Here is a 461,373-nt window from a genome sequence, read left to right as displayed (position 1 = left end):
CGGCTTGCTGGCGATGGGGCCCGCTCAAACACCACAAAACATTCAAACAAAAAAAAGCCCCGCATCTCTCAATGCGGGGCCTTTTTCATTCAGCGACTGATCAGGCCGCCGGTTCCAGCTCGGCACTGGCGGTGACAGCGGCGGCAGGCACCACCGCTTGCCCGCTCAACGCCAGGTCCAGCAACTCACGGTTGGCTACCGCATACATCGCGTAGTCAGTACCGCTCGCTGCACGGATTTCCACCAGCATGGCACGCCAGCGTTCGATCATGCTTTCGTTCTCTTCCATCCACAGCGCCAGGCGTGTTTCCACATCCTGAGTGCCGCCGCCCTGTTGCAGGACAGAGATGGTGATCGCACGTTGCTGCCAGTCGACGTCATCGCGGAACGCTTCACGGGCCAGGGCCTGCCAGTTGTTTTCAACCGGCAGAGCACTGATCTGTTGCAGGTACCAGGTGACGTCCAGCGCACTGCCCACGGCGAAGTAGGCCTTGGCCACGTCCGCAGGGTTCTGGCCGGTCACGTCGGAGGCCTCGATGATCGGCAGCAGCGTGTACAGGTGCGAAGTACCAGCCACCATGCGCGCCAGCAACTCCGGCACACCGGCTTCGACGTACGCCTGATAACGGGACTGCCAGTTTTCGTGGATCTCGCCGCTCAGCAGTTCGTCGAGCTTGAGACCCAACTCCTTCAGGTGCGGACCGAAGTGTGCAACGTCACGGGCAGCGTTCTGCTCGTTGCGGCGGGCACGCAGGAACCAGCGCGTAGCGCGACGGCCCAGACGCATCAGCTCGTCCATCAGCTCCAGTTGCACGTCAGCGGAAACCTGGTAATCCAGGGCTTCGATCTGACGGAACCAGTGCGGGAGGTGGAAGATGTCACGCACGATCACGTACGCACCGGCCACGTTCGCCGGGCTCATGCCGGTCGACTCTTTGAGTCGCTGAACGAAGGTGATGCCCATGTGGTTCACCAGATCGTTGGCGATCTGGGTGCTGACGATCTCGCGCTTCAGACGGTGACGACGCATGGCCTCGGAGAACTTGCTCACCAGTGTCGGCGGGAAAGCGGTTTCCATGTCGCGGGTCAGGTAGTCGTCGTCCGGTACACGGGAGTCCAGCAACTGCGCCTTGAGGTCGATCTTGCTGTAGGAGATCAGCACCGACAGCTCGGCACGGGTCAGGCCATGGCCTTCCGCGAGGCGTTCGTTGATCGCGTCTTCCGACGGCAGGAACTCGATGGCGCGATCCAGCTTGCCACGGCCTTCCAGATCGTTCATCAGGCGCTTGTATTCGGCAATCCGCACGAAGGCACGGCGGGCCGCCAGGGACAGGGCCTGAGTCTGCTTGTAGTTGTTGCCCAGCACCAGGTTGCCGACTTCGTCGGTCATGCTCGCCAGCAACTGGTTACGTTGCTTGTCGGTCATGTCACCGGCGTGAACCACTTCGTTCAGCAGGATCTTGATGTTCACTTCGTGGTCGGAGCAATCCACGCCACCGGCGTTGTCGATGAAGTCGGTGTTGGAACCGCCGCCATTGAGACCGAATTCGACACGACCCAATTGGGTCATACCGAGGTTACCGCCCTCGCCCACGACTTTGCAGCGCAGTTCGTTGCCGTTCACACGCAGTGCATCGTTGGCCTTGTCGCCGACATCGGCGTGGCTTTCGCTGCTGGCTTTGACGTAAGTACCGATACCGCCGTTCCACAACAGGTCTACCGGTGCCTTGAGCAAGGCATTCAGCAGTTCGGTCGGGGTCAGCTTGTCGGCCTGAATGTCGAAGCGCTCTTTCATCTGCGGGGAAATCGCGATGCTCTTCGCGCTACGCGAGAAGATCCCGCCGCCTTCCGACATGATGCTGGTGTCGTAATCCGACCATGCCGAACGTGGCAGATCGAACAGGCGCTGACGCTCGGCGAAGCTGTTCGCCGGCTCAGGGTTCGGGTCGATGAAGATGTGCAGGTGGTTGAACGCAGCGACCAGTTGCAGCTTGTCGGACATCAGCAAGCCGTTACCGAACACGTCACCGGCCATGTCGCCGACGCCAACCACGGTGATGCTGTCTTCCTGGACATTGATGCCGCGCTCGCGGAAGTGACGTTGTACGCCAACCCACGCGCCTTTGGCGGTGATGCCCATTTTCTTGTGGTCGTAACCGGCGGAACCACCGGAGGCGAACGCGTCACCCAGCCAGAAACCGTAGTCGATGGCGATGCCGTTGGCGATGTCGGAGAAGGTTGCAGTGCCCTTGTCCGCAGCGACTACCAGGTACGGGTCATCGTCGTCATGACGCACGACGTTGGCCGGTGGTACCAGTGCGCCGTCTTTCAGGTTGTCGGTGATGTCCAACAGGCCCGAAATGAAGATGCGGTAGCAAGCGATGCCCTCGGCCGCGATCTCGTCACGGCTGCCGCCCAGAGGCAGGCGACGCGGCAGGAAGCCGCCCTTCGCGCCGACCGGCACGATGACCGAGTTCTTCACTTGCTGGGCTTTTACCAGGCCCAGGACTTCGGTACGGAAGTCTTCTTCACGGTCAGACCAGCGCAGACCGCCACGAGCCACGTTGCCGAAGCGCAGGTGCACGCCTTCGACGCGAGGCGAGTAGACGAAGATTTCAAACTTCGGAACCGGCTTCGGCAGCTCTGGAATCTGGTGCGGGTTGAACTTGAAGCTGAAGTAGGACTTGTTCTGACCGTGGGCATCGGTCTGGTAGAAGTTGGTCCGCAGGGTCGCTTTGATCAGGTCGAGGTAGCGACGCAGGATGCGGTCTTCGTTCAACACCTGGACGTCGTCCAGTGCTGCCAGAATCGCGTGTTCCAGACGTTGCTGCTTGTCTTCCAGATCATCGGTGGCCAGCTTGCGCGCCAGGTAGAAGCGGGTCTTGAACAACCGGGTCAACTCGCGAGCGATGTCGGTGTGGTTGTTCAGGGTGCTGGCGATGTAGCCGAGGTCGAAGCCCAGGCGAATCTGCTTCATGTAGCGTGCGTAGGCACGCAGCAGCGCAACATCGCGCCATGGCAGGCCGGCGGTCAGTACCAGACGGTTGAACGCATCGTTCTCGGCATCGCCACGCACGATGTGGACGAAGGCGTCCTGCAAGGTGTCGTTGAGTTGCTGGATGTCGAGTTCCAGGCCTTCGGCGGCGGTGAACGCAAAATCGTGAATCCAGAACTCGCGGCCATTGTTGTGACGCAGGCGATACGGGAACTCACCCAGCACACGCAGGCCGAGGTTTTCCAGAATCGGCAACACATCGGACAGGGCCAGCGGGGTATCGGCGTGATACAGCTTGCAGTGCAGCTCGCGCTGGCCGGAGACCTGACCCAGTGGCTGATAGAAGCTCATCACCAATGGATTTTTTTCGTTCAGGCTCAGCAGGTGCTGCATGTCGACCACAGCCGAATGCGCAGCGAAACGCTCGCGGTAACCGGCCGGGAAGCCTTTCGGGAAGTCCGCCAGCACGTTGGTGCCGTGGGCTTCGCCGAAGCTTTCCACCACCAGGCTGGCGTAGTCGTCCTGCCAGCTGCGGCAGGCCTGGATCACTTCGTTTTCCAGTTGCAGCGGGTCGATGTCCAGACGGTTCTTCGGATCGACGCGCAGAATCAGTTGCACGCGGGCCAGTACGGACTCGGAGAAGAAGGTCCAGAACTCGCAGTCCGAGGCTTTCAGGCGATCCATCAGCACTTGCTGGATCTTCTGGCGCACTTCGGTGGAGTAGATGTCACGCGGCACGTAGGCCAGGCAGTAGCAGAAACGGCCGTACGGGTCTTTGCGCAGGAACACGCGAATCTTGTTGCGTTCCTGGATCTGCACGATCGACATCACGGTGCTGAACAGCTCGTCGACCGGGGTCTGGAACAGGTCATCACGCGGCAGCACTTCGACCACCTGCGCCAGTTCCTTGCCCAAGTGAGCCTTGGCCTGGAAGCCGGAACGGCGTTCGATCTCTTCGACCTTGCGGCGGATGTACGGAATGACCCGCACGCTCTCGCCATACACCGACGAGGTGTACAGGCCCATGAAACGGCATTCCTTGATGACCTTGCCGTCGGCGTCGATCTCGCGGATCGACACGTAGTCCGGGTAAGCCGGACGGTGTACACGGCTTGGGTGCGCAGCCTTGGCGAACGACAGCAGGGTCGGTTCGCGCAGGTAGTTCACGGCGTAGTCTTCGATGCGCAGGTCATCGTAGGTCAGGCCGGTGCGCAGCAGCTTGGTCAGGCCGAGGAAGGAATTCTGGTCGTAAACGATGTGACCGCCATCGGCTTCATCCTGAACCACGAATTCTTCGTAGCCGAGGAAGGTGAAGTGGTTGCCCACCAGCCATTCCAGGAAGCTTTTGATTTCAGCTTTTTCTTCGCCGTCGACCGCAAATTTGCTGTTGTCGAGGCCGGTCAGGATTTCCTGGACCTTGGCTTTCATCGGCTCGAAATCGGCAACCGCGACGCGGACTTCACCGAGAACCTGTTCCAGCTCTTTGCTCAGAACATTCAGTTCTGCGGTGTTCGCGCAACGGTCGATTTCCAGGTACATCAGGGATTCTTGCAGGATCCCTTCGCCCTGGGTGCCTTTAGGCAGGATTTCCAGCAACTCGCCTTTGCTGCCGCGACGCACGCTCAGCACAGTGGTTTGCAGGGTATGAATGCTGTAGCCGCGACGGTTCAGCTCGGTACGCACCGAGTCCACCAGGAAAGGCAGGTCGTGGTGCAGCACTTCGACCGCGGTGTGGGTCGACTGCCAGCCGTGGCGTTCGTAATCAGGGTTGAAGACGCGAACCTGCGGTTGCGCGTGATCGAAGCGCTCAAGCAGGCGCCACGCAGAAAGGGTGCAGCCGGCGAGGTCGGACAGCCGACGCTGGGTCAGCTCGTCAAGGGAAATGATGCCGAAGAATTGTTCAGCGAACAGCGCCACTTGTGGCAGTGCCTGTTCACTGATGTGCTGCGCCAGTGCCGCTTGCAGTTGGTGCTGGAAGTCGGCTTTGCTGGCTGCGGTGAAGAACGCCATCTGTGGTACTCCGCTTGGGCTTGTTATTGATGGAAGCGTCGCGTGCAAAACCCCTTTCGGGGCGATCCGTCACCCGGTTCCTGATTCTCGGGCAGAGGAAACAGGGTGACAGGTGGGTGAAGCTGGACGAGACACTCAGGTCACATTCACCTTCCATGAATGGGCATCTGCAAAAACGACTGGCAGATCGACAGCGCAATGTCTTTACAGGTGCTCATCCGTTGCGCAGCTTAACCAGTGCGGCAAGGCCCGTGCTTGCAGCGCTGCGACATATTCGGTCATCGGCACGCAGCCAACGCCCTGCGCATCGGACAACACTAGCAGTCGTGTAGGAAATTGGGCGTTTTATGCCCGGATTTACAGCACCTTCGTGCCAGAAATGACCAACAGCGCCCCGAATGTTCACGTCACATTCTCTGACAGTCAGCCGAGCAGAAATTCCCGAGGGCTGGCAGAATTGCCTTTTGTTGTGTTCACAACGCTCGCCGAGCCAGGAAATACCCATGAAAATGACCACCGCCCTGTTGATCGTCAACCCGTGTGACGAGGAAGAAGACAACATGGCCATGCTCGCCTGCCACAGCGATCAGGGTGAAATGTTCCTGATGAGCCGCTACCCGGACGAGGACGAGCTGGAGATCACCCTTGATGGCGAACCTTCGACGCTGGACGGCGTGAAAGTGACGCTGAGCCCTACCCGCTTGCTGATCGAAATCGCTGCGGCGGATGCGGATGCGTTGAATGGGGATGATTCGCTGGAGATTACGCACAGCACGAGTGCGAGTGATCTGGCGGAAGTGGAAGAAACCTTGCAGAACATCCTTAAGGGGACCGGGACTTACATCAGCGAGATTTGATGTTGCCTGGACGGGCCTCTTCGCGGGCAAGCCTCGCTCCTACAGGTTTAGGCCGAGCGCAATATCGCGGCTACCCTGATCCTGTAGGAGCGAGGCTTGCCCGCGAAGGCGTCCGCAAGATCGCCACATTCTCCGAAACAACATCGATAACCCACCTCCTGCGCACATTTGCACAAAATGCCGTTAGTCGCCGCCCCCCGCGATAGATTAAAGTAACGCCCCCAGCCCTGGCGTTATTCGAACGTCTTCGGTCACCCTTTCCAGGAACAGTCATCGATGGAACATCGTGAAGCGCTGCTCGCGCTGCGAACCTTTCTTTCAACGCAGATTCTCGGCCAGGAAAAACTCATCGAGCGCTTGCTCATCGCCCTGCTTGCCGACGGCCACATGCTGGTCGAGGGCGCTCCCGGCCTGGCCAAGACCAAGGCCATCAAAGAACTCGCCGAAGGCATCGAAGCCCAGTTCCATCGCATCCAGTTCACCCCTGACCTGTTGCCTGCCGACATCACCGGCACGGAAATCTATCGCCCGGAAACCGGCAGTTTCGTGTTCCAGCAAGGCCCGATCTTCCACAACCTGGTGCTGGCGGACGAAATCAACCGTGCCCCGGCCAAGGTTCAGTCGGCTTTGCTTGAAGCCATGGGCGAGCGTCAGGTCAGTGTCGGGCGCAGCACCTACGAGCTGTCGCCGCTGTTCCTGGTGATGGCCACGCAAAACCCGATCGAGCAGGAAGGCACATACCCGCTGCCCGAAGCGCAGCTGGACCGCTTCCTGATGCACGTGAAAATCGGCTTCCCGGACGCCACCGTCGAACGCCGCATCCTGCAACAGGCCCGTGGCGAAGCCTTGAACGGCGAAACCAAACCGGAGCGCCGGGTCAGCCAGCAGGCCATTTTCGCCGCCCGCAAGGAAATCCTCGGTCTGTACATGGCCGACGCCGTGGAGGAATACCTGGTGCAACTGGTCATGGCCACGCGCACGCCGGCCAAGTTCGACCCGGAGATGGCCGAGTGGATTGCCTACGGCGCCAGCCCGCGCGGTTCGATCGCCCTCGACCGCTGTGCCCGCGCCCACGCCTGGCTGGCCGGTCGCGACTTCGTCAGCCCGGAAGACATTCAAGCGGTGCTGTTCGACGTATTGCGTCACCGCATCATTCTGTCCTTTGAAGCCGAAGCCGCTGGCATCGACCAGGACCGGGTGGTCCAGCGGATTCTCGACGTCGTAGCCGTCGCTTGACCCCGATGAACGTCATTCTGCCGCCCGAGCCGGGCATCCGCGTCAGCCTCGCCGAGCTGATCGAGATGCGCCATCGCGTGCGTGAAGTGCAGCTGTTCTCCACGCCGAGCCAGCGCAGCCCGCTGATCGGCCTGCACCACTCCAAGCTGCGTGGCCGTGGTGTCGATTTCGATCAGGTGCGGGTCTATCAGGCCGGCGACGACGTGCGCAGCATCGACTGGCGCGTCACCGCCCGAACCCAGGAACCGCACACCAAGCTGTTCCACGAAGAACGCGAGCGGCCGATTTTCATCATGGTCGAACAGAGCCGACGGCTGTTTTTCGGTTCGGGGCTGATGTTCAAATCGGTGCTCGCCGCCCAGGCCGCCAGCCTGATCGGCTGGGCCGCACTCGGCCATAACGATCGGGTCGGCGGGCTGGTGTTCGGCGATAACGAACACTACGAAATCAAGCCCCGGCGCAGCAAACAAAGCCTGCTGCAATTTCTCAACCGGCTGGTGCGTGTCAATCAGTCGTTGCACACCGAAAGCGAGCAGAACCGCGATGCCCTCAACCTGGCCCTGCGTCGTGCCCGGGAGGTGCTGCGCCCCGGCAGCCTGGTGATCGTGATCTGCGACGAGCGCGCGTTGACTGAGGGCTCCGAGCAGCAATTGAGCCTGCTGTCGCGCCATTGCGACCTGTTGCTGCTGCCACTGTCCGACCCACTGGACCACGCCCTGCCCGCTGCCGGCCTTTTGCGCTTTGCCGAACGCGGCGCGCAACTGGAACTCGACACGCTGAATTTCGACCTGCGCCAGACCTACCGCGCCCAGGCCGAAGCGCGCATCGCCCATTGGGAATTGCTCGCGCAAAAACTGCGGGTGTTGTTGATGCCCCTGAGCACTCAGAGCGAGATGGTCGAACAACTGCGCGAGTACCTGAACCCGCAAAAACCGGGGAAATATCGATGAGCAGCCTCGATCAACTGCAACCGCTGATTTCCCCGCCGCCGATTGGCTTCTGGCCACCGGCACCGGGCTGGTGGTTTTTGCTGTTGTTACTGCCGCTGATCGGCTTCGGCCTGTGGAAGGCCCGGCGTTTCCTGCCGAACAAGCGCCCCATCGTGCGCGCCGAACAACCGCTGGACCCGGTGCGCATCGCCGCACTGGCCGAACTGGCGCTGATGCCCAAACCTTACGACGGCGCACCGGCCGGTGCCTGGCTGCAGCAACTCAATGGCTTGCTCAAACGCCTGTGCCGCAACCATTACCCCTACAGCCAGAGCCACACCCTCAACGGGCGCAAATGGCTGGCGTTTCTCGACAACCGTTGCCCGGCCGCCGGGCTGACGCGCTGGATGGTACTGGTCGAAGGCGCCTACAAACCCGAATGCAAACTCGACGACAAGGCCATCGCCGGCCTGACCCAAGCCGTCGACACGTGGATTCGCAAACATGTTTGAGTTCGCCTGGCCGTGGATCTTCGCCCTGCTGCCGCTGCCGTGGTTGATGCGCATCGTGCTGCCGGTGGCCGACAGCGGCGAACCGGCGCTAAAAGTCAGTTTCCTCAGTGACCTCGAAGGCCTGGCCCGGCGCCGTGCCCGGGCCAACCTGCCAGCCTGGCGGCAACAAGCACCGTTCATTCTGCTGTGGCTGTTTTTGCTGATCGCTGCAGCGCGCCCGCAATGGCTCGGCGAACCGTTGCCGATTGCCGCCAGTGGCCGTGACCTGCTGGTGGCGGTGGACGTTTCCGGCTCCATGGATTTCCCTGACATGCAGTGGCAGGACGAGGAAGTCAGCCGCCTTACGCTGGTGCAACATTTGCTCGGTGATTTTCTGGAGCGACGCGAAGGCGACCGTGTCGGCCTGATCCTGTTCGGCAGCAGAGCGTACCTGCAAGCCCCGCTGACGTTTGACCGGCGCACTGTGCGGGTCTGGCTCGACGAAGCGCGCATCGGCATCGCCGGTAAAAACACCGCCATCGGCGACGCCATCGGTCTCGCGCTCAAACGCCTGCGCCTGCGTCCGGCGCAAAGCCGTGTGCTGATTCTGGTCACCGATGGTGCCAACAACGGCGGCGAAATCGACCCGCTGACCGCCGCGCGGCTGGCGGCCAAGGAAGGCGTGAAAATCTACCCGATCGGCATCGGCGCCGATCCCGAGCAAAGCGGCACCGCAGGATTCCTCGGCATCAACCCGAGCCTGGACCTCGACGAGCCTGCGCTGAAAGCCATTGCCGCCGCCACGGGCGGCCAGTATTTCCGCGCTCGCGACGGCAAGGAATTGCAAACGATCAAGGAAACCCTCGATCAACTGGAACCCGTGACCCAGCAACCGACCCAGGCCCGCCCGGCGCAAGCGTTGTATCACTGGCCGTTGGCGATGGCGCTGCTGTTGAGCCTGTTGCTGGTGGCGCGCGAACGCTGGCCGGATAACCCGTTGCAGCGCCTGTTTACCAAGGATCTGTTCTTGCAAACGCAACTGCCTGACTGGCGCCAGCGACTCAAGCGCCTGCGCCTGCGGAGGCGCCGATGAGTGCGCTGTGGCCTTACTGGTTCCGTCCCTGGTGGCTGCTGCTGTTGCCGCTGCTCGGCTGGTTGCTCTGGCAACTCTGGCATCGACAGAAGCGCGCCGGGCGCTGGCAGATGATTCTGCCGCCGGCCTTTCATTCCGCGCTGCTCAGTGGCGGCAACGGTCGCGACAGCAAATTGCCGTGGGTCGCCCTCGGTGTGGCGTGGCTGCTGACGATTCTGGCGCTGTTGGGGCCGAGCTGGGAGCGCATCGAGCAAGCCAGCCAGAAACCCGCCGACCCGCTGGTGGTGATCCTTGAGCTGACCCCGGAGATGCTCGCCACCGACGTGACGCCAAACCGACTGGAACAGGCCCGGCGCAAGCTGTTCGACCTGCTGCAAAACCGCAGCGACGCCCAGACCGCCATCGTCGTCTACGCCGGCAGCGCACACACGCTGGTGCCGCTGTCGGATGACCTGTCTACCAGCCGCAATCTGCTGGAGGCGCTCAAACCGTCGTTGATGCCCCAGACCGGCCATCGCGCCGATCTCGCGGTGACCAAGGCCCTAGCGCTGCTGAGTCAAGGCGCGCTGGGTGACGGCCGGATTCTGCTGATCGGCTCGTCTCTGACCGAACTGGAACGAGAAGGCATTCAGCAGGCGCTGGACGGCAAGTCGACCCGGTTTTTGATGCTCGGCATCGGCACCGCCGAAGGTGCGCCAATCACTCAGGAGGACGGCAGTTTCCTCAAGGATGATCAGGGCGCGATTCTGGTGCCGCACCTCGACGAGCCGAACCTGAAAGCGTTCGTCAACGGCCTCGATGGGCGCTATCGCCACGCGCGCCTGGACGATGCCGACCTGCGCGCCCTCGGCTTGCTCGATGGCCCGCGCAACTTGCGCAATGACGGCCAGACCCTGCGTCTCGATAGCTGGGCTGATCAGGGTTATTGGCTGTTGTTGCCGCTGTTGCTGTTGGCGGCCTGCGCCGGTCGACGCGGCTGGCTGCTCTGCCTGCCGCTGCTGTTCCTGTTGCCGCAGCCGAGCCATGCCTTCGACTTCGAAGACTTGTGGTTGCGCCCTGACCAGCAAGGCCTGCATCTATTGAAAAAGAAGCGTCCGGCCGAGGCCGCGCAACATTTCCAGGATCGGCAATGGCAAGGCGTGGCGCTCTACGAGGCCGGCGACTACAGCGGCGCCGCCCAGCGGTTCGCCGAAGGCAATGATGCCCACGCCCACTACAATCGTGGCAACGCCCTGGCCAAAGGCGGTGAGCTGGAAGCAGCGCTGGATGCTTACGATCAGGCACTGGAGCGGCAACCGGATCTGCGCCCGGCGCAGACCAACAAGGCTTTGGTGGAAAGCTTGATCAAGCAGAAAAACACGCCGGCACCCGTTGAACCGGACAAAACCGAAGGCGACGAGACCGGGACCCCGCAGGAACCACCGCCGGGCGCAGCCACCCAACAGTCGAACAGTGGCGAACCGAAGTCCGATGCCCAGACCACGGCACCCGATGCAGAACAGTCGGATACGACACCGGCGCGCCCCGGCACCAATGAGGTGCCCGGCAGCGAGTTGGGCGACGAACAAAGCACCACCCCGCCGTTGCGCCCTGCCAGCGATACCATCGATGGCGAACAGCGCCAGGCGCTGGAACAATGGCTGCGCAAGATCCCGGACGACCCGGGCGAATTGCTCAGGCGCAAATTCTGGTACGAACAGCAGCAACATCAGGATCAGGAAAAAACCCGATGACCCGCTTCACCGCTTTCATGCTTGCTCTGTTTATCTGGACCGTTCAGGCCCAGGCTGCGCAACTGGTCGCCAGTGTCGACCGCAGTCGCCTGAACTCCGGCGAAACGGTCGAGCTGACCCTGGAGTCCAACGATGTCACCCAGTTCGGCAAGCCTGACCTGACGGCGCTGGAGCCGCTGTTTGAAGTGCGCGGCACCCGCCAGGTCAACCAGTTGACGACCCTTAACGGCGGCAACGGCGCCACCACCCGCTGGATCATCACCCTGCTGCCTCGCCAGAACGGCAGCGTGGTGATTCCGTCGCTGCAACTGGGCGATGTGCAGAGCCAGCCGATCACCTTGCAAGTGGTCGAGAGCGAAACCCAGGACAGCACGCAAAAACTGGCCCCGGTATTCATCGACGCCAGCCTCGATCAAAACAGCGTGTACGTGCAGGCCCAGGCGCTCCTGACCTTGCGTATCTACCATTCCGTGTCGCTGTATGACGACAGCAGCCTGACTCCGCTGCAGATTCCCGATGCGCGCATCGAGCAGTTGGGCGAGTCGCGCACTTACGAAAAAGACATCAACGGCCTGCGCCATGGCGTGATCGAATTGCGCTACGCGATCTACCCGCAACACAGCGGCCAGTTGACCATTCCGGCGCAGGTTTTCAGCGCCACGCTGGTGGACGCGCAGCCGGCCAAGGACGTCGAGTCCCAGGTGCCGAAATCCGGCAAATTGATGCGTGTCAGCTCGGTCGAACTGCCGCTGACCGTCAAGCCGAAACCTGCCACTTACCCGGCTGACGTGCCTTGGCTGCCGGCCCGCAGCCTGACCCTGAGCGAGAGCTGGAATCCGGAACCGGATCACACGCAAGTGGGTGACTCGCTGACTCGCAGCCTGATTTTGGAAGCCGAAGGATTGGCCAGTTCACAACTGCCGCCATTGCCGGCCACCGACGTCAACGGCTTGCGGCGCTATCCGGATCAGCCGGTGCTGGTCAACCAGAATAGCGAGCGCGGCCTGATCGGCAGCCGCGAGGACCGTGAGGCGCTGGTGCCTGTCCAGCGGGGGAACGTCGAGTTGCCGGCTGTGGATGTGGTCTGGTGGAACACCTTCGAAGATCATCTGGAACACAGCAGCCTGCCGGCGCGGACGCTGCAAGTGGTGAACAATCCGGGCTTGATGGTCGATACCCCGGCCGGCACGCCGCTGGTCATTTCCCCTGCCGACAATGAAGCGCTCTGGTGGTGGAAACTCAGCACCATCATTCTCGCCTGCACCACCCTGCTGGGTTTCGGCCTCTGGTGGCGTGCCCGCTGGCAACCGGCGATCCTGCGCGCGGCCCAGACCGGCCCGAGCCCGCGTACCGTGCTCGACGACCTCAAGCGCGCCTGTCAGGCCAACGACTCCCACGCCACCCGCCAGGCCCTCGACGCCTGGGCCCGGCAACAACCGGAAACCCTGGCCGACATGGCGGCGCGTTTCGTGCCGCTGTCGGACGCGCTGGATGGTTTGAACGGGGCGCTGTACAGCGAAACCGGCCAGCATTGGCAAGGTGAAGAACTGTGGCGCGCGATCAAGGCAATCCCGATTGCCGAGCGGGTTCAAGACCCGGTCGGCGACAGCGGCCTGCCACCGCTCTACCCGAAGTAACGTTAACTGACTGTTGAGACGAAACTCCTACGGATGACGCCCTGTCACGTCAGAACCTTCGACAGCGATCCGGCGCTTAACGGATCCTTCCTACGCTAAATATCGAAACGTCTGACTGTGCTATTCAGGCGATCCACGCAAAGTCCGGTGTCTTGAAATAGACACAAGGAAATGTGGATGTTCAGCGCCGTCAAACCCGTCATTTTCAGACTCAATATTGAAGGTTTCCCCCACGACCTTCAGGTCGTCGAGTTCCGTGCCAAGGAAGCACTTAACCGGCCTTACGAAGTCAAGCTGGAGCTGGTCAGCGAACGCCCCGACCTGGACCTCGATGCACTGTTGCATCGTTCGGCTTTTCTGCGTTTCGGTCCAGACGACGCGGGCCTTCACGGGCAGGTTTATCAAATCGCCCAAGGCGATAGCGGCAAACGCCTGACCCGCTATCAGATGACCCTGGTGCCCCGCCTCGCCTATCTCACCCACTGCCACAATCAGCGTATTTTTCAGCACCAGAACGTGCCGAAAATCATCGAACAGGTGCTCAAAGAGCAGGGAATACAGCCCGATACCTGGCGATTCCAACTAAGCGCCGAGTACCGGCCCCGACTTTATTGTGTTCAGTACGAAACCGACCTGCATTTTCTTCAAAGGCTGTGTGAGGAGGAAGGTTTGCACTTCCACTTCCAGCACAGCGCCGAGGGGCATGTGCTGGTGTTCGGCGACGATCAAACCGGTTTTCCGAAACCAGAACGGTCAACCGCGTACAGGCAAGCCAGCGGCATGGTCGCCGAAGCGCCTGTCATCGACCAATTCAAGCTACAACTGAATACCCGCCCGACCCACGTCAGCCGTCGTGATTACGACTTCGAGAAACCGGACCTGCAACTCGACAGCCAGTCTGAAAAACCGCTGGTCCCGCACCTTGAGGACTATGCCTTTCCAGGCCAGTTCCTCCATCGAGACCGTGGTAAACATCTGGCCAACCAGGCACTGGAACGTCACCGCGCCGATTACCGGCTTGCCAACGGACGCAGCGACCAAAGTGCCCTGCGCAGTGGCCACTTTGTCGAGATGACCAAACACCCTCGCGCGCAATGGAACGGGCTGTGGTTGTTGACGCAAGTCGAGCATGTCGGCTTACAGCCGCAGGTGCTTGAGGAGTCGATGCCTGACTCCAGCCCGGAGGATGGATTTCGTCAGGGTTACCGTAACGAATTTGTCGCCACGCCGTGGGAGGTGATTTTCCGACCGTCCCTGGAACACCCCAAGCCCCGGATGACGGGCAACCAGCATGCCGTCGTTACGGGGCCGCCCGGGGAAGAGATTTATTGTGATCAGTACGGGCGGGTCAAAGTCCAGCTGCTCTGGGACCGCGACGGCCAGCACAACGAACAATCGAGTTGCTGGTTGCGTGTCGCCACGGGCTGGGCCCATGACCGCTACGGCAGTGTGCAAATCCCGCGAGTCGGCATGGAAGTGCTGGTGGGTTTCACTGAGGGCGATCCGGACAAACCCGTCGTCGTTGCCTGCCTGCCCAACGCCGCGACACCGGTACCTCTGGATTTGCCCGCCGAGCACACCCGCAGCATTTTCCGTAGCCAAAGCAGCCCCGGCGGTGGCGGTTACAACGAGCTGCGCATCGAGGACAGAAAAGGCGCCGAGGAAATTGCCCTGCGCGCCCAGCGCGATTTCGTGCAGCACGTTCTGAACGATGACCGCCTTCAGGTCGACAACCAGCGCAGCGTGCTGGTCGGTGGCATCAGCAGCCACGAATTGCGCGGCGAAGAACGCCACTTGACCCAAGGCAACCGACTGACCGAACTCAGGCAGGACGATCACCTCGTGGTCCTTGGCTCGCAGCATGTTCGCGTCGCCAATCAACGACTCAGCGCTACGCAACAACTCCACTTCAGCGCCGTGCAACAAGTCGTGATCAATGGCGGGACGCACCTGGGGCTCGTGGGTGGCGGTCAATGGCTGGTGTTGGGGCCGGAAGGTATTTTCAGCAGCGTACCGATTCTGCAGGGCGGCTCACCGCCCATGAGCCTGCCGGCAGAGCCGCTGATGCCGGGCGCATTGCCCTTGCTGGAAGTGGCGTTTCACGTGGCGCAGCAACGCCGCGCCCTGGTTTCAACTCGTGCCTCGCGCTGCCTGATTTGCGAGGCCGCCCAAGCATGAAACTTTCGATTCCCTTGCCTGAAGACCTGCCCTGGAGCGAGCAGCAGGCGTTCCTGTTGCTGGACGGCACGACCTTCAGCGATTTGCCGCAGCGCTTGAAAACACTCAATCCCGCTGTCAGCACGGTTGCGCTGTATGACAGTGCCCCCTTCACCGCACTGCGGGATATCTCACCGCTGCTGGTGGCCATTCCAGGTACTGACGACCCGGTTTTTCAGTTCTATCTGCAACAGGCGCACGAAGAGTGGGGAGTGTTGTTGTTCAGCAGCCAGCCCGCACATGACGTCGCTCAACACTTACGCAAACTGCTGACCGTTGAGTTGCCCGAAGGCCTGCCGGTGGTTTTGCGCCTGGCCGATGCGGCTGTGGCACAGGCGCTGTTCGGCAGCGGCGATCAGCGTTTGTTCGGCCCGATTTCCTGCCTGGTGATGGCCGACAGCGTCGAGGTCCATTGGCATCGTCATCACCCCTTGTTGAATGAATGCCCTGAGCTGCCGACGCCCTATCGTCTGAGCCCTGAACTGAATGCAGCGCTGGAACATGTTGATCGGCGCCGGGCATTGCTCGAACTCGACGCCCATTTGCTCACGTACTTCCCTGCACTCCACCGCGGCGAAACCGTCGCTCAACGCTGGCCCTTGCTTGAACAACTGGAGGCGCAAGCCATCACTCTCGGCCTGAGTGGCCAATCCGAGCTTTTTTACTACGCCAACGTCATGGCCTGGCTGGACGGTTCGGCGCTCGAACAACATCCGCACATCGCCCAATTGCTTCACACGTCATCGCTGCAATCGCCCGGTGAGCGCGTCGCGCTGGCCGCTGATCTGGCCTGCCGCTATGCCACTGAAGGGGAACGACCATGACCCACCCTGCCAACCTTGCGGCGGCGGCCGCCTCGAAAACCGCCATCGGTTCCCCCGGTGCCTGCCCTCTGCGCAAAACCCAAGTGCAGTTGCTGCCCCTGCGCTATGGCCTGGTGGAAAAGCCCCTCGATCCCGGCTCCGCACTGAAATTACCCTACGCCCTGACGGCCCGTCCGTTGGGTATTCGTATGCTGCGCGATGGCTGGTTGTATGTGATCGACAGCGTGACCGGTGAACTCCACGAATATCAGGTGCACAACGGATTGATCAGCGCCCTGCTGCACAAGGGCAATAAGGTCGGCAGCGATCAGCGCACGCCCATTGAGGAACGTCCGGCGCTGATCTTTTCAAGACGCAGCACCCTGTATGTGAACTTTGCCGAAGTGCAATGGACGGCGACCAAATGCGCGCAAGTGCTCGACAGCCGTGAGGAGCGCGAGCACTTCATGCAAGTCGTCGACCTGGGTCCGGTGGATTGCGAAACCGGTGGTGAGCACTTGCTCACGGTCGACCAAGGCAAACAGTGGCTGGCGGAACTTGCGACCGTGCCGACCCCGCAGGCGCAAACCGACGCCGTGACGCTGCCGACAGTGCAGGTCAGCGATGCCCCCGAGCACGAGCGTGAACCCTATTTGTGGGAGCAGCCACGGCGCTTTCGCGAGGCGCACATCGGCGAGTTTCTGGGCCAGGTGCGCGGACCTTATCAGGACGACACGCTGTTCCTCGTGGTGAATGACGACCTCGGTGTGCTGCGCGACCTGGCCGAGTACCAGGACACTGTCGTCGGTTGGGTCAACGACTGGATCAATGCCGATAACAACGAACGCGATTACCTGTTGGCCTGTTACATCGAATCCCTGAGCCAGCTCAGTGCCGAGGACATCAGTGCCCTGGGCAAGGCCGACACCCACCCGAAGGTCAAGGCACTGTTCGACGATCTGGAACAGCTGCCGGAGCCGGATCGCGAACGCACTCGCCAGGCCTTGCTCGACTACCTGAACAAGGGTGGCAACGTTGAACCGCTGGACGTACCGGCACCGCCGGAACTGGAGTCATTGCGCAATCAAGCCGTCGATGGCGCTCGTGAGCTGAACCGGTTCGACAGCCTCACGCCGGACTTCACGACCGAAGAGCGCGCCATTGCAGCCGCCGATCGGCGCTTTTACACACGCAAACATTTCGCCGGCGCGCCCGACGCTTTCGTCGACCGTCACCTGCACACGCTGATTCACCTCGGCCAGGACCACCACCGACGTGTCAGTGAGGGGCTCGACGGCTCATGGCTCAACGGTAAACGCGGGATCAATGACTTGATCGACCGCCCGGCCATGGACGCGGCGCTGGATCGGCATCGCGACGACCTCAGCCGCTGGAACCGGATGCTCGATCGTCTCACCGCCGACCGCACAGGGCTGGTGGCGGCCGGTCACTTCCATCGTTCGGCCTGGTATTACGACGCTCAGGATCAACAGCAACTGCATCAGGCCTTCACCGCCGAATACGCCTGCCTCAAGGACATCTGCCGCAGCGACCACGCCAGCGCCATCCTGCTCGGTTATCTGGAGGAACACCCGGAACTGACCCGACCGCTGTTCCATACCTTGCCGCTGCGCCTGCAATCGGAAAAGGCCGCGCAATACACCAACGTGTTCAATGCCGTGATGGGGTGGTTCAACAACCTGCCGCTCTGGCTGGCCGAGCTGAACAAGATCGAACGACCGCACCTGCCGGCGCTCGACGACTTGCCGGAACACACCCGCACTGTCGCTGACGCAGCCCGGCACAGCCTCAGCCCCGCGCTGAACCAGGGCTTGAGCCAGGTGCTGGAGGGGTTCGATCTGACGGGCGAGAAAATCCCCGACCTCGACGAGCTGTTCCGCAAACTGCCCAAGGCGCTATCGGGACGGATCCTCGACGCCGCAAGAACCACCGGCGTGACCTTCACCGTCGCCAGCCCGGCGGAACACGCGGCGTTGCAAACCCAGCTCAAGGAAATGCTCAGGGAACGCGACTATCTGCAAGTACTGACCCGCGAACGCAACCAGATCACCCACAACAAGAATCGCCAGGGGCACAAGACGCCACGGGCAGTGGAGTTGCAGTACGAGATCCTGCGCGTACGTCGGCAGTTGACGTTGTTGGAAGGACAATTGGCCAGCGCGTTGAGCCCGATTGCGGAACTGCCGGATCAGTCGGTGCGGTTGCATGGCGCGACACAGGCTCGGGCGGGAGTGACGGTGGTGTTTCCACCGGCGCAGCAGATGGAGGTGCGGAGTTTGCTGAAAGATATTCGCCTGGGGGTTCAAGGCGTGCCGAATGGGGAATTGATTCGAAGTGAGGGGATGGGGTTGTTGGTGTTTTTGGTGCAGGGGGTGAATTTGGTTTCGGTCATCAAAGAGCTCACCAAGCAATCTAAAAACAAGCGAGTCTGGATGCCCGTTTTCAATTCTGCGATGGCTACCGGGGCTGCGGGATTCGCTGCGGCACAGAGTCTGGCGGATACCGCTCTAAAGGCGCAGAGCACAGATCTCGTCGCGGGACTTCAGCGTCATGCATTGCAAAATGTGCGTGTGCAGATGGGGAAGATGCATGTTGGCTTAGGCCTTTTTACGTACGGTTTTGGTCTTGTTGCCTCACTGTCCAGCTTCAATGCCCAACAGCAGAAATTGCAGCAGGCGATACGTACCGGAGATCGCGCCGAACAGAGTAGTGCCGCGATAGCCACAATAGGCGCAGGCGGCATGACATCGGTTAATGCCTATGGGTTGAGTCACACGGTTCACGCCACCTTAAAAGTACTGACAGCACAGGATGCCGCAGTCCGAACGACTGCTTGGGCCGCTGCGGGCACTCGACTGTCTACGGTGTTCTTCCGCTTCAATCTGGCCGGTGCACTGTTCACAATTTTGGAACTGGGTGGAACCTGGTTGTACAACCGCTACAACCTCAGCGCTCATGACAAATGGCTGAAAACCACGCCATGGAGCCTGGATTCCGATAAGCGTGGCGACCATGCCCTGGATGAATATCGGCGCTATCTGGACTACTTGCTCAACGCCCCGTATGCGCAACTGGGCCCGAACGAACACGACTCATGGCTGAAAAATTTGCTGCTGAAAGCCAAGCCCAGCGACATTCATCTGGTCCTGCCAAGGCGCAAGCTCAGTGACTTTCAGCCACCGCTGAATGGAAAACCAATACACCGTCTGGGGATCGGTGCCCGCCGTCTTTCCGTGCCCCTGCACAGCCGTGGTGTGCCGCAAGAACGCAAGGAGGTCATCAGCGATGAGGTGGCGGCCAGCCTGCGCCTCGTGCAAGCGGAACCCGATCGGCTGGTGCTGTGCCTGCGGTATCCAGCAAATCCTGACGCCGAGTTTACCCCAGCGTCTGAAACGCTGGAGCTGGCGGTCTGTGTCGAGACTCTGAGCGCCAACGGGATCTGGGAGCCACGGACCCAAGTCATTCGGATCAACCCTCGCAGTGTGGGGCGTTTCCCGGTACTGCCGATTCAATCTGTCAGCGAGCATCCGCCGCTGTTGCTGGTTGAAACCCATTTGCTGGAGATGGCTGACCATGCCCATCAAGAGTAACGTTCCGATGCCCGACCCGGTTCCCGCGCAATCCCGAAACGCCGGTGATGTCGAGCCGTTTCCCAGCGGCAGGATCACTTATCTCGCGCCGTTGCCTCTGCCGACACCCATGCCGCCGCACGGTCCTCACATCGGGGAACTCAATGAGGTGTACATGGACTTCGGGTTGGGATCACCGCAGATATTTTCATGGCAAGCCATATTAGGTGGACCATTCAGTGTTGCATTCTCTGCTGCAGCCTTAGTGCCTTTGTTTGTCGGCTTCATGTTCTTTGTGTTCGGGATGGGCTGGGACGATATTACTCATGCCATAAAGGGAGTTTTCAGTGTGGCCTACCCGCTAGCCGTACAGGGCGGTTTTCTCATGCTACTCATCGGCCTGGCTGTCTGGCACCACAACCACAAAAAACGCCTCAGCATCGTCCCCACCCGCTTCAATCGCCAACGTCGCGAAGTCTGCTTCATGCCCGAAAACGCTACTGAACCGCTCTTTGTCCCCTGGGAATCCCTTTCCGCCTGGGTCATCGAAGCCCAGGGCGCCACCCAATACGGCATCCATCGCCAATACGGCATGGGCATCGGTTTCCAGCACGGCGAGACCCTGACCAGCGTCGAATTCCCTTGCTTCGGCCTCTCCTTGGCCATCAGCCACTGGGAAGCGATCCGCGGCTACATGGAACACGAAATCCATGACCTCAAATCCATTCAGGACCTTCAAGATCTCCAAGGCCCAAACGACCCGCCCCGCGAAGGCCTGCACACTTTCCACAACGCTCGCGCACGCCTTCATCAACAAATCCGCGACGGCCAGCGCACCCGGCTCTCGGTTTTTTTCTGGTACCTGTTCCACGTCATGACCTTTTGGACGATTCCCAACCACCTGGTCGAATGGGAAGTGCGCCGCCTGCAGAAAATCGGCCCGCAGGCCATGCCCGACGTCATGCGCCAATGGTCCGAGCCGCTGCCGAAAGAGCAATGGGCGAAACCCAGCGAAGAACTCGTGCGGATGAGCGCCGAGGTTCGCGCCTTGCACAAACGCCAGCCACGCCGACCGATCACAGAGATCTTTGCCGAGGTGCAGCGCGCAAATCCAACGGACAAACGTCGCGCATGAGCGGTGACAGCCATGGACAGGGCCGCTTCCCTTCGTCGCCCCGTCAATCCGTCACCGGGCATCCACCGCTGTTGCTGGTTGAAACCCACCTACTGGAGCTGGCTGACCATGCCCACCAAGATTGATGTATCTCCAACTCCCTCGCACCTTGAGCCCTCCCGCAACGCCGGTGACGTCGAACTGTTTCCCAGCGGCAGGATCACTTATCTCGCACCATTGCCCCTGCCGACAGCACTGCCGCCACATGGACCTCATATCGGGGAGTTCAATGAGGTGTTCATGGACTTCGGATTGGGATCGCCAGAGGTGTTTTCATGGCAAGTCATACTAGGCTTACCCTTCAGCGGGACCTTTATGGTTGTATTCCTATTCCCATTATTCACTGGATTTCTAGGCGTAATTTTTGGTTACGGCTGGGAAGATATCTAGGACTCGGTAACCGGTTTATTCGATGAAGGCTATGGCTACGCGCTAGTAACAGGCCTCTGCTCTCTTCTCATCGGCCTGGCCGTCTGGCATCACAACCACAAAAAACGCCTCAGCATCATCCCCACCCGATTCAACCGCCAGCGCCGCGAAGTCTGCTTCATGCCCGAAAACGCCACCGAACCCGTCTTCGTCCCCTGGGAATCCCTCTCCGCCTGGGTCATCGAAGCCCAAGGCGTCACCCAGTACGGCGTCCGTCGTCAATACGGCATGGGCATCGGTTTCCAGCATGGCGAAATCCTCACCAGCGTCGAATTCCCCTGCGCCGGCCTGCCCATCGCCATCAGCTACTGGGAAGCGATTCGCGGCTACATGGAACACGAAATCCACGACCTCAAATCCATTCAGGACCCGCTAGACCTGCAAGGCCCCGACGACCCGCCCCGCGAAGGCCTGCACACTTTCCACAACGCTCGCGCACGCCTTCATCAACAAATCCGCGACGGCCAGCGCACCCGGTTCTCGGTTTTTTTCTGGTACCTGTTCCACGTCATGACCTTTTGGACGATTCCCAACCACCTGGTCGAATGGGAAGTGCGCCGCCTGCAGAAAATCGGCCCGCAGGCCATGCCCGACGTCATGCGCCAATGGTCCGAGCCGCTGCCGAAAGAGCAATGGGCGAAACCCAGCGAAGAACTCGTGCGGATGAGCGCCGAGGTTCGCGCCTTGCACAAACGCCAGCCACGCCGACCGATCACAGAGATCTTTGCCGAGGTGCAGCGCGCAAATCCGACCGGCAAACATCGCGCATAAGGTGTTTTCCATAACGAACAACGAACTGCCCCCTGGTAAAGGAAGGGTTTTCCCTTTGCCACATTGTCCGCGGGCCACAACAGGGTCCGCGCGTGGCCACATCCGACCTGTTTACCAGTAAACTCTCCCCTCTTTAGCCGCTCATCATTTCCCACGCGGCCATCACCTTATTTCCTACGGAGCTCGCCTTGCGTCTGTTTCACACCTCCGACTGGCACCTTGGGCAGAACCTGCACGGCCAGGAACGCGATTTCGAGCACGGCTGTTTCCTCGATTGGCTGCTGCATCAACTGAAACTGGACCAGCCCGATGTGCTGTTGATCGCCGGCGATATTTTCGACACGGTCAATCCACCGGTCAAAGCCCAGGAACGCCTCTACGATTTCATCGTCAGCGCACACGAACAACAGCCGAAGCTGACCATCGTGATGATCGCCGGCAATCATGATTCCGGCTCGCGCATCGAATTGCCTGCACCGTTGATGCGCCGTTTGCGCACGCATGCGCTGGGTCGTGTGTTGTGGCTGGATGACGGCCAACTCGACGCCGAGCGCCTGCTGCTGCCACTGCCGGACGCCAAGGGCAAAACCGTCGCCTGGTGCCTGGCGTTGCCATTTTTGCGACCTGCCGAAGTGACCGGCGCGCACCTGGGCGACAACTACCTGCGCGGGATTGGCCAGGTTCACGAGTGGCTGATCGAAGCAGCCAACGCCAAACGCAAGAAAGGTCAGGCGCTGATTGCCATCAGTCATGCGCACATGGCCGGCGGTTCGGTGTCCGAAGATTCCGAGCGCAGCCTGATCATCGGCAACGCCGAAGCGCTGCCCGCCAGTCTCTTCGGCCCGAGCATCAGCTACGTTGCCCTTGGCCACTTGCACAAACCACAGAAGGTCAACGGTGAAGAACGCATTCGCTACAGCGGCTCGCCGATTCCATTGTCGTTCTCCGAAATCGGTTATCAGCATCAGATTCTCGACGTCCGGCTCGACGGCGAAACCCTGATCAGCGTCGAACCGAAACTGATTCCCCGCGCCGTCAACCTGCAACGTATCGGCCCGGCACCTCTGGCTGACATCCTGCTGCAACTGGGCGACCTGCCGAACATCGACTTGCTCGCCGACACTCAGCGTCAGCCGTGGCTGGAAGTACGGGTGCGCCTCGACGAGCCACAACCCGACTTGCGCCATCAGGTCGAAACCGCGCTGCAAGGCAAAGCCGTGCGCCTGGTGCGCATCGCCGCTGAGTACGCCGGCAACGGCAGCCGTGATGGCCTCGATGACGGTGCGACCCTGGTTGAACTGGACCAGCTCACGCCTCAGGAATTGTTCAGCCGCGCCTGGCAGGACAACTACGGCAGCGAGGTCGATGAGCAAACGCTGAAGGACTTCGCCGAGCTGTTGCAAGACGTGCAAATGGAGAGCGAACAGCCATGAAAATTCTCGCGATCCGTCTGAAAAACCTCGCCTCCCTGGCCGGGCCGTTTGAAATCGACTTCACCGCCGAACCATTGGCCAGCGCCGGTTTGTTCGCCATCACCGGGCCGACCGGTGCCGGTAAAAGCACCTTGCTCGATGCCTTGTGCCTGGCGCTGTTCGGCGCCGTGCCGCGGCTGAGCAACGCGCAAGTGTCGGCCAAAGCGCCGGACGCCGACGGCGAGATCAGCACCGGCGACCCGCGCACGTTGCTGCGTCGCGGTACGGGCGAAGGCTATGCCGAAGTGGATTTCGTCGGCATCGATGGCCGTCGCTACCGCGCGCGCTGGGAAGCCAATCGCGCCCGGGAAAAGGCCGGCGGCAAGCTGCAACACAGCCGTCAGAGCTTGCGCGACATCGATCTGGATCAACTGCTGGCCAGTCAGAAGGTTGAATTCAAGGTCCAGCTCGAAGCAGTCCTGGGCCTGAACTTCGAGCAGTTCACCCGTGCCGTGTTGCTGGCCCAGAGCGAATTCAGTGCGTTCCTCAAGGCCAACGACAACGAACGCAGCGAACTGCTGGAAAAACTCACCGACACCGCGCTCTACACGCGTCTCGGCCGTCGCGCCTTCGACAAGGCCAAAGAGGCCCGTGAAGCGCACAAGCTGTTGCAGGATCAGGCCACCGGCGTCACGCCGCTGTCGAACGAAGCCCGCGCAGAACTGGATGAACGCTTCAACGAAGCACAGCAGCAATTGAAGACTCAACAGGCGCAACTCAAACAGTTGGAGTTGCAACACACCTGGCTGAAAGAGCTGCGCCAATTGCAGGACGAGCAGCTCAGCGCCACCGAGCAACTGACCAGCGCCCGGCAGGACTGGGAAAACCTGGCCAGCGAACGCTTGAAGCTGACTCGACTGGAACAACTGGCACCACAACGGCACCAGTTCGCCCGCAAGACCGAACTGACCGCACAGCTCACGCCGCTGGCCGCGCAGATCCAGCAGCACACCGGGCAAGAACAGGATCTGCAAACCCGTCAGACGCAACTCGAACACAGTCTCAGCGCGGCGCAAACCGCGCTGATCGAGGCACAAAGCCAACACACCTCAAGCGCGCCACTGCTGCGCCAGGCCTTTGAGGCGCAAAGCACCCTCGCCCGCCTGATCAAGGACACCGGCCTCAGCGCCGACCTCAAGCAGCAAGCGGAACGGGCCTGCTCCGAAGGCCAACAGACGATTCAAGGTTTGCTTGAGCAGCAGAACCGGGTTGCCGAGCGCCTGCAACGGATTGCCGCCGAACTTGAGCAAAGCACCCATCTGGCGCCGCTCAGCGATGCCTGGAACGCCTACCGCGACCGCTTGCAACAATTGATGCTGATCGGCAATCGATTGAACAAGGGGCAGGCGGAACTGGCCTCTCTGGAGCAGAACGCCACCCATGCCGCCGAGGAATTGGCGGCGCAAAAACAGAATCTGGAAGTGCTCTACAAAGAGGCCGGCGCCGAGCCTGATGCGGTGGCCGAACAGATCCAGCTGCTGGGCACTCTGTTGCAGGACAACCGCAAGCAACTGCGCGCCATTGAAGAGCTGACGCGGCTGTGGACTGGCCAGCAGGAACTGGACAAGCGCATCGCCGAATTGCAGCAACGTCAAACCGTTGCCCAGCAGGAGCGCGACCGCCTGACTCAGGACGGGGTGAAAACCAAAAACGAATTGACCGTGGCCGAACAGACCCTGACGGTGACCCGCGAACTGCTGGAACGTCAGCGTCTGGCACGCAGCGCCAGTGTCGAAGAGCTTCGCGAGCAATTGCAGGACGATCAGCCCTGCCCGGTCTGCGGCAGCCCTGACCATCCTTATCATCAGCCCGAAGCGCTGCTGCAAAGCCTCGGCCGCCATGATGAAAGCGAACAGGCCAACGCGCAAAAAACGGTGGATTCGCTCAAGGAAAAACTCACCGACCTGCGTACCGAAGTCGGCGGCGTGATTGCGCAACAGAAGGAATTGCTGCAACAGCATGAACAACTGCTCGCTCAGCAGCAAAGCCTGGCCCCGAGCCTCGATGCGCACCCGTTATCCGCGCAGCTTTTCACCCAGGACAGCGCCAAACGCGATGCCTGGTTGAACCAGCAAAACAGCCAGTTGAACCAAAGCATCACGCAGGACGAACAGCGCCAGACCGCCCTGCTCACCCTGCAGCAGGACGCCACGCGCCTGCAACAGCAACTGCGCAACGCCGAAACCGCGAGTCTGCAGGCGACCCAGCACCTGGCCAACCAGCAACGCGAGTTGAGCAATGACCATCAGCGCCTGGACGAAGAGTTGATCGCGTTCAGCACCCTGCTCCCGGCCGACACACTGGACGCCTTGCGCAACGAACCGGCTGCTACCTTCATGCAGCTCGACCGGCAGATCGCCCAGCGCCTGGAGCAACTCGACCAGCAACGCGATGAACTGAGCGAACAGCTACAACGCCAGCAGACGCTGGAGAAGGAACAGGATCGTCAACTGACCCGCGTCCAGCAGCTGGAAACCGCTCAGCGCCAGTTCACCACGCTCACCGAGCAGCAACAGGCTTGCCAGCAGCAACTGACGCAACTGCTCGGCTCCCACAGCAGCGCCGAACACTGGCAACAGCAACTGGATCAAGCCGTCGAACAGGCGCGCAATGCCCAGGCGACCGTCAGTCAGGAACTGCAATCGGTGCGCACGCGCCTGGTGCAATTGGCAGCGGAACTGAAAGCGCAGCAAGACCGCCTGCTCGCCCTTGAAAGCGAAGATCGTGAACTGGGCCTGAAGATTGCCGACTGGCGTGCCTTGCATCCGGAACTGGATGACGGTGGCCTTGAGCAGTTGCTGAGCGTCGACGACCAGCAGGTCAGCGAATTGCGCCAACGGTTGCAGCACAACGAAAAAGCTATCGAACAAGCCAAGGTGTTGTTGCAGGAACGCGATAAGCGTCTGGCCAGTCATCAGGCGCAGCACAACGGTAATCTCGATGCCGCGCAACTGGACAGCGCCCTGACCGAACTGCAAAACCAGTTTGCCGCCAGCGAGCACCGTTGCGCCGAACTGCGCGCCGAACAGGCCGAGGACCAGCGCCGGCAGAACGCCAATCAGGCCCTGGCGCAACAGATCGCCGACGCTTACAGCGAGTATCAGCGCTGGGCGCGCTTGAATGCCTTGATCGGCTCCGCGACCGGCGACACCTTCCGCAAGATCGCCCAGGCCTACAACCTCGACCTGCTGGTGCATCATGCCAACGTGCAGTTGCGGCAACTGGTGCGGCGCTATCGCCTCAAACGCGGCGGCAGCATGCTGGGCTTGCTGGTGATGGACACCGAGATGGGCGACGAGCTGCGTTCGGTGCATTCGCTGTCCGGCGGCGAGACGTTCCTGGTGTCGCTGGCCCTGGCATTGGGCCTGGCATCGATGGCGTCGAGCACGCTGAAAATCGAATCGCTGTTCATCGACGAAGGCTTCGGCAGCCTCGATCCGGAATCCCTGCAACTGGCGATGGATGCCCTCGATGGCTTGCAGGCTCAGGGCCGCAAGGTCGCGGTGATTTCCCACGTACAGGAAATGCACGAACGGATCCCGGTGCAGATCCAGGTCCACCGTCAGGGCAACGGCCTGAGTACCCTGGAGGTGAAATGACCACGCTGTACTCCTTCCGCCGCTGCCCGTACGCCATGCGGGCGCGGATGGCCCTGCGTTACTCGGACGTTGCGGTGAACATCGTCGAGGTCAGCCTGAAGGCCAAGCCTGCCGAGATGCTGGCGCTGTCGAGCAAAGGCACGGTGCCGGTGCTGAGCGTCGACGGCCAGGTCATCGATGAGAGCCTGGCGATCATGCACTGGGCATTGGCACAGAACGATCCGCAGGATTGGTTGCTCAAGGATGATCCTGCGGGGCAAGCGCAGATCGCCGCGTTGATCGAAGAGAACGATCAGGTGTTCAAAGTGCACCTGAATCGTTACAAGTACGCCGAGCGTTATCCCGAGCAGCCAATGGCGTTTTATCGCAGCGAGGGTGAGGTGTTCTTGCGCAGGCTGGAGGCGTTGCTGGAGGGCCGCGATTACTTGCTGGCAGTGCATCCGAGCCTGGCGGATGTGGCGTTGATGCCGTTCGTGCGGCAGTTCGCCCATGTCGATCGCGAGTGGTTCGGGCAGACGCCTTACGTGCGGTTGCAGGCGTGGCTACAGCGTTTTCTGGAGTCGGACCTGTTCACATCAATCATGAAGAAATAACCGCCCCCCGTGTAGGAGCGAGGCTTGCCCGCGAAGGGGTCATCAAGACCGCCAAAAGCTTCGCGGGCAAGCCTCGCTCCTACAGGGGGTGGTGGCGTATCAGGCGAACACTTCACACATCTGCAGCACCGAGCAATCGACCTGGAACGGCCCGAAGAAATCGCCTTGGCGTTTGATCGGTGGATTACCGGCCAGCAGGCCCATGGCCTTTTCGGTTTCGATGCTGCGAGCGAGGTTGTGATTGGCTTCGATAGCGCGAGCCACGGAACCTGCCGAGGCTTGTCCGATGCCCAACAGTGATGAGCCATTGGTCATGAACGCCAGGAAGGCGATGACCCAGAGTTTGCCCCCTTTCATGCCCCTGTCACTCCCGCCACGTCTGCTTGATCGATCACGGCGTTTTGTGCGCGGTGCTCGAACTGAATGGCGGGATAAGCGACCTGAATCGGTGCGTCGATTTCGTGTTGCGATTGCGCGGTAATGCTGACAACCAACACCAGCGCCACGTAAAGACCGATGGCCAGGTAGGCGCCGTGTTTGGCAGAAGTGAGGATTGCGCTGGCCATGGTGTTCTCCGTGGGCATGTTTCAGTGCCCACAGAATCGATCAAAAAAGCTGTGATAACCACTCAGGGTTATCCATAGTCACCATCAGCTTCGTTGATCATTAAGCCAGTCTATTTCAGCCTTCGATAAAACTCATCATGCGCTCTCGGGCAGCGTCAGGCTCGCCAGGAACAGGCGTTGCGGCAGATAAAATGGGGGTTGAATAGAGGAATAGAAGTACCACGGCCAGACGCATCGCCATGCTGTCGATCCTTTTTATAGTAGAAGGAGTCAATAAATCAGCGTCAAATTTAAACTCATGGCCATGTGATATCAAGCGCAGCATTAATAGCAATATGATGCTGTCGTAAACGCGTTATGCAGGAGCGACATCACTCAGGCTTTCTCGAAGCTTTTCAGCTTGATCCGCGCAAGTGACTTCGCTCCTGCATAAAGGGTGCAGGGTTTAGCTTTCAGGCTTGGGTTTTGTGATCCAGGGCTGCGTAGAAGTTGGCGCTCTGTTGCAGGTATTTCTGGGTGTAGCTCTGGGCGTGGGATTTTTTGTCGCTGATTTCAACGTTGGCGCTGGCTGGCAGAGCAACGGTGGCAGAGATGGCGGATGCGGCGATGACAGAAAAGAGATTGAAGTTCATGGCGGTATTCCTCGGATTCAGTTGGCTTGCTTGCCCGGTGGGGCCGTGAAGCAAACTTAACTGCCGAGGCTGACGCCTTGAAATCTTTTGTAGCAGTAGCAGATATCAGCGTCATTAATAGAAGGATGCAGGCCCCATCAACCGGGGCCTGCGGCCTATTGACGCACCAGGAATTTCAGATCGCTCGGAGCATCCATTGGCAGTTTCTGCACGGTTTTACCCAGCAGACCGCTCTTGGCATCGAGTTCGAGGACGACAATCTGGTTGCTCTTCTGATTGGCGATCAGCACGAACCGGCCACTCGGATCGAGGCTGAACTCGCGTGGGTGATCCCCTTCCACCGAACGGCGTTGCAGCTCTTTGAGGTGCCCGGTCGCAGGGTCAATGGCAAACACCAGCAACTGATTGGCGGTGCCACGGTTGCTGACGTAGAGGAATTTGCCATCCGTTGATGCATGCAACGCTGCGGCGGCTTTGTCCGACGTCGGTTGCCCGGCCGCCAGATCGACCATTTGCGTTTGCTCAAGCGTGCCGTCGCGGTAATCGAACACCGCGACCTGCGCGCTCATTTCCAGGGTCAGCCACGCGTGTTTGCCATCGGCACTGAACAGCAAATGCCGTGGTCCGCTGCCGGGCGGCAACTGGACCGACGCGGGTGTGGCCGCGATCAACGGCAAGTCCGGGTTGGCCTTCGGATCGAAGCGATAGACAAAGATCTTGTCCGCGCCCAAATCATTGGAGAACACAAACTTGCCATCCGGCGAGGACACCGTCGAATGCACATGCGCCGACATCTGCCGCTCGGGGTTGACCCGGCTGGACGGATGACTGCTCATTTGCACCACGGTTTTGAGCGTGCCATCGGCGCCCACCGGCAACACCGCCAGCGTGCCGCCGGGGTCTTCAGCCACTGAATAATTGCTGACGAACAGGTGGCTGGCATCGCCACTGAGGCTCGAATGGGTCGGCTCGTTGCCCAGGCTCTGGACCTGATTGATCAAGCGCAGCGTATGGGTTTTGGCGTCGATCGCATAACTGCTGACGCGCCCAACCGGGTCTTTCTGTCCCGGGCCGTTTTCGTTGACCACGAACAGGTGACGTTGATCGTTGGACAGGGTCAACCAGGACGGGTTTTCGCTGTTGACCACTTGCAACGGCCTGGCGTCGAGCTGCCCGGTGGCGCTGTCGAAATTCAGGCGATAAATGCCCTGGCTTTGCCCTGCGGTGTAGGAACCCACGAGCAATTGATAGTCGTCGGCGGATGCGGCCTGAACACCCATTGCGCCGATGCTGCCGGCGATCAACAACGGCCAGAGGTTACGCATCCTCTTGTTCGTCGTCTTCGTTGTCGCCGCTGATGACGTCGCCGAGGCAGACAAGGCGGTGTTCGCCGCCGTTGTCCTTGATCAGCCAGCTCTGCAATGTGGTATCGAAGGTCGCCGCCTCGATTTGCGCTGGGGTGAACTCCCAATGTTTGGCCGCTCGACCGTCCATGCATTCGATGTGCAGATTGTCGTCGACATCAAGGGCGAATTCGAAGGCATGCAAGCCGTCGATTTCCACCATTCCGCAGTGTTCGAGGGCGTTGAGCAAGGTGTCGGTTGAGGCAGTCATGGCAGTCAATCTTTGAAGGGGAAAGACGCAATGATAGCGCAATGTGGAAGCGGCTCAGAGCCCACAACAAAACTCCAACACCACACAGAACAAATGTGGGAGCGAGCCTGCTCGCGATAGCGGCGGCACATTCAACATCAATGTGCCTGACAGTCCGCAATCGCGAGCAGGCTCGCTCCCACAGGGATTTATGTTCTGCTGTCAGAGCGCATCACGCGAAGGCTGTCCATCCACCAGCCGCTGAATACGCAGCGGGTTGCCGTTCTTCAACGCCTCCGGCAGCAGGCTGTCGGGGTAGTTCTGGAAGCACACCGGCCGCAGGAAGCGGTCAATCGCCAGCGTGCCCACCGAGGTGCCACGCGCATCGGACGTCGCCGGGTACGGCCCGCCATGGACCATCGAATCGCAGACCTCCACACCGGTCGGATAGCCGTTGAGCAGGATTCGTCCGACCTTCTGTTCCAGCAACGCCGTCAACTCGCCGAACTGCTCGAAGTCTGCCGATTCGCCAATGATCGTTGCCGTGAGTTGTCCGTGCAGGCCATTTAAAGCAGCGCTGAGTTGCGCCTGATCCGTCACCTCGACAAACACCGTGGTCGGGCCGAAGACCTCTTCCTGTAGCACTTCATCGCCGTCGAGCAACAGACTGACATCGGCCTTGAACAGCTGCGGCTGCGCCTGATTGCCTTGCTGCGGATTACCCGCCAGGTGCGTCACGCCCGGATGCGCGAGGAGTTTTTGCAGGCCTTGGCCATAACTGCTCAACGTCCCGGCATTGAGCATGGTTTGCGCAGGCTGATCGTTGATCAACCCCGCCACCTGCTGCACAAACGCACTGAACTGTGCCGAGCGAATGCCGATCACCAGACCGGGGTTGGTGCAGAACTGGCCACAGCCTTGCACCACCGAAGCGGTCAGGTCACGGGCCACGCTTTCAGCACGAACGGACAGGGCCTGGGGCAAGACGATCACTGGGTTGATGCTCGACATCTCGGCAAACACCGGGATCGGTTGCGCACGCGCAGCGGCCATGTCGCACAACGCCCGCCCGCCCTTGAGCGAACCGGTGAAACCGACTGCCTGAATCGCCGGGTGCTTGACCAGCGCTTCGCCGACCCCGCCGCCGTAGATCATGTTGAACACGCCAACCGGCATGCCGGCTTTTTCCGCGGCGCGCAGGATTGCATCAGCGACCTGCTCGGCCGTGGCCATGTGACCGCTGTGCGCCTTGAACACCACCGGGCAACCGGCGGCCAGGGCGGAAGCGGTGTCGCCGCCGGCGGTAGAAAATGCCAACGGGAAATTGCTGGCGCCAAACACCGCAACCGGACCGAGGCCGATGCGGTACTGACGCAGGTCGGGACGCGGCAACGGCTTGCGCTCCGGCAGGGCCAGATCAATCCGGGCGCCATAGAAATCACCGCGCCGCAGCACTTTGGCGAACAGGCGCATCTGGCCGCTGGTGCGACCGCGCTCGCCTTGAATGCGGGCGGCAGGCAGCGCGGTTTCGCGGCAGACCACGGCGACAAATTCATCGCCCAACGCGTCCAGTTCATCGGCAATGGCATCGAGGAATTGCGCGCGGCGCTCGGCGCTCAGGCTGCGATAAGCGGGGTACGCGGCAGCGGCAGCCTTGGCGGCGGCATCGACTTCTTCCGGCGTGGCCTGATAGAAATCGTGAGGTAACGCCTCGCCGGTGCTGGCGTCGACGCTCTGGAGTTTGACGCTGCCGCAGGCACTGCGCTGGCCGCCAATATAGTTGTGACCAAGAATCATGGGTTGCTCCTTAAAGAATGCCGATGGTGCCGGGCTCGAAGGCCGCTTCAACCGGTGCAATGCCGTTGATCAACGGCGCACCGAACTCGGCCTGACTGATCTCGAACACATCCCCCGGCCGGGTGCGAATGCCGTCGGCAAAGGACAGGGTCGCGGTGCCGAAGAAGTGAATGTGCACGTCCCCCGGACGCAGGAACTGGCTGTATTTGAAATGGTGGTATTCGAGGTTTTCCAGGCTGTGGCACATGTTGGCCTCGCCGGTGAGAAACTCGTTCTGCCACAGCACTTCGCCGTCGCGCAAAATGCGGCTCGTGCCCGCCAGATGCTCCGGCAGCTCACCGACCCGAAGCTCCGGCCCGTAACTGCAACTGCGCAGTTTGGAATGCGCCAGATAGAGGTAGTTCTTGCGCTCCATGACGTGATCGGAAAACTCGTTGCCCACCGCATAACCGAGGCGATACGGCTTGCCGTCGTGGCCGATGACGTAAAGACCGCTGAGCTCGGGTTCTTCTCCGGCGTCTTCGGCAAACGGCGGCAGCGGGAACGGTTTACCCGGACGCACGACGATGCTGCCGTCACCTTTGTAGAACCATTCCGGTTGCACACCGGCCTGCCCCGCTGCCGGTTTGCCGCCCTCCACGCCCCACTTGAAGATGCGCAGGGTGTCGGTCATCGTTGCTTCGTCGCCGGCCTGCTGATGCATCTTGTCCCGCGCCGAGGCGCTGCCCAGATGGGTCAGGCCGGTGCCGCTGACGAGCATGTGTGCCGGGTCCGGATGGTCCAGCGGCGGCAGGATGCGCAGTTTCGCCAGCAGTTCTGCATAGTCGTGGCTGATGCCCAGGCCCAGGGCGTTCACCTGCTGCTCAAGACTGACGCCCGCCTCGATCGCCGCCAACGCCAGATCGCGCACCGTGCGCGCGTCCTGCACCTCGCGGACCAGACCGTCCTCGACCACGCCAACCCGGCGCTCGCCGTTAAACAATTCAAATTGAACCAAACGCATGAATTTTCTCCTGTAAGCAATTCTCAAAAACACCGCAGAACCCTGTAGGAGCCGGCTTGCCGGCGATAGCGGCATGCCTGTCGACATTGATGCCGGATGTGCCGATCGCCATCGCCATCGCCAGCAAGCCGGCTCCTACAGGTCAGCGTGCGCTGGCTGCAAACTGGTCCGCCGGCAGCACATGCTTGCGCTCCAGCAACCGATACACCACGCCGGTCAATATCAAACCGAACACCATCACACCCGAGAGGAAATACAGCCCCGAAGCCAGGTTGCCGGTGTATTCCTTCAGCGCCCCGATCACGAACGGACCGATGTAGCCACCGAGGTTGCCCACCGAGTTGATCAGCGCGATCCCCGCCGCAGCACTGGCGCCAGCAAAGAACCGGCCAGGCAAGGTCCAGAACACCGCGGTGCAGGAAAACAGGGCGAACGCCACCAGGCACAGCGCCGCCAGTTGCAGCACCGGCACCGTCAGCCAGGCACTGAGAAACAGGCCGATAGCCCCCAACACATACAGCACCGCCAGATGGCCGTAGCGATCATTCAAACGGTCGGAACTGCGCGGGATGATCAACAGACCGATGATCCCGAAAATGTACGGCACCGACGACACGAAACCCGTCACCAGATCAGTGCCACCGAACTGCTTGATCAGCGTCGGCAACCACAGGCCCAGGCCATAAATGCTCAGGGTGACCGGCAGATAAAACAGCGCCAGCAGCAACACGCGTTTGTCCTTGAGCGCATGCAACGGATTGCCGTGGCGGGTCTGGCCGTATTCCTCAAGGTCCTTTTTTAGTTCGCCGGCCAGCCAGTCTTTCTCGGGCTGATCCATCCATTTCACCTGTTGCGGACCGTCAGGCAGCCAACGCAGCACCGGCCAGGTCAGCAGGATTGCCGGGGAACCGATGACGATGAACAGCCACTGCCAGCCGTGCAATCCGAGGATGCCGTCCATGCCGAGCAGGCCGCCGGACACCGGGCCGGTGATCAGCATGGCGATCGGTTGGGAGAGGATGAACAGCCCGAGGATCTTGCCGCGATGGCGAACCGGGAACCACTGCGTGATGTAGTACAGAACGCCCGGGAAGAACCCGGCTTCGGCGGCGCCGAGCAGAAAGCGCATCACGTAGAAGCTGTGCGCCCCTTGAACGAAGGCCATGCCGATGGTGATGGCGCCCCAGGTGACCATGATCCGCGCAAACCAGCGCCGCGCGCCGAAGCGTTCGAGCATCAAGTTGCTGGGGATTTCCAGCAGGAAGTAACCAATGAAAAACAGCCCGGCACCGAGGCCGTAAGCCGCATCGCCGATACCGATGTCGGCGCCCATGTGCAGCTTGGCGAAGCCCACGGCGGAGCGATCCACATAGGCGATCAGGTACAGCAGGATCAGGAAGGGAATCAGTTTCAGCGTGATGCGACGAATAAGCCGCAGTTCCTGGCTCATGAGATCGGTCTCCGATTGTTGTTGTTATAGAACCTCGGGGGACGCCTCTCGCCAAAAACTGCCAGGGCCTTCCCTCCGTTGGATCGGACTATATAGTAATACTATTTACGCAACAACACTTCCAAACAGATCGAATTGCGCTTATGTTACGCCTCAGCCAGAACAATATAGTCATACAATAAGAGAATCGATCATGTCTGATAAGAAACCCACCCTGCGCTCCGCCCAATGGTTTGGCACTGCCGACAAGAACGGCTTCATGTACCGCAGCTGGATGAAGAATCAGGGCATCGCCGACCACCAATTCCACGGCAAACCGATCATCGGCATCTGCAACACCTGGTCGGAACTGACCCCGTGCAACGCGCATTTCCGCCAGATCGCCGACCACGTCAAACGCGGCGTGATCGAGGCCGGCGGTTTCCCGGTGGAATTTCCGGTGTTCTCCAACGGCGAATCGAACCTGCGCCCGACCGCCATGTTTACCCGCAACCTGACGAGCATGGACGTCGAAGAAGCGATTCGCGGCAACCCGATTGACGGCGTGGTGCTGCTGACCGGTTGCGACAAAACCACTCCGGCGCTGTTGATGGGCGCGGCCAGTTGCGACGTGCCCGCCATCGTCGTCACCGGCGGGCCAATGCTCAACGGCAAGCACAAGGGCCAGGACATCGGCTCGGGCACCGTGGTCTGGCAGCTCAGCGAACAAGTGAAAGCGGGCACCATCTCCATCGATGATTTCCTCGCGGCCGAGGGCGGCATGTCCCGCTCCGCCGGCACCTGCAACACCATGGGCACCGCATCGACCATGGCGTGCATGGCCGAAGCACTCGGCACTTCCCTGCCCCACAACGCCGCGATTCCGGCGGTGGATGCACGCCGTTATGTGTTGGCGCACATGTCCGGCATGCGTGCGGTGGAGATGGTCCGCGAAGACTTGAAACTGTCGAAAATCCTTACCAAGGAAGCCTTCGAAAACGCTATTCGGGTCAACGCCGCCATCGGTGGTTCGACCAACGCCGTGATCCACTTGAAAGCCATCGCCGGCCGCATCGGCGTGGAGCTGGAGCTGGATGACTGGACCCGCATCGGGCGTGGCATGCCGACCATCGTCGACCTGCAACCTTCCGGGCGCTTTCTGATGGAAGAGTTCTACTACGCCGGTGGCTTGCCTGCGGTGTTGCGGCGCCTCGGTGAAGCCAACCTGATTCCCAATCCAAATGCCTTGACCGTCAACGGCAAGACCCTCGGCGAGAACACCAAGGACGCGCCGATCTACGGCCAGGACGAAGTGATCCGCACTCTCGACAACCCGATCCGCGCCGACGGCGGCATCTGCGTATTGCGCGGTAACCTGGCGCCACTCGGCGCGGTGCTAAAACCGTCCGCCGCCACGGCTGAGCTGATGCAGCATCGTGGGCGTGCGGTGGTGTTCGAGAACTTTGACATGTACAAGGCGCGGATCAACGATCCGGAACTGGACGTGGATGCCAACTCGATTCTGGTGATGAAAAACTGCGGGCCGAAGGGTTATCCGGGCATGGCTGAAGTCGGCAACATGGGCTTGCCGGCCAAACTGCTGGCCCAGGGTGTGACGGACATGGTGCGTATTTCCGATGCGCGCATGAGCGGCACCGCGTACGGCACGGTGGTGTTGCACGTCGCACCGGAAGCGGCGGCCGGCGGGCCTCTGGCAGCGGTGAAGGAAGGTGACTGGATCGAACTCGATTGCGCCAACGGGCGTCTGCACCTGGACATTCCGGACGCCGAACTGGCGGCGCGCATGGCCGATCTGCAACCGCCGCAGCAGATGATCCTGGGTGGATATCGCCAGCTATACATCGACCATGTGTTGCAAGCGGATCAGGGCTGCGACTTCGACTTCCTGGTCGGTTGCCGCGGGGCCGAAGTCCCCCGCCACTCCCACTAACCGCATCTATCCCCTGTGGGAGCGAGCCTGCTCGCGATAGCGATTGAACATTCAACATTAAAGTTGGCTGTCAGTCCGTCATCGCGAGCAGGCTCGCTCCCACATTTGTTCATGCCTGCCTCAAGATTGCGCCGCGCCTGCTATCATGCGCAGCACCTCCCCCGCACAGGATCGCGCCGTTCCCCATGGATTACCGCAAACCCTCCGACCGCAAAAGCATGCACTCGCGCATTGTCCAGGAACTGGGCATGCAGATCGTTTCGGGACGCTTCAAACCGGACGACAAACTGCCCGCCGAAGCCCTGTTGTGCGAGGAGTACGCGGTCAGCCGTCCGGTGCTGCGCGAAGCCACTCGCGTGTTGGTCGCCAAAGGCCTGGTGTATTCCCGTCCGCGTGTCGGCACGGTGGTCAAGCAGCGCAAGGAATGGCACATGCTCGACCCGGACGTGCTGCACTGGCTGATGCAAAGCAGCCCGCAGAATCAGTTCTTCGATCTGCTGACCAGCGTGCGCAGCATCATCGAACCGGCAGCGGCGGCCCTCGCCGCGCAATTCGCCACCGACGAAGACATTGCCTCTATCGGTGAAGCCTACCAACGCATGGAAGCCGCGCCGACGCCTGAAGCCCTGTTGCAACCGGACCTGGATTTCCACAGCCGCATCGCCGACGCCACTCACAACGATCTGTTGGCGAACCTGTGCAACATGCTGTCGGTGGCGATTGCCGAGGCGTTGAAGCATTCCAACCAGCGGCCGAACCTGCATGAATTGGCGTTGCCACGGCACAAGGCGATTCTCACCGCCATCGAAAACCGTGATGCGCTGGGTGCCCGGCATGCAACGCTGGTGCAACTGGACGATGCACGCAGTGCGCTGAATGTGGTGCTGGGCGCCGATCCCTCATAAAAACGATCCCTTGTAGGAGCCAGCTTGCTGGCGATGGTGTGTCAGCCACAACGATGTCGACTGGCACACCATCGCCAGCAAGCTGGCTCCTACAAGGGTTGCGTTGATCTTCAGATGTAAAAAAGCCGCAACCCTGGTTGCGGCTTTTTCGTTTCTGGCCTGAACGTCGGCCTTAACCTATCGCCTCACTCCCTGTGCGGTACCCGGCTACCGCACATCCCTTTCGATTCGGTTTTACGTTGAGGAACCACACATGCAAAGGATTGCATCATGCCCACACCTGCATCACCACCCGCCGCCGCAAGCGCCACCGACATCATCGCGTGGGCGGTTCACACCCGATTTAATACCCGACCGACCTTACGCTCGCAAACCGCCCGCCTGCTCAAGGACGGCATTCTGGAAAAATACCCGCAACTGGCGTTCGACCCTGAGCGAACCAAAATTGCCCAACCGATCCCGGATGGCGCCTGGCGGCTGACGCTACTTTTGGACGTGGTACTCGACTACCTGGCCAGCGGCGCATTCCCCGATCTCAGCGAGCAATACGGTCGCAGCTGTTTTTTGACAAACCGTGTCCCCGCGCAACTTACCGTCGACAACACGACATCGCGACTGCCCGATCTGCAAGTGATTGCGCAGGTCATCCGTGAATTACCCGACATTTTCTACATCGGCACTCAGGAATCATTGACCGCCTGTTGGAACGAACAGGACGACAGCGGCGTCAGCCGCTGGCAATGGTTGGGGAACCTGCTCGCCGGCGTGTTGAAAACATCCGCAACGCGCCTCGCGGCAAGTGATGCCGAGCAGGCCGGGATTCTATTGGAGCTGGCCCGCCAACCCGACAACCGCGAACGCCTTCTGCGTCCTTGGGCCAAAGGTGCAATTGAAGCCTGCACGCTGCAAGTCACGCTGAGCAGAGGCGACATGTCGTTCACACTGCAGGCGCCGGATATCCTGGTGATTTGCGGCGAAACCCATTTGTTGTGCAGCGTGACCGGCAACATCGAATCGTTCCCGTCCCTGCAAGCCTTCGGTGCCGCGTGGGGCGCGCGGTTTCAGCAAGACTTCACGGCGGACTCCATCACCTGGAAACGTTTTGCTCCGGACGGCAACATCTTTGATACCCAGGCAGCTCTGCTGCTGAACCGGCAACTGGAAGATTTGCAGTCGCTCAAACTGCCCGCACGCCAAAGCCTGGCTGACCTTGAGAAGCGTTTTGACGCAATCACCGATGTCGCCGCACTGTTTATCGGCAGCAACAACCACCCAATGCACCTTCACGCCCTACAGACAACGATTCCCGAGTGGTTGCAGGGCGCCAGCGCCACAGAGCGCATGGCCTGGCGTAAACACACGTTGTCGATAGCCAGTGTCAAACAGCAAACACAGGGGCGCTCGTTGCCCGACGACGTCGTTGACCTTCGCACATTCGCCAGAAATGCGCTGCATGAGCAAATGCTCAAAGACCAGCCCTTGGCGCCCGGCTACAAGTCCGATGAACTGGAACTGACCTTTCACGTGCCTGTCGGCGACTTGGGCAGCGGCTACCTCGAACCCGTCAAAATGTCCCTGACCGACCTGGCGATCAACAACCTGGCCGGCAAACCCAAGGGCCGGATGACCCTTCGCCACACCGAAAACCAGCTGATTCAAGACTGGACCACCGAGGCCTATTTGCTGGATCTGGTGAGCCGCGTTGATGTCGGAAAACATTACCCCGAGTACGTCGAGGCGCAGTTGCTTGGCAACAGTCCCGAGGCCAATGAGCGACTGCGACTCTTCGGCCTGGAACTGAGCCTGCATCTGCCGCTGCGTGCCCTTGAGCATTCGATCAAAGGTGAGCATGGCTTCACCTTCCTGGGCTATCGATATGTCGATGCAGTGTTCCAGCCGCTGGCCGCCGAGCGCATTGTCGAGGAGCAGTCCGTCGTCATCAGGCCATTGGCGTTTCAACGCAAGGCCGTGGCCTCGTGTGATGTGGTCAGCAACATGTTCATCATCGAGCCGAAAGACCTGAGCGCAGTCGGCCCGCATATTCTATACCGACCTCTGTACTCAGAACCCCTGCACCAATACCCCAGCCGTCAGGACTTGCTGAGGGCCATTGCGCAAACCGGCCCGTTGCAAACCAGTGTGCTGACCTGGCTGCCGGATCGCGCACGGCCGATCTACGACAACAACGGCTTCACCGAACCGCACATTGTCCACTTCCATGCAGGGGACGAATTCACACTGCCTGAAAAGCCCCAACCGGCGATTCTGGCCGGCGACGAAGCGGTTGGTGACTGGCTCACCGCGCTGGAAGAAGGTCGATTGCTGGCCAGTCTGTTCGTCAGCAATGCACGCACACTGATCGATCTGGCGGATCGGCAATCGGTGTCGAATGCCGAGAGCCGCTGGGCAATCATCCTTGAGGGTGGCTGGCTGGTGTTCAACAACCTGATTCTGCCGCTGTTACGCGGCCCCGCCATGGTGGTGGGCTGGATGCTGCAAATCGCCCACAGCCTGATCAACGATCTGCCAGCGTTGGACAGTGATGACCCGAAGGCGCGGAATCAGGCATGGATCGATGTGCTGTTGAACATTGGCCTGTTGGTTCTGCATGTCGCTCGAGAGGAAGCAGCCCCGGCACTTTCCGACAGCGCAGCGACGACAGTTCCGGATGCCCTCGCCTCCTTGCGCCGTCCTGCGCAGACATTTTCATGGCCCGCCGAATCGACTATTACCCAGGACACTGCGGGCCTGCCCTCCGAGCCGCCGGGCAGTGGCAAGACCCTGCTCGACTTCAACCAGTCGAGCGCGCGCGATTCGGCAACCGCCCGACTGTTCAACACGCTACGGGAGGTTCAAGTGCCATGGCCGACACCTCTGCCAGAGCCCGTTAGCACCGGCGTGTTCAAAGGTTTGTACCGGATCGGCAATCTTTGGCACGCCACCGTCGCCGGCCTGCTGTTTCGCGTGAGTATCGTGCCCGGGTTCGGCGAGGTGTATCTGATACATCCGGAGCACCCGGATCATCCCGGCATCAAGCTCAAGACCAATGGAGCGGGCCACTGGACTCTGGACCAAGGGTTGAAACTGGTTGGCGGCGGGCGCAATTCGAGGATCAGCGCCCAACGTGAAATGACGCAACAACGCATCAACCTGCTGGAACTCAATCGTCAGGAATTCGTGGATCAGCAAGTGCGGGTGCAGAAGCGTGTCGACATTGCCGAGAACCTGATGCAGCTGAAAAAGAATGACGTCGCCAGTACGGAGCTCGATCGCGCCACGTACAGGCAACGGTTCGTTGATGAGCTGGACAAACAAACCGAAAGCTACGCCACGCTGCTGGCCGAGATCAGGGAGTTGGGCGAGCTGACCAAATCCGATCCCGATCCTGTGCAGGTGTGCAGCCTGTCGGAAAACCTCATCAACAATGCTCGCAAACGGATCGTCATCGCTGACTGGGAACGCGAAGTTGTCGATCAAACCTATGCGGACTTGAGAAATGGCATCAGGCATTTGCATGATGCATTGATCCGCGAGGGCGACCTGGTACTGGATCGTTACTTTGAGTTCATGCGCAAAACCTCAGAAGTCAACGAATCCATGATCAAGTTTCTAGATCAGGTAGAGAGCCGACTGCTGGAACTCAAGCAGATCCCTCGCCTGGGCATCGAGTACTGGAAGCGACTGACCGGCAACAGGCCCGAAAATGAAATGACGGCACTGCGCGTCAAGTGCTATCAGCTGAGTATCTTGCGCCTGCTCAGCCTCAAGGCCCTCGGAAGCAGCACCATGGGTGTGCTCGAACAAACCCTCAGCCCATTACTGCTGCTGTCTCGCTCGCATGCCGAACTGCAAACGGAACACACCTACACCAACAGCGACCGGATCGCCGTTCTGGAGAACCTGGTCGATCAGTACAACAAGGCACAGGACGGCCTTGAGGCGATAGGCATTTTCAGCACAGATGAACTGCAGGCACACCCCTTCAATCGTCTGCGCGAGCTCATTGACCAGCTGCGTATCGATGCCGAACACCGTCTGGCGGAAGCGCTTCAACTGCTGCCGCAACCGGAGGAGCCTTCGACGTCGGCATCCGGCACCAAGCCGCCGGTGAAGCGTCCCTATTCATGGTCCAGTCGCAAGCGGGTGATCAAAACCGCTAAAGGCACATTAATCGGCGATCTTCGACAACGGGTCGCTCACCAGGAAGGAGACATTGTCGACATCAACCATCCGTTCGAAGAAAGGCCACTGGCTTCGTTCCACGAGCACGAGCCCAATGTCTGGGTAGAAATCGTCGATGCCAGGCCCGCAGCGACCAAGGCAACGCGCCCCTATCAGCAGCTCAAGGGCGATGCCCGCAAGGCGTTGGCCGATGTCGATAAAAACGTGCAGAAGATCGAGGGTTACGCGCAGCGCGCCAGTTCTCCCAAGGAAATCGAAGAGCAATTGCAACGCGAGGCACAAAAGCTGAGCGGGTACGCCGATGGGCTGGAACAGCACGAAAGTCCTCCGGCCAACCGCGAAACAGACGTTTCGCTGATCAGCGGACTCCGCGACAAAGCGCACGTCCTCGAGACCAAGGCCACCGAACTTCGCACCCGCATGACACTCGCTCGACCGCCCAGTAGCGAGGGGGTGGAGTATCTGTTGCGGCGCAATGAAATTTTTGCGCGAATCAATGGCCACCGGGTTCAGCTGAAAACCGGGCGGCGTGACTTCATGCAAGAGTACGCTTTATTGAATAAAGACAATCAACCCTGGTGGTACGGGCATTTTCACTACGCCAATGCGGATGATGCCAAGGCTGACTACACCCAGGCGCATCTGAAAACCAGGGAGCAACGCTTCGAAACCTACGAATCGGCCATGGCCAAGGCCAAGGATCCGAAGCAAAAGATCGATATTCATCACGGAATCATCAGCAAGGAACTGGCGAACAGCGATTTTCTACCACTGCAACCCCTCTGAGTTTTTCAATCGCCCATAAAAAAGCCGCAACCCAAGGTTGCGGCTTTTTGGTTTTGCCTGAGGTTTAGTGAGCAAACAACGAGTTGCCCTTCTGCCCCGCCAGCTTCTCCGGTTTGATCAGGAACCGCGCCAGCGCCGGCAGCAGCCACAACGCGCCGAACATGTTCCAGAGCAGCATGAAGGTCAGCATCAGGCCCATATCGGCCTGGAACTTGATGGCCGAGAAGATCCAGGTGCACACGCCGATCGCCAGGCACAGGCCGGTGAACAATACGGCTTTACCGGTGGACTTCAGCGTCTGGTAGTACGCCTCTTGCAACGGCAGACCGGCACGCAAGAAACTTTCCAGGCGGCTGTAGATGTAGATGCCGTAGTCCACGCCAATCCCCACGCCCAATGCCACTACCGGCAAGGTCGCGACTTTGACGCCGATCCCCATGAAGGCCATCAGGGCGTTGCCGAGTACCGACGTCAGCACCAGCGGCAACACGATGCACAAGGTCGCCGCCCAGGAACGGAAGGTGATCATGCACATGGTCGCGACGCAGATGTAGACCAGGATCAGGATGGTCAGCTCGGATTCCTTGATCACTTCGTTGGTGGCGGCCTCGATGCCGGCGTTACCCGCCGCAAGGATGAACTCCAGGCCTTCCTTGTTGTTTTCCTTGGCGAAGTCCTGCACCGCATGAACTGCGCGATCCAGGGTGGCAGCCTTGTGATCGTTGAGGAACACCAGCACTGGCGCCAGGGAGCAACTGTTGTTGTACAGGCCGTCAGCGCGGGCGATGGAGTTGTTCAGCACGTCCGGGTTGCGCGACAGGGTTTCCCATTTCAGGTTGCCCTCGTTCATGCCCTTGATCATCTGCTTGGACACGGTCACCAGCGAGATCGCCGACTGCACGCCCTCGGTGTTCTGCATCTTCCACATCAGTTCGTCGATGGGTGCCATCGCTTCATAGCGCGAGCAACCTTCGGACTTGGTCTTGACCATCACCACCAACACGTCGGAACTGGTGGAGTAGTTGCTGATGATGAAGTTGTTGTCCTTGTTGTAACGCGAATCCGGACGCAGCTCTGGAGCACCTTGATCGAGGTCGCCGATTTTCAGGTTCTGGCTGTACCAGAGGCCGCCACCGAAGGCTAACAGGGCCAACACGATCGACACCGGGGCGACTTTCGGGCTGGCGAAGTTGGACAGCAGGCGCCAGAACGGGTGTTCGCGGTGCGCGTCTTTCTTGCTGCGCTCGACGGCGCGCTTGCTGATGCCGACGTAGGAAATCGCCACCGGCAGCAGGATCAGGTTGGTGAACACGATCACCGCCACACCGATGGATGCGCCGATGGCCAGTTCGCGAATCACGCCGATGTCGATGATCAGCAATGTGATGAAGCCCACCGCATCCGCAAGGATCGCGATCATCCCCGGCAGGAACAATTGGCGGAAGGTGCGCCGCGCTGCAGTCAACGCGTTGTCGGCCTCACTGGACTGCAAGGCGATACCGTTGATCTTTTGCACGCCGTGGGAAATACCGATGGCGAAGATCAGGAACGGCACCAGCATCGAGTACGGATCCAGCCCGAAGCCGAAGAAGTGCATCAGGCCGAGCTGCCAGATCACTGCCACCAGCGTCGTGCTCAACACCGCCACGGTGCTGCGCATGCAGTTGGTAAACCAGTACAACAGAATCAGGGTGATGACGAAGGCGACACCGAAGAACATCACCACCATCACCAGGCCATCGATCAGATCGCCGACTTTCTTGGCGAAACCGACGATGTGGATCTGCACGTTGGGGTTCTGTTTCTCGTACTTGTCGCGGATCTTTTCTTCCAGCTCGTGGGAGAACTTGCGGTAGTCCAGGGCCAGCAACTTGCCTTGGTCCTGCGGGTCCGGGTAGGACTCCAGCAGCGGGATATCGACGATGCTCGACTTGAAGTCGTTGGCCACCAGACGCCCGACCTGACCGGACTTGAGCACGTTGTTGCGCAATAAATCGAGGCTTTGCTGGGAACCGTTGTAGCTCTGCGGGATCACTTCACCGCCGGCGAAGCCCTCCTCCGTCACCTCGGTCCAGCGTACGCTCGGACTCCACAGCGACTTGAGGCCGGAACGGTCGACGCCGGAGATGTAGAACACCTCGTCGTTGATCTGACGCAGGGTCTCCATGTACTCCTTGGAGAAGATGTCGCCGTCGGTGGCTTCAACCGAAATGCGAACGGTGTTGCCCAGGTTCGCCAGGTCGTTGCGGTGCTCCATCATCTTTTGAATGAACGGATGCTCGAGCGGGATCATCTTTTCGAAACTGGTGGACGGCCGAATCAGCGTCGCTTGCCAGAACAGGAAAATGCTCACCAACAGACAGATCACGATCACTGCCGGGCGGTTGTTGAAAATCAGGCGTTCAAGAAACGTCGCCTTGTCTTGGTGATGGCTGCTCAAGGATGTCATAGACCCGCCTTCTTATTATTTGCCCGGCTCATTTGGACGACCCGTTTTTTCCATTCTCTGCACCGGCGCCGGTTGGCGAGGTGACGCGAACGCCGCCCTGTCCTGCCAGAACCAGATTGCCGTCGCCCGCCGCAGTGACCGCCGAAACGGAAATGCGATCCGGACGGTTGAACACGCTGAAGGTTTCGCCGTTGTCGTTGCTGCGGATCACCGAGCCACCGTTGCCGACGATCACGATGGAACCGTCGTCGAGCAAGGTCGCACCGGACAGGCCGAACTCCAGCGCGCCACGGGTGGCTTTCAACTCGACCGGCTCCCAGGTGGTGCCGAAATCGGTGGAGCGAAACAGGTTGCCCCGCAGCCCGTAAGCCAGCAGCGTGTTGGCCTCGGCGGTGCCGATCACGCCGAACAACGAGCCTTCATAGGGGCCTTCGAGTTTTTCCCAGGTCTGCCCCCAGTCGGAGGAGCGGAACATGCTGCCCTGCTCGCCGACGATGAACAGCCCGGCATCCTTGATCGCTGCAATGGCGTTGAGGTGGTACTGGTCTTCGTTGTCCAGGCGGTCGCTGGCGTCTTCCCAGGTCTTGCCGCCGTCGGTGGTGGCCACCAGCGCGCCGTAAGCGCCCACGGCGAAGCCGTTGCTGGCGTCCTGGAACCAGACGTCGAGCAGCGGCGATTCGCGTTTCAGGTCTTCATATTGTTTGGTCCAGGTGACGCCACCGTCCTCGCTGGCGAGGATCTGCGCGTCATGCCCGACGGCCCAGCCGTGTTTGTCGTCGACAAAATAGACCGAGGTCAGCAGTGCCCGGGTCGGCACCTTGGCCTGGGTCCAGGTCGCGCCCTGGTCATCGGAATACAGGATGTGCCCGCGATCCCCGACTGCCACCAGGCGCTTGCCGGCGTGCACGACGTCGAGCATCAGGCTTTTGCTGGCTTTGGCGGATTCAACGGAATAGACAGCGTCGGTGGCTGGCGCCGCATTGGCCAGCGCAGGTGCCGATAACACGGCACAGCCCAACAGCGAGAGCGCTGTAGCCAGCAATGCGAATTTGCGCAGTGCCGGCGGGCGGCAGATACCCACACCCATGACAGGCTCACTCATAGACCTTCCCCCATTATTATTGTTAGGTCGTTCAACCTTTCAGGGCGCCGTAAGGGGTGCTCATCGGGATTGGATGGTTAGGAGCATAGTCCTGAAACCCGCAATCCAGAGCCCCTTCGGAAGCTGGCTTATCCTATCGGGGTTTGGAAAGGTCTGACAATCGACGCCACGTTATCTTTTGTTAACCTGGGGGGATGGGGGTTTTTCTGAATGTTGGGGTATCAGGTGGGGTGATTTGGGGTTTGTGGTTGGTGTTTTGTGTACATATCCATTTCTGCGGTAGCGGCTTCTATTGGTTCCGCTCTTACAGCGGGTCACTTGGAGAAGCGCCAAGTAACCAAGCGCTCTTGCCCCTTTCGTTCGGTGCCTCGCTAATGCTCGGCATGCCCTCGCTCCGGTCCTGCTCCGTGGGCCCGCCGCCATCGGCCATCCATGGCCGGGGGCGGCTAACCCGGCATCCATGCCGGGTTGCCCACTGCGCAGAACCTGCGCTCGGCCTCTCGAGGGGGCGCTCAGATCAAAAGCGGAAGGCGAGCTAACGCTCGGCCTGATGAGTGGTGAAAAGCAAAAGCGTATGGGGTTCCCTGTAGGAGCCGGCTTGCTGGCGATGGCGGTGGGTCAGTCGAGAAATAAGTTGGCGGACCCACCGCTATCGCCAGCAAGCCGGCTCCTACAGGGGGATGCGTACGAACAAAGAGACAGGTCGGCTGGCAGGCCGCCTCGCTTTGGCTTTTGCTTGGTTTTTGATTTTGATCTGCCCCGTCGGCAGGCCGAGTGGAGGTTCTGCGCAGTGGGCACCGCGGCAAGGATGCCGCGGTAGCCGCCCCCGGCCATGGATGGCCGATGGCGGCGGGCCCACGGAGCAGGACCGGAGCGAGGGTACCCTGAGCCTAGGCGAAGGGCCGTACGTCAGGGGCAAAGCCTTTTGCTTACTTTTCGCTGGGCCGGCACTCCGGCGTCTGGAAAAGTGAGTCGCTGTAAGAGCGAAACCGCCAGCCGCCGTTACCGCAGCAATGGATATGCACACCATCAAAAAACGCGCCCGACACACAGCCTTCGCGGGCAAGCCTTGCTCCTACAGGTTCCATCGCCAAACTCAGGCCAGGCTTTTGCTGACCACTTCAAACACATCGCTGGACAGTTGACCCGAAGCACGAATCCGCTCCAACTCCCCTTTCATCAACGCCTGACGAGCATCGTCGTATTTGCGCCAGCGCGTCAGCGGCGCCAGTTGGCGAGAGGCAATCTGCGGGTTGAACCCGTTCAGTTCGATGACCAGATCCGCCAGGAAGCGATACCCCGAACCATCCGCCGCATGGAAGTTGATCAGGTTCTGCCCCGCAAACGCACCGATCAACGCCCGCACCTTGTTCGGGTTCTTGATGTTGAACGCCGGATGCTGCATCAACTGACGCACACGTTCCAGCCCACCCGGCAGCGTGCTGCCCGCCTGAACGCTGAACCATTGATCCATGACCAGCGGATTGTCCTTGAAGTGCTCGGCAAAACCGGCCAGCGCCAAGGCTTTTTCTTCTTCGAACGGCGAATTCACCAACACCGCCAATGCCGTCAGGCGCTCGGTCATGTTGTCGCTGGTCTCGAACTGCTCAAGCGTCGCCGCCATTACTTGCGATTGACCACTGAGCATCAGGTACGACAGCGCAATGTTCTGCAAGGCGCGACGGGCAAAGTGCTCGGCTTCGGCAATGTACGGGGTTTGTTTCGACAGAGCGCGGTTGGCCTGGTAACGCGACCACAACGCCTCGAACAAACCGTCTGCCAACGCCTTGCGGGCAAACTCGCGAGCGATGTGGATGGCATCAACATCAGCCACTTCGCTGATCTCGGTCAGATACGCCTCACCCGGCAGCGAGAGCATTTCGGCGACCATTGCCTGATCCAGCGACTCGTCCGACAGCACGGTACGCAAGGCCGAAATCAGGCGCTGATCCAGCACCAGCTTCTCGCCCTTCTGCTGCTGGGCGATCAGCTCTTGCAGCACTTGCACCGACAATTGCTGACCGGCATCCCAGCGGTTGAAACCGTCGCTGTCGTGCTGCATCAGGAACATCAGTTGGTCGCGGTTGTACGGGAAGCTCAGTTTCACCGGAGCCGAGAAGCCACGCAGCAACGAAGGCAGCGGTTGCTCAGCGATATCGACGAAGGTGAAGGTCTGTTCGGCTTCGGTCACCGAAATGACGCGCGAGGTGCCCTGGGCGCTGGCTTCGCCGGACAGGCGCAAGGCAACAGGCGCGCCTTTGGAATCCAGCAGGCCCAATTCAACCGGGATCACGAACGGCAGTTTTTCAACCTTGTCCGGGGTCGCCGGGCAGCTTTGACGGAATGTCAGGCTGTAGGTTTTCGCTGCAGCGTCGTAGGACTCGCTCACCGCCAGGCGTGGCGTGCCAGCCTGGCTGTACCAGCGTTTGAACTGGGTCAGGTCGACACCATTGGCATCTTCCATGGCCTTGATGAAGTCATCGCAGGTCACGGCCTGGCCGTCATGGCGCTCGAAATACAGGTCGCTGCCTTTACGGAAACCGTCGGCACCAAGCAAGGTGTGGATCATGCCGACCACTTCCGAGCCCTTTTCGTACACGGTCAGGGTGTAGAAGTTGGAAATCTCGATGAAGCTGTCCGGGCGCACGGCGTGGGCCATGGGACCTGCGTCTTCGGCGAACTGATGAGTGCGAAGGTAAGCCACGTCCTGGATGCGCTTCACGGTGGCCGAGTTCATGTCGGCGGAGAAACCGGAATCGCGGAACACGGTGAAGCCTTCCTTCAGCGACAACTGGAACCAGTCGCGGCAGGTCACGCGGTTGCCCGACCAGTTGTGGAAGTATTCGTGAGCGACGATCGCTTCCACACGCTGATGCGCGGCGTCGGTCGCGGTTTCGGCGCGAGCCAGCACGGCGCTGGAGTTGAAGATGTTGAGGCCCTTGTTCTCCATGGCGCCCATGTTGAAGTCGTTGACCGCAACGATCATGAAGATGTCCAGGTCGTATTCACGACCGTAGACTTCTTCGTCCCAGCGCATGGATTTCTTCAGGCTGTTCATGGCGTGCTGGCACTTGTCGATGTTTTCGGGCTCGACGTAGATGCGCAGCGCCACGTTGCGCTCGGTCATGGTGGTGAAGGTGTCTTCGACGCACCACAAATCACCGGCCACCAATGCGAACAGGTACGCCGGTTTCTTGAACGGGTCTTCCCAGGTCGCCCAATGACGGCCGTCTTCGCCAGGACCGCTGGCAATCGGGTTGCCGTTGGACAGCAGCACCGGGTAGCTGTGCTGTTCCGCGACGACCGTGGTGGTGAACGTGCTCATCACGTCCGGGCGGTCGAGGTAATAGGTGATCTTGCGGAAGCCTTCGGCCTCGCACTGGGTGCAGAACATCGTGCCGGACTTGTACAGGCCTTCCAGCGCGGTGTTGGTTTCCGGGTGAATGCGGACGCTGGTGTCGACCGTGAAGCTGGTGCTGGTCGGATGCAGCGTCAGATGGTTCTCGGTCAACTGATAGTCGGCAGCCGTCAGTTCGCGGTCGGCCAGGGTCACCGACAGCAGATCGAGTTGCTGACCGTCCAGCACCAGCGGCGGCAGGCCCGGGCCACGCTCAGGGTTGCGGCGCATCACCAGTTGCGCATGGACCAGGCTGTGGTCCTCGAACAACTCGAAGGTCAGGTGCGTCTCGTCGATCAGGTACTCAGGCGCCTGATAGTCTTTCAAATAGATCATCTTCGGTTGTTCGGTGCGCATGCTGGAGTCCTTACTGATGCACGGCGAGCTGATAAGCCGTGTATTTACGAATATTGATCACGCCGGTGTCGAAGATCAGGTACTGGCCCTTGATCCCCAGCAGCGTGCCTTCGGCAATCGGGTTCTTGTCCAGGTTGAAGCTGACGATTTTGGCCGGGTATTGCTCCACCGGATAACGGATTTCCAGCGGCTCGGCATCGCTAATAGTCTGGATCGCCTGCAGACCAAATCGTTCCTGCAAGGTTTGCAGGCCTTCGGCGCAGCTTTCAAACAGCTGATCGCGAACTTCGGCCAAGTCCACCGAAACCGCTTCGCCCTTGAGTAAAGCACGCCAGTTGGTCTTGTCCGTCACCTGACTGCGGAACAGGTCTTCGACGAAGCCTGACTGCTGACGGGTCGCAACACGCATGATCGGCAACGCCTGACGAGCGCCCTGGTCGATCCAGCGCGTCGGTAGTTGGGTCGCACGGGTAATCCCGACTTTGACCCCGGACGAGTTCGACAGGTACACGATGTGATCGGTCATGCAGAACTTCTCGCCCCACTCCGGCTCACGGCAGGTGCCGGCGTCGTAGTGGCAGCGCTCCGGGCTCATGATGCAGATATCGCACTGCGCCAGTTTGGTCATGCACGGGTAGCAGTAACCCTGGCTGAAACTGGTTTTGGTCTTGCGTCCGCAATGGCAGCAGTGGATCGCCCCCAGGTATTCCAGACGTACCGTGGTGCCGATCAACGGGTTGACCGGCACTTCGACATCGTCCAGACGAAACGCGTACTGCACGTCGGACCCGTCCAGGCGAGCCGACATTTTACTGATTGCACCGCGGCCAATCTCGATCAATGGATGGCATCCGACTTGAACAGGATATTCGGCACTTCAATCGACTTCGAGCCACATTCCTGCACGCCCATGTAACCGGTGCGCTGGTCTTCGGGCAGGTTCTGGATTTCCCAGGCGATCATCGCTTGCAGCGACAGTTCGCGTTGCTCGGCGGTGAGTTTGCCACCGTCGGACCATTTGCCGATTTCCACCGCCAGTTTCAGGCTCTGGTAGATATCGGGGGTGATGTTTTTGATCATTTCGTTAAAAGAGGACATCAAGGTCTCCGAACTTACATAACTTTTTTAGGCGGCCAGTTTACGGCGGTTGTACAAACCACCCAACAAACCGGTGAAGCATCCGATGAGTAACCCGCCGACGTGGGCGGCGTTCGCAATTTCACCGAAGCCGATCATCGAGACCAGCCCGGACAGGCACAGCAGCAGCCACACCAGCATCATCACCAGCACCCCGCGAGGCAGGCGATAAGCGCGGTTCGGCGACAGGATCTGAAAGATCCAGCAATGCCCGAGCAGGCCATACAGCACGCCGGACAACCCGCCAAACAAGGTCGGGCCGCTGAAATAAAACTGCGCGTAGTTCGACACCAGGGCGAACAGCAGGGTCAGGCCGATCAGGTTGATGCCGCCTTGACGCGACTCAATGCGTCGCCCCAGTTCCCAATACCACATGCCGTTCATGGCCAAATGGAGGATGCCGAAGTGGATCAGCATCGGCGTCACCAGACGCCACCACTGCCCCGCTGCCAGGCTGTCGGCCAATGGCGTGAAATGGATGTATTCGCCAACCACCCGGAAATCGAGGAAGGTCAACCAGCGCATCGTGTCGAGGTTTTCGCCCAGCAGCGTCACCGCACCGACGATCAGGCTCAGCAGCAGCACCGCTGCCGTCGCTTTGGCGTGGCGCAATTGCTCGACGAAGCCGGGACGCTTCGTGGTCATCGCCACCGGGATGTCCAGTTGCTGATCGGGATCACCCGCCGGAAAACGCTCGTACAACGCACGCACGTCTTCACTGATATTGGCGGGCACCCACAACACCTGCTCGCCCTGCTCTTCGCTGACCCGATGCGGCACCTGCATGCGTTGCAGCAGTTTGACGAACCCGCTCAGATCCACCGCCAGCGGCAGGCGTAAAACGGCCACGGCGCTCATCGCAGTGCCTCCGGCCGTTCGACGTCGACCCAGACGAATTTGTGCGGATCGAGCCGGGTTTCCTGATCCAGTCGATAGGCGACCAGCTTGCCGTAAAGCACCGCGCTGTAATCCAGGCAGGCCAGGTTCGGGCGGATCGGCGCCGGTTTGCCGCTGCGCCAGTAGTGGCCGACGAACAACAAGGGCTCGTCAACGCCATAGCGCAGCAAAGTGTTTTTCTCGGTGGACGATAGCGGCGTCCGGGCCACGGGTTCCGGTAAAGCGTCAGGCTGGAACACGATGTCTCCGTAGGTTTGCGGGTCGTCTTCCCAGAATTTGGTGCGGAAGAACGAGCGCGTCAGGCCATCGCCGCTGGTCATGGTCAACCCGTCAGGCAAGCGCATGTCGGTGCCGCGCAGCAAACGGTCGAACACGGTGCAGGCAAAACTGCCCGGCACGGCCGAGGCCTGGAGGAAATGTTCATCGACGCAGCCATCGGAAAACAGAGCGCGTAGCGGCTCGATCAAGCCCGCATCCCAGCAGGCGTGAACCACACGGAAACGCCCGGCATCCACAAACAGCGGCAGTTCGTAGAACCATTGCTGGAAGTCATGCCAGTCCGCGGGATGGTCTTCAAACTGGGTCAGGGTTTCACCCAGCAAGCGCGCATGACGTGGCGTGTGCTCACGGACGAATTGCTTGCCGCTGCCCGGCGGCGCTGGCGTGCTCCAGCCGAGTGCGTTGAATTCATGGTTGCCCATGATGCACAACGCCTGGCCAGCCTCGACCATGTCGTGGACGATGTGCAGCGCCTCGCGAATCCGCGGGCCGCGGTCGATGATGTCACCGACGAACACCGCCATGCGCGACGGATGCCGCCAGACGCCGCCCTGTTTGTGATAACCGAGCAGGTCGAGCAAGTGCTCAAGGGTCAGGGCGCAACCGTGCACGTCACCGATAAGGTCATAACTTCGCGCGGGATCGAGCATCAGTCGCCTCCACCCCCCAACTTGCTGCCCCAGCCAAGTTTGGTCCGGCAGACTTCGTAGTAGTTGTGGTCGAGCGGATGAATCAGCCGCAGCTTCTGCGCTTTCTTGCTCACGGTGATGGTGTCACCCGGCGCGCAGGTGAAGTGGTTCTGCCCGTCACAGGAGACTTGCGGGTAGATCTGCATATCCTTGGACACGACGATTTTCAGCTCACTGTTGCCATCGACCACAATCGGTCTGCCCGACAAGGTATGGGGGTACATCGGCACAATCACAATAGCGTCAAGCTTGGGGTGCATGATCGGACCGCCCGCCGACAGCGCGTACGCGGTCGAGCCGGTCGGCGTGGCGACGATCAGGCCGTCGGCCTTCTGGCTGCAGACGAACTGGCCGTCGATGTACAGCTCGAACTCGATCATGCGCGTCGATTTGCCGGGGTGCAGCACCACGTCGTTCAGCGCATCGCCCTGGCCAATGGCCTCGGCGTGGCGGCGGACTTCGGCTTGCAGCAGGAAGCGGTTTTCCACCAGATAGTGGCCGTCGAGCACTTCGGCGACTTTGACTTCCAGTTCATCGGGGCGAATATCGGTCAGGAAACCGAGGCTGCCACGGTTGATGCCGAGCACCGGAATATTATGTCGGGCCAGTGCGCGTGCGGCGCCAAGCAGGCTGCCGTCACCGCCGACCACAATCACCATGTCACAGACTTCACCGAGCATCTTGCGCGACGAAGTTTGCAGGCCATGACCCGGCAGGACTTCAGCGATGGTGTCTTCGAGGATCACGTGCAGGTGACGATCGAGCAGAAACCGTTTCAGTCGGCGGACGGTATCCAGCACCTGCGAACTGCCCAGGCGACCGATGATGCCGATATTACGAAATTGCTCCATGGTGCCCCTACGGTTTGCGACGGCGAAAACCACGATTATGGGCGAAAGCGCGGGATAGACAAAATCCTTTCAGCCACAAGGGCGCACTCAGGTTTAGGGCTATGCTCGCAAGATGATCCTATTTCCCGATTTGCTGCAGTTACCCCACCAGTTGCGCCACCCCGAGGTCCGCGACCTGGCCTGGGTCATCCTCGCGCCGCCGATGCTGGAGGTCACGCCATGGCCGCAACGTCATCCACTGGCCGGCAGTGACTGGGTGCAGGCGCCGGAACGGCTGGAGCTCTGGCTACGGCAACTGGATCACGACAGCTACGACCTGCTGCACTGGCTGGCCCAGGCCCGGACCCGACGCCTGGGTCTGTATTACGAACGGCTGTGGCAATACGCGGTGCGCCATGCACCGGGCATCGATCTGATTGCCGCGAACATGCCAATCCGTCGCGAAGGCCACACGCTGGGCGAACTGGACATGCTGCTGCGCGATCGCGACGGCGTGCATCACCTGGAACTGGCGATCAAGCTTTACCTCGGCCCGCAAAATGGCGCGGGGCATAACACCGCGCATTGGCTCGGGCCGGGCTGCCACGATCGGCTGGACCGCAAACTGGCGCACCTGAGCCAGCATCAGCTGCCGATTTCCGCGCGACCGGAGAGCCGCGAGGTCCTGGCGGCGCTGGACATCCAGCAGTTCAGTGCGCATTTGTGGCTGGGCGGCTATCTGCTTTATCCGTGGCCGGGGCAATCCGAAGCCCCAAGCGGTGCGCACCCACAGCATTTACGCGGTAGCTGGCTGCATCAAAAGGACTGGAATGATTTTGTCACGCAGCGCCCGTTCGGTCGCTGGCAACCCCTGCCCCGCCATGCCTGGCTGGCACCGGCGCACTACCCGGCCGAGCAGACCTGGAGCACGCAACAGCTGCAAGCGTGGCTGAGCGATCTGGAACCGCTGGCGCCGGCGCAGTTGCTGGTGCGGTTGATCGAGAATGCGAATGGGGAGTGGGAGGAAGCGGAGCGGTTGTTTCTGGTGGCGGACCTTTGGCCGAATGTGCCGGGTGGGGGTTGAGCGTTGTAGTGACTGGGCTGGCCTCTTCGCGGGCAAGTCGAATCGTCGCACCGCTCGCTCCCACATTGGATTTGCGGCGTTCACAAAATCCCTGTGGGAGCGAGCCTGCTCGCGATGGGGCCGACGCGGTCTAAACGGACAACCGCACAGCCAACGCCGCCAACGTCACCAACAACACCGGCACCGTCAACACAATCCCGACCTTGAAGTAATACCCCCAGCCGATCCGAATGCTCTTGCGCTCCAGCACATGCAGCCACAACAACGTCGCCAGGCTGCCAATCGGCGTAATCTTCGGCCCCAGGTCACTGCCGATCACGTTGGCGTAGATCATCGCCTCCTTCACCACTCCGCTCGCCTGACTCGCGTCAATCGACAACAGACCAATCAGCACCGTCGGCAGGTTATTCATGATCGACGACAACAGCGCCGTCAAAAGCCCCGTGCCCATGGCCGCGCCCCAGACGCCGTAACCGGCAAAACCGTCCAGCCAACCCGCCAGATACCCGGTGAGCCCGGCGTTACGCAGACCGTAGACCACCAGGTACATGCCCAGCGAGAAAATCACGATCTGCCACGGCGCTTCTTTCAGCACCTTGCGCGTGGAAATCTTGTGGCCTCGGGCAGCAATGGCCAGCAGCAATGCCGCGCACACCGCCGAAATGGCACTGATGGGAATACCCAGCGGTTCCAGCGCAAAACACCCGATCAACAGGATCAGCAACACCGCCCAACCGGCATAAAACGTCGCCTTGTCGTGGATCGCACTGGACGGATGTTCCAGTTGCTCAGGGTCGTAATCCTTGGGAATGTCGCGCCGGAAAAACCACATCAACACCGCCAGTGTCGCCGCAACGCTCACCAGGTTGACCGGAACCATCACCGCCGCATAGCGATTGAAGCCGATGTGGAAGAAGTCGGCGGAAACGATGTTCACCAGGTTCGACACCACCAGCGGCAGGCTGGCAGTGTCGGCAATAAACCCGGCGCCCATCACGAACGCCAGGGTCGCCGCCGGGGAAAAGCGCAACGCCAGCAGCATGGAAATCACGATGGGCGTGAGGATCAGCGCCGCCCCGTCGTTGGCAAACAAGGCCGACACCAGCGCGCCGAGCAGCACCATATAGGCAAACAACTTGCGCCCACTGCCCCGCCCCCACCTTGCGACATGCAGTGCCGCCCAGGCAAAGAACCCCGCCTCATCCAGCAACAGGCTGATGATGATCAGCGCTACAAAAGTGCCGGTGGCGTTCCAGATGATCTGCCACACCAGCGGAATATCACTGAGGTGCACCACACCGAAAATCAGCGCCAGCACGGCGCCGAACACCGCACTCCAACCGACACCGAGGCCTTTGGGTTGCCAGATCACCAGGGTGATGGTCAGCAGGAAAATCAACGACGCAATGAGCATGCAAAGCAGCCTTCAACAGAAATCAGGGATTAACAGCAACGTACAGGTCGATCGGTCATGGCTTGAAGGCGTGCGACATCGGCAGCCAGCCAGCCTTGATGTTCAGCCAGCGCGCCGTGCAGCAGAGTGACGACCCAAGGCGCCAGGTCCGGGTGCAGGCGATAGAACACCCATTGCCCCTGACGGCGGTCCGCCAACAGGCCATTGCTGCGCAAGAGCGCCAGGTGACGGGAAATTTTCGGCTGACTCAAGTCCAGCCCGGCGGTCAACTCGCACACGCACAACTCGCCTTCGCGGGCGATCAACAGCGCGATACGGCTGCGCGTGTCATCGGCCAGGGCCTTGAAAACATCGACGGGACTGTAAGAGTCGGACATACAGGGAAACGCCTCCGGACAAACGAGGCGTGAATATATGGAATTTCGAATATCCAGTAAAGCAAAGTCTGGAAACGATTGTTTGATGCCGCCGCTGCCGAGCCTGCATTCGGCAGCGGCTATCAAAGTGATATTCAGACTTTCTTATGCTGCTCGACCCACTGCCCGTAAGCATTGATGAAACTCTGCAAAAACGGCTTCACCGTCTCGGACAATCTGCCCGCTTCATCGAAGGCCGAACCGGCACCGCTCAAGTAGGCTTCCGGTTGTTGCATGCAAGGCACATTGAGAAACACCATGGACTGGCGCAAATGATGGTTGGCGCCAAACCCGCCGATAGCCCCCGGTGAACAGCTGATCACCGCACCCGGCTTGCCACCCCAGGCGCTCTTGCCATACGGACGCGAACCGACGTCGATTGCGTTCTTCAACGGTGCAGGAACCGAACGGTTGTATTCCGGGGTGACGAACAGCAACGCGTCGGATGAACTCACTTGTTGCCGGAAAGTGCTGTAGGCTGCCGGCGGTGATTCGCCATCGATGTCTTCGTTGTAGAGCGGCAAGTCGCCAATTTCGACGATGTTGAGCTTGAGATTTGCAGGTGCCAGATCGGCCAGGGCCAACGCCACCTTGCGGTTGATCGATTCCTTTCTCAAGCTGCCGACCAGAACGGCGATCGTGTAGACATTGCTCATGGAAGATTCTCGACTGTCCGAAGGAAAGAGCTTGTAGTTATAGATGACGATTCAAGCAGTGGGCGACTGAAAAACGCCGCCCCTGACTATTTTTTTCCTGTAGGAAAACTTACCTCGCCCAACCACGGTCTACAGAACCGCAAATTGAGTGATTTATCTCCAGAGGTTCTAAGCAGATGGCAGCAGTACTCGTCAGTCAGTTCCATGCAAGAGACGCGGAAGGCCGTGTCTATTCCGTGCATGAGTTCCAGGAATCCACCCCTTCGGCAGATGGCCTCACCGCTGTCACCACTTACAAGCTGGCCATTGGCGATCGCGTCAACAAGCTTGATGAGAACGAGTTTCTGCTGGTGCAATCGGGCGTCACCCTCATTCGTGAACCCGAAGCCAGCGTCGCCTCATAACCTCGCGTTATGAGCAGAAGTCTTATGCGCGGACTTGGGTTAGGATTCAGCCACTGACTCCCTCACCTGCTGAACATGGACTTCACGCATGCGTTTACGTCATATCGAAGTGATCCAGGCGCTCCTGCAGACCGGTCACCTTGGCACCGCCGCCGAATGGCTGCAGCTGCCAGTGGCCGAGGTCGAAGGCATTCTGCGTGACGCCGAGAGTCAGTTGGGTTTCATGCTGTTTTCCAGCGTGCGTGGACGCTTGCAAGCCACGCGCGAGGCGCGGGAGCTCCAGGTCGAAATCGCCCACGTCTACGATGCGCTCGAGCCGGTCCTGCGACTGGCCAGCAGTCTCAAGCAATATCAGGCCCCACCCCTTCGCATTATTTGCACGCCGCCCCTGGCACAACAGTTGTTGCCACAGAGCATCGCGGCGTTGCGCCGGCGTCTCCCCGACGTGCCTTGCAGCCTCCTGAGCCAACCCACCCGCGACATCGTCAGAAGCCTGCTGCTGCGCGAAAGCGATCTGGGCCTGAGCCTGCACGACCCCGACCATGCCGACATTCATTGCCAGGTGATTGCCCAGGGCAAACTCCAGCTACTGGCCCCCCATGGCTGGCTGCAACCGAAGCAGAAGTACATTTCGCTGCAAGACCTGGCGGGGCAGTCGATGGTTGGCCTGGAAGGTCATGACCCGCTGAGCCCGGCGCTCGACAACAAACTGCACGCCCTGCGCCCTGCCCCGGTGATTCACACCCGGGTTCAGACTCACCAGATGATGCGCAGCATGGTCGAAGCCGGTGAAGGCCTGGCGATTGTCGACCCGTTCACCGCGCTCGGGGCCAAATCCGCCGGCCTGGATGCCTGCCCGCTGGCGCCCGCCGTGCCGATCAGCGTCTACGCCCTGACCCTGAAGAACGGCGAGCCATCCCCCGCTCTTCAGGCACTGCTGGACATCGTCACGGAACAAGCCGTGGCGATGTTGGCGAGCTGATCGGGCTTTCCAGCGGATTGTCGAATAATCGATACCAGAACAATGCGATTTCGGCGGTGTTCGGGTCGATGCCGCGATAGCGCAGATGATCGACACCCCCCATCACATAACCGCAGCGCTCATACAGCCGACACGCGCCCAGATTGTTGTTCTGGGTTTCTAGCATGATGCCCGGCAGTTTTTTCTTGCGGCTCCAGAACTGCGCCACATCCAGCAGCGCCTTGGCCACGCCATGCCGGCGGGCCGGCGCGTGGACCGCCAACTCGTCAATATGGGCAAAGCCGTTCCAGTTGGTGCTGACCACCAGGTGGCCCACTGGCTCATCATCGAGATAAGCCATGAAAATCGCGCTGTCGGCGGCGTCGCGGAAACTGCTGAATTCCTCGGGATCGATGCCATAGCACTTGCGGTAAGGGGTGATTGGCGTGACCGGCCATTGCTCCATCGGTTTGCCGATTTCGGCTGCGACATAGGCCGTGACTTCAAAACTGAAATCACTGCCCCAGATGTAAGCCGCAAAGCCGTCGTCGGCAACGCGAACCGACAGCCCTGGGTATTTCGGATTCATGACCGGTTGCATACTGGGAAAGGTCCTCACTCCTTGATGCAATCGACGGTGTAATGCCGTCCATTGCCCTCGTCTTCGTGTTGCAAGCCGTGCACATCGACGACAAACCCCGGGAAACTGCTATCGAACGTGCGGGCAAACGCCAGGTAATCGATGATCGAGCGGGTCGACTCGGTGAAACGTTCGCCGGGCATGATCAACGGAATCCCCGGCGGATACGGCACCAGCATCACCGCGGCGATGCGGCCGTCCAGTGCATCGATGGACACCGCTTCCACCTCGCCACGCACCAGATGATCATAAGCGTCAGCCGGCTTCATGGCGATTTCCGGCAACACGGTGTACATGCGCTTGAGATGTTTGGCCGTGGCATTGCTGCGGTAACAGGCGTGCAGTTGATCGCACAAATCGCGCAGCCCCATGCCCTTGTAACGCGCGCCTTCCTGCTGAGCCACGCAGGGCAGGCAGGTCACGAGGCTGACGTTGGCGTCATAACTGCGCTTGAACTCCAGCAACTCGGTCAGCAGCGTGCTCCATTTACCCTTGGTGATGCCCATGGAGAACAGCACCAGAAACGAATAGAGCCCGGTCTTCTCGACCACCAGCCCGCGCTCCCAGAGGAATTTGCTGACCACCGCCGCCGGAATCCCGCGTTCGCTCAACGCACCGCCGGCGGTAAGGCCCGGCATCACCAGCGTGACCTTGACCGGATCGAGCAGCACGTAGTCATCGGTCACGCCGCCAAAACCGTGCCAGTCGGCATCGGGTTGCAGCAGCCAGTCTTGCGTCACCACGCGCTCGATGCCTTCCACCGACGGCGGCTGCCAGATGGAGAACCACCAGTCATCAGCGGCAATGTGCTGACGCAAATTCGCCAGTGCCCGACGGAAACTCAGGGCTTCGTCGAACATTTCCTGCAACAGCGAGCGACCCGCCGGACCTTCCATCATCGCCGACGCCACATCCAGAGAGGCGATGATGCTGTACTGCGGCGACGTGGAGATGTGCATCATGAACGCTTCGTTGAAGCGGTCGCGATCCAGTTGCCGCGCACCGCCGTCCTGGACGTGAATCATCGAGGCCTGACTGAACGCCGCCAACAGTTTGTGGGTGGAATGGGTGGTGAACACCAGCGGGCTGTCCGCGCTGCGCGAAGTGCCCATGCCGTAACGTCCGGCAAAAAACTCGTGAAACGCCGCATAGGCATACCAGGCCTCATCGAAATGCAGCACCTCGACGCTGTTGCCCAGGCTTTGCTTGATCAGTTCGGCGTTGTAACAGAGCCCGTCGTAGGTCGAATTGGTCACCACCGCCAGTTTGACCTTGGGCGCACGGCCCTTGGTCAACGGGCTGGCGTCGATCTTGGCCTGAATCGATTCGCGGCTGAATTCACTCAGCGGAATCGGGCCGATGATCCCCAGTTCGTTGCGTTCCGGGCACAGGTACAACGGAATCGCGCCGGTCATGATGATCGAGTGCAATACCGACTTGTGGCAGTTGCGGTCTACCAGCACTAGGTCATCGCGGGCGACCATCGAATGCCAGACGATCTTGTTGGCCGTCGAGGTGCCATTGATCACAAAAAAGGTGTGATCGGCGCCAAAGTTGCGCGCCGCTCGCGCTTCCGCCTCGGCCAGAGGGCCGGTGTGGTCGAGCAGCGAACCGAGTTCCGGCACCGACACCGACAGGTCTGAACGCAGGGTGTTTTCCCCGAAAAACTGGTGAAACGCCTGCCCCACCGGGCTCTTGTGATAGGCCACGCCGCCACCATGGCCCGGCGTGTGCCAGGAATAGTTGGAGTCGGCGGTGTGTTGCACCAACGCCTTGAAGAACGGTGGCAGCAGGCCATCCAGGTATTTGCGTGCGGCTCGTGCGACCTGCCGTGCCAGAAACGGCACGGTGTCTTCGAACAAATAGAGAATGCCGCGCAGCTGATTGAGCTCGTCCATCGCATCGGCGGGGGCGTTTTCCAGCGTCACCTGCTCGCCCAGCGCGAAAATCGGCAAATCCGGCGCACGCACCCGCGCCAAGCCGATCAGTTCGGCCATGTTCTGCAACAGATGGGAATTGGCGCTCGGGTCTTCGGCGGCGATCAACATGCACGAGAGGCCATGATGGGTCGACGCGACCAACCGCCCTTCGGTGTAATCCACTGCCGAGACAATGCTGAAACCTTCCTGCTCCAGCTCCCGGGCGATGCCACGCACCCGATCACCGGCAACCGTGTCGGCCTTGATGTCGCGATGGACGATCAAGACCGGGAATCTCAAATCTTTATACATGGGGCTCAGTGTCCTGAGGCGGCAGTCCGTAGCCTGCCAATAACCTCAGGGTAGAGGGTTGAGGCGCTTGTGGCGAGTGCAATGCCCCGAAATGGGTCACGAGTGGATCGCATAACCCTGTAGGAGCCGGCTTGCTGCGGGCGGCGTTCCGACGATGGCGTCCGTTCAGGCGATGAACGTATCGACTGCCCCACCGCAATCGCCAGCAAGCCGGCTCCTACAGGTTAGTGTCTATCTCGAGATTTACGCCTGAGCTTCAGCCTCAAGCAGTTGCTGCCACAGCGATGGCGCACCAGCGGATTTTGCGATGACTTCCAGACGAGCCATGTGTTGCGCCAAATCATCTTCACTGGCGCGGATGATACGGGTTGGCTGGCGATCGGCCGGCAAACGGCGGATCTCCGTGGCTGAGTTGTCCGCCCCCTCACCAGACCCGTTGCCGTCGGACGCATTGCCGGCCAGCGACAGGCTGGTCTGGCCGCCGGTCATGGTCAGGTAAACGTCGGCGAGAATCTCGGAGTCGAGCAAGGCGCCGTGGAGTTCACGACCGGAGTTGTCGACGCCATAACGTTTGCACAAGGCGTCGAGGCTGTTGCGCTGCCCCGGGTGACGTTCCCGGGCCATCATCAGGGTGTCGAGGATCGAGCAGTGTTGCGTGATGTCCGCACGATCGTGCTGGCCCATCAGGGCGAATTCGTTGTTGATGAAGCCAACGTCGAACGCCGCGTTATGGATGATCAGCTGCGCGCCCTTGATGAATTCGAAAAACTCATCAGCCACTTCAGTGAAACGCGGCTTGCCCACCAGGAATTCGTTGGTGATGCCGTGAACGCCGATGGCGCCTTCGTCACTTTCGCGGTCTGGTTGCAGGTAAACGTGAAAATGCCGGCCGGTCAGGCGCCGACCGATCAACTCGACACAACCGATTTCGATAATCCGGTGGCCGTCGGTCACCGGCATGCCGGTGGTTTCGGTATCGAGTACAACGGATCTGGTGGCCATCAGTGCTCAGCTCTCAACGGGTCAATCGTGCAAAAGCGGCGATGTTAACACGCCCACGGGATCAGGCGTGCGCACAGGCAAATGACTGAAGCTCATGCAGTTTTTAACAATCATTAGCAATGTTCATAAAGTCTGGCAAAGAACGGCTTGATAGCGTGCGCGGCTTGTTTCCGATGGATTTGAGTTCGTCATGACCACCACACAATCGCTACGCCTGCTGGTCCTGGGCGGTTGCCTGATCGCAACCACCGCCCAGGCCACCAGTTTTGTAATCAGCACCGATATCACGTTGAGCCTGACCTTGAGTTCGTCCAAGGGCACGAGCGGATCATTCAAGGACGACAAGATTGTGCTGGCGGCCAAGGATGATGCGGCAGCGTTTGTGGCCAGTGACGGGGAGATTCGCGGGGCGCGGATTGAAGCGGCATTCGAGAGGATTCGTGGCGGGCTGAGCGATCAGTATTCAGACCAACAACTGGCCAACGCCATTTTGATGCTGTGAACACCGATCTTGTAGGAGCCGGCTTGCCGGCGATAGGTCCTGAGCCTTGTATTGATCTCAGGAACGCTATCGCCGGCAAGCCGGCTCCTACAAAGGTCAGGCTTGTTTGTAACCGCGCACTTCATCCACGCCACGGTTAGCCAACTGGTCGGCCCGCTCGTTGCCGTGATGCCCGATGTGCCCGCGCACCCACTTCCAGGTGACGTTGTGGCGGTTGACTTGCTCATCCAGCAATTTCCACAGGTCAGCATTTTTTACCGGTTCTTTCGCTGCCGTTTTCCAGCCGCGTTTCTTCCAGTTGTCCATCCATTCGTTGATGCCTTTCATCACATACTGCGAGTCTGTCACCAGCAGCACGTCGCAGGAACGCTTCAGTTCTTCCAGCCCGCGAATCGCGCCCATCAGCTCCATACGGTTGTTGGTGGTGTTGGCTTCGCCACCCCAGAGTTCTTTTTCAACGCCCTTGCACACCAGCAATGCGCCCCAGCCGCCTGGGCCAGGATTGCCCTTGCAGGCGCCGTCGGTGAAGAGTTCTACGCTATCGCTCATGCCAATCTATCCAGAAAATGCGGTGGCCCGCCGACCGTTGATCGACGATGCCCGAGGCCGGGACGCGCCCGGCCGGGAATATAAAAAGTGTTACGGCTCGATGTTGCGGCGGTTGACCTTGGCCATCGGCAATGGAATCAACTTGCCCATCGGCTCGCGACGTTCCTGACGAACCGGCCGCAGGCCGACCACGATCTTGCGCGCGACCAATAAATAGAAGCCGCCACCCGACAGTTGCCAATCACCGGCCTTGCGCTCCCAACCGGCCAAACGGGCTTGCCAGGCCGGGGACGCAAGCGGCGGACGATAGCACCCGAAGCGGCGTTTCTCCAGCGCGAAGCCCAGCAGGTTCAGCCAGTCGGCGACCCGCGACGGCGAAATGCACCGCGCCTTGCGCAAGGCGTCATGGGCGAACACGTGGCGCAAGCCCCAGCTGCTCCAGGGGTTGATCCCGATGATCAGCAAATGCCCGCCGGGACGCACGCTGCTCGCCGCTTCGCGCAGCAAACCATGGGGCGACAGGCAGAAATCCAGGCCGTGCTGCAACACCACCACATCGGCAGCGTGCTCGCTCAACGGCCAGGCCTGCTCTTCACACACAATCTCGACACCCGGCAATGGCGCACCCAGCCGCACATTGCGCTGGACCTGCGGCGCCGACGGCGGAGTCTCAGCCGAAGGACCGTAATGCACCAGATAGCCACCGAAGAAGCGCCCCAGCTCGTCTTCGAGCATGCGTCGTTCTTCGTCCAGCAGAAATTGCCCGATGGGGCCGGACAGCCATTCACGGGCCGCGCTGATCAGGGCCAGCCAGTCAGGATCAGCCTGAGCGAACGCTTTATCAGTCATTGCATTCTCCAACGCGCCAGGAAGTTCTAAGATGCGCCATTGTTTTCCGCTTGGCGAATCCGACGATGATACAGATCAGTGCCCTGCCCGCCTTCACCGACAACTACATCTGGTTGTTGCAAGACCCCGACACGCGACGCTGTGCGGTGGTCGATCCCGGCGATGCCGCGCCGGTCCAGGCCTGGCTCGCGGCGAATCCGGGTTGGGCACTGAGTGATATTTTGATCACTCACCACCATCACGACCATGTCGGCGGCGTCGAACAGTTGAAAAAAGCGACGGACGCGAAGGTCTACGGCCCGGCCAGTGAAACCATTCCGGCGCGGGATGTTGCGCTCAAGGACAACGACCGTATCAACGTGCTCGGCTGCGACTTTGAAGTCATCGAAGTACCCGGTCACACCCTGGGACACATCGCTTTTTATCATCAGGGCCTGCTTTTTTGTGGCGACACCCTGTTCGCCGCCGGTTGCGGGCGGTTGTTCGAAGGCACGCCCGAGCAAATGCACACCTCGCTGACACGCCTCGCATCCCTTCCCGAGGATACGCAGGTGTATTGCACGCATGAATACACCCTGAGCAACCTGCGCTTCGCCGCAGCGGTCGAACCGGGTAATCCGCACACGGCCGAACGGCTGGCAAAAGTCACCGAACAACGTGCAGCAGGCATCATCACGCTGCCTTCGTCGATCGCACTGGAAAAGCAGACCAACCCGTTTTTACGTGTCGACGAAACATCTGTTAAAGAAAAAGTGGACGAACGGAATGGCACCGATAACCGGGCTCCGAGTGCGGTTTTTGCTGCTCTGCGCGCTTGGAAGGATAAGTTCTGAGAGGGCTTGCCGTTGGTGCGAAAAATCTGAATGGTTGACCGCAGAGGGTGCGCTTTCTAGAATCGCCCGACATTTTTGCCCGGAACTTACTTCCAGCCAATGTCGTCATCTATTCGTAAAGCCATCAATTCAGACGCATTGACCCGCTTGGCTCAAGCCATAGCGGTGGCTGTGTCCGCCACTCTGGCGGGCTGTTCCAGCCATGTGCCGCAGACCGACGCGGCACATACCCCGAACATCGCAGCGCGAGCCAAACAGAAGCCCATCTGGCTCAGCGAAAAGCCTAGCCCGCAAATTCCACAGGACGTCTGGGAGCGCATGCGCCAGGGCTTCCAGTTGCAGGAAGGCCTGGGCGTCAACCCGCGCATCGAGCAACAGCGCCTGTGGTTCGCCAGTAATCCATCCTTCCTCGAAAACGCCGGCGAACGCGGCAGTCTCTACATTCACTACATCGTCGAACGCCTTGAAGAACGCAACATGCCGCTGGAACTGGCACTCCTGCCAGTGATTGAAAGCGCCTACAACCCAATGGCCTATTCCCGGGCCGACGCGGTTGGCCTGTGGCAATTCATTCCTTCCACCGGGCGTTACTTCAACCTGCGCCAGACCCGTTTCTACGATGGCCGTCGTGACATTACCGCGTCGACCACCGCCGCGATGGATTACCTGACCCGTCTGCACGACATGTTCAACGGCGACTGGCTGCTGGCCCTCGCGGCTTACAACGCGGGTGAAGGTACGGTCAGCCGGGCCATCGAACGTAACGAAAGACTTGGCCTGCCTACCGATTACTGGAACCTGCCACTGCCGTCGGAAACCCAGGCCTATGTGCCGAAGTTGCTGGCCCTGTCGCAAGTGGTCCTGGCGCCCGAAGCCTACGGCGTGAACCTCAACCCGATCGCCAACGAGCCGTATTTTCAGGCCGTCGAAATCAACCAGCGCATGGACCTGTCCAAGGTTGCAGCGGTGGCCAATATCGACGAAGACGAGCTGTTCCAGCTCAACCCGGCCTTCAAGCAGCGCACCACCACTCTGGACGGTCCTCAGCATTTGCTGGTGCCGACGTCCAAGGCGCAACTGCTGACCGCCAGCCTGTCGACCATGCGTCCTGAAGAGCTGATCAGCAAGAAGTCGCTCAAACCGGTGTTCGAAGGCGCAGACGATACCCAGATCGCCAGCCTCAAACGCGCCTACCGCGTGAAACGTGGCGACAACCTCGGCACCATCGCCAAGGCCAACAAGGTCGACGTGAAAGACCTGCAACGCTGGAACAAGCTGACCGGCAAGGACCTCAAGGTTGGCCAGACGCTGGTGATGCAAGACAAGACCAAGCGCAGCTCCGGACGCGTCAACACCGTAGTGGCCGCCAACACCAAGACGAATGGCAAGACGGACACCAAGAAACCGCAGACCCAATACAAGGTCCAGCAAGGTGACTCGCTGTACATCGTGGCCAAGCGTTTCAACGTTGAAATGCAGCACCTCAAGCGCTGGAACCCGCGTGTCGGCCAGGCGCTGAAGCCGGGTCAGATGTTGACGGTTGCTTCGCCGCACTAAAAAAAGCCCCTGACTTCAGGGGCTTTTTTTTTGCCCAAACACCATAAAACAGGTTCACACACCCTCTGTAGGAGCCGGCTTGCTGGCGATGGGCTCAAGTGCGCCGCGTTTAACCAGATTTCACGCGATATCGTTAACGACCATCGCCAGCAAGCTGGCTCCTACAGGGTTTGTGTACGACGAGCGATCAAATAGGTTTCCAAGCCTCCACAAGGGATCTGCCCCGGCAATTAACGGGTCGTTAAATCCCCGTCTTTTTCCTGTCCATACAAGCTGTTACTGTACGGCCCACAAAGCCCAAGCCGCCTGGATCGGATCTCTGACTTGAAGCGTCCCCTCCTCCTGCTCCTCATCAGCCTGGCCTTGAGCTCCTCCGCAAGTGCGACGATCAGCGAAAGCCATGGTTATGCGCAGTTCGGCACGCTCAAGTACCCGGCCAGATTTACCCATTTCGACTGGGTCAACCCGCAAGCGCCCAAGGGCGGTACGTTGCGGGTGATGGCGTTTGGCACCTTCGATACGCTCAACCCGTACACCTTCAAGGGCTCAAGCCCGGTTTCCACCGCGAATTTCCTGCAGTACGGCATCAACGAGCTCAACGAGCCGCTGATGGTCGGCACGGGCCAATACGCGCCGTCCGGCGACGAACCCACCTCCAGTTATGGCCTGATCGCCCAATCGGTGGAATACAGCGAAGACCGTAGCTGGGTGGTGTTCAACCTGCGCCCCGAAGCCCGCTTTCACGATGGCACGCCGATCACCGCGTATGACGTCGCGTTCTCTTATCGATTGCTGCTCAAGGAAGGCCATCCGCAATACCGCACCAATCTCCAGGAAGTGTTGCGGGTCGACGTGCTCAACCCACAGCGCATCCGTTTCGTCTTCAAGCGCGCTGGCAACCCACTGCTGATCTTGCGCCTGGGCGAGTTGCCGGTGCTGCCGCAGCATTACTGGAAAGGTCGCGACTTCAAGGCCACCACCTTCGAGCCGCCGCTCGGCAGTGGCCCTTATCGCATGACCTCGGTCACGCCCGGGCGCCAGATTGTGTTTGAACGGGTCAAGGATTACTGGGGCAAGGACCTGCCGGTCAATCGCGGCAAGTACAACGTCGACCGCATGGAAGTCGAGTTCTACCGCGACAGCGACGTCGCGTTCGAGGCCTTCAAGGCCGGCGAGTTCGACATCTACATCGAGCATCAGGCGAAGAACTGGGTTAACGGTTACAACTTCCCGGCCGTGCGACGAGGCGATGTCATCAAGGCGCAGATCCCGCACCAGATCCCGACCCAGAGCCAGGGCCTGTTCATGAACACCCGGCGCCCGGCCTTCTCCGACGCGAAGGTGCGCGAAGCGCTGGGGCTGATGTTCGATTTCGAGTGGACCAATCGCACGCTGTTCAGCGGCGCTTACAAGCGCGCCATGAGTTACTACCCCAACAGCGAATTCTCGGCCACCGGTCTGCCGGTCGGTCATGAGTGGTTGATGCTCAAGCCGTACCGCGAGCAATTGCCCGCCAAACTGCTCACCGAGCCGTTCAGCCTGCCGCAGACCCAAGGGCGCGGCATTCCGCGGGACACCATGCGCCAGGCCCTGAGCCTGCTCGCCGAGGCCGGCTGGAAGCTCAACGGTCAACGAGTCGAAAACGCCAAGGGCCAGCCGCTCTCGCTTGAGATCCTGCTGGTCAACCCGAACCTGGAACGCATCCTCCAGCCTTATGTCGAGAACCTCGCCAGTATCGGCATCGACGCACGGCTGCGCACGGTGGACCGCGCCCAGTACAAACAGCGTCTCGACCAGTTCGATTTCGACATGATTCTGATGACCCTGAACCAGACCCTCAGCCCCGGTCTGGAGCAATGGCAGTATTTCCATTCCAGCCAGGTCGGGGTCAAGGGCAGCAAAAATTACGCGGGCATCGCCAACCCGGTGGTTGACCATTTACTCGAGCAACTGCTCGCCGCCCAGACCCGCGATGAACAGGTTGCCGCCGGCAAAGCCCTGGACCGCGTGTTGTTATGGCAGCACTACATCATTCCCAACTGGTACCTCAATTATCACCGCCTGGCCTACCGCAACCGGTTCGCCTTCGTCACCACGCCGCCCTATACGCTGGGCCTGAGCGCGTGGTGGCTGAAATCTTCGGAGAAAGATCGATGAAACCCGTACGCGCCCTGCTCTTGCAGGCCAGCGGCCTGTTGTTCGCCGGGCTGGCCTGCGCCGCGCCGCAACACGCCCTGACCTTGTACAACGAGCCGCCGAAATACCCGGCCGACTTCAAACATTTCGACTACGTGAATCCGGACGCACCCAAGGGCGGGGTCTTCCGTCAGGCCGGTTTCGGCGGCTTCGACAGCCTCAACCCGTTCATCAGCAAAGGCGTGTCGGCCGGCGACATCGAGCTGATCTACGACACCCTGGCCAAACAGGGACTCGATGAACCGTTCACCGAATATGGATTGGTTGCCGGCAAGATCGAGAAAGCCCCGGACAACAGCTGGGTGCGTTTCTACCTGCGCCCTGAAGCACGCTTCCACGACGGTCATCCGATCCGTGCCGAAGACGTGGTGTTCAGCTTCGAAACGCTGATCAAGGACGGCGCACCGATGTATCGCGGTTACTACAGCGACGTCGCTGAAGCAGTCGCCGAAGACCCGCTGACCGTGCTGTTCAAGTTCAAGCACACCAACAACCGCGAACTGCCGTTGATCCTCGGCCAGTTGCCGGTACTGCCCAAACACTGGTGGGCGACCCGGGACTTCAACAAGGGCAACCTGGAAATGCCGCTGGGCAGCGGCCCGTACAAGGTCAGCGAGGTGAAGGCCGGGCGCTCGATTCGCTACGAGCGGGTCAAGGATTACTGGGGCAAGGACCTGCCGGCCAACCGTGGTTTCTACAACTTCGACGTGATGACCACCGATTACTACCGCGACAACACCGTGGCCCTGGAAGCACTCAAGGCCGGACAGTTCGATTACTGGCTGGAGATGAGCGCGAAGAACTGGGCCAACGCCTACAACATTCCGGCGGTTGCCGAAGGTCGGCTGAACAAGGAACAGATCCCCAACGGCAACCCGACCGGCATGCAGGGTTTTGTCTTCAACCTGCGCCGTCCGGTGTTCCAGGACGTGCGCGTGCGCCAGGCGCTGACGTTGTTGCTGGACTTTGAATGGACCAACAAGCAACTGTTCAACGGCGCCTACGTGCGCACCCGCAGTTTCTTTGAAAACTCGGAAATGGCCGCCACCGGTTTGCCGGATGCCGATCAGTTGGCCATTCTCGACCCGTTCCGCGGCAAGATCCCCGAGCAGGTATTCACCGAGGCCTTCCAGAACCCGGTGACCGACGCCAGCGGCATGATCCGCACGCAGCAGCGCAAGGCTTATCAGCTGTTGCAGGAAGCCGGCTGGCGGATCGTCGACGACAAGATGGTCGACGCCAACGGCAAACCGGTGAACATCGAGTTCCTGCTGGCCCAGACCGAGTTCGAACGGGTGCTGCTGCCGTTCAAGCGTAACCTCAGCGACCTGGGGATCGACCTGGTGATTCGCCGGGTCGACGTCTCGCAGTACATCAATCGCGTGCGTTCGCGGGACTTCGACATGATTGTCGGCAGCTTCCCGCAATCCAACTCGCCGGGTAACGAACAGCGCGAATTCTGGATGTCTGCCGCCGCCGACAAGCCCGGCAGCCGCAACTCCATGGGCCTGAAAGACCCGGTGGTGGACCAACTGGTCGAGCAACTGATCAACGCCGATTCGCGCAAAAGCCTGGTGGCTCACGCCCGTGCACTGGACCGCGTGCTGCAATGGGGTTATTACGTGATCCCCAACTGGCACATCAAGACCTGGCGCGTGGCTTACTGGAACCATATCGGCCACCCGAAAATCTCACCCAAGTACGACATCGGTACGGCCACCTGGTGGATCAAGCCCAACGTGACACCGGCGATAGAAGTCGAAACCAAACTGCAAGCCGACCCTGCGGGCACGGAGTAATAGATGCTGGCGTATATTTTTCGGCGACTGCTGCTGATCATCCCGACGCTGCTCGGCATTTTGCTGATCAACTTCGTGATCATCCAGGCCGCCCCCGGCGGGCCGGTGGAGCAGATGATCGCCAAGCTCGAAGGTTTCGAAGGCGCCACCAGCCGCATTGCCGGCGGTGGTGCAGAGGTGTCGGTGGCCGGCTCGGCCTATCGTGGCGCCCAGGGTCTGGACCCCGCGCTGGTGAAAGAAATCGAGCACATGTATGGCTTCGACAAATCGGCGCCGGAACGTTTGTGGATCATGGTCAAGAACTACGCCACCCTGGATTTCGGCGACAGTTTCTTTCGCGACGCCAAGGTCATCGACCTGATCAAGGAAAAGATGCCGGTGTCGATCTCCCTCGGGCTGTGGAGCACGCTGATCATGTACCTGGTGTCGATCCCGCTGGGGATCGCCAAGGCCACGCGGCACGGCAGCCACTTCGACGTCTGGACCAGCTCGGCGATCATCGTCGGTTACGCGATCCCGGCGTTCCTGTTCGCCATTCTGTTGATTGTGGTGTTCGCCGGCGGCAGCTATTTCGACTGGTTCCCGCTTCGGGGACTGACCTCGAACAACTTCGATGAACTGAGCATGGGCGGCAAGATTCTCGATTACTTCTGGCACCTGGCATTGCCGGTGACGGCGCTGGTGATCGGTAACTTCGCGACCATGACCCTGCTGACCAAAAACAGCTTCCTCGATGAAATCAACAAGCAGTACGTGGTCACCGCCAAGGCCAAGGGCCTGACCAATCACCGTGTGCTCTACGGCCACGTGTTCCGCAACGCCATGCTGCTGGTGATTGCCGGTTTCCCGTCGGCGTTCATCGGGATTTTCTTCACCGGTTCGTTGCTGGTGGAGGTGATTTTCTCCCTCGACGGACTGGGGCTGATGAGTTTCGAAGCCGCGATCAACCGTGATTACCCGGTGGTCTTCGGTACGTTGTTCATCTTCACCCTGCTGGGATTGGTGGTGAAACTGATCGGCGATCTGACGTACACCTTTGTCGATCCGCGCATCGACTTCGAAAGCCGGGAGCATTGAGATGAACCTGTCCCCTCTCAATCGCCGGCGTTTCGAACTGTTCAAGGCCAACAAGCGCGGCTGGTGGTCGCTGTGGCTGTTTCTCGTGCTGTTCGGCCTGAGCCTCGGTGCCGAGCTGATCGCCAACGACAAACCCTTGGTGGTGCATTACGACAACAGCTGGTACTTCCCGGCGCTCAAGCGTTACCCGGAGACTACGTTCGGCGGCGAATTCCCGCTGGAAGCCAACTACAAGAGCCCGTATATCCGCGAACTGCTCAAGGCCAAGGATGCGTGGGTGCTGTGGGCGCCGATTCCCTACAGCTACCAAAGCATCAACTACGACCTGAAAGTCCCGGCACCGGCGCCGCCGTCGACCGACAACCTGCTGGGCACGGACGATCAGGGGCGCGATGTGTTGGCGCGGGTGATTTACGGCTTCCGGATTTCGGTGCTGTTCGCGCTGACATTGACCATTCTCAGCTCGATCATCGGCGTGATTGCCGGTGCCTTGCAGGGTTTCTATGGCGGCTGGGTCGACCTGGCCGGGCAACGGTTCCTGGAGATCTGGTCCGGGTTGCCGGTGTTGTATCTGCTGATCATTCTCGCCAGCTTCGTCCAGCCGAACTTCTGGTGGCTGCTGGGGATCATGCTGCTGTTTTCGTGGATGAGCCTGGTGGACGTGGTCCGCGCCGAGTTCCTGCGCGGACGCAACCTCGAATACGTGCGCGCGGCCCGGGCGTTGGGGATGCAGAATGGTGCGATCATGTTCCGCCACATCTTGCCCAACGCGATGGTTTCGACCATGACCTTCATGCCGTTCATCCTGACCGGCGCCATCGGCACGCTGACGGCGCTGGACTTCCTGGGTTTCGGCTTGCCCCCGGGCGCGCCGTCGCTCGGTGAGCTGGTGGCCCAGGGCAAATCCAACCTGCAAGCGCCGTGGCTGGGCATGAGCGCGTTTGCGGTGCTGGCGTTGATGTTGAGTCTGCTGGTGTTCATCGGCGAGTCCGCTCGCGATGCCTTCGACCCGAGGAAGTGAAATGAATCAGGACAATCTGATCGAAGTGCGCGACCTGGCCGTCGAATTCGTCGTTGGCGAGCGTTGCCAGCGAGTGGTCGAAGGTGTCAGCTTCGACATCAAGCGCGGCGAAACCCTGGCGTTGGTGGGTGAAAGCGGTTCCGGCAAATCGGTGACCGCGCGCTCGATCCTGCGCCTGCTGCCCTACCCGCTCGCCCGGCATCCGTCCGGCACCATCGAGTACTCCGGGCAAGACCTGCTGAGCCTGAAAGAAAAAACCATCCGCCACATCCGTGGCAACCGGATCGCGATGATCTTTCAGGAGCCGATGACTTCGCTCAATCCGCTGCACTCGATCGAGAAGCAGATCAACGAAGTCCTGCGCATCCACAAGGGTTTGATCGGCAAAGTCGCGACCAAACGCACGCTGGAACTGCTGGAAATGGTCGGCATTCCGGAGCCCGAGAAGCGCCTGAAAGCCCTGCCCCACGAATTGTCCGGCGGCCAGCGCCAGCGGGTGATGATCGCCATGGCCCTGGCCAACGAGCCGGAGCTGCTGATCGCAGACGAACCGACCACCGCGCTGGACGTGACCGTCCAGCTGAAAATCCTCGAATTGCTCAAGGAATTGCAGACCCGTCTGGGCATGGCATTGTTACTGATCAGTCACGATTTGAACCTTGTGCGAAGAATTGCGCATCGCGTATGTGTCATGCAGCGCGGTTGCATCGTCGAACAGGCATCGTGCGAAGAGTTGTTCCGCGCGCCTCAGCATCCGTACACTCGGGAACTGCTGGCAGCGGAGCCCAGCGGCAAGCCGGCGACCAACGTGATTGGCCCGCCCTTGCTTGTGGTCGAGGACCTGAAAGTCTGGTTCCCGATCAAGAAAGGCTTGCTGAAAAAGACCGTCGATCACATCAAAGCGGTGGACGGGATCAATTTCAGCCTGCCTCAGGGACAGACCCTGGGGATTGTGGGAGAAAGCGGTTCCGGCAAGTCGACACTCGGTTTGGCGATTTTGCGGCTGATTGGCAGCAAAGGTGCGATCCGTTTTGAAGGCAAGCAGCTAGACTGCCTGACGCAACAACAGGTTCGGCCGCTGCGTCGGGAGATGCAGGTGGTGTTTCAGGACCCGTTCGGCAGCCTGAGCCCGCGGATGTGCGTGAGCCAGATCGTTGGCGAAGGCCTGCGGATTCACAAGATGGGCACCGAGGCAGAACAGGAACAAGCGATTATTGCGGCACTCAGGGAGGTAGGTCTGGATCCGGAAACCCGGCACCGCTACCCCCACGAATTTTCCGGCGGGCAGCGGCAGAGAATCGCCATTGCCCGGGCATTAGTGCTAAAACCGGCGCTGATTCTGCTGGACGAACCGACTTCGGCCCTCGACCGGACAGTGCAGCGCCAAGTGGTGGAGCTTTTGCGTTCACTGCAAACCAAGTACAACCTGACGTATCTGTTTATCAGCCATGACCTGGCTGTCGTCAAAGCGCTGAGCCACCAGCTGATGGTGGTCAAGCATGGCCAAGTGGTCGAACAGGGAGACGCGCAAAGTATCTTTGCCGCCCCCCAACATCCGTATACACAGCAGTTGCTGGAAGCCGCTTTTCTGGCACCAGCCACTGCGCAATAACCTGAAAGAGAGGAGCAACACATGGGTTTTCTCGCCGGTAAGCGCGTACTGATCGTCGGTGTCGCCAGCAAGCTGTCCATCGCATCCGGCATCGCTGCCGCCATGCATCGCGAGGGCGCTGAGCTTGCCTTCACTTATCAGAACGACAAACTCAAGGGTCGTGTCGAAGAGTTCGCACAAAGCTGGGGTTCCAACCCGGACCTGTGCTTCCCGTGCGACGTGGCCAGCGATGAAGAAATCGCCAAGGTTTTCGTTGAGCTGGGCAAGAAGTGGGATGGCCTGGATTGCATCGTGCACTCCGTCGGCTTCGCCCCGGGCGACCAACTGGACGGCGACTTCACCGAAGCCACCACCCGTGAAGGTTTCCGCATTGCTCACGACATCAGCGCCTACAGCTTCGTGGCCCTGGCCAAAGCTGGCCGCGAAATGATGAAAGGCCGCAATGGCAGCCTGCTGACCCTGTCGTACCTGGGCGCCGAGCGCACCATGCCTAACTACAACGTAATGGGCATGGCCAAGGCTTCGCTGGAAGCTGGCGTACGTTACCTGGCCGGCTCCCTGGGCCCGGACGGCACTCGCGTCAACTGCGTATCGGCTGGCCCGATCCGCACCCTCGCCGCTTCCGGCATCAAGAACTTCCGCAAGATGCTGGCCGCCAACGAAGCGCAAACCCCGCTGCGTCGCAACGTCACCATCGAAGAAGTCGGCAACGCCGGCGCCTTCCTGTGCTCGGACCTGGCGTCCGGCATCAGCGGTGAAATCATGTACGTGGACGGTGGTTTCAACACCACGGCCATGGGCAGCCTCGAAGAGTAATCTTCGACGGTAACGAAAAAACCCGCCTCTGTAGGCGGGTTTTTTTGTGCCTGCGATTTCAGACTCAACGCAATCCCCTGTAGGAGCCGGCTTGCTGGCGATAGCTATATTCGACTCACTGCAAATGTCGGTTGTGAGATCGCCATCGCCAGCAAGCCGGCTCCTACAGGGGTTGTGTGTTCAGGTCGATTGAGGTCAGGCAGTTGGCAAATAATTGCTGGATTGGCTGCAAACGTTGGCTGTAGCGCTGCAACAGCACAATCTCGCGGTAGAACGTCAGTTCGCCCAACCGGATGATCCGCACCTTCGCGCCATACTCAAGCCACAACCCGGCCTCAGGAAGCAACGACACACCCAATCCGCATTCAACCATTTTGACGATGGCTTCCAGTTCATCCAGTTCCAAAGCCACCTGCACATCAACCTGCTGCTCACGCAGGAACCGCGTCACCAGGCGCCCACCGAAGGAATTGCGGTCGTAGCGCACATGGGGATGGTCCGCGAGGATCTGCAACGGGTCATCACCCTCAAGTTCCGGCGGCACGATCAGCACAAACGGTTCCTTGCGAATGACCTGCGCCGACAACTCCTTGGGCAACTCGAACGGCGGCTTGATCAGGATGGCCAGATCAACCTCCCCGGTATCGACCTGGCTCAGCAGATTAAGCGAAACGCCCGGCACCAGTTTCGGTTCCAGCAACGGCGCTTGCTGGCGTAAGCGCAATAACGCCTGGGGCAGCAACCCGGTCTGGGCCGTGGCCACTGCGCCGATCTTCAACTCGCCGCGGTATTCGCTGACGTCATCGCTGACCGCCATGCGACTGAAGGTTTCCAGCATCTCTCGGGCCATCGGCAACGCCCGTTGCCCTGCCGCATTGAGAATCGCCTGACGCCCGGTGCGATCGAATAAACGAATGCCCAACGCCTGTTCCAGGTTGCGCATCTGCGCGCTGACCGCCGACTGCGTCAGGCCGATGTGCATGCCGGCGGCGGCGAATGTGCCGTAGCGTGTAACAGCGATGAAGGTTTTCAGTTCACGCAGCATGACGGTCTCGATTGATCGAAATAATTTGAGCTCGATGCAAAAACTATCGTCTTTCAATCGAAAAGCACAGCGCTAAACTCCACCTCAACCACCGTCAATCTGCGAGGCACAGCGATGCAACTCTCCCCTTTTCACTTGGCCATACCGGTATATGACCTCGCGGCAGCCCGGACTTTTTACCGTGACGTCTTCGGCCTGGAGGAAGGCCGGTCCAGCGACCATTGGGTTGACTTCAACTTCTTCGGCCACCAATTGGTGATTCACCTGGCGCCCAAAAACGCCTCACAGGAAGCGGCGCACACCAACGCCGTGGACGGGCATGACGTGCCGGTGCCGCATTTTGGCGTGGTGCTGGGGATGGATGAGTGGGAGGGTTTGGCTGAACGGCTGAAAGCGCGCGACACCCGATTCGTGATCGAGCCGGGCATTCGGTTTCAGGGGTTGGTTGGCGAACAGGCGACGATGTTTCTGTTCGATCCTTGTGGTAATGCGCTGGAGTTCAAAGCGTTCAAGGATATCGGGCAGTTGTTTGCCAAGTAAATTTAGTGGGTGCCTGTGAGGACGCCTTCGCGAGCAGGCTCGCTCCCACAAGGATTTGTGCCGGATGCAGGTTTTGTATTCTGCGAAGATCCACTGTGGGAGCGAGCCCGCTCGCGATGAGGCCCGCTCATACACCACCGAAATTCCAGCCTACCGATGCAACGCCCTCTCCGCTTCAATCAGCAGTTCATCGATCGAGTGATGCAGATTAATGTCGTACTCGACCTGGCCAATGCTGAAACGAATGTCATAACCGCGACGCATCGTGGCATTGCGCTCGTCGAGGATTTCTTCGAGCCGCGACTTGATGGCGCCAATGTCCACGGCGCTTGAACCGGTCAACAAGGCCACAAACTCGTCGTCACCGAGCCGGCCAATCACATCGTTTTCGCGAAACGCGATGCGCAGCACGTCGGCAAAGGTTTTCAGCGCATCATCACCCTCGGCGCGACCGTACAAATAGTTGATGTGTTTGAAATTATCGAGATCGAAAAACAGCAGCGTGGCCGGTTTTTCCAGTTGCTGACAGGCGTCCAGCCCCAGTTGGGCCAGTGTCGTGAAGCCGTGACGGTTGGACAGCAGCGTCAACTCATCCATGCTCGCCATCTGCACACCAATCACTTCCTGCTCGGCTTTACGGGCCTGATCACGCAGCAATTGACGCGCTTGCTGGGGCGATAGCAACGGGTCTGCGTTAGCGCCGTGTTTTACCGGTTTGCCTGGGTTCAGCATGACTCACTCCATTGGCGGGTATGTTCTTTAGAGTGGTCCATACCCGGTTTGACTCCCGGTTAACGGACCGTCGGTCAACTGCCCACCACCGGACAAGGCCCTCCGGCCTCGGCCCAGCGCTTGAATTGAGTGACGAAGATATCGTGCGGCACCGGCACCGGCGCTCGCCCTTCACCCGGATTCCAGCCCCACAGCACCAGTTTGTCGTCGCTGACATGCTTGATCAGCGCGGCGAGATCCCGGTCGCCATTACTGGAGCGGTCCTTGATCATTGCGCACAATTTGTCGGCCGGCAGCCCGATCCAGGCCATTTTGTGCGCCGCAGGCGGCAGGCTCCAGTGCGGTGCACCCGGCGGCGCATGCGGGCCGTAACTGGCCGGCGGATTGCTGTCGGCGTGGCAGGTGGCGCACGGCAAACCGGCCGCGCCCTTGCCGTCCATGCCGCGTACGACGTTCATCGCGTGGGGCGTTCCGGCATCGAACTGCAACGGTGAATCACCGGGAATATGGCAGTTCTGGCAGCGCGGGTTCTGAAACACCTTCTGCACGGTATCGAAAGCCTTCAACGCTTCTCTATCCTCTGAGAACAGGTCCGTGGCGTAGATCGTCAGGAGGATCAGCACCACTGCGCCCAGAATCAGATGTCGCCTCATCTCACACCCCCGACAGTTGCAAGGGCAGTTCGCGCAACCGTTGCCCGGTCAGGGCAAACACTGCGTTGGCCACCGCCGGCGCCGTGGGCGGCACGCCCGCTTCACCGATGCCGCCGGGTTTGTCGGTGCTGGGCACGATATGCACTTCAACCACTGGCATTTCGTTCAGGCGCAGCACCTGATAGTCGTGGTAATTGGACTGCACCACCTGCCCATTCTTGAAGGTCAGTTTGCTGTGCAGGGTAAAGCCGAGGCCGAAGGTGATGGCCGACTCCATTTGCGCCGCGATGCTCATCGGGTTGACCGCAATCCCGCAGTCCACCGCGCACACCACTCGGTGCACGCGGATCTTCAGGTTGTCCTGGGACACCTCGGCAACCTGCGCGACGTAGCTGCCGAACGACTCATGCACCGCGACACCCAGTGCATGCCCATCCGGCAATGGCGCTGTCCAATTGGCCTTCTCGACCGCCAGGTTCAACACACCAAGATGTCGCGCATGGTCCTTGAGCAAGGTTCGCCGGTACTCCACCGGGTCCTTGCCTGCCGCTTCGGCCAGCTCATCGATCAACGACTCCATCACGAACGCTGTGTGGGTGTGCCCGACCGAACGCAACCACAACACGGTGATGCCGGTTTTCGGCGAATGCAGTTCCACCTGATGATCGGCCAAGCCCTCGATGTAAGGGCTGTCGACAACGCCTTCCACCGACGTTTTGTCGATACCGTCCTTGACCATGGTGGCCGCAAACGCTGTGCCGTCCATGATCGACTGCCCGACCATCACGTGCTTCCACGCAATCGGCATTCCACTGGCATCCAGGCCGATACGCGCCTGATGCAGGAACGCCGAGCGGTAATAGCCGCCACGGATGTCGTCCTCACGCGACCACACCGTTTTCACCGGGCCGCCCGCCGCCTTCGCAACCTCCACGGCCTCAGCGACAAAGTCCGAAGTCGGGTTGGCCCGCCGGCCGAAACCGCCGCCCAGAAACTCGGTATGAATCTCGACCTGCTCGGGTTTGAGCCCGGTGATTTTTCCCGCGATCATCTGATCCAGCGTCTGGAACTGCGTACCGGTCCAGATTTCGCATTTGTCCTGGGTGATTTTCACCGTGCAATTGAGCGGTTCCATCGGTGCATGAGCCAGGTACGGCACGCTGTACTCGACGTCAATCGCCTTCGCTGCCTTGCGCAAAGCGCCCTGTGCATCCCCGGCCTTGCTGGCCGAAGTGCCCGGCGTGGCGGCGAGTTTGCGAAAGCTCTCCAGCAGATGTTGGCTGTCGAGCCCGGTGTTCGGCCCCAGATCCCAATCGACCTTCAGCGCATCGCGCCCCAGTTTCGCCGCCCAGTAATGATCGGCAATCACCGCGACGCCCGTCGGCACCTGCACCACTTTGTGCACGCCCGGGATCTCCAGCGCTTGCGCGCCTTCAAAGGATTTGACGCTGCCACCGAACACCGGCGCACGGGCAACCATCGCGGTCATGAGTCCGTCGAACTGCACGTCCATCCCGAATTTGGCTCGCCCGGTGATTTTCTCCGGAGTGTCCAGGCGTTTGGTCGGTTTGCCGATGACCTTCCAGTCTTTCGCCTCCTTGAACTTGATCGACGCCGGGTCCGGTGCCAGCAGCTTGCCCGCGTCATCGGCCAGTTCGCCGTACGTGGCGCGGTGGTCGCCGGCAATGACCACACCCGACTCGGTGCGAATTTCCGAAGGCGCGACATTGAAGCGCTTGGCGGCGGCTTCGATCAGCATCAACCGCGCCGCCGCGCCCGCCTGACGGTAGCGATCGAACTCCATCCAGGTCGAGGTCGAACCGCCAGTGATTTGCATCCCGCCAAACCCGGGCAGACCATAGTCGGCGGCCGACGCCGGGGCGTGTTCGACGCGGATTTTCGACCAGTCGGCGTCCAGTTCTTCAGCGATCAGCATGGTCAGGCCGGTCCAGATGCCCTGGCCCATTTCAGAATGGCCGAGCAGCACGGTGACGCTGTTGTCGTTACCGATTCGTAAAAATGCATTCGGTGCAAAGACGTTGCCCTGATTCTCGGCGCCCATGGCAAAACGGTGGGCGCCGGGGATGACAAAGGCGATCACCAGCCCACCGCCCAGCACTGCGCTGCCCTTGAGAAAACCTCGGCGCGATAACGGATTGATGCTGTTCATGGCGCATGACTCCCGTCAACCGATGTCGGCGGCGCGTTTGATCGCGGCACGAATCCTCGGGTAGGTGCCGCAGCGGCAGATGTTGCCGGAGAGCGCCTGGTCGATGTCGCTGTCGGTGGGCTTGGGGATCTTCGCCAGCAGCGCCGCCGCCGACATGATCTGCCCGGACTGGCAGTAGCCGCACTGGACCACATCGAGTTCGGCCCAGGCTTGCTGCACCGGGTGCGAACCGTCGGTGGACAGGCCTTCAATGGTGAGGATTTTTTGCCCATGGGCCACTGCCGTGGCGGGCGTGATGCAGGAGCGCAGCGGCGCCCCGTCGACATGCACGGTGCAAGCGCCGCACTGGGCCATGCCGCAACCGAATTTGGTGCCTGTCAGGTGCGCGACATCGCGCAGGACCCAAAGCAGCGGCATGTCCGCAGGGACATCCAGTGCCTGATCCTTGCCATTGATGTTGAGGGTCAGCATGGCGAATTCCTCAGACTCACGGCCCATGCAGGAGCGAAGCTTGCTCGCGAAGGCGGTGTATCAGACGACTTCCATGTCAAATGACACGGCCCCTTCGCGAGCAAGCTTCGCTCCTACAGGTAGCGCTGTTTGGGTTATCCCTATAGCTAAGCGCAAATTGCCGGGCGAGACCGGTTCATCGACCACCGGTACTCTCAAAACCACCTCAAACCTGTAGGAGCCGGCTTGCTGGCGAAGGCGGCAGTATGGCCACTGCTGCTTCGCCAGCAAGCCGGCTCCTACAGGTTGCGTCGGGGCTTAGAAATCGGTGGACACCGACACTTCGCGCCAGGCCTGCAACTCACCGGCGACAAAGGCGTTCTTGGCTTCGATCGCCGCGACGCAGTCACTGCCCAGCGGCAGGCGCAGCGGTGCCTTTTGCGCTTCCACCAGGGTGATCATGACCTGGGCCAGTTTGTCCGGATCACCGGGCTGATTCAGGGTCACGGCCTTGGCAATCTTGCGTACTTCGCCCGCAGTGCCGTCGTAGTCAGCAATCGAGGACGGCGATTCGACCAGCGAATTGCCTTCGAGAAACTCCGTGCGGAAATAGCCCGGTTCAACGATGGTGACCTTGACGCCCAGCGGCTCCAGCTCGGCATGCAGCGCTTCACTCAAGCCTTCGACGGCGAATTTGGTCGAGCAGTAAACACCGAATCCCGCCCCGGATCTGTACCCCCCCACCGATGACAGGTTGATCACATGCCCGCTGCGAGCGGCGCGCATGTGCGGCAGGACGGCACGAGTGACGTTCAACAAACCGAAGACATTGGTTTCGTACACGCGGCGTACTTCATCGGCAGTGGCTTCTTCTACGGCGCCGAGCAAACCGAAACCGGCGTTGTTGACCAGCACGTCGATGCGTCCGAAGTGCTCGATGGCGGCTTTTGCGACCGCAACGCCCTGCGCTTCGTCAGTGACGTCGAGGGTGACGGCCAGCAAACCGGGTTGATCGCCAAAACGCTGGGTGATGCTGTTGGCATCGCGGGCGGTGGCAACCACCGCGTCACCGTTGGCCAGCGCAGCGGCGGCTATTTTTGCGCCGATACCGCGAGAAGCACCCGTGATGAGCCAGATACGCTTGAAGTTATTGGAGGTGGTCATGAGCGTGTTCCTTGTGTGCAGTGGGGGTAGGCACAAGGTACGCAGGAAGATTGCCCGGAAAAATGCCCTCGTGTTACAAGCACTATGAAACGCTCTTTCATAATGGCACCGCGATGAATCACGATCCTTTCGATGGCTTGACCGAGTTTCTGGCGGTGGCCGAGCACAAGAGTTTCACCCTCGCCGCGACGCGGTTGGCGGTCACCCCCACGGCTGTCAGCCATGCGATCAAATTGCTCGAGCGCCGTACGGGCGTGTTGCTGTTCCAGCGCACCACACGCCGGGTGGCGTTGACTGAAGCCGGGGCCAGCCTGTTTGCGCGGTTGCGGCCTGCGGCCAGTGAAATCGATGAAGCGCTGGCGGTGCTCAGCGGCTTTCGTGATCAGCCCATGGGCACGCTGCGCCTCACTGCACCGAGGCTGTCGGGGGCCTTGTTGATGGAGCCGCTGATTCCGCTGTTTCGCGAGGCTTATCCGCAAGTCACCCTCGACATCTCCCTCGATGACGCGACGGTGGACCTGATGGCTGGCGGTTTCGATGCCGGGATCCGCCTGGGCGAGTCCATCGAAAAAGACATGGTCGCGGTGCGCCTCACGCCGGATCTGCAATGGTCGGTGGTGGGTGCGCCGGAGTACTTCGCCAAGGCAGGCAAACCGGCCAGCCCTGAAGACCTGACCCGTCATCAATGCATCGGCTTTCGCTTTTCGACCTCGGGGAGCGCACACCGCTGGGAGTTTCGCCGCGAGGGGCGCGATTTTACGGTGGGTGTCGAGGGCGGCGTGATCGTCAATGACCGAAGGTTGCTGGTGGCTGCCGCCCGTAGCGGTTCGGGCCTGGCGTATGCCTGCGATCTGGAAATCGCCGATGAGTTGGCGGACGGCCGACTGGTGCGGGTGCTGCAACCGTTCGTGCCACTGAGTTCGGCGCTGTACCTGTATTTCCCCAGCAGAACCCAGACTCAACCGAAGTTGCGCGCCTTTATCGACCTGGCCACCCGCTGGATCGCCGAACAGGGTGGTCTGGGACGAGGCTAGAGCCTCGGTACAAACAAAATGCCGGTCTGATGCCTCAAACCGCTGCGGCAACCAAGCCTTTGCCCATCCGATGCTGGGCCAGCAGACGCATGACATAGCCGATTTTGATCAAGGTAGGCCCGATGATGGTCATGGCATGCATCGCGACCAACACCACGATCGGCAGGTGTCCGGCGTAGAGATAAGCGCCGTAGATGCCTGCCAGCAACAGCGCCAGGCCCGCGCCCAACATGTTGCTAGACAGGTGCAAGACATTCTGAGGATTGCTGAAGTAAGCGAACATTTTTCCGTACTCCCGAATCAGACCAGTTGTACGTTTGTTACTTCAGGTTTCGTGCCAGTTTTTTAAGCTATAAAAATCAACACGCTGCGACGAAGGCAGTCAATTTGACCTGACACCAGAACAGTCAATACGACTACGGCAAGAGTCAATTTGACTTCACCAAGGCCTTCTGCCTGTCCATACACCCTAAAAGCAAACCAATATCATTTGCACGCAGCCAAACCTTTTGTTTTAATCGCGACCAATTCTTATTTGCACCAACGGCGCCTGTCGCCCATGGATATCTGTTCACGATGATGGTCGCCGATTCTTCCAGCGTTCAGAACCTCTACGTCACTCATCACCGCTGGCTGCATGAGCTGCTGCGCCGGCGCTTGAGCAATGCGTTCGATGCTGCCGACCTGGCCCATGACACCTTTATCCGCGTGCTCAAGCGCCCTCAAGTGTTCGATTGCGAAAGTCGCGAGCGCTCCTACCTGGCGACCATTGCCCGTGGCTTGTGCATCGATCACTGGCGCCGTCGGCAGCTGGAACAGGCATGGCTGGAAACGCTGGCTGCACGCCCGCAGGCGGTTCAACCGTCGCCGGAGCAACGGGCAATCATCGTCGAGACCTTGTATGAAGTGGACGCCATGCTGCTGCGCCTGCCAAAGAATGTGCGCGACGCGTTCATCCTGGCCCAGTTGCATGGCCTGCCCTACCGCGCCATCGCCGAAGAAATCGGTGTGTGCGAGCGCATGGTGAAAAAGTACCTGGCACAGGCGCTGATGCACTGCGCGATGCTTGAGGCCGAACTCGATGGCCTGTTGATCGAGTAGCGCCATGCCCGCCGCCTCTTCCAACTCGATCAGCCATGCCAGCCTCGAACAAGCGGCGCAATGGTATGTGCAACTCAACGATCAGCACGTCGGCGATCAGGAACGTCAGCGCTGGCAAGCCTGGCTGGCGCAAAGTGGCGATCATCAGGCGGCCTGGCGCTATGTCGAGCGTGTTGGCCAGCGCTTTGCCGCGTTACAGGATGATCACCCGCAGGCCGCCGGTCTTGTGCTGCGTAATACCGCGCGCTCGCCGATCAGCCGCCGGCAGACAGTCAAGAGCCTGCTCATTCTCGCATCGGGCGGGCTACTGGGCTGGAACGCCTGGCGGGAATCTTCGCTGCCGGACGTTCTGGGCCGATGGACCGCCGATCTTTCTACGGGCACCGGCGAAACCCGGGAAAGCCTCCTGAGCGATGGTAGCCGCATCTGGCTCAACGCCCTCAGCGCGCTGAATGTGCGTTTCGACACCACGCAACGTCTGCTGCTGTTGAATGCCGGGGAAGTGTTGATTGATACCGCCAAGGACAGCAGCCGAGCCTTTCTGGTGCAAACCACCGAAGGCCGGATGCGCGCGCTCGGCACTCGTTTCAGCGTGCGCCAGGAACAACAGCGGACATTGCTGAACGTCTATGAAGGCGCGGTCGAAGTTCGAACCACGGCGGGCCAGGTGCAGGTGGTCGAGGCCGGACGACAATTGGCGTTCACGCAAAACCACACGCCGCCTTCCACCGAAGCAGCGGCGGGCCGCGAAGCCTGGCGCCGTGGTCTGTTGCTGGCGGACAACCTGCCGCTGGGGCAGTTGATCGAAGAATTGAGCCGCTACCGACCGGGGCATCTGGCGTGCGACCCGGCCATCGCCGGTTTGCCGGTGATGGGCTCGTTTCCGCTCAAGGACACCGATCAAGCCTTGCGCCTACTGGAAGCGGCGCTACCGATACGCGTCGAAAAAACCATGGACTGGTGGGTCAACGTCGCGCCAAAAGCGTGAACCAAAAACATTTCAACGCCACAGTTCCCTTTTTGGTTTTTCGTTCGGTTAACCCTGTGAAGCACTTCAATTGCCGCTCGATCTGATTCCAGGGAACACCCTTTTGCGCGACTCCTTCGCTCGCACTCGTTTTGCCTTGCGTCCGTTGGCACTGGCCCTTCCGGTCGCGCTGCTGAGTCTTGCATCGGCCCTCGCCCACGCCGAAACAGACGGCACCAGTGAACAGTCCACCCGCCAGAAGCGTTATTACACGGTCGCTGCTGGCTCGTTAGTCAGCGCACTCAACCGTTTCGCCGAACAGGCGGGGATATTCCTCGCCGGCCGCAACGATCTGGCGAGTGATAAATACAGCCCGGGGCTTGAAGGCGAATTCACCGTGCAACAGGGCTTGCAGCGACTGTTGCAAGGCAGTGGCTTGCAAGCCCAGCCGCAGGGCGACCACGGCTATGTCCTGCAGGTTGCCCCCGCAGCGGATGGGCCGCTGGAACTGGGCACCACCAACGTTTCCGGCCATGCGCTCGGCGCCATCACTGAAGACAGCCACGCCTACACCCTCGGATCGACCTCTTCAGCCACCGGGCTGTCGCTGTCCTTGCGTGAAACCCCGCAGTCGGTGTCGGTCATCACCCGCCAGCAATTGGACGACCAGGGCTCCACCAGCATCGCCGACGCCCTGCGCCGTGTGCCCGGCGTCAGTGTGCAGAACTACGACAGCGAGCGCTGGGAGTTTTCCAGCCGTGGCCTGCCGATCACCAACTTCCAGTACGACGGCGTCAACACCGACTACGACGGCGTCTACGATTACGGCACCACCAGCACCGACATGGCGACCTTCGACCGCGTCGAGATCATCAAGGGCGCCACCGGGCTGATGACCGGTTCGGGGGACCCATCGGCCACCGTCAACCTGATCCGCAAGCGCCCGACCAAAGCATTCAAGGCCTCGATCACCGGCGCTGTCGGCTCCTGGGACAACTATCGCAGCACCGGCGACATTGCCGGCCCGCTGACCGAGAGCGGCAACGTGCGCGGGCGTTTCGTCGGGGCGTATCAAGACCGCAGCGCGTACCTGGACACCTACCGCAACACCCGCGACATCGCCTACGGCATCCTCGAAGCCGACCTGACGCCGGGCACTCTCGTGACCTTCGGTATCGACCAGCAAAATACCCGCTCCCGTGGCGCCAGCTGGACCGGTTTCCCGATGTACAACAGCGACGGTTCGCGCACCCGTTTTTCCCGTTCGTTCAACCCGGCTACCGACTGGAGCCGGCGCGATTTCACCAACCAGACGATCTTCGCCTCGGTGGAACAGCAACTGGCGAATGACTGGAAGCTGAAGGTCAGCTACGACCGCAAACATCGCCAGCACGACACCTTCCTCGCCTCGGCCAGCGGCGGCAATCCGGACCCGCTCACCGGCAACGGCATGTTCATGTACATGGGCCGGTTCAAGGGCGACCAGTTGCAGGACAACCTCGACGTCAATTTCACCGGCCCGTTCAGCCTGCTGGGTCGCGAGCACGAGTTGATCGCCGGTTTCATGTCGATGCACACGCGCCAGGACATCCCGGTGCACGGTTCGGTCTATCCGCCCCTCGACGGCAGCATCTTCGACTGGCGCGGCGAGTTCGCGAAACCGGACATTGCCAGGGTCGGCGACAACGACATCGACCAGCGCCAGACCGGTGCCTACTTGGCCACCCGGCTCAAGCCAACCGACGACCTGGCGGTGATCCTCGGCGCCCGGGTCAGCCGCTTCACTGCCAGCGATGAGCTGGACTACAGCGACCCGACCACCAAGGATGTGCACGACAGCTATCGCCAGACCGGCGTGGTCACCCCATATGCCGGGCTGGTCTACGACCTCGACGATACCTGGTCGGTGTACACCAGCTACACCAGCATTTATCAGCCGCAAATGAGCAAGGATGCCGAGCGCAAACTGCTCGACCCGGTGGAAGGCGACAGCTACGAGGCCGGGCTCAAGGCCGAATTCCTTGACGGGCGCTTGAACGCCAGTTTCGCGGTGTTCCGCATCGAACAAGACAACGTTGCCGAGTACGTCAGCGGTGTCGACACCGAGTCGGTGTACCGCCCGGTGCAAGGCGCCACGACCAAAGGCTTTGAAGTCGAAGTGGCGGGTGAAGTGATGGAAGGCTGGAATCTGTCGGCCGGCTACAGCTACAACCACACCCGCGATGCCAAGGGCGATTACGTCTACGGCTCGATCCTGCAAACCACCGCGCCGGAACAAGTGGTTCGGGTGTTCAGCACCTACCGGCTGTCAGGGGCACTGGAAAAACTCACCGTCGGCGGCGGGGTGAACTGGCAGAGCGAATTCTTCGGCAATGTGTTCCAGCCCAACCCCGACGACCCGGTCAACTTCGGCCAGTCTTCGACAATCACCCAGCAAAGCTATGCCCTGGTGGACGTCATGGCGCGTTACCGCTTCAACGATCACCTGAGCACCACGCTGAACGTGAAGAACCTCTTCGACCAGACCTATTACACCGGGCTCGGTAACTTTGGAACCGGGTTCTACGGCGAGCCTCGCAACGTGCAACTGACCACCCGCTGGGATTTCTGATCGGTAACTTGTCGATCTGCGGTACTTCCGGGCCCCTCCCGGCTGACTACGCTGAAAGTTCAGCACGAGTGAACCGTGGAGAGGATTACCGCCATGCAACGCGTTCAGAAGCTCACGCCCTGCCTGTGGTTCGACGATCAGGCGGAGGACGCCGCGAAGTTTTACTGCTCGGTGTTCGATCATTCAAAAATCACCGCCACGACCTACTATGGCCACGCCGGTTTCGATTTGCATGGCCGCCCTGAAGGCTCGGTCATGACGGTCAGCTTCGAGCTCGACGGACAGAGTTTCACCGGCCTCAACGGTGGCCCAATGTTCAAGTTCAGCGAGGCAATCTCGTTTCAGGTCAATTGCCAGACCCAGGAGGAAGTCGATCACTTCTGGGGCGCCCTGAGCGCGGGGGGCGTCCCTCAGGCCCAGCAATGCGGCTGGCTCAAGGACAAATTCGGCCTGTCGTGGCAAATCGTGCCAATCGCCCTGATGAACATGATGAAAGACCCCGACACGGCAAAATCACAGCGCGCCATGGAGGCGATGCTGCAAATGAAAAAACTCGATATCGCTGCACTGCAACGAGCCTTTGACGGCGAGAGCTAATACACTCCGGTGCTGACCTGCCGAGGACACCGACGATGAAGCCCACCGCTGGCAAAGAAGCTGACAAGGCCCCCCGCTTCTGGCGCGACGATGCCCTGCCCTTCATTGAAGCCCGCTCCATCGCCGATGGGCGTGAGGTCTGTTACACCCGGCATGCCCATGAGCACTTTTCCATCGGTGCAATTACCGCCGGGCGCAGTACCTATATCCATGAGCAATCGGAGTTTGAGGTCAGCGCCGGCACCGTCGTACTGATGAATCCCGCCGACGTCCACGCCTGTAATCCAATCGACGACCAGCCGTGGTCGTACTTGATGTTGTACGTCGATACGCCGTGGCTCACCGACTTGCAGCATCAGCTAGGGTTCAGCAGCGACTTGGCATTTCGGCGGTTTTCCATCACCCATACGTCTGACGCCACCCTGTTTGCCGGCCTGAAGGCGTTGTTCGAAACACTGGTCGACAGCGAGCAGGACGTGCTGAGCAAACACAGCGCGGCGGTCGAGTTTTTTACCGACGCGCAGCAACGCCTCAACCCCGGCGATCAACCGCTGCGCGAGCCCAATTTCAAACTGGAGCGCGCGGCTGACTACATCCGCGACAACTGCACGCAAATGCTCAAGCTCGAAGACATTTGCGACGCTGCGCAACTGTCGCCGTCCTACCTTATCCGCGCCTTCAAACAGCATTTCGGCATGACGCCCCACGCGTTTCTGGTCAACCGACGCATCCAGTTTGCCCAGGATCGACTGCGCAGCGGCAAGCTGATCGCCGACGTGGCGCTGGAAGCCGGGTTTGCCGATCAGGCGCATTTTCAGCGGGCGTTCAAACAGCATCTGGCGGCGACACCGGGGCAGTATCGCGGCTGAATGATCGATCAGGGCAACAACAGGTAAATCGCACTCATCGCCAGCAACAGCGCCATGATCCGGTTGAACACACGCATCCCCGCCGGGTTGTTCAGATAGCCGCGCAGAAAAGTCCCGGCGTACGCCCAGCAACCGACGGACAGGTAGCAGATCACCAGATACACCGCGGCAAACTGCCAGACCAGCCGCGTCTCGCCATCGGCGACAAACGCGCCCATGCCGGCCACGCAGGCCAGCCAGGCTTTCGGGTTGAGCCACTGCATGACCGCGCCATACACCATCGACGGCGCCCGCCCCGACTCCTTCGCGTCGAGTTGCCCGTTGTCCGCCGCCAGTTTCCACGCCATGAACAACAGAAACGCCACGCCGGCCAGTTGCACCACCCGCGTCAGCGCCGGCCATGCCTGCAACACTTCATGCAGCCCCAACCCCATCAACACCAGCAGCAACACAAAACCCAGCGTTGCCCCGACCACGTGGCGCTGACTGGCGCGAAAACCGAACTGCGCGCCGGAACTCAACGCAACGATGTTTACCGGCCCCGGCGTAATCGAGGCCACCAGGGCAAACGCCGCCATCGAAATAATCAGACTCATTGCATACCTTCTTCAATTCAGTTGAACCAGGCCTCACGGTAAGGCGCGGGCTGGTCCGCGTATTGAAGAAAACTGCCCAACCGTTCTAGGAATAAGCGCCCACCACCCGCTTCACCTTGATCAGCGCTGCCCGAAGAGAATCCATGTCCACCGACCCCAGCGCCAATCGGATCGCATGGGGCACGTTGGCAGCGACGGAAAAGGGTTCGGCGGTGGAAACGGCCACTTGCTCTTGTATCAACTCCACGGCGATCTGGTCCGCCCTGGCGTCCTCCGCCAGAGGCAGCCACAAAAAGTAGGAAGAAGGATGAGTGATGCAGGGCAGCCCTTTCAGAAGCTCCGCAGCCAGGGCTTGCCGGGCTTGTGCGTCCGCGCGCTTTTGCGCCTCGAGTTTGCTGACGGTTCCATCGTCGAGCCATGCGCAGGCAATCGCGGTCATCACACCTGGCGTATTCCAGGTCGTCGCCCGGATCACGCGCTCCAGTGCCGGGACCTTTTCAGCCGGCGCAGCAACGAAGCCGACACGCAAGCCGGTGGCGACGTTCTTCGAAAACCCTGAAACGTAGACCGTCCTTTCCGGCGCCAATTGGGCCACTGGGAGTGGCGGGTCAGTTGCGAGAAACGCGTAGGCGGCGTCCTCGATGATCAACAGGTCGTGGGCGCGCGCTATCGATACGAGCTGGTTCCGCCACGCCGCGTCCATCACCCAGCCCAGAGGGTTATGCAGGGTCGGCATGGTGTAGACGGCCCGCACCGAACGACGCTGGCAGAGCGTGTCGAGTGCATCGAGATCGGGTCCGGTCTCGGTGACGGGAATGGGCACGATTTCCAGGTGCAACGCTTGCGCCAGCACTTTGAAACCCGAGTAGGTCAACGCGTCTGCCGCGATCACATCGCCCGGTTTCAGCAGCGCCATCATCGTCACCGCCAAGCCATGCTGGGCACCGCTGACGATCAATACCTGCCCGGCCTCTACGCTCAGCCCTCGCATGCGCAAATGGCTGGCGACCGACGCGCGCTCATGCAGGCGCCCGCCATGCGGCTGGTAGCGCAGATGGGATTCCAGATCGCCGGACAACGCGAGCTGACGCAAGGCGTTGCGCAACAGATCGGCCTGGCCGGGCAATGAGGGGTAGTTGAAATTCAGGTCCATCACGCCCGCGGCCACTTCGGGTTGATCAACGCCATGACCAGGCGGCAGCGACGTCTCCCGAACGAACGTGCCCCGCCCGGTTTCTCCACTCACCAGCCCCATCGCCTCAAGCTCTGCATACACCCGGCTGGCCGTGACCAGGGCCAGCCCCTCTGACTCGGCCAACTGACGGTGCGTGGGCAAGCGAGTGCCCGGCGGCAAACGTCCGCAACGGATATCAGTGGCAAAGGAATCAACCAGCGACTTGTATCGGGAGCGTGGCATCTCGAGATGTATCCATGACAATTTTTTGATTGTCTTCATAGTCAGCCATACGATGCGCTCAAGGCAACCCGCCGCGAAAACAATCATCGAGTGTGACCTCAATGGAACGCGTATCGAACCTGCATATCGAGCCCCGGGAAAAGACCACCAGCGGGTGGATCAACGGGTTGATCGGCGTAGTGATCTTCAGCGGCTCGCTGCCGGCCACGCGAGTGGCAGTGCTGGAGTTCGACCCGGTTTTCCTGACTGTCGCCCGGGCAACCATCGCCGGCGTTCTGGCGTTATGCATGCTGTGGCTGTTCAAGGAAAAGCGCCCTGCAAAGAGCCAACTGCTGCCGTTGTTCATCGTGGCCATGGGCGTGGTGGTCGGCTTTCCACTGTTGACGGCGCTGGCGTTGCAATACGTGACGTCGGCGCACTCCATCGTCTTCGTCGGCTTGCTGCCGCTCGCGACCGCCGTGTTCGGCGTGATCCGCGGTGGTGAGCGGCCGCGGCCGGTATTCTGGTTTTTCTCGGTGCTGGGCAGCCTGCTGGTGGTGGGATTTGCCGCCTCCCAAGGCCTGACCGCCTCACCTGAAGGCGACATCCTGATGCTGCTGGCCATCCTCGCGTGCGGTCTGGGTTATGCCGAAGGGGCGAAACTGTCCAGAACACTGGGCGGCTGGCAGGTGATTTGCTGGGCGCTGGTGCTGTCGCTGCCGGTGATGGCACTGTTGACCTGGTGGCTCGCCCCCGCATCGTTCTCCGGGATCAGCACACCGGCCTGGTTCAGCCTGGGTTACGTGTCGCTGTTCAGCATGCTGATCGGCTTTGTTTTCTGGTATCGCGGGCTGGCTCAGGGCGGGATTGCCGCGGTCGGACAGCTTCAGCTCCTGCAGCCGTTTTTTGGCCTGGCGCTGGCGGCGACCTTGCTTCACGAGCAGGTCAGCATCGGCATGCTGGCGGTGACCCTTGCCGTGATCCTGTGTGTTGCCGGGGCGAAAAAATTCGCCAAGTAATTGATAAGAAGTGCTGGAACCGAGCCCGACCATAACGATATAGACTTCACTGACGCGATGCATTCATCAGAACAAAAAACCGTTTTTCTATCGCCACAGCGGTTATTACGAGGTACATCATAAAGACTGGCTGACGAAGTATGAAATGCGCTCCGGAAAACACTATTAATGCAAGGAGCAACACGAGTGAAAATGGGTCTCTTGCTTTAACCGCACCAGCAACCAACCATAAAAACATTACGCCGAATAGAGCTACCCCTACCACGCCCACTTGGGTAAGCATATCCAGTAATAGATTGTGAGCCTCATGCTTTTGGCCAGATATATCCAGATAGGAAAACGCCCCTGGCCCATGGCCAAATATTGGCGACAACTTCCAAACATCCAATGCATGTACCCACAACGCTTTCCGCACGTCTACTTTATTAGGGTCCAACCCTACTCCAAATGCGGAATCAGATCGCCCGAAAGCAGGCGCTACTGGATCTGTTTGACTTACAGCATATTGTCTACTGACGCCATTGCCATCAAACTCATGACCGGCTTTATCAAGGTGGTTTTCCGTTTGTATCGATTGCTCAACCACACCGCTCTTGACCTGATCAACTCTTATAACCGGATCGGAAGACAGGGATTTAATTTGTGTCTGTACGGTATCGAAAAAGGGTTGACCCACTCCATCAAAAAAACATTTGAAAAAAACAAACGCGAGCAAGAACGCCATGAGCATGGTGGTGAAAAATCTCCAATTAATGTTTTTCAACCAACACGAGACCAACACTGTCAGCACCGGAATCCCGATGCACCACGCCAGGAGCAGTGCATCGCTTCTGACACAAAAACCTAGAAAAAATAGAAACCAGAGAAATACGAACATCTTTACGATCCGCACCTTTGACCAGTGCTGAGCTTGAGAAATAGCCGCCAACCAAAACGGAAGCGGGAGCAGAAAAAGTGCAAGCTGGTTAGGGTTCACCGACCAGGCCGCTACCCGAGAAGGGTAAAAATCTGTATTGACCCCCAACCTGCCTGACAGCCAAATATCTCCTGAAAAAAATAACGACAGAGGAATAAACAGTAGAAAAACAGGGATAGTAACCATTGCCCGAATGTACCTGTGAAACTCATACCTCTCCAAATCGGCAGCACAACCCAACACCACCATCGTAAAACACGCCACATAAAGATAAGCAGCGCCCGTGTAGACCCAGCCTTCGCCGCGCTCAGAGCCCGTTATAAAACCTGCCAAAGCAGTAACAATAAAAAAACCCAGAACACCATCAGCGGGTGTTTAAAGTGCGGCAAAAACTTGCTTCTCACAATCAGCACCATCGCCAAGAATAAAACAACAAGTTCCGATACTCCGATAGGCAAACCTGGAATGCGAAGCATTGTTGAAACCGATAAAAAGGCGACCAGCGCCGCAACCACCGGAGCAACTGAAACTAATTTTTCATTAAGCATGGGAGAATGGTTCTCATTGACTAGGCACAGCTGATTTTTCTGGACAGAAAAAAATGCCATGTTCTTAATGCGCGGGGATTTAGGGCAAATCCTAAAAATGAAGGGATTTTTCTTTAATAGCTGTAGGAGTTTTTCCCTCTAGAAAGTGCAGCTATCAGATACATACAGTAAGGCTGCGAAAAACATGACCTATTGGAGAAAGGCCCCGCTCCGTGCCATTGCCTCGGACGCGTACTCGAAAACCGAACTGAACCGCATCGTAGCCTCATCATGATTGACTGGAATTCACTGTCGATTTTCCGGTGGAGCCCCCGGCCAACCCGCCTTATGCTCAGCCCATGAACCTACAAAACGCTGTGCTTCCGCCCCATGCCGAGATGGTCCGCGCCATGCTCGAACGCGATACCGCCTACGAGGGGGTGTTTTTTACTGCAGTCAAAACCACCGGGATCTTTTGCCGCCCCAGTTGCACGGCGCGCAAGCCGAAACCGGAGAATGTCGAATTCTTCGCCCATGCGGATGAGTGCCTGTCCGCCGGTTATCGAGCCTGCCTGCGATGCAAACCGCTGGACGCTGCCGCCATTGCCCCGGACTGGGTGCAAAGGCTGCTCAAGTCGGTGGACGCCGACCCCGAGCGGCGTTGGACCGATGTGCAACTGCTGGCCGAGGGCATTGAGCCGCTGAAACTGCGCCGCTGGTTCAAACAGCATTTCGGCATGACTTTTCATGCATGGTTGCGTACCCGGCGCCTCGGCATGGCACTGGGCGGGATCAGACAAGGCGATTCCATTGACAGCGCGGCGTTCGATTCGGGGTACGAATCGCTGAGTGGATTTCGCGATGCGTTTCAAAAATCCTTCCACATCACGCCGGGCCGCGCGGCCCACAGCGAACCACTGTTGTTCACGCGCCTGACCACCCCGCTGGGGCCGATGATCGCCATGGCCGAACGGCGTGGGCTGGTGCTGCTGGAGTTTCTGGATCGGCCGGCGCTGACCCGCGAAGTCGAGGCGTTGCAGAACCGTTATGGCTACGCGGTGGCGCCCGGTCACAACGCCCACCTTCAGCAAATCGAAGACGAGCTGGCGCACTATTTCGCCGGCAAACTGACCGAATTCAAGGTGCCCCTGCACTTGCCCGGTAGCGAATTCTCGCGGCAAGTGTGGGCCGAACTGGCGAAAATCCCTTACGGCCAGACCAGCACCTACGGCACCATCGCCGCGCGGCTGGGCAAGCCCGGCGCAAGTCGCGCCGTGGGCCTGGCCAACGGGCACAACCGCCTTTCGATTGTCTTGCCCTGCCACCGGGTGATCGGTGCAGATGGCTCGCTGACGGGCTATGGTGGAGGACAACCGCGCAAGGCGTTTCTGCTCAGGCTGGAAAAAGCGGCGGTGCAGATCACCCATCAACTCGCGTTCTGATCACTCGGTGTTTTCATAAGGAAGGAAATCGATGGATACGCTCGACCACTCATTCCACAGGCTGCATCAGGACGGCCTGCTGATTCTCACCAACGTTGCCGATGCCGCCGGGGCCCGCATCGTTGAACAACTGGGCTGCAAAGCCGTGGCCACCAGCAGCGCGGCCGTCGCCTGGGCGCATGGTTACGCAGACGGCAACACCCTGCCGCTCGAACGCCTGGTATCGAGCGTCGAGGCCATTGCCCGCGTGATTTCGCTGCCGTTGACCGTGGACATCGAAGCCGGCTATTCCGATGACGTGGCGCGGGTCGCCGAAGTGGTTGAGGCGGTGCTCGCCGCTGGCGCTGTCGGGATCAACATCGAGGACGGTGCTTCGCCGCCCGAGCTGCTGGCGCGCAAGATCGCCATCGCCCGCCAGGTTGCGGAGCGCCGTCAGGTGAAGTTGTTCATCAACGCCCGCACCGACGTGTACCTCAAGGCCTTGGTGCCGGCCGAAGACCGCGTCGCGGAAACACTCAAACGCGCCGCGCTGTATCAAGCGGCCGGGGCGGACGGACTGTTCGCGGCAGGTGTTTCGGCGGAGTACGAGATTGCCGCGCTGTGCCGTGGCACCACGCTGCCGGTGAACGTACTCGCGTTGCCGGGGTTACCCGCCCCTGAAACGTTAAAAGCGCTGGGTGTACGGCGTTTGAGCGCGGGCTCCGCAATCGCCGAGTTCCTGTACGGCGCCATGGCCGGCCTGGCCAAGGGGTTTCTGGAGACCGGCAAACTCGACAGCAGCCAGCTCAAGGCCTTCACGTACGGGGAAGTCAACGCCCTGCTGAAATCCGTCGGAAACACTTGATCCTCATGCCCGATCCCTATCAGCCCGCGACCCGTTTTCTGGCGTCCATTGACGACGATTGGGCGCGCCATATCGCGACCATCGGCCCTTGCCTGCATCAGCCTCATGCGGCTCGCGACCCGTATGAGTCGCTGGTGCGGGCAATTGCCTATCAGCAACTGCACGCCAGGGCCGGTGATGCGATTGTCGGACGGCTGCTGGCGTTGTTTCCTTCGGCCTCGTTTCCGCGGCCCGAACAGATTCTGGCGAGCGGTTTTGATCAATTGCGCAGTTGCGGCTTTTCCGCCGGCAAAATCGCGACCATTCAGGGCATCGCTCAAGCAGCGCTTGACGGCGTGGTGCCGGACTATGCAACGGCGCTGACCATGGACGATGAGGCGTTGATCGAGCAGTTGATTACCCTGCGCGGCGTTGGGCGCTGGACCGTGGAGATGCTGCTGATCTACAGCCTGGAGCGGCCGGACATCCTGCCGGCGGATGACTTTGGGGTGCGTGAGGGCTATCGGCGGTTGAAGGGCCTGGAGGTGCAGCCGACGCGCAAGCAGATGGTCGAGATCGGCTTGGGGTGGAGTCCTTATCGAACGGTAGCGTCCTGGTATTTGTGGCGGGTGCCAGCCAAATAGTCCGCATTATCGTTCTTTGCCGCCAAGCCGGCCTCGCTCCTACAGGGATTTTGTGAACGCTGGAGATCCCCTGTGGGGGCGAGCCTGCTCGCGACGGCGCCAGCCCATTCAACACATCACTCAAATCCAGTCACAACCCCGACTTCAACCGACTGAACGCCCGAATCAACGCCCGGTTGAACGCCTTGCCATTGTCATTCTTGCTATACAACGAAGCCCGCACCTGCGCCGACGGGTACGTCCCCGGATCATTACGAATCGCCGGGGCGATCAAGTCATCCGCCGCCGTGATCGCATTGGCGTAGTGAATGGTGTCGGTGATTGGCGCAATCACTTGCGGCGTCATCAGGTAATCCATCAACGCCAGCCCGGCCTCGGGATGCGGCGCGTCCTTGGGAATGACCATGGCGTCGAACCAGATCAACGTGCCCTCCTTCGGTATCCGGTAGGTCAACGTGAACGGTTTTTTCGCGGCTTCTGCCTGGCCCGCCGCAATGGCCACGTTGCCGTTCCACGACATCGCCACGCAGGTATTGCCATTGGCCAGGTCGCTGATGTTCAGGTCATTGTCGAAGTAACGGATGTACGGCCGGATCTTCGCCAGTTGCTGCTCGGCCAGCTTCAGGTCATCGAGGTTCTGGCGGTTGATGTCCAGCCCCATGTACTTCATCACCGCGGCGAACACCTCGTTGGGATCGTTGAGCAAACTCACACCGCAATCGGCAAATTTCGAGACCACCGCCGGATCGAACAGCATCGCCCAACTGTCCGTTGGCGCCTCCGGCAGGCGCTTTTTGACGGCCTCTTCCTGATAACCCACACCGGTCGTGCCCCAGGCATAAATCCCGGCGTAACGATTGCCCGGATCGAACACCGCCATGTGCTGGCGGAACTCTTCACCGACGCCGGCAAAGTGCGGCAACCGTTGCAGGTTCAAGGTTTGAATGGCACCGCTCTGGATCGCCCTGGACAAATGCTGCCCCGCCGTCAGCACCAGGTCATAACCACTGCGACCGGTGAGCAGTTTGGTCTCGACGGTTTCCAGGGAATCGAAATGATCGGCGATCACATGGATGCCGGTCTTTTTCTCGAAATTGGTCAGGGTATCCGGGGCCAGGTATTCGCCCCAGATGTACAGGTTCACCACCGGTCTGGCGCTGTCGGCGGCCTGCACACACAAGGGTGCAAGCACCAGCAATAACGCTTGAGTCAGTTTGTGCAGGCCCATGATTACACTCCTTTACCAGCGTATTGAGGCATGGTGATGCACGCGACGTTACCGCCGCCGAGCAGGATTTCCCGGGAGTTTTCGATGCCGACGATCTTGTGCTGCGGGAACAGCTCAGCCAGTGTCGCCAGTGCCACCTGATCGTTACGATCACCAAACAACGGCACCACGATCGAGGTGTTGCCGGCGTAGTAGTTGATATACGACGCGCAGATTCTGGTGCCGGCCTGACGGGTGTGGGTGCTGTCTTGCTGGTCCAGACCTTCGGCTTCTTCTGCAGTCCATTCCAGCACGTCGGGTTGTGGCAGTTTGTGTACGATCAACTCGCGGCCACGGCTGTCACGGGTGCTGCGCAGGACGTCGTAGGCTTCCTGATAGATTTCCCATTGCGGGTCATCGCGGTTGTCGGTCCATTGCAGCACCACTTCACCGGGACGCACGAAGCACGCGAGATCGTCGACGTGACCGTCGGTTTCGTCGAACTTGCAACCGCGCGGCAGCCAGATGACTTGCTCGGCGCCGAGGTAGTCCGTCAGCCGCCGGGTGACTTCTTCCTTGCCCAGGTGCTGATTGCGATTGCGGTTGAGCAGGCATTGTTCGGTGGTGAGGATGCTGCCCTGGCCGTCGCTCTGGATGCCGCCGAGTTCGGCGATCAGCGGTGCGCGGTAACGGTCGAAACGTTCGATTTCGAGGATCTTGCTGGCGATCTGGTCGTCCTTGTCCCACGGGTAGTACAAGCCGCCATCGAGGCCGCCGTACGCGTTGAACTCGAAGTCGACGCCGCGTACTTCGCCGCTGGCGTCATTCACCACAAAGCATGGACCGCTGTCCCGGAACCAGGTGTCGTTGCAGGTCATTTCCACCACGCGCACTTGCGGCGGCAACTGCCGGCGCGCCGTGGCGAATTGCGCGGCGGAGGCACACACGGTGACCGGTTCACTTTGAGAGATGGCGGTGACGATCTGCACCCAGACTTTCTGCGCCGGCTTGGCCCCGTTGCGCCAGACATCGGTGCGCTCCGGCCAGCCGAGCCAGCAACCGGCCTTGGTTTCGAATTCGCCGGGCAGGCGGAAGCCGTCTTGTTTTGGGGTGGTGTCGAGCGAACGTGCCATGGTCAAACCTCGTTGACGGGGATTGGAATGACCACAGGCTAAGGTCGTCGGCGCCCTCCTCGCCAACGATGATTATTGCGGAATACTTGAATTCAACTCATCAATCGATCAGCTGATCGTTGAACCATTCGAGCATCTGCGCCACAGCCGGACGCTCCAGGCGCACTCGTTCACACACCAGCGCGTATTGGCCCAGCGCAGTCATGCTTGAGGTAAACGGCCGGACCAGTCGACCGCTGAGCAAGTCTTCCTGCGCCGTGAGGTTATCGCCCATGGCCACGCCCTGTCCTTGGGCCGCGGCTTCCAGCGCCAGGCCGGCATGGGCGAAATACAACTGTCGTTCGGGGCGTAGATCGCCGGCATGACTGGTGAGCCAGGCGGTCCAGGTCTTGCCGTCCTGATCGTCGTGCAGCAGGCAGTGGCGCGCCAGGTCCTTCGGGGTTTTCAGGGCGCCCTGGTTGAACAGGCCGGGGCTGCACACCGGGAAAAACTGCAATGCCGGCAACGGTCGAACGAAGTACGCGCTGCTGTCCACCGGGCCGGTGCCGTAGGTGATGGCCAGGTCGATGTCTTCCCCCGGCGCGGTGGCGTCGATGGGCTGTTCGTAGAGGTGCAAGGTGATATGCGGATAGCGCGCGTAGAAATCCGTGAGGCGACGCATCAACCACTTTTGCGCCAGCTCGGCCGTCACCGCCAGGCGCAACACCGCCAGCGACGACGGATCGCGCAGTTCATCGCAGGCTTCACCAATCAGTTCGAAGGCTTGCTGCAGGCTTTGCATCAGGCGCCCGGCGGCCATGGTCGGACGGATTTGCCGGCCTTCGCGGATGAACAGCGACACGCCCAGTTGTTCTTCGAGCTGGCGGATCTGATGGCTGACGGCGCTGTCGGTGACGCACAGCTCTGCGGCGGCCCGGCCGAAGTGGGCGTGGCGAGCGGCGCATTCGAAGGTTTTGAGGGCTGCAAGGGAAGGTAGTCGTCGCATGAGTCGGTTCCCGATTCGAGGTGCTCATGCTGACCGGGTGAACGGTGGGCGTCCAGAGGGACCGCGTTATCGTTCATCGCTAGCAGGCTAGCTCCCACATTGGATCTCCAGTGTTCAGGAGACCACTGTGGGAGCTAGCCTGCTAGCGATAAGGCCTGAATATTCACCACCAAGCCACCCGCCCATCACCCTTCTTTATCCACCATGACATCCCCCAAAACCCGGCGCATGTTGATACCTCAACCGGAGGGATTCGCCATGCTTGATGCTCTCAAAAAGATTAATTCAACGTCCGCCTTCAACCGTTGGGCCGGTTTTGAGGTCACTCGCACCGAGCCGGGCGAGGTGGAACTGACCCTGGCTTTTCGCGAGGCGGACATGGCGCAATACGCAGGCTTTCTGCATGCCGGCCTGATTGGCGCGCTGCTCGATACCGCCTGTGGGTTTGCGGCCGGAACGGTCGCTGGCAATGTCCTGGCATCGCATTTTTCGGTGAATTGCCTTGCACCCGCCATCGGTGAAGTGTTCATTGCGCGCGGCCAGGTGGTGAAGTCCGGCAAGAAGCAGGTGTTTGCCCGTGCCGAGCTGTTCGCACAAACAGGGGATCAGTTGAAGCTGGTGGCAACCGGCGATGCGATCCTGGTGCCGATCCAGCAATGAACCACCGGTTTTCGGGGCGGTCAGGGAAGTAACAGCCAATCATTTGGAGGTTCTGCCATGCGACTCGAAGGCTCCTGCCACTGCGGCGCCGTGTCGTTCAGTCTGACCAGCGCCCACCCCTACCCTTACCAACGTTGCTATTGCTCGATCTGTCGCAAGACCCAGGGCGGTGGCGGTTACTCGGTCAACATCGCGGGTGATGCCGCCAGCCTCAAGGTGCGCGGTCGCAAATCCATCGCGATCTATCACGCACGACTCAAGGACGAAGATGCCAAACGCGCACACCGCAGCACGGCAGAGCGGCACTTCTGCTCGGTGTGTGGCTCGGGCTTGTGGCTGTTCAGCCCTGAATGGCCGGAACTGATTCACCCGTTCGCCTCGGCCATTGATACGGCGTTGCCGGTGCCACCCGAGTACACGCACGTGATGCTCAATTCGAAAGCGCCGTGGGTGGAGGTTGCGGCGCATGCCGGTGATCGGCAGTGCGAGATCTGGCCCGAGGAGTCCATCGCACAGTGGCACGAGCGACTGGGTCTGGCTCACTAATCAAAACTTCGATTTTTTTCACACGGCAGTTCCCCTTTGCGTTTTTCGTTCGGTTAACCCTCAGAAGCCTTTCACTTACCGATCGATTCGATACAAAGGGATCTCCATGTCGCACCCAATTGCTGCGCGTTTTCGTTTTGCCCTGTGCCCCTTGGCGCTGGCCCTTCCGGCCGCTCTGCTGAGCCTTGCCTCCACCGCCCATGCCGCCGAAACGGCCACCGGCAAAACGGCAGCCAAGGACGATGGCGTGCTGCAACTGGGTGCGACGAACATCAATGGTGTCGCCTTGGGCGCGACCACCGAGGACACCCATTCCTACACCACCGGCTCAACGTCTTCGGCCACCGGCCTGCCGTTGTCGCTGCGTGAAACACCGCAATCGGTCACGGTGATCACCCGCCAGCAAATGGACGATCGCGGTGTGCAAAGCATCAGCGATGCGTTGCGTAACACCCCCGGTGTTTCGACGCAGAAATACGACAGCGACCGTACCGAGTTTTCCGCCCGCGGCTTTGCCATCACCAACTTCCAGTACGACGGGGTCAACCAGCCGTACGACGGTGTTTATGGGGAAAACCCGAACAACAGCGACGACTCCGCCAGCCTCGACCGCATCGAGGTCGTCAAAGGCGCGACCGGCCTGATGACCGGCGCTGGCGACCCGTCCGCCACCGTCAACCTGATCCGCAAGAAGCCGACCAAAGAGTTCAAGGCCTCGATCAGCGGCACCGTCGGTTCCTGGGACAATTACCGCACCACTGGCGATATTTCCGGTTCGCTGACTGACTCGGGCAACGTGCGCGGGCGCTTTGTCGGCGTGTACCAGGACAAGGATTCCTACATTGACCACTACAGCCAGAAGAAAGACCTGTACTACGGCATCCTCGAAGCCGACCTGACCGACGATACCCTGCTGACATTCGGCATCGACAAGTCCAGCGCCACACCTCGCGGCAGTTCCTGGACCGGCAACCCGACGTATTTCTCCGACGGCGGCCGTACCGACTTCTCCCGCAGCTTCAACCCGGCGGCCGACTGGAGCCGCCGCGATTTCGACGAAATCACCTACTTTGCCTCGCTGGAACAAGCGCTGGCCAACGACTGGAAATTCAAGGCCAGCCTCAGCGAGAAAACCACCGATCACGACACCCAACTGGCCTCGGCCAGCTACGGCAATCCGGACCGCGCTACCGGCGATGGCATGTCCTTCTTCTGGGGTCGTTTCGAAGGACATCGCGTGCAGGACACGGCCGACGTGAACGTCTCCGGCCCCTTCACGCTGGGCGGTCGCGAGCATGAACTGGTGGCCGGCGTCATGACGTCCCACTCCCGCCAGACCGGTTCCACCTACGACATCAGCGCCTTCGAAAGTATCCCGGGGAGCATCTACGATTGGGAAGGTCATGTGGCGAAACAGGAGTTCCCGGTCAACGGCAAGTACGAACGCACCCAGAGCCAGAACGGTGCGTACCTCGCCACTCGCCTGCGCCCGACCGATGATCTGTCGGTCATCCTCGGCAGCCGCCTGAGCACCTTCAAGTACAACGAAGACTACCGCTACAACGTGGGTTCACCGCTGGACGACACCCACGCGAGCTACAAGGAACACGGCGTCGTCACGCCTTACGCCGGCGTGGTCTATGACCTGAACGACGTGTACTCGGTATACGCCAGCTACACCTCGATCTATCAGCCACAGACCTACAAGGATGCCAGTGGCGTGACCCTGGCACCGGTTGAGGGCGACAGCTATGAAACCGGCCTGAAAGCCGCTTACTTCGATGGCCGGCTGAATGCCAGCCTGGCGTTGTTCCGCATCGAGCAGGACGGCGTCGCCGAGCAAACCGGTACCAACGCGATCACCAACGAAGGCATCTTCAAAGCCGTCGACGGCACCACCACCAAAGGCGTGGAACTGGAACTGGCCGGCGAGCTGACCGAGGGCTGGAACCTGACGGCCGGTTACACGTACGCACGCACCCGTGATAAAGACGAACAGCGGATCTTTGGTTACCCGCTGTCCACCACAAAGCCTGAGCACGTGGTACGGACGTTTACCACCTATCGCCTGCCTGGCGCCCTGGACAAAGTGACCGTCGGCGGCGGCATCAGTTGGCAGAGTGCCTCCTACGGCAAAATCTACAGCGCTCCCGCTGGCGACTACACCCGGATCAAACAGGGCGGCTACACCCTCGTGGACCTGATGACCCGTTACCAGTACAACGAGCACCTGAGCTTCACCGCCAACGCCAACAACATCTTCGACAAGAAGTACCTGACCGGCCTGGGCAACTTCGACACCACGTTCTACGGCGAGCCGCGCAACCTGATGCTGACCACCAAGTGGGACTTCTAAGCTGATTCTGTGGCGAGGGATTTACGCCCTCGCCACAGGCGACTCACCGCTCGCCAACCCCGTTCACAGTCTTTGACAGTTTTGCGACAAAGCTGCCAAAGATTGCCGGGCGGCACCCGCCTAGCATGGGCGCATCCACTATCACCCAGGGTGCTCCCATGTTTCGTTCGCTGTATTTGCCGTTGACCTCTTTTTGCCTGCTCCTCCCCTCCACCTCCTTGTATGCCGAAGACTGGCACTACAGCCTGCGCGCCGGCGCTGCCAGTGCGCCGCGTTACAGCGGCAGTGATGAACGCGTAGTCGCGCCGTTGCTGGGCGGCGAAATCGTCAGCCCTTATGGTTTCTTTCTCGACACGCAAAAGGGTCTTGGCTGGGCGTTTGACGAAGAGGACTTCGGCCTCAGCGTCTACGTCGGCGCAAGTGATGTGCGCAAGGACCGTAAAAGCGGTTTCAAGGGCTCGGATGAGCTCAACGGTATGGGCTCGATCAAGTCGCGTCCCTTGCTGGGGCTGGACGGAACCTATCACATGGGGCCGATCATTCTCGGCGCCAGTTATGAACATGCGCTTGAAGAAGACGAGGACGAACACGACACCGGCTCAGCCTGGAACCGATTGAAACTGAGCATCAGCGCGCCGTTTTATGAAGGTGACTACGGCAAGGTCGTCGGCAGCCTGAACAGTCAGTTCGGCGACAGCAATTACATGCGCACCTGGTATGGCGTGAGCAGCGCTCAGGCGTCGCGCAGCAAGTTCAAGGCGTATGACACCAAAGGTGGCCTGGTGAGTCGGGGGGCGGATCTGACCTGGTCGCTGCCGATCAACGATGAATGGAGTTTTACCACGGTGCTGGCGGTGCAGTACCTGGGTGGTAAAGCGGCGGACAGTCCGATTGTCGAGCGTCGGATGCAGACTTCGGTGGCTGGGCAGGTCGTTTACAGCTTTTGATTTGAGGGTGTTGCTGAAGGCCCCTTCGCGGGCAAGCCTCGCTCCTACGGGTTATGCGTCGATCATAAAAACACCGATAACCTGTAGGAGCGAGCGGTGCGGCGATCCGACTTGCCCGCGAAGGGGTCGTCGGCAACACACAACTAATCCTGATGCACCCAGGTCATGCGAAACGACGCCCCGCCCCACGGCGAATCCGCCACTTGCACTTGCCCGCCATGGGACTGCGACACCCGCCGCACCAAGGCCAGGCCCAGGCCGAAGCCACCTGTGCGGCGATCCCGACTGGCGTCCAGGCGCGAGAACGGTTCGAAGATTTTCTCCCGCCCGTCCACCGGCACGCCCGGCCCGTCGTCGTTGACCTGGACTTCGTAATGATCACCGGTGCGCACCAACGACACCTCCACTCGCTCTTCGGCATAGCGAATGGCATTGCGCAGCAGGTTGATCACCGCGCGCGCCATGAAGCGTGGCTCGATGCGCACCTCATCGACCCGGCACTCGACAATCAACAGTTGCACCCCGGCCGCCTCGGCCTCCAGCGCCACGCTGCCGACCACGCTGTCGAGCCAACTGTTGGCCTGAATATTCTCCCGGGTAATGACCGTGGCACCGCGCTCAAGGCTGGCGTAGGTCAGCAGCTCCGAGACCATTTCTTCCAGTTCGCCGAGGTCGGCGTACATGTCGGCAATCAGTTCGCGACGCTGGCTCGGATCGGATTGTTGCTTGAGCTGATCGAGTTCGAACGACAGCCGGGCAATCGGCGTGCGCAATTCATGGGATACCGCGTTGGTCAGCTCACGCTGATTGGCGATCAGGCCTTCGATGCGCGCAGCCATCAGGTTGAAATGCTCGGACAAGTCGCGAATGTTCGAACGCTTGGACAGCTGGATCCGCGCCGACAGGTTGTTGTCGCCAAAGCGTTCGGCAGCGAGGCGCAGTTTCTCCAGATCTCGCCAGTGTGGGCGCACCCAGAATAACAACACGAAACCGATCATCACCGCGATCATCAAATAGGCCGCGGCAATGTAGAACGGCATCAGACTCGGCTCGGCCGGCAGCTTGATGCTGAGCAACTGCGAACCGTCGTCAATGCGCGAGATGAACTGCGTGTACTTGTCACGCAGCACCAGCAGGCCTTGGGCCAACTCGGCTTTTTCCTGATCGGTCAGGGCCAGTTGATCCGTTTCGACCAGGCTCAGGCCCAAACCGTAGTGAGGGCGCACGGTTTCCAATTGGCGTTCCCGTGCCGGACCGTCCAGGCCGCGCAACTGCTCCACCAGCGACCAGGCCTGACCTCGCACCGCCTCGCGGTTGTAGCTCTGCATTTGACCGGCGAGCAGCGCATCGAACGTGCGCTCGACGGTTTGCAACCCCAGTACCAGGCCAACCGTCATCATCACAAACAGACCGAGAAATAACCGCAGCATTTACAGCTCCCACGCGAACGGATTGAACAGGTAACCCTTGCCCCAGATGGTCTTGATGCACACCGGTTCACGCGGGTTGTCCTTGAGCTTGCCGCGCAACTTGCTGATGTAGACGTCGACGCTGCGGTTGAGACCGTCGAAGGCGATCCCGCGCATGCGGTTGAGGATGTCGTCGCGGGACAAAATCTTGCCCGCCGCGCTGGCCAGCAACCACAGCAATTCGAATTCCATGGTGGTCAGCTCGATGCCCTCACCCGCCAGGCGTACTTCGCGACAGCTGCGGTCGATGCTCAGATGGCCGAATTCCAGCGAGCTGCAGACTGTGCTGTCCGGCGTTTGCCGGCGTTGCAACGCACGCAGACGGGCTAGCAATACCGGCGGCTTGATCGGCTTGATCACGTAGTCGTCGGCGCCGGATTCCAGGCCGAGGATGTGATCGAGGTCGTCTTCCTTGGCGGTGAGGATGACGATCGGCGTATCGGACACGCTGCGAATTTCGCGACACACGTGCAGGCCACTCTGACCCGGCAGCATCAGGTCGAGTACAACGATTTTCGGTTTGAAGTCGAGGAACGCGGCCAACGCGAGGTCGCCGCGATGCACCTGTAACACTTCAAAGCCATGTTGGGACAGGAAGTGCGCGATCAGCCCGGCAAGCCTTTCGTCGTCTTCCACCAGCAGAACTTTGCCAAAACCCAGGTTATCCATAACGAACGCGTGCCAACTCTTGTGTGAAGTGGACGGCATTATGGCGTCAATCAGCGTCGGGGCGGCGATTGCAGGCAGCAAAAACCGGCCTCTGGGGCCGGTTTTCAGTGATCTTTCATACTCTTAAGAGTTTTTAACAATTGCGCTGCAAAAGATCGCAACTAACTGTAGGAGCACGGCTTGCCGGCGAAGGCGATCTCAAGGACGCCTTCGCCGGCAAGCCGTGCTCCTACGGGTTATGCGGCGGCTGGAACACCGCTGTGGAAGCGGAACTCCACGTCCGGCGATTCGATCAGTTCCTGCTCGGCAGCGCGGACCCGCTCGATCACCTGAGCGATGTCCTTGGCGTCACCGTACTGGTACGCCAGTTTCAGGTAACCCTGGAAGTGCCGCGCCTCGCTTTTCAGCAGACCGAAGTAGAACTTGCCGAGTTCCTCGTCCAGGTGCGGCACCAGCGCCTCGAACCGCTCGCAGCTGCGGGCTTCGATAAACGCACCGACTACCAGGGTATCGACCAGCTTGACCGGTTCATGGCTGCGCACTACTTTGCGCAAGCCAGAGGCGTACCGCCCGGCGGACAGCTGGCGCAGCTCGATCTTGCGCTTCTTCATCAGGCGCATGACTTGTTCGTGGTGCACCAGTTCTTCCCGGGCGAGCCGCGACATCAGGTTGATCAGATCGACGTGGGAGTGATACTTGGCGATCAGGCTCAATGCCGTGCTGGCCGCCTTGAATTCGCAGTTCTTGTGGTCGATCAGCAAGGTTTCCTGATCGGCCAGTGCAGCCTGGACCCAGCCGTCCGGGGTGCGGCAACCGAGGAACTCGTGAATTTCGGGAAGGATCATGGGGCTCACGGACATAAAGGTTCAAAACGAAGGGCGCCGATTATACCGGCCCGCCGCCAGACCACCAGCCACGACCGTTGATATGTATCAAGTCCCGGATGCGCGACCAGCAACTATAGTTGTGCAACGCCATGCTTTTTTTCCCTCTGGAGATCCCGATCATGCAAGCCATTCGCAGCATTCTGGTGGTCATCGAACCCGAACACTCGGAAAGCCTGGCGCTCAAACGGGCCAAGCTGATTGCCGGGGTAACCCAGGCTCATCTGCATCTGCTGGTGTGCGACCGCAAGCATGACCATAGCGGCATGCTTGGCGTGCTCAAGGCAGCGCTGCTCGCGGATGGCTACAGCGTGACCACCGAGCAGGCCTGGAACGAAAGCCTGCACGAAACCATCGTCGATGTGCAGCAGGCCGAAGGTTGCGGGTTGGTAATCAAGCAGCATTACCCCGACAGCTCATTGAAAAAAGCCCTGCTGACCCCGGCGGATTGGAAACTGCTGCGCTCCTGCCCGACGCCGGTGCTGCTGGTGAAAACCTCGAAACCCTGGGCAGGCGGTGTGATTCTGGCGGCGATCGACGTGGGCAATACCGATGACGAACATCGCCATCTGCATAACATCATCATCGATCACGGTTATGACATCGCCAGCCTGGCCAAGGCACATCTGCATGTGGTCAGCGCCCACCCTTCACCGATGTTGTCGGCGGCGGACCCTACGTTGCAGCTCAGCGAAACCATCGAGGCGCGTTACCGCGAACAGTGCATAGCGTTTCAAGCCGAGTTCGACATCGACAATGAGCACCTGCATATCGCGGAAGGTCCGGCGGATGTGTTGATTCCGTACATGGCCCACACGTTGGGCGCATCGGTGACCGTGATTGGCACGGTGGCGCGGTCCGGGATATCCGGCGCGTTGATCGGCAATACGGCGGAGGTGGTGCTGGATGCGGTGGAGAGCGATGTGCTGGTGTTGAAGCCGCAGGAGATTGAGGATCATCTGGAAGAGATGGTGTCTCATCATTGAGATTTGCGGAGCCCATCAGGGCGCCTTCGCGGGCAAGCCTCGCTCCTACAGGGTTACGTGTTCACCTGTAGGAGCGAGGCTTGCCCGCGAAGCTTTTAAAGGTTAACCACCGAACACATCCTTGAGGAACCCGGGCGCGATGTAACGCTGGTAATGCGCCTCGGAGAGCAAAAAGAACTCCCGATCAATCGCATCCCGCAGCTCCGGCAGGTTCCAGTCGCGGAACTCCGGCATCAACACCATCCCGTAGGCTTCCAGATTGTTGATCACCCGCGCGCCTCGGGCGATCAACTGATAGGCCCAGCAATATTCCGACTGATGCGGCACGAAGCGAATCTTGCGCTGCTCCAGTTGCAAACGCAGGCGCTGGGGATCGAAAACCTCCAGTTTGCTGGCCATCACCTGGGACAACAGTTGCTCCAGCCGCAGCCATACCGCGCGTTTTTCGTCTTCGTTGTAACCGTTCCAGTTGATCACTTCATGGTGGAAACGCTTGCAGCCACGGCAGACCAAGTCACCGTAAACAGTGGAGCAAAGGCCGACGCAGGGGGTCTTGATGGTCTGATTGGGCATAGGTCAACAAAGCACGGGAAAGCAGAACAGGCGGGCATGTTAGCCCTTTGTCTAACATTCATCACCCCTCAAAGTTGAGAGCCCAACTTACCTTTAAATTTTTTTTGCCGTAGAATCAGCCAGCCTTTTAAGGCGCCAATGTCCGTTAGAAGCTGTTTTCAAAGCGTCACGAGCACAGTCGTTCCTTCAGAGCGGTGTTGGCGAAGGGTTTTTCCAGCGGGGAAAAGCCCAACGCCAACCCTCATCAGCTCCCCGTTCTGCAGGCGTAAAACTTTGAAAGCAGCTTCTGTAAGGAATTGTCGGTAATTCTGGCTAAGTGGCCCACAACGCCACGCAGCGCATGAGTACGGCAATTTCGGGATGAGCGTCCCGGACACCCATTTGGGACCACTGATGAGGGTAATAACTGTGCTTGAAGCCTACCGCAAACATATCGAAGAGCGTGCAGCACTGGGTATCGTTCCCCAGCCGCTTAACGCCGAACAAACTGCAGGCCTGGTTGAGCTGCTGAAGAATCCCCCGGCTGGCGAAGAAGCTTTCCTCGTTGACCTGATCACCAATCGCATTCCGCCTGGCGTGGACGAAGCGGCCTATGTAAAGGCAGGTTTCCTGTCTGCCCTGGCCAAAGGCGAAGCCACTTCCCCTCTGATCGACAAGAAACGCGCTGTAGAACTGCTCGGCACCATGCAGGGCGGCTACAACATCGTGACCCTGGTTGACCTGCTCGACAACGCCGAACTGGCTGCTGTCGCTGCCGCTCAGCTCAAGCACACCCTGCTGATGTTCGATGCGTTCCACGACGTCGCGGAAAAAGCCCGCAACGGCAACGAACACGCCAAAGGCGTGATCCAGTCCTGGGCTGACGGCGAGTGGTTCCGCAACCGCCCTGTCCTGGCCGACAAGATCAGCCTGCGCGTGTTCAAGGTCACCGGCGAAACCAACACCGACGACCTGTCCCCTGCTCCGGACGCCTGGTCCCGCCCGGACATCCCGCTGCACGCCCTCGCCATGCTGAAAATGGCCCGCGAAGGCATCGTGCCTGACGTCCAGGGTGTCACCGGCCCGATGAAGCAGATCGAAGAAATGCGCGGTCAAGGCTTCCCTATCGCCTACGTCGGTGACGTGGTCGGTACCGGTTCTTCGCGTAAATCCGCCACCAACTCGGTGCTGTGGTTCTTCGGCGACGACGTTCCTTACGTGCCGAACAAGCGTGCCGGCGGTTTCTGCTTCGGCAGCAAAATCGCTCCGATCTTCTACAACACCATGGAAGATGCCGGCGCACTGCCGATCGAATTCGACGTTACCAACATGAACATGGGCGACGTGATCGACCTGTACCCGCATGCTGGCAAAGTCTGCAAACACGGCACCGACGAAGTCCTGACCACCTTCGAAATGAAGACCCCGGTCCTGTTGGACGAAGTTCGTGCCGGCGGCCGTATTCCGCTGATCATCGGTCGCGGTCTGACCGACAAGGCTCGTGCTGAACTGGGCCTGGGCCCTACCGACCTGTTCAAACTGCCTGAAGCACCTGTCGACACTGGCAAGGGCTACACCCTGGCACAGAAAATGGTCGGCAAGGCGTGCGGTCTGCCAGAAGGCAAAGGCGTTCGTCCTGGCACCTACTGCGAACCGAAAATGACCACCGTCGGCTCTCAGGACACCACCGGTCCGATGACCCGTGACGAACTGAAAGACCTGGCGTGCCTGGGCTTCTCGACCGATCTGGTAATGCAGTCCTTCTGCCACACCGCGGCCTATCCAAAGCCGATCGACGTGACCACCCACCACACCCTGCCAGACTTCATCATGACCCGCGGCGGCGTTTCCCTGCGTCCGGGCGACGGCATCATCCACAGCTGGCTGAACCGCATGCTGCTGCCGGACACCGTCGGTACCGGTGGTGACTCGCACACCCGTTTCCCGATGGGCATTTCGTTCCCGGCCGGTTCCGGTCTGGTAGCGTTCGCCGCCGCCACTGGCGTTATGCCGCTGGACATGCCGGAATCGATCCTGGTGCGCTTCAAAGGCAAAATGCAACCGGGCGTCACCCTGCGTGACCTGGTTCACGCCATTCCTTACTTCGCGATTCAGGCTGGCCTGCTGACCGTCGAGAAGAAAGGCAAGAAGAACGCCTTCTCCGGCCGCATCCTGGAAATCGAAGGCCTGGACAACCTGAGCATCGAACAGGCTTTCGAGCTGTCCGACGCCTCGGCTGAACGTTCGGCTGCCGGTTGCACCATCAAGCTGTCGAAAGAGTCGATCACCGAGTACCTGAACTCCAACATCACCCTGCTGCGCTGGATGATCGGCGAAGGCTACGGCGATGCACGTACCCTGGAACGTCGCGCTCAAGCGATGGAAGCCTGGGTTGCCAACCCAGAGTTGATGGTTGCCGATGCTGACGCCGAATACGCTGAAGTCATCGAAATCGACCTGGCCGACATCAAAGAGCCTGTGCTCTGCGCGCCGAACGATCCGGACGACGCCCGTCTGCTGTCCAGCGTTGCTGGCGAGAAGATCGACGAAGTGTTCATCGGTTCGTGCATGACCAACATCGGTCACTTCCGCGCTGCCGGTAAACTGCTGGATCAGGTCAAGGGTCAGCTGCCAACCCGTCTGTGGCTGTCGCCGCCGACCAAGATGGACGCTCACCAACTGACCGAAGAAGGCTACTACGGCATCTACGGCAAGGCTGGCGCACGCATGGAAATGCCAGGCTGCTCGCTGTGCATGGGTAACCAGGCACGTGTAGAGCCGAACTCGACTGTTGTGTCGACTTCGACCCGTAACTTCCCGAACCGTCTGGGTGACGGCGCGAACGTCTACCTGGCTTCGGCCGAGCTGGCGTCCGTTGCGTCCATCCTGGGTCGCCTGCCGACCGTCGAGGAGTACATGGAATACGCTGGCAAGATCGACAGCATGGCGGCTGATGTTTACCGCTACCTGTCCTTCGACCAGATCGCCGAGTTCCGTGAAGTTGCTGCGAACGCCAATATCCCGGTCGTTCAAGCCTAACGTTACAACGCTGTAAAAAACGCCGCCCATCGTGAGATGAGCGGCGTTTTTTTATGCCTGAAAAGCTGACACTTCCCTTTGTAGGAGTGAGCCTGCTCGCGATAGCGGTGGGTCAGCCAACACAGGTATTAACTGATCCACCGCTATCGCGAGCAGGCTCACTCCCACAGGGGTTATGTGGTTGGCTTAAGGGCTTGCTGGACGGCAACATCGACACTCAAGCCGCTGAGAATCACCTGCTCCAGTTCTTGCGCCGGCAACTTCGACAGCGCTGCTTTTGCCTGATGCTTGAGCCGCGCCAGGATCAGCAGTTTGTCCTCGGCGCGCACCTGCAAAAAGAACGCTTCCAGCGCTTCGATGCTGGTGCCGTCCAGATCGGGCGACTCTTCGAGACTGAGGATAACCGTATGCACCGGCGGCTCCGCGTGCCGCGCCAGACGCAACGCACCACCGAGAATGCGCTCCACATTGGCGAAAAACAGCGCCTCGCTGGGCCGCACGATCAGCACACCGGGGATTTCCTTCGCGTCGGGATGTCGTTGCAGGTCAATAAAATCGTGACCTCCGGCCATTTGCCCCAACACCTGGATGTCCGCCGACGACATCTGCTTGAGCATCAGCACCACGCTGATTGCCACTGCCAGCAGCAAGCCGTCCAGCACGCCCAGCACCAGCACCGCCGCCACCGCGCAAATCACCAGCAGGCGGTCGCGACGCCAGATGAAATACCGGCCCAACGGTTGAAGGCTCAAGCCACGGGCCAAGGCATGAATGACGATGGCGGCCAGCACCGGCTCGGGAGTCAGGGCGATCCACGGCAACACCGTCAGGACGATGAGCAGCACCACCCCCGCCGCCACAGTCCCGGCCAGACGCGAACCGGCCCCCGCCGCTTCATTGGCCGATGTCGCAGAATAACCAGCGCCTGCGGGCATGCCATGAAACAGTCCCGATAAAAGATTGGCCGCACCGAGGGCCAGCAGATCGCGGTTGGAAGACACCCGGTCGCCGTGTTTGAGCGCAAACGAGCTGATCGAGCCGTAAGACTCGGCATACAGGATCATCACCATGGCGAACGCCAGTTCCCCCAGGCGCAACCAGTCAGTGAACGGCAACACCGGGAGCTGCGGCACTTCGAGACTCAGATCGATGACGCCGATCAACTTGACCCCGTAGGCTGGCAGGTTCAGCCATTGGCCCGCCGCGATGCCGAGCGTCACCACCAGCAAACCGCCAGGCAAACGCCTGACCCGTGCGCACAGCCACAACACCAGCAACGCCACCGCCCCGACCAATGCCCCGACTTTATTCCACTGCGGCCACTGCTCCAGCAGTTGCGGCAGGAAACGGATCAGGTTGCCGGTGCTCAAGTGGACGTCGACGATGCTCGCCACTTGTTTGAGGATGATGGTCACGGCCAGCCCCACCGCAAAGCCGCGCAGCACTGGTTTGGCGATGAATGAGGTGACGCTGCCGAGCTTGAATAACCCGGCCAACAGGAAGAAACCTCCGGTCATCAGCACCAGACCGATCGCCAGACTCATGCGCAAGGCCGGATCGCCATTGGCCAGCGTGGCGGTGGCGGCAGCCAGAACGGCCGCTGACGACGAGGTCGCGGACACGATGGCAAACCGGCTGGTGCCGAACAGTCCGTAACACAGCAGCCCGGCAAACAAGGCAATCACCCCGGCCTGTGGCGGCAACGCGGCAATGCTGGAATAGGCGACCGCCTCGGGCAGCAACAACCCGGCAATCGACAGGCCAGCCAGTACGTCCAGCCAACGGTCAGGTGTATCGGCACGGGGTTGCGCCGATGCGCCGGGGGTACGAGCCATGTAGCGTCTCCAGAGACGGCGCTTTACGGCGCGCCGATGCAGCCGCAGCTTAGCTGTTTATCCTTGGGGACAGGTGTTCTGGATCAGGTGCCATGTCATAAAAACGCTGGCCTTGGGCATATCCGTTTTTTTGGTAACGGCGGCTGGCGGTTTCGCCCTTACGGCGAGTCACTTGGAAAAGCCCCAAGTAACCAAGGGCTCTTGCCCCTTTCGTTCGGTGCCTCGCCTAGGCTCGGCATGCCCTCGCTCCGGTCCTGCTCCGTGGGCCCGCCGCCATCGGCCATCCATGGCCGGGGGCGGCTAACCCGGCATCCATGCCGGGTTGCCCACTGCGCAGAACCTCCACTCGGCCTCTCGAGGGGGCGACTACCGCCACAGCCGCCGAGGCGGCCTGAAAGCCGACCTGGCTCATTTGCGTACGCGTTGTCCTTCTCTGATGCGCTCACTCATTCCGGACATGTACACCGATCCCCTGTAGGAGCCGGCTTGCTGGCGATGGCGGTGGGTCAGTCGACGCATTTATTGATTGGATGGACGCTATCGCCAGCAAGCCGGCTCCTACACGGGGATTGGGTTCACACGACTCAAAATTGTAGGAGCCAGCTTGCTGGCGATGGGCGTCAACGATAACGAGGGCTGTCTGAATGAACGCGTTGTCCAGACGATTTTCGCCGGCAAGCCGGCTCCTACAGGGAGTCGCGTTTGCTTTTGATCTTCACCACTCATCAGGCCGAGCGTTAGCTCGCCTTCCGCTATTGATCTGAGCGCCCCCTCGAGAGGCCGAGTGGAGGTTCTGCGCAGTGGGCAACCCGGCATGGATGCCGGGTTAGCCGCCCCCGGCCAGGGATGGCCGATGGCGGCGGGCCCACGGAGCAGGACCGGAGCGAGGGCATGGCGAGCCACAGCGAGCCACCGAACGAAAGGGGCAAGAGCCCTTGGTTACTTGGGGCTCTTCCAAGTGACTCGCCGTAAGGGCGAAACCAATAGCCGCCGTTACCGCAGCAACGGATATGCCCCCCCTAAAAAAACCAGCGCACAAAAAAAAACGGCCAACCCGCAAAGCGGATCAGCCGTCATCTCAACCAATCAAGCAAACAACAGCAATCAAGCACTCAGCGAATAAATCAACGCCGAAATAGCCACCAAACCAACCGCCGTCACAAACACATTCGACGCTTGACCACGGAAACGTGCCATCGCCGGCACCTTGCGGATCGCATACATCGGCATCAGGAACAGAATCGCCGCAATGATCGGGCCACCGAGGGTCTCGATCATCCCCAGAATGCTCGGATTCAGCGTCGCCACAATCCAGCACACCACCAGCATGAACGCCGCGGTCATACGGTCCAGCGTCTTCGGTGCCGGACGCTTGCCGCTCTTCACGATCAGACCTTTCAGACCTTCACTGGCACCGATGTAATGCCCGAGGAACGACTTGGAAATCGCCACAAACGCAATCAACGGCGCCGCAAACGCGATGGTCGGGTTGCTGAAGTGGTTGGCCAGGTACGACAGGATCGACAGGTTCTGCGCCTTCGCTTCCGCCAGTTGCGCCGGCGACAGGGTCAGCACGCAGCTGAACACGAAGAACAGCACCATCACCACCATCAACACATGGGCGCGGGACAGAATCTGCGAGCTGCGCTCTTCCGCATGCTCGCCGTAGCGACGCTTCTGGTCCACCGCGAACGCCGAGATGATCGGCGAGTGGTTGAACGAGAACACCATCACCGGAATCGCCAGCCACAAGGTGTGCAGCAGCGCCGACGGTTCAGGCAGCGTCGATGCCGTGGTGAGGATGCCGCCGTTCCAGTGCGGAATCAGGAACACCGCCAGAAACAGCAACGCCACGATGAACGGATACACCATCAGGCTCATCGCCTTGACGATCACCTGCTCGCCGCAACGCACCACCGCCAGCAGGCCGAGGATCAGAACAAACGACAGCACGGCGCGCGGTGGCGGCATGATGTGCAGTTGATGCTCAAGGAAGCTGCCCACGGTGTTGGTCAGGGCCACGCTGTAGATCAGCAGGATCGGGAAGATCGCGAAGAAGTACAGCAAGGTGATCAGCGCACCGGCCTTGATGCCGAAATGCTCTTCCACCACTTCTGTGATGTCCGCGCCTTCGCGACCGGACAACACGAAGCGGGTCAGGCCACGGTGCGCGTAAAACGTCATGGGGAACGCCAGCAGCGCCAGGACCAGCAACGGCCAGAAACCGCCCAGACCCGCATTGATCGGCAAAAACAGGGTACCGGCCCCGATGGCCGTGCCAAACAGGCCAAGCATCCAGGTGGTGTCATGACGATTCCAGCCCTCAAGGCTGACAGGGTTCGCCGCTACATAGCGTTCGTTAACGCTATTGGCCTGATCATTCATCCGGTGGGATCTCCACATTCCGGTCAGTTGCTACCCGGTCAGGACGAGTCGGAAAAATCCGACAGGCAGCGCCCTGGCCGAAACAGGGGCGCGATTCTCCGGGATTAATGAACAGAAGCAAAGACTTAGCTGAGGAATGGTTGTGCGGATCAGCAAATCTGGAGCGAACACAACCCTGTAGGAGCTGGCTTGCCAGCGATGGCGATCGGAAGAACACCGCAATATCCAAAATCTTTCGCCGGCAAGCCGGCTCCTACAATGTCGGGTGAACCTCAATCACGCACAAACGCTTCATCGCCAAAGCCAGCTTCGACTTGATAAAGGTTTGCCATCATGTATTTTAAGTAAACCCGCATCCCTTCCGGAGACCTTCCATGCCACTGGTTCGCATCGACATCAAAAAGCATCAGGACCCCACCCACGCCAAACGCATCGGGCAGTTGATCTACGCCGCCATGCACAGCGCCATCGGCGTGCCGGAAAACGATAACTTCCAGATCCTCGCCGAACACGACGAGCAGCACTTCATCTTTGACCCGCAATACCTGGGGATCAACCGCAGCGACAAACTGGTGGTGATTCAGATCACCCTGAGCGAAGGCCGCACCGTCGAGCAGAAGAAACTGCTCTATAAAACCATCGCCGAGAGCCTTAACGCTGAACTGGCGGTGCGCCTCGAGGACGTTTTCATTAATCTGGTCGAAGTGAAAAAAGAGAACTGGTCGTTCGGCAACGGAATTGCCCAGTACGCCCTCTGATCGCCATCCTTTATCTATGTGAGCCGCCAATGCCCCGTGTTTCCCGCAAACAAGCCGAACTCAACCGCGAGATTATTGTCGAGGCGGCCACGCGGCTGTTTCGCGAACGGGGCGTGCATGGCATCAGCGTCATCGACGTCATGGCGGCAGCAGGCCTGACCCATGGCGGTTTCTATGGGCATTTCGAGTCCAAGGAAGCCTTGGCCCAGGAGGCCAGTAGCCGCGCATTCCAGCAATCGGCTGACCGCTGGAAAGACTGGATCGCCGCCAATGAAGACAAGAACGCCGCCCGTCAGGCCTTGATCAAACCCTACCTGTCGGCAGCCAGCCGCGATAATCCGGGCGACAGCTGCCCGGTGACGGCGTTTGCCGGTGACATGTGCCACGAAACCGCCGAAAGCGGCCTGCGCCAAACGTTCATGGACGGTCTCGACTCATTGCTCGGCACGTTCGCCCCCCTGATGGATACCGGCGATGACGCCCGCGATCGACAGCAGGCGCTGGTGCAGTTCTCGTTGATGGTCGGCGCCCTGACGCTGGCCCGCGCCACCCGTGGCGAACCGTTGTCCGATGAGATTCTGGACGCGGCGCGCAGCTTTTTGACAGCGCCATAACCTCTCCCTCCTGTTCCGCTATGATCATCTGGTAGCGCTGCGACCTTGATCGTTGCCAATGCACTTTGAAGCCAGCAATCTCTAGGGATTTTCAAGTCACAGGAGCCCAGCATGCCCGCAACCGTTCTGGTACTGGTTGAAACAATCAATGATTACTTGCCGATTCTGGAGCATCAGGGGTTTCACCTGATTCTGGCACCGACCCCCGCCGAACGCGCCGAGGCCATTGCCACCCACGGCGCCCGGATCGATGCGGTCCTGACCCGTGGCCCGTTAGGTTTGTACGCTGACGAAATAGCCGCGCTGCCGGCGCTGAAGATCATTTGCGTGATCGGTGCCGGCTACGAACACGTCGACCTGCAAGCCGCCGCCGACCGGGGCCTGACCGTCACCAACGGCGCCGGCGTCAACGCGTCTTCGGTCGCCGACCACGCGATGGCGATGCTACTCTCGCTGGTGCGTGATATCCCGCGCTGCGACGCCGCCGTAAGACGGGGCGAGTGGCCGAAGATCATGCGCCCTTCCCTCGCCGGCAAACGCCTGGGCATCCTCGGCCTCGGCGCGGTCGGCATGGCCATCTCCAGGCGCGCGGCCAACGGTTTCGACATGACGGTCAGCTACCACAACCGCCAACATCGCAGCGATGTGCCATACAGCTTCTGTTCGACGCCGACCGAACTGGCCCGCGTCTCGGATTTCCTGGTGGTGGCCACGCCCGGCGGAATCGGCACCCGAAACCTGATCAATCGCCCGGTGCTGGACGCGCTGGGTCCCAACGGTTTTCTCGTCAACATCGCTCGGGCCAGTGTCGTGGTAACCGCCGATCTGATCGGCGCACTGGAACAGCGACGTATCGCCGGCGCGGCACTGGATGTCTTCGATCACGAACCTCAGGTGCCGGAGGCCTTGAAAGCCTTGAGCAACGTCATCCTCACGCCGCACGTCGCGGGACTGTCTCCGGAAGCGACCCAGGGCACGGTCGAACTGGTCGGGCGCAACCTGATGGCGTTCTTTTCCGGTGAACCGGTGCTCACCCCCGTCGCCCTGCCGGCCAATGCGAATCAGGCAGCGCTGTGACAACATTCAAACAGGTGTATCAAAAGCAATGATTGCCCGGCAACACGCTCACCTATAAGGGCTGATCGTGGTTGTCGGTGCCGGGTGTGCACATTAGATTAGCCAATAGTCTCAGGCCTCCAGAATAAGCAGAAGGGATAAGCATGGCGCTTACTGACCAGTCCACCCGTATCCGCTCCGGCGAAGAACTCGATGCCAGCCTGATCGATCCGTACCTCAAGGCGCACATTCCGGGCCTCAGCGGTTTGCCGCAAATCAGCCAGTTTCCCGGCGGTGCGTCGAACCTCACCTACCTGCTGGAATACCCCGAGCAGGAATTTGTCCTGCGCCGGCCACCGTTTGGCCACAAGGCCAAATCCGCCCATGACATGGGTCGCGAATTCCGCATCCTCAATCAACTGCGCGACGGTTTTCCGTACTGCCCCAAAGCCTACGTGCACTGCACCGACGAATCGGTGATCGGTGCCGAGTTCTATGTGATGGAACGGGTCAACGGGATCATCCTGCGCTCCGAACTGCCGCCGGAACTGGGCCTGGATTCGGCGAAAACCGAAGCCCTGTGCAAAAGCTTCATCGACAAGTTCGTTGAACTGCACCAGGTCGACTACAAGGCCTATGGCCTCGGTGATCTGGGCAAACCCGAAGGTTACGTCGCGCGGCAGATCAAAGGCTGGAGCGACCGCTACGAAAAAGCCCTGACCCCGGACGCCCCGCAATGGGACGTGGTCAAAGCCTGGCTCAACGACAAAATGCCGGCCGATCACCCGATCTCAAGCATCGTGCACAACGACTACCGCTTCGATAACGTGATCCTCGACCCGAACAACCCGATGCAGATCATCGGCGTACTCGATTGGGAACTCACCACCCTCGGCGATCCGCTGATGGACCTGGGCAACACCCTCGCCTACTGGATCGAAGCCGGCGACCCGGCCCCGGTGCAAATGATGCGCCGCCAACCGAGCCACGCACCGGGCATGCTGACCCGTCGCGAATTCGTCGATTACTACGCCCAGCGTTCGGGCATCCAGATCGACAACTTCGACTTCTACTACACCTACGGCCTGTTTCGCCTGGCCGGCATCGTGCAGCAGATCTACTACCGCTTCTTCCATGGTCAGACCCAGGACAAACGCTTCGCGCAGTTCATTCACATGAACAAACTGCTGGAGCAGATGAGTTTGCAGGTCATCCAGAAATCCAGCCTCTGATACAACACACCACTTGTAGGAGCCAGCGATGCGGCGACCCGACTTGCCGGCGAATTGGACACTGCGGTGTATCTGTAATACCGCGTAATCGCTCTTCGCCGGCAAGTCGGGTCGCCGCATCGCTGGCTCCCACGGTACAAATGTCAGGCCTATAACAAGGAACTCCAATGTCCAAGACTCAATTGTTCGACCTCGACGGCAAGATCGCTTTCGTCTCCGGCGCCAGCCGCGGTATCGGTGAAGCCATCGCCAAACTCCTGGCCCAGCAAGGCGCCCACGTCATCGTCTCGAGTCGTAAACTCGAGGGCTGCCAGCACGTCGCCGACGCCATCATCGCTGCCGGCGGCAAAGCCACTGCCGTCGCGTGCCACATTGGTGAAATGGAACAGATCAGCCAGGTCTTCGCCGGCATCCGCGAACAGTTCGGCCGCCTGGACATCCTGGTCAACAACGCCGCGACCAACCCACAGTTCTGCAACGTGCTGGACACCGACCTCAGCGCCTTCCAGAAAACCGTCGATGTCAACATCCGCGGCTACTTCTTCATGTCCGTGGAAGCGGGCAAGCTGATGCGCGACAACGGTGGTGGCAGCATCATCAACGTGGCATCGATCAACGGCATCTCGCCGGGGATTTTCCAGGGCATCTACTCGGTGACCAAGGCTGCGGTTATCAACATGACCAAGGTGTTTGCCAAGGAATGTGCGCAGTTCGGGATTCGCTGCAACGCCCTGCTGCCGGGCCTGACCGATACCAAGTTTGCCTCGGCGCTGGTGAAGAATGATGCGATTTTGAAAACCGCACTGGCGCAGATTCCGCTGAAACGCGTGGCGGATCCGAGCGAGATGGCGGGGGCGGTGTTGTATCTGGCGAGTGATGCTTCCAGTTATACGACGGGGGTTTCGTTGAATGTGGACGGAGGTTTTCTTTCCTGAGGAAGTCCGTCAATTGTAGGAGCCCGGCTTGCCGGCGATGGCAATCTCGAGAACGCCATCGCGGTAAGCCTTGCATACCCAAATGTAAAATTACGTCTTTTCAGCCGGGATAATTTTCACCCACAACTCAGGTACAGGGAGCTATTGAGTCACGCACCGAGTCAAAGTGGTCTCCCTTGTCACCTGCCCTTCAGCCCTTGCGTCACCCAACACATCGGTTTTTTCAGACGTGTCACACGTGCGTTGAGGTATCGGAGGTGGGGCGGCAGGAGGTGGCGGCGGTGGACTGGCGCAACCGCTGAGTATCGTTATGCAGAAGGCAAGCGACAAAGGCGCAAACGTGCATTTCCCAAGAATGTTCATAGGTAGGCCCGCGGCAACTGATTGTCAGATATCTGTGAAACAAATGGATTTCCGCCTATTCACGGTCCGGTCACAGAGTTTTACCCACTTATTGCTTATAGCCCACTCGACCGCTTCTGCCACCCTGCATCGATGTTTCTTGCCCAATCCGCCAGTGCAAATGCCTACGACCATTAGAGAGGTCACGCCATGCAGTAATCCTGGAATGCCGACTCAATCGTTGTTCCAGTCTCTGCGTGTATTAACCCCCTTGATACTGATGCGCAGCCCTACTCTTCAGAAGAAGCTATTCCTACTTTGTACCCGGAGGGTACGAAGGTGATTCCGGTCCACGATGGAACATCAGGGGAAAAAATTCTTGCCGTTACGAACGCAGGCGTTGCGAACACAACACGCCAGGTAACACCTTCTTTTACCATCACCTGAGGTTCCGTCGGCGTCACAACCGGTGGAAGCCATGAATCCAACGTTTTCATCTCCACCTGTTTGCCAAGCAAACTATCCCCTACCGGCATCAACGTAATTTTAAAACTACTGCCAGCCTTTACACCGGGTATAAGCCCTGCGTGCGGTACTAGTCCGCTCCAAGACGATGACTCCACGTAAATTGAAGAAACCGAATACCAAGGGTGAGAAGGCGGCGTGACAATACATGGAAACGTCAAAACCTCAGTAAAGTCCATCGCGAACAATATCAACGTGGCTTTTCCGATAATGGATTGTGGAGTGATTGTAAACTCCGCGATGCCGCCGCTCACTGTCACCCAACCCATCGGGGCTATATGGATATTGGCCAGTTCGACGTCGACCACCTCCAGCCTGATTTGTTTACCGTCCAACAAGTTCGAAACGATCTTCAAAACATGTGAATCAGGCGCCTTCAGCGCAATCGGCGAGCCCGGCAGATGCTCGACGTCATCTACATATATCTTTGAGCCCTCCCACGACTCAGGCTCTGAAAAACTTCGGCTCGTTTCGATTTCCATTATGAAACCCCTCTGATAACGCCGTGTTAAAAAGACACGGCCCACTATCAGAAAGATCGGGCAAGAGAGCTACTGTCAAACATGACAGTTCAACTAGAACAAAATGCTATAGCACCCCTTCACTTTTGATAATCCCCTACAGGATCGCATTCGGTCGACCCAGACTATTGCTTTCAAGCTCATAACGCAGTTCTTCGACCAGCGCCTGCACAGCGTCCGGCGTTCCGAGCGTTGTCAAGCTCAACCCGCTGACCACCAGATCTACCTGCCCCGACACCGGGTGATAGAGTTTCACCGTCAGCGAATGATCCCCCGTAAGCGTGCACTCACAGGCCAGCGGCGAAAAACTGCGTTCCAGTTGCAAGCGTAATTGCGCCAGGGAAATCATTGCGATTCACCTTGGCGACGGCGCATAAACCCGTGCGCTCTGAACGTGACCATGTGACGGTTCCTTTTCCTGTATCGAGGGGGACGCGAAGACTCGTATCTCACCCTTACAGCCTAAAAACCGCCGAGCCCGATCAGAACATCCATTTGCACTGCCTCAACTAGTGCATTTGCACCTTACCGCTGCCCTTTGGATCGCCACTCACCGGAAAACAATCCCCGCTCGCGTGCCCAGACAATCGCCTCGCTGCGACTGTGCACATCGAGTTTGGAGTAAACCGTCGATACGTGATTGCGCACCGTATTGGGGGCCAGTTTCAGGCGCGCGGCGATTTCCTTGTCGGCCAGGCCTTCGCAGATCAGGCCAAGCACATCACGCTCCCGGGCCGTCAGGTCGGTAAACGACACACTGGGCAATTTCGGCGAATTGACGCTTTTCACATTGGCGAGTTTTTCGATCAGCGTACGGCTGAACCAGGACGCGTCTTGCATCACTTCTTCGATGGCCGCCACCAACTCCAGTTCAGTGCGTTTGCGCTCGGTAATGTCCATCAACACCAACAGGTAACAAGGGTTGTCCTGAATGCTCACGGTGTCGGCGCAAATCGCGCAATCGATCAGTTGAGCGTCTTTTTTTCGGATACGCACATCGATGCGATCCAGGCGGCCGGTTTTCTCCAGCGCCGCAAACAGCCGAGTGCGGTCGCCTTGATCGTGGATAAAATCGATCTCCGCGAGGGTCTTGCCCAATACGTCTTCGCTGGGGTAAGCGAGCGTATCAAGGAAGGCTTCGTTGACGTCGATCACCACCTGATCGCCAGCACCGCACACGAGGGTGGGCACCGGGGTCAATCGAAAGGCCTTGGCGAAACGTTCCTCGCTCTGGCGCAGGGCAACTTCGGCCTTGTGCCGTGGCTCCATGTCGACGAAAGAAAACAGCATGCAGTCTTCGTCGTTCAGCTCCAGCGGCTGGCCTGCGACGATGACCTGTTTGCTGCTGCCGTCGGCCAACTTCAGCTCGGCCTGCATTTGGGGAATGGTGGTGTGTTCGCGCAAACGCTCGATCGCCAGGTCTTTCTTCTCGGCGCCTTCAAGGACGTCCAGCTCGTAGGTCGAAACACCGATGACTTGATCGCGGACATACCCGGTCATTTCCAGAAAACCCGAGTTGACCTTGATGTAGCGCAAATCGCTGAGGCGGCAGATCACCGCCGGGGCCGGGTTGGCGTTGAAGGTCTTTTCGAAGCGCTGTTCGGCGCTGGCCCACTCGGTGACATCGTCCATGATCAGCACCAGCGACTCCGGCGCCCCGGCACTGTCGGCCAGGACCATGCTGCGCACGTTGTGAACCCAGGTGCGATCCTCGTCGGCGGTCGGTGTCACCTCCACCAACACATCGCTGAAGGTCTCGCCCCGGGCAACCCGGTTGATCGGGTAATTGTCGGCCGCCACCGGGTGGTTATTGCGATAGCGCAACGCGAAACGCCGGGCATATTCCCTGGCGTTCGCGCCCAACTCGCTGATCCGGCTGACGCCGTGCATGGCCAGCGCAGCATCATTGGCCCACACAATGGTCTGGTCGAGCTCCAGCAGAATCACCCCGTCGGACAAACCGGCGATGATCTGCTGCAACTGGCGGCGATTGGTTTCGGTGCTCAGGACGTCCTGGCTCATTGGATCTCCACAATGGCGGCCGCGCCAACGTGTGGCGCTCTGTGAAGATTACGACCGCGAGGGGTAGGGATCGTGCGGCAAACATCCGAATCCGTAGGAGCGAAGCGTGCTCGCGAAGGGGCCATCGACTTCACTATCACTGTCGATTGAACGGGCGCCTTCGCGAGCAAGCTTCGCTCCTGCATGGGCTTACGCGAATTTCTGACGTTTATGCCGCGAGCTGCCCCCCGGCAATCGCCGCCGAAGCCGCCAGCATCGCCCGCAACAACACCGCACACCCCGCCGCCAGGTCATCCGGCGCGGCGTTTTCGATTTCGTTGTGGCTGATGCCGCCTTCGCACGGGACGAAGATCATCCCGGCCGGGCCGAGTTCCGCGAGGAAGATTGCGTCGTGCCCTGCTCCGCTGACGATGTCCATGTGCGACAAGCCAAGCCCCTGCGCGGCACCGCGTACCGCTTCGACGCAGCCCTTGTCGAAGTACAGCGGCGGGAAGTCGGCGGTGGGGGTCAGTTCGTAGGTCAGGCCGTGTTCTTCGCAAGTGGTTTCGATCACTTCACGGACTTCAGCGATCATCGAGTCCAGCCTCACCGGTTCCAGGTGACGGAAATCGAGGGTCATGCGCACTTCACCGGGGATGACGTTGCGTGAGCCGGGATAGGCTTGCAGACAACCGACGGTGCCACACGCGTGGGGTTGATGGCCGAGGGCGGCGCGGTTGACCGCACCGACGATCACGGCGGCGCCGACCAGTGCATCCTTGCGCAGGTGCATCGGGGTCGGGCCGGCATGGGCTTCGACACCGCGCAGTTTCAGGTCGAACCATTTCTGCCCGAGGGCGCCCATCACCACACCGATGGTTTTGTGTTCGTCCTCAAGGATCGGGCCTTGCTCGATGTGGGCTTCGAAATACGCGCCGACCGCGTGACCGCTGACTTTGCGTGGCCCGGCATAGCCGATGGCGTTCAGCGCTTCACCGACGGTAATGCCTTCGGCGTCGACCTTGGCGAGGGTTTCTTCAAGGGTGAATTTTTCCGCAAACACGCCAGAGCCCATCATGCACGGGGCGAAACGCGAGCCTTCTTCGTTGGTCCAGACCACCACTTCCAATGGCGCTTCGGTTTCCACGCCCAGGTCGTTGAGGGTGCGCAGCACTTCGACCCCGGCCAGTACGCCGAAGCAGCCGTCGAACTTGCCGCCGGTGGGTTGGGTGTCGATGTGGCTGCCGGTCATCACCGGCGGCAGGTTCGGGTTGCGGCCGGGGCGACGGGCGAAGATATTGCCGACGGCGTCGATGCTGACGGTGCACCCAGCCTCCTCGCACCACCTGACGAAAATGTCCCGGGCCTGGCGATCGAGGTCGGTCAGGGCCAGGCGACACACGCCGCCCTTGACCGTGGCGCCAAGCCGGGCCAGGTCCATGAGCGACTGCCACAGGCGGTCGCGGTTGATGTGCTGATGGGTGGATTGCAGAACGTCTGTGGCCGCGTTCATGGTGATCTCCTCAGGCAGTTTTTATAGGTTTTTCAGGCAATTCTTTGGTGTTTGTGGCGCCGCCTTCGCGGGCAAGCCTCGCTCCTACAGGTTTGCGTATTCCTTGTAGGAGCGAAGCTTGCTCGCGAAGAGGCCAGTGTTCACACCGGAGATTTCGCGATAGACGGGCTGGGCCGCACCGAGCACAACCCGTAATAAATCAACCCGCCCAGCGCCGAGCCAGTGAACCAGCCATAACTGTAAAACCAGCTGAACGCATCGCTGCCCAACGACAGCAACGTCAGCACCACCGGCACGCCGAACGCGATAAATCCATACCAGTTCCACGCCGGGTACACGTCATCGCGATACAACCCGGCCAGGTCCAGTTGCTGTTTCTTGATCAGGAAATAGTCCACCACCATGATCCCGGCGATCGGCCCGAGCAGGCTCGAATAACCCAGCAGCCAGTTCGAATAGACCGTTTCCAGGCTCAGGTCCGAGACAATCAGCCCAAGCTTCTTCAGCAACTCATGGCCCATCAGCAACAACCCCACCAGCCCGGTCAGCAACACCGCCTTGGTGCGGTTGATCACCTTCGGCGCGATGTTCTGGAAGTCGTTGGTCGGCGACACGATGTTGGCCGCGGTGTTGGTGGACAGCGTGGCAATGATGATCAACGCCATGGCCAGCGCCACCCAGACCGGGCTCTGGATATGGCCGATCAACGTCACGGGATCGGAGACGGTCACGCCCACCAGTTTCACCGACGCGGCAGTCATCACCACGCCCAGCGAGGCGAACAGGAACATGGTCAGCGGCAAGCCGATGATCTGCCCGACAATCTGGTCTTTCTGGCTCTTCGCATAGCGGCTGAAGTCGGGAATATTCAGCGACAACGTCGCCCAGAACCCGACCATCGCGGTCAGCCCTGCGGCGAAATAGCTGACCACACTGGCGCCTTCCGGACGCTTGGCCGGGATCGCCAGCAACTCGGTCATCGACACGTTCGGCATCGCCCACACCAGCAGACCGACACCCACCAGCACCAGCAGCGGCGCAGACAGCGTTTCAAGCCATTTGATCGAGTCGGCGCCGCGAATCACCACCCACAGGTTCAGCGCCCAGAAGACCATGAAACCGATGACTTCACCGGTGCCACCGAGGGATTTCCAGCCCTCAAACACCGAGCCCAGAAACAGGTGAATCGCCAGCCCGCCAAACATCGTCTGGATGCCGAACCAGCCACACGCCACCAGCGCACGGATCAGGCAGGGAATATTGGAACCGAGGATGCCGAAGGACGAACGCAGCAACACCGGGAACGGAATGCCGTATTTAGTGCCGGGGAAAGCATTCAGGGTCAGCGGGATCAACACAATGATGTTGGCAAGCAGAATTGCCACCAGCGCCTCGCCCACCGTCAGGCCGAAATAGGCGGTCAGCACACCGCCGAGGGTGTAGGTCGGCACGCAGATCGCCATGCCGACCCATAGCGCGGTGATGTGCCATTTGTTCCAGGTTCGTTCGCGCACCTTGGTCGGTGCCATGTCGTGGTTGTATCGGGGACTGTCGAGGACATCGCTGCCGGCTTCGAGCTCGAACAAGCCGTCGCGTTCGGTCACTTGCGATCTGATCTGTTGCATGGCCGCTCCACTGTTCTTTGAATTATTTTTTGCTCATCGGGGGCTGGCGGCATCAATAAACGTGCCGGGCACTCCGAATACGCATCGGGCAGTTCCATAAAAGCTTTGCAACTAACTGATGTTGATCAGTTTTATATCTATCTCCAGTGAGTACTCGGCGACGTGTCTGTTCTCTCAGGCTAAAGGCCAGGCAAGTTGTCCGAACCGTCAGGACTCAATCTGGTGCGTCGATCTTTTTTTCAAAGTTGCGCATCAACCATAGACCATTCTCAAGCGGCTGATTTCACATAAGAAATCTCGTCTATTTTTGGAACCTGTCAAGTGCGTCAAAATGGTGAGAGGCCTCACCATTTTGGTGATTAATCGATTTAGTTATTATTTATCAATAGCTTAAAACGGTTATATGCTTATAAAAAATATTCTTGCTCAATCCTTGAACTCATACTAGCTTCTAATCCTGACAGCGTTGACAGGAATACGACCGTTGACGCCAGCTGCATATAAAACAGTTAGAACTGACACCAGTCAGTCATTGCCTGCGAGGAACTCGGAATGTCTCTGTTGATCCGTGGCGCCACCGTTATTACCCATGATGAAAGTTATCGCGCCGACGTCTATTGCGCCGACGGCGTGATCAAAGCCATCGGTGACAATCTTGATGTTCCGGCGGGTGCCGAAGTGCTCGACGGCAGCGGCCAATACCTGATGCCCGGCGGCATCGACCCACACACGCACATGCAACTGCCCTTCATGGGCACCGTGGCCAGTGAAGACTTTTTCAGTGGCACGGCGGCGGGACTTGCCGGTGGCACCACGTCGATCATCGACTTCGTGATTCCCAACCCGCAGCAGTCGTTGATGGAAGCGTTTCATCAGTGGCGCGGCTGGGCGGAAAAATCAGCGTCGGACTATGGCTTCCACGTGGCGATCACCTGGTGGAGCGAGCAGGTCCGTGAGGAAATGGCCGAGCTGGTCAGCCATCACGGGGTCAACAGTTTCAAGCATTTCATGGCCTACAAGAACGCGATCATGGCAGCCGATGACACCCTCGTGGCGAGTTTCGAGCGCTGCCTGGAATTGGGCGCCGTGCCGACCGTGCATGCGGAAAACGGCGAACTGGTTTATCACCTGCAACGCAAGTTGATGGCCCAAGGCATTACCGGCCCTGAAGCGCATCCGCTGTCGCGCCCTTCGCAAGTCGAAGGTGAAGCGGCGAGCCGGGCGATTCGTATCGCCGAAACCCTGGGCACGCCACTGTACCTGGTTCACGTGTCGACCAAGGAAGCCCTCGACGAAATCACCTACGCCCGCAGCAAGGGCCAGCCAGTCTACGGTGAAGTGCTGGCCGGGCATTTGCTGCTGGATGACAGCGTCTACCAGCATCCGGACTGGCAGACCGCCGCCGGTTATGTGATGAGCCCGCCCTTCCGTCCTCGCGGCCATCAGGAGGCGCTTTGGCATGGCTTGCAGTCCGGCAACCTGCACACCACCGCCACCGACCACTGCTGTTTCTGCGCCGAGCAAAAAGCCGCAGGCCGTGACGACTTCAGCAAAATCCCGAATGGCACTGCCGGTATCGAAGACCGCATGGCCGTGCTGTGGGATGAAGGAGTGAACACCGGGCGTTTTTCGATGCAGCACTTTGTGGCGCTCACCTCCACCAACACCGCGAAGATCTTCAACCTCTACCCGCGTAAAGGTGCGATTCGCGTGGGTGCCGATGCGGATCTGGTGCTGTGGGATCCCGAAGGCACACGGACGATTTCGGCGAAGACGCATCACCAGCAGGTCGACTTCAACATCTTCGAAGGCAAGACCGTGCGCGGTGTGCCGAGCCATACGATCAGCCAGGGCCGTGTGGTCTGGGCGGACGGTGATTTGCGCGCCGAGCGTGGAGCCGGGCGCTATGTCGAACGGCCGGCGTATCCGGCGGTGTTTGATTTGCTGAGCAAGCGGGCGGAGTTGAATCAGCCAGTTGCTGTGAAACGCTGAGATCGAGGCCTTCGGCCTTCGCGGGCAAGCCTCGCTCCTACGGTGGATCGCATTTCAAACTGTAGGAGCGAGGCTTGCCCGCGAAGAGGCCGGCCCAGACAACAAAAAAACCAATGCCCATCAGAGGCAGTTACCTCAAATAACCGTGAGGCCAACACCGTGATCAAGACCCTGACCCACCTCCCGCATCCCGTTGAGAATGCGGCCGCCCTCGCCGGCCACTTCACCGATCTGGCGCCGCCGCTCAACGATCGCCAGGCGCACCTGGAAGCCTCGCGCTGCCTGTATTGCTACGACGCGCCGTGCGTGAACGCCTGTCCGAGCGACATCGACATTCCCTCGTTCATCCGCAATATCCATCAGGACAACGTGCAAGGCGCGGCGCAGAAAATCCTCTCGGCGAACATCCTCGGCGGCAGTTGCGCCCGGGTCTGTCCGACCGAAATCCTCTGCCAGCAAGCGTGTGTGCGCAACAACGACCATGAATGCGCGCCCGTCTTGATCGGCCTGTTGCAACGTTACGCCGTGGACAATGCGCACTTTAGCGAACACCCCTTCCCGCGCGCCGCCGCAACCGGTAAACGCATCGCGGTGGTAGGGGCCGGCCCGGCCGGTTTGTCCTGCGCTCATCGCAGTGCCATGCATGGGCATGACGTGGTGATTTTCGAAGCGCGGGAAAAGGCTGGCGGCCTCAACGAGTACGGGATCGCCAAGTACAAACTGGTGGACGATTACGCACAGAAGGAGCTGGATTTCCTGTTGCAGATCGGTGGCATCGAAATCCGTCACGGGCAAAAGCTCGGTGAAAACCTGACCTTGAGCGACCTGCATCAGCAATTCGACGCGGTGTTCCTCGGCCTCGGTCTCAATGCCAGCAAACAGCTTGGACTGAATCACGAGGACGCACCCGGCCTGCTCGCCGCCACCGAATACATCCGCGAGTTACGCCAGGCCGATGACCTGACACAACTGCCTTTGGCCGACCATTGCATCGTCCTCGGCGCCGGCAACACCGCCATCGACATGGCCGTGCAAATGGCCCGCCTCGGCGCGCATGACGTGAATCTGGTGTACCGCCGCGGTGTCGAGGACATGGGCGCCACCCACCATGAACAAGACATCGCCAAAGCCAATCAGGTGCGCTTGCTGACGTGGGCGCAACCCGAAGAAGTGTTGCTCGATGCTCAGGGCCACGTGCGCGGCATGCGCTTCGCCCGCACACACTTGGTAGAAGGTCGCCTGCAAACCACTGGCGAAACCTTCGAACTGGTCGCCGATGCGATCTTCAAAGCCATCGGCCAGGCCTTTGACTCAAGCGCCCTCAGCGACCCGCTGGCCCGTGAACTCAAGCGTCAGGGCGATCGGATTGCCGTCGATGAACAGCTGCGCACCAGCATCCCCGGCGTGTATGCCGGCGGCGACTGCACCAGCCTCGATCAGGACCTCACCGTGCAAGCCGTGCAGCACGGCAAGCTGGCTGCCGAGGCGATCAACGCTCAATTGATGCTCAACGTGGAGGCTGCGTAAATGGCCGATCTTTCGATTGTCTTCGCCGGCATCAAATCCCCCAACCCGTTCTGGCTGGCCTCTGCGCCGCCGACTGACAAGGCCTACAACGTGGTCCGCGCCTTTGAGGCCGGCTGGGGTGGCGTGGTCTGGAAAACCCTGGGTGAAGACCCGGCGGCGGTCAACGTGTCGTCGCGCTACTCGGCGCATTTCGGCGCCAACCGTGAAGTGCTGGGCTTCAATAACATCGAGCTGATCACCGACCGCTCGCTGGAGATCAACCTGCGGGAAATCACCCAGGTGAAAAAGGATTGGCCGGACCGCGCCTTGATCGTGTCGCTGATGGTGCCCTGCGTCGAAGAATCCTGGAAACACATCCTGCCGCTGGTGGAAGCCACCGGCGCCGACGGCATCGAGCTGAACTTCGGCTGCCCTCACGGCATGCCGGAACGGGGCATGGGCGCGGCCGTCGGTCAGGTGCCGGAGTATGTCGAGCAGGTCACCCGCTGGTGCAAGACGTATTGCTCGCTGCCGGTAATCGTCAAGCTCACACCGAACATCACCGACATCCGCGTCGCCGCCCGCGCGGCCCATCGCGGCGGTGCCGATGCGGTGTCGCTGATCAACACGATCAACTCGATCACCAGCGTTAACCTGGAACGCATGGTCGCCAATCCCATCGTCGGCAGCCAAAGCACTCACGGTGGTTATTGCGGCTCGGCGGTGAAGCCGATTGCGTTGAACATGGTCGCCGAGATTGCACGCGACCCGCAGACTCAAGGCTTGCCGATCTCCGGTATTGGCGGCATCGGCAACTGGCGCGACGCGGCGGAATTCATCGCGTTGGGCAGCGGCTCGGTGCAGGTGTGCACGGCGGCGATGCTGCATGGTTTCCGGATTGTCGAGGACATGAAGGACGGTTTGTCACGCTGGATGGACAGTCAGGGCTACGCCAGCGTGTCGGAATTTTCCGGGCGCGCGGTGGGCAATACCACGGACTGGAAGTACCTGGACATCAACTATCAGGTGATCGCGAAAATTGACCAGGAGGCGTGTATCGGTTGCGGTCGCTGCCATATCGCTTGCGAAGACACCTCGCACCAGGCGGTGGCCAGCCTCAGGCAGGCGGATGGGACGCACAAATATGAAGTGATCGATGACGAGTGTGTGGGCTGCAATTTGTGCCAGATCACTTGCCCGGTGCAGGACTGCATCGAGATGGTGCCGATGGAGAACGGGAAGCCGTTTCTGGATTGGAATCATGATCCGAGGAATCCGTATCATGTCGCCGTCTAAAATCTGCTGCGCCTGATCTGACGCCTTCGCGGGCAAGCCTCGCTCCTACAGGTACAGCGCGGTACCTGTAGGAGCGAGGCTTGCCCGCGAAGAGGCCATCAGCAACACCCGAGATATCAGGGCTCCAACCCGATCCCCCGCAAAATCACGCTCGTCACCGTCTGCACCGCCCGCTCAAACTGCATGTCCGACAGCGGCTGGTGGTCGTTCAGAATATTCACCTGGTGATCAAAGTCGGCGTAATGCTGAGTCGACGCCCAGATCATGTACAGCAGGCTGGAAGGCTCCACCGGCAGGATGCGTTTGTCGTCCACCCACTGGCGAATTTTCGCTTCTTTCATCTTGGCCCAGTCGTACAGGCTGGCGTCGAGTTTCTCACCCAGCGTCGGCGCGCCGTGGATGATTTCGTTGGCCCAGACTTTCGAACCGTAAGGCCGGCTGCGCGAGTGGTTCATCTTGGCGCGGATGTAGCTGCTGAGCACCACGCGCGGGTCATCGAACATCTCGAAGCACAGCGCATCCTGCTTCCACACTTCAAGTAAATCGAACAGCACGGCGCTGTAGAGCTCGGTCTTGGTGCTGAAGTAGTAATGCAGATTGGAGCGCGGCAGTTGCACTTCGGCGGCGATGTCGGCCATGGCGGTGCCGCCGAAACCTTTTTCGGCAAAGACCTTTTCGGCCCCGAGCAGAATTTTTTCGACGTTACTGCGGCGAATCTCGATCTTGTGATTGCCCATGAGGGCTCCCTGACAACAGCGTTGCTCAAGACTAGCATCCGCCCTACATCGCGGCGACAGCGGAAAACGAAACTTCGTACACCCACCCGCCGACGCTCACAGTTAAACTGTCGCCCTTCTTCGAACCTGCCTCTGAGGTACCCACGATGCTTTTCAAGAAAACCCTGACCGCCGCCGCCCTGCTCGGCTCGCTGCTCGCCGCTTCGTCGGTGTTTGCCCATGCCCATCTGAAAAGCCAGACGCCGGCTGCCGACAGCACCGTCAGTGCACCGTCGGATTTGCGCCTGGTGTTCTCCGAAGGTGTCGAAGCGGCATTCACCAAAGTCACGATCAGCAAGGACGGCGCCAACGTTGAGGTAAAAAGCCTGGCCACCGAAGGCAGCGATAAAAAGACCCTGGTCGTGACCCCGGCTGCGCCACTGGCGGCGGGCGCCTACAAAGTCGAATGGCATGCGGTGTCGGTCGATACCCACAAAAGCGAAGGCGCTTACAGCTTCAAGGTTGGCCAGTAATTCATGACGAGCGCGATGGTGCTGTGCCGCTTCCTGCATTTCACCGTGGTGCTGATGCTGTTCGGGGGCTGGGTATTCAGGCCGCTGCTGTTGGGTCATGAGGCGTTGCTGGACAAAACGCTGGCACGAGTCAGCCGCTGGCTCGCCTCGGTCGCATTGGTCAGCGGCATCGCCTGGCTGCTGCTGATCACCGTCAGCATGGCCGGTGCGTGGGAGGCGGCGTTCGATCCGTCGACCTTGCGCCTGGTGCTGGGCAATACGTTTTTCGGCCAGGTCTGGCGCTGGCATCTGCTGCTCAATGGCTTGCTGATGGTTGTGCTGCTGACACCGCTTCACACCAGCCTGCCCTTGCGCCTGGTCCTCGGCGGCCTGCTGCTGGCGACGTTGGCACCGGTCGGTCACGGCGCGATGCTCGATGGCCTCAGCGGCCAGTTGCTGATCCTCAATCAAATCATTCACCTGACCTGCGTCGGGGCCTGGCTCGGTGGGTTGTTGCTGCTGGTGATGATCCTGCGGCAACCGGCTGGCCATGCTGTCCGCGAAATACTGCAACGCTTCAGCGGTGTCGGTTATGCGCTGGTGGCGGGACTGGTGATTACCGGGCTGATCAATGTGCGGGTGTTGACCGGGCAGTTCTGGCCGACCCCGTTGCTGTCCGGGTTTGCGTTGATTCTGCTGATCAAGGTGCTGCTGGTGAGTGCGATGCTGGGGTTGGCGCTGTTCAATCGGCAGCGGATCAAGGATTGCGAGCAGCGCATGGCGACGCTCAAAACCAGTGTGATTATGGAGTGGCTGCTGGGCATTGGCGCTGTGGCGGCAGTCTCCCTCCTGGGCACCATGCCCCCGATGATTACCGGATAAACACCGTTTTTGTAGGAGCCGGCTTGCTGGCGATCCAGGCGACGCGGTCTTCCTGATACACCGCGGTGCCTGGATCGCCAGCAAGCCGGCTCCTACAAGGATCGTGTGGGGCCATTCGAGTCATCGTATAACTTCTGATTGACATACCCTGAAACACTCGCAAATAATCGCCCCGATGTTGTACGACGACGTATGACAAAAATAAAAACAACAAATACCCAGGGAACGTCACAGTGAGCAAACTCGCCCGCAATTCCTCCAGCCGCACTTCTCGCCCTGTCTTCGCACGCCGGCATACCCTGAGCCTGATCGGTTGCAGCAGCCTGGCCGTACTCGCCATGCCTGTGATCGGCCACGCCGAAGGTTTCGTCGATGACGCCAAGGCCACGCTGAACCTGCGCAACTTCTACATCAACCGCAACTTCACCAACCCGACCTACCCACAAGGCAAGGCCGAAGAGTGGACGCAAAACTTCATCCTCGACGCCAAGTCAGGCTTCACCCCAGGCCCGGTCGGTTTTGGTGTGGATGTGCTGGGCCTGTACTCGCAAAAGCTCGATGGCGGCAAAGGCACCGGCGGTACACAACTGCTGCCGATCCACGATGACGGTCGCCCTGCCGACAACTTCGGCCGGATGGGAGTGGCGCTCAAAGGCAAAATCTCGAAAACCGAATTGAAGGTCGGCGAATGGATGCCGATACTGCCGATCCTGCGTTCGGATGACGGCCGCTCCCTGCCGCAAACCTTCCGCGGTGGCCAGGTGACCTCTACCGAGATCAGCGGCCTGACGCTCTACGGCGGCCAGTTCCGGCAGAACAGCCCGCGCAACGATGCGAGCATGGAAGACATGTCCATGAACGGCAAAGCGGCGTTCACCTCGGACCGTTTCAACTTCGGTGGTGGTGAATACCTGTTCAACGAGAAGCGCACGCAGGTCGGCGTCTGGTACGCGGAACTCACTGACATTTATCAGCAGCAGTATTTCAACCTGAGCCACAGCCAACCCATCGGCGACTGGACCCTCGGCGCCAACCTCGGCTTCTTCAACGGCAAGGAAGATGGCAGTGCCCTGGCCGGTGACCTGGACAACAAAACCACGTTCGCCATGCTGTCTGCCAAATACGGCGGCAACACCTTTTACGTCGGCCTGCAAAAGCTCACCGGCGACAATGCCTGGATGCGCGTCAACGGCACCAGCGGCGGCACCCTGGCCAACGACAGCTACAACTCCAGCTACGACAACGCCAGGGAAAAATCCTGGCAACTGCGTCATGACTACAACTTCGTCGCCCTGGGCATTCCCGGCCTGACGATGATGAACCGCTACATCAGCGGCGATAACGTGCACACCGGCGCTATCACCGACGGCAAGGAATGGGGCCGCGAATCGGAACTGGCCTACACCATACAGAGCGGCGTGCTGAAGAACCTCAACGTCAAATGGCGCAACGCGAGCATTCGCAAAGACTTCAGCAACAACGAGTTCGATGAAAACCGCATTATCATCAACTACCCGATTTCGTTGTTGTAATACGCGCTACTGACCTGTAGGAGCGAAGCTTGCTCGCGAAAGACGTCAACGATAACGCATGTTTTCTGGATAAACGCGTTGCCCTGAAGTCCTTCGCGAGCAAGCTTCGCTCCTACAGGGGATAACGTTCTTGCCAGGTAACCCTCCGTCTTTTTTGACCAAAGTTGCGTTGACAAGACCCGGAAACCCTAACGATACTTCGGCACAGTCGTACGACAACCTACAACGAACTCAACAACAATAATTTCGCGCCCAGGAACTTCCATGACCACCACTTCCCAAGCCCCTTTCAATCGCCTGCTGCTGACCGGTGCCGCCGGTGGCCTCGGTAAAGTGCTGCGCGAACGCCTGCGGCCTTACGCCAAGGTCATTCGCCTGTCGGACATCGCCGACATCGCCCCCGCCATTGATGACCGCGAAGAAGTCGTGACCTGCGACCTCGCGGACAAGCAAGCCGTGCATCACCTGGTCGAAGGCGTGGACGCGATCCTGCACTTCGGCGGTGTGTCGACAGAGCATTCGTTCGAAGACATCCTCGGCGCCAACATTTGCGGCGTGTTCCACATCTACGAAGCGGCGCGCCGTCATGGCGTCAAGCGGGTGATTTTCGCCAGTTCCAACCACGTCATCGGTTTCTACAAACAGGATGAAGTGATTGACGGCCGATCCCCTCGCCGCCCGGACAGCTACTACGGTTTGTCCAAGTCCTACGGCGAAGACATGGCCAGCTTCTACTTCGATCGCTACGGCATCGAGACCGTCAGCATCCGTATCGGCTCCTCGTTCCCGGAACCGCTAAACCGTCGAATGATGAGCACCTGGCTGAGCTTCGGCGACCTGACCCAACTGATCGAACGCTCCCTGTACGCGCCGAACGTCGGCCACACCGTGGTCTATGGCGCTTCCGACAACAAAAAACTCTGGTGGGACAACCGCTACGCCACCGCGCTGGGTTATGCACCGCAGGACACCTCTGAAGTGTTCCGTGCAAAAATCGACGCCCAGCCGATGCCGGCCGCTGATGACCCGGCGATGGTTTACCAGGGTGGCGCGTTTGTCGCGTCCGGTCCGTTCGGCGATTGAGTCAGCGCTGTTCACTTGATCCCCACAACAAAAACCCAGGGAATGAGTTGCCATGCAAGCCGAATTGATTGTCGATGCCCGCAACACGGTCGGTGAAAGCCCGGTCTGGGTCCCGGAAGAAAACGCCCTGTACTGGGTCGACATTCCCGCCGGGGGCCTGCAACGCTGGAGCGCCGAAACCGGGCATGTCGAGGCCTGGACGGCGCCGGAGATGCTCGCCTGCATCGCGCGTCACCGCGATGGCAGCTGGGTCGGCGGGATGGAAAGCGGATTCTTCCGCCTCCAGCCGCACAATGACGGCAGCCTCGACAGCGAACTGCTGGCCCACGTCGATCACCCGCGTACCGACATGCGCCTCAACGATGGTCGCTGCGACCGTCAGGGGCGTTTCTGGGCCGGCAGCATGGTGTTGAACATGGGCGCCAACGCGGCCGACGGTGCGCTGTATCGCTACGCCGACGGGCAGCGCGGGCCGCTCGACGCGCTACTGTCAGGATTCATCGTCCCCAACGGCCTGGGCTTCAGCCCGGACGGGCGCACGATGTACCTGTCTGACTCGCATCCCCTGGCCCAGCAAATCTGGGCCTTCGATTACGACATCGACAGCGGCACGCCGACAAACCGCCGGCTGTTCGTCGACATGAATCACTTCTGCGGTCGCCCCGACGGCGCTGCCGTGGATGCCGAAGGCTGCTATTGGATTTGCGCCAACGATGCCGGGCTGATTCACCGTTTCACCCCCGACGGACGCCTGGACCGCTCCCTCACCGTACCGGTGAAAAAGCCGACCATGTGCGCCTTCGGCGGCAGTCGACTGGACACCCTGTTCGTGACCTCGATCCGCCCCGGCGACGACCATGACGAACAGTCACTGGCGGGCGGTGTGTTCGCCCTTGATCCTGGGGTAAAAGGCTTGCCCGAACCCCTTTTCAGCCACTGACCGAATTCGCCAGACAACGCTGTACCTGTAGGAGCCAGGCTTGCCGGCGAAGGCGTCCTTGAGATCGCCTTCGCCGGCAAGCCTGGCTCCTACGGATAGTCCACGCATTCATTGATTTCGCAGGTCACCATGACGCCAACACTGCTCGAACTCGAAGACGAATTCACCCACCTCACCCTCGCCCCCGAAACCGGTGGCAGCATCGTCAACTGGACCGTCAACAGTTCGGGGCAGCCGCTGTTGCGCCACAGTGACGCGCACGCGCTGAACACCGGTCTGCCGGGCAAGCTCGGCTGTTTTCCGCTGGTGCCATGGTCCAACCGTATTTCCGACGGCGGTTTCGATCGCCCTGACGGCTGGCTCGCGCTCGAGCCCAACAGCCTCACCGATCCCCTGCCGATTCACGGCAGCGCCTGGCAACAACCATGGCAGGTGGTTTCGCAGACCCGTGATGAAGTCGTCCTGCAACTCGACAGCACCAGGCCGTTCGCCTATCGCGCCCGGCAGCGTTTTCAGTTGAGCCAGGGCAAACTGAGCATCGAACTGCACGTCACGCATCTGGCCGAGCGCGCCGCGTGGCATGGTTTGGGGCTGCACCCGTACTTGCCCCGTACCGCCGGCACTCGGTTACAGACCAAGGCTGAGCAGGTGTGGTGGTGCGACGCCTCGAAACTGCCGACCCGACTCGGTTCGTTGCCTGCCGAGTGGGATTTTCGCCAGCTCAAGGCCCTGCCCGACACGCTGGTCGACAATGGTTTCTGCGGATGGGATGGCCATTGCCTGATCCAGCAACCCGACCTCGGTTATGAACTGGAATGCCAGGCCAGCGGCAGCGATTACTTCCTGCTGTACTGCCCGGTGGACCTGGGGTTTTTCTGCATCGAACCGGTGAGCCATCCAGTCAATGCGCACCACTTGCCCGGTCGGCCGGGACTGGTGCTGCTGGAACAAGGTCAATCCGCCGAGCTGGGTTTCAGCCTGCAATACCGCGCCTACCCCAACAGCTGACTCAGCACTGCGCGCAACTTGCCGGGTTTCACCGGCTTGTTCAGCAACGGCGCATCCAGTCGCTGCAAGGAGCGGCGGCACTGATCGGTGCGGTCGGCGGTGATGATCACCGCCGGAATCGTCTGGCTGAAATGCTCGCGCAAATGCCGGACCACCTCGCACCCCACCACCCCATGATCGAGGTGGTAATCCGCCAGAATCAGCTCCGGCGCGTGGCCCTGCAACGCGGCCAGCGCCGAGGCCTCGTCGGTGGCGGTGACCACTTCGCAACCCCATTGCCCGAGCAGCGCGCTCATGCTTTGCAGAATGCTGACCTCGTTGTCCAGCACCAGCAAACGCCGGCCCGGCAGCGGATTGCCCGTGCCCGGCTGGGGCGCCGCGAGGCTGATGGGTAACGGAACCTCACGGGAAATCGGCACCTCAATGCTGAACATCGAGCCGCGTCCCGGCAGCGAATGCACCTGGACCCGGTAATCGAGAATCTTGGCGATGCGCTCGACGATCGCCAATCCCAGCCCCACACCTTTGCGGTCGGCGGCGCGGCCGACGTCCAGTTGATTGAACTCAAGGAAGATCGAGTCGAGGCGATCCGCCGGGATCCCGCGCCCGGTGTCCCAGACTTCAAGACGCAACCTGTCACCGCGACGCCGGGCGCCGAGCAGGATGCTGCCCTCGTCGGTATAGCGACAGGCGTTGCTGAGGAAATTGCGCAGGATGCGCGTCATCAGGCGCAGGTCGGTGCGAATGGCGTAATCGCCCATGTGCACACGCAAGCGCAGCCCGGCCGCGTCGGCCACTGACTGGAATTCCGACACCAGCGGCCCGAGCAATTCATCGAGGCGGTACAACGCGACATCCGGTTTGACTGCCGCTTGATCGAGCCGGGAGATGTCCAGCAAATCGGTGAGCAAGTCTTCCGCCCCTTCCAGGGCCTGATGCGTGCGTTCGACCAGCACCTGTTCGACGTCCGGGAGTTTGCGCTCACGCAAGGTCGAAATCAGCAAACGCGCAGCGTTCAGCGGTTGCAGCAGGTCATGACTGGCGGCGGCGAGGTATTTGTCCTTGCTGCGATTGGCGGCCTCGGCGGCATCACGGGCATCGCGCAAGGCTTCGGCGATCTGTTTACGCTGGGTGATCTGTTGCTGCAGGTTGCGGTTGGCTTCGAGCAATTCGTCGGTGCGCGCGGTGACGCGTTGCTCCAGTTCGTCATTGAGCTGTTGCAACCGTTGCTGGGCCTGTTTGCGCTCGGTGATGTCAGCGACAAAACCTTCCACCAGCTGTTCCTTATCGGGCCTGAGCAACAGGTTCATCAGCACATCGACGCTGCTGCCGTCCTGGCGGCGCAACTGGGTTTCGTAACCATGCAGGCTGCCTTGATGCCGAAGGATCTCGCCGATGTTTTCCAGCTCCTGCTCACCGCCGACGAACAGCTGGCTGGCCAGGTCTGCCTTGGAAAACATCACGTCTTGCGGGTCCTGATAGCCGAGCATGCGTGCCAGCGCCGTGTTGGCTGCCCGCATGCCGCCGTCGAGGCTGGCCTGGAAAATCCCGTAGACCGCGTGCTCGAACAACCACTTGTAGCGATTGCGCTCGGTTTCCAGGTCTTCCAGGCGGGCGGCCAGTTCCGGGTAATGGCTCTTGCGCGCCGAATGGCTGCCCAATCCGAGCAAGCCGGCCAGCGCCGCCTGTTGCTCGTCAGAGGGCTTCGCCATAGACGACCTCGACATCACGCTGACTGGATTCACGCGGGTTGGTCAGGATGCACGGATCGTGCATGGCATGTTGCGACAGGAACGGGATGTCCGCCGTGCTGACGCCGTGCAAGCCAAGGGTTTCGTGGAAGCCGATGGCGTGTTTCAACGCGATCAGATGTTCAACCAGCCGCCCGCAGATCTGCCGGTGATTGAGGCCACGGCAATCGATGCCGAACGTCTCGGCAATCACCTTGAAGCGTTCCGGCGCCGAGCTGTAATTGAAGGCCACCACGTGCTCCACCAACACCGCGTTGCACAGGCCATGGGGCAAATCGAGGAAGCCACCGAGGCTGTGAGACATGGCGTGCACCGCGCCGAGGATCGCGTTGGAGAACGCCAGCCCGGCCTGCATGCTGCCGAGCATGATTTTCTCGCGCAGGGCGATGTCCGTCGGGTTGGCGATCATCTGCACCAGGTTGCCGTTGATCAGGCGCATGGCTTCCAGCGCGTGGGGGTCGGTCAGTGGCCCGTGGCCCGTGGAGACGAAGGCTTCGATGGCATGCACCAACGCGTCGATGCCGGTACAGGCCGACAGGAACGGGTCCATGCTCAGGGTGGTTTCCGGGTCGATCAGAGACACGTCCGGCACCACCGCTTTACTGACGATGGAGAATTTCATGCGTTCTTGCTGGTTGGAGATGATCACGAATTGCGAGACGTCCGCCGAGGTGCCGGCGGTGGTCGGGATCAGGATCAATGGCGGGCTGGGCACGCTGATGGTGTCCACCCCTTCGAACTCGAGGATGCTGCGCCCGTGAGCGACGACAATGCCGATGCCCTTGCCGCAATCCATCGGGCTGCCGCCACCAACGGCGACGATCACGTCGCAGTGGTTTTCCCGGTACAACTCGGCACCGAGCATGACTTCCTCGACACGCGGGTTGGGCGAAACGTCGCTATACAAAAAGTAATCGATGCCCTGGGCCTGCAGGCTGGCCTCGACATCGGCAACCCACCCGGCGGCAATGACGCCGGGGTCGCTGACCACCAGGACCTTGCGCGCGCCAAAGGTCTTGGCATAGTTGCCGACGTTGTGCCGGCAACCGGCACCGAAGATGATTTCAGGCGAAACGAATTTACGCAGCTGGCTGAGACTCTGGCTCATTGGAAAAGCCTGTTTTTATTGTTTTGGAAGGTAAGAACCACACTAACCCATCCGGCTGTGAATGCAATCAGACCAATGGGTAGTCAGATTCCAAACTCACTGACGATCCCCTGTAGGAGCCGGCTTGCTGGCGATGAGGCCCGCGAGTTATGCGTCGCCAGTGCGGCCGCCATCGCCAGCAAGCCGGCTCCTACAGGGGGTGTGTGCAGGGTGGGTTATCCGCGGTAGATCAAGCGGGAAGCCTTCTCATTGCGCAAGGTCAGGTGTTCCATGCCCTGCCCCGGCGCATCGGCCTCCTCGCGAGCCTTGAGGATCGCGCCATGGTGCGGTGACTTGCTGCACACCGGGTCGGCATTGGCGGCATCGCCAGTCAGCATGAATGCCTGGCAGCGGCAGCCACCCAGGTCCTTGTGTTTTTCATCGCAGGAGCGGCATGGCTCCTTCATCCAGTCGTCGCCACGGAAGCGGTTGAAACCGAAGGAGTCGTTCCAGATGTGCTCGATGCTGTGTTCGCGCACATTGGGGAATGTCACCGGCAATTGCCGGGCGCTATGACAGGGCAACGCCGTGCCGTCCGGGGTGATGTCGAGAAACAGATTGGCCCAGCCGTTCATGCAGGTCTTGGGGCGTTCTTCGTAGTAATCCGGGGTGACGAAGATCAACTTGCACGGATGCCCCTGCGCCTCAAGCCGTTCGCGGTATTCATTGGTGATGCGTTCGGCGCGCTGCAATTGCTCGCGGGTCGGCAACAGGCCCACGCGATTGAGCTCGGCCCACCCATAAAACTGACACGTGGCCAGCTCGACAAAATCCGCTTCCAGCTCCAGGCACAAGTCGATGATGCGGTCGATGCGATCGATGTTGTGCCGATGGGTGACGAAGTTCAGCACCATCGGATAACCCTGGGCTTTCACCGCGCGGGCCATGGCGAGTTTCTGCGCGAACGCCTTGCGCGAGCCGGCGAGCATGTTGTTGACCGCTTCGTCGGCCGCCTGGAAGCTGATCTGGATATGGTCGAGTCCGGCGACTTTGAAATCATGGACTTTCTGCTCGGTCAGGCCGATGCCCGAGGTGATCAGGTTGGTGTAGTAACCCATGTCCCGTGCGGCTTTTATCAGCTCCGCCAGGTCCTGGCGCACCAGCGGCTCACCGCCGGAAAACCCCAGTTGCGCAGCGCCCATCGCACGCGCCTCGCGGAACACGCGAATCCATTCCTCAGTGCTCAGCTCTGCGCCTTGCTGGGCGAAATCCAGTGGATTGGAGCAATAGGGGCATTGCAACGGGCAGCGATAAGTCAGCTCCGCCAACAGCCACAGCGGTGGCCCCGGAGGCGCATCATTCGATCCAGAATTGAGCATGGGCCACCTCCAGAAACGCCAGCACATCCTCGTCGATCCCCGGCACACCGGGAAAACTCGCGGAGAGCAAATCGATGATCGCCGCCACACTGCGTTGACCGTCCAGCAGGTCGAGAATCTGCCCGGCACTGGCGTTGAGTTTGATCATGCCTTCGGGGTACAGCAGCACGTGGCAGTCCTGACGAGGTTCCCACTGCAGGCGAAACCCCCGGCGCAATGCCGGTGACTGCGCACGATTGATCGGGCTCACAAGGCGATCCCCCGATGCCAGACGCGTTCGGTGGTCACCGTGTGATACGGCGGGCGTTCCAGCTCGTAGGCCATGCTCATGGCGTCGAGCATGCTCCACAGCACGTCGAGCTTGAACTGGAGGATTTCCAGCATGCGCTGCTTGGCTTCGACGGTGACGTAGTGCGCCAGGGTAATGCGCAAACCGTGCTCGACATCGCGCCGCGCCTGACTCAGGCGCGTGCGGAAATAGTCGTAACCGGCGACGTCGATCCACGGGTAATGCGCGGGCCAGGCGTCCAGCCGCGACTGGTGGATCTGCGGGGCGAACAGCTCGGTCAGCGAGCTGCTGGCCGCTTCCTGCCAGCAGGCGCGCCGGGCGAAATTGACGTAGGCGTCCACGGCGAAACGTACGCCGGGCAATACCAGTTCCTGGGACAGAATTTGCTCACGATCCAGGCCCACAGCTTCGCCCAACCGCAGCCAGGCTTCGATACCGCCTTCGCTGCCAGGCACGCCGTCATGGTCGAGAATCCGTTGCAGCCATTCGCGGCGCACGTCGCGCTCCGGGCAGTTGGCGAGGATGGCGGCGTCCTTGAGCGGAATGTTGATCTGGTAGTAGAAGCGGTTGGCGACCCAGCCTTGAATCTGCTCGCGACTGGCGCGACCGGCGTACATGGCTTGGTGGAACGGGTGATGGATGTGGTAGTACGCGCCTTTGGCGCGCAGGGCCTGTTCGAATTCGGTGGGGTTCATCGCTGTATCAGTCATTGCAGGTCTCCTGGAGGATTTGCGGTGTCTGGTCTGGCGCCTTCGCGGGCGAGCCTCGCTCCTACAGGCGATGCGCGAACCTTGTAGGAGCGAGCGGTGCGGCGATCCGACTTGCCCGCGAAGGCGTCATCCGCTACAGCACGATGCCCATGCCGTCATAGGCCACCTCGATCCCGCGCCGCTCCAGCAACGCCCGCTCAGCCGAGTCTTCGTCGAGGATCGGGTTGGTGTTGTTAATGTGGATCAGCACCTTGCGCTGACGAGTAAAACCCTCCAACACCTCCAGCATCCCGCCTGCCCCACTCTGCGGCAGATGCCCCATCTCGCTGCCCAGGCTCTGGCCGACTTCACAGACGCGCATTTCGTCATCGCGCCACAACGTGCCATCCAGCAACAGGCAATCGGCACGCTGCATCCAGCTCAACACCTCGTCATCGATTTGCCCGAGGCCCGGCGCATAGAACAACGAAGCGCCCGTGCGCCGGTCTTCGATGAACAGGCCAATGGTGTCGCCTGGCTGTGGGTTACCCCGATTCGGTGAATACGGCGGAGCATTGCTGACCAGCGGAATGGCCCGAAACTGCAACTGTTCGCAGGCCGCGATGCTGAACGGCTGGCGATCGAGTCCGATCGGTTGCCACTGCAAACCGCCATTCCAGTGCTTGAGCATGGTGAACAATGGAAAGCCGCTGCTCAGGTCTTCATGAACCCGCTCGGTGCACCACACCGAATGCGGGCAGCCTTCGCGCAGGCTCAACAGGCCGGTGCAATGGTCGATCTGGCTGTCCATCAGGACCACGCCGGCAATGGCCGTGTCGCGCAAGCGACGTGCCGGTTGCAGCGGCGCGAAACTCTCGAGTTGCGCGCGAATATCCGGGGAGGCATTGCACAGCACCCAGTCCACACCGTTGTCGCTCAGGGCAATGGAGGATTGCGTGCGACGTTGCGCACGCAGGCTGCCATTGCGCATACCGGCGCACTGGCGACAGTTGCAGTTCCACTGCGGAAAACCACCGCCAGCGGCGGAACCGAGAACGCGAATGTGCATGGGCGATGCTCCAGAAGGCAGGCCCGGCCAACGCAGCGGCTGGCCGGGTGGACGATCAGCGGTTGGCGAAATACATCGTCACTTCGAAGCCAATGCGCAGATCGGTAAACGCGGGTTTAGTCCACATGGGTCATTCCTCTTCTTGTGCCGGACGATTCCGGTAAAGCCATTAATGCACGTGGCGGCAGGCGCCCGAATGCTACTTTCGAAGGAGGTTGTGGGGTGCGTTGGTAGGGGGTGTTTCGGGGTGTCAGACACGGCCATTCGCGGGCAAGCCTCGCTCCTACAGATCACCTGACCTGTAGGAGCGAGGCTTGCCCGCGAAAGCCATCACACGGTTTCGCGCGAGGTTAGAAGAACCCCAGCGGATTGATGTCGTAGCTCACCAGCAGGTTTTTGGTCTGCTGATAATGGTCGAGCATCATCTTGTGGTTCTCACGGCCGACACCGGACTTCTTGTAGCCACCGAACGCGGCATGCGCCGGGTACAGGTGGTAGCAGTTGGTCCAGACGCGACCGGCCTTGATCGCCCGGCCCATGCGGTACGCGCGGTTGATGTCGCGGGTCCACAGGCCGGCACCGAGGCCGAACTCGCTGTCGTTGGCAATCGCCAGGGCTTCGGCTTCGTCTTTGAACGTGGTGATGCCCACCACCGGGCCGAAGATTTCTTCCTGGAACACGCGCATCTTGTTGTGGCCCTTGAGCAAGGTCGGCTGGATGTAATAGCCGCTCGACAAGTCGCCTTCAAGACGTTCCGCCGCACCACCGGTGAGCAGCTCGGCGCCCTCCTCCTGGGCAATTTTCAGGTACGAGAGAATCTTGTCGTATTGCTGCTCGGACGCCTGGGCGCCGACCATGGTGTCGGTGTCCAGCGGGTTGCCGCGTTTGATCTTGACGATCTTCTTCATCACCTCGGCCATGAACGGTTCGTAGATCGACTCTTGCACCAGCGCACGCGACGGGCAGGTGCAGACTTCGCCCTGGTTGAAGAAGGCGAGCACCAGGCCTTCGGCGGCTTTCTCGATGAACTGTGGCTCGGCGTTCATGATGTCTTCGAAGAAGATGTTCGGCGACTTGCCGCCCAGTTCGACGGTGCTCGGAATAATGTTTTCGGCGGCGCAATGCATGATGTGCGCGCCCACTGGGGTGGAGCCGGTGAAGGCGATCTTGGCGATGCGCTTGCTGGTGGCCAGTGCCTCACCGGCTTCGCGACCGAAACCTTGCACGATGTTGAGCACGCCGGCCGGCAGCAAGTCGGCGATCAGTTCGGCGAAGACCATGATCGACAGTGGTGTCTGCTCGGCAGGCTTGAGCACGATGCAGTTGCCGGCCGCCAGGGCCGGGGCGAGTTTCCACGCGGCCATCAGCAGCGGGAAGTTCCACGGGATGATCTGCCCGACCACGCCCAATGGCTCGTGAAAATGATAGGCGGTGGTCAGCTCGTTGATTTCGGCGGCGCCACCTTCCTGTGCGCGGATGCAACCGGCGAAGTAACGGAAGTGGTCGGCGGCCAGCGGCACGTCGGCGTTGAGGGTTTCGCGCACGGCCTTGCCGTTGTCCCAGGTTTCGGTGACGGCAAGGATTTCGAGGTTTTGTTCGATGCGATCGGCGATTTTCAGCAGCACCAGCGAGCGGTCCTGCGCCGAGGTTTTGCCCCAGGCATCGGCAGCGGCGTGGGCGGCGTCGAGCGCCCTTTCGATGTCGGCGGCGCTGGAGCGCGGGAACTCGGCGATCACTTCACCGGTTACCGGCGAGGTGTTGGTGAAGTACTCGCCGTTGACCGGTGCGACGAACTCGCCGCCGATGAAGTTGCCGTAGCGCGGTTTGAAGGAAACGACGGCGCCGGGTGTTCCGGGTTGTGCGTAGATCATGATGGGCCTCTGTCTGGGTCGATGCCTGTCGGGCAAACAGGCGATGAACCGATAGTAGAGAGCCCCGCGTGCCAGACGAATGCGCCGTTGGCAGGGGGGGCTCTCGTTATTTGGTAGTAGGTTTCACGCATTCCCCTGTAGGAGCGAGCTTGCTCGCGATGGTCGTCAACGATAACGCGGGGTGTCTGGTGCCCCGCGTCGGCCTCAGGTTCATCGCGAGCAAGCTCGCTCCTACAGGGGGTGTGGCGGAGTTAGTGCTTGGCCACCAGGTCTTTCGGCAACTTGAAGGTCCAGAGCATGCCGCCCTGGTTGAAGTCCTTCACGCGCTTGGCCACTTCACCGCCCCACAGCGGCACCGCGCCGCCCCAACCGGACAGCACCGAGACGTACTGCTCGCCATCCATTTCCCAAGTCACGGGCGAGCCAAGTACGCCGGAGCCAGTCTGGAATTCCCAGACTTTCTCGCCGGTCTTGGCATTGAATGCCTGGAGAAAACCTTCCGGCGTGCCGGTGAACACCAGGTTGCCTTTAGTGGTCAGCACCCCGCCCCACAGCGGCGCGAAGTTCTTGTGACGCCAGACTTCCTTGCCGGTTTTCGGGTCGATGGCGCGCAGCACGCCGATGTAGTCTTCGTTCAAGGGCTTGATGGTGAAACCAGCACCGAGGAACGCCGCGCCTTTCTTGTAGGCGATGCCTTCGTTCCAGATGTCCATGCCCCACTCGTTGGACGGTACGTAGAACAACCCGGTGTCCTTGTTGTAGGCCATCGGCATCCAGTTTTTCGCGCCGAGGAACGCCGGGGCGACGAACACCGAACTGCCCTTGGCTTCGGTGCCCGGTGCGCCGGGACGGCTGGCTTCGTTGTAGATCGGCCGGCCTTGTTTATCGAGGCCGGTGGCCCAGGTGATCTTGTCGACGAAGGGGAAGCCGCGAATGAACTTGCCGTTGGTGCGGTCCAGCACGTAGAAGAAACCGTTACGGTCTGCGGTCGCGGCGGCTTTGATTTCTTTGCCGCCTTCGCTGTAGTTGAACGACACCAGTTCGTTCACGCCGTCATAGTCCCAACCGTCGTGGGGCGTGCTCTGGAAGTGCCACTTGATGGTGCCGTCGTCGGGGTTCAGCGCCAGGCGTGACGACGAGTAAAGGTTGTCGCCAGGGCGCAGGTGCGAGTTCCACGGCGCCGGGTTGCCGGTGCCGAACAGCAGCAGATTGGTTTCCGGGTCGTAGTAGCCGCCGAGCCAAGGGGCGGCGCCGCCGGTTTTCCACAGATCGCCGGGCCAGGTCTTACCTGCTTCGCCACCGGAGATGCCGTTCTCTACCGCTTTGCCGTCCTTGTAGACATAGCCCATGTGGCCCTCGACGGTGGGCCGGGTCCACAACAGATCACCGTTTTTCGGGTCGTAGGCTTCGATCTTGCCGACCACGCCGAACTCGCCACCCGCCACGCCGGTAATCAGTTTGCCGTTGATCACCAGCGGCGCGGCACTGATCGAATAACCTTCCTTGTGGTCGGCGACCTTCTTGCTCCACACCACTTTGCCGGTGTCTTTGTTCAGGGCCACGAGCTTGGCGTCGAGGGTGCCGAAAATCACCAGGTCGCCATACAGCGCCACGCCCCGGTTGATCACGTCACAGCACGGGCGGATGTCATCGGGCAGACGCGCATCGTATTGCCAGAGTTTCTTGCCGGTGCGCGCATCCACCGCAAACACCCGCGAGTAGGAGCCGGTCATGTACATCACGCCGTCCTTGATCATCGGTTGCGCTTGCTGACCGCGTTGTTTTTCGCCGCCGAAGGAGAAGGCCCAGACCGGCCGCAAGTCCTTCACGTTGTTGACGTTGAGGGTGTCGAGCGGGCTGTAGCGCTGACCCTGGACGCCCAGACCGTTGGTGACGACCTGCTCCGGGTTCTTGGGGTCCTGGAGAATGTCCTGGTCAGTGACGGCGGCCAATGCGGTGCCGGACAACAGCATGGCACTGAGCAACAGGCTCAAGACGAAGGGTTGGCGACGTGCGGGTTGGGTCATGACGGCTGCCTCTGCGGTTATTGTTATACCCGGGAAATTTTCCCGGTCTGGTGCAGATTCTTGGGCGCCGCCGCCCTTGCAACAATTGCCCGCAGTGCTGAGATTGCTAGTTCCTTAGTACAGGGTCGGGTGTTATTGACCAACACACATCCCCTGTGGGAGCGAGCCTGCTCGCGAAGGCGCAGCACATTCAGCATCAATGTGACAGACAGACCGCTATCGCGAGCAGGCTCGCTCCCACAATGGATCAGCGTTGGTTGGTGGTGGAGTCAACGCGTTTCATTTGTGTGCGCTCGTAGCGCGGATAGAGATGGCTGACGCTGCGGATCAGTTCGTAGCGACTCAGGCTGATCCCGGCGAAGCGTTCGGGAATCGGGCTGCGGATCATCTCGGCCATGTCGCTGCCGTTGGCCGCACCCTCGCGCATCAACTGGTCGAGCCAGCCAAGGTAGTCACGCATTTGCTCGAACGGTTTTGCATCCGTGGAGATCGGGCCGTGACCGGGGATAATAAGCGTCCACGCCAACCCCTGAAGCGTGGCGATGTCCGCCAGCCACACCGACAACCCCGGACTGTTGGGCGTGGTCAGCGCCCGCTGGTAAAACACCAGATCCCCGGCAAACAGCACGCCGGTTTGCTGGTCGAGAATAGCCAGATCCGCGCCGGTATGCCCACCCAGGCTCAGCAGGCGCAGATCGTGATCCCCAAAATTTCGCACGCCGGGCGTCAGCGTCTCGGTCGGCAACACCACTTCGGTGCCCCGCATCCAGTCGCCCACCAGCCGATACATGTTCTCGGCCATGGCGTCACCCTGCTGCTTCAACAACTCGCAGGTGCCCGCGAGCGCGCCAATCGGCACATCGCTGAAGGCCTGATTGCCCAGCACATGATCGGGATGATGATGGGTCAGCAACACCTGGATCACCGGTTTGTCGGTGGTCGCGGCAATGGCTTTGCGCATCGCTTCGCCGTATCGCCTGGACGGCCCGGTGTCGATCACCACCACCCCGCGTTCGGTGACGATGAAGGCGGTGTTGACGATGTTGCCGCCGTTGGCCTTGGCAAAATTGTCGGTGCTGCCTTCCAGCAGCCAGGTGTCGGCGGCGATCTGCCGGGGCTTGAGTGAATAGTCGAGTTCGGCCAACGCCGGAAGGCTCAGGCTAATGAACAACAGCAGCATCCAGCGCATCACGCGCTCCTTTGAGTCAGGGTATGGCCGCATCAAATTCGTTGCCGCTGTTGTCGCGCAGCAACAGGCGCGTCTGCCCTGCCCCTTCGATGTCGAAGGCCAGGTTGGGGTTTTCGCTGACGGCGGGAAACAGTTCGAGGCGGGCCAGCACTTGATCGTTCTGATCCCGCAGCTCGGCATGGTTGATGAAAAATTCCGGGATACCGCCGACCATGCCGTTATCCATCGGGTGCGCCACCTGCAAACGCAAGCGGCTGAACTCGCCACGGGGATAACGTCCGCCAAGCACTTCGCCGATGTGCTCTTCCCAGCCCGGCTGGGTGCGCACCACGCTCGGCGCCGTGCATCCACCGCCCGCCGCATCGATCAGGGTCGAGCCGACATGCCACACACCGTCGCGAGTCAGGACGGCCGCGCGCAGCGGCGTGGCTTGTTCGACACGAATGCGGATCGACAGCCAGGGCAACACCCGATCCAGCGGCTGGAAATCGACAATTTTCGGCAAAGGATTGAGCTCGGCCCAGGCGAGGATTTTCACCACCTCGCCCTTGAACCCTCGGGCGTCGATTTCCAGCGGCACTTGCCGGGCGTCTTCGGCGAACGGCGGCGCCAGCAGCTTGACCCGCTCATCAAACACGAACGGCGCGTCGCCAAGCATCTGCTTGTGATAGAAGGCCCACATCACCGACGGCACCGGGTCTTTGCCCGGTGGGATATCTGCCGCGTGCGCGGCCAAGGGTAGCCAACAGGCCAACAGACCACACGTGCGCCAGTTCACTGTTGATACATCTCCGGGACGTCATAGCGCAGGCCATAACGGGCATAAATGGCTTTCACCGAACCCTCGCGGATCATGGCTTCCAGCGCCTCTTCCACGGCATAGGCCAATTGTCGGTTGCTCTCGTGCACGGCCATGCCGATCTCCCAGAGTTGCTTGCCCATATTCGGGTAGGCGTTTTCCGCCAGCGCCACTTGCGGGTCGGCGGCTTCATGAACCTGCCAGTCGATCTCGCCGCGCATGGCCATGACCGCGTCGACTTCACCTGCCTTCATCGCTGCGAATGCCTGGGGCACGCCGGGGTAGTGATGGGTTTTGCCGGCGAGCATGCCGTTGAACACCGAGGTCAGGTAGAACGACGGCACACTGTCGACCTCGACGCCGATCGGGTGATGCTCGAACACGGCGACGCTGGCCACCGATTCCAGCCGACGACGGTCGTAGGCGACTTGCCATTGTTCGTTCTGATACGGACCGAACATCACCACATGGCTGTTTTCCAGTTCGCCCAGTTCGTTGCGTTTGCGTGCGTAATCCTGGTCATAGGGCACGCGCATCATCAGGTCGGCCAGTTGCAGATCGTGCAACGGACTGGCGCGCCAGATGTAGTCGCGCAGGTCGTCGTCGAGCTTCTCGCCGGCGGGCGCCCAGATCAGCGTCAGGCGCACGCCAAGCGCTTTGGCCAGCGCCTCGGCGAGGTCGACATCGACGCCACGGGGTTGGCCGGCGTCGTCGAAACTGTAGGGGGCGAAGTTTTTGTAGACCGCCACTTTCAGCTCCCCGGCAGCGATCATTTCGTCATAGCTGCGGACCTGCGCCTGCACCGTCTGGCAGCACAGCAACACAGCGCTGATCAACACCGCGAGCAGGCGCATGCATTACTCCTCGACGCGGACGCTGTCCAGGTAAGTGCGCACCGCCCACAGGGCTTCCTGGCTCAGGTAATCCGACATTTTCGGCATGTACACCCGGCCGTCACGCACCGCGCCATGGCGCACCCGTTCGACGAACCATTCATCACCGGCCTCACCGACATCGAGCATGCGCAAATCAGGCGCGATGCCGCCGGACTTGGCTTCCAGGCCATGACAGGCCGCGCAGTTCTGGTTGTAGGCCGATGAACCGATCTCGACGGCCTTATCGTGTTCCGGGGAAGTGCGGTAAGGGTTCACCGCCGCCCATCCATCGCCATCGAGTTGCACGCCGGCGTCCTTGATCGGGGTCAGTCCCTGGGTTTCGACGGCTTGTGGCACGACATTGCCGTGAGCCCAGACCGAACCTGCACTGATGAAGCCGGCCAGCAGGCCGGCAACGAGCAAGGCGTTGCGTTTTGTTGTCATTGTTATGCCCTCAGGATTGCACGCAAAACCTCTTTACAGAGGCTATGGCAGCCATCTTAGGAATCACTTCGCACAAGCCCCATGCTGCTTTGGTGGCCGCCACCCAGTACCTTGGTAGTAGGGCTTGCGACGCACATCCAAATCAGGTGCCGCCTGGGAAATTTTCCCGGCAACAGCGGGACTTTTTCCGTATTCGCCACCCCGTCGGACGCACCACCCTGTGCAGGCCAAAACCTCCACTGGGAACTGCAACCATGACAATAAGATCGCTACCCGCCCTTTCCCCTTTGACCCTCGCCGTGCAAGCCTTTTTGCTGGTGAGCAGCCTGTCCCTGAGCGCTGCCAGCCAAGCTGCAACCGCGCCTGCCACACCGACGCACAACGTGAGCTGGGAAGACATTGCCAAGGATCACCTGACCACCAAGGACGTTCTGCAATACGGCATGGGCACCAACGCCCAGCGCTGGAGCCCTTTGGCCCAGGTCAATGACAAGAACGTGTTCAAGTTGACGCCGGCCTGGTCCTACTCCTTCGGCGACGAGAAGCAGCGCGGTCAGGAATCGCAAGCCATCGTCAGTGACGGCGTGGTGTACGTCACCGGTTCGTACTCGCGGGTATTTGCCCTCGACGCCAAGACCGGCAAGCGCCTGTGGACCTACAACCATCGCTTGCCGGACAACATTCGTCCGTGCTGCGATGTGGTCAACCGTGGCGCGGCGATTTATGGCGACAAAATCTACTTCGGCACCCTCGACGCGCGGCTGATCGCGCTGGACAAGAACACCGGCAAAGTGGTCTGGAACAAGAAATTCGGCGACCACGCCGCCGGTTACACCATGACCGGCGCCCCGGTGCTGATCAAAGACAAGACCAGCGGCAAGGTGCTGTTGATCCATGGCAGTTCCGGCGATGAGTTCGGTGTGGTCGGGCAACTCTATGCCCGCGACCCGGACACCGGCGAAGAAGTGTGGATGCGACCTTTCGTCGAAGGCCACATGGGCCGCTTGAACGGCAAGGACAGTACGCCGACCGGTGACGTCAAGGCGCCGTCCTGGCCGAACGATCCAACCACTGAAACCGGCAAGGTCGAAGCCTGGAGCCACGGCGGCGGCGCCCCTTGGCAGAGCGCCAGTTTCGACGCGGAAACCAACACCATCATTGTCGGCGCCGGCAACCCTGGCCCGTGGAACACCTGGGCGCGCACCTCCAAGGACGGCAACCCGCACGATTACGACAGCCTCTACACCTCGGGCCAGGTCGGCGTCGATCCGAGCACTGGCGAGGTGAAATGGTTCTACCAACACACCCCGAACGATGCCTGGGATTTCTCCGGCAACAACGAGCTGGTGCTGTTCGACTACAAGGACAAGGACGGCAAAACGGTCAAGGCCACCGGCCATGCGGACCGCAACGGTTTCTTCTACGTGGTCGACCGCAACAACGGCAAATTGCAGAACGCCTTCCCCTTCGTAGACAACATCACCTGGGCCAGCCACATCGACCTGAAGACCGGGCGGCCGGTCGAGAATGAAGGCCAGCGTCCGGCCAAGCCGCTGCCGGGGGAAACCAAGGGCAAACCGGTGGAGGTTTCGCCGCCGTTCCTCGGTGGCAAGAACTGGAACCCGATGGCCTACAGCCAGGACACCGGCCTGTTCTACATTCCGGGCAACCAATGGAAAGAGGAATACTGGACCGAAGAGGTCAACTACAAGAAAGGCTCGGCCTATCTGGGCATGGGTTTCCGCATCAAGCGCATGTACGACGATCACGTCGGCACCTTGCGGGCGATGAACCCGACTACGGGCAAAGTGGTGTGGGAGCACAAGGAACACTTGCCGTTGTGGGCCGGCGTGCTGGCGACAAAGGGCAACCTGGTGTTCACCGGCACCGGCGACGGTTTCTTCAAGGCCTTCGACGCCAAAACCGGCAAGGAGCTGTGGAAGTTCCAGACCGGCAGCGGCATCGTCTCGCCGCCGATCACCTGGGAACAGGACGGCGAGCAGTACATCGGCGTGACCGTCGGCTATGGCGGCGCGGTGCCGTTGTGGGGCGGCGACATGGCCGAGCTGACCAAACCGGTGGCTCAGGGCGGGTCGTTCTGGGTGTTCAAGATTCCGAGCTGGGATAACCAGACCGCGAAACGCTGATGCCCCCTTCGCCAGCAAGCCGGCTCCTACAGACGTGCGCAACCTGTAGGAGCCGGCTTGCTGGCGATAACGCCCTCCCAGACAACGAGAACTCCGCCATGAAATACCTGCCTCTAATGCTGTTTATCGCCGCCCTTCCGGTTTTCGCGGATGACGGCGACGACGCCCCGCTGATCATCAACGGCTGCACCCTCGCCGAACACAGCCAGTGCCCCGGCGCCAATCTCAAAGGCGCCAACCTGAGCAATCAGGACCTGCGCAACATGAACCTCAGCGGCGCCGACCTGCGCGACGCCGACTTGCGTCACGCCCGCCTCGACCTCGCCAACCTGGAAAAAGCCCAACTGCAAGGCGCCAACCTGACCCGCGCCAGCCTGCAACAAAGCAACCTGCGCCTGGCCGACTTCAGCGGTGCTACGTTGATGGCAGTCCAGGGCTGGGGCTTGTTTGCCCAGGGTGCGCAGTTTCAGGACGCCAACCTCAGCGGCGCCTACCTGCAGTTCGCCCGCCTCTCCGGCGCCAAACTGCACAACGCCAACCTGCGGGCGGCCGACCTGGAAATGACCTGGTTGAGCAAAGCCGACCTCAAAGGCGCGAATCTCAGTGATGCCAATCTGCAGGAAGCCAAGTTCGGTGAAAGCAACCTGGAACAGGCAAACCTCAGCGGCTCGCGCCAGCATTATGCGAACTTTCAGGATGCGAATATGGACGGCTGCATCGGTTGCCCGACGACGTGGGATAAATAACACCTCCCCTCTTTGTAGGAGCCGGCTTGCTGACGATAGCGGTGGGTCAGGCACCATTGATGTCGACTGATCCACCGCTATCGCCAGCAAGCCGGCTCCTACAAGGGGAATGTGTGAGTTCAGCTACCCCGCCTTTCGCACCAAGCCCATATCAATCCCCAGATGCACCAGCTCGGCATGGGAGCTCACCTGCAATTTGCTCTTGAGCAACGTCAGGTGATTGGAGACGGTCTTGCTGCTGATGCTCAGCTGTTCGGCAATCACACGGGCCGGGGTGCCTTTGGCGAGCATCACGAAAATCTCCAGTTCGCGCTGGGTCATGCTCTGCAAACGCGGGTCGCTGGCGTCCTGTTGCGGGTGACACACCAGTTGAGTGGCCAGGGGCTGTTCGATGTAGGCGTGGCCCGCGAGAATCCGCCGCACCGCCTCGATCAGCACTTCGGGCGCCGAGCTTTTGGTCAGGTAACCCGAAGCGCCCGCCTCCAGTGCCTGGCGCACCAGCGGCAGCTCATCGTGCATGCTGAAAAACAGCACGCGCAGTTGTGGCAGACGCTGTCGCAACCGGCGCGTGGTTTCCAGCCCGCTGATCCCCGGCAGGCCGAAATCCATGATCACCAGATTCGGCACTGCCTCCTGAACCCTGATCAGCGCTTCTTCACCCGTCGCGGCTTCACGCACTTCCATCGCCGGCAGCAACGCGCGCAACAAACTCGCGTAGCCCTGACGGACTACCGCATGGTCATCCACCAGCAGAATATTCATGACGCCTCCAAAGGCATGCTCAAGGCCAGCGCCCAACCGGCGCCGGGGTGGCTGATGATGCGTAACTCACCGCCCAGACTGCGGGCGCGCTCGAACATCGAATACAAACCGACACCCGGCCGCTGTGGCTGGCGGGCGCCGCGTCCGTTGTCACGAATCAATAAGCGCAACTGCCCGCCGCAGTGTTGCAGGCGAACCCGCACCTGGCTTGCATCGGCGTGGCGGGCGACGTTGGTCAAGGCTTCCTGCAATAGGCGGTAGAGATGGGTTTTGGCCGGCGCAGACAATGGCGGCAACGAAGCGCTGACGCGCAACTGACAATCGACACCCTGTCGGCCTTGCCATTGCTCCACCAGCAACGCGAAAGCCTCGGCCAGCGGCAGGTGTTGCAGCACCACCGGATAGAGGTCGTGCACCAGCGCTCTGAAACCTTGTTGCAGGTGCTCGCAGTTGTGTTCCAGCTCACGCACCGTGCGCTCCACGGTGTCCGGCTGATCGGCGACCAGGCGCAACAGACAGGCCTGCGCGCGAATCCCCGCCAGGTATTGACCGAGGTCGTCGTGCAGGGTCTGCGCCAGATGAGTGCGTTCCTGTTCCTGCACCGCCAGCAAGGTCTTGGTCAGTTGCGTGTTGTCGGCGCGCGCCTGTTCCAGTGCCTCGGTCATGCGATTGAAGTGCACTGCCAGTTGCCGCGCTTCCGGCAGCCCTTGCGCGCGCAGTCGCACCTTGAGCTGGCCGCCGGAAACCTGCCGCAATGCGCGCAGCAACTCATCGAGCAGGCCCATGCCCCGGCGCACGGCCCAGCGAATGGTCAACAGACTCAACAACAACGCCAGGCCACACAGGCTCAGTAATTGCTGGAGGGAATCCCAGACTTCATCGATTTCATCCCGTGGATCGACCGCAATCAGCACACGCCGGCCATCCTGCAGATCCAGCTCCCGCGCACTGTGCCTGGCCTCGGCAAACAGCAATCGCCCGAGCCAGGCGTCAAGCCCGTCCTGCATTGGCGGTTGTGCCGCTTCGCCCGGTTCGAGCCAGCGCACCCGCACGTGACGCAGACTTTGCGTCAACCGTAGTTGCAGGCTGGCGGGATCGCGCGCGGCGGTTTCGCTCAAGTACTCGACCACCGCCTCGGCGGATTGCAGCTCTCGCTCCACATCCGCCAGCGCCTGGTGCACCAGCAAGCCCATGCACGCCAAAGTGACCAGCGCGAAAAATCCGCAGACCCACAGGTTGATCCGCCACAGGGCTGACACGCCTAGCGCCCCGGTGTCGCAGGCATCACCAGCAGCGACGCGGGGCGCGGGCCGTGGAGCTTGTCGACGCCGATCAGACTCAGGATCAGCAACAACGGCAGGAGCAGCGCCTTGAGAATACGCATGGTCGATCTCCTTCAGAGTGATGGCCGTTGTTGCCCATGCTAAAACCGCGCCGCCCTCGACGAGTTACTACCTTGGTACTGCCTCACTGGTACTTTCTGCATATTTCATCCCATCCTCAGGCTTCCTATGCTGGCGCTACCCGTGATGGAGTGCCTTATGCGCCAGCTTGCCCCCTACGCCCTGATCTACCTGTTGGCGATTGCCTGCGCCGCCGGGCTGGCGACGCAAAGTCAGGCGGCCGATGCACCGCTGCAGGTGCAGATCGGTTACCTGGGTTATCGCCCCGACCCGGGGCCCTTGCTGTCGAACATCATTCCCGAGCCCGTCGATGCCGGCCTGCGTGGTGCCGAACTGGCGATCACCGACAGCAACAGCACCGGGCGCTTTCTCAATCACAGTTACAGCCTGGCCAACGCCAACGTCGACAACCCGCAGGCCTTGCTCGATGCGGCCAAGGCGCAACACGCGCAAGGTCTGCGCCTGTTTGTGGTGAACGCACCGGTGGCCAGCCTGCGGCAACTCAGCGCCGCCCTGCCCGACAGTTTGCTGATCAACGCCGGCAGCCCGGATGACAGCCTGCGCACCACCGATTGCTTGCCAAACGTGCTGCACACGCTGCCGAGCCGGGCGATGCTCGCTGATGCCTTGGCGCAGTTTCTGGTGGCGCGCAAATGGCAACGGGCGCTGCTGATTGTCGGCCCGACCGCCGACGATCAAGCCTATGCCGCCGCCCTGCGCCGCGCGGCGAAACGCTTCGGCGTGCAACTGGTGGCGGAAAAAACCTGGAGTTTCGATAACGATCAACGCCGCAGCGCCCAGGCCGACATGCCGCTGTTCACCCAGACCGCCGAGTACGATGTGGTACTGGTGGCCGATGAACGCGGTGACTTCGGCGAATACGTGCCCTACCAGACCTGGTATCCGCGCCCGGTGGCCGGCACTCAAGGCCTGACCCCGGTGGGCTGGCACAAGACCGTGGAAACCTACGGCGCCGCCCAATTGCAGAAACGCTTCGAAGCCATGGCCGGGCGCTGGATGAACGACCGCGACTTTGCCGCGTGGATGGCCGTGCGCAGCATCGCCAGCGCGGTGAGCAAACTGCGTCAGACCGATCCGATGGCGATCCGCAACCTGGAAGTCAGCGACCAATTGCCGCTCGATGGCTTCAAGGGTCGCAAGCTCAGTTATCGCCCGTGGAACGGCCAGTTGCGTCAGCCGATCCCCATTGTGCAGCCGCGGGCGCTGGTCAGCACCTCGCCACAGGACGGCTTTCTGCACCCCTTCAACGAAATGGACAGCCTCGGTTACGACAAACCCGAGGTCAGCTGCCGCTTTCCCTGATCTTCCACAACAACAATAAGGAATCCGCCATGCGCCGCACCCTGCTTTCATGCGCCCTGTTGCTCGCTGCCGGGCACGCCGCGGCCAGCACCGCCTGGGTCTCCAACGAAAAAGACAACAGCCTCAGCCTGATCGACATGCAGACCTTGCAAGTCACCGACACCCTGCCCGTCGGCCAGCGCCCGCGCGGTCTGTTGCTGTCCCACGACAACACGCTGCTGTACATCTGCGCCAGCGATTCGGACCGGGTGCAGGTGATGGACGTGGCCACGCGCAAGATCATCAAGGAACTGCCTTCGGGCAAGGACCCCGAGCAATTCGCCCTGCACCCGAACAATCGCTGGCTCTACGTTTCCAACGAGGACGATGCGCTGGTGACGGTGATCGACACCGAAACCTCCAAGGTGCTGAGTCAGATCAACGTCGGCGTCGAGCCCGAAGGCATGGCCGTCAGCCCGGACGGCAAATGGGCGGTGAACACCAGCGAAACCACCAACATGCTGCACTGGATCGACACCAGCACCCAGACCCTGGCCGACAGCACGCTGGTGGATCAGCGCCCGCGTTTCGTCGAGTTCGCACCCGATGGCAAACAGTTGTGGGCCTCGGCGGAAATCGGCGGCACCGTGACCATTCTTGACACCGCCACCCGGCAGGTCCTCAAGACCCTGACCTTCCAGATCAAGGGCGTGCACCCGGACAAGGTGCAACCGGTGGGCATCAAACTCAGCGCCGATGGCAAGTACGGTTTCGTCGCGCTGGGCCCGGCCAACCACGTCGCGGTGATCGACGCCAAAACCTTCGAAATCCTCGATTACCTGCTGGTCGGCCGTCGCGTGTGGCAGATGGCATTCACCCCGGATCAGAAACAATTGCTGGCCACCAATGGCGTCAGCGGCGATGTGTCGGTGATTGATGTCGACAGCCTCAAAGTGAGCAAATCGGTGAAGGTCGGGCGCTATCCGTGGGGCGTGGTGGTGACGCCATGAACGCACTGGAAGTCAGCGACCTGAGTTTCGCCTACGGTGCGCGGGAGGCGTTGCGCCAAGTGAGTTTCAGCCTGGCGCCCGGTCGTTTTGCGGCGCTGCTGGGGCCGAACGGCGCCGGCAAATCGACGCTGATTGCCTTGCTGACCCGGCTGTACGATGTGCAACGCGGTGATATCCGTGTGGGTGCTTGTTCGTTGCGGGATGCGCCGCGCCCGGCGCTCAAGCAGTTGGGTGTGGTGTTTCAGCAAAGTACGCTGGACCTTGACCTCAGCGTCGAACAGAACCTGCGTTATCACGCCGCGCTGCACGGAATGTCGCGGCGTGAAACCGCAATTCGGGTCGATGCCGAACTGGCTCGTCAGTCGTTGACCGAACGCCGTCGCGAGCGGGTACGCGAGCTGAATGGCGGTCATCGTCGCCGGGTGGAAATCGCTCGCGCGCTGCTGCATGAGCCACGCCTGTTGCTGCTCGACGAGGCCAGTGTCGGCCTCGATCCGGCCAGTCGCCTGGCGCTCAATCAACACATCCGCAGCTTGTGCCGCGAGCACCGCCTCAGCGTGCTCTGGACCACGCACTTGCTGGACGAGGTGCAGCCGAGCGATGACTTGCTGATTCTCCATCAGGGTCGTTTGGTCGCCAGTGGCCAGGCCGATGCGTTGAGCCTGGAACACGGCGGTGACCTCGGTTCGGCCTTCGCTCGCTTGACGACATCGGGAGCCGTCCAATGAATGCTTACTGGCAATGTTTCAGCGGCATCGTGCTGCGTGAATGGCTGCGTTTCGTGTTGCAGCGCACGCGGTTTCTCAGTGCACTGGTGCGCCCGCTGCTGTGGCTGCTGGTGTTCGCCGCCGGCTTTCGCGCGGCACTTGGCATCGCGATCATCGAGCCCTACGACACCTACATTCCGTATGAGGTCTACATCATTCCGGGGCTGGCCTGCATGATCCTGTTGTTCAACGGCATGCAAGGTTCGCTGTCGATGGTCTACGACCGGGAGATGGGCAGCATGCGTGTACTGCTCACCAGCCCCCTGCCCCGCACGTTTCTGCTGTGCAGCAAACTGTTGGCCACGTCACTGATTTCGCTGTTGCAGGTGTATGCCTTTCTGGCGATTGCCTGGGTGTACGGCGTGCAGCCGCCGGCCATGGGCCTGTTGATCGCCTTGCCGGCGTTGCTGCTGGTGGCGTTGATGCTCAGTGCGTTGGGGTTGTTGCTGTCAAACGCGATCCGCCAACTGGAGAACTTCGCCGGGGTGATGAATTTCGTGATCTTCCCGCTGTTTTTCCTGTCGTCGGCGCTGTACCCGCTGTGGAAGATGCGCGAGTCGAGCGAGTGGTTGTACGGGTTGTGTGCGTTGAACCCGTTTACCCATGCAGTGGAGCTGGTGAGGTTTGCGCTGTATGAACGCTTCAATCCATTGGCGCTGGCAGTGTGTGTGGGGCTGACGCTGGTGTTCGCGCTGCTGGCGGTACTCACCTTCAACCCGCAGCATGCCGCCCTGCGCAAAGCCAACTAACCACCCAAATCCCCCTGTGGGAGCGAGACCGGCTTGCCGGCGATGGCGGAGTGTCAGCCGACATCAATGCCGGATGTGATGGCTTCATCGCGAGCAGGCTCGCTCCCACAATTGGATCTCCATCAAACATGGCAAAATTACTACTTTAGTACTGGTTTTCCTGTCTATCGTCGCATTCCCAACGCACCGCGACTGGCATGTAATGGGCTCATAACTATAAGGACTGAACCCATGCCGCGTGCCCGACGTGTTCTGCTGCGCCCTTCCCTCGCTGTGTTATCGCTGAGCCTGTTGCTGGGCGTCGCACACGCCGAAACACCGCTGTTCTCCGCTGATGGCTACCGCATCGGCCTGTACCGCAGCCCCACGCCGAATCAGGCCGAGGGGGCCACCATCATCGACACCGCCGCCCTGCAAACCCTGCTCACCCAGACGCCTCGCCCAGTGTTGATCGATGTCTACCGCCGCCAATGGCTGCAAGGGCGTTTCATCGAAGACCAGCCCCACGAAAACCTGCCCGGCAGCCACTGGCTGGCCAACACCGGCGATGGCGACCTGACACCCGACTGGCAGGATTACTTCTCGCGCAATCTGCAAAAATTCACCGCCGGCGATCCCCGGCAACCGCTGGTCTTTTACTGCCGGTCCGATTGCTGGTTGAGCTGGAATGCGGTCAAACGCGCCGCCGCCATGGGCTATAAGACTCTGTATTGGTATCGCGATGGCCTGGATGCCTGGCAAGCGGCGAACCTGCCCGTGACACCCGCCCTGCCCGAACCTTTTCCCTGACCTTTACGCGTGCGTGTTGTTGCCACACCATAATCAAAATAATGAGGTGAAAGGCTATGTACAAAATTCTGATTGCCGACGATCACCCGCTGTTTCGCGAAGCCATTCATAACGTCATCAGCGATGGATTCCCGGGCAGCGAGGTCATGGAAACCGCCGACCTCGACAGCGCCCTGGCGCTGACTCAGGACCACGACGACCTGGACCTGATCCTGCTCGACCTGAACATGCCCGGCATGCACGGTCTCAATGGCCTGATCAACCTGCGCAACGAGGCACCGACCATTCCAGTGGTGATCGTCTCGGCGGAACAGGACAAGCAGATCGTGCTGCAAGCCATCACCTATGGCGCGGTGGGTTTCATCACCAAGTCCTCGCCACGGGTGCAGATGACCGAGGCGATCCAGCAGATTCTCAATGGCAACGTCTACCTGCCGCCGGACATCATCCGCACGCAGAAAAGCGGCACCCACCGCCGGATGAACGACACCCCGAGCTTCCCGCCGGAACTGCTCCAGGCCCTGACCCGCAAACAGTTGCTGGTGCTGGAGCGCATGACCAAAGGCGAGTCGAACAAACAGATCGCCTACACCCTGGAAATCGCTGAAACCACGGTCAAGGCCCACGTTTCGGCGATCTTGCGCAAACTCAACGTGCACAATCGGGTGCAGGCGATCCTGAGTGCCGGGGATATTGATTTCGGCTCTTATCTACGGCGTTGAGACCGCGCCGTGCCCATCGCCAGCAAGCCGGCTCCTACAGGAACAACGCAACCCCCTGTAGGAGCCGGCTTGCCGGCGATGAGGCCATCAGCCCCCGCACAAATTTCAGGGCCGGCCAAGCAAATCGCCAGCAAGCTGGCTCCTACAGGAACAACGCGATCCCCTGTAGGAGCCGGCTTGCTGGCGATGAGGCCCTCAGCCCCCGCACAAATTTCAGGGCCGGCCAAGCAAATCGCCAGCAAGCTGGCTCCTACAGGAACAACGCGATCCCCTGTAGGAGCCGGCTTGCCGGCGATGAGGCCCTCAACATCAACAAAAATCTCAAGGCCGGCCGAGCAAATGACTCATCGCCGTCTTCAGCTTCATCGGCCGCACCGGCTTATGCATCAAGGTGTGCCCCAGCTCTCGAATCTGCAATTTGAGCTCATTGCTGTAATTGGCGGTGATCATCATCGCCGGAATGGCTGAGCCGCGCCGGGCGTTGATCCGCGCCACGGCATCCACGCCGTTCTGATCGTCATCCAGGTGGTAATCGGCAATCAGCAAATCCGCCTCGGCGTGATAATTGTCCACTTGCCGCGCCAAATCCTGTTCCGACAGCGCCGTCACCACCAGACAACCCCACCCTTCGAGCAAGGTGCGCATGCCGGCGCAAATCGCCGCATCGTTATCCAGCACCCATACCCGCGCACCGCGCAGGCGTTCGAGCATCGGCTCACTCATCAACAGGCTCGGCAGTGCCTTGGGTGCCGTCGCGCTCAAAGGCACCTCGACGGAAAACACCGAGCCCTTGCCCGGCCACGAACGCACGTGAATGCGGTGCCCGAGAATCCCGGCAATTTTCTCGACGATTGCCAGCCCCAGCCCCAACCCGCGATCCTGATCCGGACGTTGCACATCACCGCGTTTGAACTCCTGGAAAATCTCTTCCAGACGGTTTTCGGCGATGCCCATGCCGCTGTCCCAGACCTCGATCGACAGACGCTGATGATGCCGCCGGCAACCGAGCACTACGCGGCCGCTGTAGGTGTAGCGAATCGCGTTGCTCAACAGGTTGCGCAAGATCCGCGCAAGCAACTGAATGTCGCTGCGCACCAGCGCCGAACACCTGATAAAATGCAGCTCAAGCCCTTCGCTACGCGCGACCTGGGTGTACTCGGCGGCGAGGTTTTCCAGCAACTCGCTCAAGGCGAACGGCGCGATGTCGGCCTTGATCACCCCGGCATCGAGTTTGGAAATGTCGACCAGCGTGCCGAGCAGATTCTCCACGTCTTCCAGGGAATTGCTGACGTTGCGCACCAGAATCTCGTTGGCCAGCGGCTCCCGGCGTTCGAGCAAGGCGCCGGTAAACAGGCGCGCGGCGTTCAGCGGTTGCAGCAAATCGTGGCTGACGGCGGCAAGAAACTTGGTCTTCGACAGGTTGGCCTGCTCGGCTTCGAGCTTGGCCTCGCGCAGGCGTGATTCTACCCGCCGACGTTCGTCGATCTCGCGCAGCAACTGGTCATTGAGGGTCGTCAGCTCCGCCGTACGTTCGCGCACCCGCAGTTCGAGGTTCTGATAGGCCTGGTGCAACGCCTCGGCCGTGCGGCGGCGCTCGGTGATGTCGCGGATCAACACGAAAATCCCCACCACTTCGCCGGTTACCAGCCGATTGGGCACGTAGGAGCGCAGCATGTAGCGCTCCTGGTTGTTGATGTTGGTTTCGGCGAACTCGAACGTCACGCTTTCACCGGCCAACGCCCGCGCCACATAGGCTTCCAGGCGCTGATAATGCTGCTCGCTATGCACTTCGCGCAGGCTCTGCCCGAGCATCACGCCACGTGGCCAGCAGTACCATTCTTCGTAGACCTTGTTGGTGAACTCGTAGACCAGATCGGCATTGAGGTAGGCGATCAGCGCCGGTACGTGGTCGGTGATCAGGCGAATCCAGCGCTCGCTTTCGCTCAGCGCTTCGGCGTGCTGGTAGCGCTCGGTGATGTCGGTGAAGGTGTTGACGAAGCCGCCGGTGGGCAACGGATGCGTGCGGATTTCCAGGACCCGGCCATCGTACAGTCGCTGCTCGCATTCCTGCACCGGGCGCCCGTTGCCGTCGCGGCTGGCCGGGGTCAGCAGGTTCAACTCGCTGTCGGCGATCACTTCCGCGAACGGTCGATGCGCCGCCACCGGCGCCAGGCCGCTGAGTTCAAGGAAGCGCCGGTTCCACAACTCCAGAATGCCCTCGGCGTTGACCATCGCCACGCCTTGGGACAGGTTGTCCACGGCCCGTTGCAGCAAATGCGATTTCTGCGCCACGGCCTGCTCGCGGCGCACGGTTTCACTGAGTTTGACGTCGGTGATGTCGGTGAACAGGATCACCCGCCCGCCTTCCTGGGTCGGCCGTTCGCTGACTTGCAGCCAGCGACCGTCCTGCAAGCGGAACAGCAGGTTCTCGTCGGCCTGCCCACGCGGTTCTTCGGTGAACAGACCGGTGGACAGCATCAGCCGCTTGACCTCGGCCAGGCGCATGCCGGCGTTGATTCGCACCCGGCTGCTACCCCAGAACGCCTTGAAGCGGCTGTTGAACAGCACGATCCGCTGCTCCGCGTCGAACAATACAAAGGCGTCGGAAATGCTCTCGATGGCGTCGATCAGGTGTTGATGCGCGGTTTCCGCGCGCAGACGCGCTTCGCTGAGCAAGTGATTGCCTGATTTCAGTTCGGCCATGGCCTGGTTCAAGGCATCGGTGCGCTCACGCACCTGTTCGGCCAGCACCACCGAATGCTGGAACGCCGCGTACGGGTCGTTGCCGCGGGTGATGCCGGACTCGATCCGTTCGATCAGCGCAGCATTGATGCGCTGCAATTTGTGGTTTTCGTGCCGCAGGCTGGCGACTTGAGCCGCAAGCTCAGCGATGTCCAGGGGAGCGGCCTCGGGCAATGGCAACCCCGGTGAAGGTCTGGTTGATGTGCATGCCATTGAACTGTTCTCCGTAGGTGTTGAAACCCATCACCCGCTGGTCGCGCAAAAACCTGCCGATCTGCTCCAGATTGCCGCCGTCTTCCAGTTCCAGGCGCCTGAGAAAACAGTCGCAGCCGATGGTCAACAACAGGTCACCGAGGCGCTCCTGCAAACCGTCGAACAGGGTTTGCAGATTGGGCAGCATCGGCCCTGGGGTCATGACGGTGAGGACGATGCCGTTTTCCACGGCGCAGTAGAAACTCAGGCTCAAGTCCGGGTGCACCTGCTGGATGGCCCGCACGTAATACTGATCGTTGATCCGCACCGCCAGCGGGTGGGCGGCGAAGATCCGATGATCGAGTTCCGCCACGGGCACGCCGATGTGCCGGGCGTACTCCTCGGCGGCCGGTTCGGCATTCAGTTCGAAGACCCGGCGCGAGGCGCTGTCGGCGCCAGTGACCACCAGTTTTTCCGCCCTCGGCAGGATGTGGTGGGTGGTGAAAACTTCGAAGTCGAGCCAGGTGTTGACCAGCACCACCACCGCCGCGCCGCTGTGGAACTCGCCGCCGAAGTAAACGTGGGTGTGGGTCAGGTAATTGTCGTCGCCGGCCGAGCCACCGAAATGCGGGATGTCGCCCAGCGCCGCGCTCAACGCCGCGAGCACCATTTCTTCACGGCTGGACAAACCATCGAGCAAGGTCAGGGCGAAGCTGTTGCCCTTGATCGGCGCCAGGGTGTTGCTGCGACAACCACTGACCAGACGCTCGACCATTTGCTGGGCGTCGATCAGGCTGAAGCGCTCCATCTCGTCGATCAATTCGGCGTCGATGGAAAAATGCCGATGGTCGAAACCCACCGCCGTCACGCAGTTGCGCCCATAGCCCAGCGGGGTGATTTCCCCGGCGCTGGTGCAACCGACCAGACGGATACCGCCAAAGCTCTGCTGCAAGGCCTGGCCCAGCGCCTGCAAGTCGTACTCGGCGGAGCAGAAAAACAGCACAAAGCCCAAATGCGGGTGCAACAATTGCCGCGCCAGCTCCTGGGCCGCCTGCTGGGCATCGGTCGCCTGGGACATCGCACTGACGACCCCGTCGCTCTGAACCTGCTGCATCGTCGCCTCCCGCAGGTGCGCATGTGTGAGGTTGGAGTGTACGAAGGCAGCGGACGGCGACGTATGCTACTTGGGTAGCGGTCAGGCGCTTCGATGGGATGAGAGTTCCAGCAAACACCACAAAACCTGTAGGAGCCGGCTTGCTGGCGATGGCGGTGGGTCAGGCAACAATGATGGTGACTGACAGTCCGTCATCGCCGGCAAGCCGGCTCCTACAATTCCGCGCCCGGCGCACCATTTTCTGCATGACACAAAACCTGTAGGAGCCGGCTTGCTGGCGATGGCGGTGTGTCAGGCGACAATGATGTTGACTGATACACCGTCATCGCCAGCAAGCCGGCTCCTACAAGGGATTGGGGGTTACCAGGTCAACACCGCCCCCACCGCGAAGGTGTCGGTGTCTTCGTTTTGCGCGCTGGTTTCGTGGCCATTGATTTCGAACTGGTTGTACTCGGCCACCAGTTTCAGGTTGTCGTTGACGTCATGGAACAGCGCAATGCCGCGAGTCTCATAGTCCGCGCCGCTGCCCACCACGCCGTTGCCGTCGTCCTTGGTCTTGCCGTAGGACAAGGCCAGGCGGTTTTTGCCCAGCTTGTACGAGCCCTGCAACAGGTAGCCGTCGCTGTCGACATTACGCAACGTCGGTTCGCCAGCGTTGTTGGTGAAGAACGGGTTGATACCCTTGGCCTGAAAGCCCGAACCGGTCAGCGACAAACCGCCCATTTTCGCCTGCACGCCATAGCCCAAACCTTTGGAGGTCACGGACTGCACCGTGGAATCGGTGTTGTCCGAAGTCTGGTAGCTGCCGTTCACCCAGCTGTAAATCTTCGCCCCGGCGAGGTCGAACTGATAGGTGATCTCGCTCTCGGTGCGCGGGTTTTCCTGATAGGCCTTGCCGGTCGCGCTGCTGTCGTTGGTGTCCACCGGGTCCATGATCCCCACCGCGACTCGCAGGCCGTCCATCACCGGGGTGCGGTAAGTGATCTGCGACGTCGGGAACGGGTACGGATAGCCACTGCCGATGTTGCCGAACGACACCCCGCCGCCATCCACCAACCCGAGCGTGTCGCTGACCTGGCCGTAACCGGCCAGCAACTCATCGAGCAGAATGTTGGAACGGGCAAACAGGCCGAAGTCCTTGCCGACCAGCACTTCGCCCCATTCCGGGTTGGCCACCGTGCCGTAGAACTGCCGCACGTCGATGGCGGTGTCGGTGCCGTTGGTTTCGCTGTCGTTGATGGTCACCCAGAACGACGCCCGGGCGCCGAGCTTGAGGTCGTCGACCTGCTTGCCCATGTTGAAGCCCAGGTAGTTGGGCAAAAAGCCCATTTTCACCCGCGCCTGTCGACGGTCGAACTGCTCGCCGGCACGGTCGACGTCGCTGTTCACATAGAAGGCGTTGATGTAGCCATCGGTGGAAAACGTAGTCTGGTCCTTGTCGTACAGCATGATTTCGGCTTCGGCCATTGAGCTCAAACCCAGGGTCGACAGGCTGGCGATGAAGGCTGGCAAGTAACGGTGCTTGAAATTCTTATTGTTGTGCATGACGCGCTCCGCAGCGGGGGACTGGATGTCGGAGGCGATTATCGAAAGCGGACCGGCGGCGTCATACGCTGCCTTGGGGGTGGTTGTGAAGTGCTTTGGCGTGGCCGGTGGCGTGCAGCAAGTTCGGTGTAAGACCGGGCCACGACGAGGGCCCGGAACTTAAGGTGTAAGACTCTGTAGCTCTTGTGCTGAACAGCCTGGGGCCGGCGAGCACGACGCAGTGGATGTTCTGTTTCGACTCAGAAGGAGGATTGCGCTAGCGGAAGATTAAAGTCAGACGTGTACCGTCTGTCGCTACTGTCATTAATGACAGTAGCGAAAATAAAACTCCTAGCATTAACTCTGACAACAACAATCATCACCAACTATCTAACTCCTTTGGAGTAATCCGTGAATATTTTCGAGCCAAGTATTCAAAATAGTTTTTTTCACCCGCCCCTTATATTTCCTCAAGCTGAAGACGGCATAATTGATCTGGGAAAAGTAGAAACTTTTGTCATAGGAAAAATAAACTATGTAGGAAAAGCCGCAGGCCAGATGATTTACATACCCGTATTATGGTTTTCAGGGCTCTACCCTAAGGAAATTTATCAACCTGGCTGGTTTTATCAAAGCAAAAGCGCCGACGAGGAAGAAATCAATATCCACCGATACAACTTCGAGCGCCTCTCGGAAACAGGTGTGGCTGTTATTTATTACTATCTGAAAGATGAAACAAAATTATCTCAACCAATAATTATTCGCACGATTAAAACCTGACTTAAGCCAACAACCAAATGCATAAAACTTACTCAAATATCAGACTAATCCTGTGAGCGCGCTCCATCTTCTTTAAATCACACTAACAAAGCCGAGACACCCACTATCATGCTAAAAAATCAAAAATCAGAAATCCCTGCCCCCGAGTGCGTATATTTCTGTCATGCCGCAAGTCACGAATTTCGCATTAATGCAGTAGATGACAGCCCATGGATTAATCAAGGTGTGAAACTGGAGCGTGATCCAGACATGCCTAAGATAGATTTTACAAGTACGCCCGAAGTCGGTATCTTACAAAAATTCGATGAGGACAGTATAGCCTGGAGTTTGAACTTTCCGGATGCCGCGCCTTCAGCCCCGGTCACAAATTTCGAACTATGGATTCAGACCGAGCACACCGCACGCGCGTACAAAGTTGAAAGCTCGTTGGGACATCACCGACTGAAGTTTGTCGATATCAGCGGTAACGAGCAATTTCAGGTTATCGAGTATAACGAACAAACCACACTCTATGCTCGCGAGGTAAGTTACTACAGCCAAATGGCAATGCCCTTCCCGGCACGTTGGATGCTGGAGGGCAAAGAGCTTGGCCCTGCCATACCTGGAGAAAACGGTTCAGTCACGCCTATTGTCTTTGCACCGACAACTGAAGGCCGACACGGTATCTCTCTGGAAGTACCTAGCTTGTATTACAAGACAGGTATTTCCACTGTTGATGTATTGGTTCACGCGTTGCTCAAAACCCCGTGGAACAACAACGCAACATTGGAACTTGCCCCTGAGCCATCCACTACACCGGATGATTTGGGCCTGATTTTCGTCAACGGCAAGTCCCGAATTTTGAAACTGGTAAATCCGGATTTGTTACTTGATGATTCGACAATGACATTGAGCTCCTCAAGCGACCTCGCGGCCTTAGGCATTACCGTCCCTGATTTAGGTCTTGAAAAAACCGTTAACGGACCAGATACCGAATGGGCTATCAACTCATCATCCAGTAACGCTAAAAGTGGTTTTTTCAACCTCAATCTCGCCTGCTCTAAACTAAAAAGAGACTGGGAGAATATTTCCGCTCGAGTGATCTCAGAAAACCTGACCGATGAAGTGATAAGAGTAGATGTTCGCGACCGGCCGATTACCAATACTGGGGCACTGTTTTTCCCCGGAGAAACCTCGGTACTGAAGCTAACCTTTGAACCTTGGATGCACGGATTGAAGATCCAACTGGATGAAGTCGGCTCGCCCAATTTAGGCATGGATTATGAACCTTTATTGAAGACATACCGACAAGTTCCAGACAACCTTACACTGGAGTGGAAAGTTACCGGCGGTAGCAATATTGGTTCGTTCACGCTACAAGTCATAGGTGAAAACTTCACCACACCACTGACCATCAATAGCCGGCTGATCGAAAAAGTCACGTCGAGTCAGTTCAAATCCATCAAGATCAACGGTGACGAAATTGATCCAAGCAATCCCAATCTGGTTTTTTTTCGTGCGGGGACTTATGTATTGGAATTGGAAGCGCAACCACTCGGATCATTACCAGGCATGAGCGTCGCCTTGGTTCAAGATGATACCTACCCAGACTTGGGAATGATGTTTGACCCATTAATTGGAGAGACGCAGATCATTCCGGAAACCGGCACGGCAAAGTGGACCATTACAGGATGCAGTAAAAGTGGCTTGTTTGGTCTTCAATTTGAATTTACCGAAACTGATGAGTGGTTCCCACTGCCTAGTCGTCTGCTATCCAGAGATATAAATGATGAACTGATTATGATTGACATCGAAATTGATGGCCGGATAATTACCCAGGAAGGTAGCACGTTCTTCCGGACAGAACCGAGCCTCGTTGTACTCAAGCACAAAATCGAAAGTGCGTTGGCCGGTCACCCGATGTCGTTGAGCTGCCGCTTCATAAGCGGCCTGGATCCGACCCATGTGACGAGTAGGCCGGATTTCAGTACCCCACAAACCTCTCACCGCTGGCAAGTAACAGGAGCGGAAACCAATAGTGGCATTTTCCAGCTGATCCTTGCGGCCGAAGGAATGACTACAGTATTCCATATACCTGAAAGTAAATTATTGTCCAAAAACCTCTCTCATGAAGGCCACGTAGAAATCTCCAACTCCCCAATTTCGCCGCAAGGAAATGTGTTTATACGAAATGTAACCCGCTCCCTAGAGTTTATCCCTTACCCAGAAAGCCCTCTGTACCCTCATCCGCTCACTTTGACATGCAAAGTTGGCAACTTGGACCCGGATAACATTACAAGTAGCCCCCCACTCGATACCCCACAAGGCGAGTATCTCTGGAACGTTACAGGGAAAACCAACAGCGGAACGTTTCAGTTGATTTTGAGTGGCCAAGGCATGGACACACCCATAACCATAAGAGACAACAAACTTATATCCAACAATTTGGCAGAAGAGGTGGACATCAAAATAAATGGTTTGCCCATTCCTCCAGAGGGCAATACGTTCGTCCCTGGGTCATCCCAACGACTGACAATGACACCTAAAGCGGGCAGTCCATTAGCAGGGATTCCAGTATTGTTGTCATGCACCCCCATCCACAAAGAGAAAACTTTCGCAACCAGTTCCCCCCCACTTGATACCTTCCAAATCGACTATGAATGGGACGTCACCGCAGAAGGTGAAAGCGGATACTTCATGTTGGGGCTGATTTCCCAAGGCACTTCGGTACCCATGCTTCTGACATATTGCAAATTGCATTCATCAGAACCGAACAAGGAAACACATTCACTAAACCTAAATGAAGCCGACTTAATTCAATTAGAGCCAGCCCCCAAAAAAAAGAGCCAATAATATTTTATTAAAAGAGGGCTTCTACAATGGAACTAACAAAACATCCATTACCAGAAGCCCACTCACTACAAATAAATTACTACACAATACAGGAGTTGAATCCCAACATAAAAAAGGCACCCACAACAAACCCGCATAACCTTGTTATTAAAACAACGTCCAAAGAGCGCTTCTGAACAGCATGTAAGCGGCGATCAGGAAACATACCGACGCGAAGCTTACTTGCAATGACCGTGCAGGCACTACAGAGGAGATTCGCCGACCAACCAACATACCGACGACGCTCGCGACAATGAACGCCACCCCCAGACCATCGATCCGCACCCCGGCATGAAATGCACCGATCACGCCGATGGCGGAAATCAGGCTGATGACCATCAAAGACGTCGCGACGATCCCGCGCATCTGCACATCGGTCAGTTGCTTGAACGCCGGGACGATCAGAAACCCGCCGCCGACCCCGAGCAACCCGGAGACCACGCCGGTCACCGCGCCGAGTGCGGCCAGGGTTGCGGTGCATTTGGCGGTCCAGGAAAAGCGCCCGGTCTGTTGATCGAGCATGCAGTTTTTCTGACCCCAGTTGGCGTGGCCGTGGTCGCTCGGCCCTTCTTCATGGCGCTCGCGGCGCAGCATCCGCCAGGCCACCATGACCATCAGCAGGCTGAACAGAATCATCAGGATTTTTTCCGGCAGTTGATGGGCAAAGTAGATGCCGACCGGGGAAAAAATCGCCCCCAGCAAGGCGATCAACAACGCTGCGCGATAACGCACCAGGCCATGGCGCAACCCATCGACGGCCCCGACCGCCGCCGCGCTGCCCACCGCAAACAATGCAACGGGGGCCGCTTGTGTCATGGTCAAACCCAACCCCAGCACCAGGGCCGGAACCGCAAGAATGCCGCCACCGGCACCGGTCAATCCGAGGACCAGGCCCATGGCCACACCAAAAAAACTTGCCAGCAACATAAAACGCTCGTGATCCGTGAGAAGAGCCGGGAACGCCCGGTATCGATGACTGACAGGATAGAGCCCGCGCAGCTTTTTTCCTGCATTGAATTGATCGGGGCTGGTCAGCGCAGGGAAAATGAAACTACCCTGAACACCTGTCCCAAAAGAAACGGCCACCATGCCCGCCTTGATTGAAGCCTTCCTCGACCCCGCCTCATCGACCTACAGTTACGTGGTTTACGAGGCCGACGGCAGCCAGTGTGCAATCGTCGACCCCGTGCTCGACTACGACCCGGCCGCCGGGCGAACCGCCACCACCCAGGCCGATAAAATCATCGCCTTCGTGGGTGAACATCAGTTGCAGGTGCAATGGCTGCTGGAAACCCATGCCCACGCCGATCACATGTCTGCCGCGCCTTATCTGCGTCGGGAGCTGGGCGGCAGGATTGCGATTGGTCAGTCGATCAGCAAGGTGCAGGGCGTGTTCAAAGGCCTGTTCAACCTTGAACCGGAATTTGCCGTGGACGGTTCGCAGTTCGATCACCTGTTCGCCCCCGACGAATCGTTCATGATCGGCAATCTCAAGGCCACGGCGTTGCACGTACCCGGTCACACGCCGGCGGACATGGCCTATTTGATCGACAGCAGCGTCATTCTGGTGGGTGATACGTTGTTCATGCCGGATGTCGGCACTGCGCGCTGCGACTTTCCCGGCGGGAATGCCAATCAACTGTTCGCCTCGATCCAGAAGCTGCTGGCGTTTCCGGCCAGCGTGCGGCTTTACGTTTGCCACGACTATCCGCCTGAAAATCGCAAGCCCCAGTGCCAGACCACGGTGGGCGAGCAGCGCAAGAGCAACATCCACATCCATGACGGCATCGACGAAGCGGCATTCGTCGCAATGCGCACCCGGCGCGATGCGGGGCTGGGCATGCCGACGCTGTTGTTACCGGCGATTCAGGTCAACGTACGAGCCGGGAATTTGCCGCCGCCCGAAGAAAACGGCGTCACCTACCTGAAAATCCCCCTGAACAAACTCTGACTCTTGCTGGCGATCCCGAAGCCGCCATCGCTGGCAAGCCTGGCTCCTACAATTGCGCGGTGCCACACCAACCCGCCCCCACCACAAAACCTGTAGGAGCCGGCTTGCTGGCGATGGCGATTCCGAAGCCGCCATCGCTGGCCAGCCAGGCTCCCACAATTGCGCGGTGCCGCACCAATCCGACCCCACCACAAAACCTGTAGGAGCCGGCTTGCTGGCGATGGCGGTGTGTCAGGCAACAATGATGGTGGCTGATGCGCCGCCATCGCCAGCAAGCCGGCTCCTACAGTTATGTGGTGTTGAGGGTTCGGTCAATTGGTCAGGGTCAATCCATTCGCCGGCAGCGGCAGCGCGGTTTTATAGCGCACTTGCTTGAGCGCAAAGCTTGAGCGGATGTTCGCCACACCGGGCACTTTGGTGAGGAAGTCCATCATGAAACGCTCCAGCGACTGAATGGTCGGCACCAGCACCCGGATCAGATAATCCGGATCACCCGCCATCAAATAGCACTCCATCACTTCCGGGCGATCCGAGATCGCTTCCTCGAAATGCTGCAACGCCTCCTCCACCTGTTTCTCCAGGCTGACATGAATGAACACATTCACATGCAGCCCCAACAGGTCGGCGTCCAGCAGCGTCACTTGTTCGCGAATCAGTCCCAATTCTTCCATCGCCTTGACCCGGTTGAAGCACGGCGTCGGCGACAGATTCACCGAGCGTGCGAGGTCGGCGTTGGTGATGCGCGCGTTCTCTTGAAGGCTGTTGAGAATGCCGATATCGGTACGGTCCAATTTGCGCATGAGAAAAAACCACCTGTTATTTTTGTTTATGCAGATTTTTTAACCTCAAATGACCACCAACGCAACGAAACACAGATAAATATTCTCCTGCGCCGGGCCTATGATGTTTGTAGGACAAGATTTCCATAACACGTGGAATGACGGTCAGCTCACTACAAGAAATTCACAAGATCGAGCGTAGAAGCCATGAACCAAGCGTATGAACCGCTGCGCCTGCACGTCCCTGAACCCTCGGGCCGTCCCGGCTGTAAAACCGACTTCTCCTACCTGCATCTGACCGATGCGGGCACGGTGCGCAAACCCCCAATCGACGTTGAACCCGCCGACACGGCCGACCTGGCCAGCGGCCTGATTCGCGTGCTCGACGATCAGGGCAATGCCCTGGGCCCGTGGGCTGAAGGCGTACCGGTGGAGATCCTGCGTAAAGGCATGCGCGCCATGCTCAAGACGCGGATCTACGACAACCGCATGGTGGTCGCTCAGCGTCAGAAAAAAATGTCGTTCTACATGCAAAGCCTTGGCGAAGAAGCCATCGGCAGCGCCCAGGCCCTGGCCTTGAACATCGACGACATGTGCTTCCCGACCTACCGCCAGCAAAGCATCCTGATGGCACGTGAAGTGCCGCTGGTGGACCTGATCTGCCAGTTGCTGTCCAACGAGCGCGATCCGCTCAAGGGCCGTCAGTTGCCGATCATGTACTCGGTCAAGGAAGCCGGTTTCTTCACCATTTCCGGCAACCTCGCCACCCAATTCGTCCAGGCTGTCGGCTGGGGCATGGCGTCGGCGATCAAGGGCGACACCAAAATCGCCTCGGCCTGGATCGGCGACGGCGCCACTGCCGAGTCGGACTTCCACACCGCCCTGACCTTCGCCCACGTGTACCGCGCGCCGGTGATCCTCAACGTGGTCAACAACCAATGGGCCATCTCCACCTTCCAGGCGATTGCCGGTGGTGAAGCCACTACGTTCGCCGGTCGTGGCGTCGGTTGCGGCATCGCCTCCCTGCGCGTCGACGGTAACGATTTCTACGCGGTCTACGCCGCTTCCGCCTGGGCCGCCGAACGCGCCCGCCGCAACCTCGGCCCGACCATGATCGAATGGGTCACCTACCGCGCCGGCCCGCACTCGACCTCCGATGATCCGTCCAAATACCGTCCTGCCGACGACTGGAGCCACTTCCCGTTGGGCGATCCGATTGCGCGCCTGAAGCAGCATCTGGTGAAAATCGGTCACTGGTCCGAAGAGGAACACGTCGCCGTCAGCGCCGAACTGGAAGCCGAAGTCATCGCCGCGCAGAAAGAAGCCGAGCAGTACGGCACCCTCGCCGGCGGCCAGATTCCGAGCGCCGCGACCATGTTCGAAGACGTCTACAAAGAGATGCCGGAGCACTTGAAGCGCCAGCGTCAAGAGTTGGGGATCTGACATGAACGATCACAACAACAATATTCAACCGGAAACCGCCATGACCACGACCACCATGACCATGATCCAGGCCCTGCGCTCGGCCATGGATGTGATGCTTGAACGTGACGACAACGTCGTGGTGTTTGGTCAGGACGTTGGCTACTTCGGCGGCGTGTTCCGTTGCACCGAAGGCTTGCAGAACAAGTACGGCACCTCCCGCGTGTTCGATGCGCCGATCTCCGAAAGCGGCATCGTCGGCGTTGCCGTGGGCATGGGCGCCTACGGTTTGCGTCCGGTGGCCGAAATCCAGTTCGCCGACTACGTGTACCCGGCGTCGGACCAGATCATTTCCGAAGCCGCCCGCCTGCGTTATCGCTCGGCCGGCGAGTTCACCGCACCGATGACCCTGCGCATGCCTTGCGGCGGCGGCATCTACGGTGGCCAGACGCACAGCCAGAGTATCGAGGCGATGTTTACCCAGGTCTGCGGCTTGCGCACGGTGATGCCGTCCAACCCGTACGACGCCAAGGGCCTGCTGATTGCCTCCATCGAAAACGATGACCCGGTGATCTTCCTGGAGCCAAAACGCCTGTACAACGGCCCGTTCGATGGTCACCACGAACGTCCGGTCACGCCATGGTCGAAACACCCGGCCGCGCAAGTCCCGGACGGTTACTACACCGTGCCGCTGGACGTCGCCGCCATCACCCGCCCGGGCAAGGATGTGACCATCCTGACTTACGGCACCACCGTTTATGTGTCGCAAGTCGCCGCTGAAGAAAGCGGGATCGACGCTGAAGTCATCGACCTGCGCAGCCTGTGGCCGCTGGACCTGGAAACCATCACCAAGTCGGTGAAGAAAACCGGCCGCTGCGTGATCGTTCACGAAGCGACCCGCACCTGCGGTTTCGGTGCCGAACTGGCTGCCCTGGTGCAAGAGCACTGCTTCCACTACCTGGAAGCGCCGATCGAACGCGTCACCGGTTGGGACACCCCCTACCCGCACGCGCAAGAGTGGGCGTATTTCCCTGGTCCGTCCCGAGTGGGCGCGGCTTTGCATCGGGTTATGGAGGTCTGAATGGGCACGCACGTTATTAAAATGCCGGACATTGGTGAAGGCATTGCAGAAGTTGAACTGTCGGTGTGGCACGTCAAAGTCGGCGACATGGTCGTCGAAGATCAGGTACTGGCCGATGTCATGACTGACAAGGCGATGGTCGACATCCCTTCGCCGGTGCACGGCAAGGTGATTGCGCTGGGCGGCGTGCCCGGCGAAGTCATGGCGGTTGGCAGCATCCTGATCAGCATTGAAGTCGAAGGTGCGGGCAACGTTAAAGAGTCGGCCCAGCCTGTGGTTGCCGCCGCGAAAGAAGCACCGGCACCCAAAGTCGAAGCTGTTGCAGCAACCAAACCGGCTCCTGCCGCAGCGCCGCGAGCGGCCGTCTGCCAGGGCCCGATGGTGGCTCGCGAAGCTGACGAGCGTCCGCTGGCCTCCCCGGCCGTGCGCAAACATGCACTGGACCTCGGCATTCAATTGCGCCTGGTGCGCGGCACCGGCCCTGCCGGTCGCGTGCTGCACGAAGACCTGGACGCCTATCTGGCGCAAGGTCAGTCGAATGCAACGACTGCCACCGCCGCTTACGCCCAGCGTAACGACGAAGAACAGATCCCGGTGATCGGCATGCGCCGCAAGATCGCCCAGCGCATGCAGGACGCCACCCAGCGCGCCGCCCATTTCAGTTATGTCGAAGAAATCGACGTCACGGCCGTGGAAGAACTGCGTGCGCACCTGAACGAAAAACACGGTGCGACCCGTGGCAAGCTGACCCTGTTGCCATTTTTGGTCCGTGCCCTGGTTGTCGCCCTGCGCGACTTCCCGCAGATCAACGCCCGTTACGACGACGAAGCCCAGGTCATCACCCGCCTCGGCGCGGTGCATGTGGGCATCGCCACTCAAGCCGACATCGGTTTGATGGTGCCCGTGGTGCGTCACGCCGAAGCCCGCAGCCTGTGGGACAACGCCGCCGAAATCTCCCGTTTGGCCAACGCCGCGCGTAACGGCAAGGCCAGCCGCGATGAATTGTCCGGCTCGAGCATCACCCTGACCAGCCTCGGCGCATTGGGCGGAATCGTCAGCACCCCGGTGCTGAACCTGCCGGAAGTGGCGATCGTCGGCGTCAACAAAATCGTCGAACGCCCGATGGTGGTCAAAGGCCAGATCGTGATCCGCAAGATGATGAACCTCTCCAGCTCCTTCGATCACCGCGTGGTCGATGGCATGGACGCGGCGCAATTCATCCAGGCCGTTCGTGGCTTGCTCGAACAACCCGCTACCTTGTTTGTGGAGTAAGGCATGCAGATTTTGAACACCACGCTGCTGATCATCGGCGGCGGTCCTGGCGGTTATGTGACGGCGATCCGTGCCGGTCAGCTGGGCATCTCGACCATTCTGGTGGAAGGCGAATCGTTGGGCGGTACCTGCCTGAACATCGGCTGCATCCCGTCGAAGGCGCTGATCCACGTTGCCGAGCAGTTCCACCAGACGCAGCACCACAGCAAACATTCTGCGTTGGGCATCAGCGTCTCGGCACCGACCCTCGATATCAGCAAAAGCGTCGAATGGAAGGACGGCATCGTTGATCGCCTGACCACAGGCGTTTCGGCGTTGCTGAAAAAGAACAAAATTCAGGTTATTCAAGGTTTTGCGAAAGTTATCGATGGTAAAACCGTAGAAGTCGGCGACACGCGTATTCAGTGCGAACACCTGGTGCTCGCCACCGGATCGAAAAGCGTCAACCTGCCGATGCTGCCAATTGGCGGGCCGATCATTTCCTCCACCGAAGCCTTGGCGCCAAAATCGGTACCGAAACGGCTGGTCGTGGTGGGTGGCGGTTACATCGGTCTGGAACTGGGGATTGCCTATCGCAAGCTCGGCGCCGACGTCAGCGTGGTCGAGGCGCAGGATCGCATCCTGCCGGCCTACGACGCTGAACTGACCCAGCCTGTTCATGATGAATTGAAGAAACTTGGTGTGAAGCTTTACTTGAAGCACAGCGTCCAAGGCTTTGATTCCAATAACAATACGTTGCAGGTTCTCGAACCGAACGGCGAAACCCTGAACCTGGAAACCGATCAGGTACTGGTCGCCGTTGGCCGCAAACCCAACACCCAGGGCTGGAACCTCGAAGCGCTGAATCTGGACATGAACGGCTCGGCGATCAAGATCGACAACCGTTGCCAGACCAGCATGCGCAACGTCTACGCCATCGGCGACCTCAGCGGTGAACCGATGCTTGCGCACCGGGCCATGGCTCAAGGCGAGATGGTGGCCGAGCTGATCAGCGGTAAAACCCGCGAATTCAACCCGACGGCTATCGCTGCCGTGTGCTTCACCGACCCGGAACTGGTGGTGGTCGGCAAGACCCCGGACGAGGTCAAGGCCGCGGGCCTGGACTGCATCGTTTCAAGCTTCCCGTTCGCGGCCAATGGCCGGGCGATGACGCTGGAATCGAAAAGCGGCTTCGTGCGAGTGGTCGCTCGCCGGGACAATCACGTGATTGTTGGCTGGCAGGCCGTTGGCGTGGGTGTTTCGGAATTGTCGACCGCGTTTGGCCAAAGCCTGGAAATGGGCGCCCGACTGGAAGACATCGCCGGTACCATCCATGCGCATCCGACCTTGGGCGAAGCCGTCCAGGAAGCGGCGTTGCGTGCGTTGGGGCATGCGTTGCACCTGTAATTCAGAACAATGGATGGCGGCAGAGATGGCCCCATCGCTAGCAGGCTAGCTCCCACTTTGGAATGCGTTCTCCTGTGGGAGCTAGCCTGCTAGCGATTTCTTGAGGCCAACACAATTTATCTGTCTGTCATCCGATAGTCCGGGCTGCGATTTAGGCCCGGAATGAAGTATTGTTGTCCCCATCCAAAAAACGTCAGAAGCCTTGAACCGTTTCGACGGTTGTTAAGTGATAGAGGGTGTCATGGGTAACGAAAGCATCAATTGGGACAAGCTGGGTTTTGATTACATCAAGACAGACAAGCGCTATCTGTCGCACTGGCGTAATGGCGAGTGGGACAAAGGCACCCTGACCGAAGACAATGTGCTGCACATCAGCGAAGGCTCGACTGCCCTTCACTATGGCCAGCAATGCTTCGAAGGCCTGAAGGCCTACCGTTGCAAGGACGGTTCGATCAACCTGTTCCGCCCGGACCAGAACGCCGCCCGCATGCAGCGCAGCTGCGCCCGCCTGCTGATGCCGCATGTGTCGACCGAGCAGTTCATCGAAGCGTGCAAGGAAGTGGTCCGCGCCAACGAGCGTTTCATCCCGCCTTACGGCACCGGCGGCGCGCTGTACCTGCGCCCGTTCGTGATCGGCGTGGGTGACAACATCGGCGTGCGTACCGCACCCGAGTTCATCTTCTCGATCTTCTGCATCCCGGTCGGCGCTTACTTCAAAGGTGGCCTGACCCCGCACAACTTCCTGATCTCCAGCTACGACCGTGCCGCTCCACAAGGCACCGGCGCAGCCAAGGTCGGTGGCAACTACGCCGCCAGCCTGATGCCTGGCTCCCAGGCCAAGAAGGCGCATTTTGCCGACTGCATCTACCTGGACCCGATGACCCACACCAAAATCGAAGAAGTCGGTTCGGCCAACTTCTTCGGGATCACCCACGACAACAAGTTCGTCACCCCGAACTCGCCGTCGGTGCTGCCGGGCATCACCCGTCTGTCGTTGATCGAACTGGCCAAGACGCGTCTGGGCCTGGAAGTGGTTGAAGGTGACGTGTTCATCGACAAGCTGTCCGACTTCAAGGAAGCCGGCGCTTGCGGTACGGCTGCCGTGATCACCCCGATCGGCGGTATCAGCTACAACGACCACCTGCACGTGTTCCACAGCGAAACCGAGGTCGGCCCGGTCACCCAGAAGCTCTACAAAGAGCTGACTGGCGTGCAAACCGGTGAGATCGAAGCGCCAGCAGGCTGGATCGTCAAGGTTTGACCTGACCTCTGCTGCATCCAAGCCCCCCATCGTCTTGGCGATGGGGGGCTTTTTTTTATGAGCCAGACATTCCATTCGCCTCAGAACTGTAGGAGCCGGCTTGCTGGCGATGGTCGTTAACGATAACGCTTACTGACTGGTTCACCGCGGTGCACTGGAGTCCATCGCCAGCAAGCCGGCTCCTACAGGTTCTGTGTTTCCCGAGAGTCCGTGTCAGGAACTCCGTTTGCCAGTGTGAGGCGCTTGCCCACCCTGCCCTTGATGCCGCTGACCTGACCGGCCTGGGTGATCAATCCCGGAATCAGCGTGCCTACGGGCAGATTTTGCTTCAGGTCAAACCGGGCGCCGATTTCCTTGCGGCCCAACGCGGTCAACGTCAGCGCCCGGCTGTCCAGATCCTGCGTCACCCATTTGCGCTTGATCGCCGTTTGCAGCAACGCCGCGCCCAACGAACCACCCAGATGCGGTCGGCGCATGCTCCAGTCCAGGCACGGGCAGGCAAACCGTCGGCGCTGCGTGGTCAGGTCGTTGACTTCAATACCCAGCCCTTCGAACAACGCCTCGCCGCTGTCACTCAGCCGATAAGCCTGCTCATCGGTTTCCAGCAACCAGCCTTTTTCCAGCAGCCGGTCATGCAGCAACACCGCCAGCGTGCCGGCCATGTGGTCGTAGCACGTGCGGGCAAATTGCAGGCGGTCCGGAGTGCGAGGGTTGAAGGTCGGCGCGGTGTTCTGGCCGATCACCATCAACGCTTCCAGCGCCTGGGCCACGCGTTTGTCCGCGAGGCTGTAATAGCGATGACGCCCTTGAACATGCAGACGCAGCAGCGCCAGGTCCTTGAGTTTGGCCAGATGCGCGCTGGCAGTGGAAGCGCTGACTTCGGCAATCGCCGCCAACTCGGTGCTGGTGCGGGCGTGGCCATCCATCAAAGAACACAACATTTTGGTCCGGGCCGGTTCGGCAATGGCCGCCGCCACCTGTGAAACACCGAGGTCGTGTGGTTCTGCGTTCATATTTCGCTCCCGGACGAATCAAGCCCTTTTCGGACTGGAGATAGTAGCAACACTTTTCCCACCACGAACAAGGCTGCGACCCATGGACCCGATCATCGCTGCGACTCATGCCGATCCTTATCCTTATTACGCGCAACTGCGCGCTCAAGGCGGACTGGTTTTTCACCAGGGACTGAAACTGTGGGTGGCCAGTAGCGCCAAAGCCGTGGCGGCGGTGTTGGCGCATCCTGACTGTCACGTGCGGCCGACTCACGAACCAGTGCCCAAGGCCATTGCCAGTGGCATGGCGGGCAAGGTCTTCAGTCAGTTGATGCGGATGAACGAGGGCGAACGCCAGCGTTGCCCAAGATCGGCGATCCAGCCGGAGGTGGCGCTTATTGACGGGGAGGAAGTCAACGCGTTGGTCGGCGCGCGGCTGCTCAGCCCCGACGCCGAAGGGCTGCACAAGGCAATGTTTCTTGGCCCGGTGTGCGTAGTGGCGGCGTTGTTGGGGTTTTCGCCCGCACAGGCTCGGGTGATCAGCGAGCTGACCGGGGATTTCGTCGCGTGCCTGTCGCCCCTCAGCGCTCAGGCACACCTGGACGCTGCCCATGCGGCGGCGGAACAGTTGCGCGGTTATTTCATTGAGTTGCTGGACGACCCGGACAACCAAAGCGCCCTTCTTGCCGGTATCCGCCAGCGGTTTTCGGCAACCTCCGCCGACAGCGAAGCCCTGATTGCCAACCTCATCGGCCTGTTCTCCCAAACCTATGAAGCCACCGCGGGGCTGATCGGCAATGCGTTACTGGCGTTGATTCGACATCCGCAGTGGCTGAACGATTCGATCAACATTGACGACCTGCTGGCCGAAGTCCAGCGCTTCGATCCGCCGGTACAGAACACCCGTCGCTTCGTCGCCGCATCCTGTGAAATCGAGGGTATGAACTTCAATGCGGGCGATGTGATCCTGGTAATGCTGGCGTCGGCCAATCGCGATCCGCAGTTCAATGAGCAGCCTGATGCATTCATGCTTGAACGCCCGCAGCGACGCAGTTTCACCTTCGGTGCCGGTCGTCATCAATGCCCGGGGCAGGTGCTGGCCATGAGTATCGCCAGCGCCACGCTGGCGCAGATTCTGGCATTGAAACCCGCGCTGGAGCGATTGACCTGGCGCTACCGTCCTTCCCTGAATGGCCGAATCCCGCTGTTCTCGTGAAGAGCATACCGGCGTATTTGTTACATCAGGTTAAGGGTGTAATGACTGGCAATGCGTTTATCGCGAGTGACTTTCTCCCTAGAGTCACTCTGATAAACGTCAGCGAGGCGCCATCGATGCAAACCCAACTGGACAAAGCCCTGAGCGCATTTGCGCGAGCAGACCTTCTGCAAGGCCCCACGCCCATTCAACGAGCCGAACGCCTCGAACAGCTGTTGGGCCTGGGGGCGCGGGGAATTCGCCTGTTCCTCAAGCGCGACGATCACATGTGGCTGGGCGGTGGCGGCAACAAACTGCGCAAACTCGAATTCCATATCGGTGCGGCGCAGCAGGCCGGCATTGATACGGTCATTACTGTCGGCGGCGTGCAGTCCAACCATGCGCGCCTGACCGCCGCAGCCTGCGCACGCCTGGGCATCGCCTGCGAATTGATCCTGACGCGCTCGGTCCCCAAGACTGATGTGGATTACGAACTCAACGGCAATGTGCTGCTCGACCAATTGTTTGGCGCGCAACTGCAAGTGCTGGCGGGAGGCACCGACTCGCTCGCTCGGGCCGAGGCTCGCGCGGCGCAACTTCGGGACGCGGGACACAAGGTGCTGGTGATTCCCATGGGCGGCTCAACGCCCCTCGGCAGTCTCGGTTATGCACGTTGCGCCGCAGAAATCATGCAGCAGGAGACGGCACTCGGCCTGGTCTTCAATCAGGTCGTGGTGCCCAACGGCAGCGCCGGCACCCACGCCGGGCTCGCGGCAGGCTTCCAGTTGCTGGACCGAGGGGCCTCGATGGTCAAGTCTTACTCGGTGTTGTCAGATAGGGAATCGTCAGCCGCCAGAACCCTGAAATTGACCCAGGACACCCTGGCTTTACTGGGCAACACCGCCACCGTGCGGCCAGAAGAGGTTGTGATCGACGGCAGTCAGTTGGGCGAGGGATACGGCCTGCCGACGCCAGCCATGCAAGACGCCGTGCGGCTGATGGCTCGCGCCGAAGGCTTGTTGATCGACCCGGTGTACTCCGGCAAGGCGTTTGCCGGGTTGGTGGCGGATCTCAAGCAAGAACGTTTTCGCGCCGGGGACAACGTGTTGTTTGTGATGACGGGCGGGACACCGGGGTTGTATGCGTACCGGGAGACGTTTCAGGGTTAGCCCCAATTCGCCGAACGCCTGATCGACCGCGTTATCGTTCATCGCCAGCAAGCCGGCTCCTACAGGGATTGCGTACTTGCCGGCGATGGCGGCATGACAAACAACACACCTCCCCCTGACGCGCCAATCAATCATCCCGCGTCAAAACTTCCAGCAATTCAATCTCGAAAATCAGGTTCGAGTTCGGCGGGATCGCCCCCATCGTGCGCTCGCCATAGCCCAGATGCGCCGGCACCAGCAATTTGCGCTTGCCACCGACCTGCATCCCCATGATCCCCTGATCCCAGCCTTTGATCACACGTCCGGTGCCGATCACGCACTGGAAAGGTTTGCCCCGGCTGTAGGAAGAATCGAACTCGCTACCGTCTTCCAGCCAGCCACGATACTGGGTGGTGATCAGTGCACCTTTGACGGCAGCTTTGCCGTCGCCCGCTTCAAGATCGATTACCTGCAGTTCATCATTCATCATGTTCACTCTATTGTTCATTCGCCCAATTGGACGTAACGGCGCCGTTTTCCCAGAAACGTGCGCGATTGGCAACCCATACGGCCTGTTTCTGTCACTAGGCGTGAACTAAGATATGCAGCACCTACCCTAGGAATCAAAACGCCATGACGGCAACCTCTGCATGATTCATGTCTGGACCGGCGCAGCCATTTGCGCGTTGCTGCTTGCCCTGATTATCGCGCTGATCTGTCGCGAGCGTTCGCTGCGAAAGCAGCTCGACGAATATCGCGTGCTCATCACCCACCTGTCCGAACGACAAAACATCCATCAGGACAGCGACGCCGAACGCTTCAAACGCAGCCAGTATTTCGCCCGAATCGGCACCTGGGACTGGGATGTCGACACCGATCGGCTCTACTGGTCGGACGCGATTTACGGCATGTTCGGCTTCAAGATCGGCGAAGTGACGCCCTCCTACGCCTTGTTTTGCGCCTGCGTGCATCCCGACGACCGGGTCAGGGTCCGGGCCGGTGAGCTGCGATGCCTGGAAACCGGCGAGAACCATGACGAGGAATACCGGGTCATCTGGCCCGACGGCACCATCCGCTGGTTGCGCGAGACCGGCAACGTGGTGAAAAACAACCACGATGAAACGATCAAGATGATGGGCGTGGTCCGCGACATCACCGAGGAAAAAGCCTCCGCCAGTTACCTGCAGCACCTGGCCCATTTCGACCCGTTGACCGGCCTGCCCAACCGGCTGGTGCTTGAAGAGCGTTTGTCCGAGGCGCTGGAACAAGCCCGAATCACCGCCACCCGAGTAGCACTGGTGTTCGTCGACCTCAATGGTTTCAAGGCGATCAACGACCGTTACGGCCATGCCGCCGGCGACCGCGTACTCGTCACCACCGCCACGCGCCTGAAGCGAATCCTGCGCTCAACCGACACCGTCGCCCGCATCGGTGGCGACGAATTCGTGGTCATCCTCCAGGGCCTGCCGCAAGGCGGCAGTTTGCAAGACGAAGCCCGCAACATCTGCCAGAAAATCTTCGTCGAACTCTCTCCCCCCGTGACCATCGGCAATGACCAGCGCCACATCGGCACCAGCCTGGGCGTCGCGGTGTTCCCCGATCATGCGCCGAGCATGGACCGGTTGATTCATATTGCAGACTTGGCGATGTATGAAGCCAAGCGCAGCGGGAATAATCAGTATCGGTTGGGTGAGCAGGGGTTGAGCCACAGTCGTGTCGAATCAACCTGATCGGACTTCGAGTGCACTGAAACAGTCCCGATTGTTGCACTCGCGCCATTCATACAATCATTGCAGGCCTGGCTTGCGCCCGTCGTCTCAGCCTTTATCCTTGTACCCCCCGCCGTACCGAGTTCTGGAGTTTCCCCATGCCCCATGAAGGCAACCTGTTGCAAGCCGCTGTCGTGTTCCTGTTCGCGGCGGTGCTCACCGTTCCTTTAGCCAAGCGCCTGCAACTCGGGGCGGTGCTGGGTTATCTGTTTGCCGGGGTGATCATCGGGCCGTCGGTACTGGGGCTGATCGGCAACCCGCAAAGCGTCAGTCATATTTCCGAACTCGGCGTGGTGTTGCTGCTGTTTATCATCGGCCTGGAGCTGTCGCCGCGACGCTTGTGGGTGATGCGCAAATCGGTGTTTGGCGTCGGTCTGGCGCAGGTGCTGCTGACCGGATCGGTGATTGGCGTGGTGGCGCTGTTCGTGTTTGGCCAGCCGTTGAACAGCGCGATTGTGCTGGGGCTGGGCCTGGCACTGTCCTCCACGGCCTTCGGCCTGCAAAGCCTGGCCGAACGCAAGGAATTGACCAGCCCCCATGGGCGTCTGGCATTCGCGATTCTGCTGTTCCAGGACATCGCAGCGATCCCGCTGATCGCCATGGTGCCGTTGCTGGCGGGCGGTGATCACACCACCACCGCGACCGAGGATTTGAACCACGGCTTGCGCGTTTTGGGCAGCATCGCCGTGGTGGTGATCGGCGGACGGTATCTGCTGCGGCCGGTGTTCCGTGTGGTCGCCCGCACCGGTCTGCCGGAGGTTTCCACCGCCACCGCGTTGCTGGTGGTGATCGGCACGGCGTGGCTGATGGATCTGGTCGGCGTATCGATGGCACTGGGCGCGTTCCTCGCCGGTTTGCTGCTGGCGGATTCCGAATACCGCCACGAACTGGAAGCGCAGATCGAACCGTTCAAAGGCCTGCTGCTGGGGCTGTTTTTCATCAGCGTCGGCATGGGCGCGAATCTCAGCCTGCTGCTCAGCGCGCCGATCACGGTGCTGGGCCTGACCCTGCTGCTGATCGCCATCAAGCTGCCGCTGCTGTTTGTCGTGGGGCGGCTGGCTGGCGGTTTGGGCAAGGTCAGTGCGATTCGTCTCGGTATCGTACTGGCGGCGGGCGGTGAGTTTGCGTTTGTGGTGTTCAAGATCGGTCGCGACCAGGGTTTGTTCGAACCGCGCCTGTACGATCTGCTGGTGCTGACCATCACCCTGTCCATGGCGGTGACGCCGTTGTTGTTGCTGATCTGCGCGCGACTGGTCAGCCCCAAGGTACAGCCGGTGGTGGTGCCGGAGAAATTCCGCGAGATCGACACCGACGAGCCGCGTGTGGTGATTGCCGGCATGGGCCGGATGGGGCAGATCGTCGCCCGTATCCTGCGCGCGCAGAACATCAAGTTCGTCGCCCTCGACACCTCGGTGGAAACCATCGAACTGTCGCGCAGCTTTGGCGGCGTGCCGGTGTTCTACGGCGACCCGATGCGCCCGGAAATCCTCAGCGCGGCCAAGATCGAGCACGCGGAATATTTCATCATCGCCACCGATGACCCGGACACCAACATCAAGACCGCCGAGGTGGTGCACCGGCTGTACCCGCACATCAAGATCATCGCCCGCGCCCGTAACCGTCAGCATGTACACCGGTTGGTGGACCTGGGGGCCGAGGCGATTCGGGAAACCTATTATTCGAGCCTGGAAATGAGCCGGCGCACGCTGGTGGGATTGGGCCTGACCCAGGCGCAGGCCGATGCGCGGATCAAGCGTTTCCAGCATCACGACGAGCAAGTGCTGGAAGCGCAGCATGCGGTGTATGACGATGCGGCGAAGGTGTTGCAGACCGCGCAGGAGGCCAGGGCGGAACTGGCGAAGCTGTTTGAGTCGGATCAGCTGGAAGAGCAATCCGCGAAGGGTTGAGGTGAATGTGAGGGCCTCACCGCGATGAGGCCCTCAAACTCAACGAATAATCACCCGCCGATCCGCGTCAGAAACACCCGCGTCACCCGCCGCTCTTCAACCGCCATCACCGTCATGCGCCAGCCTTCCCACTCATGGCTGTCGCCAATCATCGGCAGTCGATCCAGCATGCTCATCACCAGCCCCGCCAAGGTCTGATAGTCCTCGGTCGGTTCTACGGCGAACCCGGTCCGCTGGCGAACCCGCATCAGGTTCAACGCACCATTGACCCTGAACCCGCCCGGCTCTTCCACCACGTCCGGCCCCTCGATTTCGCTGGCGTCGGGCAACTCACCGGCAATCGATTCAAGAATGTCGGTCATGGTCAGCACGCCAACGAAGTCACCGAACTCATTGACCACAAAGGCGATGTGCGTCGAGGCCTGGCGCATCTGTTCCAGGGCATTGAGGATCGAATAACTGTCCAGCAGGTTGATGGTCTTGCGCGCCAGATGTTCAAGGTCCGGCTCGTTGCCGGCCAGGTATTCCTTGAGCAATTCCTTCTTGTGCACGAAGCCCAGCGGCTCATCCACCGCACCGTCGCGTATCAACGGCAGGCGCGAGTAGGACGAATGCATCAGCCGTGTACGAATGGCTTCTGCGTCGTCGGACAGGTCGATGTGATCGACGTCGGCGCGGACCGTCATCAACGTGCGAATCGGGCGCTCGGCCAGTTGCAGCACGCCGCTGATCATCACCCGCTCGCGACGGTCGAACAGCTCTTCGCTCGGCGCCTCGCCGTTGTCGAGCATGTCGGCAATCTCTTCGCCGACCTCTTCCACCGCCAGTTTGCGACCACCCAGCAAACGCAAGACCGCGTGAGCCGTGCGCTCGCGCATCGGTCGCAGGCCCTGCATGGACTTTTTGCGGCGCGCCCGGGCGATCTGGTTGAACAGCTCGATCAGGATCGAGAAACCAATGGCCGCGTACAGGTAGCCCTTCGGAATATGGAAGCCCAGGCCTTCAGCGGTCAGCGCGAAGCCGATCATCATCAGGAAGCCCAGGCACAGCATGATCACCGTCGGGTGTGCGTTGACGAAACGGGTCAGCGGCTTGCTGGCGACAATCATCAGACCGATGGAGATGATCACCGCGATCATCATGACCGCCAGCTCATCGACCATGCCCACGGCGGTAATCACCGCGTCGAGGGAGAACACCGCGTCGAGCACCACGATCTGCGCGACGATCGGCCAGAACAGCGCGTAAGCCGTGTTGGACGAGCGCTGGCCGACATGGCCTTCAAGTCGCTCGTGCAATTCCATCGTCGCCTTGAACAACAGGAACACACCACCGAACAACATGATCAGGTCACGGCCGGAGAAACTGTGCTCGAACACCTCGAACAGCGGCTGGGTCAGGGTCACCAGCCAGGAAATACTCGCCAGCAGGCCCAGGCGCATCAGCAAGGCCAGGGACAAACCGATGATTCGCGCACGGTCACGCTGCTCGGGCGGCAGTTTGTCCGCCAGGATCGCGATAAACACTAGGTTGTCGATGCCGAGCACCAGCTCCAGCACGATCAACGTCAACAGGCCCAGCCACGCGGTGGGGTCAGCTATCCATTCCATAAAAACGTCTCGATCTCTTCAGTGAATTCAGAATGCCGGGCACGGCAAGGCGCGGCGCAGAGGCCGTGGAGCTGCAATGACAAGGGTGTTCGGAAGGCGAAAGACCGGGTGTTTCGCGTGTATCAGGCGCGCACGATGGCGCTGAAGGGAAGGATAACTGGGGGGCTCCGAGAGGGTGTTCATGCAAGTCCTGAAAGGAAAAAGGCCTTGGAGCGTACAGGTGAAAGCGACTTTTCCTACAGCCAGAAATCATTACAAAATCTGTAGAAGGCTGCGATCTTTTAACGGTTTTTCACCCGCTCGATATACCGCACCACCGCAGCTGACTTCTCAAACCGCCGATAAACCAACGACAACCACGAGCTCGCCTCACACCCTTTGATCGACCGGTAAACCACACCGGGCAACCCGACGTGCCCGACCACCGACTCCGGCACCACCGCCACGCCCTGCCCCAGCGACACCAGCGCCAGCACCGCCACCAGCCCGCCGGGTTGCGCCCCGAGTTTCGGCGCAAACCCGCCCTCGGCGGCGACTTGCAAGGTGCCGCTGATCTGCTCCGGCAGGATGAACGTCTCGCCCTGCAAATGCTCCGGGCCGATCTCGGTCAAACGGCACAGCCACGACTCGCTCGACAGCGCCAGCACAAAACCTTCCGCGTCGAGGCGAATGGCTTCCAGCCCCTCGGGCAACGTCATGGGTGAACGCACATAACCGATATCGAACCGGCCTTCGAGGACCATCGCCGGCAAGCTCGCCATCGGGCTTTCGCGCACGTTGAGGCTGACGTCCGGGCATTCGCGGCTGAACGCCTGCACCTGCTTTTGCAGCAGGCCCGAGTACACCGCAGAGGCCACGTAACCCAACTCGATATGACCGATATCCCCTCGCCCGGCGCGCTGGGCGTTGCGTTGGGCGTACTCGAATTGCCGCACCGTCGCCTCGGCTTCGATCAGCAGTGCGGCGCCGGCTTCGGTCAGGCTGACTTCACGGGTCTGGCGCACGAACAGTCGCGTGCCGAGTTCGTTTTCCATGTCCTGGATCTGTCGAGTCAGGGTCGGCGGTGCGATACCGAGTTGTTCGGCAGCACGCGTGAAGTTGCCTTGCCGGGCAACGGCCAGAAAGTAGCGGAAATGCCGTATGTCCATGGGCGCATTAGCTCAAAGGTAATGAAGTGCCGGTTTTCGGCTAACGAAGCCGGCAAGCGGTCGCGATAAGCTCATTCGGCAATCACAGTAGAGAGCCCACAGCATGTACGTCAAACCCCTTTTCGCCGTTACAGAAAGCAGCCTTGTGCAAAAGGCAATCCGCTCATGAGCCGCGTCAATCCGCGCCTCACATTGCTGACCGCCTCTGGCGTGTGTTCGTTGATCGTCCTCGATACCAACATCGTCGCCGTCACCCTGCCGACGATCGCCCGGGACCTGGGTGCCAATTTTGCCGACATCGAATGGGTGGTCAGCGCTTACATGCTCGCCTTCGCCGCCCTGTTGCTGCCGGCGGGCAGCATCGCCGACCGCTTCGGCCGGCAGAAAACCCTGCTCTGTGGCCTGGGCATTTTCATTCTGGCGTCCATCGGTTGCGGTGCTGCGCCCAACGCGTTGTTCCTCGACATCGCACGGGCGATCAAGGGGGTCGGCGCGGCGTTGCTGCTAACCTCGGCCCTGGCCTCTATCGGCCATACGTTTCACGATGAAGTGGAACGAGCCAAAGCCTGGGCGTTCTGGGGCGCGTGCATGGGCGTGGCGATGACCGCCGCGCCGACCGTCGGCGGTTTGATCACTGAGTTCATTGGCTGGCGCTGGATCTTCTACCTCAATTTACCGGTGGGCCTGTTCCTGATGGTCATGGTCTGGCGTGCGGTGCCGGAATCCCGCGACCCTCAATCCGCGCGCCTCGATCCGTGGGGCAGCCTGGCGTTCAGTGGCAGTTTGCTGTGCCTGATCTGGGGCCTGATCGAGGCCAACCGGATCGGCTGGAACAACCCGATCACTTACGCCCGACTGATCGGCGGTGCGCTGTTACTGGGTTTGTTCGTCGTGATCGAGCGGATGCAGCGGCGGCCGATGGTCGACCTGCAATTGTTCAAACATCCACGCTTCATCGGCGCGCTGCTGGGGATGTTTGCCTACGCCGGTTGCGCGCAGGTGATGATGACGTTGCTGCCGTTTTATCTGCAAAACGGCCTAGGTTTCTCGGCCATCGCCTCAGGGTTGGGCATGTTGCCGTTTGCCCTGACCATGTTGATTTGCCCGCGTATCGGCGTGCGTCTGGCCAGTCGGTTTGCCCCGGCCACGTTGATGGCGACCGGTTTGACCCTGGTCGGCAGCGGCAATCTGCTCAGTGCCTGGGCGGTCAGCAGCGGCGGTTACCTGCCTTTTGCCCTGGCGATTGCCGTCACCGGCGCGGGGGCCGGGCTGCTCAATGGCGACACGCAGAAAAACATCATGGCCTGCGTGCCCAGGGAACGCACCGGGATGGCCTCGGGCATGAGCACCACCATGCGTTTCAGTGCGATCGTGCTGGCCATCGGCGTGTACGGCGCGTTGCTGTCCAGCCATGCCGAACAGTTGTTGCGCGCAGACTTGTCGGCACAAGGCGCGCAATGGCTCGCCCAGACCCAAGGCATCGCGTCGCGGGTGGTGGCCGGTGACATGCCGGCAGCGCTGGACCTGTTGCCGGAAGCCGCGCGCGGCGTGGTCGAACCGTTGGCTCGACAGGCGTTCGTCGGCGGCTTCAGTCTCTTGTTGTTGGTCGCCGGATTACTCGCATTGCTGGGGGCGTTGGTGGTGGGCACGCTGATGCGCAATCCGATTCCCGCCCCATCGGCTGCCGCCATCAGCGCGAAGGCTTGAAGGGCGCCAGAGCCAATTCACCAATTTCCATCCCGGTCTCGTTTTCCTGCTTGACATTAAAGTGAGCTTTAAGCTTAGCCTCTGTTCTCCACTGATGAGGAGTCAAGCATGTCGCCCTTCCAAGCGTTGAATTTGCCCAACGGCCAGACAATCGGCAATCGCATTGCCAAAGCGGCGATGGAAGAGAACCTTGCCGACACCGGGCAGGCGCCGTCCGATGCACTGTTTCGCTTGTACCAGGCCTGGGCCGGGGGCGAAGCCGGGTTGTTGCTGACGGGCAATGTGATGATCGACCGCCGCGCCATGACCGGCCCCGGTGGCGTGGTGCTGGAAGATGAACGCGACATGGAACGCTTTCGCCAATGGGCAACGATTGGCCGCTCCGGTGGCGCGCAATTCTGGGTGCAGCTCAATCATCCGGGGCGCCAGACCATGGCCAACCTCGGCCAGCAAGCGTGGGCGCCCTCGGCGGTGGCACTGGATCTCGGTTCATTTTCCAAGATGTTTGCCGAACCCAAACCGATGTCCGAGGGCGATATCGCCGAGGTAATCACGCGCTTCGCCACCAGCGCTGCCCTCGCCGAAAAGGCCGGCTTCACCGGCGTGCAGATTCATGCGGCGCACGGCTACCTGATCAGCCAGTTCCTGTCGCCATTGACCAATCGCCGCACCGACCGTTGGGGCGGATCCCTGGAGAATCGCGCACGCTTGTTGCTCGACGTGATCAGCGCCGTTCGCCAGGCCGTATCACCGAAATTCTGCGTCTCGGTAAAACTCAACTCGGCCGACTTCCAGCGCGGTGGCTTCGACGCCGACGATGCCCGCCAAGTGATCCAGTGGCTCAACGATCAGCCGATCGATTTGCTTGAGTTGTCGGGCGGCAGCTACGAAGCACCGGCCATGCAGGGCGAGGCACGCGATGGCCGGACCCTGGCGCGGGAAGCGTACTTTTTGGAAATGGCCGGTGAATTGGCGAGCGTGGCGCGTATGCCGGTAATGGTGACCGGCGGGATTCGGCGTTTGGCGATCGTCGAACAAGTGCTCGACAGCGGCATCGCCATGGCCGGCATCGGCACCGCGTTGGCCCTCGAACCGCAGTTGGTCAAACACTGGCGCGAAGGCCGGAACAGCCATCCGCAACTGCCGCCGATCCACTGGAAACGCAAACCGTTGGCGGCATTGGCGAGCATGGCTGTGGTGAAATTCCAGCTCCAGCGCCTGAGCCGTGGCCGCAAGCCCCGGCCTGAGGTATCGGCAGTCTGGGCGCTGATCCTTGACCGTTTGTACATTGGCCGGCGTACGCGGCAGTACCGACAGGCGATGGGGAAGTAATCAGGGGGAAGTTCAAAGTTCCACTGACGCGGGGAGACCGTGTCGCCCCCATCGCCGGCAAGCCGGTCTCGCTCCCACATTTGGTCGGTGGCGTACACAAATCCCATGTGGGAGCGAGCCTGCTCGCGATGGGGCCATTGGATACACTGATTTACCGTCCGGAGAATCGCAATCTGGACAGCTGCCGCAAATCCCCCGCCAGGTAGTAATCATCAGTCCAGCTGTCATCCACCTTCAACGGCTGCACCTGTTTGAGCGCAAGCTTCTTCGCGAAGTAGCGAAAGCGGTAATGTTCGTAAAACCGCAGCAACTCCAAACCATAACGATCAGCCAGATCGGTATCGCCGCGCACGATCAGATAGTTCTCGTCGTTGCCGTTACTGGCCGCAGCGCTGAGGTTGTGGCTGCCGCTGATGATCGTCGGCGCGTCGCTGGTGAAGTCGGTGACCACGGCTTTGGTGTGCACCAGCAAATTGCCCTTCTGGCCCTTCATGTTCTCTCGAAGCCAGCCTTCCAGCCCGGTGTTGAGCAGCGCAGTCGCGGCAAATTCGGCGCTGCGATCAGCGTGAAAACCGGTGATGCGACTGGCGGTGTTTTGCAGGCCGTAACGCAAAATATCGTCGTGGGGCTGGCCGAGCAGCGCGTTGAGAATGTCGTCGGGCAAGGCGAACGCGGTGACAAACAGCACGTCCTTTTTCGCGGCGTTGATGATCTCGACAAACGCCCGCAAATCACCCTGCCCCGAACGCGGTGAGAACCCGGCGAACAGCGGTTGCTGCGGGTCTATCGGGTTGTGTTGCGTGATCCATTGCCGGGTGGCGCCGACGTCGTCCGGTGTCGCCCAGACTTGCTCGAAGGTCTGCAGATAGCTGGCGCTGATGCGCGCGTCGTCCAGCACATGCACCACGTTGGCCTGTCGATAAACGCCATTGGGCGTGAAGTTGGTGCTGCCGCACAGCACCGCTTCAGGCTGAAGCTGCCCGGCGGCATCAACCTGGCTCAGCACCATGAATTTGTTGTGGAAGATATTGTGAGTGACACGCCCGCGCTTGTTCGCCGCCGGGATTTTTTCCAGGCTGGCCTGGTTGATGACGGTGTCGTCATCGTCGGGTTGTGCGTGATACAGCACGCGAACCTTCACACCCCGTTCGAACGCCGCGTTGACGGCATCGACTATCACCTGCAACTCGTACTCGTAAATGGCAATGTCCAGCGCCCACTGACCATCCAGCGCCCGTTCGATAAACCCCAGCAAGCGCCCGAGCAAACCGTTTTCCAGCCACTGGCGCGGCGCATCGGGCCAGGCCTCGATGGGCAGGTTCTTGTTGGCGCTGATCAACGCGTCGAGGTCGGGAAACTTGCGCTGGAATGCCTGACTGGCGGCCACCGCGCGGTTGAAAATCACACTCTGATTGTGCGGCAGGCCGTTGTCGGACGTGACGGTTACCTCCAGAAATTCGCCCAGCTGCGGTGCATCGGCGCTGCCATAGGCGAGGTGGATTCGGTAATGGATCGTCATCCCCGGATTGACCGCGTAATCGGCCCAGCGAAATTTCTGCAACGGCGCGAGGTCGCTTGGGGTGGCGTGAAACTGCGGGAACGTATGAGCCTTGCCGGGGAACGTCAGGCTATTGAACAGGAACAACCAGGGTTTGCTGCCTTGCTGTTTTTCGATGGCGAAACCCAGCAGGCCCTTGCGGCGGGATTCGGCCAGGTCCATGGCCAGCAGCACGCCGTTGGTGCCGGCGTAGGCTTTGACGCGGAAATCGTCCTGACTGTTTGTGGCTAGAACACGCATGCTTCACTCCTGTGAATGGCTGCTTTCAGAGCATAGGGCAGCGCTGCAGATTGGTCGTGAGTATTCGTTACCGAGGTGATGCCTTCGCGGGCAAGCCTCGCTCCTACAGGTTACGCATTGTCCCTGTAGGAGCGAGGCTTGTCCGCGAAGAGGCCAGCACAGACACTGCAAACTCAGCCTGAAACCAGCTCATCAATATGCCGATAATCCGTTTGCAGCTCCGCTGCCAACTGCCGCGCCCGCCCCAGCCGGATCGGTCCACGCTCGATGTCGATCAGCAGCCCCGGACACGCCAGCGCCGGCAACCCCGACCACTCCTTCAACCGGCCATCGGTCACCAGCAACAACCGTTGCTGCTCCGCCGGAAAGCGTTTTTGCCGGACCGCGAGCCATCGCCCCGCTTCGCCCAGTGCCGCCAGCAACGGCGTACCGCCGCCCGCGCCAAGGCCATCGAGCCAGTGGCGCAACCCGCTGGAAGCTTTCAATCCTTGCACTTGCCACTTCGGCGCATGGCCGCTGGCCGTCAGCAGCGCCAGGTGCGCACGTTGGCGGTAAGCGTCGTCGAACAACTGCGCCAATAGCCCCTTGGCGTCGCTCAAGGCCTGGTGTCGGCGCGTCGAGGCCGAGGCGTCGACGATCACCAGCCACAGTTCATGGGGCGAACGGGTGCGCAATTGAAACAGCACATCCTGGCGTTGGCGCGGGCGGCCGTTGAGCAAGGTGCCGGGCCAATTGATCGAGCCGCTGCGGGCGGCATGACGCTTACCCTGCTTGCCGTGGTCCAGCCGTCCGGCGCGGGGCCTGGCATTCGCCCCCGCGTCAGATCGAGGGCGAATGCCTAGGGCTTTTTTGGCCAGCTCGGCACTTCACGTCGAGCACCGACCGGCAGCGCCTGCGCCGGCATTTCGCCCCATTGGCCCTGACCTTCGCTCGGGCTGGATGGTTGCGGCGCGGATTGCCGGGCCTGTTGCGGCGCCGATGGCGACTGTTCGCGACGACGATGGCGCAAGGCGAACTCGGCAACGGCATCGATATCTTCCTCGGCAATGGCGCTCGCCCCCCGCCACGCCGCATGGGCACGGGCGGCACGCAGCCAGACCAGGTCAGCGCGCAGCCCATCGACACCGGCGGCGAAACAGCGCTCGGTAATCTGTGCCAGCGCCTCATCGTCCAGGGGGATGCTCGCCAGTGTGCTGCGCGCTGTCTGGCAACGCTCACGCAAAGACTGCTGCTGGCTTTCCCACTCGGCGCAGAAGCGTTGCGGATCGCTGTCGAAATCCAGCCGCCGACGGATGATCTGCCCACGCTGGGCGGGTGCGGTATGACCGCTGAGGGCGACGTTCAGGCCAAAGCGGTCGAGCAGTTGCGGACGCAACTCGCCCTCTTCCGGATTCATGGTGCCGATCAACACGAACTTTGCCGAATGCCGATGGGAAATGCCGTCACGCTCGATCAGGTTGGTGCCGCTGGCGGCGACGTCGAGCAGCAAGTCCACCAGGTGATCGGGCAGCAGATTGACTTCATCGACGTAGAGCACGCCGCCGTCAGCCTTGGCCAGTACGCCGGGCGAAAACTGCGCACGACCTTCGCTCAGGGCGGCGTCAAGGTCGAGGGTGCCGACCAGGCGTTCTTCAGTGGCACCCAGCGGCAAGGTGACGAACTGACCGCTGGCGAGCAGGTCCGCGAGGCCTCGGGCCAGGGTGGATTTGGCCATGCCGCGTGGACCTTCGATCAGCACGCCGCCGATTTTCGGGTCGATGGCGGTGAGGTACAAAGCGAGTTTGAGATCGTCGGCGCCGACCACGGCGGATAAGGGGAAATGCGGGGTGTCGGTCATTATCAAATCTCGGTCATGGTCGGTGAAATGCTTCTAACTGTGGGAGCGAGACCGGCTTGCCGGCGATAGCGGTGTGTCAGGCAAATCAACATTGACTGACCCAACGCTATCGCGAGCAGGCTCACTCCTACAGGGGATCTACGGTGTGTCAGGTGTCTTCTTCTATGTCCAGCAGCAGGTTTTCCAGTGCTTCTTTATAGGCGCCCGGCTCTTGCCACATCCCGCGCTGCTGCGCTTCCAGCATCCGCTCCGTCATGTCGCGCAACGCATGGGGATTGTGCTCGCGGACAAAATCCCGGGTCGCCGGGTCCAGCAAATACGCATCGGCCAGCAACGCGTATTGGTGATCGTCGATCAACTGCGTCGTCGCGTCGAACGCGAACAGGTTATCGACCGTCGCCGCCAGTTCAAACGCACCTTTGTAGCCGTGGCGCTTCACGCCGTCGATCCACTTCGGATTCGCCGCCCGCGAGCGGATGACCCGGTTCAGTTCTTCCTTCAGCGTACGGATTTTCGGCAAGTCCGGTTGGCTGTGGTCGCCATGGTAACTGGCAGCCGCTGCACCGCTGAGGCTTTCCACGGCCGCGAGCATACCGCCCTGGAACTGGTAATAGTCATTGGAGTCGAGCAAATCATGCTCGCGGTTGTCCTGATTCTGCAGCACGGCCTGAACCTGGCTCAGGCGCTGGGCGAACTGCTCGCGGGCCGCCGTGCCTTCGTCGGCACCGCCGTAAGCGTAGCCGCCCCAGTTGAGGTAAACCTCGGTCAGGTCCTCGCGGCTCTGCCACAAACGACCATCGATTGCCCCTTGCACGCCAGCACCGTAAGCACCGGGTTTGGCGCCGAAGATGCGCCAACCGGCCTGCCGTTTGGCCGCTTCTTCATCAAGGCCCGATTGCAGCAGCGCCTCGCGTTCGGCGCGGACCTTGGCCGCCAATGGATTGAGATCGTCCGGTTCATCCAGCGCAGCGACTGCCTGCACCGCCGCATCGAACAGGCGGATCAGATTGGCAAAGGCATCACGGAAGAACCCGGACACGCGCAAGGTCACGTCCACGCGTGGGCGGTCGAGCAGGCTCAGCGGCAGAATTTCGAAGTCATCGACCCGCTGACTGCCCGTCGCCCAGACCGGGCGCACGCCCATCAGCGCCATGGCTTGCGCGATGTCGTCGCCGCCGGTGCGCATGGTCGCGGTGCCCCAGACCGACAGGCCGAGCTGACGCAGGTGATCGCCGTGGTCCTGCAAGTGCCGCTCGAGAATCAGGTTCTGCCGATTGAAAACCGATGCGCCATGCGGTGGTGGTCGGCAGGTTGCGCACGTCCACCGAATAGAAATTGCGTCCGGTCGGCAGCACGTCCAGCCGCCCGCGACTCGGCGCGCCGCTGGGGCCGGCGGGGACGAAACGACCGCTGAGGGCGTCGAGCAAGCCGCGCATTTCCGCCGGACCGCAGGCGTCGAGCCTTGGCGCAACGACTTCGCGCAGGTTGTCGAGGATGGCGCTCACATCAGACCACCCCGACCCCTGTGGGAGCGAGCCTGCTCGCGATGGTGTGTCAGTCGACACCAATGTGGCTGACACTCCATCGCGAGCAGGCTCGCTCCCACAGGTATCGAGAACTTGCGAGATCAGTTGAGCGGCGAACAGTTCGAGGCGTTCGCGGGTATCGCCGGCAGTTCGCCAGGCTTCGTCGCTGACAGATTGCAGTTCAATCGGTCGCGGCCCAACCCAAGGCTCAGCCAACGCGCAATCCAGCGGATCAAAGCCCAAACCAAACGCCTTGGCCAACGCCCGCAGCAAACTCGACTGCGCGCCACGGCCATCGCCCCGTGGAATCCTCAACAAAGCCAACAACGTGTCGATGCGCAGACGCCCGGTCGGCGATTCACCAAAGATGTGCAGCCCATCGCGGATCTGCGACTCCTTCAGATCGCACAAATACGTGTCCAGGCGCGGTAACCAGATCGCTGCATCGGCGTCGCTGTCGAGCTTCTCGTCCAGTTGCAGCTCACGGTCGATGTGCGTGTCGCGCACCAATTGCAGAATGTCGCGCTGCAATTCACGGGCGCGGCGCGGGTCAAGCAATTGCGCTTCGTAATACTCGTCGGCGAGCAGTTCGAGGTTGCGCAGCGGGCCGTAGGTTTCGGCGCGGGTCAGCGGTGGCATCAGGTGATCGATGATCACCGCTTGCGTGCGGCGCTTGGCCTGGGCGCCCTCGCCCGGATCGTTGACGATGAACGGATAGATGTTCGGCAGCGGTCCGAGCAATGCGTCCGGCCAGCAATGCTCGGACAGTCCGACACCTTTGCCCGGCAGCCATTCGAGGTTGCCGTGCTTGCCGACGTGGATCAGGCCGTGGGCGCCGTAGGTGTTGCGCAACCAGAAATAGAACGCCAGATAACCGTGGGGCGGTACCAGGTCCGGGTCGTGATAGACCGCGCTCGGGTCCACCTGATAACCGCGCGCCGGTTGAATGCCGACGAAGGTCAGGCCGAAACGCAGGCCGGCGATCATCATTCGCCCGTCACGGAACATCGGATCGTTTTGCGCGGTGCCCCAACGTTCCAGCACTGCCTGGCGATTAGCCTCGGGCAAGGCGTTGAACATCAGGTTGTAATCATCCAGCGCGAGGCTTTGCTGGCACGGGCGCTGGTCGAGGGTGTCGAGGTCATTGCTGACGCCGCCGAGCAATTGCTGGATCAGTTCGGTGCCGCTGCCCGGCAGTTCGGCCGGCAGCGGGTAACCTTCTTGATGCAGCGCACGCAGAATATTCAGTGCAGCAGCCGGTGTGTCGAGGCCCACACCGTTGCCGATGCGCCCGTCGCGGGTCGGGTAGTTGGCGAGGATCAGGGCGATGCGTTTTTCGCTGTTCGGTACCCGCGCCAGATCGATCCAGCGCCGCGCCAGTTCGGCGACAAAATCCATGCGTTCCGGTTGTGGTCGATAGCACACCACGTCGGACTGACTGCGTTCGCTGCGCCACGCCAGGTCCTTGAAGCTGATCGGGCGACTGATGATCCGCCCGTCCAGCTCCGGCAACGCGATGTGCATCGCCAGATCCCGCGGGCCGAGGCCTTGCTCGCTGGCACGCCAACCGGGTTCGTTGTCCTGGGCGCAGATGGCCTGGATCACCGGGATATTGCGTCGAAACGGTCGCAAGTGCGGCGCTTCGGGGCTGGATTGGGCGAAACCGGTGGTGTTGAGGATCACCGAGGCTTCGACGTCATCCAGCCAGTCCTCGACCACCGAGAGGCAGCCGGGCTCTTTGAGACTGGCCACGGCAATCGGCAAGGGATTCAACCCCGCCGCTTGCAAACGCTGGCAGAAAACATCAATGAACGCGGTGTTCGCCGCCTGCAAATGCGAGCGGTAAAACAGCACCGCCGCCACCGGTTGACCGGCCTGCCAGTCGGCTTGCCAATCCTGCAGTGCAGCGGGACTTTTTTGTGGATGGTAAATCGCTGTGCGTGGCAGGGTTTGCGGTTCGGCCCACTTGTAGTCGCGCTCCAGCCAGCGATTGGCCAGGCAGCGAAACAGATCGAGCGCGTTGGCCATGCCGCCCTGACGCAAGTAATGCCAAAGCCGGTCGCGGTCTTCGGCAACCACCGTGCTCAGGTCGCTGAGTTCCGGGTCCGGGCGATCATCGCCGGGCACCAGAATCAGTTGCACGCCGCGCTGTGAGAGCTCGACCAACCGCTCGACGCCGTAACGCCAATACGCAATGCCGCCGTGCAGCGAGATCAGAATCACCTTGGCGTGGCGCAGCACTTCGTCGACATACAAATCGACCGAGGCGTGGTTCTGCACCTGCATCGGGTTGGCCAGACGCACGCTCGGGTAATCGTCCGGCAACTGTTGCGCGGCTTCGGCGAGCAGCGCGAGGCTGGAATCGCCGCTGCACAGGATCACCAGCTCGGCAGGGGTTTGTCCAAGGTCGGCAATGTTGTCATCCGAGACGAAACCGCCGGGCTGGGTCCTGAGCAGGTGCATGGGTTAAACGCTGAGCGCGGCGCGCAATTGCGCTTCGAGTTGCGCGGCGTCGAGCGCCTGGCCGATCAGCACCAGACGCGTGGTGCGCGCTTCGTCGGCGCCCCACTGACGGTCGAAATGCTTGTCGAAACGCGTGCCCACGCCCTGGATCAACAGACGCATCGGCTTGTTCGGGATCGCCGCGAAACCCTTGACCCGCAGGATGCCGTGCTTGACCACCAATTGCGTCAGCGCGTCCATCAACAGGCTTTCGTCGGCTTGTGGCAGTTCGATGGAAATGGAGTCGAACGCGTCGTGATCGTGGTCGTCATGGTCATCGCCGTCGTGGTGATGATCGTGGTGGCTATGACGGCTGTCGATGTGTTCTTCGGAGCCGGCGCCGAGACCGATCAGCACGTCCAGTGGCAGGCGACCGCTGCTGGCTTCGATGACTTTGACGGCGGGCGGCAGTTCTTCGGCGACTTCCAGGCGTACGCGGGCCAGGTCTTCGGCGCTGATCAGGTCGGCCTTGTTGAGAATCACCAGGTCGGCGCTGGCCAGTTGGTCGGCGAACAGCTCGTGCAGCGGCGATTCGTGGTCCAGGTTCGGGTCGAGTTTGCGCTGGGCATCCACTTGGTCCGGGAACGCGGCGAACGTGCCGGCCGCCACGGCCGGGCTGTCGACCACGGTGATCACCGCGTCAACGGTGCAGGCGCTGCGGATTTCCGGCCACTGGAAGGCCTGGACCAAAGGTTTTGGCAGGGCCAGGCCCGACGTTTCGATCAGAATGTGATCGAGGTCGCCGCGACGGGCCACCAGTTCACGCATCACCGGGAAAAATTCTTCCTGGACGGTGCAGCACAGGCAGCCGTTGGCCAGTTCGTAGACGCGGCCGTTGGCTTCTTCTTCGGTGCAACCGATGGAGCACTGCTTGAGGATTTCGCCGTCGATGCCCAGCTCGCCGAACTCGTTGACGATCACCGCGATGCGGCGGCCCTGCGCGTTATCGAGCATGTGCCGCAGCAAGGTGGTTTTGCCCGAGCCGAGGAAGCCGGTAACGATGGTGACGGGGAGTTTGGCCAGTGTTTTCATCGGATGCCCTTTGGCAAGGTGGCGGGCATGCGGGACGACGACCGCAGCGACAGGCGCGCGGAAGAGTTCGCCACCGGATCACCCCGCCCGGTTGTAGTGAGAATTCGTGTCGAGGCAGGTCTCCTGGCTGACGGTGTGCCTGTCGCGAGACTGGCGTTGGCTGCGCCTTTCCGCGAACCCGTTGGACAGGTTTGCAGTGGCGTGGCAGCGAACATCACCGTTCACAGTTGCGGGGGCAGCCGCGGCATCGACCGCGTTCCCTTCTTAGCTCCGGCAAACGCCGAAGAACCTCGAATGCGCAAGGCTACGCATGGTGTGGGGGCGGGTCAATGTCTTGTGGCGCCCGTACCGGCCCCTTCGCGGGCAAGCCTCGCTCCTACAGAGAAATGCGATCCCCTGTAGGAGCGAGGCTTGCCCGCGAAGAATCCACCTCGGTTCCGAGTTGAGAACCCTTGCCAATTGACGCCCAACCCCCGCCCATGCTCTCCTACACACCTTGTTACGGGTGCCCTTCACAGGGTGAAACGGGAAACCGGTGATTCATGTGCTTTACTCAAAGCCATGTCAGTCCGGTGCTGCCCCCGCAACGGTAAGCGAGCGAAGCGTCAGATCCACTGTGCCAGCAGTTCGGCATGGGAAGGTGACGCTTGCAGGTTTCGGCTGACGCCAAAGCCCCTCGTGAGCCCGGAGACCGGCCCGCAACACAAAGTGACGATTACGTTCACTGAATAACAAACCCGCGGTGGGCGGGCGCTGTTTGAATCTCTGCGAGCCCGATTCGCAGGGGTCTTCCATGCGCTCTATTCACCCGCTGACAGACCAGAGGGAAGCGCCATGTCGATCATCAGCAGCACCGGCCACACATCCACCAGCACCACCACGACCACCCTGGCTCAACGCCTGACCGCCGCCGTCTGCGCGTCGATCCTAGGCGCGTGCCTGGTGTATTTCGCCGGTTTCTCGCACATCGAAGCGGTGCACAACGCTGCGCACGATACCCGTCACAGCTCCGCCTTCCCGTGCCATTGAGACCTGTCGACATGATCAAGCGTATTGCGCAAACCGCAGGTTTCACAGGGCTGCTGGCCGCCCTGTTGCTGACTCTGCTGCAAAGCTTCTGGGTCGCTCCGCTGATTCTGCAGGCCGAGACTTACGAAAAATCCGAGCCGGCCGCTGTTGAAGTTCATGAACACGCCGCCGGTACCGCCGCTCACACCCACGATGCAGAAGCCTGGGAGCCGGAAGACGGCTGGCAGCGCGTGCTGTCGACGACTGGCGGCAACCTGGTAGTGGCTGTCGGTTTCGCCCTGATGCTCGCGGGCCTCTACACGCTGCGCTCGCCGACCAAAACCTCGCAGGGCTTGCTCTGGGGCCTGGCCGGTTACGCGACGTTTGTACTGGCACCGACCCTCGGCCTGCCGCCGGAACTGCCGGGCACGGCAGCAGCTGACCTGGCACAACGGCAAATCTGGTGGATCGGAACTGCAGCGTCCACCGCCGTTGGCATCGCGCTGATCGCTTTCAGCCGCCACTGGCTGATGAAGATCCTGGGCGTGGCGATTCTCGCCGTCCCTCACGTGATCGGTGCACCACAACCGGAAGTGCACTCGATGCTCGCGCCGCAAGCCCTGGAAACGCAATTCAAAATCGCTTCGCAGCTGACCAACCTCGGATTCTGGCTGGCCCTGGGCCTGATCAGCGCCTGGTTGTTCCGCCGCAAAAGCGATGGTCAATACCACGCATGAGCGACACCAGCACAGCGCCGACGTTAGTGGTCGGCCTGGGCTGCCAGCGCGGCTGCCCCGTCAGCACGCTTCGGGCGTTACTCGATCAGGCATTACAGGCGCATCAAATCGGACTTCAGCAGATCACGGCGTTGGCCAGCATCGACCAGAAGCGCGACGAACCGGGCCTGATCGAGCTTGCCGCACAACTCGAATTGCCGCTGACGTACTTCAGCAGTGAAGAACTGGCCGGTTATCAACCGCAACTCAGCCACCGTTCGGAAATCGCTTTTGAGCGCACCGGCTGCTACGGCGTAGCAGAAAGCGCCGCCCTCGCCCTTGCAGAACAACTGGCCCAGGCGCCGGCAAAACTGCTGATTTCCCGACAAAAATATGCCCAGGCGACCCTGGCATTGGCCTGCGCTGCGTAAAATCCCCGATAATCCTCGCCTTCGATCATGAGCAATCTTCATCTGAAGCCTTGCCCAGCCCCTTTTTTGACAGGAAACGACGATGACCGTCTATTTCATTGGCGCAGGTCCCGGCGACCCGGAACTGATCACCGTCAAAGGGCAGCGGCTGATTCGCAGCTGCCCGGTAATCATCTACGCCGGCTCATTGGTGCCCGCCGCCGTACTGGAAGGCCACAACGCCGAACAGGTGGTCAACAGCGCCGAACTGCATCTGGAACAGATCATCGAGCTGATCAAAACCGCCCATGCCAACGGCCAGGATGTGGCGCGGGTGCATTCCGGCGATCCGAGCCTGTATGGCGCGATTGGCGAGCAGATTCGTTACCTGCGCGAACTCGATATTGCGTTTGAAATCATTCCCGGTGTTACCGCGACGGCGGCGTGTGCAGCGCTGTTGGGTGCGGAGCTGACGCTGCCGGACGTGTCACAGAGCGTGATCCTGACCCGCTACGCCGACAAGACCGCGATGCCGGCCGGTGAAGAGCTGGGCAGCCTGGCGCAGCATGGGGCGACCATGGCCATTCATTTGGGGGTGAATCACCTGGAGAAAATCCTGGTGGAATTGCTGCCGCATTACGGCGCGGATTGTCCGATTGCGGTGATTCACCGGGCGACCTGGCCGGATCAGGATTGGGTGGTGGGGACGATTGCGGATATTGCCGGGAAGGTTGAGGCGAAGGGGTTTCGGCGCACGGCGTTGATTCTGGTGGGTCGGGTGTTGGGCAGTGATCACTTTAGTGAGTCGTCGCTGTATCGCGCCGGGCATGCACATTTGTATCGGCCATAGGCCCCCATCGTCGGAGCGCCGCCCGGAGCCGGCTCGCTCCCACAGGGGATTTGTGTCCGCCACAGATCTAATGTGGGAGTGAGCCGGCTCCGGGCGGCGTTCCGACGATGGGGCCAATGAATTTCACCCATAAAAAAACGGCGCTCACGGGGCGCCGTTTTTCATGTCGCAGCGAACACCTTAGTAGTAGGCGTTTTCTTTCTGCGTGTGGTCAGTCACGTCACGAACACCCTTGAGCTCGGGAATGCGCTCGAGCAAGGTGCGCTCGATGCCTTCACGCAGGGTGACGTCTGCCTGGCCGCAGCCCTGGCAACCGCCGCCGAACTTCAACACGGCGATGCCGTCATCGACCACATCGATCAGGCTGACCTGACCGCCGTGGCTTGCGAGCCCCGGGTTGATCTCGGTTTGCAGGTAGTAGTTGATGCGCTCGTTGATCGGGCTGTCGGCGTTGACCATCGGGACTTTGGCGTTAGGCGCCTTGATGGTCAGCTGGCCGCCCATGCGGTCGGTGGCGTAGTCGACAACCGCATCGTCCAGGAAAGCTTCGCTGAACGAGTCGATGTAAGCAGTGAAGCTTTTCAGCCCCAGCGCAGTGTCTTCGGGTTTTTCTTCGCCCGGCTTGCAATAAGCAATGCAGGTTTCGGCGTACTGGGTGCCAGGCTGGGTGATGAAGACGCGGATGCCGATGCCCGGGGTGTTCTGCTTGGAGAGCAGATCAGCCAGGTAATCGTGGGCGGCGTCGGTAATGGTAATAGCGGTCATGGAAACTCCTCGCAGGCTTGGGCGCAGTTTACGCCAATCATCGCGCCGCACAAAGTCCTAGTATTTTTGTCGGGAAAGCGCCAGCGCGCCAGGGCCCGGTGATTCGCCGTCAATCCGGGCTTTAAGCCACCAATAGCTGCATTTCGCCACCCATTCAAAATTTGCCCACAACCTCAAACCAATGGTCACGGCGCACACGGCGGGCACTCCACCCCCTGTAGGAGCCGGCTTGCTGGCGATGGCGGCGTCACATTCAACATCAATGTGATTTCAAGGACGCTATCGCCAGCAAGCCGGCTCCTACAGGGGGGCGGCGCCCATAGAGACCGGCACCGGCCCGCTGTCAAAAGATCAAAGATTCTCGTAGCGGTTCATGTCCAGCACGCCCTCTTCCACCGGGTCGGTTTCGTGGACGTACCGGCTCAGGTCATGGAAGTAGAACCAGAATTGCGGGTGACTGCGGCGATTCCCCCAGCGTTCGACGATTTTCTCGAAGCGATTGGCATCCTTGGCGTTTTCCATCGCCTCGACAAAGGCTGGTACCTGATCGGCGGGAATGTTGAACATGAAGTTCGGATAGCTGCTGAGCACACCCGGAAAGATCGTGAGCGTGTCGAGCCCCGGCTGATAACGCAGCGACTCACCGAGCAGGAATGCGACGTTGCTGTGTGCGCGGTTGCGCAACAGGCTATAAACCTCGCGGTTGCCGCTCGCGGCTTCGATACGCAACATCGTCGCTTCCGGCAGTTGATCAATAACCTTCAGCCCGGCGGCGGGCCGTGAGGTCAGGCGACTCAAGGCCTGCTCGGCGCTCTGCAAATCCGGGTCGATGTTCGGCCGCGAGCAATAGGCCCCGTCGCAGCGGTTGATCGGATCGGGCTTGGCATTGAGCTCACCGTAACGGGCCAGCAGTTGCATGGAAAAGTCGCGTTTCGGGTCTTTTTCGTCGAGGTTCAGTGCCGTCGGCTTGTCGTTGTCGATGGCCTCGTAATCCAGCCACATCTTGAATTTACCGCTGCTCTGGTACCAGTCGTCGAGATAGTCGTCGCGTGAATCGGCGGGCATCAGGCGCAGGAAATTCTGCTCGGCGCCATTCCGGATCAGGTCGAAATACAGGCGCGTCTGCGCTTGATGGGAAACGTTGCCGTACACGTCAAAGTTGACCGCCAACTGATAATAGGTGCGCTCCAGCAACGGGAAATCGAACAGCCACATCGTTTGCGGCACATCGCCGATCAGGCCCTTGTTCACCGAAGCGCTGTCGAAATGCCGGAAGATGGTCAGCAGCGCGTTGTCGTTGCCGGCCCACAAAGTCGACCAGCTCGGCGCGGGCGCGTCGGCGTAGTTGTCGCGGCGCAGCACTTCATACTCGTTACGTTTGTCGCGATAGTCATGCCACAGGCTCAGCACGCTGCCGACATCGTCGTTCTGCCCCGGCATGGCCAACAACGGCGTGGCCTGGCCGCGGTAGATCGGGTCGATGATGTAGAGATCATGTTCCGGCGCCTGGAACAGCGCCCAGAAGTTATCGCGAATCACATCCGTGGCGATCTGCCCACGGCACACCGGCCCGCGGATAAACGTGCGCACGAAGTATTCGGCGTTATCGAGCATGAACTGATAGCGCGCCTGTGCGGGGATCGCCTCGAACGTGGCAAACGGATTGGCCCGGCGTTCCGGACCGTAGCCCGGCAAGGCATTGGCCTGCCAGTTGCCGTTGTAGAACAGGCTTTTGACCCGCGCCATCTTCGCCGCGCTCAGCGGGTAGGTGATGTGGGTCTTCTGCACGATCACGCCCTGCACCGGCCACAACCGGTAATACACCTGCGTGCCCGGATCGTCATTCGGGCGGCGGGTGTTGATCAGGTCAATCGGCTGGCCGGTCGGCGTGCGCGAACGCACCCACTGGAAGAAATGCCCCGGCTCACCGTCCTTGAAGTAAATGTGGGCAAGGAACCAGTGCTCGAACAACCAGCGCCCCACCAGACTCTGCCGGGCGCCCGGCGAGTTGAGCAGGTTTTCCCACTGCACCACCTGCAAGGCTTCTTTCGCCGAAGGCACCAGGCCTTGTTCATCGATCGGCGCACCCGAGGCCAGCCAGCGTTGCAGCGTCTGGTACTGCTGATCGGTCAGGCCGGTGACCGCCAGCGGCATGCCTTCCTTCGGATGAGCGCCCGCGTAACCGTCGAACTCGGCCGGCATCGCGCACATGTTTTCACGATTGAGGCCCAGGACGATGTCTTCCGGCAATTTGGCATTGGGCGTCAGCGGCGTTTTGTGCCCCAGTTCCAGCATCCGCGCCATCAACGCGGCCTGGCTGCCCTGGGCGTCAAGTACCGGATAGAAGCCTTTTTGCTGCCAGGCGTGCTTGCCGAAGGCGTCATAAAACAACCGGGTCGGCGCGGCCGCCTGGCTGCGGTCGCCGTCGTAAACCGGGACTTTCGACGCACCGCGCGCCGCGCCTTCGCCGCTGCCCAGGTTGAGCTGACAGGCGGCGTCATTGCAGGCATGGCAGGCCACGCACTTTTCGGTGAAGATCGGTTGGATGTCGCGGGTGTAGGAAATGGCAGCGGAAGGCGCCAGGCCCTGCGCCACGGCGCCCCAGCTTAAAAACAGCAGTACGCTGCTGATGACGACGCGATACGACATGTCCCTGTTCCCGATCCTTGAAAAAACGCAGCGATTCTACCGGGACAGCGCGCCGACCAACATGAGCGATATTCATGCAATTCCCCGACATGCTCTAAAACCGCACAGGTTTGCTATGATTCCGCCCCTTCGTCATGGTCTTTCCGAGTAGTCCCAATGTCCGATCGCAGTGTTCGCCTTCAAGCCCTCAAGCACGCCCTCAAAGAGCGCATTCTGATTCTCGATGGCGGCATGGGCACGATGATCCAGAGCTACAAGCTCGAGGAACAGGATTACCGTGGCAAACGCTTTGCCGACTGGCCAAGCGATGTCAAAGGCAACAACGACCTGTTGGTGCTGACGCGCCCGGACGTGATCGGTGGCATCGAAAAAGCCTACCTGGATGCCGGCGCTGACATTCTGGAAACCAACACCTTCAACGCCACGCGGATTTCCATGGCCGACTACGGCATGGAAGAACTGGCCTACGAACTGAACGTAGAAGGCGCTCGCCTGGCCCGCAAGATTGCCGATGCGAAGACCCTCGAGAACCCGGACAAGCCGCGCTTCGTCGCCGGCGTGCTCGGCCCGACCAGCCGCACCTGCTCGCTGTCCCCGGACGTGAACAACCCCGGCTATCGCAACGTGACCTTCGATGAACTGGTGGAAAACTACACCGAGGCCACCAAAGGCCTGATCGAAGGCGGCGCCGACCTGATCCTGATCGAAACCATTTTCGATACTCTGAACGCCAAAGCCGCAATCTTCGCCGTGCAAGGCGTGTTCGAAGAGTTGGGCATTGAGCTGCCGATCATGATTTCCGGCACCATCACCGACGCCTCCGGCCGTACCCTTTCCGGCCAGACTACCGAAGCGTTCTGGAACTCCGTGGCCCACGCCAAACCGATTTCGGTCGGCCTGAACTGCGCCCTCGGCGCCAGCGAACTGCGCCCGTACCTGGAAGAGCTGTCGAACAAGGCCGGCACCCACGTTTCGGCGCACCCGAACGCCGGCCTGCCGAACGAATTCGGCGAGTACGACGAACTGCCGTCGCAAACCGCCAAGGTCATCGAAGAATTCGCCCAAAGCGGCTTCCTCAACATCGTCGGCGGTTGCTGCGGCACCACGCCGGGCCATATCGAAGCCATCGCCAAAGCCGTGGCCGGTTATGCACCGCGTGAAATCCCGGACATTCCCAAGGCTTGCCGCCTCTCCGGCCTGGAGCCGTTCACCATCGATCGCAGCTCGTTGTTCGTCAACGTCGGCGAGCGCACCAACATCACCGGCTCGGCCAAATTCGCCCGCCTGATCCGTGAAGACAACTACACCGAAGCCCTGGAAGTCGCCCTGCAGCAGGTCGAAGCCGGCGCCCAGGTGATCGATATCAACATGGACGAAGGGATGCTCGATTCGAAGAAGGCCATGGTGACCTTCCTCAATCTGATTGCCGGCGAACCGGACATCTCCCGCGTACCGATCATGATCGACTCCTCGAAGTGGGAAGTGATCGAAGCCGGCCTGAAATGCATCCAGGGCAAGGGCATCGTCAACTCGATCAGCATGAAAGAAGGCGTCGAGCAGTTCATCCATCACGCCAAGCTGTGCAAGCGCTATGGCGCTGCAGTCGTCGTGATGGCCTTCGACGAAGCCGGTCAGGCCGACACCGAAGCGCGCAAGAAAGAAATCTGCAAACGCTCCTATGACATTCTGGTCAACGAAGTCGGCTTCCCGCCGGAAGACATCATCTTCGACCCGAACATCTTTGCCGTGGCCACCGGTATTGAAGAACACAACAACTACGCTGTGGACTTCATCAACGCCTGCGCCTACATCCGTGACGAACTGCCGTACGCCCTGACTTCGGGCGGCGTGTCGAACGTGTCGTTCTCGTTCCGTGGCAACAACCCGGTACGTGAGGCGATTCACTCGGTGTTCCTGCTGTACGCGATCCGCAACGGCCTGACCATGGGTATCGTCAACGCCGGCCAACTGGAGATCTACGACCAGATCCCGGTGGAATTGCGCGACGCCGTCGAAGACGTGATCCTCAACCGCACCCCGGAAGGCACCGACGCCCTCCTCGCCATCGCCGACAAGTACAAGGGCGACGGCAGCGTCAAGGAAGCCGAGACCGAAGAGTGGCGCGGCTGGGAGGTCAACAAGCGCCTGGAGCACGCACTGGTCAAGGGCATCACCACGCACATCGTCGAAGACACCGAAGAATCGCGCCAGTCGTTCGCCCGCCCGATCGAAGTGATCGAAGGCCCGCTGATGTCCGGCATGAACATCGTCGGCGACCTGTTCGGCGCCGGCAAAATGTTCCTGCCGCAGGTGGTGAAATCCGCTCGCGTAATGAAGCAGGCCGTAGCCCACTTGATCCCGTTCATCGAACTGGAAAAAGGTGACAAGCCGGAAGCCAAGGGCAAGATCCTGATGGCAACGGTGAAAGGCGACGTGCATGACATCGGCAAGAACATCGTCGGCGTGGTGCTCGGCTGCAACGGCTACGACATCGTCGACCTCGGCGTGATGGTGCCGGCCGAGAAGATCCTGCAAGTGGCCAAGGAGCAGAAGTGCGACATCATCGGTCTGTCCGGCCTGATCACGCCGTCGCTGGATGAAATGGTCCACGTCGCCCGCGAAATGCAGCGCCAGGACTTCCACCTGCCGTTGATGATCGGCGGCGCGACCACCTCCAAGGCACACACGGCGGTGAAGATCGAGCCGAAGTACAGCAACGACGCGGTGATCTACGTGACCGACGCCTCCCGCGCCGTGGGCGTGGCGACGCAGTTGCTGTCCAAGGAATTGAAAGCCGGTTTCGTCGAGAAGACCCGTCTGGAATACATCGACGTTCGCGAACGTACTGCCAACCGCAGCGCCCGCACCGAACGCCTGAGCTATCCGGCGGCCATCGCCAAGAAGCCGCAGTTCGACTGGAGCACCTACGCGCCGGTCAAACCGACGTTCACCGGCTCCAAAGTGCTGGACAACATCGACCTGAAAGTCCTGGCCGAATACATCGACTGGACGCCGTTCTTCATCTCCTGGGACCTGGCCGGCAAGTTCCCGCGCATCCTCACGGATGAAGTGGTCGGTGAAGCCGCCACCGCGCTGTACGCCGATGCCCAGGAAATGCTCGCCAAGCTGATCGACGAGAAACTGATCAGCGCCCGCGCAGTGTTCGGCTTCTGGCCAGCCAACCAGGTGCGTGACGACGACATCGAAGTCTACGGCGATGACGGCAAGCCATTGGCCAAGCTGCATCACCTGCGTCAGCAGATCATCAAGACCGACGGCAAGCCGAACTTCTCCCTGGCCGACTTCGTTGCACCGAAGGACAGCGAAATCACCGACTACGTGGGAGGTTTCATCACCACCGCCGGCATCGGTGCCGAAGAAGTGGCCAAGGCGTATCAGGACGCAGGCGACGATTACAACTCGATCATGGTCAAGGCCCTGGCCGACCGTCTGGCCGAGGCCTGTGCCGAATGGCTGCACCAGCAGGTTCGCAAGGATTACTGGGGTTATGCCAAGGACGAGACGCTGGACAACGAGGCGCTGATCAAAGAGCAATACACCGGCATCCGCCCTGCTCCGGGCTACCCGGCGTGCCCCGATCACACCGAGAAGGCCGCGCTGTTTGCGCTGCTCGACCCCGAAGCCGCCGAAATGCGCGCCGGCCGCAGCGGCGTGTTCCTCACCGAACACTACGCGATGTTCCCGGCGGCGGCGGTCAGCGGCTGGTACTTCGCTCACCCGCAGGCGCAGTACTTCGCAGTGGGCAAGATCGACAAGGATCAGGTGCAGAGCTACACCTCGCGTAAAGGTCAGGAATTGAGCGTGACCGAACGCTGGTTGGCGCCGAACCTGGGTTACGACAACTAACCACTCTTCGCGCTGAGCATCGCCTCTGTAGGAGCGAGGCTTGCCCGCGAAGAACGATGACGCGGTTTTCCTGTAGGACTGCGGTGGCTTCTTCGCGGGCAAGCCTCGCTCCTACAGGATCCGGTTGGAATGTCTATGCTTACGATTCACACACAAGTGACGAGGGGTTTATGGACGATCCAGTCGACAACAAGCCGCCTACTTTCTGGCAAATGCTGCACAGCGTGATGGCGGCAGCTTTTGGTGTGCAAAGCGGAAAGAACCGTGCGCGGGATTTCACCCACGGCAAGCCGAGTCATTTCGTGATTCTGGGGATTCTGTTCACGGCGGTGTTTGCATTGACGCTCTACGGCATCGTGCAACTGGTGATCATGCTGGCCGGGGTTTAGCGCATCAGGGTTTGCAAGCTGAACGGATAGCGATAGGACACAGGCCGGCCCTTGGCCGACATTCGGCGGAAGTTCACGCCGTAGTCCGGCGACTCACCCATGGCCAGCATTCGCCTGGCGGTTGCCCTGTCGACCAGTTGCAGCAGCGGGATCTGGCGGTCACGGCCGCCGTACTGGCTGATGTCCACGCCCCGATCAAGGTCATGCACCTGCACCAGCGCCCAACCGCCCAAAGTGAAATGCCCGCCCAACAATACACTCAACTTTCCATCGACCTTCGCCTGCAACGCGGCCGTCGAGGTGTTGACCGCGCTGAACAATGCGTCCTTTCCGGGCACACCGCCCGCCTCCGAGTACGCCTGCATGGCGCCAAACGCCATTTCGTCATTGGCTGACCACACCAGCGAGACCTTCGGGTAGCGCCGAAACAGCAACTTTGCCTGTTCATACGCTCGTTCGCGGGTCCAACCGCTGTAAACCAGTTGCCGTAAACGCACTTGCGGGTGCTCGGCCAGCGCTCGCATCATGCCTTGCTCACGCAGTTGCGCCGACGGCGTGATCTTCAGGCCGGAGAACGCCAGCAATTCGATCACCTGACCAGGCGCCACGGGCGGATGCTGGCGAATCAGCTCCTTGGCCATCAGGTAACCGCCCTCCTCGTCGTTGGGCACCAGGCTGCCCAGTCGATCAGGGCGTTCACCCAGCAGGCTCATTTGGTTGGCCGTCAGCGACGCGTTGACCATAAACAGTTTCACGCCGCTGCCTTGCGCCAGGCGCAACACTTGCGGGGCAATGTACTGTTCGTTGGCGAAAATCAGATAGTCCGGACGATCGGGACCTTGCAGTGCACGGCGCGCTTGCGCCAGCGTGAGTTCCGGCATGCGCCGGGAATAGAGAATCCGCAGGTCGATACCCAGGTCCGTGGCGGCCGCTTGCATGAATTGCGAATAGCTGACCCAGAAGGCTTCGTCAGTTTCCCCGGGATTCAGGAACAACACCGATTCCGCTCGCGCAGCAGGGCCGTAAACCGTGCCGAGCAGCAACAGAAAGGTGTAGAAAAACTTCAACATGGATCGTCCGAGCCCCCGGAAATTCGCCGCGCATTATAGCCAGCGAACACCCGTAAAACGGCGTTTATTACAGTTTTTGTCCGACAATTGTCGGGACCGGGCCCGGACGGGGTCGGTTATTGATGGCTGACCCAGAATACCGCTGTCCCCACGACCAGAATGATCAGAAACAGAATGGCCCAGGCATCGACCGTACTGTCAGGCTTTGAAGCTTTGGTAGGGTTGCTCATTGCATCGCCTCTTGTCGGTTTTATCGGTGATTGCATAAAGACTCGACCACAGTTAAGACGATGATTGCCCACACCACAAATACGGGTTTAGTAGTAACGATTCTCGTTAGTCGATTTGGTTCTTTACATATACTCAAACATCACTTTTGCGCATAACTCCAAACTGGTATCTTGCCCCGGCTCCGTTGGGAGTGCGCGGCCGTGCGCGCAGAATTGCCGAGGCAGTATCGGAGACTTTCCAGGCGAAAAACGCAACTGGATCCGACCGGCCCAAGCCTGAGAACAGGACTTATATGTACGTATACGACGAGTACGATCAGCGGATCATCGAGGACCGCGTCAAGCAGTTCCGTGATCAGACCCGACGCTATCTGGCAGGCGAGCTGAGCGAAGAAGAATTCCGCCCTCTGCGTCTGCAAAACGGGCTTTACATCCAACGCTTCGCGCCGATGTTGCGAGTGGCGGTGCCTTACGGCCAGCTGACTTCGCGCCAGACGCGAATGATGGCGAAGATTGCCCGCGACTATGACAAGGGCTACGCCCACATCAGCACCCGCCAGAACGTGCAGTTCAACTGGCCGGCGCTGGAAGACATCCCGGACATCCTTGCCGAACTGGCGACCGTGCAGATGCACGCGATCCAGACCAGCGGCAACTGCCTGCGCAACGTCACCACCGACCAGTTCGCCGGTGTCGCTGCCGACGAGCTGATCGATCCGCGCCCATGGTGTGAGATCGTCCGCCAGTGGACTACGTTCCACCCGGAATTCGCTTACCTGCCGCGCAAGTTCAAGATCGCCATCAACGGTTCGACTTCCGACCGTGCGGCCATCGAAGTCCACGACATCGGCCTTGAGCCGGTGCACAACGCCGCTGGCGAACTGGGTTTCCGTGTGCTGGTCGGTGGCGGCCTCGGTCGTACGCCGGTAGTCGGGGCGTTCATCAATGAATTCCTGCCGTGGCAAGACCTGTTGAGCTACCTCGACGCCATCCTGCGCGTGTACAACCGCTATGGCCGTCGTGACAACAAGTACAAGGCGCGGATCAAGATTCTGGTCAAGGCCCTGACGCCTGAAGTCTTCGCGCAAAAAGTCGACGCGGAAATGGAACACCTTCGCGGTGGCCAGACCACGCTGACCGAAGCCGAAGTGCATCGCGTCGCCAAACACTTCGTCGACCCGGACTACAAGGCGCTGGACAACCAGACCGCCGAGCTGGCCGAGCTCGACAAGCAACACCCGGGCTTCGCCCGCTGGCGTACCCGCAACACCCTGGCGCACAAAAAACCGGGCTATGTTGCCGTGACCCTGTCCCTGAAGCCGACCGGCGTTGCGCCGGGCGACATCACCGACAAGCAGCTCGATGCCGTGGCCGACCTGGCCGATCTCTACAGCTTCGGTCAACTGCGTACGTCCCACGAGCAGAACATCATTCTGGCCGACGTCGAACAGTCCCAACTGTTCGCCATGTGGGGCGAATTGCGCGAGCAAGGTTTCGCCACGCCGAACATCGGTTTGCTGACCGACATCATCTGCTGCCCTGGCGGCGATTTCTGCTCGTTGGCCAACGCCAAGTCGATCCCGATCGCCGAATCGATCCAGCGCCGTTTCGACGACCTGGACTACCTGTTCGACATCGGTGAACTGGACCTGAACATCTCCGGTTGCATGAACGCCTGTGGTCACCACCACGTCGGCCACATCGGTATTCTCGGGGTGGACAAGAAAGGCGAAGAGTTCTACCAGGTATCCCTCGGCGGCAGCGCCAGCCGTGATGCGAGCCTGGGCAAGATCCTCGGCCCGTCCTTTGCCCAGGACGCCATGCCAGACGTGATCGAGAAACTGATCGACGTGTACATCGAACAACGTACCGAAGACGAGCGTTTCATCGACACCTATCAGCGTATTGGCATCGACCTCTTCAAGGAACGCGTCTATGCAGCGAATAATTAAGAACAACGAAGTCGTCGACGAAACCTGGCACTTGCTGCCCAAGGATTTCAACATCGACGAGATCACCAACTGCGACGACTACATCGTCCCGTTGCAGCTGTGGCGCGAACACAGCCGCATGCTCCTGGCCCGCGACGGCGGCCTGGGCGTGTGGCTGGATGCCGACGAAGAAGCTGAAGAAATCGGTGAAGACGTGGCGAGTTTCCAGGTCATCGCCTTGAACTTCCCGGCCTTCACCGATGGCCGCAACTACTCCAACGCCCGCCTCCTGCGTGACCGTTACGGTTTCAAAGGCGAACTGCGGGCGATTGGCGATGTGCTGCGCGACCAGTTGTTCTACATGCATCGCTGCGGTTTCGATGCGTTTGCAGTGCGCGCCGATAAAGACCCGTACGAAGCCCTGGAAGGTCTCAAGGACTTCTCGGTGACCTATCAGGCCGCCACCGACGAACCGCTGCCGCTGTTCCGTCGCCGCTGACCACATAAAGCCCTGACCCCATGGGGTCAGGGCTTTATCAGCTCCGCCAATCTGTTATCGTTCGATCGGAATCGGTTGCCCCAAGGCCACCCAGTCCCGGTATAGCTGCGCACGGTTTTCCAGTGCCGCGAAAACCGCAAGAGGGTTATCGAAAGCGCCCTCCGGCATCGATACATCTCGCGCCAACCGCCCCCACAATTCTTCCGAAGCGTCTGCTTCCGTCAACATCCGCCATACCCGTGCCTGAAGGTCCAGATAATTGACCTGGAAATCCGGGGTGAGCGTCAATGTGTTCATGGTCCCTAAAAACCGGCCTCCTCTTGGCTTAAGCGCCAGTCGCTGCCAGATTTGCAGCCGGGCATCTCGCAGCCCTGCTTCAGTCCCGTTCAGCCAGGCCGCCGGATTCCCATAGTCAGCCCCCGCCGCACTCAACCACAAGTTGATCCCCGTTTGTTCTCGATGCGTAATCAGACGCCGCAACGTGTCTTCGTCGGTCAACGGATTGTTCCACAGCAGCACTCGATCCCTGGCGATGGCCTGGTTCAGCACCGCCTGGGGGACCCGCGTGATCTGGTTATCGCGCAGATCAAGGGTCGTCAGGTACGGCTCATGCTTGATCCCGACCGGGCATCGACTTATTCCGGTATTCCTCAGATTGAGCCGGCGCAGGTTATTCAAGCCGAGCACCATCGGCGGTACGCCCAACGGGTTGTCGCTCAGGTCGAGGCTTTGCAGACTGGTCAGATCGGTCAGTTGTGAAGCGGCGCGCTCACTGAATACCAGTTGGGTGGCACGCAGATTGAGTGTGGACAGGTGTCTTAACCCGCAAAGGGAAGGAGGCAAGGCGCACCCCTCGTGGCCGTCCTCGTGGAAATGACGCAAGTCGACGTTTTCCAGATTCAACGTCTCAAGATTCGGGAAGCTTTCGAGAAAGCCGTTCAAACTGTCCTCCTCGGTCAGATGGAAGCCTTGCATCGACAATTCGACCACATCGTCCAACCGGACATTCAGGGCAGGCAATCGGTGATAGTTCTCGAAGTTAAGATCGAGCCTGACACCGCGCAGTTGCTCGCCTGAGTACAGGCGATTTAGCGGTGGCCCGCGTTTTTGCCAAATGGCGACAAGCTCTACGGCAAGCTCAGTCCTGATCGCTCGCTCCTCATTCAAGCCCGTTTGCAGGACATGCGCATTGTGCACGGCGATTTGTGCATGGCTCATACCCGCAGCGGCTTCGTCGCCCATGGCCAGCAAGGGAAGTTCGATGTCGGCAATGTCTAGCGCGGCTTGATCGACCCAGTCAATCAACTCGGTGTTGAGCTGGTGCAACTGCAGATTCAGCCCGTCGATGTGCGCCTGCACGGATACACCCGCGCGCTGTATGACCTGATCCGCGTCCGCGTCGGTGAAGTTCGGGTAAATGTCCCTGATCTGTAACCGGGTGGCCTGCAGTTTCATGGCGTCACCCTGAGGCGTCGTCGGGTACCCCCCACCGCGCAGCCCCTGCCGCTCGAAGGTCAACCCGGAGTCGAGCCTTTGCAAGCCAAGCAGGGTTTCGGTTCGGGACAATGCATGATCGCTGAGGCTGAGCCGCAACTCGCTGGCTGGTTCCAGCGACGTGAGTTGCAACACTGAGCGCTCTTCCTCCGACAGCACGCCGAGGATCGCGTCGTAGAAATCCGTTTGCCGGCCTTGCCGCAGGTAACGGTTTCCCACCTTGATGACATTTCGGGAGTGCGGGGTATCGAGAGGACCGCAACGGTCAAGCACCCGGCCAGTGGACGAACCGTCGAGGACCTCGATCCGCAAATCCTGAGGCCAGCCGGGCAGGTTTTTCAGGGAGTGCAACGCCAGCCTGTCCGAATCGACGTTCACCACCGAGCGCAGATAAAAGCCTTCATAGGCACGATTGAGCCGCACATGCTGTTGGTACTGCCGTGCCTTGCTGTCCAGACGTGCGAAAACCTGCCTGGCCTCGGCCATCTCAGGCGTCCGTTGGATATCCACACCATAGCGGTCGAGCATTTGTTCGATTGCGCTGGTTGGCAGGTCCGGGTACTGCTCCTGGAACAACCGGACCCATTCAAGCTCTGAACGTTGCAGTTCAGCGTAACGTTGGCCGAATAGCACTGGGTCCCCGGCCGGCCCTAGATCCTGATCGATCCTGAAGCGATTGATGGTGTCAGCCAACAAGGGCGTCGGCGAGCGGCCAGTCTGGATCAACCGCAGCATGTCGTCGTCAATCGTGCTGACCTTGCCGATTTGCGCCAGCACTTCATCGCTGAACGACGCCACAGAGGGGCCAATTGCGCGAATGAGTTCGACGCGGGTCGCCGGCACCACGTTCGAAGGGCCTGGCGCTGGAGCAACGGCCACTTCCGGCACGGGCCTTGCGCCTTCCTCTGCTGAATCGACGATGACTGCGTCACCTTTTTGCGCCACCTCCGCGACGATCGGCAAGGCATTGAGCAAGCCAAAAACGGTGCGCGTCACGCCCTCTGACCGTTCGCTGGATGTCTTAGCGTTGACCACCTGATCAATGCCGTAGCCCGCATCGATAAGACCGGCCAGCGCCAGTATTCCCTCGCCTCCCGGAACGAACAACGCCAAGGGCCCGAACCGGTTCACCCACTGCACAAGCGGCTCAACGACCGCGCTTAGATTGTCACGATTGACCTGGGCATCGTCACGGATGCTTTTGATGCTGGCCCGGGCGGCCTGCTTCATCGTCAGCACGCACTGGGCAAACGGGTCGGTGTCAGATGCCGGATCGTCGTAGCCAATGTACTCGTCCGGGTCCCAGTAGCCGTCGTTGTTGAAAAAACCGGCATTGTTCGTCAGCCAATGTTTTGCCGGATACAACGCCATGCCATCCAGCGCCGTCAGAACACCGGCATGAAACGTACCGTCTTCGCGGTCATCTTCAGCAAAGTGGGCGGCCAATGCCTGCCTGGTCTCACTCACCCGGCCTTGAGTGGCAATCCATTGGTGCAGTTGAACGGCATCGGCGAATTCGTGCAGCGGAGAAGAATTGCCGGGAATGTACAACAGCACTCTGGGGCTTGCGGTGTCGCGAAAGGCCCAGATATCGGTTGCGGTATAACGGTAGAGCTTTAGCCGGCCGATCCTGACCGAGGAAGGCGCGTGAGTCGGTGCTTGCAGTTGCCCGATGGTCAGTGTTTCCCATGGCTGATCGGGCGGTAAACCCGCCGCTCGCATCGCCAGTTCCAGGCCTTTTGGCGACAGCCGTTGTTCGTGAAACTGCAACCAGGCGGCCATGACGAACGCCGCTTTGACCGACGTCCTCAGCGCGTAAGGTTCGGCTGCAACAAGCACATCATCGGCTGGCCAGGCTTGACCGAGATACCCTTCGTACAAGTCCTTCAGTTCCAGTTCCCAGACCCATTTCTTGTAATCGGCAGGTCTCAGGTTGATCTGCGTTGAAGGCCCGTAAACTTGCGGTGTGGTTTGGCGATAGATGCCTTCATACGTCTGGTGATTGCCGCTGCCGTGGTCGGCGAACTCATCGACGTTTTTCACAATGCGTACGGCAGGCCCGATATCCGGCGGCGTGTACAGACCGAATGCCGTTTCAGCGAAACGCCCGTCACCCACGGTCTGGTAGTTGGTCAGCAGCGTTTGCAGCAACGAACGGGAACTCGCCACTTGCCCTTGCTCAATACCATCAATGGCAGGATGGCCCTTGTAGTTGTAATCAAGCGTAACCAGCAAGGCTGTCTGCGGATCAATCCCCTGCCCCCATTTCTCCTTGATCAGGTGTTCACCAAACTGGCCGGGGGTCTGGGGCAGCGCGATATCCAGCGCGGCTTTCAGTTCGTCGCGCATTCGTGCAGAGGGCGCTGGATGCGGGCCGGCAGCGTTGTTATGAGGGAGCTCTTTCATGGTGCATTCCATTGCAATCATTTCAGGAACACCACCCTACCGAACCCGGGCTGCCGAAAAAGCCGGACCGATTGACAGTGACGATAGGAAATTTCGCTGCATGCGCACGGAAAGCGCGGCCTTGCGAGAGGCAAAAAAAACCGTGGAGGCTATCCACGGTTTCATTTTTCAGGCGACGGTGTTTTGAAAAATCACCAGAAGCGTTGCTGGGTCAACCGACTCCACCAGCTCAGCAATACGCGGTCGACCGAACCGCTGGCCGCCATGCCGATGCGTTCTTGCAGGCTTTTGCGTTCGGCGTAGTGCAGGTGATAAAGCTCCGATTTCTTCGCGCGCTCGGCGAGGTATTCATCGCTGGTCTTGAGCTCGTCCACCAGTTGCTTGTCCAGCGCCGCGATGCCGAGCCAGATTTCGCCGGTCGCCACTTCGTCGATGGCCAGTTGCGGGCGATAGCGGGAAACGAAGTTCTTGAACAGCTGGTGAGTGATGTCCAGGTCTTCCTGGAACTTCTCACGGCCCTTCTCGGTATTTTCGCCAAACACGGTGAGGGTGCGTTTGTACTCGCCGGCGGTCAGGACTTCAAAGTCGATGTCGTGCTTTTTCAGCAGGCGATTGACGTTGGGCAACTGCGCCACCACGCCGATCGAGCCAAGAATCGCGAACGGCGCGCTGATGATCTTCTCGCCGATGCACGCCATCATGTAACCGCCACTGGCCGCGACCTTGTCGATACACACGGTCAAAGGCACACCCGCATCACGGATGCGCGCCAGTTGCGAGGATGCCAGGCCGTAGCTGTGAACCATGCCGCCACCGCTTTCCAGACGCAGCACCACTTCATCCTTTGGCGTGGCCAGGGTCAGCAGTGCGGTGATCTCGTGACGCAGGCTTTCAGTGGCCGATGCCTTGATGTCACCGTCGAAATCCAGCACGAACACCCGCGGTTTTGCTTCGGGTTTCTTCTTTTGCTTTTTCTCGGATTTAGCCTCGACCTTGCGCAAGGCCTTGAGCTGGTCCTTGTCGAGCAAGGTCTGCTCCAGGCGTTCGCGCAGCCCTTTGTAGAAATCATTGAGTTTGCTGACTTGCAACTGGCCGGCCGACTTGCGTCGACCTTTGCTGCGCAATGCCGCGAAACTGGCCAGGACCACCAGAATGGCGATCACCAGTGTCACGGTTTTAGCCAGGAAACTGGCGTACTCGGACAGAAAATCCACAGTCACTCCTTCAATACAATGCGCTGCATAAACGCGCGCGGGATACCATCAGCATACCCATGCGCCGGCTCGGCGGCCAGCCGTGAAACCTCTGGCAACAGGCCTGTAACGGGCATTTCAAACAAGCGTATGTTTTTTCATTGACAGCTCACCGCCATCCTCATAACCTCGCCGAACCTTCAACGTACCGGGATGACGCGGACGTGGGCACTATCTATTTGATTCGACATGGCCAGGCCTCCTTTGGTGCAGACGACTATGACGTCCTGTCGCCGACCGGTATTCGCCAGGCAGAAGTCCTCGGCCGGCACCTCGCCGAACTGGGTATCAGCTTCGACCGCTGCCTCTCGGGCGACCTGCGCCGTCAGCAGCATACGGCCAACAGCGCGCTGGAACAGTTCGCGGCCGTGGGCCTGCCGGTGCCGACCGTGGAAATCGATTCCGCGTTCAACGAATTCGACGCCGACGCGGTCATCCGCGCGCTGTTGCCGGCCATGCTCGACGATGAGCCCGAAGCGCTGGACATCCTGCGCAACGCTGCGCAAAACCGCGCCGAGTTCCAGCGTATTTTCGCGCTGATCATCGAGCGCTGGCTGGCCGGTACGTATGACACGCCGGGCCTGGAAAGCTGGCTGGGCTTTGTCGAACGGGTGCAGGCCGGCCTGCATCGCATCCTCGAAAGCGCCGACAACACCCAGAAAATCGCCGTGTTCACCTCCGGCGGCACCATCACTGCCCTGCTCCACCTCATTACGCAAATGCCCGCCAGGCAGGCCTTTGAACTGAACTGGCAAATCGTCAACACCTCGCTCAACCAACTGAAATTCCGTGGTCGCGAGGTGGCACTGGCTTCTTTCAACAGTCATGCGCACCTGCAACTGTTGAAAGCACCGGAACTCATCACGTTTCGCTGAGTCCGGACTATTGTGACCCTGGCTGTAATCACCCAGCTCTAATTACCCAAGAAAGGATCGAACCATGACCTCCGTAGCTGATGCCGTACAAGCAATGAAAGCCAAGTTCAACCCAGCCGCTGCTGCAGGCCTGGACCTGGTTTTCGGTTTCCGCATCGACGACACCAAGAACTTCTCGCTGATCGTCAAGAACAGCACCTGCGAACTGCAAGAAGGCGAAAACCCGGACGCCCAGGTCACTCTGGTGATGGACGGCGAAACCCTGGAAGGCATCGTTGACGGTTCGACCGACGGCATGCAAGCGTTCATGGGCGGCAAACTGCGCGCTGAAGGCGACATGATGCTGGCCATGAAACTGTCCGAGCTGTTCCCAAGCTAAGACGGCGGCTCCCGCGCTCGGGAGCCTCTCTGGTTGCATACGAATCCCGCCCCTTGTGGCGGGATTCGTCGTTTTTCACCTTTGGAAAACGGCTGTCGGTGAATTTGCGGTCTATATTCCTTCTGGCCGCATGCGTCAGACATCGGCTGTTCTGTCCCCTTTTTCTTCTATGAAAGAACCGAGCGGAGAACACTGCATGAGCCCACCTGACGAGCACGACGGTTTCAACCGTCGACGTGTACTGCAAGGCCTTACGGCAGGTGCCGTCGGCGCCTGGATCAGCCCGCTAATCGCAGGGAGTAAAACCATGCCAGATGCCCCGGCCGACCTCATTCTGTACAACGGACGCCTGCACACCGTCGATCGCAAGAAACCCCAGGCCAGTGCCGTCGCGATCAAGGACGGACGCTTCGTGGTGGTCGGCAGCGACGCTCAGGCCATGGCCCTGCAAGGTCCCGGCACGCAAATTATTGATCTGCACGGTCGCACGGTGATTCCCGGCCTCAATGACTCGCACCTGCACTTGATCCGTGGCGGCTTGAATTACAACCTTGAGTTACGCTGGGAAGGCGTGCCGTCCTTGGTCGATGCCTTGCGGATGCTCAAGGATCAGGCCGACCGTACACCCACGCCGCAATGGGTACGGGTGGTCGGCGGCTGGAACGAATTCCAGTTCGCCGAAAAGCGCCTGCCGACGATTGATGAACTGAACAAAGCCGCGCCGGATACGCCGGTGTTCGTGCTGCACCTCTACGACCGCGCCCTGCTCAACCGCGCCGCGTTGAAAGTGGTCGGCTACACCCGCGACACACCGAACCCGCCGGGCGGTGAAATCCAGCGAGATGCCAACGGCGACCCGACCGGCATGTTGATCGCGCGCCCTAACGCGATGATTCTGTATTCGACCCTGGCCAAGGGTCCGAAACTACCGCTGGAGTACCAGGTCAACTCGACCCGACAATTCATGCGCGAACTCAATCGCCTCGGCGTCACCAGCGCCATCGACGCCGGCGGTGGTTATCAGAATTATCCGGACGACTATCAGGTGATCCAGCAACTGGCCAAAGACCAACAGCTGACGGTGCGGATCGCCTATAACCTGTTCACGCAGAAACCCAAGGAAGAGCTGACTGACTTCAAAAACTGGACCGGCACGTCGCATTACGGCCAGGGCGACGATTTCCTGCGGCACAACGGTGCCGGGGAAATGCTGGTGTTTTCGGCGGCGGATTTCGAAGACTTCCTGGAACCACGCCCGGACCTGCCGCAAACCATGGAGCAGGAACTGGAGCCAGTGGTCCGGCATCTGGTGGAGCAGCGTTGGCCATTCCGCCTGCACGCCACGTACAACGAATCCATCAGCCGCATGCTCGACGTGTTCGAGAAGGTCAATCGCGACATCCCGTTCGACGGTTTGCCATGGTTTTTCGACCACGCCGAAACCATCACCCCGCAGAACATCGAGCGCGTCAAAGCCTTGGGCGGCGGCATTGCGATTCAGGACCGCATGGCCTTTCAAGGCGAGTACTTCGTCGACCGCTACGGCGCCAAGGCTGCCGAACACACACCACCCATCGCGCGTATGCTCGCCGAAGGTGTACCGGTCGGTGCCGGCACCGACGCCACGCGGGTGTCGAGCTACAACCCCTGGACTTCGATGTATTGGCTGGTCAGCGGCCGAACCGTCGGTGGTCTGACGTTGTATCCGCAAGGCTTGAGCCGCGACACGGCGCTGGAATTGTTCACCCACGGCAGCGCCTGGTTCTCTTCCGAGCAGGGCAAGAAAGGCCAGATCAAGGTCGGGCAACTGGCAGACCTGATTGCGCTGTCGGCGGACTATTTCCACATCGAGGATGAAGCGGTCAAATGGATCGAGTCGGTGCTGACGATTGTCGACGGCAAGATTGTCTATGGCACCGCCGAGTTCGAGAAACTCGGGCCGCCGCCTGTACCGGTGGTGCCGGAGTGGTCACCGGTGGTGAACGTGCCGGGCCATTGGAAACCGTTGGCGCCGATGACGGCGCAGGTTCATCAGTGTGTCGGGGCTTGCGCCGTGCATGCCCATAGCCATGAGCGAGCGCGGTTGTCTTCGGCGCCGGTTAGTGATTTTCAGGGATTTTGGGGGGCGTTTGGTTGTTCGTGTTTTGCGTTTTGATTTGAACGGCGAAAGCCTGGCCTGAGATTGACGTTGCTCTCACGGGGCTCACCCTGGACCCTGTAGGAGCTGGCTTGCCAGCGATGGCTGCGTGTCAGGCGACGAATTTTTTTTGCTGGTGTACATATCCATTACTGGGGTGACGGCGGCTATTGGTTCCGCTTTTACAGCGGGTTACTTGGAAAAGCGCCAAGTAACCAAGCGCCCGCGCCCCTGACGTACGGTGCCTCGCTAAAGCTCGGCATACCCTCGCTCCGGTCCTGCTCCGTGGGCCCGCCGCCATCGGCCATCCATGGCCGGGGGCGGCTAACCCGGCATCCATGCCGGGTTGCCCACTGCGCAGAACCTGCGCTCGGCCTTCCGACGGGGCAGATCAAGATCAAAAACCAAAGCCAAAGCGAGGCGGCCTGCCAGCCGACCTGGTTCTTTGCTCGTACGCATTCCCCTGTAGGAGCCGGCTTGCTGGCGATGGCGTACGTTCAGTCAATAAATATGTTGGATGACCCACCGCTATCGTCGGAACGCCGCCCGCAGCAAGCCGGCTCCTACAGTTGATCGTATTTATCCAAATACATATGCATTTCCTTTGTAGGAGCCAGCTTGCTGGCGATGGACGCCAACGATAACGCGGGGTGTCTGAATGAACGCGTTGTCCGGTCGTTTTTCGCGGGCAAGCCTCGCTCCTACAGGGAATCGTGTGCGCTTTTGCTTTTCACCACTCATCAGGCCGAGCGTTAGCTCGCCTTCCGCTTTTGATCTGAGCGCCCCCTCGAGAGGCCGAGTGGAGGTTCTGCGCAGTGGGCAACCCGGCATGGATGCCGGGTTAGCCGCCCCCGGCCATGGATGGCCGATGGCGGCGGGCCCACGGAGCAGGACCGGAGCGAGGGCATGCCGAGCATTAGCGAGGCACCGAACGAAAGGGGCAAGAGCGCTTGGTTACTTGGCGCTTCTCCAAGTGACTCGCTGTAAAAGCGAAACCAATAGCGGCCGTAACCAAAAAAACGGATATGTACACCATCAAAAAATGAGAGCCCCACAGTATCCGTTTACAATGCCCACACCTCCCGCACCGGCCGCCCCATGGACATCGACCTCGCCCGCACCTTTCTGGAAATCGTCCGCCACGGCAGCCTCGCCGCGGCCGCTGAAAAACTCCACGTCACCCAGACCGCGATCACCGCACGCGTGCAGAAACTCGAAAGCCAACTGGGCAGCACACTGTTCGTGCGCAACCGCGCCGGTGCCCGTCTGACCCCGAACGGCGAAGCATTTGTGGTGTACGCCAATCAACTGGTCGAAACCTGGGACGCCGCACGACGGGACTTGCCGTTGCCTGAGGGTTACCACGACGTATTGCACATCGGTGGCGAAGTCAGCCTGTGCAACCCGTTGATGCTCAGTTGGGCCGGCGAGCTGCGGGAGAAGATTCCCAGCCACGCGCTGCGCATGGAGATCCGCGACGGCGAAAACCTGCTGCGCCAACTGGAACTGGGGGTGTTGGACGCGGCGCTGGTCTACCAACCGGAGTACTGGCCGCGCCTGCAAGTCGAACAGGTGCTGGAGGAAAAACTGGTCCTCGTGCGGTTTCCCGGTAAACCCGATCCCTATGTCTACATTGACTGGGGCCCGGATTTCCGTCGCCAGCACGATGCGGCCCTACCGGAAAAAGCCAAGGCTGCCCTGAGCTTCAACCTCGGCCCGCTGGGCTTGCAATACATCCTTGAAAACGGCGGCAGTGGCTATTTCCGTACCCGCGTGGTGCAGAGTTATCTGGAAAGCGGCGTACTGGAACAGGTGCCCAAGGCCCCGGAATTCAGCTACCCGACCTACCTGGTCTATTCCCGCGACCGCGACTCGGCAACCCTGCAACGGGCCTTCGACCTGCTGCGTCAAGTCATCCAGTCCGATGAAGACTGGTCGCAACGCTGGAACCCGCTGACCTGAGTCCGCTTTACACCGGATCATGGCGTTTGTGTCCTCAAGCTTCGGTCCGCCTTGCACGGCGGGATCGTCTAATCTGCTGGGACAACAATAACCACAGGTGACCGCAGTGAGGCAGACCACCGAGGCTTTTCGCAACCGCTATCGCGCAGACATTCATCCCCTCTACAACCCCTGGTTGCACGGCGCCTTTGTGCTGCTGTTCGGTTTGCTGGCCATCGCGTTGTTCTGGAGCACTGTGCACCAGGTGCAACCGCTGGAATGGCTGGCGGTGCCGCTGACGTTATTGTTCTTCAACTTTGGCGTGTACATGGTGCATCGCCACCTGGGGCATCACAAAAAGAGCTTCGCGCGGATGTTCTATGCCCGTCACGCCGGTGACCATCACAGCTTCTTTGCGCCCGGGCACATGACCTACGACAGTGCCCGTGACTGGCGGGTAATCCTGTTTCCGGCGTGGCTGATCGTGCTGCACACGCTCGTCATTACCCTGCCCGTCTGGTGGCTGCTTGAGCAGTTCGATGCCAACGTCGCCGGGCTTTTCGGTGGCTGCCTGGTCCTTGGTTACCTGACTTATGAAGTGTTTCATGCCTGCGAGCACCTGCCGCCCGAGAACCCGGTCACACGCTTGCCGTGGATCCGCCAGATGCGCCGCCTGCATGAGCTGCATCACCGTCGCGAGTTGATGCAGGAGCGCAACTTCAACATCGTTTTTCCGCTGATGGACTACCTGTTCGGCACGCTCTATTGGGAGCCCGAGCCGACCTACCTGACGAGAGCGCCCATGACCAGCATGCAGCATCAGATCAACATTGCCGGCAACCCGATTGACGTGCTCGCCTACGCCAGCACCGTGACCCGTTGGCCCGAATGGCACCCGTCGTCGCTCAAGGTCGATGGTCCGGGCGGCTCGCTGCATGCCGGGGCGCGGTTCGAGGAAGACATCCGCGCCGGCGGGCGCGAGGGGCATCTGAGCTGGGTGGTCGACGAGTACCTGCCCGGTCGCCGCTGGATCGCGCGGGCTCATGGTGACAACGGACTGTCGCTGGTGGTGACTTACGAATGCACGGCCGAGGGCGATGGCACGCGGTTTGTCCGTACCCTGGACTATCAGTTCAGCGGCCTGGCAATGCGCATCGCCAATCGACTGCTGCTCAAGCGGCGCATTGACCGTGAGTCGGCGGCATCGATGCAGGCCTTGCGCGAGATGGCACACAAACACCTGGCCGCCGCAGGAGCCAACGCGTGAGTCGAACCGTCAAGTTTCGTCATGTCGTGTTGTTGGTGATCGTGGCCATCGCGGCCTTTCTGCTGCTGATGCCGACCAAGGTGCAACCGGTGGCCTGGACTCCGCCGCCGGCACCGTCCCTCACCAGCGGCCCCTACGCCGACAATCAACGCCTCAAAGGTGTGGAGCGTGTCGGCGCGGCGGATATCGACGGGCCGGAAGCGTTGCTGCTGGAGAACAATGCGCTCATTACGGGCCTGCATGACGGCAGTCTGATCCGTACCAGCCTCGACGGCGAAGCCACCAAGGTGCTGGCCGATACCGGCGGCCGACCGCTTGGCCTGGCGCGTCACCCCAATGGTTTGCTGGTGATCGCCGACGGGATCAAGGGCTTGCTGTCGCTGGACGCCCAGGGTCGCTTGATCCCATTGACCACAGAGGCCAACAGCGTGCCCTTCGGTTTCACTGATGACGTGGTCATCGACAAGTCGGGGCACTACGCCTATTTCAGCGATGCTTCCAGCCGCTTCGGCTATGGCAGCGATGGCGACGCGATCATCGAGCATGGCGGCGACGGTCGCTTGCTGCGTTATGACTTCCAGACCGGTAAAACCACGGTCCTGCTGGATAAGCTGGAATTCGCCAACGGCGTGACGCTGGGCCCGGACGATGCCTTTGTGCTGGTGAACGAGACCGGCGCCTATCGCATCAGCCGTTACTGGCTGAGCGGACCCAAGGCCGGCACCCACGATCTGTTTATCGACAACTTGCCGGGCTTGCCGGACAACCTGGCGTTCAATGGCCGGGACCGTTTCTGGGTGGCGCTGTATGCACCGCGCAACGCCCTGCTTGATGCCACGGCGCCGTATCCCTTCGTGCGCAAGATGATTGTGCGGGCGATGACGGTCCTGCCCAAACCCATAGAGAAACGCGGGTTTGTCCTGGGGCTGGATCTGGAGGGAAAGGTGATCGCCAATCTGCAGGATGGCAGCAGCGGCAACTACTCACCGATCACCACGGTGCGTGAATATGGGGAGTGGTTGTATTTCGGCTCGTTGAAGGCCAGACACATGGTGCGATTGCCGCTCGCCACCGCGTTGCCCCAAGCACCCAATTAACCTGTAGGAGCCGGCTTGCTGCGGGCGGCGCTCCGACGATAGCGGTGTGTCATCGAACGCTATTGGTGGATGACACACCGCTATCGCCAGCAAGCCGGCTCCTACAGGTTCGGTGTCGTTCAAAAGTTAACGGGGATCCATTTCGCTATGGGGTTCTGCGTTGTCGGTTTCCTTTCGGGAGCGACACGTCAGGACGGGACCTGAAGCTGTTGGACGATCTTCTCCTTGACCTGAAAGCGCTTCTCCTTGAGCTTCTTCACTGAGTCATCGCTGGACTTGGCCTGCTCTGCCTTCACCACTTCGGCATCCGCCTGCGAATACTTGTTGATCAGTGAATCCAGTAACGGATCCTTGGTGCGTTTTTGCTGGATATCTTCCTTTGAAAGTTTCAAATCCTGATAAAGGTCGTGTGGCACCGGCATGGAACACCTCCGTTTGTTGATCGGTGGCAAACGCGATCGATTGCGTTCACCAACTATCAGAATGGCCTCGGTTGGCGGGTTCTGTCGACCGCCTATCAGACCAGCGGTGTCCGTTCGTCGTCCTGGCGCTACGTATTGAGGGTTCTGGCGAGGAACGGCGCGGTCCGGCTTTTTTTGCTGCTGGCGACTTTCTGCGGCGGGCCCGCCACCACAATCTTGCCACCCTGATCCCCGGCCCCCGGCCCGATGTCGATCACCCAGTCACTTTGGGCTACCACGCGCATTTCATGTTCGACGACGATCACCGTGTGCCCCGCCGTCACCAGCGTGTTCAACTGTTCGAGCAAGCGATCGACATCCCGCGGGTGCAACCCGGTGGTGGGTTCGTCAAGCACGTAAAGCGTTGCCCCGCGCTGGTTGCGTTGCAGTTCGGTGGCCAGTTTGATGCGTTGGGCTTCGCCGCCGGACAACTCGGTCGCCGGTTGGCCGAGCCGCAGGTAACCCAGGCCGATATCGCGCAGCACTTCCAGTGAGCGGCGAATACCCGATTGCTCGGCAAACACTTCGACCGCTTCATCCACCGTCAATTGCAATACCTGCGCAATGCTCAAACCCTGCCAGGTAATCGCCAGCGTCTCGGGGTTGTAACGGGCACCATGGCAAGTCGGGCATGGCGCGTAGACGCTGGGCATGAACAGCAATTCGACGCTGACAAAACCCTCGCCTTCGCAGGTCGGGCAGCGACCCTTGGCGACGTTGAAGGAGAACTGACCGGCGTCGTAGCCTTTGGCTTGAGCTTCGGGCGTGGCGGCGTAGAGTTTGCGCACGTTGTCGAACAGCCCGGTGTAAGTCGCCAGGTTAGAGCGCGGCGTGCGGCCGATGGGTTTCTGATCGACTTGCACCAGCCGCTTGATCGACTCCAGCCCTGCGCTGACCTGACCGCCACTGACTTGCGGTGCATCGTCCTCAAGGCTCAACTCTTCTGCCTCGCTGTCACTGGCGGCGCGCCCGAGATGCGCGCCCACCAGTTCCAGCAACGCCTGACTGACCAGGCTTGATTTACCGGAACCCGACACGCCGGTCACCGAGGTGAAACAGCCCAGCGGAAACTCGACGCTGAGGTTATTCAGGTTGTTGCGAGTGATGCCTTCCAGCCGTAGCCAATCGGCTGGCTTGCGGCTGGCTCGCGGCAGCCTGACCTGATCGGCGAACAGGTAGGCGCGGGTCTGCGAGTGCGTCACGTCGGCCAGGCCCTGTGGTGGGCCGCTGTACAGAATCCGGCCGCCATGCTCGCCCGCCGCCGGCCCGACATCGATCAGCCAGTCGGCGCGGCGCATGGTTTCCAGATCATGCTCGACCACAAACAGCGTGTTGCCCGCAGTTTTCAAACGTTGCAGGGCTTCGAACAGCGCCTCGCTATCCGCCGGGTGCAGACCGGCCGACGGTTCGTCCAGCACGTAAATTACCCCGAACAACTGCGAACCCAATTGCGTCGCCAGACGCAGGCGCTGCAATTCGCCGGACGACAACGTCGGCGTGCTGCGCTCCAGTGCCAGGTAACCGAGCCCCAGGTCCGTCAACGTGCTGACCCGCTCCAGCAAATCCTGGGCGATGCGTTGCGCAGCCAGGCGTTTTTCCACCGACAGGTTCGGCGTGTGGCGCACATCCGGTGCATGGGCGTGACCACTGGCGCCGTGGGCCACTCGCTGCTCACGGGCCTCGCGGGTCTGCTCGTGGCTCAGGACCTCGCCCGCCTCATCGGCCTGGTCGAGGTAACTGTGCGCCGCCACTGGTTTCAATACGTCGGCCACTTGCAGCAACGGCATTTGCGCCAACTCGCCGATGTCATAACCGGCAAAGGTCACCGACAACGCCTCGCGTTTCAGGCGCTTGCCGTCGCACAGCGGGCAAGGGCTGCCGAGCATGAATTGCGAGACGCGCTTCTTCATCAGTGCACTTTGCGAATGGGTGAACGTGTGCAGGATGTAGCGCCGGGCACCGGTGAAGGTGCCCTGGTAACTCGGCTCCATGTTGCGCTTGAGCGCGACTTTGGTTTCTTCGGGTGTGAGCCCGGCATACACCGGAACGGTCGGGGTTTCTTCGGTGAAAAGAATCCAGTCGCGCAGCTTTTTCGGCAGGTCGCGCCAGGGTTTATCGACGTCGTAGCCCATGGTCACGAGGATGTCCCGCAGGTTCTGTCCTTGCCACGCCGTGGGCCAGGAAGCGACCGCGCGCTGGCGAATGGTCAGGCTCGGGTCCGGGACCATCAGCGCTTCGGTGACTTCATAGACCCGGCCCAAACCATGACATTCAGGGCAGGCGCCCTGGGGCGTGTTCGGTGAAAAGTCTTCGGCGTAGAGCATCGGTTGCCCCGGCGGATAGCTGCCGGCGCGCGAATACAGCATGCGGATCAGGCTCGACAACGTGGTCACGCTGCCCACCGAAGACCGCGTGCTCGGCGTACCCCGTTGTTGTTGCAAGGCGACCGCTGGCGGCAGGCCTTCGATGGAGTCGACATCCGGCACACCGACCTGGTCGATCAGACGCCGCGCATACGGCGCCACGGATTCGAAATAACGGCGTTGTGCTTCGGCGTACAGGGTCGAAAACGCCAGGGATGACTTCCCGGAACCGGAGACGCCGGTGAACACCACCAGCGCATCACGGGGGATATCGACGTCGATGTTCTTGAGGTTGTGTTCACGGGCCCCGCGTACCCTGACCATGCCGGAAGGAGGATTGGAGGTGCGCTTTGAAGTCATCAGGTGGCCTTGATCAAAGAGTTCGAAGGATTAACGCATTGCCAGGAATTTACGCGAATCCAATTGTAGGAGCCGGCTTGCTGGCGATGGCGATTTCAAGTACGCCATCGCCAGCAAGCCGGCTCCTACAATTGGATCGGGGTTCAACCGTTGAGGACGGTGCGGACCATTCGGGTCAGCGCCTCGGGACCATAGGGTTTGCTCAGCAAAAAGGTATCGGGGCTGAGCTGGTGATTGCGCGAAATAATGTCACGAGTGTGGCCGGACGTGAACAGTACGGCCACCGGTGGCGTTTGCACTTTGGCCCAGGCGGCAAGGTCCGAGCTTTTGATCAGGCCGGGCATGACCACGTCGGTAAAAATCAGCTGAACCACCACGCCGTCGAGCAACATCTGCATGGCGGCATCACCGTTGGCGGCGGTCAGGACCTGATAGCCCTCCTCGCTCAATAATTCCACCGCCGAAGCACGCACCGCTTCATTGTCCTCGACCACCAAAATGGTTTCATGCCCACCGCGTTGCTGCGTGTCATGGGTCGCTGTTTCACTGAGCAACGGGCGCAGGCTGCGCGGAAAATACAGCTGCACCCGAGTGCCCTGTCCCTCGACGCTGGACATCTCGATGTGCCCGTCACTCTGTTTGACGAAACCGAACACCATGCTCAACCCCAACCCCGTACCCTGACCATCGGCCTTGGTGGTGAAAAACGGTTCAAACGCTTGCGCGAGCACTTGCGGTGGCATACCAAGGCCGGTATCCGCCACGGCGACGCGCACGTAATCGCCAGGTGAAATACCTTTGCCCGCGCAAAACTTGCGGTCGAGGGTAACGTTCTCGGCGCTCAATTCGATGGTGCCTTCGCCCGCCATGGCGTCACGGGCATTGATCGCGAGATTGAGAATGGCGTTTTCCAGTTGGTTGCGATCAACGTTGATGTGCCAGGACGCTTGAGGCAATCGCACATCGATCTGGATGGTTTCGCCCAACGCCCGTTGCAGCAGCTCGCCCAGGCCTTCGAAGATCTGTCGTGGGTCGCAGACCGCTGGAGACAGCGGCTGACGGCGGGCGAAAGCGAGCAATTGCGAAGACAGTTTCGCGCCCCGCTCCACCGCCGCAATCGACGCCGAGACCCGACGCTGCACGTTGGCATTGTCCGGTTCATGCCGCGCCAGCAGGTGCAGGTTGCCGGCGATCACTTGCAACAGGTTATTGAAGTCATGGGCCACGCCCCCCGTGAGACCGCCGATGGCTTCGAGCTTCTGCGACTGGCGCAGTTGCTCTTCCGCCGCCAGCCGCGCTTCGACTTCGTCGGCGACGCGCTGCTCCAGGTTTCGGGTGAATTTGAGCAGGGACTCTTCGGCGGTCTTGCGTTCGTGGATGTCGATCAACACGCCGGGAAAGCGGAACGGCTCACCCTGCTCATCGAATTCGCAGCAACCGCTGGCCTGCACCCACAGGTAACTGCCGTCGGGACGCAGGACCCGATATTCGGCGTTGAAAGGTTCACCGGTGGTGATGGATTGATTGACTTGCTCATTGACCCAACTGCGGTCGTCGGGATGAATCCGCGCTTCGGCGAATTCCGTTGGCAGGTTGCCCAGGTCATGCTCGGCCGGGAAGGAAAAGGTCCGGGCAAAGCGTTCATCGCCGGAGAGCCGATTGCCTTTGATGTCCCAGACGAACGAGCCGAGCAAGGCACCGGCGTTCAACGCCAGGCGCACCCGTTCATTGTCGGCATGGTAGGCGTCTTCGGCCTCCTGGCGCCGGCGTTCGGAAATCACATGCTCCGTGGTTTCGACCACCATCGCCATGACCCCGGCCGGCGTCCCCTCGTCATTCGCCACCGGGCTGTAATAGAGGTCCAGCCAGACGTTTTCGGGGACGCCGTCGCGCAACAGCACCAGCTCTTTGTTGCGATAGGACAACGTGCCGCCCGCCAGGCAAGTGTCGACCACGTGACGATTGAATTCGGCGACTTCCGGCCAGCCCAGCTCCACCGGAGAGCCCAACAGATAAGGATGTCGGCCACCGGCGAACGACGAGTACGCATCGTTATAGATCATGTAGCCGGGGCGGCCCCAGAGCATCACCATCGGCAGCGGCGACGCGAGCAGCAATTGCACCGCGCTGCACAGGCTGGCGGGCCAGGTCTCCAGACTTCCCAGTTCAGTGCGACGCCAGTCGAACGCACGGATGCGTCCGGCCATTTCACCGTTCCATCCAGCACACCCGTGGCTATCGTCTAGAAACTGCATCGACTGGCTCTGTGTCCTGTGATTGGCGCCCGTTTGTTTCGAGCACTGCGGATGCCAATGGTTTCATAGAGGTTAGCTGATTCTGACGGCAATCTTTGCCCACCACAGATCCCTGTGGGAGCGAGCCTGCTCGCGAATGCTATTTGACATTCAACAATGATGTCGGCTGACACGACGCCATCGCCGGCAAGCCGGTCTCGCTCCCACAGGTACCAAGTCAGGCTTGAGTTTTGTGATCAAACCTCGATCAGGTGTTTGAGCGGGTGGTACCCCGTCTTCAACGTGGCGGCGACGTCCAGGATCGCCTTCTCGATGCCGTTCAAATGGATGCAGGTCAGTTCGATGGCGGCGCTCTGGTTGCCGGCCTCGATGTACTCGATCAGGCGCAGGTGCTCATCGTCGCGGCAGGCTTCGTGACTGTCGTCGTCCAGCGCGGCGGCGTACAGCGAGGCGCGGGAGATCAGTTTGCGGAACCAGTCCAGCAACACCGGATTGTTCAGGCTTTGCGCGAGTTTGATGTGGAACTCGCCGAGCAGATGGATCAGCCGTTCATGGTCGCCGTTGCGGTGCGCTTCATCTTCGAGCAACAGGTGATCGCGCAGGTCTCGGGTCACGGCGGTGTCACGACGCCGGCAGAGCTCGGTGACGATGCCGATCTCGATCAGGCGTCGCGTTTCAAACAGCGAACGGATCTCTTCATCGCTGGGCAACGACACCGATGCACCCTTATTGGGCTCGGTCGTCACCAATCCATCCGCCTCCAATTGCTTGAGCGCGGCACGAACCGACGTTCGGCTGACATTAAAAAGTTCGGCCAGCGAAGTCTCCCCAAGCTTCATGCCAGGACGCAGCGAACGCTTGCTGATCGCCTCGTAAACCCCTTGGTAGACGCGGTCGACCGTGGTCTCGAGTTTCTTCTCGGTCATTTCAACACTCCTTTAGCGCTAAACAACCGGCCCCAGGCGATGAGCAGCCTTTGAAAAGGGGGTTGCACGGGCAGATTAATCCGGCTATTTGTAGATTGCATCCAGATATTGCATACAATAATTAGAGGATTGCACCATTATGGGTCAACCAATAGCAATCGAAGTGCGTAACGTCTCCAAGCGGTATTCCGACGATCCGGGGCTGGCTCCAGCCCTCGACAACGTGTCAGTCGACATTGCCGACAACGAATTCTTCACCCTGCTCGGCCCGTCAGGCTGTGGCAAAACCACCCTGCTGCGCACCATCGCCGGTTTCGAACACGTCAGCGATGGCGAGATCCGTCTCGCCGGCGAACCGGTCAACGACCTGCCGCCGTTCAAGCGCCGGGTCAATACCGTCTTCCAGAGCTATGCGCTGTTTCCGCACATGAGCGTCGCGCAGAATATCGCCTTCGGGCTCGAGATGCAGGGCCTTGATCACAAGGTTATTCCTCGGCGTGTCGATGAGATGCTGGCGCTGGTGCAAATGCAACACCTGGCCAGACGCAAACCCGCCGAGTTGTCCGGTGGCCAGCAACAACGCGTGGCTCTGGCGCGCGCCCTGGCGCCAAAACCGAAAGTGTTGTTGCTCGACGAACCCCTGTCGGCGCTCGACCTCAAGCTGCGTAAAGAGATGCAGGTCGAACTCAAGCGCGTGCAGAAGGAAGCCGGGATCACCTTCATTTTCGTCACCCACGATCAGGAAGAAGCCCTGACCCTGTCTGACCGCATTGCCGTGATGTCCGCCGGCAAGATCCTGCAGATCGGCACCCCCAACGATATTTACGAACGGCCGCAGCATCAGTTCGTCGCCCAGTTCATCGGCGACATCAATTTCCTGCCCGGTCATCTCAAACGCGGCCAGCAGAACGAAAAACTCTTCGTGCCCAGCGGCATGCCGGTGGAGATCCCCTGCCCGGCCCAGGGTTTCGACGGCAACAACGTGCAACTGGCGTTCCGCCCGGAGCGCTCGCAACTGGTCGACCTTGAGCAGCCTCATCACCTGCGCGGCGTGATCGAAGCAGTGTTGTATGTCGGCACCGCGACGCTTTATCAGTGCCGCTTGAACAACGACATCAAGGTCATGTTGCGCGAGAACAACGAAGGCCTGAACCGTGGCCGGGTGGTCGGTGATCGTGTCGCGGTCAATCTGCCGCCCCACGCCTGCCTGTTGATGGAGGCCTGAGATGAGCGTCAGCAGCACTTCCCCCGCTCTCAACCGCGCGCTGTTGCTCAGCCCGGTGGTTCTGACTTTGCTGGCACTGATCGCGATTCCGCTGGGCATCATGGGCTACATCAGCCTGTTGCCGCGCAACGTCTACGGCGGCGTCGACTGGCAAGCCAACTGGCAATTGCAAAGCTACGTGCAGCTGTTTTTCCAGGAAGGATTCGACGGTGAACTGGAGCTGAACTGGGTCTACGCCCAAGCCTTGTTGCGCTCGGTGTTCCAGGCCGGCGGCACGACGTTGTTGTGTTTCCTGTTCGGCTTCCCGGTGGCGTTGTGGATGTCGAGCCTGACCCCGCGCCGGCGCAACCTCATGGTCTTGCTGATCACCATTCCATTCTGGACCAACCTGCTGATCCGCAACTACGCGTGGCTGATCATCCTGCGTGAACACGGTTGGGTCGCGCAGAGCCTCAACACGCTGTTCCCGCAGGCGGGCGGCATCACCCTGCTCTACAACGACTTCGCCGTCAGCGTCGGGTTGGTTTATAGCTTCCTGCCGTTCATGATTTTGCCGATCTATTCGACCCTGGAAAAACTCGACTGGCGCCTGGTGGAAGCGGCCTACGACCTGGGCGCCAACCGCTGGCACGCGCTGAAGCGAATCATCCTGCCGCTGTCGATGCCCGGCGTGATTGCCGGCGCGCTGCTGGTGTTCGTGCCGAGCCTCGGCGCCTTCATCACCCCGGCGATTCTCGGCGGCGGCAAGACGCTGATGATCGGCAACCTGATCCAGCAACAGTTCGGCACCGCGCGCAACTGGCCGCTGGGCAGTTCGCTGTCGTTCCTGTTGCTGGGGATTCTGCTGCTGTCGCTGGTGGGTTACGCCCTCTATAGCCGCAGCGCCGCCAAAACTCTACGTCGGGGAGCCACCGCATGATCGCCCTGCACCTGAAAAAACTGCCGCTGACCCGCGAAGTCAGCCTGCTGATCCTCGCGTACCTGTACGTGCCGATCTTCGTGCTGATCGCCTACAGCTTCAACGCCAACCGCTCGGCGACGGTGTGGACCGAGTTTTCATTCGCCTGGTACGGGCGGATTCTGGCCAACCCGTCGATCCAGACCGCAGCGCTGAACTCGATCATCGTCGCCAGCATCGCCACGGTCTGCGCCACGGCCATTGCGCTGCTCGCGGCGCTGGCGACTTACCGGCCGTTCTACGGGCAGAAAATGGTCGAGGGCGGGATCAACCTGCCGCTGATCCTGCCGGAGATCGTCACCGCTGTTGCCACCCTGCTGCTGTTCATGGCGCTGGGGATCAAGCTCGGTTTGCTGACGGTGATTGTCGCGCACGTCGGCTTCTGCATTCCCTTCGCGTACCTGCCAATTCGTGCACGGCTCAATGATCTCGACAAAAGCCTGCTGGAGGCGGCGAACGATTTGTACGCCAACCCGTGGCAGGTGTTTCGCCGGGTGACGTTACCGCTGTTGTGGCCGGCGGTTTTGTCCGGTTCGGTGCTGGCGTTCGTGGTCAGCCTCGACGATTTCATCATGACCTTCTTTGTTGCCGGCCCGGGTTCGACGACCTTGCCGGTGTACATCTTCTCGGCGATCAAGGCCGGCGTGACGCCGGAGATCAACGCGATCTCGACCCTGATGCTGGTGATTTCCATCGTGCTGGTGGTGCTGGCCTTCTGGCTGGGACAGCGCGGCAAAAACCAATAAATCCTGGAGCGCACAAAAACATGAAAATGAAAAAACTGTGTTTCGCCGTCACCGGTCTGGCCCTGAGTTGCTTCACGGCGTTCAGCGCCCAGGCCGCCGAGCCCAAGGAGTTGTTCTTCTACAACTGGACCGATTACTACCCGGTGGACCTGCTGGCCAAATTCGAAAAGGAGACCGGCATCAAGGTCACCATGGACGGCTACGACAGCAACGAAACCCTGCTCGCCAAATTGCAGGCCGGTGGTGCGGCGTATGACGTGATCGTGCCGTCGCAGTCGATCATGCGCACGCTGATCAATCAGAACCTGCTGCTGGAAATCGACGCATCGGCCCTGCCCAATTTCCAGCACGTCAAACCGGCGTTCCGCGACCCGAGCTTCGACCCTGGCCGCAAGTTCTCGGCACCGTACCTGTGGGGCACCACCGGGTTTTCCTATGACAGCGCACGCGTGCCGGGCGGCAAACTGGACGATTCGTGGAAGGAATTCTTCGAACCACGCAAGGAACTGCAAGGCCAGCTCGCCGCACTCGACACCTCCAGCAGCGTGATCAACGCCGCCAGCCACTATCTCAACGTCGACGAATGCAGCGAAAACCCACAGGACGCCAAGCGCATTCTGGAACTGCTGCAAAAGCAGAAACCGTTCCTGAAGATGTACAGCTCGGACAACACCGTCGACCGCATGGCCTCCGGTGAAGTGATCATGATGCAGAACTGGAACGGCTCCACCGCCCGGGCCACGTTGCAGAAGAGCAGCATCAAGTACGTGTATCCGCGCGAAGGCCTGGCGATGTTCCAGGACAACTTCGCCGTACCGAAAAGCGCGCCGCACCCCGGCAACGCGAAGATCTTCATCGACTGGATGATGAAACCGGAAAACGCCGCCGCCGTGTCCAATGCGATCGCTTACGCCAACGGCATTCAGAGCGACAAATTGATCGACGCCAAATGGCGGGTGATGGACGCGATCAACATGCCCGACGAGTTCGCCTCGCGCCTGCGTCCTGAGAAAGAGTGCAGCAACAAGGCGCGGGAGCTGCAGGACCGGATCTGGTCGAAGCTCAAGGGCTGATTGCTCGGCTTGAGACCGAGTTGCGGCCTTCGCGGGCAAGCCTCGCTCCTACAAGAGCAGCGCAGGACCTGTAGGAGCGAGGCTTGCCCGCGAAGAGGCCTGCCCAAACACCACAAAGCTTGAGGTTTGAAATGAATCACCCCCGCTGGCTGCGCAACGTGCGGCCCTACGGTTCCACCGCCGAAGACCTGCTGATTGAAAACGGCCTGTTCAAACAACGCCGTCCGGCATCGTCCGCACCACTGAATGCCACCGACATCGATGGCCAGAACCAGCTCCTCACCCCGGCCCTGGTGGAAAGCCACGTCCACCTCGACAAAACCCTCTGGGGCCAACCCTGGCGCCCGAACAGCGCCGGGCCGACGCTCAAGGACTACATCGCCAACGAGCGCCGCGTGCTGCGTGAAGTTCAGAGCCCCATCGCCGAGCGAGCCGGCGCCCTGCTGGAAAACTGCATCGCCCGTGGTTCGCTGACCATGCGTTGCCACGTCGACATCGACCCGGATTTCGGCCTGCGTCATGTCGAAGCCATGCAACAACTGCGCGAACGCTACCGCGACCTGATCGACCTGCAACTGGTGGTATTCCCGCAAACCGGCCTGATCAGCCGCCCCGGCACCGCCGAGCTGATGCGCGAGGCCATGGCCCTGGGCGTGGAAAACGTCGGGGGGCTCGACCCGTGCGGCATCGACAACGACCCCGTCGCCCAACTGGATTTCGTGTTCAAACTGGCCAGCGAATTCGACCGTGGCGTCGACATTCACCTGCACGACAAAGGTGAACTGGGCCTGTGGCAAATCGCGCTGATCGCCGATTACACCGAGCATTTCGGGCGCCATGGCCGAGTGATGATCAGCCACGCCTATTGCCTCGGGATGTTGCCTTGGAGCCAGGTCAAACCCGTGGCCGAACGCTTGGCGGCGTTGGGCATTTCGTTGATGAGTTCGGCACCGGCCGATTGTGCGGTGCCGCCGTTCCTGGCGTTGCGCGAGGCGGGGGTGAACGTGTGCCTGGGTTCGGACGGCATCCGCGACGCCTGGTCGCCCATGGGTAACGGCGACATGCTGGAACGGGCGATGCTGCTGGCGTTCCGTTTCGACTTGAACAAGGACGAGGAACTGGCGGCGGCGTTTGCAGCGTCGACGGTGAATGGTGCGCTGGCGTTGGGCTGCGAGGATTATGGCGTGGAGCTCGGTCAACCGGCGGACTTCCTGTTGATGCCGGTGCAGACGCTGGGTGAAGCCGTGGTGGCTCGACCGCTGCGACAGGTCTATCGGCGCGGCGAGCTGATTGCCGCAGGTGGTCGACTGCTGGAAAGCCGGTTGTGAAGCGCATCGCCCTGAAAAGCAGCTGCGTGGTCGGCTTCGACGGCACGCAGCATGTGCTGTGGCGCGACGGCGAAGTGGTGTTCGAGGGCTCGCGCATTGTGTTTGTCGGGCGTGGTTATTCGGGGCCGGTGGATCAGTGGATTGATTACGGCAACGCGCTGATCGGTCCCGGCTTCATCGATCTGGATGCACTCGGCGACCTCGATTCCACGGTGCTGACGCTGGACAACGGCGATGATCGCGACATGGGACGGATGTGGTCCGAGGACTATCTGGCGGCAGGTCCGCGGGAGAGTTACAGCGCGGACGAAGAAGTCTTCAAATACCGCTACGCCTTCACGCAACTGATCCGCAACGGCATCACCACCGCCATGCCGATCACCTCGATGTATTACCGCGAGTGGGCCGAGACCTACGACGAATTTGCTGCGGTGGCTGGCGTGGCGGCCGAGCTGGGGCTGCGGACTTACCTCGGGCCCTGCTACATGAGTGGCATGAGTTATTGGCGCGCCGATGGCAGCCTCGGGCATCACTGGGATGAAGCGCGGGGCCTGGCCGGGCTCGACGCTGCGGCCCGTTTTTTCCAGGATTTCGACGGTGCACATGACGGTTTGATTCGCGGCGCGCTGCTGCCGGATCGCATCCAGACCTGCACCCCGGCGCTGCTGCAACGCACCGCCGCGCTGAGCCGCGAACTGAACGCGCCGATGCGCTTGCATTGCTGTCAGGGCCTCGGCGAAGTGGCGATGGTCGAGCAGTTGCGGGGCGCTTCGCCATTGGCCTGGCTGGAGCAGTTGAACCTGCTGACCCCGCGCAGCCTGCTGCCCCACGGCATTTACACCCAAGGTGATGCAGACCTGCAACGGCTGGTGGATGGCGGCGCGAGCCTGGTGCATTGCCCGGTGGTGTTTGCCCGGGACGGCGAGGCGCTGAACTCGTTCGGACGCTATCGGGCCAAGGGCATCAACTTTGCGCTGGGCACCGACACCTGGCCGGCGGACCTGCTGGAGAACATGCGTCAGGGGTTGAACATCGCTCGCTTGATGGAGGGCGGCGGTTCGCTGACCAGCGCCCTGGATTTTTACAACGCGGCCACGCTCGGGGGCGCCAAGGCGTTGGGGCGTGACGACATCGGTCGTCTGGCACCGGGAGCCAAGGCCGACATCACGGTATTCAGCCTTCGCGGCCTGCACCTCGGGCCGCTGTTCGATCCCTTGAAAAACCTGGTGCTGGCCGGACGCGGTGATGACTGCATCGCCAGCTACATCGACGGCCGCTGCGTGATGCAGGACGGACAGGTTCAAGGCGCCGACTACCCCGCCCTGCAACGCCAGGCCCAACGACAATTCGAAACACTGATGCGCAGCCACAGCGATCGAGCCTTCGGTCGACCGGACTGGAAAAGCCTGTTCAAACCGGCCATCCCGTTCGCCGATGACTACAGCGCACAAGCGCCGCTGAGTGCGATTGATCCCCTTCCTTAGAGATTTCTGCCCATGCAAAGCTTCGACTTCAGCACCCTCAGTGCGCGGGACAAATACAAGATTCTGATCGGCAGCGTGGTGCCTCGGCCCATCGCGCTGGTCACCACGATTGATGGCGAAGGACGGATCAACGCCGCGCCGTTCAGCTTCTTCAATGCGCTGTCCGCCGACCCGCCGATCCTCGCACTGGGCGTGGAAAACTATGGGGACCAGAGCCCCAAAGACACTACGCGCAATATCCAGCTCAATCAGGAATTCACCGTCAATATCGTCAGTGATGCGCTGGTGGAAGCGATGAATGTCTGCGCCGTGCCTTTCGCTCCCGGGTTCGACGAACTGACCGCCGCCGGACTCACTGCGATTCCCGGCACCACGGTCAAATGCCCGCGGATCGGCGAGGCGCCCGTGGCGCTGGAATGCCGACGGATGATGGCGCTGTCCATCGGGCAGTCGCGGGAGATTATTTTTGGTGAAGTGCTGATGGCGCATGTGCGGGATGAACTGATCGACCCGAAAACCCTGTACATCGATCAATTGGGGCTCGATGCGATCGGGCGAATGGGTGGGCATGGGTACGCGCGTACGCGGGATTATTTCGATTTGCCGACACGGTCGTTGCAGGCGTGGACGGATGCGCCGGGTGGTGGCGAGCGGTTTTGGCCAGAGGCTAAATAGTCAGAGAATCACCACGACCTGTAGGAGCCGGCTTGCTGGCGATGGCGTCATCACGGCCACCACCGCTTCGCCAGCAAGCCGGCTCCTACAGGTTCGGTGTTGTGCAGAAAATTAACGGCATGATCCTTCAATGGAAATCCCGGCTGCGTACGTTGATGCCATCCAGTAGCGGACTCAGGTCGCTCAAGCGTCCGGCAATCAAATGCCGCACCTCGCCTTCCTTCTCCCAGCGCCCGTCGACCTTGAGCAACTGCGAGCCGACCAACACCTGCCGTTGCCGGTCGGCCAGGTCGCGCCAGACCACCACGTTGACGTTGCCGAACTCGTCTTCAAGGGTGACGAAAGTCACGCCACTGGCCGTGCCCGGACGCTGCCGACCGGTCACCAGCCCGGCGACGCTGACCGGGCGGCCATGCTCGACGTCCAGCAACTCCCGCGAACTGCGACAGCGCCGGGCTTTCAACTCACCCCGCAACAAGGCCAGTGGATGCGGGCCGAGGGTGGTGCCGAGACTGTTGTAATCCGCCAGCAGGTCTTCGCCCACCGTGGGTTTGGGCAATGCCACCGCGTCCTCTTCCTGGCTCGGCAAACCGGCGAACAAGCCCAATTGCTTCTGCACCCCCGCCACTTCCCAGCGTGCTCGATGACGATCACCGGCCAGCCCACGCAACGCGCCGGCATCGGCCAGTTGCTCCTGCGTACGGGCGTCGAGCCGCGCCCGTTCGCCGAGGTCGGCGATGTCGATAAACGCCCCCTTGGACCTCGCGGCTTCGATACGCCGCGCATCGTCTTCGCGAAAACCCTTGATCATCCGCAGCCCCATGCGAATCGCCGGCTGCGCACCGATGACGGGTTCGAGGCTGCAATCCCAGTCGCTGGCGCGCACGTCCACCGGGCAGATCTGCAAATGATGCCGGCGCGCATCCTGCAGAATCTGGTCCGGGCTGTAGAAACCCATGGGCCAGCTGTTGATCAGCGCACAGGCGAAGGCCGCCGGTTCGTGGCATTTCAACCAGCAACTGGCATAGGTCAGCAAGGCAAAACTGGCGGCGTGGGACTCGGGAAATCCGTAGCTGCCGAAGCCTTTGATCTGCTCGAAAATCTGCGCGGCGAATTCGGGTGTGTAGCCGTTTTTCTTCATTCCGGCGGCCAGGCGATCCTTATGTGGTTCCAGTCCGCCATGGCGTTTCCAGGCGGCCATGGAACGGCGCAATTGATCGGCTTCACCGGGGCTGTAGTCGGCAGCAACGATGGCGATCTGCATCACCTGCTCCTGGAACAGCGGTACGCCGAGCGTGCGCTTGAGTACCGCTTCCAGTTCTGGAGACGGGTAAGTCTCGGGCTCCTGTTTGTTCCGCCGTCGCAGGTACGGATGCACCATGCCACCCTGGATCGGCCCCGGCCTGACGATCGCCACTTCGATCACCAGGTCATAAAACTTCCGGGGTTTAAGCCTCGGCAGCATCGACATCTGCGCCCGGGACTCGATCTGGAACACGCCAATGGTGTCCGCATGACCAATCATGTCGTAGGTTTGCGGGTCTTCGGACGGGATCGTCGCCAGGCTTAAATCAAGGTTGCGGTGCCGTCGCAGCAGATCAAAGCAGCGGCGGATGGCGCTGAGCATGCCCAGCGCAAGAATATCGACCTTGAGCAAACCGACCGCGTCCAGATCGTCCTTGTCCCACTGGATGATGGTGCGCTCGGCCATGGCGGCGTTTTCCACCGGCACCAGACTGTCCAGCGGTTGCTCGGAAATGACGAAACCACCCGGGTGCTGGGACAGGTGCCGGGGGAAACCGATCAGTTGCCCGGTCAGGCTCAGCACCCGGCGCAACACCGGGCTCTCGGGATCGAAACCGCCTTCACGCAGGCGCTCCACCGGTGGTGTTTCATCACTCCAGTGGCCGCAGCAATCGGCCAGGGCATTGACCTGGTCCGGCGGCAAACCCAACGCCTTGGCCACATCGCGTACCGCGCCGGCCGCGTGGTAGGTGCTGACCACCGCCGTCAACGCCGCACGGGTCCGGCCATAACGCTGGAACACGTACTGCAAGACTTCTTCGCGTCGCTCGTGCTCGAAATCGACGTCGATGTCCGGCGGCTCGTTGCGCTCTTTGGAGAGAAAGCGCTCGAACAACAGCGTGGTGCGATCCGGATCGATTTCCGTGATTCCCAAGGCATAACACACCGCCGAGTTGGCGGCTGAACCACGGCCCTGACAGAGGATTTTTTGCTCACGAGCAAACCGGACGATGTCGTGAACCGTCAGGAAGTAACTTTCGTAGCCCAGTTCGGCAATCAGCTCCAGTTCCTTGTCGATCTGTTTGAGCACCTTGGCTTGCGGGCCTTTTGGCCAGCGCCATGTGATCCCCTCTTCGGTCAAATGACGCAACCAGGACGAGGCCGTCTGGCCTTCGGGCACCAGTTCGCGGGGATACTGATATCGCAACTGGCCAAGGTCGAAGGTGCAACGCCGGGCGATGGTCAAGGTTTCATCGAGCAATGCTTGCGGGTAGATCGATTGCAACACGTCGAGGCTGCGCAGATGCCGTTCGCCGTTGGGGTGCAGGCGCAACCCGGCCTCGGCCACCGGCAGGTGATGACGGATTGCGGTCATGGTGTCCTGCAAGGCGCGCCGCCCACGCGTGTGCATGTGCACATCGCCGCTGGCCACTGCCGGGATTCGCAGCTCCCTTGCCAACGTCATCAACGCACTCAATCGCCGGATATCGTCCTGGCCGCGATGTAACTGGACCGCCAGCCACAGGCGCTCGGCGAAGGCTTGCTTCAGCCAGTGACCGGTTTGAAAATCATCCGGCGCATCCGGCACCCACAACGCCAACAGCCCCGGCAAAGGCGCGCTGAAATCCTCCCGCAGCACCTGATACCGGCCTTTCTGCGAACGACGCCGCGCCCGGGTAATCAGCCGGCACAGGTTTTGGTAGCCCTCAAGGCTCTCCACCAGCAGCACCAGTTTCGGACCGTTCTCGATGCGCACTTCGCTGCCGATGATCAGTGGCAGCTCCACGGATTTGGCCGCTTGCCAGGCGCGGACAATGCCCGCCAGCGTGCATTCGTCGGTGATCGCCAGCGCCTGATAGCCCAGTTTTTTCGCCCGCTGAAAAAGTTCGAGGGCACTGGAGGCGCCACGCTGGAAACTGAAGTTCGACAGGCAGTGCAGCTCGGCATAATCAATGCTCATGCGAACCACCCCTGCAACCACAACGGGCCGCCCTCACCGACCGTACGATAGGCCCAGCCCTGTTGGCCGGAACGGGTTTCGATCAGGTAGTAGTCGCGGCGCACATCGGCGCCGTCCCACCAACCGGACTCGATGCGCTCCGGGCCCATAAGGATGCGCGTCGAACCTTCGTGTACCGCTTGCGGCTCCGTCAGCAACCAGCCCGGACGCTGCACGCCAGGCATCACCGCGCAGCGCTGGCTCTCGGCACTGGCCTGCCACGCGCACTCCGGCCGGTGATCGGCCTGGAACCGCAAGCCCTGCACCGCGTCATCCCCCAGCCGCGCGCGCAAGCGTTCGCGCAGTTGCTCCCAGGGCAAGGACTGCTGCGGGCGATCATCGAACAGTTCCTGATACTGCGGAACGAAGGCCGGCAAGTCTTCGGCGCGCAAACGAAACCCGCGCACCGGCGCCTCGACCTGAACCTGTTCCAGCCGCCCTCGGGCCAGTTCGAAGAGCATCGCCGGATCGCGCTCGGCGCTGAGCAGGCCGACCTTGATCACGCTGTCCGGCAAGCCGGCATGTTCCAGGTGCAGGTCAAAACGCTGCACACCGCTGTCGCGACCGCACAGGAACGCCGACAGATCGCCGGTCAGCCGGCGTAACGGAAACAGCAGCGCCTGATGGGATTGCACGTCGAAATTGAGTTCGATGCGCACATCGAAGCGGTCCGGCGGCAGGTAGAACGCCAGCGCCAGCCGTCGCTCGCCAGACAGCGCGTCCAGGTGCTTGAGCACCTGGGCCTCGAAACGCCGCGCCAGGCTCTGTCGCGGTAACGCCTGCACCTGGCTCAAGGTGCGCAACCCCATGCGCGACAATGCCGTGGCCACTGCCGGCTCCAGAGCGATCCGGTCGACAGGCAATTGCCCAAGATGATGCTGCAAGGCTTGAGCGTCCGGCACCACCAGACCGTCATACGCATTGGCCAATACCCGCGCCGCCACCGGGTTGGGCGCGGCAACAATCCGATGACGAAAGCCCAGTTCGCCGAGTTCGGTGCGCAAGCGCGCTTCGAATTGCGGCCAGTCGCCAAACAGTCCCAGGCTGGACTCGATTTCAAACACCACCGCACGTGGGTAATGCACGCTGACCTGGGAGCTGAAGCGGTAGGCCCAGGCCGCGAGAAACTGCTGCCAGTGCTCGATCTCGGCCGCGTCGTATTCCGCCGTGACAAAGTCTTTGCTCAAGGCCTGCGCGGCGGTCATCGACATGCCGGGGCGCAAGCCCAGCGCCCGCGCCGAAGCGTTGACCGCCTGCAACACCCGACGCTGCGCCGGACCGGTCAGCAGCGCCAGCGGCTCATCGGGATCGGGGCGCTGACGCAGTACCGCGTCCAGCGCCAATTGCGGGAAGAGAATGCACACCCAGCGCATGGCAACCTCAATGCCCCACAGGGAAGGCAATCGGCGCCGAGCGGGCCAACCCGCCCCGGCACTTGAGCACGCGCAATTGCGCAGGCCTGGCATCGATGGCGATGCGCAGCGCGGCCGGTGACGGGTTGATCGCTTCATGGATCGAGCGGTAGGCGAATGCCAGGGTCGAGCCGGTTTCCGCCGCCACCTGCAAGCGCCGCAAGGCACGGTCATCCGCCTTGTGCGGCCAGCACAGCACTGCGCCGCAACTGCCCGAACGCAGGCATTGTTCCGCCGCCCACAGCGCATCGCGCTCGCTGGCCTGGATTATCGACAACTGGCGCAGATCAACCCCGGCGTTCTGCCAGGCTTGCGGATACGGCACGTACGGCGGTGCCACCAGCACGATGCGCTCACCCGCCGCCGACAACCGCGCCAGCGCCGGCCACACCAGTTGCAACTCGCCGACACCCTGCCCGGCCAGGAGAATTTCGGTCAGCGCCGCCTCCGGCCAGCCGCCAGTGGGCAACGCCGCATCCAGCGCCGCATGCCCGGTGGGTTGCGGGCTGACCGTTGGTGGCGCAGGCCGACCCTTCCAGACCTGGCCGCCATTGAACAGCGTGTCCAGCGCAACGACGGCGCCCATCACCCTTGCCTCACCAGACCGCAGAACACCCCTTCGATGGCCAGGTCCTGATCGGCCTCGACGATGATCGGCTTATAGGCCGGGTTGCGCGGCAACAGGCGCACAGCATCGCCGACCCGCTCGAAACGCTTGATGGTCACTTCGCCGTCAAGCCGCGCCACGACGATCTGACCATTGAGCGCTTCGGGATTGCGATGCACGCCCACCAGGTCGCCATCGAGGATGCCGTCCTCGATCATCGAATCACCCTGGACCCGCAGCATGTAATCCGGCACCCGGGAGAAGATCGACGGGTCGAGCAGCAAGCGGCTGTGCACCTCGGCATCGGCACCGATCGGCGCCCCCGCCGCCACCCGGCCGAGGACCGGAATGTCCAGCAGCTCGGGGCGCGCCGGTTGCCCGAGCAAACGAATGCCTCGGGCCTGATGCGGATTGACCTCGATAAAACCGGCTTCGGTCAGCGCCAGCACATGCTTGCGCGCCACGCTGCGGGAGGCGAAACCAAAGGCCTCGCTGATTTCAGCGAGGCTCGGGGACTGACCGTGCTCCGCGATTCGATCACGGATAAACGTCAGGATGGCAGTACGGCGGGGAGTTAAAGTCGTCATGGAGTACATTTGTACTCTTTTGGCTTTTTTATGGCAAGGCCCGCCAGTCAGCTCCCCTTTATCACGGGGCCCGGCATACCGCACATCCGGATGTCAGCCCCTATAACGTCCGCTGGCCATTGCCGATATCCTTGGCTTTCTCGATCCCCCACTCCATCGCGGCCTCCATGTCGAGAAAATGCAACGCCGGGTGATCATTCTCCTCAATGGCAGAGCCATCGGGTCGGTATACCCCGATGAACATTCCCAACGAACCGTCTCGCAGGATCTCGGCCTTGACCTTGATGCTGCAATCGTTCGACAGCGTTTCCGTATGAACCATGTGGCGCTCAGTCATCATCGCGTTCCTCCGGGTGATTGAATCCAGTAAAGGCGATCTGCAGTCCCTGTTTCAAGTTCGACCCATCCGCCAAAAGGCGTGATTTATGGGGCACAAGACAGCGGCGTAATGCCACCTATACTACAAGCCACCGCCCCCTCGGGGTCTGCAATCCCAACAATAAAAAGCAGAGGTGGAACATGGTCTGGCAGCAAATCTACGATCCGTTCGGCAACCCGGTCATTTCAACCATCATGGCCGCTGTGCCGGTCGTGGTGATGCTCGCAGCCCTGGCCTTTTTCCACATCAAGGCCCATCTGGCGGCCTTGCTCGCCCTCGCCTCAGCGCTGGTCATCGCGATTTTCGCCTTCGGCATGCCGGCGAACATGGCAGGCTCGGCCGCCCTTTACGGCGCCGCCAACGGCTTGCTGCCAATTGGCTGGATTGTGCTGAACATCATCTTCCTGCACCGGCTGACTACCGAAAACGGCTCATTCAAAGTGCTGCAGGACTCGCTGGCGCGCATTACCGACGATCGCCGCCTGCAACTGCTGCTGATTGCCTTCTGCTTCGGTGCCTTCTTCGAAGGGGCTGCCGGTTTCGGCACACCCGTGGCGGTGACCGGCGCGATTCTGATTGGCCTGGGCTTCTCGCCGCTGGCGGCGTCGGGCCTGGCGTTGATCGCCAACACCGCGCCCGTGGCGTTCGGCGCCCTCGGCACGCCGATCATTACCCTGGCCAAAGTGACCGGTCTGGACGAAATGGAACTGTCGATGATGGTCGGTCGGCAATTGCCGTTTTTCTCGGTGATCGTGCCGTTCTGGTTGATCTGGGCCTTTGCCGGGTGGCGCAAGATGCTGGAAATCTGGCCGGCCATCCTGGTCGCCGGGGTCAGTTTCGCCGTGCCGCAATTCCTGGTCTCCAACTATCACGGGCCGATGCTGGTGGACGTGATCGCCGCACTGATTTCCATGGCCTGCCTCACCGGTTTTCTCAAGGTGTGGAAACCCGCGACCGTGCACACCTCCGCCGCGCTGTCCGGGCGCGTCGACAACTCCAAAATAGCCGAAGAACATGACGAGAAACCCATCGCCAGCGCGACCTTCGCCAGCGATGCCAAGCCTGCGGTCATGCGCGCGTGGATGCCGTGGATCATCCTCACGGTGTTCGTGTTCGCCTGGGGTACCCAAGGCTTCAAAAACCTGTTCGATACCCGCCCGGCGATTGATCCCGTGACCCACTCGGCCAAGCTCGACCCCCAAGGCAAACCGCTGCGCGAAGCGAACCCGATCTTTGCGCCGGTCGTCACCTTCGGCACGATCCACCAGCAAATCGAAAAGGTCCCACCGGTGGTGCCTGCGCCTAAAACCGAGGACGCAGTCTACAAGTTCACCTGGCTGACCAGCACCGGCAGCGGCATCTTGCTGGCGGCGATCTTTGGTGGGCTATTGATGGGTTACTCCATCCCGCAGTTGGTCAAACACTATCTGCGCACGATCTGGGTCGTGCGTTACTCGCTGATTACCATCGTCGCGATGCTCGCGCTCGGCTTCCTCACCCGCTATTCGGGGCTGGACGCGACCATGGGCCTGGCGTTCGCTGCGACGGGTATCTTTTACCCGATGTTTGGCACCTTGCTCGGCTGGCTCGGCGTGGCGCTGACTGGGTCGGACACGGCGTCCAACGTGCTGTTCGGCGGGCTGCAGCGGGTGACGGCCGAGCAATTGGGGCTTAGTCCGGTGTTGATGGCTGCTGCCAACAGTTCCGGTGGGGTCATGGGCAAGATGGTCGATGCGCAGTCGATCGTGGTGGCTTCCACTGCTACGCGTTGGTATGGGCATGAGGGGGAAATTCTGCGTTATGTGTTCTTCCATTCCGTCATTCTGGCGATTCTGGTGGGGGGGTTGGTGACGTTGCAGGCTTATGTGGCGCCGTTTAGTCATATGGTGGTGGGTGGGCATTGAGCGCTGGGGGCATATCCGTTTCTGCGGTGATGGCTGCTGGCGGTTTCGCTCTTACAGCGAGTCACTTGGAAAAGCCCCAAGTAACCAAGGGCTCTTGCCCCTGTCGTTCGGTGGCTCGCTAATGCTCGCCATGCCCTCGCTCCGGTCCTGCTCCGTGGGCCCGCCGCCATCGGCCATCCATGGCCGGGGGCGGCTACCGCCACAGCCGCCGAGGCGGCCTGAAAGCCGACCTGGCTCTTTGGCCGTGTGCACACTCCCACATTGTGGTGGCTGCACTAATTTTGGATGTTTGCACATTCCCCCTGTAGGAGCCGGCTTGCTGGCGATGGCGTCCGTCCAGCCAATACATACGTTGACTGACTCACCGCTATCGCCAGCAAGCCGGCTCCTACAGGGGATCGTATTTATCCAGACACATACGCATTTCCCTTGTAGGAGCTGGCTTGCCAGCGATGGACGTCAACGATAACGAGGGCTGTCTGAATGAACGCGGTGTCTGGGCGTTTTTCGCGGGCAAGCCTCGCTCCTACAGGGAATCGTGTGTGCTTTTGATTTTCACCACTCATCAGGCCGAGCGTTAGCTCGCCTTCAGCTTTTGATCTTGAGGTACACGCCCCCTCGAGAGGCCGAGTGGAGGTTCTGCGCAGTGGGCAACCCGGCATGGATGCCGGGTTAGCCGCGCACGGCCAAGGATGGCCGATCGCGGCGGGCCCACGGAGCAGAACCGGAGCGAGGGCATGCCGAGCCTAGGCGAGGCACCGAACGACAGGGGCAAAAGCGCTTGGTTACTTGGCGCTTCTCCAAGTGACTCGCCGTAAGGGCGAAACCAATATCAGCCATCACCAAAATAACGGATACACACACAAAACCTGAGTAAACAGACCGCTGCCCGGCCGCACACGAACGGAGTATCGTAAAACGACCATGAACATTCTCTACGATGAACGCGTTGACGGAGCGCTGCCCGACGTCAACAAGTCAGCACTGTTGCAAGCCCTGCAAACCCGTTTGCCGGCCCTGGAAGTGCTGCATCAGCAAGAAGAACTCAAGCCATACGAATGCGACGGACTCTCGGCCTATCGCACCACGCCCCTGCTGGTGGTCCTGCCACGCCATCTCGACGAAGTCCAAGGCGTGCTCCGGCTCTGCCATGAAATGCATGTGCCGGTGGTCGCCCGCGGTGCCGGCACCGGTTTGTCCGGCGGCGCGTTACCGCTGGAAAAAGGCGTGCTGCTGGTCATGGCGCGCTTCAACAACATCCTGCACATCGACCCGGCCGCCCGCACGGCACGGGTCCAGCCCGGCGTACGCAACCTCGCTATTTCCCAGGCAGCAGCCCCCTTCGGCCTGTACTACGCGCCCGACCCTTCCTCACAGATCGCCTGCTCCATCGGCGGCAACGTCGCCGAAAACGCTGGCGGCGTGCATTGCCTGAAGTACGGCCTGACCGTGCACAACCTGCTCAAGGTCGACATCCTGACCGTGGACGGCGAACACCTGACATTGGGCTCCGATGCCCTCGATTCACCCGGCTTCGACCTGCTGGCACTGTTCACAGGTTCCGAAGGCATGCTCGGGGTGATCACCGAGGTCACCGTCAAACTGCTGCCCAAACCGCAGTCCGCCAAGGTGCTGCTGGCGGCGTTCGACTCCGTCGAAAAAGCTGGCCGAGCGGTGGGTGACATCATTGCCGCCGGCATCATTCCAGGCGGTCTGGAAATGATGGACAACCTGGCGATCCGTGCCGCTGAAGACTTCATCCACGCCGGCTACCCGGTGGACGCCGAAGCCATCCTGCTGTGCGAACTCGATGGCGTCGAAGCCGATGTCCACGATGACTGCGACCGCGTACGCCAGGTGCTGGAACAGGCCGGCGCCACCGAAGTGCGCCAGGCCAGGGATGAAGCCGAGCGCGTGCGTTTCTGGGCCGGACGCAAGAATGCCTTTCCGGCTGTCGGTCGGCTCTCGCCGGATTATTACTGCATGGACGGGACGATCCCGCGCCGCGAGTTGCCCGGCGTGCTGCGCGCCATTGCCGCGTTGTCCGCCGAGTATGGCTTGCGCGTCGCCAACGTTTTCCACGCCGGTGACGGCAACATGCACCCATTGATTCTGTTCGATGCCAATCAACCGGGTGAGCTCGACCGCGCCGAAGCGCTGGGCGGCAAGATCCTCGAATTGTGCGTGAAAGTCGGCGGCAGCATCACCGGCGAGCACGGCGTGGGCCGCGAGAAGATCAATCAGATGTGCGCGCAGTTCAACGCCGATGAGCTGACGCTGTTCCATGCCGTCAAAGCCGCGTTCGATCCCGGCGGTTTGCTCAACCCCGGCAAGAACATTCCGACGCTGCACCGCTGCGCCGAATTTGGCGCCATGCACGTGCACCTGGGTCAGTTGCCCTTCCCTGATCTGGAGCGATTCTGATGCGCTGCGAACTCGATATCGATGACAGCGGCGTGCTGCTGGAGCAGGTCAATCAAGCGCTGGAAAACGCCACGCCGCTGCGCATTCAGGGCTCCAACAGCAAGGCGTTTCTGGGGCGCATCGTTGCGGGCGAAGTACTCGACACGCGAAGCCACCGAGGCATCGTCAGCTACGACCCGACCGAGCTGGTGATCACCGCCCGCTGCGGCACGCCCTTGTCCGAACTGGCGCACGTGCTGGATGAAGCGCAGCAGATGCTGCCCTGCGAACCACCGTCCTTTGGCGACGATGCCACCGTCGGCGGGATGATCGCCAGTGGCCTGTCGGGACCGCGTCGTCCCTGGTCAGGCTCGGTGCGCGATTTCGTCCTCGGCACACGGGTCATCACCGGGCACGGCAAGCATTTGCGCTTTGGCGGCGAAGTGATGAAAAACGTCGCCGGTTACGACCTGTCGCGCCTGATGGCCGGCAGTTTCGGCTCCCTTGGCGTGATCACCGAAGTCTCGCTCAAGGTCCTGCCCAAACCACGGCAAACCCTGAGCATCAGCCTGGAAATGGACAGCGATCGTGCTTTGTTGCGCCTCGCTGAATGGGGCCAGCAGCCGTTGCCGATCAGTGCCGCGTGCCACGACGGGCAACGCCTGCACTTGCGGCTTGAGGGCGGCGAAGGCTCGGTGGCGGCGGCTCATGACCGTTTGGGCGGTGAGCTTCTGGACGCCTCGTATTGGGCGGATCTCAACGAGCACCGACTGAGTTTCTTCGACGAGGGCCAGCCACTGTGGCGCCTGTCCGTACCGCACAACACGCCGCGGTTGTCCCTGCCCGGCCGGCAACTGCTCGACTGGGGCGGCGCCCAGCGCTGGCTCAAGTCTGACGCCGAAGCGGCGTTCATTCGCCAGGTCGTGGATGAGGTCGGCGGCCATGTAACCTGCTACAGCCATGGCCTGATCGACAGCCCGTTCCAGCCGTTGCCTGCCGCGTTGATGCGCTACCACCGCAGCCTCAAGCAACAACTCGACCCACGGGGCATTTTCAACCCGGCACGCTTGTACGCGGAGCTTTGAACCATGCAGACAACCCTGAGCGAAACCGCCCGGCAGCTGCCCCGCGCCGAAGAAGCCGAAAGCATCCTGCGCACCTGCGTGCACTGCGGTTTCTGCAATGCCACCTGCCCGACCTATCAATTGCTCGGCGATGAGCTAGATGGGCCACGGGGCCGCATCTACCTGATCAAACAGGTGCTGGAAGGCAACGAGGTCACGCAGAAAACCCAACAGCATCTGGACCGCTGCCTGTCGTGCCGCAATTGCGAAACCACCTGTCCTTCCGGGGTCGATTATCACAACTTGCTCGACATCGGCCGGGCGGTGGTCGATGCGGCGGTGCCGCGTTCCATCGACCAACGTCTGTTGCGCGAGGGATTGCGCAGCGTCGTCCTTAATCCGGGACTGTTCAAAGCGCTGATCAACAGCGGTCAGGTTTTTCGGGCACTGCTGCCCAACACCTTGCAGGCAAAGTTGCCTCGCCATGTTTATCTCCCCCGGCCACGCCCCACCACCCGCCATGCCCGTCAGGTGCTGATGCTCGAAGGCTGCGTACAGCCGAGCCTGTCGCCCAACACCAATGCGGCGGCGGCGCGGGGGCTGGATCGACTGGGTATCAGTGTCACCCCGTCCAGCGAAGCCGGGTGTTGCGGCGCGGTGGATTATCACCTCGACGCTCAGGCAGCCGGCCTCGACCGCGCTCGTCGCAATATCGATGCGTGGTGGCCGAGTATCGAGAACGGTGCGGAAGCCATCGTGCAAACCGCCAGTGGCTGTGGCGCCTTCATCAAGGACTATGGCCATTTACTCGAACGCGATCCGGCCTACGCCGAGAAGGCAAAAAGAGTCAGCGCGCTGGCCAGGGACCTGGTGGAAGTGTTGCGCGACGAACCGCTGGAAACACTCGGCATCCACAGTGACCAGCGTTTGGCCTTCCATTGCCCCTGCACTTTGCAGCACGCGCAAAAGCTCGGCGGCGCGGTGGAAGCGCTCCTTGCTCGCCTCGGTTTCAACCTCACACCTGTGCCCGACAGCCATTTGTGCTGCGGGTCGGCGGGCACTTATTCGATCACCCAACCCGAACTGTCCCGGCAACTGCGCGACAACAAACTGAATGCGCTGGAAAGTGGCCATCCTGAAGTTATCGTTACCGCCAATATCGGCTGTCAGTCGCATCTCGACGGCGCGGGCCGGACCCCGGTCCGGCACTGGATCGAACTGCTCGACGCGGCGCTGCCCTCATCGATCACCGGAGATTCCCCATGAAAAGCAAAGCCGTCCTGAGCCAGACCGAAGTCAGCCGGATCCTCGCGGCCGCACGCACCGAAGCACAAAATAACCAATGGGCCGTGACCATCGCGATCGTCGACGACGGCGGCCATCCCCTCGCCCTCGAACGCCTCGACGGCTGCGCGCCCATCAGCGCTTACATCGCCACCGAAAAGGCACGCACCTCGGCGCTGGGTCGGCGCGAGTCCAAAGGTTATGAAGAAATGGTCAACGGCGGGCGCTTCGCGTTTTTGTCGGCCCCCTTGCTGACATCCCTGGAAGGCGGCGTGCCGATCATCGTCGACGGTCAGGTGGTGGGTGCGGTCGGCGTGTCTGGCGTAAAAGCCGAGCAGGATGCGCAAGTGGCGAGCGCCGGGGCGCAATGCCTGAACTGAACCGTGCTCGATGAACGTAATCAGAAGAAACAAAAAAGAGACTTACGTCTCTTTTTTTATGCGCGGCTAGAATTGATAGTTGTCGCCGCTTTTTCGAACTGACAGAGCAACCGCCCACTTCAAAGGAAGCGCAAAGATGAATCGTCTTACTGCGAAAGACTTTGCCCCTGAGCTGCTCGAACTCTACGACTACTACGCCCACGGCAAGATCAACCGGCGAGAGTTTCTCGACCGGGCGGCGTTATTCACCCTTGGTGGCCTGACCGCCAGTGCGCTCCTCGCCGCCCTGAGTCCCGACTATGCCTTGGCCGAACAAGTGGCGTTTACCGACCCGGACATCATCGCCGAGTACATCACCTACCCCTCGCCCAAGGGCCACGGGCAGGTTCGGGCCTATCGGGTGCGTCCGGCAAAAGCCACCGGCAAAGTGGCGGCCGTGGTCGTCGTGCATGAAAACCGCGGGCTCAACCCCTACATCGAAGATGTTGCCCGACGCGTGGCCAAGGCCGGGTTCATCGCCCTTGCCCCCGATGGCCTGACGTCGGTGGGCGGCTATCCCGGCAACGACGACAAAGGCCGGGAGCTCCAGGCGACCGTTGATCCTGAAAAGCTCATGAATGACTTTTTCGCCGCGATCGAGTGGCTGATGAAACACGATACGACCACCGGAAAAGTCGGCATCACCGGCTTCTGCTATGGCGGTGGCGTCGCCAACGCGGCTGCCGTGGCCTATCCCGAACTCGGGGCTGCCGTGTCCTTCTATGGCCGGCAACCAGACGCCAGGGATGTCCCCCGGATCAAGGCGCCGGTGATGCTTCACTTTGGCGAACTGGACACACGCATCAACGAAGGATGGCCCGCCTACGAGCAGGCATTAAAAGCAGCCGGCAAAACCTATGAAGCCTACATCTACCCCGGCGCCAACCACGGTTTCCATAACGATTCCACGCCTCGATTCGATGAGGCCGCAGCCAAACTTGCCTGGGAAAGAACGCTAAACTGGTTCCGGCGATACCTGTCTTAGCGCCGCAAGCAATAAGTGGTCTTGAATTTTTATTGCTGTTTCCAGGTTTTTAAAGAGTGCATGTCACATGAATAACAATGATTTTCTGTCGCAACAGAAACCACCCTTCAGCATTGTCCTGGTCAATTACAAAACCATCGAAATAACCCGGATTTGCCTCGACCTGCTACATCAGCACCTGGGCGACAGCAACATTCCGGTCTGGGTGGTTGATAACGACTCGGCCGATGAAAGCACCGACTATCTGCGCACACTGGACTGGATCAACCTGATCGAGCGAAAAGCTCCCGAGCCGGAGCATGGTCATATCGCGCATGGCAAAGCACTCGACCTGGTGCTGGAACGGGTTGAGACCGACTTTCTGTTCCTGCTGCACACCGATACGTTTATTTTCGACAAAAATGTATTTTCAATGATGTTGAACAAGTGCATTAAAAACCCGAATGTCGTGGCCGTCGGGTGCACAGAACAACTTAACCGCGGCACCACCAGAACCCTTTGGCGCTTTAGCTCACGACTGGTAAAACATCACGTCAGACGCCTGAAACTGTCCCTGGGACTCCGTTCCAGAGAGCCAAAGCCCTACAGGGAAGTTTATTTGAAAAGCTTCTGTACCTTATGGAACTGCAAGCTGATGAAGCAACACGGCATGCATTTCCTGATGGATGAGCGCGTACCTGGTTATACCCTCCAGGACCGCATGACCCAGTTGGGCTATGTTGTTGAACTGTTGTCCCCGCGCAAGATATTCAGCTACCTCGACCATATTCAAGCGGGCACCGTCGCGGCCGCTGGCGGTTATGCGACAACGCACAGACGAACGAAGATGTACAACGACATCCTTAAACGTTTGAAAGGTGACAACAACCAGGTATCGGCAGCGCGTAACAAGTAGCGCGCCCCTCTTGCCGGAAGCACTCGCAGGTTGTTATGAACAGACTATTGGAGCGGTAATGACACCGATCACTCAGACACTTCCCATCGTCACCACCCCGGAGCTGGATTTTGACCAGAACGCTGCCAGCACTTTCGGTCACTCGCTAGCCAGTACTTATGCTCAAGCCACCCCCTTTCCACACATCGTCATTGACGACTTTTTACCGCAGGACCTGATTGCGAGCATCTGCGCGCATTTTCCCGTCGAGCCAACCAACAACGAAATGCTCTATGAGCGCGGCTATAAGGGTCAGCACAAACGGCAAGTCAGCCCCAACGAATGCGATCCCTACTTGAAGACGGTTTTCAACGCCTTCAACTCGGCGCCCATGTTGCAGTTTCTTGAAAAACTCACAGGTATCGAGGGTTTGATTCCCGATCCTTACTTTACCGGCGGCGGACTGCACGAAACGAAAAAGGGTGGGTTTCTGGGGGTGCACTCGGACTTCCGGCTCAACAAAAAGTTGAATATCGAGCGCAGACTGAATGCCATTATTTACTTGAATCAGGATTGGCAAGAGGCGTACGGCGGCAACCTGGAACTATGGGACGTCGGGATGAAGACGTGCCTCAAGAAAGTCCTGCCGATCTACAACCGCTGTGTCATTTTCAACACCGACAAGGACAGCAATCATGGACACCCGGAGCCTCTGACGACGCCGGAACACATTACACGCCGGTCCATCGCGCTGTACTACTACACCGCAGCAACCGTGGTGGCTGATCCTGCGCAAAGAAACAAAACCCACTACAAACCAAGGCCCAAGGATCGCTTGAGCCTCAAGTACTACCTCAACAAACTCATCAAGAAAAAAAACTGACGGCACCTGCGGTTATCCGACCACATCGATCAACTGCTCGCGTTGCGCCCCCGTCAGCATCGGGCCGAAACCGGCACCGGCGTTGTCCGCCATGTAACGCGGGTTGCCGGTGCCGGGGATGACGCAGGTCACTGCCGAGTGCGCCAGCAAATACTTGAGCGCCAATTGTGCCCAACTGGTGACGCCGACTTGCGAGGCCCAGCCGGGCAGCGGTTTGCCCTTCAAGCGGGCAAGCAAATCACCGCCGCCAAATGGCCGGTTACAGATCACCGCCACGCCGCGTTCGCGACACAGCGGCAGGATGCGTTTCTCGACCCCGCGATCGTCCAGCGCATAGTTGATCTGCAAGAAATCCAGTGGCTCGGCTTTGAGCACCGCTTCCACTTCCTCATATGCCGACGCGGTGTAATGGGTGATGCCGATGTAGCGAATCCGCCCTTCTTCCTTCCACTTGCGCAATGTAGGCAAATGGGTTTTCCAGTCCAGCAGGTTATGGATCTGCATCAGGTCGATCCGGTCGGTCTGCAGCAGTTTGAACGATTGCTCCATCTGCGCGATGCCTTCTTCGCGGCCACGGGTCCACACCTTGGTGGCCAGGAACGCGGGTGAACGCGGCTTGTGGATCGACAGCAGTTCGCCGATGGTCTGCTCGGCGCGGCCATACATGGGTGAGCTGTCGATCACCGTGCCGCCCTTTTCAAATAACGCGCTGAGAACGGCGGGCAGGTTTTTGTAGGCCGGATCGGCAGGTGCGACATCAAAGCCGCGATAGGTGCCCACGCCGACAAGGGGCAATGGCTCGTTGCTGGAAGGAATGGCGCGGGTCAGCATGTTCTTGCCTCCTGTTTCCTTCGACGGCGCGGTGGCTGCAAAGGCCGGATCGAAAGTGAGCACCGCCGAAGCACCGGCAGCCAGCGTGAGTATTCGTCGACGCGTGTATCCATCAGTGTGGCTCATGGTGGTGTCCTTCCACTCTTTTGCGCTTGTTGCGCGGCAAACGGCGCGATCACCAGCGCCACGAGTCCTCTGCTAGCCAAGAGAATAGCTGCCGGCGGCAATTCGTCCTTGCTTGAAATACAACGAGGTCTCAAGTGCTGGTGGGCGGCGGCAATTGCTTGGGGGTATATCCATTATTTTGGTGATGGCGGCTGGCGGTTCCGCTCTTACAGCGGGTCACTTGGAAAAGCCCCAAGTAACCAAGCGCTCTTGCCCCTTTCGTTCGGTGGCTCGCTAATGCTCGCCATACCCTCGCTCCGGTCCTGCTCCGTGGGCCCGCCGCCATCGGCCATCCATGGCCGGGGGCGGCTAACCCGGCATCCATGCCGGGTTGCCCACTGCGCAGAACCTCCACTCGGCCTCTCGAGGGGGCGTGCACCTCAAGATCAAAAGCGGAAGGCGAGCTAACGCTCGGCCTGATGAGTGGTGAAAATCAAAAGCAAACGCGTTGCCCCTGTAGGAGCCGGCTTGCTGCGGGCGGCGTTCCGACGATAGCGGTGGGTCAGTCGACACATCTATCGCCTGAAAGGACGCCATCGCCAGCAAGCCGGCTCCTACAGGGGGATCGGTGTACATATCCGAAATGAGGGAACGCGTGCACCAAAGAGCCAGGTCGGCTTTCAGGCCGCCTCGGCGGCTGTGGCGGTAGTCGCCCCCTCGAGAGGCCGAGCGGAGGTTCTGCGCAGTGGGCAACCCGGCATGGATGCCGGGTTAGCCGCGCACGACCAGGGATGGCCGATCGCGGCGGGCCCACGGAGCAGGACCGGAGCGAGGGCATGGCGAGCATTAGCGAGCCACCGAACGAAAGGGGCAAAAGCGCTTTGGTTACTTTCCGCCGGGCCGCGCAGGCTTTTCGAAAGTGACTCGCCGTAAGGGCGAAACCATACGCAGCCGTTACCGCAGCAACGGATATGCCCCGCCCCCTCAAAAATCACACCCCCAAGGGCCCCACCGTGATTCAACTACACTCTGAATGCGATCAAGCCGTCGCGGTCCTCAGGCCCAGAGCAGTCAATGCCACCCACTCACACTAACCGAATGTCGCGCACCCTGATGTATCTCATCATCATCGTTACCGCGTTGTACCTGGCGCTCTGCGTCGCGCTGTTCGTGTTCCAGCGTGCCCTGATCTACTTCCCGCAACCCGCCACGCTCGGGGCGCCCGAAACGCGGCTCACGCTATCGGTGGCGGACGCACAGGTGCAGGTCACCGTCAAACCGCACGACGGACCAAATGCACTGATCTATTTTGGTGGAAATGCCGAGGATGTTTCGCGCAACCTGCCCGTGTTTTCCCAGGCATTCCCCGACCATGCCCTGTACTTGCTGCACTACCGGGGCTTCGGAGGCAGCACCGGCTCACCTTCCGAAGAGGCGATTTCCCGCGATGCCCTGACCTTGTTCGACAAAGTCTACGACACCCATCCCCACATCGCCGTGGTCGGCCGCAGCCTGGGCTCGGGCGTCGCCGTGCGCCTCGCCAGCCAGCGCCCGGCCTCCCGACTGATCCTGATCACCCCCTACAACAGCCTCGAAGACCTCGCCGTCCGCCAGTACCCGATATTCCCGGTGAAGTGGCTGTTGCAGGACAAGTTCGAATCGTGGAAATACGCCGAGCACATCTCGATACCGACGCTGTTGCTCGCGGCCGGGCAGGATGAAGTCATCCCGCCCTCCAGCACGGAAAAACTCTACGGGCATTTCGCCAAAGGTGTGGCGACCCTGAAGGTTATTCCTGGCGTGGGGCACAATTCGATCTCCGACAGCCCGGAGTATCTGAAGCTGATGGAAGACCGGTTGTAGGTCACTCGGTCATTTGCGCGCCAACTTAAAGCGCACGCAATCTTCGTAGAAACTCTGGCGCAGTGCTGCGGGTTTGATCCGCGACGGGCTGTCGTAGGTTTGCTCGGTAATACCCATGGCCGTCATGCGCATCCACGGTTTGCTGAACTTGTAGGTCTGTAATTTCTGGCGGGCGGCGTACAGCGAAACACCGGCCAGTTTGAGTTCCTGGGCTCTGGCTGCAGTGCCCGCGCCCCAGCTGCACATATACCGGTCATTGGCTTGAAGGTCTTTGGCCTGGGCGGAGACGGCGATGCCAGCCAAGCCTAACGAAATCAGCGTAATCCATACATTGCGCATTTAAAGCCAGCCCTAACCACCTGAAATTAAAGTGATTCTGTCTGTAACTTTCGGGCTTCGGGGCCAGCAAAATGCCTTATTTCAAAGCTTCTCAGTTTCCCGTGACCAGCTTGAGTCCGATAACACCACCCAGGATGACCAGGATGCACAGTATCCGCAGCAGTGTGGTGGCGTCGCCCAGCACCGCCATCCCCAGTATCGCGGTGCCCGCCGCGCCAATTCCGGTCCATACCGCGTAGGCGGTGCCGACGGGCAGGGTTCGCAGCGATAGTGAAAGCAGAAAGACACTGGACAAACCGGTCGCGGCTGCCAGCAGTCCCGGGGTCAATCGGGTAAATCCGTCTGAGCCCTTCATGAAAAACGCGAAGGCAATTTCGAGAATGCCGGCGATGCCAAGCAGTGACCAAGCCATGGTGTTAACTCCTTTGGTTAACCCGCCGAGCGTGACCACCCGGCGAGTTCTATTGATTCAAGGGGATGGTTCAGGCGTTGTTGGCAGCGGCGGGTTTCGCCCGGAACGTCACGCCGAACCGGTTGAAAGCATTCATCAGGCCGATCGCGTACGTCAGGTCTGCCAGTTCCTTATCGCCGAATTCGGCAGACGCAGCGGCATAGTCGGCATCGGGAACGCCGGTTTCCGCCACGCAAGTCACCGTTTCCGCCCAGCTCAGCGCAACGCGTTCGCGGGCACTGAAGACTGAACCGGCATCACGCCATACCGGCACCAACACCAGTTTTTCTACGCTGACGCCGAGCTTGAGCAGGTCCCGGGAATGCATGTCTATACAGAAGGCGCAGCCGTTGATTTGCGACACCCGCAGATAGACCAGGTCAATCAGCTCGTGGGAAAGACCGCTGTTCTGCAGGTAGACATAAACCCCGCCGAAAGCCTTGTAACCTTCAGGTGAAGCCTTGGCGTAGTCGAGACGATTACTCATGATGAGTCCTTGTGTTTGCTGGTTGAGGGACTTCATCGTGTCGTGTCTTGGCCTTGTTGATAAGGTCCATGATCGGCCTTGAGTCATGGGCCATGACTCAGCAATCATGGCCCAGTGATTAACCGGATTCATGGACCTTTGGCCTGGGTCATGAGCTTCATAGAATGATTCCCTCCACACAGTTCAAACCGGGTGAATCATGAAAATCCTCCACGTTACTTGCAGCCCTCGCGGCGAAGCGTCCGAAAGCTATCGGCTGTCGAAAAACATCATTGGCTTTTTGCTGAAGGCCCATCCAGCGGCAACCGTGATCGAGCGGGTGGTCGGTGGTGACGCGCTGTCCCCTATCGACGAGCCTTACGCGATTTCCCAACAGGCGTCCGCAGATGTCACAGAGACAGGCTCTATCGCCCGATCCGAAGCGCTGATCGAGGAGCTGCACAGTGCCGATATGCTGGTGATTGGTACGCCGATGCATAACTTCACCGTGCCTTCGACACTCAAGCTCTGGATCGATCACATCGCTCGGGTCCGGCGCACGTTCAATGTCGGTGCGCAAGGCAAAACCAGCCTGCTGCAGGACCGCCCGGTGTATGTTGCAGTGACCTCTGGCGGCAGGTTTTCCGGAATGACCCCGCGGCAACCGGACTTTCTCACGCCGTACCTGACCGCCGTGCTGGGTATGATCGGGCTGCACGACGTGAATTTTTTCTCCGTAGAGGGAACCGCCATGGGCCCGGAGGCCGTCGCCGCCGCCAGGGACAAGGCGGGCCAGGCACTACAAGCGCATTTTTCTGCGCACGACACGGGCGAGGCCAATGACCCTTCAAATCAAAAACTTCTCACCCCTTGATCCGACCTCGTCGGAGCCGATCTACCGGCAAATCTACTGGCGGTTCCGCGGCGCGATCAGTGACGGACTGCTCGCCCCCGGCGACCGGATTCCTGCGGCCCGGGCACTGGCAAAAGAGCTTGGTCTGGCGCGGGGGACCATCGACACCGCGTATTCACTGCTGACGGCGGAGGGCTATCTGCTGTCGCGGGGTCAGGCGGGCACCGTGGTGGCGCCGGGGGTCAGCGGCAGGAAGCCTTCGGCGCGTACGGAACACCCGTTCAATGCGACCGCCAACGCCTCGATCAGGCACAAGGCAGCGGTCCTGCCCTTTCAAATGGCCTTGCCCGCGCTGGATGCCTTTCCGCGAAAGATCTGGTCGCAGATCGGCGCACGCTGCGTGCGCGCCACGCGCATTCCCGACATGGCCAATCCGTCGGTGTTGGGGCTGGAATCGTTGCGCACGGCGATTGCCACTTACCTGCAAGTCTCACGGGGCATTACCTGCTCGCCCGCGCAAGTGTTCATCACCTCGGGATACCGCAACACACTGGCCCTGATCGCTCACACGCTGCTCAAGCCCGGCGACCGTGTGCTCGTGGAAGACCCCGGCTACCTGCCGACCCGCCAGTTGCTGGCGCATCTTCAGATCAAGGTTGCCCCCGTGCCGGTGGATCAGGACGGCATGCAGGTCGCGCAAGGGGTGAGCAGCGCGATGGACGCACGAGCGGCGGTGGTCACACCGGCACATCAAAGTCCCCTGTGCGTGTCGCTGTCACTGCCGCGCCGACTGGAATTGCTTGAGTGGGCCAGCCGGCAGCAGGCCTGGATTATCGAGGACGATTACGACGGCGAATACCGCTACGTCAGCCGTCCCCTGCCCGCGCTGAAAAGCCTGGACCGTGATGGCCGGGTGCTCTACGCCGGCACGTTCAGCAAGGTGCTGTTTCCGGGGATCCGCCTTTCGTACCTGGTGGTGCCGCCAGCGCAGGTCGAACGCTTCGAACACGTCAGCGAGACCTTTCTCGGCGGTTGTCCGGAACTGACCCAAGCCATCGTCGCCACGTTTATGACCGAGGGGCATTTCGCGCGCCATATCCAGCGCATGCGCAAGCTCTACGGCGAACGCCGGGAAGCGACGGCGCGCGGATTGAAGAAAGTCCTGGGGGAACGCATCCGCATCGATCCGCAGCCGGGTGGCATGCATCTGATTCTGCGGCTGATGGAGGCACAGTCCGACCGATTGCTGGTCGAGCGCTTGTTGGCGGCCGGTCTCTACGCTGAAGCGTTGACCGATTGGCGTGTGCATGACGAGACCGATTCCGCGCTGTTGCTCGGGTTTGCCAACATTGATTCGCAAGAGACTGCCGAGCAGTTGGGAAAACGGATTCTGGCGTTGATGTAGGGGCCAGATTCCAGGGCCCTATCGCCGGCAAGCCGGCTCCTACAAGGGTTTTGCGTGCACCGCAAAACCCTTGTAGGAGCCAGCTTGCTGGCGAAGGCGGCCTTGAGAACAACACAAAAAACCAGTCATGGCCCAATCAAGCGGCTGACTCATGGACCTGTCCGCCTTACCCATCTCACCGCATCATCGGCCACCGACCACCACCCGGAATAATCCGATGCCCAGCTCTTCCCCACTCCACAGCATCGCTGTGTTCTGCGGCTCCAACTATGGCTTCAACCCCGACTACGTGGCAGGTGCCCAGGCCCTCGGCCGGGAAATCGCCAGACGCGGCATACGCCTGGTCTATGGCGGTACCGACAAGGGTTTAATGGGCGTGATGGCCGATGCCGTACTCGCCGAGGGCGGTGAAGTGCTCGGCATCATCACGCGTTTGCTGTTCGACCTTGGGCATCTTCATGGCAGCCTGACCGAACACGAAGTGACGCCAGACATGCGCAGCCGCAAGACGCGCATGAGCGAATCGGCGGATGCGTTCATCGCATTGCCCGGCGGGCTGGGGACGTTTGAGGAGTTGTTTGAAGCGGCAACCCTGACCCAATTGGGTGAACACCACAAAGGCGTCGCTTGCCTGAACATCGGCGGTTTTTTCGACCCGGTGCGCAGCCTGCTCGACCATGCGGTGAACGAAGGCTTCATGAAGACCGAACACAGCCAGATGCTGATGTTCAATACCGACCCGGCGGCACTGCTCGACGCGCTCGAACAGTGGCAAGCGCCCACCGTCACCAAATGGATCGGGGCGGCGGCTTGAAAGGCGTTTCAGTGCTTAGCGATGCACTCGGTTCCGCCCAGCGCGCTTGGCCTGGTAGAGCGCGTCATCGGCGCGGGTCAGGAGGCTGTCCATATTCTCGCCGGGTTGCGCGAAAGCCACGCCAAAGGATGCCGTGATCGTATCGAGTACCTTGCCATCAACCCGCGCCTTGATCCGCAACGATTGTACTTTCACCCGCAGTTGCTCAGCAAAAACAGCGGCACTCGCCAGGTCGGCGCAGTGTTGCAGAATCACGCAGAACTCTTCACCGCCATAACGCGCCGCTGTGGCGTGGGGTGGCAGCGAACTGCGCAACACCTGCCCGACATGCTGCAGCACTCGGTCACCCAATGGGTGACCGTACTGATCATTGAATTGCTTGAAGTGATCGATATCCAGCATGACCAGCGCGACGCCCTGGGATTCATTGCTCAGCGCCTGCTCCAGCAAACGGGTAAACGCGGTGCGATTGAGCAGTTCGGTCAGGCCATCGAGCGTGGCCGCCAGTTGTGCACGCTCAAGCTTGCTGCGCAGGCTCTTGATCTCGCTCTGGGCGGAGTGCAGTTGGGTGAGGAACTGTTCCTGCTGACTGTGCATCAGCTGGGTGCTTTGTTGCAGCTCACTCAAAATGCCCGGCAAACGCTCGTTGACGGGCGACTCGAGCATTTCCAGGCAACGTCCCAGACTGCTCTGGAAGTTGAGATTGCCCTCGACGCTGCGCGAAACGTCGCGCTGCATGTCGTCCACCAGATTGATCGCCTGTTGCTGCCCGGCGCGAGCCTCTTCCAGCTCGTCGCGAATGATGTAGTCGCGGAAAAGCCGGGTGGCGGATTCCGGCGGGAAGCAATCGAAGTCTTTGACCACCCGGTCCAGGTGACGATTGAGTTCGGGGTCCAGGCCTTTGCTGTAGGTGTACCACAGCGCGTAATGCACCGGATTGGGCGGGATGTTGTGACGAACCATCAGCGGAATGGCTTGTTTGAGCAGCGCCGCGGCCTCGCGGGAATCTTCCGGATACAGCGCAAGGGCAGTCGCACGCGTCTCTGATTGGCTCATGACATCACTGTGGTTGTTAATGATTGGCAAATGCAAAACGATGCGAGCATAACCATACGCATGACAAACGGCCATCCCCCTGTGTATTGCCGTGCCATTCGGGTTGATTCAGGTCAGTTTTATGGCCGGCATTTGCCACCGCGACGGCGTGAAAACACAGATCTGTAGGAGCCGGCTTGCTGGCGATGAGGCCTTCAAACCCTGCGGCGTGTCTGAGGACGCCATCGCCAGCAAGCCGGCGATGAGGCCTTCAAACGTTGCGGTGAATTTGAGGACGTCATCGCCAGCAAGCCGGCTCCTACAGTGGTTTTGCGGTGTGTTTAGCTGCCGGCGTCGCCGTGTGCTTCTTCGAAGAAGTAGTCCTTCCAGCTGGCGGCCTTGTTTTTCAGCACACCCAGTTCCTGCAGTTTCTCGGCGTAGACCGCCGTACGCTGCGGCACCACCGTGAAGTTGATCTCTGGATCGTTGACGATTTTCTCAACCAGCGGCAGGGCCAGCTTCGATTGTTCGACGCGGATGTAGGTCTGGGCGGCGGCGGATTTGTCGGCCTTGATGATTTTTTCCGCTTCGGCCAATGCGTCGTAAAACGCCTTGTAGGTTTTCGGGTTTTCGTCGTGGAATTTTTCCGTGGTGTACAGCACGTTGAACGTGGCCTGGCCACCCAGCACGTCGTAGGAACTCAGCACCTTGTGCACGTTGGGGTTCTGCAATTCCTGATACTGGAACGGCGGGCTGGAGAAGTGCGCGTTGATCTCGGAACCTCCGGCGATCAATGCCGCCGTCGCATCCGGATGGGCCAGGCTGATCGAGATGTCGTCGAATTTCTTGTAGTGGTCATTGCCGAACTGCCTGGCCGTTTCGATCTGCAAGGTGCGCGACTGGAACCCTACCCCGGCCGCAGGCACGGCAATGCGATCCTTCTCGGTGAAGTCCTTCAGGCTCTTCACATTCGGGTTGTTGGTCAGCAAATAGTTGGGCATCGAGCCCAGCGAGGCAATCGCCTTGACGTTCTGTTTGCCCTTGGTGCGATCCCAGATCGTCAGCATCGGTGGCACGCCCGCCGACACCACATCCAGCGCGCCGGCCAACAGCGCTTCGTTCATCGCCGTGGCACCGGAGATGCTGTTCCAGTCGACCGTGATGTCGAGGCCCTGGGCCTTGCCGTGCTTCTCGATGAGTTGCTGGTCGCGGACCACATCCAGAATCAGGTAACCGATGCCGAATTGCTGGGCGATGCTGATCTTGCCTTCGGCCTGCGCGCCGGGACTGAGTAACGCACTCATCGCCGCCAGGGAGGCCGCCAGGAGGGTCAACGCTGAACGCTTATAAGGAGTTGCCATGAAATGCTCGCTGTGAGTGGGCGAATCAGAAATAAAGCGACGACGAGGACTATTCCTCCACCGCCAGTGTCTTGTTCAACTCCCCGATTTTCTCCAGCCGCGCCCGGACGATGTTGCGGCTGATGTTCAGCAGGCGTCCGGTCTGCAACTGGTTGCCGTGGCAGAACCGGTACGCCGCGCGGAAAATGGTTTCTTCGATATGTTCGTAAAGGTCCGGGATGTTCTGTTCGAACAGCGCGTTGAGGGCGGCTTCCAGGTCCACCGGGCCGGCGACGGCGTGGCTGGTTTGGCTGGCCTGTTCCTGGCGGATGCCGGAGGAACGCATGTCCACCAGGTGCAGATCCGCCGGGGCGACCCGCTGATTGCGGCACACCAGCAACGCGTGGTGAATGGAGTTTTCCAGCTCGCGGATGTTGCCTGGCCAGCTGTGCTCCAGCAGCTTGCGTTCGGCTTCGACGCTCAATGACGCGCGGTTGTAGCCCAGGCGCTGGCAATGTTCTTCGAGGAAAAACTCGGCCAGCGGCAGGATGTCGCCCGGTCGTTCGCGCAAGGGCGGCAGGCGAATGGTCGCGACGTGCAGACGGTAAAACAGATCCTCGCGAAAATGCCCGGCGACGACCGCATCCGCGAGGTTGACGTTGGTTGCAGCCACCAGCCTTACGTTGATCGGGATCGGCGTGCGCGAGCCCAGGCGCACCACTTCGCGCTCCTGCAAGACCCGCAGCAGTTTGACCTGCATGTTCAACGGCAGATCACCGATTTCATCGAGAAACAGCGTGCCGCCATTGGCCGCTTCGAACCACCCGGCCTTGTTGGTCGTGGCGCCGGTGAAGGCGCCTTTTTCGTGGCCGAACAGCTCACTTTCCACCAGGGTTTCGGCAAACGCTCCGCAGTTCACCGCCACGAAGGGTTCGCGTCCGCGGCGGCTCAAATTGTGGATATGCCGAGCGACCAGTTCCTTGCCGGTACCGGTCTCGCCAATGATCAATGTGTTGGCTTCACTGGGCGCCAGGCGCTCGATGCGGCTGAGCAATTCCTGGGAGCGCGGGTCCTTGAACACCAGGACGGTGGCCCGCACCGACTTGGTCAATTCGCGAGCGTTTGGATGAGTGATCAGCGACATGGTGCATTCCTGGCAGTAAAAGCGCGTGCTCAATAGTGCATGAAGTTGTTTAGACTAAAAAATTCTTAATTAGTATTTATATATTCCCTAAAAACATATGCAACGCAACTGCTGCCAGCCTGCTGCTGGAGCAGCAATTGGCACGCACCGGCCTGCTTGCACATCAACACCCCACGCTCCCCGTCGCGCCCTCCCCTCGCCCTGAAACCCAGCCCCTGCGCGGCCTGCAGCGCGTTTTCAGCGCAGTGGCATGCAATCTGCTCTCTCCCATGTGCACCGCAAAACTTTGTAGGAGCTGGCTTGCTGGCGATGGCGTCGGCAAAAACGCCGCCAGGCTTGAAGGCCCCATCGCCAGCAAGCCGGCTCCTACAAAGACTGTGTTCACAACGCTGGAAAAGGGGTGCGCCGCAATCCCCGTGTAGGAGCCGGCTTGCTGGCGATGGCGTCGGCAGAAACGCCGCCAGGCTTGAAGGCCTCATCGCCGGCAAGCCGGCTCCTACAAGGATGGGGTTCACAACGCAGCAGCATCGGACACCGCAAAACCCTGTAGGAGCCGGCTTGCTGGCGATGGCGTCCGCAGAAGCGCCGCAAGGTTTGAAGGCCCCATCGCCGGCAAGCCGGCTCCTACAAAGACCGGGTTTCGCCAATAGCCATTTAGGGAGAGTTCAATGAAACGTTTCTGGCGCAACAGCCTGGTCGCCTTGACCGGGTTTCTGCTCAGTGCCACGGCGCTGGCCGGACAGGCACCGGCGTCGGTGAAGATCGCTATCGTCGCGTATACGCAGGGTGGCAAACCGGTATTCGGCGGGATCGCCGGGCGGGTGATCGAGGACGGCTGGCTGGAACAGCAACTGGCGCAGCGCGGCGTGAAGCTCGACTGGATCGCCCTGCCCCACGCCGGCGCCGGGCCGCAGATCAACGAAGGTTTCAGCAACAACAGCATCGACTTTGCCGTGCGCGGCGACCTGCCTTCCGTCATTGCCGGGGCTGGCGGCGTGCCGGGCAAGCTGATCGTGCCCGGTGGCAGCGGCAACAACATCTATCTGGTGGTGCCCGCCGGTTCCAGCGCCAACAGCATCGACGACCTCAAGGGTAAACGCCTGGCCCTGCATCGCGGTCGTCCGTGGGAGTTCGCGTTCAGCAACTTCCTCGCCAGCAAGGGCCTGAAGCTCGACGATTTCAAGATCGCCAACCTCAATCCGCAAGTTGGCGCCGCAGCGGTGTCCGCTGGCAAAGTCGATGCGGCCGTCTTGCTCAGCGAAGCCTATGCGCTGGAAGACAAAGGCGTCGGCAAGATCATCTGGTCGACCAAGCAAGGCGCCAACGACTGGCGTCTGGTCTCCGACCTCTGGGGCACCGACAGTTTTGTCGCGCAGCACCCGGACATTACTCAACTGCTGGCAACCGCCTGGATCAAAGCCGCCTGGTGGATCTCCCAGGAACAAAACCAGGACGCCTACTACGAACTCTCCTCCCGCGCCGGCACCGCTGAAAGCGTGCTGCGCCGCGACGACCAGAACGATCCCGTGGCCTGGAAAGACCGCTGGGCGCCGAAAAGCGACCAGCAACTCAAGGCCCACTATCAGGCGCTGACCGCCTATGCGCTGGCCAACCACCTGATTCGCGACACCTATGACATCACCCCTTCGCTGGCCACCGGTTTCACCAACCAGGCGCTGATCGATCTGAAACTCACCGACTACTGGCCGGCCCTGCGCGGCCAGGTCAGCAACAATCCATGAATAGGGAAATCCAGATGAAACTGCCGCAACAATTCGTTTTCGGTCTGAGCGTCCTGGCGCTGTCCATGAGTGCCATGGCCGCCGGTGCCCACGCCCCCAAACCCGACCCGCAGCAAGGCGATGGCCGCGTCTCGGCGTTCTACACCTGGCAAGAGGTGATCCCGGCCACGCCAGGCAAACTGCTGCGCAGCGAGCCGCTGGAAAAAAACCTGAGCCTGCCCAACGCCGCCAGCGCGCAGCGGATTCTCTACACCTCCACCGACGGCATCGACAACAAGACGCCGATCGTGGTCTCCGGCACGTTGTTCCTGCCCAAAGGCAAGGCGCCCGCCGGTGGTTGGCCGGTTGCCAGCTGGGGGCATGGCACGGTCGGTGTGGCCGATGTGTGCGCGCCGTCCTGGCAAGGTCGCTCCTACCGTGACGTGCAATACCTCAGCCGTTGGCTGGATGAAGGTTATGCCATCGTCGCCACCGACTATCAGGGCCTCGGCGTCCCCGGCGGCCACCCGCTGCTGAACAATCGCATGGCCGCCTACGGCATTCTCGACGCGGCAAAAGCCGTGGTTGCGGGCGTTCCGGGGCTGGCCAACAAAGTGCTGATCGTCGGTCAGTCCCAGGGTGGCGCGGGCGCCTTCGCCTCGGCGGCCTATGCCCCGACCTACGCGCCGGACCTCGGCGTCAAAGGCAGCATCGGCACCGGCGTGATCTATACCGTCGGCGCGAAAAACGTTGGCGAACAGGACGTCAACAAAGTCGATGCATCCCTCGCCTACGGCTTCTACACCCTGCTCGCGGCCCAGCAATACGACCCGAGTATCAACCCCAAGGATTTCTACACCGACAAGGCCCTGCCGCTGTTCGAACAAGCGCGCACCAGTTGCCTGGCAGCGCTGGTCAGCGATGTGGTCGGCGTCGGCCTGACCCCGGCCAATGCCAAGAAAGACTACAAGGGCGACCAGCTCGCCGCATGGCAAAAACAGGTCTCCTACCCGACGCTGAAGCTGGCCCAGCCGATCTTCATCGGCACCGGCGCCGAAGACAAAACCCCGGCCGCCTCGACACAGGTCGCGCTGATGCAGGACGCCTGCAAGACCGGCTCGGTGGTTGAAGGCCATCTCTACAAAGGGCTGGGCCACAGCGAAACGGTCAACGCCTCGCTCAAGGATTCGGTGCCGTTCGCGCACAAGGTCATCAACGACCAGCCCATCACCCCGATCTGCAGCCCCAGCGTGCAGTAAGACGGAGCCTTCGACATGAGTATTGAATTCTTCACCCGCCTGCCCCTGCATGGCGAAACCCAATTCCTCCCCGGCGACCCGCGCAACCGTGGCGACTGGCACCGTGGCGGCCCGAGCACCGGCGCCGTCTCGGGGTTCAGTGTCGGCGATCACTTCACCTACATCGACTACCTCGGGCAGATCGCCAAGGCTGCCGAGATCAACGGTTTCGGCGGTGCGCTGATGGTCAACGCGCCCTCCGGCGAGGAGCCGTGGACGGTCTGCTCACTGCTGGCCCGGGAAACCCGCACGCTGAAATTCGTCACCGCGTTCCAGCCCTATCACTACACGCCGTGGGTAGCGGTGCAGCAGGCCGCGACCTATCAACGGGCGACCGGCAACCGGCTGGTGTGGAACATCATCAACGGTGGTTCGGATGCGATTCAGCGCCAGGTCGGCGATTTCAGTGATCACGATGAACGTTATGAGCGCGCCATCGAGTTCATGGACGTGGTCAAGGGATACTGGCACTACGAGAATTTCCACTACGAGGGCAAGTTCTACAAAGCCGAGGGTGGTGGCCTGCGCGGGCCGTTGAAGAAAGCCGAGCTGCCGCTGATCTGCACCGCCGGCTCGTCGATTCCCGCCCGGGAGTTCGCTGCCAAACACGCTGACTTCTACCTGATGCGCGCCGAGCACCCGAACGAGATTGCCGCGCTGATCGCCGACATTCGCGAGCGTGCACTGAAGTACGGACGCAGCGACATTCGCTTCGGTTTGTCGATTGACGTCATCACCCGCGAGACCGAGGAACTGGCCCGCACCGAAGCCAGGCGCTTCTTCGATGAAGGCATCGCCAGGGGCGCGGTCAAGGCCGTGGCTGCGCATGCCGGGCTGCGCACCGCGCGCAAACTCAGCTATGAAAACGAGTTCGCGCAGAAGACGGAAACCCAGAGTTTCGATGACTTTTTCATCCACCCGAATGTATGGACCGGCTTCGGCTACATCGGCATTCCGCCGGGCTGCGCGCTGGTGGGCAGTTATGAAAATGTCGTGGCGCGGATTCGCGAGTACAACGCCATCGGCATCGACCTGTTCTTCCTCGCCGGTTACCCGCATCTGGAAGAAGCCTATCGCCTGGGCGAGCACATCCTGCCGCACTTTCGCGGCGAGCGCGCCGAACTGAGCCGCCCGCTGCCGGCGCCGCTGGAACTGCGTTCCGCCAACGGTCCGGCCGGAGCCTGATGCCATGAGCGAGGATCATTCATTGTTCAGTCGCCGGGATTTTCTCGGTCACAGCGCACTGCTCGGCGGCGGTTTGCTGCTCGGTGGCGGCCTGCTCGCCGGGTGTGGCCCGAGCGGCGAAAAACCGGCGGCGGCCATTGCCACTGCCGACGATCAGCCGCGTTATGGCGGACGCCTGCGCCTGGGGATTCTCGACGGCAACCAGAGCGGCAACCTCGATGCGCACAAACCCATCGGCAGCGGCATCGTTCGTGGCTTTGCGCTGTACAGCAAGCTGTGGGAATGGGACGAGCAGATGCAGCCGCGCCTGGCCCTCGCCGAGTTCGCCGAGCCGAATGCCGATGCCAGCAGCTGGACGTTGCGCCTGCGCCCCGGGCTGGAATTCCACCATGGCAAGACCATCGATGCCGATGACCTGATCTTCTCGATCCGCCGCCTCACTGACCCGCAATTGGCCTCGCCCTATGCCGCGCTGTTGCACTGGGTGGACCGCAACAACCTGGTCAAGCTTGACTCGCGCACCGTGCGCCTGAACTTCCGTGAAGGCCGCAGCTATATGCCGCTGGCGGAAACCTGGGTCAACTTCGGCGGCATCGTGCCGGTGGACTATCACCCGGTGAGCAATCCGGTGGGCGCAGGTCCCTACAAACTGAAAAGCTTCACCCCCGGCCAGCGCTCGCTGTTCACCCGCTTCGAGAACTACTACAAGGACGGCAAACCCTACGCCGACGAACTGGAAATCATCGATTTCAAGGATCAGGTTTCGCGCTTGGCGGCCCTGCGTTCCGGGCAGATCGACATGGCCAACGTGATGCCCACCGAACAGCTGGAAGTGCTGCAGCACGACCCTCGGCTCAAGGTGTTGAAATCGGTGACCGGCAACTGGTTGTCGTTCGACATGAACCTCGACAAGCCACCGTTCAACGATCCACGGGTGCGCGAGGCCTTTCGCTTGCTGGCGGATCGCGAAGAACTGGTGCGCCGGGCGCTCAACGGTCAGGGCCGCGTGGCCAACGACCTGTATGCGCCGAGCGATCCGACCTTCAACCACACGCTCGGGCCGCGTCCCCACGATCCGCAGCGCGCGGCGCAATTGCTCAAGGAGGCCGGCTACGAAAACCTTGAGCTGGAACTGGTGACCACGCCGGGGCCGGGGCTGACGTCGGCGCTGGTGCTGGCCGAACAGGCCAAGCGCATTGGCGTCACGCTCAAGGTCAAGCAAGTGGACCTGGCCACGTTCCAGGGACCGCTGCGCACCGACTGGACCTTGAGCACCGGCGGCAGCATCGGCGCGCCGTTCCTGGCCAGTGCGATCCACACCGACGCGCCGTTTGCCGTGGCCAACAAGACGCACTTCAAGGATGCGCAGTTCAGCGAGCTGTTTCTGGCGGCCATGGCCCAGCCCGATCTGGAGAAACGCAAGGCGTTGGTGCATCAGGTTCAACAAATCCAGTACGAACGCGGCGGCATGCTGATCTGGGGCTACGCCGACCTGCTCGACAGCGTGGCCAACCGCGTAGGCGGCGCGGCGGCGGAAGAGTCGCTGTTCAGCACCTGGCGGTTTGAAAAGCTCTGGTTGAAAGACACGGCGTAACACCTAACAACATACCCTACGGGAACGAATCCTTGTAGGAGCCGGCTTGCTGGCGATGGCGTCATAACGGCCACCACCGCCATCGTCGGAACGCCGCCCGCAGCAAGCCGGCTCCTACAAGGTCGGGGGGTGTCAGGAAGCGCCTACAAATTTCCATGAATTTTTATCTCGAGGCTCATTTGCCATGCCCTCTATCGCCTTTCGTTTGCCCGTAAAACGCTCCGCCCTGGCCATGGCGGTGATGTCGACCCTGTCGACACCGACCTTCGCCGCCGACACCCAACTGCAAACCGTCACCGTCCAGGCGAGTGCCAGCGAGTCCGACGATGACGCGCTGCCCACCCGGCCACCCACATCCGTCTACGGCGGCATCGAAACCAAGGTGCTCGACACGCCGCGCTCCATCACCCAGATCAACGCCGAGCAACTGGCCAACGACTCGATCCGCAGCGCCGATGACCTGGTGAAATACGCCCCCGGCATTACTCGCGGCGGCGGCCAGAACGCCGGCCTCGCCCCGCAGTTCCGCGCCCAGGGTTCCGAAGTGTTCCAGGACGGGCAACGCGCATACGGCGTGCGCCACCCGGCCAACTTCAACGCCTACGAAGGCGCCGACATCGTCGCCGGCCCGTCCTCGGTGACCTACGGTTCGGTGTCGGGCAGTGGCGGCTACGTCAATTACCTGAGCAAGAAGCCCAATTTCAACGAATTCAAAACCAAACTCAGCGGCGAACTGGGCGCCTGGGTGCCGGACGGTGAATCCCGCGATTCCAGTAAATTCAGCATCGATAACACCGGGCCGCTGACTGACAACCTCGCCTATCGCTTGAGCATCACCAAGCAGCGCCAGGAAGACTTCTACGACAACGTCGACAACAACTTCGACGCGTTCTACGGTGCCCTCGCCTGGCGCAACGACACGGTGCGGGTCGACTGGAACGCCAGCTACGACAATTACTACGACTACAACATCACCCACGGCTGGAACCGCGCCAACCAGGAACTGGTGGACAGCGGCAAGTACTACGCCGGGCGCGCCACGCCGATCATCCAGAACGGCAACACCTTGTGGTCGCCGGTGCTGGCGTCCGGCGCGGCCGATGCGCCGACCCTCGGCTGGGTCAAACGCCAGCGCAACGCACAGGGTCAATACAGCGTGGTCAACGGCAGCTTCCAGACGGCCTCGCCCAACACCCAAAGCAACCCCGGCAGTTTGCGCGGCTGGGTGTATGACCCGACGTTGACAGGCAATGGCCTGACCAGCCTGTCGTCACAAACCGGCCAGCGCGATGAAGACGAAAACAGCTCGCGGCGCTTCACCACACAGCTGCGGGTCGAAGCCGACCTGACACCAACCATCACCCTGACCAACAGCACCTTCTACCAGCGCTCCAAAGACATGACCGATGCGGTCGGTTCTTTCCAGGTGCAGTCCAAGGACAACCTGTTCGATAACCGCTTCGAATTCCGCTCGCGCAACGAAGCGCAACTCGGCGGCCTGACCCTGCGCGATGACAGCAACACCGGGGTGATCTACCGCCGCGAGTTCAACCAGTCGATCGCCGCCAACAACAACTTCGGCTCGACCATCAACGCCTATGACTTGACCCAGGACCCGTCGGGCAAGAATCCTGGCACTTTGCTGGGCCTGACCGGCTCCAACCCCGCCGGCGGCAATGGCGCGTGGATCGGCCAGCCCGGTGTGGCGCAATTCTCCAACTACTACGGCTGGCTGAATCTGCCGGCGATGTACCCGGCGGGCCACGGCTTGTACGCCGAGTCGGTGGCGCCCTACACCGCCGAAAGCACCTGGACCACCAAGACCCTGTTCAGCCAGCACAACCTGCGATTCGGTGACAGCGTCGGTCTGAACATTGGCGCCAGCCGCAGCTGGATCGACGCTGAAATCGAGAACCCGTTCGTGCTGGCCGGCGGCAATCCGCGCAAGGACAGCGACAATTATCGGCTGTTCGCGTTTCAGGTCAGCCCTTACGTCAAACCGACCGAAAACAGCACGCTGTATTACACCTTCGATCGCTCATTGGCGGTCAATACCGGGTTCTTCTCCAACGGCCTCGGCTGGGGCAGCGGCGCCGGTGCCAATCAGCTCAACCCGCTGGCCTTCCAGAGCCTCAGCGTATTGCACGAAGTCGGGCTGAAAGTCGAAGCGGTGCCCAACGAACTGTTCATGACCCTGGCCGCGTTCAAGCAGGCGCGGGATCAATCGCCCGACAGCAATAACAACATTGCCCGACTGGTGATCAAGGGCGTGGAATCGACCCTTCGCTACCAGCCGGACAATCATCTGCGCAGCGGTCTCAACCTGTCGAAACTCAGCGCCTACAACGAGTTTGCCTCCCAGGCCGGCTTCGCCTCGGCCGGGTTTGTGCCCGACAACGGCACGGTGTTCGGCGACAACAACAGCCTTAATCAGCGACCGTCCGGGCGCTTCGATGCGGTGCAGATTCCCGAGTACACCGCCAGCGGTTATGTCGACTATCGCTTTGACTCGGGCTTCGGCGCCGAGCTGTCCGGCTGGTGGACCAGCAGCTGGTATTTGAACCTGAGCAAGACCGTGAAAATCCCCGACGAGTACAACCTCGACCTCGCGGTGTATTACCGCCAGCCGCAATGGAGCACCACGTTGCGGGTGCTCAACCTGACCAACGAGCTGAACTTCGTCAGCGGCCTGGCCGGCTCGACCAATACCTTTTTGCAGCCCATGCCTGGCCGTACGTTGCTGGCCCAGGTGGATTACCAGTTTTAACGCAGCCGCACCTATCGCTATCAGGAGTGTTCCATGTCCATTGAATTTGTCGGCATGATTTTCCCCCGCCAGTGGTCCGAGACCCGTGGCATTCGCAGCGCGGATTTCGATCTGGACTTTATCCGCCACCACGCCCGTGCCCATGAACACGCAGGCTTCGACCGGGTGCTGATCGCCAGCGGCCCGGGCAGCGCGGACAGTTTGCAGATTGCGGCCTACGCGGCGGCGCACACCGAGCGCCTGGGTTTCATGATCGCCCATCGTCCGGCATTGAACGCCCCCACCGCCGCTGCCCGAGCCTTCGCGACACTCGATCACACCACCGGCGGCGGGCGGATTCGCCTGCATGCGATTACCGGCATCACCGCCGAACCCCAGGAAGGCGACTTCCTGCTGGACAAGATCGAACGCTACAAGCGCACCGATGAGTACCTGGAGATCGTCCGGCGCACCTGGACGGCTGAAGAACCGTTCGACTTCGAGGGGCAGTATTTCAACATCAAGGGCGCCTTCTCGCCGGTCAAGCCATTGCAGCAGCCGCACATTCCGATTTCCTTTGGCGGGTCGTCGGACATTGCCTATCAGATCGCGGTGAAACACGCGGATCTGTATGCGCTGTGGGGCGAACCGCTGAGCGGCGTCGCCGAACAGATCGGCAAACTGCGCGCGGCGGCAAGTGCGGCGGGCGTGGAAGCGCCACGGGTGAGCCTGTCCGTGCGCTTGATTCTGGGGGCGACCGAAGAATTGGCGTGGCAGCGGGCGGAGCAGATTCTGGAACAGATCAAGGCCAATCCACAGTTCGCCGCCGGCAGCCCCTGGCAAAAACGCATCAAGGGCACCGGCTCCGAACGCTTGCTCGCCGCTGCGGCACAGGGTGATCGTCACGACCGCGCCCTGTGGATGCCCACCGCCACCGCCGTCGGCGCCTACGGCGACACCACCGCCCTGGTCGGCACCCCGGAAACCGTGGCCCAGGCGTTGCTCGATTACGTCGACCTGGGCGTGACCACCTTCCTCAATCGTGGTTATGACCCGCTGTACGACACCGTCGATTACGGCCGCTGGATCATCCCGGCGGTGCGCGAGGAAGTACGGCGGCGCAAGGCGCGGGTGGCGTAGCGTTCACCATCGAATCGTCGGAACGCCGCCCGCAGCAAGCCGGCTCCTACAGATTTGTGTCGCGCCACAACTCTGCGTACATACACGGACTCTGTAGGAGCCGGCTTGCTGGCGATGGCGGCCTGACAGCCACCACCGACTATCCCGGCTACAGCCACTTGGCATCCCACAGCGGATAATCATGCACGCGCGTGACAAGCCCCGCGCGCAATGGATTGGCTACGATATATCGCGCCACCGCCAACAAATCCTCCTCCCGACGAATCGCCCGATCATGAAAGCCTCTTTGCCAAAGCGCCCCCCTGCGTTGCAGACGTGCATTCACCGCCCTGGCACTGCGCGATTTGGTCGCCAACATCAACGCCGGCAATGTGCTGTTCTTCAATTCGAGCAGCCAATGGAAGTGATCCGGCATCACCACCCAGACCAGGGAGTCGGCCCATTCCTCGGTCTGTGCCTGGCGAAACTGTTCCACCACCAAGCGTCCCGCACGCCAATTGGCAAAGACGGGATCACGGTTATGGGTGACGGCAGTGAGCAGTTAGATTTGGCCGGATTCGGAATAGCGCCCGGCGCGCAGGTGGTTAGCGTGGGGAAGATCGGGCATTCCATTGCCCTCCTGTGTTTTTGGGAGAAACACAAGGCTAGTGCGCAGGAGGGAGGCCGTTGCCAGAATTCGGTTCCGGATGTGTCTGGACGATCGCCATCGCCAGCAAGCCGGCTCCTACAGGTTTGTGTCGCGCCACATTTCTGCGTACACACACATACTCTGTAGGAGCCGGCTTGCTGGCGATGGCGATGGTAGCTGCCTACAAAGATCCACCGCCCAACGTCGGCGAGTTCTCCAGCAACGTACGCGTATACGCCGCCTGCGGCTGATCCAGCACATCGTCCACCGCCCCCTGCTCCACCACCCTTCCCAGCTTCAGCACCAACACCCGGTCGGCAATCGCGCGAACCACGCCGAGGTCGTGGGTGACGAACAGCAGGGTCAGCCCTTCGAGTTGCAATTGCCGCAACAACGCCAGGATCGAAGCCTGCACCGACACGTCCAGCGCCGAGGTAATTTCATCGCAGATCAGCAGTTTCGGCTCACACACCAGCGCCCGGGCAATGGCCACGCGCTGGCGCTCGCCGCCGGACAGGCTGTGCGGATACAGATCGGCCACCGACGCCGGCAGCGACACCCGCTTGAGCACCGCATCCACGCGCTGGCGCGCAACACTGCCCTTGATGCCGAAGAAGTGTTCCAGCGGCGCACTCAGGGTCTGGTAAACGGTTTGTCGCGGGTTCAGTGCCCGGTACGGGTTCTGAAAAATGTACTGAATCTGGTGCCGTTGCCGCCCGTCACGTCGGCGGGCCGACAAGCTCAGCGGCACACCCGCATAGTGCAAGTCGCCCTCGGCGTTTTCCCCGAGCCCGGCGATGGCCCGGGCCAGGCTAGTCTTGCCGGAACCGGATTCGCCCACCAGCGCCAGGCATTCCCCGGCGGCCACCCGCAGAGAAACGTCGAACAACACCTGTCGATCGTAGGCCACGTTCAAGTCTTTGATCTCCAGCAACGGCGCCCGCTCCACCGGCACATCGACAGCCGACACCGGCGCCTGGGCAACTAGCTGCAAGGCCTGAAGATGCGGATCGAGACACGCCACTCGCTGCGCTGAAGACAGGTCGTGCAAGGCCGGCTCAGCCTGCGAGCACTCGGCGGTGCGACGCGAACACCGAGGCGCGAAAGCACAGCCGTGCGGTCGCTGCCCCGGTGCCGGGGCATGCCCCGGGATCGCCTGCAAATCGCGACGTTGCGCCACATCGGGAATCGCCGCCAGCAGGCCTCGGGTGTACGGATGAGCCGGCCGCGTGAACAACGCTTCACGGTCGGCGACTTCGACGATGCGCCCGGCATACATCACCATCACCCGGTCGACCAGGTCCTTGATCACCGCAAGGTCGTGGGACACGTACACCGCCGCCACGCCGAGGCTTTTGCACAAGCGGCGCAAGGTCGCGAGGATGTGCGCCTGAGTGGTGACGTCCAGCGCCGTGGTCGGTTCATCGAGGACGATCAACTGCGGACGCAGGACAAACGCCAGCGCCAGCATCACCCGTTGCTGCTGCCCACCGGAGAGCTGATGGGGGAAGCGCCGCAAAAACGCTGCATCATCTGGCAAGCCAACATCACGCAAGGTATCGACGATGCGCTGCTGTTGCGCCGCACGATCCAGTTCAATCTGATGCGCACCGAGGGTTTCGCGCAGCAGACTGCCGATGCGCAGCGCCGGGTTCAGCGCCGTCGCCGGGTCCTGCGCGACGTAGCCGATCAGGCTGCCACGGGCCCGGCGCAACGCTTCGCCCTCCAGGGTCAGCAGCGAATGACCGGACACCTCGACCTGCCCGCCGACAATCCGCGCCCCGCGTCGGGCATGGGCGAGCAACGCGGTGGCCAGGGTCGTCTTGCCGGAGCCGGACTCGCCGACCAACCCCAGAATCTCGCCCGCCTCAAGGCTGAACGAAACCCCGGACAGCACGTCAATCTGTCCCGCCAACTCGACCCGCAAATCCCGCACCTGCAACACCCCGGCAGTGGTCACCGGCGGGCGGGACTCGATCCCGGCAATCGCATTCATGGCTGCTTTTCTCCGATCCGTGAACTGCTGCGGCCGATGCCTTCAGCGAGGATATTGGTGCCATAGGCGAAAATGCCGATCAGGATCGCCGGGGCCAGCACCGCCCACGGCTGCACCAGCAAACCGGCCTGGTTTTCATTGATCATCAGCCCCCAATCGGCGGTCGGCGGCGCCACGCCGTAGCCGAGAAAACTCAGGCCCGAGAGCATGCCGACGCCCCAGGTCAGCATGTTGCCGAAATGCACCAGCAGCGGCGTGAGGATGTTCGGCAGGATCTCCCTGAACAGAATCCGCCGCCGCGAGTAGCCCATCATCTGCGCGGCCTCGACGAACTCCTGCCCCGCCACCGCCACCGCACTGCCACGGGCCAGGCGGATCACACCGGGCGTGAACGCGATGGCCACAGTCAACACGATCAACCACGGCGCGCGGCCGAGCATGGAGACAATCAACAACACCAGAATCAGGTCGGGAAAGGCCAGCGACACGTCCGCCAGCCAGGTAATCAATTGGTCGAGCCGGCGCCGGGAAAAACCCGCCAGCAACCCCAGGGTGCTACCGGTCAACAGCGCAATCGAGGCCGCCGCCACCGACATCCACAACACCGAGAGGCCACCACTGAGCAAGCGTGACACCACGTCGTGCCCGAGAAAGTCATAGCCCAGCAACGCCGCGCCAACCGGTGCGCCGTACACCGAACCAAGCATTTCCGTCGGGCTGTGCGGCGCCAGCCACGGGCCAGACAACGCCAGTGTCACCACCAGCGCAGTGATCAGCGCGCCCTTGCGGGTTTGCGGTTCCGCCAGCCAGACCTGCCAGCGCGAACGTCGGGAGTCAGTCATGTTTTACCTCTCAAGGCGCCTTGGATGGGGAACGTCGCCACCACGGCTGAATGCCCCGGCGGTTACGCTGAATCATGGTCACGCGGCGGGCGGTGCGCAGTTTTGGCGTAAGCAGCACGGTCAGCAGATCGGCGAGCAGGTTGATCAACACCACGCCGAGGGTGATCACCAGCACGATGGCCTGGACCATCGGCAAGTCGCGCATCTGGATCGCCGAATTCAGCGAAGTGCCAATGCCGGGGTAACTGAAAATCACCTCGGCCAACAGCGCGCCGCCGATCAGCGTTCTCAGCGTCAACGCCACGCCTTGAATCGCCGGGATCAGTGCGTTGGGCAGCGTGTGGCGCCAGACGATGCGCCACTCGGGAATGCCGCGCAGGCGCGCAGCGATCACGTAATCGGACTCCAGCGCCTCGATCATCGAGGCCCGCACCATGCGCGTCAGGTACGGCAATGCCGACAGGCTCAGGGCCAACACCGGCAACACCAGGAACTGCAATTGGCGCAGCAACGACTTGTCCGGATCGAGGATCGACACCGCCGGCAACAGGTCCATGTGCGGCATGGAAAACAGCAGCACCAGACCGATGGCCAACAGAAATCCCGGCGTGGCTTTAAGGAAGATCAGCAGCGACAGGCTCCAGCGATCCAGCCGACTGTCACGGCGCAACGCCAGGGAAACGCCGAGCAACAACGCCGCCGGCACCACCACCGCAATGACCCCGGCGAGCAGCGCCAGGGTGTAGCCGAAACGGCCGAACAGAATGCTGCCGACCGGCGCGTTGGAGTCGAGCGACACACCGAGCTCGCCGCTCAGGGCGTGCCCGAGCCAGCGCAGGTACTGTTCGAGAATCGGCCGGTCCAGACCCAACTGGCGTTGCAAGGTGAGGATGCTTTCCAGCGGCGCGTCGGGGCCGAGAATCACCCGGGCCGGGTCCGAGGGCAGCGCCTGCGTGGCGATGAACACCACCAGGCTGATGACCCACGCCGTCAACAATCCGTAAGCCAGGCGCCCGATAAACCACGACAGCCAGGCTGGCGTGCGGGGTTCTTTGCAAGAAAGCTCAGGCATGGTTCACCCACAATTCATCAAAACGCCAGGAGGCAAACGTGGTCTGTTCAGGCTGCAAACCGCCGACCCGCACCGATGCCGCGTCCAGCACATCGTTGAAGCCCCAGATCAACAAGCCACCGCGTTCGTGTTGAATGCCTTGCGCTTCGTGCACCAGCACTTTGCGTTGCTCAAGGTCGGGTTGCGCCAGCGCCTGGCGGTACAGCGCGCTGAAGCGTTCATCGTGGAAGTTGCTGCGGTTGTAGATGGCCTGTGGCGCATCGTTGTGCAGCGCCGACGCGAGAAAACCCCGGGCCGGTGTGGAGCCCGGCGACAGCAGCCAGTTTTCCCGTTGCGGACCGTTGAACACCGAGCCATCGACCTGAGTGACCTTGATCTCGACCCCAGCCTTTTTCGCCTGTTGCGCAAACACCAGCGCCGCGTTGACACCCGGCCCCGGCGTGGTGGTCAGCTCCACCCGCAGGTCGGTCTGCCCGGCCTGGCGCAACAGCGAACGCGCCTGTTCCAGGTCGTAGGGACGCTGGGCAATGCTGTGGTTATAGGTGGGGTCGTGGGGCGAATACAGGTCGTTGGCGATGCGCCCGAAACCGTTGAGGCCACGGTCCACCAACTCGCGACGGTCGGCCAACAGGCGGAACGCCTGGCGCACCCGCTGATCCTGAAACGGTTGCTTCGCCAGATTCAGATTGAACCCGGTGAACGAGGTGCTCGGCGAGGCGTACAACCTCAGCCGCGAGTCGGCCTTGAGCAGTGCGCTGTGTTCGGCTTGCACGCCGCTGGCCACGTCAATCTGCCCGGCGCGCAGGGCGGCGGCGCGGGACACCTGGTCCTTGAACTCGATGATCTCCAGTTCATCGGCATAGGGTTGGCCGGGCTTGTAGTAATTCTCGAAGCGCTGATAAAGCGAGCGCTGGCCGGGAATGAAACTCTTGAGCTTGTAGGGGCCGGCGCCGACCGGGTTGCTGACGGGATCGTAATCGGTGGGGACGATGCCGCCGAAACTGATCAGGGTTTCATCCAGCGGGTAAAAGCTCTGGCCTTCCTTGAAGCGGATTTCGATGGTGCGCGCATCCAGTTTGCGCAACGCGTTGCGGTCGATCGCGCCCACCAGACCGGCGAATGGCGACGCCAGTTTCGGATCGGTCAGGCGCAGGATCGAGAACAGCATGTCATCGGCGCCGATGCTCTTGCCGTGATGGAACTCCAGGCCCGGCTTGATGCGAATGGTCCATGCGCTGGCGTCGGCGTTGGGCTCGGCAAACTCGGCCAGGGCCAGGCGCGTGCTGACGTCGGTGTTCCATTCCCAGAACTTGCTGTACAGCGCCCAGCCGCGAATGATCCCGCCGCCCACCGGTTTGTGCGCGTCGAGGTTGCCCGACTGATCGCCATCGATGATGCCGACCCGCAAGCGACCGCCGCGCACCGGAGTGCTGGACAATGCGGCCGCACCGCTGACCTGCGCCCCGCTGTCGCATCCGCTGAGCAGGCTGCTGCCGAGCAACAGGCCGCCACTGACCGCCAGGCCATTGCCGAGAAACCGGCGACGGGAAAATTCGTTCATCGCTGTCTCCTCAGACTCGCTCGGTCACTGCTACACGCCGTGGTGCCGGTGTGCTGACACCCAATTGCGGCACGTCGAAACCGTGATCCAGATCGAGCAACGGGAACAGTAGATCCGCCACCCGGTGCGCTTCATCGATCAGCGGGAAACCGGACAGAATGAATGCCGATGTGCCCTGCGCTTCGTATTCGCGAATACGCTCGGCGACCTGCTCGGCGCTGCCCACCAGGTAAGTGCCGGCTGCCGGGCCGAGGATGTTGAAGCCGAACAGGCTCGGGCCGAGCCAGACGTTCGGGTAGATCTCCAGGTCCCGGGCCTTGGGCAAACGGCCGGCGCGAATGGCCTCGACGTTGCGCTGGATCTGCGCATCGTCGCTGTGGAAGGTCTCCAGGGTTTCGCCGGGCGGCAATTGACGTTCGATGGCCGTGCGCGCGGTTTGCAGCGAGGTACGTTGCAAGAGTTTCTCGGCGTGGGCCCAGGCCTCTTCCTCGGTTTCGCGAACGATGATTTGCAGGCGCGTGCCGAAGGTCAGCTCACGGCCGATTTTCGCGGCTTCTGCTGCGACCTTGCGGAATTTCTCGCCGAGTTTCGGCGGGGTGTTGGCGAAGCTCAGGTACACGTCGAGCAGTTGCACCGAGTGCGCGACACCCGGCCCCGACGTGCCCGCGCCCCACAGTGGGATGCCAGGCTTTTGCTTCGGCGGATGCCAGCCCCCCAGCGGATGATTCGCGGCAGCCGCTGAACGGGGGCGAGCTTGACGTACTGACCGTCGAACCCCGAGGTGTCCCCGGCGTAGAAGCTCTGGAACGCACGCCAGTATTCGAGGCTGAAGTCATAACGTTCGTCGTGGGGGTAATGCACGCCGAGGGTGGCAAGGCCGGCGTCATTGCCGTTGACCACGTTGAACAGCAGGCGGCCGTTGGAGAATTGATCGAAGGTCAGCGCCCACTTGGCCAACACGGCTGGCGACAGTTCACCGGGGTGTTGCGCGACCAGGAAGCGCAGGCGTTTCGTGGCGTCGATCAGAGCGGCCGAGACAGCGAGGCTTTCGTTGGGGCTGGAACCCAGCAGCGAACCGTAGTAACCGAGACGGTCGCTGGCCACGGCGAGTTGTTTCAGATGTTCGAAATCGGTTGTCCAGCGGCCTTCGGGTTCCCACGGATAAGGCCCGTCGGGGGTGGTGAGGTACCAGAGAATTTTTACAGCCATGGGTGTGTTCCTTGTAGGGGCAATGCACCTATGTAGGAGCCGGCTTGCTGGCGATGGCGTCAGTGAAATCGGTGCAAGGCTCGAGGCCCTATCGCCAGCAAGCCGGCTCCTACAGGGGATGGTGGTGGCCTGGAGATTGTTAGCTGCGACGGTCGATGGCTGGCACCAGGCCCAGCTCGGTGGCTTTGTCGTACAGGCCGCTCATTTTCCATTGCTGGGTCAATACGCCAGGGCCATAGGCGCGGGAGCCGCCGAGGGCGTCGGCGAGCAATTGCAGTTGCGCGCCCTCCTCCAGCAACAGGATGAATTCGGCAGTGGCGCGCAGCCCTTGTTTGCCCCACACGGTGGAGCCGCCGTTGGCTTCGAGAATCGCCAGGTTGAAGGGGTTTTCGGCAATCTTGTCGAGGATGAAATCGACTTCCGGCTGCCGGCGGTCGATGTACACCGGCAACTCCCGGGCGAGCTGATAACGCTGCACCGGCACGTAGTGGAACGGCAGCGTGCGGTGGGTTTGCGCCCAGGCGCCGAGGTATGGCGAGTGCACATGGGACACGGTGGTCACATCGGCATGTTGCTGGAACAGTTTGGTGTAACGCCCCAACCCACCCTTGCCTTTGCCGAAGATCACCTTGCCTTCGAAGTCGGTGACCGTGGCTTGCAGCGGCTTGCGGTAATTCCACGGGCCGCCGTAGTTCACCGACACCAACAGCTCCTGGCCCGGTACGCGCTCGATGAAACCAACGGTGCCGTTGGCGGTGATGGTGTTGGTTTCACGGAACACGGTGAAGGCTTCTTCAGCCTCGACCAGCACCTTGTCGATGAAGTTTTTCAGTTCTTCGCTGATCAGTTGTTCGTTGATGAGGACGGTCATGGCAATTCTCCAGAGTCAGGCGCGGCGCTTGGCCAACAGTTCATGAGCGGCTTGCAACGGGCGCGGATCGACCCAGTCGGCGATGGAAAAATCGCGTTCGAGGAAGCCGTGCAGGTAAAGGAAATCTTTCTGGGTATCGAGAAATTCCAGACGCTGTGCCGACAGGTCAGGCGCCAGCGTGGTGTGGAATTCACCGCGATAGGCTTCGGCGACACCGGCACTGCCGGCGCGGGTTTCTTCTTCGAGAATCGCGTTCAGCGCCTCGCGATTGTTCGCTGCCCAATCGGCGGCGCTGAGGGTTTGCGCGAGGAAGCGCACGACCAGGTCGAAATGGTTGTCCAGCAGGCTCTGGTGGACCGTGATCGGGCGCGGCGTGCCATTGTTGATGCGATAGCGCGGCTCGGCGATCAGGTCGAGATCAATGCCCACCACCAGCCCGAGACGCCGCGCGGCATCGGCGGCGGACGCGCCTTTGACGTACACCGCGTCAACTTCACCGCGCACCAGGTAATCGAGGCCCGACCAAAGGCGTTGCAAGCCCTCTTGAGGATTCGCCGCCTGCTCCTGGTTTTGCAGCGCCACTTCCACCAGTTCGACGTCATCGAAGCCCAGCCCCGCCAGGCTCAACGCGCCTTTGTAGCCGTGCAGGCTCATGGCCCGAGCGATGCTGCCGGGGCGGGTTTCACCCCAGGCCGGCAGCGCCAGACGCTTGCCCTTTAGGTCTTGCGGACGACGAATGCCGGAGTCCGGGCGAACCAGGATGGTTTGCCACTCTTCGATCCAGGTCAGGCCGATCAGGCGACTCGGCGCACCAGCGGCACGTGCCGCCAGGGCCGGTACGTTACCGCCTTCGCGAAACAGGCCCGGCAACTCGTGATCGTAGTGGTGATGACCCAGTTGCCGGGCCTCCTGCAAGGTCGACACCGGCAGGCCGTCAGCGGCGAATTCTTCGCTGAGCCAGCCGAGTTTGTAGGCGATGCCGGAAGCGGTCGGCACCGGGCAACGGGTGAACCAGATCTGCTCCAGTTCAGCCGGGGCAGCGGGTCGGGATTGTTTGGCAGCAAGCGTCATGGGCAGCTCCGTGGTTGGGCAAGTGTCTGTTGCCAGAGCTATTGCAGCGCCCGTGCCAAGAGCTGAAACGCCCGGTTTACGGGGCTTTGCGCCTGGCATCGAGCAAACAACCGACGCTGGTTGCTGGCCTGCCAGCAGCATTGCGCGGCGACTGCTGCTGGCCGAGCAGTCGCCTCCCCGGCATTGCTTCCCCAGCAACACCACCCCGCCCAACCCCTTGCCGGGCGGGCGTTCCAGCCCTTGGCGCAGAACTTGCTCAAGGCCCTTCAACGCCCGTGAAACACCGATCCCCCTTGTAGGAGCCGGCTTGCTGGCGATGGCGGCGGATCAAACAACATTGATGTCGCCTGATGCACCGCCATCGCCAGCAAGCCGGCTCCTACAAGGATCGCGCTGAATTTTCGGCCATCATCCGATCCATTATCAGAGGTACAGCAATGAGCAAGGTCGAACACAACCCCGCCGGACAACTGATACAAGAACAGGCGCCGATCCGCCTGCTGGACAGCGAGGCACAAGCCATCGCCGTGGCCAGGGACATCGCCCGGGAGATTGCCGAGATCGCCGCCGACGCCAGTCAGAACGGCCAACTGCCACGGCGTCAGGCGCAACTGTTGTCGGAGAGCGGCTTGACCGCCATTGGCGTGCCCAAGGCGTTTGGCGGCCTCGGCGCTTCGGTGGAAACCATCGTCGAAACCGTGCGCCTCATCTCGGTGGCCGACGGCGGCGTCGGTCAGTTGCTGCAAATCCACAACGTCATGCTGCGAGGGATTTTTACCGGGTACTCCGACGAGATTCGCGACCGACTGGTTCGCGATGTATTGGCCGGCAAGCGTTTCGGCAATGCCCTGGCGGAAGTCGGCGGCAAGAACAAATTCGCCCTCAAGACTCGCGTCGAACGCCGCGCCGACGGCAAGTTGATCCTCAATGGCAGCAAGTTCTACTCCACCGGTTCCTACCTGGCCGAGTGGATTTCCCTGACCGCCGCCAGTGATGACGGCGGTGCCGGGGTGCTGCTCAATCGCAACACACCGGGCCTGACGCTGGTGGACGACTGGGAAGCGTTCGGCCAGAAAAACTCGGTCAGCGGCACAGTGATTTTCGACAACATCGAACTCGACGAAGGTTTTGTCTCCCAGCGCAAAGGGCCGATGAAACGCACCGGGCTGACCTTCCCGCAGATTCTCCACGCGGCCATCGACACCGGCATTGCCGAAGGTGCGCTGTCGGCTGCGGTGGACTACCTGAATCACAATGCGCGGCCGTGGGTGGAAAGCGGCGTCGATCACGCCAATCAGGAGCCGCACATCATCAAGCAGATCGGCGAATACGCCGTGGCCCTGCGCGGCGCGCAATCGCTGCTGCGCGACGCGGCGCGGGTGTTCGATCAGCACGAACTGGACCCGGACAACAAGGAACTGCAGGACGAGCTGATTCTGTCGGTGGCCACCGCCCGTGCCCACTCCGACGCGGCGTCGCTGAAAATCTCCAGCGACATTTTCTCCCTGCTTGGCGCCAGTTCCTCGCTGAGCAAATGGAACCTCGACCGCTTCTGGCGCAACGCAAGGGTCCACACCACCCACGACCCGATCCGCTGGCGCCTGCACCACGTCGGCAACTACTACCTCAACGGCGTCGACCCCGGCGAATACACCGCGATCCTCAACGCCAAGGAAAAACAGGGCGCGACCAGCCCCGGACGGTGATCCCCCAGACACCGCCTCCCCTTGTAGGAGCCCGACGATGGCGTCCTCGAAATCGATGCAAATCCAAAGGCCCCATCGCCAGCAAGCCGGCTCCTACAGGTTCGGCGTTCCACCTGAACAAATGCAAAACCCTGTAGGAGCGAGGCTTGCCCGCGAAGGCGCCCTAAAGCCCTATGCAAAAACCAAAGGCCCCATCGCCAGCAAGCCGGCTCCTACAGGTTCGGCGTTCCACCTGAACAAATGCAAAACCCTGTAGGAGCTGGCTTGCCGGCGATGGCGTCCTCGAAATCGATGCAAATTCAAAGGCCCCATCGCCGGCAACCTGATCGTGTCCGCACACCACACAGAGCTTTTTCATGATCGAAAAACATCCTCTCTTGCGCAGCCTGGCGATTTACCGGGAGATGCCCTGGCGCTTCGCCCTGGTGGCGGCGTTGTACATCGCGGTGAACCTCGGGCTGGTCTGGCAGCAATGGCTGATCGGCCACGCCGTCAACGACGTCAGCGCCGGCCGCGCGGTTGTCCGGCAAGCCGATGGCAGTCTCGACGCCAGCCTCGGCTGGTACTGGTTGTGGCTGATGCTCGCCGTGGCGTTCGGCCGTGGCGTGTTGCAATACGCCGCCAGCGTGCTGTCGCTGGTGCTCAGCCAGGAACTGCTGACGCGCCTGCGCGAGCGCATCCTGCAGCAGGTGCAAACCCTGCACCTGGGTTATCACTGGCAGCACGGCATGGGCGAAATGATCACCCGCACCACCCGCGATGCCGACAAGGTGCGCGATGCGCTGATCAGCTTCTGGCGCCAGGTGGTGGAAACCCCGCTGGTGGTGCTGGCCACCGTCGGCCTGCTGAGCTGGTACAACCCACTGCTCGGGTTGGTGCCGCTGTTGCTGACGGTGTTCGGCCTGTGGATTTTCGTGCGCCAGACCGAACGCCTGGTCAGCCTCGACCGCGCCGTCGGCGAGGCCTACGACCGGGTCAATCAGGACCTCAGCGAAGGCATCGGCGGCGTGCGGGTGATCAAATCGTTTGGCCTGGAACACAGCCGCATCCAGCGTTTCGCCGGGCAGGTGGCGGTGTTCGCCGAGCACGCCCGCCAGGCCCTCGCCTATTCCAGTTCGCGGATTCCGCTGCCTCAAGCGGTCGTCGCACTGGGGCATGTGTGGATCCTGGTGTACGGCGCGCACCTGGTGGCCACCGCGCAATTGGGTATCGGTGAACTGGTGACCTCACTGCTGATCGCCACCACCCTGGTGTTCCGCATCGAAGGCATTGGCCGGGTGATGCAGACCTTCGCCGACGCACGCTCCAGCGCCGAAAGGATCTGGCAACTGCTGGACGAGCCTGCGGCGATCCGCAGCGGCAACGCAATCCTGCCCGATACGCCGCTGGGGCTGAAACTGGAACACGTCAACGTCAGCGCACCGGGTGGCGGCCTGGACATTCTTCATGACTGCTCACTGACCGTGCAGCCCGGCGAAATCGTCGCGCTCGTCGGCGCCACCGGCACTGGCAAAAGTCTATTGGCAAGCCTGCTGCCACGCCTCAGCGACATCAATTCCGGACGTCTGCTGATCGGTTCGGACAGCGCCGGCTGGCAAGACATTCGCCAGTTGAACCTCGACGAATTGCGGCGCCGGGTGCACGTGGTGCCGCAGGAAAGCTTCCTGTTTTCCGACACCCTGGCGGCCAACCTGCGCCTGACCGCACCCGACGCCAGCGATCAACAACTGCGTCACGGTTTGCGCCTCGCCGCCGCCGAAGACGTGCTGGAACGCCTGCCGCACGGCCTGGCCACGCCACTGGGGGATCGCGGCGTGACCTTGTCCGGCGGCCAGCGCCAGCGTCTGAGCCTGGCTCGCGCGCTGCTTGGCGAGCCGGACATTCTGTGCCTGGACGACGCCACCAGCGCGCTGGATGCGATCAGTGAACGCCAGGTACTCAACAACATTCGCCAGTTGCGCCGCGATCAGGGCCGGGCCACCACGTTGCTGGTGATCTCCAGCAAGCTCTCGACCATCCTCCTGGCCGACCGCGTGCTGATGCTGCAGGACGGCAAAATCGCCGCCAACGGCACCCACGAAGCATTACTCAAAACCCATCCGGACTACCGCGACCTGCTAGGGATCGACCATGGCTAACCCAATCGCCGGCAAGGCCTTGAGCGATATCGAAATCGAAGAAATGCTCGCCCGCAAGGCCCTCGACCGCAGCATGTTCAGTCGGCTATTGCCGCTGCTGAAACCGATTCGCCGGCACATTGTCGGCGTCATCGGCATTGAACTGCTGCTGGTGTTCACGGTGTTTCTGCGGCCGTGGTTTGTCCGTGAGTTGCTCGACCGTGGGCTGATTCAACAGAACGATCATTGGTTGCTGGACGAACGTTTGGTGCTGTGGCTCGGCCTCGGATTGGCGGCCAGTTGGCTCGGGCGCTTCCTGCTCGCCGGTGTCTCGCAGTTTGTCGCGGGCAGCGCGGCGATCCGCGTACTCAATGACTTGCGGGTGCGCGTATTTGCCCATGTGCAGAGCTTGAGTGTCAGCTACTTCGACCGGACCAAGGCCGGGCGGATCATTTCTCGCGCCGACCGCGATGTCGACGCCCTCGAACCGCTGCTGATTCAGGGCCCACCCGAACTGCTGGGCGCATTGCTACGCTGTGGCCTTGCCTCGGTGATGTTGTGGCGGATCGACCCGCGATTCTTTCTCAGCCTCGCCGCCACGGTGCCGTTGCTGGTGTTGGCGACCTGGAGTTTCAAACGCATTTCCCAACGCAACTGGGCCAAGGTCGCGGAAAACCGCAGCCGTTTCACCGCGCATCTGGTGGAGAGCGTCAGCGGCGCACGCATGTTGCAACAATGCGCCCAGCAAGCGCCCAACCTGCGGCGCTATCGCGGCTTGCTGGATGATTTCAATCAGGCGCTGATTCGCGGCAGCCTGCGATCCAGCTGGTTTGCACCGTTCACCGCGCTGCTCAGCTCCGCCGGCATGGCGGTGTTGTTGCTGGTGGGCGCTTATGGTCTGGCGCAGGCGGATGTCACCGTGGGCCAGGTCGCGGAAAGCCTGTTTTATGTGTTCCTGTTTCTCGGGCCGTTGCAGGAACTGTCGGACCTGTTCGAGCGTTACGCCACCGGATCGGCCTCAGCGCAGCGGATCTTTTTGCTGCTCGACACGCGCCCGGAGATCAGCGACAGCACCACCCCGCAACGCCTGGGCAAGGCCCGCGGCGAAGTCAGTTTTGAACGGGTGCGGTTTGCCTACGATGCCAGCGGCGCTTCACCGGTGATCAATAACCTCGACCTGCAGATTCCGGCCGGCGAAGTGCTGGCGATCGTCGGCCCGTCAGGCCATGGCAAGAGCACGCTGGTGCAGTTGCTGACGCGTTTTTACGAGGTGCAGTCGGGGGCGGTGAAGCTCGATGGCGTTGATATCCGCGACCTCACCCAGCATGAACTGCGGCGCAACGTCGGCGTGGTGCTGCAGGACAATGTGCTGTTCAGCGGCAGCATCCTCGACAACCTGCGCCTCGCCGCGCCGCAGGCGGACGATGCCCGGCTGATTGCTGCTGCCCGGGAGCTGGGAGCGGACGAAGTGCTGGAACGCCTGCCGCATCAGTACCAGACCGAAGTAGGGCCGCTGGGAGGGCACTTGAGCCATGGCCAGCGGCAACTGGTGTGCCTGGTGCGCGCCTACCTCGCGGACCCGGCGGTGCTGGTGCTGGACGAAGCGACTTCGGCGGTCGACATCCACACCGAGCGACGCATTCAGCGCGCGTTCCGCCGACTGTGCGAGGGCCGCACCGCGATCATCATCGCCCACCGTCTGGCAACCATTCGTGATGCCGACCGCATTGCAGTGATCCGTCATGGCCGCCTGGTCGAACAAGGGCCGCACAGCCAATTGATCGACCAGGGCGGCGCCTATGCGGCGTTGTACCAGACCTATCTGCGCAGCGCCGAAGCGGGTGCGTCGATCGACGATATCGTCGCCACCGCACCGGCGTAACGAAAACCGCAATCGCTTGTAGGAGCCGGCTTGCTGGCGATGCGGATTGCGCGGTGTGTCAGGCAGGCCGCCATCGCTGGCAGGCCAGCTCCCACAGGGGATTGGCGTCGTACACGAAACCTGTAGGAGCCGGCTTGCCGGCGATAGCAATCTGCAAAACACCACAAAACCCTCTGCTGCACCCCGAACAACCATTGCTGACAGACTGCTGCTACAGCAGCACCTCCCACCGCCAACACCGCTTCTCCCCCCGTCAAACCCCCGCCCCTTCGGCCCCAAACCCACCCCGCCGACCATGGCATGTCCGTTGCAACCACCCCTGCCAAGGCGTCCTCGCACCTGCGCGACGCAACGCGTACTTGAATCAGGAGCATCCCATGAGCACTGAATTTTTCTGGCGTCTGCCGCTGGGCACCGATGGTCCGCAACTGACCACCGACAAACACAATCGTGGCAATCCGGACTATCGACCGGGCAACATCGCACCGGGGCGTTTGCCCAACGGCGAACCGGATGACTTCACTTACATCGACTACATCGCCCAGGTCGCGAAAGCGGCGGAACTGGCCGGGTTCGAAGGCGCCCTGCTGCCCACCGGCCCGGAGCCGTGGATTGCCGCAGCGGCCTTGGCCCGGGAAACCCGCCGGATCAAATTCCTGATCGCCTTCCAGGCCACCTGGACCTTGCCGGCCTATGCCGCGCAACAAGCGGCCATCCTGCAAAACCTCAGTCGCGGCCGCCTGGAGTGGAACATCATCACCGGCGGCAACCCGGCCAGTCAGCGGGCCAACGGTGACTTCCTCGAACACGACCTGCGCTACAAGCGCACCGGCGAATTCCTCGACATCATCCAGGGTCTTTGGCAGAACGAACGCTTCTCCTACGACGGCGATATCTACCAACTGGAGAACGGCGCCCTGCCCCATGGTTTGCAAAACGAACGCAAACCCGGCGTGTATTTCTCCGGTTTTTCCGATGCCGCGCTGGATGTCGCCGCCAAACATGCCGACGTTTACCTGAACTGGGCCGAGCCGATCGACAAGCTCAAGCCGCACATCGAGCGGGTCCGCGAACTGGCGGACAAACAAGGTCGCAGCGTGCGCTTCGGACTGCGCGTCGACCTGTTCGCCCGCGAAACCGAAGAGCAGGCCTGGAAAGATCTGCGCCGCCAGTTCGACAAGCTCGAAGGCAAGAGCAGCGTGGTCGCCAAAGGCTTTACCAGCGGTTCCGATTCAGTCGGTGGCGCACGGCAAACGGCTTACCACCAGAACGTCGATCGCTTTGATGACCTGATCATTGGCCCGAACCTGTGGGCCGGTTTCGCCAAGGCCAAACCCGGGCCGACCGTGGGCCTGGTGGGCAGTCACCAGAACATCGCGGAACGCCTGTCGGAATACCGCGACGCCGGTTTCTCGACCTTCATCCTCGCCGGCAATCCGCACCTGGAAGAAGCCCTGCGCATCGGGCAGGAAGTGCTGCCGCTGGTGCACCAGCGCCCTGTCGCCCAACCGCAAACCCACTTGAAGGCCAGCGCCTGAGCGCGGCGGGAGAATCATTCATGACGCAAGCCCTCGACACCCTCTGGTACACCCGCTGCCCGGTCCCGACCGGGCTCGGTATCGCCGTGCAAAAAGGCTGGCTGCAAGACACCGTCGGCGCGCTCGGCACCGAGGTTCAATCGCTGCGCGAGTCCACTGACAAAGCGGTTCGCGAATCTCACTTCGATCACACCTTGCGCAACTCGGTGCGCCACGGCGGCAACATCCCGGCAATCTGGGCCCGTGCGCAGGGCCGGGAAACCCGGGTCATCGGCCTGTCCTGGGCTGATGAAGTGCAACTGATCCTGACCCGCGCCGACAGCGGCATCAAAACCGTCAAGGACCTCAAGGACCGTCGTTTCGGCCTGCCGGACTGGGCCGGCGCGCAGATCGACTTCACCCGCGCCCAGGCCCTGCGCGGCCTGGAAAACGCCCTGAAACTCGAAGGCCTGCAAGTCGGCGACGTGCAATTGGTGAACTTCCGTTATGACGGCACGTTCAGCGACCCGCAGGTGCAAACCGTCAACGGCACGCCGGTCAGCGCGCAGCGGGTCGAGGGGCGCAACCTGGAACTGGTGGGCCTGCTGCGCGGTGAGGTCGATGCGATTTTCCTCAAGGGCGCGAGTGCCGCCCGGCAGGCCCACGAGTTTGGCTTGCACACGGTGATCGACACCGGTTCGCACCCGGAACCGCTGATTCGCAGCAACAACGGCACCCCGCGCACACTGGCCGTGGACCTGAACCTGCTGGACCAGCATTTCGATGTGGCCACCGGCATTCTTGATTCGGTGCTGCGCGCCGAACAATGGGCGCACACCCATCCGGAAGAAACCCGTCGCTACCTGGCTCGGGAAACCAACAGCAGCGAGTACTGGGTCAGCGCCGCGTATGGCGACGACGCGCACCTGCGCCTGCGCACCGAACTCGACGAACAGGCCATCGCCGCGTTGCAGGATTTCACCCACTTCCTGCATCGCTGGCGCTTCATCCCGAAAAGCTTCGACGTGCGCGACTGGATCGATCCACGGCCGCTGCAAGCGCTGCTGGCAACACCCACCGCACTGGCTGGCTAACCCGCCGGATTTCATGGATTGGAACTGAAGACCCTTATGAGCAAACCACTCGATACCCTTTGGTACACCCACAGCCCGGTGCCCACCGGGCTTGGCATCGCCGTGCAGTCCGGACGCCTGGCGGAAGCCTTTCTGCCGTTCGGCACCAATATCCAGTCCTTGCGCGAGTCCAGTGAACGGGAAGTTCGCGAAGCTCATTACGACCATCACCTGAAAAATTCGGTGCGCCACGGCGGCAATATTCCAGCGATCTGGGCCTACGCCAGCGGCGTGCAAACCCGCGTACTGGGGTTGTCCTGGAGCGACGAGGTGCAGTTGATCCTGACCACTGCGGAAAGCGGCGTGAAGAGCATTCGCGACCTGAAGAACCGCCGCTTCGGCCTGCCGAAATGGGCCAACGTGCAGATCGATTTCACTCGCGCCCAGGCCCTGCGCGGACTGGAAAACGCCCTCAAGCTTGAGGGCCTGGAGGTGTCCGACGTCGAGCTGGTGGATTATCCCTACGGCGGTACTTACAGCGACGATCAAAAACAGCATGTCTTCGGCTCGGAAGTCAGCCTCGGTGTCACGCGCTTCAGCAAGCGCAACAACGAACTGATCGGACTGCTGCGCGGCGACATCGACGCGATTTTCCTCAAGGGTGCGCACGCCGTGCACCTGGCGAACGAATTCGGCTTGCAGGTGGTGGTCGATACCGGCTCGCACCCTGACCCGCTGATTCGCTCGAACAACGGTACGCCACGGACCCTGACCGTGGACACGCACCTGCTGCACGAACATTTCGATGCCAGCGTGAAAATCGTCGACACCGTGCTGCGCACCGAGCAATGGGCGTGGGCCAATCCGGAAGAAACCCGACGCTTTTTGGCGCGGGAACTCAATACCAGCGAGTACTGGGTGGCCGCTGCGTACGGTGAGGATGCGCATCGGCGTTTGCGCACAACCCTGGATGCGCGCTCGATTGAAGCGTTGCAGGATTTCACCGATTTCCTGCATCGCTGGGATTTCATTCCACGCCGGTTCGATGTGCGTGAGTGGATTGATTTCAGCGTGCTGGAAAAGGTGATTGGTTCGACGTCACGATTGGCGGTTTGAGGTTTTTTGTCATTTGTGAGGGCGCCTTCGCGGGCAAGCCTCGCTCCTACAGGGGTTGTGTGTCGTTCAAATTTATTGTGGCCGACACACATCGCCTGTAGGAGCGAGTCCCCAAGCCCCACACACTGCTCGCCCAGCAACACACCCCCGCCCCACTCCTGCTGCTCCAGCAACACCCGCCAAGCAACTTTCTGCTGAATCCCCGACAGGCACTTAGCGCCAGACTGGATCCAACTAACTCACTTATTAAAAATCGCCTGTAATAGCAACTTCAAAAAACTATTTAATCGTTATATTTCAATTAGTTAACAAAACTAACATCCCTAAAAAATAATCTGGCACGATCTCTGCTCTACCCCTATTAGCGAAACTTTAACGGGGGAGATTCACATGCATAAACTTAATCCAATCACCAAGAGTATCTGGTTAACCTTGCTGCTGTCCGGGGGGACTGTCAGCGAGGGGCTGCTGGCGGCGCAATCCAAGAACGCGGACAGCGACAAGACCACCACGGAGCCTTCACTCAAGACGGTCACCGTCACCGCTCAACACCGGGAAGAAACCCTGCAAGAGGTTCCGGTGGCCGTGTCGGCGGTACAGGGCACCAGCCTGATAGCCGATGGCGTGCGCAATATCGGCGACATCACCACATTCGTTCCCAACGTAGCGGCGAAGAACCCCGACGGTGATGGCCGGCCGCGTTGGTACATTCGTGGCCTCGGCACCGGTGATACGGGCGCGGCCACGGTGTTCCCGGTGGGGATCTACGCCGATGACGTGTACCTGAACGCGCCGATTGCCGGTGGCGGGCCGTTGTTCGACCTGGAACGCGTGGAGATTCTGCGCGGTCCGCAAGGCACGCTGTACGGCAAGAACACCACTGCCGGCGCGGTGAACATCATTTCCAAAAAGCCGACTTTCGACACTGACGGTTTCGGCACCATTGGCTTCGGCAGCAAGAACGAACGCATCGTCAGCGGTGCCCTCGGCGGCGCGCTGGTGGATGAAAAACTCGCCGCACGGGTGGCGCTGTATTCCGAAGAGCGCGACGGTTTCCAGAAGAACCTCGTCGACGACAACACCTACGGCGACGTCAACAAGAAAGCCGTACGCCTGCAATTCCTCGCCCAGTTGAACCCTGACCTGGATGCCCTGCTGAAGATCCACAGCCGTGAATTCAAAGGCGATGGCAGCAACGGCTCGCTGGCCGTCGGGCGTTACTACAACGTCGGTTATCAACGACCCAACGGGCGCGACACCGCGCTGAACGTCAACGAGGACTCCAAGCTTGATCATGACGGCACGTCGCTGACCCTGAACTGGAATTTGGGTGATTACACCCTGACATCGATCAGCGCTTATGACTACATCCGTGGCCAGTCCACCAGCGATGCCGACTACACGCCTTTTGAGGTGAACGGCGCAGCGATTTCCGATAACAAATACACCCAGTACTCGCAAGAAATCCGCCTGGCGTCGCCGCAGCAGGAGACCCTGCGCTGGCTTGCCGGTGCGCATTACTTCCACGAAGACCTCGACAGCTCGGCCCAGCGCATCATCACGCCCGGCCCGACACCGAACGGCACCGGCTCGAACCAGACCGGCGGCGCCACCGATTTTCGTGACCTCAACTTCGACCACACCACCGACAGCTATGCGTTGTTCGGCAACCTGACCTACGACTTCACCGACGACTTCAGCGTCACCGGTGGCCTGCGCTGGACCCAGGAAAAGAAAGACATCGACCTCAACCTGACCCAACTGACCCGCACCACCGCCAACGGCCCGCTGGTACCACTGGGCGGCGCCGGCACCAACGGCAATCGTCAGGAAGACAAGACCTGGGAAGCCTGGACGTACGACCTGACGCCGGAATACCGGATCAACGACAACGTGCGCGTGTTCTTCCGTTATGCCCATGGCTTCCGTTCCGGCGGCTTCAACACCGGGCTGTCGACCAGCCTTGCGCAACTGACCACGGTTGATCCGGAACAACTCGATGCCTACGAAATCGGCCTCAAGTCCGAGTGGTTCGACCATCGCCTGACGGCCAACGCCAACATTTTCTACTACGACTATTCGGACATTCAGGTGAACCTGCTGACGGTCAACAACGGGGTGTTGACCACCGCGCTGACCAACGGCGCCAAGGGTACGGTCAAGGGCGCCGAGCTGGAGCTCGAAGGCCAGCCGACGGACTACCTGCACTTGCGGGCGGCGGTGTCGTTCCTCGACACCGAGTACACCGACTTCAAAAACACCAACCCGAACACAGGCGCCGTCACCGGTGACTACAGCGGCAACAGCTTCGTGCGTTCGCCACGCAACGTGGTGTCGCTCGGCGCCGATTACACCTTCCCGCTGGAAATCGGCGGCAAGCTGGTGGCCGGCGGTGACGTGAGTTTTCGCGACAAGGAATACTTCCTCGCCGATCGCCAGAGCAGCGCCGACAAGACGCTCAGCCAGCCCCATTACACCCTGGCCAACACCCGCCTGAGCTGGTTCAGCCCGGATGAAAAACTCAGCGTCACGGGTTTCGTCAACAACCTCACCGACCGCCGCTACCAGGTCCATGGCCGGCCCAACGGCACCCTCGGTCAGTACGTCATCACCTACGGCGACCCACGCACCGTCGGCCTGAGCGTGACCAGCCGCTTCTGATCCCGGTTCACACACCTCTCCTGTAGGAGCCGGCTTGCTGGCGATGGGGCCCGTGAGCCCTGCATCGCCGGTTAGGACGCTATCGCCGGCAAGCCGGCTCCTACAAGGGTCGTGTCGTCCGCAATTTATGTAACACCGCTCAACCTGTAGGAGCTGGCTTGCCAGCGATGGGGCCCTGAAGGCGCGCATCGCCGGTTAGGACGCCATCGCCAGCAAGCCGGCTCCTACAAGGTCCGCGCACTTTTGGAAGGACTCTTTTATGTTCCATCGCACTCCGTTGGCCGGCGCTATTGCGCTGGTCATTGGCAGCCTTGCCGTGCCTGTTTCGGCTGCCGAAACCCAACCCACCGCCAGCGGCGATCACCTGGACACTGTCGTGGTGCTCGGTACCCGGCGCAGTGATGTCACCGCACTGGAAAGCGCCGCGCCGGTAGACGTCTTGACCGGCGAGCAATTGCAGCAGACCGGTGCCAGCGACCTGTCCGGTGCGCTCACGGCCCTGTCGCCCTCGTTCAGCTATCCGCAATCGCCCCAGGGCGCGTTCGCCGGTTCCATCGCTCAGGGCGCTTCGTTGCGAGGCCTCGCTTCCGACCAGGTGCTGGTGCTGGTCAACGGCAAGCGCCGCCACACCAGCGCCAACGTCACGCGGCAAAGCCTGGTCAATGGCCGTGGCGCCGCCGCGGTCGACCTGAGCCTGATTCCCTTGAGCTCGATCCAGCGCGTCGAAATCCTGCGCGACGGCGCCGCCGCTCAATACGGCTCCGACGCCATCGCCGGGGTGATCAACATCGTGCTCAAGGAAAAGGACGACGGCGGCAACCTCGGTTACCGCTTCGGCGGCTACGACAAGGGTGACGGCATCCAGCGCAAGCTCAGCGGCTGGAAAGGTTTCGCCCTGCCCAACGACGGCTTCCTGACCCTGAGTTTCGACGCCGGCAGCCAGGACCCGGCCAGCGACACCAACCCTGACAACCGGATCTTCTACCCCGGCTCCACCAGCATCAACACGCCGCGCGAGCAGAACAACCGCTACCGCACCTGGCGCTGGGGCTCGGGCAATGTCTCGGACCAGTACAACTTCGCCGCCAACAGCGAAGTCGGCATCGGCGACGGTCTGACGGCCTACGGTTTCGCCACCTACTCGCACAAAAACACCGACGCCGAAGGCTTCTTCGACCCGCCCACCACCCTGCGCAACAACTACAGCAGCACCGCGTTGCAGCGCTTCCCGGACGGGCGCCTGCCGATCACGCGCTACTCGCTGGAAGACTATGCGCTGACCGGCGGCCTGCGTTACGAAGACGACCTTCTGGGTAAATTCGACTTCGCCGTGAACCATGGCAACAACACCCTGAAGTCCACCGACCGTAACGCGATCAACCCCAGCTGGGGCGCCACCAGCCCGGAAAAAATCTTCACCGGCGAACGGGAGGCCGATCAGACCAACGTGACGCTGGACTGGGTGCGGGATTTCCCCACCGACCTGCTGTTCAAGCCGCTGACGCTCTCGGCTGGCCTGGCCTGGCGTCAGGAGAATTACGAGCTGAGCGCCGGCGAAGCGGCAGGCTGGCAGAACGGCCCGTTGTTCAACACCGTCGACCCGGTCACCGGCCGGCGCATTCCGGGTTACTACTCGGGCATCACCCAGGTCGATGCGGCTTCACTGGACCGCAACGTGCTGGGTGCCTACATCGACGTCGAAGGGCAGATCACCGAGAAATTCCAGGCCGGCGTCGCGGTGCGCACCGAGCACTATTCGGACTTCGGCGACACCACCAACGGCAAACTGTCGCTGCGTTATGACTTCACTCCGCAGATCGCCGCACGGGCCACGGCCAGCACGGGTTATCGCGCGCCGTCGCTGGTGCAGAGCGGCTTGTCTTCGTTCAGCGTGCAGGTGGTCGAGCAGCCGCCCGGCAGCGGCAACTTCGTCGAAGTGCAGCAACGCACATTGCGCGCCGACAGCCCGGAAGCGGCGCTGCTGGGCGGCAAGTCGCTGAAACCGGAAGAGTCCACCAGTTATTCCCTGGGCCTGGTCTGGCGCCCGTTGGCCAACGCGTCGGTGACGCTGGACGCCTACCGGATCGACATCGACAACCGCATCACCCTCTCCGATCAGTTGCCAGCGGCGGTGGTGTCGCCGATTTTCGCTGGCACGCCCTACGCGAATATCCAGAGCGCGGCCTTCTACACCAACGTTGCCGACACCCGCACCGACGGGATCGAGCTGATGGGTAACTATCAGCTGGACCTGCAGCAATGGGGCCGCCTGAACCTGAGCAGCGGCATCAGCCAGAACAACACGAAAATCACCGCCCTGCGAGATGTCGGCAATATCAAGGGTTCGCAGATTGTCGGCCGTACCACCCAGGGCCTGATCGAGGACGGTACACCGGAAACCAAACTGGTGCTGAGCGCCAACTGGCTGTTTGATGAGTGGGGTGTGACCGTGGCTCAGCGTCGTTACGGTGAATGGAAAAGCCTCAACGCCACCAACCCGACCCTGGACCAGACCTACAGCCCGCAATGGGTCACGGACCTGGATGTGTCGTACACCTTCAACAAGGCGCTGAAGCTGTCGGTGGGCGCGATCAACCTGTTCGACACGCACCCGGACAAGGCGGAAGGCGCGCAGTTGTACGGCGTACCGAAATACTCGATCACCAGCCCTGAAGGTGCGCAGGGTGCGTTCTATTACACCAGCGTCAGTTACGAGTTCTGAGGCGGGTGCTGATGGGGTGTTGCTGGGGCAGCAATGGGTGTTGGCATGGCATCAATGTGCGGTGCATAGGCTGACGCCTTCGCGGGCAAGCCTCGCTCCTACAGGTTACGCATTGTCCCTGTAGGAGCGAGGCTTGCCCGCGAAGGCGTCAGTGCGATCAACCACTCTCTGTGCGATGGCACAGCTCTTGCGATACCCCTGCGGTACTTCGCCGAAATAAGACCCGCCATGCGTACCCGACGTCTGTTGTTTTCCCTGACCTGGCTCATCTCCCCTGCCGCCCTGCTGTTGCTCTGGGCGGTGGTGGCCGAGGCCGGGATTTTCCCGCGCAACCTGCTCGTCCCGCCCGCTCAGGTGTGGCAGACCTTCGAGGAATTGTCGGCCAGCGGTGAGCTGCTCGACCACTTGCTCAACAGCCTGTCACGGCTGGGGCTGGGTTTCGGCATCGGCTCGCTGCTGGGCCTGGCGTTCGGGGTGCTGATGGCGTTGTCGAAGAACGTCGAGATCTACTGCTCGCCGCTGTTCCACACCCTGCGCCAGATCCCCAGCATCGCGCTGATCCCGATGTTTGTGCTGCTGTTCGGCATCGATGAAACCTTCAAGATCATCATCGTCGCCAAGACCGCGTTCTTCCCGGTGGCGCTGGCCGCCAGCGAAGGGGTCAAGGCCATTCCGCGCAGCTACTTCGAAGTCGCCGATGTGTATCGCCTGCGCTGGCCGACGTTTGTCCGCGCGATCGCCCTGCCCGCTGCCGCGCCGCCGATCATCACCGGTTTTCGCATCAGCCTGACCCGCGCCTGGGTGGTGTTGGTGGCCACCGAGTTGCTGGCCGCCGACAGCGGTCTGGGGCAGATGATCGAAATGAGCCGGCAGATGTTGCGCATTGATGTGGTGATGGTCGGGATTGTGGTGACCGGCGTTATCGGTTTCGCCCTGGACTTCACCTTCCGCCAACTGGAACAGCGGCTGTTCCGCTGGCAGACCCGCTAGGAGCCGATGATGATTCGATTGCTTGCCAAATCCCGTGGCCTGCTGCTGCCGCTGTTGTTGATCGGCGGCTGGGAATACCTGTCGCGCCAGGGTGCCGCCGGCGCGTACGCCTTTGTGCCGTTGTCGGCGATCGGTACGGCGTTGCTTGAACTGTTGGCCAACGGCGAGTTGCTGGTGAACCTGCTGGCCAGTCTGGCCCGCACCAGCACCGGCCTGGCACTGGGGATTGTCTTCGGCGTGCTGCTGGGGGTGCTGATGGCGCTGTCGGCTGTGGCCAATCGGCTGGTCGGACCGCTGTTTCATTCGATCCGCCAGGTACCGATGCTCGGCTGGATTCCGTTGATCGCCATGTGGTTTGGCAATGGCGAGTTTTCCAAAGTGTTGATCGTCAGTCTCGCGGCGTTCTATCCGATGGTCCTCAACACGTATCAGGGTTTCAGCCATGTCGAGAAGCGCTATCGCGAGGTCGGCCAGGTGCTGGTGCTGAGCCGCCGGCAACGCTTTCGTCATGTGCTGCTGCCGGCGGCGCTGCCGAGCATTGCCACCGGCGTGCTGCATGCGCTGGCGTTTGCCTGGGTCACTGCGGTAGGCAGCGAACTGTTCCTGTCTTCGGGCGCCGGCCTGGGCAACCTGATGATGAACGCCGAAGCCGGCTCACGCATGGAAGTCATCGTCCTCAGCGTGCTGTGCATCGGCCTCTGCGGTTACCTGATGACCCTGCTGTTCACTCTTCTTAGCCGCCATCTGCTGCGCTGGCGCAACATTCGCTGAAAGGCCGATAACCATGAACGCAATTGCCCAACACGCTGTGCCACACAGCACCTCATTACACACCGGTGCGCTGCAGATTCGCGGCCTGAGCAAGGCCTACCGGATCGAAGGCCAGCCTTTTCCGGTGCTGCAGCAGATCAATCTCGACGTGCGTCCCGGTGAGTTCGTCAGCATTGTCGGTGCCAGCGGTTGCGGTAAGTCGACGCTGCTGCGGCTGGTCGTCGGGCTGGAAGACGACTATGAAGGCGACATTCTGCTGGATGGCAAACGGGTGGTCGGCACCAGCCTGGAACGCGGGATCGTGTTTCAGGATCATCGACTGTTTCCGTGGATGACCCTGAGCCAGAACATTGCCCTGGCGCTGAAAAACCATCCGTTGTCCAAGGTTGAAAAGGACCGTTTGGTGGCCGAGCACATTGCGCTGGTCAACCTCGAAGGTTTTGAAAACGCCTACCCCCACCAGTTGTCCGGCGGCATGGCGCAGCGCGCGGCCATCGCCCGCGCACTGATCAACCAACCGAAAGTGCTGCTGCTCGACGAACCCCTCGGCGCCCTCGACGCCTTGACCCGGGTGCGCCTGCAACATGAGTTGCAACGGATCTGGGTGCAACAGCGCTGCACGGTGATCATGGTCACCCACGACATCGAAGAAGCGCTGTACCTGGGCGATCGGGTCATCGTGATGGACGCCCACCCGGGCCGGATCAAGCACGAAATCAAGGTCGACCTGCCCCATCCACGGGACCGGGCTTCAACGGTTTTGCAGGGGTACAAGGAACAATTGCTGGAGGAACTGGTGGGGCATTAAACGCTGGACCTGTAGGAGCCGGCTTGCTGGCGATTGAAGCGACGCGGTGCATCTGACACACCGCGTCGATCCGATCGCCAGCAAGCCGGCTCCTACAGGGTCAGGGGGCATCCAGAGCCCTTCTGGCAGCTGGTTTTTAAAAGAACCAAAAGGAATTAATAAATACATAAACAGTATTTATCGTTATAAAAATATCCGCGTAGTCTCAGACCATCCCGTCATTCACCACGACAGTGAAGAGCCCTATGAATCCGACCGCCAACATCATCGACTTCGCCAGCTACCGCAAACGCAAACAAGCGCAGCAACGGGCACGGGCCATGTGGGAAATGTATGCACGCAATGCTGGCCTGCAGGCCTTTCAGTGGGTTCAGGCCTCGCGTTCGACCGAGACTCGTCAGGCGTGAATACACAAAACCCCTCGCGCTTTCTGGCGAGCGCTGACGAACCCGTGCTGGACCTGAACAACCTCGAATCACTGGAAGAAGACCCGATCTGCGAGCGGGTCGCGCAAAACCTGCAACGCCTGCGGGGCAAGCGTCACCTGTCCCTCGACGCCCTCGCGCGACAATGCGGTGTGAGCCGGGCGATGCTCGCGCAGATCGAATCCGGACGCAGCGTGCCGTCGATCAAAGTGCTGTGCAAGATCGCCAAAGGCTTGAAGGTTTCGGTGGCCGCATTTCTTGAACATCGGGCCTTTGAAGGGGTGGCCGTGTTATCGGCAAGCCAGAGCAAACGCCTGGTCAGCGCCAGCGGCGCCTTTGTCAGCCGAGCGCTGTTCCCGTTTGACGTGGCGCGCCAATCGGAGTTTTACGAACTGCGCCTGAGCCCATTGGGAGAGGACGTTTCCGAGGGCCATGGCCCCGGCGTCCAGGAGAACCTGGTGGTTTCGCAGGGCGTACTGGAAATCAGCGTCAACGACGAACGCTACCTGCTTTCCACCGGCGATTCGATCCTGTTTTACGCCGACCAGCCCCACCGCTATCGCAACCCGGCGGACAGTGAAGCGGTGGCGTATCTGGTGGTGACTTACCCGGAACGCCTCGACTGACAAAACCGGCTTTCGGGTGATGGCGGCTTTGCTGACGCCATCGCCAGCAAGCCGGCTCCTACAGGTTAGGTGGTCAACTCCAACTCATCGAACGACGCAAACATTGTAGGAGCCGGCTTGCTGGCGATGGCGATCTCAAGTACGCCTTCGCCGGCAAGCCTGGCTCCTACAGGGTCGTGGTTACCGCTATTTTTTCGGACGACATCAAACTGTAGGAGCCGGCTTGCTGGCGATGGCGATCTCAAGTACGCCTTCGCCGGCAAGCCGGCTCCTACAGGGTGGGTGGTCAACTCCAACTCATCGAACGACGCAGACATTGTAGGAGCCGGCTTGCTGGCGATGGCGCCCTCAAATACGCCTTCGCCAGCAAGCCTGGCGCCTACAAAAACAGGACATCAAAAAAGCCCGGCCAATCTTCATTGGCCGGGCTTTTTAATGGCTGTCGCTCAGGATCAGCAGGTGCAGCACATCATCGGCATGCCATTGCAGCTCATCATCATCGGCATGCTGCAATCGTTCATCATTTTCATCATCAGGGTGCAGCAGTTTTTCATCATGTCCATGTTCATGCCCGCCATCGGCATGATTTTGCACATCATGCCGTCAGCCATCATGGTGCATTCCATCACGCACTTCATCGACGGCATCGGCATGCCCATCATCGGCATTGGCATCATCATGTTCATCATCGGCATGGCCATGGCCGCCTGGGACATGCACATCATGCTCATGTTGCCGCAGTGCATCATCATCGGCATGCCGCAGTTCATCATCATCTGCATCATTTCTGCGCTGTTCTTGAACATCGCCATGTCCATGCCAGCGGCCGGCATCATTTTGCACATCATGCCGTCGTCCATCATTTCGCACGTCATGGTCGCCATCATCATCGGCATGCCCATCATCGGCATCATCGGCATGTTGGCGTTCATCGGCATTTGCATCTGCATGGCGTTCATCATGGTGTTGTACCCCAAAGGTTTGAATAGTTGGACGAAGCTGATGGCGCCGATTCTAAGGATTGGACCGGGGGCAACAAGATGACCATCGAACAGCGGAATTTGATGCTGGGGCAGCTTTAACGAGGTGGATGGAACGTCTATTTCTGCCATGACCGCCATTCGGATTTGATTGCAGACACAACCCGATCCACAACGCGGATTTCACGGTTATGGATATGCAGAAGAGGTCTATTTAAATAACCGAAAGAAATAATCGTTCTAACTGAACGAATAATTTTTGAAGCACAGCTTATTTCAGGCAAAAAAAATCCCAGGCAGCTGATGGACGCCTGGGATTTAAAAATGCATAAACCGTGGTGGTGAACGCGGTGCGGATATTACGGAATATTTCACCGTGTAACAAGATATTTTGACTCACCACCTGGTTACTAATCTTTCCAAGTCCTTAAATATCCACACTTTTTTTAAGGTCGAGTGACGAAAAGCAGTCAACTACAAGTACCAGCGATATTCACGTGCATTGATGTCCTGCATAAATGCCAAATGGTCCTGACGCTTGTTTTCGCAGTAGACATTTACAAACTCCGCACCCAATCCCTCACGCAACTGCGCGTTGTGTTGCATGGATTGAACGGCCTCCAGCATCTCCAGCGGGAAGTTGATGCCACTGCTGCGATCTTCATTCAACGGTGCTATCGGTTGACGACCGGTTTCAAGTCCTTGTTCCAACCCGACCAGAATCGCCGCCAACACCAGATACGGGTTGGCATCGGCACCGGCGAGGCGATGTTCGATGCGCAGATTCTTCGCGTCCGACTCAGGAACCCGCAGGCAGGCATCCCGATCTTCGAAGCCCCAACTGGCACGCGTCGCGACATTCACGGTGCCGCTCAAGCGACGCAGCGCATTGTGGTTCGGCGCGAAGATCGGCATGCAATGCGGCAACAGTTCTAGGCAACCGGCCACGGCATGGCGCAGCGGCTGTTGGTCATTGGCCGCTAAAAGGTTATTGCCCGCCTCGTCGTACAGGCTCACATGAACATGCATGCCGCTGCCGGGGTGTTGCAAGTAAGGCTTGGCCATGAAACTGGCGCGGTAGTTGTGCTTGAGCGCCACGCCACGGGTGCTGCGGCAAAACAGCGCCGCCCAGTCGGCAGCCCGCAGGCCGTCATCCAGGTGACCGAAGTTGATCTCGAACTGACCCGGGCCCAGCTCGGCAGTAATCACCGTGGTGTCGATGCCTTGCGCCCGCGCCGTCTCGACCATTTCATCGAGCACCGGCGCAAACCGCGACAGCCGCTCGATGTGCATGTTCGGCTGATCGTCCGCATCGTCGGTCAGCGGATCGCGCGCAAACTGCGGCAAGCCGTCACGCAACTGGCGATCGAACAGGTAGAACTCCAGTTCGAAAGCCACCACCGGGAAAATCCCTTTGCCAGCGAGGCGCTCCAGCACTTGCGCCAGCACTTCCCGTGGCTCGAAGACGATCGGTTTTTCAGTGCCGCTGGAGGTGATCAACATCTGCCCCAGCGGCTGTTTTTCCCAGTTGACGATTTTTAGCGTACCCGGCACCAACCGACGGGGCGCATCCGGGTCGCCGTCGTTGAAACAGTAGTCGCCGATTTTGAACAGCCCGCCTTGAGTGCCGAGCAATACACAATTCTGCGGCAGCTTGAGCGCGCTGCCGGCGGCGACCTTTTCGAGCATCTCGACCGGATAGCGCTTGCCGTAGAAATGCCCCGGGATGTCCAGGGAAATCAGGTCGACGTAGCGCACATCCAGAAAGCGCTGCCGAAATGCGCGCACTTCAGCAACCAGATCAGAGCAGACAGCATCCATCATGTTGTTCCTTGTTGTTTTTATCAGGTGTAAACCCAGAGCACCCGGGTGAGCTGATCGGTGAGATTGCCGTAGCGGCAATGGGTATGGCTGGCGAGTTGAAAGCTGTCCCCGGCCCCCAGGGTGACCGGTTGATTGTCATCCAGCCAAAGTGTCAGTTGCCCTTCGAGCACGTAACCGCCCTGCTCCGAGCTGTCATCCATGTGCCGGTCACCACTGCTGGCGCCGGGTTCGAGACGGCTTTCGAGCATCGAGAACGAGGCGCGCATTTTCGGCGAGACCAGGATGTCGGTGATGCCGTCGGCGTAATACAGCGTGCGGCGCTCGTCCGGCCGGGTCACCCACGGCAAGGCCATGGGTTTGGGCAGGCTGTAGAAATAGGTGGTCGGCACGCCGAGGGTTTCGCTGATCGCGGTCAAGTCCGCCACGGTCGGACGTGACAATCCACGCTCGACTTGCGAAAGAAAACCGACGGAGCGACCGATCTTGTCCGCCAGTTCCTTGAGCGTGTATTTTTTGTGTTTGCGCAGGTCCTGAATCAGGATCGCCAGCGCCGAAATCTCTTCTTGCATGTCCATCTGAAAGCTTCCAGAAAATGTGCGTTTCAAAGGCTGTCGCGCAACCGATACCAGGCCTTGCCGATGGCCTCCAGCGGCGCCGCCATGTATTTGCCGCCGGGGAAACTGCCGTTGACCAGGCCCTGATACAAGCCCAGCTCATCCGCCTGACCGAGTATCGCGTCGGACACGGCGCGAGCCCCGGCCAGGGTCGGCAGCACACCGTGGCCCGAATAACCCTGCAGCCAATAGAGATCGCCGCGTCGGCCAATGTCAGGCGTGCGTTTGAGCGTGAGGTCGATATGGCCGCCCCAGGCGAATTCCAGTTCGACGCCCTTGAGCTGAGGAAATACCCGTTGCAGGAACGGCCGGGTCGCGGCAGCGATGTCCTTCGGCATGCCGCCCAGGTAGGTGCAGCCGCCGCCGAACAGCAAGCGGTTATCCGGTGTACGACGGAAATAATCGAGAACGAACTGATTGTCAGTGACGCAAACATTGCTTGGCAGGAGCGCGGTCGCCTGTGCTTGCGAGAGCGGCGCGGTGGCCACCTGATAGGTGCCGACCGGCAACACACAACTTGATAGCTGCGGATCGAGCCGGTCCAGATAGGCGTTGCACGCCAGCACCAGCACATCGGCCCGGATGCGTCCGCGCTCAGTGGTGACCACGTACCGGCCACCCTCCTCGCGGTAATTCAGCGCCTTGCTTTGTTCATGAATACGACCACCGGCGCGCTCGATGGCAGCCGCCAGGCCGAGTGCCAGTTTCAACGGGTTCAGGTGCCCGCCTTCAGGATCAAACAGGCCCGCCTGGTAGCGCTCGCTGGCGACCCATTGCGGCAACTGCTCACGGGGAATGAATTGCAATCCATCGTGGCCCCATTTGTGGCTCGCCTCGTGTTGCCACTCGGTCAGCAGGCTCACCCGTCGCGGCATCACCGATGTCCAGAGGTGGCCGGGCCGATAATCACAATCGAATTCATGCCGGTCGGGCAGCGCGCGCAGTTCCTGCGCAGCCCAGCGCATGCCGTCCCACAAGCGCCGTGCGCGCTCATAACCCAGCGCGGCCTCCAGCGGCGGCATATCGCACGACCAACCGAGAATGGCCTGGCCGCCATTGCGCCCCGACGCCGCCCAGGCCACTCGACTGGCTTCCAGCAGCGTCACGCGCTTGCCCGCCAGGGCCAGGCGCAATGCCGTGTGCAAACCACTGAAGCCGGCGCCGATGATCAACACGTCGGTGTCGTGCTCGCCCTCCAACGCCGCACGTTCCACCAAGCGATCTGCGCAAGTGTGAGCGTAGTAACTGGCGACATGGCGGGTGGATTGCTGGAACATGCGAGCCTCATGAAATTTTATTATTTAAATTTCATGAAAAAATACACACGTTATTTCACGAACGCAAGAACCTGTAGGAGCGAGCCTGCTCGCGATGGTGTGTCAGTCAACCCAATGAGGCTGACACTCCATCGCGAACAGGCTCGCTCCTACAGGGATTCGGGTGATTTCCGCTCAGCGACTCAAGCGATCGGGATCAGCGGATCTGCTGCGGCCCATGCGGTTGCACGATCAGCTGCCGGCGGGTAGATCCACACGGTGTTGATCTGCGTCTTCAGGTTCTTGCCTTCCTGTTTCACCAGTTTGACCTGACGGTCCCAGCCCTCGGTGTACACCGCACCCCAGGCACCCAGGTCCAGGCAGGTGACGTATTTGGGTTGGCTGTACGGCGTCGGGTCCACGCCCAGGATCTGCGCGGCAACGTTATTGCCGGCGTGACGCCCCAATACGATGGCGTGTTGGCAGGTCATCAAGGCGTAGTTGCCGATGTCGTCGGACGCGGCATAAGCCACATCGCCGGTGGCAAAGATATCGTCCTGACCGATGACTTTCAGGTGACTGTCCACGTGCAGGCGGCCCAGGTGATCGCGTTCGGCAGGGATCTGCTCGGTCAGCGAACTGGCGCGCACGCCGGTGGTCCAGACCACGGTTTTGGCCTCGATACGCTGGCCGTCGCTCAAAGTGACACCGTTGGCATCGACGGAAAGTACCGAAGCCTTCAAGTGCCATTTCACGCCGGTTTCAATACTGGCCTCTTCGATCGACTTGGCGATTTCAGCCCCCATCGACCCGCCAATTTTCTCGCCACGATCGACAATGATCACCTCGACGTCGGCCTGATCGCCCAAAATGGCACGCAGACGTGCGGTCATCTCGGTCGCCGTTTCAATCCCGGTGAAGCCGCCGCCGGCCACCACCACGGTGTTGCGGGCTTTGCTTTCCGGCAGGCTGGCCAGGGATTTCAGATGGTTTTCCAGGCGCACGGCTTGTTCGATCTGGTCGACATCGAACGCATGTTCAGCCACGCCGGCGGTCGCCGGAATCGCCAGACGGCTGCCGGTGGCCAGAACGAGTTTGTCGTAGCTGCACACCTGTTTCGCACCCGAGGCGTCGACATAACCCACGCGTTTTTGCCCGACGTCGATGGTTTCTGCGGCGCCCTTGATGAACTTCACGCCCACCGCATCGAACAACTCGCCAATCGGCGCGGCCAGTTGGTGCGCGTTCGGCTCATAGAACCGCGGACGCACGCGCAGCTCGGCCTGCGGGGCCAGGACGGTGACTTCTACGTCGTTGTGACCATGAATGTCGAACAGACGTGTGGCGCTCAAAGCCGTCCACATGCCACCGAAACCTGCGCCGATTACCAGAATGTGCTGTTTCATCTTTAACTCCGTGAGAAGGCCGATCAATGAATTCGTAGAGGTCGTGCGCTTGCCAGTGCCGACCGAACAACTACGACTGTATTGATCCTAGTTAATTAACGCAATCGGTTTTTTCTGATGGTTGCCATCGAAAGGTTCGATGGCTCGACCGAGAGAGCCTTTACCCACGCACAAGGGGTAATGCACAGAGAGATGCGCCGACGGGATTCGTTGCCTGCCTAACCTTCAGCTGCTAACATTTGCGACAAGATTAGTCGGAGATCCAAATGTCTCTTTACAGCGCTGGCGTTGAGTACGGCATTCATTGCCTGATTTTCCTGGTGGGCAATTGCGGCGACACCCGTGAGGCGAGCGTGCGTGACCTCGCAGAACTGCAAGGCGTGCCACTGGACTATCTGGCGAAAATTTTCACCAAACTGGCCAAGGCAAAACTGGTGGTCGCCACTGAAGGCGTGCGCGGCGGATTCAAGCTGGCCCGGCCCTCCGACGAAATCAGCGTGCTCGATATCGTCAATGCCATCGACGGCCAAAAGCTGATTTTCGATTGCCGGGAAATTCGCGGGCGTTGCGCCCTGTTCGAAGGTTCCGCCCCGGATTGGGCGGTGTCAGGCCATTGCTCGGTCCATGCGGTCATGATGACGGCGCAGAAACGCATGGAAGATGCCCTCGCCCAGCAGACCATCCTGGATCTCGCCAGGAAAGTCGGACGAAAGGCGCCCTCGGAGTTCAGTGCTCAGGTTGATAACTGGATGAGTGATCGCCGGGACAAGAAAAGCGCTGCCCCGGCCGCTGACGAGCAGACCATTGCGGTTACCAACATTTGAAATGTGTTTGGCGACTGACGCCATCGCCAGCAAGCCGGCTCCTACAGGAAATTGCGGTGTCCTTGTAGGAGCCGGCTTGCTGGCGATGGCGATCCATCAAACGCCGCTATAAACAGTCCCGAACTGCCTGACGCAGTGCGCCTGACTTGGCCCATGGCGGCCCTTGATACAGCGAAACCCGGCTGCCGTCTTTCGATTTCACGATATCCAGAATTTCGTCGGCCGTGATGATGCTCGGCGCCTTGATCCGGTAGCCATTGGAAATCGGCGTTTGAGTCGTATTGGAAATCTCTTTCTGCCACGCCGGCAATACGCAGGCGGCATACTCCTTCGGCGCCTTCTCACTGTATTTGCTGACATTCGGCTCACCCGGCACCAGCGACGCAGGCAAGGAACACCCCGCCAGTAACGCCACCACGACTCCCGCAATCAACGTCCGCATGACGCCCCCCTATTCAAAAAAAGGAAATGTAGCGCGTCGTCTTGCAGACATCCATTCATTGAGCCTTTCTCAGCGTTTTTCGGTGTTCTGGCCGGGATGCGCAGCGGGCCGCTCGTTCAGGAAAGTCATCCATCGCTCATACGCTTCGTGCTGCCATTGAGTGACCCGCTCCCATTCCGGGCCGCTGAGTTGATGAGCGGAAATCAGCTTCATCATCTCCGTGGTCGCTGCGTCCAGATCGACCATCAGCTCATGCGCGTGAACCCTGAAGTCATCGGTCGTCGTCATTTGAAATTGCCTCGCCCCGGCGGAAATTCGCCACTTCAATACGACAGCAAATCTTTTCGCTCGCGTGCATCTTCCCGACCAAAGGCAGCATTGGCAGTTCGGACGAACAAAACGCCCTGTCCAGGGAAATGGGACTAAAATTTCGTAGCAGAGGTTTTCTGGAGATCGTCATGTGGCTCAACGAATCTGAAAACGAACTTCGACGTGACCTGCAAAGCGTTGCATCGGACCTGAGGTGGTCGGCGGTCGAGCTTCTACGCCTGGCAGATCAGTTAAAGCTGTCTGGCAATGATGTCGATGCGCAGGCGGTGCTGAGGCTGTGCGACCTGTTTCAGGGCGACGAACAGCGATTGGCAGGCTATGCCGAAGAAGTGAAAGCCAAGGCCATCAGTCGCAACAAAGCTCACTGAACAGGAGCGCGGCCATGAACAAGCCTTTATTCGCGCTGGTTGTCGTACTGGCAGCGCTGGCGGGCTGCAGCACTGAATCACGCCTCTATGGCGACCTCCCGTTGGTCGCCAAAGTCGAGACCGGAATGAGCAAGGATCAGGTCGAGCAGATCGGCGGGCCGCCTCACACCATCACCGAACGCACGGCGGTGCCTGGCACTTGCTATGACTACAAGCTGACGAAAGCCGGCCATCAACAAGCGTACAACGTCAGTTTCGATAACCGGGGCAAGGTCGACCACACGAGCTTCATCACCTGTGCGGAATGGAGCCGCCTGCAAACAAAAGCCAGGGAATCTTCCCATAGCACCGGCGGCGGTGGCGGCGGTTACTGAACACAAATGAAAAGCCCCGGAAAAAACCGGGGCTCGAAGCGTTTTACTTAACCGTCGTCTGGTTGCTTGCCGGCCTTTTGGCCCGGGATTTGTAACCGGGAAGTGCCGCGGCAAAGGCCAGTGCCTCTTCCCGGCTGGCAAAAGCGCCCAGTTGGTCACCTTGGGTGCACACCCGCCATGGGCCATTGCTCACGCTAAGTACGTCATAACCGTTCATGTGCATCTTATTCAGCATCGGAACGCTCATAAGTCACCTCCATTTTCGGTACTGATGTCCAGGATTGACCTGCCTACCTTACACCCGCCCTTTGCCGAGGTGCCGACCAGACGTCGCGACAGGATTCCGCCATTCGGTTGCACTTTCAGCCCCTGTGAGACCTCTAACCAGCCAAGAGGCCCGTGCAGCCTTGGGCGGCCTGAATATTGCATTTTTATTACTGATTTATGACAGCAAGCACTCAGGTAACACATGAAAGTACGCGCAACCGTCATTTGTGAGCAGGACCGGCACGTTCTCCTGGTGCGCAAGCCAAGGTGTCGCTGGACGTTGCCCGGCGGAAAGGTCGAGCCCGGAGAAACCGCGGCAGGCGCCGCCATGCGTGAACTTCAGGAAGAGACCGGGCTTGGGGTCGACGACATGCTGTACCTGATGCAACTGGAAACGGGTGGCACCCGACACCACGTTTACGAGGCGTCGGTGCTCAATTCGTCTGAAGCCCGGCCGCAAAACGAAATTTTCGATTGCCTGTGGTATCCGCTGGACGCCGTGCAGAACCTGAACACCAGCGACGCCACGCTGCGAATCGTCAGAGCGTTTCAGCGTCGCCTGTAAGGTGGGTCAGGCCTTGGCCACTGCCGTTGCCGCCTTGTCGATAAACGCCGCCACTTCGACCGGCATCGAGGCAAGGGACGCGTGACTTGCGTGCAACGTCAGGATCTCTTTGGCGTTCAACCGCCCCGCCATCCACTGCTGATTTTGCGGCGCGATCATCCGGTCGTCGGTCGACACCTGATACCACGACGGTTTGTTCTTCCACGCCACCGTAGTGATTGCATCGCCAAACGTGCCGGCCAAGGGGGCTTTTTGGGTGATGCCCATGACCAATCCTTCGGTTGCGGGCAGGTCCTGGCAGAAGCTTTCGTGGTAAAGCTCCGGTTTGACCCACAAATAACCATCACTGTCGGGGGCCAGGTTCGCTGCGGCAACGGGCGGATGCCGTTGAGTGATGGCGCCGGGACTTTCACCCGCATCCGGCGCGAACGCGGCGATGTACACCAGACCCACGACATTCGCTTGATCGCCGGCCTCAGTGATGACCGCACCGCCATAGGAATGCCCCACCAACAGCACCGGCCCCGCCTCTTGCGCGACCATTTTGCGCGTGCGCTCGGCATCATCGGCCAACGACGTGAGCGGCATCTCGACCGCGCGGATGCGGGTGTAGCCCTTTTTCAGCAGTTCGGCGATAACCTTGTTCCAGTGGGCGGCACCGCCCCAAAAACCATGGACCAGCACGATCGTGGGTTTTTCACTCATCACGTTGACTCCGTTTGATGGGGTTGTTGGCGAACGCTGTCAGCCCTGGTCGCCACCACCCACCGGCATGATCATGCCGGTGATATAGGACGCTTCGTCGCTGGCCAGAAACAGAATAGCGCCTGCCTGCTCATCCAGCGTGCCATAGCGCTTCATCAAACTGCTGTCGAGCGTCTGGTCGACGATCTGCTGGTACCACACTTTTTCTTCGGCGCTCTGTTCGGCGCTGTTGCGCGGAATCACTCGCGGCGGCGCTTCAGTGCCACCGGGCGCCGTGGCATTGACCCGCACGCCGCGACCGGCGGTTTCGAACGCCAGGCACGCGGTCAGCGCATTCACCCCGCCCTTCGCCGCACCGTACGGCACACGGTTGATGCTGCGCGTGGCGATGGACGAGACGTTGACGATGGCGCCGCTGCCCTGCTCCAGCATGAACGGCAGCGCCGCATGGCAGCACCATAACGTCGGGAACAGCGAGCGGCGGACTTCGGCCTCGATCTGCTCGGCTTCGTAGTGTTCGAACGGTTTGGCCCAGATCGTCCCGCCGACATTGTTGATGAGGATGTCGAGACGACCGAAGCGCTCGACGGCAGTTTGCATCACACGGTTGCATTCGCCGTATTGCTCAAGATCGGCAGTCAGCGCGAGCACCTGGCTGTCCTTCCCCAATTGCTGCTGCACTTCAAACACCAGCTCGGAGCGGTCGACCAGAATCAAGCGCGCCCCTTCCGCCGCCATGCGCTCGGCAACACGCCGGCCGATACCTTGGGCGGCACCGGTGATCAACGCGACTTTTTCGTGAAATCTGTTCATACCTGCCTCGAATCTAAAATAGCTCTAGACCTGTAGGAGCTGGCTTGCCAGCGATGGACGCACAGGCACCGCATTAGTCCTGTAAAAACGCGTTATCGTTAACGTCCATCGCTGGCAAGCCAGCTCCTACAGGGGGACGTGGTCACACAGTTTTATGCCGCGCTGGCAGCGAATTTTTCGTAGTAGAAATTCACCGGCGCAATGCCTTGCTCGCGAATGTACTGGCTGACCGCCTCGACCATCGGCGGCGGGCCGCACAGGTACACATCGACGTCGCCCTCGTTCAAGTGTTTGGGCTCGATGTGCTGTGTCACGTAGCCCTTGAGCGGGTGCTGGCTATCGGGGCTGGCCACGCAGGCGCTGAAGCTGAAATTCGGGATTCGCGCGGCGAAGGCTTCCAGCCGATCCATTTCCACCAGGTCGAAATCGTTGGTCACGCCGTAGATCAAATGCAGCGGATGTTCACTGCCCTGCTCGGCGATTTTTTCCAGCATCGCGGTGAATGGCGCAAGCCCCGTACCACCGGCCAGCAGCAACAACGGCCGACGGATGTCGCGCAGATAAAAACTGCCCAGCGGCCCGGCCAGGCTCATGCTGTCGCCGGCCTTGGCCATGCCGGTGAGGAAGCTGCTCATCAAACCACCAGGCACATTGCGAATCAGGAAACTGACCTCGCCATCACGCTGCAACGAGCTGAACGAATAAGCGCGGGTCTGCTCGCTGCCGGGAACCCCGAGGTTCACGTACTGCCCTGGCAGGAACGCCAGTTTGCTCAGGGCATCGCCCTTGATCGACAGTGCGATGGTGCTGTCGGACAGCTGGCGCACGGCGCTGATGGTCGCTTCAAAACTGGCCTGCTGGGTGCGGCAGACTTCCGAGGAGGCCGGCACCCGCACCACGCAATCGCTCTGGGCGCGCATCTGGCAGGTCAGGACAAAACCCTGCTCGGCTTCCTCCGCCGTGAGCGCGTCCTCGATGTATTCCTCGCCCAGGTCGTAACTGCCGACCTCGGCGAAACACTTGCACGTGCCGCAGGCGCCGTCGCGGCAATCCAGCGGAATGTTGATGCCTTGGCGGTACGCGGCGTCGGCCACGGTTTCGCCGGCGTTGGCGTCGATGAAACGGGTGACGCCGTCTTCGAAATTAAATGCGATGGAATGAGTCATGACGGCCGCCTCACAGGTGGTAAACATCGATGACCTGGCGAACGTAGTCGTTCTTCAGGATCACTTTCTTGGCCTTGATCAGCGGGTTTTCACCGCGCATATCGAGGGTGTAGAAACTGCTGCCGAAATAGCTGTCGACGGTCTTGTAGCGAAAGCTCAAGGTGTGCCAGTTGAAGCGCACCTTGCACAGGCCGTCCGCCTGTTCCAGCAGCTCGATGTTGCTGATGTTGTGCGAGGTGCGGGTGTCCGGCACGGTGGCGCTGGAACGCTCGGTCTTGATGCGGAAGATGCGGTCTTCCAGCCCCGTGCGGTTGCCGTACCAGATCAGCGAGATTTCCCGTTGCGGGTCTTCGGTCAGTTCGTCGTTGTCGTCCCAGGACGGCATCCAGAACGTCGCATCCGTGGCGTACAACTCCAGCCATTCGTCCCATAGCCGATCATCGAGGTAGCGCGCTTCGCGGTAGAGGAAGTCGCGCACGGTTTCATAGGTGATGGTCATTACACGGTCTCCACGGCAATCAGCTTCGATTGCTCGGCAGCCAGGGCCTTGAGCATGGTTTGCTGCCAATACTTGTGCTGCAACACGAACAGGCCTTCGTCCTCGGTGCGCACACCGCTGAGCAACGGATGCAGGTCAATTTCCTTCGCCGCCTCATCGGCGCCTTCGACCCAGTGCTCGGCGCCACGGGACATGTCGTTCCAGGCGGTCACGCTGCCCTGGTAACCGGTCTGGCAGGAGCGGAACTCTTCCAGATCGTCCGGGGTGGCCATGCCGCTGACGTTGAAGAAGTCCTCGTACTGACGAATCCGGCTCGAACGCGCGTGATCGCTTTCGCCTTTGGGGGCGATGCAGTAAATGGTGATTTCCGTGCGGTTGACCGAGATCGGCCGGGCGATGCGGATCTGCGAGCTGAACTGGTCCATCAGGTACACGTTCGGGTACAGGCACAGGTTGCGCGAATTTTCGATCATCCAGTCGGCGCGGGCCTTGCCGAAGTCCTTGGCCAGCTCATCGCGACGTTCGTACAGCGGACGGTCCTCCGGGTTGGCCCAACGGGTCCAGAGCAGCATGTGGCCTTTTTCGAACGAGTAGAAACCACCGCCCTGCTTGGCCCAGCTGCCGGCGCTCATGGTCGGGTTGGTGTCGCCGGCCTCGCGCTGTTTGCGCTGGTTCTGGGTGGCGGCGTAGTTCCAGTGCACCGAGCTGACGTGGTAACCGTCGGCGCCGTTTTCGGCGGTGAGTTTCCAGTTGCCTTCGTAGATGTAGCTGGACGAACCGCGCAGCACTTCCAGGCCGTCGGCGGACTGGTCGACGATCATGTCGATGATCTTCGCCGACTCGCCCAAATGCTCAACCAGCGGCACCACATCAGCCTTGAGGCTGCCGAACAGGAAGCCGCGATAGGATTCGAAACGGGCGACTTTGGTCAGGTCGTGGGAGCCTTCGCAGTTGAAGCTCGCCGGGTAGCCGGCCGCTGCCGGGTCTTTGACCTTCAGCAGTTTGCCGGAGTTGTTGAAGGTCCAGCCATGAAATGGGCAGGTGTACGAGCTTTTGTTGCCGGACTTGTGTCGGCAAAGCATCGCGCCACGGTGACTGCAGGCGTTGATAAAGGCGTTCAGCTCACCGTCCTTGTTGCGCGCGATGAAGATCGACTGGCGCCCCATGGTGGTGGTGTAGAAATCGTTTTTGTTGGGGATCTGGCTTTCGTGCGCCAGGTACAGCCAGTTGCCTTCGAAGATGTGTTCCATCTCAAGGTCGAACAGCCGCGGGTCAGTGAACATCTCGCGCTTGCAGCGGTAGATGCCTTGTTCTGGATCGTCCTCGAGCAGGGATTGAAGATATTCGGGTCGCAGGGTCATGGCCGCCGCCTCCATTGTTATTGTTCAGGCAAGGCTCATGCTAGGACGGGGCAATGGGGTGGACTATCCGCTGGGTGCAGACCTTTATCCGATTTGTGCAGAACGTATTTTCGGAATCGGACTACATAACTGCTTACAACTTCTGAATAGACTGCCCTCCTGACTACAAGGAGTGGTTTGCATGGCTAATCACGGTTACATGACCATAAACGGTAAAGCTCAAGGAATGATTTCAGCGGGCTGTTCAACCCAGGCCTCTATTGGCAACAAATACCAGGCCGCACACACAGACGAGATCATGGTGCTGTCCTACAGCCACAACATGACCAATATCGGCGATATCAATAAATCGACCCACAGCCCGATCATCGTTACCAAAGCCGTCGACAAGTCATCACCGCTGCTCGCTCAAGCGCTTTCAAACCGGGAAGAAATCAACTGCACGATCAGCTTTTATCGCGTGTCGTCCTTTGGCATGCAGGAAAAGTTTTTCACCGTGTCGATCAATGGCGGGGTCATTGCCGACCTGACGCTTGAAGTGCCTCATGCCATTTTTCAAAACGATGCAGAGCCCCAGGAACTGGTGGCCATTCGTTACCGCGACATCACCTGGACCCACCACTTGGCAAAAACCTCCGGCTACAGTTCGTGGGGCGAAGAGGAATGAATCCCCATGAACAGTGGGACGTTAACAGCGCGGCGGGCAAACTGGCGGGACAGGCCCGCACGCTCGGCGCGCGTCATCTGGCTCAACGCCTGTTGCGTGAGCAGTTCAATCGGGAAGTCGCCTTTTATGCAAAGCGCGTTGCGGACGATGTCGCGCAGGGCAAAACAACGCCAAAGCAAGGCTTACAGGCGCTTGCACAAGAACAGCACAACTTGCTTATCCAGTCACAAGCCATCACGCAAAAAACTCAGGGCGCGGTAACTGAACGGGTAAAAAGAATCCCGACCTCAATGCTCACACAGCCTTCATTGAAACCTGACCCGGAACGTTTATTGCGCTTTGTACATGCGCAGAATCTCAAGTCCACGGGCACGAACTCGCCCCGCCAATTGGCGGCAGCCGCTTCGCCGCATCCAGCTCCAGACCTGAAATTTTTCCCTCAAGAACAATGGCCCGCGCAAGTCGCACAAGAAGAACCCGGGTTCTACGTCGTCCCCAGAAGTACGACGGCTGACAAACTGGAAGCCCGACTATTCACGTCAGCCTCCCCCGCCGCCATCGCCAAATTCAAGGTCCTGAATCCGAATCTGGATCAGGTAAAGGCCGGGACGATGATTGTTCTCAGCGATCCGAATAATCATCTTTGTACTTTCGAAGAAGCGTTGTTGATGGAAGCGGCGGGCAATGTAAATAGAGCCCTGGAGCCTCTCAGTTCGGAAGAGGCCGATTTCATGGCGCGGCACTATGACGAGATTGCGTTCTTTATCTCCAAAGGGTCACTCGGGGCCAGTGCAGGGCTGGCGATGTTCTCGAAGAACCTGAAAGACGTGGAGGAGATTTTGCGCGACATCGATAAGTTGCACACAAAAACGTTTCAGGCAAACGGTCACCTCAACTCTCCCGATTTCTATGCCGAGCGCAAACGCCTGCTGACTCAGCTGGATACCCAACTCACCAAACTGACTAAAAAGAGCATTGGCTTTCCGGATCATCCCAATCTGAAAAGCGTGTTGGGCCTATCGACTAAAAGCCTTGTTCATCGTTGGAGAAAAGCCGGTGCCATTGGGCAGATTCCCGGTTATGCCACGCATATTGAAGCCGTTTCCAAAGCGGCGAAGTACGTCAAATATGGTGGTTGGGTTGGTACAGCGGTGGGTGGTGGAGCGTCAGTGATCAAGGTTCAGGGTGTTTGTGCCAAGGACAGCTTAGAAGCCTGTGAGGAGGTCAAATTTACTGAGGCTGGTGGCTTTATTGGTGGAGTTGCTGGTGGGGCTCTGATTTCAGGCATTACGACTGGTTCCGCAGGCTGGATATGTGCGGCGTTAGCCGTGCCGACTGGCGGGACGGCTACTCTTGCGTGCGGACTATTAGTGGTAGGAGCCGGATCTTTTGCTGGAGGACTTTACGGTGGAAAAACCGGAGAGATAATAGGAAAAGTAATATACGTGAATACAAAATGAGCCCTAGCGAACAATTTATCGGCTATTCGTGCGGCCTAGTTATCATCTGCATATATATTTGGATAGGCGTAACGCTGCACTTGGCACACACCAAAATGGATTTTATTCTAGAACACTTGAAGAACTGCAAGGCCATAAGGGCTCGCTCGCCACTTAGGCACGGTGGTGCCTGGGGAAAACTGATGCTTATAGGAGGAATTTCCGGAATCATCACTTTCCCTGGGTTTTATCTTAAAAGAGGTGAACTTAGCCTGGATGACTTACAAGCTTTTCCAAAACCACTGAAACGTAAGTTAATCATCATGCACTGGAGTGCACTTGGGCTCATGACGACAATGATTTTACTGGTTTCGATCGACAGTTCTGGACTGTTCTATTAGCGAGTCCATTATGCAGATGAAAACCTAGTCCCCTAGGGCACTTTCAATGCGGATCGACAGGCAACCCAGTTGCAAGCCGACCCATTGAGCCTAGCTTTAAATTAATCTACGCATTAAACAACGAAGACATTTACGAGATTATCAAGTGAGCCTTAATACAGCTGAAAAAGTATACTTAGCCATAGGATTATTCAACTTCGGATGAGGGTTTATATTTATCGGAACAGTACTTTTCCTCGCCTATACCAAAATGGATTTTATGCTAAACCATCTGAAGAACTGCCGTGCAGTTACTAGTAGTGCATTCTTGAGAAACGGTGGCCCTTGGGGGATTTTATCTTTGATGGGAGAAATAATGTGCGTATTCGCTACGCCTCAGCTCGCTCTACGTTACGGAGGCGCCAGTACAGATGATATGAAGAACTTTCCTACGGGCCTGAGAAGAGTTTTGATCACCTTGTATTGGCTCGGCTGGACATTTTTTATCGTGATGTGCGCCCTCGTCGGAGTCGCTGAACTCGGACTGATATGAAATATCCTGTCTTTGAAATACCTTTTCAGACGACTCAATCCCGCCGCTTCAACGTATCCGACGGCAATTCCCCAAACTGCTTACGATAGTTATCCGAAAACCGCCCCAAATGCAGAAACCCATAATCCATCGCCACTTCCGTCACGTTACGTACATTACAGGTCGGGTCGCTCAAACAGGCATTGATACGCTCCAGACGTTTCTGCCGGATGTAGTTTTTCGGCGTGGTGCCGGCGTTGCGCTCGAACAAGCCATACAGTGAACGCAGGCTCATCCGTGCCTGACGCGCCAGTTCTTCACTGTCGATGTCCTGCTTGAGGTGGCGTGCGATGTAGTCGGCAATCACCTCGAACGTGGCCGTCTGTGAGCCGAGGTTGATTCGGCTGACGTTGGTCTGCATCAGGCTGAGCATCTTGCTGACGATGATCTGTGCGTAATGCTCCTGCACCTTGGGAATCTGCTCGGTGGCCTCGGCCTCCTGGCAAATCATTGCCAGCAGCCCGACAAACCCTTCCAGTTCATTGAGCTGGTAACGGTTCTCCAGAAACCGCACGCCCTGCCCCGGATAGCGCCAGCGCTGCTCGTCGCACACGGACTCAAGCAACGTTGTGGGAACTTTGAGGATGAATTTTTCGCAATCGTCAGAGTACGTCAGGTCCACCGGATCGTCGGGATTGATCAGCAGCAACTCGCCAGGCGCGAAGTAATGTTCCTGACCGTGCCCGCGCCACAGGCAGTTGCCGCGCAGCAACACTTGCAGGTGGTAGATGCTTTCCAGTGCGCCCGAGGTGACCCGCACGCTGCCGCCATAGCTGATGCGGCACAGGTCGAGGCTGGCAAACTTGCGATGATTGAGACTGGCCAGAGGTTGCCCGGCGCGCGGCATCAGGATGCAATGATTACCGACATGCTGATTGACGTAGCCCGACACCGCGTACGGGTCGGCATGGTCGAATACGGAGCTGCGCTGACTCAACAGTTGCGCTTGCATCATCGGGTCACTCTCATTGTTGTTATAGGTTGCGTCGAGCCATTCTAGGGCTGCGCCACGGTAACGCAGAAAGCCACGAGATAAACGGTCGGTTATCTCGTGGCCAGGTCCCGCCGCTCGGGGTGATCAATCCTCCAGCGCGCGAACCCGCTCGTGACGCTGCTGCTCTTGCGGCTGGGCGGACGACTGCAAGGTGAAATCGAATTCGATCTCGGCAAAACGACCGCTGACGCCATGCGCCGCTGCGCGTTGTTGATCATCGCTGAAGGTGATTTTCGCGATCAGCTCGTCACGGGTGGCGTAGGCGAAATCGTCGTGCAGGTATTGATCGCCGTCGAGGTTGATCTGGGTGGTCAGGTGACGATGATCCGCCGCCGAGATGAAGAAGTGCACGTGCGCCGGACGCTGGCCGTGACGGCCCAGTTGATCGAGCAGTTGCTGGGTCGGACCGTCCGGCGGGCAGCCGTAACCCGACGGCACGATGCTGCGGAAGCGGTAGCGACCTTCGGCGTCGGTGACGATGCGCCGACGCAGGTTGAATTCGGATTGCGTGGTATCGAAGTACGAATAAGTGCCGCCGGTATTGGCGTGCCAGACATCCACAATCGCACCGGCCAACGGTTCGCCGGCGGTATTGAACACACGGCCCTGCATGAACAGCGTCACACCCGGATCGACGCCATCATCGAGACGCGCTTCACCTTGGGACAACGGCGCACCGGCCACGTACAGCGGGCCTTCGATGGTGCGCGGCGTGCCGCCAGCCTTGCCGGCCTGTTCGTCTTCGGCGTCCATCAGCAGGTCGAGGTAGTGTTCCAGGCCCAACCCGGCCACCACCAGCCCAGCCTCCTGGCGCGCACCCAGCACGTTGAGGTAGTTGACGGCTTTCCAGAACTCTTCCGGGGTCACAGCGAGGTCTTCGATGATGTTCACCGAATCACGCAGGATGCGGTAGATCAGCGCTTTGGTGCGCGGATTGCCGGCATCGTTGTGCAGGCCGCTGGCCTCTTCGAGAAACTTCTGGGCTTTGGCAGTGTGGGAAATTTTTACGTTCATTTTATGGGTTCCTCATCTTGTAATTATTAGCGTGGCGAACTGAACAGGCCAGGTTCAGCGGTCATCCTCGCGGATGGAAGAAGGATGCCGGCACATCGCGGTGACTTCGATCGCCATGTACGGGTACAGCGGCAATTGCATGAGCAAGTCGTGCAGCTCTTGAACGCTGTCGACATCGAACACGCTGTAATTGGCATAGAGCCCGGCAATGCGCCACAGGTGACGCCACTTGCCTTGATCCTGCAGACGCTGGGCCAGGGCTTTTTCGTCAGCCTTGAGCTGCGCGGCGCGTTCGGGGTTCATATCGACCGGCAAATTCACGGTCATCTTTACGTGGAACAGCATAATGCTCTCCTCAGGCTTGATGAATGGCAGTGGATGTCTTGTCGCGACGGAAAAACGCCAGGCGTTCTTCATCGAGGTTCAGGCCCAGCCCAGGGGTTTTCGGCACGTGCAGCTCGAAATCGCGATAGACCAGCGGCTCGCTGAGAATGTCTTCGGTCAACAGCAGCGGGCCGAACAGCTCGGTGTCCCACGCCAGTTTGTTCAACGTGACGAAGGCATGGGCCGACGCCATGGTGCCCAGACCACCTTCAAGCATGGTGCCGCCGTACAGGCCGATGCCCGCCGCTTCGGCGATCGCGGCGGTCCGCAGCACGGCGCGTGGGCCGCCGTTCTTGGCAATCTTCAGGGCGAACACCGAAGCCGCACCTTCACGGGCCAGGTTGAACGCATCTTCCACACACTCGATGGATTCATCGGCCATGATCGGTGCCGGGCTGATGGCGTTCAGGCGCGCCATGCCCGAGCGGTTATTGCGCGAGATCGGCTGCTCGATCAGGTCGATGCCGTTGCTGCCGAGAATCCGGCAGGCGCGTAATGCGACGGCTTCATCCCAGGCCTGATTGACGTCGACCCGCACGCTGGCGCGATCGCCGAGGGCTTTCTTGATCGCGATGACGTGGGCCAGATCGCGATTGACTTCGCCGGCACCGATTTTCAGTTTGAAGATGCGATGGCGGCGCAGGTCGAGCATTTTTTCCGCTTCGGCGATGTCCTTGTCGGTATCGCCGCTGGCCAGGGTCCAGGCCACTGGCAGCGCATCCCGAACGCGGCCGCCCAGCAGTTCGCTGACCGGCAGGCCAAGGCGCTTGCCCTGGGCATCGAGCAACGCGGTTTCGATACCTGACTTGGCGAAGGTGTTGCCACGGATGCTGCGCTCCAGGCGCAACATCGCAGCGTTGACGTTGGCGCTGTCCTGACCCAGCAGCAGCGGCGCGAAGTGCCGGTCGATGTTGGTCTTGATGCTGTCCGGGCTTTCATTGCCATACGCCAGGCCACCGATGGTGGTGGATTCGCCAATGCCTTCAATGCCATCGGCGCAGCGCACGCGAATGATCACCAGCGTCTGGTTCTGCATGGTGTGCATCGCCAGCTTGTGCGGGCGGATGGTCGGCAGATCGACGATGATCGTCTCGATCGATTCAATGGCAGTTGCAAGCATGTCGATACCCGTCAGGTTCTTAAAGTTCTGGAACCGATTCTGGTACGGCTTTTTTCGGGAAGCCAATATAGAATTGGTCTGACTTGATACCTTTAAGGTATGCAAACTGCTTTGCGGAGGCCTCATGGAACTGCGTCACCTGCGGTATTTTCAGGTGTTGGCTCAAACCCTCAACTTCACCCGCGCCGCCGAACTGCTGCACATTGCCCAACCGCCACTGAGCCGACAGATTCAGCAACTGGAGGATGAACTCGGGGTGCTTTTGCTGGATCGCGGACGGCCGCTGAAACTGACCGACGCCGGGCGGTTTTTCCATGAACACAGCACTGCCCTGCTGGAGCAACTGGGCAAGGTCTGCGACAACACGCGACGCATCGGTCTGGGGGAAAAAACCTGGCTAGGGATTGGTTTTGCGCCGTCGACACTCTATGGCGTGCTGCCGGAACTGATTCGCCGCTTGCGCAGCGGCGAGCCTCTGGAGCTGGAACTGGGACTCTCGGAAATGACCACGCTGCAACAGGTGCAGGCGCTCAAGGCCGGGCGGATCGATATCGGTTTCGGCCGCATCCGCATCGACGACCCGGCCATCATCCAGACGGTGTTGACCGAAGACCGGCTGGTCGCCGCCCTGCCCGCCGGTCATCCGCTACTGGCCGGGCCGATCAGCCTGCGCGAACTGGCAAAGGAACCTTTCGTGCTGTACCCCGGCAACCCGCGCCCCAGCTACGCCGACCATGTGATCGGGTTGTTCGAGTCCTATGGCGTCAGCATTCACGTGGCACAGTGGACCAACGAACTGCAAACCGCCATCGGCCTGGTGGGCGCAGGAATCGGCGTCACCCTGGTGCCGGCCTCGGTGCAATTGCTGCACCGCGACGACATCGGCTTCACGCCGCTGCTGGAAGACAACGCGACCTCGCCGATCATCCTCAGCCGACGCGTGGGCGACGTGTCGCCAGGGTTGAATCATTGCTTGCGGATGATTGATGAATTATCGCCGCAACAGCTGAACGCTTTGTAGGAGCACGGCTTGCCGGCGATGGCGTCAGTGAGATTGCCATCGCCGGCAAGCCGGCTCCTACAGATCGTGGATGTGTTCGGGATTGAGGGTTCACGCAAAACCTGTAGGAGCCCGGCTTGCTGGCGATGGCGTCCGTGAGATCGCCATCGCCAGCAAGCAGGCTCCTACAAATTGTCGGGGTGTTCGGGATTGAGGGTTTACGCAAAACCTGTAGGAGCCCGGCTTGCCGGCGATGGCGCCCGTGAAATTGCCATCGCCAGCAAGCCGGCTCCTACAAATTGTCGGGGTGTTCGGGATTGAGGGTTCACGCAAAACCTGTAGGAGCCCGGCTTGCCGGCGATGGCGTCCGTGAGATCGCCATCGCCAGCAAGCCGGCTCCTACAGGTCGTGGGCGTGTTCGGGGTTGAGGGTTCACGCAAAACCTGTAGGAGCCCGGCTTGCTGGCGATGGCGCCCGTGAGATCGCCATCGCCGGCAAGCCGGCTCCTACAGATCGTGGAGGTGTTCGGGATTGAGGGTTTACGCAAAACCTGTAGGAGCCCGGCTTGCCGGCGATGGCGCCCGTGAGATCGCCATCGCCGGCAAGCCGGCTCCTACAGATTGTGGGGTGTTCGGGATTGAGAGTTTACGCAAAACCTGTAGAAGTCCGGCTTGCCGGCGATGGCGCCCGTGAGATCGCCATCGCCGGCAAGCCGGCTCCTACAGATTGTGGGGTGTTCGGGATTGAGGGTTTATGCAAAACCTGTAGGAGCCCGGCTTGCCGGCGATGGCGTCCGTGAAATCGCCATCGCCAGCAAGCCGGCTCCTACAGATTGTGGGGGGTGTTCGGGATTGAGGGTTTACGCAAAACCTGTAGGAGCCCGGCTTGCCGGCGATGGCGTCCGTGAGATCGCCATCGCCAGCAAGCCGGCTCCTACAGATTGTGGGGTGTTCGGGATTTGCGGTTATTCATCTGCCGGCGAACGTTATGCGGCTCTCACTTGGATCAACATTCAATGAGCGTCCCCGTCCCAGATCCAGTTCCAGACCCCCGGCAATTTCACCGGTTGCGCACTGTCGCGAACGGTGCGCGCCATGGCCGCCCGTTGCAGCTCGGCCTGATCATCGTAAAACGGCTTCTGCGCCGTTTTCACGCCGGTCGCCTGCGCACTGTCGAGAAGGATTTGCAGGTATTCGCGGGCATGTCGGGCGGTGTAGCGATTGAGGTCGTGGAAGGTCACCACCACCGGGATCACCCCATCCACCGTCGGCAATTCACCCAATGCGATGCGCTCACGCACCTCTGACATCTGCCGCAACATGCTGGACCGGCGTCGGGGGCTGGCGTTGAAACCCCAGATCTTGCCGTCGTTGGCGCTCAGGTCGGTCAGCAATACGTGCATACCGTGCTTTTGATAAGCGGCGAAAACCCGTTTGTCGTAGTTCCAGAACGGCGGCCGTACCAGGGTCGGCGGCGTGCCGGTGATGGCGGCGATGTCGGCACTGCCTTTGGTCAATGACTGTTCCAGTTCTTCCGGGCTCAGAGAACGGTGATTGGTGTGCCAGTGGGTGGCCGTATGGAAACCGAGAATCTGCCCGTCCGCATGCTCGCGGCGCATGACCTCGCGGCCGATGTCGCTGTCGCCCGCCCGTGGCGCGCCGGTCTGCACGAAGAACACCGCTTTGAGGTTCGGCTGCACCGGGTTGGTGGCGAGACTGTCGAGGATTGTCATCGTCGGGTTCCAGAAACTCGACGCGCTGGGACCGTCGTCGAACGTCAGCAGAAACCGGATCGGTGCTTGCGCGTGCAGACGCTGTTCGGTTTGCGGCGTCATTTCGATGGGAGCAGCGATGCAACCCGCCAGCCCGACGGCAATGGCGAGTGCGCTGAGAATCTTGAACAGCTGTTTCATGTTGTGCCTTGAGCCGGACCGTTAAGCCCGCACAAGTGTGCGGGCGCGGTTTGGATCAGGGTACACAGTGTTTGGTTCCGGTGCTGCCCGGCATTGTCAGTTACTGGGTAAACGCCTGCTCGAACGAGCTGTCGATAATCGGCGCGGTCGCCAGTGCCGTCGGCAGTGCTTTGACCTTGAACAGAAAATCCGCCGTGCTTTGCAGGTCCTTCGCGGCCTGTGCATCCACCGGGCCGACGGTCATGTGAGCCTGGCGTAACCAGTGACGCGAGACGTTCTGGTCAAGATTGGCCTTCTTCGCCCACAGATCGGCATATTCGTCGGTGTGATTGTCGACCCAGGCCCGTGCCTTTTTCAGGCGAACCAGGAAGTCGGCGATGGCTTCGCGCTTGCTGTCGATTGAGGGTGTCGAAGCGGCGATAGCGCTGAGGCCTGGCATGAGGTTCTTGGCGGTAAGAATCGGTCGCGCGCCGGAGAACAGAATCTGTTGGGAAATGTAGGGTTCCCAGACCGGGAAGGCATCAATGCTGCCCTGGGGCAGCGCGGCGGCGGCATCGATCGGCATCAGCTTGATGAAGTCGACGTAGTCCTCCGGCAGGTCAGCTTGTTGCAAGGCACGCAGGGTCAATTGCTGGCTCCAGGCGCCGGGCCAGTAGGCGACTTTCTTGCCCTTGAGGTCGGCGATGCTTTTGACCGGCGAATCCTTGGGCACCAGCAAGGCGATGGTGTCCGGGTTCTGCCGCGAGACGCCGATCAGCTTCACCGGCGCCTGCTTTGCAGCGAGGAACAGGAAGCCTGAATCGCCCAGAAAACCCACGTCCAGCGCCCCGGTGTTCAGCGCTTCCGCCAGCGGTGCAGCGGCCTGAAAATGCTTCCAGTCAACGGTGTAAGGCGCCCCTTCCAGTACCCCCGAAGCCTCCACCGAAGCGCGCACGTTGTAGTAATTCTGATCACCGACATGCAGGACAACGGGCTCAGCGGCGTAGGCCATTGGTGCAGCAAACAACGCACTGGTCAGCAAACTGCGGACGAATCTGGACAGGTTCATCGGGGGCTCCTTGAGAGTGAATGGCATAGACCATAACGCTCTTACAGGACGATTTTTAAATTCGATTTACGCATAAGCTCATGACTGTCAGCCAACACTGTTCACCCGGCAACAGTGAGCCGACAGACTGTTTTCCCTGCAACACCCTTCTGCTTCATTCCTCGCCTCAACGCCTTGAAAAGGCCTGATATCCAAGACATGGCACAGAGCCTGCAATATTCCTTTTACGCAGGAAGCGTTTATAAAAAATGAATTTTTAGACATAAGAAACTCAACGCCTTGTCCGGAGCCGATCCCATGAAGCCCACCTTCCGCTTTCCCAAAGTCAGGTATCTGCTCAGCGCCTGCGCCCTGGCCTTGAGCCTGCAACCCGCCGCGCAGGCTGCTGAAACACCGCCGGCCGAAGTGCATCTGGATTACGCCTACTACTCGCCAGTCAGCCTGGTGCTTAAACACTTTGGATTTCTGGAAAAAGCCCTGCCGCAGACCAAAGTCAGTTGGGTGCTGAGTCAGGGCAGCAACCGCTCGCTGGAATACCTCAACAGCGGCGGCGTTGATTTCGCCTCCTCCGCCAGCCTCGCTGCCGTGCTCAGCCGCGCCAATGGCAGCCCGATCAAATCGGTTTACGTCTACAGCCGCGCCGAATGGACCGCATTGGTGGTGCGCAAGGATTCGCCCTACCAGACCGTCGCCGACCTGAAAGGCAAGAAGATCGCCGCCACCAAAGGCACCGACCCGTACCTGTTCACCCTGCGCAGCCTGCAACAGGCCGGCCTGAGCAAGGACGATGTGGAACTGGTGCACTTGCAGCACCCGGATGGCCGCACGGCCCTGGAAAAAGGCGACGTCGACGCCTGGGCCGGCCTCGATCCGCACATGGCCGCCAGCCAGGTCCAGGCCGGTTCGCGCCTGTTGTATCGCAACACCAACTTCAACAGTTATGGCGTAGTCAGCGTTACTGACACTTATGCGAAAGAGCACCCGCAGACCATCGAAACCGTACTGAAGGCGTACGAAAAGGCCCGCGACTGGTCGGTAAAAAACCCTGACGAACTGGCGAAACTGCTCGCTACCGAATCCGGTCTGCCGCTGGAAGTGGCCAAGCTGCAACTGTCCCGCACTGACCTGAGCAGCCCGCAACTGACCGCCAGGGATGTGATCGCCTCCAAGGCCGCCGCGCCGATTCTGGTGTCCGAAGAACTGGTGCGTCGTGGGGTGAATGTCGATCAGGTCATCGATCAGTTGATCGACACCGGCTTCAAGGAAACCGTGGCCCGTCAGTAAATAACCGCCAACGGGGCACAACGAATCCGCGCCAGTCGCGGATTCGTCGTGACCGGAGAATCTCATGACCAGCAAAAGCAAAGACCTGCCCCTCGAACTGCCGACGCCACGTCGTGCCGCTCTTTCCTTGAACAATGCCTGGCGTTTGCGCCTCAAGGGTCTGGCGTTGCCGGTGCTGATCCTCCTGGTGCTGGAATTTGTCGTACGCATCGGCTGGTTGCCGTCCTACCAAATGCCGGCGCCCAGCGAAATCGCCCTGACCTTGAGAGACCTAGCCGAAGGCGCGCTGTGGAAACACATCAGCGCCAGCCTGTTGCGCGTGTTGCTCGGTTTCGCCATCGGCACCGGTCTGGCACTGGTGTTTGCCGCCTGGGTCGGTTTGAGCCGCGAAGCCGAAGCCTGGCTTGAGCCGACCTTCGCCGGCCTGCGTTCGATTCCGAGCCTGGCCTGGGTGCCCTTGTTGCTGCTGTGGCTGGGCATCGACGAAACCTCGAAAATCGTCCTGATTGCCATCGGCGCGTTCTTCCCGGTGTACCTCAACGGCGTCGCGGCGATCCGCGACATCGACCGCAAACTGGTGGAAGTCGGGCAGATGTATGGCTTCGGTCGCACACGGCTGGTCCGGCGGATTCTGCTACCCGCCGCCCTACCCGGCCTGTTTACCGGGTTGCGCAGCGGCATGAGCCTGGCGTGGATGTTTCTGGTGGCCGCCGAGCTGATCGCCGCGACCAAAGGGTTGGGTTATCTGCTCAGTGACGGGCGCGAGACGTCCCGCCCGGACATCGTGCTCGCGGCAATCATTGTGCTGGCGCTGCTGGGCAAACTCAGCGATGGCATTCTCGCCGGCCTGGAGAAACGCTTCCTGGCGTGGCGCGACACGTTCAACGGCCAAAGCACAGAGGATTGAGCCATGACCGATTACCTGCTGGACATTCGCGTCGAGCGCAAAACCTTCGCCACCACCACCGTGCTCAGGGATATCCACCTGCAATTGCAGCCCCGGGAAACCGTCAGCCTGCTGGGCCCCAGCGGGTGCGGTAAAAGCACGTTGTTGCGGATCGTTGCCGGTCTGGAAAAGGACTTTCAGGGTGAACTGAATCGCAGCGCCGGTGAGGTTGCGTTCGTGTTTCAGGAACCTCGATTGATGCCCTGGCTGACGGTCGAGCAGAACATCGGCTTCAGCGCCGACAACCGATATGACAAGGCCTGGGTCGCACAACTGATCGATGAAGTCGGCCTCAGCGGGTTCGCTCAAGCGTTACCCAAGGCGCTTTCCGGTGGCATGGCGCAGCGGGTCGCCATTGCTCGCGGCCTCTACTCACGGCCCGATGTGTTGTTGCTGGACGAACCGTTCAGCGCGGTGGACGCCTTCACCCGGATGAAACTGCAAGACCTGTTGCTGCAACTGGCCGAGCGTCACGCCATCGCCCTGCTGCTGGTGACCCACGATGTCGATGAAGCGCTGTACCTCAGCGACCGCGTCCTGGTCATGGACAATCGCCCCAGCAGCATTCGCCAGGAACTGGCGGTGCAACTGCCCCATCCGCGTGATCGGCGCGATCCGCTGCTGGCGCAATTGAAGGCCCTGTCATTGACCGAACTGCAACGGGCGCACGTCATTTGAATCGCCCAGCGTTCCCCAATCCGTAGGAGCCAGGCTTGCCGGCGAAGGCGCCCGTAAGATCGCCATCGCCGGCAAGCCGGCTCCTACAGGGTTCGCGTGAATTCCCAATCCCGAACATCCCCGCGATCCGTAGGAGCCGGCTTGCTGGCGATGGCGTCCGTAAGATCGCCATCGCCAGCAAGCCGGCTCCTACAGGGTTCGCGTGAATCCCCAATCCCGAACATCCCCCAATCCGTAGGAGCCGGCTTGCTGGCGATGGCGTCCGTAAGATCGCCATCGCCAGCAAGCCGGCTCCTACAGGGTTCGCGTGAATCCCCAATCCCGAACATCCCTTAATCCGTAGGAGCCAGGCTTGCCGGCGAAGGCGTCCGTAAGATCGCCATCGCCAGCAAGCCGGCTCCTACAGGGTTCGCGTGAATCCCCAATCCCGAACATCCCCCGATCCGTAGGAGCCCGGCTTGCTGGCGAAGGCGTCCGTAAGATCGCCATCGCCGGCAAGCCGGCTCCTACAGGGTTCGCGTGAATTCCCGATCCCGGACATCTCCCAATCCGTAGGAGCCAGGCTTGCCGGCGAAGGCGCCCGTAAGATCGCCATCGCCGGCAAGCCGGCTCCTACAGGGTTCGTGTGAATCCCTGATCCCGAACATCCTGACGATCCGTAGGAGCCAGGCTTGCCGGCGAAGGCGTCCGTAAGATCGCCATCGCCGGCAAGCCGGCTCCTACAGGGTTCGCGTGAATTCCCAATCCCGAACATCCCCCGATCCGTAGGAGCCAGGCTTGCCGGCGAAGGCGTCCGTAAGATCGCCATCGCCGGCAAGCCGGGCTCCTGCAGGTGAAGCGTCTAAGCTGAAGGTTCCAGTCGGAGGTTTCTTTCGATGTGCGGAAGACTCTCGCAATACCGGGGCATTCATGACTTCGTGGCGGTGCTGAGTATTCCCGACGCGCTGATCAACCATGTCGGCGATGAACCGCTGGCCAGGTACAACGCCGCGCCGACGAATCAACTCGCGTTGTTTCATCGGGAAAGCAATGGGCTCCAGGCCGACAAGGTGCGCTGGGGATGGCGGCCGCATTGGGCGAAGGATCGTGCGGCACCGATCAATGCACGGGTGGAGAAAGTCGCCCACGGTCCGTTCTTCCGCGCAATCTGGCCGCACCGCGCGATTGTGCCGATCGATAACTGGTTCGAATGGGTCGATACGCCGGACTCAACGAGACAGCCATGGCTCATCCGGCGGCAGGACCGCGATCCGATTTTCTGTGCCGCGATTGGCCGGTTTCCCACAGATGGCGAGGAACCGAGAGACGACAACGGTTTCGTGATCATTACCGCGGACAGCGCCGGTGGCATGCTCGACATTCACGACCGGCGGCCGGTGGTGTTGTCGCCGGAACTGGCACGGGAATGGCTCGATCCCGCCACGCCCCCGGAACGCGCCGAACAGATGGCCTTGTTTCAAGGCGAAGGCAGCGAAGTTTTCGAGTGGTACAAGGTTGGCAAGGCTGTAGGCAACGTGAGGAATCAAGACGCGTCGCTGATTGACGAGAGTGCATGAATTTATCAATACCAACAGCCTGACGGCAGCCAATAACTGTTAGTTATGCAGACCAATAACTTAAACGTTACACAGACTGTTTCACCCAAGTAACACTTACTGATAGAGGGCGCTTTGCTGCGTCAACCGCTTGTCCGACAATTTGATCGTCATACATACATTTAGAATAACTACGGATAGCATGCGCGCCGCATTTCCACTGGCATCGCCTGGTTGACCAATAAGTCAACAACTAAGGAAATCCCAACTACAACAAGCCTTGCAGAGAATTAAATGCGCGACGATTTTGCAATCAATCAAGTCGTTGGTCTGGAGTGCGTTTATCTTTCGACGACAGAGCACTATCGGCTGGACTGTTTCATAGAGCAATACATAAAGACCCGTAACCTGCGATCGGTTCCGGGGATTGACGGCACCTTGCGTTCAACGCTCATACACTATCCCGGCAAGCCGCCGGTCATGGTCAACGAAGTGAACGCATGGATCGACAAGACCCTGGGCTATCGGGCCTCACATCCCGACGAATTGCAGCTCGACGACGCTTGAAACGACACGCAGGCCTACGTTTGGCAAAAGAACTGAACGAACCCGTCGTCGCCGCACTCTGAACGGTAGAGGCTCACTGAGCCTCCTCCTTTTTCAGCAGTCCTATTTCTGCATCACACTTTCACCGCAGATCTCTCTGAATTTTTATTCGACGACTAAGCCACTGACCTGGCTGGCTCCACGAGAGATAGATGAGTGAACTCATTCCCTATGCCGTGCATTACTTATTCGACGGTGTGCGACAGCACTTTTTCAAGATGGCTGTGCATTTTTCCGATGTCGAAGCGATTCATTCGGCGTCTGCGCATGCTTACCCTGAATCCGGCCGCAAGATCGCCGAACACGCCACCCTCGAAGCGGCACGCATTAAAGCGCAGCAATTGGGCATTACCCAGATTCGCTGGAACGTGTCGATCTGATTGACCAGCAAAAAAAGCCCCGCGCATAGGCGGGGCTTTGTTGTATGCGCAGATCGGTCAGAGCGCCTGCTAAAACTTTCTATCAGGTTCTGACAGTTCCTTCCCGTCGTCGGGATGCTTCCAGTCAGGCGTCGAACGTTTCTGCTGCTCGATCTCTTCTTCCGTCGGTTCATCCATGTCTTCATCTTCCGGATCAGGACGCTTTTGTTCAGTTGCCATGCTCACCTCTCTCCCTAAGGGATCAGTCATCAACTTTAAGCGTAGAACAGTTTCGCGCTCCCGGCTCAGAGCCACCAGCGCAGCAAAAAGAAGAACCCCATGCTCAACAACATGCTGAGCAAGGTGTTGCGGGTGTACAGCACCAGCCCCACCGCCACCAGCGAACTGATCAGGTACGGGTTGTCCCATTGCAGGTTCAGCTGTTTATCCGGCATGAACACAATCGGGCCGCAGATGGCGGTCAACATGCCCGGCACCGCAAAGCCGAGGAATTGCCGGGCGTTGCTGCTCAGGCGCAGCGGCAGCCGTGGCTCGAGAAATACATAACGGTTGAGGAACACCAGAATCCCCATACCGACAATCACCGCCCAGACCATCATGTGCGTCCACCATAGAATTTGTTGCAGATGAAGCCCGCCGTCATGCCCGCCAACCCCGACAACACCAGCGCCGAGCCCCACTGCCAGTAACTGAACAACACCGAGCAAAACAGCGAAACCGCCACGCAGACCACGGTCGGTACGTTGCGCACCACCGGGGTGATCAGGACAATGAAGGTCGCGGCGATGGAGAAATCCAGGCCCAGATGTTCCAGGCCGGGAATGCTGCTGCCCAACACAATGCCGGCCAGCGTGAAGAGGTTCCAGGCGATGTAAAACGTCAGGCCGACGCCCAGGGCATACCAGCGGTTGAATTGCTGTTTGTCATGCTGGCTGGTCAAGGCGAACAGCTCGTCGGTGAGCAAAAAGCCCAGCCCGGCACGCCAGCGACCGGGCAGCGGCGAAATCACCGAGCGCATGCTCATGCCGTAGAGCAAATGCTGCGACGTCAGCAATAACGTGGTCAGCAGAATTGAAAAGATTCCGGCACCGCCCTTGAGCATGCCGATGGCCACCAATTGCGCCGCCCCGGCAAACACGATGCTCGACAACCCCTGGCCTTGCAGCGGCGTGAGGTTGGCTTCGATGGCCATGGAGCCGGCCAGCAATCCCCACGGCGCGGTCGCCAGGGACAATGGCATGATCGCCGCAGCGCCGCGAAGAAAGGCGCTGCGCGGCATGAGTGAGTGAGTCATAACGCTCTACAAACAGGAAAAGACGCCTGACTGTGCCAGCAGTCGCGCCCGATGGCTTGAACAATCTTGCGCACTTGTGCCGATTTTGGTGATTGACAAAATTCCCGCCGACTCTTAAAACTGAGCGCCTCATTCAGGGTGTAAGCAAACATGTCCGCAACCTTCAACCTCAACATTGACGCCATTGGCTTGATTGCCAAGGCGCAAGGTTGCGTTGCGCACGCCCTCAAATCGAAGAAACAGTCGCTCATGTGACCGGGGCGCGCTGTCCCGTCAGATGAGCTGACAGGACATTGAGCGCGACGGGCACCCTCCCCCTGCTTACTTCCTTCTACGCTTCTGACGGTGACGAAATCGGTCAACTTTCAGGAGTAAGTGCATGTCATCGTTTCAAGGTATCTGGGTTCCGCTCGTTACGCCGTTTCAACACGGTGCGATCGATTTCGTCGGGTTGCGCCGGCTCGTCAGCCATTTGCTGGACAAAGGCGTCGATGGCCTGGTGGTCTGCGGCACTACCGCTGAAGCGGCGGCACTGAGCAAACATGAACAACTGGCGGTGCTGGATGCCGTGCTTGAGTTAGTGCCTGCGGATCAGGTGGTCATGGGGCTGGCCGGTAACAACCTGGCGGAACTGCTGCAATTGCAGAGCGAAATCCTCAAGCGGCCACTGGCCGGGTTGCTGGTGCCGCCGCCGTACTACATTCGCCCGTCCCAGGCGGGCCTTGAAGCGTTTTTCAAAACGGTTGCCGATGCGTCCACTGTTCCGATCATTCTGTACGACATCCCGTATCGCACCGGCATCGCCTTCGAACAGGCGACGTTGCTCAACATTGTGGCCCACGAGCGAATCGTCGCGATCAAGGATTGCGGCGGCAATCAGGCCAACACCCTGGCGCTGCTGACCAGCGGCAAGGTCGACGTGTTGTGCGGCGAAGACAACCAGATATTCAGCGCCCTGTGCCTCGGCGCCAAAGGGGCGATTGCCGCCTCGGCGCATGTGCATCCGGAGTTGTTCGTGACGCTGTATCAACAGATCCGCGACCAGCGGTTGGCGGAAGGACGGGCGACGTTTTTCCGGTTGCTGCCGCTGATTCAAAGCCTGTTCATTGAACCCAATCCTGCCCCGGTGAAAACCGCACTGGCCCTTGAAGGCTTGATCGACGACGAACTGCGCGCTCCGATGCAACGCAGCAGTGAGGCCATGGTGCTGCGTCTGAAGGCCGTGCTCGCCGGGTTGGGCAGCAAACAATAGATAGAGCGCTGACACCCCGCCCGAGTACCATGGAGTGATTCGCATCACGCGTCAGGGAGTCGCCATGCTTTACCGGATCGCCGCCGATGGGCTGGTGCTGTTTCACCTGCTGTTCATTCTGTTCGTGCTGCTTGGCGGGCTGCTGGTGCTGAAATGGCGCCACCTGGCCTGGTGGCACCTGCCGGCCGCAACGTGGGGAGTTGCGGTCGAAGTGTTCCACCTGACCTGCCCGCTGACACAGTGGGAAAACCTCATGCGCAGCGCAGCCGGGCAGACCGGCTATGGTGGTGGTTTCATCGAACATTATGTGTGGCCGGTGATTTACCCGGCCGGGTTGACCCCGAGTATCCAGCTGGGACTCGGCGGCGTGGTACTGGTGATCAACGTGTTGGTCTACGTTCGGGTGTTCAGGCAGCGCAAGTCACGCCGGACGTCCACCCTTTCAAATACCACACGATCCCTGTAGGAGCCGGCTTGCTGGCGATGGCGGCCTCAAATCCAACGCAGCGTTCGAGGGCCTCATCGCTGGCAAGCCAGCTCCTACAGGGGTTGGGATTGGCCGATAAATTTCAAACAGCCCGCGATTTTGTAGGAGCCGGCTTGCCGGCGATGACGGCCTCAAATTCAACGTAGTGTTTGAGGGCCTCATCGCTGGCAAGCCAGCTCCTACAGGGGTTGGGGTTGCCGATAAATTTCAAACAGCCCGCGATTTTGTAGGAGCCGGCTTGCTGGCGATGGCGGCCTCAAATCCAACGCAGCGTTTGAGGGCCTCATCGCTGGCAAGCCAGCTCCTACAGGGGGTGGGTTGTCCGATAAATTTCAAACAGCCCGCGATTTTGTAGGAGCCGGCTTGCTGGCGATGGCGGCCTCAAATCCAACGTAGCGTTCAAGGGCCTCTTCGCGGGCAAGCCTCGCTCCTACAGGGGTTGGGGTTGCCGATAAATTTCAGACAACCCGCGATTTTGTAGGAGCCGGCTTGCCGGCGATGGCGGCCTCAAATTCAACGCAGCGTTTGAGGGCCTCTTCGCGGGCAAGCCTCGCTCCTACAGGGGTTGTGGTTGACCTATATATTTCAGGTAGCCGCGACTTTGTTTTCGTTGCTCCAGACATTCATTTCCAGGCCGTTCGTTCGAGGATTCAGAACATGTTGTCGATTGAAGACCTGGCGTTGCTGGAGGCCATTCGGGAAACCGGTAGCCTGTCGCGCGCGGCGGTGCACCTGGGCAAGGCGCCATCGACCGTGTCGTATGCGGCGCGGCAACTGGAAGAGCGTTTCGACGCCTTGCTCTTCGATCGCCGCCGTTACCGCTTGCAGCTCACCCCGGCCGGGGAATTGCTGGTGAACGAGGCGGCGCGGCTGATGCAGGACGTCTCGCGCCTGACCCAACGGGTGCAGCAAGTGGCCAATGGTTGGGAGAGTCGGCTGTGGATCGTCACCGACGAACTGCTGGAGTTCGAAACCCTGATCCCGGTGATTCACGAGTTCGATGCGCTGGAATCCGGCGTACCGTTGCGCATCACCCAGGAAGTGCTCAAAGGTGTCTGGGAAGCCCTGCGCGAAGGCCGTGCGGACCTGATCATCGGCGCCACCAACGAACCGCCGGCCATCCCTTCCTTGCGCTGGATGCAGTTGGGAGAAATGGAATGGGTGTTTGCAGTCTCACCGAAGCACCCGCTGGCCAAGGCCAAGGAACCGATCTCTCGGGCAACGGTGACGCAACACCGGGCGATTGTCGTGGCCGACTCGTCCAGAGTCACCGAAGGCAGCACTTATGGTGTCTCCGGCGGACAACCCGTGCTCGCCGTGCCGACCATGCGCGCCAAAATCCTCGCCCAGTGCGACGGCCTGGGCGTGGGGTGGCTGCCCAAACATCGGGTCGGCTCGTTACTGGAAAACGGCACGCTGGTCGAAAAACAGATGGCCGACCCGCGCGAGCCGAACATTCTGTATGCCGGCTGGCGTGGCGACCATGACGGTCGCGCCCTGGGTTGGTGGCTGGAAAAACTCAAGCAATCGTACCTGGCGACCCAACTGGTTCAGGGCAGCGGTGGGTTTGTTTGAGTTCAGTTGGCAATGACGCTCATGTTCCTGCCGCTGGCCTTGGCCACGTAAAGCGCCTTGTCCGCAGCGCCGACGAGGTCGTTCGGCTGGGCCTGTGATGCCGGATCGTAAGCGGCGACGCCGATACTGACCGTCACCATGCCTTCTGCGCCTTCACGGTGTGGAATACCGGCCTGCAACACCGCACGACGGATTTTTTCCGCCACCAGAAACGCCCCCACATAGTCAGTCCCCGGCAGCACCGCCGCAAACTCTTCACCGCCGTAGCGCGCCGCCAGATCCCCGGGCCGCTTGATGTTGTCGGTGATGATCGCGCTGATGTTGCGCAAACATTCGTCGCCGGCCACATGACCGTAGTGGTCGTTGAACAGTTTGAAGTGATCGACATCGATCATCAGCAGCGCGAGGCCGCTCAGGCTGCGCCGGGCGCGACCCATTTCCGAGTGGATGAACAGATCGAACTGACGCCGGTTGGACAGCCCCGTCAGCGCGTCTTCCAGGGCCAGCAATTCCAGGCCGCGATTGACCTCGAGCAGTTTGTCCTGAGCGTCCAGCAGTTGGTTCTGAATGCGGTTCTGCTGCTTCATCAGATTGATCAGGCGAAAACCCAGTACACCGACAAAACCCAGCAAAAGCGTAACGATGCCAGCACTGAGCATGGATTCCTCACGCCAGCCGGCCAGGACTTCCTCCTTGTCGAGCGCGGCGAAAACAACCAGCGGATACCCCTCGACCCGGCGAAACCCCACCACCCGCACAACGCCATCCACCATGGATTTGAATGTTGCCGTCCCTGAACTCCCCGAGGGCAACAACTGCTTGAACAGTGGGCTGTTGACGAGGCTGGTGCCGATATCCGCTTCGTTGAACGGCCGGCGAACGATGATGGTGGCGTCGTCGGCGATCAGGTTGATTACGCCGTTGCGGCCCATGTCGATGCTGTCGTACAGGAACAGGAAATGATTGAGATAAATCGTCGCCAGCGCCACACCGGCAAAACTCCCATCGGCATGATTGATCCGGCGCGACACCGTCATGATCCATTCGCCGCTGGAGCGGCTTTTGATCGACGGGCCGATATGAGGCCCACGGTCGGGATGATTGCGATGGAAGATGAAATATTCACGGTCGGCATTGTTGGCATCGGTCAGGGCGGCGCCGTTGGAATTGGCAATCCAGCGCCCCGTTTCGTCATAGACGAACAGGCCATGCAACTGACTCAACTCACTGCGCTGGGCGCTGAGCAAGCGCTCCAGATGTGGCAGCCCGGCCGGGTCGAAGCCGTCGCTTTCGAGGCGTTCCACCAGCGTAAACAGCAGCGTATCGGCCTGCTTGATCGTCGCCTGCGCTTGCGAGGCCAGGGTCTGCGCAAGGTTGGACATTGCCACTTCCTTGTCATGCAGATGGTACTGGCGCGAACTCCACGCTTCCCAGATCACGATGACAATCATGGACAGGCACACTGCAACAAGCAGTACCACCGCGGAGCGTACCTTGATCCTGGCACCGGCCTGTTCGGTGACCAAAGGCACGCTGTGGCGCAATTGTTCAATTCGGTCTTTGACAGACGGGTTACCCATGACGCTCCCTGAATCCTTATGAATGGCGACTGATCCCGTTCGCCTTTTTATTATCTATGTGCCTTGATCCTGTACCGGTTAGCGTGGCGTCTGTTTCACGGCCTCAAGCCACGCCGGGTTCAATTGCGTCTGTTCGGTCTCGATGCCCAGCGCTTCCATTCGTGCCTTGTGCAGGTCCATTTCACGTATCAATTGGCTGTGATCACTGGAGTTAGCGTCCAGTTGGTGCATCTGGCTCAGCCCCAGGTGATAAAAACGCAGCAGCTTCATGGCACTCGGATCACCCGCGTCCACCGCCGCCGTCACCTGGTGCATGACGTTGGTGATGCTCATCAGGCTGCGTTTGAGCTGCCAGCCGTAGACCGCCGGCGCCATCCACTCCTGGGTCCAGAATTTGCCGCGCATCAGCGCCGCCATCAACAGCACCGCGACAAACACGCCGCCCACATTGAAGCGTAGATTGTCGCCCCCCGGTTCGCCGAACATCGCCACCGCCGCGGTGGACAAAACCATCGCCAGGGCGAGGAAAACCAGGGCGATGATGATCGTGCTGCGGCGCGTCTGGCTTCGATAGATTTCTGGGTTCTGTGGCTGGATTTCAAACATCGCGACGGGATTCCTCAGGCGGCGTGAGCAAAAAGACTGCGGGGCATTATCGCCTCTGCGAGGGATTTAGCTATGCTGGGGCTCCTTTTCATCTTTTCATCGTCAAAGGGGAACATGGCGATACTGCGCAGTTCGTGCCATCTTCTTTCGTGGATACATACTATTCGGATGTCATGCGTCCTCGGCGGGTGACATCGTTTTAAGGATCATTGAATGTCCCAACGACAAGTAATCAACGCTTCGGTCAGCCCCAAAGGCAGCCTGGAAACCCTCTCTCAACGTGAAGTACAGCAACTGAGCGAAGCCGGATCCGGCAGCACCTATACCCTCTTCCGCCAGTGCGCCCTGGCCATTCTGAATACCGGCGCCCATGTCGATAACGCCAAGACCATCCTCGAAGCCTACAAGGACTTCGAAATCCGCATTCACCAACAAGACCGCGGTGTACGCCTGGAACTGCTGAACGCCCCGGCCGACGCATTCGTCGATGGCGAAATGATCGCCAGCACCCGGGAAATGCTGTTCAGCGCCCTGCGCGACATCGTCTACACCGAAAACGAACTCGACAGCCAGCGCATCGACCTGAGCAATTCCCAGGGCATCAGCGACTATGTGTTCCATCTGCTGCGCAACGCCCGCACCCTGCGCCCCGGCGTCGAGCCGAAGATCGTAGTGTGCTGGGGTGGCCACTCGATCAACACCGAAGAATACAAATACACCAAGAAAGTCGGCCACGAACTGGGCCTGCGCAGCCTCGACATCTGCACCGGTTGCGGCCCCGGCGTGATGAAAGGCCCGATGAAAGGCGCGACCATCGCCCATGCCAAACAACGTATTCACGGTGGCCGTTACCTCGGTTTGACCGAACCCGGCATCATCGCTGCCGAAGCGCCGAACCCGATCGTCAATGAGCTGGTGATTCTGCCGGACATCGAGAAACGCCTGGAAGCGTTTGTGCGTGTCGGCCATGGCATCATCATTTTCCCCGGCGGCGCGGGCACGGCTGAAGAGTTCCTGTACCTGCTCGGCATCCTGATGCACCCGGACAACAAGGGCCTGCCCTTCCCGGTCATCCTCACCGGGCCGAAACACGCGGCGCCGTATCTGGAACAACTGGACGCGTTCGTCGGCGCCACCCTGGGTGACGCAGCGAAGCAGCATTACGAGATCATCATTGACGACCCGGCTGAAGTCGCGCGGCAGATGACTGCTGGCCTCAAAGCGGTGAAACAGTTCCGCCGCGAGCGCAACGACGCGTTCCATTTCAACTGGCTGCTGAAGATCGACGAAGGCTTCCAGCGCCCGTTCGACCCGACCCACGAAAACATGGCCAACCTGAAACTCAGCCGCAGCCTGCCGGCCCACGAACTGGCCGCCAACCTGCGTCGCGCGTTCTCCGGCATCGTCGCCGGCAACGTCAAGGACAAGGGCATCCGCCTGATCGAAGAACACGGGCCGTACCAGATCCGTGGCGATGCGGCGGTGATGCAGCCGCTGGATCAGTTGCTCAAGGCGTTCGTGGCCCAGCACCGGATGAAACTGCCGGGCGGCGCGGCGTATGTGCCGTGTTATCGCGTGGTTGCATAACCAAACCCTGTAGGAGCCGGCTTGCTGGCGATCAGGCCCTCGAGCCGTGCATCGCTCATCCGGCCGCCATCGCCAGCAAGCCGGCTCCTACAGTTTGGTGTCGTGTGAAAGACTACCGACACCCACGATTCCTGTAGGAGCCGGCTTGCTGGCGATGAGGTCCTCGAGCCGTGCATCGTTCATTCGGGCCCCATCGCCGGCAAGCCGGCTCCTACAGTTTGGTGTCGTGTGAAAAACTACCGACACCCACGATTCCTGTAGGAGCCGGCTTGCTGGCGATGAGGCCCTCGAACCGTGCATCGTTCATCCGGCCGCCATCGCCGGCAAGCCGGCTCCTACAGTCCGGTGTCGTGTGAAAAACTACCGACACCCACGATTCCTGTAGGAGCCAGCTTGCTGGCGATGAGGCCCTCCAGCCGTGCATCGTTCATCCGGCCGCCATCGCCAGCAAGCCGGCTCCTACAGTTTGGTGTCGTGTGAAAGACTACCGACACCCACGATTCCTGTAGGAGCCGGCTTGCTGGCGATGGGGCCCTAAAGCCTTGCGCAGCGCATCAAGCCGGTTTCGTTTTACAGGTTATCCGCGTCGATCACAGCCTTGGCAAAGGCTTGCGGATCTTCCTGCGGCAAGTTGTGGCCGATGCCGCCGCTGATGAGGCGGTATTCGTATTTGCCAGTAAAACGCTTGGCGTAATCCTCGGCGGCCGGATGCGGCGCGCCGTTGGCATCGCCTTCCATGGTGATGGTCGGCACCGTAATCACCGGGGCCTTGGCCAGTTGCTGTTCCAGCGCTTCATACTGGGGTTCGCCCTGCACCATGCCCAACCGCCAGCGATAGTTGAAAATCGTGATAGCGACGTGATCCGGGTTGTCCAGGGCCGCCGCGCTGCGGTCGAACGTTGCGTCGTCGAAGCGCCATTTTGGCGATGCCAGCTCCCAGATCAACTTGGCGAAGTCGTGACGATTCTTTTCGTAGCCGGCCTGGCCGCGCTCGGTTGCAAAATAGAACTGGTACCACCATTGCAACTCGGCCTTGGGCGGCAGCGGGTTCTTGCCCGCAGCCTGATTGCCGATCAGATAGCCGCTGACGGCGACCAGCGCCTCGACCCGCTCCGGCCAAAGTGCGGCCACGATGTCCGCCGAGCGCGCGCCCCAGTCGTAGCCACCCAGCACCGCTTTCTTGATCTTCAGTGCATCCATGAAGTCGATGACATCACTGGCCAACGCCGCAGGCTGGCCGTTGCGAACAGTCTTGTCGGACAGGAAATGCGTGTCACCGTAGCCCCGTGCGTACGGGATCAACACCCGGTAACCCTTGGCCGCCAACAACGGCGCCACTTCGCTGTAGCTGTGAATGTCGTACGGCCAGCCGTGCAGAAGAATCACCACCGGCCCATCGGCGGGGCCGACTTCGGCGTACGCCACACTCAGCAACCCGGCATTGACATGCTTGAGCGGGCCGAACGTGTCCGCCTTGAGGGTCGCAGCACTCGCCACCACGGGCTCGGCAGTCGCGGCTTGCGCACTGGCAGCCCCGAGAGCACCGAGCTGCATCAGCGCGAACGCGAGGACCGAGGGGCCAAGGAGACGGCGACGACGCGAGGCGGAGGTACTGCTCAACACATTGATCTTCATGGTGATATCCCTGCAAGTCATTGATCGGGTGTTTGGACGACATGAATCAGCCATCGCGGGGCGCTGAGCAGACGGTGCGTTGCTCGACATCGACAGCGATGAGCGTAGTGGAAAGATCAGCCGCCCTGATTCGCGCAGTCTGCGAATTTGCTGTACCCGACGACTTTCTGTGCGCCATTGGAATCGAGGTAGGTCAAGCGGGCATCGACAATGCCGCAGGTGCCGCCGCCGTTGTCGACGATGGAAACAACCTTCTTGATATCCAGGTGCGTGCCGTACGCCGTGGTCTGCGCCGGGGCTTGAACATCGGCATGGGCCGAAAATGCGGCAACGTTCAGGACGGCGAAGAAGCTGGCGGCAATCAGTTTGTTCCAGTTCATGGTGAATTCCTCAGGGTTGCAATGGGCAATGGTTGCGAGGCAAATCGTGTTGTCTCGATGGAGCCCATTTAATCGACCCGAGGTATCTGCCATGTGTCTTAGAACCCGCGGTATTAAGGCGTAAGGTGTCAAACAGGGCAGCGGATACACTGTGATACAAAGCCTGTGGGCAGGTGCACCGTGGCTGCCTAGAATGCGCAACGTGCGAATAACAAGAGGGTTGAGCAATGGAACATGTAAACCACATCCTGATCGTCGACGACGACCGGGAGATTCGCGAGCTGGTCGGCAATTACCTGAAGAAGAACGGCCTGCGTACCACGGTGGTTGCCGACGGCCGGCAGATGCGCAGTTTTCTGGAAGCCAATCAGGTGGACCTGATCGTGCTGGACATCATGATGCCCGGCGATGACGGCCTGGTGCTGTGCCGCGAGTTGCGCTCGGGCAAACATAAAGCGACGCCGATCCTGATGCTCACCGCACGCAACGACGAAACCGATCGCATCCTCGGCCTGGAAATGGGCGCCGACGACTACCTGACCAAACCCTTCGCCGCCCGCGAGTTGCTGGCGCGGATCAACGCCGTATTGCGCCGTACGCGAATGCTGCCGCCCAACCTGCTGATCACCGAAAGTGGCCGACTGTTGGGTTTCGGCCGCTGGCGCCTCGACACGACTGCCCGCCATCTACTCGACGAAGACAACACGATGGTGGCCCTCAGTGGTGCCGAGTACCGCTTGTTGCGCGTATTCCTCGATCACCCGCAACGGGTACTCAGCCGCGACCAGTTGCTCAACCTGACCCAGGGACGCGATGCCGACCTGTTCGATCGCTCAATCGATTTGCTGGTGAGCCGTTTGCGCCAACGCTTGATGGATGACTCGCGCGAGTCGACCTACATCAAGACCGTGCGCAGCGAAGGCTATGTGTTCTCCTACCCGGTGGAAATGCTCGGCGCAGAATCATGAAGCGAGCCTGGCGCTGAACACGATCGCCCTTCACATCCGAAGGGTTTTGTATCCGTCTGTATAAGAACCCGCGACAGATACGCAGACAGCGATTTCGCCGGGTTCGAGCACACATCACCGATACACCCGGGCGTTTAACTGTGATCACCGGATAGCAGCAGCAGCTACCGACCCACTCAAACTAAACGCACGGAGAATCACCATGATCAATTTCTCGAAAGTTTCTTCCCTGGCACTCGGTCTGGCACTGGTCGGTGGTCTCGGCCTGTCGAATCTGGCCTCGGCCAGCACCGTGAGCGCGGTGTCCCACAGCCAGATCCAGCAACTGCTGGTGGAAGGTGGCTCGGATCGGCTGCAACAGAACCGCGTAGCTGAAGGCGGTGCCGATCGCCTGCAAGAGCTGCGTGAACGTGTCGCCGAAGGCGGTGCCGATCGCCTGCAGGAACTGCGTGAACGTGTCGCCCTGATCAGCCCGGACAACGCCGTACGCGGCGGCGTGATCGTGGCGGAAAACCGCGCAGAGTTCGGTTCGAAATATCAGCGGTATTGATCGCGATCCACGTCGCAACAAAGATCCCCTGTGGGAGCGAGTGATACCTATAAATCCTCAGGTCTGACGCAAAAGCCCGCTCAATTGCGCGGGACAGTGACTGCACGCTCGTACTAAGCTTCGTGCCTCATTCGATCAAGGACGATTCATGAAGCGCATCGCCGTTTGCCTGCTGTCTCTTTTGACGTTCACTGCGGTCGCGGCAGACCTGAACATGCTGACTGACAACCACCCGCCCCTGCATTTCCAGCAGGGTAATCAGCTGGTGGGGTTTGGCGTGGACGTGGTGCAGGCACTGGCCGACATGGCTGGCGACCAGGTGCACTTTCAGCAAGTCCCGCTACTGCGCGCCTTGCATGTGGCCAGCACCGAGCCCACCACAGGGGTGTTCACCGTGTTGCGCACTGCCGAGCGTGATGGCCAGTATCAGTGGGTCGGTCCGCTGATGGAGGTGGAAACCGCTCTGTATTCCACTGAAAGTACCCGGCAACCGGTGCGCAGTCTGCTGGAGGCCGGTCATCAGGGCCGCATTGCCGTTCCGCGAAAATGGCTGGTCTACAGCTACTTGCAGAAGCAGGATGTGAACAATCTGTACGGCGTGGAAACCCCCGAACAAATGATGCGTCTGGCCCGCCTGGGTCGCGCGGAGTTCGTGGTGGCCGACACCCTTTCCGTCGCCACCATGGCCCGTGAAGAAGGAGTGCCACCTGAGCAGTTGCACTACCAGATACCGCTGATGAAGGAAGCCACCTATATCGCTTTTTCGCCGTTGAGCGACCCGCGTCAGATTGCGCGCTGGCAACAGGCGCTGAACACGATGCGCCAGGACGGGCGCCTGGAACAGCTCAAGCAGCGCTGGCTGGCAGACCGCACACCACGCTGACGGCGTGGATCAACGTTCTCGATAAAGACTATGCGTGAGGGTGTTTTTTCATCGTGATGCTCCAGGACTACTGTGGGCCCATCTTCTTCCCACAGTTCTGGAGCAACATCATGAAAAGCATTATCGGTCTTGGTTTCGTCCTTTCGGTTCTTGGTGCTACATCGGCCATCGCGGCGCCTCACGCTTCTTTGCCGGTGGTGGCGGCGGCGAAGGTCAGTCAGCCGGCTACGTTGAATGTGAATACGGTTGGTGTTGATCGTAAAGACACTCAGGCGAGTACGTTGTATGTCGCTGAAAACCGTCCTGAGTTTGGGTCCAAGTATCAGCGTTATTGATTGGCTGGTTTGTGCGGCTTTGAATAGGAAACCCCGGGAGGATTTGGTCTTTTCGGGGTTTCTTTGTTTGGGGGCATATCCGTTTTTTTTTGTGATGGCTGATATTGGTTTCGCCCTTACGGCGAGTCACTTGGAAGAGCGCCAAGTAACCAAGCGCTCTTGCCCCTTTCGTTCGGTGGCTCGCTAAGGCTCGCCATGCCCTCGCTCCGGTCCTGCTCCGTGGGCCCGCCGCCATCGGCCATCCTTGGCCGGGGGCGGCTAACCCGGCATCCATGCCGGGTTGCCCACTACGCAGAACCTCCACTCGGCCTCTCGAGGGGGCGCTCAGATCAAAAGCGGAAGGCGAGCTAACGCTCGACCTGATGAGTGGTGGAAATCAAAAGCGTACGCGATTCCCTGTAGGAGCGAGGCTTGCCCGCGAAAAACGTCCGGACAACGCGTTCATTCAGACAGCACGCGTTATCGTTGACGTCCATCGCCAGCAAGCTGGCTCCTACAGGGGAATGCGTACGATCAAAGAGACAGGTCGGTTGGCAAGCCGCCTCGCTTTGGCTTTGGCTTTGGCTTTGGCTTTGGCATTTGATCTTGTGGTGGCCCACTAATTTCGGACACTTACGCATTCCCCTGTAGGAGCCGGCTTGCTGGCGATGGCGTCCGTCCAGCCAATACATACGTTGACTGACACACCGCCATCGCCAGCAAGCCGGCTCCTACAGGGAATCGCGTTTGCTTTTGATTTTCACCACTCATCAGGTCGAGCGTTAGCTCGCCTTCAGCTTTTGATCTTGAGGTACACGCCCCCTCGAGAGGCTGAGTGGAGGTTCTGCGTAGTGGGGCAACCCGGCATGGATGCCGGGTTAGCCGCGCACGGCCAAGGATGGCCGATCGCGGCGGGCCCACGGAGCAGGACCGGAGCGAGGGCATGCCGAGCATTAGCGAGGCACCGAACGAAAGGGGCAAGAGCCCTTTGGTTACTTTGGGGCTTTTTGTACGGACCGGACACATGGTGGACACATGTGCGGGGACATGGTTGACACATTATGACCCATAGTCAGGTTTGCTCACGTCGAACGTTCTTAGGAAGTGATGGCAGAAGTAGACGTCAAAGAGTCCATTTCTTTCAGGGTTGGGCCGTATTGCGATGTGCTGCCCAACCAAGCCCTTGGCGATGCTGAAATAGCGTTTCTGAAAGCGAAATCGGCTGTGATAAACCTTGGCCAACACATCGTCCGGCCCGTATTCAAACTCCGATAGTTGCTGCGGATAAGCCCAGGGGCTAGAGCGATACCGGTCCATCGGCACTTGATAGTTCAACGCTTGATGAGGCCGTTGCAGGTTATAAACCTCCCGCCATCGATCAAACGCGGATTGAGCCTCCTTGACCGTGGAAAATTGACGCCCCTCAAGCACTTCGGCTTTGAGTGAACGGTGGAAGCGCTCGATCTTCCCATTGGTTTGGGGATGGTAAGGGCGGCTGAAGCTGATCCGGATTCCTAAACGAATCAGCCAGATACTCAGCTCTGTGATTTCACCTGGGTTGCGCGGTGAGCCCCATGGCGGGCCGTTATCAACATTGATGCGTGCTGGTAATCCGAAGCGCTGGAATACCTCAATCATCTTTTCCTTCACCGTGGCTCCGCGCTCGTTATCGCAGGCCTGAATAGCCAAATTGAATCGTGAGTGGTCGTCCAACAAAGTCAGGGGGTGGCATCGGCCTTCTTGCGTTGAGAAGTGCCCCTTGAAATCCATCTGCCACAGATCGTTAGGCGCATCGTGTTCAAATCTCAGCTTGGCCTCTTGCTCATTCTGAGCAGGCTGAATCAGCCCGTGCCTGCGCAGGACATTGGTGACGGTGCTGGGAGCGATCTGCTTTTTCAAGATGATGCTGATTGTGCGTCCGCCCCATGCGGGATGTTCTTGCCTGAGGGCTAAGACTTCGGCCTCCAAAGCAGCAGGGGTCAGCTTGGGGCTGGTTGCAGGTCTGCGGGACTTCTCTTGCAGTCCCGACTGACCGTGTGTCTCGTAGCGGTTGAGCCACTTGTAGGCCGTTTGCGGACTGATGCCGAACCGTCGACACAGTTCTCGTTTATTGCTGCCGGGTTGCCGTGCTAAGGCAACAAACTCTTCTTTCAGGCTCATGGTATCTCTCGTGTCCCAGGGCATGATGGATTCCCGGCGAAGTTGGCTCGCCGAAAAGTGTCCACCATGTCCCCGCACACCCGTCAACCATGTGTCCGGTCCGTACAGGCTTTTCCAAAGTGACTCGCCGTAAGGGCGAAACCAATACCAGCCATCACAAAAAAAACGGATATACCCCCAACCTAACCCCCAACCAAGCGCAAAGCCAAAGCCTTGGCCTGACTAGCCACGTCAGTCACCGCCGTACTCTCCCACCACATCCCCCGCAACGGCGGCCCCATGGCAAACAGTCGACTCGCAACCTGCCCATCCCCCCCCAGCACCGCGCCATCAACCGCCGCCGCAATCCCCAACGCCAACGGCCCCGGCCGCACCAACCCACGGGCCAACAGCTGCTGCGGCAACGGTCGCGCCACCCGTCGCCAGTCATACTCAATGCCACTGGAATTGATCAACGCCGCGCCACTGACGACAACCGTTTGCGCTTCACCACGGCGACGAATACGGATACTGACACCACCCGAAGCCGGCTCCAGCCCTTTGAACGAAGCCGCCTGAATCCGCAACCGCCCTTCCCCGTGCAATCGCGCAACCAACTCGGCACTCAACGGCGGCGACCGGTGATGATGACTTTCCCACCACGGCCGCACATGCCGCACAAACTGCCGACGCTGCCCATCCGTCGCCTGACTCCACAACCGACCGATATGCACCCGCACCGTATCCAGTGGCGCCTGCCAGTCGATACCCTGTTCAATGGCATCCCGGCAATGCCGACGCAGTGCTCGCACCAACTGTCGCGGCGTACGAATGCTGTGATCCTCGGCAAGAAAATCCACCCACGCCGGTGGTTGTCGACGCACGTGCGGCAGCAAGCCATGCCGGGAAAACACTTCGATCGACCCGCGATGCCCGGCCTGTTCCAGCGACACCACGGCATCGACCATGGTCAGGCCCGAACCGATGATCAACACTGTCGATAGCGGATCCAGCTCACGCATCGCGGCAACATCCCAGGGATCAAGCGCCGCAGCGTTCAAGCCACTGGACTCGGTCTGTGGCGTGCGCGCAGCCGGAAACATCCCGGTCGCCAGCACCGCATAAGCACCCTGCAACCGCTGGCCGTCACTCAAGCTCAACCGCACCGAATCATCCAGCGTCTGCAGGTCCACCACCTCGGCCCGCACATGCTCGACCGTCGAGCCATTCAACGCGCCCAGCGCCTGCGCTTCGGCCAACCGTTGCTGCACGTACAACCCGAAAATCCCCCGGGGCGGAAACAGTTCGCTGACCGGCACATGCTGCTCATCGGACTCCGACCAGCCACCGCCGGCGATGTACTCGGTCAACCATTGCGTCAGGTCGTCGGCGTTGTCCGGGTCGACGCTCATGCGCGCCGCGTTGCCGTTGAGCGTATGGCCCAACTCGACCGCGCTGTAGGCCTCACCCCGTCCAAGTTCTGCCCGGGGCTCGATCACCAGCAACGAACGTCTGCCGGGCAGGCGCAACAACTGCGCCGCCAGCATCGCGCCGCTAAGGCCACCGCCGACGATCAGGATGTCCGCGTGGCGGATGGCGTCGGTCGCCTGTCCGCGTTGGGTTTCAGTCATGGCGTTCTCACTGCTCAGTGTTTACCTAGATAAAAGTCATGCAGATCGCCCCGCGCCAACAGCGCCTCGCTGCTGCCGGACAACACCACCCGGCCGGTGTCGAGGACATAGGCCTGAGAGGCGTACTTGAGCGCCACATTAATGTTTTGCTCGGCAATCAGAAAGCTCACATGCTCGTCACGATTGAGCTGGGCGACGATCTCGAAAATCTCCTGGACGATAATAGGCGCCAAACCCATGGAAGGTTCATCAAGCAGTACCAAAGTAGGACGTGTCATCAACGCCCGGCCGATGGCGACCATCTGCTGCTCGCCACCGGACGTCAGCCCTGCCTGGGTCTTGCGCTTGGTTTTCAGGCGCGGGAACCAGGCGTAAATCCGCTCCAGGTCCCGGGCCAGGTCCTGGCGGTTCAAGCCGCGCACGAAGCCGCCACTGCGCAGGTTGTCTTCGACCGTCAACTGCGGGAACACGTGGCGACCTTCCAGCACGTGCACCATCCCTTGGCGCACCCGCAGACTGGGATCGACACCCGCCGTATCGCGACCGAGAAACTCGATCGTGCCGCGACTGACTTGCGCCCGCTCGGCCCGCACCAGCCCGGAAATCGCCTTCAGCGTGGTGCTTTTTCCCGCGCCGTTGGCACCGAGCAACGCGACGATGCCGCCCTTGGGCACCGTCAGTGAAACCCCGGCCACGGCCAGGATCGCGCCGTCGTAGATCACCTCGATGTCATTGACTCGCAACAGGTCATTGGCGGCAATGTCGCTGGCGGCTTGGCTCATGGTTTATTCATCCCCGGTGCAGGTGCGTGGCGTCAGGCCTTTTTCCTTGGCGAACGCGGCGGATTTTTCATCGATCAACGGCCGCAGCAAGGCGCGGTCGGCGGCGATCCAGTCGCTGATCAGCGTCCAGTTCGCGCCGTCCCACTGCTGTACCCGCGCCGAACCGCCGCCCTCGTGATCCTTGCAGGACAATTTGAGGTTTTGCATCAGGCCGAAATAACCCATGTCCTTGAGCCGCGCATCGTCGATGTTCAGGTGTTCCAGACCCCAGCGGCCTTCTTCGCCGTTCAGCGGACGCTTGCCGAATTTGCCTTGCGCAGTACGGATCGCTTCCACCATGACAGCGGCATTCACCAGCCCGGAGTTGTAGTAGACGCTGCCGAAATTTTTCAGGTCCTTGAGGTCGCTCTTGCCCTTGTCGAGGATGAATTGCTTGAGGCGTTTGTGGATCTCGAAATCAGCGCCTGCGGGGTATGGCGTCAGCGCCAGATAACCCTTCGCGGCGGCGCCTGCGGGCAAAACGTCTTCGCTGGAACTGGCCCAGATGTCGCCAATGATGTGGTCCACAGGGAAGCCAAATCGTGCGGCGGTTTTCACCGCGACCGGCGTCGACACGCCCCAGGTTCGCAGGAACACCCAGTCCGGGTTGACCTGGCGAATCTGCCGCCATTGTGCCGATTGCTCGTTACCCGGATCGGCCACCGGAATCTGGATGTTCTCGAAGCCGTATTTCTCCGCCAACAGTTTCAGCGGGCCGAGGGTTTCCCGGCCATACGCGGAGTCGTGATAGACCGTGGCAATCTTCTTGCCCTTGAGCTTGTCGAAACCGCCCTCGCGCTGAGCGATGTAATTGATCAGGCTCGATGCCTCGCTATAGAAGGTCAGCATCGCCGGGAAGTTGTAGGGGAACACCGTGCCGTCGGTGGCTTCGGTGCGCCCGTAGCCGAGGGTGATCAGCGGGATCTTGTCGACTTCCGCGCGCTCGCTCAACGCATAGGCCGCCGGCGCGCCGTTGGGTGAATAGATTGCCACCGGCGCGCCATCCAGGCCTTTCTTGAAGCGCTCGTAGCACTCGATGCCCTTCTCCGCCGTCCACTCGGTTTCGCATTCCTGCCACACCAGTTTGACGCCGTTGATTCCGCCTTCCACATCGTTGATGTAGTTCAGGTAATCGAGCATCCCGGCCCACACCTGCACGCCGCTGGAGGCGTAGGCGCCGACGCGATAGGTGGCCAACGGGAAGAATTGCTGGTCCGCCGAGGCCTGGACCACCGGCACTGCACTGCTGAAAACGGCCAGCGTCAAAGCGGCGCCGACCAACGAACGTTTCAAGGATGCACGCATGTTGTCTCTCTATCTAATAATGGAAAGGATTCAGAAGCGCAGCGGCCAGTGGCTCAGCCGTTCACGAAGGTTGCCCAGCAGGCGGATCAGGCCTTCCGGTTCCTTGATCAGGAACAGGATGATCAGCACGCCGAAGATGATTTTTTGCAGGTTCTGCAACTGCCCGGCGTCCACCGAACCGCCGGACAAGGCTTGTCCGGCGTGGCTGAGCAGAATCGGCAACAGGCTGATGAACGCGGCGCCGACAAAGTTGCCGGCGATGCTGCCCATCCCGCCGATAATGATGATGAACAGGATCTGGAACGACCGGTTGATATCGAAACTGCTGGCGCTGGCAGTGCCCAGGTAGGCGAAGGCCCACAGCGCCCCGGCGATGCCGAGGTAGAACGAACTGACGGCGAACGCCAGGTGTTTGTAGCGCACCACCGGAATGCCGATTACCGCTGCGGCTGTGTCCATGTCGCGGATCGCCATCCAGTTGCGGCCGATCTGGCTTTTCACCAGGTTCACCGCCACCCAGGTCAGCAACAGTACGGTGGTCAGGGTCAGCAGATAGCGTCCGAGCGGCGTGTTCAGGTCGTGGCCGAACAGCGCCAGTTTCGGTGCGGAAATGGTCCCGGACGAACCGTAGTTGTAGAACCAGGGGAATTTGACGAACAGCCACTCCAGGAAAAACTGCGCCGCCAGCGTGGTGACCATCAGGTAAAAGCCTTTGATCCGCGAACTTGGCAGGCCGAAAACAAACCCCACCACCGCGCTGATCAACCCACCGCCGAGCAGCGCGACGGGCAAGCCCAGTTCAGGCAAGCGCAGCAAAAACCCATACGTGGCAAACGCCCCGACCGCCATGAACCCGGCCGCGCCGACCGAGGTCTGGCCGGTGTATCCGGTGAGCAGATTCAGGCCGAGGCCGGCCAGGGACAGCACCAGAAACGGGATCAGGATTGCGTTCAGCCAATAGTCGTTGCCGGTCAGCGGCACGACCACGAAGGCGATCAATAACAGGCCAAGCAGTCCAAACGGGATACGACGCTGGATCAACACCGACGGCGCGGTTTCGCGGGCAAGGGAAATGGTCATGGGTTCAGACTCGCTCGATGGCGCGCTCGCCGAACAGGCCGGCGGGACGGATGTACAGGAAGGCCAGGGCCAGGACATAGGCGAACCACGGTGTGATGCCGCCGCCGATCAGCGGGCCGATGTAGACCTCGGCGAGGTTCTCCGCCGCGCCGACAATCAGCCCACCGACGATGGCCCCGCCAATCGAGGTGAAGCCACCGATGATCAGCACCGGCAACGCTTTGAGCACCACCAGCGACAGCGAAAACTGCACCCCTTGGCGAGCGCCCCAAAGCAGTCCCGCCACCAACCCGACAACCCCGGCCACGGCCCAGACGATCTGCCAGATCCGGTTGAGGTTGATGCCGATCGACAACGCGGCGGTGGTGTCATCCGCCACCGCCCGCAACGACACGCCGATGCGGGTCTTGTTGAACAACAACGCCAGCACCGTCACCAGCACAATGGCCGCCGCCGCGGCGATCAGGTCGAACTGGCTGACCATCATCCCGCCGATGAACACCGGCACGTCGTCTATCCCTAAGTCCAGCGCCCGCACTTGCGAGCCCATCAAGCCTTGTGCCAGGCCTTCGATGATGAAGGACAGCCCAAGCGTGGCCATGAACAAGGTGATCTGCGAGCGGTTGACCAGTGGCCGCAGCACCAGCCGTTCGATCAGCAACGCGCCGATGATCATCACCACTACGGTCAGCAACAGCGCCAGGGCAAACGGCACACCCTGATCGTGCAGGCTGACGAAGGTCAGCGCGGCGAACAACAGCATCGCGCCCTGGGCAAAATTGAACACGCCGCTGGCCTTGTAGATCAGCACGAAGCCGATGGCGACCAGCGAATACATGGTCCCGGCGAGCAAGCCGCCGAGCAGGGTTTCGAAGAAGAACGTCATCAGTGCACCACTCCCAGATACGCCGCGATCACTTCGGGATCGGCCTGAACTTCGGCCGGCGTGCCGTCACCGACCTTGCGCCCGTAATCGAGGACCACGACGTGGTCGGACAGGCCCATGACCACGCTCATGTCGTGCTCGATCAACACCACCGTGGTGCCGAGATCGCGGTTGATGTCGGCGATGAAACGGGCCATTTCCTGTTTCTCTTCGGCGTTCATTCCGGCCATCGGCTCATCCAGCAGCAACAGGCGCGGGCCGGCGATCAAGGCGCGGCCGAGCTCTACGCGTTTTTGCAGGCCGTAGGACAGATTGCCCACCGGCACATCGCGATGCGCCTGCAGCTCAAGGAATTCGAGAATGCCCTGGGCTTGTTGGCGGAAGGCTTCGGCCTCGCGGCGTGCTCGCGGCAGGTTGAGTGCCTGTTCGATGAAGCTGCTGCGCAAGTGCCGCGACAGGCCGGTGAGGATGTTGTCGATCACGCTCATTTTCTTGAACAACGCGTTGTTCTGGAACGTGCGGCCAATGCCTCGGCGCGCAGCGGTCAACGGGTCGATGCGTTTGAACGGCTGTTGCTCAAAGACAATCGAACCGGCGTCGAAGCGGTACACGCCGTTCAGCACGTTGAGCAGCGAACTCTTGCCCGCGCCGTTGGGGCCGATCAGCGCGCAGATCTCGCCCCGACGCACGTCGAAGGACAGCTCGTTGATCGCTTTCACGCCTTTGAAGGACAGGGAAATGCCGCTGACTTGCAGGATGGAATCGGTCGAAGTCATGCGATGTCCTGTTTGAATTCAGTGAGCCAGGTTGGCGCGGCTTTCACCTCAGGCGTGCGCGTGGCTTGCCAGATGTAATGCAGGTTGTGAAAACCGAGCAGTCGCCGAACGCGGTTCTTGATCAGGCGTTGCAGGCCTTTTTCCGGGTGAGCGATGGCCCACTCGCAAAGACGTCGACGCCAGGTGCCTTGCGCGGCGAGGCGACTGTCGATTTCCTCGGCCAGCAGTTGCAGGCGTTCGGCCGACAGCAGCAGCCCCGAAGGCGCCACCTCACGACGGTCGCGACTGGCACTGCCGGGGCTTTCCGGGAAAGCCAGGGATTGACCGCTGCTCAGCCATTGCTCAAGCAACACCGTCAGGCCGGCCTGCCATTGCGTGCTCTCTTCGCTCCACAGTTGCGCGTTCTGGCGCCAACGGTTGAGGCGCTGAGGAGTGTCGACCGAGCCAAGCAGATCGTTGAAGTTCAGCAGCGTTTGGCCCTGATTGAGCCACAGTTGCCGGGTCTGCCGGCCTTGAACGAAGGCGTGGGTGGGCCCGCTGCGCCAGAGGGTTTTGTGCAGGGACTCGGGGTCGAGGTTGTCCGGCAGGGTCAGCAACTGCCCGCCGATGTGTTGTGCGGCCAGGGCCAGCAGCAACAGATTCGGTTCGAACGCGCCGCTGAGGGCCAACCGCGAATCTTCGGTAAAACCTTGTTGGCGCAAGCCGTCGGCCAAGCGTTCGACATCGCGCAGGGCATCGATCCAGCGCCAGACAAACCACTGGCCATGGCGCTTGTGACGCAGCGCCGGCTGCAACGGACTGACCTGCGCCCAGTGGCGCAATTGCTCCAGCGCCGTGGGCAGCTCGACCCGCCACTCGGCGGTGTCCGCAAAGGGCGGACGTTTGAGTTCATGCACGCTCATGGGTTGACCTCCTGTTCATGGGCAAAAGCGTGCGGTGGTCCGCTGGGCCAAAATCTCTAAATCACCACCATCCCCTGTAGGAGCCGGCTCGCCGGCGATGGCGGCGTGACAGCCGACATCAATGCAGGATGTACCGGCCTCTTCGCGGGCAAGCCTCGCTCCTACAGGGTTTTGTGTTGTCTGCAAATATCATCCACAACACGAACCCTGTAGGAGCCGGCTTGCTGGCGATGGCGGCGTGACAGCCGACATCAATGCTGGATGTGCCGGCCTCTTCGCGAGCAGGCTCCCTCCCACAGGTTTCGTGTCGCCAGTAATATTTGTGCACGACACAAAACCCTGTAGGAGCCGGCTCGCCGGCGATAGCGGCGTGACAGCCGACATCAATGCAGGATGTACCGGCCTCTTCGCGGGCAAGCCCGCTCCTACAGGGTTTTGTGTTGTCTGCAAATATCATCCACAACACGAATCCTGTAGGAGCCGGCTTGCCGGCGATAGCGGCGTGACAGCCGACATCAATGCTGGATGTGCCGGCCCCTTCGCGAGCAGGCTCGCTCCCACAGGTTTCGTGTCGCCAGCGATATTTGTGCATGACACAAAACCCTGTAGGAGCCGGCTTGCCGGCGATGGCGGCGTGACAGCCGACATCAATGCTGGATGTGCCGGCCCCTTCGCGAGCAGGCTCGCTCCCACAGGTTTCGTGTCGCCAGCGATATTTGTGCATGACACAAAACCCTGTAGGAGCCGGCTTGCTGCGGGCGGCGTTCCGACGATGGCGTCTAGGCAGACACCACCTTCCTCTCCTGCTGCCGCAACCCCGCCAAATCCCGATACCCCGCCCCCGGATGTATCTCCGGCAACCGCGCCCCCTCCCCGAACAACTTCTCGCGCAAGGTCCCCAGTGCGTACTCGGTCTTGTAGACCCCACGCTTCTGCAACTCCGGCACCAGCAGTTCCACGGCGTCGATAAAGGTTTCGTGCGTCAGCGCATAGGCCAGGTTGAAGCCGTCCACATCGGTCTCCTCGACCCACTCCTGCAAAAGATCGGCAACTGTTTCGGGACTGCCGACAAACAGCGGACCAAACCCGCCAATCCCGACCCAGTCCGCCAGTTCATTCGGCGTCCAGACCTTGTTCGGATCGGCCGTGGAGAACGCTTCCACCGCCGATTGGATGGCGTTGGTGTGCACATGCTTGAGCGGTTCATCCGGTTTGAACTGACTGAAATCGATCCCGGTCCAGCCCGAAATCAATGCCATCGCACCTTCGTAGCTGACCCAGGTTTTGTATTCCTCGAACTTGGCTTTGGCCTTGGCATCAGTCTCACCGAGGATCACCGTTTGCAGGTTGAAGATCAGGATCTTCGACGGATCGCGCCCGGCCTCGGCGGCGCGACGACGGATGTCGGCCACGGTCTTTTTCAGCAGCACTTTCGACGGCGCCGCCACAAACACGCATTCGGCATGTTCAGCGGCGAACTGCTTGCCGCGACTCGATGCACCGGCCTGGTACAGCACGGGCGTACGTTGCGGTGAAGGTTCGCAGAGGTGAATGCCCGGCACCTGGAAGTGTTTGCCGACGTGCTGGATCTCGTGAATTTTGCTCGGGTCACTGAAAATTCGACGCTCGCGATCCCGCAGGATCGCGCCCTCCTCCCAACTGCCTTCCCAGAGTTTGTAGCAAACCTCCAGGTACTCTTCGGCGAAGTCGTAGCGGGCGTCGTGTTCGGTCTGGTTTTTCTGCCCGAGGTTCTTCGCGCCACTCTCCAGGTACGAGGTGACGATGTTCCAACCCGCACGGCCCTTGGTCAGGTGATCGAGGGTCGACAGGCGTCGGGCGAACGGATACGGGTGTTCAAACGACAGCGACGCGGTCAAACCGAAACCCAGATGCTCGGTGACCAGCGCCATCGGCGGAATCAGTTGCAGCGGATCGTTGACCGGCACCTGCGCCGCCTGACGAATCGCCGCGTCACCGTTGCCGTTGTAGACGTCGTAGATGCCGAGCACGTCGGCGATGAACAACCCGTCGAACTTGCCGCGCTCGAGGATTTTCGCCAGATCGGTCCAGTATTCGAGGTCTTTGTACTGCCACGAGCGGTCCCGTGGGTGCGCCCATAAACCGGGCGACTGGTGACCGACGCAGTTCATGTCGAAAGCGTTGAGGCGGATTTCACGAGGCATCAGGCAATACTCCTGAAACCGCGCAGGCGATAGTGCGATTAAAACGGGGAATAGCAGAAGTGGACAACATGACTTTCGGACTCCTGATGGACATGAGAGTCCTAATGCAGGAGTCGCGCCAGAATGGATGAACAGCTTGTTTTCTATACTTCATACGGTGAGATTTTAAACAGAGAGCCATCCGACAACACAAAATGCTGAATAACTGTTTGCAGAGCAACACCTGCAATTGGCAGTGCTCTAATCCGCAGACAGAAAAGAGCACTGACTTACATATTTACTGCTGAGAATCGAGAGCTTTAGCTTGCAACTGAAGTGACCTTTGATTTACCCAACCTGTCAGTGTCTTGATTCTCCAGAGTAAATTTAAAATCCACAAGTTTATGGCCACGAAGGATCTCGTTATCCTTACTAATTTTACTAATTACACCTGCGCCATCTCTTTCAACTCTCTGTGAGTTTAGCGCATAAAAGTACTTTTCTGTCGCCGGCTTACCCCAGCAGTGGACCCAGTAACCCTCCTTGGTAATTTTATCTGTCGACGAAGGGGTATCAATTACAAAATCCGACTTCGTCACTTCAACTTTTGGTGCATCAAGCTCTGGCTGTTCTTTTGACATTTCCCGCGCCCTCTTAAAAATAAAATATGAAGTTCCGATTTATTCGGATTTCAGCGCCAACCTGCTTAGTGCAAGATCTTGCACTGCGATACATATAAGGCCGACAACACAAGGCCGTCTACTGTTAGAAATAACAGGTCAACATGCGTTTCAGACGAGTGGTAACGGAGGTTTAACTGGCCGCGTCGAGCAAGAATTCGGCTACGACAAAGCCTGTCATTGCGACAGGCTTGGAGTTGTTGTCGAAAAACTTTTTTATTTGTCCGGAAGCTACCTAAGAAAACTTCGCCGGATGTATGCCATTCAGTCGAAAATTGCCAATAAGGTGAAGCTTCCAGCGCAACGGATCCTGCAGCGATCCAGGCAACACAGTGCGTTGCCCAGTCAGTTCGAATTCAGCACTGCTGACCGCACTCAGCGCCTCTGCACTGGCAAGGTGAGACTCGGCAATGGCGACGCTGACCTCAGTGGCATCTTCATGGCTATTCAAAAACTCCTCCGCACGTTCGAGCAGCGCGGCGGCAACTTCGATGCGGATGTACGCATCGCCGAAGCGACTGATGACAAACGGATCGTCCGTGGTTTTGCTCTGCTGACGAACGAAGCGCAGGGTCGCATCGAGCAAACTGCGGGCGTTGTGCAAGTCGTGCTGACTCTTGGCCAGGGGTTGCCCGGCAGCAATCGGTTGGGTCAAGGCATTCATAGTGGACTCCTCAGTTCCAGGCGTGGCGCGCAGGCTTGACGCCGTTGAGCAGGTAGTTGCCGATCAGGTGGTATTTCCAGCGTGCCGGGTCGTGCAGCGTATGTGTGCGGGCGTTGCGCCAGTGGCGGTCGAGGTTGTACTTGCCGAGCACCGAGCGGGTCCCGGCCAGTTCGAAAAGTTTGCTGCTGGCGAGCAACGCGATTTCGGCAGACAGGACTTTGGCCTGGGCGACCACCACCGAGGCGTGGGCCACCGTGTCTTCATTGGGATTGAGCAACGCCGCGTCGATGGCTTGCCCGGCTTTCTTGAGGATCGCTTCGGTGCCGTGGACCCGCCATTCGAGGTCGCCGATGGCGGCGATGCTGAACGGGTCCTGCCAGCCGTGGTCGTGTCCGCTGTCGATCCATGGTCGGGATTCACGGGCATAGCGCTTGGTTTCTTCCAGCGCGCCGACGGCGATGCCGGTGTCCACTGCAGCTTGAATGATCTGTGAAATCGGGCCGTCCGCAGTGGGTTCGTCAAACGCTTTGTGAGCAGGGATCACCGCACTCAACGGCACCTTAACCGCATTCAACGTGACGCCGCCGCTGGCGGTGGTGCGCTGGCCAAAACCGTCCCAACTGTCGATCACGGTCAGGCCGGGATTGTCGCGTTCGATGAACGCGATGAACGCCTGGTTCTGCTCGTTAACCGCCACCGCCGGGACGATGTGCGCGAACAGCGCGCCGGTGCAGTAGAACTTCTCGCCGTCGATCTGCGCGGTGTCCTTGTCGAAACGAATGCGGGTTTCGAAGGCCCCGGCGTTTTTGCTTTTGGACTCGGAGAAAGCGTTGCCGAAGCGGTAGCCCTGCAGGACTTTGCCGAAGTAGTAACGCTTCTGCTCTTCGGTGGCGGTTTGCAGCAGGATGTCGAGCACGCCGAGGTGGTTTTGCGGGATCTGGCCAAGGGAAGAGTCAGCGGCGGAAATGATCTTGATCACTTCGGCGACGGTCACGTAGGAAACGCCGGCGCCACCGTATGCCTTGGGAACAGTGATGCCCCAGAGGCCGCTGGCGGAAAACTCGTCGAGCTCGGCGACCGGCAAGCGGCGCTCGCGATCGCGCACGCTGGCCTCGACGGCGAAGCGTGCAGCGAGTTTGTGAGCGACGGCGATTGCCTCGGCATCCGAATGGATGACGTGGACGGTGCGAGGGGGTTGGGCAGAGGCTGTCATGGGCCGACTCCGGGGTTCTGGTGAATGCACCATGGCTTTAGCAGGAGTCGTGCCATCTAACTATTGTTTATTATTCAGCGAGTTACGGTCGAAGCTTCAACTTTTCGTGATAGCCCCGAAAACAAAATGCTGAATTGGTGTTGTCTATGCAACAGCAGAACAAAATGATACCCAGCTTCCTTTGCAGAAACCGAGCATCATTATTTTCTAATCAACTATGTCGAATTTCAAAAATGTCTGACGGTGACCGGATTACATTTGGCCCAAAATCAAAGCGATAGGTAATATCTACTCTTTTTTCCACATGATTCAGCAGCACCCCTCGGTCAACCACAACTTCAAAAGGAAGTACGACGGGGGTAATGGCCTCCCTAAAAGCGACTTCTTTTCCGTCAAAAAAGACTCCTATTCTAACCGGCACAGGACTGGGATGACTGAGATCGTCTAGTTCAAAATATGCAGTAGCCCCTTTTGGGGTATCGCTCAACTTAATGATATTGTCTACGGCCTCCCTGAATTTAATCGAAGGGGGAAACTCTATGTTATTTTGCATTTTCAACTCCTTTGACATTTTTCAACTCGGCCCACATGAGCAACGTCTATGATGGGTATTTATTCGAACGTCACCATCGAATAAAGTCATTGAACGTCTATTTAAACATAAGCACAACTGTCAGAATTAACAGGTTAGTGAGCAATTCGGACAAACGGTGATCCTCAATCAAATCACTACATTACGCACGAACCGCACAGCCACCGTCCCATCGTTGCGATAGGAATGAGGCTGGTTGCTGGCGCACATGAAAAACTCTCCCGCGACAATCTCATGCGGCTCATCACCGAGCATCAACGTCAGGCAACCTGCGAACACATAAACCTGCTCACTCCAGCCTTCAGCATCTGGTCAGACCGGGATTGTCGCGCTCGATGAACGCGATGAATGCCTGGTTCTGTTTATTGACCGCCACCGCCGGGCACCAATAAAACTCAAATTATTTAACTAAATGAAGCGAGACAATCTGTGGATTTACTGTTGCTCGACAAACACTTCTGACAGCAAAACGCTCGCCCCTTTCATAGAGGTCGAGCGCTTTGTTATTCCACTCAATCAAGAACGCAAGATCTCGTAATTTATTGAATCAGAGAGGTCTCCGGCCGCGTCATGCCAGATGATGTATTTGAACTGTTTGTTCGGCCCTACATGATCAAGCAAAGTACTTTTTGGTACTTTTACTTGATAATAGCCATCGGTCGGCACGCCGAGCTTCAGCAGATACTCCTGACGCTCAATAAACACGCTGACATCTTCACGGGGAAAATTATTGTCGGGCTCAGGAATGAGGGCCGTAGCGCCATCCGCCGGAACATCTGTAAGTTTAATCACCCCACCTACAGCTTCTTTCATTTGGAGCGCTGGTAATAAAGCCATTTATCCAACTCCGTTCAGTGGACGGTCGGGCAAACCCTACCCGGCAGTCAGGGCAAGTCACGAGTACAACGTACTGAACGATATTTAAAGAACAATCACCCCGCCCGCCTACTGTCATAAATAACAGGTAGCGCATCATTTCAGATGAGCGGTATCCGAAATCAGATCACCACATTTCGCACAAATCGCGTCGCCACTTCCCCATCGTTGCGATAGGAATGAGGCTGGTTGCTGGCGAACATGAAAAACTCCCCCGCGCCGATGTTATGTGGCGTGTCGCGCACCATCAGCGTCAGGCAACCTTCGAACACGTAGATCTGTTCGCTCCAACCCTCTGCATCCGGTTGCGACGGATAAATCTCCCCCGGTTGCAGGCACCATTCCCACTGTTCCACTTCACGGGTGGCGGTGGCTTTGGACAGCAAAACGGCTTTGCTGCCCGGAATCACTCCGGCCCAGGCCACTTCGTTGATGCGGCTCGGGTCGCGGGCGTCCGGTGCCTGGATCAGGTCGCTGAAGGCCACATCCAGCGCTTCGGCCACGCGGTCGAGGGTGGTCAGGCTGACGTTCTTCTCGCCGGCCTCGATGGCCACCAGCATTCGGCGGCTGACCCCGGACTTTTCGGCGAGCGCGGTCTGGCTCATGTCGGCGGCGTGGCGCAGACGCCGAACATTCAGGCTGACGTGCTGAAGGACCGAAGCCCGCTGCGTTGAATCTTTGTGCACTATATTGCTCACTTATCGGCGTTGGGCAGTATACTGCGCAACATTCGGCGCATTGTGCGTCGCCCTCAGGTAGCGCGCAAGGTCATGACGTCGTTGAATTCCTCCCTGGCTTCTTCCCGCAAATTCAGCAAGGCCGAGTGCGTGCTGGTGTTGATCACCATGGTCTGGGGCGGGACCTTCTTGCTGGTGCAGCACGCGATGACCGTCAGCGGCCCGATGTTCTTCGTCGGCCTGCGCTTTGCCGCCGCCGCGTGCATCGTTGCCCTGTTCTCCTGGCGTCATCTGCGGGAAATGACCCTGTTCGAACTCAAGGCCGGCGCCTTTATCGGCGTGGCGATCATGCTCGGCTACGGACTGCAGACCGTCGGGCTGCAGAGCATTCCAAGCAGTCAGTCGGCCTTTATTACCGCGCTGTACGTACCCTTCGTGCCGTTGCTGCAATGGCTGGTGCTGGGGCGGCGTCCGGGGTTGATGCCGAGCATCGGGATCATGCTGGCGTTTACCGGGTTGATGTTGCTGTCGGGGCCCGCGGGTGCATCGTTCAACTTCAGTCCGGGTGAAATCGCCACGCTGATCAGCGCCATCGCGATTGCCGCGGAGATCATTCTGATCAGCACCTACGCCGGCCAGGTCGATGTGCGCCGGGTGACGGTGGTGCAATTGGCGACCACCTCGGTGTTGTCGTTCTTGCTGGTGGTGCCGACTCAGGAAGTCATTCCTGACTTTTCATGGTTTTTGCTGTGCAGCGCCCTCGGCCTCGGCGCAGCGAGCGCGGCGATTCAGGTGGCGATGAACTGGGCGCAGAAGAGCGTTTCTCCGACGCGGGCGACGTTGATTTACGCGGGTGAGCCCGTGTGGGCCGGGATCGTCGGAAGGATCGCCGGGGAACGGTTGCCGGCGATTGCGTTGGTGGGCGCGGGGTTGATTGTGGCGGCGGTGATTGTGAGTGAGTTGAAGACCAAGGGTAAGGCAGCTGCGGTCGAGGAAGAGTTGGAGCGCGAAACTCAGGGGTAAGCCTCAAGATTTGAAGCGCCTGATAAATCGTCTTCGCCCCTTGCGACCACGTCGACCTTCACCTCTTTGCCGTACAACCCGACATCCCGCTGCTCGACGCTGCGGAACATGCCAAACATATGATCGGCACCGCGCTCACGGGGACAGGCCTCTATTGACGGCATGCACGCCGCTCAAGCGGAAGGTGACGCATGAACCCGTACATATCGATGACCAACAATGATTGCGATATCCCGGTGTTGCTGGTCGCCATGTACACATCCCTCCTGTAGGAGCCGGCTTGCCGGCGATGGACGTTAACGATAACGCGGGCTGCCTGAATGAACGCGTTGCCCCGACGCTTTTCGCGGGCAAGCCTCGCTCCTACAGGGAGTCACGTTTGCTTTTGATTTTCACCACTCATTAGGCCGAGCGTTAGCTCGCCTTCCGCTTTTGATCTGAGCGCCCCCTCGAGAGGCCGAGTGGAGGTTCTGCGCAGTGGGCAACCCGGCATGGATGCCGGGTTAGCCGCCCCCGGCCATGGATGGCCGATGGCGGCGGGCCCACGGAGCAGGACCGGAACGAGGGCATGGCGAGCATTAGCGAGGCACCGAACGAAAGGGGCAAGAGCCCTTGGTTACTTGGGGCTTTTCCAAGTGACTCGCCGTAAGGGCGAAACCAATAGAAGCCGTTACCGCAGCAATGGATATGTACACCATCAAAGAAACACGCCGGCCATTAGGACGCCATCGTCGGAACGCCGCCCGCAGCAAGCCGGCTCGCAAAGGGTTCAGCCCCATTGAACACAACCCCCTGAAACAATGTGAATCAGGCTTTTTCCGTCTACCTTGTAGGATTCTGCCACAGCTTGCCGTTTGGTGATCCGGGGACTGGCACGTATGATGCTTCACAAACTTCCGCAGATTAGAAGCCTATGTCCCTGATAGTTCTACTGCTTCTGCCCTTTGTCGGCAGCTGTCTGGCAGCCGTGCTGCCGCACAACGCGCGTAACACTGAATCTTTGTTGGCTGGCGTCGTTGCCCTCATAGGCACCGTCCAGGTCGCACTCCTGTACCCGCAGATCGCCCATGGTGGCGTCATTCGCGAAGAGTTTTTCTGGCTACCCAGCCTCGGCCTGAACTTCGTTCTGCGCATGGACGGGTTTGCCTGGCTGTTCTCGATGCTGGTACTGGGCATCGGCACGCTGGTGTCGTTGTATGCCCGCTATTACATGTCGCCGGACGATCCAGTGCCGCGGTTCTTCGCGTTTTTCCTGGCGTTCATGGGCGCCATGCTCGGCCTGGTGATTTCCGGCAACCTGATCCAGATCGTGTTTTTCTGGGAGCTGACCAGCCTCTTTTCATTCCTGTTGATCGGCTATTGGCACCACCGCGCTGATGCGCGACGCGGCGCTTACATGGCGCTGATGGTCACTGGCGCGGGCGGTTTGTGCCTGTTGGCGGGGGTCATGCTGCTTGGCCATGTGGTCGGCAGCTATGACCTGGACAAGGTCCTGGCCGCCGGCGATCTGATTCGCGCACATGCCCTCTACCCTCTTCTGCTGCCCCTGATTCTGATCGGCGCCCTGAGTAAAAGCGCGCAATTCCCCTTCCACTTCTGGCTGCCCCACGCGATGGCGGCGCCGACACCGGTCTCTGCGTATTTGCACTCGGCGACCATGGTCAAGGCTGGGGTGTTTCTGCTGGCGCGGCTGTGGCCGTCGTTGTCCGGCAGTGAGGAATGGTTCTACATCGTCAGCGGTGCCGGTGCTTGCACCCTGTTACTCGGCGCGTACTGCGCGATGTTCCAGAACGACCTCAAAGGCCTGCTCGCATACTCGACCATCAGCCACCTAGGCCTGATCACCCTGCTGCTGGGCCTGAACAGTCCACTGGCTGCCGTGGCCGCCGTGTTTCACATCCTCAACCACGCCACCTTCAAGGCGTCGCTGTTCATGGCCGCCGGGATCATTGACCACGAAAGCGGCACCCGCGACATTCGCAAACTCAGCGGCCTGATCAAACTGATTCCGTTCACCGCGACGTTGGCCATGGTCGCCAGTGCCTCGATGGCGGGCGTGCCGTTGCTCAACGGTTTCCTGTCGAAAGAGATGTTCTTCGCCGAAACGGTATTCATCAACGCGACCGCCTGGATCGAGTTGACCCTGCCCATCGTCGCGACCATCGCCGGCACGTTCAGCGTCGCCTATTCACTGCGCTTCACGGTTGATGTGTTCTTCGGCCCGACCGCCACCGACCTGCCGCACACCCCGCACGAACCGCCACGCTGGATGCGTGCACCGGTGGAATTGCTGGTGTTCACCTGCCTGATCGTGGGGATTTTCCCGGCACAAGTGGTCGGCTCGTTACTGGCTGCCGCTGCCCTGCCCGTCGTTGGCGGCACCTTGCCTGAATACAGCCTGGCGATCTGGCACGGCTGGAACGCGCCGATGATCATGAGCCTGGTCGCCATGTCCGGCGGCATCGTGCTCTACCTGCTGCTGCGCAACCAGTTCAAGCACGGGCGTTTCAAATACCCGCCGGTGATTGGCCTGTTCAACGGCAAGCGCCTGTTCGAGCGCAGCCTGGTGATCATGATGCGCCTGGCCCGTCGCCTGGAGCGGCGGATCAGCACCAAACGCCTGCAAACCCAGCTGTTCCTGATGGTGCTCGCAGCCGTGCTGGCCGGGTTGATCCCGATGCTGCACAGCAGCCTGAGCTGGGGTGACCGGCCGAAGATTCCGGGCTCGATCGTGTTCGTGACCTTGTGGCTGCTGGCGATTGCCTGTGCCCTCGGCGCGGCGTGGCAAGCCAAGTATCACCGGCTCGCGGCACTGACCATGGTCAGCGTCTGTGGACTGATGACCTGCGTCACCTTCGTCTGGTTCTCCGCGCCCGATCTGGCGCTGACGCAACTGGTGGTTGAAGTGGTGACCACGGTGCTGATCCTGCTGGGCCTGCGTTGGTTGCCGCGACGGATCGAAGAGGTTTCGCCGCTGCCGAGCAGCCTGCGCAAGGCACGCATCCGGCGTCTGCGCGACTTGCTGCTGTCGATCGCCGTCGGGGGCGGCATGGCGTTGCTGTCGTACGCAATGCTGACGCGCCAGACGCCCAACGACATTTCCTCGTTCTACCTCAGCCGAGCCCTGCCGGAAGGCGGCGGCAGCAACGTGGTCAACGTGATGCTGGTGGACTTCCGTGGCTTCGATACCCTCGGCGAAATCACCGTGCTGGTGGCTGTGGCGCTGACCGTGTTCGCGCTGTTGCGACGCTTCCGCCCGCCGAAAGAAAGCCTGCAACTGCCGGCGCAACAACGCTTGCTCGCGCCCGACGTGGTCACCGATCTGGTCAACCCACGTCACGCCAGCGACACCGCCCTCGGCTTCATGATGGTCCCGGCGGTGCTGGTGCGCATGCTGTTGCCGATTGCGTTCGTGGTCTCGATCTACCTGTTCATGCGCGGCCACAACCAGCCGGGCGGCGGGTTTGTCGCGGGGCTGGTGATGTCGGTGGCGTTCATCCTGCAATACATGGTCGCCGGCACGCAGTGGGTCGAGGCACAAATGAGCCTGCGCCCACTGCGCTGGATGGGCACCGGTTTGCTGTTCGCCACGGTCACCGGGCTCGGGGCGATGGCGGTCGGCTATCCGTTCCTGACCACCCACACCTGGCATGCCGAACTGCCGGTATTGGGCGACATTCACATCGCCAGCGCACTGTTCTTCGACATCGGCGTGTACTCGGTGGTGGTCGGCTCGACGCTGTTGATCCTCACCGCCCTCGGCCACCAATCGGTACGCGGCCATAAAACCGCTGCCCAGCCCAGATCCGTCGCCACGAAAGGAGCCGTCTGATGGAAGAAGTCATCGCAATCGCCATCGGCGTACTGGCCGCGTCCGGTGTCTGGCTGGTGCTACGGCCACGGACGTTCCAGGTGGTCATGGGCCTGTGCCTGCTGTCGTACGGCGTCAATCTGTTCATCTTCAGCATGGGCAGTCTGTTCATCGGCAAAGAGCCGAACATCAAGGACGGCGTACCGCAAGATCTGTTGCATTACACCGACCCGCTGCCACAAGCGCTGGTGCTGACCGCCATCGTGATCAGCTTCGCCATGACCGCGCTGTTTCTCGTCGTGCTGCTGGCTTCGCGTGGCTTGACCGGCACCGACCATGTGGATGGCCGGGAGCCTAAAGAATGAATGCGATGACGCACCTGATCGCCGCACCGATTCTGTTGCCGCTGCTGACCGCCGCCATCATGCTGATGCTGGGCGAGAAGCACCGCCCGCTGAAGGCTAAAATCAACCTGCTTTCCAGCCTCTTGGGGCTGGGCATCGCCGTGCTGTTGCTGCAATGGACGCAAACCACTGATGTGCCCGGCTCCATCGGCGTCTACCTGCCGGGCAACTGGCAAGTGCCGTTCGGGATCGTGCTGGTGGTCGATCGCCTGTCCGCGCTGATGCTGGTGCTGACCGGGATCATCGGCGTCAGCGCCCTGCTGTTCGCGATGGCCCGATGGGACGGCGCCGGTTCCAGTTTCCACGCGCTGTTCCAGATCCAGATGATGGGTTTGTATGGCGCGTTCCTGACAGCGGACCTGTTCAACCTGTTCGTGTTTTTCGAGGTGCTGCTGGCGGCCTCTTACGGCCTGATGCTCCACGGTTCGGGCCGGGCGCGGGTGTCGTCGGGGTTGCATTACATCTCGATCAATCTGCTGGCCTCGTCGCTGTTCCTGATCGGCGCGGCGCTGATCTACGGCGTCACCGGCACCCTGAACATGGCTGACCTGGCGCTGAAAATCCCGCTGGTGCCGGAAGCCGATCGCGGCTTGCTGCATGCCGGCGCGGCGATTCTCGCCGTGGCGTTCCTGGCCAAGGCCGGGATGTGGCCACTGAATTTCTGGCTGGTGCCGGCCTATTCCTCGGCCAGTGCGCCGGTGGCGGCGATGTTCGCGATCATGACCAAGGTTGGCGTCTACACCTTGCTGCGCCTGTGGACCTTGCTGTTCTCCGGTCAGGCTGGCGCGTCAGCTTATTTTGGCGGCGACTGGCTGATCTACGGCGGCATGGCAACCATCGTCTGCGCCGCCGTGGCGATTCTCGCCGCGCAACGTCTGGAGCGCATGGCCAGCCTGAGCATTCTGGTGTCGGCGGGCATTCTGCTGTCGGCCATCGGTTTCGCCCAGCCGAACCTGATCGGCGCGGCGCTGTTCTATCTCGTCAGCTCGACCCTGGCGTTGAGCGCGTTGTTCCTGCTGGCCGAGTTGATCGAACGTTCGCGCTCGGCCAATGAAATGCCGTTGTTCGATGACGCCGACCTAATTGCGCGGCCGATGGAATCCCTGCAACCGCCCAAAGGCATCAACCTCGACGATGAACAGAAAGCCGTGGTCGGCCAGGTGATTCCATGGACCATGGCGTTTCTCGGCTTGAGCTTCATCGCTTGCGCGTTGCTGATCATCGGCATGCCGCCGCTGTCCGGCTTTATCGGCAAACTCGGTTTACTGCACGCCCTGCTCAACCCGCTGGGCCTGGGCAATGGCGCGGATGAACCGGTGTCGAACGCCGCGTGGGGTTTGTTGGCGTTGCTGATTCTCTCCGGGCTGGCGTCGTTGATTGCCTTCTCGCGCCTGGGCATCCAGCGTTTCTGGACGCCTGAAGAACGGCCATCACCCTTGCTGCGACGGCTCGAATGTGTGCCGATCATTGCACTGTTGGGCCTGAGCATTCTGCTGACCTTCAAGGCCGAGCCGCTGCTGCGTTACACCCAGGCCGCCGCACAAACCTTGAACAATCCGCAGCAATACGTGATGGCGGTGCTTGGCACCCGGGCAGTTCCGAGTCCGGAAGCCAAAGCGGCCGTCGCGGAGGTGCAGCCATGAGGCGTCTGTTTCCTGCACCTTGGTTGTCGCTGGCGCTGTGGTTGTTGTGGCTGGTGCTGAACCTGTCGATAAGCCCCGGCAATCTGCTACTGGGCGCCGTGCTCGGGTTTTGCGCGCCGTTGATGATGCGCAAGTTGCGCCCCCTGCCGATCCGCATTCGGCGTCCCGGCGTGATTCTGCGTTTGTTCTTGATCGTCGGTCGCGACGTGCTGGTCTCCAACCTTGCTGTGGCCTGGGGTGTCTTGAACGCCGGTCGACGCCCGCCGCGCTCGCGGTTCATCAAGGTGCCGCTGGATTTGCGCGACGCCAACGGCCTGGCGGCACTGGCGATGATCTGCACGGTGGTGCCCGGTACGGTCTGGTCCGAACTGGCGCTGGACCGCAGCATTTTGTTGCTGCACGTCTTCGATCTGGATGACGAAGCGCTGTTCATCGAGCATTTCAAGGTGACTTACGAACGCCCGTTGATGGAGATTTTCGAATGAGCCCGTTGCTGTCGAATGCGGTTCTGCTGAGCCTGTTCATTTTTTCGCTGGCGATGGTCCTGACCCTGATCCGCCTGTTCAAAGGGCCGTCGGCGCAGGACCGGGTTCTGGCGCTGGATTACCTGTACATCATCGCGATGCTGATGATGCTGACACTGGGTATTCGTTATGCCAGTGACACGTACTTCGAAGCGGCGCTGCTGATCGCGCTGTTCGGCTTCGTCGGCTCGTTTGCCCTGGCGAAATTCCTGCTGCGTGGCGAGGTGATCGAATGAACGCTGAACTGTCTCTGTGGGTGGAAATCCCGGTGGCGATCCTGCTGGTACTCAGCAGTGTTTTTGCGCTGATCGGGGCGATCGGGCTGGTGCGGATGAAGGATTATTTTCAACGCATGCACCCGCCGGCGCTGGCCTCGACATTGGGTGCGTGGTGCGTGGCGCTGGGGTCGATCATCTACTTTTCGGCGCTAAAGTCCGGGCCGGTGCTGCATGCCTGGCTGATCCCGATTCTGTTGGCGATTACGGTGCCGGTAACCACGTTGCTGCTGGCGCGGGCGGCGTTGTTCCGCAAGCGTATGGCGGGGGATGATGTGCCGGCCGAGGTGAGTAGCCGGCGGACGGAGAGTGGGAGTTAAGTTCAGAGATTTGTATTGATTGTCAGGGCCTCTTCGCGGGCAAGCCTTGCTCCTACAGGGACCGGCTGTAAACACACATCCCTCTGTAGGAGCAAGGCTTGCCCGCGAAGCTTTTCAAATCCAGGCAACTACCAGCAACCCCGCCCCCAACACCACACACAACGGCGAATACACCCACGTATCCAGCCGGGCAAATTCCGATCCCTTGACCTGCTTGAAAAACCCCACCAGGTTCGAATCGCCAATCGCCCGGGCGAACATCAGCATCGCGATGGCGCTGATCACCCATTGCAGCGATTGATGGGTCACCGCCGGCACCCACCAGCCAACGCGCAAACACACCAGCGCTGCAATCAGCAGCAAACCGAAAGCCACCAGCAACGTCAACCACCCCGAGGGCTTGAACGCAGGCTGCGATCTCGCGCTGCCCTCCACCGGCACCTGCGGCACGGCCGCCACGGCAGCCCACTGGCCACCCATCGCCCAGTAGACATGGATCAGGCTGATCACCGCGAAGATCGTCACCAGCCCTTGAGCCAACACAAACGTCATGTCGAGGATCCTAGAAAAGTATTTAACAGAATCATCCTAGTCGGCATTTTTAGAAGTGCGCGAATGATCAACGATGTTAAAGTGCCGCCCCATGAAACTCGCCCGGACCGATCGCTCACTCATTGCATGGATGCTTTATTGCTGCGTCCTGTTCAATGTGTTCGCCTGCAGCATCGGTCACGGACAAATGGTCGGGGCGCAGCTCAACGGCCTCGGCGGTCAGTTCTGTACGGTTGACCCGCGCACTCAGGCACCTGCGTCCTCAAACACGTCCGAAGAGCAACTGCCGACCCTGTCGAAAGCCTTCGGCTGCCCGTTGTGCTCCACCGGCGGCATGGGCCCGGCGCTCAACTCCAGCCTGACCCTGGCGATCCTGCCGCAAACACACAGCCCACCCTTGGCGGTCGTCGCCAACGCTGACCTCCCTGCCCGCTTCACCTGGCCTTCGGCCAACCCCCGCGCCCCGCCGTTCGCCTGAATCCTTCGCCATTCAATCAGCTCACTTCGCCAACGCGAGGCGTTCGCCTGTGCGCTGTTTCCTAGCAAGCATTCAGGATTCATCGATGAAAACCATTCCTTTGCTGGCCAGCCTGATCGGCTGCCTGTCCGTTAACGCCTGGGCACAATCCACAGTGGACCTCGCACCAATCACCATTGATGGCGAAGCACCCGCCGAGCCGGGTCTGAGCCTGGACCAATCCAGCGGCATGGCCTCGCGACTGGGACTGAGCGTGCGTGAAACCCCGGCGTCGGTGGCGATTGCCAACCGCAACGACATCGAACGCCACGGCGCGCAAAACTTCCAGGACGCCGCCAACACCTTGCCCGGCGTGAATGCCAGTGCGCCGCCGGGTTTCGGTGGGTTCGTCTCCTACCGTGGCTTCACCAGCAGCCAGATCACCCAGATGTTCAATGGCGTCAACGTCTCTGGCGGCCTTGCCCGGCCCGTGGATGCGTGGATCTATGATCGGGTGGAACTGGTGGGCGGCCCGTCATCGCTGATCAATGGCGCCGGCTCCGTGGGCGGTTCGCTGAACTACGTGACCAAACTGGCGACCCGTGAAGAGCAAGCGGTCGAAGGCCGGGTCAGCTACGGCAGTTACGACACCACCGAGACCGCGTTCGGCCTTAATCACGCGCTCAGTGAAGCCGGTGCGGATGTGCAGCATTACGCGCGGCTGGATGTCAGCCACAACACCGGCAACGGCTATATTGATCGCCAGGAACGCGATGCGTGGAGCGTGGCGTTTTCGCTGCTCAGTGACCTGACGCCAAACCTGTCCCACACCCTGGCCCTGGAATATCAGGATGAACACGAAGACAGTCCGTACTGGGGCACGCCGGTGCTGAATCCCAAGGCCGGTGAACTGAAGATCGACAAGCACAACCGCTTCAACAACTACAACGTCGAGGACGGCCGTTACGAGCAACGTACAATCTGGGTGCGCTCGATCATCGACTACCGGATCAACGACAGCACCACCCTGCGCAACACGCTTTATCACCTCGACAGTCAGCGCGATTACCGCAACCTGGAAACCTATCAGTACAGCGCCAACAACCGCGCGGTGAACCGCTCCACGGCGTACCAGGTGCGCCATCAGGGCGAGCAGAACGGCAACCAGTTCGAACTGCGTCACGACAACACGCTGTTTGGCCTGGACACCACCTGGTCCGGCGGTTTCGAGTACAAGGTCAACCAGACCACCAATTCGCCGCTGAACGTCAAAGGCGCAAGCACGGTCGACCCGAACAACTTTCAGCCGGGGCATTTCTACGACATCCCGGGCACCCGGCCGGGGTTTGTCAGCGACAAGACCAACGAAGTCACCACCAAGGCGCTGTTCGCCGAGAACCGCCTGGCGCTGACCGATAAATTGTCGTTGCTGACCGGCCTGCGTTACGACGACATCGATCTGGACGTGACCAACCACCGGGAAGTGACCGCCAGCAATCCACGTCATCTCAAACGTAGCTGGGAGCCTGTGACTGGTCGCGTCGGCCTGACCTACCAGTTCATCCCTGACGCCAACGTCTACGTGCAATACAGCACCGCCGCCGAACAACCCAACGGCACGCAGGATTTTGATGTCTCGACCGGCAAGCAATGGGAAGTCGGCAGCAAATTCGACTATCTGGACGGGCGCGGTTCGGCGACGCTGGCGGCGTACACGATTGAGCGCAAAGACTTCGCGGTGACCGATCCGCTGGCCCCGACGCTTAGCATTCCCGTGGGCCAGCAGACGTCCAAAGGCATCGAACTGGCCAGTTCGCTGCGGATCACCGACAAGCTGTTGGCCGAAGGCAACTTTGCCTGGGTTGATGCTCAGTACGACGAGTTCACCGAGAAGAATGCTGCGGGTGTGGTGGTTTCACGCAAGGGCAACACACCGACCAACGTGCCGGACCGGGTCGGCAATCTGTGGCTGACCTATGACTTTGCGCCGCAATGGCAAGGGGGCGTCGATGCGCGATACGTCGCCTCGGTGTTTGCCGACAGCGCCAACACGATGACCGTGCCGTCCTATACGCTTTACGGCACGTTTCTCAGCTACAAGGTCGATCGGCACACCACCGTCACTGGCCGGGTACGCAACCTGACCAACGAGGTGTATGCCGAGTTTGCGCACGTGTCGCCGGCGTATTACCTGGGTACACCGCGGACCTTTGAGCTGGCGGTGCAAACCCGGTTTTAATCAATCATTGCTCCTACAGTACGGTGATATCAGCCACACCCATCATTTCAACTCGGCGGAGACTTTATCCGCCACATCCTTCGGCAGCCACGCCTGCCACACATCCGGGTGCGCCTTCATGAACGCCTCCGCCGCCTGGCGCGGTGGAGTGTGTTTCTCGCTCATATCAGCCAGCGCCTTGTTCAACGGGCCGATGGGGAAATCGACCTTGCTGAAGAACTCGGCAATCTGCGGATATTGTTTCTGGAACGGTGTGGACACCCCAATCGACAGCTTCGAGGGCAGTGAGCGCGTCGGTTTCGGATTGGGGTTGTCGGCGTCGGTCAGGGTTTTCCAGGCTTCGGCGTCGAACGGTGGTTCTTCCAGCTGAACCAGTCTGAAGCGCCCGAGCAAGGGCGTAGGCGACCAGTAATAGAACAGGACCGGCTTGCCACGACGGATCGACGAACTGATTTCCGCATCCAGCGCCGCCCCGGAGCCGCTGCGGAAATTCACATAGCTGTCGTTCAAGCCATAGGCCGTGAGCTTCTGTTTGTTGACCACCTCCGAGGTCCAGCCGATCGGGCTGTTGAGGAAACGCCCCTTGCCCGGGCTTTCCGGGTCACTGAACACGTCCTTGTATTTCGGCAGGTCACTGACACTGCGCAAGCCGGGGGCCAGCGGTTTGATCCCCTTGGCCGGATCGCCCTTGATCACGTATTCGGGCACCCACCAGCCTTCGGTGGCGCCCTTCACCGTATCGCCGAGGCTCGCGACTTTACCTTCGGCTTCAGCCTTGACCCAGACCGGGCTGCGACCGGCCCATTCTTCGCCAATGACCTGAATGTCATTGTTGGCCAGGGCGGTTTCCAGGGTGATGGTCGTTCCCGGCAAGGTATCGGTCTGCAGCCCGTAGCCCTTCTCGACAATGATCCGCAGGATATCGGTGATCAGACTGCCGCTTTCCCAGTTCAGGTCGGCGAAGTGGATCGGCGCCTGGGCGGCGAATACCGGAATGGGCGAACCCAGACCGAAAGCGACCAGAACAGTGGCCAGCAACCGTCGAAATCCGTTCATGCTTTTGCACCTCGTGCTGTTCACAGCAATAGCAGGATGGCCTGATAAAGACCGCGAGCCTCAAAATACTCAGTCAACTGACTGTAGTAGAGGTTCCTGCTTTCGAGGGGCGAGGATTATTTTTCGGAAATTTCCTGCAAGCGCGCCAGCTCTCTTCTGACCATGCTGGCGTATTCCGCCGGGCGCAATGTGTAAATCTGCGACGCCACCCACCCCAGCCAGGCCCCCTGCAAGATGGCCTTCTGCTCGAACAGTCGCTGAGCCTCCACCTGGGCGCTGGCCTGGTTCTGTATGTGAAAATCGGCGCGGGTCAGGGGCATTACTCGCTGGCCTTGAAGGTTACCAGTTCACCCTTGCGCCACTTGGCAGCCTTGGCCGTCACGGCTTTCAGGGTTTTGGTCAGGCCTTCCTGCAATTGTTGGTGGGCGGCAAATACCATCACCACGCTGTGACCTTCCTTGAACACGATCCCGTGACCGTCGGCGGTGGTCACGAACGCGTAATCGCCCAGGCCATACACCGTCAGTTTGATTTCGCGGAACTTGATGTCCAGCTTGCCGCCTTCGCGACTGGGCAAAACCGAAGCGCTGAAATGATCGCCGACTTTAAGTTTCAGGCCTGGCTTGTCGTCCACCACCAGTGCTGATTCGGTGTCGATCTCGGCAATGTAAATGCCTTCAGCGTTCTGTTCGGTGATGTAAACAAAACGTGACTGGAACTGCTTGACCAGCTTTGCGCGCAAATCACCCAGCACGAACAAAGCATGCATATCGAGATTACTTACTGCCAAGGAAACATCCCCACATCTGAAAATGATGCCGCACGCTTACAAACAGCGCACAGCAGAAAAAAGCGGCAATGCCGAAGGTGTCGCCAAATGACCCGTGTTGAAATCCTGAAACGAGCAGAGGGCTCATTCATCGCGAGGCGTAAGAAGACTAATGGAAAGTCACTCGCGTCGTCTTGCCTGGAGTTCGTCAGAGGTTGAAGGAAAAAGCCCTTCTGACTGCCAGAAAAAACGGATTACCAACCTTAGGGAAAAAACTCTTTAAAAAAAGCACTTTTCCGACATATCGCCGGCAAAAAATTGCTTTAGATAACCATCAATCGCCCACCAGTGACGGTGATTCTAGAGCAGCGATGCTCTTCGAGACTACCCAAAACGATGTACACACGTCGGCAAAATAACGAAAAGGACTTCATATGTGCACCCTGACACACTTCGCCCGTCCCCTCGCGCCTTACTCAGGCAACCCGTCGACGCTGTACGCGGCGGGGTTTCAACACCCTGAACTTGACCCTGAAACGCTTGCCACACCGCGTTTTCAGGTTGTTCTGGCCGGTAATGCGTTCTTCCACATCAAAGAAATTTCCACTGGCCATGTCAGAGGTTTCCGCAGCGACCACAACGAAGCATGCGCACTCGCCCGCCAGCTCGAATTACATCGCTAAGCGCTACGCTCAGTCCCTTCTTATAGACGTTTCGTCATGCCGACGACTTAACTCAGCCGTCGGCAGGCAACTACTGCCATACTGCCGAACCAATGAAACCCGTTCCCAAGGCGGACGGCGTTCAACACAACAGGATATTTCCAGGGGAAGGCTGCTACGTGACGGAATTTGATATCGGTGAATTTTTTATCCGGGGCGAAGCCAGAGAAGTCGAAGGCGAATTCCAGGCGGTCATTGTCATGCGCGCCAAACCACCGCTGACCACGGTGACGTATCACCAGGTCGAGAAGGATCGCTGGTTCAAGACCTCGGACGTTGCTGCCGTCGCCGCCCGTGAAGCCGCCCAGGCCTTGAAGCTCGCCGTCGATCAGGGGGCCTTGAAAGCCTGATCAGCCGATTCGCAGTCTATGCTCATTCCTGATTTCGGACATCGCTATCGAATGCCTGAAGCGCGGCGCCCTCAGATGCAATGCAGCCGCACCTCAGATCTCGTACCTGCGCGACCAGCAAGGAGATGAAGATGGATTCACCTATACACGACTTGAAAGGCTTGTTCGACCAGCTAGGCCTGGACTCCAGCGAGAAGGCCATCGACGACTTCATCGCCAGTCATTCGCCTATGCCCTTTGATAAAAAGCTCATCGATGCCGAGTTCTGGACGCCACAACAAGCTGGTTTCCTGAAAAAACAATTGCGTGAGGATGCTGATTGGTCACGGGTGGTTGATGACCTGAATCTGCGTATGCATCAGGTTCACTAGTCAATGCAGGCTGTCGGGGGCTTCGGCGCTTAATTGGGCCAACCAGGCAGCCTTGCACTCCTCCGCTTCATCGCGACGGGAGAATGCCGTCCCCCGGCGTTCGCCGTTCAGCAGCACGACCCAGCAGACGCTCTGCCCCTGCGCTCGCAAACTGGCGGGCACACCGCTGCCGATCATGACGGCGACATCGACTTTGCTTTGCATGCTGACCTCTTTGACTTCATTAGCAACCTAACTATGAAGGTATGGTAATGAGTTCATGTGTGAGGAAACAGCAACTGTGTTGCATAGATTAGTTGCTGGAATCGCAACAATGGTGGGGTTGGGGTTGGGGTACATATCCGTTTCTGCGGTAACGGCGGCTGGCGGTTTCGCTTTTACAGCGAGTCACTTGGAAGAGCCCCAAGTAACCAAGGGCTCTTGCCCCTTTCGTTCGGTGGCTCGCTAAGGCTCGCCATGCCCTCGCTCCGGTCCTGCTCCGTGGGCCCGCCGCCATCGGCCATCCATGGCCGGGGGCGGCTAACCCGGCATCCATGCCGGGTTGCCCACTGCGCAGAACCTCCACTCGGCCTCTCGAGGGGGCGTGTACCTCAAGATCAAAAGCTGAAGGCGAGCTAACGCTCGGCCTGATGAGTGGTGAAAAGCAAAAGCAAACGCGATTCCCTGTAGGAGCGAGGCTTGCCCGCGAAAAGCGTCGGGACAACGCGTTCATTCAGACAGCCCGCGTTATCGTTGACGCCCATCGCCAGCAAGCTGGCTCCTACAATTTTGAATCGTGTGAACCCAATCCCCGTGCAGGAGCCGGCTTGCTGCGGGCGGCGTTCCGACGATGGCGGTGGGTCAGTCAACCTGTTTATTGACTGGACGGACGCAATCGCCAGCAAGCCGGCTCCTACAGGGGATCGGTGTACATGTCGAAAATGAGTGGCCGCAGTAGTGAAGCAGAACGCGTACGCAAATGAGCCAGGTCGGCTTTCAGGCCGCCTCGGCGGCTGTGGCGGTGGTCGCCCCCTCGAGAGGCCGAGCGGAGGTTCTGCGCAGTGGGCAACCCGGCATGGATGCCGGGTTAGCCGCGCACGGCCAAGGATGGCCGATCGCGGCGGGCCCACGGAGCAGGACCGGAGCGAGGGGATGCCGAGCCACAGCGAGGCACCGAACGAAAGGGGCAAAAGCGCTTTGGTTACTTTCGCGCTTTTCGAAAGTGACTCGCCGTAAGGGCGAAACCAATAGCCGCCATCACCACAGCAACGGATACACACACGCCCCTAAAACAATACCTATCAACGAGCCCCCTGCGGCTTATACCCCAACCGCAAACCACCCCAATGCCGCCCCTTGAGCATGATCGGCACCGAAAGATCGTGCATCAACTCCCCCGTGTCCCGCGTATAGGTTTGCAACAAAACAGCCTGTTGATGGCTGCCACAACGAATCCCGGTGCGGTCGGCAAATTTGCGTTTGGTGCGGTTTTGCAGCGTATCGACCTGCGCATCACCGGTCAGTGGCTGACTGAAAACCTTGTTATGGGTCGGCACATAACCTTGCTGCGTGCAGGCGATGGCAAACACCAGGCCTTCATGGCGCGGCAGCAACGGTTCCTGAATCGCCGGCAAAACCTTATCGGTGTAGCGGTCGAAACGGGTCTGGTACTTGGCCGGACTGGTGTCAGGAATGGCCTGATAACTGCGGTCGAACAAGTCATCGAGACTGACAAGACCCTGGTCGATATCCGCCTCAAAGCGTGCCGTAATCTGACGCGCACCTTCGCGGGCCAGGTCATAAATCCGCTGGTGATAGTCATCCAGTCCGACCTCGGCCAGACGCTCGCTGATGGTTTCGGCCTGACCTTCCATTTGCACCGCGGCTTGCGCCAGACGCTGAGTCTGTTGATCGCTGATCGCCAGATCGCTGCGCATCTGTTCGATGGCGTGAAACAAGCTGTCGAGTTGTTCGCGGTTGGTGTCGGCGCCCTTGGCAATATCGCCGACCTGACTTTCGACGCCAGCCGCCAGGCGGGCAATGTTTTCCAGGTGCTGGCCGGTGTGCTCGACCTGCTGGACACCGATGTCGAGGTCGCTGGACAGCTGCCGGATCTGCTCCACCACTTGCGCGGTGCGTTGCTGGATATCGGCAACCATCTCGCCGACTTCGCCGGTCGCCGTCGCTGTGCGCGCGGCCAGGCCGCGAACCTCGTCGGCGACGACTGCGAACCCGCGACCGTGCTCCCCGGCCCGTGCCGCTTCGATGGCCGCGTTCAATGCCAGCAGATTGGTCTGGCTGGCAATGGACTGGATCACCAGCGTGACCCGCTGGATATCGTCGCTGCGCAGGCTCAGGGCTTCGATCAGCTCACGACTGTTGCTCGCGCGCTGACTGAGTTGATGCATGCGGGTGATGGATTCGACCAGCTCCGTGCGCCCTGCCGCGCTGCTCTGATGCGCTTCGCTGGCGGCACTGAGGGCCGTTCGACTGAGTGTCGAGGTGGCTTGTTCGGTGGCGATCATCACTTCGGCATTGCTGACAATCTGTGCCGCGGCACCGAGTTGCGATTGCAGTTTGTCGGCCAGTTGCTTGACCGAAAAGGCTACGCCGGCGGCCGACAAGGCGTTATGACTGGTGGTGTAGGAAAGATCGCGAGTCAGTTCGGCGATGGCGCCGGAGTTGTCGGCAGATGGTTCTAAGGGAATGGCACGAGAACGTAGCCGAGGTAGCCAGATAATCAGGACGGCCAACGGCAAGCCAACGTAAAGCGGCCAGCCACCCAGCGTCATGCCGCACAGCAAGAGCATCAGGGCGATGCTTTGCAGCGTCGGCGTCAGCCAGCGGGTCTTCGGTGCAAACACTGGTGCAGGCAATGCCCCAACCAGAGATCCGTCTCTCGTCATCTTCGTCACCCCATGCGTCTTCTAATTGTTGTGACTGCATTAAACGCCACTAGAGGGCCATTATCCATGGTCCATTAGTAGTGGTCGTTGCAGCAGATCAATAGAAGTGCGCGAGGTTTTTCGCAGACGAAAAAAAGCATCGCGGGCAAGCCTTGCTCCTTCAGGAGTGAGGCTTGCCCGCGATGCGGGGCGCTACGAAATCAGGCCTGACGCTGGTGCTTGTCGATCTGTTCGTGACGCTCTTGCGCTTCGATGCAGTACTTGGTGGTCGGGCTGATCAGCAGACGCTTCAGGCCAATGGCCTCGCCGCTGTCGTCGCACCAGCCGAAGCTGTCTTCCTTGATGCGCTCCAGCGCCTGTTCCAACTGAGGCAGCATGCGCTGGTCGCGATCGATCGCGTTCACCAGCCAGGTGCGCTCTTCTTCGACAGAAGCTGCGTCAGCCGGATCGGCCGGGGTATCCAGGCTTTCGATGGCGATGCGGTTCTGTTCGATGCGCTCATGGGTTTCGACTTTCATGTTCTGCAACAGCTCAGAGAAAAAAGCATGTTGCTCGGCATTCATGTAGTCATCCGCCGGCATGGCCAGCAACTTGTCCTTTGTCATTGATATCTCTATAAAAAAACGTGCATTAAGGCGAATTAGGGAGCGTTCCGGCGGACCTGGTCTGGCCATCGGAAAGGCGCCGTTTATTCCAAGCGCCACCCGGCACTCAATTTACGAGGGGCGGCAGTCTAAGGCCGACTTGAGGCCTCAGCAACTGAAAAGACAGCGAATTTGTCCGACAAAGCCCCGAAAGTGCTCTATGTCAGCCTTTACGGTGGTTATCGGAGTGCGTTTATAGCAAGAAATTCAACCGAGCGGCTGTATATAGAAGACAAATGGCCTCAACGGTGGTGTTTGCCGAGCACATTTGCAGGGCAATGAACCTCAGCTAAGGTTGTCCTCCCGAAATGGCAAATCTTGAGGAGAGGTTCAATGAAGCTGATCGGCATGCTGGATTCGCCCTACGTGCGACGCGTTGCCATTTCCGCCAAACGCCTGGGCATCGACCTCGATCATCAGTCGGTTTCGGTGTTTCGGCACTTCGAGCAGTTCCAGCAGATCAACCCGGTGGTCAAGGCGCCGACGCTGGTGCTGGATGACGGCGAGGTGTTGATCGACTCGACGTTGATCATCGATTACCTGGAGGCACTGGCCGGACCGGGTAACAGCCTGATGCCAGGCGAGCTGAATCAGCGCCTGCGCTCGTTACGCTTGATCGGCCTGGCGTTGGCAGCCTGCGAGAAGTCGGTGCAGCTTTATTACGAACGCAACCTGCGGCCCGCGGAAATTCAGTTCGAACCGTGGGTGGAACGGGTCGAGGGGCAATTGGCGGCCGCGTATTCGGCACTGGAACGGGAGCTGGAACTGCGACCGTTGAAGACTGACGGTTCGATTGATCAGGACGGGATTACATTGGCGGTGGCCTGGAGCTTTACCCGTCTGGTGGTGCCGGATCAGGTGGATGCCTGGCAGTTTCCGCTGATCAGTGCGTTTACCGACTATGCCGAGGGGCTTGAGGCATTTGTGAGCACACCGATTGAATAGCGTTGCACCTGACAGCAGGAGAACGCGGTCTGCTGTAGGAGCGAGCCCGCTCGCGATTTTTTATGCATTGCAGATGAGCTACTTGCGCTTGTAGCTCTTGTTACCACTGGGTGTCAGGCAATACACCCCGCCTCGTGGGCCGGTGCAAAACGAACCTGAGCCGCAGGTGCAACCATCGGAGCTCTGCAATAAGGTTTGCGGGCGAGCCTGGCTTGAACCGCCATAACGTGCCGAGCAGCTTTTCTTTGAGGCGCTGATAGAGCCGTCATTACACAGGAACAAGTCGCCATCACAACGATCGATACCGCCCTTCTTCCCCGAACACGGAGTGTTTCCCGCCAAGGCACTCCCGCTGATGACACACAGCAACAACACAACAATCGACATCCCGCCACGGCGAATCAAAGTGCGCACAGTCGAACTCCCTTTCAAGGTTATGGCCAGATGATATCAACGTTCCGGGCCGTCCCATGAGCCACATGAAAGTTAATTTAAAAAGTCGCCGGCATTTCTTGGCAGAATGCCCACACACTTGCCTTGAACTGACTATCAGGTCCGCCCTATGACCCGCATCTTGACCATCGAAGACGACGCCGTGACCGCCCGGGAGATCGTCGCCGAACTGAGCAGCCACGGCCTCGACGTGGATTGGGTCGACAATGGCCGTGAAGGTCTGGAGCGCGCGGTCAACGGCAACTATGACTTGATCACCCTCGACCGCATGTTGCCCGAGCTCGATGGCCTGGCGATTGTCACGACGCTGCGGACCATGGGCGTGGCGACGCCGATCCTGATGATCAGCGCCCTCTCCGATGTCGATGAACGCGTGCGCGGTTTGCGTGCCGGCGGTGACGATTACCTGACCAAACCGTTTGCCACCGATGAAATGGCCGCCCGGGTCGAAGTGCTGCTGCGCCGGCAGAACACCGTGACCGCCCAGGCCACCACGCTGCGGGTCGCGGACCTGGAACTGAACCTGATCAGCCACGAAGCCAGCCGCGACGGCCAGTTGCTGACGCTGTTGCCCACCGAGTACAAGTTGCTGGAATTCCTGATGCGCAACACCGGGCAGATTCTGTCGCGGATGATGATTTTCGAAGAGGTCTGGGGTTATCACTTCGACCCCGGCACCAACCTGATCGACGTGCACATCGGCCGCCTGCGCAAGAAGATCGACCCGCCCGGCAATGTCCCACTGATTCGGACCGTGCGAGGCTCGGGTTATGTCATTGCCGAACCCCTCTAAAGGCTGGCGCTCTTCCAGCAGCCGGTTGCTGGCGCTCTACAGTTCGCTGTTCGTGCTCTGGAGCGGGATTCTCATGGGGGTCATGTATTACGAGGTGTCCGCCTACCTGGACAACCTGGCCAAGCACTCGCTGATGCAACGTCAGCATTTGTTTTCGCGTTTTTCCGGCGAGCAACTGCTGGACGCCCTCGCCGTCAGCATGACCTTCGATATTCGCGGCATCGACGCCTACGGCCTGTTCGATGCCGAGCATCGCTACCTCAACGGTGCCCTGCGCCACATTCCTAAAGGTTTGCCGCTGGACGGCAAGATCCACATGCTCAGCGACTGCGCCGACTCCGATGACCCGACGCTGCCCGCCGACAGTTGCGACGCCGTGGCAACCCAGACACGGGACGGTCGCTGGCTGATTCTGGTGCGCGACAACGGTTCGCTGTTCGCCGTGACCCGCATCATTCTGCACGCGCTTTTCTGGGGTGTGACCCTGACTATTTTGCCGGGCATCGTCGGATGGCACCTGTTGCGCCGTCGACCGTTGCGACGCATTCGTGGGATTCAGGCCAGCGCCGAAGCGATTGTTGCCGGTGACCTGACCCGACGTTTGCCGCTGTCCAATCGCCGCGACGAACTGGACATGCTCGCCGCCATCGTCAACGCCATGCTCGAACGCATCGAGCGTTTGATGAACGAGGTCAAGGGTGTATGCGACAACATCGCCCACGACTTGCGCACGCCGCTGACCCGCTTGCGGGCGCAGTTGTACCGCATGCAGCAACAGGCCGGCGAAGGGTCGGCAGAAGCGACACAGCTCGACTCGGTGCTCGCCGAAGCGGATACGCTGATGGCACGTTTTCGCGGGTTGCTGCGGATCTCCGAGCTGGAGGATCGTCAGCGGCGTTCCGGTTTTGTGCAGTTGGATCCGGTGCCGTTGTTGCAGGAGCTGCACGACTTTTATCTGCCGTTGGCGGAGGAAGGTGAACTGACGTTCAAGCTGCAATTGCCTGACACTCTGCCGCCATTGAATGGCGACCGGGCGTTGCTGTTCGAGGCGGTGGCCAACCTGCTGAGCAACTCGATCAAGTTCACGCCGCCGGGGGGCGAGGTGATTTTGCGCGGGATCAACGAAGGTGGGCATACGCGGATCGAAGTGCTCGACTCCGGACCCGGCATTGCGCTGGCCGAGCGCGAGGCGGTGTTTCAGCGCTTCTATCGCGCCGAGGGCGGCAATCAGCAAAGCGGCTTCGGGCTGGGCTTGTCGATCGTCGCGGCGATTGTCAGCCTGCATGGGTTTACGCTTGAAGTGGCTGACAGCGAATCGGGCGGCGCACGGTTGGTGCTCGATTGCCGACAGAGCCTGATTGCCCAGAGCTGACGCGATTTCCCTGAACGGACACAGCCGGCTCCTACAGAATTGGGGGATGTTCGAGAGTAGGGACTAACGCGAAACCTGTAGGAGCTGGCTTGCCGGCGATGGCGATTTTGCGGACGCCTTCGCCGGCAAGCCTGGCTCCTACAGGATCGGGGGATGTTCAGGATGTTGGGTTAACACAAAACCTGTAGGAGCCGGCTTGCTGGCGATGGCGATTTTGCGGACGCCTTCGCCGGCAAGCCTGGCTCCTACAGGATCGGGGGATGTTCGGGATTTTGGATTAACGCGAAACCTGTAGGAGCCGGCTTGCCGGCGATGGCGATTTCACGGACGCCATCGCCAGCAGGCTGGCTCCTACAGGGGATCGGGTTTACACGGGGTAGTTGGCCCGCAGGGCTTGGAGGCCACCCTGGTAAATCCCGGCAAACAATGCCGCCACTTCATCTTCGGTCACACCGACCGGCGCAAACCGCCCCGACCAGGTCACCCGGGCGCCCTCGCCCTGCGCTTCAACGCGGATCGTCGCCAGGTAATCCGTCGCCGGAAACGGTGCCTGCAAAATCGAGTAGCTATACGTCTTCCCGGCGTTATCAAACGACTCAAGCCGTTCCACCACTACCGCGCCATCGGCGGTTTGCAGACTGCGCACCCGCCCGCCTTCGCTCAGTTCGCTTTTGGGAATGAACGGCAGCCAGTCCGGCAGCGAGTTGAAGCCGCCGATCAATTGCCAAACCTTGTCGGCCGAAGCCGGGATGTCGATAAACGCTGATGCAGTTGCCATGCAGTCCTCTCTCCTCAATCAAAAAATTCAAATCGCCAGGCTGTCGACGACACCGCCGTCGACTCGAAGGGCGGCGCCGGTCGTGGCCGATGACAGCGGTGAAGCGATGTAAGCCACCAGGTTGGCGACTTCCTCGACGTCTGCCACGCGCTGGATGATCGACGTCGGCCGGGCCTTGCGCACGAACGCATCGGCTTCTTCGCGCACACTGCGCCCCGATTCGGCCGTGGCGTCCTTGAGCATTTGCTCCAGGCCATCGGTCAACGTCGGGCCTGGCAGGATCGCATTCACCGTCACGCCAGTGCCCGCCAGCCGTTTGGCCAGGCCATGAGACACCGCGAGGTTGGCGCTTTTGGTCACGCCGTAGTTGAGCATGTCCGCCGGGATCGCAATCCCGGATTCCGAGGACAGGAAAATCACCCGGCCCCAGCCCTGCTTGACCATGTCCGGCACGTAATGCCGTGACAGGCGCACACCGGAGATCACGTTGACCTCATAGAACCGCGTCCACTCGCTGTCCGGCGTGTCGAAGAAATCCACCTCGTTGAAGATCCCGAGGTTGTTCACCAGAATGTCCGCTCGCGGCTCGGCGACGAACAACTGCTCAGCACCTTCGGCGGTGCCGAGGTCGGCGGTCAGGCCACGCAGTTGCGCGCCCGGCACGCTCTGGCGGATGCTCGCCAGCGCCTGCTCGACCTTGGCCGTCTCACGGCCGATCACCACCACCGTCGCACCGGACTCGGCCAGTGCCTTGCTGATGCCCAGGCCAATGCCGGCGGTGCTGCCGCTGACGATGGCGAGCTTTCCAGTCAGATCGATCTTCATGCTCAAACTCCTGCGAGGGGTAATGGAGCGCGTTCGGACACCAGTTTCGCGTCGCGCATGGCTTGCCAGAACGCAGCGGGAATGACGGCTGACAACGCAGCCACATCTTCAGCAATCCGGTCCGGACGGCTGGAACCTGGAATCACGGCGGCAACGGCCGGGTTAGCGAGGGAGAACTGCAATGCAGCGGCCTTGATGTCGACGCCGTGAGCCGCCGCGATGCGTTTGATCTGCTCGACTTTATGGATAATCGCCGGGCTGGCCTTCTGGTATTCGAAATGCGCACCGCCGGCCAGAATCCCCGAGCTGTAGGGACCACCGACCACGATCTCGACGTTCTGCGCCAGCGCGGCATCCATCAGGCGTTGCAGGGCACGGTCGTGATCAAGCAGCGTGTAGCGGCCCGCCAGCAGAAAACCGTCCGGCTGGGCTTCGGTCAGGTCGAGGGTCAGCTCACACGGCTCGACCTTGTTCACACCCAGGCCCCACCCCTTGATCACGCCTTCTTCGCGCAAACGGGTCAGCACTTTGAACGCGCCGGTGCGGGCCTGGTTGAAGTATTCCAGCCATTGATCACCGTAGAAGTCCTGCGCGATGTCGTGGACCCAAACGATGTCCAGACGATCGGTTTGCAGACGCTTGAGGCTGTCTTCGATGGAACGCATCGTCGCGTCGGCGCTGTAATCGTTGACGATCTTGTTCGCGCGGCCGTGTTCGAACACGCCACTCTTCTCACCCAGATCACGGGCGGCTGCGTCTTCGACTTCATCCAGAATCACCCGCCCGACCTTGCTGCTCAGCACATAGTCGTCGCGTTTGTACTGGGACAGCGCGGCGCCCAAGCGAATTTCCGACAGGCCCGAACCGTAAAACGGTGCGGTGTCGAAGTAACGCACGCCGGCATCCCAGGCGGCGTGCACGGTGGCCAGCGCTTCTTCTTCAGGGATGGCGCGGAACATGTTGCCCAATGGGACGGTACCGAAACCCAGCGCACCGGGCAGTTTGTCTTTCAAGCTCATGAAAAAATCCTCTCGAATGTCTCGTAAACCTGTAGGAGCCGGCTCCTACAAAGAGCGGTGTTTGCTTTACCGTTGAGCCAATCCTAGATTGCGAGGATCGGACCGTCCAAGACATAATGCGCAGCACTTGAGTCCCTATAGGTCTGACATGATCGACATTCGCCAATTGCGCTACTTCGTCGCCGTCGCCGAAGAAGAACACGTCGGTCGCGCCGCCGAACGCCTGCACATTTCCCAATCGCCCCTGAGCCGGCAGATCGCCCAGCTTGAGGAACGCCTGGGCCTGACCCTGTTCGAGCGCAGCCAGCAACGCATCCGCCTGACCCGCGACGGCCAGACCTTTCTCGCCGAAACCCGCGCCCTGCTGACCCACGCCAATCGCCTGGAATCCCTCGGCAAACGCCTGGGTCGCGGTGAAGAAGGTGGCCTGTGCATCGGCTACATCGAAAACGCCATGCACGCCGGCGTCTTGCCCAATGCCCTGCGCGTGCTGCGGGTCGACCGGCCGAACGTGCACGTCGCGCTGTACAACCTCAGCTCCGCCGAACAACTCGAAGGCCTGCGTCAGCGTAGTCTCGATATCGCACTGGTCAGCGAACCGCCCGTCGCCGACGATCCGGACCTGCTGGGTTTTCAGGTGCTGGACGACCCAATGCTGCTGGCGCTGCCCGAGCATCATCCGCTGGCCTTGCAAGCGGAACTGACCCCGGCAGATCTGGCCAATCAGGAATGGATCGGCGTGCAACACCGCCAGAACTGCGCGAGCCGCGACGACTTCGTCAGCGCCTGCATCCGCGCCGGTTTCACCCCGGACATCCGCATGGAGGCGACTGAGCCGTTCACCGCGCTGGGGCTGGTGGCGTCGGGGCTGGGGATTGCGATGATTCAGAAAGGCTTGAGCCGCAATGCACCGCCGGGCGTGGTGCTGCGGGAGGTGCAGTGGATTTCATTCACCACGCCGCTGTGGGCAGCGTGGCATCGGGTTAATTTGCGGCCGTTGGTGGAGACGTTCAGGAAGGTGCTGACTGAGCCATAAGCAAGGCGGGATGATCAAAATACCCGTCCGCCAAACGCGCCCCATGTAGGAGCCAGGCTTGCCGGCGATGGCGATTTCACGAACGCCTTCGCCGGCAAGCCTGGCTCCTACAGAATCGCGGGATGTACAGGTATGAGAGGTTCACACCAAACCTGTAGGAGCCGGCTTGCTGCGGGCGGCGTTCCGACGATAGCGATTTCACAGACCCCTTCGCCGGCAAGCCTGGCTCCTACAGAATCGCGGGATGTTCAGGTATGGGGGTTCACACCAAACCTGTAGGAGCCGGCTTGCCGGCGATGGCGATCTCATGGACGCCTTCGCTGACAAAGGTTTGGTGCTTTACTGGAAAGACCCCGCCTCCTGCGAGTAGCCCCGCCATGAACCGCAACGACCTGCGCCGCGTGGACATGAACCTGCTGGTGATTTTCGAAACCCTGATGTTCGAAAAGAACCTGACCCGGGCCGGGGAAAAGCTGTTCCTCGGCCAGCCTGCCGTCAGCGCTTCACTGGCCAAGTTGCGTGATCTGTTCGATGACCCGCTGCTGGTGCGCAACGGTCGTGTGCTGGAGCCGACCCAGCGCGCGCTGCAGATTCTGAAAGAGTTGCAGCCAGCCATGGACACCATTTCCGGCGCAGTCAGCCGGGCCAAGGATTTCGACCCGGCCACCAGCCGCGACGTGTTCCGCATCGGCCTGTCCGACGACGCCGAATTCGGCCTGTTTCCGCCGCTGCTCAAGCAGATTCGCGAAGAGGCGCAGAACGTTGTGGTGGTGGTGCGGCGGGTGAATTTCCTGCTGATGTCGTCGATGCTCGCCAGCGGCGAGATTTCTGTCGGGATCAGCTACACCACCGAATTGCCGGCCAACGCCAAGCGCAAGAAACTGCGTGACCTGAGCGTGAAGATCCTGCGCGGCGACAGTCGACCCGGTGTCCTGACACTGGATGATTACTGTGAGCGACCACACGCGCTGGTATCGTTTTCCGGGGACCTGACCGGTGCCATCGACAATGATCTGGCCCGCATCGGCCGTTCACGCCGCGTGGTGTTGGCCGTGCCGCAGTTTGCCGGGCTGCGCGCCTTGCTGGCCGGCACCGACATGCTCGCCACGGTGCCGGATTACGCCGCGTGTGCGCTGATCGAAGGCAGCAGCCAGTTACGCGCCGACGACCCGCCGTTTGACATCAACCTGTCCGAACTGTCGATGGTCTGGAACGGGGTCAACGATAACGATCCGGCAGAACGTTGGTTGCGCGCGCGAATTGCCCAACACATGTCGGCGCCACTGCCGGGGGGTGAGCGAATTGAAATCCGGATCGGTTTCGCGCAGGAAGATCGGCAGGTCCGTCATCGGCGGCATGGCCGGAATGTCGAAGTACATCTGGATCACCCAGCCACGGTGATAACTGGCGTGATTGACCACGTGCAGCAGCATCGCGCCGGCGCTCATGGTCCCGCTTTCGCCCGAGACGAACGTGAACTCCAGGGGTTTATCCAGCGAGGCGTCGGTCTGGCGTTCGCTCCAGTCGCAGTACCAGTGATCGATGTCTTTTTGTGCCATGCGCAGATCGGCGAGATCGGGATGCAGCAGATCGTGCGAAGTCTTGAAGCCGTGCCCCCGGCCTTCGAGGTGGGCCTGCCAGATGCAGTCCACGACGTAGATGTGGTTCAGCGTGCCAATCATGTTCTTGAACACCGAGACCCGTTCTTTGTTGACCTCGCCCGGTGGCAAATCGGCCAGGCTGTCAAAGAGACGTTGATCGGCCCAGCGTTTGTAATCGGCCAGCATGCGGGCTGTGCGTACGTTAATCATCAGAGGTCTCCCATTGTGATGGGCGCACTGCAAAGCATAGTCCTCGTGAGGCGTGGCAGCTCAAACGCTGATCATCGGTCGCCCAGTGCCTGCGCTACCCGCTCGGCCAGCGCCAGGCAACTGGTCAGCCCCGGCGATTCGATGCCGAACAGATTGACCAGCCCGGGCACGCCATGCGTGGCGGGGTCGCTGATGATGAAGTCGGCGGCGGGTTCTGTCGGGCCGGTGATTTTCGGGCGGACACCGCTGTAGGCCGGTTGCAGGCTGTCATCGGGCAAGGCGGGCCAGTAACGCCGAATGGCCTCGTAGAAACCATCGGCACGGCGCGGATCGACGCGGTAATCGATGTGATCAACCCACTCGACATCCGGTCCGAAACGCGCCTGACCACCCAGATCGAGGGTCATGTGCCCCCCCAGCCCCGCGCTCTCCGGTGCCGGATAAACCAGGTGCCGGAACGGCGCGCGGCCGCTGAAACTGAAATAGCTGCCCTTGCACAAACGAGCCGTTGGCACGTGCTGCGACGACAGGCCCGCAATGCGGCTTGCCACCTCAGGGGCGGACAACCCGGCGCAATTGATCAACTCGCGGCAGCTCAGGGTCATCGGCTGGACGCCGCCCATCTGCAATTCGAAACCGCGTTCACTGCATCGGGCCGACATCAGTGGCGTATGAAACGCCATCGACGCCCCGGCGGCCTCGGCGTCCGCCTGAAGCGCCAGCATCAGGGCATGGGAATCGACAATCCCGGTAGAGGGCGACCAGAGCGCGGCGACGCAGGACAGCGCCGGTTCAAGGTCACGGGCCTGGTTCGCGTCCAGCCATTGCAAGTCTTCGACACCGTTGCGGGCGCCCTGCTCCAACAACTTCTGCAACGCCCCGCGCTGGTCATCATCAGTGGCGACGATGAGCTTGCCCAGTCGCTGATAACCGACGCCACGCTCATCACAAAAGGCGTAAAGGCGCTGTTTGCCCTCCACGCATAATTGCGCCTTGAGGCTGCCACTCGGGTAATAGATGCCGGCGTGGATCACTTCCGAATTGCGCGAACTGATGCCCACGCCAATGCCCTCGCCGGCTTCGACCAGAATCACTTCGCGCCCGCTGCGGGCCAACGCTCTGGCCACCGCCAGTCCGACCACGCCGGCCCCGACCACCACGCATTCGATATCGACGCTCACCTGCCCTGCGCTCCTTTTAAACGATCAAAACGTGCCGGGATAACTGCCGCCGTCCAGCAACAGATTTTGCCCTGTCAGGAAACCCGCGTGGGCGCTGCAGATGAATGCGCAATAGGCGCCGAACTCATCGGGCTGGCCAAAGCGCTGGGCCGGAACGTTTTTGCGCCGCTGTGCGCTGATGCTCTCGACGCTGGCACCATTGGCCTCGGCGGCGGCGCTCAGGGTTTTGTGCAGGCGCTCGGTCTCGAACGGGCCGGGCAACAGATTGTTGATCGTGACGTTGTGCCCGGCCAACCGCGACTGCCGCGCAAGCCCGGCGATAAAACCGGTCAGGCCGCTACGGGCGCCGTTGGACAGGCCCAGCACATCGATCGGCGCCTTCACCGCGCCGGAGGTGATGTTGACGACGCGTCCAAAACCGCGCTCGGCCATGCCATCGACACAGGCCTTGATCAGTTCGATGGGCGTCAGCATGTTGGCATCCAGCGCCTTCAACCAGTCTTCGCGTTGCCAGTCGCGGAAGTCACCCGGCGGCGGGCCACCGGCGTTATTGATCAGGATGTCCACCTGCGGGCAGGCCGCCAATACTTGTTCGCGGACCGCCGGTTCGCTGATGTCGCCGGCCACCGTGCGCACTTCGATGCTCGGCGCCAGGCCACGTAATTCTGTGGCGGCGGCTTGCAACGTTTCGTCGCCACGGGCGTTGATCACCAGGTTGACGCCCTCCTTCGCCAAGGCTCGCGCACAGGCCAGCCCCAAGCCCTTGCTGGCGGCGCAGACAATCGCCCAGCGACCCGATATGCCCAATTCCATGACGATGCTCCCGACGGTTCGAAAACCTAACGTTACCACCGTGCGCCGTCGGGATACCCCAGGGAATCGGGCTTGTTCGGCAATTCAATTGTTCCGGATTATCACGAGTGAAAACGACTGACAGAAGTAACAGGTCAATCCATGCCGATGCCAACAGCCGAGCGGATCCAAACACGCGCATTGAAGTGATTGTGTGTGCGGCAAGGAACTCCTGACGGCTGCCGCGCATCCTAAATTATGTGGTACTTCCATTACGCTTTCAGAGGACACCGTCATGCGCCGTCTGATCATCATTTCTTCCCTTGTGTTGTGCGTACCCTTCGGCTCGGCTTTCGCGGATGTGGATGCGGGCGATGTGGCCACCTCGGCCGGGGTTTCCGCTTCGCTGTACTCGACGTTCAAGGACGACAAACTCATGATCCCCGCCCGGGATGATGCCTCCAGCTTTGTGGCCAGTGGCGGTGCGATTCGTGGGGTGTATCTGGAGTCGGTCATGCAGCAGATCCGCCAGGACAATCCCGGACTGAACGCCAGCGATGAAGACCTGGCCAGAGCGATTCTGATCCAGGACGGTGCCGCTGCCGGGCAATGAAGGCTGAAACATTCGCAGTGGGGCTTGTGACACCTGACCAGGCGTTTACGGCCCTGCTTCGCTTGCCGGCTACTTTGCGCTTTCAGCGGATGAACGCGCCCATCCGGCAACGAGTTGTGCGTTGATGCTGACGCCACCGCACACCACGATCACCACGTCATGGGCATCGGCAATTGCCGGGTGGTCCAGATAGCCGATTGCCAACGAAACACCGCACGCCGGTTCAACCAGCTGGCGCAAATCGTTGGCGTAACGCACCACGCCCATGATCGCTTCGTCATCGCCGAGCACCACGCATTGGTGAGGAAAATCGAGGATATGCTTCACCGGCCAGGCGGCCACTTGAGCCGCGCCGAGCGAGGTGGCAACGGTGTCGATGCGCGAAAGCCTGACGGGATGCCCGGCCTTGATCGCGGCCGAAAAAGACGCCGCGCCCATGGTTTCGCAGGCGACGATGCGGCAATCCATACGGCCATGCCGAATCAATCCCGTAAGAATGCCTGCCAGCAAACCACCGCCCCCCACCGACGTCACCAGCGTGTCGACTTGAGGGCAGTCCTCGAGAATCTCATCGATCATCGTGCTGTGCCCTTCCCACAACACAGGGTGATCGAAGGCCGGCACGTATTCGGTGTCTGCCCCTTTTGAAAGCTCCTTCGCCCGCTGATTGGCGTCGTCCCAGACCTTGCCGTGAACGATCACTTCGGCGCCGGTTTTGCGAATCCTCGCGCGCGTGCTTTCCGGGGTGGTGTGTGGCACCACGATGCAGGCTTGCAACCCCAGGCTGGCCGCCGCGACAGCGGTGGCGAAACCGGCGTTGCCACCGGAAGGACAAACCACCTTGCGCTTGCCCTCGGCCTTTGCCTGGCTGCACAACAGCCCCATGCCACGCAATTTGAACGAGCCGCTGGGTTGCAGGTTTTCCAGCTTGAGCCAGATCCGCCGAGTGGGGGTCGACAAACCCGGGTGCAAGATCAGGGGTGTTCTGATGTGAAGCATGTTGGGTTCCTCGGGCGCACACCGACGGGTCGAGTTCTTCAACCAGCCGGTGTTGCACGGTCCTTATCCAAGCTTAGATCACCCTGGCCCGAGCTTGCTGTTTCAACGATAACGCGGTGCCGCCGTGGAGTTGCCGAACAAGCCCGACAGGGTTTTGCGCTGGGCTTCGTAACGATCCCACTGCTCGCCATCGTGCAGGCCCGGAATGGTCACCACTTCCCCGCTCGCAAGCCCCACCAATGCGGCATCGACCATGTCTTCAGCGGACATCACGATTTCCTGCGGCAGGTTTTCCACCGGGTTGCCGGCCTCGCTCCAGAAGTCAGTCGCAGTGGCGCCGGGCAGCACGGCCTGGATACGGATGCCTTTATCCGCCAATTCGTGGTGCAGCGATTGGCTCAGACCCAACACAAACGCCTTGGTCCCGCCGTACACGCCGTTGAGGATTTCCGGCGCAATCGCGACGATCGAGGAGATGTTGATCACGGTTCCGGTGCCACGGCCGACGAAACCTGGCACAACCGCGTAGGCCAGGCGCATCAGCGCGGTGATGTTGAGGGTGATCATGTCTTCCATTTCATCCACCGGGCTGCCCAGCAGCGGCATCACGGCGCCGACCCCGGCGTTGTTGACCAGCAATGTAATGCTGGCGTCGTTACGCAGAATGCCTTCAACCCGGCGCAGATCGGCCCGGTTTTTCAGGTCGGCGGCGACCACTTCCACGGCGCGCCCGGTTTCGTTGCTCAGGTGATTGGCCAGGGCGTTCAGTTTGGCCTGGCTGCGGGCGACCAGAATCAAGTCATACCCCTGACGGGCGAGACGGTCGGCGTAGACCGCGCCGATGCCGGATGAGGCGCCTGTGATCAGGGCGGTACCTTTGGACGAGAGAGCCATGTTCAGTTTCCTTCACAGTGAGGCGAGGTGTTCGCCGGGTGTGAACAGTTATAAATTGACTGACGCTTGTCTCAAATGACGTTTAAAGTACGTTTTCAGGACATATCCTTTTGAGGAGCCGGCAATGACTTCCGTAGCGTTTGTGGTGTTTGAAGGCTTCCAGTCCATGGCGCTGGCGGCGATGCCAGTGTTCGAATACGCCAACTTCAGCGCTGGCGAGACGCTTTATACGGTGAGTGTGGTGTCCGAAGACGGCCGCACCCTGCGCGCCTCCGGTGGTTTGAGCGTTGGCACCGAGGCGTTTGGTGAACGGGTGTTCGACACGGTGATCGTGGTCGGCGGCGATGCCATTCTCGAGCAGGCGCCCGAGGGGGTATTGAATTACCTGCGCGCCAGCATCAAGACCGCACGACGCACGGCGTCGATCTGTTCCGGTGCCTTCGTGTTGGCCCAGGCGGGTTTGCTGGAAGGACGGCGGGCGACCACGCATTGGGCGTACGCACGGGAACTGCAGGCGCGGTTTCCATCGATCAAAGTGGAAGAGGATCGCATCTACGTGGTCGACGGTTCGATCTGGACGTCCGCCGGGATGACCGCCGGTATCGACCTGGCGCTGGCCATGGTTGAAAAGGATCACGGCGCCGAACTCGCCCGCGCCGTGGCGCAAAAGCTGGTGATGTACCACCGGCGCGCGGGCGGCCAGTCCCAGCACTCGGCGCTGCTGGAGCTGGAGCCGAAATCCGACCGCATCCAGACCGTGCTCGGTTATGCCCGCGAACACCTTGCCGAAGCGTTGTCGGTGGAACACCTGGCGGACGTGGCGAGCCTCAGCCCGCGCCAGTTCAGCCGGGCGTTTCGCGCCGAAACCGGGCAGTCGCCAGCCAAAGCCATCGAAAACCTGCGCCTGGAAGCCGCTCGACAGATGCTGGAACGCGGTCGGTTGACCCTCGATCAGATCGCCACCGAAACCGGTTTTAGCGACCGCCGGCGCATGCGTGAAGCCTTCCTCAGAGCCTTCGGCCAACCGCCACAAGTAATTCGCCGCAACGCCCGAGCCGAGGTTCTGTAGGAGCCAGCTTGCTGGCGATTGACCCTTGAGGCAGGTGGTGATTTTGAAAATGCCATCGCCAGCAAGCCGGCTCCTACAGGGTCCGGGACAACTCTCGCGATCCTCGGTCACACACTATTTGTAGGAGCCGGCTTGCTGGCGATTGGCCCTTGAGGCCGGCGGTGATTTTGAGAACGCCATCGCCAGCAAGCCGGCTCCTACAATGAATGGTGTATTCGTTGAATGTGCGGGGTGACTATGAAGATCTCGGCCAGGCTGGCGTTTTTCGCCATTGTCAGCACCCTGGCCTACCTCGGGCTCGCCGTATGGGGGCTCGGCGGGTGGGCCGCTTTTTCTCTCACGGGGCGCTGGTGGTGGTTGTGTTGGCGACGCTGCTGATGACGGTCGCAGCGCTGTTCACCGAGGTCAACCTCAGCTCCGGCGAACGTGAAGACCGGGCCAATCGCTGGGTGCTGCCGGCCTTCGGGGTGATCGGGATAGCGAGCGGTTTTCTACCCGCCTACACCGACCGGATCGACTTCTGGACCTTCGGCGGTGAAGGCGTGCGTTGGCTCGGGGCGCTGGTGTTCATCATCGGCGGTGCATTGCGCATGTGGCCGGTGTTTGTGCTGGGCAAGCGCTTCAGCGGACTGGTGGCGATTCAGCCGGGGCATCGCCTTGTGACAGAGGGGATTTATCGCCGTTTGCGCAACCCCAGCTATTTGGGGATGTTGGTGATTGCGGTGGGTTGGGCGCTGGCGTTTCGTTCGGGCGTTGGCCTGTTGCTGGCAGCGCTGACGGTGATCCCGCTGATTGCCCGCATCCACGCGGAAGAGGCGCTGCTGCGGGCGCAGTTTGGCAGTGAATATGAGGCGTATTGCAGCCGTAGCTGGCGGTTGATTCCTGGTCTCTATTAACGACATCGTTCCTGTAGGAGCCAGCTTGCTGGCGATGGTGTGTCAGTCGACATCGATGTGGCTGATAGACCATCGCCAGCAAGCTGGCTCCTACAGGGGATGGTGTTGTTACAAAGGAAGCAGGCGGACCTGGCCGTCGGGGTCAACCTGGACGGTGACCGAGTCATAATCGACCATCGTCGCATGCGGCGTTTCGATCGGATGATCGTGAGTCGAGGTAATGATCAACAGATCTGCCCCTGCGGCTTGCGCGGCGAGAATGCCGACCGTGGCATCTTCGAAGATCAGGCAATCGGTCACTTCGACACCTAACCGCCTGGCCGCCAACCGATAACCCGCCGGATCGGGTTTGCCGGCGCTGACGTCTTCCGCCGTGACCATCACCGCAGGTTCGGGAATCCCCGCCGCCGCCATCCTTCGCAGCGCCAGTGCCTTGGGCGCAGAGGTCACGATGGCCCACTGGCTGGCCGGCAGCGACGTCAGGAAATCCGCCGCCCTGCGCACCTCGACAATTCCCTCGACATCATCGATTTCCGCTTGGGTAATCCACGCTGCTTCAGCCTCGGCATCGACACCCGGCAATGCCTGACGGTTGATGGTGTCAATGGCCCGGACGCCGTGAATGGTCGGCAGAAAAGACTCGACATCCACGCCATGGCGCAAGGCCCAGTCGGTCCAGATGCGCTCGGCGGCGGCGATGGAATTGAGGACGGTGCCGTCCATATCGAACAGAAAAGCGCGATAAGGCTTGTTTAAAACCGATGGTTGAGCTGACAAGGATGAGCGTCCTTTTGCAAGAGCCGGGCGAGTTTTGCCGAGCAATGTAGCATTGGCTTGTCCGCCGCGTGTTGTTTCAGCCAACCGTCTTCGACTTCAACGCACTTTCCACGCAATCGAGCAACTGCCCAAGCGCCCAGGGTTTCTTGATGAACGACACCTCATGCCGCACGCCAGACGTTTGCGGCGTTTCGAAGCCGGACATGATCATGATCGGCTTGCCCGGCCAGCGGTCTCCGAACTGATTGGCCAGATCGGCACCGTTGAGTTTGCCGGGCATGGTGATGTCCGTCAGCAGCAACACCACCTTGTCTGCGTGCTGCTCCAGGTAGCCCGCCGCAGCATCCGCACTGATCTGAGGTTCGACGGTGAAACCCTCCTCCCGAAGAATTTCGCAGAGAAACTCCAGGATCAGCGGGTCATCTTCAACCACAAGAATCAACCCGCCTGGAAGGTTCTCGCCCGCCGTCGATACTGGACACATGACTTTGCCACTCCCTGATTGCCGAATGAATTCGCGGGCTCAAATCCGCTGCCTACAGGTATGAGCAGCGGACTCGGCGGAAATTCATTTTTGATACAGGGAGTCGACGAAATCAGGCGTCCTGCAAAATCAGATCGGCGCCTTTCTGGAATGCAAAAACCTGTAGGAGCGAGCCTGCTCGCGAAGACGGCTTAAAATTCAACATCACTGTTGACTGACCTGACGCCTTCGCGAGCAGGCTCGCTCCTACAGGGGATCGGGCTGTTTTGGCTTACTGCGACATGTTGTCCTTTTTCATGGCGTCCTTGGACATGGCATCTTTTTTCATCCCGTCCTTGGACATGGCATCTTTCTTCATCGTGTCCTTGGACATGGAATCCTTTTTCATCATCGAGTCTTTTTTCATAGCGTCCCTGGACATCGAATCTTTGCTCATGCTGTCCTTGCTCATGCCATCACTGGTTGTCGTCTCGGCGGCAAACACGCTGGCGGCACCTACGGCGAGGCACATGGACAATACGACGGTGGTCAACTTTTTCATGATGAAACTCCTTGAAGCACAGGTTGCGATTGAACGCAGCGTGAGCCGCGCGGTGAAGTTGGCGAGCGCCGTCAGCTGCCACCGAACCAGTTGTAGCCCTGGTCTTCCCAGTAGCCACCGCTGTAGGTGTTGCTGACGAAAATCGCCTGAATGTGTTTGGGGTTTTTGTAGCCGAGCTTGGTGGGCATGCGCAGCTTCATCGGGAAGCCGTATTCACGCGGCAGCACCGCGCCGTCATAGGTCAGCGCCAGCAACGTCTGCGAGTGCAACGCGGTGGCCATGTCGATGCTGGTGTAGTAATCGTCGGCGCATTTGAAACCGACATATTTGGCATCGGTGTCGGCTCCGACCCGTTTGAGGAAATCGCTGAACCGCACGCCGCCCCAGCGCCCGATCGCGCTCCAGCCTTCGACGCAGATATGCCGGGTGATCTGCTCGTTCTGCGCCATCGCGCGCAGCTCTTCGAGGCGCCAGCTGCGTTTGTCGGCGACCAGTCCGGTGACTTCCAGTCGATAGCTTTCTTCCTCAACGGTCGGTGCCTCGTCGATGCCGTAAAACGCGTTGAAGGGGAACGGCCGGGTGATCATCGACGCCGGATAGGTCGGTGCCAGTGCATTGGGATTGAACAGCCAGCCCTGCACCCGATCGTTGAACCGCGACATGGACGACAACGCGGTCTCGACGCTTTCGTTGTCGGTCAGGTTGCAGCCCGACAACATGGCCACGCCGCCGAGGGTCAGCCCACGCATCAGGAACGAGCGGCGCGAGCGGTCTTCGATCTGCGGCGCAATGATTTTCCGGGCGTCTTTGAGGATGGATGACTCATCCAGGCCTGCGATGGGCTTTTTCATACGGGCTCCTTGCGACCGATAATCATGGCCAGCAGCGTTTTGGGAACGAGTGCGACCATCACCAGATGCACCGCGACAAACGCCACCAACAGCGCCATCGCGATGAAATGCACATGCCGCGCGGCTTCGTAGCCGCCGAGTAATTCACGCAACAGCGGAAACTGGACGGACTTCCACAACACCAGACCGGTGACCACCAACAGCGTGATATCGAGCATCACAAACAGGTAAGCCAGCCGTTGCACCTGGTTGTAATGACTCAGGTCGGCATGCCCCAGTCGCCCGCGCAATGCGGCCCACAGGTCCTGCAGAACACCTTTGGGCGACACCGGGAAGAAGCGTCGAGAGAGACGACCGCTGGCGAGGTTGATGATCAGGTAGACAAGGCCGTTGACGACGAGGAACCACATTGCCGCGAAATGCCATTGCAATGCCCCGCCGAGCCAGCCGCCCAGCGTGATGCCTTTCGGGAAACTGAAGTCGTAAAGCGGCGATGCGTTGTAGATGCGCCAACCGCTGGTGACCATGACCAACACCGCCAGGGCGTTCAGCCAATGGGTCAGGCGCAGCCAGCGCGGATGGGATGAAGCAGGTATCGGCGACATGATCGGCTCCCGGCGGTTGTTGTTATTCGTTGGAGCCGAGTATGGGAGCCGACAGATCGCCAAATCCTCACGTAAAGTTAAATTAACCGTGATAACTACCCCGAGAACCTGTGGGAGCGAGCAAGCCCGCTCCCACAGTTTTTGTGCATTTGTGGTTAAAATGCCGCCCCCTCAAATGACCGACACCGCCCGATGAACTCAGACGCGCTCACCACCCTCCACGACCATCTGCTGACCGCTCTGGCCGCGGCACCCGCAGAAACCCGCCGACTGTTCCACGGTCGCGGACGGTGCTGGCCGGGGCTGGAGCAATTGACCGTCGACTGGCTGCAAGGCGTGGTGCTCGTGTCATTGTTCAAGGAGCCGGAAGCGGCGCAGTTGGAAGCGCTGAAACAGCGGTTGATGGCGCTCACTCAATCGCCGGCGTGGGCGACATCCGGTGCGCATACGTTGGCGCTGCAACATCGCTACCTGCTGCAAAGCACCACCGAATGGCTGGTCGGGGAAGTCATCGATGACATGACCATCACCGAGGGCGGCCTGCGTTATCGCGTGGACCTGGGGCGCAAGCAGAACACCGGGCTGTTCCTCGACATGCGTTACGGCCGCGATTGGGTGCGCGCCAATGCCGAGGGCAAGCGCGTGTTGAACCTGTTTGCCTACACCTGCGGTTTTTCCGTGGCGGCCATCGAGGGCGGTGCCGAACATGTGGTCAACCTGGACATGTCCAGCCCGGCCCTGAACCGTGGCCGCGACAATCACCGGCTCAACAGCCACGACATGAGCAAGGTGAGTTTCCTCGGCCACGACCTGTTCAAGTCCTGGGGCAAAGTGATCGGTAAAGGCCCTTATGACCTGGTGATCATCGATCCGCCGTCCTTCCAGAAAGGCAGTTTTCTGCTGACCAAGGATTACCAGCGCGTGCTGCGTCGGTTACCGGAGTTGCTCACGCCACAGGGCACGGTGCTGGCCTGCATGAACGACCCGGCGTTTGGCGCGGATTTCCTGATTGATGGCGTCATGCGCGAGGCGCCGAGCCTGCGATTCGAGCAACGGCTGGAGAATCCGCCGGAGTTTCCGGATGCGGATGTCGAGTGCGGGTTGAAGGCGTTGGTGTTTCGGCAGTAACACCGAGTTGCCCCCATCGCGAGCAGGCTCGCTCCCACAGTTGACCGCGTTCCAATGTGGGAGTGACGGTGAGACGATTCGACCTGCTCGCGAAGGCGATTGAACATCCAACGCATCTATCGCGGCTGCAACACCAACGCAAACAACTCTCCATGCCCGTTCACGTTGAGCTTGTGATAGACGTTGCGCCGATGCACTTTCACCGTTTCCGGCGAGATCCCCAATTGCTGGGCAATCGCCTTGCTTGAAAAGCCCTGAAGAATCAGGCGCGCCGTTTCGATTTCACGCACCGTCAAACGCGCATCGAAGCGATCCAGCAACGTCGCCAGATCCCCGGCCACGGCTTCGGCAACCTGGCCTTCTGGCGGCATCAATTGCAGGTGACGGCGCATCGCCGCCAGCACCCAGTCACGCACACAAAGCAGACAGCCCTGCTCTTCCAGGGTAAAACGCGTCGAACGGCCGAGTGACAAACCGAGCACTGAATCTTCGACGTTGATCATGAACTGCAACTCGTCGTCGCCCACCACCGAGCGAAAGTAACTCAGGTAGTACTCGCTCTGCTGAAACTGGTCCGGCGCCAGCGATTCGAGGCTGTGCAAGCCATCGGCAATGCCTGCACACGCGGCCTGATAAAACGGATCGAGCAGGTACATGCCGGCGCTGTAACCGGCCAGTTCCTCATGCTCGTCGGCGCTGCCCTTGGCGTCGAAATCGATCAGCAGGCGCGGCACTCGCCCCGGCCTCATCACCGCAACCAATGCGTTGTCCAGCGGCACCAGCAACCGCAGCGTGTCGACCAGTGCGCGCCAGAAACCGTCCCGGCCCAACGCGCCAAACACCCGCGCCAGGCCCTGATGCACCGGCAACTCTTTCAGCAACGCGTCCACGCTCTACCCCTTTCGAGTAACCCATGATGGGAATGGGTGAGTCCCCGGCCTGCCGATACGCTGCAAGCACCTGTTCATCACCGGCCTGCAGCAGGCCAGGAGTGCCGCATCATGAGTCGTCGCCTTCAACAGATCAATCTCGGGCTGAGCGCCTGTTTGTGCGTTTCGCTGTCGGCGTTGGCTGCCGAAAGCCCGACGGTTCACGTTTACAACTGGTACGACTACATCGGCCCCAACACCCTGCACGACTTCAAGCGCGACACCGGGATCGAGCCGGTTTACGACACTTTCGACAGCGCCGAAGTGCTGGAAGGCAAACTGCTCACCAGCCGCAGCGGCTACGACGTGGTGGTGGCCAGCAACTTCAGCCTGCCGACCCTGATCAAGGCCGGCGCCCTGGCACCATTGCCCCACGCGCAGATGCCTGACTTCAAAAACATGGATGCTGACCTGCTGGCGAAACTGGCCAACAACGATCCGGGCAATCAGTACGCCGTGCCGTACCTGTGGGGCACCAACGGCATTGGCTACAACGTCGATAAAGTCCGCGCCGCGCTGGGCGACAAGGCACCGGTGGATTCCTGGGAGCTGGTGTTCAACGAAGCCAACCTGGCCAAACTCGGCCAGTGCGGCGTGGCCATGCTCGACTCGCCGTCGGAGATGCTGCCGGTCGCCCTGCACTACCTCGGCCTGCCGCCCAACAGTACCAATCCCGAGGACTACAAGAAGGCCGAAGCGCTGCTGCTCAAACTGCGTCCGCACATCGCCTATTTCAACTCGTCGAAATTCATCAGCGACCTGGCCAACGGCAACATCTGCGTCGCGGTGGGTTGGTCCGGCGCGATGCTGGAAGCCAAGACCAACGCCGAGCAGGCCAACAACGGCGTGAAGATCGCCTACAGCCTGCCGAAGGAAGGCGCGCCGGTGTGGTTCGACACCCTCGTGTTGCTCAAGGACGCACCGCACCCGCAGCAGGGTCTGGCCTTCATCGACTATCTGATGCGCCCTGAAGTGATTGCCCCGGTCAGTGATCACCTCAACTACCCCAACGGCAACCGCAGCGCCACGTTGCTGGTGGCCGAAGCGACTCGCAATAACCCGGCGGTGTACCCGTCCGCGCAAGCCATGGCCACGTTATTCACCCTCCAGCCGCTGCCGCCGGCTACCGAACGCGTGCGCACGCGGATCTGGAGCAAGGTCAAAAACGGTCAGTGAACCCGCTTTTGTAGGAGCCGGCTTGCTGGCGAAGCGCTCTTGAGGACGCCATCGCCAGCAAGCCGGCTCCTACAGGTTCGAATGCCTCCAGTTATTTTTCTGCCAGGAATTGAAGATGAGAGAAACAATGAAACCACGTGCCCGCGACCTGAACCTCCAGTTCGGCCAACTGCAACCCGGCCCGCTCAATGCCATCACCGATGTGCCCGGCGTGCGGGTCGGCCACAGTGATGTGCGAGGTCGCACCGCCAACGGTCGCGACATCCTGACCGGCGTCACCGTGATCGAGCCGCGTGCCGGTTCCACCAGCCAGCAACCGTGTTTTGCCGGCGTCCATGTGCTCAACGGCAACGGCGACGCCACAGGTCTGGAATGGATCCGCGAAGCGGGCCTGCTCACCAGCCCGATCGCCTTCACCAACACCCACAGCCTGGGCGTGGTGCGTGATGCGTTGATTGTGCTGGACCGCGAACAGCAACCGGATGACGGGCGACTTTACTGGAACATGCCGGTGGTGCTGGAAACCTTCGACGGCTTGCTCAACGACATCAACGGTTTCCACGTCAAACCCGAGCACGTGGCCCAAGCCCTGCGCACGGCGACAAGCGGGCCGGTGAAAGAAGGTGCGGTGGGTGGCGGCAGCGGCATGATCTGTCACGAATTCAAAGGTGGCATCGGCACCGCTTCGCGACGTTTGAACGCCGCCCAGGGTGGCTGGACAGTGGGCGCCATCGTCCAGGCCAACCACGGTATCCGCAACGAATTACGCGTCGACGGTTACCCGGTCGGGCGCTATATGGAAAAGGCTGACTCACCATTCCTCAAGGCATCGTTGCCGCATCCGGGCATGGGTTCGATTGTGGTGTGCCTGGCCACCGATGCACCGTTGCTGCCACATCAATGCACCCGCCTCGCCCAGCGCGCCAGTCTCGGTCTGGCGCGGACCGGTGGCGGTAACGAAGACCACAGCGGCGATATCTTCATTGCCTTTGCGACCGGCAACGATGTGCCACCGGCTGCTTATGAGAGCAAGAAGGCGCCGACAACCGAGAACCTGAGCATGGTCAACAACGACCACATCAGCGAGTTGTTCCTTGCCGCTACCGAAGCCGTGGAAGAAGCAATCATCAACGCCCTGCTGGCCTGCGACACCGCCGAGGGCAATGGCCATGCGGTGCCGGGGCTGGACGCCGAAACACTACTCAACGCCTTGCGCCGTGCGGGCTGGCCGGGACGCGACTAGCGGTACTTGAGTGCCAAACTCCATCTTCCTACGATGATTCTACGCAGCCGTTTGTTTGCTCAACTCGAGCGGTTGCGTAGGTGGTGAGTGATCTGAACCCCTACCAAGCTCACCGCCTGTTTCACGTGCATCTTGAGCCTCAAGGGCTCTACTTTTTCCCCATCAAAGAGCCTTGAGGCTCTTTTTTTTTGCATGGGTGACAGACCCAGAAAAAGCCCGGTATCTGAACGTAGTAATGCTGTTCAATTGTGATTTTTTTGGATTGGGTGGGGGGCATATCCGTTGCTGCGGTGATGCTGCTATTGGTTTCGCTTTTACAGCGAGTCACTTTCGAAAAGCGCGAAAGTAACCAAAGCGCTTTTGCCCCTTTCGTTCGGTGCCTCGCTAATGCTCGGCATGCCCTCGCTCCGGTCCTGCTCCGTGGGCCCGCCGCCATCGGCCATCCATGGCCGGGGGCGGCTAACCCGGCATCCATGCCGGGTTGCCCACTGCGCAGAACCTCCACTCAGCCTCTCGAGGGGGCGACTACCGCCACAGCCGCCGAGGCGGCCTGAAAGCCGACCTGGCTCTTCAGTTGTCCGCGTTGTCCTTCTCTGATGCGTTCACTCATTCCGGACATGTACACCGATCTCCTGTAGGAGCCGGCTTGCTGGCGATGGACGTCAACGATAACGCGGGCTGTCTGAAAGAACGCGTCGTCCAGACGCTTTTCGCCGGCAAGCCGGCTCCTACAGGGAATCGCGTACGCTTTCGCTTCTCACCACTCATCAGGCCGAGCGTTAGCTCGCCTTCCGCTTTTGATCTGAGCGCCCCCTCGAGAGGCCGAGTGGAGGTTCTGCGCAGTGGGCAACCCGGCATGGATGCCGGGTTAGCCGCCCCCGGCCATGGATGGCCGATGGCGGCGGGCCCACGGAGCAGGACCGGAGCGAGGGAATGCCGAGCCACAGCGAGGCACCGAACGAAAGGGGCAAAAGCCCTTGGTTACTTGGGGCTCTTCCAAGTGACTCGCCGTAAGGGCGAAACCAATAGCCGCCATCACCGCAGCAACGGATATGCCCCCATTCAAAACCTCCCGCCAGGCTTTTTTGCAGGTCAACCGCCGGAAATCGACCGCCACGCCGCCTGTGCAAGCTCGTCCCTGTACACCTTCGGACTGCCCTTCACCCGACCCGACAACCACGTCCTGCAATAGTTGTCTGCCTGACCAATAATCAGCGACAGCATCAATTCAGCCGGAAAACCTTTCAATTCATCGCCTCTGGCCGAATCCGACAGCCATTCCAGCAATTGCTTGTTGCGCATCTTGTTACGGGTAGCCAGTTCGTCCTTCAAAGGCCCCTTGGTGACAGCAAATCGCGCGTGGTACTGGAAACGCGCCCATTCGGGTTGGCTGTCGACCCAATCCACGTAACTGTGCACCAGCGCATACACACCCTCTTGCGTGGTTTTCGCCTCGCTCAAATAGCTGTCGCGCAGCCTGGCCTGATCATCCAGGGCGGTGAAAAACAGCGCGGCCACCAACCCTTCCTTGTTCCCGAAGTGGTGATAAATCGCGCCCACGCTGGTGTCGCATTCGGCGCGGATCATTTCAATGGTCGTGGCCTCGATCCCCTGCTCGTTGAACAGGGCGAGGGCCTTTCGAAAAATATCGCGCTTGAGTTCGGCGCGTCTTCCGGGGTAGCAGCGCTCGAGTAAATCTGACGTTTCCATGCTCAACACAGTCCCAAAAAATCGATGGTGAAGGCAGATGACTGCCATCGGGCACGTGGCGACAGGTTGACAGATTTCCCGCCGACAGAATACTGTTCCGTTACAGAACATTATTCTGTAACGGAACACCATTCTGTTTTAGCCCCCTCAGCGAGGTTTCAAATGAGTCAGTTTCTCAGCATGTTCAACAGCGTGGGCCCGCAAGCATTCAGCAAAATGGCCTGTCAGGTTGCGCCCTACTTCAGCACCATCAACCCGCTGGTCACGGAGTTGCGCAAAGGCTGCGCGACGGTGCAGGTGCCGTTCGCCAAGGAAATCACCAACCACTTGGGCACCGTGCACGCGATCGCGATGTGCAATGCGGCAGAACTGGCGGCGGGAATGATGACCGACGTGTCGATTCCCGAAGGCGCACGCTGGATTCCAAAAGGCATGACGGTGGAATACCTGGCGAAGGCAAAAACCGACGTGACGGCGGTGGCCGAAGGGGGTTCCGTGGACTGGACCACGGAAGGCGACAAGCTCGTGCCGGTGGATATTCACGACGTCGAGGGAAAGAAGGTGTTCACGGCGCGGATCACCATGAACGTGAAGCTTTCCTGAGTTTTGCCATGGCCCAATGTGGGAGCGGGCCTGCTCCCACAGTTGATCGATTTGACTGGTGGGGCGCGGTCAGCGCGGCGACTCGCCCAACCGCTCGCGGACAAATTCATTGGCCTTGTGCGTCAATTGATCCAGATGCCGGTCACGCTGCTTTTCCGCATCGAGCATCGCCCGCTTGCCGTGCTTTTGCAGCAGGTACGTATGAATCTGCCGCACCTCCAGCGAGCTGTAGATCGACGCCACGTCGAGCAACCCCATCAACCCGTCAGAGCGATGATCGCGGGTGTTCATCAACACCTGCGTACCGCGCGTGCCCAGCACCTGAAAGCCCATCGATTCAAACCACGGCACCTTGGCCACCGCGCAGGTCAGCTCGGCATGCGGGTAGCGGCCGACCATTTCCCGCAGCATCCGCCGCGCCACGCCTTGACGCCGATGGCCGGCCTGCACCGCCATGTATGCGACGCCGCACGCCTCTGGATCGTCCTTGATCGGCAGGTACAGCAAGAAGCCGATGACCTGTTCCGGATCGTCCACATCGGTCGCGACCAGCAACTCCACCGCCACCCCTTTCGCCCCGTTCAGCGCCTCCAGATAGAGGTGAACCTCATAGCCGATCGCGTACTGGTAAACGTTGTACAACAGGTTGCTCGGCGGGATGGCGACCATGCTGATGTCGGTCAGGTTATCGACCACCATCTGCAGAATCTGGCTGGTGAGGTGCTCGGGGCACGGGGTTTTGAAATGGGTGATCTGGGGCATTGAGGCTCTGCTCTGACTCTGGCGGCGGACGCGCCTATCATAACGCGCCGACGAGACCGGCGTGGCGTGTCAGTTGGCAGTCATGCCGAGTGACTATGGAAATCAACTGCAGGAGCCGGCTTGCCGGCGATGAGGCCAGCGACAACACCTCCTCACCGGGCGGGGCAATGGGGAATAACACCCTCCCCAAGACTGAGGAATATCCCCCAACTGTTAGCGCTCGTTAACACTTCTCACGCATCTAACTGAACCTAACGCGATGATTTATCTAACAATCTCGTTAGTGGCTCAGCTTTTGCGTCTTTTTTTGCGCAAGTGCCGACACCACGACACGCCCCCAGAGAACCACCATGAAAAGCTCAGCTCCTGTGAACAAGTCGCCCGGCTTTTTCCGGACGCTGGGCATTAATTTGGTGATGTTGACTGCTTTCAGCTTGTCTGTGGTGAATGCCGCTCCGCTCGATGATTTCGGGCCACCGCCTCCGACCGATCCGTCAGCCTTCCATAACCCGCCTGCCGACCCTGCGGCAGCCCTGGAAGCTCTGAAAAACTTGCCCCCGGCCAATCAAGGTGCCCTGGCCTTGCCCAACGGCGTGTTCGGCGACCGAAACACGCCGCGTGCCGACAACGTACTGCCGCCCGCCGCGCAGACGTCGTTCAACTACCCCACCAACGGCAAACCCAGCCCCTTGTTCGGGGCCGAACCGTTTACTCAGCAACTGCTGCTGTTCGAAGAGTTCGGCTCGGAAACACTCGACCCGACTACCCCGCCGCAGACGCTGACATTCCCCGTGCCAACCCTCGGCCCGGCGCCCCAGCAGGATCCGAACAACGTCGCCCGCAGCGGCCCGTCGAGTGCAGCGCTCGAAGCCTTCCTGCGCCAGCCGGGGTTGTCCCCGTTTCCGTCGCAGTTTTCCAATGTACTGGACCGCAACCCGTGGAAAGCGCAGATCGAAGCCTTCCTCAACCGGCATCCGGTAGGCTCGCCGGCGGAGGGTCGGCCACCGGGAAAAGGCTGGTCGCATCAACGCTGGAACGAGTTCTTCCCGCAGGTTCAGTTCAAGACTGTTCAAGCCGGTGCCAGAACCAACCAGGGTCTGCGTGACGCCCAACAATTGCACCACTACAACAAGGGTGAATTCGCCCCCGGCGGGCTCTACTACCAAACCTCGGACATCCCGGCGACAGCGGGCACCACTCGCGGTATCGACGTGCGTTTTCATTCAAGAATGCCGGTGCAGAATCACAACTCGCTGTGGACATTCGACGGCACCGTGCCGGCCAAATTGCTGATGGTCCGTTACGGTCAAGCGTTGCTGATGCGCCATTACAACGCCCTGCCAATCGACCCCGCAGCCAACGCCGGTTTTGGCCTGCACACCCTCAGCACCCACGAACACAATGGGCACTCGCCGGCTGAAAGCGATGGCTTTACCAATGCATTTTTCTTTCCGGGGCAGTTCTACGATTATCGCTGGCCGCTGCAACTGGCCGGCTACGACACGATCAACACCAAGGCGCAGGATCCGCGTGCAGCCTTCCCCTGCTCACCGGGCGAAAAACTTTTCGTCAACGATGTCAGTCCGGGTCTCAAGACCTGCGAAAACGGCAGCATAAAAATCCGAGGCGACTGGCGCGAGACCATGAGCAGCCACTGGTTTCACGACCACATGCTCGATTTCACCGCGCAGAATGTCTACAAGGGCAATGCGGCAATGATGAATTACTACAGCGCTGTGGATCGCGGCAACGAAGCGATCGAGGACGGCGTCAACCTGCGTTTTCCCAGCGGTTCAGCAATGCCTTGGGGCAACCGCGACTACGACGTGAACCTGCTGATCTCCGATAAGGCCTGGGACGAGAACGGCCAGTTGTGGTTCAACCCGTTCAACACCGACGGCTTTCTCGGGGATCAGATGCTGGTCAACTGGCAGTACCAGCCGAGCCTGAAAGTCCGCGCGCGCAGCTATCGTTTCCGCATTCTCAACGGCTCGGTGTCGCGCTATTTCAAGCTGGCGCTGGTACGAGAAATCAGCGGCAATGGCGGTGAATTTCCGGGGCCTGCCGGTTCTGGGGTTTCCTATAATCGGGTGCCGCTCCACCTGATTGCCAACGACGGCAATATCATGGAACACGCCGTGCCGTTCGACGGCAGCATGGACCTGGATGGTGACGGCGATAAGACCAATAACAATGCGATCCTGCCAACCATGGGCATCGCCGAACGTTTCGACATCATCGTCAATTTCTCGAAAAACGGGATCAAGGTCGGCGACAAACTGTACTTCGTCAACCTGCTGGTGCACGAAGACGGCAAGGGCCCGGAAGAACCCGCCCCCCTGGCTGACGTGCTGTCCGAGAAGTACAAGGCCGTCATCAAGCAAACCAGCAATGGCCCGAAATGGGACAGGGGCGACCCGCTGGTTGGCAAATTCCTGCAACTGTTGGTTCAGCCCTACAGTGGTCAGGACGTGGCCATGGACCCGGCAGCCTTTGTGCCTGGCGGCAAGACGATGATCCCGTTGCCCATCGATCGCGACAACCCGAACGACCAGGCCAGGCTCAACGTGGCGCGGCATCGGGAGTTCATTTTCGGTCGCTCCGATGGCACCGATGAAGCACCATGGACGATCAAGACCGATGGCGGCCCCGGCTTTCCCATGGACCCGCGCCGCATCAGTGCCGCACCGCAACTGGCCAGCGGCCCCACGGACGCCGGGTTCTCCGGCGACGGCACCCTCGAAGTGTGGAAAATCAAGAACGGCGGCAATGGCTGGAACCATCCGGTGCATGTGCATTTCGAAGAAGGCGTCATTCTCAGTCGCGACGGCAAGGCACCGCCGGAATGGGAAAAATGGGCACGCAAGGACGTCTTTCGTATCGGCGAAGGCGTCGACAGTTCAGTGGATGTCGACGTGGCGCTTCAATTCCGCGAGTTCGCCGGCACCTACATGGAGCACTGCCACAACACTCAGCACGAGGACACGTCGATGTTGCTGCGCTGGGATTCCGAGCATCCGGGACAGTTCCAGTTGATGCCAACGCCGATACCGGGTTGGGACGGCGTCACCTTCGTTAACTCCGTGGCACTGCCGACTTTCCGCACTGGCGTTGACGGCGATGATAATGAAGGCCCGAACAAAAAACCCGTGGCCAACAATGACAGCGCCACGAGCAGTAACGGCCTGCCAGTGACCATCAGCGTGCTGGCCAACGACACTGACCCGGACGGTAACCTGCCGCTCAAGGTTGTCGGCCTGACCCAGCCGGATTCGGGCCAGGGCTCCGTGAGCACCGACGGCATTCGAGTGTTCTATATGCCACCGACCATTGTTGCGGCGCCGTTCACTGCGGTGTTTACCTACGAAGCCAGCGACAACCTTGGCGCCGTCTCGGACAAACCGGCGACGGTGTCCGTGGCGGTCAGCGCTGCGGCGGCGGTGAATGAAACGTTGTTGGTCACCCGCGCTTCCGTCAACGTGCGCAGCAACAATCGCTATACCTGGGACGTGACCGGGACGACCTCGCGGGCGGCGGGCAACAGCATCACCGTCAGTGCGTCGACCACGGGCGGCCAGCTCAATCTGGGAACCGCGACGCTCACGCCGAACGGTACGGGTGCACGCTGGAGACTGTCCGTTACCACCACCGGCAACGGCCCGACACCGAGCCCGACCATCACCGTTCGCTCAGCGCTCGGGAAGACCGTTACAGCGCCAATTGCCGTGCATTAAAACGGCCACGCTTTGACGTCCGGTCAGCCATACCGCGTCGCCTGTATCGCCAGCAAGCCGGCTCCTACAGGTTCGATGGTGTGTCAGGTGAATACAGATCCTTGTAGGAGCCGGCTTGCTGGCGATGGGGCTTGCGCGGTGTATCAGATACGCCGCCATCGCTGGCAAGCCAGCTCCTACAGGTTCGGTGGTGTGTAGGAGCCAGCTTGCTGGCGATTCAGACGACGTGGTGTGTCAGCTCAGCGGGGTGTTACCACTGATACGTCGCGCTCGCCTGAACGGTGCGCTGTGCGCCATACCAGCACCACGAATAGGAATAGCACGACGCCACGTACTCTTTGTTGGCCAGGTTGCTGGCGTTCACCGCCAGGCGCAGGTTGTCCTTGAGGCTGTTGATGTGCGGGATGTCGTAGTGCACTGCCGCATCCAGCAGCGTGTAACCCGGCACCTTCAGTGTGTTGGCAGTGTCGCCCCAGGAGGAACCGACGTAACGCGCCCCGCCGCCGACACCGAAGCCTTTGGCAACGCCGTCGTGGAAGGTGTAATCCGCCCAGACCGAGGCCGTATGACGCGGCACACCATAGTTGGTGGTGCCTTTCGCCGGCACTGCCGGGCCGACGGCGATGTCGGTCAGCGGCGCGTAGCTCACGGTGCTGTTGGACTTGGTGATGCGGTTGTCCAGATAAGCGTACGCGGCGGTGATGTCCAGGTTGTCATTCAGGCTGGCCTTGCCTTCGAGTTCAAAACCACGGGAGCGCACTTCACCGCTCTGTTCCTGGCAACGCCCGGTGCCGCACAGGTGTGTCGGATCCGGATCAAGCGTCGGCACGTTGCTTTGGCGCAGGTCGAAGACCGACGCAGTGATAAAGCTGTTGCTGCCCGGTGGCTGGTACTTGATCCCCACTTCGTATTGCTGGCCCTCGGTCGGCTTGAACACCGAACCACCATAGCCGGTGCCCGACTGCGGTTCGAAGGATTCGGCGTAGCTGATGTACGGCGACAGGCCGTTATCGAACAGATAGACCAGCCCCACGCGACCGGTGAACGCCTCGCTGTCCAGAGAGGTTTTGGTCTTGACGTTGTTGCGCAAGTTCATCGAGCTGTTGTTGTTGGTCGCCCAGTCGTAGCGCCCCCCCATCAGCAACACCCACTTGTCCCATTTGATCTGGTCTTGCAGGTACAAGCCCTTCTGCTGGTTACGCTGTGTCGCGTCGGTGGTGAACGCCGGTGTGACGACCGGAACACCGTAGACCGGGTCAAAGATATCCAGCGTCGGCCCCGTGCCGAAACCGGACTTGGTATCCGTGCTGGTGTTCTGATAATCGCCACCCAACAGCACCGTGTGCTGCACCGGTCCGGTGTCGAATCTGGCCTGCACCTGGTTATCCAGGGTGTAGGCATCCAGGTCGACGTCTGTGGCAATGGTCGACCGGTTGGAAGTGCGGTAATCGGCGCGCAGGTTGCTGTTGTAGAGGCTGCGATAAACGCCTTCGCTGCGCAGGTAACGCGCGTTCTGACGCAAGGTCCAGACGTCGTTGAGGTGATGTTCGAACAAGTAACCGATGGAGAAATACTCGCGGTCACTCTTCTCGAAATCCTTGTCGCCGTCATAGAAATCGACATCGATGTCACGCCCGGTCGGGCTGTGCAACACCGAGCCCCACGCCGGTGTCGAACCGTACGAAGCCGCCTTCGGGTCTTTCTGGAAATGCCCCAGCAGCGTCAGCGACGTGTCATCGCTCGGGCGCCAGGTGAACGCCGACGAAATGGACTGACGCTGGGTTTCGGTGTGTTCCAGTTGACCATCGGCCTCGTCGTACAGACCGGCCAGGCGATAGGAGTAAACGCCTTGGTCGTCGAGCGGGCCGCTCAGATCGAAGGTCGTGCGTTTCTTGTCGAAGGTGCCGTACTCGACGCCGATTTCATGGAACGGCGTATCCAGCGGCCGCTTGCTGACCATGTTCACCACACCGCTGGGGCTGGCCTGCCCGTACAGCACCGACGACGGCCCGCGCAAAACGTCCACGCGCTCCAGATCAAACGAGTCTTTTTGCGGCGAGGCATCGCGACTGCCCGGCATGCGCAAGCCGTCCAGATACACGGCCGGGGAAAAACCACGGATGGTCATCTGATCCAGTCGCGAAGCGGTAGAGCCACGGGTTTCGGGAATCACACCGGCGGTGTAACGCAAGATCTGGTTGAGGTTCTCCGCGCCCTGGGCCCGCATCTGGTCCTTGGTGACCACGGAAATCGACTGCGGTGTTTCGTTCAGCGCCGTATCGGTCTTGGTCGCCGACAGCGCGCGCGTCGCGACATAACCCGCCACCGGGCCGGTCGGACTTTCGCTCGCATACGCGCCGTTGATGTTGGTGGCCTGCAACTCCAGAGAACCTTCGACCGCCTCGGGCGCAGGTTCGATGCGATAGCGCGTGGCCGATAGCGCGATGGCGTTGAGGCCGCTGCCTTGGAGCAATTGGGCAAGTGCGTCGCCGGTGCTGAATGGTCCGCTCAGGCCATTGCTGCGTTTACCGCGCGTCAAGGCCGGGTCGAAGGCCAACACCAGATCCGCCTGCTCGGCCAGGCTGTTCAACGCCTGACTCAAATCCCCGGCCGGGATCGAAAAACTGCGGACAGCACTGGTGTTTGAACCCGCGACCGGTGATTCGGCAGCCAGCAGCGGCGCCGCGACAAAAGCCATCGCCACTGAAAGCGCCAGTGGGTGCAACGGACGAGCAAAGCGAGACATGAGAAATCCTGCGAAATGGAAGGCGTTACTAACCATGACGGCCATGTCGGAAAAACAGACAATGAATGCGAGCGATTTGCATTAATATTTTTTAGAAACCCCGAAACCCTGTAGGAGCGAGCCTGCTCGCGATGGCGGTGGGTCAGGCAGACCGTGTCGCCTGGATCGCCAGCAAGCCGGCTCCTACAGGTTGGGGTGAAATGGGATTGATGCCTTCCTCAACCCTGTAGGAGCGAGCCTGCTCGCGATGGCGGTGGGTCAGACAAACCGTGTCGCCTGGATCGCCAGCAAGCCGGCTCCTACAGGTTGGGGTGAAATGGGATTGATGCCTTCCTCAACCTTGTAGGAGCTGGCTTGCCAGCGATGGCGGTGGGTCAGACAAACCGTGTCGCCTGGATCGCCGGCAAGCCGGCTCCTACAGGGTTGGGGGGTTAGAGGGGTTTGATCACCACCAGCAGATCGGTGAAGTGCTCGACCTGAATCGGCAGGTTGTCCGCCAGTGTCGCGAGTGCAGCATCGGTGTCGTCGAGGCGGAACACGCCGGAGACGCGCAGCCCCTGCAGCGCCTGTTCGTCGTAGCGCACCAGGCCCCGTCGGTAACCGGCGAGGGCCTGAAGCACTTCGCTCAAGGGACGGTCATCGACTTTGAGCAAGCCCCGGGTCCAGGCATCCGGGTGGGCGTTGCCGATGGGTTGCGGTGCTTGCGCCCGGCCCTCTCTGAGGGTGGTTTGTTCGCCCGCCGCGACGTTCACCGCCTCGGCGCCGTTGGCTTTGGCGGCAACCACAGACTCCAGCACACTGACCACGGTCGAACCATCGGCTGCGCGTTTCACCAGATAGCGCGTGCCCAGTGCCGTCGCCGTCCCCTGATCAGTGCGCACCACAAACGGACGCCGGGCGTCCTTGGCCACCTCGACCCACATCTCCCCTTCCAACAACTCGATGACGCGCTGCTGGCCGTCGAACTTCACGTCCAGCGCCGAATGACTGTTGAGCTGAATATGGCTGCCGTCCGAAAGCACCACCTCGCGCCGCTCGCCCACGCCGGTACGTTGATCGGCGAGCCAGACCGGCATGTTGTCCAGGCCGATCCAGCCACAGACCAACACACCCAGCAGCGCAATCGCCTGGGCGCCACGGCCCGACACTCTCGGGCCCGGCCGGGCAAAGGCATGCTTGAGGGCAACGCGTGCGGGGGCGGCAGGCAGCTCGTCAAAACCGCCCCACAAAGCCCGCATCCGCTCCAGGGCGAGCGCGTGTCGCGGGTCGGCTTCGCACCAGACATCGAAAGCCACGCGTTCGGCGTCGGTAGCCAAATCGTCGTGCAACAACGTCAGCCAGTAAGCCGCCTCAAGGATCATCTGCTCGGAGGGTGGTTGGATGTTCGTCACGACGGCTGTTCCGCCCCGTACAAGGTGTTGTAGCAATGGACGAGCGCACCGGCGACGTAGTTCTTGACCGTGCTGGCGGACACCTTCAGTTCAATCGCGATCTCGCTGTAGGTAAGGCCGTCGAGCCGGCTGAGCAGGAACGCCTCGCGGTTCTTGTCTGGCAATCCGGCGAGCATCACAGCGATTTTTTCCAGCGCCTCAAGCGCCACATGGATCGCTTCGGGGTCGGGCATGCCGGCGTCATGCGCCTGGATCGCCAGCGCCTCGAGGTACGCCTGCTCGATCCGCCGGCGTCGGGCGCCATCAATCAACAAGCGCCCCGCCATGGTCGCCAGAAACGCCCGCGGCTCTTTGATGGTGTGAGGCTCGGCGAGGGTGAGCACGCGAATGAACGCGTCATGGGCCAGATCGGCCGCACGTTGCGAACAGCCGAGTTTTTTCCGTAGCCAGCCATGCAACCAGGAATGGTGATCGCTATAGAGGTCGGTGAACGTCCGCTGACGACGGGCAACGTCGTCATCAGCCACGGAAAAATCGCGCATACGCAAAAATTTCTCAAATAAGAAAGATTACCAGTAGCGCGAACGATGACAGTAAAACCATGGCAGAGCAAGCGACGTAAAGCCGCGGTGAATCAGAACACTGCGCAGCACGCTGAACAGCTATTGCTCCGGCGCAACCATCCGGAACCTGATGTTGATATCGTCGGAAACCACCGTATCCCCCCACTCGCCTTCACCGATTTTGAAGTCGCTGCGCTTGAGCGTCAGCTGGCCATCGAATATGCCGATGGCTTTCTGGGACTTCAGCAGGACCGGCACTTGCACCGTGCGCGTTATTTTCTTGAGGGTGAGATTGCCGGTGATCAAGTAACGGTTGTTGCTCAACGCTTTTACAGCGGTCGATTCAAATGTCGCCTTCGGATAAGTGGCCGTATCGAACCACGCAGGCTTTTTCAGCTCTTCGTTGGCGTCACTGCTTCCGGCATCGATGCTGTCGAGTTCGATCGTGAACACGGCGTGGGCTGCCGAGGGGTTCGCCGTGTCGAAATCCAGCGTGCCTTCGAACTTGCCGAACGTGCCGTAGACCCGTGAGCTGAACTGTTTGTACGTGAAAGAGATCGTGCTGGCGGTCTCATTCACCTGTTTGTATTCGATGGCATCGGCGCACGGCAACACGCCGAGCGTGAGCGCGACAAGCACGGCGGCGGAACGCGGGAAACGAAGGTTCATGGGATTCTCCGGCAGGACGCCCTGGTGCAGTGAAGTGCTGCACACAGAGGCCAGCCACAGGTGGACTAAAGCAAAAAATCGCCGTTTGCGCCATGGGTGCACCTGCGGCCCGACCACCTGTCGCGCAACCCCGTTACGCGCCGGATGCCTGAGTCATGCAGGTGTTTAATGAGTGTTCCATTCACCGCAACGGGAGACGGGTCATGAAAATCGTCGTCATCGGAGGGACTGGACTGATCGGCAGTCAACTGTGCAAAAACCTGCGGGCACTGGGGCATGAAGCGCTGGCAGCGTCACCGAGTACCGGCGTCAACGTCATCAGTGGCGAAGGACTGAAGGAAGCCTTGAAAGGCGCAGACGTGGTAGTGGACGTGGCGAACTCGCCCTCATTCGAGGATCACGCGGCGTTGCACTTTTTCGAAACGGCCGGGAAAAACCTGTTCGCGGCGGAGAAAATCGACGGCGTCAAACACCATGTTGCACTGTCGGTGGTCGGCACCGAGCGCATGCTCGAAAGTGGTTACTTCCGGGCGAAAATGGCTCAGGAAAAACTCATCAAACACTCGGGCATTCCTTACACGATCCTGCGCGCCACGCAGTTCTTCGAGTTCATCGGTGCCATTGCCTACTCGGGTCGCGAAGACGGCAACACCATCCACCTGACCCCTGCCGCACTGCAACCGATTGCCTCGCTCGATGTCGCCACGGCGCTGACCGATATCGCCTTGAAAGCGCCAGACAACCAGACCCTGGAAGTCGCCGGGCCGGATCGCAGGCCAATCGTTGAATTCGTGAGCCAGTATCTGCAGCACATCAAAGACCCGCGCGAGGTCGTCGCGGATGACACGGTTCCTTACTTCGGTGCGCCCATCAACGATCAGTCACTGACGCCTGGGGCGAATCCGATCGTGGGTGCGACACGTTTTGAACATTGGCTGAAGAGCACATTGGCGCCCAATTGACGCTTATCGATGTTGCCCGGGCCGGCGGCCGGTTCGACTCGCCTGGCGAAGTCGAACCGGTCGTGCGGTGCATCACTCGGTAATGACGTTCAACGTCACGTCGATGTTGCCGCGGGTGGCTTTGGAGTACGGGCAGATCTCGTGGGCGCCATGCGCCAGTTTCGTTGCGACCTCGTTCGACAGGCCCGGTACGCGCAGGGTCAATCGCCCCTGAATGAAGTACGCCTGGCCGGTCTGGCCCAAATCAACTTCGATGTCTACCGCCGTGTCGGCCGGCAGTGTCACGTTCAGCTCCTTGGCCACCAGGCCGACGGCGGCGCTATAGCAGGCCGACCAGGCGCCGGAGAACAATTGCTCGGCGGTCGGGTGCGGCAGAATGTTCGAAAACTGGTGCGCCGGTTTTGCGCTGCCGGGCGAGGACAGCACGATGTCGAGGTTGCCGTTGTGGCCGCGCGACGTGTTGCCGGCTGCGCTAGAGGTGGTGTGGGTTTTGCCGGTTGCCAGGACTTTTTCGATCTTGCTCATGATCAATGCTCTCAATTAGGGATTTGTTTTTCGCGTGCGCTTTTATCGCACGCGATGCTTTGACAATAATTAAACGGTGAGGACGTTCAGTGCCACATCAATATTGCCGCGTGTTGCTTTCGAGTATGGGCAGATCTGATCAGCGGTGTGCGCCAGCGTGGTGGCGATGTCGTGTGGCAGGCCAGGTACGCGAAGAGTCAAACGAGCCTGAAGGAAGTAGGCCGGGCCGGTTTGCCCCAGATCGACTTCGATGTCGACGGAGAAGTCCGCTGGCAGCACCACGTTCAAATCATTGGCCACCAGACCGACGGCTGCGGTGTAGCACGCCGACCATGCACCGGCGAACAGTTGCTCGGCAGCCGGGTGCGGCTGGGTGCCGGCAAACACATGAGCGGGTTTGGCGCTGCCGGGTGTCGACAGAGTGATGTCGAGGCTGCCGTTGTGGCCGCCGGAGGTGTTGCCGGCAGCGCTGGCGGTGGTGTGGGTTTTGCCGGTGGCCAGGACTTTTTCGATCTTGCTCATGGGGTGAATCCTCGATGTTGCGATAGGTTTGATTTAGTATCGTATTCGATTGTGTCGTATGCGATGTATGAATATTCACGCAGATGCCGGTGGGTGTCAATAGGTGGTTAGCGAGTTCTGCGACGAGCGGTATAAACCATCAGGCCGCCATCGCCGGCAAGCCGGCTCCTACAATGTCCGCGTGCAAACCCGATCCTTGTAGGAGCCGGCTTGCTGGCGATAGCGATCTCAAGATCAACGCAACTTCCAGCCCAAAAAAATGGGCCACCCTGCAACGGATGACCCATTTCTCAAACCCTAAATGTTTACGCCGCCCCACTCCCCTGCCGCTGCCACGCCCGCGTCAACAAACCGATGACCTCGGCATCCGCAGTCTGGGAAAAATCCATGTACCAATGCCCGATCGACATAAACCAATCAGCAGTGATCGGGCACACCAACTCGTCCACCTCACCGCGCAGCGCCTCCGCCGTTTCAACCGGCGCCACCGGCACCGCGACGACAATGCGCGCCGGCGCCTGTGCGCGCACCGCGTGAATCGCCGCCCTCATCGAAGCGCCCGTCGCCAGGCCATCGTCAATCAGAATCACCACCTGATCCTTGAGCTGCACCGGCGCGCGCGTTCCGCGATACACCTGCTCACGCCGCAGCAGTTCGCGGGTTTCCCGTGCGACCACGGCATCGAACGCGGCCTGATCAATCGGGTGTGCCCGCAGCGTATGCTCATTGAGGATTTGAATACCGCCGCTGGCAATCGCGCCCATCGCCAGCTCCTGATGGGTCGGAACGCCCAGTTTGCGCACCAGCATCAGGTCGAGGCGAACGTCCAGCGCGGTCGCCACTTCATACGCCACCGGCACACCGCCACGGGGCAAGGCGAGGACGATGACATCGGGGCGATGCGCGTACTTGAGCAACGGCGCCACCAGCCGCCGACCGGCATCGGCGCGGTCTTGCAGAATGGTTGTCGATGAAGGACTCATGTGGAAAACCTCCCCAGGCGATCAAGCCTGTCGGTTTACATCACCGTCACTCTGGATTGTCAGTCCGAAGGTGGACGACAGCAAGCCCGCCGGCCTACACCGACGACTCGACTTTCTGGAGCAACTTTTGACGCAAAAAAAAAGAGCCACCCTGTTACGGGTGGCCCTCTTTTTAAACCGGAGGTGTCCGGAAAGTTCAGCGAACGTTACAACTTAGCAAGCACTCGCAACAGCCCGCTGCGGCACCACATCGTCGTTCTGTTTTATCACTCGTTGAGTCAATGCCAGCATTGCCAGGAAACCCAGTGCAATCAACAGCGGATACGCCATCAACAGTTCAGAGAGTGAATACTTCCAGGCCAACGGGCGTCCGACACCCAGCAGGGCCGCATACATCCAGGACACCGCCGACAGCGAGCCGCAGAACAGCGCCAGCATCCGAGCGCTAAACTCGAGCTTGAGCAGCGATCCGGCCTTCTGCATAGCCGGCAACACCAGGCGATGCAACAAGATGCCGTTGTACGTCAGCAACATGACAATGATCACTTTGGCTTGAAGTTTCGGGTTCATGAAGTACTCGACTCCCTTCTCCAGGTAATCAATACCCACAATTGCAATACCGGTGACCCACAACGCAATCAATGCAACGACGACAGACGTCTGGAGACTTTCCAGATGCGCATTATCGTGCTCCGACAACACCTTGCCCTTCAACAAGTTCTTAACCATGGCTATATCACTGGTCAACACCAAACCAATGGCAACACAACAGGCGACCAAGTGAGCATAAACAACACCCAACCGCACAAATTCCATACACTCTTTGTTTTCGACCAGACTCATAATTGTATTTATAGACACGGTACTTCTCCAACTGATTATACAGTGCGAATCATTAGTTCAGCGGGGCTCTAATCGAGTTACAGGCCCTACGAGATCCGACTGATAAAAGACAAGCCAAATCAGTGATTTGGCGCGGCTGAACCGATTAATTTGCCCGGCAAATCAAGTTCGGCTATTTGTTGGCTCCTGAATTTCAGGTAAAAAAATCCTCATTTGCATTCAATGCATATGAGGTTCGGGATCCACTTCTCTTTCTGCAGCTGCAGGGGCGGGTCATGGCGACGCGCTGAAGTATCAGAGGGCATTAAAGCAAAAATGTTCATTTTTCGTGCAAACCACCGACAAACGGTTAGTTCAGCAAAAGCAACTCGCCTCGTTGGATAATACTCAACTTCCCTGAAAGCCACGTGACAACTGGCCTGGTAAATTACATGGGGCCTTAGATCCTTCCATTGGATCCATTAGTTGCTACCTCACTAACGATATCTGCAATAGAGACCAACTCGCATTCAGGGCCCCACCAACTAAAACAGTCATACTTATTAGGGCCAGGATTGAAATAAGGGATCCAATCTACACTAGGCGTTCAATCTTCTGATGTTGCCACACTAGTTTGTAATACAGCGTCTGCAACATCAGCATCCCCAAATACGCCACCGGAAACGCCATCCACACACCCTGCAACCCGAACTGCCCGTCCAGCACATACGCCATCGGCAACTGCACGCCAAGCACGCACACAATCGAAATCGCCATCGGCACCAACACCGTGCCGCTGGCCCGCATGATCCCGCCGACAATCGCCTGAAAGCCAAACACCAACAGGCTCCAGAGCATGATGTGCAACAAGTGCTCGGCCTTCGCCCGAGTCAAATCGTCCGTCAGAAACAACCCCAGCAACCAGTGCGACAACAGGTAACCCAACACCACCAACCCACCGGTCAGGCACACGTTGATCAACAACCCGGTGCGCAGAATCGGCCCCATCCGCTCAATGCGCCCTGCCCCAATCGCCTGCGCCCCAAGAATCGACGCCGTGATCGCAATCGACAACGCTGGAAACAGCACATAATTGACGATCTGCGTCACCGCCCCATACGCCGCCGTCGCCTGCGAACCGTGCTGATTCACCAACGCCAGAATCACCAACTCCGACACCGACAACACCACCATCTGCAACCCGGTCGGCAAACCGATGCGCAACACCTTGCCGAGAATCACCCGATCCAGGCGCATCGCCGCAAACATCTCCCGATCCGGCGCCAACGGATGCCCCCGCCGAATCAACCGCCACGCCAGCCACCCCATCGCCGACAAATTCCCCACCAACCCCGCATACGCCGCACTCTGAATCCCCAACATCGGCAACCCGAACCAACCGCGAATCAACGCCGGCGTCAGCGCCAGGCCGATACACGTCGACACCACCAATGCGATCAGCGGCGACACCGTATCGCTCACCCCGCGCAGCAGTTGGGTGAACAGGACGTAGACCAACAGCGACGGCATGATCCACATCATCACGTGAGCGTAGGACACAGCGTCGTCCAGCACGTCAGCCGGAGTGCCCAAGCCTTGCAAGGCTGGCCTTGCGAATACGCTGCCCAGCACCGCGGCGGTCAGGCCGATGATTGCGCCCAGCAGCAACGTGGTAGCGGCGATGGTTTTCACCAGATGCGGTTCCCGCGCGCCCCAGGCTTGGCCGATGAGAACGCTCGCACCTGCGCCGAGGCCGATGACCAGGGCGATGAAGAAGAAGACGATGGGGAACATGCCGGAGACGGCAGCCAGGGCTTGGGTGCCGAGCATTTGGCCGATGTAGATGCTGTTGACGGTGCCCGACATGGATTGGAGGAAGTTGGAGAGGACCATGGGGGTGAGGAAAAGGAGGTAGGTTTTCCAGAGGGGGTGTTGGGTGGTGGGGGTTTGCATTGAGGGGAAGTTCCATCTCGAATACGCGGGGGCGCTTAGGCTAGTAGTGACTTCAAATTGCTAATAGCACCCATTAGAAATCAAGCAATGTGTTACGTCATGGCATTTTGCTGGCTTCGAGCTAGGCTCTGAGTCTCCGCACTCAGAGGAGCATGCCTGACTGTATGTCCCAAAACGCGGCAATTCACAAATGAATACCTGCTGTTAGTGCAATTACATTCATCGGAGGAATGATGCCAGTAGAAAATCGTTCAAAATTGCTGCGACTGACGGCCCGCAACATAGGGTGTATCGGGGACGAAGGCGTACAAATTGAGCTCGATAATATTGTTTGCCTAGTAGGGAAAAATAACGCCGGCAAATCGACGATTCTCAGGGCATATGAGCTCGCCAGAGGTGGTGGATCGCCTGCATTTGACGTATCACGAGATCGCTACCAGCACGCATTAGATGACCAACCTTCTGAGGTTCTCCTTGAGGTGCATATTCCTGAAGGCATTGGGAACATAGATGCAAAATGGAAGTACGAAAAAGATGGTCTTCAGATCGTAAAAAGTCGATGGCAGTGGTGCGCTCCGAGCTTTCAGAAAGTCAGATCGACCTGGGATCCGACTGCCGGACCTGAAGGGAACGGCGATTGGGCAGAAGACGGTAAGGCCGGAGGCGCTGATCCCGTTTTCAACTCTCGACTGCCGCGCTCTCTTCGAATTGGATCTCTAGACGATGCGGCCAAGACAGAGGAAATGCTCCTTACTCTCGCCCTTTCACCACTTCTAGCCGGATTGGAAAAAGCCCGGAACGACCCTGCGTCGGATCTAGCAATAGCCATAGCTAGCGTTTCACAAAGCATGAATTTGCTTAGTGAACAGCACCAAGAACACTTCAACGAAATCGCTGGCAGAGTTTCGACTGGATTCAAAAGTGTGTTCCCTATGCTTGATGTCAGCCTGAAAGTCGGCGCTGCTCCTTTAGCACCTAAGGTAACTGATCTTGTCAAAAGCGGATCTAGCCTGAGGGTCAAAGATGGTGCTGCCGATACCGCGCTGATACAGCAAGGTACCGGAGCAAGAAGAGCTCTATTTTGGGCGATGCTACAAGTGCACAACGAACTTAACCGAGACAAAGAAGTACGAGACGAATACAAAAAAAGAGTAGAAAAGGAGATTTCTGAACTTACCAAGAAAGTTTCAAAACCACCTAAAGGAGAGAACGCCGATCAGTTGGCTGAGTTATTAGCTCATGCTCAAGCGCGGCTTGATGCTCATGAAAGTGGAGCCCCCATTCCAGAAAGCCCAGACGATCCGGCATTTCCTGGATACCTACTTTTGATTGACGAGCCGGAAAATGCCTTACACCCAATGGCTGCTCGTGCCGCCCAACGTCATCTGTATAAATTGGCAGAGAACCCTGACTGGCAGGTCATTATGACCACGCACTCGCCATACTTTATAAACCCTTTTGAAGATCACACTACAATAGTACGGCTCGAACGGCCTCAAGATGCTGATGACTCACCTATAGCGCCGAAGACGTATCGATCTGACTTGATACAGTTTGAAGGGGACGACAAAAAACGTCTTCAAGCTTTACAACACATCGACCCCAGTTTTTCAGAAGTGTTTTTTGGATCGTATCCGATACTCGTTGAAGGAGACACGGAGCATGCCGCATTCATGGCATCGATCATTGAGCGCCAACATGAGTTGATTGACCAAGTCACTATAATTCGTGCCCGAGGCAAGGCAATTTTAGTACCGTTAATAAAAGTTATGACCCACTTCAAAATAGACTTTGGACTGGTGCACGATGCGGATCCTCCTTATAAAACGAATGGTCATAAAAATGGAATGTGGACAGAAAATAAGAAAATTCGAGACGCAGTTTTGTCGGCTAGGCAAGCAGGGGTATCGGTTCGCCATCGAATCAGCATTCCAGACTTCGAGCGCTTTTTAGGCGGAGACGAAGCGTCGAAAGACAAACCACTGAATGCTTATCTTCAAATATCCGAGCAAGATGATTTAGCTAAAGCTGTCCAAGACATCCTGACAGACCTAATGTCCTCAGAACAGCATGAGCCGTTCTCTAAAGAAAGTCTTGAAGGAAATGACTTTTTGCTGACTTTAAGGACGATTGTGCGGAAATGGGCGGAGGAAAACGGCCTCAAAGATAACATTCGCTTTAGGGCTCAGAATGATGAATAGCTAGGTTTAACAACAATGGGGACGGATTTATTTTTTGATTAAATAAATCCGCTCCCTGTTCACACCAGATGAAATTTCTAATAATTGTACATATTTGACTTCGGATTCATGACCCCTTCAACGCCCATGTCAGACAACCCTTTTCTTAAGGCCTGATATATAAAGAAAAAGCTGGGAAGCTGTAGCTTTTTCTTTCCATCTACTTTCTGTTTTCGCAACGTAGACGCAATATCTTTTTTACGTATATTAAACGGAGCTGAATGACTCCTATTATAACCGTGTTTAGCCAAAAGTTTCATTCGGAGCTTAATAGATTTGAATACTGCTAGTACCAACCATGTATCGAGGTTGCGGAGCTGGAGTTCGTCATTGAGAAGCGGATAGAAACTCATCGTGCCTTTGAAGAAAATCCGACTGCTAGCACCATTTATATAGTTGGATATCATTTCATCAGTCAAGTCTCCGTAAAGAAATCTTCTTATTTCGGAGATTGCTCGTAGCAGATCAGAATCTTTATTGTTCGCTGGGATGGTCAACGATCTAAGGACTGATGATTTAAGCGGTTGGATTAGGTGCTTATACAATATATAGCTGATTTCTTTTTTTATTTTTACTACAGACTTGTCTTTTATCGATATTTTTTCTTTCGAGAGTTTGTATCCTAGAAAGTCTACAGAATCCTTGCATTGCGCAAACTCACTTTTATGATCCTTAGGGCATAGCAAACTTATACCCTCAGATTTTTCTAGATTGATCGCAACGCCAGTTTCCACCGAAAACTTATATACAATTTCATAGGCTACGTTGATTTTTTGATAATCATTTGCCCAGATAATTGTGTCGTCTGCATAACGAGCAAATCTCAACCCCGCAAGTTCAAGCTTCTTGTCGAGTTGCCAGCAAACTAGATTTGCTAAAAACAGAGATATTGACGTGCCCTGCGGTATACCTTTGCCGGATGCCCCTAGAAAAGCTTGGATTACCTTGCGTTCACTTTCGCTGATCGAAAAACCGTTTTGGTCAAATTGCTGAAAAAGATAGTCGTGCTGAATATTATCAAAAAACTTTGAAAAGTCGAACTCTGCAACAAATATCCTAGGAGCTTGACCTAGCTCAAGTGAAATATCTTGAATCGCAAAATGAGCGTTACGGTCATCTCTATAAGCGTAAGCAAAGGAGCTTAATCTATGTTTATTTTTTTTGAGCAATTGATGATAAAACAGAGATGACACCGCAGCATCTGGGATTTGATAAATTGATACGGTGCGATACCCACCCGATGGCTTGCGAACCTCCATAGATGCAGGTGCATTTGGAATATAAGTGCCCGAAAGTATTTTGCCTGCTATTGAATGCGCGATTTTCTTGCGATTTTTATTTACGTAAAAAGGGTTAAATTTTTTATCCACGCCCCATTGTGGCGGCAGCGTGACAACTTTTTCTCCTGGGTCCAACAACCTTCTAGATTTACGCTCATACTCTAAGTTAACTGAGTTGTGGTAAGCGTGGTGGCGATCACTTAGCTTTTCCGCCTCAGCCTGGATAAATTTAAGCAGTTGCTTTTCTAATATCATAGGTTCCTCTGGATCAAAAAAAAGCCCAACACGAATGCTGAGCCTTTTCCCACGGATGCAACCACGCAAAAATAAATCGCTAAATCCAGCAGTTTCGAGGCTTTCTCTACTTCTGCCGCACATCTCTCTGATAGCTAAATCCAGAGCTTTAGGGCACCCGCTCACCCCCTAGAGGCATGGCGGGATTCTGGCATTGGTTGGAGATAAGAGTCAACATGCCATCATGCGGTGGCGGGTGAATCGCCCACGCTTCGTAGACACCTCAGTGGACCGGTGTTGACAGGAGTTACTCCTTTTGACAAAGGTCTGCTTCTAGTCGATAGCAGTCGCTAACGGAAGGGGCGTATCGGTCCTAGGACCACCATAAAATTTCCTACACAAACCTCGGAATGCGTCACCTTCCCCGCTGTTCTGATGAAGCCTATAGTCCGACCCGTCGCCCAATATGGCGATTCGGGTTTGGCGACCTGATCGGTCGGATGCAAAAGCGCTGTGCTTTAATGCAGTCGCTTTTGCATGCCCGCAAAGCTGTCTTTATGGCAGCTGTGCGCGGGAGACCTTCGGGTCTGCCGGTTTTCCGATCCCGGTTCGCCAACCTGCGTACAGCTGTCACCCATTCGTTTGGCGACGATTGAGGGACAGTCAAACTTTGCCTTGATCGGAGTTTCACTAATGGAAAGATACATGCCCCTCACCGGAATCGACCTGGTCCCGGCCTCCCTGCTCATCGACACCGAAGCCCCACTCGACGTATTGCAAGCCGCAGCTGACTACCGAATTCGCGCAGTTACTCAGGTGCTGGAAAATATCGCGTTTCGCGCCGAGATTGGTTGCGACACGGTGGTGTTGTCAGACTTCTCCAAACTGCTGGCCATTCCGTTGCGCGATGGGTGTGACTTGATGGATGTGATTGGTCGGCGATTGCGAGCGCAAGCGAAGGAGTGAATGAAAACGGGCGCTACAAGCGCCCGTTTTTTGTCTCTGGATCTGACCACCCGTGTTGCCCAACCGCTGGTTATTTCTTCCTGCAAACTTCAACGTCGTCATGAGTCTTTAACGCCGTGTCGATTCATAATCTGTATCTGCAGTAGTCGACAATCCACTTCCGCTCCTCCTCCGTAAGGCGCTCTACTCTTCTGATCTCCCCATCATTGGCGTGGATGTTGTAGAACTTCATCCGAACAGTTGGGTGTTTCTTGATAAACAGGATGGTCTCGATGTCACCATCTTCAAGCGCTTCGTAGTACCCGATGTAGAGAACGGCAAGCACTAAAAGCACCGCTGCAATCAAAAAGGCTCGGACCGCAAACGGTGAGCAAACTGCCGTTATTGCCGATGCTCGTACGCCCGTCGCCCCGACAGAGCCTCCCATCGCATAACGAGCCCTACTACGACGGTTAAAATGAAAAACATGACTTTTTGCAGCAGATACAAAACGAAGCGCTCTGGTTGTTCGTCGAATACAAGGTGTTCGTTAATCGTGTTTCGACGAGGCCCTGTCAATGCGTCTAATTGCCAAGTGGTCAGAGCGTCATATAGTTCCAGAGCCAACACCAAAGCAACGAGTAGGAGTAACAGTGCACCGATGAAACGGTAAATGCGGGTGCGATATCCTGGGATCACAGAAGCTCCATCTTTCTAATCAGCTGATAACGTGGCGGCGGTTCATAGTGGTACCTGAGGGCGGCCATACGACAGGCCAGATATTCCTCGGGGCAAAAAACAATCAAGAAGTAGACGTGACGCTGCTCGCGAGACGCCAAAGAAGGCAGTCTATTCAACCGTGAACTGGTCCAGCAACAGCATAGTCCCCATGACTGGCACTACCCATCCCGCCGCACAGGTCGACTCAGCTGCCGGGGCTTGCTCGCGATGGTCTTGAACGTAGCCGCGGGGTTCCTGGAGTAACGCGGGGTTCTTTGGTCCATCGCGAGCAAGCTCGCTCCTACAGTTTGTGCAGCTGCCTGATATGGCTGCGAATGCGCACCCGTTTTTCGGCAGTTGCGAACGACACGTCAACACGGCGAAGGATCCATTTGTGAGCCAGTCGGCCGAAGCGATTTCCACAAAAAATATGTGAAATAAAATGTGAAGATAATTTTCGCTAAAGCTCCAATAAAACCTCTACAGCCCAATAAATTAGCGCTTGTTCATCAAGTCAGTATGTGAAATAAAATGTGAAGACTTTGATACGGTAAAAACCGCTATGTCCCTGATCACATCAAAAACCTGGCTCGACCCCATTCTCCCTGACACGTTGCCTCCATCGATCATTGCGCTCGCGGACGCGCTGCCCAGAAAGACGCAATTTCTAGCGGGCCGCTTGCCGTCCGAAACCGCTGCACGCCTCGGCCGTCTCCTGCAAATCACCAATACGTACTATTCGAACCTGATCGAAGGGCAATACACCGAGCCCGCCGAGATGCAGAGAGCGCAAGCGGCGCCGGTCAAAGACCGCAAGCAGCTCAAAAACCTCGCGGTTGAACAGATGGCGGTGCAAGCGTTGCTCGAACGGGCGTTGCGCCAGCGTGCACCGTTCGACTGGGGTGACATGTTTGCGCCCGAGCTTGTGAGCACGACACACAAACGGCTTTTTCGCGGCGCCAGTGACACGGAGCGCACGTTGTCAGATGGCTCGGTCATGCACCCCGGCATCCTGCGATCGATCACAGGTCAGAACGTTGTCGTTGGCAATCATGATGCTCCGGACGCTCGCGCTGTAGACGGAATGTTGCAGCACCTTCAGGCAGGATTCGGGCGGCAGACAGATTCCCGTCGCCAGCTGATTGCTGCGCTTGCCTACCACCATCGCCTTGCCTGGATTCATCCCTTCGCGGACGGGAATGGTCGCGTTGCCCGGTTGGTCACTCATCTTCAATTGGTGAGTCTGGGACTGCGACCAACGTTGTGGTCGCTGTCTCGTGGGCTGGCAAGGCAACACCAGAATTACTACGCAGCCCTGACCATGGCCGACCGCCCAAGAGAGGGTGATCTGGACGGACGAGGTCAGTTGTCTCAGCGACGCTATTTCGAGTTCATCGAGTTCATGCTGCAGGTTTGTCACGATCAGGTCGATTACATGACCGCAGCGGTAGACCCGTCCCAAATTCGCGAGCGTGTCATACGCGCGTTTCACAACAACGAGAAACTTCTACAACAAGGTATTCGCCCGGAAAGCGCGCCGGCAATGATTGCGCTCATCACTCAAGGAAGCTTGCCGCGCAACGAATTCAAGACCTTCACCGGCCTTACCCCACGCCCGGCAATCGATGAGCTGTCGCGGCTGATCAAAGTTGGTTTGGTGGAAAGCCAAACGCCCAAATCCCGAATCGTCACACCCGGTCTGCCTGCCTGGTTTGCCCAGGATATTTTTCCGGATTTGCATCGGCGGTTTCAGTAGTTGTACAAGGGAAAAACGCTTTCCAGTTTTGGAGACTTGGAGCATGGGTCCAATGACCGAACAATTGATCGACGTTTTGGATCAACTCGCCACCGTGCTTGAAAGCGATGGTGATACCCACTGGAGCCAGTGGATTCGCAAGGCCAGAGCACACGTGATGAACTCTGATTACTACGGCATTGAATACTTACTGTCAGGTTACGGTGGAGCGGGTTCATTCAGTGACCTGATACTTGGTCAGAGCAGCATCAACGGCGCTTTTGCCTGGAAGCCCGGGCATGTTGAGTTGAACAATAAGTTTGATGCCTTACGCGATGAGGCCGCAGCGCTCGCGGGGACAATAAAGCGTTCACAGGGCTGATTAATCGACAACAATTCTGTCCTTGCCGTCAGGTAGCAATCGGCCAAAACGAGTCGGTGAGGCCGGGCCACAAATGCGAACGTATGGCGAACGCTTCCGCCCATCTCCTTTCCTTTTTACGTCTCGCCAGATCGGTTCTCACCGTCAAACCGCACCCGCGCAGCCCGAAAACCCTCCGCATTTTCCAACAACCAAGTCCACAACGGTACCATCCGAGCCAAAAAGCTACGCCCCAGCGGAGTCAGCTCATAATCCACCCTCGGCGGCACTTCGCCGTAATCAAAACGCACAATCATTCCATCACGTTCCAGCTGCCGCAGACTGCGAGTGAGCATGCGTTGCGTGACGCCCTGCAAACGCCGGCCGATTTCGGCGTGACGCAACTTCCCCGCGCACCCCAGGGTATGAACGATACCCAGCGACCAACGATTGCCCGCATGGGTCAGGACTTCGCGCTTGAGTCCATCGTCCTCGGCGCTAAGCGCATCGCACGCGGCTTGGGACTCGCGGATCACTTCTTCTTCACTCATTTCATCATGCGGTATCACGCGTGTGCCTTCTTCTGAACGTTCGCCAAGGGTGACAGGATAGAAAAACAATCGTTGCTGATCATTCATTGGGAGTTGTCGATGCACCCGCTCAATCCTGCAAAAACCGAAAATATTCTGGTGCTAGGTGCCGGTGAGCTTGGCATGGTCGTACTGCGCGAGCTGGCCGCTCGACCGGAGGCTCGCGTTACGGTGATGCTGCGACCGTCGGCCATCGATACCACGTCCGTGCACAAACGCCAAACGCTCGAAGAACTGGACACGTTGGGTATCGAGGTGCTGCCGGGCGATGTGGTGAACGATTCCATGGAGCAGCTTGCCGCGCGGTTTAGCGGTTTCGATACGCTGGTCAGTTGTCTCGGTTTCGTCGCCGGTAGCGGGACGCAAGTCAAACTCGCCCGCGCCGCGTTGCAGTCGGAAGTGAAACGGTATGTGCCGTGGCAGTTCGGCGTGGATTACGACGTGATTGGTCGAGGCAGCCCGCAAGATCTGTTTGACGAGCAACTGGATGTGCGCCAATTGCTGCGCGCTCAATCGCGACTGCAATGGCTGATCATTTCGACCGGCATGTTCACCAGTTTCCTGTTCGAGCCGGCGTTCGGCGTTGTCGATCTGGCGCAGAACACCGTACGCGCCCTGGGCAGTTGGAACACCGCCGTGACGGTCACCACGCCGGAGGACATCGGCCTGCTGACCGCCGTTATCCTGTTCGATCCGGTGCTGGTGAATCAGGTTGTCTACGTGACCGGTGACACCCTCACCTACGGGCAATTGGCCGACACTGTCGACCGCTTGCTGAACCGCACGATCAAGCGTGTCGAATGGACAGTGCCCGCGCTCATGGCCGATCTGGTCGCCGCACCCGATGATCCGACGCGCAAGTACCGGGCGGTGTTTGCCGAGGGCAAAGGTGTCGCTTGGGACAAGGCGCAGAGTTACAACGCCGAACGGCAAATCAAAACCACCACCGTTGCAGAGTGGATCGAGCAGCACTTGCTTTGATCGCGCTGCTTTTCTGGATGCAGCGAAGGAGTAAATAAATACGGATTCTTGATGTGCGCAGTGTTGATGTAGGAGCGAGCAAGCTCGCTCCTACAGTTTGTTCATCTGTAATTGCGGTCTGTGACGTCGGTCGTTCCCGTCACTGACCAATAGGCTTCTGACTCCCAGCGAACGGCGATGGTGTGCCAGTGCTTGACGGATTTAAGTACGTTCGCAGCCTCAATATCGTTGGCGTCTAACGGTCGCCATCCGAGCCCTCGTCGAAATCCCCCCGCAAGCCGAACAGCTATTGGGTATTTGTTTAAGAGACTCGTCTGCGCGTCAGCGAGGGAAATCGAATTTGCGCCTCCCTCTGACGTTGGATTGGCTAACTGGACGGCGTCGTCTTCCCAGCCACAAAGGGGGCAGATATCGTACAAGCCGTACTCGCATTCCAAGGTTACGAAACCGCAGCAAGGGCATGGTAGATCACGCATACGACACCACCTCATTTAATGCTCTACCGGTACCGGTCAAGTGCCATTTTACTCAGGTCGGAGATTGTAAGAGCTACTTACCGACGGTCAAGGTCCGCTCTGGGGCCTGTTTCTTCCAAACGCTCGATATCGTCCTCGCCTAAGTAGCTGCCGGACTGTAAATCGATGACTTCGAGCGGGATGTTGCCGAGGTTGGACAGACGATGCACTGGTTTGCGGAACGGAATTGCCCGCGCAGGTGTCGTTAGTATTAGACGCCTTTGTGTCGAAATCCCGTTCAGATAAAGAGGTAGTTTTCATGAACAATATCATTTACATCGTTGGGGCCGTGGTGATCGTCCTGGTTATCCTGTCGTTTGTCGGCCTGGTTTAGCCTGCAAACAGAAACCCAATCCGGGGCGACGGTATGGCTCGATCTGAACGCTATCCGCTCGAGCGTAACGCCAAAGCCTGGTGCCCCCAAAGCATCCAGGCTTTTCGGCAAGTGAAGTTACTTCGACGCCTTACGAGGATCATCCTGGCTATCAACATACTCAAGGCCTAGCGGACCCGTTCCGTAAACTTGTGAAATGTACTCTCCTGATTTAGCCCAGTGAAAATGTGGCGTATTGGCCGGAAGTATCACTACGCTGCCTGGGCCATAAGCAACCAGCTTGGCTGGATCGAAAACAGTACCGAAGCCAATATAGAAAACACCGGACATAACGGTATAGATACGATCCTCAGGGTGTGTATGGGGCATTAATTTTGTGCCATTCGGCACTTTTACCCTTACAACGTAGGGTGCTGGCTTGCTCGGGTCGCCGGCCAACACAGCCAGTTTCACTTCTTTCGGGAAAGCCGGAAAGCTACGCCATTCAACGTCTTCACTATGTAAAGCACCGACCTTATCAAGTGGCAATGGTTGTGCCTGGACGAGCGGCATTGTGGCGCTGGTGACAATAAGTGCAGCCAGACAAGCAGTTTTCATAATGTTTTTAATCATGAAAGGCACCTTGATTACGCAGTAAAAAAATTGATGTCGTCACCTGTGCCGCTAGTAAATTCGGTGGGCAATTCGAGGCGAGTCGCGTGCGGCTTACTGTATTTGTCACTGGCGGTGATGAGAAAGGCGTTGTCACGCATTACAGTTGATACGCAATGTAATCAATGCGCTGTCACGTTTCAGCTGCCGGGGCTGCACCCGATCATCACACTCACCAGAGGTAGGCCGTTCGCCCTATCAATGCCGTCAATGGTCACCATCACGTCAATGAAGTTCTCTTAAAAAATCCGCGGCGTAACATCTGCTCCATACCAACCAACAACACCCCGGAGCACACGATCATGAAACGCCAAACCATTCTCAGCATCGCTTTCTCGGTTTTTGCAGTTAACGCTTTCGCCGCTACCTCGACTCACCCGGTTGTCGCTGAAGGCGGCTCGGATCGTCTGATTGAAAGTCGTGTGGCTGAAGGTGGTTCGGATCGTTTGATCGAAAGTCGTGTGGCTGAAGGTGGTTCGGATCGTCTGATCGAAAACCGCGTTGCTGAAGGTGGTTCGGATCGTTTGATCGAGAATCGTGTGGCCGAAGGTGGTTCGGATCGTTTGATCGAGAATCGTGTGGCCGAAGGTGGTTCGGATCGCCTGATCGAAAACCGCGTTGCTGAAGGTGGCTCCGACCGTCTGATCGAAAACCGTGTGGCCGAAGGTGGCTCGGACCGCCTGATCGAAAACCGTGTTGCCGAAGGTGGCTCGGATCGTCTGATCGAAAGCCGCGCTGCATAAACAAATCGCGTCACCGCAATACCGAAAAAGCCCGGCCTGATCAGCCGGGCTTTTTCGTGCGGGCGCAAAACACAGTCAGCGAGCTTACCCTCATCGCGCTCTTCTCTGTAAAGACTGGGGCCTGACTAGAAATAAACACCCTTAAAGGTGTGATCATCCGGGAGGTGAAAAAGGGTCAAACCCGGACCGTCCCCCTGTAGGAGTGAGCCTGCTCGCGATGGACGTTAACGAAAACGCGTGTTTGCTGGATAAACGCGTCATCCTCAGGTCCATCGCGAGCAGGCTCGCTCCTACAGTTTGTGCACCTGATTGACATGACTGCCAATGCACACCCGTTCTTTAGTCGATTCGGTCTGTGCGTAAGCGTGGTTCGTGTGCATGGGCCATCCATCACAGCAACTCTGATACAGTCAGCTCCGGTTAATTCGCTGACAGGAAGTCAAAGCATGGCAAAGCCAGCCGCACGCATCACCGACCCCACCAGCTGTCCCATGCCTGGGCACGGTCCCAAAGCTATCGCCTCCGGATCCCCCGATGTGTTCTTCGATGGGCTTGCCGCTGCTCGGAAAGATGACACTTGTACTTGCGGCAGCGCTTTAACCTCGGCGGTGTCAGGCACTGTATTTATCAACGGCAAAAATGCTGCACTGGTGGACACGGTTGGTACTCACGGCGATGTCGTTATCGGTGGATCGGGTACGGTGATCATTGGTGACTCCCATACGCCGACACCGTTTACGGCTCCTGCTCCCATGACCATTCATGGCAACTGGATCGGTTTTAAGATTCCGACCGCCGAGAGCTATGAAGGGCTTCCCTGCGTTGCCCACTTCGAAGACGGATCGGTGATGCAAGGCGTGTTTGATGCAAAGAACACAGTCAAATTCTCAAACCCCACAGGCAAGACCTGCACCGCAATCGATTACGGCATCGAAAACGTCTCCGACAGCGCTTCGATCCTCGAATCCATCCTCAGTACAATCCAGAGATAAGGAGCATCGCGTGACGGAACCCATGCTTATTACGGGCAGCTACCTCTTGAAAAAAGAGCATGACCTACACAGCTCACCTTTGGAAATGGCGATTGCGGGCATGGAAGGTGCGGCGGCACGTTTCGCCACTGACGCGATCAAGGACGCCAACACTCGCTTGAAGTACCAAAGCAAAATTAAAGAGATGTCTCGCCTGGTTGAGGCCGAAGTGTTGGCGGGCAAGGTTACCGCTAAGGACGGCGTGGCGTATTGCCAAGAAATGCGTAACAACATTATGAATGAGCATCGGAAGTTTACATCTGCTCAAGGTGTTGCCGTTGCGCAATATATCAAGCTCAACGGGCCGACCCTACAAACCACGCTAGACAAGTACGCCCACTCGCTCTACAAGAAAAACTTTGATCTTTTAACCGATGTGGAAAAATCCAAAGTTCATTACCTTATTTTGAAAAAATCTGGCGTGGACAACGCCAAGGTTACTCGCGGCACCAAGAGAATGAATGTAACGGGAAAGGTCGCGTGGATCGTTACCGCAGCCTTTGCCGCCTCGGAAATTTACAAGGCCGACAATAAAACCAAGGAAGCCGGGCGCCAAGGAATCATCCTGGGTGGCGGCGCAGCCGGTGGGGCGTTGGCAGGTCTGAGCGTTTCAATGCTGTGCGGCCCTGCTGCTCCAATTTGCGCCATCGCCGTTGTAGTCGCAGGTGGTATTGCGGGCGGCATTCTTGGCGACTATGTCGCGGACAGTCTTGACGAAGAACTGGAGGAGTTTTTGACATGGGACGTTCAATGACTGACGAGGAGCGTTCCTATGTGTACTGGGCTTTGTCCGATGCGTTTGTCGACACTGAAGTTGACTATGAAGCCATCGCACGCCAAACCGAAGACTACGACCCGGAAGAAGTCAAAAGAATTCTTTATCATGAAGTTGCACCTGTCTGCCATACAAACCTTGAGACAGTAATCCCGATGATATGGTCGGCCTTCAACTTGGAAAACTTAAAAACAGACATAGAAAATACTTTGCAAACCAGAAAAAATAGCTATTTTCGACGACAGAAAGACAAGTTATTAATTCGCTGGCTTGAGTTTCGATACAACTACATATGGAAAGAGATATCCAAAAACTATCGCAAATAAACCTGCACCTTTCCGCTCGTAATTACTTAAATGGATTGTTCCGACAGGACATTGTTCCGAATTAGCATCGGCGGTTTCAGTGATTGGAATGAAAACGGGCGCTGCAAGCGCCCCCCATTGATTTAGCCACGCCACGCCCAAAAAAATCCGCCAACGCGTTTTTGGCGAGAAACAAAATTCAGTTCAGCAAAACTGAAATCACAGTACATTCGCCAGAATAATCAACACCCTGACAAACTGCTTCAGAACCAGGATGTATAAGCACCTCAAACTCTTGCTTAAACTTACGCTGACTGATGATGTTATACACGTAGACGGGCTGATAAAAGGCGTTCCCGACTTCAATCACCCAAAGATGAATTCCTCGTTTGACTTCACGGTCATCCTTGTAAGCGTGGGCGATAGCTGGGTTGGCATTCAACGAAGTTGAAAATGGTCTATCAATCCTCACCCGAGAACCCACTTTCAGCTCACCTGGCCACGCCCCGCCATGGAATAGAAACTGCCCCGGAGACAGCGTTGCAGACAGCCCCCCTAGCTCTTGAAGAAGGCTTGGCGTGATGCGTTCATCTCTGTAATTTTTGATGCCCGGAACTTCATACAGGTTTGGCATAGAACCAATCCAATTTCTGTAAACGGGAGAGTCTTTGAGTTTTTGCTCGAGTAGCATGTTAAATGCGTTATTTGCCCCGCCATGGTCAGCAGCGATATGCGCAAAGTCATGGGCATTATTCGCGTACTTCGTTTCGTGCAAGGGTCTTGTAGGCCATCCATTCTTCACTGCTGCATCATGAAACTGGCGATCACGGTCACTGACCTCGCCATTGTTCAATGGGTAGCATTCAAGCAAGTCAAGTCTGCGCATTAAGGTAAAATTCCATTTAAAAACAGAACTTTGCCAGATGGATGATGAAACGATCAAGTCAAGTTCTACCGAGAGGCTGCGACGTTAAATCATCATCGCTTGTAGAAATTTCAACTGATGCAGGCGTAAACGAAAACGGGCGCCACGATGGCGCCCGTGTTTGTGTCTGCGAATGTGAGGTGCGCCAACATCCATCGGACGCTGCCATCTGTCACACAGCCCTACAACCCAAAAACCACCACACAAAACTCATGGCGAAAAATATCTTAGCTACTACCCTTAGCCTGAGGCATTGAGGCTACCCGCTTTCACCTTTCCGACATTGATCCAGTCGTTTCAAACCTGCCTGGCCACATGGAGGCCGCGCGATGAGCATCCCGTTGTTTTTCGCGATGTCAGCCGTACTGTTTCTGAGCAGCCCTGCCCTTCACGCGCAGCCAGTGGAGGCGGCCGCAAGCGCTGCCGAGCCGGCGCCCGTCGCGGCGGCGGTCAAAGACGCGGTGTTTACCGAAGAGCAGCTGGACCAAATGTTGGCGCCCATTGCGCTTTACCCGGACCCGTTGCTGGCTCAGGTGCTGATGGCCACCACTTACCCTGGGGAAGTCACCGAGGCGGTGACCTGGTCCAAGGCGCACCCCGATGCCAAGGGTGATGATGCGGTCAAACAAGTGGCTAGCCAGCCGTGGGATCCGAGCGTGCAGGCGTTGGTGGCCTTTCCGCAGGTCCTTGCAACGCTGGGACAGGATCCCGTTTGGGTACAACGCCTGGGTGATGCATTCCTGGCGCAGCCCGACGATGTCATGGAGGGTGTGCAACGCTTGCGTCATCAGGCGCAAGCAGCCGGCAACCTGCAGAGCAACCAGTATCAGAACGTGACGGTTCAGGCAGCGGCGCCACCCGCGCCCGCACCAGCCCCCTCAGCGCCAGCGCCGGCTCAGCTCCCTGCCAACAACACCACCATTATCATTGAGCCCTCCGATCCGCAGGTGGTGTACGTCCCTACCTACAACCCGACAACAACCTACGGCACTTGGGCCTACCCGGCTTCACCGCCTGTTTACTACCCTCCGCCGCCCGCCTATTACCCCGGTTCGGCATTGATGGCCGGGCTGGCATTTGGGACCGGCGTCGCGATCGTCGCGTCCTTGTGGGGTGAATGTGACTGGGGCAATAACGATGTCGACATCGACATCGACCGCTACAACAACATCAACCGTAATAACCAGATCACCAATAACAATTGGCAGCACAACTCCATTCATCGCGATGGCGTGCCCTATCGCGACAACAGGAGCCGCCAACAGTACGGCCGCCAACTGGATGGTGCCAACCAGCGTGATGCCTATCGCGGGGACAATGCCCAGCGCGCCCAGGCCCGTGAAAAAGCCCGAAGCTCCATGGACAGGCACGGTATCGAGCGACCTGCGACCAGTAACCGCGAAGCCCGTGATCGAGCGAGTGCCGCCCAGACTGCGGGCCTCAATCGCAAGCAAGCCGGTACAGACAGACCGAAGGCGGCTGACAGGGGCCAAGGCGCAGACAGACCGAAGGTAGCTGACAGGGGCCAAGGCACAGCCCGAAACACTCGCGAGAGTCAGCAGCCCAGAAGACAGAGCGCCGACGCCAATCAGCGTGCCCAGACGCGCCAAACGGCGCCACAACGGGCGCCACAACGACCCGCCGCCAGTCAGGGCGGCGCCCGCAACAACGCATTCGCCGGAGCGCGCGCACCGTCCCAAACCAGCGCGCAGGTCAATCGTGGGCGGGCCAGTCAGGCATCCGCGCAACGTCCCAGTGCGGCGCGATCAGCTGGCCATCAGGTCAGTCGGCCATCCAGTCCGCCTGCGCGTCAAAGGGGGGGGGGCCGTCGTTGAAACACTATCCTCGAATGAATACGCTCATGGGCCTGCCCGCTCATGCCTTGGTGATCGCTGCCGGCTTGGCATGGTCGTGCGTTGTCACGGCACAGCAGGTATTTCCCACGCCAGAAAAAGCCGCTCAAGCGTTCGTCGACGCATTAGGTACGGAACACGCCGATCAGGCACGCCTGACGGAGTTGCTGGGCACTGAATGGCGCAGTTTCATCCCGCGCGAAGGCGTGGAACGCAGTGATGTGGATGCGTTCATCAAGCAATACCACGAGCAACATGCCATTGAAAAAGCCAGCGACCGCAAGGCGATCCTGTCGGTGGGCAGTGACCACTGGACATTGCCGATCCCCATGACAAAAGTGGAGAAAGGTTGGCGCTTTGACATCAAGGCCGGCAGCGCAGAAATCCGTGTCCGTAGAATTGGCCGCAACGAACTGGCCGCGTTGCAATCGGCGCTGACGTACCACGACGCCCAGATGGACTATGCGTCAGAGGACCGTGACGGTGACGGCGCCCTTGAGTATGCGCAGAAGTTTTTCAGCACCGCCGGCAAGCACGACGGGCTCTATTGGCAGGACGACGACAGCGGTCAGATCAGCCCGTTGGGCCCCTTGTTCGGCCAACGCATTGCCGACGAAGACTGGCACGGTTATCACTTTCGCATCCTTGAAGGCCAGGGCCCTTCGGCACCGGGTGGCGCCTACAGCTACCTTATCGGTGACAAGATGAGTCGCGGTTTTGCACTGATCGCCTGGCCGACGAAATATAAAGACACCGGGGTGATGAGTTTCATGATCAGTCATGAAGGCCAAGTGTTCGAGAAAGACTTGGGACCTGACGGTTACAAACTGGCGCAGTCGATGAAACGGTTTGATCCAGACGACAGTTGGAAGGAGGTGGAAGATCAGAAGCAGTAGTATTTATCCGCCCCGCCGGCCCGTTACCGGGTAGTACCTTTTAATCCCCGGGACCTTTAAGGGCGCCCATAGAAAAACGGGACAGACGACAATTCTCATCTAATCGTAGCCTGTCCCTTTTTTGCTAAACCGAGCGCGGTGCTTCAACGGGAGGGGTGCCGTCGTGAAACATCGTTTTCAGTTGAGCACGCAGTTCCGGTGAGTCGGTGTGTTTGTGAACACTGACCGCATGCTGTGCGGCAGCCTCGAGCAGTTCGTTTTCAGAGTCTGCGCAGAGCGCGACCGAGCATTTGGTATCGCTTGGAAACTCGCGGCAGTCGATGTATTTACGCGCCATGATCTTCTCCTCTCGTGAACGATCACTCGACGTAGGTCGCATCGAGTGTGCTGACGTTTGAAGTATAGGCCCGCCAAAAGGCGCGCCCCGATGTCGAACGTCCGCAGCCCTGGCGTCAAAAAAACACGGTAGCGCTGTGCTATCAGCTTGGTTTACTTTGCCGCGACAACGCTGAATTTCTGGCACTTGCCGTAAGAATCTCTGGGGAACAGACAATGGACACACGCCTTAAGAACGTGGGACGAATCTTGGGCGTGACGGCGATGATGTCATCACTGAGCGGTTGCATCGTTGATCAACTGGACCCGTTTTACTATATGTACGGCGCTGCCGTGCAAGCTTCGGGAGGATACGACGACGTGCCTGCCGGTACGACGCAGGCTCCATTAGCGGCAGATCAAAACGCTAACATGCAGCGCCTCATCGACCGCGAGACGCCCGACCGCTATCGCTCGCGTAGCTGCGAGTACATTGAAATGTCCCTCATCGAAGCGGCGGGCTATATGACCAGCACCAATGCGCTGGTCAAACAGCTTGCGGAGGCCCGTAAAGTTGCGGCCAGCCCGGCCTGGCAGGAGAAAGGCTGCAAAACGGCCAATTTCCCGGGGGGCAAAATCGGTATCGCCATGGAAACCGTCGACGCACAGAAAGCGTCGCTGTATTCCATGCCGACCAACGGCGTAGTGGTCTACAACGTTGGCGCCGGCAGCCCGGCGCAGCAGGGCGGAATACTGACTAATGATTTAATCGTGGCGGTCAATGAGCAGCCTGTCGCTGACTCCGTAGAGTTCCGTTTGCAGTTGGCCAAGGCGCCCATAGGCTCCACGGTCAACCTCAAGGTCTGGCGCTACCAGGCGTTTCAGACTCTGCCCGTGGTGGTCGGGCCCGGAGGTACACCCGTATCGATGTTACCGGTGAGCACATCGGCGGCGCAAAACACTGCGCCCTCCTCCCACCTGCAAGGCATGAACCTCGGCGAGGTGAATTCTACTTATGCCAAGGCTGTGGGCTTGCCGTCGACACAGGGTGCCTGGGTGATCGACACGGTCAAAGGCAGCGCGGCGGACAAAGCCGGCATCAAGCCATTGGATGTCATTGTCGAAATCGGCGGCCAGGAAGTCGCCAGTGCCCAAGACGTCGCTGATATCTCATCGCGCATGCGCGTCGGCTACAAAGCGACCGTGAGCGTCTGGCGCAACCAGGCAAAACGCGACGTGAAAATGGTCCTGAAAACTGACTGAACCTTTGGGCGTTGCGTTTCGTCCAGGAGCGCTACAGCCCGATAAACTTGAATAACCACACCGCTCCCATCCCGACCGCCAGTGTCAGGACTGTATTGCGAGTCTGCCAGGCGACCCAGGCCGCGATAATGGCGGCGGGTATCTGAGGGTTGTTCAACACGAACTCACTCTGCCCGTTGGGGTACACCACCGCGGGCAGCACAAGGGCCGCCAGCACACTCGCCGGTACGTAAAGCAAGGCCCGACTCAGCAATGCCGGGATGCGCAGCCGGCCATACAGTTCGACAAAGGAAAGGCGCATGGCGAAGGTTCCCAGGCCGACCGCCAGGAACATCCCCCACAAAGCTAAATCATTCATGGTGTCTCCCTCTCGACGTCATGGATCCGCGCCTCGCTCAATGGGCGCTTGCGAACCGTCTCGATCAACAGTCCCGCCATGACCCCGCCGATGGAAGCGGTGACCAGCCCGAGGTTGTAGGGCATGTTGATCGCCAACACCGCGAGTATCCCTCCGACCACCGCGGCACCCAGGCTCGCCGCGTTACGTATGCCGGGCACCAGAAGCGCCAGAAAGGAAAGCGGTATGGCAAAGCTCAACGACCAGGTTTCGGGGATGCTCGCGCCCAGGTAGACGCCCGCCAATACCGACAATTGCCAGGACAGCCACATGGCCACGGCGGTGCCTGCATAGTAGTGATGTGCGAATGCCCCCAGCTCGCCTGAAGACAGCTTGAGACTGCACAGCGCGTAGGACTGGTCAGAAAGCATGTAGGACAAAGGCCACGTCCAGCGCTTGGGCAAATGGTGCATGTAAGGCGCCAGTGACGCGCTGTACATGATGAAGCGCAAGTTGATGACCAGCGCAGTGACGACAATTGCCAGCGGCACAACCCCCGTATGCAGCAGTTGCAGTGCAACCATCTGCGCGGAACCCGAGTAGAACAGCAGCGTCATGCCCATGGTCGTGCCGGGCGACATGCCCATGTTGATCGCCATGACCCCCGTCAGCAGGCCGAAAGGAACGACACCGGGACTCAATGGAATGAGCGCCCGGACACCTTGCATGAACGCTTCCGTTGCTGTTCGGTACGGCATTTCGACTCCTTGGTCTGGTGTTCGCGCTGGCGGTTCGATGGACCGTGACGCCGGCCATTCCGCTGCGCGATACAGGGTAAGCTGGGGCTATTGCACGCCACTTGGGCAGATCTTTGCCTGGCCCATGGTCCGCAGCCCATCGTGCGGTAGAGTGTGGACCCGGAGCCCGATGGGCAGAACCGACTTTTTTTTCGAGAAAACAGGTAGTTTTTGTTATGGCTAAAAGCTCACAGCCTGATCAGGCCCTGCTCTCAATGCCGTCCTTCAAGGCCATGAGATCCTTCGTGGCCGCTGCCAAGTATCGGAACTTCACCCGGGCCGCCGAGGCATTGTGTGTCACCCAGGCGGCGATCAGCCGTCAGATTCGCGAGCTGGAACTCTATTTGGGCACCGAGTTGTTCACGCGCACCGGGAGGGAAGTCAGGCTGACAGCCTCGGGCACAGCGCTCTTCGATGCTGCGCAGCTGTCCCTGCTCAACATCTTTCAAGCAACCGAAAGAATCCGTCGCGAAAAAAGCGACAAACGCACCCTGACACTTTGCTGCTCGCCCGCCCTATCGGCGCTTTGGTTATCCCACAGGCTCAAAGACTTCTTCAGCGCCAATCCCGATGTCGACCTGAATGTCATCACCACCCAGCATTTTCTGGTGATGGAGCCCGGAATCATTCCGGACATTTTCATCACCCAGACCAGTGATCTGCGCCCCGGCTATCTGCGAGTCCCCTTGTTTCACGAAGTCGTCTATCCCGTGTGCACGCCTGGTTATCTGGAAGCGCATCCAGAACTGAGGACTTTGGAGGGCATGCGCAACAGCGTCCTGCTGGACCTGAACCCTTATGGCCGTTCCCAGTTGACGGAACAGGTCGACTGGAATGTGTGGTTCGCTTTCCAGTCCCATGACCTGAAGATCCCGGCCTCGGAAAATCCGCACTATTTCAGCAGCAATGACTACAGCCTTCTGGTGCAAATGGCGCTGGACAATCAAGGTGTCGCCCTGGGCTGGGATCATCTGGTGAGGCATCTGGTACAGCAGGGGCGCCTGGTTCGGCCGGTGACGGAAGAGCTGACACTCAGAGAGGCGGTTCAGTATTTGATGATTAATGAGAAGAAGGCGGATGATCCTGCGTGCGGGCGTTTGAAGGATTGGCTGGTTGCTCAGTTCAAGTGAGCGATTTACGAAGATGGCAGCTGAAAAGCCGCCCCGAAAAACACCCGACGATGAAACACCCGCTGAACGCTTCAGCCACCAGCGTCCATGTGGGAGACGTTCGATGATTTCTTCTCGGGAACGGTAAAACTCACTGTCGTACCGGTGAGGATCTTGTGCGTCGGGTCGGCCACTTCCAGAAGAACCTTGTGTGCACCGGGCGTCAGTCCAACCAGGATAATCGGGCCGTCACTGGTATGCGCCCACGTACCTTTCCAGTCATCGACCGTCACGTGGAGGTGGCTGAGACGAGGTGAAACTTCACCCGCTGACTTGCCAAACACCGGCATGATCCTGGCGTGCTCTGTTCGATACTGGATGATGACAACGCCGCGGGCCAACGGCTCGGCAAGCGGCGGATAGGCAATGAGTTTTGGCAGCGCCTCGGATTCCAGCGGGAGTATTGCCGGTGGGTGATCGGTATCCGCTTCTCCTTCACCGAATGCAGCCATGCAAAAAAAGCCGCCCAAGACCAGGACACACAGATTTCTGAGAGCGAGGGACATGGCGTTTTACTCCCGCGTGATGTTACTCAAGGCTAGTCCATTGCAGAAAATGCATCGCAGGGCTGACGACGCGTCTTTTGCCGCTCACTTCAGGAAGGCAAATACCGCGCAACCCTCTCATCCAATAGCTTGATCAGCGCCGGCTCCATGTACTGAAAAATATCCGGTATGTCCAAACAAACGACGCGTTTGTCCGCCAGTTCCGAACCAAATCGAGCCATCAGTTTGTTGCGATGAATGGGCTCCATGACAACGATCAGATCAGCCCACTGCAGCAGTTCCAGGCTGACCGGAACATACGCATCGTTGCTGATGCCCGCCGACGCGGTTTTCACGCCGGGCCAGTCAGCAAAATGTCGTTCGGCCGTGGGGCTGCGCAGGCGGTTTTGGCTGCAGATGAAAAGTACGTTCAACATCGTATGACTCCCGACAGTTAACGCGCCTGAGACTCAGGCGAATTACCGGGTCACTGCCGCACTCCGGGTGCCCGCGAACGCACTCGTGCCAAGCCAGCGCCACAGGCTTTTCGCGTCTTGTACGGCGCCATCCACACGCAGCTCTCGCGACTGAAGAACGTCCCCCGGCGTGCGGTCGCCCGTCCACACCTCGGTCAATGCGCGCACGCTGGAGTCCACGACGAGGGTCAGTTCGCGGCCAGGGTCGTCGCGGCACAGGTCGGCTACCCCCTCTTCAACCACGAGCCACCACGCTTGTTCGCCGGGCCGTGCGTCGCGGAACGTGAAGTGGATGACCACCGGTCGCGGCGGGAATGTTTCGATGCGCACGAACCGGCGCACGTCCCACATCAGCAAGCCCGCGTCGAGTTCGTCATCGCGCAGGCGGCTGCCGATCCAGCGTGCGCCCCAATGACCCAGCGCCATGATGATGGGGCGCAACTCCTCGCCCGCCTCGGTCAGGCTGTACTCCCAGACTTTGCCCGTGGCCGTGCGGTGCACGACGCCGATTTCTTCCAGATGGCGCAGCCGCTGTGTCAGCAGGTTGGTGGACATCCGGGGTACGCCGCGGTGCAGTTCGTTGAAGCGCTTGCTGCCGCACAACAACTCGCGCACAACCAAAGGTGTCCAGCGCTCGCACAGTGCTTCGGCACCACGTGCGACCGTGCAGAACTGACCGTAGCTTTCGTCCATTGCCTGGGCTCCGCAATTACAACGCTTCAGATTCTGAACTAGCCCCGTCACTTCGCTACGCGCACGCTCAAGCCTTCGAAGCCAAGAACCAAAGGTGAACGCCATGACCAAGGTTGCCATTATTCAGCGCCCTCCCGTGCTGCTCGATCGCGGCGCGACGATCGCCCGGGCCGTGCAATCGGTCGCCGAAGCTGCGGCGGCGGGAGCTTCGCTGATCGTTTTGCCCGAGTCGTTCATTCCAGGTTACCCGTCGTGGATCTGGCGGTTGGCGGCGGGAAAGGACGGGGCTGTCATGGGCCAGTTGCACACGCAGTTGCTGGCCAACGCCGTTGATATTACGAACGGTGACCTTAGCCCTTTGTGCGAGGCCGCGAGGGCTCACGCCGTGACGATCGTGTGCGGCATCAATGAATGCGACCGGTGCAATGGCGGCGGCACGCTCTATAACAGCGTAGTCGTTATCGGCGCGAACGGCGCAGTGCTCAACCGACACCGCAAGCTGATGCCAACGAATCCCGAGCGAATGGTGCATGGCTTTGGTGATGCCTGCGGCCTGCGTACGGTCGAGACACCGGTCGGTCGCGTGGGGGCGCTCATCTGCTGGGAAAACTACATGCCGCTGGCACGTTATTCACTCTATGCTCAAGGAGTGGAAATCTACGTCGCCCCCACGTACGACACGGGCGATGGCTGGATCAGCACGATGCGTCACATTGCACTCGAAGGACGCTGTTGGGTGCTCGGCAGTGGCACCGCACTGCGCGGCAGCGACATCCCCGAAGACTTTCCGGCGCGTGCGCAACTGTTTCCCGATCCGCAGGAATGGATCAACGACGGCGACTCGGTGGTGGTCAATCCGCAAGGCCGGATCGTCGCCGGTCCATTGCACCGGGAGGCCGGCATTTTGTATGCGGACATCGACGTCGCACAGGTGGCGCCAGCGCGGCGAGCGCTGGACGTCACCGGGCATTACGCGCGCCCTGACATTTTCGAATTGCAGGTGCGGCGCACACCGGCGACTGCGGTGCGCTATATCGACGGGTGAAGGCAAACCATTGATGGGAGTTATGCAATGAACAGTGAACGGTCTTACAAGGGCAGTTGTTTTTGCGGCGCAGTCGAGCTCACGGTCAGTGGCGAGCCGGTCGGGATGGGTTATTGCCATTGCGAGTCGTGTCGGCATTGGTCAGCAGGACCGGTCAACGCCTTCACGCTGTGGAAACCCGAGGCGGTGCAGGTGACTCGCGGGGCTGACAACATCGGCACCTACAACAAGACACCGCAGAGTTACCGCAAGTGGTGCAAGACGTGTGGCGGGCATCTCTTCACTGAACACCCGGGCATGGGGCTCGTCGACGTGTATGCCGCGATCATTCCGGATCTCGCGTACTCGCCAGGCGTTCACGTGCACTATCAGGAGAGCGTGCTGCGCATCAAGGATGGGTTGCCCAAGCTGAAAGATGTTCCCAACGAACTGGGAGGATCGGGTATCAGCGTGGACGAATAGCACTGACACCGGAGTAAAAAAAACGGGCGCCTTGTCGGGCGCCCGTTTTGTTCAGGGTTGCGTGCTGCGAGTGACGCTGATCAGTGCGATTTCTTTGAAATCGACGTCCCGGCTTTGCTCAACCCTTTCGCGTTGTGATCCCCAGGTGTCGAGGCCGAGATTGCGGAGGCTTTGGCCACGCCGCGAGTGTCTTTGGAATGGGCGATGCCAGACGTCGTTGTGCCATGACCGCGCTCACCATTGCGGTCACTGCCGTAGTGGTTTCCGCTTTCGCCACGGTCGCGAACAGCCCTTCCGGCATGATCGCTGCTCAGTCCATTACCATGGCCGTTGCTGTTGGCGTTGCCGTGATCGGAACCGCCGTGACCGCCACCTGTGCCGCCGCCGTGGCCACCGCCATTACCGCCGCCATTACCACCACCGTTTCCGCCGCCGTTACCACCACCACCGCCATTACCGCCTCCGTTGCCGTCCTTCGCATAGGCGGAGTTCATGACAGAGAGGTCAGCAGGGAGTAATGGGGCGGCTGCAAGCATGAGGGCGCATGACATGACAGCAACGAAACTCTTGTTTTTTAAAAGCATGATTGCTTCCATAAGGTGGTTGATATCGCATGCATTAGGACGCAATTGCCCGGCGACAGTTCAACTCCTGCGACGGACGGAGTGCGGTGCGCTCACCACCTGGTAAAAGCACCGCAACCGCAGGGTTCAAATATCAGTCAAAGGCCCCGTTGAGGACTTCATAGATGATCCCGGTTGCCAGTGCGACCAGTATCAAATCGGTGCCTGCTTGCTGCCATTCGTATCCATCATAATGCGGCAACCTGCCAATCAGGCGTCCATCCAGCTTTTTCGCAATGCCGGGTGGAAGCGGCTTTCCTCGTGCGAGGTTTTTCTGAATTCCGGGTGGCAACGCAGGGCCGGGACTCCAGTAGTCCCTGTATTCGCCAACGATCCCGAGAATGCTTCCCTGATTGATACTGGGGCCATGACTCCAATCGCCGCCTCCGGCGTTTTTGCCTTTGCCGCCTTGATTGCCATGGACTTGATTGTTTTGCGCTTTTCCCTGGCCCTTTCCATTACCAGGATCAGCCAATGCGGTCGCTGAGCCGCAAACCAGCGCAAGGCATGTAATCGCGGCAACCAATGAGCGTGATCTGTGCATGAGTCGTTCCCTCAGAGTGGCGGGTTGTCTCTCTGAAATTTAGACGCTATTGACGATGTGAGTTCCAGTTCCGCTTATTTATGGCCCCACCCGATGCATCTGCGCCTTGTCAGCAGCCCGTTTTGTCTGCGCTTGTGTGCTGCGGATTTTGGTAACTCGTAGCACACTAGCCAAGTGTCAATGCAGAGCACCAAGTAGCCAGGCGTTTTCAGGAGGTGAACAATGAGCAAACAACCTCAACCCCGCAGCCGCTCCAACCCTCAGCCCAGATCCCGCCCGGTGGTGCCCAACCTGCCCGGCAAAACCGGCAACAAATCCGGGGGCTTGCGTGGCAACTACCCGTCGAAGAAGTCGTAGTGGAAAGCGATCAACAGCGAACATTACCTCCCGACTGACGGCATCGGTTCGGCCACGGCAAATCGAGAGTCACTTCGTCTGATTCGACGGATACAGACCGGCAAGCCGCGCTATCACAACACCCACATAAAAGACGCCTGAAAATTCTTCGACCATCACAAGTGAGCGGGCATGGTTGGTCAACGGCAGAACATCACCGTAACCGGTGGTCGTGAGCGTCGTGAGCGTCGTGAGGCTGAAATAGATCAGTTTGAAGAACGTGCCGGGCTGTCCAAAGTCGAGGTGGCTTGGGCCGAATGAGCCAGCGCTGGATATCTCGAGCAAGGCATAGACGAAGGACCAGACGAACGCCAGCAGGATGTAACCCGCAAGCGCGCCATGCAGCTTGTCGGCCGTAATCGGCCCGCGCTGGAGAATATAGCGAAGCACTCCGATGAACGAGACTGCAAGAGATGTCGCATAAGCTATCCCGGCAAGATTAAGAATCGCGATACTGCCAACCCACAACGCCGCCCATTGCAGGCCAACCCCAAGCAACGCCAGGCCCAGTTTTAAGATGAACCCCCACCGTGTCTGCCGGGTGGCGAAAGCGCCCACGAGCAGCACGGTTGAAAACAGAATGCCGAGCAACGTGCGGGCAAATATGCCCTCCTCAAGAAAGGGAAACAGGAGGATCAATCCAAGTAAGAGCAGCAACAGATAGGTGCAGGGCCCTCGCCCTATGACCATCTGACCTAGATCCTCATCGGATTCGGTTTTGTTTTTCGGATCTGTCATAGCGGTTTCCCATAGACCGAAACAACGTTCGAGACCTGGCGCTACAGGTTTTAAAACTGGCCTGGTTTTAGAAGTGTCGGCAGTGGAATTCTAGTCGCGAATGCATGTGAGAGGATTCAGCCGGACAACTATGGGTCGATTTCTACCCTGATCGACTGACGGCAATCGGCCAAAAGTTAGCGTTCAGCCTTCTCACTAAAGACCGCGAACAGCGTTAATGATGAAAGTTGTGCGCGGCGGTTCGAATGTGGGCTTTAATGTCCGTGCTTACAGGCAACCCCATGAGCTTCGACTCCGTACGATGGATGCGCCTGACGGCGGGCTCCGGTTGCCATGTACTTGTCCATTCAAGGAAGAAACGACATTGAAAATAGCTTTTAGCGCCCTGTTATTGACCTGCCTGACGACTGTCGCGCTCGCCGCCGAGAACCCTGTCGGCTTCCGCTCTTCCACACTGGCGGATGCGCACAATGACCGCACACTGGAAATGGTCGTCTGGTACCCGAGTGCAACTTCCGCCGCCACGCAATTGATTGGCGATGATGTGGTGTTCGTCGGGGCTTCTGCCGTTCGTGACGCACCGCCCGCTGCTGGCAAGCATCCATTATTGGTGCTCTCCCACGGGTACAGAGGAAACTGGAGCAACCAGATCTGGCTTGCCAGCGCTCTGGCTCACAGGGGTTACATCGTCGCTGCAATCAATCACCCTGGCTCCACCACTCATGACCGTAGCCCAAAAGCAGCAGCGCAGTTATGGCAGCGGCCCATTGATGTGAGCCGAGCCATTGATGGGGTCACGGCTCAACCGGAAAAATTCGGCCTGGTCGCCAATGACCGAATTGCAGTAGTGGGCCATTCACTCGGCGGCTGGACCGCCCTGGAAATCGCCGGTGCCCGTTTCGATCCAGACCGCTTCGCCCACGACTGCAAAGCCCACCCGCAGTTAGCAAGTTGCACCGTCTACGGAAAGATGAATCCCGCCAGCACCTCAGAATCAAAGACCGCGTTGGCCGCCGATTTGCGCGATGAACGCGTCACGTCTGTGGTCACATTGGACCTGGGCCTTTCACGGGGCATGACCGATGAAAGCCTGGCCGCGCTGCCGGTACCAACGCTGGTGATCGCTGCCGGCGTACCGTCGCACGATCTTCCCGCTGAGCTGGAGTCTGCCAACCTGGCCAAACGCCTGCCTCCGGCGTCAAGCCGTTACGTAGAAATCAGCGACGCAAGCCATTTCAGCTTCTTGTCAGTGTGCAAACCTGGCGCAGAAGCGATGCTCGAAGAGGAAGTGCCAGGCGATGGCATCATTTGCCGGGATGGTGATGGCAATGGCGCTCGCTCAAGGGATTTGATCCAACAGCAGGTTACTTCGCTGATCATCGAGTTTCTGCCGCCGTCACCTCGCAACGAATGAAGACGAGGTTATTAACTGCCAGGTCAAAAGGGGACGGATTTATTTTCAGAAATAATCCGCCCCTTTCTCTTATCCAACCTTACCGTTACGGAGCATTAACGATATGTCCAACATCGTCGCATGGACCCTGTTCGCCTTGGGCGTCCTCCATATTCCGTTAGGTATTTTCAAGTTCAAAACAGCATTCGCCGCCGCTGTAGACGCGGGCTTCATTGACCAGTTCAGAGCGCACGAAGATCGGCGTACCGCCCTTTGGTTTACCCTGCTGGGTCCGCTTTTTATGCTCGCGGGGCATACAGCGATTCACGCCGTAGCCGTTGGGGATCTCGCGTTACTTAAAATGGTCGGCATCTATGTGCTGATGATCTCGATCATTTGCGTCATTGCTGTTCCAAAATCGGGGTTTTGGGCAACGCTGCTGGTTTCTCCGCTGCTCATCGCGGCAGGGTATGGCTTGTACGCCTGACTAAAGCTCCCCCCGCAATATCCCCCCCACGATGAGAAAAATCCCCCATAAACGGGCTGTATTACCCGATTCCTGTGTCAACTTTCATTGGCCAGGGGATCAAGTTGCGCCGCCAGCCGGGAATGATTGGCTGTTCAGTTTTCTGGCATAGAGAATGCTGTGCGTTCACTAGCGTATTAATTGAAAGTTTGAAGTTGTTATCACGGGATAACAGATTTCCACCTGTGCTGCACAACCCTTCTGAGGAGTTACCTTCATGCGAAGTGAGCCGCTAGTCCGCACGTTGGCACTCATGCTTCTCATCTTTGCCATAGGGGCATTCTGGAGTCTGTTCACCTGGTTCAGCAGTTAAGCGTTGTTTGTGTTGCGGATCGGGTGAAGTCCCGATTGAAGTCGGGATACCCCCGATAGCAGAAGCGGCAAGCGAAACCAACAGGCTGCAAATCGCGCAGTTCGCTGAAATGTTCAAGTCTGGTTCCTCATTCCTCATTCCCCAATTCCCCATTCCCAGGTCATTTGTTGATCGAGTGTTTCCCACTGTCTGACAGACCGCCCTGCCAGGTTGGTTCACGCATTGCCAGTTGAACAAACGGCCAGGCGCCTCTCATAAAAAAAGGGAGGGCATCGCTGCCCTCCCTTCCGCTTTCCACGCTTTTTTTCAAGCGTGCTGATCAGTACCTCAAGTGGTGAGAATGAAGTCCGTGGCAGTGACGGTTGTCGCATCGGCCACACCGACCAGGCGGATGGAGTCAGCACCAGCGAAGCTGACCAGGGTATCCGCACCGACATCGGCGATGGTGACGCTGCCGGCAAAGGTCGCAGCCGTGATGTTCATCGCGGAGATATCGAGGCGGTCCTGCCCTCCTGCCGCGTTGGCATCGAAGCCAATGATCTGATCGACCCCGAAGCCCGCTGAGAACATGAAGATATCGTTGCCATTGCTGGCAACCATCATGTCGTTGCCGGCACCACCCGTGACTGTATCGTTGCCTGTACCGCCATCGATAAAGTCATTGCCGATACCACCCAGCAAGGTGTCGTTAGCGTCTCCACCGAGCAGCGTGTCATTGCCATCGCCGCCCTGGAGCAGATCGGTGCCGGTACCGCCATCCAGGCTGTCATCACCCAGCCCGCCGAGCAGCGTGTCGCTGCCTGCCCCGCCATTCAATGTATCCGCCCCGTCACCTCCGTCGAGGCTGTCATCGCCATTGCCGCCGTTCAGGGTATCGGTGCCAATGCCACCCACCAGTTGGTCGTTACCCGCGTCGCCGTTGAGTGTGTCGTTGCCACTGTTGCCGGTGAGGATGTCGTTGCCGCCGCCACCATTGAGGGTGTCGTTACCCGCCCCGGCGGTGATGACGTTGTTCAACCCGTTGCCGCTGCCGGCGAAGTTGCCGACTCCGGTGTAGGTCAGGTTCTCGACATTACCGCTCAGCGTGTAGCTGGCCAACGAAGTCTGCACGGTGTCCGTACCGCCACCCGCCACCTCGACCACCACGTCTGTGGCTGCATCGACGATGTAGGTATCGTTGCCCGCGCCCCCGACCATCCGGTCTGCACCCGCACCGCCATCGAGGAGGTCGTTACCCACCCCGCCGGTGATGGTGTTGGCCAGTGCGTTACCGGTACCTGTGAAGTTACCGGCACCGGTATAGGTCAGGTTCTCGACGTTGGCATCGAGCAGATAGCTCGCGAAGGCGGTTTGCACCAGATCGGTACCGCCACCCACCGCCTCGGTGATAAGGTCACCGACGTTGTCGACCACATAGGTGTCGTTGCCGGCACCGCCGTTCATGGCATCCGCGCCAAGCCCGCCGTTGAGGGTGTCGTTACCGTCCTCGCCATTGAGGATGTCGTTGTCGTCTCCACCGTTGAGGGTGTCGTTGCCAGTGCCGCCAAACAGCTGGTCGAGACCGGCCAGGCCATTCAGCGTATCGCTCCCGCCCAGGCCAAGCAGCACATCGTTACCGGCGCCGCCGGTGAGGGTGTTCGCCTGTGCGTTACCTTGCAGCACTACGCCACTGAGCACCGCAACCGCCGCGGTTGCCGCGGAAGTCAACGTCTCCAGCGTGCCGAAGCCGTCGGTGTAGCGCACGATCACCCGTATTTGCAGGTTGCCCTGCGCCACACCCGGGGTGAAGGTCGAGGCCGTCGCGCCGTTGATGTTGGAGAAGGAAGCACCGATACCTTGCTGCCATTGGTAGCTGAAGGTGCCCAGCCCGTCCACATCGGCAATCCCGGCAGTCAGCGCCGTCAGCACTTGCCCTTGATCCGGTGTCGTATCGCTGATCAGCAACGCGCCTGTCGGTGCATCGTTGACGTTGTCCACCGGTCCCAGGATGTTGGACGCAACGCTTTCGGCCACACCGAAATTATCGACGTAACCGATCATCACGCGCACTTCCTGGCCGACCTGAGCCTGGCCAAGCGAGAACGTGCTACCGGTAGCGCCGGCGATGTTGACGAAGCCAAGCCCGTCGTTCGCCTGCCACTGGTAGGTGAACTGCGGATTGGTCAGGCCATCGGCGTCGACGATGGTCGACGTGTCGGCGGTCAACAGCTGGTTCTGCACGGCAAGCCCGGTAACGGTCGCCCCTTCGGTCGGTTCACTGTTGCCGGACGATTCGACGATCTCCAGCGTGCCTTGGGCATCCTGGTACACCGCCCGGACGCGGATGTTCAGACCCGCCTCATCGGGGCCCACCAGGAAGGTGGAGCCAGTCGCCCGCGTTGCCTCGCCAGCGGCGACAAAGGTGATGTCTTCATAGACGCCTGTACCGGGAATGGTTTCGACCTGCCAGTAGTAAGCCACCCCACCGGTTATCGCGCCGGTCGGATTGGCCGCACTCTGGTTGTCCGCGTCGTGTACCCCCGCACCACTGACGCGCAACAACTGGCCGGCGACTGGCGTATCTTCACGCACACCGGTAGTCGCATCGAGGATTGCCAGGTGACCCGATGGGTCGCTGTTTTGCACGGTGCCGACTCCGGACGGTATCGCAACGTCAGCGAACTGCAGACGCTCGATGCCCGTCAGGCGATCGACGCCATCACGCCCAAGCACCGAGTCGGTCACGATGACAGTGTCGCCATCGATTTCGATGCCGTATTCCCCCAAAGTACCGGAGAACAACGCCGTATCGAAGCTGTCAGTGCCGGTCAGAATCTCCCGCACGATGACCAGTTGGCCAGGGTTGTACGTGCCGTTCAGCATAAACGGCACCAGTGGCTCCATGCTGTCGAACGTGGCGATTTCATCGCCAGTGCCGTCAGCGTTCGCCCGTACGCTGATGCGTACGTTCAGCCACTTGTCACCATCGATGATGTCGTCACCGCCGCGACCTTCGATCAGGTCGCTGCCGCTACCGCCGAGGATGATGTTGCCGCCATCGAAGAACGTCGCTCCGGCTGGCAGCAGATCCGCCAGGCCGTTGATCAGGTCGATGTGGGTCAGCACACTGCCGGTTGCACCCGCAGTAGGCAGCGATGTGGCGTCTTCGTTATCACCGCGCAGGAAGTCACCGTGCGACGAACCCGACAGACCTTCCATGATGTCGAAACGCACCAGCGCCGAAGCACCTGAACCCGGTACTGGCGGAACATCGAAGAAACGGTCCGTGAAATCGATGGTCACGCCCTGTGCGAGCCCCTTGAAGGTTGCCCAGTCGAAGCCGGAGCCGCCGATATAGCGATCACCGAAGCCGAGACTGCCGACCATGATGTCATCGCCGCCTTCGCCGTTGAACTTATCGTTCTCGTTACCACCGATGAACACATCGTGGCCGACGATAGGGTCGTTGCCGAGCGGGTCGAAGTTGTCGCCAGGTGCACCGTCCGAAGTGCCCTTCTCGATCCAGTCGTCGCCTTCGTTACCCATGTCCTGTTCGTTGGCTTTGCTGCCCAGGATGAAGTCGTTGCCATGACCACCAATGGCTTCGGAGGCGTCCTCACCGGTCACGATGAAGTCATTGCCGAACCCGCCGATGATCAGGTTGACGCCGTTACCTCCGTGCAGCACGTCGTTGCCGTCGCCACCCTGGATGTTATCGTCGCCGCCCTTGTCGGTGATGATGTCGTCACCGGAACCGCCGCGCAGTTGGTCGTTGCCGTCACCGCCTTCGATGCGATCGTTGCCGCCGTCGCCCCAGATCGTGTCATCCCCCTCACTCGCGATGAGAATATCGGCGCTGTTGGTGCCGCCCATCACGATATGCTCTGCACCGGTGTATTTGATGTAGTTGGCATCCGGCCCTGCGGTCAGCGGGTTGTCGCGGAACACCACCTGCTCGCCGTTTTCGCCAAGCGGATCGGCATTGCCCAGGCCATCGTTGAATTGCTTGCTCTGGTCCCTTTCCAGATAGAACGCAACGTCCGAGAACACCAGGCCCGGCAAGTGCGTGGCCGAGGTGTTGGCCATGATCAGCTTGGCGAACGAGTTGCTTTCAAGCTCGGCATTCATCGACAGGCCAGCGGTACGTTCCAGGTAGTAGAAGCGGTCGCCATCCTGCAGTTTTTCCAGCTGGTTCTCGAACACGAAGTTGAACGTCGAGCCGAGCATGCCGCCAAACGGCGTTTTCGCTTCGGCCAGACCGCCGATCCACAGGTCGATGGCATCGACCCCCGTGATCGTCACGCCCTTCAGATCGTCGGCTGTTCCCAGCACTCCATCCTTGCCGGCCCGCGTTACGTTGGTCCATTCACCGGTGCCGTTGAGGAAGTCCATGCGGTCATCCGGCGCCCCCGTACCACCGAACACCAGTGCCATGGCGGCAGCGCGTTTGCCTTCCAGCGTGGTCGCCGTCGTGATCGTCTCATGGGTGCCATAGGCTGCAATGAAGTTGATCAACGACTCCGGATGTTTGAGGTGCTGCACCAGGTCGACCCAGCTGGTGTACGGCTTGAGTTGGGTGTCACCGGTTTGGCTGTAGATGTCGCGGCGAATCGCGTTGAGTGAAGGAATCCCAACGTCGCGGCCACGGGCGATGTTGATCGCCGGCAGGTCGAGCGGCAGCCCGAGCAGGTTGTTGCGCAGCGCCTCGGTGACGAACTCGTCGATTTCGTTACCGGCTTGCCGAGTGATCCCCCGCACGATCGCACTGGTCGCGTCCTCAGGCGTCACGCCACTGGCGGCGTACGCCAACGGGTTGAGGAACGCCGCGATCAGGCCCAGTTGCTGATCGGGATCAGCACTGTTCGGATCGCCGATCACGTTGAAATCAACGTCGAAGCGATCGACGGTCTCGGTCAGCATCGAGTGGCCAAACCGGTACACGGTGTGGGCGAACTCGGCGACGATCGAGGCATCGAGGTCAACGTCATAGACCTGGGTCGGTGCGAAAAACAGATCGACGTTAGGCTGGATGGTCCGGGCAAATTCCTCGAACACCAGATGCTGATACTGCATCTCGGTGCCGAACTTGGCCGCCTGGAACAGGCGTTCGCCATTCCATACCAACGCATCGATCTCCGCCTGATTGACCGGCAACGCGCTCACTGGATTGAGCAGCCACTCGTTCAGGAAAGCCACGTCACCCGAGTCGAGCACGGTGTCTTTGGTTTGCGCGACCAGCCGATTGTGCTCGGAGTGGAAGATCGCATGCACCGCCGTCAGGCCGATGTTCTCGTTGACCCGGCCGTCGCCAGCGATGTAGTGCGCATCCAGCAACTCGTTGTCGTAAGCCAGGTTGGCCCCGGTTTGCGGATTGACCGGCACGTCGTTGCCAATCTCGGTACCCACGTCAGGCGCGAGCACGCCACCGATGAACACCGGCGCGGCATTGTGGGCAATGTCGACGAGGAACTGGTGACCGGTACGCACAGCATTGGTCAGGTCAATAGGGGCAAGCGGATTACCTTCGACAAGCTCGTCATCCGTCGTACCGCCAAGACCGTCAACGCCTTTCATCACGACCATCGGGAAGCCGTTCGGCCCCTTGATGAAATTGCCATAGGCATCGGTCGCCAACAGCGGGGCGTTATCGACGTCGGCATCGGTCAGGTGGATACCCAGAATGTCGTTGGCTTGCGCCTTGACCACTTTCCAGGTGGCCATGCCACCGATTTCGCTGTCGTCTGAAGTACCAAACTTGCCATCCGCCCCCAGGTCACGGTTGGTGATCAGCCTGCCCGTCGCGATGGGTCCGTCATCGGTCAGCAGATACCCGCGCAGGAACACCTGATGCGATGGGTGCGAGCTGTAGGTCTGGTTTTGGTCCACGAACGGCGTGGTGGTGTTGGAGTGCTCATGGATGTCGTCGGCCGTGCCGAGAACACCATCCGCGCCTGGCTGGTTGGTCGCGCGGGTCAGCACCATGAAGTTAGCGTTGCCGCCTGGCACATACAGCGGATCATCCGGTTGCAGCGGAATGAAGATGGTGCCCGAACCGCCTTTGGTCACCAGGTCCAGACCGTGATCGAAGAACTGCCCGAAGAAGGTCATCCAGGCGTTGAACGGCGCGGACAACCCGGCATCCGGAGCGGTGTTCTCGAACATGTACACATCGTGGTCGTCGCCAGTACCGAACTGACCATCCAGGCCGGGGCTGGCGACTATCCGTACGCCATCCTTGAGCACATCGTCGCTACCCTCCGCGCCGAAGTTGAGCACACCGTCCGCGCCCACGTCGTACGCCGTTGCATACGCCGCCGGGTTGTTCGACGTCTGGTCGACGATCAGATTGCTGATCGTGCGCGGCTGCGAGTCAAACACATTGCCGCTGGTCTGCTGATACGACGATCCCGGAATGGCCGGCGAGCCAGGGCCAAAGAACCCGGCAGGTGCACCTTCCGCCGGATTGAAGACCGGATCGGTCAAACGCGGGAAGGTGTTATCCGCAGCACCAAACTCGGTGTTGTTGATGCCATTGAGGTTCATCAGGTTGTTGTTCGAGCCATCGACCGCACGCAGGCCC

Annotated in this window: 399 protein-coding genes, 8 pseudogenes and 2 riboswitches (1 of these 409 only partly in view); of the genes and pseudogenes, 203 read left to right on the top strand and 204 right to left on the bottom strand. The window is 60.0% G+C overall.

Annotated elements, in window-relative coordinates:
- Positions 1 to 100: 100 nt before the first annotated feature.
- Positions 101 to 5,005, bottom strand: a complete 4,905-nt coding sequence (locus tag K5R88_RS04725; RefSeq protein WP_223451963.1) for an NAD-glutamate dehydrogenase — start codon at positions 5,003 to 5,005, stop codon at positions 101 to 103.
- Between the two features lie 503 nt (positions 5,006 to 5,508).
- Between K5R88_RS04725 and K5R88_RS04720 the strand changes: the two genes are divergently transcribed.
- The 16 genes from K5R88_RS04720 to K5R88_RS04645 all read left to right on the top strand — a co-directional run bounded on the left by K5R88_RS04720 (position 5,509) and on the right by K5R88_RS04645 (position 27,629).
- Positions 5,509 to 5,862 carry a hypothetical protein gene (locus K5R88_RS04720; RefSeq protein ID WP_223451961.1) on the top strand — a complete coding sequence of 118 codons (354 nt, stop codon included), beginning with the start codon at positions 5,509 to 5,511 and terminating at the stop codon, positions 5,860 to 5,862.
- A gap of 276 nt (positions 5,863 to 6,138) precedes the next feature.
- A complete protein-coding gene (locus K5R88_RS04715) occupies positions 6,139 to 7,098 on the top strand; it encodes an AAA family ATPase (protein WP_008030123.1) in 960 nt (319 codons plus the stop codon).
- Positions 7,099 to 7,103: 5 nt separating this feature from the next.
- Positions 7,104 to 8,048 carry a DUF58 domain-containing protein gene (locus tag K5R88_RS04710; RefSeq protein ID WP_008042897.1) on the top strand — a complete coding sequence of 315 codons (945 nt, stop codon included), beginning with the start codon at positions 7,104 to 7,106 and terminating at the stop codon, positions 8,046 to 8,048.
- Positions 8,045 to 8,539, top strand: a complete 495-nt coding sequence (locus K5R88_RS04705) for a DUF4381 domain-containing protein (RefSeq protein ID WP_008030120.1) — start codon at positions 8,045 to 8,047, stop codon at positions 8,537 to 8,539. The genes K5R88_RS04710 and K5R88_RS04705 overlap by 4 nt, the downstream gene beginning before the upstream one ends.
- A complete protein-coding gene (locus K5R88_RS04700; protein ID WP_192496301.1) occupies positions 8,532 to 9,611 on the top strand; it encodes a vWA domain-containing protein in 1,080 nt (359 codons plus the stop codon). Before K5R88_RS04705 ends, K5R88_RS04700 begins: the two co-directional genes overlap by 8 nt.
- Positions 9,608 to 11,344: a VWA domain-containing protein gene (locus tag K5R88_RS04695; protein WP_226299308.1), complete on the top strand. Its 1,737-nt coding sequence runs from the start codon at positions 9,608 to 9,610 to the stop codon at positions 11,342 to 11,344. Before K5R88_RS04700 ends, K5R88_RS04695 begins: the two co-directional genes overlap by 4 nt.
- On the top strand, positions 11,341 to 12,981 hold the full coding sequence (locus K5R88_RS04690) for a BatD family protein (protein WP_226299307.1): 1,641 nt from the start codon (positions 11,341 to 11,343) through the stop codon (positions 12,979 to 12,981). The genes K5R88_RS04695 and K5R88_RS04690 overlap by 4 nt, the downstream gene beginning before the upstream one ends.
- 177 nt (positions 12,982 to 13,158) lie before the next feature.
- Positions 13,159 to 15,159 (top strand): type VI secretion system Vgr family protein, encoded by a 2,001-nt coding sequence (locus K5R88_RS04685; RefSeq protein WP_226299306.1) that lies wholly within the window; start codon positions 13,159 to 13,161, stop codon positions 15,157 to 15,159.
- Positions 15,156 to 16,022 (top strand): DUF4123 domain-containing protein, encoded by an 867-nt coding sequence (locus tag K5R88_RS04680; RefSeq protein WP_226299305.1) that lies wholly within the window; start codon positions 15,156 to 15,158, stop codon positions 16,020 to 16,022. The genes K5R88_RS04685 and K5R88_RS04680 overlap by 4 nt, the downstream gene beginning before the upstream one ends.
- Positions 16,019 to 19,612, top strand: a complete 3,594-nt coding sequence (locus K5R88_RS04675) for a toxin VasX (RefSeq protein WP_226299304.1) — start codon at positions 16,019 to 16,021, stop codon at positions 19,610 to 19,612. Before K5R88_RS04680 ends, K5R88_RS04675 begins: the two co-directional genes overlap by 4 nt.
- The gene (locus tag K5R88_RS04670) at positions 19,596 to 20,726 is read left to right on the top strand and encodes a hypothetical protein (RefSeq protein WP_226299303.1); all 1,131 of its coding nucleotides are present in this window, start codon (positions 19,596 to 19,598) and stop codon (positions 20,724 to 20,726) included. Before K5R88_RS04675 ends, K5R88_RS04670 begins: the two co-directional genes overlap by 17 nt.
- Positions 20,727 to 20,834: 108 nt before the next feature.
- Positions 20,835 to 21,155, top strand: a complete 321-nt coding sequence (locus K5R88_RS04665; RefSeq protein WP_226299302.1) for a hypothetical protein — start codon at positions 20,835 to 20,837, stop codon at positions 21,153 to 21,155.
- A 159-nt stretch (positions 21,156 to 21,314) separates the two neighbouring features.
- On the top strand, positions 21,315 to 21,965 hold the full coding sequence (locus K5R88_RS04660) for a hypothetical protein (RefSeq protein ID WP_226299301.1): 651 nt from the start codon (positions 21,315 to 21,317) through the stop codon (positions 21,963 to 21,965).
- A gap of 188 nt (positions 21,966 to 22,153) precedes the next feature.
- Positions 22,154 to 23,398, top strand: coding sequence for an exonuclease SbcCD subunit D C-terminal domain-containing protein (locus K5R88_RS04655; RefSeq protein ID WP_223451948.1), 1,245 nt, complete (start codon positions 22,154 to 22,156; stop codon positions 23,396 to 23,398).
- On the top strand, positions 23,395 to 27,036 hold the full coding sequence (locus tag K5R88_RS04650) for an SbcC/MukB-like Walker B domain-containing protein (protein ID WP_226299300.1): 3,642 nt from the start codon (positions 23,395 to 23,397) through the stop codon (positions 27,034 to 27,036). The genes K5R88_RS04655 and K5R88_RS04650 overlap by 4 nt, the downstream gene beginning before the upstream one ends.
- Entirely contained in the window at positions 27,033 to 27,629 is a 597-nt protein-coding gene (locus K5R88_RS04645; protein ID WP_226299299.1) for a glutathione S-transferase, read from the top strand. The genes K5R88_RS04650 and K5R88_RS04645 overlap by 4 nt, the downstream gene beginning before the upstream one ends.
- Positions 27,630 to 27,728: 99 nt before the next feature.
- Here K5R88_RS04645 and K5R88_RS04640 read toward each other — a convergent pair whose 3' ends face one another.
- The 10 genes from K5R88_RS04640 to K5R88_RS04600 all read right to left on the bottom strand — a co-directional run bounded on the left by K5R88_RS04640 (position 27,729) and on the right by K5R88_RS04600 (position 34,670).
- The gene (locus tag K5R88_RS04640) at positions 27,729 to 27,986 is read right to left on the bottom strand and encodes a hypothetical protein (protein WP_008030107.1); all 258 of its coding nucleotides are present in this window, start codon (positions 27,984 to 27,986) and stop codon (positions 27,729 to 27,731) included.
- Positions 27,983 to 28,195 carry a hypothetical protein gene (locus K5R88_RS04635; RefSeq protein ID WP_192496295.1) on the bottom strand — a complete coding sequence of 71 codons (213 nt, stop codon included), beginning with the start codon at positions 28,193 to 28,195 and terminating at the stop codon, positions 27,983 to 27,985. Before K5R88_RS04635 ends, K5R88_RS04640 begins: the two co-directional genes overlap by 4 nt.
- A gap of 115 nt (positions 28,196 to 28,310) precedes the next feature.
- Positions 28,311 to 28,436 carry a hypothetical protein gene (locus K5R88_RS30725; RefSeq protein WP_008030104.1) on the bottom strand — a complete coding sequence of 42 codons (126 nt, stop codon included), beginning with the start codon at positions 28,434 to 28,436 and terminating at the stop codon, positions 28,311 to 28,313.
- Between the two features lie 211 nt (positions 28,437 to 28,647).
- Positions 28,648 to 28,827, bottom strand: coding sequence for a hypothetical protein (locus tag K5R88_RS04630; RefSeq protein WP_008030101.1), 180 nt, complete (start codon positions 28,825 to 28,827; stop codon positions 28,648 to 28,650).
- 155 nt (positions 28,828 to 28,982) lie between these two features.
- The gene (locus K5R88_RS04625; RefSeq protein WP_226299298.1) at positions 28,983 to 30,152 is read right to left on the bottom strand and encodes a lactonase family protein; all 1,170 of its coding nucleotides are present in this window, start codon (positions 30,150 to 30,152) and stop codon (positions 28,983 to 28,985) included.
- Complete coding sequence (locus K5R88_RS04620) at positions 30,145 to 30,441, bottom strand: DUF5629 family protein (protein WP_226299297.1); 297 nt, start codon at positions 30,439 to 30,441, stop codon at positions 30,145 to 30,147. The genes K5R88_RS04625 and K5R88_RS04620 overlap by 8 nt, the downstream gene beginning before the upstream one ends.
- A gap of 201 nt (positions 30,442 to 30,642) precedes the next feature.
- Entirely contained in the window at positions 30,643 to 32,217 is a 1,575-nt protein-coding gene (locus K5R88_RS04615) for an aldehyde dehydrogenase (NADP(+)) (RefSeq protein ID WP_226299296.1), read from the bottom strand.
- Between the two features lie 10 nt (positions 32,218 to 32,227).
- Positions 32,228 to 33,220, bottom strand: a complete 993-nt coding sequence (gene araD1 / locus K5R88_RS04610) for an AraD1 family protein (RefSeq protein WP_008030092.1) — start codon at positions 33,218 to 33,220, stop codon at positions 32,228 to 32,230.
- On the bottom strand, positions 33,201 to 33,347 hold the full coding sequence (locus K5R88_RS04605; RefSeq protein WP_226299295.1) for a hypothetical protein: 147 nt from the start codon (positions 33,345 to 33,347) through the stop codon (positions 33,201 to 33,203). The genes araD1 and K5R88_RS04605 overlap by 20 nt, the downstream gene beginning before the upstream one ends.
- A gap of 15 nt (positions 33,348 to 33,362) precedes the next feature.
- On the bottom strand, positions 33,363 to 34,670 hold the full coding sequence (locus K5R88_RS04600; RefSeq protein WP_223434592.1) for an MFS transporter: 1,308 nt from the start codon (positions 34,668 to 34,670) through the stop codon (positions 33,363 to 33,365).
- Between the two features lie 193 nt (positions 34,671 to 34,863).
- On the opposite strand from K5R88_RS04600, the gene K5R88_RS04595 reads away from it, so the two are divergent.
- From K5R88_RS04595 to K5R88_RS04585, 3 genes are all read left to right on the top strand, one after another.
- Positions 34,864 to 36,600 (top strand): IlvD/Edd family dehydratase, encoded by a 1,737-nt coding sequence (locus tag K5R88_RS04595; RefSeq protein ID WP_008030087.1) that lies wholly within the window; start codon positions 34,864 to 34,866, stop codon positions 36,598 to 36,600.
- A 185-nt stretch (positions 36,601 to 36,785) separates the two neighbouring features.
- Complete coding sequence (locus K5R88_RS04590; RefSeq protein ID WP_008030085.1) at positions 36,786 to 37,505, top strand: FadR/GntR family transcriptional regulator; 720 nt, start codon at positions 36,786 to 36,788, stop codon at positions 37,503 to 37,505.
- Positions 37,506 to 37,775: 270 nt separating this feature from the next.
- Positions 37,776 to 42,473, top strand: a complete 4,698-nt coding sequence (locus K5R88_RS04585) for a dermonecrotic toxin domain-containing protein (protein ID WP_226299294.1) — start codon at positions 37,776 to 37,778, stop codon at positions 42,471 to 42,473.
- 64 nt (positions 42,474 to 42,537) lie between these two features.
- On the opposite strand, the gene K5R88_RS04580 is transcribed toward K5R88_RS04585, so the two are convergent.
- From K5R88_RS04580 to K5R88_RS04545, 8 genes are all read right to left on the bottom strand, one after another.
- The gene (locus K5R88_RS04580; protein WP_008030082.1) at positions 42,538 to 44,922 is read right to left on the bottom strand and encodes an efflux RND transporter permease subunit; all 2,385 of its coding nucleotides are present in this window, start codon (positions 44,920 to 44,922) and stop codon (positions 42,538 to 42,540) included.
- A gap of 28 nt (positions 44,923 to 44,950) precedes the next feature.
- The gene (locus K5R88_RS04575; RefSeq protein WP_226299293.1) at positions 44,951 to 46,024 is read right to left on the bottom strand and encodes a WD40/YVTN/BNR-like repeat-containing protein; all 1,074 of its coding nucleotides are present in this window, start codon (positions 46,022 to 46,024) and stop codon (positions 44,951 to 44,953) included.
- Positions 46,025 to 47,120: 1,096 nt separating this feature from the next.
- On the bottom strand, positions 47,121 to 49,778 hold the full coding sequence (gene pepN / locus K5R88_RS04570) for an aminopeptidase N (protein WP_226299292.1): 2,658 nt from the start codon (positions 49,776 to 49,778) through the stop codon (positions 47,121 to 47,123).
- A 10-nt stretch (positions 49,779 to 49,788) separates the two neighbouring features.
- On the bottom strand, positions 49,789 to 50,619 hold the full coding sequence (locus tag K5R88_RS04565) for a DUF2797 domain-containing protein (protein WP_226299291.1): 831 nt from the start codon (positions 50,617 to 50,619) through the stop codon (positions 49,789 to 49,791).
- Complete coding sequence (locus K5R88_RS04560; protein WP_008028592.1) at positions 50,616 to 50,876, bottom strand: YeaC family protein; 261 nt, start codon at positions 50,874 to 50,876, stop codon at positions 50,616 to 50,618. The genes K5R88_RS04565 and K5R88_RS04560 overlap by 4 nt, the downstream gene beginning before the upstream one ends.
- 27 nt (positions 50,877 to 50,903) lie before the next feature.
- Positions 50,904 to 51,773: a rhomboid family intramembrane serine protease gene (locus K5R88_RS04555; RefSeq protein WP_226299290.1), complete on the bottom strand. Its 870-nt coding sequence runs from the start codon at positions 51,771 to 51,773 to the stop codon at positions 50,904 to 50,906.
- On the bottom strand, positions 51,770 to 52,744 hold the full coding sequence (locus K5R88_RS04550; RefSeq protein WP_223450454.1) for a metallophosphoesterase: 975 nt from the start codon (positions 52,742 to 52,744) through the stop codon (positions 51,770 to 51,772). The genes K5R88_RS04555 and K5R88_RS04550 overlap by 4 nt, the downstream gene beginning before the upstream one ends.
- Positions 52,741 to 53,631 (bottom strand): NAD(+) kinase, encoded by an 891-nt coding sequence (locus tag K5R88_RS04545; protein ID WP_007988608.1) that lies wholly within the window; start codon positions 53,629 to 53,631, stop codon positions 52,741 to 52,743. Before K5R88_RS04545 ends, K5R88_RS04550 begins: the two co-directional genes overlap by 4 nt.
- A gap of 112 nt (positions 53,632 to 53,743) precedes the next feature.
- Between K5R88_RS04545 and K5R88_RS04540 the strand changes: the two genes are divergently transcribed.
- Complete coding sequence (locus tag K5R88_RS04540; RefSeq protein WP_226299289.1) at positions 53,744 to 54,694, top strand: DUF1853 family protein; 951 nt, start codon at positions 53,744 to 53,746, stop codon at positions 54,692 to 54,694.
- A 130-nt stretch (positions 54,695 to 54,824) separates the two neighbouring features.
- On the opposite strand, the gene K5R88_RS04535 is transcribed toward K5R88_RS04540, so the two are convergent.
- The 3 genes from K5R88_RS04535 to K5R88_RS04525 form a co-directional block, all read right to left on the bottom strand.
- Positions 54,825 to 56,108 carry an arsenic transporter gene (locus K5R88_RS04535; protein ID WP_226299288.1) on the bottom strand — a complete coding sequence of 428 codons (1,284 nt, stop codon included), beginning with the start codon at positions 56,106 to 56,108 and terminating at the stop codon, positions 54,825 to 54,827.
- Between the two features lie 29 nt (positions 56,109 to 56,137).
- Positions 56,138 to 56,485 (bottom strand): metalloregulator ArsR/SmtB family transcription factor, encoded by a 348-nt coding sequence (locus K5R88_RS04530; RefSeq protein WP_008028603.1) that lies wholly within the window; start codon positions 56,483 to 56,485, stop codon positions 56,138 to 56,140.
- 134 nt (positions 56,486 to 56,619) lie between these two features.
- Positions 56,620 to 57,180: an NADPH-dependent FMN reductase gene (locus K5R88_RS04525; protein ID WP_008028605.1), complete on the bottom strand. Its 561-nt coding sequence runs from the start codon at positions 57,178 to 57,180 to the stop codon at positions 56,620 to 56,622.
- Between the two features lie 176 nt (positions 57,181 to 57,356).
- On the opposite strand from K5R88_RS04525, the gene K5R88_RS04520 reads away from it, so the two are divergent.
- Both K5R88_RS04520 and K5R88_RS04515 read left to right on the top strand, forming a co-directional pair.
- Entirely contained in the window at positions 57,357 to 57,584 is a 228-nt protein-coding gene (locus K5R88_RS04520) for a hypothetical protein (protein WP_008028606.1), read from the top strand.
- Between the two features lie 88 nt (positions 57,585 to 57,672).
- Positions 57,673 to 58,566 (top strand): LysR family transcriptional regulator, encoded by an 894-nt coding sequence (locus tag K5R88_RS04515; RefSeq protein WP_008038270.1) that lies wholly within the window; start codon positions 57,673 to 57,675, stop codon positions 58,564 to 58,566.
- On the opposite strand, the gene K5R88_RS04510 is transcribed toward K5R88_RS04515, so the two are convergent.
- The 3 genes from K5R88_RS04510 to dnaQ form a co-directional block, all read right to left on the bottom strand.
- Positions 58,532 to 59,146 carry a GNAT family N-acetyltransferase gene (locus K5R88_RS04510; RefSeq protein WP_223450423.1) on the bottom strand — a complete coding sequence of 205 codons (615 nt, stop codon included), beginning with the start codon at positions 59,144 to 59,146 and terminating at the stop codon, positions 58,532 to 58,534. The genes K5R88_RS04515 and K5R88_RS04510 overlap by 35 nt on opposite strands.
- A 14-nt stretch (positions 59,147 to 59,160) precedes the next feature.
- A complete protein-coding gene (locus K5R88_RS04505; protein WP_226299287.1) occupies positions 59,161 to 61,416 on the bottom strand; it encodes an Orn/Lys/Arg decarboxylase N-terminal domain-containing protein in 2,256 nt (751 codons plus the stop codon).
- Between the two features lie 243 nt (positions 61,417 to 61,659).
- Positions 61,660 to 62,418, bottom strand: a complete 759-nt coding sequence (dnaQ, locus tag K5R88_RS04500) for a DNA polymerase III subunit epsilon (protein ID WP_008038265.1) — start codon at positions 62,416 to 62,418, stop codon at positions 61,660 to 61,662.
- 190 nt (positions 62,419 to 62,608) lie between these two features.
- On the opposite strand from dnaQ, the gene K5R88_RS04495 reads away from it, so the two are divergent.
- Positions 62,609 to 62,920, top strand: a complete 312-nt coding sequence (locus K5R88_RS04495; RefSeq protein WP_008038263.1) for a DUF2388 domain-containing protein — start codon at positions 62,609 to 62,611, stop codon at positions 62,918 to 62,920.
- 96 nt (positions 62,921 to 63,016) lie between these two features.
- On the opposite strand, the gene rnhA is transcribed toward K5R88_RS04495, so the two are convergent.
- On the bottom strand, positions 63,017 to 63,469 hold the full coding sequence (rnhA, locus tag K5R88_RS04490; protein ID WP_008028618.1) for a ribonuclease HI: 453 nt from the start codon (positions 63,467 to 63,469) through the stop codon (positions 63,017 to 63,019).
- Between the two features lie 90 nt (positions 63,470 to 63,559).
- A complete protein-coding gene (locus K5R88_RS04485) occupies positions 63,560 to 64,318 on the bottom strand; it encodes a methyltransferase domain-containing protein (protein WP_008038260.1) in 759 nt (252 codons plus the stop codon).
- 65 nt (positions 64,319 to 64,383) lie between these two features.
- On the opposite strand from K5R88_RS04485, the gene gloB reads away from it, so the two are divergent.
- From gloB to fabI, 8 genes are all read left to right on the top strand, one after another.
- Positions 64,384 to 65,151, top strand: a complete 768-nt coding sequence (gene gloB / locus K5R88_RS04480; RefSeq protein WP_223554703.1) for a hydroxyacylglutathione hydrolase — start codon at positions 64,384 to 64,386, stop codon at positions 65,149 to 65,151.
- Positions 65,152 to 65,250: 99 nt separating this feature from the next.
- Positions 65,251 to 66,708, top strand: a complete 1,458-nt coding sequence (locus tag K5R88_RS04475) for a transglycosylase SLT domain-containing protein (protein ID WP_008038257.1) — start codon at positions 65,251 to 65,253, stop codon at positions 66,706 to 66,708.
- 342 nt (positions 66,709 to 67,050) lie between these two features.
- Positions 67,051 to 68,865: an extracellular solute-binding protein gene (locus K5R88_RS04470; RefSeq protein WP_411736645.1), complete on the top strand. Its 1,815-nt coding sequence runs from the start codon at positions 67,051 to 67,053 to the stop codon at positions 68,863 to 68,865.
- Positions 68,862 to 70,703 carry an extracellular solute-binding protein gene (locus tag K5R88_RS04465; protein WP_192227362.1) on the top strand — a complete coding sequence of 614 codons (1,842 nt, stop codon included), beginning with the start codon at positions 68,862 to 68,864 and terminating at the stop codon, positions 70,701 to 70,703. The genes K5R88_RS04470 and K5R88_RS04465 overlap by 4 nt, the downstream gene beginning before the upstream one ends.
- 3 nt (positions 70,704 to 70,706) lie before the next feature.
- On the top strand, positions 70,707 to 71,780 hold the full coding sequence (locus K5R88_RS04460) for a microcin C ABC transporter permease YejB (RefSeq protein ID WP_008028636.1): 1,074 nt from the start codon (positions 70,707 to 70,709) through the stop codon (positions 71,778 to 71,780).
- Position 71,781: 1 nt separating this feature from the next.
- Complete coding sequence (locus tag K5R88_RS04455; protein ID WP_008028637.1) at positions 71,782 to 72,801, top strand: ABC transporter permease; 1,020 nt, start codon at positions 71,782 to 71,784, stop codon at positions 72,799 to 72,801.
- A gap of 1 nt (position 72,802) precedes the next feature.
- Positions 72,803 to 74,413, top strand: a complete 1,611-nt coding sequence (locus tag K5R88_RS04450) for an ABC transporter ATP-binding protein (RefSeq protein ID WP_226299286.1) — start codon at positions 72,803 to 72,805, stop codon at positions 74,411 to 74,413.
- Between the two features lie 21 nt (positions 74,414 to 74,434).
- Entirely contained in the window at positions 74,435 to 75,229 is a 795-nt protein-coding gene (fabI, locus tag K5R88_RS04445; protein WP_008028639.1) for an enoyl-ACP reductase FabI, read from the top strand.
- A gap of 163 nt (positions 75,230 to 75,392) precedes the next feature.
- Here fabI and K5R88_RS04440 read toward each other — a convergent pair whose 3' ends face one another.
- Positions 75,393 to 76,274: a LysR family transcriptional regulator gene (locus K5R88_RS04440; RefSeq protein WP_226299285.1), complete on the bottom strand. Its 882-nt coding sequence runs from the start codon at positions 76,272 to 76,274 to the stop codon at positions 75,393 to 75,395.
- A 114-nt stretch (positions 76,275 to 76,388) separates the two neighbouring features.
- Between K5R88_RS04440 and K5R88_RS04435 the strand changes: the two genes are divergently transcribed.
- Positions 76,389 to 76,814 (top strand): VOC family protein, encoded by a 426-nt coding sequence (locus K5R88_RS04435; protein WP_192227364.1) that lies wholly within the window; start codon positions 76,389 to 76,391, stop codon positions 76,812 to 76,814.
- A gap of 150 nt (positions 76,815 to 76,964) precedes the next feature.
- On the opposite strand, the gene K5R88_RS04430 is transcribed toward K5R88_RS04435, so the two are convergent.
- From K5R88_RS04430 to K5R88_RS04410, 5 genes are all read right to left on the bottom strand, one after another.
- A complete protein-coding gene (locus tag K5R88_RS04430; RefSeq protein WP_008038246.1) occupies positions 76,965 to 77,546 on the bottom strand; it encodes a GGDEF domain-containing protein in 582 nt (193 codons plus the stop codon).
- A 74-nt stretch (positions 77,547 to 77,620) separates the two neighbouring features.
- The gene (locus K5R88_RS04425) at positions 77,621 to 78,199 is read right to left on the bottom strand and encodes a hypothetical protein (protein WP_226299284.1); all 579 of its coding nucleotides are present in this window, start codon (positions 78,197 to 78,199) and stop codon (positions 77,621 to 77,623) included.
- A 1-nt stretch (position 78,200) separates the two neighbouring features.
- A complete protein-coding gene (locus K5R88_RS04420; protein WP_226299283.1) occupies positions 78,201 to 80,369 on the bottom strand; it encodes a xanthine dehydrogenase family protein molybdopterin-binding subunit in 2,169 nt (722 codons plus the stop codon).
- 15 nt (positions 80,370 to 80,384) lie between these two features.
- Positions 80,385 to 80,840: a (2Fe-2S)-binding protein gene (locus K5R88_RS04415; protein ID WP_207285671.1), complete on the bottom strand. Its 456-nt coding sequence runs from the start codon at positions 80,838 to 80,840 to the stop codon at positions 80,385 to 80,387.
- Between the two features lie 297 nt (positions 80,841 to 81,137).
- A complete protein-coding gene (locus K5R88_RS04410) occupies positions 81,138 to 81,983 on the bottom strand; it encodes an oxidoreductase (protein WP_223414494.1) in 846 nt (281 codons plus the stop codon).
- 113 nt (positions 81,984 to 82,096) lie between these two features.
- On the opposite strand from K5R88_RS04410, the gene K5R88_RS04405 reads away from it, so the two are divergent.
- Positions 82,097 to 83,017, top strand: a complete 921-nt coding sequence (locus K5R88_RS04405) for a LysR family transcriptional regulator (protein ID WP_192416513.1) — start codon at positions 82,097 to 82,099, stop codon at positions 83,015 to 83,017.
- Positions 83,018 to 83,051: 34 nt separating this feature from the next.
- On the opposite strand, the gene K5R88_RS04400 is transcribed toward K5R88_RS04405, so the two are convergent.
- Entirely contained in the window at positions 83,052 to 83,300 is a 249-nt protein-coding gene (locus K5R88_RS04400) for a hypothetical protein (protein ID WP_008038240.1), read from the bottom strand.
- 293 nt (positions 83,301 to 83,593) lie between these two features.
- On the opposite strand from K5R88_RS04400, the gene K5R88_RS04395 reads away from it, so the two are divergent.
- The 5 genes from K5R88_RS04395 (at position 83,594) to K5R88_RS04375 (ending at position 89,162) form a co-directional block, all read left to right on the top strand.
- A complete protein-coding gene (locus tag K5R88_RS04395) occupies positions 83,594 to 84,118 on the top strand; it encodes a sigma-70 family RNA polymerase sigma factor (RefSeq protein WP_192227371.1) in 525 nt (174 codons plus the stop codon).
- A 4-nt stretch (positions 84,119 to 84,122) separates the two neighbouring features.
- Positions 84,123 to 85,106: a FecR domain-containing protein gene (locus K5R88_RS04390; RefSeq protein ID WP_226299282.1), complete on the top strand. Its 984-nt coding sequence runs from the start codon at positions 84,123 to 84,125 to the stop codon at positions 85,104 to 85,106.
- 103 nt (positions 85,107 to 85,209) lie between these two features.
- On the top strand, positions 85,210 to 87,696 hold the full coding sequence (locus K5R88_RS04385; protein ID WP_226299281.1) for a TonB-dependent siderophore receptor: 2,487 nt from the start codon (positions 85,210 to 85,212) through the stop codon (positions 87,694 to 87,696).
- Positions 87,697 to 87,789: 93 nt separating this feature from the next.
- Positions 87,790 to 88,293 carry a VOC family protein gene (locus K5R88_RS04380; protein ID WP_223450439.1) on the top strand — a complete coding sequence of 168 codons (504 nt, stop codon included), beginning with the start codon at positions 87,790 to 87,792 and terminating at the stop codon, positions 88,291 to 88,293.
- 35 nt (positions 88,294 to 88,328) lie between these two features.
- Positions 88,329 to 89,162 (top strand): AraC family transcriptional regulator, encoded by an 834-nt coding sequence (locus tag K5R88_RS04375; RefSeq protein ID WP_226299280.1) that lies wholly within the window; start codon positions 88,329 to 88,331, stop codon positions 89,160 to 89,162.
- A gap of 8 nt (positions 89,163 to 89,170) precedes the next feature.
- Here K5R88_RS04375 and K5R88_RS04370 read toward each other — a convergent pair whose 3' ends face one another.
- Both K5R88_RS04370 and K5R88_RS04365 read right to left on the bottom strand, forming a co-directional pair.
- Complete coding sequence (locus K5R88_RS04370) at positions 89,171 to 89,758, bottom strand: LysE family translocator (RefSeq protein WP_226299279.1); 588 nt, start codon at positions 89,756 to 89,758, stop codon at positions 89,171 to 89,173.
- Positions 89,759 to 89,843: 85 nt separating this feature from the next.
- Complete coding sequence (locus K5R88_RS04365; protein WP_226299278.1) at positions 89,844 to 91,175, bottom strand: aminotransferase-like domain-containing protein; 1,332 nt, start codon at positions 91,173 to 91,175, stop codon at positions 89,844 to 89,846.
- 101 nt (positions 91,176 to 91,276) lie between these two features.
- Here K5R88_RS04365 and K5R88_RS04360 point away from each other — a divergent pair, with 101 nt between their 5' ends.
- Positions 91,277 to 92,173, top strand: a complete 897-nt coding sequence (locus tag K5R88_RS04360; RefSeq protein ID WP_223450442.1) for a DMT family transporter — start codon at positions 91,277 to 91,279, stop codon at positions 92,171 to 92,173.
- Positions 92,174 to 92,219: 46 nt separating this feature from the next.
- On the opposite strand, the gene K5R88_RS04355 is transcribed toward K5R88_RS04360, so the two are convergent.
- Positions 92,220 to 93,422, bottom strand: a complete 1,203-nt coding sequence (locus tag K5R88_RS04355; RefSeq protein WP_226299277.1) for an O-antigen ligase family protein — start codon at positions 93,420 to 93,422, stop codon at positions 92,220 to 92,222.
- A complete protein-coding gene (locus K5R88_RS04350; protein ID WP_226299276.1) occupies positions 93,407 to 93,637 on the bottom strand; it encodes a hypothetical protein in 231 nt (76 codons plus the stop codon). Before K5R88_RS04350 ends, K5R88_RS04355 begins: the two co-directional genes overlap by 16 nt.
- A 338-nt stretch (positions 93,638 to 93,975) precedes the next feature.
- Here K5R88_RS04350 and K5R88_RS04345 point away from each other — a divergent pair, with 338 nt between their 5' ends.
- From K5R88_RS04345 to K5R88_RS04335, 3 genes are read left to right on the top strand one after another with little or no spacing between them, the layout of a single operon-like run.
- Positions 93,976 to 95,058, top strand: a complete 1,083-nt coding sequence (locus tag K5R88_RS04345) for a bifunctional transcriptional activator/DNA repair enzyme AdaA (RefSeq protein ID WP_223450444.1) — start codon at positions 93,976 to 93,978, stop codon at positions 95,056 to 95,058.
- 31 nt (positions 95,059 to 95,089) lie between these two features.
- Entirely contained in the window at positions 95,090 to 95,902 is an 813-nt protein-coding gene (locus K5R88_RS04340) for an isocitrate lyase/PEP mutase family protein (RefSeq protein ID WP_223450445.1), read from the top strand.
- A 5-nt stretch (positions 95,903 to 95,907) separates the two neighbouring features.
- Entirely contained in the window at positions 95,908 to 96,525 is a 618-nt protein-coding gene (locus tag K5R88_RS04335; protein WP_226299275.1) for a DNA-3-methyladenine glycosylase family protein, read from the top strand.
- 130 nt (positions 96,526 to 96,655) lie between these two features.
- On the opposite strand, the gene K5R88_RS04330 is transcribed toward K5R88_RS04335, so the two are convergent.
- From K5R88_RS04330 to K5R88_RS04320, 3 genes are all read right to left on the bottom strand, one after another.
- On the bottom strand, positions 96,656 to 97,753 hold the full coding sequence (locus tag K5R88_RS04330) for an extracellular solute-binding protein (RefSeq protein WP_008038211.1): 1,098 nt from the start codon (positions 97,751 to 97,753) through the stop codon (positions 96,656 to 96,658).
- 2 nt (positions 97,754 to 97,755) lie between these two features.
- Positions 97,756 to 98,865 (bottom strand): agmatine deiminase, encoded by a 1,110-nt coding sequence (gene aguA / locus K5R88_RS04325; RefSeq protein ID WP_223414484.1) that lies wholly within the window; start codon positions 98,863 to 98,865, stop codon positions 97,756 to 97,758.
- A 100-nt stretch (positions 98,866 to 98,965) separates the two neighbouring features.
- Positions 98,966 to 99,850: a LysR substrate-binding domain-containing protein gene (locus K5R88_RS04320; protein WP_008038204.1), complete on the bottom strand. Its 885-nt coding sequence runs from the start codon at positions 99,848 to 99,850 to the stop codon at positions 98,966 to 98,968.
- A 258-nt stretch (positions 99,851 to 100,108) separates the two neighbouring features.
- Between K5R88_RS04320 and K5R88_RS04315 the strand changes: the two genes are divergently transcribed.
- The 4 genes from K5R88_RS04315 (at position 100,109) to K5R88_RS04300 (ending at position 104,359) form a co-directional block, all read left to right on the top strand.
- Positions 100,109 to 100,510: a PaaI family thioesterase gene (locus K5R88_RS04315; RefSeq protein WP_226299274.1), complete on the top strand. Its 402-nt coding sequence runs from the start codon at positions 100,109 to 100,111 to the stop codon at positions 100,508 to 100,510.
- Positions 100,511 to 100,567: 57 nt separating this feature from the next.
- A complete protein-coding gene (locus tag K5R88_RS04310; RefSeq protein WP_223450447.1) occupies positions 100,568 to 101,056 on the top strand; it encodes a GFA family protein in 489 nt (162 codons plus the stop codon).
- 106 nt (positions 101,057 to 101,162) lie between these two features.
- Entirely contained in the window at positions 101,163 to 103,412 is a 2,250-nt protein-coding gene (locus tag K5R88_RS04305) for a TonB-dependent siderophore receptor (protein WP_226299273.1), read from the top strand.
- A 158-nt stretch (positions 103,413 to 103,570) separates the two neighbouring features.
- Positions 103,571 to 104,359, top strand: a complete 789-nt coding sequence (locus K5R88_RS04300; protein WP_223414480.1) for a MipA/OmpV family protein — start codon at positions 103,571 to 103,573, stop codon at positions 104,357 to 104,359.
- A 143-nt stretch (positions 104,360 to 104,502) separates the two neighbouring features.
- On the opposite strand, the gene K5R88_RS04295 is transcribed toward K5R88_RS04300, so the two are convergent.
- From K5R88_RS04295 to K5R88_RS04285, 3 genes are all read right to left on the bottom strand, one after another.
- Entirely contained in the window at positions 104,503 to 105,789 is a 1,287-nt protein-coding gene (locus K5R88_RS04295) for an ATP-binding protein (RefSeq protein ID WP_223414479.1), read from the bottom strand.
- On the bottom strand, positions 105,790 to 106,497 hold the full coding sequence (locus K5R88_RS04290) for a winged helix-turn-helix domain-containing protein (protein ID WP_032828732.1): 708 nt from the start codon (positions 106,495 to 106,497) through the stop codon (positions 105,790 to 105,792).
- Positions 106,498 to 106,733: 236 nt separating this feature from the next.
- A complete protein-coding gene (locus K5R88_RS04285; protein WP_008028695.1) occupies positions 106,734 to 107,342 on the bottom strand; it encodes a tRNA-(ms[2]io[6]A)-hydroxylase in 609 nt (202 codons plus the stop codon).
- 161 nt (positions 107,343 to 107,503) lie between these two features.
- On the opposite strand from K5R88_RS04285, the gene K5R88_RS04280 reads away from it, so the two are divergent.
- Entirely contained in the window at positions 107,504 to 108,367 is an 864-nt protein-coding gene (locus tag K5R88_RS04280) for a universal stress protein (RefSeq protein ID WP_192227391.1), read from the top strand.
- 102 nt (positions 108,368 to 108,469) lie between these two features.
- On the opposite strand, the gene K5R88_RS04275 is transcribed toward K5R88_RS04280, so the two are convergent.
- Positions 108,470 to 108,940: a DUF1289 domain-containing protein gene (locus tag K5R88_RS04275; protein WP_226299272.1), complete on the bottom strand. Its 471-nt coding sequence runs from the start codon at positions 108,938 to 108,940 to the stop codon at positions 108,470 to 108,472.
- 408 nt (positions 108,941 to 109,348) lie between these two features.
- Here K5R88_RS04275 and acnB point away from each other — a divergent pair, with 408 nt between their 5' ends.
- Entirely contained in the window at positions 109,349 to 111,958 is a 2,610-nt protein-coding gene (gene acnB / locus K5R88_RS04270; RefSeq protein ID WP_032832425.1) for a bifunctional aconitate hydratase 2/2-methylisocitrate dehydratase, read from the top strand.
- A 173-nt stretch (positions 111,959 to 112,131) separates the two neighbouring features.
- Here the strand turns inward: acnB and K5R88_RS04265 are convergent, their stop codons facing one another.
- Together K5R88_RS04265 and K5R88_RS04260 are read right to left on the bottom strand one after the other, a co-directional pair.
- Positions 112,132 to 113,793, bottom strand: a complete 1,662-nt coding sequence (locus K5R88_RS04265) for a SulP family inorganic anion transporter (protein WP_226299271.1) — start codon at positions 113,791 to 113,793, stop codon at positions 112,132 to 112,134.
- Positions 113,794 to 114,897: 1,104 nt separating this feature from the next.
- A complete protein-coding gene (locus K5R88_RS04260) occupies positions 114,898 to 116,178 on the bottom strand; it encodes a serine/threonine transporter (protein WP_226299270.1) in 1,281 nt (426 codons plus the stop codon).
- 374 nt (positions 116,179 to 116,552) lie between these two features.
- On the opposite strand from K5R88_RS04260, the gene K5R88_RS04255 reads away from it, so the two are divergent.
- The 5 genes from K5R88_RS04255 (at position 116,553) to K5R88_RS04235 (ending at position 120,773) form a co-directional block, all read left to right on the top strand.
- Complete coding sequence (locus K5R88_RS04255) at positions 116,553 to 116,936, top strand: tautomerase family protein (protein ID WP_008024819.1); 384 nt, start codon at positions 116,553 to 116,555, stop codon at positions 116,934 to 116,936.
- Positions 116,937 to 116,965: 29 nt separating this feature from the next.
- The gene (locus K5R88_RS04250; protein WP_223452656.1) at positions 116,966 to 117,550 is read left to right on the top strand and encodes a TetR/AcrR family transcriptional regulator; all 585 of its coding nucleotides are present in this window, start codon (positions 116,966 to 116,968) and stop codon (positions 117,548 to 117,550) included.
- 111 nt (positions 117,551 to 117,661) lie between these two features.
- Complete coding sequence (locus K5R88_RS04245; RefSeq protein ID WP_192227462.1) at positions 117,662 to 118,627, top strand: 2-hydroxyacid dehydrogenase; 966 nt, start codon at positions 117,662 to 117,664, stop codon at positions 118,625 to 118,627.
- 143 nt (positions 118,628 to 118,770) lie between these two features.
- A complete protein-coding gene (locus K5R88_RS04240; RefSeq protein ID WP_226299269.1) occupies positions 118,771 to 119,838 on the top strand; it encodes a phosphotransferase family protein in 1,068 nt (355 codons plus the stop codon).
- A 167-nt stretch (positions 119,839 to 120,005) separates the two neighbouring features.
- Positions 120,006 to 120,773, top strand: coding sequence for an SDR family oxidoreductase (locus K5R88_RS04235; RefSeq protein ID WP_008036792.1), 768 nt, complete (start codon positions 120,006 to 120,008; stop codon positions 120,771 to 120,773).
- Positions 120,774 to 121,405: 632 nt separating this feature from the next.
- Here K5R88_RS04235 and K5R88_RS04230 read toward each other — a convergent pair.
- From K5R88_RS04230 to K5R88_RS04210, 5 genes are all read right to left on the bottom strand, one after another.
- Entirely contained in the window at positions 121,406 to 122,122 is a 717-nt protein-coding gene (locus K5R88_RS04230) for a hypothetical protein (protein ID WP_226299268.1), read from the bottom strand.
- 136 nt (positions 122,123 to 122,258) lie between these two features.
- Complete coding sequence (locus K5R88_RS04225; RefSeq protein ID WP_223452659.1) at positions 122,259 to 122,510, bottom strand: DUF1652 domain-containing protein; 252 nt, start codon at positions 122,508 to 122,510, stop codon at positions 122,259 to 122,261.
- A 176-nt stretch (positions 122,511 to 122,686) separates the two neighbouring features.
- Positions 122,687 to 124,183, bottom strand: coding sequence for a helix-turn-helix transcriptional regulator (locus K5R88_RS04220; protein ID WP_226299267.1), 1,497 nt, complete (start codon positions 124,181 to 124,183; stop codon positions 122,687 to 122,689).
- A gap of 208 nt (positions 124,184 to 124,391) precedes the next feature.
- Positions 124,392 to 125,675 (bottom strand): Zn-dependent hydrolase, encoded by a 1,284-nt coding sequence (locus K5R88_RS04215; RefSeq protein WP_226299266.1) that lies wholly within the window; start codon positions 125,673 to 125,675, stop codon positions 124,392 to 124,394.
- Between the two features lie 140 nt (positions 125,676 to 125,815).
- The gene (locus tag K5R88_RS04210; RefSeq protein ID WP_008036778.1) at positions 125,816 to 127,300 is read right to left on the bottom strand and encodes an NCS1 family nucleobase:cation symporter-1; all 1,485 of its coding nucleotides are present in this window, start codon (positions 127,298 to 127,300) and stop codon (positions 125,816 to 125,818) included.
- Positions 127,301 to 127,852: 552 nt separating this feature from the next.
- Between K5R88_RS04210 and hydA the strand changes: the two genes are divergently transcribed.
- The 3 genes from hydA to preA all read left to right on the top strand — a co-directional run bounded on the left by hydA (position 127,853) and on the right by preA (position 132,094).
- Entirely contained in the window at positions 127,853 to 129,292 is a 1,440-nt protein-coding gene (gene hydA / locus K5R88_RS04205) for a dihydropyrimidinase (RefSeq protein ID WP_008024835.1), read from the top strand.
- Positions 129,293 to 129,451: 159 nt separating this feature from the next.
- Entirely contained in the window at positions 129,452 to 130,819 is a 1,368-nt protein-coding gene (locus tag K5R88_RS04200) for an NAD(P)-dependent oxidoreductase (RefSeq protein ID WP_226299265.1), read from the top strand.
- On the top strand, positions 130,820 to 132,094 hold the full coding sequence (gene preA / locus K5R88_RS04195; RefSeq protein ID WP_192227454.1) for an NAD-dependent dihydropyrimidine dehydrogenase subunit PreA: 1,275 nt from the start codon (positions 130,820 to 130,822) through the stop codon (positions 132,092 to 132,094).
- A 116-nt stretch (positions 132,095 to 132,210) separates the two neighbouring features.
- Here the strand turns inward: preA and K5R88_RS04190 are convergent, their stop codons facing one another.
- Positions 132,211 to 132,831: a TetR/AcrR family transcriptional regulator gene (locus K5R88_RS04190; protein WP_008024841.1), complete on the bottom strand. Its 621-nt coding sequence runs from the start codon at positions 132,829 to 132,831 to the stop codon at positions 132,211 to 132,213.
- 146 nt (positions 132,832 to 132,977) lie between these two features.
- Between K5R88_RS04190 and copC the strand changes: the two genes are divergently transcribed.
- The 6 genes from copC to K5R88_RS04160 all read left to right on the top strand — a co-directional run bounded on the left by copC (position 132,978) and on the right by K5R88_RS04160 (position 138,767).
- Complete coding sequence (gene copC / locus K5R88_RS04185; protein WP_008024843.1) at positions 132,978 to 133,343, top strand: copper homeostasis periplasmic binding protein CopC; 366 nt, start codon at positions 132,978 to 132,980, stop codon at positions 133,341 to 133,343.
- A 3-nt stretch (positions 133,344 to 133,346) separates the two neighbouring features.
- Positions 133,347 to 134,204 carry a copper homeostasis membrane protein CopD gene (gene copD, locus K5R88_RS04180; RefSeq protein ID WP_226299264.1) on the top strand — a complete coding sequence of 286 codons (858 nt, stop codon included), beginning with the start codon at positions 133,347 to 133,349 and terminating at the stop codon, positions 134,202 to 134,204.
- Between the two features lie 233 nt (positions 134,205 to 134,437).
- Positions 134,438 to 135,736, top strand: coding sequence for an OprD family porin (locus K5R88_RS04175; RefSeq protein WP_226299263.1), 1,299 nt, complete (start codon positions 134,438 to 134,440; stop codon positions 135,734 to 135,736).
- Positions 135,737 to 136,000: 264 nt separating this feature from the next.
- A complete protein-coding gene (locus K5R88_RS04170) occupies positions 136,001 to 136,819 on the top strand; it encodes an NAD-dependent epimerase/dehydratase family protein (RefSeq protein WP_226299262.1) in 819 nt (272 codons plus the stop codon).
- A 52-nt stretch (positions 136,820 to 136,871) separates the two neighbouring features.
- Positions 136,872 to 137,759: an SMP-30/gluconolactonase/LRE family protein gene (locus K5R88_RS04165; RefSeq protein WP_223452670.1), complete on the top strand. Its 888-nt coding sequence runs from the start codon at positions 136,872 to 136,874 to the stop codon at positions 137,757 to 137,759.
- A 129-nt stretch (positions 137,760 to 137,888) separates the two neighbouring features.
- Entirely contained in the window at positions 137,889 to 138,767 is an 879-nt protein-coding gene (locus K5R88_RS04160; protein WP_226299261.1) for an aldose 1-epimerase, read from the top strand.
- On the opposite strand, the gene K5R88_RS04155 is transcribed toward K5R88_RS04160, so the two are convergent.
- From K5R88_RS04155 to pedF, 13 genes are all read right to left on the bottom strand, one after another.
- Positions 138,752 to 140,479 (bottom strand): PAS domain-containing hybrid sensor histidine kinase/response regulator, encoded by a 1,728-nt coding sequence (locus K5R88_RS04155; RefSeq protein WP_008036767.1) that lies wholly within the window; start codon positions 140,477 to 140,479, stop codon positions 138,752 to 138,754. The two genes, K5R88_RS04160 and K5R88_RS04155, sit on opposite strands and share 16 nt — an antisense overlap.
- Positions 140,463 to 141,626: an alcohol dehydrogenase-like regulatory protein ErcA gene (gene ercA, locus K5R88_RS04150; RefSeq protein ID WP_008024858.1), complete on the bottom strand. Its 1,164-nt coding sequence runs from the start codon at positions 141,624 to 141,626 to the stop codon at positions 140,463 to 140,465. Before ercA ends, K5R88_RS04155 begins: the two co-directional genes overlap by 17 nt.
- Positions 141,627 to 141,841: 215 nt before the next feature.
- Positions 141,842 to 142,984, bottom strand: a complete 1,143-nt coding sequence (gene pqqE, locus K5R88_RS04145) for a pyrroloquinoline quinone biosynthesis protein PqqE (protein ID WP_226299260.1) — start codon at positions 142,982 to 142,984, stop codon at positions 141,842 to 141,844.
- Positions 142,962 to 143,234 carry a pyrroloquinoline quinone biosynthesis peptide chaperone PqqD gene (gene pqqD, locus K5R88_RS04140; protein WP_008024861.1) on the bottom strand — a complete coding sequence of 91 codons (273 nt, stop codon included), beginning with the start codon at positions 143,232 to 143,234 and terminating at the stop codon, positions 142,962 to 142,964. The genes pqqE and pqqD overlap by 23 nt, the downstream gene beginning before the upstream one ends.
- A complete protein-coding gene (pqqC, locus tag K5R88_RS04135; RefSeq protein ID WP_226299259.1) occupies positions 143,231 to 143,983 on the bottom strand; it encodes a pyrroloquinoline-quinone synthase PqqC in 753 nt (250 codons plus the stop codon). Before pqqC ends, pqqD begins: the two co-directional genes overlap by 4 nt.
- Positions 143,984 to 144,116: 133 nt before the next feature.
- Positions 144,117 to 145,031, bottom strand: coding sequence for a pyrroloquinoline quinone biosynthesis protein PqqB (gene pqqB, locus K5R88_RS04130; RefSeq protein ID WP_223452667.1), 915 nt, complete (start codon positions 145,029 to 145,031; stop codon positions 144,117 to 144,119).
- 55 nt (positions 145,032 to 145,086) lie between these two features.
- Positions 145,087 to 145,158, bottom strand: a complete 72-nt coding sequence (pqqA, locus tag K5R88_RS04125) for a pyrroloquinoline quinone precursor peptide PqqA (protein ID WP_003253598.1) — start codon at positions 145,156 to 145,158, stop codon at positions 145,087 to 145,089.
- A 223-nt stretch (positions 145,159 to 145,381) separates the two neighbouring features.
- Complete coding sequence (exaC, locus tag K5R88_RS04120; RefSeq protein ID WP_008024867.1) at positions 145,382 to 146,902, bottom strand: acetaldehyde dehydrogenase ExaC; 1,521 nt, start codon at positions 146,900 to 146,902, stop codon at positions 145,382 to 145,384.
- 251 nt (positions 146,903 to 147,153) lie between these two features.
- Positions 147,154 to 148,929, bottom strand: coding sequence for a PQQ-dependent methanol/ethanol family dehydrogenase (locus tag K5R88_RS04115; RefSeq protein WP_008024869.1), 1,776 nt, complete (start codon positions 148,927 to 148,929; stop codon positions 147,154 to 147,156).
- 247 nt (positions 148,930 to 149,176) lie between these two features.
- Positions 149,177 to 150,118, bottom strand: coding sequence for a quinoprotein relay system zinc metallohydrolase 1 (locus tag K5R88_RS04110; RefSeq protein WP_226299258.1), 942 nt, complete (start codon positions 150,116 to 150,118; stop codon positions 149,177 to 149,179).
- A gap of 16 nt (positions 150,119 to 150,134) precedes the next feature.
- Positions 150,135 to 150,896, bottom strand: coding sequence for a quinoprotein dehydrogenase-associated SoxYZ-like carrier (locus tag K5R88_RS04105; RefSeq protein ID WP_226299257.1), 762 nt, complete (start codon positions 150,894 to 150,896; stop codon positions 150,135 to 150,137).
- Positions 150,893 to 151,771: a substrate-binding periplasmic protein gene (locus tag K5R88_RS04100; RefSeq protein WP_226299256.1), complete on the bottom strand. Its 879-nt coding sequence runs from the start codon at positions 151,769 to 151,771 to the stop codon at positions 150,893 to 150,895. Before K5R88_RS04100 ends, K5R88_RS04105 begins: the two co-directional genes overlap by 4 nt.
- 3 nt (positions 151,772 to 151,774) lie before the next feature.
- A complete protein-coding gene (gene pedF / locus K5R88_RS04095) occupies positions 151,775 to 152,236 on the bottom strand; it encodes a cytochrome c-550 PedF (RefSeq protein ID WP_226299255.1) in 462 nt (153 codons plus the stop codon).
- Positions 152,237 to 152,490: 254 nt separating this feature from the next.
- On the opposite strand from pedF, the gene exaA reads away from it, so the two are divergent.
- Positions 152,491 to 154,383: a quinoprotein ethanol dehydrogenase gene (gene exaA / locus K5R88_RS04090; RefSeq protein ID WP_226299254.1), complete on the top strand. Its 1,893-nt coding sequence runs from the start codon at positions 152,491 to 152,493 to the stop codon at positions 154,381 to 154,383.
- Between the two features lie 98 nt (positions 154,384 to 154,481).
- On the top strand, positions 154,482 to 155,129 hold the full coding sequence (locus tag K5R88_RS04085; RefSeq protein WP_226299253.1) for a pentapeptide repeat-containing protein: 648 nt from the start codon (positions 154,482 to 154,484) through the stop codon (positions 155,127 to 155,129).
- 123 nt (positions 155,130 to 155,252) lie between these two features.
- On the opposite strand, the gene K5R88_RS04080 is transcribed toward K5R88_RS04085, so the two are convergent.
- Genes K5R88_RS04080 through K5R88_RS30720 form a run of 3 tightly spaced genes read right to left on the bottom strand, consistent with a single transcriptional unit; the run spans position 155,253 to position 157,275 of the window.
- Positions 155,253 to 155,891 carry a response regulator gene (locus K5R88_RS04080; protein WP_226299252.1) on the bottom strand — a complete coding sequence of 213 codons (639 nt, stop codon included), beginning with the start codon at positions 155,889 to 155,891 and terminating at the stop codon, positions 155,253 to 155,255.
- On the bottom strand, positions 155,888 to 157,150 hold the full coding sequence (locus tag K5R88_RS04075; protein ID WP_226299251.1) for a HAMP domain-containing sensor histidine kinase: 1,263 nt from the start codon (positions 157,148 to 157,150) through the stop codon (positions 155,888 to 155,890). Before K5R88_RS04075 ends, K5R88_RS04080 begins: the two co-directional genes overlap by 4 nt.
- A gap of 2 nt (positions 157,151 to 157,152) precedes the next feature.
- Entirely contained in the window at positions 157,153 to 157,275 is a 123-nt protein-coding gene (locus tag K5R88_RS30720; protein WP_008024888.1) for a hypothetical protein, read from the bottom strand.
- A gap of 157 nt (positions 157,276 to 157,432) precedes the next feature.
- Here K5R88_RS30720 and K5R88_RS04070 point away from each other — a divergent pair, with 157 nt between their 5' ends.
- From K5R88_RS04070 to K5R88_RS04045, 6 genes are all read left to right on the top strand, one after another.
- Positions 157,433 to 158,617 carry an ABC transporter substrate-binding protein gene (locus tag K5R88_RS04070; protein WP_226299250.1) on the top strand — a complete coding sequence of 395 codons (1,185 nt, stop codon included), beginning with the start codon at positions 157,433 to 157,435 and terminating at the stop codon, positions 158,615 to 158,617.
- Positions 158,618 to 158,646: 29 nt separating this feature from the next.
- Positions 158,647 to 159,606, top strand: coding sequence for a YVTN family beta-propeller repeat protein (locus tag K5R88_RS04065; protein WP_226299249.1), 960 nt, complete (start codon positions 158,647 to 158,649; stop codon positions 159,604 to 159,606).
- Positions 159,603 to 160,334 carry an ABC transporter ATP-binding protein gene (locus tag K5R88_RS04060; protein ID WP_192416564.1) on the top strand — a complete coding sequence of 244 codons (732 nt, stop codon included), beginning with the start codon at positions 159,603 to 159,605 and terminating at the stop codon, positions 160,332 to 160,334. Before K5R88_RS04065 ends, K5R88_RS04060 begins: the two co-directional genes overlap by 4 nt.
- Entirely contained in the window at positions 160,331 to 161,122 is a 792-nt protein-coding gene (locus K5R88_RS04055) for an ABC transporter permease (RefSeq protein ID WP_223450519.1), read from the top strand. The genes K5R88_RS04060 and K5R88_RS04055 overlap by 4 nt, the downstream gene beginning before the upstream one ends.
- 231 nt (positions 161,123 to 161,353) lie before the next feature.
- Positions 161,354 to 161,911, top strand: coding sequence for a PQQ-dependent catabolism-associated CXXCW motif protein (locus K5R88_RS04050; protein ID WP_226299248.1), 558 nt, complete (start codon positions 161,354 to 161,356; stop codon positions 161,909 to 161,911).
- Between the two features lie 56 nt (positions 161,912 to 161,967).
- On the top strand, positions 161,968 to 162,633 hold the full coding sequence (locus K5R88_RS04045) for a response regulator transcription factor (protein WP_084320911.1): 666 nt from the start codon (positions 161,968 to 161,970) through the stop codon (positions 162,631 to 162,633).
- Positions 162,634 to 162,954: 321 nt separating this feature from the next.
- On the opposite strand, the gene nahK is transcribed toward K5R88_RS04045, so the two are convergent.
- The 3 genes from nahK to K5R88_RS04030 all read right to left on the bottom strand — a co-directional run bounded on the left by nahK (position 162,955) and on the right by K5R88_RS04030 (position 168,226).
- Complete coding sequence (nahK, locus tag K5R88_RS04040; RefSeq protein ID WP_442963902.1) at positions 162,955 to 165,588, bottom strand: hybrid sensor histidine kinase/response regulator NahK/ErcS'; 2,634 nt, start codon at positions 165,586 to 165,588, stop codon at positions 162,955 to 162,957.
- Positions 165,518 to 166,681, bottom strand: a complete 1,164-nt coding sequence (gene nosP, locus K5R88_RS04035; RefSeq protein WP_226299247.1) for a nitric oxide-sensing protein NosP — start codon at positions 166,679 to 166,681, stop codon at positions 165,518 to 165,520. The genes nahK and nosP overlap by 71 nt, the downstream gene beginning before the upstream one ends.
- Before the next feature lie 360 nt (positions 166,682 to 167,041).
- Positions 167,042 to 168,226, bottom strand: a complete 1,185-nt coding sequence (locus tag K5R88_RS04030; protein WP_226299246.1) for a porin — start codon at positions 168,224 to 168,226, stop codon at positions 167,042 to 167,044.
- Between the two features lie 390 nt (positions 168,227 to 168,616).
- Here K5R88_RS04030 and K5R88_RS04025 point away from each other — a divergent pair, with 390 nt between their 5' ends.
- Complete coding sequence (locus tag K5R88_RS04025) at positions 168,617 to 168,985, top strand: hypothetical protein (RefSeq protein WP_226299245.1); 369 nt, start codon at positions 168,617 to 168,619, stop codon at positions 168,983 to 168,985.
- A gap of 108 nt (positions 168,986 to 169,093) precedes the next feature.
- The gene (locus K5R88_RS04020; RefSeq protein WP_226299244.1) at positions 169,094 to 171,817 is read left to right on the top strand and encodes a hypothetical protein; all 2,724 of its coding nucleotides are present in this window, start codon (positions 169,094 to 169,096) and stop codon (positions 171,815 to 171,817) included.
- 147 nt (positions 171,818 to 171,964) lie between these two features.
- Here the strand turns inward: K5R88_RS04020 and K5R88_RS04015 are convergent, their stop codons facing one another.
- On the bottom strand, positions 171,965 to 172,783 hold the full coding sequence (locus K5R88_RS04015) for a sulfite exporter TauE/SafE family protein (RefSeq protein WP_226299243.1): 819 nt from the start codon (positions 172,781 to 172,783) through the stop codon (positions 171,965 to 171,967).
- A gap of 160 nt (positions 172,784 to 172,943) precedes the next feature.
- Between K5R88_RS04015 and K5R88_RS04010 the strand changes: the two genes are divergently transcribed.
- Positions 172,944 to 173,807, top strand: a complete 864-nt coding sequence (locus tag K5R88_RS04010) for an MBL fold metallo-hydrolase (RefSeq protein WP_008034066.1) — start codon at positions 172,944 to 172,946, stop codon at positions 173,805 to 173,807.
- A 311-nt stretch (positions 173,808 to 174,118) separates the two neighbouring features.
- Here K5R88_RS04010 and bkdR read toward each other — a convergent pair whose 3' ends face one another.
- Positions 174,119 to 174,607 carry a Bkd operon transcriptional regulator BkdR gene (bkdR, locus tag K5R88_RS04005; RefSeq protein ID WP_008034067.1) on the bottom strand — a complete coding sequence of 163 codons (489 nt, stop codon included), beginning with the start codon at positions 174,605 to 174,607 and terminating at the stop codon, positions 174,119 to 174,121.
- Between the two features lie 186 nt (positions 174,608 to 174,793).
- Here bkdR and K5R88_RS04000 point away from each other — a divergent pair, with 186 nt between their 5' ends.
- From K5R88_RS04000 to K5R88_RS03980, 5 genes are all read left to right on the top strand, one after another.
- Positions 174,794 to 176,029 carry a 3-methyl-2-oxobutanoate dehydrogenase (2-methylpropanoyl-transferring) subunit alpha gene (locus K5R88_RS04000; RefSeq protein ID WP_084321716.1) on the top strand — a complete coding sequence of 412 codons (1,236 nt, stop codon included), beginning with the start codon at positions 174,794 to 174,796 and terminating at the stop codon, positions 176,027 to 176,029.
- 1 nt (position 176,030) lies between these two features.
- Positions 176,031 to 177,089: an alpha-ketoacid dehydrogenase subunit beta gene (locus K5R88_RS03995; protein WP_008040031.1), complete on the top strand. Its 1,059-nt coding sequence runs from the start codon at positions 176,031 to 176,033 to the stop codon at positions 177,087 to 177,089.
- On the top strand, positions 177,090 to 178,361 hold the full coding sequence (locus tag K5R88_RS03990) for a dihydrolipoamide acetyltransferase family protein (protein ID WP_226299242.1): 1,272 nt from the start codon (positions 177,090 to 177,092) through the stop codon (positions 178,359 to 178,361).
- Between the two features lie 3 nt (positions 178,362 to 178,364).
- Complete coding sequence (gene lpdA / locus K5R88_RS03985) at positions 178,365 to 179,747, top strand: dihydrolipoyl dehydrogenase (RefSeq protein WP_226299241.1); 1,383 nt, start codon at positions 178,365 to 178,367, stop codon at positions 179,745 to 179,747.
- A gap of 241 nt (positions 179,748 to 179,988) precedes the next feature.
- Positions 179,989 to 181,008, top strand: coding sequence for a branched-chain amino acid aminotransferase (locus tag K5R88_RS03980; protein ID WP_008034076.1), 1,020 nt, complete (start codon positions 179,989 to 179,991; stop codon positions 181,006 to 181,008).
- Between the two features lie 182 nt (positions 181,009 to 181,190).
- Here K5R88_RS03980 and K5R88_RS03975 read toward each other — a convergent pair whose 3' ends face one another.
- Complete coding sequence (locus K5R88_RS03975) at positions 181,191 to 182,021, bottom strand: ArsR/SmtB family transcription factor (protein ID WP_226299240.1); 831 nt, start codon at positions 182,019 to 182,021, stop codon at positions 181,191 to 181,193.
- A gap of 82 nt (positions 182,022 to 182,103) precedes the next feature.
- Here K5R88_RS03975 and K5R88_RS03970 point away from each other — a divergent pair, with 82 nt between their 5' ends.
- Complete coding sequence (locus K5R88_RS03970; protein WP_226299239.1) at positions 182,104 to 183,216, top strand: cytochrome P450; 1,113 nt, start codon at positions 182,104 to 182,106, stop codon at positions 183,214 to 183,216.
- Positions 183,217 to 183,332: 116 nt separating this feature from the next.
- Positions 183,333 to 184,364 carry a D-cysteine desulfhydrase family protein gene (locus tag K5R88_RS03965; RefSeq protein WP_226299238.1) on the top strand — a complete coding sequence of 344 codons (1,032 nt, stop codon included), beginning with the start codon at positions 183,333 to 183,335 and terminating at the stop codon, positions 184,362 to 184,364.
- Positions 184,365 to 184,491: 127 nt separating this feature from the next.
- Here K5R88_RS03965 and K5R88_RS03960 read toward each other — a convergent pair whose 3' ends face one another.
- Positions 184,492 to 184,830, bottom strand: a complete 339-nt coding sequence (locus tag K5R88_RS03960) for an FKBP-type peptidyl-prolyl cis-trans isomerase (protein ID WP_032832522.1) — start codon at positions 184,828 to 184,830, stop codon at positions 184,492 to 184,494.
- 163 nt (positions 184,831 to 184,993) lie between these two features.
- Between K5R88_RS03960 and K5R88_RS03955 the strand changes: the two genes are divergently transcribed.
- Positions 184,994 to 186,073 carry a sensor domain-containing diguanylate cyclase gene (locus K5R88_RS03955; RefSeq protein ID WP_223450494.1) on the top strand — a complete coding sequence of 360 codons (1,080 nt, stop codon included), beginning with the start codon at positions 184,994 to 184,996 and terminating at the stop codon, positions 186,071 to 186,073.
- 137 nt (positions 186,074 to 186,210) lie between these two features.
- Positions 186,211 to 188,019, top strand: coding sequence for a monovalent cation:proton antiporter-2 (CPA2) family protein (locus tag K5R88_RS03950; RefSeq protein ID WP_223450492.1), 1,809 nt, complete (start codon positions 186,211 to 186,213; stop codon positions 188,017 to 188,019).
- Between the two features lie 50 nt (positions 188,020 to 188,069).
- Here K5R88_RS03950 and K5R88_RS03945 read toward each other — a convergent pair whose 3' ends face one another.
- Both K5R88_RS03945 and K5R88_RS03940 read right to left on the bottom strand, forming a co-directional pair.
- Positions 188,070 to 189,629: a TerC family protein gene (locus tag K5R88_RS03945; protein ID WP_223415963.1), complete on the bottom strand. Its 1,560-nt coding sequence runs from the start codon at positions 189,627 to 189,629 to the stop codon at positions 188,070 to 188,072.
- Between the two features lie 281 nt (positions 189,630 to 189,910).
- Entirely contained in the window at positions 189,911 to 190,777 is an 867-nt protein-coding gene (locus K5R88_RS03940) for a LysR family transcriptional regulator (RefSeq protein WP_008040050.1), read from the bottom strand.
- Positions 190,778 to 190,942: 165 nt separating this feature from the next.
- Between K5R88_RS03940 and K5R88_RS03935 the strand changes: the two genes are divergently transcribed.
- The gene (locus tag K5R88_RS03935; protein WP_226299237.1) at positions 190,943 to 192,484 is read left to right on the top strand and encodes an MFS transporter; all 1,542 of its coding nucleotides are present in this window, start codon (positions 190,943 to 190,945) and stop codon (positions 192,482 to 192,484) included.
- Between the two features lie 108 nt (positions 192,485 to 192,592).
- Positions 192,593 to 193,816 (top strand): NADH:flavin oxidoreductase/NADH oxidase family protein, encoded by a 1,224-nt coding sequence (locus K5R88_RS03930; protein WP_226299236.1) that lies wholly within the window; start codon positions 192,593 to 192,595, stop codon positions 193,814 to 193,816.
- A 151-nt stretch (positions 193,817 to 193,967) separates the two neighbouring features.
- Here K5R88_RS03930 and K5R88_RS03925 read toward each other — a convergent pair whose 3' ends face one another.
- From K5R88_RS03925 to cobW, 5 genes and pseudogenes are all read right to left on the bottom strand, one after another.
- Positions 193,968 to 195,614: a phospholipase D-like domain-containing protein gene (locus tag K5R88_RS03925; RefSeq protein ID WP_226299235.1), complete on the bottom strand. Its 1,647-nt coding sequence runs from the start codon at positions 195,612 to 195,614 to the stop codon at positions 193,968 to 193,970.
- 173 nt (positions 195,615 to 195,787) lie between these two features.
- Positions 195,788 to 196,399 (bottom strand): vWA domain-containing protein, encoded by a 612-nt coding sequence (locus K5R88_RS03920; RefSeq protein ID WP_081501807.1) that lies wholly within the window; start codon positions 196,397 to 196,399, stop codon positions 195,788 to 195,790.
- Between the two features lie 53 nt (positions 196,400 to 196,452).
- Complete coding sequence (locus K5R88_RS03915; RefSeq protein WP_223450484.1) at positions 196,453 to 197,451, bottom strand: ATP-binding protein; 999 nt, start codon at positions 197,449 to 197,451, stop codon at positions 196,453 to 196,455.
- A 148-nt stretch (positions 197,452 to 197,599) separates the two neighbouring features.
- A pseudogene (cobN, locus tag K5R88_RS03910) lies at positions 197,600 to 201,440 on the bottom strand (cobaltochelatase subunit CobN).
- Positions 201,441 to 201,443: 3 nt separating this feature from the next.
- The gene (cobW, locus tag K5R88_RS03905; protein ID WP_008035722.1) at positions 201,444 to 202,511 is read right to left on the bottom strand and encodes a cobalamin biosynthesis protein CobW; all 1,068 of its coding nucleotides are present in this window, start codon (positions 202,509 to 202,511) and stop codon (positions 201,444 to 201,446) included.
- A 96-nt stretch (positions 202,512 to 202,607) separates the two neighbouring features.
- Positions 202,608 to 202,819, bottom strand: a riboswitch (cobalamin riboswitch).
- Positions 202,820 to 202,997: 178 nt separating this feature from the next.
- Positions 202,998 to 203,225, top strand: a riboswitch (cobalamin riboswitch).
- 120 nt (positions 203,226 to 203,345) lie between these two features.
- Here cobW and K5R88_RS03900 point away from each other — a divergent pair.
- From K5R88_RS03900 to cobM, 4 genes are all read left to right on the top strand, one after another.
- Positions 203,346 to 203,540 carry a CbtB domain-containing protein gene (locus tag K5R88_RS03900; protein WP_008040066.1) on the top strand — a complete coding sequence of 65 codons (195 nt, stop codon included), beginning with the start codon at positions 203,346 to 203,348 and terminating at the stop codon, positions 203,538 to 203,540.
- An 11-nt stretch (positions 203,541 to 203,551) separates the two neighbouring features.
- The gene (locus K5R88_RS03895) at positions 203,552 to 204,256 is read left to right on the top strand and encodes a CbtA family protein (protein ID WP_223450474.1); all 705 of its coding nucleotides are present in this window, start codon (positions 203,552 to 203,554) and stop codon (positions 204,254 to 204,256) included.
- Positions 204,253 to 204,666, top strand: a complete 414-nt coding sequence (locus K5R88_RS03890; RefSeq protein ID WP_226299234.1) for a cobalamin biosynthesis protein — start codon at positions 204,253 to 204,255, stop codon at positions 204,664 to 204,666. The genes K5R88_RS03895 and K5R88_RS03890 overlap by 4 nt, the downstream gene beginning before the upstream one ends.
- Positions 204,667 to 204,748: 82 nt before the next feature.
- Positions 204,749 to 205,495 (top strand): precorrin-4 C(11)-methyltransferase, encoded by a 747-nt coding sequence (cobM, locus tag K5R88_RS03885; RefSeq protein ID WP_008035806.1) that lies wholly within the window; start codon positions 204,749 to 204,751, stop codon positions 205,493 to 205,495.
- Positions 205,496 to 205,675: 180 nt separating this feature from the next.
- Here cobM and nfuA read toward each other — a convergent pair whose 3' ends face one another.
- Positions 205,676 to 206,260, bottom strand: a complete 585-nt coding sequence (nfuA, locus tag K5R88_RS03880) for a Fe-S biogenesis protein NfuA (RefSeq protein WP_008035804.1) — start codon at positions 206,258 to 206,260, stop codon at positions 205,676 to 205,678.
- Between the two features lie 351 nt (positions 206,261 to 206,611).
- Positions 206,612 to 208,909 (bottom strand): fatty acid cis/trans isomerase, encoded by a 2,298-nt coding sequence (locus tag K5R88_RS03875; RefSeq protein ID WP_226299233.1) that lies wholly within the window; start codon positions 208,907 to 208,909, stop codon positions 206,612 to 206,614.
- Between the two features lie 156 nt (positions 208,910 to 209,065).
- Between K5R88_RS03875 and metH the strand changes: the two genes are divergently transcribed.
- On the top strand, positions 209,066 to 212,776 hold the full coding sequence (metH, locus tag K5R88_RS03870; RefSeq protein ID WP_008040076.1) for a methionine synthase: 3,711 nt from the start codon (positions 209,066 to 209,068) through the stop codon (positions 212,774 to 212,776).
- A 170-nt stretch (positions 212,777 to 212,946) separates the two neighbouring features.
- On the top strand, positions 212,947 to 213,165 hold the full coding sequence (locus K5R88_RS03865; protein WP_008035799.1) for a DUF2970 domain-containing protein: 219 nt from the start codon (positions 212,947 to 212,949) through the stop codon (positions 213,163 to 213,165).
- Here the strand turns inward: K5R88_RS03865 and K5R88_RS03860 are convergent.
- Positions 213,162 to 214,235: an ABC transporter substrate-binding protein gene (locus K5R88_RS03860; RefSeq protein ID WP_226299232.1), complete on the bottom strand. Its 1,074-nt coding sequence runs from the start codon at positions 214,233 to 214,235 to the stop codon at positions 213,162 to 213,164. The genes K5R88_RS03865 and K5R88_RS03860 overlap by 4 nt on opposite strands.
- 523 nt (positions 214,236 to 214,758) lie before the next feature.
- Between K5R88_RS03860 and K5R88_RS03855 the strand changes: the two genes are divergently transcribed.
- Positions 214,759 to 216,417 (top strand): nitrite/sulfite reductase, encoded by a 1,659-nt coding sequence (locus K5R88_RS03855; RefSeq protein WP_226299231.1) that lies wholly within the window; start codon positions 214,759 to 214,761, stop codon positions 216,415 to 216,417.
- The gene (locus K5R88_RS03850; RefSeq protein WP_008035700.1) at positions 216,401 to 216,895 is read left to right on the top strand and encodes a DUF934 domain-containing protein; all 495 of its coding nucleotides are present in this window, start codon (positions 216,401 to 216,403) and stop codon (positions 216,893 to 216,895) included. The genes K5R88_RS03855 and K5R88_RS03850 overlap by 17 nt, the downstream gene beginning before the upstream one ends.
- 54 nt (positions 216,896 to 216,949) lie before the next feature.
- Here K5R88_RS03850 and K5R88_RS03845 read toward each other — a convergent pair whose 3' ends face one another.
- Entirely contained in the window at positions 216,950 to 220,795 is a 3,846-nt protein-coding gene (locus K5R88_RS03845; RefSeq protein ID WP_226299230.1) for a dermonecrotic toxin domain-containing protein, read from the bottom strand.
- On the opposite strand from K5R88_RS03845, the gene K5R88_RS03840 reads away from it, so the two are divergent.
- Positions 220,794 to 220,982: a hypothetical protein gene (locus K5R88_RS03840; RefSeq protein ID WP_226299229.1), complete on the top strand. Its 189-nt coding sequence runs from the start codon at positions 220,794 to 220,796 to the stop codon at positions 220,980 to 220,982. The two genes, K5R88_RS03845 and K5R88_RS03840, sit on opposite strands and share 2 nt — an antisense overlap.
- A 4-nt stretch (positions 220,983 to 220,986) precedes the next feature.
- Here the strand turns inward: K5R88_RS03840 and sohB are convergent, their stop codons facing one another.
- Positions 220,987 to 222,009, bottom strand: a complete 1,023-nt coding sequence (gene sohB, locus K5R88_RS03835; protein ID WP_008035703.1) for a protease SohB — start codon at positions 222,007 to 222,009, stop codon at positions 220,987 to 220,989.
- Between the two features lie 203 nt (positions 222,010 to 222,212).
- Here sohB and K5R88_RS03830 point away from each other — a divergent pair, with 203 nt between their 5' ends.
- The 6 genes from K5R88_RS03830 to K5R88_RS03805 all read left to right on the top strand — a co-directional run bounded on the left by K5R88_RS03830 (position 222,213) and on the right by K5R88_RS03805 (position 229,744).
- Complete coding sequence (locus tag K5R88_RS03830; RefSeq protein ID WP_008035704.1) at positions 222,213 to 222,923, top strand: histidine phosphatase family protein; 711 nt, start codon at positions 222,213 to 222,215, stop codon at positions 222,921 to 222,923.
- 64 nt (positions 222,924 to 222,987) lie between these two features.
- Positions 222,988 to 223,302: an SCP2 sterol-binding domain-containing protein gene (locus K5R88_RS03825; RefSeq protein ID WP_007976511.1), complete on the top strand. Its 315-nt coding sequence runs from the start codon at positions 222,988 to 222,990 to the stop codon at positions 223,300 to 223,302.
- Positions 223,303 to 223,609: 307 nt separating this feature from the next.
- Entirely contained in the window at positions 223,610 to 225,457 is a 1,848-nt protein-coding gene (locus K5R88_RS03820) for an amidohydrolase (RefSeq protein WP_226300233.1), read from the top strand.
- Positions 225,458 to 226,537: 1,080 nt separating this feature from the next.
- The gene (locus tag K5R88_RS03815) at positions 226,538 to 227,401 is read left to right on the top strand and encodes a LysR family transcriptional regulator (protein ID WP_008031541.1); all 864 of its coding nucleotides are present in this window, start codon (positions 226,538 to 226,540) and stop codon (positions 227,399 to 227,401) included.
- Between the two features lie 106 nt (positions 227,402 to 227,507).
- Entirely contained in the window at positions 227,508 to 228,647 is a 1,140-nt protein-coding gene (locus tag K5R88_RS03810) for a sterol desaturase/SRPBCC family protein (RefSeq protein ID WP_226299228.1), read from the top strand.
- Complete coding sequence (locus K5R88_RS03805) at positions 228,644 to 229,744, top strand: SMP-30/gluconolactonase/LRE family protein (RefSeq protein ID WP_226299227.1); 1,101 nt, start codon at positions 228,644 to 228,646, stop codon at positions 229,742 to 229,744. Before K5R88_RS03810 ends, K5R88_RS03805 begins: the two co-directional genes overlap by 4 nt.
- 188 nt (positions 229,745 to 229,932) lie before the next feature.
- Here K5R88_RS03805 and K5R88_RS03800 read toward each other — a convergent pair whose 3' ends face one another.
- From K5R88_RS03800 to K5R88_RS03785, 4 genes are all read right to left on the bottom strand, one after another.
- The gene (locus K5R88_RS03800) at positions 229,933 to 230,166 is read right to left on the bottom strand and encodes a hypothetical protein (RefSeq protein ID WP_008031536.1); all 234 of its coding nucleotides are present in this window, start codon (positions 230,164 to 230,166) and stop codon (positions 229,933 to 229,935) included.
- 128 nt (positions 230,167 to 230,294) lie between these two features.
- Positions 230,295 to 232,928 carry an excinuclease ABC subunit UvrA gene (locus K5R88_RS03795; RefSeq protein ID WP_226299226.1) on the bottom strand — a complete coding sequence of 878 codons (2,634 nt, stop codon included), beginning with the start codon at positions 232,926 to 232,928 and terminating at the stop codon, positions 230,295 to 230,297.
- Positions 232,929 to 233,071: 143 nt separating this feature from the next.
- Positions 233,072 to 235,135 carry a hybrid sensor histidine kinase/response regulator gene (locus K5R88_RS03790; protein ID WP_226299225.1) on the bottom strand — a complete coding sequence of 688 codons (2,064 nt, stop codon included), beginning with the start codon at positions 235,133 to 235,135 and terminating at the stop codon, positions 233,072 to 233,074.
- Positions 235,136 to 235,419: 284 nt separating this feature from the next.
- Positions 235,420 to 236,109 (bottom strand): GntR family transcriptional regulator, encoded by a 690-nt coding sequence (locus K5R88_RS03785; protein ID WP_008031530.1) that lies wholly within the window; start codon positions 236,107 to 236,109, stop codon positions 235,420 to 235,422.
- 139 nt (positions 236,110 to 236,248) lie between these two features.
- On the opposite strand from K5R88_RS03785, the gene K5R88_RS03780 reads away from it, so the two are divergent.
- The 7 genes from K5R88_RS03780 (at position 236,249) to K5R88_RS03750 (ending at position 243,598) form a co-directional block, all read left to right on the top strand.
- Complete coding sequence (locus K5R88_RS03780) at positions 236,249 to 237,334, top strand: ABC transporter ATP-binding protein (RefSeq protein ID WP_226299224.1); 1,086 nt, start codon at positions 236,249 to 236,251, stop codon at positions 237,332 to 237,334.
- Position 237,335: 1 nt separating this feature from the next.
- A complete protein-coding gene (locus K5R88_RS03775) occupies positions 237,336 to 238,253 on the top strand; it encodes an ABC transporter permease (RefSeq protein ID WP_008042584.1) in 918 nt (305 codons plus the stop codon).
- On the top strand, positions 238,250 to 239,038 hold the full coding sequence (locus K5R88_RS03770) for an ABC transporter permease (RefSeq protein WP_008031524.1): 789 nt from the start codon (positions 238,250 to 238,252) through the stop codon (positions 239,036 to 239,038). Before K5R88_RS03775 ends, K5R88_RS03770 begins: the two co-directional genes overlap by 4 nt.
- Before the next feature lie 20 nt (positions 239,039 to 239,058).
- Positions 239,059 to 240,111, top strand: coding sequence for an extracellular solute-binding protein (locus tag K5R88_RS03765; protein ID WP_226299223.1), 1,053 nt, complete (start codon positions 239,059 to 239,061; stop codon positions 240,109 to 240,111).
- A gap of 131 nt (positions 240,112 to 240,242) precedes the next feature.
- Positions 240,243 to 241,439: an amidohydrolase family protein gene (locus K5R88_RS03760; RefSeq protein ID WP_226299222.1), complete on the top strand. Its 1,197-nt coding sequence runs from the start codon at positions 240,243 to 240,245 to the stop codon at positions 241,437 to 241,439.
- Positions 241,436 to 242,923 carry an amidohydrolase family protein gene (locus K5R88_RS03755; protein WP_226299221.1) on the top strand — a complete coding sequence of 496 codons (1,488 nt, stop codon included), beginning with the start codon at positions 241,436 to 241,438 and terminating at the stop codon, positions 242,921 to 242,923. Before K5R88_RS03760 ends, K5R88_RS03755 begins: the two co-directional genes overlap by 4 nt.
- A gap of 12 nt (positions 242,924 to 242,935) precedes the next feature.
- Positions 242,936 to 243,598, top strand: coding sequence for a flavin reductase family protein (locus K5R88_RS03750; RefSeq protein ID WP_008031517.1), 663 nt, complete (start codon positions 242,936 to 242,938; stop codon positions 243,596 to 243,598).
- A 127-nt stretch (positions 243,599 to 243,725) separates the two neighbouring features.
- Here the strand turns inward: K5R88_RS03750 and K5R88_RS03745 are convergent, their stop codons facing one another.
- The 5 genes from K5R88_RS03745 to K5R88_RS03725 form a co-directional block, all read right to left on the bottom strand.
- Complete coding sequence (locus tag K5R88_RS03745) at positions 243,726 to 246,824, bottom strand: error-prone DNA polymerase (protein WP_226299220.1); 3,099 nt, start codon at positions 246,822 to 246,824, stop codon at positions 243,726 to 243,728.
- Entirely contained in the window at positions 246,800 to 248,215 is a 1,416-nt protein-coding gene (locus K5R88_RS03740) for a Y-family DNA polymerase (RefSeq protein WP_207286605.1), read from the bottom strand. Before K5R88_RS03740 ends, K5R88_RS03745 begins: the two co-directional genes overlap by 25 nt.
- A 7-nt stretch (positions 248,216 to 248,222) precedes the next feature.
- Positions 248,223 to 248,840, bottom strand: a complete 618-nt coding sequence (gene imuA, locus K5R88_RS03735; RefSeq protein WP_008034486.1) for a translesion DNA synthesis-associated protein ImuA — start codon at positions 248,838 to 248,840, stop codon at positions 248,223 to 248,225.
- Positions 248,840 to 249,457: a transcriptional repressor LexA gene (gene lexA, locus K5R88_RS03730; RefSeq protein WP_008034491.1), complete on the bottom strand. Its 618-nt coding sequence runs from the start codon at positions 249,455 to 249,457 to the stop codon at positions 248,840 to 248,842. Before lexA ends, imuA begins: the two co-directional genes overlap by 1 nt.
- 91 nt (positions 249,458 to 249,548) lie before the next feature.
- On the bottom strand, positions 249,549 to 249,785 hold the full coding sequence (locus K5R88_RS03725; protein ID WP_032832733.1) for a hypothetical protein: 237 nt from the start codon (positions 249,783 to 249,785) through the stop codon (positions 249,549 to 249,551).
- Positions 249,786 to 249,967: 182 nt separating this feature from the next.
- On the opposite strand from K5R88_RS03725, the gene K5R88_RS03720 reads away from it, so the two are divergent.
- From K5R88_RS03720 to K5R88_RS03685, 8 genes are all read left to right on the top strand, one after another.
- Positions 249,968 to 251,731 carry an L-lactate permease gene (locus K5R88_RS03720; protein WP_008042563.1) on the top strand — a complete coding sequence of 588 codons (1,764 nt, stop codon included), beginning with the start codon at positions 249,968 to 249,970 and terminating at the stop codon, positions 251,729 to 251,731.
- Positions 251,732 to 252,655: 924 nt separating this feature from the next.
- The gene (glcD, locus tag K5R88_RS03715) at positions 252,656 to 254,155 is read left to right on the top strand and encodes a glycolate oxidase subunit GlcD (RefSeq protein WP_008043914.1); all 1,500 of its coding nucleotides are present in this window, start codon (positions 252,656 to 252,658) and stop codon (positions 254,153 to 254,155) included.
- Complete coding sequence (gene glcE / locus K5R88_RS03710; RefSeq protein WP_226299219.1) at positions 254,155 to 255,219, top strand: glycolate oxidase subunit GlcE; 1,065 nt, start codon at positions 254,155 to 254,157, stop codon at positions 255,217 to 255,219. The genes glcD and glcE overlap by 1 nt, the downstream gene beginning before the upstream one ends.
- Before the next feature lie 3 nt (positions 255,220 to 255,222).
- A complete protein-coding gene (gene glcF, locus K5R88_RS03705) occupies positions 255,223 to 256,464 on the top strand; it encodes a glycolate oxidase subunit GlcF (protein WP_226299218.1) in 1,242 nt (413 codons plus the stop codon).
- Positions 256,461 to 256,862: a heme-binding protein gene (locus K5R88_RS03700; protein WP_223452340.1), complete on the top strand. Its 402-nt coding sequence runs from the start codon at positions 256,461 to 256,463 to the stop codon at positions 256,860 to 256,862. Before glcF ends, K5R88_RS03700 begins: the two co-directional genes overlap by 4 nt.
- 136 nt (positions 256,863 to 256,998) lie before the next feature.
- Positions 256,999 to 257,886: a YghX family hydrolase gene (yghX, locus tag K5R88_RS03695; protein ID WP_008043907.1), complete on the top strand. Its 888-nt coding sequence runs from the start codon at positions 256,999 to 257,001 to the stop codon at positions 257,884 to 257,886.
- Between the two features lie 67 nt (positions 257,887 to 257,953).
- Positions 257,954 to 258,781, top strand: a complete 828-nt coding sequence (locus K5R88_RS03690; RefSeq protein ID WP_192227393.1) for a glycosyltransferase — start codon at positions 257,954 to 257,956, stop codon at positions 258,779 to 258,781.
- A 58-nt stretch (positions 258,782 to 258,839) separates the two neighbouring features.
- Positions 258,840 to 259,643: a 2OG-Fe(II) oxygenase gene (locus K5R88_RS03685; RefSeq protein ID WP_008043901.1), complete on the top strand. Its 804-nt coding sequence runs from the start codon at positions 258,840 to 258,842 to the stop codon at positions 259,641 to 259,643.
- A gap of 12 nt (positions 259,644 to 259,655) precedes the next feature.
- Here the strand turns inward: K5R88_RS03685 and K5R88_RS03680 are convergent, their stop codons facing one another.
- The gene (locus K5R88_RS03680; protein ID WP_008043900.1) at positions 259,656 to 260,600 is read right to left on the bottom strand and encodes an aldo/keto reductase; all 945 of its coding nucleotides are present in this window, start codon (positions 260,598 to 260,600) and stop codon (positions 259,656 to 259,658) included.
- Positions 260,601 to 261,653: 1,053 nt separating this feature from the next.
- Between K5R88_RS03680 and K5R88_RS03675 the strand changes: the two genes are divergently transcribed.
- Positions 261,654 to 262,442, top strand: coding sequence for an alpha/beta hydrolase (locus K5R88_RS03675; protein ID WP_226299217.1), 789 nt, complete (start codon positions 261,654 to 261,656; stop codon positions 262,440 to 262,442).
- 9 nt (positions 262,443 to 262,451) lie between these two features.
- On the opposite strand, the gene K5R88_RS03670 is transcribed toward K5R88_RS03675, so the two are convergent.
- From K5R88_RS03670 to K5R88_RS03660, 3 genes are all read right to left on the bottom strand, one after another.
- A complete protein-coding gene (locus K5R88_RS03670; RefSeq protein ID WP_008041150.1) occupies positions 262,452 to 262,781 on the bottom strand; it encodes a hypothetical protein in 330 nt (109 codons plus the stop codon).
- 91 nt (positions 262,782 to 262,872) lie between these two features.
- Positions 262,873 to 263,193 (bottom strand): DMT family transporter, encoded by a 321-nt coding sequence (locus K5R88_RS03665; protein WP_008041149.1) that lies wholly within the window; start codon positions 263,191 to 263,193, stop codon positions 262,873 to 262,875.
- Between the two features lie 70 nt (positions 263,194 to 263,263).
- A complete protein-coding gene (locus K5R88_RS03660; RefSeq protein WP_226299216.1) occupies positions 263,264 to 263,719 on the bottom strand; it encodes a carboxymuconolactone decarboxylase family protein in 456 nt (151 codons plus the stop codon).
- A gap of 199 nt (positions 263,720 to 263,918) precedes the next feature.
- On the opposite strand from K5R88_RS03660, the gene K5R88_RS03655 reads away from it, so the two are divergent.
- From K5R88_RS03655 to K5R88_RS03645, 3 genes are all read left to right on the top strand, one after another.
- Positions 263,919 to 264,572 (top strand): FMN-dependent NADH-azoreductase, encoded by a 654-nt coding sequence (locus tag K5R88_RS03655; protein WP_207286613.1) that lies wholly within the window; start codon positions 263,919 to 263,921, stop codon positions 264,570 to 264,572.
- Entirely contained in the window at positions 264,538 to 265,956 is a 1,419-nt protein-coding gene (gene pdxR, locus K5R88_RS03650) for a MocR-like pyridoxine biosynthesis transcription factor PdxR (RefSeq protein ID WP_226299215.1), read from the top strand. The genes K5R88_RS03655 and pdxR overlap by 35 nt, the downstream gene beginning before the upstream one ends.
- Positions 265,957 to 266,173: 217 nt before the next feature.
- Positions 266,174 to 266,770: a TIGR00730 family Rossman fold protein gene (locus K5R88_RS03645; RefSeq protein WP_226299214.1), complete on the top strand. Its 597-nt coding sequence runs from the start codon at positions 266,174 to 266,176 to the stop codon at positions 266,768 to 266,770.
- Positions 266,771 to 266,785: 15 nt separating this feature from the next.
- Here K5R88_RS03645 and K5R88_RS03640 read toward each other — a convergent pair whose 3' ends face one another.
- The 3 genes from K5R88_RS03640 to K5R88_RS03630 all read right to left on the bottom strand — a co-directional run bounded on the left by K5R88_RS03640 (position 266,786) and on the right by K5R88_RS03630 (position 270,289).
- Positions 266,786 to 267,826, bottom strand: a complete 1,041-nt coding sequence (locus tag K5R88_RS03640; protein ID WP_223452530.1) for a GGDEF domain-containing protein — start codon at positions 267,824 to 267,826, stop codon at positions 266,786 to 266,788.
- Between the two features lie 320 nt (positions 267,827 to 268,146).
- Positions 268,147 to 269,166: an ABC transporter substrate-binding protein gene (locus K5R88_RS03635; RefSeq protein ID WP_226299213.1), complete on the bottom strand. Its 1,020-nt coding sequence runs from the start codon at positions 269,164 to 269,166 to the stop codon at positions 268,147 to 268,149.
- Positions 269,167 to 269,215: 49 nt separating this feature from the next.
- Positions 269,216 to 270,289, bottom strand: coding sequence for a sigma-54 interaction domain-containing protein (locus tag K5R88_RS03630; protein ID WP_008028129.1), 1,074 nt, complete (start codon positions 270,287 to 270,289; stop codon positions 269,216 to 269,218).
- Between the two features lie 668 nt (positions 270,290 to 270,957).
- Between K5R88_RS03630 and K5R88_RS03625 the strand changes: the two genes are divergently transcribed.
- The 6 genes from K5R88_RS03625 to K5R88_RS03600 all read left to right on the top strand — a co-directional run bounded on the left by K5R88_RS03625 (position 270,958) and on the right by K5R88_RS03600 (position 279,973).
- On the top strand, positions 270,958 to 272,031 hold the full coding sequence (locus K5R88_RS03625) for an ABC transporter substrate-binding protein (RefSeq protein ID WP_008028127.1): 1,074 nt from the start codon (positions 270,958 to 270,960) through the stop codon (positions 272,029 to 272,031).
- Positions 272,032 to 272,045: 14 nt separating this feature from the next.
- Positions 272,046 to 273,269, top strand: coding sequence for a lipase family protein (locus tag K5R88_RS03620; protein ID WP_226299212.1), 1,224 nt, complete (start codon positions 272,046 to 272,048; stop codon positions 273,267 to 273,269).
- A gap of 15 nt (positions 273,270 to 273,284) precedes the next feature.
- Positions 273,285 to 274,493, top strand: a complete 1,209-nt coding sequence (locus K5R88_RS03615) for an LLM class flavin-dependent oxidoreductase (protein WP_226299211.1) — start codon at positions 273,285 to 273,287, stop codon at positions 274,491 to 274,493.
- Between the two features lie 4 nt (positions 274,494 to 274,497).
- A complete protein-coding gene (locus tag K5R88_RS03610; protein WP_226299210.1) occupies positions 274,498 to 276,087 on the top strand; it encodes an ABC transporter substrate-binding protein in 1,590 nt (529 codons plus the stop codon).
- Between the two features lie 184 nt (positions 276,088 to 276,271).
- Positions 276,272 to 278,854 (top strand): TonB-dependent receptor plug domain-containing protein, encoded by a 2,583-nt coding sequence (locus tag K5R88_RS03605; protein ID WP_226299209.1) that lies wholly within the window; start codon positions 276,272 to 276,274, stop codon positions 278,852 to 278,854.
- A gap of 33 nt (positions 278,855 to 278,887) precedes the next feature.
- Complete coding sequence (locus tag K5R88_RS03600) at positions 278,888 to 279,973, top strand: LLM class flavin-dependent oxidoreductase (RefSeq protein WP_223452535.1); 1,086 nt, start codon at positions 278,888 to 278,890, stop codon at positions 279,971 to 279,973.
- Positions 279,974 to 280,121: 148 nt separating this feature from the next.
- Here the strand turns inward: K5R88_RS03600 and K5R88_RS03595 are convergent.
- The 8 genes and pseudogenes from K5R88_RS03595 to K5R88_RS03560 all read right to left on the bottom strand — a co-directional run bounded on the left by K5R88_RS03595 (position 280,122) and on the right by K5R88_RS03560 (position 289,223).
- Positions 280,122 to 280,580, bottom strand: a pseudogene (locus K5R88_RS03595) (REP-associated tyrosine transposase).
- Between the two features lie 202 nt (positions 280,581 to 280,782).
- Positions 280,783 to 282,597 (bottom strand): dipeptide ABC transporter ATP-binding protein, encoded by a 1,815-nt coding sequence (locus tag K5R88_RS03590; RefSeq protein WP_226299208.1) that lies wholly within the window; start codon positions 282,595 to 282,597, stop codon positions 280,783 to 280,785.
- Positions 282,594 to 283,439: an ABC transporter permease gene (locus K5R88_RS03585; RefSeq protein WP_192229264.1), complete on the bottom strand. Its 846-nt coding sequence runs from the start codon at positions 283,437 to 283,439 to the stop codon at positions 282,594 to 282,596. Before K5R88_RS03585 ends, K5R88_RS03590 begins: the two co-directional genes overlap by 4 nt.
- 10 nt (positions 283,440 to 283,449) lie before the next feature.
- Complete coding sequence (locus K5R88_RS03580; protein ID WP_226299207.1) at positions 283,450 to 284,511, bottom strand: ABC transporter permease; 1,062 nt, start codon at positions 284,509 to 284,511, stop codon at positions 283,450 to 283,452.
- Complete coding sequence (locus K5R88_RS03575) at positions 284,504 to 286,072, bottom strand: ABC transporter substrate-binding protein (protein WP_192229263.1); 1,569 nt, start codon at positions 286,070 to 286,072, stop codon at positions 284,504 to 284,506. The genes K5R88_RS03580 and K5R88_RS03575 overlap by 8 nt, the downstream gene beginning before the upstream one ends.
- Before the next feature lie 10 nt (positions 286,073 to 286,082).
- A pseudogene (locus tag K5R88_RS03570) lies at positions 286,083 to 287,281 on the bottom strand (LLM class flavin-dependent oxidoreductase).
- A 139-nt stretch (positions 287,282 to 287,420) separates the two neighbouring features.
- Positions 287,421 to 288,152, bottom strand: coding sequence for a class II aldolase/adducin family protein (locus tag K5R88_RS03565; RefSeq protein WP_192229261.1), 732 nt, complete (start codon positions 288,150 to 288,152; stop codon positions 287,421 to 287,423).
- A 15-nt stretch (positions 288,153 to 288,167) separates the two neighbouring features.
- Positions 288,168 to 289,223 carry an ABC transporter substrate-binding protein gene (locus K5R88_RS03560; protein WP_192229260.1) on the bottom strand — a complete coding sequence of 352 codons (1,056 nt, stop codon included), beginning with the start codon at positions 289,221 to 289,223 and terminating at the stop codon, positions 288,168 to 288,170.
- Positions 289,224 to 289,660: 437 nt separating this feature from the next.
- Here K5R88_RS03560 and K5R88_RS03555 point away from each other — a divergent pair, with 437 nt between their 5' ends.
- From K5R88_RS03555 to K5R88_RS03495, 13 genes are all read left to right on the top strand, one after another.
- A complete protein-coding gene (locus tag K5R88_RS03555) occupies positions 289,661 to 290,929 on the top strand; it encodes an acyl-CoA dehydrogenase family protein (RefSeq protein ID WP_008042551.1) in 1,269 nt (422 codons plus the stop codon).
- Between the two features lie 356 nt (positions 290,930 to 291,285).
- Complete coding sequence (locus tag K5R88_RS03550) at positions 291,286 to 293,067, top strand: ABC transporter ATP-binding protein (RefSeq protein WP_226299206.1); 1,782 nt, start codon at positions 291,286 to 291,288, stop codon at positions 293,065 to 293,067.
- Positions 293,060 to 294,928: an ABC transporter ATP-binding protein gene (locus tag K5R88_RS03545; protein WP_207286629.1), complete on the top strand. Its 1,869-nt coding sequence runs from the start codon at positions 293,060 to 293,062 to the stop codon at positions 294,926 to 294,928. Before K5R88_RS03550 ends, K5R88_RS03545 begins: the two co-directional genes overlap by 8 nt.
- Positions 294,929 to 295,305: 377 nt before the next feature.
- Complete coding sequence (locus K5R88_RS03540; protein ID WP_192417597.1) at positions 295,306 to 296,466, top strand: LLM class flavin-dependent oxidoreductase; 1,161 nt, start codon at positions 295,306 to 295,308, stop codon at positions 296,464 to 296,466.
- Positions 296,467 to 296,486: 20 nt separating this feature from the next.
- Positions 296,487 to 297,539, top strand: a complete 1,053-nt coding sequence (locus K5R88_RS03535; protein ID WP_008029138.1) for an ABC transporter substrate-binding protein — start codon at positions 296,487 to 296,489, stop codon at positions 297,537 to 297,539.
- Positions 297,540 to 297,575: 36 nt separating this feature from the next.
- Positions 297,576 to 298,634, top strand: a complete 1,059-nt coding sequence (locus K5R88_RS03530; protein ID WP_008029136.1) for an ABC transporter substrate-binding protein — start codon at positions 297,576 to 297,578, stop codon at positions 298,632 to 298,634.
- Positions 298,635 to 299,024: 390 nt separating this feature from the next.
- Positions 299,025 to 301,295 (top strand): TonB-dependent receptor, encoded by a 2,271-nt coding sequence (locus K5R88_RS03525; protein ID WP_226299205.1) that lies wholly within the window; start codon positions 299,025 to 299,027, stop codon positions 301,293 to 301,295.
- 259 nt (positions 301,296 to 301,554) lie between these two features.
- Entirely contained in the window at positions 301,555 to 304,017 is a 2,463-nt protein-coding gene (locus tag K5R88_RS03520; protein ID WP_223452681.1) for a TonB-dependent receptor plug domain-containing protein, read from the top strand.
- Positions 304,018 to 304,245: 228 nt separating this feature from the next.
- On the top strand, positions 304,246 to 305,007 hold the full coding sequence (locus K5R88_RS03515) for an ABC transporter permease (RefSeq protein WP_008029130.1): 762 nt from the start codon (positions 304,246 to 304,248) through the stop codon (positions 305,005 to 305,007).
- Between the two features lie 9 nt (positions 305,008 to 305,016).
- A complete protein-coding gene (locus K5R88_RS03510) occupies positions 305,017 to 305,778 on the top strand; it encodes an ABC transporter permease (RefSeq protein WP_226299204.1) in 762 nt (253 codons plus the stop codon).
- A gap of 13 nt (positions 305,779 to 305,791) precedes the next feature.
- Positions 305,792 to 306,586 carry an ABC transporter ATP-binding protein gene (locus tag K5R88_RS03505; protein ID WP_226299203.1) on the top strand — a complete coding sequence of 265 codons (795 nt, stop codon included), beginning with the start codon at positions 305,792 to 305,794 and terminating at the stop codon, positions 306,584 to 306,586.
- Between the two features lie 245 nt (positions 306,587 to 306,831).
- Entirely contained in the window at positions 306,832 to 306,993 is a 162-nt protein-coding gene (locus K5R88_RS03500; RefSeq protein ID WP_177318177.1) for a hypothetical protein, read from the top strand.
- A 53-nt stretch (positions 306,994 to 307,046) separates the two neighbouring features.
- Positions 307,047 to 307,637 (top strand): helix-turn-helix domain-containing protein, encoded by a 591-nt coding sequence (locus K5R88_RS03495; protein ID WP_162130711.1) that lies wholly within the window; start codon positions 307,047 to 307,049, stop codon positions 307,635 to 307,637.
- A 452-nt stretch (positions 307,638 to 308,089) separates the two neighbouring features.
- Here K5R88_RS03495 and K5R88_RS03490 read toward each other — a convergent pair whose 3' ends face one another.
- The 5 genes from K5R88_RS03490 to K5R88_RS03470 form a co-directional block, all read right to left on the bottom strand.
- Complete coding sequence (locus K5R88_RS03490) at positions 308,090 to 308,599, bottom strand: hypothetical protein (protein ID WP_081500240.1); 510 nt, start codon at positions 308,597 to 308,599, stop codon at positions 308,090 to 308,092.
- A gap of 492 nt (positions 308,600 to 309,091) precedes the next feature.
- Positions 309,092 to 310,438, bottom strand: coding sequence for a glutamine synthetase family protein (locus tag K5R88_RS03485; protein ID WP_226300232.1), 1,347 nt, complete (start codon positions 310,436 to 310,438; stop codon positions 309,092 to 309,094).
- Between the two features lie 23 nt (positions 310,439 to 310,461).
- Complete coding sequence (locus K5R88_RS03480) at positions 310,462 to 311,016, bottom strand: helix-turn-helix domain-containing protein (RefSeq protein WP_008029115.1); 555 nt, start codon at positions 311,014 to 311,016, stop codon at positions 310,462 to 310,464.
- Positions 311,017 to 311,042: 26 nt separating this feature from the next.
- A complete protein-coding gene (locus tag K5R88_RS03475; RefSeq protein ID WP_226299202.1) occupies positions 311,043 to 312,332 on the bottom strand; it encodes an NAD(P)/FAD-dependent oxidoreductase in 1,290 nt (429 codons plus the stop codon).
- A gap of 182 nt (positions 312,333 to 312,514) precedes the next feature.
- Positions 312,515 to 313,717, bottom strand: a complete 1,203-nt coding sequence (locus K5R88_RS03470) for an NAD(P)/FAD-dependent oxidoreductase (RefSeq protein WP_207286240.1) — start codon at positions 313,715 to 313,717, stop codon at positions 312,515 to 312,517.
- Between the two features lie 266 nt (positions 313,718 to 313,983).
- Here K5R88_RS03470 and K5R88_RS03465 point away from each other — a divergent pair, with 266 nt between their 5' ends.
- Positions 313,984 to 314,541 carry an RrF2 family transcriptional regulator gene (locus K5R88_RS03465; protein WP_223413789.1) on the top strand — a complete coding sequence of 186 codons (558 nt, stop codon included), beginning with the start codon at positions 313,984 to 313,986 and terminating at the stop codon, positions 314,539 to 314,541.
- A 106-nt stretch (positions 314,542 to 314,647) separates the two neighbouring features.
- Here the strand turns inward: K5R88_RS03465 and K5R88_RS03460 are convergent, their stop codons facing one another.
- Positions 314,648 to 314,983 (bottom strand): hypothetical protein, encoded by a 336-nt coding sequence (locus tag K5R88_RS03460; protein WP_008044852.1) that lies wholly within the window; start codon positions 314,981 to 314,983, stop codon positions 314,648 to 314,650.
- Between the two features lie 69 nt (positions 314,984 to 315,052).
- Entirely contained in the window at positions 315,053 to 315,271 is a 219-nt protein-coding gene (locus K5R88_RS03455; protein ID WP_192229246.1) for a hypothetical protein, read from the bottom strand.
- Between the two features lie 170 nt (positions 315,272 to 315,441).
- On the opposite strand from K5R88_RS03455, the gene K5R88_RS03450 reads away from it, so the two are divergent.
- Positions 315,442 to 315,681 carry a hypothetical protein gene (locus K5R88_RS03450; RefSeq protein WP_008029106.1) on the top strand — a complete coding sequence of 80 codons (240 nt, stop codon included), beginning with the start codon at positions 315,442 to 315,444 and terminating at the stop codon, positions 315,679 to 315,681.
- Between the two features lie 14 nt (positions 315,682 to 315,695).
- Complete coding sequence (gene osmE / locus K5R88_RS03445) at positions 315,696 to 316,055, top strand: osmotically-inducible lipoprotein OsmE (protein WP_008044854.1); 360 nt, start codon at positions 315,696 to 315,698, stop codon at positions 316,053 to 316,055.
- 43 nt (positions 316,056 to 316,098) lie between these two features.
- On the opposite strand, the gene K5R88_RS03440 is transcribed toward osmE, so the two are convergent.
- The gene (locus K5R88_RS03440; RefSeq protein ID WP_008029102.1) at positions 316,099 to 316,302 is read right to left on the bottom strand and encodes a hypothetical protein; all 204 of its coding nucleotides are present in this window, start codon (positions 316,300 to 316,302) and stop codon (positions 316,099 to 316,101) included.
- A gap of 222 nt (positions 316,303 to 316,524) precedes the next feature.
- Here K5R88_RS03440 and K5R88_RS03435 point away from each other — a divergent pair, with 222 nt between their 5' ends.
- Complete coding sequence (locus tag K5R88_RS03435) at positions 316,525 to 316,887, top strand: NUDIX hydrolase (protein WP_008029100.1); 363 nt, start codon at positions 316,525 to 316,527, stop codon at positions 316,885 to 316,887.
- 6 nt (positions 316,888 to 316,893) lie between these two features.
- On the opposite strand, the gene K5R88_RS03430 is transcribed toward K5R88_RS03435, so the two are convergent.
- From K5R88_RS03430 to benA, 5 genes are all read right to left on the bottom strand, one after another.
- Positions 316,894 to 317,592, bottom strand: coding sequence for an alpha/beta hydrolase (locus K5R88_RS03430; protein WP_226299201.1), 699 nt, complete (start codon positions 317,590 to 317,592; stop codon positions 316,894 to 316,896).
- A 39-nt stretch (positions 317,593 to 317,631) separates the two neighbouring features.
- Positions 317,632 to 318,405 (bottom strand): 1,6-dihydroxycyclohexa-2,4-diene-1-carboxylate dehydrogenase, encoded by a 774-nt coding sequence (locus tag K5R88_RS03425; RefSeq protein WP_008029096.1) that lies wholly within the window; start codon positions 318,403 to 318,405, stop codon positions 317,632 to 317,634.
- 152 nt (positions 318,406 to 318,557) lie between these two features.
- The gene (gene benC, locus K5R88_RS03420) at positions 318,558 to 319,571 is read right to left on the bottom strand and encodes a benzoate 1,2-dioxygenase electron transfer component BenC (RefSeq protein WP_192230210.1); all 1,014 of its coding nucleotides are present in this window, start codon (positions 319,569 to 319,571) and stop codon (positions 318,558 to 318,560) included.
- Positions 319,572 to 319,581: 10 nt separating this feature from the next.
- Positions 319,582 to 320,070: a benzoate 1,2-dioxygenase small subunit gene (gene benB, locus K5R88_RS03415; RefSeq protein ID WP_008044859.1), complete on the bottom strand. Its 489-nt coding sequence runs from the start codon at positions 320,068 to 320,070 to the stop codon at positions 319,582 to 319,584.
- Positions 320,070 to 321,431 (bottom strand): benzoate 1,2-dioxygenase large subunit, encoded by a 1,362-nt coding sequence (gene benA / locus K5R88_RS03410; RefSeq protein ID WP_008029090.1) that lies wholly within the window; start codon positions 321,429 to 321,431, stop codon positions 320,070 to 320,072. The genes benB and benA overlap by 1 nt, the downstream gene beginning before the upstream one ends.
- 181 nt (positions 321,432 to 321,612) lie before the next feature.
- Here benA and K5R88_RS03405 point away from each other — a divergent pair, with 181 nt between their 5' ends.
- The 3 genes from K5R88_RS03405 to K5R88_RS03395 are packed head-to-tail and all read left to right on the top strand — an operon-like array spanning position 321,613 to position 323,938.
- Positions 321,613 to 322,098: an Hcp family type VI secretion system effector gene (locus K5R88_RS03405; protein WP_226299200.1), complete on the top strand. Its 486-nt coding sequence runs from the start codon at positions 321,613 to 321,615 to the stop codon at positions 322,096 to 322,098.
- Positions 322,095 to 323,558, top strand: coding sequence for a hypothetical protein (locus tag K5R88_RS03400; RefSeq protein ID WP_226299199.1), 1,464 nt, complete (start codon positions 322,095 to 322,097; stop codon positions 323,556 to 323,558). The genes K5R88_RS03405 and K5R88_RS03400 overlap by 4 nt, the downstream gene beginning before the upstream one ends.
- Complete coding sequence (locus K5R88_RS03395) at positions 323,555 to 323,938, top strand: hypothetical protein (protein WP_226299198.1); 384 nt, start codon at positions 323,555 to 323,557, stop codon at positions 323,936 to 323,938. Before K5R88_RS03400 ends, K5R88_RS03395 begins: the two co-directional genes overlap by 4 nt.
- A 566-nt stretch (positions 323,939 to 324,504) precedes the next feature.
- Here the strand turns inward: K5R88_RS03395 and K5R88_RS03390 are convergent.
- From K5R88_RS03390 to K5R88_RS03375, 4 genes are all read right to left on the bottom strand, one after another.
- Positions 324,505 to 325,464 (bottom strand): AraC family transcriptional regulator, encoded by a 960-nt coding sequence (locus tag K5R88_RS03390; protein WP_008029088.1) that lies wholly within the window; start codon positions 325,462 to 325,464, stop codon positions 324,505 to 324,507.
- A gap of 123 nt (positions 325,465 to 325,587) precedes the next feature.
- Positions 325,588 to 326,517: a catechol 1,2-dioxygenase gene (gene catA, locus K5R88_RS03385; RefSeq protein WP_192417572.1), complete on the bottom strand. Its 930-nt coding sequence runs from the start codon at positions 326,515 to 326,517 to the stop codon at positions 325,588 to 325,590.
- 54 nt (positions 326,518 to 326,571) lie between these two features.
- A complete protein-coding gene (gene catC / locus K5R88_RS03380; protein WP_008029082.1) occupies positions 326,572 to 326,862 on the bottom strand; it encodes a muconolactone Delta-isomerase in 291 nt (96 codons plus the stop codon).
- 10 nt (positions 326,863 to 326,872) lie between these two features.
- Positions 326,873 to 328,021: a muconate cycloisomerase family protein gene (locus tag K5R88_RS03375; RefSeq protein WP_008029080.1), complete on the bottom strand. Its 1,149-nt coding sequence runs from the start codon at positions 328,019 to 328,021 to the stop codon at positions 326,873 to 326,875.
- A 124-nt stretch (positions 328,022 to 328,145) separates the two neighbouring features.
- Here K5R88_RS03375 and K5R88_RS03370 point away from each other — a divergent pair, with 124 nt between their 5' ends.
- Positions 328,146 to 329,042, top strand: coding sequence for a LysR family transcriptional regulator (locus K5R88_RS03370; RefSeq protein ID WP_008029078.1), 897 nt, complete (start codon positions 328,146 to 328,148; stop codon positions 329,040 to 329,042).
- Between the two features lie 991 nt (positions 329,043 to 330,033).
- Here K5R88_RS03370 and K5R88_RS03365 read toward each other — a convergent pair.
- Both K5R88_RS03365 and K5R88_RS03360 read right to left on the bottom strand, forming a co-directional pair.
- On the bottom strand, positions 330,034 to 330,933 hold the full coding sequence (locus K5R88_RS03365; protein WP_226299197.1) for a polysaccharide deacetylase family protein: 900 nt from the start codon (positions 330,931 to 330,933) through the stop codon (positions 330,034 to 330,036).
- A gap of 100 nt (positions 330,934 to 331,033) precedes the next feature.
- On the bottom strand, positions 331,034 to 331,924 hold the full coding sequence (locus K5R88_RS03360) for an ABC transporter substrate-binding protein (RefSeq protein ID WP_442963908.1): 891 nt from the start codon (positions 331,922 to 331,924) through the stop codon (positions 331,034 to 331,036).
- A gap of 354 nt (positions 331,925 to 332,278) precedes the next feature.
- Here K5R88_RS03360 and K5R88_RS03355 point away from each other — a divergent pair, with 354 nt between their 5' ends.
- From K5R88_RS03355 to K5R88_RS03330, 6 genes are all read left to right on the top strand, one after another.
- Complete coding sequence (locus K5R88_RS03355; protein ID WP_226299195.1) at positions 332,279 to 333,265, top strand: aliphatic sulfonate ABC transporter substrate-binding protein; 987 nt, start codon at positions 332,279 to 332,281, stop codon at positions 333,263 to 333,265.
- 64 nt (positions 333,266 to 333,329) lie between these two features.
- Entirely contained in the window at positions 333,330 to 334,172 is an 843-nt protein-coding gene (locus tag K5R88_RS03350; RefSeq protein WP_207286248.1) for an ABC transporter permease, read from the top strand.
- Positions 334,173 to 334,175: 3 nt separating this feature from the next.
- On the top strand, positions 334,176 to 334,889 hold the full coding sequence (locus K5R88_RS03345) for an ABC transporter ATP-binding protein (RefSeq protein ID WP_008043237.1): 714 nt from the start codon (positions 334,176 to 334,178) through the stop codon (positions 334,887 to 334,889).
- Between the two features lie 875 nt (positions 334,890 to 335,764).
- The gene (locus tag K5R88_RS03340) at positions 335,765 to 336,445 is read left to right on the top strand and encodes an SOS response-associated peptidase (protein ID WP_008030257.1); all 681 of its coding nucleotides are present in this window, start codon (positions 335,765 to 335,767) and stop codon (positions 336,443 to 336,445) included.
- 273 nt (positions 336,446 to 336,718) lie between these two features.
- A complete protein-coding gene (locus K5R88_RS03335) occupies positions 336,719 to 336,991 on the top strand; it encodes a hypothetical protein (RefSeq protein ID WP_192229228.1) in 273 nt (90 codons plus the stop codon).
- A 191-nt stretch (positions 336,992 to 337,182) separates the two neighbouring features.
- Positions 337,183 to 337,410, top strand: coding sequence for a DUF6555 family protein (locus K5R88_RS03330; RefSeq protein WP_008043230.1), 228 nt, complete (start codon positions 337,183 to 337,185; stop codon positions 337,408 to 337,410).
- Between the two features lie 69 nt (positions 337,411 to 337,479).
- Here the strand turns inward: K5R88_RS03330 and K5R88_RS03325 are convergent, their stop codons facing one another.
- From K5R88_RS03325 to K5R88_RS03315, 3 genes are all read right to left on the bottom strand, one after another.
- The gene (locus K5R88_RS03325; protein WP_223451792.1) at positions 337,480 to 337,629 is read right to left on the bottom strand and encodes a hypothetical protein; all 150 of its coding nucleotides are present in this window, start codon (positions 337,627 to 337,629) and stop codon (positions 337,480 to 337,482) included.
- Between the two features lie 65 nt (positions 337,630 to 337,694).
- Positions 337,695 to 338,006 carry an AzlD domain-containing protein gene (locus tag K5R88_RS03320; protein WP_167362959.1) on the bottom strand — a complete coding sequence of 104 codons (312 nt, stop codon included), beginning with the start codon at positions 338,004 to 338,006 and terminating at the stop codon, positions 337,695 to 337,697.
- Positions 338,006 to 338,704: an AzlC family ABC transporter permease gene (locus K5R88_RS03315; RefSeq protein WP_226299194.1), complete on the bottom strand. Its 699-nt coding sequence runs from the start codon at positions 338,702 to 338,704 to the stop codon at positions 338,006 to 338,008. Before K5R88_RS03315 ends, K5R88_RS03320 begins: the two co-directional genes overlap by 1 nt.
- 379 nt (positions 338,705 to 339,083) lie before the next feature.
- Between K5R88_RS03315 and dapA the strand changes: the two genes are divergently transcribed.
- The 3 genes from dapA to K5R88_RS03300 all read left to right on the top strand — a co-directional run bounded on the left by dapA (position 339,084) and on the right by K5R88_RS03300 (position 342,018).
- The gene (gene dapA / locus K5R88_RS03310) at positions 339,084 to 339,956 is read left to right on the top strand and encodes a 4-hydroxy-tetrahydrodipicolinate synthase (protein ID WP_226299193.1); all 873 of its coding nucleotides are present in this window, start codon (positions 339,084 to 339,086) and stop codon (positions 339,954 to 339,956) included.
- Positions 339,957 to 340,020: 64 nt separating this feature from the next.
- On the top strand, positions 340,021 to 340,422 hold the full coding sequence (locus tag K5R88_RS03305; RefSeq protein WP_226299192.1) for a DUF2784 domain-containing protein: 402 nt from the start codon (positions 340,021 to 340,023) through the stop codon (positions 340,420 to 340,422).
- A 678-nt stretch (positions 340,423 to 341,100) separates the two neighbouring features.
- The gene (locus K5R88_RS03300; protein WP_226299191.1) at positions 341,101 to 342,018 is read left to right on the top strand and encodes a LysR family transcriptional regulator; all 918 of its coding nucleotides are present in this window, start codon (positions 341,101 to 341,103) and stop codon (positions 342,016 to 342,018) included.
- Between the two features lie 2 nt (positions 342,019 to 342,020).
- Here K5R88_RS03300 and K5R88_RS03295 read toward each other — a convergent pair whose 3' ends face one another.
- Positions 342,021 to 343,598, bottom strand: coding sequence for a sensor domain-containing diguanylate cyclase (locus K5R88_RS03295; protein ID WP_223451783.1), 1,578 nt, complete (start codon positions 343,596 to 343,598; stop codon positions 342,021 to 342,023).
- 78 nt (positions 343,599 to 343,676) lie between these two features.
- On the bottom strand, positions 343,677 to 344,204 hold the full coding sequence (locus K5R88_RS03290) for a DUF3087 domain-containing protein (RefSeq protein ID WP_223436509.1): 528 nt from the start codon (positions 344,202 to 344,204) through the stop codon (positions 343,677 to 343,679).
- Positions 344,205 to 344,417: 213 nt separating this feature from the next.
- On the opposite strand from K5R88_RS03290, the gene ppnN reads away from it, so the two are divergent.
- Positions 344,418 to 345,791: a nucleotide 5'-monophosphate nucleosidase PpnN gene (gene ppnN / locus K5R88_RS03285; RefSeq protein WP_008034560.1), complete on the top strand. Its 1,374-nt coding sequence runs from the start codon at positions 344,418 to 344,420 to the stop codon at positions 345,789 to 345,791.
- 570 nt (positions 345,792 to 346,361) lie between these two features.
- On the opposite strand, the gene K5R88_RS03280 is transcribed toward ppnN, so the two are convergent.
- On the bottom strand, positions 346,362 to 347,426 hold the full coding sequence (locus K5R88_RS03280) for an alpha/beta fold hydrolase (RefSeq protein ID WP_226299190.1): 1,065 nt from the start codon (positions 347,424 to 347,426) through the stop codon (positions 346,362 to 346,364).
- Between the two features lie 116 nt (positions 347,427 to 347,542).
- Positions 347,543 to 347,806, bottom strand: coding sequence for a DUF2790 domain-containing protein (locus K5R88_RS03275; RefSeq protein WP_226299189.1), 264 nt, complete (start codon positions 347,804 to 347,806; stop codon positions 347,543 to 347,545).
- 227 nt (positions 347,807 to 348,033) lie between these two features.
- On the opposite strand from K5R88_RS03275, the gene K5R88_RS03270 reads away from it, so the two are divergent.
- From K5R88_RS03270 to K5R88_RS03255, 4 genes are all read left to right on the top strand, one after another.
- Complete coding sequence (locus K5R88_RS03270) at positions 348,034 to 348,774, top strand: response regulator (protein WP_008033593.1); 741 nt, start codon at positions 348,034 to 348,036, stop codon at positions 348,772 to 348,774.
- A gap of 202 nt (positions 348,775 to 348,976) precedes the next feature.
- Positions 348,977 to 349,324, top strand: a complete 348-nt coding sequence (locus tag K5R88_RS03265; RefSeq protein ID WP_226299188.1) for a hypothetical protein — start codon at positions 348,977 to 348,979, stop codon at positions 349,322 to 349,324.
- A gap of 148 nt (positions 349,325 to 349,472) precedes the next feature.
- Positions 349,473 to 350,207, top strand: a complete 735-nt coding sequence (locus tag K5R88_RS03260; RefSeq protein WP_226299187.1) for a substrate-binding periplasmic protein — start codon at positions 349,473 to 349,475, stop codon at positions 350,205 to 350,207.
- A gap of 110 nt (positions 350,208 to 350,317) precedes the next feature.
- Positions 350,318 to 350,542, top strand: coding sequence for a hypothetical protein (locus tag K5R88_RS03255; RefSeq protein WP_192229222.1), 225 nt, complete (start codon positions 350,318 to 350,320; stop codon positions 350,540 to 350,542).
- A gap of 1,038 nt (positions 350,543 to 351,580) precedes the next feature.
- Here K5R88_RS03255 and K5R88_RS03250 read toward each other — a convergent pair.
- The 16 genes and pseudogenes from K5R88_RS03250 to K5R88_RS03175 form a co-directional block, all read right to left on the bottom strand.
- Entirely contained in the window at positions 351,581 to 352,705 is a 1,125-nt protein-coding gene (locus K5R88_RS03250) for an IS481 family transposase (RefSeq protein ID WP_226299186.1), read from the bottom strand.
- A gap of 158 nt (positions 352,706 to 352,863) precedes the next feature.
- Complete coding sequence (locus K5R88_RS03245) at positions 352,864 to 354,291, bottom strand: FAD/NAD(P)-binding protein (protein WP_226299185.1); 1,428 nt, start codon at positions 354,289 to 354,291, stop codon at positions 352,864 to 352,866.
- Positions 354,292 to 354,305: 14 nt separating this feature from the next.
- Entirely contained in the window at positions 354,306 to 355,073 is a 768-nt protein-coding gene (locus tag K5R88_RS03240; RefSeq protein WP_226299184.1) for an ABC transporter ATP-binding protein, read from the bottom strand.
- 3 nt (positions 355,074 to 355,076) lie between these two features.
- Entirely contained in the window at positions 355,077 to 356,417 is a 1,341-nt protein-coding gene (locus K5R88_RS03235; RefSeq protein WP_226299183.1) for an ABC transporter substrate-binding protein, read from the bottom strand.
- Positions 356,418 to 356,447: 30 nt separating this feature from the next.
- Entirely contained in the window at positions 356,448 to 357,497 is a 1,050-nt protein-coding gene (locus tag K5R88_RS03230) for a branched-chain amino acid ABC transporter permease (protein WP_226299182.1), read from the bottom strand.
- 4 nt (positions 357,498 to 357,501) lie between these two features.
- Positions 357,502 to 358,383 (bottom strand): branched-chain amino acid ABC transporter permease, encoded by an 882-nt coding sequence (locus tag K5R88_RS03225; RefSeq protein WP_226299181.1) that lies wholly within the window; start codon positions 358,381 to 358,383, stop codon positions 357,502 to 357,504.
- Positions 358,383 to 359,159: an ABC transporter ATP-binding protein gene (locus K5R88_RS03220; RefSeq protein WP_192417544.1), complete on the bottom strand. Its 777-nt coding sequence runs from the start codon at positions 359,157 to 359,159 to the stop codon at positions 358,383 to 358,385. The genes K5R88_RS03225 and K5R88_RS03220 overlap by 1 nt, the downstream gene beginning before the upstream one ends.
- Positions 359,156 to 360,061 carry an AMP-binding protein gene (locus K5R88_RS03215; RefSeq protein ID WP_223452552.1) on the bottom strand — a complete coding sequence of 302 codons (906 nt, stop codon included), beginning with the start codon at positions 360,059 to 360,061 and terminating at the stop codon, positions 359,156 to 359,158. The genes K5R88_RS03220 and K5R88_RS03215 overlap by 4 nt, the downstream gene beginning before the upstream one ends.
- Before the next feature lie 779 nt (positions 360,062 to 360,840).
- Entirely contained in the window at positions 360,841 to 362,244 is a 1,404-nt protein-coding gene (locus K5R88_RS03210) for an LLM class flavin-dependent oxidoreductase (RefSeq protein WP_226299180.1), read from the bottom strand.
- 299 nt (positions 362,245 to 362,543) lie between these two features.
- A complete protein-coding gene (locus K5R88_RS03205) occupies positions 362,544 to 362,864 on the bottom strand; it encodes a hypothetical protein (protein ID WP_226299179.1) in 321 nt (106 codons plus the stop codon).
- Between the two features lie 274 nt (positions 362,865 to 363,138).
- Positions 363,139 to 363,567 (bottom strand): acyl-CoA dehydrogenase, encoded by a 429-nt coding sequence (locus K5R88_RS03200; RefSeq protein WP_226299178.1) that lies wholly within the window; start codon positions 363,565 to 363,567, stop codon positions 363,139 to 363,141.
- Positions 363,568 to 363,577: 10 nt separating this feature from the next.
- Positions 363,578 to 364,780, bottom strand: coding sequence for an SfnB family sulfur acquisition oxidoreductase (locus tag K5R88_RS03195; protein WP_226299177.1), 1,203 nt, complete (start codon positions 364,778 to 364,780; stop codon positions 363,578 to 363,580).
- A 211-nt stretch (positions 364,781 to 364,991) separates the two neighbouring features.
- Positions 364,992 to 365,333: a hypothetical protein gene (locus K5R88_RS03190; RefSeq protein WP_226299176.1), complete on the bottom strand. Its 342-nt coding sequence runs from the start codon at positions 365,331 to 365,333 to the stop codon at positions 364,992 to 364,994.
- A gap of 168 nt (positions 365,334 to 365,501) precedes the next feature.
- A pseudogene (locus tag K5R88_RS03185) lies at positions 365,502 to 365,681 on the bottom strand (cupin domain-containing protein); the annotation flags it as partial.
- A 207-nt stretch (positions 365,682 to 365,888) separates the two neighbouring features.
- Positions 365,889 to 366,209 carry a hypothetical protein gene (locus K5R88_RS03180; RefSeq protein WP_226299175.1) on the bottom strand — a complete coding sequence of 107 codons (321 nt, stop codon included), beginning with the start codon at positions 366,207 to 366,209 and terminating at the stop codon, positions 365,889 to 365,891.
- A gap of 161 nt (positions 366,210 to 366,370) precedes the next feature.
- Entirely contained in the window at positions 366,371 to 366,934 is a 564-nt protein-coding gene (locus tag K5R88_RS03175; protein ID WP_192496349.1) for a helix-turn-helix domain-containing protein, read from the bottom strand.
- Here K5R88_RS03175 and K5R88_RS03170 point away from each other — a divergent pair.
- The 7 genes from K5R88_RS03170 (at position 366,929) to K5R88_RS03140 (ending at position 374,925) form a co-directional block, all read left to right on the top strand.
- The gene (locus tag K5R88_RS03170; RefSeq protein ID WP_226299174.1) at positions 366,929 to 367,948 is read left to right on the top strand and encodes a DMT family transporter; all 1,020 of its coding nucleotides are present in this window, start codon (positions 366,929 to 366,931) and stop codon (positions 367,946 to 367,948) included. The two genes, K5R88_RS03175 and K5R88_RS03170, sit on opposite strands and share 6 nt — an antisense overlap.
- 913 nt (positions 367,949 to 368,861) lie before the next feature.
- Complete coding sequence (locus K5R88_RS03165; RefSeq protein WP_226299173.1) at positions 368,862 to 371,780, top strand: monovalent cation/H+ antiporter subunit A; 2,919 nt, start codon at positions 368,862 to 368,864, stop codon at positions 371,778 to 371,780.
- Positions 371,780 to 372,124, top strand: coding sequence for a Na+/H+ antiporter subunit C (locus tag K5R88_RS03160; RefSeq protein ID WP_008029186.1), 345 nt, complete (start codon positions 371,780 to 371,782; stop codon positions 372,122 to 372,124). Before K5R88_RS03165 ends, K5R88_RS03160 begins: the two co-directional genes overlap by 1 nt.
- On the top strand, positions 372,121 to 373,806 hold the full coding sequence (locus tag K5R88_RS03155; RefSeq protein ID WP_192496345.1) for a monovalent cation/H+ antiporter subunit D: 1,686 nt from the start codon (positions 372,121 to 372,123) through the stop codon (positions 373,804 to 373,806). Before K5R88_RS03160 ends, K5R88_RS03155 begins: the two co-directional genes overlap by 4 nt.
- Entirely contained in the window at positions 373,803 to 374,291 is a 489-nt protein-coding gene (locus K5R88_RS03150) for a Na+/H+ antiporter subunit E (protein WP_008043764.1), read from the top strand. Before K5R88_RS03155 ends, K5R88_RS03150 begins: the two co-directional genes overlap by 4 nt.
- Entirely contained in the window at positions 374,288 to 374,566 is a 279-nt protein-coding gene (locus tag K5R88_RS03145) for a K+/H+ antiporter subunit F (protein WP_008029179.1), read from the top strand. Before K5R88_RS03150 ends, K5R88_RS03145 begins: the two co-directional genes overlap by 4 nt.
- Entirely contained in the window at positions 374,563 to 374,925 is a 363-nt protein-coding gene (locus K5R88_RS03140) for a Na+/H+ antiporter subunit G (protein WP_008029177.1), read from the top strand. Before K5R88_RS03145 ends, K5R88_RS03140 begins: the two co-directional genes overlap by 4 nt.
- 114 nt (positions 374,926 to 375,039) lie before the next feature.
- Here the strand turns inward: K5R88_RS03140 and K5R88_RS03135 are convergent, their stop codons facing one another.
- Positions 375,040 to 375,477 (bottom strand): DUF3995 domain-containing protein, encoded by a 438-nt coding sequence (locus K5R88_RS03135; protein ID WP_226299172.1) that lies wholly within the window; start codon positions 375,475 to 375,477, stop codon positions 375,040 to 375,042.
- Between the two features lie 91 nt (positions 375,478 to 375,568).
- On the opposite strand from K5R88_RS03135, the gene K5R88_RS03130 reads away from it, so the two are divergent.
- Both K5R88_RS03130 and K5R88_RS03125 read left to right on the top strand, forming a co-directional pair.
- On the top strand, positions 375,569 to 375,955 hold the full coding sequence (locus tag K5R88_RS03130) for a DUF2946 domain-containing protein (RefSeq protein ID WP_008029173.1): 387 nt from the start codon (positions 375,569 to 375,571) through the stop codon (positions 375,953 to 375,955).
- A gap of 85 nt (positions 375,956 to 376,040) precedes the next feature.
- Positions 376,041 to 378,173: a TonB-dependent receptor gene (locus K5R88_RS03125; protein WP_226299171.1), complete on the top strand. Its 2,133-nt coding sequence runs from the start codon at positions 376,041 to 376,043 to the stop codon at positions 378,171 to 378,173.
- Between the two features lie 42 nt (positions 378,174 to 378,215).
- Here the strand turns inward: K5R88_RS03125 and K5R88_RS03120 are convergent, their stop codons facing one another.
- From K5R88_RS03120 to K5R88_RS03110, 3 genes are all read right to left on the bottom strand, one after another.
- The gene (locus K5R88_RS03120; protein WP_226299170.1) at positions 378,216 to 379,229 is read right to left on the bottom strand and encodes an ABC transporter substrate-binding protein; all 1,014 of its coding nucleotides are present in this window, start codon (positions 379,227 to 379,229) and stop codon (positions 378,216 to 378,218) included.
- Positions 379,230 to 379,345: 116 nt separating this feature from the next.
- Positions 379,346 to 379,549: a hypothetical protein gene (locus K5R88_RS03115; RefSeq protein ID WP_008035846.1), complete on the bottom strand. Its 204-nt coding sequence runs from the start codon at positions 379,547 to 379,549 to the stop codon at positions 379,346 to 379,348.
- Positions 379,549 to 380,019, bottom strand: a complete 471-nt coding sequence (locus K5R88_RS03110; RefSeq protein WP_008035847.1) for a hypothetical protein — start codon at positions 380,017 to 380,019, stop codon at positions 379,549 to 379,551. Before K5R88_RS03110 ends, K5R88_RS03115 begins: the two co-directional genes overlap by 1 nt.
- A 413-nt stretch (positions 380,020 to 380,432) precedes the next feature.
- On the opposite strand from K5R88_RS03110, the gene K5R88_RS03105 reads away from it, so the two are divergent.
- The 3 genes from K5R88_RS03105 to K5R88_RS03095 all read left to right on the top strand — a co-directional run bounded on the left by K5R88_RS03105 (position 380,433) and on the right by K5R88_RS03095 (position 381,441).
- The gene (locus K5R88_RS03105; RefSeq protein WP_223452543.1) at positions 380,433 to 380,681 is read left to right on the top strand and encodes a hypothetical protein; all 249 of its coding nucleotides are present in this window, start codon (positions 380,433 to 380,435) and stop codon (positions 380,679 to 380,681) included.
- 158 nt (positions 380,682 to 380,839) lie between these two features.
- Positions 380,840 to 381,070, top strand: coding sequence for a hypothetical protein (locus tag K5R88_RS03100; protein ID WP_223452542.1), 231 nt, complete (start codon positions 380,840 to 380,842; stop codon positions 381,068 to 381,070).
- Between the two features lie 131 nt (positions 381,071 to 381,201).
- Positions 381,202 to 381,441 carry a DUF2789 domain-containing protein gene (locus tag K5R88_RS03095; protein WP_226299169.1) on the top strand — a complete coding sequence of 80 codons (240 nt, stop codon included), beginning with the start codon at positions 381,202 to 381,204 and terminating at the stop codon, positions 381,439 to 381,441.
- On the opposite strand, the gene K5R88_RS03090 is transcribed toward K5R88_RS03095, so the two are convergent.
- From K5R88_RS03090 to K5R88_RS03080, 3 genes are all read right to left on the bottom strand, one after another.
- Complete coding sequence (locus K5R88_RS03090) at positions 381,442 to 381,645, bottom strand: hypothetical protein (RefSeq protein WP_008035852.1); 204 nt, start codon at positions 381,643 to 381,645, stop codon at positions 381,442 to 381,444.
- A gap of 1,076 nt (positions 381,646 to 382,721) precedes the next feature.
- A complete protein-coding gene (locus tag K5R88_RS03085) occupies positions 382,722 to 383,945 on the bottom strand; it encodes a methyl-accepting chemotaxis protein (RefSeq protein WP_225602348.1) in 1,224 nt (407 codons plus the stop codon).
- Between the two features lie 581 nt (positions 383,946 to 384,526).
- Positions 384,527 to 384,931: a TraR/DksA family transcriptional regulator gene (locus K5R88_RS03080; protein ID WP_007907888.1), complete on the bottom strand. Its 405-nt coding sequence runs from the start codon at positions 384,929 to 384,931 to the stop codon at positions 384,527 to 384,529.
- A gap of 372 nt (positions 384,932 to 385,303) precedes the next feature.
- On the opposite strand from K5R88_RS03080, the gene K5R88_RS03075 reads away from it, so the two are divergent.
- Positions 385,304 to 385,915, top strand: coding sequence for a glutathione S-transferase (locus tag K5R88_RS03075; protein ID WP_226299167.1), 612 nt, complete (start codon positions 385,304 to 385,306; stop codon positions 385,913 to 385,915).
- Positions 385,916 to 385,993: 78 nt separating this feature from the next.
- On the opposite strand, the gene K5R88_RS03070 is transcribed toward K5R88_RS03075, so the two are convergent.
- Positions 385,994 to 386,302: a hypothetical protein gene (locus K5R88_RS03070; protein WP_226300231.1), complete on the bottom strand. Its 309-nt coding sequence runs from the start codon at positions 386,300 to 386,302 to the stop codon at positions 385,994 to 385,996.
- 175 nt (positions 386,303 to 386,477) lie between these two features.
- Here K5R88_RS03070 and K5R88_RS03065 point away from each other — a divergent pair, with 175 nt between their 5' ends.
- Positions 386,478 to 387,161: a response regulator transcription factor gene (locus K5R88_RS03065; RefSeq protein ID WP_008028105.1), complete on the top strand. Its 684-nt coding sequence runs from the start codon at positions 386,478 to 386,480 to the stop codon at positions 387,159 to 387,161.
- Positions 387,139 to 388,533, top strand: a complete 1,395-nt coding sequence (locus tag K5R88_RS03060; RefSeq protein WP_223414779.1) for a sensor histidine kinase — start codon at positions 387,139 to 387,141, stop codon at positions 388,531 to 388,533. The genes K5R88_RS03065 and K5R88_RS03060 overlap by 23 nt, the downstream gene beginning before the upstream one ends.
- A gap of 367 nt (positions 388,534 to 388,900) precedes the next feature.
- Here K5R88_RS03060 and K5R88_RS03055 read toward each other — a convergent pair whose 3' ends face one another.
- The 3 genes from K5R88_RS03055 to K5R88_RS03045 are packed head-to-tail and all read right to left on the bottom strand — an operon-like array spanning position 388,901 to position 391,155.
- Positions 388,901 to 389,311: an SRPBCC family protein gene (locus tag K5R88_RS03055; protein WP_192496280.1), complete on the bottom strand. Its 411-nt coding sequence runs from the start codon at positions 389,309 to 389,311 to the stop codon at positions 388,901 to 388,903.
- A 27-nt stretch (positions 389,312 to 389,338) separates the two neighbouring features.
- Positions 389,339 to 390,136, bottom strand: coding sequence for an SDR family NAD(P)-dependent oxidoreductase (locus K5R88_RS03050; protein WP_223436857.1), 798 nt, complete (start codon positions 390,134 to 390,136; stop codon positions 389,339 to 389,341).
- Between the two features lie 2 nt (positions 390,137 to 390,138).
- Positions 390,139 to 391,155, bottom strand: a complete 1,017-nt coding sequence (locus K5R88_RS03045; RefSeq protein WP_226299166.1) for an aldo/keto reductase — start codon at positions 391,153 to 391,155, stop codon at positions 390,139 to 390,141.
- 148 nt (positions 391,156 to 391,303) lie between these two features.
- On the opposite strand from K5R88_RS03045, the gene K5R88_RS03040 reads away from it, so the two are divergent.
- Both K5R88_RS03040 and K5R88_RS03035 read left to right on the top strand, forming a co-directional pair.
- Positions 391,304 to 392,191, top strand: a complete 888-nt coding sequence (locus K5R88_RS03040; protein WP_226299165.1) for a LysR substrate-binding domain-containing protein — start codon at positions 391,304 to 391,306, stop codon at positions 392,189 to 392,191.
- 377 nt (positions 392,192 to 392,568) lie between these two features.
- Positions 392,569 to 393,483 (top strand): annotated as a pseudogene (locus K5R88_RS03035) (LysR substrate-binding domain-containing protein); the annotation flags it as partial.
- On the opposite strand, the pseudogene K5R88_RS03030 reads toward K5R88_RS03035, so the two are convergent.
- The 3 genes and pseudogenes from K5R88_RS03030 to K5R88_RS03020 form a co-directional block, all read right to left on the bottom strand.
- A pseudogene (locus K5R88_RS03030) lies at positions 393,410 to 394,002 on the bottom strand (DinB family protein). The pseudogenes K5R88_RS03035 and K5R88_RS03030 sit on opposite strands and share 74 nt — an antisense overlap.
- 71 nt (positions 394,003 to 394,073) lie before the next feature.
- A complete protein-coding gene (locus K5R88_RS03025) occupies positions 394,074 to 395,183 on the bottom strand; it encodes an NAD(P)/FAD-dependent oxidoreductase (protein WP_226299164.1) in 1,110 nt (369 codons plus the stop codon).
- A 24-nt stretch (positions 395,184 to 395,207) separates the two neighbouring features.
- Positions 395,208 to 395,996 carry an SDR family oxidoreductase gene (locus K5R88_RS03020; RefSeq protein ID WP_008043517.1) on the bottom strand — a complete coding sequence of 263 codons (789 nt, stop codon included), beginning with the start codon at positions 395,994 to 395,996 and terminating at the stop codon, positions 395,208 to 395,210.
- 274 nt (positions 395,997 to 396,270) lie between these two features.
- Between K5R88_RS03020 and K5R88_RS03015 the strand changes: the two genes are divergently transcribed.
- A complete protein-coding gene (locus K5R88_RS03015) occupies positions 396,271 to 396,588 on the top strand; it encodes a DUF2388 domain-containing protein (RefSeq protein WP_008043507.1) in 318 nt (105 codons plus the stop codon).
- A gap of 69 nt (positions 396,589 to 396,657) precedes the next feature.
- Here the strand turns inward: K5R88_RS03015 and K5R88_RS03010 are convergent, their stop codons facing one another.
- Both K5R88_RS03010 and K5R88_RS03005 read right to left on the bottom strand, forming a co-directional pair.
- Positions 396,658 to 397,587 (bottom strand): pyridoxal-phosphate dependent enzyme, encoded by a 930-nt coding sequence (locus K5R88_RS03010; protein ID WP_226299163.1) that lies wholly within the window; start codon positions 397,585 to 397,587, stop codon positions 396,658 to 396,660.
- A 102-nt stretch (positions 397,588 to 397,689) separates the two neighbouring features.
- A complete protein-coding gene (locus K5R88_RS03005) occupies positions 397,690 to 398,481 on the bottom strand; it encodes an SDR family NAD(P)-dependent oxidoreductase (protein ID WP_226299162.1) in 792 nt (263 codons plus the stop codon).
- 124 nt (positions 398,482 to 398,605) lie between these two features.
- On the opposite strand from K5R88_RS03005, the gene K5R88_RS03000 reads away from it, so the two are divergent.
- Both K5R88_RS03000 and K5R88_RS02995 read left to right on the top strand, forming a co-directional pair.
- Positions 398,606 to 399,550, top strand: coding sequence for a GlxA family transcriptional regulator (locus tag K5R88_RS03000; protein WP_226299161.1), 945 nt, complete (start codon positions 398,606 to 398,608; stop codon positions 399,548 to 399,550).
- Positions 399,551 to 399,787: 237 nt separating this feature from the next.
- Positions 399,788 to 400,446 (top strand): annotated as a pseudogene (locus K5R88_RS02995) (methyltransferase family protein).
- Between the two features lie 108 nt (positions 400,447 to 400,554).
- Here the strand turns inward: K5R88_RS02995 and K5R88_RS02990 are convergent.
- The 5 genes from K5R88_RS02990 to K5R88_RS02970 all read right to left on the bottom strand — a co-directional run bounded on the left by K5R88_RS02990 (position 400,555) and on the right by K5R88_RS02970 (position 403,704).
- The gene (locus K5R88_RS02990; protein WP_223450334.1) at positions 400,555 to 401,223 is read right to left on the bottom strand and encodes an HAD-IA family hydrolase; all 669 of its coding nucleotides are present in this window, start codon (positions 401,221 to 401,223) and stop codon (positions 400,555 to 400,557) included.
- A 76-nt stretch (positions 401,224 to 401,299) separates the two neighbouring features.
- Positions 401,300 to 401,707, bottom strand: a complete 408-nt coding sequence (locus K5R88_RS02985; RefSeq protein ID WP_226299160.1) for a response regulator — start codon at positions 401,705 to 401,707, stop codon at positions 401,300 to 401,302.
- 271 nt (positions 401,708 to 401,978) lie between these two features.
- Positions 401,979 to 402,248 (bottom strand): pentapeptide MXKDX repeat protein, encoded by a 270-nt coding sequence (locus K5R88_RS02980; protein WP_223450332.1) that lies wholly within the window; start codon positions 402,246 to 402,248, stop codon positions 401,979 to 401,981.
- A 71-nt stretch (positions 402,249 to 402,319) separates the two neighbouring features.
- On the bottom strand, positions 402,320 to 403,099 hold the full coding sequence (locus K5R88_RS02975; RefSeq protein WP_226299159.1) for a molybdopterin-dependent oxidoreductase: 780 nt from the start codon (positions 403,097 to 403,099) through the stop codon (positions 402,320 to 402,322).
- Positions 403,096 to 403,704 carry a cytochrome b/b6 domain-containing protein gene (locus tag K5R88_RS02970; RefSeq protein ID WP_226299158.1) on the bottom strand — a complete coding sequence of 203 codons (609 nt, stop codon included), beginning with the start codon at positions 403,702 to 403,704 and terminating at the stop codon, positions 403,096 to 403,098. The genes K5R88_RS02975 and K5R88_RS02970 overlap by 4 nt, the downstream gene beginning before the upstream one ends.
- A gap of 192 nt (positions 403,705 to 403,896) precedes the next feature.
- Between K5R88_RS02970 and K5R88_RS02965 the strand changes: the two genes are divergently transcribed.
- Positions 403,897 to 404,832: a class I SAM-dependent methyltransferase gene (locus K5R88_RS02965; protein ID WP_223450329.1), complete on the top strand. Its 936-nt coding sequence runs from the start codon at positions 403,897 to 403,899 to the stop codon at positions 404,830 to 404,832.
- 116 nt (positions 404,833 to 404,948) lie between these two features.
- Here the strand turns inward: K5R88_RS02965 and K5R88_RS02960 are convergent, their stop codons facing one another.
- Positions 404,949 to 405,722: a helix-turn-helix transcriptional regulator gene (locus K5R88_RS02960; protein WP_192417502.1), complete on the bottom strand. Its 774-nt coding sequence runs from the start codon at positions 405,720 to 405,722 to the stop codon at positions 404,949 to 404,951.
- A 111-nt stretch (positions 405,723 to 405,833) separates the two neighbouring features.
- Here K5R88_RS02960 and K5R88_RS02955 point away from each other — a divergent pair, with 111 nt between their 5' ends.
- Positions 405,834 to 406,937, top strand: a complete 1,104-nt coding sequence (locus tag K5R88_RS02955; protein ID WP_226299157.1) for a polyamine ABC transporter substrate-binding protein — start codon at positions 405,834 to 405,836, stop codon at positions 406,935 to 406,937.
- 127 nt (positions 406,938 to 407,064) lie between these two features.
- On the top strand, positions 407,065 to 408,180 hold the full coding sequence (locus K5R88_RS02950; protein WP_226299156.1) for a DmpA family aminopeptidase: 1,116 nt from the start codon (positions 407,065 to 407,067) through the stop codon (positions 408,178 to 408,180).
- Positions 408,181 to 409,272: 1,092 nt separating this feature from the next.
- Here the strand turns inward: K5R88_RS02950 and K5R88_RS02945 are convergent.
- Complete coding sequence (locus K5R88_RS02945) at positions 409,273 to 409,890, bottom strand: TetR/AcrR family transcriptional regulator (protein WP_008034573.1); 618 nt, start codon at positions 409,888 to 409,890, stop codon at positions 409,273 to 409,275.
- Between the two features lie 162 nt (positions 409,891 to 410,052).
- Between K5R88_RS02945 and K5R88_RS02940 the strand changes: the two genes are divergently transcribed.
- A complete protein-coding gene (locus K5R88_RS02940; protein ID WP_226299155.1) occupies positions 410,053 to 410,493 on the top strand; it encodes a hotdog fold domain-containing protein in 441 nt (146 codons plus the stop codon).
- A 69-nt stretch (positions 410,494 to 410,562) separates the two neighbouring features.
- Here K5R88_RS02940 and K5R88_RS02935 read toward each other — a convergent pair whose 3' ends face one another.
- The gene (locus K5R88_RS02935; protein ID WP_008034576.1) at positions 410,563 to 411,255 is read right to left on the bottom strand and encodes a GNAT family N-acetyltransferase; all 693 of its coding nucleotides are present in this window, start codon (positions 411,253 to 411,255) and stop codon (positions 410,563 to 410,565) included.
- A 350-nt stretch (positions 411,256 to 411,605) separates the two neighbouring features.
- Between K5R88_RS02935 and K5R88_RS02930 the strand changes: the two genes are divergently transcribed.
- Positions 411,606 to 414,989 (top strand): Ig-like domain-containing protein, encoded by a 3,384-nt coding sequence (locus tag K5R88_RS02930; protein WP_226299154.1) that lies wholly within the window; start codon positions 411,606 to 411,608, stop codon positions 414,987 to 414,989.
- Positions 414,990 to 415,239: 250 nt separating this feature from the next.
- On the opposite strand, the gene K5R88_RS02925 is transcribed toward K5R88_RS02930, so the two are convergent.
- The 4 genes from K5R88_RS02925 to K5R88_RS02910 form a co-directional block, all read right to left on the bottom strand.
- Entirely contained in the window at positions 415,240 to 417,735 is a 2,496-nt protein-coding gene (locus K5R88_RS02925) for a TonB-dependent siderophore receptor (protein WP_226299153.1), read from the bottom strand.
- A 431-nt stretch (positions 417,736 to 418,166) separates the two neighbouring features.
- Complete coding sequence (locus K5R88_RS02920) at positions 418,167 to 419,096, bottom strand: FecR family protein (RefSeq protein ID WP_192496284.1); 930 nt, start codon at positions 419,094 to 419,096, stop codon at positions 418,167 to 418,169.
- A gap of 26 nt (positions 419,097 to 419,122) precedes the next feature.
- On the bottom strand, positions 419,123 to 419,668 hold the full coding sequence (locus tag K5R88_RS02915; protein ID WP_192496261.1) for a sigma-70 family RNA polymerase sigma factor: 546 nt from the start codon (positions 419,666 to 419,668) through the stop codon (positions 419,123 to 419,125).
- A gap of 120 nt (positions 419,669 to 419,788) precedes the next feature.
- A complete protein-coding gene (locus K5R88_RS02910) occupies positions 419,789 to 420,358 on the bottom strand; it encodes a YceI family protein (protein ID WP_226299152.1) in 570 nt (189 codons plus the stop codon).
- 203 nt (positions 420,359 to 420,561) lie between these two features.
- Here K5R88_RS02910 and K5R88_RS02905 point away from each other — a divergent pair, with 203 nt between their 5' ends.
- On the top strand, positions 420,562 to 421,320 hold the full coding sequence (locus tag K5R88_RS02905) for an SDR family oxidoreductase (RefSeq protein ID WP_226299151.1): 759 nt from the start codon (positions 420,562 to 420,564) through the stop codon (positions 421,318 to 421,320).
- Positions 421,321 to 421,392: 72 nt separating this feature from the next.
- Here K5R88_RS02905 and K5R88_RS02900 read toward each other — a convergent pair whose 3' ends face one another.
- The 5 genes from K5R88_RS02900 to K5R88_RS02880 form a co-directional block, all read right to left on the bottom strand.
- Positions 421,393 to 421,845: an Ohr family peroxiredoxin gene (locus tag K5R88_RS02900; RefSeq protein ID WP_226299150.1), complete on the bottom strand. Its 453-nt coding sequence runs from the start codon at positions 421,843 to 421,845 to the stop codon at positions 421,393 to 421,395.
- A gap of 69 nt (positions 421,846 to 421,914) precedes the next feature.
- Positions 421,915 to 422,367: an Ohr family peroxiredoxin gene (locus tag K5R88_RS02895; RefSeq protein ID WP_008030850.1), complete on the bottom strand. Its 453-nt coding sequence runs from the start codon at positions 422,365 to 422,367 to the stop codon at positions 421,915 to 421,917.
- Between the two features lie 305 nt (positions 422,368 to 422,672).
- Positions 422,673 to 423,350 carry a phosphoribosyltransferase gene (locus tag K5R88_RS02890; protein ID WP_226299149.1) on the bottom strand — a complete coding sequence of 226 codons (678 nt, stop codon included), beginning with the start codon at positions 423,348 to 423,350 and terminating at the stop codon, positions 422,673 to 422,675.
- 213 nt (positions 423,351 to 423,563) lie between these two features.
- Positions 423,564 to 424,211 (bottom strand): hypothetical protein, encoded by a 648-nt coding sequence (locus tag K5R88_RS02885; RefSeq protein WP_207286544.1) that lies wholly within the window; start codon positions 424,209 to 424,211, stop codon positions 423,564 to 423,566.
- A 555-nt stretch (positions 424,212 to 424,766) separates the two neighbouring features.
- Positions 424,767 to 426,125, bottom strand: a complete 1,359-nt coding sequence (locus K5R88_RS02880; RefSeq protein ID WP_226299148.1) for an MATE family efflux transporter — start codon at positions 426,123 to 426,125, stop codon at positions 424,767 to 424,769.
- A gap of 230 nt (positions 426,126 to 426,355) precedes the next feature.
- On the opposite strand from K5R88_RS02880, the gene K5R88_RS02875 reads away from it, so the two are divergent.
- Positions 426,356 to 428,326 carry an ATP-dependent nuclease gene (locus K5R88_RS02875; protein ID WP_226299147.1) on the top strand — a complete coding sequence of 657 codons (1,971 nt, stop codon included), beginning with the start codon at positions 426,356 to 426,358 and terminating at the stop codon, positions 428,324 to 428,326.
- Between the two features lie 77 nt (positions 428,327 to 428,403).
- Here the strand turns inward: K5R88_RS02875 and K5R88_RS02870 are convergent, their stop codons facing one another.
- Complete coding sequence (locus K5R88_RS02870; RefSeq protein ID WP_226299146.1) at positions 428,404 to 430,065, bottom strand: reverse transcriptase domain-containing protein; 1,662 nt, start codon at positions 430,063 to 430,065, stop codon at positions 428,404 to 428,406.
- A gap of 507 nt (positions 430,066 to 430,572) precedes the next feature.
- On the opposite strand from K5R88_RS02870, the gene K5R88_RS02865 reads away from it, so the two are divergent.
- Positions 430,573 to 430,845 carry a hypothetical protein gene (locus tag K5R88_RS02865; RefSeq protein ID WP_192230206.1) on the top strand — a complete coding sequence of 91 codons (273 nt, stop codon included), beginning with the start codon at positions 430,573 to 430,575 and terminating at the stop codon, positions 430,843 to 430,845.
- A gap of 124 nt (positions 430,846 to 430,969) precedes the next feature.
- Here K5R88_RS02865 and K5R88_RS02860 read toward each other — a convergent pair whose 3' ends face one another.
- Positions 430,970 to 431,191 (bottom strand): hypothetical protein, encoded by a 222-nt coding sequence (locus K5R88_RS02860; protein ID WP_226299145.1) that lies wholly within the window; start codon positions 431,189 to 431,191, stop codon positions 430,970 to 430,972.
- Between the two features lie 915 nt (positions 431,192 to 432,106).
- On the opposite strand from K5R88_RS02860, the gene K5R88_RS02855 reads away from it, so the two are divergent.
- Together K5R88_RS02855 and K5R88_RS02850 are read left to right on the top strand one after the other, a co-directional pair.
- Complete coding sequence (locus K5R88_RS02855; protein WP_226299144.1) at positions 432,107 to 433,300, top strand: Fic family protein; 1,194 nt, start codon at positions 432,107 to 432,109, stop codon at positions 433,298 to 433,300.
- Positions 433,301 to 433,352: 52 nt separating this feature from the next.
- The gene (locus K5R88_RS02850; protein WP_317848245.1) at positions 433,353 to 433,661 is read left to right on the top strand and encodes a DUF6966 domain-containing protein; all 309 of its coding nucleotides are present in this window, start codon (positions 433,353 to 433,355) and stop codon (positions 433,659 to 433,661) included.
- A gap of 116 nt (positions 433,662 to 433,777) precedes the next feature.
- Here K5R88_RS02850 and K5R88_RS02845 read toward each other — a convergent pair whose 3' ends face one another.
- Positions 433,778 to 434,191, bottom strand: a complete 414-nt coding sequence (locus tag K5R88_RS02845) for a winged helix-turn-helix transcriptional regulator (RefSeq protein ID WP_226300229.1) — start codon at positions 434,189 to 434,191, stop codon at positions 433,778 to 433,780.
- Positions 434,192 to 434,290: 99 nt separating this feature from the next.
- On the opposite strand from K5R88_RS02845, the gene K5R88_RS02840 reads away from it, so the two are divergent.
- Positions 434,291 to 435,211, top strand: coding sequence for an aromatic alcohol reductase (locus K5R88_RS02840; RefSeq protein WP_226299143.1), 921 nt, complete (start codon positions 434,291 to 434,293; stop codon positions 435,209 to 435,211).
- Positions 435,212 to 435,312: 101 nt separating this feature from the next.
- Here K5R88_RS02840 and K5R88_RS30840 read toward each other — a convergent pair whose 3' ends face one another.
- From K5R88_RS30840 to K5R88_RS02825, 3 genes and pseudogenes are all read right to left on the bottom strand, one after another.
- Positions 435,313 to 435,687, bottom strand: coding sequence for a CPCC family cysteine-rich protein (locus K5R88_RS30840; protein ID WP_192417486.1), 375 nt, complete (start codon positions 435,685 to 435,687; stop codon positions 435,313 to 435,315).
- A gap of 77 nt (positions 435,688 to 435,764) precedes the next feature.
- A pseudogene (locus tag K5R88_RS02830) lies at positions 435,765 to 435,896 on the bottom strand (hypothetical protein); the annotation flags it as partial.
- A 281-nt stretch (positions 435,897 to 436,177) separates the two neighbouring features.
- The gene (locus K5R88_RS02825) at positions 436,178 to 436,672 is read right to left on the bottom strand and encodes a cupin domain-containing protein (protein ID WP_226299142.1); all 495 of its coding nucleotides are present in this window, start codon (positions 436,670 to 436,672) and stop codon (positions 436,178 to 436,180) included.
- A gap of 341 nt (positions 436,673 to 437,013) precedes the next feature.
- Here K5R88_RS02825 and K5R88_RS02820 point away from each other — a divergent pair, with 341 nt between their 5' ends.
- The 4 genes from K5R88_RS02820 to K5R88_RS02805 all read left to right on the top strand — a co-directional run bounded on the left by K5R88_RS02820 (position 437,014) and on the right by K5R88_RS02805 (position 439,586).
- Entirely contained in the window at positions 437,014 to 437,454 is a 441-nt protein-coding gene (locus tag K5R88_RS02820) for a phage infection protein (protein WP_226299141.1), read from the top strand.
- 446 nt (positions 437,455 to 437,900) lie between these two features.
- Positions 437,901 to 438,446, top strand: coding sequence for a PAAR domain-containing protein (locus tag K5R88_RS02815; protein ID WP_226299140.1), 546 nt, complete (start codon positions 437,901 to 437,903; stop codon positions 438,444 to 438,446).
- Between the two features lie 10 nt (positions 438,447 to 438,456).
- Positions 438,457 to 439,239: a hypothetical protein gene (locus K5R88_RS02810; protein WP_226299139.1), complete on the top strand. Its 783-nt coding sequence runs from the start codon at positions 438,457 to 438,459 to the stop codon at positions 439,237 to 439,239.
- On the top strand, positions 439,224 to 439,586 hold the full coding sequence (locus K5R88_RS02805) for a DUF7079 family protein (protein WP_226299138.1): 363 nt from the start codon (positions 439,224 to 439,226) through the stop codon (positions 439,584 to 439,586). Before K5R88_RS02810 ends, K5R88_RS02805 begins: the two co-directional genes overlap by 16 nt.
- 178 nt (positions 439,587 to 439,764) lie before the next feature.
- Here the strand turns inward: K5R88_RS02805 and K5R88_RS02800 are convergent, their stop codons facing one another.
- Positions 439,765 to 440,508: a hypothetical protein gene (locus K5R88_RS02800; RefSeq protein WP_226299137.1), complete on the bottom strand. Its 744-nt coding sequence runs from the start codon at positions 440,506 to 440,508 to the stop codon at positions 439,765 to 439,767.
- A gap of 311 nt (positions 440,509 to 440,819) precedes the next feature.
- On the opposite strand from K5R88_RS02800, the gene K5R88_RS02795 reads away from it, so the two are divergent.
- A complete protein-coding gene (locus tag K5R88_RS02795) occupies positions 440,820 to 442,325 on the top strand; it encodes a DUF3300 domain-containing protein (protein ID WP_226299136.1) in 1,506 nt (501 codons plus the stop codon).
- A gap of 26 nt (positions 442,326 to 442,351) precedes the next feature.
- On the top strand, positions 442,352 to 443,239 hold the full coding sequence (locus K5R88_RS02790; protein ID WP_226299135.1) for a DUF2950 domain-containing protein: 888 nt from the start codon (positions 442,352 to 442,354) through the stop codon (positions 443,237 to 443,239).
- A 124-nt stretch (positions 443,240 to 443,363) separates the two neighbouring features.
- On the opposite strand, the gene K5R88_RS02785 is transcribed toward K5R88_RS02790, so the two are convergent.
- Positions 443,364 to 443,576 carry a DUF1059 domain-containing protein gene (locus K5R88_RS02785; protein ID WP_008030813.1) on the bottom strand — a complete coding sequence of 71 codons (213 nt, stop codon included), beginning with the start codon at positions 443,574 to 443,576 and terminating at the stop codon, positions 443,364 to 443,366.
- A 263-nt stretch (positions 443,577 to 443,839) separates the two neighbouring features.
- Between K5R88_RS02785 and K5R88_RS02780 the strand changes: the two genes are divergently transcribed.
- The gene (locus K5R88_RS02780; protein ID WP_226300228.1) at positions 443,840 to 444,817 is read left to right on the top strand and encodes a PDZ domain-containing protein; all 978 of its coding nucleotides are present in this window, start codon (positions 443,840 to 443,842) and stop codon (positions 444,815 to 444,817) included.
- A 31-nt stretch (positions 444,818 to 444,848) separates the two neighbouring features.
- Here the strand turns inward: K5R88_RS02780 and K5R88_RS02775 are convergent, their stop codons facing one another.
- Positions 444,849 to 445,175, bottom strand: coding sequence for an AzlD domain-containing protein (locus K5R88_RS02775; protein WP_223416245.1), 327 nt, complete (start codon positions 445,173 to 445,175; stop codon positions 444,849 to 444,851).
- A complete protein-coding gene (locus K5R88_RS02770; RefSeq protein WP_226299134.1) occupies positions 445,172 to 445,912 on the bottom strand; it encodes an AzlC family ABC transporter permease in 741 nt (246 codons plus the stop codon). The genes K5R88_RS02775 and K5R88_RS02770 overlap by 4 nt, the downstream gene beginning before the upstream one ends.
- Before the next feature lie 215 nt (positions 445,913 to 446,127).
- Between K5R88_RS02770 and K5R88_RS02765 the strand changes: the two genes are divergently transcribed.
- On the top strand, positions 446,128 to 447,081 hold the full coding sequence (locus K5R88_RS02765; protein ID WP_223555852.1) for a LysR family transcriptional regulator: 954 nt from the start codon (positions 446,128 to 446,130) through the stop codon (positions 447,079 to 447,081).
- Between the two features lie 71 nt (positions 447,082 to 447,152).
- On the opposite strand, the gene K5R88_RS02760 is transcribed toward K5R88_RS02765, so the two are convergent.
- The 3 genes from K5R88_RS02760 to K5R88_RS02750 all read right to left on the bottom strand — a co-directional run bounded on the left by K5R88_RS02760 (position 447,153) and on the right by K5R88_RS02750 (position 448,774).
- Positions 447,153 to 447,626, bottom strand: coding sequence for a DUF6130 family protein (locus tag K5R88_RS02760; RefSeq protein ID WP_226299133.1), 474 nt, complete (start codon positions 447,624 to 447,626; stop codon positions 447,153 to 447,155).
- A gap of 89 nt (positions 447,627 to 447,715) precedes the next feature.
- The gene (locus K5R88_RS02755) at positions 447,716 to 448,042 is read right to left on the bottom strand and encodes a low molecular weight protein tyrosine phosphatase family protein (RefSeq protein ID WP_008039559.1); all 327 of its coding nucleotides are present in this window, start codon (positions 448,040 to 448,042) and stop codon (positions 447,716 to 447,718) included.
- Between the two features lie 42 nt (positions 448,043 to 448,084).
- Positions 448,085 to 448,774 (bottom strand): winged helix-turn-helix transcriptional regulator, encoded by a 690-nt coding sequence (locus tag K5R88_RS02750; protein ID WP_226299132.1) that lies wholly within the window; start codon positions 448,772 to 448,774, stop codon positions 448,085 to 448,087.
- Between the two features lie 103 nt (positions 448,775 to 448,877).
- Here K5R88_RS02750 and K5R88_RS02745 point away from each other — a divergent pair, with 103 nt between their 5' ends.
- Both K5R88_RS02745 and K5R88_RS02740 read left to right on the top strand, forming a co-directional pair.
- Positions 448,878 to 449,819 carry a carbon-nitrogen hydrolase family protein gene (locus K5R88_RS02745; protein ID WP_192496331.1) on the top strand — a complete coding sequence of 314 codons (942 nt, stop codon included), beginning with the start codon at positions 448,878 to 448,880 and terminating at the stop codon, positions 449,817 to 449,819.
- A gap of 27 nt (positions 449,820 to 449,846) precedes the next feature.
- The gene (locus tag K5R88_RS02740) at positions 449,847 to 450,281 is read left to right on the top strand and encodes a GFA family protein (RefSeq protein ID WP_207286558.1); all 435 of its coding nucleotides are present in this window, start codon (positions 449,847 to 449,849) and stop codon (positions 450,279 to 450,281) included.
- 80 nt (positions 450,282 to 450,361) lie between these two features.
- Here the strand turns inward: K5R88_RS02740 and K5R88_RS02735 are convergent, their stop codons facing one another.
- Complete coding sequence (locus K5R88_RS02735) at positions 450,362 to 450,865, bottom strand: hypothetical protein (RefSeq protein ID WP_226299131.1); 504 nt, start codon at positions 450,863 to 450,865, stop codon at positions 450,362 to 450,364.
- A 133-nt stretch (positions 450,866 to 450,998) separates the two neighbouring features.
- Positions 450,999 to 451,448: an anti-virulence regulator CigR family protein gene (locus K5R88_RS02730; protein WP_223450306.1), complete on the bottom strand. Its 450-nt coding sequence runs from the start codon at positions 451,446 to 451,448 to the stop codon at positions 450,999 to 451,001.
- Between the two features lie 222 nt (positions 451,449 to 451,670).
- On the opposite strand from K5R88_RS02730, the gene K5R88_RS30715 reads away from it, so the two are divergent.
- Positions 451,671 to 451,805 (top strand): hypothetical protein, encoded by a 135-nt coding sequence (locus K5R88_RS30715; protein WP_263286214.1) that lies wholly within the window; start codon positions 451,671 to 451,673, stop codon positions 451,803 to 451,805.
- Between the two features lie 69 nt (positions 451,806 to 451,874).
- Here the strand turns inward: K5R88_RS30715 and K5R88_RS02725 are convergent, their stop codons facing one another.
- Positions 451,875 to 452,582 (bottom strand): ion channel, encoded by a 708-nt coding sequence (locus K5R88_RS02725; RefSeq protein WP_226299130.1) that lies wholly within the window; start codon positions 452,580 to 452,582, stop codon positions 451,875 to 451,877.
- 364 nt (positions 452,583 to 452,946) lie between these two features.
- On the opposite strand from K5R88_RS02725, the gene K5R88_RS02720 reads away from it, so the two are divergent.
- The gene (locus K5R88_RS02720) at positions 452,947 to 453,996 is read left to right on the top strand and encodes an alpha/beta hydrolase family protein (RefSeq protein ID WP_226300227.1); all 1,050 of its coding nucleotides are present in this window, start codon (positions 452,947 to 452,949) and stop codon (positions 453,994 to 453,996) included.
- A 103-nt stretch (positions 453,997 to 454,099) separates the two neighbouring features.
- A complete protein-coding gene (locus tag K5R88_RS02715; RefSeq protein WP_192417472.1) occupies positions 454,100 to 454,462 on the top strand; it encodes a DUF6463 family protein in 363 nt (120 codons plus the stop codon).
- Positions 454,463 to 455,141: 679 nt separating this feature from the next.
- Here the strand turns inward: K5R88_RS02715 and K5R88_RS02710 are convergent.
- Positions 455,142 to 461,373, bottom strand: the 3' portion of a protein-coding gene (locus K5R88_RS02710; protein ID WP_226299129.1) for a peroxidase family protein. It continues 4,598 nt past the right edge of the window; only the last 6,232 of its 10,830 coding nucleotides appear in the window; its start codon lies off the right edge, out of view — the gene reads right to left on this strand; its stop codon occupies positions 455,142 to 455,144.

Origin of the sequence: Pseudomonas sp. MM213 (assembly GCF_020423045.1) — a bacterium.
Lineage (GTDB): Bacteria > Pseudomonadota > Gammaproteobacteria > Pseudomonadales > Pseudomonadaceae > Aquipseudomonas > Aquipseudomonas migulae.
This window is presented reverse-complemented; position numbering and strand designations above follow the sequence as displayed.

What these genes read in the sequence shown, in the direction of transcription:
- K5R88_RS03940 (WP_008040050.1), bottom strand. Translation starts at nt 190,777, where the DNA reads ATGGACATACGGCATTTCCGCTACTTTCTGGCCGTTGCCCGGCAAGGC.
- K5R88_RS04665 (WP_226299302.1), top strand. Translation starts at nt 20,835, where the DNA reads ATGCCCACCAAGATTGATGTATCTCCAACTCCCTCGCACCTTGAGCCC.
- K5R88_RS03290 (WP_223436509.1), bottom strand. Translation starts at nt 344,204, where the DNA reads ATGTTTGAAATCCAGCCACAGAACCCAGAAATCTATCGAAGCCAGACG.
- lexA (WP_008034491.1), bottom strand. Translation starts at nt 249,457, where the DNA reads ATGTACTCCATGACGACTTTAACTCCCCGCCGTACTGCCATCCTGACG.
- K5R88_RS03160 (WP_008029186.1), top strand. Translation starts at nt 371,780, where the DNA reads ATGGAAGAAGTCATCGCAATCGCCATCGGCGTACTGGCCGCGTCCGGT.
- K5R88_RS03540 (WP_192417597.1), top strand. Translation starts at nt 295,306, where the DNA reads ATGAGCACTGAATTTTTCTGGCGTCTGCCGCTGGGCACCGATGGTCCG.
- K5R88_RS02765 (WP_223555852.1), top strand. Translation starts at nt 446,128, where the DNA reads ATGGCTAAAAGCTCACAGCCTGATCAGGCCCTGCTCTCAATGCCGTCC.
- K5R88_RS04410 (WP_223414494.1), bottom strand. Translation starts at nt 81,983, where the DNA reads ATGACCACCTCCAATAACTTCAAGCGTATCTGGCTCATCACGGGTGCT.
- K5R88_RS04485 (WP_008038260.1), bottom strand. Translation starts at nt 64,318, where the DNA reads ATGACTGATAAAGCGTTCGCTCAGGCTGATCCTGACTGGCTGGCCCTG.
- K5R88_RS04525 (WP_008028605.1), bottom strand. Translation starts at nt 57,180, where the DNA reads ATGAGCAATGTCTACACGATCGCCGTTCTGGTCGGCAGCTTGAGAAAG.
- K5R88_RS03305 (WP_226299192.1), top strand. Translation starts at nt 340,021, where the DNA reads ATGCTTTACCGGATCGCCGCCGATGGGCTGGTGCTGTTTCACCTGCTG.
- K5R88_RS04415 (WP_207285671.1), bottom strand. Translation starts at nt 80,840, where the DNA reads ATGCTGACCCTCAACATCAATGGCAAGGATCAGGCACTGGATGTCCCT.
- K5R88_RS03675 (WP_226299217.1), top strand. Translation starts at nt 261,654, where the DNA reads ATGCCACCCACTCACACTAACCGAATGTCGCGCACCCTGATGTATCTC.
- K5R88_RS04020 (WP_226299244.1), top strand. Translation starts at nt 169,094, where the DNA reads ATGCTAAAAAATCAAAAATCAGAAATCCCTGCCCCCGAGTGCGTATAT.
- K5R88_RS03600 (WP_223452535.1), top strand. Translation starts at nt 278,888, where the DNA reads ATGTCCATTGAATTTGTCGGCATGATTTTCCCCCGCCAGTGGTCCGAG.
- K5R88_RS03525 (WP_226299205.1), top strand. Translation starts at nt 299,025, where the DNA reads ATGCATAAACTTAATCCAATCACCAAGAGTATCTGGTTAACCTTGCTG.
- K5R88_RS04625 (WP_226299298.1), bottom strand. Translation starts at nt 30,152, where the DNA reads ATGCGTAACCTCTGGCCGTTGTTGATCGCCGGCAGCATCGGCGCAATG.
- K5R88_RS03770 (WP_008031524.1), top strand. Translation starts at nt 238,250, where the DNA reads ATGATCGCCCTGCACCTGAAAAAACTGCCGCTGACCCGCGAAGTCAGC.
- K5R88_RS04695 (WP_226299308.1), top strand. Translation starts at nt 9,608, where the DNA reads ATGAGTGCGCTGTGGCCTTACTGGTTCCGTCCCTGGTGGCTGCTGCTG.
- K5R88_RS03360 (WP_442963908.1), bottom strand. Translation starts at nt 331,924, where the DNA reads ATGGCCTACGCCGCTGAGCCCGTTGTCCTGCATGTCGGTGATCAGAAT.
- K5R88_RS03130 (WP_008029173.1), top strand. Translation starts at nt 375,569, where the DNA reads ATGAAACTCGCCCGGACCGATCGCTCACTCATTGCATGGATGCTTTAT.
- K5R88_RS03670 (WP_008041150.1), bottom strand. Translation starts at nt 262,781, where the DNA reads ATGCGCAATGTATGGATTACGCTGATTTCGTTAGGCTTGGCTGGCATC.
- K5R88_RS02890 (WP_226299149.1), bottom strand. Translation starts at nt 423,350, where the DNA reads ATGAGTCCTTCATCGACAACCATTCTGCAAGACCGCGCCGATGCCGGT.
- K5R88_RS04600 (WP_223434592.1), bottom strand. Translation starts at nt 34,670, where the DNA reads ATGAGCCAGGAACTGCGGCTTATTCGTCGCATCACGCTGAAACTGATT.
- metH (WP_008040076.1), top strand. Translation starts at nt 209,066, where the DNA reads ATGTCCGATCGCAGTGTTCGCCTTCAAGCCCTCAAGCACGCCCTCAAA.
- K5R88_RS02905 (WP_226299151.1), top strand. Translation starts at nt 420,562, where the DNA reads ATGAAAATCGTCGTCATCGGAGGGACTGGACTGATCGGCAGTCAACTG.
- fabI (WP_008028639.1), top strand. Translation starts at nt 74,435, where the DNA reads ATGGGTTTTCTCGCCGGTAAGCGCGTACTGATCGTCGGTGTCGCCAGC.
- K5R88_RS03215 (WP_223452552.1), bottom strand. Translation starts at nt 360,061, where the DNA reads ATGAGCGTGCATGAACTCAAACGTCCGCCCTTTGCGGACACCGCCGAG.
- K5R88_RS03820 (WP_226300233.1), top strand. Translation starts at nt 223,610, where the DNA reads ATGCCAGATGCCCCGGCCGACCTCATTCTGTACAACGGACGCCTGCAC.
- K5R88_RS03210 (WP_226299180.1), bottom strand. Translation starts at nt 362,244, where the DNA reads ATGCCTCGTGAAATCCGCCTCAACGCTTTCGACATGAACTGCGTCGGT.
- rnhA (WP_008028618.1), bottom strand. Translation starts at nt 63,469, where the DNA reads ATGAGCGATAGCGTAGAACTCTTCACCGACGGCGCCTGCAAGGGCAAT.
- K5R88_RS03725 (WP_032832733.1), bottom strand. Translation starts at nt 249,785, where the DNA reads ATGACTGAGCGCCACATGGTTCATACGGAAACGCTGTCGAACGATTGC.
- K5R88_RS03505 (WP_226299203.1), top strand. Translation starts at nt 305,792, where the DNA reads ATGAACGCAATTGCCCAACACGCTGTGCCACACAGCACCTCATTACAC.
- K5R88_RS03465 (WP_223413789.1), top strand. Translation starts at nt 313,984, where the DNA reads ATGTCTCTTTACAGCGCTGGCGTTGAGTACGGCATTCATTGCCTGATT.
- K5R88_RS04345 (WP_223450444.1), top strand. Translation starts at nt 93,976, where the DNA reads ATGAACCTACAAAACGCTGTGCTTCCGCCCCATGCCGAGATGGTCCGC.
- K5R88_RS03335 (WP_192229228.1), top strand. Translation starts at nt 336,719, where the DNA reads ATGCGCGACGATTTTGCAATCAATCAAGTCGTTGGTCTGGAGTGCGTT.
- K5R88_RS04315 (WP_226299274.1), top strand. Translation starts at nt 100,109, where the DNA reads ATGCTTGATGCTCTCAAAAAGATTAATTCAACGTCCGCCTTCAACCGT.
- K5R88_RS03490 (WP_081500240.1), bottom strand. Translation starts at nt 308,599, where the DNA reads ATGATGAACGCCATGCAGATGCAAATGCCGATGAACGCCAACATGCCG.
- K5R88_RS04705 (WP_008030120.1), top strand. Translation starts at nt 8,045, where the DNA reads ATGAGCAGCCTCGATCAACTGCAACCGCTGATTTCCCCGCCGCCGATT.
- K5R88_RS03340 (WP_008030257.1), top strand. Translation starts at nt 335,765, where the DNA reads ATGTGCGGAAGACTCTCGCAATACCGGGGCATTCATGACTTCGTGGCG.
- K5R88_RS03300 (WP_226299191.1), top strand. Translation starts at nt 341,101, where the DNA reads ATGTTGTCGATTGAAGACCTGGCGTTGCTGGAGGCCATTCGGGAAACC.
- K5R88_RS02790 (WP_226299135.1), top strand. Translation starts at nt 442,352, where the DNA reads ATGGGCCTGCCCGCTCATGCCTTGGTGATCGCTGCCGGCTTGGCATGG.
- K5R88_RS02930 (WP_226299154.1), top strand. Translation starts at nt 411,606, where the DNA reads ATGAAAAGCTCAGCTCCTGTGAACAAGTCGCCCGGCTTTTTCCGGACG.
- exaC (WP_008024867.1), bottom strand. Translation starts at nt 146,902, where the DNA reads ATGATCTACGCACAACCCGGAACACCCGGCGCCGTCGTTTCCTTCAAA.
- K5R88_RS03280 (WP_226299190.1), bottom strand. Translation starts at nt 347,426, where the DNA reads ATGAAGATCAATGTGTTGAGCAGTACCTCCGCCTCGCGTCGTCGCCGT.
- K5R88_RS02840 (WP_226299143.1), top strand. Translation starts at nt 434,291, where the DNA reads ATGCACCCGCTCAATCCTGCAAAAACCGAAAATATTCTGGTGCTAGGT.
- K5R88_RS04310 (WP_223450447.1), top strand. Translation starts at nt 100,568, where the DNA reads ATGCGACTCGAAGGCTCCTGCCACTGCGGCGCCGTGTCGTTCAGTCTG.
- K5R88_RS04230 (WP_226299268.1), bottom strand. Translation starts at nt 122,122, where the DNA reads ATGGAAATCGAAACGAGCCGAAGTTTTTCAGAGCCTGAGTCGTGGGAG.
- K5R88_RS03255 (WP_192229222.1), top strand. Translation starts at nt 350,318, where the DNA reads ATGAAAAGCATTATCGGTCTTGGTTTCGTCCTTTCGGTTCTTGGTGCT.
- K5R88_RS03470 (WP_207286240.1), bottom strand. Translation starts at nt 313,717, where the DNA reads ATGAAACAGCACATTCTGGTAATCGGCGCAGGTTTCGGTGGCATGTGG.
- K5R88_RS03050 (WP_223436857.1), bottom strand. Translation starts at nt 390,136, where the DNA reads ATGAAGATCGATCTGACTGGAAAGCTCGCCATCGTCAGCGGCAGCACC.
- K5R88_RS04265 (WP_226299271.1), bottom strand. Translation starts at nt 113,793, where the DNA reads ATGGCTCGTACCCCCGGCGCATCGGCGCAACCCCGTGCCGATACACCT.
- K5R88_RS03455 (WP_192229246.1), bottom strand. Translation starts at nt 315,271, where the DNA reads ATGACGACGACCGATGACTTCAGGGTTCACGCGCATGAGCTGATGGTC.
- K5R88_RS04220 (WP_226299267.1), bottom strand. Translation starts at nt 124,183, where the DNA reads ATGAGCCAGGACGTCCTGAGCACCGAAACCAATCGCCGCCAGTTGCAG.
- K5R88_RS04155 (WP_008036767.1), bottom strand. Translation starts at nt 140,479, where the DNA reads ATGGCGAAGCCCTCTGACGAGCAACAGGCGGCGCTGGCCGGCTTGCTC.
- K5R88_RS04685 (WP_226299306.1), top strand. Translation starts at nt 13,159, where the DNA reads ATGTTCAGCGCCGTCAAACCCGTCATTTTCAGACTCAATATTGAAGGT.
- K5R88_RS02815 (WP_226299140.1), top strand. Translation starts at nt 437,901, where the DNA reads ATGGCAAAGCCAGCCGCACGCATCACCGACCCCACCAGCTGTCCCATG.
- K5R88_RS03575 (WP_192229263.1), bottom strand. Translation starts at nt 286,072, where the DNA reads ATGAACGAATTTTCCCGTCGCCGGTTTCTCGGCAATGGCCTGGCGGTC.
- K5R88_RS04340 (WP_223450445.1), top strand. Translation starts at nt 95,090, where the DNA reads ATGGATACGCTCGACCACTCATTCCACAGGCTGCATCAGGACGGCCTG.
- K5R88_RS03860 (WP_226299232.1), bottom strand. Translation starts at nt 214,235, where the DNA reads ATGTTGAAGTTTTTCTACACCTTTCTGTTGCTGCTCGGCACGGTTTAC.
- K5R88_RS04280 (WP_192227391.1), top strand. Translation starts at nt 107,504, where the DNA reads ATGCAAGCCATTCGCAGCATTCTGGTGGTCATCGAACCCGAACACTCG.
- K5R88_RS03515 (WP_008029130.1), top strand. Translation starts at nt 304,246, where the DNA reads ATGCGTACCCGACGTCTGTTGTTTTCCCTGACCTGGCTCATCTCCCCT.
- K5R88_RS04370 (WP_226299279.1), bottom strand. Translation starts at nt 89,758, where the DNA reads ATGAGTCTGATTATTTCGATGGCGGCGTTTGCCCTGGTGGCCTCGATT.
- ppnN (WP_008034560.1), top strand. Translation starts at nt 344,418, where the DNA reads ATGTCCCAACGACAAGTAATCAACGCTTCGGTCAGCCCCAAAGGCAGC.
- K5R88_RS04580 (WP_008030082.1), bottom strand. Translation starts at nt 44,922, where the DNA reads ATGACATCCTTGAGCAGCCATCACCAAGACAAGGCGACGTTTCTTGAA.
- araD1 (WP_008030092.1), bottom strand. Translation starts at nt 33,220, where the DNA reads ATGCGTTTGGTTCAATTTGAATTGTTTAACGGCGAGCGCCGGGTTGGC.
- K5R88_RS30840 (WP_192417486.1), bottom strand. Translation starts at nt 435,687, where the DNA reads ATGCGTGATCTACCATGCCCTTGCTGCGGTTTCGTAACCTTGGAATGC.
- K5R88_RS04520 (WP_008028606.1), top strand. Translation starts at nt 57,357, where the DNA reads ATGGCAGCAGTACTCGTCAGTCAGTTCCATGCAAGAGACGCGGAAGGC.
- K5R88_RS03580 (WP_226299207.1), bottom strand. Translation starts at nt 284,511, where the DNA reads ATGCCTGAGCTTTCTTGCAAAGAACCCCGCACGCCAGCCTGGCTGTCG.
- K5R88_RS04670 (WP_226299303.1), top strand. Translation starts at nt 19,596, where the DNA reads ATGCCCATCAAGAGTAACGTTCCGATGCCCGACCCGGTTCCCGCGCAA.
- K5R88_RS02880 (WP_226299148.1), bottom strand. Translation starts at nt 426,125, where the DNA reads ATGCAAACCCCCACCACCCAACACCCCCTCTGGAAAACCTACCTCCTT.
- K5R88_RS03430 (WP_226299201.1), bottom strand. Translation starts at nt 317,592, where the DNA reads ATGAGTGAAAAACCCACGATCGTGCTGGTCCATGGTTTTTGGGGCGGT.
- K5R88_RS03390 (WP_008029088.1), bottom strand. Translation starts at nt 325,464, where the DNA reads ATGATGCAAGCGCAACTGTTGAGTCAGCGCAGCTCCGTATTCGACCAT.
- K5R88_RS04645 (WP_226299299.1), top strand. Translation starts at nt 27,033, where the DNA reads ATGACCACGCTGTACTCCTTCCGCCGCTGCCCGTACGCCATGCGGGCG.
- K5R88_RS03460 (WP_008044852.1), bottom strand. Translation starts at nt 314,983, where the DNA reads ATGCGGACGTTGATTGCGGGAGTCGTGGTGGCGTTACTGGCGGGGTGT.
- K5R88_RS04000 (WP_084321716.1), top strand. Translation starts at nt 174,794, where the DNA reads ATGAACCAAGCGTATGAACCGCTGCGCCTGCACGTCCCTGAACCCTCG.
- K5R88_RS03900 (WP_008040066.1), top strand. Translation starts at nt 203,346, where the DNA reads ATGTCGATCATCAGCAGCACCGGCCACACATCCACCAGCACCACCACG.
- K5R88_RS02850 (WP_317848245.1), top strand. Translation starts at nt 433,353, where the DNA reads ATGACCGAACAATTGATCGACGTTTTGGATCAACTCGCCACCGTGCTT.
- K5R88_RS03295 (WP_223451783.1), bottom strand. Translation starts at nt 343,598, where the DNA reads ATGGGTAACCCGTCTGTCAAAGACCGAATTGAACAATTGCGCCACAGC.
- K5R88_RS03610 (WP_226299210.1), top strand. Translation starts at nt 274,498, where the DNA reads ATGAGCGAGGATCATTCATTGTTCAGTCGCCGGGATTTTCTCGGTCAC.
- K5R88_RS04190 (WP_008024841.1), bottom strand. Translation starts at nt 132,831, where the DNA reads ATGGGCAATCACAAGATCGAGATTCGCCGCAGTAACGTCGAAAAAATT.
- K5R88_RS04640 (WP_008030107.1), bottom strand. Translation starts at nt 27,986, where the DNA reads ATGAAAGGGGGCAAACTCTGGGTCATCGCCTTCCTGGCGTTCATGACC.
- K5R88_RS04235 (WP_008036792.1), top strand. Translation starts at nt 120,006, where the DNA reads ATGTCCAAGACTCAATTGTTCGACCTCGACGGCAAGATCGCTTTCGTC.
- K5R88_RS02985 (WP_226299160.1), bottom strand. Translation starts at nt 401,707, where the DNA reads ATGTGTCCAGTATCGACGGCGGGCGAGAACCTTCCAGGCGGGTTGATT.
- pedF (WP_226299255.1), bottom strand. Translation starts at nt 152,236, where the DNA reads ATGACAACAAAACGCAACGCCTTGCTCGTTGCCGGCCTGCTGGCCGGC.
- K5R88_RS04010 (WP_008034066.1), top strand. Translation starts at nt 172,944, where the DNA reads ATGCCCGCCTTGATTGAAGCCTTCCTCGACCCCGCCTCATCGACCTAC.
- K5R88_RS02955 (WP_226299157.1), top strand. Translation starts at nt 405,834, where the DNA reads ATGAGTCGTCGCCTTCAACAGATCAATCTCGGGCTGAGCGCCTGTTTG.
- K5R88_RS30720 (WP_008024888.1), bottom strand. Translation starts at nt 157,275, where the DNA reads ATGCGTATTCTCAAGGCGCTGCTCCTGCCGTTGTTGCTGATCCTGAGT.
- K5R88_RS04435 (WP_192227364.1), top strand. Translation starts at nt 76,389, where the DNA reads ATGCAACTCTCCCCTTTTCACTTGGCCATACCGGTATATGACCTCGCG.
- K5R88_RS03750 (WP_008031517.1), top strand. Translation starts at nt 242,936, where the DNA reads ATGCAAAGCTTCGACTTCAGCACCCTCAGTGCGCGGGACAAATACAAG.
- K5R88_RS04450 (WP_226299286.1), top strand. Translation starts at nt 72,803, where the DNA reads ATGAATCAGGACAATCTGATCGAAGTGCGCGACCTGGCCGTCGAATTC.
- K5R88_RS04515 (WP_008038270.1), top strand. Translation starts at nt 57,673, where the DNA reads ATGCGTTTACGTCATATCGAAGTGATCCAGGCGCTCCTGCAGACCGGT.
- imuA (WP_008034486.1), bottom strand. Translation starts at nt 248,840, where the DNA reads ATGGGCGCCGTCGTTGCGCTGGACACGCTGTTCAATGGCGGCCAGGTC.
- K5R88_RS04725 (WP_223451963.1), bottom strand. Translation starts at nt 5,005, where the DNA reads ATGGCGTTCTTCACCGCAGCCAGCAAAGCCGACTTCCAGCACCAACTG.
- K5R88_RS03065 (WP_008028105.1), top strand. Translation starts at nt 386,478, where the DNA reads ATGACCCGCATCTTGACCATCGAAGACGACGCCGTGACCGCCCGGGAG.
- K5R88_RS04275 (WP_226299272.1), bottom strand. Translation starts at nt 108,940, where the DNA reads ATGCCCAATCAGACCATCAAGACCCCCTGCGTCGGCCTTTGCTCCACT.
- K5R88_RS04225 (WP_223452659.1), bottom strand. Translation starts at nt 122,510, where the DNA reads ATGATTTCCCTGGCGCAATTACGCTTGCAACTGGAACGCAGTTTTTCG.
- K5R88_RS03665 (WP_008041149.1), bottom strand. Translation starts at nt 263,193, where the DNA reads ATGGCTTGGTCACTGCTTGGCATCGCCGGCATTCTCGAAATTGCCTTC.
- K5R88_RS04320 (WP_008038204.1), bottom strand. Translation starts at nt 99,850, where the DNA reads ATGCGACGACTACCTTCCCTTGCAGCCCTCAAAACCTTCGAATGCGCC.
- K5R88_RS02950 (WP_226299156.1), top strand. Translation starts at nt 407,065, where the DNA reads ATGAAACCACGTGCCCGCGACCTGAACCTCCAGTTCGGCCAACTGCAA.
- K5R88_RS30725 (WP_008030104.1), bottom strand. Translation starts at nt 28,436, where the DNA reads ATGGCGATGCGTCTGGCCGTGGTACTTCTATTCCTCTATTCAACCCCC.
- K5R88_RS02795 (WP_226299136.1), top strand. Translation starts at nt 440,820, where the DNA reads ATGAGCATCCCGTTGTTTTTCGCGATGTCAGCCGTACTGTTTCTGAGC.
- K5R88_RS03865 (WP_008035799.1), top strand. Translation starts at nt 212,947, where the DNA reads ATGGACGATCCAGTCGACAACAAGCCGCCTACTTTCTGGCAAATGCTG.
- benC (WP_192230210.1), bottom strand. Translation starts at nt 319,571, where the DNA reads ATGACTCATTCCATCGCATTTAATTTCGAAGACGGCGTCACCCGTTTC.
- K5R88_RS04330 (WP_008038211.1), bottom strand. Translation starts at nt 97,753, where the DNA reads ATGGGCCTGCACAAACTGACTCAAGCGTTATTGCTGGTGCTTGCACCC.
- K5R88_RS03485 (WP_226300232.1), bottom strand. Translation starts at nt 310,438, where the DNA reads ATGGATGCTGTCTGCTCTGATCTGGTTGCTGAAGTGCGCGCATTTCGG.
- K5R88_RS03785 (WP_008031530.1), bottom strand. Translation starts at nt 236,109, where the DNA reads ATGACCGAGAAGAAACTCGAGACCACGGTCGACCGCGTCTACCAAGGG.
- dnaQ (WP_008038265.1), bottom strand. Translation starts at nt 62,418, where the DNA reads ATGGCCACCAGATCCGTTGTACTCGATACCGAAACCACCGGCATGCCG.
- nosP (WP_226299247.1), bottom strand. Translation starts at nt 166,681, where the DNA reads ATGCAGCAGGTTCAGAGCGACGGGGTCGTCAGTGCGATGTCCCAGGCG.
- K5R88_RS03800 (WP_008031536.1), bottom strand. Translation starts at nt 230,166, where the DNA reads ATGCCGGTGCCACACGACCTTTATCAGGATTTGAAACTTTCAAAGGAA.
- K5R88_RS03005 (WP_226299162.1), bottom strand. Translation starts at nt 398,481, where the DNA reads ATGGCTCTCTCGTCCAAAGGTACCGCCCTGATCACAGGCGCCTCATCC.
- K5R88_RS03780 (WP_226299224.1), top strand. Translation starts at nt 236,249, where the DNA reads ATGGGTCAACCAATAGCAATCGAAGTGCGTAACGTCTCCAAGCGGTAT.
- K5R88_RS03475 (WP_226299202.1), bottom strand. Translation starts at nt 312,332, where the DNA reads ATGTTCCAGCAATCCACCCGCCATGTCGCCAGTTACTACGCTCACACT.
- K5R88_RS03125 (WP_226299171.1), top strand. Translation starts at nt 376,041, where the DNA reads ATGAAAACCATTCCTTTGCTGGCCAGCCTGATCGGCTGCCTGTCCGTT.
- K5R88_RS03615 (WP_226299211.1), top strand. Translation starts at nt 273,285, where the DNA reads ATGAGTATTGAATTCTTCACCCGCCTGCCCCTGCATGGCGAAACCCAA.
- K5R88_RS04045 (WP_084320911.1), top strand. Translation starts at nt 161,968, where the DNA reads ATGTACAAAATTCTGATTGCCGACGATCACCCGCTGTTTCGCGAAGCC.
- hydA (WP_008024835.1), top strand. Translation starts at nt 127,853, where the DNA reads ATGTCTCTGTTGATCCGTGGCGCCACCGTTATTACCCATGATGAAAGT.
- K5R88_RS03150 (WP_008043764.1), top strand. Translation starts at nt 373,803, where the DNA reads ATGAGGCGTCTGTTTCCTGCACCTTGGTTGTCGCTGGCGCTGTGGTTG.
- K5R88_RS03890 (WP_226299234.1), top strand. Translation starts at nt 204,253, where the DNA reads ATGAGCGACACCAGCACAGCGCCGACGTTAGTGGTCGGCCTGGGCTGC.
- bkdR (WP_008034067.1), bottom strand. Translation starts at nt 174,607, where the DNA reads ATGCGCAAATTGGACCGTACCGATATCGGCATTCTCAACAGCCTTCAA.
- K5R88_RS02725 (WP_226299130.1), bottom strand. Translation starts at nt 452,582, where the DNA reads ATGACAGATCCGAAAAACAAAACCGAATCCGATGAGGATCTAGGTCAG.
- K5R88_RS03795 (WP_226299226.1), bottom strand. Translation starts at nt 232,928, where the DNA reads ATGACTTCAAAGCGCACCTCCAATCCTCCTTCCGGCATGGTCAGGGTA.
- K5R88_RS03965 (WP_226299238.1), top strand. Translation starts at nt 183,333, where the DNA reads ATGCAAACCCAACTGGACAAAGCCCTGAGCGCATTTGCGCGAGCAGAC.
- K5R88_RS03520 (WP_223452681.1), top strand. Translation starts at nt 301,555, where the DNA reads ATGTTCCATCGCACTCCGTTGGCCGGCGCTATTGCGCTGGTCATTGGC.
- K5R88_RS02970 (WP_226299158.1), bottom strand. Translation starts at nt 403,704, where the DNA reads ATGTCGCCGATACCTGCTTCATCCCATCCGCGCTGGCTGCGCCTGACC.
- K5R88_RS03370 (WP_008029078.1), top strand. Translation starts at nt 328,146, where the DNA reads ATGGAACTGCGTCACCTGCGGTATTTTCAGGTGTTGGCTCAAACCCTC.
- K5R88_RS03325 (WP_223451792.1), bottom strand. Translation starts at nt 337,629, where the DNA reads ATGGCAACTGAACAAAAGCGTCCTGATCCGGAAGATGAAGACATGGAT.
- K5R88_RS03825 (WP_007976511.1), top strand. Translation starts at nt 222,988, where the DNA reads ATGACCTCCGTAGCTGATGCCGTACAAGCAATGAAAGCCAAGTTCAAC.
- dapA (WP_226299193.1), top strand. Translation starts at nt 339,084, where the DNA reads ATGTCATCGTTTCAAGGTATCTGGGTTCCGCTCGTTACGCCGTTTCAA.
- K5R88_RS04505 (WP_226299287.1), bottom strand. Translation starts at nt 61,416, where the DNA reads ATGTATAAAGATTTGAGATTCCCGGTCTTGATCGTCCATCGCGACATC.
- K5R88_RS04365 (WP_226299278.1), bottom strand. Translation starts at nt 91,175, where the DNA reads ATGCCACGCTCCCGATACAAGTCGCTGGTTGATTCCTTTGCCACTGAT.
- K5R88_RS03590 (WP_226299208.1), bottom strand. Translation starts at nt 282,597, where the DNA reads ATGAATGCGATTGCCGGGATCGAGTCCCGCCCGCCGGTGACCACTGCC.
- K5R88_RS02735 (WP_226299131.1), bottom strand. Translation starts at nt 450,865, where the DNA reads ATGCTTTTAAAAAACAAGAGTTTCGTTGCTGTCATGTCATGCGCCCTC.
- K5R88_RS03640 (WP_223452530.1), bottom strand. Translation starts at nt 267,826, where the DNA reads ATGAGCCAATCAGAGACGCGTGCGACTGCCCTTGCGCTGTATCCGGAA.
- yghX (WP_008043907.1), top strand. Translation starts at nt 256,999, where the DNA reads ATGAATCGTCTTACTGCGAAAGACTTTGCCCCTGAGCTGCTCGAACTC.
- K5R88_RS02940 (WP_226299155.1), top strand. Translation starts at nt 410,053, where the DNA reads ATGAGTCAGTTTCTCAGCATGTTCAACAGCGTGGGCCCGCAAGCATTC.
- K5R88_RS04115 (WP_008024869.1), bottom strand. Translation starts at nt 148,929, where the DNA reads ATGACCCAACCCGCACGTCGCCAACCCTTCGTCTTGAGCCTGTTGCTC.
- K5R88_RS02805 (WP_226299138.1), top strand. Translation starts at nt 439,224, where the DNA reads ATGGGACGTTCAATGACTGACGAGGAGCGTTCCTATGTGTACTGGGCT.
- K5R88_RS03975 (WP_226299240.1), bottom strand. Translation starts at nt 182,021, where the DNA reads ATGAACGCAGAACCACACGACCTCGGTGTTTCACAGGTGGCGGCGGCC.
- K5R88_RS04635 (WP_192496295.1), bottom strand. Translation starts at nt 28,195, where the DNA reads ATGGCCAGCGCAATCCTCACTTCTGCCAAACACGGCGCCTACCTGGCC.
- K5R88_RS03020 (WP_008043517.1), bottom strand. Translation starts at nt 395,996, where the DNA reads ATGGAATTGGGCATATCGGGTCGCTGGGCGATTGTCTGCGCCGCCAGC.
- K5R88_RS03260 (WP_226299187.1), top strand. Translation starts at nt 349,473, where the DNA reads ATGAAGCGCATCGCCGTTTGCCTGCTGTCTCTTTTGACGTTCACTGCG.
- K5R88_RS04660 (WP_226299301.1), top strand. Translation starts at nt 21,315, where the DNA reads ATGCCCGAAAACGCCACCGAACCCGTCTTCGTCCCCTGGGAATCCCTC.
- K5R88_RS03655 (WP_207286613.1), top strand. Translation starts at nt 263,919, where the DNA reads ATGAAAATCCTCCACGTTACTTGCAGCCCTCGCGGCGAAGCGTCCGAA.
- K5R88_RS03395 (WP_226299198.1), top strand. Translation starts at nt 323,555, where the DNA reads ATGAGCCCTAGCGAACAATTTATCGGCTATTCGTGCGGCCTAGTTATC.
- K5R88_RS04250 (WP_223452656.1), top strand. Translation starts at nt 116,966, where the DNA reads ATGCCCCGTGTTTCCCGCAAACAAGCCGAACTCAACCGCGAGATTATT.
- K5R88_RS04245 (WP_192227462.1), top strand. Translation starts at nt 117,662, where the DNA reads ATGCCCGCAACCGTTCTGGTACTGGTTGAAACAATCAATGATTACTTG.
- K5R88_RS03060 (WP_223414779.1), top strand. Translation starts at nt 387,139, where the DNA reads ATGTCATTGCCGAACCCCTCTAAAGGCTGGCGCTCTTCCAGCAGCCGG.
- K5R88_RS04585 (WP_226299294.1), top strand. Translation starts at nt 37,776, where the DNA reads ATGCCCACACCTGCATCACCACCCGCCGCCGCAAGCGCCACCGACATC.
- cobM (WP_008035806.1), top strand. Translation starts at nt 204,749, where the DNA reads ATGACCGTCTATTTCATTGGCGCAGGTCCCGGCGACCCGGAACTGATC.
- K5R88_RS02895 (WP_008030850.1), bottom strand. Translation starts at nt 422,367, where the DNA reads ATGAGCAAGATCGAAAAAGTCCTGGCCACCGGCAAAACCCACACCACC.
- K5R88_RS03265 (WP_226299188.1), top strand. Translation starts at nt 348,977, where the DNA reads ATGATCAATTTCTCGAAAGTTTCTTCCCTGGCACTCGGTCTGGCACTG.
- K5R88_RS03090 (WP_008035852.1), bottom strand. Translation starts at nt 381,645, where the DNA reads ATGCAAAGCAAAGTCGATGTCGCCGTCATGATCGGCAGCGGTGTGCCC.
- K5R88_RS03545 (WP_207286629.1), top strand. Translation starts at nt 293,060, where the DNA reads ATGGCTAACCCAATCGCCGGCAAGGCCTTGAGCGATATCGAAATCGAA.
- K5R88_RS03015 (WP_008043507.1), top strand. Translation starts at nt 396,271, where the DNA reads ATGCGCCGTCTGATCATCATTTCTTCCCTTGTGTTGTGCGTACCCTTC.
- K5R88_RS04405 (WP_192416513.1), top strand. Translation starts at nt 82,097, where the DNA reads ATGAATCACGATCCTTTCGATGGCTTGACCGAGTTTCTGGCGGTGGCC.
- K5R88_RS03245 (WP_226299185.1), bottom strand. Translation starts at nt 354,291, where the DNA reads ATGACTGAAACCCAACGCGGACAGGCGACCGACGCCATCCGCCACGCG.
- copD (WP_226299264.1), top strand. Translation starts at nt 133,347, where the DNA reads ATGACGAGCGCGATGGTGCTGTGCCGCTTCCTGCATTTCACCGTGGTG.
- K5R88_RS03960 (WP_032832522.1), bottom strand. Translation starts at nt 184,830, where the DNA reads ATGAATGATGAACTGCAGGTAATCGATCTTGAAGCGGGCGACGGCAAA.
- K5R88_RS03115 (WP_008035846.1), bottom strand. Translation starts at nt 379,549, where the DNA reads ATGCCCCTGACCCGCGCCGATTTTCACATACAGAACCAGGCCAGCGCC.
- catA (WP_192417572.1), bottom strand. Translation starts at nt 326,517, where the DNA reads ATGAACGTAAAAATTTCCCACACTGCCAAAGCCCAGAAGTTTCTCGAA.
- K5R88_RS03075 (WP_226299167.1), top strand. Translation starts at nt 385,304, where the DNA reads ATGAAGCTGATCGGCATGCTGGATTCGCCCTACGTGCGACGCGTTGCC.
- K5R88_RS03230 (WP_226299182.1), bottom strand. Translation starts at nt 357,497, where the DNA reads ATGACCATTTCCCTTGCCCGCGAAACCGCGCCGTCGGTGTTGATCCAG.
- cobW (WP_008035722.1), bottom strand. Translation starts at nt 202,511, where the DNA reads ATGAAAACACTGGCCAAACTCCCCGTCACCATCGTTACCGGCTTCCTC.
- K5R88_RS03365 (WP_226299197.1), bottom strand. Translation starts at nt 330,933, where the DNA reads ATGAAACAGCTGTTCAAGATTCTCAGCGCACTCGCCATTGCCGTCGGG.
- K5R88_RS03355 (WP_226299195.1), top strand. Translation starts at nt 332,279, where the DNA reads ATGAAGCCCACCTTCCGCTTTCCCAAAGTCAGGTATCTGCTCAGCGCC.
- K5R88_RS03645 (WP_226299214.1), top strand. Translation starts at nt 266,174, where the DNA reads ATGCCCAGCTCTTCCCCACTCCACAGCATCGCTGTGTTCTGCGGCTCC.
- K5R88_RS04110 (WP_226299258.1), bottom strand. Translation starts at nt 150,118, where the DNA reads ATGCGCTGGATGCTGCTGTTGTTCATTAGCCTGAGCCTTCCGGCGTTG.
- glcF (WP_226299218.1), top strand. Translation starts at nt 255,223, where the DNA reads ATGCAGACAACCCTGAGCGAAACCGCCCGGCAGCTGCCCCGCGCCGAA.
- K5R88_RS02925 (WP_226299153.1), bottom strand. Translation starts at nt 417,735, where the DNA reads ATGTCTCGCTTTGCTCGTCCGTTGCACCCACTGGCGCTTTCAGTGGCG.
- K5R88_RS04680 (WP_226299305.1), top strand. Translation starts at nt 15,156, where the DNA reads ATGAAACTTTCGATTCCCTTGCCTGAAGACCTGCCCTGGAGCGAGCAG.
- K5R88_RS03425 (WP_008029096.1), bottom strand. Translation starts at nt 318,405, where the DNA reads ATGAACAGATTTCACGAAAAAGTCGCGTTGATCACCGGTGCCGCCCAA.
- K5R88_RS03815 (WP_008031541.1), top strand. Translation starts at nt 226,538, where the DNA reads ATGGACATCGACCTCGCCCGCACCTTTCTGGAAATCGTCCGCCACGGC.
- K5R88_RS04395 (WP_192227371.1), top strand. Translation starts at nt 83,594, where the DNA reads ATGATGGTCGCCGATTCTTCCAGCGTTCAGAACCTCTACGTCACTCAT.
- K5R88_RS02900 (WP_226299150.1), bottom strand. Translation starts at nt 421,845, where the DNA reads ATGAGCAAGATCGAAAAAGTCCTGGCAACCGGCAAAACCCACACCACC.
- K5R88_RS02755 (WP_008039559.1), bottom strand. Translation starts at nt 448,042, where the DNA reads ATGTTGAACGTACTTTTCATCTGCAGCCAAAACCGCCTGCGCAGCCCC.
- K5R88_RS03375 (WP_008029080.1), bottom strand. Translation starts at nt 328,021, where the DNA reads ATGCTTGCAACTGCCATTGAATCGATCGAGACGATCATCGTCGATCTG.
- K5R88_RS03550 (WP_226299206.1), top strand. Translation starts at nt 291,286, where the DNA reads ATGATCGAAAAACATCCTCTCTTGCGCAGCCTGGCGATTTACCGGGAG.
- K5R88_RS03660 (WP_226299216.1), bottom strand. Translation starts at nt 263,719, where the DNA reads ATGAGTAATCGTCTCGACTACGCCAAGGCTTCACCTGAAGGTTACAAG.
- K5R88_RS04055 (WP_223450519.1), top strand. Translation starts at nt 160,331, where the DNA reads ATGAATGCTTACTGGCAATGTTTCAGCGGCATCGTGCTGCGTGAATGG.
- K5R88_RS02920 (WP_192496284.1), bottom strand. Translation starts at nt 419,096, where the DNA reads ATGATCCTTGAGGCGGCTTACTGGCTGACGTTGTTGCACGACGATTTG.
- glcD (WP_008043914.1), top strand. Translation starts at nt 252,656, where the DNA reads ATGAACATTCTCTACGATGAACGCGTTGACGGAGCGCTGCCCGACGTC.
- K5R88_RS04455 (WP_008028637.1), top strand. Translation starts at nt 71,782, where the DNA reads ATGAACCTGTCCCCTCTCAATCGCCGGCGTTTCGAACTGTTCAAGGCC.
- K5R88_RS02730 (WP_223450306.1), bottom strand. Translation starts at nt 451,448, where the DNA reads ATGCACAGATCACGCTCATTGGTTGCCGCGATTACATGCCTTGCGCTG.
- K5R88_RS02780 (WP_226300228.1), top strand. Translation starts at nt 443,840, where the DNA reads ATGATGTCATCACTGAGCGGTTGCATCGTTGATCAACTGGACCCGTTT.
- K5R88_RS03620 (WP_226299212.1), top strand. Translation starts at nt 272,046, where the DNA reads ATGAAACTGCCGCAACAATTCGTTTTCGGTCTGAGCGTCCTGGCGCTG.
- glcE (WP_226299219.1), top strand. Translation starts at nt 254,155, where the DNA reads ATGCGCTGCGAACTCGATATCGATGACAGCGGCGTGCTGCTGGAGCAG.
- K5R88_RS04380 (WP_223450439.1), top strand. Translation starts at nt 87,790, where the DNA reads ATGCAACGCGTTCAGAAGCTCACGCCCTGCCTGTGGTTCGACGATCAG.
- K5R88_RS03070 (WP_226300231.1), bottom strand. Translation starts at nt 386,302, where the DNA reads ATGTCGATTGTTGTGTTGTTGCTGTGTGTCATCAGCGGGAGTGCCTTG.
- K5R88_RS04400 (WP_008038240.1), bottom strand. Translation starts at nt 83,300, where the DNA reads ATGTTCGCTTACTTCAGCAATCCTCAGAATGTCTTGCACCTGTCTAGC.
- K5R88_RS03195 (WP_226299177.1), bottom strand. Translation starts at nt 364,780, where the DNA reads ATGACAGCCTCTGCCCAACCCCCTCGCACCGTCCACGTCATCCATTCG.
- preA (WP_192227454.1), top strand. Translation starts at nt 130,820, where the DNA reads ATGGCCGATCTTTCGATTGTCTTCGCCGGCATCAAATCCCCCAACCCG.
- K5R88_RS02770 (WP_226299134.1), bottom strand. Translation starts at nt 445,912, where the DNA reads ATGCCGTACCGAACAGCAACGGAAGCGTTCATGCAAGGTGTCCGGGCG.
- K5R88_RS03140 (WP_008029177.1), top strand. Translation starts at nt 374,563, where the DNA reads ATGAACGCTGAACTGTCTCTGTGGGTGGAAATCCCGGTGGCGATCCTG.
- K5R88_RS04430 (WP_008038246.1), bottom strand. Translation starts at nt 77,546, where the DNA reads ATGCTGAACCCAGGCAAACCGGTAAAACACGGCGCTAACGCAGACCCG.
- K5R88_RS03895 (WP_223450474.1), top strand. Translation starts at nt 203,552, where the DNA reads ATGATCAAGCGTATTGCGCAAACCGCAGGTTTCACAGGGCTGCTGGCC.
- K5R88_RS03190 (WP_226299176.1), bottom strand. Translation starts at nt 365,333, where the DNA reads ATGCAAAATAACATAGAGTTTCCCCCTTCGATTAAATTCAGGGAGGCC.
- nfuA (WP_008035804.1), bottom strand. Translation starts at nt 206,260, where the DNA reads ATGACCGCTATTACCATTACCGACGCCGCCCACGATTACCTGGCTGAT.
- K5R88_RS03345 (WP_008043237.1), top strand. Translation starts at nt 334,176, where the DNA reads ATGACCGATTACCTGCTGGACATTCGCGTCGAGCGCAAAACCTTCGCC.
- K5R88_RS02715 (WP_192417472.1), top strand. Translation starts at nt 454,100, where the DNA reads ATGTCCAACATCGTCGCATGGACCCTGTTCGCCTTGGGCGTCCTCCAT.
- K5R88_RS04305 (WP_226299273.1), top strand. Translation starts at nt 101,163, where the DNA reads ATGTCGCACCCAATTGCTGCGCGTTTTCGTTTTGCCCTGTGCCCCTTG.
- K5R88_RS03535 (WP_008029138.1), top strand. Translation starts at nt 296,487, where the DNA reads ATGACGCAAGCCCTCGACACCCTCTGGTACACCCGCTGCCCGGTCCCG.
- K5R88_RS04710 (WP_008042897.1), top strand. Translation starts at nt 7,104, where the DNA reads ATGAACGTCATTCTGCCGCCCGAGCCGGGCATCCGCGTCAGCCTCGCC.
- K5R88_RS04540 (WP_226299289.1), top strand. Translation starts at nt 53,744, where the DNA reads ATGATCCTATTTCCCGATTTGCTGCAGTTACCCCACCAGTTGCGCCAC.
- K5R88_RS03320 (WP_167362959.1), bottom strand. Translation starts at nt 338,006, where the DNA reads ATGGTCTGGGCGGTGATTGTCGGTATGGGGATTCTGGTGTTCCTCAAC.
- K5R88_RS02785 (WP_008030813.1), bottom strand. Translation starts at nt 443,576, where the DNA reads ATGGCGCGTAAATACATCGACTGCCGCGAGTTTCCAAGCGATACCAAA.
- aguA (WP_223414484.1), bottom strand. Translation starts at nt 98,865, where the DNA reads ATGGCACGTTCGCTCGACACCACCCCAAAACAAGACGGCTTCCGCCTG.
- K5R88_RS04715 (WP_008030123.1), top strand. Translation starts at nt 6,139, where the DNA reads ATGGAACATCGTGAAGCGCTGCTCGCGCTGCGAACCTTTCTTTCAACG.
- K5R88_RS03220 (WP_192417544.1), bottom strand. Translation starts at nt 359,159, where the DNA reads ATGACTTCGACCGATTCCATCCTGCAAGTCAGCGGCATTTCCCTGTCC.
- K5R88_RS03135 (WP_226299172.1), bottom strand. Translation starts at nt 375,477, where the DNA reads ATGACGTTTGTGTTGGCTCAAGGGCTGGTGACGATCTTCGCGGTGATC.
- K5R88_RS02750 (WP_226299132.1), bottom strand. Translation starts at nt 448,774, where the DNA reads ATGGACGAAAGCTACGGTCAGTTCTGCACGGTCGCACGTGGTGCCGAA.
- K5R88_RS02980 (WP_223450332.1), bottom strand. Translation starts at nt 402,248, where the DNA reads ATGAAAAAGTTGACCACCGTCGTATTGTCCATGTGCCTCGCCGTAGGT.
- K5R88_RS02855 (WP_226299144.1), top strand. Translation starts at nt 432,107, where the DNA reads ATGTCCCTGATCACATCAAAAACCTGGCTCGACCCCATTCTCCCTGAC.
- K5R88_RS03775 (WP_008042584.1), top strand. Translation starts at nt 237,336, where the DNA reads ATGAGCGTCAGCAGCACTTCCCCCGCTCTCAACCGCGCGCTGTTGCTC.
- K5R88_RS02825 (WP_226299142.1), bottom strand. Translation starts at nt 436,672, where the DNA reads ATGATTAAAAACATTATGAAAACTGCTTGTCTGGCTGCACTTATTGTC.
- K5R88_RS03105 (WP_223452543.1), top strand. Translation starts at nt 380,433, where the DNA reads ATGTGCACCCTGACACACTTCGCCCGTCCCCTCGCGCCTTACTCAGGC.
- K5R88_RS03560 (WP_192229260.1), bottom strand. Translation starts at nt 289,223, where the DNA reads ATGACGCTTGCTGCCAAACAATCCCGACCCGCTGCCCCGGCTGAACTG.
- K5R88_RS03740 (WP_207286605.1), bottom strand. Translation starts at nt 248,215, where the DNA reads ATGCGCTGGGTGTGCATTCTCTTCCCGCAATTGGCGCTGGACGCGGTA.
- K5R88_RS02740 (WP_207286558.1), top strand. Translation starts at nt 449,847, where the DNA reads ATGAACAGTGAACGGTCTTACAAGGGCAGTTGTTTTTGCGGCGCAGTC.
- K5R88_RS03500 (WP_177318177.1), top strand. Translation starts at nt 306,832, where the DNA reads ATGAATCCGACCGCCAACATCATCGACTTCGCCAGCTACCGCAAACGC.
- K5R88_RS03145 (WP_008029179.1), top strand. Translation starts at nt 374,288, where the DNA reads ATGAGCCCGTTGCTGTCGAATGCGGTTCTGCTGAGCCTGTTCATTTTT.
- K5R88_RS03200 (WP_226299178.1), bottom strand. Translation starts at nt 363,567, where the DNA reads ATGAATGCCTTGACCCAACCGATTGCTGCCGGGCAACCCCTGGCCAAG.
- K5R88_RS03530 (WP_008029136.1), top strand. Translation starts at nt 297,576, where the DNA reads ATGAGCAAACCACTCGATACCCTTTGGTACACCCACAGCCCGGTGCCC.
- K5R88_RS03270 (WP_008033593.1), top strand. Translation starts at nt 348,034, where the DNA reads ATGGAACATGTAAACCACATCCTGATCGTCGACGACGACCGGGAGATT.
- K5R88_RS03045 (WP_226299166.1), bottom strand. Translation starts at nt 391,155, where the DNA reads ATGAGCTTGAAAGACAAACTGCCCGGTGCGCTGGGTTTCGGTACCGTC.
- K5R88_RS04335 (WP_226299275.1), top strand. Translation starts at nt 95,908, where the DNA reads ATGCCCGATCCCTATCAGCCCGCGACCCGTTTTCTGGCGTCCATTGAC.
- K5R88_RS03925 (WP_226299235.1), bottom strand. Translation starts at nt 195,614, where the DNA reads ATGCGTGTTCTAGCCACAAACAGTCAGGACGATTTCCGCGTCAAAGCC.
- K5R88_RS04535 (WP_226299288.1), bottom strand. Translation starts at nt 56,108, where the DNA reads ATGCTCATTGCGTCGTTGATTTTCCTGCTGACCATCACCCTGGTGATC.
- K5R88_RS03250 (WP_226299186.1), bottom strand. Translation starts at nt 352,705, where the DNA reads ATGCCCTGGGACACGAGAGATACCATGAGCCTGAAAGAAGAGTTTGTT.
- K5R88_RS03205 (WP_226299179.1), bottom strand. Translation starts at nt 362,864, where the DNA reads ATGTCAAAAGAACAGCCAGAGCTTGATGCACCAAAAGTTGAAGTGACG.
- K5R88_RS04440 (WP_226299285.1), bottom strand. Translation starts at nt 76,274, where the DNA reads ATGCTGCGTGAACTGAAAACCTTCATCGCTGTTACACGCTACGGCACA.
- K5R88_RS03055 (WP_192496280.1), bottom strand. Translation starts at nt 389,311, where the DNA reads ATGGCAACTGCATCAGCGTTTATCGACATCCCGGCTTCGGCCGACAAG.
- K5R88_RS04170 (WP_226299262.1), top strand. Translation starts at nt 136,001, where the DNA reads ATGACCACCACTTCCCAAGCCCCTTTCAATCGCCTGCTGCTGACCGGT.
- K5R88_RS03180 (WP_226299175.1), bottom strand. Translation starts at nt 366,209, where the DNA reads ATGGCTTTATTACCAGCGCTCCAAATGAAAGAAGCTGTAGGTGGGGTG.
- K5R88_RS02945 (WP_008034573.1), bottom strand. Translation starts at nt 409,890, where the DNA reads ATGGAAACGTCAGATTTACTCGAGCGCTGCTACCCCGGAAGACGCGCC.
- K5R88_RS03510 (WP_226299204.1), top strand. Translation starts at nt 305,017, where the DNA reads ATGATTCGATTGCTTGCCAAATCCCGTGGCCTGCTGCTGCCGCTGTTG.
- K5R88_RS04070 (WP_226299250.1), top strand. Translation starts at nt 157,433, where the DNA reads ATGCGCCAGCTTGCCCCCTACGCCCTGATCTACCTGTTGGCGATTGCC.
- K5R88_RS04295 (WP_223414479.1), bottom strand. Translation starts at nt 105,789, where the DNA reads ATGCTGCGGTTATTTCTCGGTCTGTTTGTGATGATGACGGTTGGCCTG.
- K5R88_RS03840 (WP_226299229.1), top strand. Translation starts at nt 220,794, where the DNA reads ATGGTGCATTCCATTGCAATCATTTCAGGAACACCACCCTACCGAACC.
- K5R88_RS04630 (WP_008030101.1), bottom strand. Translation starts at nt 28,827, where the DNA reads ATGAACTTCAATCTCTTTTCTGTCATCGCCGCATCCGCCATCTCTGCC.
- K5R88_RS03630 (WP_008028129.1), bottom strand. Translation starts at nt 270,289, where the DNA reads ATGTCGCTGATCACTCATCCAAACGCTCGCGAATTGACCAAGTCGGTG.
- K5R88_RS02875 (WP_226299147.1), top strand. Translation starts at nt 426,356, where the DNA reads ATGATGCCAGTAGAAAATCGTTCAAAATTGCTGCGACTGACGGCCCGC.
- K5R88_RS03275 (WP_226299189.1), bottom strand. Translation starts at nt 347,806, where the DNA reads ATGAACTGGAACAAACTGATTGCCGCCAGCTTCTTCGCCGTCCTGAAC.
- K5R88_RS02745 (WP_192496331.1), top strand. Translation starts at nt 448,878, where the DNA reads ATGACCAAGGTTGCCATTATTCAGCGCCCTCCCGTGCTGCTCGATCGC.
- K5R88_RS03585 (WP_192229264.1), bottom strand. Translation starts at nt 283,439, where the DNA reads ATGACTGACTCCCGACGTTCGCGCTGGCAGGTCTGGCTGGCGGAACCG.
- K5R88_RS03000 (WP_226299161.1), top strand. Translation starts at nt 398,606, where the DNA reads ATGACTTCCGTAGCGTTTGTGGTGTTTGAAGGCTTCCAGTCCATGGCG.
- benA (WP_008029090.1), bottom strand. Translation starts at nt 321,431, where the DNA reads ATGACCCTGCGACCCGAATATCTTCAATCCCTGCTCGAGGACGATCCA.
- K5R88_RS04555 (WP_226299290.1), bottom strand. Translation starts at nt 51,773, where the DNA reads ATGAGCGCCGTGGCCGTTTTACGCCTGCCGCTGGCGGTGGATCTGAGC.
- K5R88_RS02775 (WP_223416245.1), bottom strand. Translation starts at nt 445,175, where the DNA reads ATGAATGATTTAGCTTTGTGGGGGATGTTCCTGGCGGTCGGCCTGGGA.
- K5R88_RS03010 (WP_226299163.1), bottom strand. Translation starts at nt 397,587, where the DNA reads ATGCTTCACATCAGAACACCCCTGATCTTGCACCCGGGTTTGTCGACC.
- K5R88_RS03450 (WP_008029106.1), top strand. Translation starts at nt 315,442, where the DNA reads ATGTGGCTCAACGAATCTGAAAACGAACTTCGACGTGACCTGCAAAGC.
- K5R88_RS04290 (WP_032828732.1), bottom strand. Translation starts at nt 106,497, where the DNA reads ATGGATAACCTGGGTTTTGGCAAAGTTCTGCTGGTGGAAGACGACGAA.
- K5R88_RS04420 (WP_226299283.1), bottom strand. Translation starts at nt 80,369, where the DNA reads ATGAACAGCATCAATCCGTTATCGCGCCGAGGTTTTCTCAAGGGCAGC.
- K5R88_RS03990 (WP_226299242.1), top strand. Translation starts at nt 177,090, where the DNA reads ATGGGCACGCACGTTATTAAAATGCCGGACATTGGTGAAGGCATTGCA.
- K5R88_RS04650 (WP_226299300.1), top strand. Translation starts at nt 23,395, where the DNA reads ATGAAAATTCTCGCGATCCGTCTGAAAAACCTCGCCTCCCTGGCCGGG.
- K5R88_RS03970 (WP_226299239.1), top strand. Translation starts at nt 182,104, where the DNA reads ATGGACCCGATCATCGCTGCGACTCATGCCGATCCTTATCCTTATTAC.
- K5R88_RS02915 (WP_192496261.1), bottom strand. Translation starts at nt 419,668, where the DNA reads ATGCGCGATTTTTCCGTGGCTGATGACGACGTTGCCCGTCGTCAGCGG.
- K5R88_RS04215 (WP_226299266.1), bottom strand. Translation starts at nt 125,675, where the DNA reads ATGAACGCGGCCACAGACGTTCTGCAATCCACCCATCAGCACATCAAC.
- K5R88_RS03875 (WP_226299233.1), bottom strand. Translation starts at nt 208,909, where the DNA reads ATGTCGTATCGCGTCGTCATCAGCAGCGTACTGCTGTTTTTAAGCTGG.
- K5R88_RS04615 (WP_226299296.1), bottom strand. Translation starts at nt 32,217, where the DNA reads ATGATTCTTGGTCACAACTATATTGGCGGCCAGCGCAGTGCCTGCGGC.
- K5R88_RS02865 (WP_192230206.1), top strand. Translation starts at nt 430,573, where the DNA reads ATGGAAAGATACATGCCCCTCACCGGAATCGACCTGGTCCCGGCCTCC.
- K5R88_RS04300 (WP_223414480.1), top strand. Translation starts at nt 103,571, where the DNA reads ATGTTTCGTTCGCTGTATTTGCCGTTGACCTCTTTTTGCCTGCTCCTC.
- K5R88_RS04590 (WP_008030085.1), top strand. Translation starts at nt 36,786, where the DNA reads ATGGATTACCGCAAACCCTCCGACCGCAAAAGCATGCACTCGCGCATT.
- K5R88_RS04510 (WP_223450423.1), bottom strand. Translation starts at nt 59,146, where the DNA reads ATGCAACCGGTCATGAATCCGAAATACCCAGGGCTGTCGGTTCGCGTT.
- catC (WP_008029082.1), bottom strand. Translation starts at nt 326,862, where the DNA reads ATGCTGTTCCACGTAAAGATGACCGTGAATTTGCCGGTCGATATGAAC.
- K5R88_RS04065 (WP_226299249.1), top strand. Translation starts at nt 158,647, where the DNA reads ATGCGCCGCACCCTGCTTTCATGCGCCCTGTTGCTCGCTGCCGGGCAC.
- K5R88_RS03720 (WP_008042563.1), top strand. Translation starts at nt 249,968, where the DNA reads ATGGTCTGGCAGCAAATCTACGATCCGTTCGGCAACCCGGTCATTTCA.
- K5R88_RS04255 (WP_008024819.1), top strand. Translation starts at nt 116,553, where the DNA reads ATGCCACTGGTTCGCATCGACATCAAAAAGCATCAGGACCCCACCCAC.
- K5R88_RS03400 (WP_226299199.1), top strand. Translation starts at nt 322,095, where the DNA reads ATGAATCCCCATGAACAGTGGGACGTTAACAGCGCGGCGGGCAAACTG.
- K5R88_RS03440 (WP_008029102.1), bottom strand. Translation starts at nt 316,302, where the DNA reads ATGAGCGTTCCGATGCTGAATAAGATGCACATGAACGGTTATGACGTA.
- pqqC (WP_226299259.1), bottom strand. Translation starts at nt 143,983, where the DNA reads ATGACTGATACAGCGATGAACCCCACCGAATTCGAACAGGCCCTGCGC.
- pqqB (WP_223452667.1), bottom strand. Translation starts at nt 145,031, where the DNA reads ATGCACATTCGCGTTCTCGGTTCCGCCGCTGGCGGTGGTTTTCCGCAG.
- K5R88_RS03930 (WP_226299236.1), top strand. Translation starts at nt 192,593, where the DNA reads ATGTCGCCCTTCCAAGCGTTGAATTTGCCCAACGGCCAGACAATCGGC.
- K5R88_RS04165 (WP_223452670.1), top strand. Translation starts at nt 136,872, where the DNA reads ATGCAAGCCGAATTGATTGTCGATGCCCGCAACACGGTCGGTGAAAGC.
- K5R88_RS03330 (WP_008043230.1), top strand. Translation starts at nt 337,183, where the DNA reads ATGAGTGAACTCATTCCCTATGCCGTGCATTACTTATTCGACGGTGTG.
- K5R88_RS04080 (WP_226299252.1), bottom strand. Translation starts at nt 155,891, where the DNA reads ATGAATATTCTGCTGGTGGATGACCATGCGGTAGTCCGTCAGGGCTAC.
- K5R88_RS04285 (WP_008028695.1), bottom strand. Translation starts at nt 107,342, where the DNA reads ATGATCCTTCCCGAAATTCACGAGTTCCTCGGTTGCCGCACCCCGGAC.
- K5R88_RS04530 (WP_008028603.1), bottom strand. Translation starts at nt 56,485, where the DNA reads ATGTCCGACTCTTACAGTCCCGTCGATGTTTTCAAGGCCCTGGCCGAT.
- pqqE (WP_226299260.1), bottom strand. Translation starts at nt 142,984, where the DNA reads ATGCTCAATTCTGGATCGAATGATGCGCCTCCGGGGCCACCGCTGTGG.
- K5R88_RS03700 (WP_223452340.1), top strand. Translation starts at nt 256,461, where the DNA reads ATGAAAAGCAAAGCCGTCCTGAGCCAGACCGAAGTCAGCCGGATCCTC.
- K5R88_RS02975 (WP_226299159.1), bottom strand. Translation starts at nt 403,099, where the DNA reads ATGAAAAAGCCCATCGCAGGCCTGGATGAGTCATCCATCCTCAAAGAC.
- K5R88_RS04030 (WP_226299246.1), bottom strand. Translation starts at nt 168,226, where the DNA reads ATGCACAACAATAAGAATTTCAAGCACCGTTACTTGCCAGCCTTCATC.
- K5R88_RS03080 (WP_007907888.1), bottom strand. Translation starts at nt 384,931, where the DNA reads ATGACAAAGGACAAGTTGCTGGCCATGCCGGCGGATGACTACATGAAT.
- K5R88_RS04465 (WP_192227362.1), top strand. Translation starts at nt 68,862, where the DNA reads ATGAAACCCGTACGCGCCCTGCTCTTGCAGGCCAGCGGCCTGTTGTTC.
- K5R88_RS02845 (WP_226300229.1), bottom strand. Translation starts at nt 434,191, where the DNA reads ATGAGTGAAGAAGAAGTGATCCGCGAGTCCCAAGCCGCGTGCGATGCG.
- K5R88_RS03690 (WP_192227393.1), top strand. Translation starts at nt 257,954, where the DNA reads ATGAATAACAATGATTTTCTGTCGCAACAGAAACCACCCTTCAGCATT.
- K5R88_RS03790 (WP_226299225.1), bottom strand. Translation starts at nt 235,135, where the DNA reads ATGGCCGGACGCATCCGTGCGTTCGACTGGCGTCGCACTGAACTGGGA.
- K5R88_RS03760 (WP_226299222.1), top strand. Translation starts at nt 240,243, where the DNA reads ATGAATCACCCCCGCTGGCTGCGCAACGTGCGGCCCTACGGTTCCACC.
- pdxR (WP_226299215.1), top strand. Translation starts at nt 264,538, where the DNA reads ATGACCCTTCAAATCAAAAACTTCTCACCCCTTGATCCGACCTCGTCG.
- K5R88_RS03625 (WP_008028127.1), top strand. Translation starts at nt 270,958, where the DNA reads ATGAAACGTTTCTGGCGCAACAGCCTGGTCGCCTTGACCGGGTTTCTG.
- K5R88_RS02910 (WP_226299152.1), bottom strand. Translation starts at nt 420,358, where the DNA reads ATGAACCTTCGTTTCCCGCGTTCCGCCGCCGTGCTTGTCGCGCTCACG.
- K5R88_RS30715 (WP_263286214.1), top strand. Translation starts at nt 451,671, where the DNA reads ATGAGCAAACAACCTCAACCCCGCAGCCGCTCCAACCCTCAGCCCAGA.
- K5R88_RS03855 (WP_226299231.1), top strand. Translation starts at nt 214,759, where the DNA reads ATGTACGTATACGACGAGTACGATCAGCGGATCATCGAGGACCGCGTC.
- K5R88_RS03555 (WP_008042551.1), top strand. Translation starts at nt 289,661, where the DNA reads ATGAGCAAGGTCGAACACAACCCCGCCGGACAACTGATACAAGAACAG.
- exaA (WP_226299254.1), top strand. Translation starts at nt 152,491, where the DNA reads ATGACAATAAGATCGCTACCCGCCCTTTCCCCTTTGACCCTCGCCGTG.
- K5R88_RS04560 (WP_008028592.1), bottom strand. Translation starts at nt 50,876, where the DNA reads ATGTCCTCTTTTAACGAAATGATCAAAAACATCACCCCCGATATCTAC.
- K5R88_RS04060 (WP_192416564.1), top strand. Translation starts at nt 159,603, where the DNA reads ATGAACGCACTGGAAGTCAGCGACCTGAGTTTCGCCTACGGTGCGCGG.
- K5R88_RS03850 (WP_008035700.1), top strand. Translation starts at nt 216,401, where the DNA reads ATGCAGCGAATAATTAAGAACAACGAAGTCGTCGACGAAACCTGGCAC.
- K5R88_RS03565 (WP_192229261.1), bottom strand. Translation starts at nt 288,152, where the DNA reads ATGACCGTCCTCATCAACGAACAACTGATCAGCGAAGAACTGAAAAAC.
- K5R88_RS03235 (WP_226299183.1), bottom strand. Translation starts at nt 356,417, where the DNA reads ATGCGTGCATCCTTGAAACGTTCGTTGGTCGGCGCCGCTTTGACGCTG.
- K5R88_RS04160 (WP_226299261.1), top strand. Translation starts at nt 137,889, where the DNA reads ATGACGCCAACACTGCTCGAACTCGAAGACGAATTCACCCACCTCACC.
- K5R88_RS04350 (WP_226299276.1), bottom strand. Translation starts at nt 93,637, where the DNA reads ATGCTTAATGAAAAATTAGTTTCAGTTGCTCCGGTGGTTGCGGCGCTG.
- K5R88_RS02935 (WP_008034576.1), bottom strand. Translation starts at nt 411,255, where the DNA reads ATGCCCCAGATCACCCATTTCAAAACCCCGTGCCCCGAGCACCTCACC.
- K5R88_RS03315 (WP_226299194.1), bottom strand. Translation starts at nt 338,704, where the DNA reads ATGACTCACTCACTCATGCCGCGCAGCGCCTTTCTTCGCGGCGCTGCG.
- K5R88_RS03980 (WP_008034076.1), top strand. Translation starts at nt 179,989, where the DNA reads ATGGGTAACGAAAGCATCAATTGGGACAAGCTGGGTTTTGATTACATC.
- K5R88_RS04690 (WP_226299307.1), top strand. Translation starts at nt 11,341, where the DNA reads ATGACCCGCTTCACCGCTTTCATGCTTGCTCTGTTTATCTGGACCGTT.
- K5R88_RS03240 (WP_226299184.1), bottom strand. Translation starts at nt 355,073, where the DNA reads ATGAGCCAAGCCGCCAGCGACATTGCCGCCAATGACCTGTTGCGAGTC.
- K5R88_RS04425 (WP_226299284.1), bottom strand. Translation starts at nt 78,199, where the DNA reads ATGAGGCGACATCTGATTCTGGGCGCAGTGGTGCTGATCCTCCTGACG.
- benB (WP_008044859.1), bottom strand. Translation starts at nt 320,070, where the DNA reads ATGACCATCACCTATGAAACCGTGCGCGACTTCCTCTACCGCGAAGCG.
- K5R88_RS03095 (WP_226299169.1), top strand. Translation starts at nt 381,202, where the DNA reads ATGGATTCACCTATACACGACTTGAAAGGCTTGTTCGACCAGCTAGGC.
- K5R88_RS04495 (WP_008038263.1), top strand. Translation starts at nt 62,609, where the DNA reads ATGACCACCACACAATCGCTACGCCTGCTGGTCCTGGGCGGTTGCCTG.
- K5R88_RS04085 (WP_226299253.1), top strand. Translation starts at nt 154,482, where the DNA reads ATGAAATACCTGCCTCTAATGCTGTTTATCGCCGCCCTTCCGGTTTTC.
- gloB (WP_223554703.1), top strand. Translation starts at nt 64,384, where the DNA reads ATGATACAGATCAGTGCCCTGCCCGCCTTCACCGACAACTACATCTGG.
- K5R88_RS03845 (WP_226299230.1), bottom strand. Translation starts at nt 220,795, where the DNA reads ATGAAAGAGCTCCCTCATAACAACGCTGCCGGCCCGCATCCAGCGCCC.
- K5R88_RS04595 (WP_008030087.1), top strand. Translation starts at nt 34,864, where the DNA reads ATGTCTGATAAGAAACCCACCCTGCGCTCCGCCCAATGGTTTGGCACT.
- K5R88_RS04015 (WP_226299243.1), bottom strand. Translation starts at nt 172,783, where the DNA reads ATGTTGCTGGCAAGTTTTTTTGGTGTGGCCATGGGCCTGGTCCTCGGA.
- K5R88_RS04240 (WP_226299269.1), top strand. Translation starts at nt 118,771, where the DNA reads ATGGCGCTTACTGACCAGTCCACCCGTATCCGCTCCGGCGAAGAACTC.
- K5R88_RS03680 (WP_008043900.1), bottom strand. Translation starts at nt 260,600, where the DNA reads ATGAGCCACACTGATGGATACACGCGTCGACGAATACTCACGCTGGCT.
- K5R88_RS04390 (WP_226299282.1), top strand. Translation starts at nt 84,123, where the DNA reads ATGCCCGCCGCCTCTTCCAACTCGATCAGCCATGCCAGCCTCGAACAA.
- K5R88_RS03605 (WP_226299209.1), top strand. Translation starts at nt 276,272, where the DNA reads ATGCCCTCTATCGCCTTTCGTTTGCCCGTAAAACGCTCCGCCCTGGCC.
- K5R88_RS04210 (WP_008036778.1), bottom strand. Translation starts at nt 127,300, where the DNA reads ATGCAACAGATCAGATCGCAAGTGACCGAACGCGACGGCTTGTTCGAG.
- K5R88_RS04100 (WP_226299256.1), bottom strand. Translation starts at nt 151,771, where the DNA reads ATGCGCCTGCTCGCGGTGTTGATCAGCGCTGTGTTGCTGTGCTGCCAG.
- K5R88_RS04720 (WP_223451961.1), top strand. Translation starts at nt 5,509, where the DNA reads ATGAAAATGACCACCGCCCTGTTGATCGTCAACCCGTGTGACGAGGAA.
- K5R88_RS04375 (WP_226299280.1), top strand. Translation starts at nt 88,329, where the DNA reads ATGAAGCCCACCGCTGGCAAAGAAGCTGACAAGGCCCCCCGCTTCTGG.
- K5R88_RS03405 (WP_226299200.1), top strand. Translation starts at nt 321,613, where the DNA reads ATGGCTAATCACGGTTACATGACCATAAACGGTAAAGCTCAAGGAATG.
- K5R88_RS04675 (WP_226299304.1), top strand. Translation starts at nt 16,019, where the DNA reads ATGACCCACCCTGCCAACCTTGCGGCGGCGGCCGCCTCGAAAACCGCC.
- K5R88_RS03935 (WP_226299237.1), top strand. Translation starts at nt 190,943, where the DNA reads ATGAGCCGCGTCAATCCGCGCCTCACATTGCTGACCGCCTCTGGCGTG.
- lpdA (WP_226299241.1), top strand. Translation starts at nt 178,365, where the DNA reads ATGCAGATTTTGAACACCACGCTGCTGATCATCGGCGGCGGTCCTGGC.
- nahK (WP_442963902.1), bottom strand. Translation starts at nt 165,588, where the DNA reads ATGGCATGCACATCAACCAGACCTTCACCGGGGTTGCCATTGCCCGAG.
- K5R88_RS03995 (WP_008040031.1), top strand. Translation starts at nt 176,031, where the DNA reads ATGAACGATCACAACAACAATATTCAACCGGAAACCGCCATGACCACG.
- K5R88_RS02965 (WP_223450329.1), top strand. Translation starts at nt 403,897, where the DNA reads ATGAACTCAGACGCGCTCACCACCCTCCACGACCATCTGCTGACCGCT.
- K5R88_RS04050 (WP_226299248.1), top strand. Translation starts at nt 161,354, where the DNA reads ATGCCGCGTGCCCGACGTGTTCTGCTGCGCCCTTCCCTCGCTGTGTTA.
- K5R88_RS04460 (WP_008028636.1), top strand. Translation starts at nt 70,707, where the DNA reads ATGCTGGCGTATATTTTTCGGCGACTGCTGCTGATCATCCCGACGCTG.
- K5R88_RS03435 (WP_008029100.1), top strand. Translation starts at nt 316,525, where the DNA reads ATGAAAGTACGCGCAACCGTCATTTGTGAGCAGGACCGGCACGTTCTC.
- K5R88_RS04360 (WP_223450442.1), top strand. Translation starts at nt 91,277, where the DNA reads ATGGAACGCGTATCGAACCTGCATATCGAGCCCCGGGAAAAGACCACC.
- pepN (WP_226299292.1), bottom strand. Translation starts at nt 49,778, where the DNA reads ATGCGCACCGAACAACCGAAGATGATCTATTTGAAAGACTATCAGGCG.
- K5R88_RS03225 (WP_226299181.1), bottom strand. Translation starts at nt 358,383, where the DNA reads ATGACGTTCTTCTTCGAAACCCTGCTCGGCGGCTTGCTCGCCGGGACC.
- copC (WP_008024843.1), top strand. Translation starts at nt 132,978, where the DNA reads ATGCTTTTCAAGAAAACCCTGACCGCCGCCGCCCTGCTCGGCTCGCTG.
- K5R88_RS03955 (WP_223450494.1), top strand. Translation starts at nt 184,994, where the DNA reads ATGATTCATGTCTGGACCGGCGCAGCCATTTGCGCGTTGCTGCTTGCC.
- K5R88_RS03085 (WP_225602348.1), bottom strand. Translation starts at nt 383,945, where the DNA reads ATGATCGCCACCGAACAAGCCACCTCGACACTCAGTCGAACGGCCCTC.
- K5R88_RS03685 (WP_008043901.1), top strand. Translation starts at nt 258,840, where the DNA reads ATGACACCGATCACTCAGACACTTCCCATCGTCACCACCCCGGAGCTG.
- K5R88_RS02760 (WP_226299133.1), bottom strand. Translation starts at nt 447,626, where the DNA reads ATGTCCCTCGCTCTCAGAAATCTGTGTGTCCTGGTCTTGGGCGGCTTT.
- K5R88_RS03915 (WP_223450484.1), bottom strand. Translation starts at nt 197,451, where the DNA reads ATGACCGACACCCCGCATTTCCCCTTATCCGCCGTGGTCGGCGCCGAC.
- K5R88_RS04545 (WP_007988608.1), bottom strand. Translation starts at nt 53,631, where the DNA reads ATGGAGCAATTTCGTAATATCGGCATCATCGGTCGCCTGGGCAGTTCG.
- K5R88_RS04260 (WP_226299270.1), bottom strand. Translation starts at nt 116,178, where the DNA reads ATGAATGATCAGGCCAATAGCGTTAACGAACGCTATGTAGCGGCGAAC.
- K5R88_RS03350 (WP_207286248.1), top strand. Translation starts at nt 333,330, where the DNA reads ATGACCAGCAAAAGCAAAGACCTGCCCCTCGAACTGCCGACGCCACGT.
- K5R88_RS03950 (WP_223450492.1), top strand. Translation starts at nt 186,211, where the DNA reads ATGCCCCATGAAGGCAACCTGTTGCAAGCCGCTGTCGTGTTCCTGTTC.
- K5R88_RS03945 (WP_223415963.1), bottom strand. Translation starts at nt 189,629, where the DNA reads ATGGAATGGATAGCTGACCCCACCGCGTGGCTGGGCCTGTTGACGTTG.
- K5R88_RS04700 (WP_192496301.1), top strand. Translation starts at nt 8,532, where the DNA reads ATGTTTGAGTTCGCCTGGCCGTGGATCTTCGCCCTGCTGCCGCTGCCG.
- ercA (WP_008024858.1), bottom strand. Translation starts at nt 141,626, where the DNA reads ATGAGCCAGAGTCTCAGCCAGCTGCGTAAATTCGTTTCGCCTGAAATC.
- K5R88_RS04620 (WP_226299297.1), bottom strand. Translation starts at nt 30,441, where the DNA reads ATGACTGCCTCAACCGACACCTTGCTCAACGCCCTCGAACACTGCGGA.
- K5R88_RS02820 (WP_226299141.1), top strand. Translation starts at nt 437,014, where the DNA reads ATGAAACGCCAAACCATTCTCAGCATCGCTTTCTCGGTTTTTGCAGTT.
- K5R88_RS04475 (WP_008038257.1), top strand. Translation starts at nt 65,251, where the DNA reads ATGTCGTCATCTATTCGTAAAGCCATCAATTCAGACGCATTGACCCGC.
- K5R88_RS03120 (WP_226299170.1), bottom strand. Translation starts at nt 379,229, where the DNA reads ATGAACGGATTTCGACGGTTGCTGGCCACTGTTCTGGTCGCTTTCGGT.
- K5R88_RS04575 (WP_226299293.1), bottom strand. Translation starts at nt 46,024, where the DNA reads ATGAGTGAGCCTGTCATGGGTGTGGGTATCTGCCGCCCGCCGGCACTG.
- osmE (WP_008044854.1), top strand. Translation starts at nt 315,696, where the DNA reads ATGAACAAGCCTTTATTCGCGCTGGTTGTCGTACTGGCAGCGCTGGCG.
- K5R88_RS03155 (WP_192496345.1), top strand. Translation starts at nt 372,121, where the DNA reads ATGAATGCGATGACGCACCTGATCGCCGCACCGATTCTGTTGCCGCTG.
- K5R88_RS03765 (WP_226299223.1), top strand. Translation starts at nt 239,059, where the DNA reads ATGAAAATGAAAAAACTGTGTTTCGCCGTCACCGGTCTGGCCCTGAGT.
- K5R88_RS03040 (WP_226299165.1), top strand. Translation starts at nt 391,304, where the DNA reads ATGATCGACATTCGCCAATTGCGCTACTTCGTCGCCGTCGCCGAAGAA.
- K5R88_RS03480 (WP_008029115.1), bottom strand. Translation starts at nt 311,016, where the DNA reads ATGGACATGCAAGAAGAGATTTCGGCGCTGGCGATCCTGATTCAGGAC.
- K5R88_RS03635 (WP_226299213.1), bottom strand. Translation starts at nt 269,166, where the DNA reads ATGGCAACTCCTTATAAGCGTTCAGCGTTGACCCTCCTGGCGGCCTCC.
- K5R88_RS03165 (WP_226299173.1), top strand. Translation starts at nt 368,862, where the DNA reads ATGTCCCTGATAGTTCTACTGCTTCTGCCCTTTGTCGGCAGCTGTCTG.